This is a genomic window from Micromonospora sp. SD12 (assembly GCF_052068495.1).
Taxonomy (GTDB): domain Bacteria; phylum Actinomycetota; class Actinomycetes; order Mycobacteriales; family Micromonosporaceae; genus Micromonospora; species Micromonospora echinofusca.
On record NZ_JBQHDF010000005.1, the window covers coordinates 54,409 to 459,165 of the forward strand.

The 404,757-nt window shown below is 73.6% G+C and carries 355 protein-coding genes, 3 tRNA genes and 14 pseudogenes (1 of these 372 only partly in view); 215 read left to right on the forward strand and 157 right to left on the reverse strand.

Going from position 1 to position 404,757, the window contains the following annotated elements; translation table 11 throughout:
• From ACTMS2_RS12535 to thiC, 3 genes and pseudogenes are all read left to right on the forward strand, one after another.
• Positions 1-92, forward strand: a pseudogene (locus ACTMS2_RS12535) (thiamine phosphate synthase) (its annotated part extends 502 nt beyond the left edge of the window); the annotation flags it as partial.
• 272 nt (positions 93-364) lie between these two features.
• The gene (gene thiD, locus ACTMS2_RS12540; RefSeq protein ID WP_441175518.1) at positions 365-1,153 is read left to right on the forward strand and encodes a bifunctional hydroxymethylpyrimidine kinase/phosphomethylpyrimidine kinase; all 789 of its coding nucleotides are present in this window, start codon (positions 365-367) and stop codon (positions 1,151-1,153) included.
• A 17-nt stretch (positions 1,154-1,170) separates the two neighbouring features.
• Positions 1,171-2,763, forward strand: a complete 1,593-nt coding sequence (gene thiC, locus ACTMS2_RS12545; protein WP_441175519.1) for a phosphomethylpyrimidine synthase ThiC — start codon at positions 1,171-1,173, stop codon at positions 2,761-2,763.
• Positions 2,764-2,859: 96 nt separating this feature from the next.
• Here the strand turns inward: thiC and ACTMS2_RS12550 are convergent, their stop codons facing one another.
• The 4 genes from ACTMS2_RS12550 to ACTMS2_RS12565 all read right to left on the reverse strand — a co-directional run bounded on the left by ACTMS2_RS12550 (position 2,860) and on the right by ACTMS2_RS12565 (position 7,333).
• Positions 2,860-5,220, reverse strand: coding sequence for a hypothetical protein (locus tag ACTMS2_RS12550; protein WP_441175520.1), 2,361 nt, complete (start codon positions 5,218-5,220; stop codon positions 2,860-2,862).
• Positions 5,221-5,295: 75 nt separating this feature from the next.
• Positions 5,296-5,598, reverse strand: a complete 303-nt coding sequence (locus tag ACTMS2_RS12555) for a cupin (protein ID WP_088998381.1) — start codon at positions 5,596-5,598, stop codon at positions 5,296-5,298.
• Positions 5,595-6,545 (reverse strand): LLM class F420-dependent oxidoreductase, encoded by a 951-nt coding sequence (locus ACTMS2_RS12560; RefSeq protein ID WP_441175775.1) that lies wholly within the window; start codon positions 6,543-6,545, stop codon positions 5,595-5,597. The genes ACTMS2_RS12555 and ACTMS2_RS12560 overlap by 4 nt, the downstream gene beginning before the upstream one ends.
• A 2-nt stretch (positions 6,546-6,547) precedes the next feature.
• Positions 6,548-7,333 (reverse strand): ABC transporter ATP-binding protein, encoded by a 786-nt coding sequence (locus ACTMS2_RS12565; RefSeq protein ID WP_441175521.1) that lies wholly within the window; start codon positions 7,331-7,333, stop codon positions 6,548-6,550.
• Positions 7,334-7,602: 269 nt separating this feature from the next.
• Between ACTMS2_RS12565 and ACTMS2_RS12570 the strand changes: the two genes are divergently transcribed.
• Both ACTMS2_RS12570 and ACTMS2_RS12575 read left to right on the forward strand, forming a co-directional pair.
• Positions 7,603-8,634, forward strand: coding sequence for an ABC transporter substrate-binding protein (locus ACTMS2_RS12570; RefSeq protein WP_441175522.1), 1,032 nt, complete (start codon positions 7,603-7,605; stop codon positions 8,632-8,634).
• 97 nt (positions 8,635-8,731) lie between these two features.
• Complete coding sequence (locus tag ACTMS2_RS12575; RefSeq protein ID WP_441175523.1) at positions 8,732-9,577, forward strand: ABC transporter permease; 846 nt, start codon at positions 8,732-8,734, stop codon at positions 9,575-9,577.
• A gap of 57 nt (positions 9,578-9,634) precedes the next feature.
• On the opposite strand, the gene ACTMS2_RS12580 is transcribed toward ACTMS2_RS12575, so the two are convergent.
• Entirely contained in the window at positions 9,635-10,816 is a 1,182-nt protein-coding gene (locus ACTMS2_RS12580; protein ID WP_441175524.1) for an ABC transporter substrate-binding protein, read from the reverse strand.
• Positions 10,817-11,261: 445 nt separating this feature from the next.
• Here ACTMS2_RS12580 and ACTMS2_RS12585 point away from each other — a divergent pair, with 445 nt between their 5' ends.
• The 4 genes from ACTMS2_RS12585 to ACTMS2_RS12600 all read left to right on the forward strand — a co-directional run bounded on the left by ACTMS2_RS12585 (position 11,262) and on the right by ACTMS2_RS12600 (position 15,895).
• A complete protein-coding gene (locus ACTMS2_RS12585; RefSeq protein WP_441175525.1) occupies positions 11,262-14,432 on the forward strand; it encodes a sensor histidine kinase in 3,171 nt (1,056 codons plus the stop codon).
• Positions 14,429-14,836, forward strand: coding sequence for a roadblock/LC7 domain-containing protein (locus tag ACTMS2_RS12590; RefSeq protein WP_067359650.1), 408 nt, complete (start codon positions 14,429-14,431; stop codon positions 14,834-14,836). The genes ACTMS2_RS12585 and ACTMS2_RS12590 overlap by 4 nt, the downstream gene beginning before the upstream one ends.
• 89 nt (positions 14,837-14,925) lie before the next feature.
• A complete protein-coding gene (locus ACTMS2_RS12595; protein ID WP_363894328.1) occupies positions 14,926-15,291 on the forward strand; it encodes a DUF742 domain-containing protein in 366 nt (121 codons plus the stop codon).
• Positions 15,272-15,895, forward strand: coding sequence for a GTP-binding protein (locus tag ACTMS2_RS12600; RefSeq protein ID WP_088998389.1), 624 nt, complete (start codon positions 15,272-15,274; stop codon positions 15,893-15,895). Before ACTMS2_RS12595 ends, ACTMS2_RS12600 begins: the two co-directional genes overlap by 20 nt.
• Positions 15,896-15,923: 28 nt before the next feature.
• On the opposite strand, the gene ACTMS2_RS12605 is transcribed toward ACTMS2_RS12600, so the two are convergent.
• The 5 genes from ACTMS2_RS12605 to ACTMS2_RS12625 form a co-directional block, all read right to left on the reverse strand.
• Positions 15,924-17,012: a uroporphyrinogen-III synthase gene (locus tag ACTMS2_RS12605; RefSeq protein ID WP_441175526.1), complete on the reverse strand. Its 1,089-nt coding sequence runs from the start codon at positions 17,010-17,012 to the stop codon at positions 15,924-15,926.
• Positions 17,013-17,366: a nitrite reductase small subunit NirD gene (nirD, locus tag ACTMS2_RS12610; protein ID WP_396869379.1), complete on the reverse strand. Its 354-nt coding sequence runs from the start codon at positions 17,364-17,366 to the stop codon at positions 17,013-17,015.
• Between the two features lie 34 nt (positions 17,367-17,400).
• Positions 17,401-19,920 (reverse strand): nitrite reductase large subunit NirB, encoded by a 2,520-nt coding sequence (nirB, locus tag ACTMS2_RS12615; protein WP_441175527.1) that lies wholly within the window; start codon positions 19,918-19,920, stop codon positions 17,401-17,403.
• Between the two features lie 76 nt (positions 19,921-19,996).
• A complete protein-coding gene (locus tag ACTMS2_RS12620; RefSeq protein WP_441175528.1) occupies positions 19,997-21,436 on the reverse strand; it encodes an FAD-dependent oxidoreductase in 1,440 nt (479 codons plus the stop codon).
• A gap of 37 nt (positions 21,437-21,473) precedes the next feature.
• Positions 21,474-23,597, reverse strand: a complete 2,124-nt coding sequence (locus tag ACTMS2_RS12625; protein ID WP_441175529.1) for a molybdopterin oxidoreductase family protein — start codon at positions 23,595-23,597, stop codon at positions 21,474-21,476.
• A gap of 147 nt (positions 23,598-23,744) precedes the next feature.
• On the opposite strand from ACTMS2_RS12625, the gene ACTMS2_RS12630 reads away from it, so the two are divergent.
• From ACTMS2_RS12630 to glmM, 7 genes are all read left to right on the forward strand, one after another.
• Positions 23,745-24,440 carry a class I SAM-dependent methyltransferase gene (locus ACTMS2_RS12630; protein WP_441175530.1) on the forward strand — a complete coding sequence of 232 codons (696 nt, stop codon included), beginning with the start codon at positions 23,745-23,747 and terminating at the stop codon, positions 24,438-24,440.
• Positions 24,441-24,491: 51 nt separating this feature from the next.
• Complete coding sequence (locus tag ACTMS2_RS12635; protein ID WP_088998395.1) at positions 24,492-24,749, forward strand: DUF6364 family protein; 258 nt, start codon at positions 24,492-24,494, stop codon at positions 24,747-24,749.
• Positions 24,739-25,032, forward strand: a complete 294-nt coding sequence (locus tag ACTMS2_RS12640) for a type II toxin-antitoxin system PemK/MazF family toxin (protein ID WP_088998396.1) — start codon at positions 24,739-24,741, stop codon at positions 25,030-25,032. Before ACTMS2_RS12635 ends, ACTMS2_RS12640 begins: the two co-directional genes overlap by 11 nt.
• A gap of 124 nt (positions 25,033-25,156) precedes the next feature.
• Positions 25,157-26,542, forward strand: a complete 1,386-nt coding sequence (locus tag ACTMS2_RS12645; protein WP_441175531.1) for an MFS transporter — start codon at positions 25,157-25,159, stop codon at positions 26,540-26,542.
• Positions 26,543-26,734: 192 nt separating this feature from the next.
• The gene (rplM, locus tag ACTMS2_RS12650; RefSeq protein ID WP_088998398.1) at positions 26,735-27,178 is read left to right on the forward strand and encodes a 50S ribosomal protein L13; all 444 of its coding nucleotides are present in this window, start codon (positions 26,735-26,737) and stop codon (positions 27,176-27,178) included.
• 20 nt (positions 27,179-27,198) lie between these two features.
• Positions 27,199-27,663: a 30S ribosomal protein S9 gene (rpsI, locus tag ACTMS2_RS12655; RefSeq protein ID WP_088998399.1), complete on the forward strand. Its 465-nt coding sequence runs from the start codon at positions 27,199-27,201 to the stop codon at positions 27,661-27,663.
• 110 nt (positions 27,664-27,773) lie between these two features.
• Positions 27,774-29,129, forward strand: a complete 1,356-nt coding sequence (gene glmM / locus ACTMS2_RS12660; RefSeq protein WP_101412773.1) for a phosphoglucosamine mutase — start codon at positions 27,774-27,776, stop codon at positions 29,127-29,129.
• 108 nt (positions 29,130-29,237) lie between these two features.
• Here the strand turns inward: glmM and ACTMS2_RS12665 are convergent, their stop codons facing one another.
• A complete protein-coding gene (locus ACTMS2_RS12665; protein ID WP_441175532.1) occupies positions 29,238-30,428 on the reverse strand; it encodes a pyridoxal phosphate-dependent aminotransferase in 1,191 nt (396 codons plus the stop codon).
• 203 nt (positions 30,429-30,631) lie between these two features.
• On the opposite strand from ACTMS2_RS12665, the gene glmS reads away from it, so the two are divergent.
• On the forward strand, positions 30,632-32,545 hold the full coding sequence (glmS, locus tag ACTMS2_RS12670) for a glutamine--fructose-6-phosphate transaminase (isomerizing) (RefSeq protein WP_088998405.1): 1,914 nt from the start codon (positions 30,632-30,634) through the stop codon (positions 32,543-32,545).
• A 66-nt stretch (positions 32,546-32,611) separates the two neighbouring features.
• Here glmS and ACTMS2_RS12675 read toward each other — a convergent pair whose 3' ends face one another.
• Both ACTMS2_RS12675 and ACTMS2_RS12680 read right to left on the reverse strand, forming a co-directional pair.
• Positions 32,612-34,441 carry an alpha/beta hydrolase gene (locus tag ACTMS2_RS12675; RefSeq protein ID WP_441175533.1) on the reverse strand — a complete coding sequence of 610 codons (1,830 nt, stop codon included), beginning with the start codon at positions 34,439-34,441 and terminating at the stop codon, positions 32,612-32,614.
• A gap of 71 nt (positions 34,442-34,512) precedes the next feature.
• The gene (locus tag ACTMS2_RS12680; protein WP_441175534.1) at positions 34,513-34,809 is read right to left on the reverse strand and encodes a type VII secretion target; all 297 of its coding nucleotides are present in this window, start codon (positions 34,807-34,809) and stop codon (positions 34,513-34,515) included.
• A gap of 175 nt (positions 34,810-34,984) precedes the next feature.
• Here ACTMS2_RS12680 and ACTMS2_RS12685 point away from each other — a divergent pair, with 175 nt between their 5' ends.
• The 14 genes from ACTMS2_RS12685 to ACTMS2_RS12750 all read left to right on the forward strand — a co-directional run bounded on the left by ACTMS2_RS12685 (position 34,985) and on the right by ACTMS2_RS12750 (position 49,285).
• A complete protein-coding gene (locus ACTMS2_RS12685) occupies positions 34,985-35,353 on the forward strand; it encodes a holo-ACP synthase (RefSeq protein ID WP_088998407.1) in 369 nt (122 codons plus the stop codon).
• A 51-nt stretch (positions 35,354-35,404) separates the two neighbouring features.
• The gene (locus ACTMS2_RS12690; RefSeq protein WP_441175535.1) at positions 35,405-36,874 is read left to right on the forward strand and encodes an NAD(P)H-hydrate dehydratase; all 1,470 of its coding nucleotides are present in this window, start codon (positions 35,405-35,407) and stop codon (positions 36,872-36,874) included.
• 120 nt (positions 36,875-36,994) lie between these two features.
• Positions 36,995-38,113, forward strand: coding sequence for an alanine racemase (gene alr, locus ACTMS2_RS12695; protein WP_441175536.1), 1,119 nt, complete (start codon positions 36,995-36,997; stop codon positions 38,111-38,113).
• A complete protein-coding gene (locus tag ACTMS2_RS12700; RefSeq protein ID WP_441175537.1) occupies positions 38,110-39,201 on the forward strand; it encodes an alpha/beta fold hydrolase in 1,092 nt (363 codons plus the stop codon). The genes alr and ACTMS2_RS12700 overlap by 4 nt, the downstream gene beginning before the upstream one ends.
• Complete coding sequence (gene tsaE, locus ACTMS2_RS12705) at positions 39,198-39,680, forward strand: tRNA (adenosine(37)-N6)-threonylcarbamoyltransferase complex ATPase subunit type 1 TsaE (RefSeq protein WP_441175538.1); 483 nt, start codon at positions 39,198-39,200, stop codon at positions 39,678-39,680. Before ACTMS2_RS12700 ends, tsaE begins: the two co-directional genes overlap by 4 nt.
• A 60-nt stretch (positions 39,681-39,740) precedes the next feature.
• Complete coding sequence (gene ung / locus ACTMS2_RS12710; protein WP_441175539.1) at positions 39,741-40,442, forward strand: uracil-DNA glycosylase; 702 nt, start codon at positions 39,741-39,743, stop codon at positions 40,440-40,442.
• Positions 40,443-40,525: 83 nt separating this feature from the next.
• Positions 40,526-41,377, forward strand: a complete 852-nt coding sequence (locus ACTMS2_RS12715; protein WP_441175540.1) for a maleylpyruvate isomerase family mycothiol-dependent enzyme — start codon at positions 40,526-40,528, stop codon at positions 41,375-41,377.
• Between the two features lie 58 nt (positions 41,378-41,435).
• Complete coding sequence (gene tsaB, locus ACTMS2_RS12720; RefSeq protein WP_121399839.1) at positions 41,436-42,113, forward strand: tRNA (adenosine(37)-N6)-threonylcarbamoyltransferase complex dimerization subunit type 1 TsaB; 678 nt, start codon at positions 41,436-41,438, stop codon at positions 42,111-42,113.
• Between the two features lie 55 nt (positions 42,114-42,168).
• The gene (gene rimI / locus ACTMS2_RS12725) at positions 42,169-42,624 is read left to right on the forward strand and encodes a ribosomal protein S18-alanine N-acetyltransferase (RefSeq protein WP_441175541.1); all 456 of its coding nucleotides are present in this window, start codon (positions 42,169-42,171) and stop codon (positions 42,622-42,624) included.
• The gene (gene tsaD / locus ACTMS2_RS12730) at positions 42,621-43,667 is read left to right on the forward strand and encodes a tRNA (adenosine(37)-N6)-threonylcarbamoyltransferase complex transferase subunit TsaD (protein WP_441175542.1); all 1,047 of its coding nucleotides are present in this window, start codon (positions 42,621-42,623) and stop codon (positions 43,665-43,667) included. The genes rimI and tsaD overlap by 4 nt, the downstream gene beginning before the upstream one ends.
• Positions 43,668-43,685: 18 nt before the next feature.
• The gene (locus tag ACTMS2_RS12735) at positions 43,686-43,940 is read left to right on the forward strand and encodes a hypothetical protein (RefSeq protein WP_088998417.1); all 255 of its coding nucleotides are present in this window, start codon (positions 43,686-43,688) and stop codon (positions 43,938-43,940) included.
• 103 nt (positions 43,941-44,043) lie between these two features.
• Positions 44,044-45,744: an ABC transporter ATP-binding protein gene (locus ACTMS2_RS12740; protein ID WP_441175543.1), complete on the forward strand. Its 1,701-nt coding sequence runs from the start codon at positions 44,044-44,046 to the stop codon at positions 45,742-45,744.
• Positions 45,744-47,546 carry an ABC transporter ATP-binding protein gene (locus tag ACTMS2_RS12745; protein WP_441175544.1) on the forward strand — a complete coding sequence of 601 codons (1,803 nt, stop codon included), beginning with the start codon at positions 45,744-45,746 and terminating at the stop codon, positions 47,544-47,546. The genes ACTMS2_RS12740 and ACTMS2_RS12745 overlap by 1 nt, the downstream gene beginning before the upstream one ends.
• A 161-nt stretch (positions 47,547-47,707) precedes the next feature.
• Positions 47,708-49,285 (forward strand): Na+/H+ antiporter, encoded by a 1,578-nt coding sequence (locus ACTMS2_RS12750; RefSeq protein WP_441175545.1) that lies wholly within the window; start codon positions 47,708-47,710, stop codon positions 49,283-49,285.
• Between the two features lie 132 nt (positions 49,286-49,417).
• Here ACTMS2_RS12750 and ACTMS2_RS12755 read toward each other — a convergent pair.
• Positions 49,418-49,876, reverse strand: a pseudogene (locus ACTMS2_RS12755) (transposase); the annotation flags it as partial.
• 91 nt (positions 49,877-49,967) lie between these two features.
• Positions 49,968-50,587, reverse strand: a pseudogene (locus tag ACTMS2_RS12760) (transposase); the annotation flags it as partial.
• Positions 50,588-51,394: 807 nt separating this feature from the next.
• Between ACTMS2_RS12760 and ACTMS2_RS12765 the strand changes: the two are divergent.
• The 5 genes and pseudogenes from ACTMS2_RS12765 to ACTMS2_RS12785 form a co-directional block, all read left to right on the forward strand.
• On the forward strand, positions 51,395-52,141 hold the full coding sequence (locus ACTMS2_RS12765; RefSeq protein ID WP_441175546.1) for an ATP-binding cassette domain-containing protein: 747 nt from the start codon (positions 51,395-51,397) through the stop codon (positions 52,139-52,141).
• The gene (locus tag ACTMS2_RS12770) at positions 52,138-53,427 is read left to right on the forward strand and encodes a hypothetical protein (protein ID WP_441175547.1); all 1,290 of its coding nucleotides are present in this window, start codon (positions 52,138-52,140) and stop codon (positions 53,425-53,427) included. The genes ACTMS2_RS12765 and ACTMS2_RS12770 overlap by 4 nt, the downstream gene beginning before the upstream one ends.
• A gap of 223 nt (positions 53,428-53,650) precedes the next feature.
• Complete coding sequence (locus ACTMS2_RS12775) at positions 53,651-54,055, forward strand: hypothetical protein (RefSeq protein WP_441175548.1); 405 nt, start codon at positions 53,651-53,653, stop codon at positions 54,053-54,055.
• 154 nt (positions 54,056-54,209) lie between these two features.
• The gene (locus tag ACTMS2_RS12780; protein WP_441175549.1) at positions 54,210-54,566 is read left to right on the forward strand and encodes a transposase; all 357 of its coding nucleotides are present in this window, start codon (positions 54,210-54,212) and stop codon (positions 54,564-54,566) included.
• Position 54,567: 1 nt separating this feature from the next.
• Positions 54,568-54,689 (forward strand): annotated as a pseudogene (locus tag ACTMS2_RS12785) (IS3 family transposase); the annotation flags it as partial.
• A gap of 596 nt (positions 54,690-55,285) precedes the next feature.
• Here the strand turns inward: ACTMS2_RS12785 and ACTMS2_RS12790 are convergent.
• The 8 genes and pseudogenes from ACTMS2_RS12790 to ACTMS2_RS12825 form a co-directional block, all read right to left on the reverse strand.
• Positions 55,286-56,023, reverse strand: a complete 738-nt coding sequence (locus ACTMS2_RS12790; RefSeq protein WP_441175550.1) for a DUF4142 domain-containing protein — start codon at positions 56,021-56,023, stop codon at positions 55,286-55,288.
• Positions 56,024-56,219: 196 nt separating this feature from the next.
• A complete protein-coding gene (locus tag ACTMS2_RS12795; protein WP_441175551.1) occupies positions 56,220-57,401 on the reverse strand; it encodes an ROK family protein in 1,182 nt (393 codons plus the stop codon).
• Positions 57,402-57,429: 28 nt separating this feature from the next.
• Positions 57,430-58,689, reverse strand: a complete 1,260-nt coding sequence (locus ACTMS2_RS12800; protein ID WP_441175552.1) for a sugar ABC transporter permease — start codon at positions 58,687-58,689, stop codon at positions 57,430-57,432.
• Positions 58,686-59,510, reverse strand: coding sequence for an ATP-binding cassette domain-containing protein (locus tag ACTMS2_RS12805; protein WP_441175553.1), 825 nt, complete (start codon positions 59,508-59,510; stop codon positions 58,686-58,688). Before ACTMS2_RS12805 ends, ACTMS2_RS12800 begins: the two co-directional genes overlap by 4 nt.
• A 105-nt stretch (positions 59,511-59,615) precedes the next feature.
• Entirely contained in the window at positions 59,616-60,713 is a 1,098-nt protein-coding gene (locus ACTMS2_RS12810) for a sugar ABC transporter substrate-binding protein (protein ID WP_441175554.1), read from the reverse strand.
• Positions 60,714-60,906: 193 nt separating this feature from the next.
• Positions 60,907-61,386, reverse strand: a complete 480-nt coding sequence (ybaK, locus tag ACTMS2_RS12815) for a Cys-tRNA(Pro) deacylase (RefSeq protein WP_441175555.1) — start codon at positions 61,384-61,386, stop codon at positions 60,907-60,909.
• 85 nt (positions 61,387-61,471) lie between these two features.
• Positions 61,472-61,885: pseudogene (locus ACTMS2_RS12820) on the reverse strand (THUMP-like domain-containing protein); the annotation flags it as partial.
• 393 nt (positions 61,886-62,278) lie between these two features.
• Positions 62,279-62,515: pseudogene (locus ACTMS2_RS12825) on the reverse strand (methyltransferase domain-containing protein); the annotation flags it as partial.
• 456 nt (positions 62,516-62,971) lie between these two features.
• On the opposite strand from ACTMS2_RS12825, the gene groES reads away from it, so the two are divergent.
• The 3 genes from groES to ACTMS2_RS12840 all read left to right on the forward strand — a co-directional run bounded on the left by groES (position 62,972) and on the right by ACTMS2_RS12840 (position 66,762).
• The gene (gene groES / locus ACTMS2_RS12830; protein ID WP_088998427.1) at positions 62,972-63,286 is read left to right on the forward strand and encodes a co-chaperone GroES; all 315 of its coding nucleotides are present in this window, start codon (positions 62,972-62,974) and stop codon (positions 63,284-63,286) included.
• A 70-nt stretch (positions 63,287-63,356) separates the two neighbouring features.
• A complete protein-coding gene (gene groL / locus ACTMS2_RS12835; RefSeq protein WP_441175556.1) occupies positions 63,357-65,003 on the forward strand; it encodes a chaperonin GroEL in 1,647 nt (548 codons plus the stop codon).
• 112 nt (positions 65,004-65,115) lie between these two features.
• Positions 65,116-66,762, forward strand: coding sequence for a molybdopterin-dependent oxidoreductase (locus ACTMS2_RS12840; protein ID WP_441175557.1), 1,647 nt, complete (start codon positions 65,116-65,118; stop codon positions 66,760-66,762).
• Between the two features lie 111 nt (positions 66,763-66,873).
• On the opposite strand, the gene ACTMS2_RS12845 is transcribed toward ACTMS2_RS12840, so the two are convergent.
• Positions 66,874-67,257 (reverse strand): WhiB family transcriptional regulator, encoded by a 384-nt coding sequence (locus tag ACTMS2_RS12845; RefSeq protein WP_089003203.1) that lies wholly within the window; start codon positions 67,255-67,257, stop codon positions 66,874-66,876.
• 252 nt (positions 67,258-67,509) lie between these two features.
• On the opposite strand from ACTMS2_RS12845, the gene ACTMS2_RS12850 reads away from it, so the two are divergent.
• Positions 67,510-68,334: a response regulator transcription factor gene (locus ACTMS2_RS12850; RefSeq protein WP_441175558.1), complete on the forward strand. Its 825-nt coding sequence runs from the start codon at positions 67,510-67,512 to the stop codon at positions 68,332-68,334.
• Positions 68,335-68,466: 132 nt separating this feature from the next.
• Here ACTMS2_RS12850 and ACTMS2_RS12855 read toward each other — a convergent pair whose 3' ends face one another.
• Entirely contained in the window at positions 68,467-68,877 is a 411-nt protein-coding gene (locus ACTMS2_RS12855; protein ID WP_363894221.1) for a DUF5319 domain-containing protein, read from the reverse strand.
• A gap of 186 nt (positions 68,878-69,063) precedes the next feature.
• On the opposite strand from ACTMS2_RS12855, the gene guaB reads away from it, so the two are divergent.
• From guaB to ACTMS2_RS12875, 4 genes are all read left to right on the forward strand, one after another.
• Complete coding sequence (guaB, locus tag ACTMS2_RS12860) at positions 69,064-70,626, forward strand: IMP dehydrogenase (RefSeq protein ID WP_441175559.1); 1,563 nt, start codon at positions 69,064-69,066, stop codon at positions 70,624-70,626.
• Between the two features lie 29 nt (positions 70,627-70,655).
• Positions 70,656-71,774, forward strand: a complete 1,119-nt coding sequence (locus tag ACTMS2_RS12865) for a GuaB3 family IMP dehydrogenase-related protein (RefSeq protein ID WP_441175560.1) — start codon at positions 70,656-70,658, stop codon at positions 71,772-71,774.
• A gap of 49 nt (positions 71,775-71,823) precedes the next feature.
• Entirely contained in the window at positions 71,824-73,236 is a 1,413-nt protein-coding gene (locus tag ACTMS2_RS12870; protein WP_441175561.1) for a M1 family metallopeptidase, read from the forward strand.
• A 185-nt stretch (positions 73,237-73,421) separates the two neighbouring features.
• The gene (locus ACTMS2_RS12875; protein ID WP_441175562.1) at positions 73,422-74,885 is read left to right on the forward strand and encodes a M1 family metallopeptidase; all 1,464 of its coding nucleotides are present in this window, start codon (positions 73,422-73,424) and stop codon (positions 74,883-74,885) included.
• 35 nt (positions 74,886-74,920) lie between these two features.
• Here the strand turns inward: ACTMS2_RS12875 and ACTMS2_RS12880 are convergent, their stop codons facing one another.
• Positions 74,921-76,045 (reverse strand): LCP family protein, encoded by a 1,125-nt coding sequence (locus ACTMS2_RS12880; protein WP_441175563.1) that lies wholly within the window; start codon positions 76,043-76,045, stop codon positions 74,921-74,923.
• 135 nt (positions 76,046-76,180) lie between these two features.
• Here ACTMS2_RS12880 and ACTMS2_RS12885 point away from each other — a divergent pair, with 135 nt between their 5' ends.
• Positions 76,181-77,878 (forward strand): FAD-dependent oxidoreductase, encoded by a 1,698-nt coding sequence (locus ACTMS2_RS12885; RefSeq protein WP_441175564.1) that lies wholly within the window; start codon positions 76,181-76,183, stop codon positions 77,876-77,878.
• 18 nt (positions 77,879-77,896) lie between these two features.
• Here the strand turns inward: ACTMS2_RS12885 and ACTMS2_RS12890 are convergent, their stop codons facing one another.
• The gene (locus tag ACTMS2_RS12890; RefSeq protein ID WP_441175565.1) at positions 77,897-79,009 is read right to left on the reverse strand and encodes a Brp/Blh family beta-carotene 15,15'-dioxygenase; all 1,113 of its coding nucleotides are present in this window, start codon (positions 79,007-79,009) and stop codon (positions 77,897-77,899) included.
• Entirely contained in the window at positions 78,987-79,685 is a 699-nt protein-coding gene (locus tag ACTMS2_RS12895) for a bacteriorhodopsin (RefSeq protein ID WP_441175566.1), read from the reverse strand. Before ACTMS2_RS12895 ends, ACTMS2_RS12890 begins: the two co-directional genes overlap by 23 nt.
• A gap of 212 nt (positions 79,686-79,897) precedes the next feature.
• Between ACTMS2_RS12895 and ACTMS2_RS12900 the strand changes: the two genes are divergently transcribed.
• Positions 79,898-80,722, forward strand: coding sequence for a bacteriorhodopsin (locus ACTMS2_RS12900; protein WP_441175567.1), 825 nt, complete (start codon positions 79,898-79,900; stop codon positions 80,720-80,722).
• Between the two features lie 46 nt (positions 80,723-80,768).
• Positions 80,769-82,322 carry a glutamine-hydrolyzing GMP synthase gene (guaA, locus tag ACTMS2_RS12905; RefSeq protein ID WP_441175568.1) on the forward strand — a complete coding sequence of 518 codons (1,554 nt, stop codon included), beginning with the start codon at positions 80,769-80,771 and terminating at the stop codon, positions 82,320-82,322.
• Between the two features lie 7 nt (positions 82,323-82,329).
• Here guaA and ACTMS2_RS12910 read toward each other — a convergent pair whose 3' ends face one another.
• Positions 82,330-82,635, reverse strand: a complete 306-nt coding sequence (locus tag ACTMS2_RS12910) for a PspC domain-containing protein (RefSeq protein WP_441175569.1) — start codon at positions 82,633-82,635, stop codon at positions 82,330-82,332.
• A 144-nt stretch (positions 82,636-82,779) separates the two neighbouring features.
• On the opposite strand from ACTMS2_RS12910, the gene ACTMS2_RS12915 reads away from it, so the two are divergent.
• From ACTMS2_RS12915 to ACTMS2_RS12925, 3 genes are all read left to right on the forward strand, one after another.
• Positions 82,780-83,727, forward strand: coding sequence for an NUDIX domain-containing protein (locus ACTMS2_RS12915; RefSeq protein ID WP_441175570.1), 948 nt, complete (start codon positions 82,780-82,782; stop codon positions 83,725-83,727).
• A 129-nt stretch (positions 83,728-83,856) separates the two neighbouring features.
• On the forward strand, positions 83,857-84,783 hold the full coding sequence (locus ACTMS2_RS12920) for an NUDIX hydrolase (protein WP_441175571.1): 927 nt from the start codon (positions 83,857-83,859) through the stop codon (positions 84,781-84,783).
• A gap of 362 nt (positions 84,784-85,145) precedes the next feature.
• Positions 85,146-86,066, forward strand: coding sequence for a CDP-alcohol phosphatidyltransferase family protein (locus tag ACTMS2_RS12925; protein ID WP_441175572.1), 921 nt, complete (start codon positions 85,146-85,148; stop codon positions 86,064-86,066).
• 66 nt (positions 86,067-86,132) lie between these two features.
• Here ACTMS2_RS12925 and ACTMS2_RS12930 read toward each other — a convergent pair whose 3' ends face one another.
• The 3 genes and pseudogenes from ACTMS2_RS12930 to ACTMS2_RS12940 form a co-directional block, all read right to left on the reverse strand.
• Positions 86,133-87,386 (reverse strand): phosphatidylserine decarboxylase, encoded by a 1,254-nt coding sequence (locus ACTMS2_RS12930; protein WP_441175573.1) that lies wholly within the window; start codon positions 87,384-87,386, stop codon positions 86,133-86,135.
• 673 nt (positions 87,387-88,059) lie between these two features.
• Positions 88,060-88,305: pseudogene (locus ACTMS2_RS12935) on the reverse strand (hypothetical protein); the annotation flags it as partial.
• A complete protein-coding gene (locus ACTMS2_RS12940; RefSeq protein WP_441175574.1) occupies positions 88,302-89,966 on the reverse strand; it encodes a PspC domain-containing protein in 1,665 nt (554 codons plus the stop codon). The pseudogene ACTMS2_RS12935 and the gene ACTMS2_RS12940, both read right to left, overlap by 4 nt.
• 171 nt (positions 89,967-90,137) lie before the next feature.
• On the opposite strand from ACTMS2_RS12940, the gene ACTMS2_RS12945 reads away from it, so the two are divergent.
• The 8 genes from ACTMS2_RS12945 to ACTMS2_RS12980 all read left to right on the forward strand — a co-directional run bounded on the left by ACTMS2_RS12945 (position 90,138) and on the right by ACTMS2_RS12980 (position 100,102).
• A complete protein-coding gene (locus ACTMS2_RS12945) occupies positions 90,138-91,406 on the forward strand; it encodes an ATP-binding protein (protein WP_089003206.1) in 1,269 nt (422 codons plus the stop codon).
• Positions 91,403-92,089: a response regulator gene (locus tag ACTMS2_RS12950; RefSeq protein WP_088998445.1), complete on the forward strand. Its 687-nt coding sequence runs from the start codon at positions 91,403-91,405 to the stop codon at positions 92,087-92,089. Before ACTMS2_RS12945 ends, ACTMS2_RS12950 begins: the two co-directional genes overlap by 4 nt.
• A gap of 190 nt (positions 92,090-92,279) precedes the next feature.
• Entirely contained in the window at positions 92,280-93,440 is a 1,161-nt protein-coding gene (locus ACTMS2_RS12955) for a Cys-Gln thioester bond-forming surface protein (RefSeq protein WP_441175575.1), read from the forward strand.
• An 838-nt stretch (positions 93,441-94,278) separates the two neighbouring features.
• Positions 94,279-95,922, forward strand: a complete 1,644-nt coding sequence (locus ACTMS2_RS12960) for a peptide ABC transporter substrate-binding protein (RefSeq protein WP_441175576.1) — start codon at positions 94,279-94,281, stop codon at positions 95,920-95,922.
• 148 nt (positions 95,923-96,070) lie between these two features.
• Positions 96,071-96,997, forward strand: a complete 927-nt coding sequence (locus ACTMS2_RS12965; RefSeq protein ID WP_441175577.1) for an ABC transporter permease — start codon at positions 96,071-96,073, stop codon at positions 96,995-96,997.
• A 72-nt stretch (positions 96,998-97,069) separates the two neighbouring features.
• Positions 97,070-98,047, forward strand: a complete 978-nt coding sequence (locus ACTMS2_RS12970; RefSeq protein ID WP_357660506.1) for an ABC transporter permease — start codon at positions 97,070-97,072, stop codon at positions 98,045-98,047.
• A gap of 26 nt (positions 98,048-98,073) precedes the next feature.
• Positions 98,074-99,096 (forward strand): ABC transporter ATP-binding protein, encoded by a 1,023-nt coding sequence (locus ACTMS2_RS12975; protein WP_357660633.1) that lies wholly within the window; start codon positions 98,074-98,076, stop codon positions 99,094-99,096.
• Positions 99,089-100,102, forward strand: coding sequence for an ABC transporter ATP-binding protein (locus ACTMS2_RS12980; RefSeq protein WP_441175578.1), 1,014 nt, complete (start codon positions 99,089-99,091; stop codon positions 100,100-100,102). Before ACTMS2_RS12975 ends, ACTMS2_RS12980 begins: the two co-directional genes overlap by 8 nt.
• Positions 100,103-100,224: 122 nt before the next feature.
• Here ACTMS2_RS12980 and ACTMS2_RS12985 read toward each other — a convergent pair whose 3' ends face one another.
• Both ACTMS2_RS12985 and ACTMS2_RS12990 read right to left on the reverse strand, forming a co-directional pair.
• Complete coding sequence (locus ACTMS2_RS12985; protein ID WP_363620182.1) at positions 100,225-100,617, reverse strand: chorismate mutase; 393 nt, start codon at positions 100,615-100,617, stop codon at positions 100,225-100,227.
• Positions 100,618-100,886: 269 nt separating this feature from the next.
• Positions 100,887-102,737 carry a bifunctional metallophosphatase/5'-nucleotidase gene (locus ACTMS2_RS12990; protein ID WP_441175579.1) on the reverse strand — a complete coding sequence of 617 codons (1,851 nt, stop codon included), beginning with the start codon at positions 102,735-102,737 and terminating at the stop codon, positions 100,887-100,889.
• Between the two features lie 266 nt (positions 102,738-103,003).
• Here ACTMS2_RS12990 and pcrA point away from each other — a divergent pair, with 266 nt between their 5' ends.
• A complete protein-coding gene (pcrA, locus tag ACTMS2_RS12995; protein WP_441175580.1) occupies positions 103,004-105,409 on the forward strand; it encodes a DNA helicase PcrA in 2,406 nt (801 codons plus the stop codon).
• A gap of 59 nt (positions 105,410-105,468) precedes the next feature.
• Here the strand turns inward: pcrA and ACTMS2_RS13000 are convergent, their stop codons facing one another.
• Positions 105,469-106,227 (reverse strand): M23 family metallopeptidase, encoded by a 759-nt coding sequence (locus ACTMS2_RS13000; RefSeq protein ID WP_441175581.1) that lies wholly within the window; start codon positions 106,225-106,227, stop codon positions 105,469-105,471.
• A gap of 272 nt (positions 106,228-106,499) precedes the next feature.
• Positions 106,500-107,216, reverse strand: coding sequence for a M23 family metallopeptidase (locus tag ACTMS2_RS13005; protein ID WP_441175582.1), 717 nt, complete (start codon positions 107,214-107,216; stop codon positions 106,500-106,502).
• Between the two features lie 431 nt (positions 107,217-107,647).
• Between ACTMS2_RS13005 and ACTMS2_RS13010 the strand changes: the two genes are divergently transcribed.
• From ACTMS2_RS13010 to sucD, 3 genes are all read left to right on the forward strand, one after another.
• On the forward strand, positions 107,648-108,052 hold the full coding sequence (locus ACTMS2_RS13010) for a cobalamin B12-binding domain-containing protein (protein WP_101412721.1): 405 nt from the start codon (positions 107,648-107,650) through the stop codon (positions 108,050-108,052).
• 475 nt (positions 108,053-108,527) lie between these two features.
• Entirely contained in the window at positions 108,528-109,706 is a 1,179-nt protein-coding gene (gene sucC / locus ACTMS2_RS13015; RefSeq protein ID WP_441175583.1) for an ADP-forming succinate--CoA ligase subunit beta, read from the forward strand.
• 2 nt (positions 109,707-109,708) lie between these two features.
• Positions 109,709-110,596, forward strand: a complete 888-nt coding sequence (gene sucD, locus ACTMS2_RS13020; RefSeq protein ID WP_088998458.1) for a succinate--CoA ligase subunit alpha — start codon at positions 109,709-109,711, stop codon at positions 110,594-110,596.
• Between the two features lie 70 nt (positions 110,597-110,666).
• Here the strand turns inward: sucD and ACTMS2_RS13025 are convergent, their stop codons facing one another.
• Positions 110,667-110,933 (reverse strand): hypothetical protein, encoded by a 267-nt coding sequence (locus tag ACTMS2_RS13025; RefSeq protein WP_088998459.1) that lies wholly within the window; start codon positions 110,931-110,933, stop codon positions 110,667-110,669.
• Positions 110,934-111,091: 158 nt separating this feature from the next.
• On the opposite strand from ACTMS2_RS13025, the gene ACTMS2_RS13030 reads away from it, so the two are divergent.
• Positions 111,092-112,366: a cell division protein PerM gene (locus ACTMS2_RS13030; protein WP_441175584.1), complete on the forward strand. Its 1,275-nt coding sequence runs from the start codon at positions 111,092-111,094 to the stop codon at positions 112,364-112,366.
• Positions 112,367-112,478: 112 nt separating this feature from the next.
• Here ACTMS2_RS13030 and ACTMS2_RS13035 read toward each other — a convergent pair whose 3' ends face one another.
• On the reverse strand, positions 112,479-113,114 hold the full coding sequence (locus tag ACTMS2_RS13035) for a DUF4190 domain-containing protein (RefSeq protein ID WP_441175585.1): 636 nt from the start codon (positions 113,112-113,114) through the stop codon (positions 112,479-112,481).
• Between the two features lie 20 nt (positions 113,115-113,134).
• Positions 113,135-113,434: a CD225/dispanin family protein gene (locus tag ACTMS2_RS13040; protein WP_441175586.1), complete on the reverse strand. Its 300-nt coding sequence runs from the start codon at positions 113,432-113,434 to the stop codon at positions 113,135-113,137.
• Between the two features lie 181 nt (positions 113,435-113,615).
• On the opposite strand from ACTMS2_RS13040, the gene purN reads away from it, so the two are divergent.
• On the forward strand, positions 113,616-114,236 hold the full coding sequence (gene purN, locus ACTMS2_RS13045) for a phosphoribosylglycinamide formyltransferase (protein WP_357714131.1): 621 nt from the start codon (positions 113,616-113,618) through the stop codon (positions 114,234-114,236).
• The gene (purH, locus tag ACTMS2_RS13050) at positions 114,233-115,804 is read left to right on the forward strand and encodes a bifunctional phosphoribosylaminoimidazolecarboxamide formyltransferase/IMP cyclohydrolase (RefSeq protein ID WP_441175587.1); all 1,572 of its coding nucleotides are present in this window, start codon (positions 114,233-114,235) and stop codon (positions 115,802-115,804) included. Before purN ends, purH begins: the two co-directional genes overlap by 4 nt.
• A gap of 109 nt (positions 115,805-115,913) precedes the next feature.
• Here purH and ACTMS2_RS13055 read toward each other — a convergent pair whose 3' ends face one another.
• The 5 genes from ACTMS2_RS13055 to ACTMS2_RS13075 all read right to left on the reverse strand — a co-directional run bounded on the left by ACTMS2_RS13055 (position 115,914) and on the right by ACTMS2_RS13075 (position 121,741).
• Positions 115,914-116,942: an ABC transporter ATP-binding protein gene (locus tag ACTMS2_RS13055; protein ID WP_441175588.1), complete on the reverse strand. Its 1,029-nt coding sequence runs from the start codon at positions 116,940-116,942 to the stop codon at positions 115,914-115,916.
• Positions 116,926-117,963: an ABC transporter ATP-binding protein gene (locus ACTMS2_RS13060; RefSeq protein WP_441175589.1), complete on the reverse strand. Its 1,038-nt coding sequence runs from the start codon at positions 117,961-117,963 to the stop codon at positions 116,926-116,928. The genes ACTMS2_RS13055 and ACTMS2_RS13060 overlap by 17 nt, the downstream gene beginning before the upstream one ends.
• Positions 117,964-118,059: 96 nt before the next feature.
• A complete protein-coding gene (locus ACTMS2_RS13065; RefSeq protein WP_441175590.1) occupies positions 118,060-119,016 on the reverse strand; it encodes an ABC transporter permease in 957 nt (318 codons plus the stop codon).
• A 96-nt stretch (positions 119,017-119,112) separates the two neighbouring features.
• Positions 119,113-120,051: an ABC transporter permease gene (locus ACTMS2_RS13070; RefSeq protein WP_088998468.1), complete on the reverse strand. Its 939-nt coding sequence runs from the start codon at positions 120,049-120,051 to the stop codon at positions 119,113-119,115.
• A gap of 85 nt (positions 120,052-120,136) precedes the next feature.
• The gene (locus ACTMS2_RS13075) at positions 120,137-121,741 is read right to left on the reverse strand and encodes a peptide ABC transporter substrate-binding protein (protein WP_441175591.1); all 1,605 of its coding nucleotides are present in this window, start codon (positions 121,739-121,741) and stop codon (positions 120,137-120,139) included.
• A 430-nt stretch (positions 121,742-122,171) separates the two neighbouring features.
• Here ACTMS2_RS13075 and ACTMS2_RS13080 point away from each other — a divergent pair, with 430 nt between their 5' ends.
• Both ACTMS2_RS13080 and mdh read left to right on the forward strand, forming a co-directional pair.
• Entirely contained in the window at positions 122,172-123,032 is an 861-nt protein-coding gene (locus tag ACTMS2_RS13080; protein WP_441175592.1) for a bifunctional methylenetetrahydrofolate dehydrogenase/methenyltetrahydrofolate cyclohydrolase, read from the forward strand.
• Positions 123,033-123,200: 168 nt separating this feature from the next.
• On the forward strand, positions 123,201-124,151 hold the full coding sequence (gene mdh / locus ACTMS2_RS13085; RefSeq protein WP_088998471.1) for a malate dehydrogenase: 951 nt from the start codon (positions 123,201-123,203) through the stop codon (positions 124,149-124,151).
• Positions 124,152-124,207: 56 nt separating this feature from the next.
• Here the strand turns inward: mdh and ACTMS2_RS13090 are convergent, their stop codons facing one another.
• Positions 124,208-125,014, reverse strand: coding sequence for an MBL fold metallo-hydrolase (locus ACTMS2_RS13090; protein WP_441175593.1), 807 nt, complete (start codon positions 125,012-125,014; stop codon positions 124,208-124,210).
• A gap of 137 nt (positions 125,015-125,151) precedes the next feature.
• On the opposite strand from ACTMS2_RS13090, the gene ACTMS2_RS13095 reads away from it, so the two are divergent.
• On the forward strand, positions 125,152-126,369 hold the full coding sequence (locus ACTMS2_RS13095; RefSeq protein ID WP_101412708.1) for an NADP-dependent isocitrate dehydrogenase: 1,218 nt from the start codon (positions 125,152-125,154) through the stop codon (positions 126,367-126,369).
• A gap of 578 nt (positions 126,370-126,947) precedes the next feature.
• Here the strand turns inward: ACTMS2_RS13095 and galT are convergent.
• The 4 genes from galT to ACTMS2_RS13115 form a co-directional block, all read right to left on the reverse strand.
• A complete protein-coding gene (galT, locus tag ACTMS2_RS13100; RefSeq protein ID WP_441175594.1) occupies positions 126,948-128,024 on the reverse strand; it encodes a galactose-1-phosphate uridylyltransferase in 1,077 nt (358 codons plus the stop codon).
• Positions 128,021-128,845 (reverse strand): DeoR/GlpR family DNA-binding transcription regulator, encoded by an 825-nt coding sequence (locus tag ACTMS2_RS13105; RefSeq protein WP_441175595.1) that lies wholly within the window; start codon positions 128,843-128,845, stop codon positions 128,021-128,023. Before ACTMS2_RS13105 ends, galT begins: the two co-directional genes overlap by 4 nt.
• Before the next feature lie 104 nt (positions 128,846-128,949).
• A complete protein-coding gene (gene cysC, locus ACTMS2_RS13110) occupies positions 128,950-130,479 on the reverse strand; it encodes an adenylyl-sulfate kinase (protein WP_441175596.1) in 1,530 nt (509 codons plus the stop codon).
• A 109-nt stretch (positions 130,480-130,588) separates the two neighbouring features.
• Complete coding sequence (locus tag ACTMS2_RS13115; protein ID WP_441175597.1) at positions 130,589-131,140, reverse strand: DM13 domain-containing protein; 552 nt, start codon at positions 131,138-131,140, stop codon at positions 130,589-130,591.
• A 201-nt stretch (positions 131,141-131,341) separates the two neighbouring features.
• Here ACTMS2_RS13115 and ACTMS2_RS13120 point away from each other — a divergent pair, with 201 nt between their 5' ends.
• The 5 genes from ACTMS2_RS13120 (at position 131,342) to ACTMS2_RS13140 (ending at position 135,540) form a co-directional block, all read left to right on the forward strand.
• Positions 131,342-132,256 carry an ABC transporter ATP-binding protein gene (locus ACTMS2_RS13120; protein WP_088998477.1) on the forward strand — a complete coding sequence of 305 codons (915 nt, stop codon included), beginning with the start codon at positions 131,342-131,344 and terminating at the stop codon, positions 132,254-132,256.
• Positions 132,249-133,127 carry an ABC transporter permease gene (locus ACTMS2_RS13125; protein WP_441175598.1) on the forward strand — a complete coding sequence of 293 codons (879 nt, stop codon included), beginning with the start codon at positions 132,249-132,251 and terminating at the stop codon, positions 133,125-133,127. The genes ACTMS2_RS13120 and ACTMS2_RS13125 overlap by 8 nt, the downstream gene beginning before the upstream one ends.
• Entirely contained in the window at positions 133,124-134,083 is a 960-nt protein-coding gene (locus ACTMS2_RS13130; protein WP_441175599.1) for an ABC transporter ATP-binding protein, read from the forward strand. The genes ACTMS2_RS13125 and ACTMS2_RS13130 overlap by 4 nt, the downstream gene beginning before the upstream one ends.
• A 4-nt stretch (positions 134,084-134,087) precedes the next feature.
• Complete coding sequence (locus ACTMS2_RS13135) at positions 134,088-134,798, forward strand: ABC transporter permease (protein ID WP_441175600.1); 711 nt, start codon at positions 134,088-134,090, stop codon at positions 134,796-134,798.
• Positions 134,799-134,889: 91 nt separating this feature from the next.
• Positions 134,890-135,540 carry a hypothetical protein gene (locus tag ACTMS2_RS13140; protein WP_441175601.1) on the forward strand — a complete coding sequence of 217 codons (651 nt, stop codon included), beginning with the start codon at positions 134,890-134,892 and terminating at the stop codon, positions 135,538-135,540.
• Between the two features lie 133 nt (positions 135,541-135,673).
• Here the strand turns inward: ACTMS2_RS13140 and ACTMS2_RS13145 are convergent, their stop codons facing one another.
• Together ACTMS2_RS13145 and ACTMS2_RS13150 are read right to left on the reverse strand one after the other, a co-directional pair.
• Positions 135,674-136,156 (reverse strand): DUF6640 family protein, encoded by a 483-nt coding sequence (locus ACTMS2_RS13145; RefSeq protein WP_441175602.1) that lies wholly within the window; start codon positions 136,154-136,156, stop codon positions 135,674-135,676.
• Positions 136,157-136,211: 55 nt separating this feature from the next.
• Positions 136,212-136,964 (reverse strand): siderophore-interacting protein, encoded by a 753-nt coding sequence (locus tag ACTMS2_RS13150; protein WP_441175603.1) that lies wholly within the window; start codon positions 136,962-136,964, stop codon positions 136,212-136,214.
• A gap of 98 nt (positions 136,965-137,062) precedes the next feature.
• Here ACTMS2_RS13150 and ACTMS2_RS13155 point away from each other — a divergent pair, with 98 nt between their 5' ends.
• Positions 137,063-137,776 carry a TetR/AcrR family transcriptional regulator gene (locus ACTMS2_RS13155; protein WP_441175604.1) on the forward strand — a complete coding sequence of 238 codons (714 nt, stop codon included), beginning with the start codon at positions 137,063-137,065 and terminating at the stop codon, positions 137,774-137,776.
• Between the two features lie 22 nt (positions 137,777-137,798).
• Here the strand turns inward: ACTMS2_RS13155 and valS are convergent, their stop codons facing one another.
• From valS to ACTMS2_RS13185, 6 genes are all read right to left on the reverse strand, one after another.
• Positions 137,799-140,363: a valine--tRNA ligase gene (gene valS, locus ACTMS2_RS13160; protein WP_441175605.1), complete on the reverse strand. Its 2,565-nt coding sequence runs from the start codon at positions 140,361-140,363 to the stop codon at positions 137,799-137,801.
• An 88-nt stretch (positions 140,364-140,451) separates the two neighbouring features.
• A complete protein-coding gene (locus ACTMS2_RS13165; protein ID WP_441175606.1) occupies positions 140,452-142,080 on the reverse strand; it encodes a trypsin-like serine protease in 1,629 nt (542 codons plus the stop codon).
• A gap of 131 nt (positions 142,081-142,211) precedes the next feature.
• Positions 142,212-144,083 carry an ABC transporter ATP-binding protein gene (locus ACTMS2_RS13170; RefSeq protein ID WP_441175607.1) on the reverse strand — a complete coding sequence of 624 codons (1,872 nt, stop codon included), beginning with the start codon at positions 144,081-144,083 and terminating at the stop codon, positions 142,212-142,214.
• A complete protein-coding gene (locus ACTMS2_RS13175) occupies positions 144,080-145,897 on the reverse strand; it encodes an ABC transporter ATP-binding protein (RefSeq protein ID WP_441175608.1) in 1,818 nt (605 codons plus the stop codon). Before ACTMS2_RS13175 ends, ACTMS2_RS13170 begins: the two co-directional genes overlap by 4 nt.
• Positions 145,898-145,945: 48 nt before the next feature.
• Positions 145,946-146,446, reverse strand: coding sequence for a methylated-DNA--[protein]-cysteine S-methyltransferase (locus tag ACTMS2_RS13180; RefSeq protein WP_441175609.1), 501 nt, complete (start codon positions 146,444-146,446; stop codon positions 145,946-145,948).
• The gene (locus ACTMS2_RS13185; RefSeq protein ID WP_441175610.1) at positions 146,443-147,993 is read right to left on the reverse strand and encodes a DNA-3-methyladenine glycosylase 2 family protein; all 1,551 of its coding nucleotides are present in this window, start codon (positions 147,991-147,993) and stop codon (positions 146,443-146,445) included. The genes ACTMS2_RS13180 and ACTMS2_RS13185 overlap by 4 nt, the downstream gene beginning before the upstream one ends.
• A gap of 141 nt (positions 147,994-148,134) precedes the next feature.
• On the opposite strand from ACTMS2_RS13185, the gene ACTMS2_RS13190 reads away from it, so the two are divergent.
• Positions 148,135-148,617, forward strand: coding sequence for a hypothetical protein (locus tag ACTMS2_RS13190; RefSeq protein WP_441175611.1), 483 nt, complete (start codon positions 148,135-148,137; stop codon positions 148,615-148,617).
• 128 nt (positions 148,618-148,745) lie between these two features.
• Here ACTMS2_RS13190 and ACTMS2_RS13195 read toward each other — a convergent pair.
• Positions 148,746-149,513, reverse strand: a pseudogene (locus ACTMS2_RS13195) (EamA family transporter); the annotation flags it as partial.
• 93 nt (positions 149,514-149,606) lie between these two features.
• Here ACTMS2_RS13195 and ACTMS2_RS13200 point away from each other — a divergent pair.
• The 4 genes from ACTMS2_RS13200 (at position 149,607) to ACTMS2_RS13215 (ending at position 153,284) form a co-directional block, all read left to right on the forward strand.
• On the forward strand, positions 149,607-150,110 hold the full coding sequence (locus ACTMS2_RS13200; protein WP_441175612.1) for a MarR family winged helix-turn-helix transcriptional regulator: 504 nt from the start codon (positions 149,607-149,609) through the stop codon (positions 150,108-150,110).
• A gap of 91 nt (positions 150,111-150,201) precedes the next feature.
• Complete coding sequence (locus tag ACTMS2_RS13205; protein ID WP_441175613.1) at positions 150,202-150,969, forward strand: Type 1 glutamine amidotransferase-like domain-containing protein; 768 nt, start codon at positions 150,202-150,204, stop codon at positions 150,967-150,969.
• Between the two features lie 135 nt (positions 150,970-151,104).
• Positions 151,105-152,190, forward strand: coding sequence for a redox-regulated ATPase YchF (gene ychF / locus ACTMS2_RS13210; RefSeq protein ID WP_441175614.1), 1,086 nt, complete (start codon positions 151,105-151,107; stop codon positions 152,188-152,190).
• A gap of 638 nt (positions 152,191-152,828) precedes the next feature.
• Positions 152,829-153,284 carry an Rv0361 family membrane protein gene (locus ACTMS2_RS13215; RefSeq protein WP_441175615.1) on the forward strand — a complete coding sequence of 152 codons (456 nt, stop codon included), beginning with the start codon at positions 152,829-152,831 and terminating at the stop codon, positions 153,282-153,284.
• Positions 153,285-153,323: 39 nt separating this feature from the next.
• Here ACTMS2_RS13215 and ACTMS2_RS13220 read toward each other — a convergent pair whose 3' ends face one another.
• The 7 genes from ACTMS2_RS13220 to ACTMS2_RS13250 all read right to left on the reverse strand — a co-directional run bounded on the left by ACTMS2_RS13220 (position 153,324) and on the right by ACTMS2_RS13250 (position 156,422).
• Positions 153,324-153,533: a hypothetical protein gene (locus ACTMS2_RS13220; RefSeq protein ID WP_441175616.1), complete on the reverse strand. Its 210-nt coding sequence runs from the start codon at positions 153,531-153,533 to the stop codon at positions 153,324-153,326.
• 51 nt (positions 153,534-153,584) lie between these two features.
• Positions 153,585-153,770 carry a hypothetical protein gene (locus ACTMS2_RS13225; RefSeq protein WP_441175617.1) on the reverse strand — a complete coding sequence of 62 codons (186 nt, stop codon included), beginning with the start codon at positions 153,768-153,770 and terminating at the stop codon, positions 153,585-153,587.
• 333 nt (positions 153,771-154,103) lie between these two features.
• On the reverse strand, positions 154,104-154,598 hold the full coding sequence (locus ACTMS2_RS13230) for an N-acetyltransferase family protein (RefSeq protein WP_441175618.1): 495 nt from the start codon (positions 154,596-154,598) through the stop codon (positions 154,104-154,106).
• 131 nt (positions 154,599-154,729) lie between these two features.
• Positions 154,730-155,125, reverse strand: coding sequence for a hypothetical protein (locus ACTMS2_RS13235; protein ID WP_441175619.1), 396 nt, complete (start codon positions 155,123-155,125; stop codon positions 154,730-154,732).
• 41 nt (positions 155,126-155,166) lie between these two features.
• The gene (locus ACTMS2_RS13240; RefSeq protein WP_121399763.1) at positions 155,167-155,502 is read right to left on the reverse strand and encodes a YnfA family protein; all 336 of its coding nucleotides are present in this window, start codon (positions 155,500-155,502) and stop codon (positions 155,167-155,169) included.
• 30 nt (positions 155,503-155,532) lie between these two features.
• Positions 155,533-155,796, reverse strand: coding sequence for a superoxide dismutase (locus ACTMS2_RS13245; protein ID WP_334606875.1), 264 nt, complete (start codon positions 155,794-155,796; stop codon positions 155,533-155,535).
• The gene (locus ACTMS2_RS13250; RefSeq protein ID WP_441175620.1) at positions 155,796-156,422 is read right to left on the reverse strand and encodes a superoxide dismutase; all 627 of its coding nucleotides are present in this window, start codon (positions 156,420-156,422) and stop codon (positions 155,796-155,798) included. The genes ACTMS2_RS13245 and ACTMS2_RS13250 overlap by 1 nt, the downstream gene beginning before the upstream one ends.
• A 330-nt stretch (positions 156,423-156,752) precedes the next feature.
• On the opposite strand from ACTMS2_RS13250, the gene ACTMS2_RS13255 reads away from it, so the two are divergent.
• Positions 156,753-157,214 carry a hypothetical protein gene (locus ACTMS2_RS13255; RefSeq protein ID WP_441175621.1) on the forward strand — a complete coding sequence of 154 codons (462 nt, stop codon included), beginning with the start codon at positions 156,753-156,755 and terminating at the stop codon, positions 157,212-157,214.
• On the forward strand, positions 157,201-157,716 hold the full coding sequence (locus tag ACTMS2_RS13260) for a DUF3995 domain-containing protein (RefSeq protein ID WP_441175622.1): 516 nt from the start codon (positions 157,201-157,203) through the stop codon (positions 157,714-157,716). Before ACTMS2_RS13255 ends, ACTMS2_RS13260 begins: the two co-directional genes overlap by 14 nt.
• A gap of 509 nt (positions 157,717-158,225) precedes the next feature.
• Here ACTMS2_RS13260 and ACTMS2_RS13265 read toward each other — a convergent pair.
• Positions 158,226-159,245: a hypothetical protein gene (locus tag ACTMS2_RS13265; protein ID WP_441175623.1), complete on the reverse strand. Its 1,020-nt coding sequence runs from the start codon at positions 159,243-159,245 to the stop codon at positions 158,226-158,228.
• An 88-nt stretch (positions 159,246-159,333) separates the two neighbouring features.
• Here ACTMS2_RS13265 and ACTMS2_RS13270 point away from each other — a divergent pair, with 88 nt between their 5' ends.
• Entirely contained in the window at positions 159,334-163,914 is a 4,581-nt protein-coding gene (locus ACTMS2_RS13270) for a DUF5005 domain-containing protein (protein WP_441175624.1), read from the forward strand.
• 142 nt (positions 163,915-164,056) lie between these two features.
• On the opposite strand, the gene ACTMS2_RS13275 is transcribed toward ACTMS2_RS13270, so the two are convergent.
• Entirely contained in the window at positions 164,057-164,305 is a 249-nt protein-coding gene (locus ACTMS2_RS13275; protein WP_441175776.1) for a hypothetical protein, read from the reverse strand.
• Positions 164,218-164,505, reverse strand: a pseudogene (locus tag ACTMS2_RS13280) (hypothetical protein); the annotation flags it as partial. The gene ACTMS2_RS13275 and the pseudogene ACTMS2_RS13280, both read right to left, overlap by 88 nt.
• Before the next feature lie 141 nt (positions 164,506-164,646).
• On the opposite strand from ACTMS2_RS13280, the pseudogene ACTMS2_RS13285 reads away from it, so the two are divergent.
• The 3 genes and pseudogenes from ACTMS2_RS13285 to ACTMS2_RS13295 form a co-directional block, all read left to right on the forward strand.
• Positions 164,647-164,854 (forward strand): annotated as a pseudogene (locus ACTMS2_RS13285) (hypothetical protein); the annotation flags it as partial.
• A gap of 105 nt (positions 164,855-164,959) precedes the next feature.
• A complete protein-coding gene (locus tag ACTMS2_RS13290) occupies positions 164,960-165,295 on the forward strand; it encodes a YciI family protein (protein ID WP_441175777.1) in 336 nt (111 codons plus the stop codon).
• Positions 165,288-166,529, forward strand: coding sequence for an RNA polymerase sigma factor (locus ACTMS2_RS13295; protein ID WP_441175625.1), 1,242 nt, complete (start codon positions 165,288-165,290; stop codon positions 166,527-166,529). Before ACTMS2_RS13290 ends, ACTMS2_RS13295 begins: the two co-directional genes overlap by 8 nt.
• Positions 166,530-166,685: 156 nt before the next feature.
• Here ACTMS2_RS13295 and ACTMS2_RS13300 read toward each other — a convergent pair whose 3' ends face one another.
• From ACTMS2_RS13300 to ACTMS2_RS13315, 4 genes are all read right to left on the reverse strand, one after another.
• Positions 166,686-167,414 carry a class I SAM-dependent methyltransferase gene (locus tag ACTMS2_RS13300; protein ID WP_441175626.1) on the reverse strand — a complete coding sequence of 243 codons (729 nt, stop codon included), beginning with the start codon at positions 167,412-167,414 and terminating at the stop codon, positions 166,686-166,688.
• Positions 167,415-167,663: 249 nt separating this feature from the next.
• Positions 167,664-168,026, reverse strand: a complete 363-nt coding sequence (locus ACTMS2_RS13305) for a PH domain-containing protein (RefSeq protein ID WP_088998502.1) — start codon at positions 168,024-168,026, stop codon at positions 167,664-167,666.
• A 34-nt stretch (positions 168,027-168,060) separates the two neighbouring features.
• Positions 168,061-168,798 (reverse strand): class I SAM-dependent methyltransferase, encoded by a 738-nt coding sequence (locus ACTMS2_RS13310; RefSeq protein ID WP_441175627.1) that lies wholly within the window; start codon positions 168,796-168,798, stop codon positions 168,061-168,063.
• Between the two features lie 33 nt (positions 168,799-168,831).
• The gene (locus tag ACTMS2_RS13315) at positions 168,832-169,716 is read right to left on the reverse strand and encodes a LysR family transcriptional regulator (protein ID WP_441175778.1); all 885 of its coding nucleotides are present in this window, start codon (positions 169,714-169,716) and stop codon (positions 168,832-168,834) included.
• A gap of 86 nt (positions 169,717-169,802) precedes the next feature.
• On the opposite strand from ACTMS2_RS13315, the gene ACTMS2_RS13320 reads away from it, so the two are divergent.
• Positions 169,803-170,165, forward strand: coding sequence for a DUF1801 domain-containing protein (locus ACTMS2_RS13320; protein WP_441175628.1), 363 nt, complete (start codon positions 169,803-169,805; stop codon positions 170,163-170,165).
• Complete coding sequence (locus tag ACTMS2_RS13325; protein ID WP_441175629.1) at positions 170,162-170,554, forward strand: VOC family protein; 393 nt, start codon at positions 170,162-170,164, stop codon at positions 170,552-170,554. Before ACTMS2_RS13320 ends, ACTMS2_RS13325 begins: the two co-directional genes overlap by 4 nt.
• A 113-nt stretch (positions 170,555-170,667) precedes the next feature.
• On the opposite strand, the gene ACTMS2_RS13330 is transcribed toward ACTMS2_RS13325, so the two are convergent.
• The gene (locus ACTMS2_RS13330) at positions 170,668-171,006 is read right to left on the reverse strand and encodes a hypothetical protein (protein ID WP_441175630.1); all 339 of its coding nucleotides are present in this window, start codon (positions 171,004-171,006) and stop codon (positions 170,668-170,670) included.
• A gap of 208 nt (positions 171,007-171,214) precedes the next feature.
• A complete protein-coding gene (locus tag ACTMS2_RS13335) occupies positions 171,215-171,520 on the reverse strand; it encodes a 4a-hydroxytetrahydrobiopterin dehydratase (RefSeq protein WP_441175631.1) in 306 nt (101 codons plus the stop codon).
• Between the two features lie 183 nt (positions 171,521-171,703).
• Between ACTMS2_RS13335 and ACTMS2_RS13340 the strand changes: the two genes are divergently transcribed.
• Positions 171,704-172,141 carry a (deoxy)nucleoside triphosphate pyrophosphohydrolase gene (locus ACTMS2_RS13340; protein ID WP_441175632.1) on the forward strand — a complete coding sequence of 146 codons (438 nt, stop codon included), beginning with the start codon at positions 171,704-171,706 and terminating at the stop codon, positions 172,139-172,141.
• A 77-nt stretch (positions 172,142-172,218) separates the two neighbouring features.
• Here ACTMS2_RS13340 and ACTMS2_RS13345 read toward each other — a convergent pair whose 3' ends face one another.
• The 4 genes from ACTMS2_RS13345 to ACTMS2_RS13360 form a co-directional block, all read right to left on the reverse strand.
• Entirely contained in the window at positions 172,219-173,316 is a 1,098-nt protein-coding gene (locus tag ACTMS2_RS13345; RefSeq protein ID WP_441175633.1) for a succinate dehydrogenase/fumarate reductase iron-sulfur subunit, read from the reverse strand.
• 4 nt (positions 173,317-173,320) lie between these two features.
• A complete protein-coding gene (locus tag ACTMS2_RS13350; RefSeq protein ID WP_441175634.1) occupies positions 173,321-175,249 on the reverse strand; it encodes a fumarate reductase/succinate dehydrogenase flavoprotein subunit in 1,929 nt (642 codons plus the stop codon).
• 12 nt (positions 175,250-175,261) lie between these two features.
• Positions 175,262-176,068, reverse strand: a complete 807-nt coding sequence (locus ACTMS2_RS13355; RefSeq protein ID WP_441175635.1) for a hypothetical protein — start codon at positions 176,066-176,068, stop codon at positions 175,262-175,264.
• A gap of 304 nt (positions 176,069-176,372) precedes the next feature.
• Positions 176,373-176,921 carry a Uma2 family endonuclease gene (locus tag ACTMS2_RS13360; protein WP_441175636.1) on the reverse strand — a complete coding sequence of 183 codons (549 nt, stop codon included), beginning with the start codon at positions 176,919-176,921 and terminating at the stop codon, positions 176,373-176,375.
• A gap of 275 nt (positions 176,922-177,196) precedes the next feature.
• On the opposite strand from ACTMS2_RS13360, the gene ACTMS2_RS13365 reads away from it, so the two are divergent.
• The 5 genes from ACTMS2_RS13365 (at position 177,197) to ACTMS2_RS13385 (ending at position 183,244) form a co-directional block, all read left to right on the forward strand.
• On the forward strand, positions 177,197-178,252 hold the full coding sequence (locus tag ACTMS2_RS13365) for an ABC transporter ATP-binding protein (protein ID WP_441175779.1): 1,056 nt from the start codon (positions 177,197-177,199) through the stop codon (positions 178,250-178,252).
• Between the two features lie 55 nt (positions 178,253-178,307).
• Positions 178,308-179,393, forward strand: coding sequence for an ABC transporter ATP-binding protein (locus ACTMS2_RS13370; RefSeq protein WP_441175637.1), 1,086 nt, complete (start codon positions 178,308-178,310; stop codon positions 179,391-179,393).
• On the forward strand, positions 179,390-180,391 hold the full coding sequence (locus ACTMS2_RS13375) for an ABC transporter permease (RefSeq protein ID WP_151455021.1): 1,002 nt from the start codon (positions 179,390-179,392) through the stop codon (positions 180,389-180,391). Before ACTMS2_RS13370 ends, ACTMS2_RS13375 begins: the two co-directional genes overlap by 4 nt.
• Positions 180,392-180,403: 12 nt before the next feature.
• Positions 180,404-181,390, forward strand: a complete 987-nt coding sequence (locus tag ACTMS2_RS13380; RefSeq protein ID WP_441175638.1) for an ABC transporter permease — start codon at positions 180,404-180,406, stop codon at positions 181,388-181,390.
• Positions 181,391-181,498: 108 nt separating this feature from the next.
• A complete protein-coding gene (locus ACTMS2_RS13385; protein WP_441175639.1) occupies positions 181,499-183,244 on the forward strand; it encodes an ABC transporter substrate-binding protein in 1,746 nt (581 codons plus the stop codon).
• A gap of 178 nt (positions 183,245-183,422) precedes the next feature.
• Here the strand turns inward: ACTMS2_RS13385 and ACTMS2_RS13390 are convergent, their stop codons facing one another.
• Entirely contained in the window at positions 183,423-185,564 is a 2,142-nt protein-coding gene (locus ACTMS2_RS13390) for a prolyl oligopeptidase family serine peptidase (protein WP_441175640.1), read from the reverse strand.
• Positions 185,565-185,651: 87 nt separating this feature from the next.
• Here ACTMS2_RS13390 and mshB point away from each other — a divergent pair, with 87 nt between their 5' ends.
• The 3 genes from mshB (at position 185,652) to ACTMS2_RS13405 (ending at position 187,579) form a co-directional block, all read left to right on the forward strand.
• Positions 185,652-186,578 carry an N-acetyl-1-D-myo-inositol-2-amino-2-deoxy-alpha-D-glucopyranoside deacetylase gene (mshB, locus tag ACTMS2_RS13395; RefSeq protein ID WP_441175780.1) on the forward strand — a complete coding sequence of 309 codons (927 nt, stop codon included), beginning with the start codon at positions 185,652-185,654 and terminating at the stop codon, positions 186,576-186,578.
• A gap of 17 nt (positions 186,579-186,595) precedes the next feature.
• Positions 186,596-187,033: a hypothetical protein gene (locus ACTMS2_RS13400; RefSeq protein WP_441175781.1), complete on the forward strand. Its 438-nt coding sequence runs from the start codon at positions 186,596-186,598 to the stop codon at positions 187,031-187,033.
• A gap of 78 nt (positions 187,034-187,111) precedes the next feature.
• Positions 187,112-187,579 carry a hypothetical protein gene (locus tag ACTMS2_RS13405; RefSeq protein ID WP_441175641.1) on the forward strand — a complete coding sequence of 156 codons (468 nt, stop codon included), beginning with the start codon at positions 187,112-187,114 and terminating at the stop codon, positions 187,577-187,579.
• Positions 187,580-187,603: 24 nt separating this feature from the next.
• On the opposite strand, the gene ACTMS2_RS13410 is transcribed toward ACTMS2_RS13405, so the two are convergent.
• A complete protein-coding gene (locus tag ACTMS2_RS13410; protein WP_441175642.1) occupies positions 187,604-188,563 on the reverse strand; it encodes a GNAT family N-acetyltransferase in 960 nt (319 codons plus the stop codon).
• A gap of 79 nt (positions 188,564-188,642) precedes the next feature.
• Between ACTMS2_RS13410 and fdxA the strand changes: the two genes are divergently transcribed.
• The 5 genes from fdxA (at position 188,643) to ACTMS2_RS13435 (ending at position 192,583) form a co-directional block, all read left to right on the forward strand.
• Positions 188,643-188,969: a ferredoxin gene (gene fdxA / locus ACTMS2_RS13415; protein ID WP_091422126.1), complete on the forward strand. Its 327-nt coding sequence runs from the start codon at positions 188,643-188,645 to the stop codon at positions 188,967-188,969.
• Positions 188,966-190,072 (forward strand): succinyldiaminopimelate transaminase, encoded by a 1,107-nt coding sequence (gene dapC, locus ACTMS2_RS13420; protein ID WP_441175782.1) that lies wholly within the window; start codon positions 188,966-188,968, stop codon positions 190,070-190,072. Before fdxA ends, dapC begins: the two co-directional genes overlap by 4 nt.
• Before the next feature lie 5 nt (positions 190,073-190,077).
• On the forward strand, positions 190,078-191,130 hold the full coding sequence (locus ACTMS2_RS13425; protein ID WP_441175643.1) for a prephenate dehydrogenase: 1,053 nt from the start codon (positions 190,078-190,080) through the stop codon (positions 191,128-191,130).
• 158 nt (positions 191,131-191,288) lie between these two features.
• Positions 191,289-191,933 (forward strand): SIMPL domain-containing protein, encoded by a 645-nt coding sequence (locus ACTMS2_RS13430; protein WP_441175644.1) that lies wholly within the window; start codon positions 191,289-191,291, stop codon positions 191,931-191,933.
• Complete coding sequence (locus ACTMS2_RS13435) at positions 191,933-192,583, forward strand: nucleoside/nucleotide kinase family protein (RefSeq protein ID WP_441175645.1); 651 nt, start codon at positions 191,933-191,935, stop codon at positions 192,581-192,583. Before ACTMS2_RS13430 ends, ACTMS2_RS13435 begins: the two co-directional genes overlap by 1 nt.
• Positions 192,584-192,657: 74 nt before the next feature.
• On the opposite strand, the gene ACTMS2_RS13440 is transcribed toward ACTMS2_RS13435, so the two are convergent.
• Both ACTMS2_RS13440 and ACTMS2_RS13445 read right to left on the reverse strand, forming a co-directional pair.
• Entirely contained in the window at positions 192,658-195,291 is a 2,634-nt protein-coding gene (locus tag ACTMS2_RS13440) for a hypothetical protein (RefSeq protein ID WP_441175646.1), read from the reverse strand.
• A 101-nt stretch (positions 195,292-195,392) separates the two neighbouring features.
• Positions 195,393-195,950 (reverse strand): sugar O-acetyltransferase, encoded by a 558-nt coding sequence (locus ACTMS2_RS13445; RefSeq protein ID WP_441175647.1) that lies wholly within the window; start codon positions 195,948-195,950, stop codon positions 195,393-195,395.
• 98 nt (positions 195,951-196,048) lie between these two features.
• On the opposite strand from ACTMS2_RS13445, the gene ACTMS2_RS13450 reads away from it, so the two are divergent.
• A complete protein-coding gene (locus ACTMS2_RS13450; protein ID WP_441175648.1) occupies positions 196,049-199,417 on the forward strand; it encodes a S8 family serine peptidase in 3,369 nt (1,122 codons plus the stop codon).
• Between the two features lie 53 nt (positions 199,418-199,470).
• On the opposite strand, the gene dapD is transcribed toward ACTMS2_RS13450, so the two are convergent.
• Entirely contained in the window at positions 199,471-200,427 is a 957-nt protein-coding gene (dapD, locus tag ACTMS2_RS13455; RefSeq protein WP_101412659.1) for a 2,3,4,5-tetrahydropyridine-2,6-dicarboxylate N-succinyltransferase, read from the reverse strand.
• A 129-nt stretch (positions 200,428-200,556) separates the two neighbouring features.
• Here dapD and dapE point away from each other — a divergent pair, with 129 nt between their 5' ends.
• Positions 200,557-201,630, forward strand: a complete 1,074-nt coding sequence (gene dapE, locus ACTMS2_RS13460; RefSeq protein ID WP_441175649.1) for a succinyl-diaminopimelate desuccinylase — start codon at positions 200,557-200,559, stop codon at positions 201,628-201,630.
• A gap of 86 nt (positions 201,631-201,716) precedes the next feature.
• Here the strand turns inward: dapE and ACTMS2_RS13465 are convergent, their stop codons facing one another.
• The gene (locus ACTMS2_RS13465) at positions 201,717-201,878 is read right to left on the reverse strand and encodes a hypothetical protein (RefSeq protein ID WP_441175650.1); all 162 of its coding nucleotides are present in this window, start codon (positions 201,876-201,878) and stop codon (positions 201,717-201,719) included.
• Positions 201,879-202,186: 308 nt separating this feature from the next.
• Between ACTMS2_RS13465 and ACTMS2_RS13470 the strand changes: the two genes are divergently transcribed.
• From ACTMS2_RS13470 to ACTMS2_RS13500, 7 genes are all read left to right on the forward strand, one after another.
• Positions 202,187-203,047 carry a TIGR00730 family Rossman fold protein gene (locus ACTMS2_RS13470; RefSeq protein ID WP_441175651.1) on the forward strand — a complete coding sequence of 287 codons (861 nt, stop codon included), beginning with the start codon at positions 202,187-202,189 and terminating at the stop codon, positions 203,045-203,047.
• Positions 203,047-203,592: a TIGR00730 family Rossman fold protein gene (locus ACTMS2_RS13475; RefSeq protein WP_088998529.1), complete on the forward strand. Its 546-nt coding sequence runs from the start codon at positions 203,047-203,049 to the stop codon at positions 203,590-203,592. Before ACTMS2_RS13470 ends, ACTMS2_RS13475 begins: the two co-directional genes overlap by 1 nt.
• A gap of 88 nt (positions 203,593-203,680) precedes the next feature.
• On the forward strand, positions 203,681-207,238 hold the full coding sequence (locus ACTMS2_RS13480; RefSeq protein ID WP_441175652.1) for an ATP-dependent helicase: 3,558 nt from the start codon (positions 203,681-203,683) through the stop codon (positions 207,236-207,238).
• Positions 207,235-210,768, forward strand: a complete 3,534-nt coding sequence (locus ACTMS2_RS13485) for an ATP-dependent helicase (protein ID WP_441175653.1) — start codon at positions 207,235-207,237, stop codon at positions 210,766-210,768. Before ACTMS2_RS13480 ends, ACTMS2_RS13485 begins: the two co-directional genes overlap by 4 nt.
• Before the next feature lie 205 nt (positions 210,769-210,973).
• Positions 210,974-211,177 (forward strand): transcription antiterminator/RNA stability regulator CspE, encoded by a 204-nt coding sequence (gene cspE, locus ACTMS2_RS13490; RefSeq protein ID WP_007464836.1) that lies wholly within the window; start codon positions 210,974-210,976, stop codon positions 211,175-211,177.
• Between the two features lie 222 nt (positions 211,178-211,399).
• Positions 211,400-212,737, forward strand: coding sequence for a DEAD/DEAH box helicase (locus ACTMS2_RS13495; RefSeq protein WP_441175654.1), 1,338 nt, complete (start codon positions 211,400-211,402; stop codon positions 212,735-212,737).
• Between the two features lie 172 nt (positions 212,738-212,909).
• Positions 212,910-213,098 (forward strand): hypothetical protein, encoded by a 189-nt coding sequence (locus ACTMS2_RS13500; protein ID WP_441175655.1) that lies wholly within the window; start codon positions 212,910-212,912, stop codon positions 213,096-213,098.
• Positions 213,099-213,145: 47 nt separating this feature from the next.
• Here the strand turns inward: ACTMS2_RS13500 and ACTMS2_RS13505 are convergent, their stop codons facing one another.
• From ACTMS2_RS13505 to ACTMS2_RS13520, 4 genes are read right to left on the reverse strand one after another with little or no spacing between them, the layout of a single operon-like run.
• Positions 213,146-213,595 carry an RrF2 family transcriptional regulator gene (locus ACTMS2_RS13505; protein ID WP_441175656.1) on the reverse strand — a complete coding sequence of 150 codons (450 nt, stop codon included), beginning with the start codon at positions 213,593-213,595 and terminating at the stop codon, positions 213,146-213,148.
• Position 213,596: 1 nt separating this feature from the next.
• Positions 213,597-214,481, reverse strand: coding sequence for an ABC transporter permease (locus tag ACTMS2_RS13510; RefSeq protein WP_441175657.1), 885 nt, complete (start codon positions 214,479-214,481; stop codon positions 213,597-213,599).
• On the reverse strand, positions 214,471-215,250 hold the full coding sequence (locus ACTMS2_RS13515) for an ABC transporter ATP-binding protein (protein WP_441175658.1): 780 nt from the start codon (positions 215,248-215,250) through the stop codon (positions 214,471-214,473). Before ACTMS2_RS13515 ends, ACTMS2_RS13510 begins: the two co-directional genes overlap by 11 nt.
• Positions 215,247-216,311: an ABC transporter substrate-binding protein gene (locus ACTMS2_RS13520; RefSeq protein ID WP_441175659.1), complete on the reverse strand. Its 1,065-nt coding sequence runs from the start codon at positions 216,309-216,311 to the stop codon at positions 215,247-215,249. Before ACTMS2_RS13520 ends, ACTMS2_RS13515 begins: the two co-directional genes overlap by 4 nt.
• A 263-nt stretch (positions 216,312-216,574) precedes the next feature.
• Here ACTMS2_RS13520 and ACTMS2_RS13525 point away from each other — a divergent pair, with 263 nt between their 5' ends.
• The 3 genes from ACTMS2_RS13525 to nudC are packed head-to-tail and all read left to right on the forward strand — an operon-like array spanning position 216,575 to position 220,160.
• Entirely contained in the window at positions 216,575-217,885 is a 1,311-nt protein-coding gene (locus ACTMS2_RS13525; RefSeq protein WP_441175660.1) for a M16 family metallopeptidase, read from the forward strand.
• Positions 217,882-219,225 carry a M16 family metallopeptidase gene (locus ACTMS2_RS13530; protein ID WP_441175661.1) on the forward strand — a complete coding sequence of 448 codons (1,344 nt, stop codon included), beginning with the start codon at positions 217,882-217,884 and terminating at the stop codon, positions 219,223-219,225. Before ACTMS2_RS13525 ends, ACTMS2_RS13530 begins: the two co-directional genes overlap by 4 nt.
• The gene (gene nudC, locus ACTMS2_RS13535; RefSeq protein ID WP_441175662.1) at positions 219,222-220,160 is read left to right on the forward strand and encodes an NAD(+) diphosphatase; all 939 of its coding nucleotides are present in this window, start codon (positions 219,222-219,224) and stop codon (positions 220,158-220,160) included. The genes ACTMS2_RS13530 and nudC overlap by 4 nt, the downstream gene beginning before the upstream one ends.
• 188 nt (positions 220,161-220,348) lie before the next feature.
• Here nudC and ACTMS2_RS13540 read toward each other — a convergent pair whose 3' ends face one another.
• The 3 genes from ACTMS2_RS13540 to ACTMS2_RS13550 all read right to left on the reverse strand — a co-directional run bounded on the left by ACTMS2_RS13540 (position 220,349) and on the right by ACTMS2_RS13550 (position 222,130).
• The gene (locus ACTMS2_RS13540; protein WP_101415224.1) at positions 220,349-220,624 is read right to left on the reverse strand and encodes a hypothetical protein; all 276 of its coding nucleotides are present in this window, start codon (positions 220,622-220,624) and stop codon (positions 220,349-220,351) included.
• A 214-nt stretch (positions 220,625-220,838) separates the two neighbouring features.
• Positions 220,839-221,075, reverse strand: coding sequence for a DUF397 domain-containing protein (locus ACTMS2_RS13545; protein ID WP_363893944.1), 237 nt, complete (start codon positions 221,073-221,075; stop codon positions 220,839-220,841).
• 74 nt (positions 221,076-221,149) lie between these two features.
• Positions 221,150-222,130 (reverse strand): helix-turn-helix domain-containing protein, encoded by a 981-nt coding sequence (locus ACTMS2_RS13550; RefSeq protein ID WP_441175663.1) that lies wholly within the window; start codon positions 222,128-222,130, stop codon positions 221,150-221,152.
• A 228-nt stretch (positions 222,131-222,358) separates the two neighbouring features.
• Between ACTMS2_RS13550 and ACTMS2_RS13555 the strand changes: the two genes are divergently transcribed.
• A complete protein-coding gene (locus ACTMS2_RS13555; RefSeq protein WP_441175664.1) occupies positions 222,359-223,717 on the forward strand; it encodes an MFS transporter in 1,359 nt (452 codons plus the stop codon).
• 83 nt (positions 223,718-223,800) lie between these two features.
• Here the strand turns inward: ACTMS2_RS13555 and ACTMS2_RS13560 are convergent, their stop codons facing one another.
• On the reverse strand, positions 223,801-224,043 hold the full coding sequence (locus ACTMS2_RS13560) for a mycoredoxin (RefSeq protein ID WP_089003216.1): 243 nt from the start codon (positions 224,041-224,043) through the stop codon (positions 223,801-223,803).
• A 92-nt stretch (positions 224,044-224,135) separates the two neighbouring features.
• Here ACTMS2_RS13560 and ACTMS2_RS13565 point away from each other — a divergent pair, with 92 nt between their 5' ends.
• The 3 genes from ACTMS2_RS13565 to ACTMS2_RS13575 all read left to right on the forward strand — a co-directional run bounded on the left by ACTMS2_RS13565 (position 224,136) and on the right by ACTMS2_RS13575 (position 227,178).
• Positions 224,136-226,298 carry an ATP-dependent DNA helicase UvrD2 gene (locus ACTMS2_RS13565; RefSeq protein WP_441175665.1) on the forward strand — a complete coding sequence of 721 codons (2,163 nt, stop codon included), beginning with the start codon at positions 224,136-224,138 and terminating at the stop codon, positions 226,296-226,298.
• Between the two features lie 127 nt (positions 226,299-226,425).
• Positions 226,426-226,683 carry a hypothetical protein gene (locus ACTMS2_RS13570; protein WP_441175666.1) on the forward strand — a complete coding sequence of 86 codons (258 nt, stop codon included), beginning with the start codon at positions 226,426-226,428 and terminating at the stop codon, positions 226,681-226,683.
• A 129-nt stretch (positions 226,684-226,812) separates the two neighbouring features.
• Complete coding sequence (locus ACTMS2_RS13575) at positions 226,813-227,178, forward strand: WhiB family transcriptional regulator (RefSeq protein WP_088998544.1); 366 nt, start codon at positions 226,813-226,815, stop codon at positions 227,176-227,178.
• Between the two features lie 466 nt (positions 227,179-227,644).
• On the opposite strand, the gene ACTMS2_RS13580 is transcribed toward ACTMS2_RS13575, so the two are convergent.
• From ACTMS2_RS13580 to ACTMS2_RS13590, 3 genes are all read right to left on the reverse strand, one after another.
• On the reverse strand, positions 227,645-229,012 hold the full coding sequence (locus tag ACTMS2_RS13580) for an ABC1 kinase family protein (protein WP_441175667.1): 1,368 nt from the start codon (positions 229,010-229,012) through the stop codon (positions 227,645-227,647).
• Between the two features lie 78 nt (positions 229,013-229,090).
• A complete protein-coding gene (locus tag ACTMS2_RS13585) occupies positions 229,091-230,143 on the reverse strand; it encodes a TOMM precursor leader peptide-binding protein (protein WP_441175668.1) in 1,053 nt (350 codons plus the stop codon).
• Positions 230,144-230,391: 248 nt separating this feature from the next.
• Positions 230,392-230,559: a DUF5679 domain-containing protein gene (locus tag ACTMS2_RS13590; RefSeq protein ID WP_012014940.1), complete on the reverse strand. Its 168-nt coding sequence runs from the start codon at positions 230,557-230,559 to the stop codon at positions 230,392-230,394.
• Positions 230,560-231,106: 547 nt separating this feature from the next.
• On the opposite strand from ACTMS2_RS13590, the gene ACTMS2_RS13595 reads away from it, so the two are divergent.
• Entirely contained in the window at positions 231,107-231,637 is a 531-nt protein-coding gene (locus ACTMS2_RS13595; RefSeq protein WP_088998547.1) for a M48 metallopeptidase family protein, read from the forward strand.
• Between the two features lie 216 nt (positions 231,638-231,853).
• The gene (locus ACTMS2_RS13600; protein ID WP_441175669.1) at positions 231,854-232,465 is read left to right on the forward strand and encodes a hypothetical protein; all 612 of its coding nucleotides are present in this window, start codon (positions 231,854-231,856) and stop codon (positions 232,463-232,465) included.
• 156 nt (positions 232,466-232,621) lie between these two features.
• On the opposite strand, the gene ACTMS2_RS13605 is transcribed toward ACTMS2_RS13600, so the two are convergent.
• Positions 232,622-233,929 (reverse strand): zinc-dependent metalloprotease, encoded by a 1,308-nt coding sequence (locus ACTMS2_RS13605; protein WP_441175670.1) that lies wholly within the window; start codon positions 233,927-233,929, stop codon positions 232,622-232,624.
• A gap of 113 nt (positions 233,930-234,042) precedes the next feature.
• Here ACTMS2_RS13605 and ACTMS2_RS13610 point away from each other — a divergent pair, with 113 nt between their 5' ends.
• The 7 genes from ACTMS2_RS13610 to ACTMS2_RS13640 all read left to right on the forward strand — a co-directional run bounded on the left by ACTMS2_RS13610 (position 234,043) and on the right by ACTMS2_RS13640 (position 241,357).
• Positions 234,043-235,056, forward strand: a complete 1,014-nt coding sequence (locus ACTMS2_RS13610) for a YlbL family protein (RefSeq protein ID WP_441175671.1) — start codon at positions 234,043-234,045, stop codon at positions 235,054-235,056.
• Between the two features lie 178 nt (positions 235,057-235,234).
• Complete coding sequence (locus ACTMS2_RS13615; RefSeq protein WP_441175672.1) at positions 235,235-238,279, forward strand: UPF0182 family membrane protein; 3,045 nt, start codon at positions 235,235-235,237, stop codon at positions 238,277-238,279.
• A 164-nt stretch (positions 238,280-238,443) separates the two neighbouring features.
• Positions 238,444-238,953, forward strand: a complete 510-nt coding sequence (locus ACTMS2_RS13620) for a SigE family RNA polymerase sigma factor (RefSeq protein WP_363893918.1) — start codon at positions 238,444-238,446, stop codon at positions 238,951-238,953.
• Positions 238,943-239,887 carry a hypothetical protein gene (locus ACTMS2_RS13625; protein ID WP_441175673.1) on the forward strand — a complete coding sequence of 315 codons (945 nt, stop codon included), beginning with the start codon at positions 238,943-238,945 and terminating at the stop codon, positions 239,885-239,887. The genes ACTMS2_RS13620 and ACTMS2_RS13625 overlap by 11 nt, the downstream gene beginning before the upstream one ends.
• Before the next feature lie 94 nt (positions 239,888-239,981).
• A tRNA-Met gene (locus tag ACTMS2_RS13630) sits at positions 239,982-240,058 on the forward strand.
• A 721-nt stretch (positions 240,059-240,779) separates the two neighbouring features.
• Positions 240,780-240,856: transfer RNA gene (locus tag ACTMS2_RS13635), tRNA-Met, on the forward strand.
• Between the two features lie 252 nt (positions 240,857-241,108).
• Positions 241,109-241,357: a hypothetical protein gene (locus ACTMS2_RS13640; RefSeq protein WP_101412639.1), complete on the forward strand. Its 249-nt coding sequence runs from the start codon at positions 241,109-241,111 to the stop codon at positions 241,355-241,357.
• A gap of 257 nt (positions 241,358-241,614) precedes the next feature.
• On the opposite strand, the gene ACTMS2_RS13645 is transcribed toward ACTMS2_RS13640, so the two are convergent.
• Complete coding sequence (locus ACTMS2_RS13645; RefSeq protein ID WP_441175674.1) at positions 241,615-242,946, reverse strand: ABC transporter substrate-binding protein; 1,332 nt, start codon at positions 242,944-242,946, stop codon at positions 241,615-241,617.
• Positions 242,947-243,111: 165 nt separating this feature from the next.
• Here ACTMS2_RS13645 and ACTMS2_RS13650 point away from each other — a divergent pair, with 165 nt between their 5' ends.
• Positions 243,112-243,945 carry a phosphoribosylaminoimidazolesuccinocarboxamide synthase gene (locus tag ACTMS2_RS13650; protein ID WP_357714366.1) on the forward strand — a complete coding sequence of 278 codons (834 nt, stop codon included), beginning with the start codon at positions 243,112-243,114 and terminating at the stop codon, positions 243,943-243,945.
• An 80-nt stretch (positions 243,946-244,025) separates the two neighbouring features.
• On the opposite strand, the gene glpK is transcribed toward ACTMS2_RS13650, so the two are convergent.
• Entirely contained in the window at positions 244,026-245,510 is a 1,485-nt protein-coding gene (gene glpK / locus ACTMS2_RS13655; protein WP_441175675.1) for a glycerol kinase GlpK, read from the reverse strand.
• A gap of 110 nt (positions 245,511-245,620) precedes the next feature.
• Here glpK and ACTMS2_RS13660 point away from each other — a divergent pair, with 110 nt between their 5' ends.
• Complete coding sequence (locus tag ACTMS2_RS13660; RefSeq protein WP_363626154.1) at positions 245,621-246,559, forward strand: ribose-phosphate diphosphokinase; 939 nt, start codon at positions 245,621-245,623, stop codon at positions 246,557-246,559.
• A 30-nt stretch (positions 246,560-246,589) separates the two neighbouring features.
• Here the strand turns inward: ACTMS2_RS13660 and ACTMS2_RS13665 are convergent, their stop codons facing one another.
• Complete coding sequence (locus ACTMS2_RS13665; protein WP_441175676.1) at positions 246,590-247,057, reverse strand: ATP-binding protein; 468 nt, start codon at positions 247,055-247,057, stop codon at positions 246,590-246,592.
• A gap of 120 nt (positions 247,058-247,177) precedes the next feature.
• Here ACTMS2_RS13665 and macS point away from each other — a divergent pair, with 120 nt between their 5' ends.
• Both macS and ACTMS2_RS13675 read left to right on the forward strand, forming a co-directional pair.
• Entirely contained in the window at positions 247,178-248,305 is a 1,128-nt protein-coding gene (macS, locus tag ACTMS2_RS13670; protein WP_441175677.1) for a MacS family sensor histidine kinase, read from the forward strand.
• Between the two features lie 76 nt (positions 248,306-248,381).
• Positions 248,382-249,041 carry a response regulator gene (locus ACTMS2_RS13675; protein ID WP_441175783.1) on the forward strand — a complete coding sequence of 220 codons (660 nt, stop codon included), beginning with the start codon at positions 248,382-248,384 and terminating at the stop codon, positions 249,039-249,041.
• A gap of 50 nt (positions 249,042-249,091) precedes the next feature.
• Here ACTMS2_RS13675 and ACTMS2_RS13680 read toward each other — a convergent pair whose 3' ends face one another.
• The 3 genes from ACTMS2_RS13680 to ACTMS2_RS13690 all read right to left on the reverse strand — a co-directional run bounded on the left by ACTMS2_RS13680 (position 249,092) and on the right by ACTMS2_RS13690 (position 251,551).
• On the reverse strand, positions 249,092-249,664 hold the full coding sequence (locus ACTMS2_RS13680; protein ID WP_441175678.1) for a DUF5709 domain-containing protein: 573 nt from the start codon (positions 249,662-249,664) through the stop codon (positions 249,092-249,094).
• A 103-nt stretch (positions 249,665-249,767) separates the two neighbouring features.
• Positions 249,768-250,493, reverse strand: coding sequence for an ATP-binding protein (locus tag ACTMS2_RS13685; RefSeq protein ID WP_441175679.1), 726 nt, complete (start codon positions 250,491-250,493; stop codon positions 249,768-249,770).
• Positions 250,494-250,552: 59 nt separating this feature from the next.
• Positions 250,553-251,551: an SDR family oxidoreductase gene (locus tag ACTMS2_RS13690; protein WP_441175680.1), complete on the reverse strand. Its 999-nt coding sequence runs from the start codon at positions 251,549-251,551 to the stop codon at positions 250,553-250,555.
• 216 nt (positions 251,552-251,767) lie between these two features.
• Here ACTMS2_RS13690 and ACTMS2_RS13695 point away from each other — a divergent pair, with 216 nt between their 5' ends.
• Positions 251,768-252,970, forward strand: a complete 1,203-nt coding sequence (locus ACTMS2_RS13695; protein ID WP_088998563.1) for a glycosyltransferase — start codon at positions 251,768-251,770, stop codon at positions 252,968-252,970.
• Here the strand turns inward: ACTMS2_RS13695 and ACTMS2_RS13700 are convergent.
• The 4 genes and pseudogenes from ACTMS2_RS13700 to aroA form a co-directional block, all read right to left on the reverse strand.
• Positions 252,925-253,843, reverse strand: a pseudogene (locus tag ACTMS2_RS13700) (hypothetical protein). The gene ACTMS2_RS13695 and the pseudogene ACTMS2_RS13700 sit on opposite strands and share 46 nt — an antisense overlap.
• 59 nt (positions 253,844-253,902) lie before the next feature.
• A complete protein-coding gene (gene hisN, locus ACTMS2_RS13705) occupies positions 253,903-254,721 on the reverse strand; it encodes a histidinol-phosphatase (RefSeq protein WP_441175681.1) in 819 nt (272 codons plus the stop codon).
• A gap of 25 nt (positions 254,722-254,746) precedes the next feature.
• A complete protein-coding gene (gene rsgA / locus ACTMS2_RS13710; RefSeq protein WP_441175784.1) occupies positions 254,747-255,697 on the reverse strand; it encodes a ribosome small subunit-dependent GTPase A in 951 nt (316 codons plus the stop codon).
• 165 nt (positions 255,698-255,862) lie between these two features.
• Positions 255,863-257,164: a 3-phosphoshikimate 1-carboxyvinyltransferase gene (gene aroA, locus ACTMS2_RS13715; RefSeq protein WP_441175682.1), complete on the reverse strand. Its 1,302-nt coding sequence runs from the start codon at positions 257,162-257,164 to the stop codon at positions 255,863-255,865.
• Between the two features lie 102 nt (positions 257,165-257,266).
• On the opposite strand from aroA, the gene ACTMS2_RS13720 reads away from it, so the two are divergent.
• The 5 genes from ACTMS2_RS13720 to rsrA all read left to right on the forward strand — a co-directional run bounded on the left by ACTMS2_RS13720 (position 257,267) and on the right by rsrA (position 260,626).
• Positions 257,267-257,977: an SOS response-associated peptidase gene (locus ACTMS2_RS13720; RefSeq protein WP_441175683.1), complete on the forward strand. Its 711-nt coding sequence runs from the start codon at positions 257,267-257,269 to the stop codon at positions 257,975-257,977.
• Positions 257,978-258,172: 195 nt separating this feature from the next.
• Positions 258,173-258,565: a WhiB family transcriptional regulator gene (locus ACTMS2_RS13725; protein ID WP_441175684.1), complete on the forward strand. Its 393-nt coding sequence runs from the start codon at positions 258,173-258,175 to the stop codon at positions 258,563-258,565.
• An 83-nt stretch (positions 258,566-258,648) separates the two neighbouring features.
• On the forward strand, positions 258,649-259,263 hold the full coding sequence (locus ACTMS2_RS13730) for an alpha/beta hydrolase family protein (RefSeq protein ID WP_441175685.1): 615 nt from the start codon (positions 258,649-258,651) through the stop codon (positions 259,261-259,263).
• Positions 259,264-259,497: 234 nt separating this feature from the next.
• Positions 259,498-260,337, forward strand: a complete 840-nt coding sequence (locus tag ACTMS2_RS13735; protein ID WP_441175686.1) for a sigma-70 family RNA polymerase sigma factor — start codon at positions 259,498-259,500, stop codon at positions 260,335-260,337.
• A gap of 1 nt (position 260,338) precedes the next feature.
• Positions 260,339-260,626 carry a mycothiol system anti-sigma-R factor gene (rsrA, locus tag ACTMS2_RS13740; RefSeq protein WP_088998571.1) on the forward strand — a complete coding sequence of 96 codons (288 nt, stop codon included), beginning with the start codon at positions 260,339-260,341 and terminating at the stop codon, positions 260,624-260,626.
• Between the two features lie 136 nt (positions 260,627-260,762).
• Here rsrA and ACTMS2_RS13745 read toward each other — a convergent pair whose 3' ends face one another.
• A complete protein-coding gene (locus tag ACTMS2_RS13745) occupies positions 260,763-260,837 on the reverse strand; it encodes a 50S ribosomal protein bL37 (protein ID WP_369700219.1) in 75 nt (24 codons plus the stop codon).
• A gap of 305 nt (positions 260,838-261,142) precedes the next feature.
• Between ACTMS2_RS13745 and ACTMS2_RS13750 the strand changes: the two genes are divergently transcribed.
• Both ACTMS2_RS13750 and ACTMS2_RS13755 read left to right on the forward strand, forming a co-directional pair.
• Positions 261,143-261,364 carry a biotin/lipoyl-binding carrier protein gene (locus ACTMS2_RS13750; protein WP_172896635.1) on the forward strand — a complete coding sequence of 74 codons (222 nt, stop codon included), beginning with the start codon at positions 261,143-261,145 and terminating at the stop codon, positions 261,362-261,364.
• A complete protein-coding gene (locus tag ACTMS2_RS13755) occupies positions 261,361-261,870 on the forward strand; it encodes a GNAT family N-acetyltransferase (RefSeq protein ID WP_441175687.1) in 510 nt (169 codons plus the stop codon). Before ACTMS2_RS13750 ends, ACTMS2_RS13755 begins: the two co-directional genes overlap by 4 nt.
• Before the next feature lie 68 nt (positions 261,871-261,938).
• On the opposite strand, the gene ACTMS2_RS13760 is transcribed toward ACTMS2_RS13755, so the two are convergent.
• Positions 261,939-263,690, reverse strand: coding sequence for a tetratricopeptide repeat protein (locus ACTMS2_RS13760; protein ID WP_441175785.1), 1,752 nt, complete (start codon positions 263,688-263,690; stop codon positions 261,939-261,941).
• A gap of 247 nt (positions 263,691-263,937) precedes the next feature.
• Here ACTMS2_RS13760 and ACTMS2_RS13765 point away from each other — a divergent pair, with 247 nt between their 5' ends.
• Positions 263,938-264,969, forward strand: a complete 1,032-nt coding sequence (locus ACTMS2_RS13765) for an SIS domain-containing protein (RefSeq protein WP_101412622.1) — start codon at positions 263,938-263,940, stop codon at positions 264,967-264,969.
• A gap of 25 nt (positions 264,970-264,994) precedes the next feature.
• Positions 264,995-266,665, forward strand: coding sequence for a histidine kinase N-terminal domain-containing protein (locus ACTMS2_RS13770; RefSeq protein WP_441175688.1), 1,671 nt, complete (start codon positions 264,995-264,997; stop codon positions 266,663-266,665).
• A gap of 134 nt (positions 266,666-266,799) precedes the next feature.
• On the opposite strand, the gene ACTMS2_RS13775 is transcribed toward ACTMS2_RS13770, so the two are convergent.
• On the reverse strand, positions 266,800-268,224 hold the full coding sequence (locus tag ACTMS2_RS13775) for a glycosyltransferase family 39 protein (RefSeq protein WP_441175786.1): 1,425 nt from the start codon (positions 268,222-268,224) through the stop codon (positions 266,800-266,802).
• 458 nt (positions 268,225-268,682) lie between these two features.
• On the opposite strand from ACTMS2_RS13775, the gene ACTMS2_RS13780 reads away from it, so the two are divergent.
• The 4 genes from ACTMS2_RS13780 to ACTMS2_RS13795 all read left to right on the forward strand — a co-directional run bounded on the left by ACTMS2_RS13780 (position 268,683) and on the right by ACTMS2_RS13795 (position 272,293).
• Positions 268,683-270,398: a nitrite/sulfite reductase gene (locus ACTMS2_RS13780; RefSeq protein ID WP_101412619.1), complete on the forward strand. Its 1,716-nt coding sequence runs from the start codon at positions 268,683-268,685 to the stop codon at positions 270,396-270,398.
• A gap of 70 nt (positions 270,399-270,468) precedes the next feature.
• Positions 270,469-270,627: an IS1 family transposase gene (locus tag ACTMS2_RS13785; RefSeq protein WP_121399684.1), complete on the forward strand. Its 159-nt coding sequence runs from the start codon at positions 270,469-270,471 to the stop codon at positions 270,625-270,627.
• Positions 270,624-271,433, forward strand: a complete 810-nt coding sequence (locus tag ACTMS2_RS13790) for a phosphoadenylyl-sulfate reductase (RefSeq protein ID WP_441175689.1) — start codon at positions 270,624-270,626, stop codon at positions 271,431-271,433. The genes ACTMS2_RS13785 and ACTMS2_RS13790 overlap by 4 nt, the downstream gene beginning before the upstream one ends.
• A 95-nt stretch (positions 271,434-271,528) precedes the next feature.
• Positions 271,529-272,293, forward strand: coding sequence for a sirohydrochlorin chelatase (locus tag ACTMS2_RS13795; RefSeq protein ID WP_441175787.1), 765 nt, complete (start codon positions 271,529-271,531; stop codon positions 272,291-272,293).
• A gap of 96 nt (positions 272,294-272,389) precedes the next feature.
• On the opposite strand, the gene ACTMS2_RS13800 is transcribed toward ACTMS2_RS13795, so the two are convergent.
• Positions 272,390-272,647: a WhiB family transcriptional regulator gene (locus ACTMS2_RS13800; RefSeq protein ID WP_007072794.1), complete on the reverse strand. Its 258-nt coding sequence runs from the start codon at positions 272,645-272,647 to the stop codon at positions 272,390-272,392.
• A 449-nt stretch (positions 272,648-273,096) separates the two neighbouring features.
• Positions 273,097-274,047 carry a diacylglycerol/lipid kinase family protein gene (locus tag ACTMS2_RS13805; RefSeq protein ID WP_088998580.1) on the reverse strand — a complete coding sequence of 317 codons (951 nt, stop codon included), beginning with the start codon at positions 274,045-274,047 and terminating at the stop codon, positions 273,097-273,099.
• Between the two features lie 43 nt (positions 274,048-274,090).
• Between ACTMS2_RS13805 and ACTMS2_RS13810 the strand changes: the two genes are divergently transcribed.
• On the forward strand, positions 274,091-274,480 hold the full coding sequence (locus ACTMS2_RS13810; protein ID WP_357660393.1) for a hypothetical protein: 390 nt from the start codon (positions 274,091-274,093) through the stop codon (positions 274,478-274,480).
• 26 nt (positions 274,481-274,506) lie between these two features.
• Here ACTMS2_RS13810 and ACTMS2_RS13815 read toward each other — a convergent pair whose 3' ends face one another.
• Both ACTMS2_RS13815 and sodN read right to left on the reverse strand, forming a co-directional pair.
• Positions 274,507-274,914, reverse strand: coding sequence for an ATP-binding protein (locus ACTMS2_RS13815; RefSeq protein ID WP_121400125.1), 408 nt, complete (start codon positions 274,912-274,914; stop codon positions 274,507-274,509).
• A 205-nt stretch (positions 274,915-275,119) separates the two neighbouring features.
• A complete protein-coding gene (gene sodN, locus ACTMS2_RS13820) occupies positions 275,120-275,524 on the reverse strand; it encodes a superoxide dismutase, Ni (protein WP_088998581.1) in 405 nt (134 codons plus the stop codon).
• Positions 275,525-275,610: 86 nt separating this feature from the next.
• Between sodN and ACTMS2_RS13825 the strand changes: the two genes are divergently transcribed.
• From ACTMS2_RS13825 to ACTMS2_RS13835, 3 genes are all read left to right on the forward strand, one after another.
• Positions 275,611-275,961: a S24 family peptidase gene (locus ACTMS2_RS13825; protein ID WP_441175690.1), complete on the forward strand. Its 351-nt coding sequence runs from the start codon at positions 275,611-275,613 to the stop codon at positions 275,959-275,961.
• A gap of 140 nt (positions 275,962-276,101) precedes the next feature.
• On the forward strand, positions 276,102-277,277 hold the full coding sequence (locus tag ACTMS2_RS13830) for an NAD(P)-dependent malic enzyme (RefSeq protein ID WP_250100463.1): 1,176 nt from the start codon (positions 276,102-276,104) through the stop codon (positions 277,275-277,277).
• Positions 277,278-277,368: 91 nt separating this feature from the next.
• Positions 277,369-278,331, forward strand: a complete 963-nt coding sequence (locus ACTMS2_RS13835) for a zinc-binding dehydrogenase (protein ID WP_441175691.1) — start codon at positions 277,369-277,371, stop codon at positions 278,329-278,331.
• 45 nt (positions 278,332-278,376) lie between these two features.
• On the opposite strand, the gene ACTMS2_RS13840 is transcribed toward ACTMS2_RS13835, so the two are convergent.
• The 3 genes from ACTMS2_RS13840 to ACTMS2_RS13850 form a co-directional block, all read right to left on the reverse strand.
• Positions 278,377-279,360 (reverse strand): alpha/beta hydrolase family protein, encoded by a 984-nt coding sequence (locus tag ACTMS2_RS13840; RefSeq protein ID WP_441175692.1) that lies wholly within the window; start codon positions 279,358-279,360, stop codon positions 278,377-278,379.
• A 231-nt stretch (positions 279,361-279,591) separates the two neighbouring features.
• Complete coding sequence (locus ACTMS2_RS13845) at positions 279,592-280,116, reverse strand: nucleotidyltransferase domain-containing protein (protein WP_441175693.1); 525 nt, start codon at positions 280,114-280,116, stop codon at positions 279,592-279,594.
• A 137-nt stretch (positions 280,117-280,253) separates the two neighbouring features.
• A complete protein-coding gene (locus ACTMS2_RS13850) occupies positions 280,254-281,114 on the reverse strand; it encodes an alpha/beta hydrolase family protein (protein ID WP_441175788.1) in 861 nt (286 codons plus the stop codon).
• Between the two features lie 188 nt (positions 281,115-281,302).
• Here ACTMS2_RS13850 and ACTMS2_RS13855 point away from each other — a divergent pair, with 188 nt between their 5' ends.
• On the forward strand, positions 281,303-281,473 hold the full coding sequence (locus tag ACTMS2_RS13855) for a hypothetical protein (protein ID WP_441175694.1): 171 nt from the start codon (positions 281,303-281,305) through the stop codon (positions 281,471-281,473).
• Between the two features lie 147 nt (positions 281,474-281,620).
• Positions 281,621-282,139 (forward strand): hypothetical protein, encoded by a 519-nt coding sequence (locus ACTMS2_RS13860; protein ID WP_441175695.1) that lies wholly within the window; start codon positions 281,621-281,623, stop codon positions 282,137-282,139.
• An 84-nt stretch (positions 282,140-282,223) separates the two neighbouring features.
• Here the strand turns inward: ACTMS2_RS13860 and ACTMS2_RS13865 are convergent, their stop codons facing one another.
• The 7 genes from ACTMS2_RS13865 to ACTMS2_RS13895 form a co-directional block, all read right to left on the reverse strand.
• Entirely contained in the window at positions 282,224-283,381 is a 1,158-nt protein-coding gene (locus ACTMS2_RS13865; protein WP_441175696.1) for an acetate/propionate family kinase, read from the reverse strand.
• The gene (gene pta, locus ACTMS2_RS13870; protein ID WP_441175697.1) at positions 283,378-285,450 is read right to left on the reverse strand and encodes a phosphate acetyltransferase; all 2,073 of its coding nucleotides are present in this window, start codon (positions 285,448-285,450) and stop codon (positions 283,378-283,380) included. The genes ACTMS2_RS13865 and pta overlap by 4 nt, the downstream gene beginning before the upstream one ends.
• Before the next feature lie 100 nt (positions 285,451-285,550).
• The gene (locus tag ACTMS2_RS13875; RefSeq protein WP_088998590.1) at positions 285,551-285,730 is read right to left on the reverse strand and encodes a DUF6104 family protein; all 180 of its coding nucleotides are present in this window, start codon (positions 285,728-285,730) and stop codon (positions 285,551-285,553) included.
• Between the two features lie 138 nt (positions 285,731-285,868).
• Positions 285,869-289,630, reverse strand: coding sequence for a multifunctional oxoglutarate decarboxylase/oxoglutarate dehydrogenase thiamine pyrophosphate-binding subunit/dihydrolipoyllysine-residue succinyltransferase subunit (locus tag ACTMS2_RS13880; protein ID WP_441175698.1), 3,762 nt, complete (start codon positions 289,628-289,630; stop codon positions 285,869-285,871).
• A 282-nt stretch (positions 289,631-289,912) separates the two neighbouring features.
• Positions 289,913-290,725 carry an ABC transporter permease gene (locus ACTMS2_RS13885; RefSeq protein ID WP_088998592.1) on the reverse strand — a complete coding sequence of 271 codons (813 nt, stop codon included), beginning with the start codon at positions 290,723-290,725 and terminating at the stop codon, positions 289,913-289,915.
• On the reverse strand, positions 290,722-291,657 hold the full coding sequence (locus ACTMS2_RS13890; protein WP_088998593.1) for an ABC transporter ATP-binding protein: 936 nt from the start codon (positions 291,655-291,657) through the stop codon (positions 290,722-290,724). Before ACTMS2_RS13890 ends, ACTMS2_RS13885 begins: the two co-directional genes overlap by 4 nt.
• Positions 291,658-291,788: 131 nt before the next feature.
• Positions 291,789-292,451 (reverse strand): hypothetical protein, encoded by a 663-nt coding sequence (locus ACTMS2_RS13895; protein WP_441175699.1) that lies wholly within the window; start codon positions 292,449-292,451, stop codon positions 291,789-291,791.
• Positions 292,452-292,600: 149 nt separating this feature from the next.
• Here ACTMS2_RS13895 and ACTMS2_RS13900 point away from each other — a divergent pair, with 149 nt between their 5' ends.
• The 10 genes and pseudogenes from ACTMS2_RS13900 (at position 292,601) to ACTMS2_RS13945 (ending at position 301,754) form a co-directional block, all read left to right on the forward strand.
• Positions 292,601-293,377 carry a GNAT family N-acetyltransferase gene (locus ACTMS2_RS13900; protein WP_441175700.1) on the forward strand — a complete coding sequence of 259 codons (777 nt, stop codon included), beginning with the start codon at positions 292,601-292,603 and terminating at the stop codon, positions 293,375-293,377.
• A gap of 77 nt (positions 293,378-293,454) precedes the next feature.
• Positions 293,455-294,249, forward strand: coding sequence for a lysophospholipid acyltransferase family protein (locus tag ACTMS2_RS13905; RefSeq protein WP_441175701.1), 795 nt, complete (start codon positions 293,455-293,457; stop codon positions 294,247-294,249).
• Positions 294,250-294,341: 92 nt separating this feature from the next.
• On the forward strand, positions 294,342-294,848 hold the full coding sequence (locus ACTMS2_RS13910) for a hypothetical protein (RefSeq protein WP_441175702.1): 507 nt from the start codon (positions 294,342-294,344) through the stop codon (positions 294,846-294,848).
• 88 nt (positions 294,849-294,936) lie between these two features.
• Positions 294,937-295,587, forward strand: a complete 651-nt coding sequence (locus ACTMS2_RS13915; RefSeq protein ID WP_441175703.1) for a PadR family transcriptional regulator — start codon at positions 294,937-294,939, stop codon at positions 295,585-295,587.
• Positions 295,588-295,661: 74 nt separating this feature from the next.
• Positions 295,662-296,363 (forward strand): response regulator transcription factor, encoded by a 702-nt coding sequence (locus tag ACTMS2_RS13920; protein WP_089003225.1) that lies wholly within the window; start codon positions 295,662-295,664, stop codon positions 296,361-296,363.
• A pseudogene (locus ACTMS2_RS13925) lies at positions 296,360-296,522 on the forward strand (two-component sensor histidine kinase); the annotation flags it as partial. The gene ACTMS2_RS13920 and the pseudogene ACTMS2_RS13925, both read left to right, overlap by 4 nt.
• Before the next feature lie 173 nt (positions 296,523-296,695).
• Positions 296,696-297,916: pseudogene (locus ACTMS2_RS13930) on the forward strand (sensor histidine kinase); the annotation flags it as partial.
• A 62-nt stretch (positions 297,917-297,978) separates the two neighbouring features.
• Positions 297,979-299,634: a trypsin-like peptidase domain-containing protein gene (locus ACTMS2_RS13935; RefSeq protein ID WP_441175704.1), complete on the forward strand. Its 1,656-nt coding sequence runs from the start codon at positions 297,979-297,981 to the stop codon at positions 299,632-299,634.
• A 178-nt stretch (positions 299,635-299,812) separates the two neighbouring features.
• Complete coding sequence (locus ACTMS2_RS13940) at positions 299,813-300,484, forward strand: BON domain-containing protein (protein WP_441175705.1); 672 nt, start codon at positions 299,813-299,815, stop codon at positions 300,482-300,484.
• Positions 300,485-300,692: 208 nt separating this feature from the next.
• Complete coding sequence (locus ACTMS2_RS13945) at positions 300,693-301,754, forward strand: glycosyltransferase family 4 protein (RefSeq protein ID WP_441175789.1); 1,062 nt, start codon at positions 300,693-300,695, stop codon at positions 301,752-301,754.
• 9 nt (positions 301,755-301,763) lie between these two features.
• Here the strand turns inward: ACTMS2_RS13945 and ACTMS2_RS13950 are convergent, their stop codons facing one another.
• Positions 301,764-303,284 (reverse strand): serine/threonine-protein kinase, encoded by a 1,521-nt coding sequence (locus ACTMS2_RS13950; protein ID WP_441175706.1) that lies wholly within the window; start codon positions 303,282-303,284, stop codon positions 301,764-301,766.
• 187 nt (positions 303,285-303,471) lie between these two features.
• On the opposite strand from ACTMS2_RS13950, the gene ACTMS2_RS13955 reads away from it, so the two are divergent.
• The 5 genes from ACTMS2_RS13955 to ACTMS2_RS13975 all read left to right on the forward strand — a co-directional run bounded on the left by ACTMS2_RS13955 (position 303,472) and on the right by ACTMS2_RS13975 (position 310,580).
• The gene (locus tag ACTMS2_RS13955; RefSeq protein WP_441175707.1) at positions 303,472-304,305 is read left to right on the forward strand and encodes a patatin-like phospholipase family protein; all 834 of its coding nucleotides are present in this window, start codon (positions 303,472-303,474) and stop codon (positions 304,303-304,305) included.
• Positions 304,305-305,321: a 1-acyl-sn-glycerol-3-phosphate acyltransferase gene (locus ACTMS2_RS13960; RefSeq protein ID WP_441175708.1), complete on the forward strand. Its 1,017-nt coding sequence runs from the start codon at positions 304,305-304,307 to the stop codon at positions 305,319-305,321. Before ACTMS2_RS13955 ends, ACTMS2_RS13960 begins: the two co-directional genes overlap by 1 nt.
• 9 nt (positions 305,322-305,330) lie before the next feature.
• Positions 305,331-305,651: a divalent-cation tolerance protein CutA gene (gene cutA, locus ACTMS2_RS13965; protein WP_088998604.1), complete on the forward strand. Its 321-nt coding sequence runs from the start codon at positions 305,331-305,333 to the stop codon at positions 305,649-305,651.
• Between the two features lie 47 nt (positions 305,652-305,698).
• On the forward strand, positions 305,699-309,388 hold the full coding sequence (locus ACTMS2_RS13970) for an SCO7613 C-terminal domain-containing membrane protein (protein ID WP_441175709.1): 3,690 nt from the start codon (positions 305,699-305,701) through the stop codon (positions 309,386-309,388).
• 142 nt (positions 309,389-309,530) lie between these two features.
• Positions 309,531-310,580: a fatty acid desaturase family protein gene (locus ACTMS2_RS13975; protein WP_441175710.1), complete on the forward strand. Its 1,050-nt coding sequence runs from the start codon at positions 309,531-309,533 to the stop codon at positions 310,578-310,580.
• 85 nt (positions 310,581-310,665) lie between these two features.
• Here the strand turns inward: ACTMS2_RS13975 and ACTMS2_RS13980 are convergent, their stop codons facing one another.
• Positions 310,666-311,442, reverse strand: a complete 777-nt coding sequence (locus ACTMS2_RS13980; RefSeq protein WP_441175711.1) for a hypothetical protein — start codon at positions 311,440-311,442, stop codon at positions 310,666-310,668.
• 195 nt (positions 311,443-311,637) lie between these two features.
• Between ACTMS2_RS13980 and ACTMS2_RS13985 the strand changes: the two genes are divergently transcribed.
• Both ACTMS2_RS13985 and ACTMS2_RS13990 read left to right on the forward strand, forming a co-directional pair.
• Positions 311,638-311,931, forward strand: a complete 294-nt coding sequence (locus ACTMS2_RS13985; RefSeq protein ID WP_441175712.1) for a 4a-hydroxytetrahydrobiopterin dehydratase — start codon at positions 311,638-311,640, stop codon at positions 311,929-311,931.
• On the forward strand, positions 311,928-313,079 hold the full coding sequence (locus ACTMS2_RS13990; protein ID WP_441175713.1) for an FHA domain-containing protein: 1,152 nt from the start codon (positions 311,928-311,930) through the stop codon (positions 313,077-313,079). Before ACTMS2_RS13985 ends, ACTMS2_RS13990 begins: the two co-directional genes overlap by 4 nt.
• Positions 313,080-313,145: 66 nt before the next feature.
• On the opposite strand, the gene rocD is transcribed toward ACTMS2_RS13990, so the two are convergent.
• From rocD to ACTMS2_RS14005, 3 genes are all read right to left on the reverse strand, one after another.
• On the reverse strand, positions 313,146-314,360 hold the full coding sequence (gene rocD, locus ACTMS2_RS13995; protein ID WP_441175717.1) for an ornithine--oxo-acid transaminase: 1,215 nt from the start codon (positions 314,358-314,360) through the stop codon (positions 313,146-313,148).
• Positions 314,357-315,172, reverse strand: a complete 816-nt coding sequence (gene ddaH / locus ACTMS2_RS14000; protein WP_172896637.1) for a dimethylargininase — start codon at positions 315,170-315,172, stop codon at positions 314,357-314,359. The genes rocD and ddaH overlap by 4 nt, the downstream gene beginning before the upstream one ends.
• A 198-nt stretch (positions 315,173-315,370) precedes the next feature.
• A complete protein-coding gene (locus ACTMS2_RS14005; protein ID WP_441175718.1) occupies positions 315,371-316,009 on the reverse strand; it encodes an NAD(P)-dependent oxidoreductase in 639 nt (212 codons plus the stop codon).
• 103 nt (positions 316,010-316,112) lie between these two features.
• On the opposite strand from ACTMS2_RS14005, the gene ACTMS2_RS14010 reads away from it, so the two are divergent.
• Positions 316,113-316,490: a winged helix-turn-helix transcriptional regulator gene (locus ACTMS2_RS14010; RefSeq protein WP_441175719.1), complete on the forward strand. Its 378-nt coding sequence runs from the start codon at positions 316,113-316,115 to the stop codon at positions 316,488-316,490.
• A gap of 204 nt (positions 316,491-316,694) precedes the next feature.
• Here the strand turns inward: ACTMS2_RS14010 and ACTMS2_RS14015 are convergent, their stop codons facing one another.
• Entirely contained in the window at positions 316,695-317,561 is an 867-nt protein-coding gene (locus ACTMS2_RS14015) for a thrombospondin (RefSeq protein WP_441175720.1), read from the reverse strand.
• A 237-nt stretch (positions 317,562-317,798) separates the two neighbouring features.
• Between ACTMS2_RS14015 and ACTMS2_RS14020 the strand changes: the two genes are divergently transcribed.
• Together ACTMS2_RS14020 and ACTMS2_RS14025 are read left to right on the forward strand one after the other, a co-directional pair.
• On the forward strand, positions 317,799-319,148 hold the full coding sequence (locus ACTMS2_RS14020) for a glycosyltransferase family 4 protein (protein WP_441175721.1): 1,350 nt from the start codon (positions 317,799-317,801) through the stop codon (positions 319,146-319,148).
• Positions 319,149-319,227: 79 nt separating this feature from the next.
• A complete protein-coding gene (locus tag ACTMS2_RS14025; protein WP_441175790.1) occupies positions 319,228-320,745 on the forward strand; it encodes a glycosyltransferase family 2 protein in 1,518 nt (505 codons plus the stop codon).
• A 92-nt stretch (positions 320,746-320,837) separates the two neighbouring features.
• Here the strand turns inward: ACTMS2_RS14025 and galE are convergent, their stop codons facing one another.
• Positions 320,838-321,866 (reverse strand): UDP-glucose 4-epimerase GalE, encoded by a 1,029-nt coding sequence (galE, locus tag ACTMS2_RS14030; protein WP_441175722.1) that lies wholly within the window; start codon positions 321,864-321,866, stop codon positions 320,838-320,840.
• The gene (locus ACTMS2_RS14035) at positions 321,863-322,909 is read right to left on the reverse strand and encodes a glycosyltransferase family 2 protein (RefSeq protein WP_441175723.1); all 1,047 of its coding nucleotides are present in this window, start codon (positions 322,907-322,909) and stop codon (positions 321,863-321,865) included. The genes galE and ACTMS2_RS14035 overlap by 4 nt, the downstream gene beginning before the upstream one ends.
• Positions 322,910-323,016: 107 nt before the next feature.
• Between ACTMS2_RS14035 and ACTMS2_RS14040 the strand changes: the two genes are divergently transcribed.
• Complete coding sequence (locus tag ACTMS2_RS14040) at positions 323,017-323,826, forward strand: Fpg/Nei family DNA glycosylase (RefSeq protein ID WP_357714529.1); 810 nt, start codon at positions 323,017-323,019, stop codon at positions 323,824-323,826.
• Positions 323,827-323,895: 69 nt separating this feature from the next.
• On the opposite strand, the gene ACTMS2_RS14045 is transcribed toward ACTMS2_RS14040, so the two are convergent.
• From ACTMS2_RS14045 to ACTMS2_RS14060, 4 genes are all read right to left on the reverse strand, one after another.
• On the reverse strand, positions 323,896-324,774 hold the full coding sequence (locus ACTMS2_RS14045; protein WP_441175724.1) for an aminoglycoside phosphotransferase family protein: 879 nt from the start codon (positions 324,772-324,774) through the stop codon (positions 323,896-323,898).
• 162 nt (positions 324,775-324,936) lie between these two features.
• Entirely contained in the window at positions 324,937-326,355 is a 1,419-nt protein-coding gene (locus ACTMS2_RS14050) for a WGR domain-containing protein (RefSeq protein ID WP_441175725.1), read from the reverse strand.
• Positions 326,356-326,470: 115 nt separating this feature from the next.
• A complete protein-coding gene (locus ACTMS2_RS14055; protein WP_363893761.1) occupies positions 326,471-327,850 on the reverse strand; it encodes an FAD-dependent oxidoreductase in 1,380 nt (459 codons plus the stop codon).
• Between the two features lie 13 nt (positions 327,851-327,863).
• The gene (locus ACTMS2_RS14060; RefSeq protein WP_441175726.1) at positions 327,864-329,012 is read right to left on the reverse strand and encodes a carboxylate-amine ligase; all 1,149 of its coding nucleotides are present in this window, start codon (positions 329,010-329,012) and stop codon (positions 327,864-327,866) included.
• 165 nt (positions 329,013-329,177) lie between these two features.
• Between ACTMS2_RS14060 and ACTMS2_RS14065 the strand changes: the two genes are divergently transcribed.
• The 4 genes from ACTMS2_RS14065 to ACTMS2_RS14080 all read left to right on the forward strand — a co-directional run bounded on the left by ACTMS2_RS14065 (position 329,178) and on the right by ACTMS2_RS14080 (position 333,364).
• Positions 329,178-329,471, forward strand: coding sequence for a DUF6412 domain-containing protein (locus ACTMS2_RS14065; protein ID WP_441175728.1), 294 nt, complete (start codon positions 329,178-329,180; stop codon positions 329,469-329,471).
• Positions 329,472-329,564: 93 nt separating this feature from the next.
• Entirely contained in the window at positions 329,565-330,326 is a 762-nt protein-coding gene (locus ACTMS2_RS14070) for a YidC/Oxa1 family membrane protein insertase (RefSeq protein WP_441175729.1), read from the forward strand.
• A 71-nt stretch (positions 330,327-330,397) separates the two neighbouring features.
• Entirely contained in the window at positions 330,398-331,819 is a 1,422-nt protein-coding gene (locus ACTMS2_RS14075; RefSeq protein ID WP_441175730.1) for a carbohydrate-binding protein, read from the forward strand.
• 141 nt (positions 331,820-331,960) lie between these two features.
• Entirely contained in the window at positions 331,961-333,364 is a 1,404-nt protein-coding gene (locus ACTMS2_RS14080) for a chitinase (RefSeq protein WP_441175731.1), read from the forward strand.
• A 135-nt stretch (positions 333,365-333,499) separates the two neighbouring features.
• On the opposite strand, the gene ACTMS2_RS14085 is transcribed toward ACTMS2_RS14080, so the two are convergent.
• Positions 333,500-334,168, reverse strand: a complete 669-nt coding sequence (locus tag ACTMS2_RS14085; RefSeq protein WP_441175732.1) for a DedA family protein — start codon at positions 334,166-334,168, stop codon at positions 333,500-333,502.
• An 85-nt stretch (positions 334,169-334,253) separates the two neighbouring features.
• The gene (locus tag ACTMS2_RS14090) at positions 334,254-334,856 is read right to left on the reverse strand and encodes a DUF1349 domain-containing protein (protein WP_441175733.1); all 603 of its coding nucleotides are present in this window, start codon (positions 334,854-334,856) and stop codon (positions 334,254-334,256) included.
• 152 nt (positions 334,857-335,008) lie between these two features.
• On the opposite strand from ACTMS2_RS14090, the gene ACTMS2_RS14095 reads away from it, so the two are divergent.
• Positions 335,009-336,661 (forward strand): alpha-amylase family protein, encoded by a 1,653-nt coding sequence (locus ACTMS2_RS14095; protein WP_441175734.1) that lies wholly within the window; start codon positions 335,009-335,011, stop codon positions 336,659-336,661.
• A gap of 4 nt (positions 336,662-336,665) precedes the next feature.
• On the opposite strand, the gene ACTMS2_RS14100 is transcribed toward ACTMS2_RS14095, so the two are convergent.
• Positions 336,666-338,252, reverse strand: coding sequence for a DUF4139 domain-containing protein (locus tag ACTMS2_RS14100; RefSeq protein WP_441175735.1), 1,587 nt, complete (start codon positions 338,250-338,252; stop codon positions 336,666-336,668).
• Positions 338,253-338,391: 139 nt separating this feature from the next.
• Between ACTMS2_RS14100 and fabG the strand changes: the two genes are divergently transcribed.
• Positions 338,392-339,150, forward strand: a complete 759-nt coding sequence (fabG, locus tag ACTMS2_RS14105; RefSeq protein ID WP_441175736.1) for a 3-oxoacyl-ACP reductase FabG — start codon at positions 338,392-338,394, stop codon at positions 339,148-339,150.
• Here fabG and ACTMS2_RS14110 read toward each other — a convergent pair.
• Together ACTMS2_RS14110 and ACTMS2_RS14115 are read right to left on the reverse strand one after the other, a co-directional pair.
• A pseudogene (locus ACTMS2_RS14110) lies at positions 339,123-339,608 on the reverse strand (hypothetical protein). The gene fabG and the pseudogene ACTMS2_RS14110 sit on opposite strands and share 28 nt — an antisense overlap.
• Positions 339,601-339,996 carry a hypothetical protein gene (locus ACTMS2_RS14115; protein ID WP_441175737.1) on the reverse strand — a complete coding sequence of 132 codons (396 nt, stop codon included), beginning with the start codon at positions 339,994-339,996 and terminating at the stop codon, positions 339,601-339,603. Before ACTMS2_RS14115 ends, ACTMS2_RS14110 begins: the two are co-directional and overlap by 8 nt.
• 330 nt (positions 339,997-340,326) lie before the next feature.
• On the opposite strand from ACTMS2_RS14115, the gene ACTMS2_RS14120 reads away from it, so the two are divergent.
• The 4 genes from ACTMS2_RS14120 to erm all read left to right on the forward strand — a co-directional run bounded on the left by ACTMS2_RS14120 (position 340,327) and on the right by erm (position 345,361).
• On the forward strand, positions 340,327-341,739 hold the full coding sequence (locus ACTMS2_RS14120) for a glycosyltransferase family 2 protein (RefSeq protein WP_441175738.1): 1,413 nt from the start codon (positions 340,327-340,329) through the stop codon (positions 341,737-341,739).
• An 89-nt stretch (positions 341,740-341,828) separates the two neighbouring features.
• Positions 341,829-343,052, forward strand: a complete 1,224-nt coding sequence (locus tag ACTMS2_RS14125; protein WP_441175739.1) for a glycosyltransferase — start codon at positions 341,829-341,831, stop codon at positions 343,050-343,052.
• A 167-nt stretch (positions 343,053-343,219) separates the two neighbouring features.
• Positions 343,220-344,122: a Gfo/Idh/MocA family protein gene (locus ACTMS2_RS14130; RefSeq protein ID WP_441175791.1), complete on the forward strand. Its 903-nt coding sequence runs from the start codon at positions 343,220-343,222 to the stop codon at positions 344,120-344,122.
• Between the two features lie 441 nt (positions 344,123-344,563).
• On the forward strand, positions 344,564-345,361 hold the full coding sequence (erm, locus tag ACTMS2_RS14135) for an ErmE/ErmH/ErmO/ErmR family 23S rRNA (adenine(2058)-N(6))-methyltransferase (protein ID WP_441175740.1): 798 nt from the start codon (positions 344,564-344,566) through the stop codon (positions 345,359-345,361).
• Between the two features lie 4 nt (positions 345,362-345,365).
• On the opposite strand, the gene ACTMS2_RS14140 is transcribed toward erm, so the two are convergent.
• Positions 345,366-345,557 (reverse strand): DUF2795 domain-containing protein, encoded by a 192-nt coding sequence (locus ACTMS2_RS14140; RefSeq protein WP_441175741.1) that lies wholly within the window; start codon positions 345,555-345,557, stop codon positions 345,366-345,368.
• 90 nt (positions 345,558-345,647) lie between these two features.
• Between ACTMS2_RS14140 and ACTMS2_RS14145 the strand changes: the two genes are divergently transcribed.
• A complete protein-coding gene (locus ACTMS2_RS14145) occupies positions 345,648-346,904 on the forward strand; it encodes an erythromycin esterase family protein (protein ID WP_441175742.1) in 1,257 nt (418 codons plus the stop codon).
• Positions 346,905-347,014: 110 nt separating this feature from the next.
• On the opposite strand, the gene ACTMS2_RS14150 is transcribed toward ACTMS2_RS14145, so the two are convergent.
• The 3 genes from ACTMS2_RS14150 to ACTMS2_RS14160 all read right to left on the reverse strand — a co-directional run bounded on the left by ACTMS2_RS14150 (position 347,015) and on the right by ACTMS2_RS14160 (position 350,412).
• On the reverse strand, positions 347,015-349,234 hold the full coding sequence (locus ACTMS2_RS14150; protein ID WP_441175743.1) for an MMPL family transporter: 2,220 nt from the start codon (positions 349,232-349,234) through the stop codon (positions 347,015-347,017).
• Between the two features lie 39 nt (positions 349,235-349,273).
• Entirely contained in the window at positions 349,274-349,819 is a 546-nt protein-coding gene (locus ACTMS2_RS14155) for a TetR/AcrR family transcriptional regulator (RefSeq protein ID WP_441175744.1), read from the reverse strand.
• A gap of 137 nt (positions 349,820-349,956) precedes the next feature.
• Positions 349,957-350,412: a winged helix-turn-helix transcriptional regulator gene (locus ACTMS2_RS14160; protein WP_441175745.1), complete on the reverse strand. Its 456-nt coding sequence runs from the start codon at positions 350,410-350,412 to the stop codon at positions 349,957-349,959.
• Positions 350,413-350,605: 193 nt separating this feature from the next.
• On the opposite strand from ACTMS2_RS14160, the gene ligD reads away from it, so the two are divergent.
• Both ligD and ACTMS2_RS14170 read left to right on the forward strand, forming a co-directional pair.
• Positions 350,606-351,565 carry a non-homologous end-joining DNA ligase gene (gene ligD, locus ACTMS2_RS14165; RefSeq protein WP_441175746.1) on the forward strand — a complete coding sequence of 320 codons (960 nt, stop codon included), beginning with the start codon at positions 350,606-350,608 and terminating at the stop codon, positions 351,563-351,565.
• A gap of 370 nt (positions 351,566-351,935) precedes the next feature.
• A complete protein-coding gene (locus ACTMS2_RS14170; protein WP_441175747.1) occupies positions 351,936-352,472 on the forward strand; it encodes a DUF1772 domain-containing protein in 537 nt (178 codons plus the stop codon).
• A gap of 186 nt (positions 352,473-352,658) precedes the next feature.
• On the opposite strand, the gene ACTMS2_RS14175 is transcribed toward ACTMS2_RS14170, so the two are convergent.
• The 4 genes from ACTMS2_RS14175 to ACTMS2_RS14190 all read right to left on the reverse strand — a co-directional run bounded on the left by ACTMS2_RS14175 (position 352,659) and on the right by ACTMS2_RS14190 (position 355,389).
• A tRNA-Arg gene (locus ACTMS2_RS14175) sits at positions 352,659-352,733 on the reverse strand.
• Between the two features lie 222 nt (positions 352,734-352,955).
• Positions 352,956-353,648: a winged helix-turn-helix domain-containing protein gene (locus ACTMS2_RS14180; RefSeq protein WP_441175792.1), complete on the reverse strand. Its 693-nt coding sequence runs from the start codon at positions 353,646-353,648 to the stop codon at positions 352,956-352,958.
• A 224-nt stretch (positions 353,649-353,872) separates the two neighbouring features.
• Entirely contained in the window at positions 353,873-354,535 is a 663-nt protein-coding gene (locus ACTMS2_RS14185) for a DUF305 domain-containing protein (RefSeq protein ID WP_441175748.1), read from the reverse strand.
• Positions 354,536-354,543: 8 nt separating this feature from the next.
• Positions 354,544-355,389 carry a DUF3105 domain-containing protein gene (locus ACTMS2_RS14190; RefSeq protein WP_441175749.1) on the reverse strand — a complete coding sequence of 282 codons (846 nt, stop codon included), beginning with the start codon at positions 355,387-355,389 and terminating at the stop codon, positions 354,544-354,546.
• 100 nt (positions 355,390-355,489) lie between these two features.
• Between ACTMS2_RS14190 and argS the strand changes: the two genes are divergently transcribed.
• The 6 genes from argS (at position 355,490) to ACTMS2_RS14220 (ending at position 365,983) form a co-directional block, all read left to right on the forward strand.
• The gene (gene argS / locus ACTMS2_RS14195; RefSeq protein ID WP_441175750.1) at positions 355,490-357,154 is read left to right on the forward strand and encodes an arginine--tRNA ligase; all 1,665 of its coding nucleotides are present in this window, start codon (positions 355,490-355,492) and stop codon (positions 357,152-357,154) included.
• A gap of 7 nt (positions 357,155-357,161) precedes the next feature.
• Entirely contained in the window at positions 357,162-358,547 is a 1,386-nt protein-coding gene (gene lysA, locus ACTMS2_RS14200; RefSeq protein ID WP_441175751.1) for a diaminopimelate decarboxylase, read from the forward strand.
• 8 nt (positions 358,548-358,555) lie between these two features.
• Positions 358,556-359,869, forward strand: coding sequence for a homoserine dehydrogenase (locus tag ACTMS2_RS14205; RefSeq protein ID WP_441175793.1), 1,314 nt, complete (start codon positions 358,556-358,558; stop codon positions 359,867-359,869).
• A gap of 250 nt (positions 359,870-360,119) precedes the next feature.
• Entirely contained in the window at positions 360,120-361,169 is a 1,050-nt protein-coding gene (gene thrC / locus ACTMS2_RS14210; protein ID WP_088998644.1) for a threonine synthase, read from the forward strand.
• A gap of 161 nt (positions 361,170-361,330) precedes the next feature.
• Entirely contained in the window at positions 361,331-364,627 is a 3,297-nt protein-coding gene (locus ACTMS2_RS14215; RefSeq protein WP_441175752.1) for an efflux RND transporter permease subunit, read from the forward strand.
• Between the two features lie 111 nt (positions 364,628-364,738).
• Complete coding sequence (locus tag ACTMS2_RS14220) at positions 364,739-365,983, forward strand: MFS transporter (protein ID WP_441175753.1); 1,245 nt, start codon at positions 364,739-364,741, stop codon at positions 365,981-365,983.
• Between the two features lie 12 nt (positions 365,984-365,995).
• On the opposite strand, the gene ACTMS2_RS14225 is transcribed toward ACTMS2_RS14220, so the two are convergent.
• Entirely contained in the window at positions 365,996-366,511 is a 516-nt protein-coding gene (locus ACTMS2_RS14225; RefSeq protein ID WP_441175754.1) for a hypothetical protein, read from the reverse strand.
• A 149-nt stretch (positions 366,512-366,660) separates the two neighbouring features.
• Here ACTMS2_RS14225 and thrB point away from each other — a divergent pair, with 149 nt between their 5' ends.
• The 3 genes from thrB (at position 366,661) to ACTMS2_RS14240 (ending at position 374,327) form a co-directional block, all read left to right on the forward strand.
• A complete protein-coding gene (gene thrB, locus ACTMS2_RS14230; protein ID WP_441175755.1) occupies positions 366,661-367,605 on the forward strand; it encodes a homoserine kinase in 945 nt (314 codons plus the stop codon).
• Positions 367,606-367,902: 297 nt separating this feature from the next.
• Entirely contained in the window at positions 367,903-370,068 is a 2,166-nt protein-coding gene (gene rho, locus ACTMS2_RS14235) for a transcription termination factor Rho (RefSeq protein ID WP_441175756.1), read from the forward strand.
• 761 nt (positions 370,069-370,829) lie between these two features.
• A complete protein-coding gene (locus ACTMS2_RS14240) occupies positions 370,830-374,327 on the forward strand; it encodes a phosphodiester glycosidase family protein (protein ID WP_441175757.1) in 3,498 nt (1,165 codons plus the stop codon).
• Between the two features lie 120 nt (positions 374,328-374,447).
• Here the strand turns inward: ACTMS2_RS14240 and ACTMS2_RS14245 are convergent, their stop codons facing one another.
• Positions 374,448-375,344, reverse strand: a complete 897-nt coding sequence (locus ACTMS2_RS14245) for a phosphatase domain-containing protein (RefSeq protein ID WP_441175758.1) — start codon at positions 375,342-375,344, stop codon at positions 374,448-374,450.
• A gap of 299 nt (positions 375,345-375,643) precedes the next feature.
• On the opposite strand from ACTMS2_RS14245, the gene rpmE reads away from it, so the two are divergent.
• Together rpmE and prfA are read left to right on the forward strand one after the other, a co-directional pair.
• Positions 375,644-375,868, forward strand: a complete 225-nt coding sequence (rpmE, locus tag ACTMS2_RS14250; RefSeq protein WP_088998650.1) for a 50S ribosomal protein L31 — start codon at positions 375,644-375,646, stop codon at positions 375,866-375,868.
• A gap of 97 nt (positions 375,869-375,965) precedes the next feature.
• Complete coding sequence (gene prfA, locus ACTMS2_RS14255) at positions 375,966-377,054, forward strand: peptide chain release factor 1 (RefSeq protein WP_441175759.1); 1,089 nt, start codon at positions 375,966-375,968, stop codon at positions 377,052-377,054.
• 19 nt (positions 377,055-377,073) lie between these two features.
• On the opposite strand, the gene ACTMS2_RS14260 is transcribed toward prfA, so the two are convergent.
• The gene (locus ACTMS2_RS14260) at positions 377,074-378,624 is read right to left on the reverse strand and encodes a GGDEF domain-containing protein (RefSeq protein ID WP_441175794.1); all 1,551 of its coding nucleotides are present in this window, start codon (positions 378,622-378,624) and stop codon (positions 377,074-377,076) included.
• Positions 378,625-378,666: 42 nt separating this feature from the next.
• On the opposite strand from ACTMS2_RS14260, the gene prmC reads away from it, so the two are divergent.
• The 4 genes from prmC (at position 378,667) to ACTMS2_RS14280 (ending at position 383,131) form a co-directional block, all read left to right on the forward strand.
• Positions 378,667-379,644 (forward strand): peptide chain release factor N(5)-glutamine methyltransferase, encoded by a 978-nt coding sequence (gene prmC, locus ACTMS2_RS14265; protein WP_441175760.1) that lies wholly within the window; start codon positions 378,667-378,669, stop codon positions 379,642-379,644.
• Entirely contained in the window at positions 379,644-380,288 is a 645-nt protein-coding gene (locus ACTMS2_RS14270; RefSeq protein ID WP_441175795.1) for an L-threonylcarbamoyladenylate synthase, read from the forward strand. The genes prmC and ACTMS2_RS14270 overlap by 1 nt, the downstream gene beginning before the upstream one ends.
• Positions 380,289-380,900, forward strand: a complete 612-nt coding sequence (locus tag ACTMS2_RS14275; protein ID WP_441175761.1) for an arsenate reductase/protein-tyrosine-phosphatase family protein — start codon at positions 380,289-380,291, stop codon at positions 380,898-380,900.
• A 116-nt stretch (positions 380,901-381,016) separates the two neighbouring features.
• Positions 381,017-383,131, forward strand: a complete 2,115-nt coding sequence (locus tag ACTMS2_RS14280) for a transglycosylase domain-containing protein (RefSeq protein ID WP_441175762.1) — start codon at positions 381,017-381,019, stop codon at positions 383,129-383,131.
• A gap of 90 nt (positions 383,132-383,221) precedes the next feature.
• Here ACTMS2_RS14280 and ACTMS2_RS14285 read toward each other — a convergent pair whose 3' ends face one another.
• Entirely contained in the window at positions 383,222-384,712 is a 1,491-nt protein-coding gene (locus ACTMS2_RS14285; RefSeq protein ID WP_441175763.1) for an SDR family oxidoreductase, read from the reverse strand.
• 35 nt (positions 384,713-384,747) lie between these two features.
• Here ACTMS2_RS14285 and glyA point away from each other — a divergent pair, with 35 nt between their 5' ends.
• The 13 genes from glyA (at position 384,748) to ACTMS2_RS14350 (ending at position 395,695) form a co-directional block, all read left to right on the forward strand.
• Complete coding sequence (gene glyA, locus ACTMS2_RS14290) at positions 384,748-386,034, forward strand: serine hydroxymethyltransferase (RefSeq protein ID WP_441175765.1); 1,287 nt, start codon at positions 384,748-384,750, stop codon at positions 386,032-386,034.
• Entirely contained in the window at positions 386,031-386,462 is a 432-nt protein-coding gene (locus ACTMS2_RS14295) for a hypothetical protein (protein WP_441175766.1), read from the forward strand. The genes glyA and ACTMS2_RS14295 overlap by 4 nt, the downstream gene beginning before the upstream one ends.
• Positions 386,463-386,626: 164 nt before the next feature.
• On the forward strand, positions 386,627-386,848 hold the full coding sequence (locus tag ACTMS2_RS14300; protein WP_088998658.1) for a hypothetical protein: 222 nt from the start codon (positions 386,627-386,629) through the stop codon (positions 386,846-386,848).
• Positions 386,849-387,670 carry a F0F1 ATP synthase subunit A gene (gene atpB, locus ACTMS2_RS14305; RefSeq protein WP_101412550.1) on the forward strand — a complete coding sequence of 274 codons (822 nt, stop codon included), beginning with the start codon at positions 386,849-386,851 and terminating at the stop codon, positions 387,668-387,670.
• Positions 387,671-387,763: 93 nt separating this feature from the next.
• Positions 387,764-387,991 carry an ATP synthase F0 subunit C gene (gene atpE / locus ACTMS2_RS14310; RefSeq protein WP_088998660.1) on the forward strand — a complete coding sequence of 76 codons (228 nt, stop codon included), beginning with the start codon at positions 387,764-387,766 and terminating at the stop codon, positions 387,989-387,991.
• Positions 387,992-388,022: 31 nt separating this feature from the next.
• Positions 388,023-388,553, forward strand: coding sequence for a F0F1 ATP synthase subunit B (locus tag ACTMS2_RS14315; protein WP_088998661.1), 531 nt, complete (start codon positions 388,023-388,025; stop codon positions 388,551-388,553).
• Positions 388,553-389,374, forward strand: a complete 822-nt coding sequence (locus ACTMS2_RS14320; protein ID WP_441175767.1) for a F0F1 ATP synthase subunit delta — start codon at positions 388,553-388,555, stop codon at positions 389,372-389,374. The genes ACTMS2_RS14315 and ACTMS2_RS14320 overlap by 1 nt, the downstream gene beginning before the upstream one ends.
• A 93-nt stretch (positions 389,375-389,467) precedes the next feature.
• Positions 389,468-391,123 (forward strand): F0F1 ATP synthase subunit alpha, encoded by a 1,656-nt coding sequence (gene atpA / locus ACTMS2_RS14325; RefSeq protein WP_088998663.1) that lies wholly within the window; start codon positions 389,468-389,470, stop codon positions 391,121-391,123.
• A 10-nt stretch (positions 391,124-391,133) separates the two neighbouring features.
• Positions 391,134-392,063 (forward strand): F0F1 ATP synthase subunit gamma, encoded by a 930-nt coding sequence (locus ACTMS2_RS14330; protein WP_363899208.1) that lies wholly within the window; start codon positions 391,134-391,136, stop codon positions 392,061-392,063.
• Positions 392,063-393,499, forward strand: coding sequence for a F0F1 ATP synthase subunit beta (atpD, locus tag ACTMS2_RS14335; protein WP_088998665.1), 1,437 nt, complete (start codon positions 392,063-392,065; stop codon positions 393,497-393,499). The genes ACTMS2_RS14330 and atpD overlap by 1 nt, the downstream gene beginning before the upstream one ends.
• 211 nt (positions 393,500-393,710) lie before the next feature.
• Positions 393,711-394,853 (forward strand): LCP family protein, encoded by a 1,143-nt coding sequence (locus ACTMS2_RS14340; RefSeq protein ID WP_441175768.1) that lies wholly within the window; start codon positions 393,711-393,713, stop codon positions 394,851-394,853.
• 89 nt (positions 394,854-394,942) lie between these two features.
• Entirely contained in the window at positions 394,943-395,227 is a 285-nt protein-coding gene (locus tag ACTMS2_RS14345; RefSeq protein ID WP_088998667.1) for a F0F1 ATP synthase subunit epsilon, read from the forward strand.
• A 12-nt stretch (positions 395,228-395,239) separates the two neighbouring features.
• Positions 395,240-395,695 (forward strand): DUF2550 domain-containing protein, encoded by a 456-nt coding sequence (locus ACTMS2_RS14350; RefSeq protein ID WP_357714665.1) that lies wholly within the window; start codon positions 395,240-395,242, stop codon positions 395,693-395,695.
• Positions 395,696-396,032: 337 nt separating this feature from the next.
• Here ACTMS2_RS14350 and ACTMS2_RS14355 read toward each other — a convergent pair whose 3' ends face one another.
• Positions 396,033-396,605 (reverse strand): cob(I)yrinic acid a,c-diamide adenosyltransferase, encoded by a 573-nt coding sequence (locus ACTMS2_RS14355; RefSeq protein ID WP_101412544.1) that lies wholly within the window; start codon positions 396,603-396,605, stop codon positions 396,033-396,035.
• Between ACTMS2_RS14355 and murA the strand changes: the two genes are divergently transcribed.
• Together murA and ACTMS2_RS14365 are read left to right on the forward strand one after the other, a co-directional pair.
• A complete protein-coding gene (gene murA, locus ACTMS2_RS14360) occupies positions 396,604-398,046 on the forward strand; it encodes a UDP-N-acetylglucosamine 1-carboxyvinyltransferase (protein ID WP_441175769.1) in 1,443 nt (480 codons plus the stop codon). The genes ACTMS2_RS14355 and murA overlap by 2 nt on opposite strands.
• A gap of 142 nt (positions 398,047-398,188) precedes the next feature.
• A complete protein-coding gene (locus tag ACTMS2_RS14365; RefSeq protein ID WP_101412542.1) occupies positions 398,189-399,037 on the forward strand; it encodes a 3-hydroxyacyl-CoA dehydrogenase family protein in 849 nt (282 codons plus the stop codon).
• Between the two features lie 42 nt (positions 399,038-399,079).
• Here the strand turns inward: ACTMS2_RS14365 and ACTMS2_RS14370 are convergent, their stop codons facing one another.
• Together ACTMS2_RS14370 and ACTMS2_RS14375 are read right to left on the reverse strand one after the other, a co-directional pair.
• Complete coding sequence (locus ACTMS2_RS14370; protein ID WP_088998672.1) at positions 399,080-399,925, reverse strand: ABC transporter permease; 846 nt, start codon at positions 399,923-399,925, stop codon at positions 399,080-399,082.
• On the reverse strand, positions 399,922-400,770 hold the full coding sequence (locus ACTMS2_RS14375; RefSeq protein ID WP_441175770.1) for an ABC transporter ATP-binding protein: 849 nt from the start codon (positions 400,768-400,770) through the stop codon (positions 399,922-399,924). Before ACTMS2_RS14375 ends, ACTMS2_RS14370 begins: the two co-directional genes overlap by 4 nt.
• A gap of 150 nt (positions 400,771-400,920) precedes the next feature.
• Between ACTMS2_RS14375 and ACTMS2_RS14380 the strand changes: the two genes are divergently transcribed.
• Entirely contained in the window at positions 400,921-402,927 is a 2,007-nt protein-coding gene (locus ACTMS2_RS14380) for a protein meaA (RefSeq protein ID WP_441175771.1), read from the forward strand.
• A 138-nt stretch (positions 402,928-403,065) separates the two neighbouring features.
• On the opposite strand, the gene ACTMS2_RS14385 is transcribed toward ACTMS2_RS14380, so the two are convergent.
• Together ACTMS2_RS14385 and ACTMS2_RS14390 are read right to left on the reverse strand one after the other, a co-directional pair.
• Entirely contained in the window at positions 403,066-403,368 is a 303-nt protein-coding gene (locus ACTMS2_RS14385; protein WP_441175772.1) for a DUF1540 domain-containing protein, read from the reverse strand.
• Positions 403,369-403,428: 60 nt separating this feature from the next.
• Positions 403,429-404,400, reverse strand: a complete 972-nt coding sequence (locus ACTMS2_RS14390) for a polysaccharide deacetylase family protein (RefSeq protein ID WP_441175773.1) — start codon at positions 404,398-404,400, stop codon at positions 403,429-403,431.
• Positions 404,401-404,757 lie beyond the last annotated feature (357 nt).

A 404,757-nucleotide genomic window follows, 5' to 3' on the forward strand; every position in this document is an offset into this window, starting at 1 on the left:
CCGTGGGGGTGGCGGTGCTGGGTGCCGTCATGCGCGCCGACGACCCCGGGACTGCGGCAGCCACCCTCACGGCAGCCGCCGCCACGGCGAGCCGGAGCCGGCACGGCGGTCCAGATCCCGCCGGGGCGACGCGGACCTGGCACGGCAGCTCAGATCCTGCCGGGGCGACGTGCGGCCGGCACGACCGCACGGAGGTCTCCGGGACGGGGCTGCGGCCGACCGTGCCCACGGAGGGATCAAGCCTGACCGCCCGGAGTGGGCACGGTCGGCCGCAGCCCCCGAGCGCCGCGCCCGCGCAGCCGTCAACCGTCACCACCGCGCCGGCCCCGCGCGGGCTCCCGTACGCCACCACGGAAGAGGAACGATGACCCCGACGACCGTGCTCACCATCGCCGGCTCGGACTCCGGCGCCGGCGCCGGCATCCAGGCCGACCTGAAGGTCTTCGCGGCCCTCGGCGCGTACGGCACCAGCGTGCTCACCGCCGTCACCGCGCAGAACACGCGGGGCGTCGACGCCGTGCTGCCGCTGCCGCCGCGCACGGTCACCGAGCAGCTCGACAGCGTGCTCGCCGACTTCGCCGTCCGCGCCGTCAAGACGGGCATGCTCGGCACCCCGGCGGTCGCCGACGCGGTGGCCGACGCCGCGAAGGACGGGCGACTGCCGCACCTCGTCGTCGACCCGGTGCTCGTCGCCACCAGCGGGCACCGGCTGGGCGTGGTCGCCGCCGTCGAGCGGCTGCTGCCGTACGCCGAGGTGGCGACACCGAACTGCGCGGAGGCCGCGGCCATCACCGGACGCCCGGTGACCTCGGTCGAGGAGATGATCGCCGCCGCCGAGGCGCTCGCGGCCGGCGGCCCGGCGCACGTGGTGGTGACCGGCGGCGACGTGGACGCCGACGGTGAGGCGGTCGACGTGCTGCACGGCGGCGGCGTCACCACCCTGCTGCGCGGGCCCCGGGTCGACACCCGGCACAACCACGGCACCGGGTGCTCTTTCTCGGCGGCGATCGCCGTGCGGCTGGCCCTCGGCGACCCGGTGCCGACGGCGGTCGCCGCCGCCAAGGAGTACGTCTTCCGCGCGCTGACCGGCGCGCGGGACTGGGAGCTGGGCGCTGGACGCGGCCCGCTGGACCACTTCGGCTGGTCCGCTTGATCACCAGGGAGGCTGTCATGCAGGCACGTCGCAAGGTGTACGTGGAGGGGTCCCGGCCGGACGTGCGGGTGCCGTTCGCCGAGGTGGAACTGACCGGCGACAACCCGCCGCTCCGGCTCTACGACACCTCCGGACCCGGCTCCGACCCGGAGGTCGGGCTGCCGCCGCTGCGCGGACCGTGGATCGCCGAACGCGGCGACGTCGCCCCCGTCCGGGGTGCGGGCACCCCGCTCGCCGGCGCCGACGGCCGGCGCCCCACCCAGCTCGCGTACGCGCGGGCCGGCGTGGTGACGCCGGAGATGGAGTTCGTGGCGATCCGGGAGGGCATGGCGCCGGAGTTCGTCCGCGACGAGATCGCCGCCGGGCGGGCCGTGCTGCCGCTCAACGTCAACCACCCCGAGTGCGAGCCGGCGATCATCGGCAAGGCGTTCCTGGTGAAGGTGAACGCCAACATCGGCACCTCGGCGGTCACCTCGTCGGTCGCCGAGGAGGTGGAGAAGCTGACCTGGGCGACCCGGTGGGGCGCGGACACGGTGATGGACCTGTCGACCGGCAAGCGGATCCACGAGACCCGCGAGGCGATCGTGCGGAACTCGCCGGTGCCGATCGGCACCGTGCCGATCTACCAGGCGCTGGAGAAGGTCGGCGGCGACCCGGTGAAGTTGAGCTGGGAGGTGTTCCGGGAGACCGTGATCGAGCAGGCCGAGCAGGGCGTCGACTACATGACGGTGCACGCCGGGGTGCTGCTGCCGTACGTGCCGCTGGCGGTGGACCGGGTGACCGGCATCGTCTCGCGGGGCGGCTCGATCATGGCGGCCTGGTGCCTGGCGCACCACGAGGAGAACTTCCTCTACACCAACTTCCGCGAGCTGTGCGAGATCCTCGCGCGCTACGACGTGACGTTCTCGCTCGGCGACGGGCTGCGCCCCGGCTCGATCGCCGACGCCAACGACGCCGCCCAGTTCGCCGAGCTGCGCACCCTCGGCGAGCTGACGAAGGTCGCCTGGGAGCACGACGTCCAGGTGATGATCGAGGGGCCCGGCCACGTGCCGATGCACAAGATCAAGGAGAACGTGGACCTCCAGCAGGAGTGGTGCCACGAGGCGCCGTTCTACACCCTCGGCCCGCTGACCACGGACATCGCCCCCGCGTACGATCACATCACGTCGGCGATCGGCGCCGCGATGATCGGCATGTTCGGCACCGCCATGCTCTGCTACGTGACCCCGAAGGAGCACCTGGGGCTGCCGGACCGCGACGACGTGAAGGCCGGCGTGATCGCGTACAAGATCGCGGCGCACGCGGCCGACCTGGCCAAGGGGCACCCCGGGGCGCAGGCGTGGGACGACGCGCTGTCCAAGGCGCGGTTCGAGTTCCGCTGGGAGGACCAGTTCAACCTGTCGCTGGACCCGGAGACCGCGCGCTCGTACCACGACGCGACCCTGCCGGCGGAGCCGGCGAAGACCGCCCACTTCTGCTCGATGTGCGGCCCGAAGTTCTGCTCCATGAAGATCACCCAGGAGCTGGGTGAGTACGCGGCGCGCGGCATGAAGGACAAGTCGGAGGAGTTCCTCTCCTCGGGCGGCCGCATCTACCTGCCGCTGGCCTGAGCGCCGCGACCGCCCGTCCGAGCTGTCGGACTGCCGGAAGATCGACGACGCCCGCCCTGCTCGGTCCTCCGGGCGGGGCGGGCGTCGTCGGTCGGGTCAGTCGCGGTGGTGGCGGCCGGTGGAGCGCAACGACCGCCGGCCGTTCTCCTGCTCGGGCTCGTTGTCCGGCACCGGCCTGCTCAGGCCGGTGACCCAGTCCACGTACTCCTCGTCCTGCGCCGGCAGCGGCTCGGGCTCCTGTTCGGCCGGGGCCTCCTCGGCCCGGGACCGGTTGCGGCGGAACAGGCCCAGCCGGCCCCGTCCCCGATCGGTGGGCTCGGATCCGCGCGACGCGGATCCGGGCGACGCCTCCGCCCCGGTGGCGGCGGCGCCGTTCGTGGGGGTGGTGTCGGCGGACGCCGGGGCGGGGCCGCCCCGGCGCGCGGTGGCGAGCGCCTCCCAGCTCGCGGCGCGGGCCAGGTCGGGCATCGGGGCCCGGTGGCGGGGGCGCGGCGTGCTCTCGGAGGCGGGTTCGATGGCGGGCCGGGCCACCTCGGCCGTGTCGGCCTGGAGTCGGGGCGGTACCGGCCACGCGGGGACGGGCGGCGGCGCGGCGCCGGCAGCGGGGACCGTCGTGCTGTTGGCGGCGGTGTCCGCGTTCGCGGGGGCGTCCCGGGCGGCGGTCGTCGGGTCCGCGTCCCCGGGCTTCGGGTCCGCAGCGGTGGGCCTCGGACCCGGAGTGGTGGGCGTCGGACCCGGAGTGGTGGGCGTCGGGTCCGGAGCGGCGCGGGTCGGGTCCCCGTTCCCGGGGGTCGGGGTCTCGGCGGTGGGCGTCGGGTCCGCAGCTTCGGATGCCGCCGCGGGGGCGACCTGGCGCGTGGACCGGGGCTTGCGGGTACGGCGGGGCTTGGGCGCGCTCGCCGTGGCCGGCTGCCCGGCGACCGCTCCGGCCGGCTGGCCGGCGGGCGTGGACCCCTCGGCCGGCTGCGCGGCGGGCGTGGACCCCTCGGCCGGCTGGCCGGCCGACGTGCCCTCGGCCGGCTGCGCGGCTGGCGTCGGGGCCTCGGCCGGCTGTGCCGGGGGAGTGGTCCCCCCGGCCGGGCGTTCGGCAAGCGTCGCCTCCCCGAGGGGCTGCCCGGCGGGGGTCGCCTCGGCGGCCGTCGACGCCGCAAGGACGGAGGGCGCCTCGAAGGCGGGTGACGCTTCGGCGGTGGGTGTCGCTTCGGCGGTGGCCGGGACGGACGGGGCCGCCGGGGCGTCCGGCGTACGGGCGGGCTCCGGTTCGACCGGGCGCCCGGCTGTGGCCGGAGCCTCGGCCGGGGGGCCGCCCGTCCACTGCGGATCCGCGCCCGTCCGGGCGGCGGGGGCCGGGGCGATTCCGCCCTCGGCGGGCCAGTCCCAGTGCGGGGGGACGGTCCGGGGCTCCCGGCCCTCGCCGGTGGCGGTGGTGACCGCGCCGGAGTCCGTACCGCCGGCCCGGTCGGTGGTGGCCAGGGTGGCGCCGGCCAGGTCGACCGTCTCCGGCTCGTCCCCGGCGGCGGACGCCGGGGCGTGCGGCAGGGCCGGACCGGCCGGCAACGGACGCAGGATGTCGGTCGGCTCGATGGCTCCGGTGGGGGCGGTGCGGGCGACCAGCGGCCAGCGCAGCAGCGCGGCGGCGGCCGACCCGAGGGCGCCGGCGGCCACCGCGAGCAGTGCCGCGTAGTACGGCGTGAGCTGGTAGCGGTCGGCGGTGTCGCCGGGACCGGCGGTCAGGTAGGCGAACGCGACCAGCACCGGCCCCGCCACTCCCGTCGCGCCGCTGACGAGCGGCGGGTGGCCGCGCCACCGGGCCAGCCCGCCGGTCGCGGCGCCGGCCAGCAGGGCCACCAGCGGCAGGACGACCAGGGCCAGCCGCTGCGCCGTGCCGGCGTCGAGCGACGCCGGCTCCAGCACCCCGAGGCGTACGGTCTCCAGTGGCCCGGTCGACAGCAGCGACGGCGTCACCGAGATCAGGGCCAGCAGCCAGACGGCGCCCGCGACGGCCGCCATGTTCCATCCCACCGGCGGCTGGAGCAGTACGGCGAGGGCGGCGCCCGCACCGACCACCGCACCGAGGACGGCGCAGATGCCGACGGCCCAGACGGGGTCCACCGAAACGAGTTCGGCCGCCCGGGCGGGCTGCATGCACAGCGGCGCGACGACGGTGGCGCCCAGTGCGGCGGCGCCGGCGACGGCGAGCAGGCGCCCGGTGCCGGCCAGCCCTCCGTCCCGGCGGGCCAGGCGCTCGGTGAGCACCGCGCCCACCACGGCGGCGTTGGCGGCGAACCAGCCCGCCCAGACGAGCTGGGCCGGCCACTGGTTGACGGTGGTGCCGGTGAAGGTGCCGGTGAGCCGGACGATGCCGAAGCCGAAGGCGATGCCGAGCTGACCGGCCCCGGCCAGCAGGCTCACCCCGAGCGCGGTGAGCAGCAGTCTGCCCCAGGTCCGAAAGGCCATGTCCGGCACGTTACGCACCTGTTGACCAGGCCGCCACCGGCGCGCCGCGAGCGGGGGTGACCCGCCGGCCGGCGGTTACTTCAGCTCGACCAGCCGGGCCAGGTACGTCGTGTCGCCCACATTGGTCAGCATGTGCACCGCGCCCGGGTCCCGGTAGACGACCCCGCCGGTCGGCTCGTCGGCGTCGATGAGGGTGCCGTCGATCGTCTGCACGACGTTCTTCGCCCCCTGGATCGCCACCACGAGGTACGGGTGGTCGTGCCGGTGCAGCGGCTGCCGCTCGCCCGGCTCCAGGCGGATGTGCCAGACCCGGACCCGGTCGTTCTCGTACACGATCTCCTGGCCCACCGGCCCGAGTTCGAGGTGCGCGTCGGTCATCGGCTTCCGTTCAGTCGGGGGAGCACCTCGGCGGCGATGAGCTCCAGGTGGTCGAGGTCGGCGAGGTCGATCAGCCGCAGGTGCACGCGGGTGGCGCCGATCGCGGCGAACTCGCCGATCCGGTCGACGAGCTGCGCGGGCGAGCCGACCACCGGGTCCTCCGGCGGCAACGCGCTCTTGACGTGCAGCGGGGCGGCGCGGCGCTGTGCCTCGGCGTCGGTGCGGCCGATCGCCACCACGATCCCGGCGGAGAGGGTGAGCGGGGCGCGTCCCGACTCGGCCCGGCCGGTCCGGTCGCAGGCCTCCCGCACCCGCTCGTACGCGGCGGCGGTCTCCGTTACGGTCTTGAACGGCATGTTGAACTCGTCGGCGTACCGGGCGGCGAGTTCGGGGGTGCGCTTCGGGCCGCGACCGCCGACGATGATCGGCGGGCCGGGCACCTGCACCGGCTTCGGCAGGGCGGGGGCCTGGACCAGCCGGTAGTGGTCGCCGGTGAAGCTGTACGTCTCGCCCGGCGGCGTCCGCCACAGCCCGGTGACGATCTCCAGCTGCTCGGCCAGCCGGTCGAAGCGTTCGCCGACGGCCGGGAACGGGATGCCGTAGGAGGTGTGCTCCCGCTCGTACCAGCCGGCGCCGATGCCGAGTTCGACGCGGCCGCCGCTCATCTGGTCCACCTGGGCCACCATCACGGCCAGCGGGCCGGGCGGCCGGAAGGTGGCGGAGGTGACCAGGGTGCCGAGCCGGATCCGGCTGGTCTCGCGGGCGAGCGCGGCCAGCGTGAGCCAGGCGTCGGTCGGGCCGGGCAGGGCCGGTTCGTCGCCCATCGCCTGGTAGTGGTCGGCGCGGAGGAAGCCCTCGAAGCCGCCGTCCTCGGCCAGCCGGGCGAAGCGGAGCTGGTCGTCGTAGCTGGCGCCCCGGTGCGGCTCGGTGAAGACGGTGACCCGCATGCTCATCGTCCTTCCGCGCCGGCGGTCGCCGGCAGGTCCCGCTCCATGAGGAGTTCGTGCAGGTCGGCGCTGACTCGGGCGACGTCGGCCAGGTGCGCGTTGCGGCCCAGGGTGCGCGGTCGCGGGATGTTCACGTCGACCACCTTGCGGATCCGGCCGGGGCGGGGGCTGAGGACGACCACCCGGTCGGCCAGCAGCACCGCCTCGTCGATCGAGTGGGTGACGAACACGATGGTGGCCCCGGAGGTCATGTGTACGCGCTGCAGCTCGCCGGAGAGCTCCTCGCGGGTCAGCGCGTCGAGCGCGGAGAACGGCTCGTCCATCAGCATCACCCGGGGCTCGCCGATCAGCGACCGGCACAGCGACACCCGCTGCTGCATGCCACCGGAGAGTTCGTGCGGCAGCCGCTTCTCGAAGCCGGCCAGCCCGGCGAGGTCCAGCAGCTCCCGGGCCCGGTCGCGGTGCTTGGCCCGCTTCCAGCCGAAGATCTCCACGGGGAGCAGGACGTTGTCCAGGACCGTGCGCCAGGGGAGCAGGGCCGGCCGCTGGAAGAGCATCGCGATGTCCGGACGCGGCTTGGTGATCGGCGTACCGGCCACGGTGATGCTGCCGTCGCTGACCGGGAGCAGGCCGGCGATCAGGCGCAGCAGCGTGGACTTGCCGCAACCGGAGCGGCCGAGTACGGCGACGAACTCGCCAGTGGCGACGTCGAGGTCGATGCCGCGCAGCGCCTCGACGCGGCCGCTGCGGCCGTCGAAGGTGCGGGACACCCCGGAAAGCTGGATCATCTCCGGCGGCCTCCCTGAGTGGGCGATCAGCAGTCGCGGCCCAGGGTAACCGGCCCGTGTGGACTGCACGTCGTCCGGGGTGGACGCGAGGATTTTTCCGTAACGAAACCCATACGCCTGGCATTGTCGGGGTCGGTTTCTCGTACGCTGTCCCCCGCTAAGAGTCCCCTCACGACGGTTGGTGTCGGCCCAACCCCTCGGCCGGCCCACCTAGACAACCCCCTCCGGTGGCGGCGCGCCGCTCCGGTCGGAAAGGACATGGTGCACTGATGAGAAGGCTGACCCGTACGGTCGCTGCCGCTGCGCTGGCCACCGCCCTTGCCCTGGTCTCCGGGTGCAGCGGCGACTCGGACTCCGGCGCCGACGCCAAGAGCGGCAACGGCACGGCGTTGGAGAAGGTGACCTACCTCACCTCGTTCGGCAACTTCGGCCGTGACTCCTACGCCTGGGTCGCGAAGGAGAAGGGCTTCTTCAAGGAGGCCGGGTTCGACGTCGACATCAAGCCGGGTCAGGGCACCAACGCCGTGATCGGGACAATCGTCGGCGGGCAGGCCCAGTTCGGCCCGATCGACCTCACCGGCGGTCTGCTCCAGTTCGGCAACGGCGCGGCCAAGGACTTCGTCGCGGTCGCCGCGATCCAGCAGCGCACCATGGCCGCCATCGCCACCGTCGAGGGCAAGGGCATCGCGTCGCCGAAGGACCTGGAGGGCAAGAAGCTCGCCGACACCGAGGGCTCCGTCGTCCGCAACCTCTTCCCGACGTACGCCCGGCTGGCCGGCGTGGACGCGAGCAAGGTGACCTGGGTACCCGGTCAGGCGCAGGCCCTGATGGGCATGCTGGGCTCCGGCACGGTGGACGGCATCGGCCAGTTCGTCGTCGGCCAGCCCACGATCGAGACGGTGACCAAGCAGAAGGCCGTCATGCTGCCCTACAGCAACGTGATGCAGGACCTCTACGGCAATGTGCTGATCACCTCCGCCAAGATCGCCAAGGAGAAGCCGGAGATGGTCAAGCGGTTCACCGCGGCCCTGATGAAGGGCCTGGAGTACGCGCTGACCAACCCGCAGGAGGCGGGTGAGCTGCTGAAGAAGAACGTCGACGCCGCCAACCCCGCCGCGGCCGCCGCCGAGCTCCAGCTCATGGCCGGCTACGTGCGCTCCAGCAACTCCGGCACCCAGCTCGGCACGCTGGACAGCGGCCGGGTCGCCAAGAGCATCGCGATCCTCCAGGGCGCCGGCGCGCTCAAGCAGAACATCACCCCCGACCAGATCATCGACTTCAGCCTCGCGCCGAAGGCCTGACGGACGCCGACCACGGCACGGGGGTGCGGTCCGCCGGGGCGACCCGGCGGCCGCACCCCCGTCGCGTGCCGGCCCGGCCGGCAGGAGAGGAGAACCCGTGACGGAGACGACCGCTACCCGGTCCGGCCACGTCGGGAAGAAGCCCACGGGTGCCGGCGCACCCCCGCGCCGGTCCGGCGTACGCCCCGCGGCCGTCGGGCTGCCGCTGCTCGGGGCCGTGATCACGCTGGCCGCCTGGTGGCTGGTCACGTCCGGCCTGCAACTGGTGCACCCGGTAGCGCTGCCCCCGCCGCAGTCGGTGTGGCAGGCGATGGTGGCGGGGATCGACGTGCTGCTGCCGGCGCTGGGCGTGACCACCACGATGACGGTGGTCGGCTTCCTGCTGTCGGCGGTTGCCGGGGTGCTGATCGGGATGGCCCTGGCCGGGTCCCGGCGGGTCGAGCGGATGTTCGCGCCGCTGCTGGTGGCGGTCAACGCGGTGCCGAAGATCGCCCTGGGCCCGCTGCTGGTGGTCTCGGTCGGCTGGGGCACGAAGCCGATCCTGACCATGGTGTTCCTGCTCTGTTTCTTCCCGGTCGTGCTCTCCACGGCGACCGGCCTCACCACCACCCCGAACGACCTGGCCGAGCTGGCCCGGTCGCTGAACGCCTCGTGGTGGCAGGCGTTCCGCAAGGTGCGTCTCCCCGCCGCGCTGCCGCAGATCTTCGTCGGGCTCAAGGTGGCGATGCCGCTGGCCGCGATCGGCTCGGTGATCGGCGAGTTCTATTCGGACAAGCCGGGGCTGGGCTACCAGATCCTGCAGTACAACGGCATCGGGGACACCGCGACCGCCTGGGCGGCGATCGTGCTGATCGCGCTGATGAGCATCCTGCTCTACAGCGCGCTGTCCCTGGTCGAGCGGCTCGCCCTGCCGTGGGTGCGCGCCACCACCTCGGCCCGCTGACCCGTTCGGCCAACCGCCGGTGTGGCCCGCCGTCCTCCGGCGGGCCACACCGGCCGGTCAGCTCGCGAGGCGCCAGCGCCCGTTGCGCGCGACCAGGGTGGTGAGGGCCTGCGGCATCAGGCCGGAGTGGTTGTCCGGGGTCATCCGGATCGGCCCGGAGAGACCGTCCAACTGGGTCGTCTCCAGCACGTCCCGGATGCCGTCGCGGTCGACCTCGCCGGGCTCGCCGCCCGCGCGCAGTTCGGCGTCGGCGATGAGCTGCACCGCGTCGGCGGCGAACGACGAGGAGCCGTTGTAGCTGCCGAAGCGGGCGGTGTAGTCCTGGAACCACTGCCGGCGGGCCGCCTTCGCCGGGGTCGTGGCGATCACGTCGTCGATCACCATGGTCTGGGTGAAGACCAGCGTGGCGCGTTCGGTCGCCCGGGACGCGGCACCGAGGAAGAGGTCGCCGGCCGCCGCCGCGTCGAAGAAGAGGCCGCCCTCGAACTTGGCCTGCTGCGCGGCGGTGGCGGCCAGCGTCGCCTGCTCCGCCGGGGTCCAGACGACCAGCGCGTCCGGTTTCTTCGCGATCAGGTCCTTGACCTGCTGGCCGACCTCGGTGTCGGTGGTGCGTACGGCCTCCTCGCGCACCAGCTTGACGCCGGCCTTCGCGAACTCGGCGCGCAGCGCGGTCAACCCCTCACGGCCATAGGCGTCGTCGCTGTGCAGCACGCCCGCCTTGCGTACGCCCTTGCGGCGCATCTCGCCGGCGAGGGCGGCGGCGCTGTCGGCCGCGTTCGGCGAGAGCTTGAACACGTACCGCCGTTCGGCGACCGGGGTGGACACGGCGCTGGACGCGGCGAGCGCAATGGTGGGAATTCGCTTCTCGTTGATGGTGCGTACGGCACCGACGGCGCATTCGTTGCAGCCGCCCATGATGATGGCGCTGACTTGGGAATCAGCGCTGAAGTCACCGATGTTGCGCAGCGACTCGCTCGCGTCCGACCGGTTGTCCTTCACCCTCAGCTCGACCTTCCGGCCGTTCAGCGCACCGGAGGAGTTCAGCTGCTCGACCTTCAGTTCCAGCGCCCGCTGGTACGCCTTGCCGACCGGCGCGGCGGCGCCGGAGAGTTCGAGGTCCGCGGCGATGACGATGGGACTGGTGTCCTGCTCGTCCGCCCCGAACTGGCAGCCGGTGAGCGTGGTGGCCAGCACGGCCGATGCGAGCGCCGCGGCGGTCGCGGAGCGGATGGGGCTCAACTCAGTCCTCCAGATGCGGCCCGGGCGATACCCGGTCACCGCCGGGTTGTCCGTCCTCAGTAGAGGAACGGGATCGGTCTGCCGTACGGTGTGCGCGAAGCCTGCAAAACCTTGCCAACGCCGGGCCCTGCGGTCAAGCGGAGCGTCTGAAGCGTTTCGGGACGCGTATCCCACATGGTGGGGCAACGGGAAGTTTGCAAACGCTTACTAATACGACACGGATGACCACTCTGGAGTTACATGCCCTGTTCACGGGCATGGAGAATTGAAGGTATTAGTTGACCGGATCACGGGATGCGTGCCCTCCGACCGTTTCCTACCCCGCTGCGGCTTCCCAAACAGGATCACTTCTGATGAAATCGCGGCCGTGCCGCGTGTGGCGCAGTCCGCTGCACCGGGCGCGAGTCGGCGGGGCAGGCGTGGAAGAAACGACGGAGGCGATGTCGTGAGCACCGGACCGACGACCCTGCCCGCGAGTGGCGACACCGATCAGCCGAAGCGGCGTCGGCTGCCCCGGCTCCGCGACGTGCGGATCCGCTCCAAGCTCGCGCTGATCCTGGTCGTGCCGCTCGCCGCGGTGCTCGCGCTGGCGACGGTCCGACTCGTCGCCGTCGGCGAGAACACCTTCGACGCCAACCAGGCCCGGGCGCTGACCGCGCTCTCCATCGACGTCTCCGCCCTGACGCAGGACCTGCACGCCGAGCGGATGGCCGCCGCCGCCTTCCTGTCGACCCCCCAGCAGAAGGCCGACGCCTACAACCTGCGGGTGCGCAGCACCGACGAGCGGGTCGCGGCGTACCGGGCCGAGCGCGGTCGGATCGGTGACCTGCCGTCCGCCGTACGCGAGCGGCTGGCGACCATCGACGAGCACCTGGAGACGCTCGCCGCCACCCGGCAGGAGGTGCTGGACCGCCAGCAGATGGCGGTCGCCGAGGCGGCCCTGCGCTACGGCGTCATCATCACCGACCTGGTCGCGTACGGCGACGGGCTGGCCCAGCTGCCCGGCGACGAGCGGCTCGCGGACGCCCGGCGCGCGGTCGCCGCGTTCGCCCGCGCCAAGGCGGCCGTCGCCGAGGAGCAGTCGGTCGCCTTCACCGCCCTCCTCGGCGGCCGGCTCGACGAGGAGCAGTTCTCCTCCTTCGTCGCCACGCTGACCAGCCAGCAGGAGGCGCTGGGCGCCTTCACCCTCGCCGCCGACCCGACCCAGCGGGCCCTGGTCGAGAGCACGGTCTCCGGCGACGCGGTCACCCTCGCCGACCGGGTGGCCGCCGACATCACCCGCTCGGTCGGGCAGCCCTCCCTGGTGACCGCCCAGGACGCCACCGCCGCCATCGGCGCCGTCAACGACCTGATGCGGTGGGCCGAGATCCGGCTCCAGGACCGGCTGCTCAGCCAGGCCGACCAGGCCCGCTCGGACGTCATCCGGCAGGCCGTCATCGAGACGGCGCTGGTGCTGCTCACCCTCATCGTCGCCGTGACCCTCGCCGTGGTGCTGGCCCGCTCGCTCAACCACTCGCTGCGCCGGCTGCGGGAGGGCGCCCTCTCGGTGGCGAACCACGACCTGCCGGACGCGGTCAAGCGGCTGCAGAACGTCGGCAACGTCGGCGACGGCGGCGTCGAGGAGATCGTCCGGGAGGTACGCGACCCGATCCAGCTCAACAACCGCGACGAGGTGGGCCAGGTGGCGCTCGCCTTCAACGTCGTGCACCGCGAGGCGGTCCGGGTGGCGGCCGAGCAGGCCGCGCTGCGTACCAGCGTCTCGGCGATGTTCCTCAACCTCGCCCGGCGCAGTCAGACCCTGGTCGACCGCATGATCGGTGAGCTCGACGCGATCGAGCGCGGCGAGGAGGACCCGAAGCGGCTCGCGCAGCTCTTCGAGCTGGACCACCTGGCCACCCGGATGCGCCGCAACGACGAGAACCTGCTCGTCCTGGCCGGCGCCGACTCCGCCGTGCCGCGCCGCGACGACGCCCTGCTGGTGGACGTGCTGCGGGCCGCGCAGTCCGAGGTGGAGCTCTACAACCGCATCGAGTTCGGCACCGTCGACACCGACATCTCGGTCGCCGCGCACGCCGTCAACGACGTGGTCCGCCTCGTCGCCGAGCTGCTCGACAACGCCACCCGCTTCTCGCCGCCGACCACCACCGTGGTCGCCGACGGCCGCCGGATCCGCGACTACGTCCTCATCCAGGTCGAGGACCGGGGTCTCGGCCTGACCGACGACCAGCTCGACTCGCTCAACCGGCGACTGGCCGCCCCGCCGAGCGTCGACGTCGCGGCGTTCCGGCTCATGGGTCTGGCCGTGGTCAGCCGGCTGGCCTCCCGCTACGGCATCCGGGTGGAGCTGCGCCGTAACGTGGAGGGCGGCACCGTCGCCCAGGTGACGCTGCCCGCCGCGACGGTCGTGCTGCCGCCCGTGCACAGCCGGGACCAGCAGATCACCCGGCCCCGGCAGCCGCTCGCGGTCGAGCAGAACCCGCTCACCCCGGCCGGCCTCGCCGAGCCGGCCGGCGCCGGGCGTACCGCCTCGGCCACCCTGACCGACCAGTGGCGCTCCGCCGCCCCGGCGCCGTGGCAGGCCCCGGAGCAGGCGCGGGACACCATGGCCCCGGTTCAGGCAGGTGGCCTGCCGGCGGCACCGCCGCCCGCCCCGCCGGCGCCCCCGGCCCGGCCGGCCTTCGGCGGCGTCTCGGTCGGCACGCCGACCGTCGCGTACCCCACGGTCGAGGCGCTGCCCAAGCGCGTCCCCGGCGGGGAGGCTGCGGCCCCGGGTGCGCCCGGGCTGCCGGTGGGCCCGATCGCCGGCTCGCCGGCCACCGCCGGGCTGTCGGCGGGCCTCGCCGGCTCCGACCAGGGCACCGGCCGTGGCCTCGGGGCCAACCTGGCCGCCACGGCTCCGCTCGCCCCCGCCCCGGCCGCGCCGATCACCCCGCGCCCCGAGCTGCCGGCCGAGGCGCCGATCTTCCGGGAGATGGAGGCGGTGTGGTTCCGGTCGCACGGTAACGACGCCACGGCCATCTTCACCCGCCCGGACTTCAGCCAGTCGCCCGCCGCGCAGCAGGCCGGCGGAGCGCCGAGCACCGCAGCGCCGAGCGCGGCCGCGCCGGCAGCCGCCCAGCCGGCACCGGCGCCCCGCGCGCCGCGGCTGCCCACGCGTACGCCGGGCAGCACCGACACCACCGCGCCGACCGCGCAGCCGGCACCGCCGTCGTACACCCCGCCGGCCGCGGCGCGGCCCACCACGCCGGACACACCCCCCGCGGCGCCTCCCGCGGCGCCCCCCACCCCGCCTGCGGCGCCGGTCGCGGACCCGCCGCCGGCGGCGCCCGCAGCCGACACGGAAGCCTGGCGGACGGCGGCAGACGAGGGCTGGTCCCGGGCCAGCCGGGCGGCGGCCCCCGCCACCGCCGGCACCACCCGCTCGGGGCTGCCCAAGCGGCAGCCGCAGGCACAGCTCGTGCCGGGCGGGATCGAGCCCCGGGGCGGCCGCGACCGCAGCCGGCGTACCCCGGACGAAGTTCGGGGCCTGTTGTCGGCCTACCACCGCGGCGTGCAGCGCGGCCGGGCGGCCGGCACGGACCAGAACAGCACCTCGACCAAGGAGACGAGTCGATGAACAGGCCAGCGGCCATGCAGGACATGAGTTGGTTGCTCACCAACTTCGCCGACAGCGTGGCGGGAATCGCCCACGTGGTGGCGGTGTCCGCCGACGGGCTGCTGCTCGCCTCCTCGCGGGACCTGCCCGCGGACCGGGCGGACCAGCTCGCCGCGATCACCTCGGGCGTCGTCAGCCTGACCGAGGGCGCCGCCCGGATGTTCAGCGCCGGCGGCGTGCTCCAGACGGTCATCGAGATGGACAGCGGCTACCTGTTCCTGATGTCGATCAGCGACGGCTCGTCGATGGCCGTGCTGGCGGCCCGCAGCTGCGACGTCGGTCAGGTGGGCTACGAGATGGCGCTGCTGGTCGAGCGGGTCGGTGCGGCGCTGGTGCCGCTGCCCCGGGACGCGGTGCGGTCCTAGCGGGACGCGACGTGCGGGCCGTACGTCGCCAGGAACGAGAAGATCCGGTGCCCGACCAGGGGCCCGGCCGGGAGAGGAGGTGATCGTCAATGGACCAACGGCGCGTGGACCCACGTGGTGCGCTGGTACGGCCGTACGCGGTCACCCGCGGCCGGACCGAGGCCCGGATGGACATCGCCCTGGAGGCGGTCCTGACGGCCAACGCGACCCAGGCCGCGGAGGCCCGCTTCGCGGGGCACGACAAGCACCGCATCGCCACCGTCTGCGAGGGCCGGGCACAGTCGCTGGCCGAGATCTCCGCGTACACCCGGATGCCGCTGGGCGTCACCCGGGTGCTGGTCGCCGACATGGTGGCCGAGAGCCTGCTGACGCTACACACTGCCGCTCCCGCCGAGGGGTTCGAGGAGCGGATGGAAATCCTTGGAAGGGTGCTAAGTGGACTTCGCAGGCTATGACCCCGCCGGGGCCCGCCGAAACCGGGGAATCATCTCCGCGAAGATCGTGGTCGCGGGCGGCTTCGGCGTGGGCAAGACGACGCTGGTCGGCGCGATCTCGGAGATCACCCCGCTGAGAACCGAGGCGGTGATGACCGCGGCCGGCGTCGGCATCGACGACCCGTCCAAGGTGCCGGGGAAGCAGACCACCACGGTCGCCATGGACTTCGGCCGGATCACCATGGCCGAGGACCTGATCCTGTACCTCTTCGGCACGCCGGGTCAGACCCGGTTCTGGTTCATGTGGGACGAGATCATCAAGGGCGCGGTGGGGGCGGCCGTGCTGGTCGACACCCGCCGGATCACCGACGCCTTCGCGCCGCTCGACTACTTCGAGAACCGCCGGCTGCCGTACGTCGTGGCGTTGAACCGTTTCGACGGCGCGCCGCAGTACGAGCTGGAGGAGGTCCGCGAGGCGCTGGCCATCTCGCCGGACGTGCCGCTGGTGCTGACCGACGCCCGGCACCGGGACGCCGTCAAGCAGGTGCTCGTGACCGTCGTGGAGCACGCCATGCTCCGCCTGGAGGCCGAGCACGGCCGGGGCTACCCGGCGCCGGTCGGCTGAACGGGACGGCCACCGTCTCCGGGTCGCGTCAGTCGACCCGGAGACGGTAGCCGCGCTTGACGACCGTCTGCACCACGCGGGGCGCGCGCAACCCGGCGCGCAGCCGGGCCACCGCCATCTCCACGGCGTGCTCGTCCGCGCCGCGCGGCAGCGTGCGCAGCAGGGCCGTCCGGGACAGCACCCGACCCGGCGAGCCGCACAGCGCCCGCAGCACCGCCATCGGCGCCGGCGCGAGCGGGCGCAGCTCCCCGTCCACCACGGCGGCGTGCCCGCGCAGCGTGAGCAGGTGACCGGCCACCTTCAGGGTGACCGTCCGGCGCGGCAGCTCGTCGACGATGGTCCGGACCAGGGCGCCCAGGCGGGCCCTGGCCGGCGCGCTGACCGGCACCCCGCGCCGCAGCAGCGGCTCCGCGGTGACCGCGCCCACGCAGCTGGCGAGCACGTCGCCCCGGAACGCGTCGAGCACCGCGTCGCAGCGGTCCCCGGCGGCGCGCAGCAGCGCCTCGGCCGCCGGGGCCGAGGTGAAGGTGACCGCGTCGACGAGCCGGCCGGCGACCAGGTCGATCAGGCGGTGCAGCGGGGCCGGGTCGGTCGGCGGCGCCCACCGGTAGACGGGCACCTCGATCACGGTCGCCCCGGCCGCCTCCAGCGCCAGCGTGCACTCCGGCTGCCGCTCGCCGTGTAGCTGCATGGCGACCACCTGCCCGGCCACCCCGCGCCGGCACAGGTGCGCGACCACCTCGTCGCAGCTCTCCGAGTCGGGCGACCACTGGTCGTGCAGGCCGGCGGCCCGGATGGCCCCGCGCGCCTTGGGACCCCGGGCCACCACGTACGCGTCGGCGAGCACGCCGCGCAGCGGCTCGGCCAGCCCCCAGCCCTCGGCCGCCTCCAGCCAGCCGCGCATCCCGATGCCGGTGTTGGCCATGAGGACGTCCGGGGGCCGGTCCAGGCAGGCCCGGGTGGCCTCACGCAGGTCGGTGTCGTCGGCCAGCGGCACGATCCGCAGAGCCGGGGCGATCACCACCCGGGCGCCCCGCCGTTGCAGCAGCGCGGCGAGTTCGTCCCGTCGTCGGTCGGCGGTCACCCCGATGGTGAAGCCGGCCAGTTCGTCGCGCATTCACCCCTCCCGTCGCAGCCGCACCTCGACCAGGCCGTCCCGGCAGCGCACGTCGTGCCGGGGCACGGCGACGCCGGGCAGGTCTAGGCACGCGCCGGTACGCAGGTCGTACACCTGCTTGTGCAGCGGCGACGCGACCGTCGGCACCCCGCCCCGGCTACCGACGATCCCGCGCGACAGCACGTACGCGCCGGCGACGGGGTCGAGGTTGTCGATGGCGAAGAGCCCGTCGGCGGTGCGGAACAGGGCCACCTGCACGCCGTCGACGAGCGCGGCGACGCCCCGCTCCGGCTCCAGCCGGTCGAGCGGGCAGACCGGCGCCCAGGTGCGCGTCGTCGTCATCGTGATGGTCATCGCCGTACCTCCAGCAGTCCGGGCGTCGTGGTGGTCATCGCCGTAGCTCCGGCATGCCGAGCGCGACCGGTTGGCGGACCCCGTCGGCCGGCGTACGGCCCGCCGGGACGGGTTGGCCCCGCTCCAGCGCGAACGTGATCGACGGGTCGGGCACGTCGGGGGCGTTGACGAAGGAGGCGAACCGGCGCAGTCGTACGGGGTCCTCCAGCACGTCGCGCCACTCGTCGGAGTACGACTCGACGTGCCGGGCCATCGCGGCGTCGAGTTCGGCGCACAGGCCGAGCGAGTCGTCCACGACGACGGCGCGCAGGTGCTCCAGCCCGCCCTCCATCGCCTCGATCCAGGCGGCGGTGCGTTGCAGCCGGTCGGCGGTGCGGACGTAGTACATCAGGAACCTGTCGATCAGCCGGACCAGCGCCTCCGTCGACAGGTCGGTGGCGAAGAGGTCGGCGTGCCGGGGCCGGAAGCCGCCGTTGCCGCCGACGTAGAGGTTCCAGCCGGTCTCGGTGGCGATGACGCCGAAGTCCTTGCTGCGTGCCTCGGCGCACTCGCGGGCGCAGCCCGACACCGCCGACTTGATCTTGTGTGGGGCGCGCAGCCCCCGGTAGCGCAGCTCCAGGGCGACGGCCAGCCCGACCGAGTCCTGCACCCCGTACCGGCACCACGTCTCGCCGACGCAGGACTTCACCGTGCGCAGCGCCTTGCCGTACGCGTGGCCGGACTCGAAGCCGGCGTCGACCAGCCGCCGCCAGATCTGCGGAAGCTGCTCGACCCGGGCCCCGAACAGGTCGATCCGCTGCCCGCCCGTGATCTTCGTGTAGAGCCCGAAGTCGCGGGCCACCTCGCCGATCACGATGAGCTTCTCCGGGGTGATCTCCCCGCCCGGGATCCGGGGCACCACCGAGTAGCTGCCGTCGCGTTGCAGGTTGGCCAGGAAGTGGTCGTTGGTGTCCTGCAACGACGCCTGCTCGCCGTCCAGCACGTGCCCGGTGCCCAGCGAGGCGAGGATCGAGGCGACCACCGGTTTGCAGATGTCGCAGCCGCGACCCCGGCCGTGCTCGGCGACGAGCTGCGAGAAGGTACGGATGCCGCGCACCCGGACGATGTCGAACAGCTCCTGCCGGCTGGCGTCGAAGTGCTCGCAGAGCGCGGTGGACTGCCGCACCCCGGCGGCGTCGAGGAGCTGCTTGAGCATCGGCACGCAGGAGCCGCAGCTCGTACCCGCCCGGGTGCACGCCTTCAGCGCCGGCACGTCCGCGCAGCCACCGGCGATCGCGTCGTCGATGTCGGCGCGGGTCACCGCGTTGCAGGAGCACACCTGGGCGGCGGCGGGCAGCGCCCCCGCGCCCGCCCCCGGCGCGCCGGCGGGGGCGAGCAGCGCCAGCGGGGGAGCGGGCAGCGGGCCGCCGACGCTGGCCCGCAGCGTCGGGTAGGCGCTCGCGTCGCCGACCAGCACCCCGCCGAGCAGGGTCTGCGCGTCGTCGGAGAGGACCAGCTTGGCGTAGACCCGGGTGGCCGGGTCGGTGAACGTCACGTCGAGGCAGCCCGGCGTGGTGCCGTGCGCGTCGCCGAACGAGGCCACGTCCACGCCGAGCAGCTTCAGCTTCGTGGCGGTGTCCGCGCCGGGGAAGGTGGCCGCCCCGCCGACCAGCCGGTCGGCGACCACCTCGGCCATCGCGTACCCGGGGGCGACCAGGCCGTGGCAGACGCCGTCGACGGCGGCACACTCGCCGACCGCCCAGATCCGCGCGTCGGCGCTGCGGCAGGCGTCGTCGACCAGCACCCCGCCGCGCGGGCCCAGGGCGAGAGCGGCCGCCCGGGCCAGCTCGTCGCGGGGACGGATGCCGGCGGCGACCACCACCAGGTCGGCGTCGACGACGGTCCCGTCGGCCAGCTCCAGCCCGGCGACCGCGCCGTCGGGCCCGGGCCGCAGCGCGGTGGTGGCGACGCCCAGGTGGGTCGCCACGCCCAGCTCGTCGACGTAGCGGCGCAGCATCGCGCCGCCGGCCGTGTCGACCTGCACGGGCATCAGCCGGGGCGCGAACTCCACCACGGCGGTGTCGAGCCCGAGCAGCCGCAGCGCGTTCGCCGCCTCCAGCCCGAGCAGCCCGCCGCCGACGACCGCGCCGGTGCGCCGGCCCCGCGCGTACTCCCGGATCGCCGCCAGGTCGTCCAGCGTGCGGTAGACGAAGACCCCGGGCAGGGTCGCGCCGGCCACCGGCGGCACGAACGCGGACGAGCCGGTGGCCAGCACCAGGGCGTCGTACGGGTGCTCGCCGGCCGCCGTGCGGACCAGCCGCCGCTCGCGGTCGATCTCCGTGGCCGGCTCGCCCAGGCGCAGTTCCACCCCGTCGTCGGGGGTGTGCAGGTTCAGCTCCTCGGCGCCGACCCCGTCGAAGAAGGCCGAGAGCCGCACCCGGTCGTACGCCGGGCGGTTCTCCTCGGCGAGCACGGTGACCCGCCACCGCCCCTGCGGGTCGCGGGCGCGCAGCGCGTCGACGAAGCGCTGCCCGACCATCCCGTTGCCGACGACCACCAACCGGCCACCGTTCATGACGGCACTCCGCTCCGCTGCGTGCCGTCATGAGGCACCGTCGCACTGAGCCTGCTGATTCGCTCGCTCCGCTCGCTCATCGCGCCACCTCCACCGATTCCACCTCGGACAACCAGTCGACGATGCCGGCGACGGCGTCCCGGCAGCCGCCGCATCCCGTACCGGCCCGGGTCGCGGCGACCACGGCGTCGACCGTCCGGGCCCCGGAGCGCCAGCAACCCACCAGCGCCCCCTTGCTGACGTCGTTGCACCGGCAGACGGTCGCCGCGTCCGGCATCAGCGCCGGGGTGGCGGCCGGCGCTGCTGTCGCCGCGCCGAACGACCGGCCGAGTAGCAGGGAACGCCGGTCGGCCGGCACCGGCTGGCCCCGGTCGAAGAGCTGGATGACCGTGCCGACCGCCGGGTTGTCGCCGAGCAGGATCGCGGCGGTCAGCCGCTCGTCGCGGATGCGCAGCCGGGCGTACGTGCCCCGGGCCGGGTCGGCGAAGGTCAGCTCCTCGCCGGTCCCGCCGTCGCCCGGGTCGCCCATGGCGGCGAGGTCGATGCCGGCCGCCTTGAGCCGGGTCACCGCAGGCCGGGGCCGGTAGCGGGCGCCCGGGTCCTCCCCGGTGAGCAGTTGCGCCACCACCCGGGCCTGCGCCCAGGCCGGGGCGACCAGCCCGGTGAGGGCACCGTCGTGCTGGGCGCAGTCGCCGATCGCCGAGATCCGCGGGTCGCTGGTGCGCAGCCGGTCGTCGACCAGCACGCCCCGCTCGACGGCCAGCCCCGCCGAGGCGGCGAGGGCGGTGTCGGGGCGTACCCCGCAGGAGAGGACCAGCAGGTCGGCGGCGAGCGAGCGACCGTCGGCCAGGTCGAGGCGTACCCCGTCGGCGTCCGCGACCACCTCCGTGGCCGACACGGCCAGGTGGGTGGTCACCCCGAGGCCCGCGAGGGCGTCGGCCAGCACGGCCGCGCCGGCCGGGTCGAGCTGCCGTTCCATCAGGTACGGCACCGGGTGCACCACCCCGACGGCCAAACCCCGGGCGGCGAGCCCGCGGGCCGCCTCCAGCCCGAGCAGCCCGCCGCCGAGCACCAGGGCGCTGCGCGCGCCGTCGGCCACGGCGAGGATCCGCCGGCAGTCGTCGAGGGTGCGGAACGGCACCACCCGCTCCGGCAGCCCGGGCCCGGCCAGCCCCGGCAGCGGGGGTACGACGGCCCGGCTGCCGGTGGCGAGCACCAGATGGTCGTACGCGACGCGGTCGCCGTCGTCGGTGTGGACGGTCGCGGCGGCGCGGTCGACGGCGGTGACGGCCACCCCGCTGCGCAGGTCGACGCCCTGCCCGGCGGCCTCGGCCAGCTCCACGTCCGCCTCGCCGATCCGGCCCGCCAGCAGCGTGGAGAGCATGATCCGGTTGTACGCCCGGTGCGGCTCCGCGCCGAGCACGGTGACCTTGCGGTCCCCGCCCCGGGCGTGCAGCTCGCCGGCCAGCCGGGAGCCCGCCATCCCGTTGCCGACGATCACGACCCGCTCGGTCATGGCCGCGCTACCGGGCTCTGCGGGACGGTTCGCTCGCTCATGGTGCGTCCACCCTTTCCAGCCGGACGGCGCAGATCTTGAACTCCGGCATCCCGGAGACCGGGTCGACGGCGTCGTTGGTGACCGAGTTGGCCCGCGCGGCGCCACCCCAGTGGAACGGCGCGAAGACGGTGTCCGGCCGGATGGCGGTGCTGAGCCGGGCCGGCGCGCGCAGCTCACCCCGGCGCGAGACCACCCGCACCGGCTCGCCGTCGCCGATGCCGAGCCGCCCGGCCAGGTCGGGGTGCAGCTCGACGAAGGCGTCCGGGGCGGCCCGGCGCAGGGCGGCGACCCGGCGGGTCTGGGTGCCCGACTGGTACTGGGCGAGCACCCGGCCGGTGGTGAAGTGCAGCGGATACTCGGCGCACACCTCCTCGGCCGCCGGCCGGTGTTCGACGGCGTGGAAGCGGGCCCGCCCGTCCGGGGTGGCGAAGCGGTCGGCGAAGAGCCGGGGGGTGTCCGGGGCGTCCTCGGCCGGGCAGGGCCAGAAGACGCCGTCGTGCGCGTCGATCCGCTCCCAGCTCACCCCGGCGTAGTCGGCGGTCCCGCCGGCCGAGGCCCGCCGCAGCTCCGCGAACACGACCCGCGGGTCGCTGGCGTCCGAGTCGCCGGCACCACCCCGGAGGCGGGCGGTGAGGTCGGCGAGGATCTCCAGGTCCGTACGGACGCCCGGCGGCGGCGTACGCAGGGCGCGGCGGCGCAGCACCCGGCCCTCCAGGTTGGTCATCGTGCCGTCCTCCTCGGCCCACTGGGCGGTGGGCAGCACCACGTCGGCCAGCGCGGCCGTCTCGGAGAGCAGGAAGTCGGCGACCACCAGCAGGTCGAGGTCCCGTAGCCGGCCCTCGATCCGGGCCGCCCGGGGCGCGGAGACCACCGGATTCGAGCCGAAGACCAGCAGCGCCTTCGGCCCGGCGGGCGTGCCCAGCGACTCCAGCAGCTCGTACGCCGGCACGCCCGGCCCGGGCAGGTCCTCGGCCGGCACCCCCCAGACCCCGGCGACGTGTTCCCGGGCGGCCGGGTCGTCGATCCTGCGGTAGCCGGGGAGCTGGTCGGCCTTCTGCCCGTGCTCCCGGCCGCCCTGTCCGTTGCCCTGTCCGGTGAGGCAGCCGTAGCCGGAGCCGGGGCGTCCGGGCAGCCCGAGGGCGAGCGCCAGGTTGACGAAGCCGGTGACGGTGTCGACGCCCTTGGCGTGCTGCTCGGCGCCGCGCGCGGTCAGGATGATCACGCGTCCGGCGGTGCCGAGGGCCCGGGCGGTCGCCTCCAGGTCGGCCACCGGCACCCCGGAGAGCGCCTCGGCGCGGGCCGGCCACCAGCCGGCCACGCTCCGGCGGACCGCCTCGAAGCCGGTGGTGCGGTCGGCCACGTACTCCCTGTCGATCCAGCCCTCGGTGAGCGCGATGTGCAGCAGCGCGTTCGCCACCGCCAGGTCGGTGCCCGGCAGGGGTTGTAGGTGCAGGTCGGCCAGCCGGGCGGTGGCGGTGACCCGGGGGTCGACCACGATCAGCCGGCCGCCGCGTTCGCGCTGCTCGGTGAGCCAGCGCACGAGCGGGGGCATGGTCTCCGCCGGGTTTGCGCCGACGAGCAGCAGCGTGTCGGCCCGGCCGAGGTCGGCCAGGGGGAACGGCAGTCCCCGGTCGATGCCGAAGGCGCGCGTGCCGGCCGCCGCCGCCGAGGACATGCAGAACCGTCCGTTGTAGTCGATGTGCTTCGTGCGCAGCGCCACCCGGGCGAACCTGCCCAGCGCGTACGCCTTCTCGTTGGTGAGCCCGCCGCCGCCGAAGACGGCCACCGCGTCGCGGCCGTGTCCCTCCTGGACGGCGCGCAGGCCGGTGACGATCCGATCGAGGGCGGCGTCCCAGCTCGCCGGGCGCAGGCCGCCCCCGGTCGGGTCCCGCAGCAGCGGGGTGGTCAGCCGCTCAGGGTGGTCGAGCAGTTCGGCGGCGGTCCAGCCCTTCTGGCAGAGGCCGCCCCGGTTGGTGGGGAACCGCCGGGGGAGCACCGTCACCCGGTCGGGCTCCTCGCGCAGCGTCATCCCGCACTGGAGGGCGCAGTACGGGCAGTGCGTCGCCACCTCCCGGGGCGTGCGCCCCGGTCCGGTCGCCGCGTGTGCACCGTCTGTCATGTCGGCAAAGCGTGCCGGGGGGCGATTTCCGGTCCGGGTCCCGTTTGTTTCGGTCCTGTCAAGAGCCGCTCACACCGCACGGGGGCGGCGGATCGGCTCGCGGGGGTCTACAATCTGGGAAATCAGTCCTATATTTCGGGAGACACGATGGACGTGGCCGAGGTCTTCGACGCGGTGGCCGGCAGCTACGACGAGGCCCGCCGTCGCCTGGTGCCCTGCTTCGACGCCTTCTACGGCACCGCCGTCGAGGTGGCCGCGCCACCGTTGCGCGCCGCGCTCGCCGCGGGGCGTACCCCCGAGGTGCTGGACCTGGGCGCGGGCACCGGGCTGCTGTCGCTGCTGCTCGCCGCGGCGGTGCCCGGGGCCCGGCTGACCCTGGTCGACGCCGCGCCGGCCATGCTCGCCGTCGCCGCCGACCACCTGCGCGCCCGCGGGGTGGCCCACCGGACGGTCCTGGCCGACCTGGCCGACCCGCTGCCGGCCGGCCGCTACGACGCGGTGGTCAGCGCGCTGGCCGTGCACCACCTCGACGACGCCGGTAAGCGCGCGCTCTACCGCCGGGTGCCGGCGGCGCTGGCGCCCGGCGGCGTCTTCGTCAACGCCGAGCAGGTCGCCGGCCCCACGGCCGCGCTGGACCGGCGCTACCACGAGGTGTGGCTGGGGCAGGTCGCCGCGCTGGGCTCCGACGCCGACGAGATCGCCGCCGCCGAGGGCCGGATGGCGTACGACCGGCCGGCCCCGGTCGACGCGCAGTGCCGCTGGCTCGCCGAGGCGGGCCTGGTCGACGTCGACTGCTTCTTCAAGCAGTGGCGGTTTGCCGTGTTCGGCGGCCGGCGCGAATAGCGGGCCGCGGCGGGATGACTGCCGGTCATACCGCTGGGTAGTCTGCTCGGCATGACTGCCAAGGTGACCCTGTCGTTCTCGGACGAGACGATCGAGGAGGCCCGGCGGTTCGCCAAACGCGAAGGGCTCTCCCTCTCGGCGTGGATGGACCAGGCGGCCCGCGAGAAGGCGCTGCGCGAGGTCTTCACCGCGCACGCCGCCGCCGTCGGCCGGGCCGGTCTCGACCTCGAAGCCGCCGCCCTCGCCGACGCCCGCGAGGTGGGCATGGTCGACGACGTGCTCTTCGGCGGGCGCCCGCGTGCTGCGTAGGGGCGAGGTCTGGCGCATCGACGGCGCCCGGGAACGGCTCGGGCTGGTGATCAGCTCCGACGTCTACAACTCCACCGACGTGCCGATCGTGATCGTGGCCGAGGTGGTCGAGGAGGCGCTGCTGCGCGACTCGCCCCTGGCGGTGCGGATGGGCGCGTACGTGGTGATGCCCGACCGGCTCTCCTCGCCGATGAAGAAGTGGTTCACGGAGTGCGTGGACGTCGCCGACACCGAGACCATGCTCCGGGTCGGTCGGGCGCTGCGTATCCTCCAGGAGCTCTGACATCTCACGGGCCGCACCCGCCCGCGGTGCGGTCTCCGTTTCCGGCCCGACCCGCGACGGGCACGGTCGGGTAATCCACGGTTCCTAGCGTTCCTCCAGGTCACACCGACGAGGAGGAGTCGCCGTGAGCACACTGGCCCCCACCGCACCCCTGGCCGAGGCCGCCCCGCCGGCCGCCGGCCGCCGGCGCCGCATCGACGACTGGCGGCCCGAGGACCCGGACTTCTGGCGTACGACCGGGGCGCCGATCGCCCGCCGCAACCTCTGGGTCTCGATCTTCGCCGAGCACGTCGGCTTCTCCGTGTGGAGCCTCTGGTCCGTCACGGTGCTCTTCCTCGGCCCCGAGTACGGCATCGACCCGGCGGGCAAGTTCCTGCTCACCGCCGTGCCGGCCGCCCTCGGGGCGGCGCTGCGGCTGCCCTACACGCTGGCCGTGGCGCGCTTCGGCGGACGGACCTGGACGATCGTCAGCGCGCTGCTGCTGCTCGTCCCGGCCGTGCCGATGACGGTGCTGCTGGAGCCCGGCGTCTCCTACTCCACCCTGATGGTGCTGGCCTGCCTGACCGGCGTGGGCGGGGGCAACTTCGCCTCCTCGATGGCGAACATCAACCTCTTCTACCCGTCTTGGCTCAAGGGCCGGGCCCTCGGGCTCAACGCCGGTGGCGGGAACCTCGGCGTGCCGGCGGTGCAACTGGTCGGCCTGGCGGTGCTGGCGACGGCGGGCGCCGCGTACCCCCGCCTGGTGCCGGCGGTCTACCTGCCGCTGATCGTGCTGGCCGCGCTCGCCGCGGCGCGCTGGCTGGACGACGTCCCGGGGGCGCGCAACGAGCCCGGCGCGCTGCGCGAGGCCGCCCGCGATCCGCACACCTGGATCATGTCGCTGCTCTACGTCGGCACCTTCGGCTCGTTCATCGGCTTCGGCTTCGCCTTCGGCCAGGTGCTCCAGCTCCAGTTCGCCGAGCGCTTCCCGACCCCGGCCGACGCCGTCTGGCTGACCTTCCTCGGCCCGCTGATCGGTTCGCTGGTCCGGCCGGTCGGCGGGCACCTCGCCGACCGCCTCGGCGGGGCCCGGGTGACCTTCTGGAACTTCGTCGCGATGGCGGCCGGCGCCTCGCTGGTGCTGTACGCCGCCCGCGAGCGGTCGTTCGGGCTCTACCTGCTCGGCTTCCTGTCGCTCTTCGTCTTCTCCGGCATCGGCAACGGCTCGACGTACAAGATGATCCCGGCGATCTTCCGGGCCCGCGCGACGGCCGACGTGGCGGCCGGTCGGCGGGAGGCGGCCCCGGCGCAGCGCTGGGCCGTGCGGATGACCGGCTCGCTCATCGGTGTCGCCGGGGCGGTCGGGGCCTCCGGCGGGGTGCTGGTGAACGTCGCCTTCCGGCAGTCGTTCCTGACCCGGGGCAGCGCGGACGCGGCGTACGTCGCCTTCATCGCCGCGTACGCGGTCTGCCTCGCGGTGACGTGGCTGGTCTATCTGCGGCCGGGAGCCCACCGGCCGGCCGGGGAGTGAGCCCCGCCGGGTATCCTCGGAGGGCCAGGCGGGGGCGGTACCCCGTTTTGACCTGCCGACGGGGCGGCGGGTATCGTTGCCTGCTGTTGTACGACATCCAGAGGCGTGCCGCCTGAGGTACGCTTGGTCGTTCGTGCGCGCCCGGTAACCTCGGCGCGCGACCCCAGACCGACGACGAGACAAGGTATACCTGTGCGTACGTACAGCCCGAAGCCGGGTGAGATCGAGCGTCAGTGGCACGTCATCGACGCCTCTGATGTCGTGCTGGGCCGCCTGGCCACCCACGCCGCCACGCTGCTGCGCGGCAAGCACAAGCCGACTTTCGCGCCGCACGTCGACACGGGCGACTTCGTCGTCATCGTGAACGCGGGCAAGGTCGCGCTGACCGGCAACAAGCGCCACACCAAGGTCGCCTACCGCCACTCCGGCTACCCGGGTGGTCTGAAGCAGGTCGGCTACGACGAGCTGCTGACCAAGCGTCCCGAGCGGGCCATCGAGCTGGCCGTCAAGGGCATGCTCCCGCACAACAAGCTCGGCCGTCAGCTCATCAAGAAGCTGAAGGTCTACGCCGGTGCCGAGCACCCGCACGGCGCGCAGCAGCCGGTGCCGTTCGAGATCAAGCAGATCGCGCAGTGAGCGCGGGCGAAGGAAACAGCATGACCGACATCACCGAGACCGAGGTCGCCCCCGAGGCCACCGAGGCGCCGGCGCCCGTCGCCCGCGCGCCGCGTGGTGACCGCCCGATCCAGACCGTGGGTCGGCGCAAGGAGGCCATCGTCCGGGTGCGCATCGTCCCCGGCAGCGGCAAGATCACCTGCAACGGCCGTGACCTCGAGGCCTACTTCCCGAGCAAGGTGCACCAGCAGCTCATCAAGGACCCGCTGGTCACCGCCGAGAAGCCGGAGGCGTTCGACGTCATCGCCAACCTGCGTGGCGGCGGCACCACCGGTCAGGCCGGCGCGCTGCGGCTCGCCATCGCCCGGGCCCTGATCGTCAACGAGCCGGACGACCGCCCGGCGCTGAAGAAGGCCGGCTTCCTCACCCGGGACGCCCGGGTCAAGGAAAGCAAGAAGTACGGCCTCAAGAAGGCCCGCAAGGCTCCCCAGTACTCGAAGCGCTGATCAACAGCTGCACGTTGTACTTCTGACGAACGGCCGGGTTCACCTCCCCTGGATGGGAGGTGGCCCGGCCGTTCGCCTTTCCTGGACCGTTTCATCGGAGGTTGGCGGGTATGGGCCGGTTGTTCGGCACGGACGGCGTACGCGGGCGGGCGAACGCGGATCTCACGCCTGAGTTGGCGCTGGCGGTGGCGGTCGCCGCCGCGCACACGCTCGCCGAGTCGGACCGGAGCCATCCTCCGCTGGCCGTGGTCGGGCGCGACACCCGGGCCAGCGGCGAGATGCTGGAGGCCGCCGTGGTCGCCGGGCTCACCAGCGCCGGCGCCAACGTGGTCCGGGTGGGTGTGCTGCCCACCCCGGCCGTGGCGTTCCTCACCGCCGAGGCCAAGGCCGACCTGGGCGTGATGCTCTCCGCCTCGCACAACCCGATGCCCGACAACGGGATCAAGCTCTTCGCCGCCGGCGGGCACAAGCTGCCGGACGAGATCGAGATGCGGATCGAGGCGGCCGTCGAGGCGAACGCCACCACCGCCTGGAAGCGACCGATCGGCGCCGGCGTCGGCCGGGTGCACGACCTGCTCGACGGCGCCGACCACTACGTGCAGCACCTGATCGGCACGGTGCCGCACCGCCTCGACGGGATCAAGGTCGTGGTCGACTGCGCCAACGGCGCGGCGGCCGAGGTGGCGCCGGTGGCGTACCGGGAGGCCGGTGCCGAGGTCGTCGCCATCCACGCCGAGCCGGACGGGCTCAACATCAACGACGAGTGCGGCTCCAACCACATCGAAGCCCTGCGGGCCGCCGTGGTCGAGCACGGCGCGCACCTGGGCATCGCCCACGACGGCGACGCCGACCGGTGCGTCGCGGTGACCGCCGACGGGGACGAGGTCGACGGCGACCAGGTGATGGCGATCCTCGCGCTCGCCATGCGTGAGGCCGGCACGCTCACCGACGACACCCTCGTCGCCACCGTGATGAGCAACCTCGGCCTGCGGCTGGCCATGTCCGCGCAGGGCATCCGGCTGCTGGAGACCAAGGTCGGCGACCGGTACGTGCTGGAGGAGCTGCGCGCGTCCGGCCTGGCGCTGGGCGGCGAGCAGAGCGGGCACATCGTCATGCCGGCGTACGCCACCACCGGCGACGGCGTGCTGACCGGGCTGCACCTGATGTCCCGGCTCGCCGCCACCGGCAGGTCCCTCGCGGAGCTGGCCGCCGTGGTCACCAAGCTGCCGCAGGTGCTGATCAACGTGCCGGTCGGCGACCGTACGGTCGGCGCTGCCGCGCCCGCCGTCCGGGCCGAGGTCGAGCGCGCCGAGGCGGAGCTGGGGGAGACCGGGCGGGTGCTGCTGCGTCCCTCCGGCACCGAGCCGCTGGTCCGGGTCATGGTCGAGGCGGCCACCGAGCGCGCCGCCCGCGAGACGGCCGAGCGCATCGCCGAGCAGGTCCGCACCGCCAGCCCGACCGCCTGACTTCTCCCGGATGCCCGGGCCCGCCGCTGGCGGGCCCGGGCAGCCGCCTTTTCCGTACCGGCCCGGCGGCGGGTGCCGCGCCGGCCGTCCGCGCAGCCCTCGCGGCGGTCAGCCGGTTGCCAGGCGACGCAGCCGGTCGACGGCCTCGGCCAGCACCTCGGGGCGCTTGCAGAAGGCGAAGCGGACGAGGTGCCGGCCCGCCTCCGCGTCGTCGTAGAAGACCTGGGTCGGCACGGCGACCACGCCGCAGCGCGTGGGCAGCGACCGGCAGAACTCCACCCCGTCCCGGCCGCCGAGCCCGGTGACGTCGGCGGTGACGAAGTAGGTGCCCTCCGGCGCGAGCACCTCGAAACCGGCGTCGGTCAGCCCGCCGACGAGCTGGTCGCGGCGGGCCTGCATGCCGTCGCGGAAGTCGGTGAAGTAGCCGTCCGGCAGGGCGAGGGCCACCGCGACCGCCGGCTGGAGCGGCGCGGCGTTGACGAAGGTGAGGAACTGCTTCACCCGCAGCACCGCCGACACCAGGGCCGCCGGCCCGCTCGCCCAGCCGACCTTCCAGCCGGTGCAGGAGAACGTCTTGCCGGCCGAGGAGATGCGCAGGGTGCGCTCGCGCATCCCGGGCAGCGTGGCCAGCGGCACGTGCGGGGTGGCCGCGTCGGTGAAGACCAGGTGCTCGTAGACCTCGTCGGTCACCGCGTACGCGTCGTGCTCCCGGCACAGCTCGGCGATCAACGCCATCTCGTCGGGGGTGAACACCTTGCCGGTCGGGTTGTGCGGCGAGTTCAGCAGCACGAGCCGGGTACGCGGGCCGAACGCGGCGCGCAGGGCGGCCGGGTCGAAGGCGTACCGGCCGTCGGCGGCGGGACGCAGCGTGACCGGGCGCCGGACCGCGCCGGCCAGGGCGATCGAGGCGGCGTACGAGTCGTAGTAGGGCTCGAAGCAGACCACCTCGTCGCCCGGCTCGCAGAGCCCGAGGATGGCGGCGGCGATCGCCTCGGTGGCGCCCGCCGTCACCACGATCTCGCCGTCCGGGTCGTACTCCAGCCCCCAGAACCGGCGCTGGTGCGCCGCCACCGCCGCGCGCAACGCCGGGACGCCGGGGCCCGGCGGGTACTGGTTCTGCCCGCTGCGCAGCGCCTGCGCGGCGGCGGCGAGCATCTCCGGCGGCCCGTCGGTGTCGGGGAAGCCCTGCCCGAGGTTGACGGCGCCGGTGCGGACGGCGAGGGCGGACATCTCGGCGAAGATGGTCGTCCCGAACGGACGCATCCGGGCCACCAGCGGATCCACGTCGGCGGTCGTCACGCCCGCCAGCCTACGGACTCCCGGCGCGGCTTCAACCCCCTGCCGGGGCCGCCGCCACGCCCGGAACCGGCTCCGACGCCCCCTCCGGCCGGCGGAAGTATGTCACCGAGCGTGTCGATTCCCCTCCGATCGCTCAAGTTCGCTGATCGTTTGGCCGGCTTTCGCGCACGCGTGATGAGTGGAACTAGGTTAGGCTGCGGGTCATGTGTGGAATCGTGGGTTACGCCGGCGCGCGCCCGGCGCTCGGCATCGTGCTCGACGGACTGCGGCGGCTGGAGTACCGCGGCTACGACTCGGCCGGCGTCGCCATCGTCTGCGACGGCGCGCTGCTGACCGAGAAGAAGGCCGGCAAGCTGGCCAACCTGGAGAAGGTGCTCTCCGAGCGGGCCGCCGAGGATCCCACGTCCTGCGCGGCCAGCCCGATCGGCATCGGGGACGGCACCACCGGCATTGGGCACACCCGCTGGGCCACCCACGGCGGCCCGACCGACCGCAACGCCCACCCGCACCTGGCCCCCGACGGCCGCGTCGCCGTGATCCACAACGGCATCATCGAGAACTTCGCGAAGCTGCGCGCCGAGCTGGAGGCCGACGGCGTCCAGTTCACCAGCGACACCGACACCGAGTGCGCGGCGCACCTGCTCTCCGCCGCGCTCGCCGACCTGCGCGCCGCCGGCCACCCCGACGGGCCGCAGCTGCTCGCCGCCGGCATGCGGGTGGTCTGCCAGCGACTGGAGGGTGCGTTCACGCTGCTCGCCGTCGACGCCGCGGTGCCCGGCGCGGTGGTCGGCGCCCGCCGCAACTCCCCGCTCGTCGTCGGGCGCGGCGACGGGGAGAACTACCTGGCCAGCGACGTGGCCGCGTTCATCGAGCACACCCGGGAGGCGGTGGAGCTCGGCCAGGACCAGATCGTCCTCATCACCGGCGACACCATCGAGATCACCGACTTCGCCGGCCAGCCCGCCAGCGGCAAGGACTTCCACATCGACTGGGACTCCTCCGCCGCCGAGAAGGGCGGCTACGACTGGTTCATGCTCAAGGAGATCGAGGAGCAGCCGCAGGCCATCGCCGACACGCTGCTCGGCCGGCTCACCGACTCCGGCGAGATCATGCTCGACGAGGTCCGCCTCAGCGACCAGGACCTGCGCGACGTCGACAAGATCTTCATCGTCGCCTGCGGCACCGCGTACCACTCCGGTCTGGTCGCCAAGTACGCCATCGAGCACTGGACCCGGATCCCGTGCGAGGTGGAGCTGGCCAGCGAGTTCCGCTACCGCGACCCGGTCCTCGACCGGTCCACGCTGATCGTCGTGATCTCGCAGTCCGGGGAGACGATGGACACCCTGATGGCGCTGCGGCACGCCAAGGAGCAGAAGGCCCGCGTGCTGGCCATCTGCAACACCAACGGCTCCACCATCCCCCGCGAGTCCGACGCCGTCCTCTACACCCACGGCGGGCCGGAGATCGCCGTCGCCTCCACCAAGGCGTTCCTCACCCAGCTCGTCGCCTGCTACCTGATCGGCCTGCACCTGGCCCAGGTGCGCGGCATCAAGTTCGCCGACGAGGTGGCCGCCGTGGTGGCCCAGCTCCAGGAGATGCCGGGCAAGCTGCGCGAGCTGCTGGAGCGGATCGAGCCCGTCCGCGAGCTGGCCCGCGACCTGAAGGCCGAGCCGACCGTGCTCTTCATCGGCCGGCACGTCGGCTACCCGGTGGCCCTGGAGGGCGCGCTCAAGCTCAAGGAGCTGGCGTACATGCACGCCGAGGGCTTCGCCGCCGGCGAGCTGAAGCACGGCCCGATCGCGCTGATCGACAAGGGCACCCCGGTCATCTGCATCGTGCCGTCCCCGGTCGGCCGCGGGATGCTGCACGACAAGGTCGTCTCCAACATCCAGGAGGTACGGGCGCGCGGCGCCCGGACGATCGTGATCGCGGAGGAGGGCGACGAGGCGGTCGTCCGCTACGCCGACCACCTGATCTACGTGCCGCGTACGCCGACGCTGCTCGCGCCGCTGGTCACGACCGTGCCGTTGCAGGTCATGGCGGCCGAGATCGCCGCCGCCCGGGGGCACGACGTGGACCAGCCCCGCAACCTGGCGAAGTCGGTCACGGTCGAGTAGCCCGCACCGCCGCGCCACGGGCCCCCGTCCACCCGCCGGTGGGCGGGGGCCCGCCGCGTGCGCGGGTCACCGGCCGAGCACCACCCGGGCCATCCCGTCGAGGGCCGGGTTGCCGGCTTCCCAGTAGCCGGTGTGCCCGTGCCGGCCGCTGGGGAACGTACGCCCGCCGAAGCCCGGGTGGGACGGATCCTGCCCGAACCACAGCTCCCGCTCCGGCGCGCCGAGCAGTGCCCCGATCGCCGGGCCGACCGGCGACGCGCCCAGCAGGGCCCGGCGGGTCAGCTCGTCCGGGGACCGGGCCCACCGGATCACGTCGTCCGGCGCGGTGCTCGCCCAGACCTGCCCGGGCGGCAGGCCCAGCTCGCCCGCGTGCGCGACGTTCACCCCGGGCGAGCCGACGAAGACCAGCGCGTCGGCGGCCAGCCCGTGGTCGCGGGCGGCCGTGCCGACCACCAGCGAGCCGTAGCTGTGCCCGAGCACGGTCTGCCGGCCCGGCGGGTCGTCGTGGGTCGCCCGCAGCCCCTCCTGGAAGCGGTGCAGCGCCGGGCCGGCGTCGCGGGCCTGGCCCGACCACGCCGCCTCGTGCAGGAAGTCGGGCGCGTCGTAGTCCAGCCAGAGCACGGCGGCGGCCTCCTGCCCGGAGTCGAGCGCGCCGCAGCGGGACAGCACCCGGGCGGCCCGACCCAGCTCGCCGGGCACGTCGTGCAGGCCGGAGGTCATCCCCGGCACGTAGGTCAGCACCCGGGCCGACCGGTCCGGGTTGCCCAGCGCCACCACCGCCCGCCCCTCACCGGCTGTGCCCAGCGTCAGCAGGTAGGCCCGGGGCTGCTCGTCGCCGGTCAGGCGGGCGGCCAGCGCGTCCAGCCCCGCCAGGGACTTCCCGACGCGCGCCAGCCCGGCCAGCTCGACCGGCCCGCGCGGCACCCGCTCCAGCAGCCGCCGCCGCGCGGCCAGCAGCTCCTCCCGGCGCACCCCGAGGAGCAACCGGTTGGCCTGGTCCCGGGCGGCCACCGGCACCCCGTCGAGGCGGCCGACCAGCCCCGGCTCGTACGCGACCAGCCACCGGCGCTGCGCCGGGGTGAGCCCTGCCCACCACGCCCGAACCGTGGCCGGGTCGGCGCCGGGTGCCGGGCGACCGGGCGGCGGCACGTCGGCCCATGCCACGCGGGCGCCGTCGGCCAGCGCGTCCAGCCGGGCTGCGGCCTCCCGGTCGGCCGTACCGGCCAGTTCCAGCGCCGCCCGGATCGCCGCCCCCGCCTCGGCCGGGTCCGTCCCGGACCCGCCCGCTCCGCCCGCGCCGGACGCACCGGATACGCCTGCGCCGGTGCCGCCCGCGCCGGACCCGCCGGTTCCGCCCGCGCCGGACCCGGGCGCGTTCGCGCCGGCTGCGCCCGTGTCGGCCCTGCCCGTCCCGGGACGGGCCGTCGTCGGGGCGCGGGCGGGGCCGGCGGTGACCCGGCCCTGGCGGTCCACCAGCAGCCCGGCCGCCTCGGCGTGGGCCACGGCGGCGGCGAGCCGGGCCTTGGCGACGCCCAGCCGGGCGGCGAACTCCGCCAGCACCTGGTCGGCCTCGATCAGGGCGGGGCGGACGGCCGTCAGCTCACCGCGCAGCGCCGCGAGCCGGGCGTCGGCGGCGTCGGCCGCCCCACCCGACCAGCCACCCCGCAGCACCGCCGCGCCGGCGGCCAGCGCGCCGGCCCGGTGGGCCACCGGCTCGGTCAGCCCCCGCCAGGCCGCGCCGGCAGCCCGCCACGCGTCGGGATCGGCCGCCCACAGCTGCCGGTAGGAGACGTGCGCCGCCCGGTGGCCGACGTCCGCCGCCCGGTCGGCGGGGTGCGTCGGGCGCGTCGGAGGCCTCGGGGGTGCCGGGCGCGCCGGATGCCCGGCCCGGGCCACCGGAGCCGACGTCGGGGCCGCCGGACCCGATGCCCCGGCCGCCGGACCCGACGCCGGGGGTGCCGGGGCGGTCACCGGGACAGCGCGGTGAGCCGGCCGGCCGCCCGGTCGTCCACCGTCTCGTACGCCTCGGCGGCCGTCCGGACCGCCCCGGCCGTGCCGGCGACCCGGGCGGCGAGCCCACAGAACCAGGCGTGCACGGCCGATTCCAGCCCGGCCAGCGCCGCCCCGGCCGACCACTGCGGGGCCGGCACCACCAGCCCGGACGCCCCGGCCAGCCCGTGCCCCAGCCGGTACGCGTCGTCGTCGAGCCCGTGCGCGGCCCGGCGCAGCACGTCGGGTCGTACGGTCAACGGCTCCTCGGTCATCCTCGGCCCCCCGCCTCGCGGAAACATCGACGGCTGCGACGCTAGGCGCCGTCCACACCCCGGCGCGTGCCCTGTGGACGACGGCCCCTGCGGCCCACGGCCGGTCGTCCACAGGCGTTGCCGCGCGCGCAACCGGCGGCTAATGTGCGCCCGCCCCCGCCGGTAGGGTGAGCGGGTGATCGTCGCTGTCGGCATCGACGTCGTCCTCGTCGAGCGGTTCGCCAAGGCACTGGCACGCACACCGCTGCTCGCCGACCGGCTCTTCACGGAGGCCGAGCGCCGCACGCGCTCGGGCAACCCGCGCTCGCCCGAGTCCCTGGCGGCCCGCTTCGCCGCCAAGGAGGCGGTCGCCAAGGCGCTCGGCGCACCGGCCGGCCTGAGCTGGCACGACTGCGAGATCGTGCCGGACCCGGACGGCCGGCCCTGGCTGACCGTCTCCGGCACGGTCGCGGCGGCGGCCACCGAACGCGGGGTCAACCGCTGGCATCTCTCGTTGTCGCACGACGGCGGGATCGCCTCGGCGATGGTGGTCGCGGAACGGTGATCGGGGCGGGCCGGTTCGCGGCACGCCGGTAGTCGGACGGGACGGGGTGGCATGAGACAGGTGTGGCGGGTCGCGGACGTACGCGCGGCGGAGGCGGGCCTGATGGCCACGCTCCCCGCCGGGACGCTGATGAAGCGGGCGGCCGCCGGGCTGGCCCGCCGCTGCGCCCTGCTGCTCGCCGAGCGGGGCGGCGTCTACGCCGCGCGGGTGCTGCTGCTGGTCGGCTCCGGCGACAACGGCGGCGACGCGCTCTACGCCGGCGCGCACCTGGCCCGGCGGGGCGCGGCCGTGTCGGCGCTGCTGCTGACCCCCGGCCGGGCGCACGCGGAGGGGCTGGCCGCGCTGCGGGCCGCAGGTGGGCGGATCGTCGACCGGCCGCCGGGGACCGTCGACCTGGTGCTGGACGGCATCGTCGGCATCGGCGGGCGCGGCGGGCTGCGCGACACCGCCGACCAGCTCGCCGCCAGCCTCGTACGGCACTGCGGCCGCGACGGCGCCCCCGCCGCCGTCGTCGCCGTGGACGTGCCCAGCGGGGTGGCGGTCGACACCGGCCACGTGCCGCTGACCGCCTCCGGCCGCCCCAGCGCCGTACGGGCCGACGTGACGGTGACGTTCGGCGGGCTGAAGCCCGCGCTGGTGGTGGGCCCGGCCGCCGCACTCGCCGGCGAGGTGGAGCTGGTCGACATCGGGCTGGAGCCGTGGCTGCGGGGCAGCCCGGCGCTGGGCGTCACCGAGTGGTCGGACGTCGCCGACTGGTGGCCCCGGCTCGGCCCGGCCTCCGAGAAGTACACCCGGGGCGTGGTGGGCGTCGCGACCGGCTCGGCGACCTACCCCGGCGCGGCCGTGCTCTCGGTCGCGGGCGCGCTGGCCGGCCCGACGGGTCTGGTCCGCTACGCCGGCTCGGCGCGGGCCGACGTACTGCGCCGGCACCCGTCGGTGATCGCGACCGGTCGGGTCGCCGACGCCGGACGGGTGCAGGCGTGGGTCTGCGGCTCCGGCCTGGGGACCGGCGAGGAGGCGGCCGGGGAGCTGCGGGCGGTGCTCGCCGCCCCGGTTCCGGTGGTGCTCGACGCCGATGCGCTGACCCTGCTGGTCGACGGCTCGCTCGCCGACCGGTTGCGCAGGCGGGACGCCCCGATCGTGGTCACCCCGCACGACCGGGAGTTCACCCGGCTCTGCGGGGAGGAACCGGGCGCCGACCGGGTGGGCGCGACGCTGCGGCTGGCCGCCTGGATGAACGCGGTGGTGCTGCTCAAGGGCGACCGTACGGTGATCGGCACGCCGGACGGCCGGGCGTACGTCAACCCGACCGGTACCCCCGCGCTGGCCACCGGCGGCACCGGCGACGTCCTGGCCGGGCTGCTCGGCGCGCTGCTCGCGGCCGGGCTGCCCGCGGAGCGGGCGGCGGCCGCCGCCGCGTACCTGCACGGGCTGGCCGGACGGGAGGCGGCCCGGGGCGGCCCGGTGACGGCGCCCGACGTGGCCGACGCCCTGCGCCCGGTCCTCGCCCGCCTGCGCTGATCCGGCCGCACCCTCCACGTCGGCGGTGCCGCGTTTTCGTGCCCAGGGGACGCGGCACCGGCCACGACCGGCTACGCCGGCCTCGGTCGGGGGGATCGGCGCGGAAAGTAGGCTGGGGGCATGTGGCAGGCCGAGGTGCGCGTGGACCTGGACGCGATCCGCGAGAACGTGAGCCGGCTGAGGTCCGGCACCGGCGCCGAGCTGATGGCGGTGGTGAAGGCCGACGGCTACGGCCACGGCATGGTCCCGGCCGCCCGGGCCGCCCTCGACGGCGGGGCCGACTGGCTGGGGGTCTGCACCCTGGACGAGGCGCTCACGCTGCGCCGGGCCGGGATCGACGTACCGGTGCTGGCCTGGCTCCTCGCGCCGGGGCTGCCGCTGCACGAGGGCGTCGCCGCCGGGGTCGACCTCGGCGTCGCCAGCCTGCCCCAGCTCGCCGAGATGGTCGAGGCGGGCCGCGCGGCCGGCCGGCCGGCCCGGCTGCACCTCAAGATCGACACCGGCCTGGCCCGGGGTGGCGCGACCGTCGCCGACTGGCCGGCCCTGCTCGACGCCGCCGCCAAGACGCAGGCCGACGGCCTGGTCGAGGTGGTCGGGGTGTGGAGCCACTTCGTGTACGCGGACTCGCCCGGCCACCCGACCATCGACCGCCAGCTCGCCGTCTTCCACGAGGGGATCGGCATGGCCGAGCAGGCCGGCCTGCGGCCGCGCTACCGGCACCTGGCCAACTCGGCCGCCACCCTCACCCGGCCGGACACCCACTTCGACCTGGTCCGGCCCGGGCTGGCCATCTACGGCCTCTCGCCGGTGGCCGGCGAGCGCTACGGGCTGCGCCCGGCGATGACCGCCCGGGCCCGGGTGATGCTGACCAAGCGCGTCCCCGCCGGTTCCGGCGTCTCGTACGGGCACACCTACACCACCGAGCGGGAGGCGAACCTCGCGGTGGTGCCGCTCGGCTACGCCGACGGGGTGCCCCGGCACGCCTCGAACAGCGGCCCGGTGCAGCTCGGCGGCAAGCGCCGGACGATCTCGGGTCGGGTCTGCATGGACCAGTTCGTGCTCGACTGCGGCGACGACCCAGTGGCCGCCGGCGACGTCGTCACCCTCTTCGGCGACGGCGCCGACGGCGGGCCCACCGCCGACGACTGGGCCGAGGCGGTCGGCACGATCAACTACGAGATCGTCACGCGGTTCGGCGGCACCCGCGTGTCCCGCGTCTACGACGGCGAGCGCCCGTGACGTCCCGCTCCCGCATCCCGCTGCCGCGTACCGGGCACGCCAGGGCGGCCGTCGGCGCCCTGGCCGCCGTCGGGGTCGCCGCCGCCGGGCTCGCGGCCGGCGTCGCCACCGAACGTGCCCTGGTCCGCAAGCTCAAGGCCGACCCCGCCGACCCGTACGCGGGCGAGGTCTTCGGCGACCAGCGGCACGACGAGTCCTTCCGGCTGGAGATGCCCGACGGCACCGACATCCACGTCGAGGTGGTGGAGCCGACCCGCCCCCGGCCCGGCAACCCGACCGTGGTGCTGGTGCACGGCTTCTGCCTCGACATGGGCACCTTCCACTTCCAGCGCAAGCTGCTCGCCGAGCGGGGCGAGCACCGGATCGTCGCGTACGACCAGCCCGGGCACGGCCGGTCCGGGCGGCTGGAGACCGGCGAGTACGACCTCACCGCGCTCGGCCGGACGCTGCGCGAGGTGATCGACCGGACCGCCCCGGAGGGGCCGCTGGTGCTGGTCGGCCACTCGATGGGCGGGATGACCATCATGGCGTTCGCCGAGCTGTTCGGAGAGCTGTTCGGCGACCGGGTCGTGGGCACCGTGCTGATGGCCACCTCGGGCGGCCTGCTCGCCGAGACCAAGCTGGTGGCGCCCGCCCTGCTCGGCCGGGTCGGCGCGCCGGTGCTGCACATGGTCGGCAACGTCACCCGTTACGGCGGCCCGGTGATCGAGCGGGCGCGCCGCTCCACCACCAACGTGGCCTGGCTGCTCACCCGCAAGTACGGCTTCGGCACCCGCCACCCCAGCGCGGCCCTGGTGTCGTACGTCGAGACGATGAACTCCCGCACGTCCGCCGACACGGTGACGCGCTACCTGCGGACGCTGGCCACGCACTCCCGGTTCCCGGCGCTCGCCGCGCTGGCGGACACCCCCGTGCTGGTGGTCGTCGGCGACAAGGACATGATCACCCCCGTGACGCACTCCGAGGAGATCGTCCGGCGGCTGCCGCACGCCGAGTTCGTCAAGATCTCCGACAGCGGGCACGTGGTGATGCTGGAGCACGCCGACGAGGTCAACGCGGCGCTGCTGCGGTTCCTGGAGGCGCTGTGAGCCACGTCGTGAAGCTGCCGACGGTCGAGGACACCCACGAGTTCGGGCGGCGGTTGGCCGGGCTGCTGCGCGCCGGCGACCTGCTGCTGCTGACCGGACCGCTCGGCGCCGGCAAGACCGCGCTGACCCGGGGCATCGGGGTCGGGCTCGGCGTGCTCGGGGACGTCACCTCGCCCACCTTCGTGATCGCCCGGGTGCACCGGCCCGATCCGGCCCGGGGCGGCACGGTGGCGCTGGTGCACGGCGACGCGTACCGGCTGGGGGACGCCGCCGACCCGCGCGCCGAGATCGACGACCTCGACCTGGACGCCTCGGTGGACGAGTCGGTGACCGTGGTGGAGTGGGGCGAGGGCCTGGTCGAGCAGCTCGTCGACGCCCACCTGCGGGTACGCGTCGACCGGCGCGACGACGACACCCGGGTGGTCGAGCTGGAGCCGGTCGGCGGCGACTGGGCGCAGCGCCTGACCGCCCTCGGGTGAGCGCTGTCGTACCGGCTGCCTAGAGTGCGCGGGACGGACCCGACAGGCGAAAGGTTGCCGATGCCCGACGACGCCCCCACCCTGGACCTGCTGGCGCTGCTGCCGGAGGAATGGCGTGCCGTGCTCACCCCGCACCTCGATCCGGCGCGCACCGCCGCCCTGGCCGAGTTCGTCGCGGGGGAGTACGCGACCCGCACCGTCTTCCCGCCGGTCGAGGACCTCTTCTCGGCCTACCGGCTGTGCGCGCCGGCCGACTGCCGGGTGCTGATCCTCGGGCAGGACCCCTACCACAAGGCGGGGCAGGCGCACGGGCTCAGCTTCAGCGTGCGCGAGGGCGTGAGCGTGCCGCCCTCGCTGCGCAACGTCTTCAAGGAGTTGGGCGAGGATCTCGGCGTGCCGAAGCCGCGCGGCGGCAACCTCAGCGGCTGGGCGGCGCAGGGCGTCCTGCTGCTCAACTCGGTGCTGACCGTCCGCGAGGCGACGCCCGGCTCGCACGCCAACCGGGGCTGGGAGGAGTTCACCGACGCCACCATCCGGGCGCTCGACGCGATGGAGTCCCGGGTGGTCTTCCTGCTCTGGGGCGGCTACGCGCGCAAGAAGGCCGCCCTGGTCACCAACTCGCAGCACGTGGTGCTGGAGGCCGGGCACCCCAGCCCGATGAACCCGCGTGGCTTCCTCGGCAGCCGCCCGTTCAGCGCCGCCAACAAGGCGCTCGCCGACGCCGGCCTGCCGACCGTCGACTGGGAGCGTTCCGCCGGCTGACAGCTGCGCACTTTCGCGGTCACCGGGCGGTGACCGTCCGTTGTAGCCTGTGCCTCGAGCGGTCGGCGAGCCGGGAGGCGGCGATGGCGGCGACGGTCAGCGCAGAGCGGTGGCGGGTGGCGCGGACGGCGCTGGCGGACCAGACGGACCGTTTCCTCGACCTGGTTCGCGCCACCCCGGCGGACGCCATGGCCACCGCCCACTGGTCGGTGGCCGACACGCTCGCCCACGTGGGCTCCCTCGCGTGGTACTACGTGTGCCTGGTGGACCCGGAGCATCCACCCCTGCCGGTGCCGGGTCTGCTCCGGCAGCTCTCCGACGTCACCGTCGACACGGTGGCGGACTTCAACGACGTGCTGCTGCGGCACCTCACCGAGCGCGAGCCCCAGGCCCTGGCCGACCGGTTGCGGGCCGACGTGGGGCGGCTCCTCCTCGCCTGCGAGGGCCGGCGCCCCGACGAGACGGTGCCCTGGCTCGGCGGGGCCCGGGTGCCCCTCGCCGGCCTCTGCGCGCACCTGGTCAACGAGCTGCTCATCCACGGTCACGACGTCGCCCGCGTCGCCGGGCGGCCGTGGTCGCTCCCCGGCCGGGACGCCGCGCTGTTCATGGAGCTGTTCGTGGCCGGGGTGGTCCGGCACGGCTACGGGCGGCTGATCGACGGCGGCGCGCCGCCGAGCGAACGCCCGGTCGTGGTCGAGTTCCGCTCGGCGTACGCGGCCCCGGTCCGGCTCCTGCTGCACCGGGGGCGGATGACGTTCGCCGACCCCGACGCCCGGCCCGACGCCCGGATCGACCACGACCCCGGCACGCTCAACCTGATGATGTTCGGCCGGGTCAGCCGGGCCCGGGCGGTGCTCACCGGCAGGGTGCGCGTCAGCGGGCGGCGCCCCTGGCTGCTGCCGGGCTTCCTGCGCAAGTTCCGCACCCCGAGCTGACCGTGCCCGCCCGCGCCGCCGGACGGGGTGTGACCGGGGGCGACTAGGCTGGCTTACCGTGCTCGTACTGGTGGTGGACAGCTCGACCCCCGCGGTGACCGCGGCGCTGGTGGAGGTCGCGGCGGACGGCGTGGCGACCCGCGCGCACCGCTGCACGGTCGACGCCCGCGCCCACGGTGAACTGCTCGCGCCGCAGGTCGACGCCGTGCTCACCGAGGCCGGCGCCCGCCCGGCCGACCTGGGCGCGATCGTCGCCGGGCTCGGCCCCGGCCCGTTCACCGGGCTGCGGGTGGGGCTGGTCACCGCCGCCACCATCGGCCAGGTGCTGGGCGTCCCGACGTACGGTGTCTGCTCGCTGGACGCCATCGGCCACCCGGCGGCCGCCGGCGAGCCGGTGCTGGCGGCGAGCGACGCGCGCCGCCGGGAGATCTACTGGGCGGTCTACGACGGTGCGGGCCAGCGGATCGTCGGGCCGGAGGTGTCCGTGCCGGCGGTCGCCGCCGAACGCGCCCGCGGCCTGGCCGTCACGGCGGCGGTCGGCGACGGCGCGCACCGGTACGCGGACGCGCTCGGCCTGCCTGTGCGCGACGAGCCACGCTACCCGGACGCGGGCGTGCTGGCGACCCTGGCCGCCGAGCGCATCCGGGCCGGCGCCCCCTCGGAGGCGCTCACCCCGCTCTACCTGCGCCGCCCGGACGCCGTGGCGGCGACCGCCCGAAAGCCGGTCCTGCCGTGAGCGCGAGGAGTGAGCCGGGTCTGCGAGCCCCGCAGTCGCGAACCGAGGTGACGCCGTGAGTGTCCGCCTGGAGCGGTTCCGGTGGTGGCACGTCGACGAGGTGCTGCCGATCGAGGCGGACCTGTTCGGTGCCGAGCAGTGGTCGGCGGCGATGTTCTGGAACGAGCTGGCCAACGGGCACTTCTACCTGGTCGCCACCGACGACGGCGAGGTGCTCGGCTACGCCGGCCTCGCCGTGGCACCGCCCGACGAGGCGTGGGTGCAGAACGTCGCGGTGCGCCGGGACGCCCAGCGGCGCGGCGTCGGCCGGCTCCTGCTGGAGGCGCTGCTCGCCGAGGCCGCCCGGCTCGGCGCCCGCAGCACGCTGCTGGAGGTCGCGGCGGACAACGCCCCCGCCCAGAAGCTCTACGCGACGTACGGCTTCGAGCCGATCGGCGTGCGGCGCGGCTACTACCAACCGAGCAACACCGACGCGCTGGTCATGCAGCGCAGCGCAGGATGTGAGCGATGACTGACGAACCCCTGATCCTCGGCATCGAGACCTCCTGCGACGAGACCGGGGTCGGCATCGTACGCGGGCACACCCTGCTGGCCGACGCGCTCGCCTCCAGCGTCGAACAGCACGCCCGCTTCGGCGGTGTGGTGCCCGAGGTGGCCAGCCGGGCCCACCTGGAGGCCATCGTGCCGACCATGCAGCGGGCGTTGACGGAGGCGGGGGTGACCCTCGCCGACATCGACGCGATCGCGGTCACCTCGGGGCCGGGGCTGGCCGGTGCGCTGCTGGTCGGGGTGGCCGCCGCGAAGGGCTACGCCATCGCCGCCGAGAAGCCGGTCTACGGCGTCAACCACTTGGCCGCGCACGTCGCCGTGGACACCCTGGAACACGGCCCGCTGCCCGAGCCGGCGATCGCCCTGCTGGTCTCCGGCGGGCACTCCTCCCTGCTGCTCGTCGACGACCTGGCCCGGGGCGTCACCCCGCTCGGCGCCACCATCGACGACGCGGCCGGCGAGGCGTTCGACAAGGTGGCCCGGCTGCTCGGGCTGCCGTTCCCCGGCGGTCCGTACATCGACCGGGAGGCCCGGGCCGGCGACCCGGCCGCCATCGGGTTCCCGCGCGGCCTGACCGCCGCCAAGGACCTCGCCGCCCACCGCTACGACTTCTCCTTCTCGGGGCTGAAGACGGCGGTGGCCCGGTGGGTCGAGGCGCGGCAGCGGGCCGGCGAGCCGGTGCCGGTCGCCGACGTCGCCGCGTCCTTCCAGGAGGCGGTCTGCGACGTGCTGGTACGCAAGGCGCTGGATGCCTGCCGGGCCAACGGCGTCGAGACGCTGGTGATCGGCGGAGGCGTGGCGGCGAACTCCCGGCTGCGGGCGATGGCCGAGCACCGCGCCGCCGCGCACGGCATCCGCGTCCGGGTGCCCCGCCCCGGGCTCTGCACCGACAACGGCGCGATGGTCGCCGCCCTCGGCTCGCACCTGGTCGCCGCCGGTGTCGCGCCGAGCCGGCTGGACCTGCCCGCCGACTCCGCCATGCCGCTGACCACGGTCAGCGTGTGAACCCCGAGGATGGCTGACGTGATCGTGCGGATGTGGGAGGCGCGGGCGGAGCCGTACGGCGTCACGGACCTGATCACCTGGGTCTGCGACACCGCGCTGCCGGAGTTCGAGCACGACCCGATGCACCTGTCCAGCGAGGTGTTCTCCTCCACCGACCACCGGGTGGTGGTCATCTCCAAGTGGCGCAGCAACCCGCGCCCGCTGCCGGCGCCGCCCGCGATGCTGCTCGCCCGCCCGCCGCACTCGTGGGACTTCACCCAGGTCGACCGCTGAGGCGGGGCCGGCCGGGCGACGGCGGAAGATACGTGAGCCACGGCACGCCGAGGCGGTAATTGGTTGGCGGGGTGACCGGCCCGCCACCTAGCGTCGGTGGGCCATGCGCTTCACACCGGCCGGGGACCCCGGCGTACCCGACATCCGCTCGGCGACCCGCTACCTCGTGTGGCTCGCCGGGCGGCACAAGGCGCTGCTCACCGTCGGCATCCTGCTGGGCGTCGTGTGGATGGTCGCCCAGGCGCTGGTGCCGGCGGCCGTCGGCCGGGCCGTGGACGGGCTCACCCGCCGCGACGAGGACGCCCTGCTCACCTGGGGACTGGTGCTGTTCGGGCTGGGCGTGCTCCAGGCGGTCGCGGGGATCCTGCGGCACCGCTGCGCGGTGCACAACTTCCTCGCCGGCGCGTACGGGACGGTGCAGTTGACCGTGGGCGCGGCGAACCGGCTCGGCGCCGCGCTGCCCCGTCGCGTATCCGCCGGCGAGGTGGTGAGCATCGGCACGGCCGACATCAGCCAGATCGGTTCGGCCATCGACATCACCGCCCGGGGCACCGGCGCGGTCGTGGCGATCGTGACCGTCGGGGTGATCCTGCTCGGGGCCTCCGTGCCGCTCGGGCTGGTCGTGGTGCTGGGCGTACCGCTGCTGATGGCGGTCGTGGGGCTGCTCATCCGGCCGCTGCACCGGCAGCAGCAGGCGTACCGGGACTCGGAGGGGGCGCTGACCGCGCGGGCCGGCGACATCGTCTCCGGGCTGCGGGTGCTGCGCGGCGTCGGCGGCGAACCGGTGCTCTCCAACCACTACCGGGCGCGCTCGCAGGCGCTGCGCGCCGACGGGCTGCGGGTGGCCCGCATCGAGTCGCTGCTGGAGGCGGCCCAGGTGCTGCTCCCGGGGGCGTTCCTGGTGCTGGTCACCTGGCTCGGCGCCCGGTTCGCGCTGCGCGGCGAGATCAGCGCCGGCGAACTCGTGGCGTTCTACGGCTACACCGCGTTCCTGGTCAGCCCGCTGCGGCAGCTCACCGAGGCGGTGGACAAGCTGACCCGCGGGCACGTCGCCGCCCGGCGGGTGGTGCGGCTGCTGCGGCTCACCCCGGAACTGCTCGACCCGGCACGCCCGGCCGCCCTGCCGGACGGCCCCGGTGAGCTGGTCGACGTGGCCTCCGGCGTGACGGTACGGCCGGGCCGGCTCACCGCGCTCGCGGCCACCGCGCCCGAGGACGCGGTGGCGATCGTGGACCGTCTCGGCCGGTACGTCGACTCGGACGCGACGCTGCACGGCGTACCGCTGCGGGAGGTGGCGCTGGCGACGGTGCGCGAGCGGATCCTGGTGGCCGACAACGACGCGCACCTGTTCACCGGCCCGCTCCGCGCGGAGCTGGACCCGCACGACCGGGCCGACGACGCGACCATCGCGGCGGCGCTGGCGGCGGCGAGCGCGACCGACATCGTCGAGGCGCTGCCGGCGGGGCTGGACAGCGCGGTCGCCGAGCGCGGCCGGGAGTTCTCCGGCGGCCAGCAGCAGCGGCTGCGGCTGGCCCGGGCCCTGGTCGCCGACCCGGAGACCCTGCTGCTGGTGGAGCCGACGAGCGCCGTGGACGCGCACACCGAGGCCCGGATCGCCGACCGGCTCGGCGCCGCCCGGGCGGGCCGGACCACGCTGGTCTGCACCACCAGCCCGCTCGTGCTGCACCGCGCCGACCGCGTGATCTTCGTGGAGGACGGCAAGGTGGTGGCCGAGGGGGCGCACACCGCACTGCTCGACGGCGAGCCGCGCTACCGGGCGACGGTCAGCCGGGGGGAGGACTGATGGCCACCGAGCTGCCCGTCGCCGACGCGCGCCAGGTGCGCCGCTACGCCCGTACGCTCGTCCACCGGCACCCGAGGGCGCTCGGGGCCGCGCTCGGCCTGCACGCGCTGGCCGCCGCGGCCGGGCTCGTCGCGCCGTGGCTGCTCGGCGACCTGGTCGAGGGGGTCTCGCGCGGCACGTCCGGCGTCACCGTCGACCGCATCGCCCTGCTGATCGCCGGGTTCGTGCTGGTGCAGGCGGTGCTGGTCCGCTTCGCCCACCTGGCGTCGGCCCGGCTGGGCGAGCGGGTGCTGGCCGAGCTGCGCGAGGAGTTCGTCGACCGGATCCTGGCGCTGCCGCTGGCCACCGTCGAGCGGGCCGGCACGGGCGACCTGCTCACCCGGACGTCCCGGGACGTCTCCGCGCTGTCGCGGACGGTCCGGTTCGCCGTACCGGAGACGCTGATCGCGGTGGTCACCGGCTGCTTCATCGTCGGCGCGCTGCTCCTGGTCGACCCGCTCTTCGCGCTGCCCTGCCTGCTCGCGGTGCCGCTGCTGTGGGCCGGCACCCGTTGGTACCTGCGCCGTGCCCCTGCCGGCTACCTGCGGGAGAACGCCGCCTACTCCGACATCACCGACGGCATCAGCGAGACCGTCGAGGGTTCGCGGACCACGGAGGCGCTGCGGCAGCAGGCGCGCCGCCGGGCCCGCACCGACGCGGACATCCGCCGGTCGTACGCGGCCGAGCGCTACACCCTGCGGCTGCGCACGGTGTTCTTCCCGGTCGCCGAGATCGGCTACGTGCTGCCGGTGGTGGCGACGCTGCTCATCGGCGGCTGGTTCTACCTGAAGGGCTGGGTGAGCCTCGGCGAGGTCACCGCGGCCACGCTCTACGTGCAGCAGCTGATCGACCCGGTCGACCGGCTGCTCTCCTGGCTGGACGAGTTGCAGGTGGGCGGCGCCTCGATGGCCCGCCTGCTCGGGGTGGCCGCCGCCGACGCGCCGCCCGGCGCACCGGCCCCGCCCGTCGGCGCACCGGCCCCGCCCGCCGAGGGCTCCCCGGGTCCGGCCGATCCCGCCCCACCGGGGGACCGGCGGCTCGCCGCCCGGGACGTCCGGTACGCGTACCGGGAGGGCCGGGACGTGCTGCACGGGGTGACCCTGGTGCCGGAACCGGGGGAGAAGCTGGCCATGGTGGGTCCCTCGGGCGCCGGCAAGTCCACCCTGGGCCGGCTGCTCGCCGGGGTGCACGCGCCCCGCACCGGCTCGGTCACGGTGGCCGGTCGGCGGCTCGACGAGCTGCCCCTGGCCGAGCTGCGTACGCACGTCGCCCTGGTCACCCAGGAACACCACGTCTTCATCGGTACGCTGCGCGAGAACGTGGCGATGGTGCGACCGGGCGCCGACGAGTCGGCCGTGGAGTCGGCGCTGGCCGCCGTCGACGCGCTCGACTGGGCCGCCGGGCTGCCGGACGGGCTGGACACGCTGGTCGGCGCCGGCGGGCACCCGCTGTCGCCCGCGCAGGCGCAGCAGCTCGCGCTGGCCCGGCTGGTGCTGGCCGACCCGCACACCCTGGTGCTCGACGAGGCCACCTCGCTGATCGACCCCCGTGCCGCCCGGCACCTGGAACGGTCCCTCGCGGCCGTCCTCGCGGGCCGTACGGTCGTGGCCATCGCACACCGCCTCTTCTCGGCGCACGACGCGGACCGGGTGGCGGTGGTGGAGGACGGACGGATCGCCGAGATCGGCTCGCACGACGAGCTGGTCGCGGCCGACGGCTCCTACGCGGCCCTCTGGCGCTCCTGGCACGGCACGGGCTCCTGACGCGCCGCGCCCTGTTCGAGGGCGTCGCCGCCGATGCCGGTGGGCAGGGCCTGTTTCCGGGTTCGAGGGTGCCGCGTCGCGGCGTCGTACCACGATGGTGGAGCGGCAGGCGACCGGCGCGCACCGGTCACCGTGGCGTCGGCCGGTGACGGGGGTGCGACGTGGGCGGTCTCGAGCTGATCGTGGTGCTGGGCGTCACGGTGCTGATCGGCACGACCCTCGGCGGCCGGTACAGCGTGGCGCCCCCGGTCCTGCTCATCACGATGGGCGCGCTGCTCGCGCTCCTGCCGCCGCTGTCCCACGTGGTGCTGGAGCCCGACGTGGTGCTGCTGCTGTTCCTGCCGGCGATCCTCTACAAGGAGAGCATCACCACCAGTCTGCGCGAGATCCGCACGAACCTTTTCGCGATCGCGTTGCTCGCGGTGGGGCTGGTGGTGGCGACGATGGTGGCGGTGTCGCTCGTCGCGCAGCGGTTCGGCGTGGATCCGGCCGCCGCCTGGGTGCTCGGCGCGGTGCTCGCGCCTACCGACGCCGCGGCGGTCGCCGGGCTGGCCAAGCGGATGCCGCGCCGGATCCTGACGACCCTGCACGCGGAGAGCCTGATCAACGACGGTACGGCGCTGGTGCTCTTCTCCGTCGGCGTGGGCCTCATCGTGGGCGGCACCGAGCCGGGGGTGCTCGGGCTGACCGAGCGGTTCGTCCTTGCGTCGGCCGGTGGCATCACCGCCGGCCTGCTGGTCGGCGGGGCGGTGATCCTGGTCCGGCGGCGCCTCGACGATCCGCTGCGCGAGGGCGCGCTGAGCGTACTCACGCCGTTCGTCGCCTTCCTTCTCGCCGAGTTCGTGCACGCCAGCGGCGTCCTGGCGGTGGTGGTCGCGGGCCTCATGCTGTCGTACGCCGCCCCCCGGGTCATCCGGGCCCGCTCCCGGGTGCTGGCGTACGGCTTCTGGGACCTCGCCACGTTCCTGATCAACGGTGGGCTCTTCGTGCTGCTCGGGATGCAGATTCCGCGCGCACTGCGCGGGGTCACCAGCCTGTCGGTGATGCGGGCGCTGGCCATCGCGGTCGTGGTGACCGGCGTGGTCGTCCTGACCCGGATGCTGTGGATCCACCTGGCGGCGTTCGCCTTCCTGGTCGTCGACCGCCGGGCGGCGCAGCAGGACGAGCGGGTCAACTGGCGGGTACGCACGGCGGCCGGGTGGGCGGGGTTCCGGGGCGCGGTCTCCCTCGCGGCCGCCCTGGCGGTGCCGGTGACCACCCCCACCGGCACACCTGTGCACGAGCGCGACCTGATCATCTTCGCCACCGCCGTGGTCATCCTGCTGACGATGCTGGTCCAGGGCACCACGCTGCCCGCCGTCGTCGGGTGGGCGGGCCTGGTCGGCGACACCCGGCGACTGGCCGAGCTGCGGCTGGCCCGGATGCGCGCCACCGAGGCCGCGCTGGCGGTGCTGCCCGAGGTCGCCGACCGGATCGGCGCCGGGCCGGAGGCGGTCGACCGGATCCGGGCGGACTACGAGCAGCACCTCGACGACGTCCGCTCCACCGAGGAGGGCCGCGCGACGGAGCAGGCCCGCGAGCTGGACCGGCGGCTGCGCCTCGCCGTGCTCGAACACAAGCGCCGCGAGATCACCCGGCTGCGGGACACGAACGAGATCGACGACATCGTCCTGCGGGAGTTGCAGGCCGTCCTGGACATCGAGGAGATCCGCCTGCTCGGCCCGGAGGTCAACGAGTAGCCATGGCCGCCCGTCGCGCCGGGCGTCCGGGCGTGCCAGGCGTGCGGGCCTGCCGGGTGTGCGGGTCGTGCGGGCGTGCCAGGTGTGCGGGTCGTGCGTGCGGGGCTTGACCCCTGATCCTGGACACCGGGTTTATGCGGCCGGGGCCAGCGTAGCTGGCGCTGGCCGGGTGCTCTTCTCGTAGGTGATCGGTGACTGCTGTCCGAGCCGGAAGTGGCGTCGGACGGTGTTGTAGCGGTGCAGCCACCGGAACGTGGTCAGCCGTGCTTGGCGTTCCTCGGTGAAGGCGCGGCGGCCTTGCAGGGTCTCGCGTTTGAAGGTGGCGTTGAACGACTCCGCAGCGGCGTTGTCGGCGGAGCTACCGACCGCGCTCATTGATTGCCGGACTCCGGCGGCCTGGCATTCGGCGGCGAAGGCCCGAGAGGTGCATTGGGCTCCGTGATCCGTGTGCATGATCGCCCCGTGCAGGCTGCCTCGGGTGCGCTGCACCGCGTGCAGGGCGCCGAGGACCAGGTCGGTGCGCATGTGATCGGCGATCGCCCAGCCGGCCAGGCGCCGGGAGTGCAGGTCGGTGACGGTGGCCAGGTAGAGGAAGCCGCGGTCGGGAACTTTGCTTCGATCGTGGCCACGACCCGGTCGAACTGGGCCCGGGCCCAGACGGCGTCGGCGTCGGGCTGGTGGCTGCCCCGATCGCGGCCACGAGGCCGGCGTGGGCGTCGGAGATGACGAGACGGACTCCGGTCAGGCCGCGGGCGGTCAGCGACCGTAGGAACGCCAGCCAGCCGGCGCCGTCCTCGTCCGACGCGACATCCACGCCCAGCACTTCGCGCCTGCCGTCGGCTCTCGCGGACCTTCATCGTCAACGAGTCCATCCACACGAACGTGTAGTGGGCGGCGTCGAGGGGCCGGTTCCGGAACGCTTCCACCTGCTCGACAAGCTCCTCGACCCTCCGGGTCGACACACCGAGCAGATACGACGTCGCTACCACCGACACCAGGGCCTGCTCCGCCCACCGCCGGTGCGTCAGCAGCCAGTCCGGGAAGTAGGAGCCCTGCCGCAGCTTCGGGATCGCCAAGTCGATCGTCCCGGCCCGGATGTCCCACTCCCGCAGCCGGTAACCGTTGCGGGAGTTCACCCGCTCGTCGCTGCGCTGCCCATACCCGGCACCGCAGGCCACGTCCGCCTCGGCGGACATCACCGCCTGCGCGAACGTTGATCATCGCCTGCAACATGTCCGGCGACGCGCCTTCGAGCTGCTCGCGCAGTAGGTCAACAGGGTTCACGCTCTGTGAAGCGGCCATCGTGTCCTCTCTTCCTTCTCTGACTTGGTCGTCTGGAAGGACCGACGCGATGGCCCTCTCTCATCTACGCAACACGCCCATCACGGGCAAGTCGTACACCACTCCCGTGGACGCAACCACGTAAATGATCTTTTGTTACCTAACTGTGATTATCACATTCTGTTGTCCTAGACGCTACTCATCGAATGTTGGCAGGGCTCGGTGGGGGCGCGTCGAGTAGCATCGTGACTCTCTGTAGCTGCCTTTCGGGTGCCTCTCTTGTGGGGGCATCGGCGCGCTGATCACCGTGCTAGAGTCCAAATCAATCGACGGGGGTCGTATCCGAAATTCACATTTGGATACCGCTTTCCCTCGCGTCTACGAACGGAGGGCATTTACGTGGAAAGAACGTCGCGGCCGGGCATTAAGCGTGCCACTCAAATTGCAGTGCTCGGGCTGATGGCTGGTGGTATTGCTGCTGTTGGTGCCGCGCCTGCAGTCGCTGCAGGCCAGACCGGCACGGTTAACAACTGCTACACGCAGTGGTGGAGCACCGCTTGGGCGCAGAAGTGCACCAGTGCGGGTGCGTCCGTTGCTGGCTACTACCGCTCGAGTGTCACCTGCACGGCTCAGGTCGGGTCGTCCATCCGGCCTTGGCGAAACAAGGGCAGCGTCGGCCCGGTTTCTGGTCACGACTGCACCTTCTCGGTGATCTCCGGGACCATCGGTTACGAGGGAACCTGAACCGAGCTTCGATGAAGTGAAGTGATGATGGGGAAGCGTTCTCGCGCTTCCCCATCATTCGAATTACGAGAACAGGCCTATTAGATGAGTGTAGTGCTCGCTGATGTTTCTCAAGGGTATGGCACCTCAAACGTCATCGATCAACTCAGTCTCACCCTCAGCCCTGGCGTGACCGCCCTGGTGGGGCCCAACGGGGCTGGAAAATCGACTCTCCTTCGCACGTTGGCGACCGTCATGCCACCGCGTTCCGGCACGGTCGCTATTGACGGTGTCGAGGTTAGGGACGAGAAGAGTGCCCGCGCGGTGCGTAACGGGATCGGGTATCTGCCCCAGCACTTCGGGTGCGATCCGCAGATGAACGTGTGGGATTTTGTTGCCTATGGCGCTTGGCTTCGGGGAGTGCCAGCGCGAGCGGCTGGGCAAGCGATCGAGCACGTGCTTGGCCTCGTCGATCTTGCTGATCGCAGACGTGACCGTATGGGGAGACTCTCCGGCGGGATGCGTCAGCGTGCCGGCGTTGCCTGGGCTATCGTCGGCGGACCGCGGCTGGTGCTTCTCGACGAGCCTACGGTCGGGCTGGATCCGCGCCAGCGCCTTCACTTTCGGGGCATTATCGGCGGCCTTCGCGACACGATTGTCGTGCTGAGCACGCACCTGATCGACGACGTCGCGGCAATCTGCGACCGCGTTGTCGTCGTGAATGGCGGCGCCGTGCAGTTCGAAGGTCCCGTCTCCGAGTTGGAGGTCATGGGCCGGGAGGATTTGCCTGGTCATTCCCCGCTCGAGAGAGCTTACATGCGTCTCATGCCCGCCGAGGAGCAGCGACTGTGAGGACACTCTGGTTCCATCTCCGCATCGCGCCCGTGCGGTGGTATCTACCGGTTCTCCTGTTGCTCGATCTCGGAGTCCTGCTTATTCGAGACACCTACTGGGCCGGTGTCTGGCCAGAGGCCGGCGCGGCCGCTCAGGTTCCGCCGTATTTGCTCGGTGCCTTGTCGGCCCCGGCTGCGGCGTGGGCTGCATCAGCGCCTGTGCGACATGGCATGACAGAGCAGATCGGGGCTGCCCAGGTTCACCCGGCAGTGGTGGAGGCTTGCCGGCTGGGAAGCACGGGTCTCCTATTGTCTCTACCGTACCTGGTCGGTCAGTCGGTCGCATTCGCGATGACTGCGCCCAATTGGCCGCCGGGCATCTCGCTCTGGTGGGGCTATGTCGCGCTGGGGGAATTCGTCGTGTTGCTGTCGGTTGCGCTCGGCTGGTTCGTCGGCAAATTGCTGAGCCCGGTGTTCGCGGCACTTGTTGCAGCGCTCGGATGGGTTCTTTTAGTAGTGATCGTCAACTTGGCGCCGGGAAATATCGTCCTACGCGGCCGTCCGGAAATGATGGTCAACACAGTCGGCCTAGGTGTGCGTATTCTGGCTGTCGGCACGTTGTTGGCAGCCCTTGCGTGGCTGCCCCTCAAGCCGCCCTCAAACTGGCGGATAATCCAGGCGTGGCCGTCGGTGGTTGCAGCGCTGGCAGTGGTGTTCGCGCTCTCCGCGGTAGGCACGCTGACGCCGCGGAATCCGGTCCAGAAAGCAGTCGCATGCGCCAGTGAAGGCCCGCGGATCTGCGTCTGGCCCGAACAGAGGAAATATCTGCCTGAGCTACGCGAAGTGAGTGAGCGCGTGCGCGCCCTGCCCGCCGCTTTCCAGTGGCCGGTTGAGTTGAATGCGGTGGGACTCAAGCAACAGCGGCAGCTTGGGAGCAACGGAGAGGTTCGGGTCGTGGACGATCTTGAGGCCCCGACTTTTGAGATTATCCAGGGAAGTATCTGGTCCTACTCCGGGTCGATCGCATCGGCGATTCAGGTCCGAACGTTTCAGTTCGCTGATGCGGACGCTTGCGCTTGGAACCGGCTGACGCCGAGTGACGAGCGGCGCCTACTCGTACTGGATGCCTGGCTCGAGGGATATTTGGCGGGAAGTAGTCGCCCTGACTACCGTACGGATGCGCCGGCTGAGATTCAGCAGGCGTGGGAGGAGGGCTGGTCCATTGCGAGTGAAAAGGGTAAGTCCGATCAGTTTTCTTGGGCTGAGCGAGAGGTAGTTGATCTTCGTGGTCGCTACTGTAAGTGACGAGGATGGGGAGAGGCTGACCAGTGTCCTGCGCCGCGTCGCCGTTCGACGAGGGCAACCGGCGGTTCTGGGAGCAGCGATCGCAGGGTTCCTTGCGGTCTTCTGGGGCGGCACCAACGCATCGGCGCCGGGAGCGGTCACAGACGCTCAAGCCGGGCGGCCCCTGTGGCATCTCCTCGTCCTGGCTGTGGCAGTTATACCTGTGCTCGGACAGCACAGCACCATGGCCAGCCTCGAACACGTCGTCACCGCGAGGTTGCGGCGATTCCAGGACGGCTTTCTCCTGGGCTTGAGTGTCACCTGCCTGGTGGTTTTTCTGGGGCTGGCAGCGGCAGAATTGCCGCTGGTGTCCCTCGCGACTGCTGTCCGGGCATGGCTGGGGTGGTTCGGGCTGGCTTTGTTGTCGGCGCGGATGTTCGGCTGGCGCCTAGCCTGGACCGGCCCAGCGGTCGCGGTGGTAGCGGCCCTTTACTGGGGTTATGCGGGGTCTGGTCGCTATGAGTGGTGGGACTTCAGCGCGCATCGGTTCGATGACCCGTCCAGCCTGGCGTTGTGTCTTGTTCTGCTCGGGGTTGGTTGCACGTCGTATTGGCTCACGCCTTGGCGTCGGTTGAGGTTCCCCCGGTAGCTCGGAGGCTTTCGATCATGCTCTGATGGAGCTGAAGGGAGTCACCGTGGCAGCACGGAAGAAGTACCCCGATGAGCTGCGTGAACGTGCGGTGCGCTTGTATCGGGAGTCGGACCCGAAGCCCGTGACCCGCCAGTTGGCGCGGTAGCTTGGTGTGCATCACGAAGCGTTGCGCAACTGGATCCGCCAAGATGAGGCCGACCGGGGCCAGCGTGACGACCGGCCGACGATCTCCGAGCTGGAGGAGCTGCGCCGGCTGCGGCGGGAGAACACCGCGTTGAAGCGGGCCAACGAGATCCTGAAGGCCGCCTCGGCTTTTTCGCCTCGGAACTCGACCCGACCCGGCGACGGTCGTGACGCTCGTCAACGAGCTACGCGACCGCTTCGGGGTCGAGCCCGTCCTCCGGGTCCTCAACGTCGCCGCCTCCACCTACTACGGCTGGCACGCCCAGGCAGCCAACCCCTCCCTTCGACGGCGCGAGGACGCGGACCTTGCGGTGGAGGTCGCTGAGATCCACGACGTCTCCGGCCGCACCTACGGCAGCCCGCGGGTGCACGCCATGCTGCGCCGCCAAGGCCGCCACGTCGGCCGCAAGCGGTCGAGCGGTTGATGCGCCACGCCGGCCTGCAAGGCGCATTCCTGCGCAAGAAGTGGCCCGGCCCCTGCAGGCGGGCGTGCCGGGTGTGCGGGCCTGCGGGCCGCACCGACGTGCCGGCACGCGGTCGACCGCTGAGTAGATCTGTCGCTGATAACTCATCGTGACGATGAGCGCGAGGGGCCGCAGTTATCACGCACGATAGTCGTATTTGCTTGGCTTCCAAGCGCGAGCGGACTCGTTTTCGGCACTGAGCCTGCTCACCAGCGGTTTCTTCTCGCGAACACCGAGCCGGCCGATCGTCCTCACGCACCCTTTGCTCTGCAGCCGCCGACGCACCAGCTACGGAGGGTGGCTGGTGCGTCGGCGGCTGCAGAGCAAAGGGGCCGAGGCGGGTGCCCGGTGGCGATGGTGTGACACCCCTAGCGATTACCGAAAGTAACGTCGTCGGCTGGTCCGCTAACAGCAGGACATTCAAAGCAGGGCCGCGAACAGCCAGGCAGCCACACCGCCAGGCAGCCAGGCCGCCGAGCCGCTACACCGCTACACCGCTACACCGCTGAACCGCCAGGGCGGCAGGATCCCCTGCGGTTCGACGGCCTCCCGGCCGTGGCCGCCGGGAGGACCGCCGTGGTCAGGTGCGGCGCAGGATGCGGTACGTGGCGATGCCGCCCGTGCCGAGGGCGGCGAGGAAGACCAGCCAGACCACCGTGCTGCTGACCCCGATCGGCGGGCCGGAGTTGGCGGAGGCGGCGGCGAGCAGGCCGTCTTCACCGGGGGCCGGCAGGGCGGCCGGCGGCAGTTCCGGCCAGCGCACCAGTCCGGTGCTCTCCAGCATCTGCATGTGGTGCAGGACGAAGCGGTTGGCGTCGTCGGCGAGCTGGCGGATCACCGGGTCGCGGGTGCTGGCGCGGACCGCTCCGATGACGGGGAAGATCTTGCCGTGGGCGACCCGGAGCCGGGTGACGAAGAGCTGGTCGAAGCGGGCTCCGGAGGCGTTCTGCATCTCCGTCAGCCAGCCCTTCTGCTCGGCGGTCGGGTCGTTCGGGATGCTCGCCCCGAGCTTGTTGGCCGCCTCGACCGTCAGCCGGTCCAGTTCCTCGTGCTCGGTGGCGATGCCGGCGCCGATCTCGCGTACCTTCGGGCTCTGCCCCTTCTCGGCGGCCATCTGCCCGGCCGGCATCTCCCAGAGCCCCGCCAGGCGCACCCCGTTGAGCAGGGCGGCGTCGGCCGCGTTGAGCTGCTGACCGCCCGGCGCGGCGACGGCCACGCCGGGTAGCGGGCCGAGTCCGGCGGCGACGGCGACGAGCAGCACCGCCAGGCGAAGACTCCGAGGTCCGCGCGGGCGACGGGCGGATCTGAGCGGTGCCATGTCCGTGGTGCCTCCTCGTCCGGTCCGAAACGGGTCCGGGCCGGCGCCGCTGCGCCCTCGCCCGTCCGCGCACTGGTACGGACGGGCCGTCCGATCGGTTCACCGGACCGGCCCCGCCGCGCTCCGGGACCGGGGGCGGGACGGTGCCTCAGGGCCGAGGGCGGGACGGCGCTTCCGGGCCGGGGGGCGGGACCGGTCAGCCGGCGTCGAGGGGGTCGGCGAGCAGGCGTTCGAAGGCCAGCTCGGCGGCGCCGATCAGCGCCGCGTCGTCGCCGAGTATCGGGGTACGCAGTCGGACGTGCTCCAGGCAGGCGGGCAGGGCGACCGAGTTGAGCCGGCTGCGCACCTGGGCCGCCGACGCGAGGTAGAGGTCCCGCATGCCGCCGCCGAAGATGACCATCTCCGGGTTGAAGATGTTCACCAGGTTCGCCACCCCGAAGCCGAGCCAGTCGCCGGCCTGGCGTACCGCCGTCTGGGCCCGCAGGTCGCCCCGGTCGGCGGCGTCGAAGACGGCCAGCAGCGCGTCGCGGCCCCGCGCGTCGGAGCGGCCGGCCGCACGCAGCAGCGCGTACTCCCCGATCTCGGTCTCCCAGCAGCCCCGGGAGCCGCACTCGCAGGGTGCGCCGTCCCGGACGACCACCATGTGGCCGACCTCGCCGCCATAGCCGCCGTGCCCGGTCAGCCGGCGCCCGCCGGCGATGATGCCGGCGCCGACGCCCACGTCCCCGTACAGGTAGATGACGTTGTCGCAGCCGGCGGCCGCGCCCCGGGCGTGCTCGGCGAAGGCCGCCACGTCGGCCACGTTGCCCACGGTGACGGGTACGTCGCAGCCCAGCTCGGCGCCGAGCGCCGCGCCGATCGGCTCGTCCACCCACCCGGTGGTCGGGCCCAGCCGGACCAGCCCGTCGTCGCGCCGGACCATGCCGCAGACGGTGACGCCCGCGCCGACGCAGACGGCGTCCGCCGGCGCGCTCTGCTGCATCTCCTTGACCGCCCCGGCCAGCAGCGGGGCGGCCTCCGCGGCGGTCAGACCGCGGGGGCGGTCCAGCTCCCGGCGGTCGAGCACCGCGCCGCCCAGACCGATCCGCGCGGCCCGCAGCCGGTCCACCTCGATGCTGTACGCGTACGCGTGCACCCGGTCCGACTCGGGCCGGACGACCAGCGACGGTCGTCCGGCCCGGCCGGTCTCCTTCGGCGTCCCCTCGCTGACCAGCCCGGCGCCGGCCAGGTCGGCGGTCAGCGCTCCGATGGTGCTGCGGTTGAGCCCGAGCGCGGTGGTGAGCTCGGCGCGGGTGGTGGCCCCGTGCACGTGCACGTAGCGCAGCAACGCGCCCAGGTTCTGCCGACGGATCTCGTCCTGGCTCGGTCCTGCGCGCATCGCCGTCGTCACTTCCGGTGCCGCGCGGTCAACGGTTGCCGGTGGCGGTGGAGCGCCGGCGGGAGAACGCGTCCACGCTCGCGGCGAGCAGCAGCACCACGCCGGTGACCACGTACTTCACCCCCGAGCTGTATCCCATCAGGCCCATCCCGTTGTCGATGACCGCGACGACCGCGCCACCGAGGACGGCGTCGAGCACCCGGCCCTTGCCGCCGAAGAGGCTGGTGCCTCCGATGACCGCCGCGCCGACCGCGTAGAGCAGTACGTTACTGCCACCCGTGTTCGGGTCCACCGAGTTGGCCCGGCTGGCGGCGACGATGCCGCCGACGGCCGCCATCGAGGAGCAGATCACGAAGACCGAGATGCGGATGCGGTCCACGTTGATGCCCGCCCGGCGCGCCGCCTCCTTGTTGCCGCCCACGGCATAGACGTGCCGGCCGTAGCTGGTGCGCTGGAGCACGAAGGTCCAGAAGATCAGCAGCAGGGCGATGATCGGCACCACGATCGGCACGCCCTTGAGGGAGCTGATCACGACGTTGCGGCTGCGCTCCAGGTTGAGGATGAAGACCGCCGCGCCGAGGACGAGCGCCAGCCCGCCGATCCGGGCGAACACCACCGCGATCGGGTCGGTCGTCAGGCCCCGGGCGGCCCGCTTACGGTGCCGGAGCAACTGCACGGCCGCGTAGCCGGCGACCGCCACGGCGGCCAGCAGCCAGCCCAGGACGGGCGGGAGGTTGCGGTTGGCGATGGCCACCAGCACCTCGTCGCGGACCGAGATGTTGGTGCCCTCCTCCATGAGCATCAGCACGATGCCCTGGAAGGCGAGGAACCCGGCGAGGGTCACCACGAAGGACGGGATGCCGATCTTCGCCACCAGGAAGCCGAGGGTGGTGCCGATCGCCACGCCGGTGACGAGGGCGGCGAGCACGGCCACGTACCACGGGTAGCCGAGCACGGTGACGACGTTGGCGAGGATGGCGGCGCAGACCCCGCTGGCGAAGCCGGCGGAGAGGTCGATCTCGCCGAGCAGCAGGACGAAGACCAGCCCCATCGCGATCAGCGTGACAGCGGCGCCCTGGGTGAACAGGTTGGCGAAGTTGCCGGCGGTGAGGAAGGACGGCCGCATGATCGAGAAGACCGTGCAGAGCACGACCAGACCGAGTACGGCGGGCAGCGCACCGATGTCGCCGCCGCGTACCCGGCTGACGTAGTTGCGGACGTGGCTGCCGAGGGTGGGTGGCGGTGTGGCGGCCGCCGGGCCGTCCTTGTGCACGACGGTGGTGGTCATCGGACGCCTCCTGGGTTGCTGTCGGCCGGCTCCGCGCCGTGCCCGTTGCCGCCGTTGGCCGGCTCGGCGGCGAGCCCGTGCCCGCCGGAGCGGCCGGCGGTGATCAGCTCGACCACCTGCGAGTGGGTGATGTCGGTGGTCTTCACCTGGGCGACCATCTGGCCGAGGTAGAGCGCGGCGATCCGGTCGGAGACGGCGAAGACGTCGTTCATGTTGTGCGAGATGAGCACCACGGCCAGGCCGTTGTCGGCGAGCCGGCGGACCAGTTCGAGCACCTGGGCGGTCTGCGCGACGCCGAGCGCGGCGGTCGGCTCGTCGAGGATGACGAGCCTGCTGTTCCAGAGCACGGCCTTGGCGATCGCGACGGTCTGGCGCTGGCCGCCGGAGAGGCTGGAGACGTGCTGCCGCAGCGACTTCACGGTCCGTACGCTCAGCCCGGCGAGGGTGTCGGCGGCCATCTGCTCCATGGTCGGCTCGTCGAGCACGATGCCGCTGCGCTTCTCCCGGCCGAGGAACATGTTCTGCACGATGTCGAGGTTGTCGCAGAGCGCGAGGTCCTGGTAGACGACCTCGATGCCGAGCGCGGCGGCGTCGCGGGGGCTGTGGATGGTCACGGGCCGGCCGTCGAAGTGGAACTCGCCGGCGTCGGTGGGGTAGATGCCGCTGATGCACTTGACGAGGGTCGACTTGCCGGCGCCGTTGTCGCCGACCAACGCGGTGACCTCGCCCGGGTGGGCGGAGAAGGCGACGTCGCGCAGGACCTGGACGGGACCGAAGCTCTTGTCGATCCCGCGTAGTTCCAGCAGGGGGGTTGCGGACACGGGGGCTCCTTCAGGTGGAGGGGAGGTCTCGGATCCCGTCCGGCGCGAACCGCCGCCCGGCACAGGGTCCGTGCCGGGCGGCGTGCGCGTGGAATCGGGTACGGGTCAGCTGATGCCGGCGTCGGCGCAGAGCTTGGCGTACGCCCCGGCGCAGACCTCGTCCTTGGTGACGAAGCCGTCGGCGATGACGTCCTTGACGTTCTCCTTGAAGATCAGCTTCGGGGTCAGCAGGACCGCCGGGACGTCCCGGCCGCCCTCCGGGTCCTTGACCGTCTGGCCGGTCTCCTTCTTCTCACCCTTGGCCACCGCGATGGCCAGGTCCGAGGCGGCCTTCGCCTCCTCCTTGATCGCCTTGTAGACGGTCATGCACTGGTCGCCGGCGAGGATGTTCTGCAGCCCCTGCGGGGTGGCGTCCTGGCCGGTCACCGGGACCTTGCCGTTGAGCTTGTTCTTCTTCAGCACCGAGATGGCCGCGTTGCCGAGGCCGTCGTTGGCGGCGAGCACGCCGTCGATCTTGCCCCGCTGCTGGGTGAGCATCTGCTCGAAGATCGTGGCCGCCTGGGTGTTGTCCCACTCCGGAACGTTCTGGTCCGGGCCCTTGGTGTATTCCTTCGAGTCGAACTTCGGCTTGAGCACCGAGTCGTACCCGTTCTTGAACAGGGTGGCGTTGTTGTCGGTCGGCGAGCCGTTGAGGTATGCCACCACCGGGTTCTTGACGCCCTTGTCGGTGAGGCACTTGCTCAGGCCCTCGCCCTGGAGCTTGCCGACGGCCTCGTTGTCGAAGCTGACGTAGTAGGTGGCCGAGCCGCCCAGCGTGAGCCGGTCGTAGTCGATCGTGGCCACACCCTGGGACTTGGCCTTGTCGAGCACGGCCTTGCCGGTGCCGGAGTCCAGGTTGACGATCATCAGGGCGGTCACGCCGTTGGTGATCATCTGGTCGGCGATGGTCTGGAACGCCGTCTTGTCGCCCTGGGCGTTCTGGATGTCGTAGTCGACGCCGGCGGCCTTGAACGCCTCCTCCAGGAACTTGCGGTCCGCGCCCTCCCAGCGGGCGGAGGACTTGCTGTCCGGCAGGATCACGCCGATCTTCGGCTTCTTCTCGGTGGAGCCGCCGGCCTCGGAACCGGAGTCGTCGCCGCAGGCGGTCAGGCCGCCGGTGGCCAGCAGGCCCACAGCGGCGAAGGTGAGGAAGCCCTTGCGCATCAGCAGGGTCCTTTCGGGGGTGGGGGATGATGTTGTTTTGTTGTGTCCGGCAACGTATTCCGCTTCGCGCCGTGGGCACAAGACCACCGAGGTCGCGAGTTTGTTGTCGGCGGTAACAATTCAGCAACGTCCCTGACACCCGGCCGACGTCCACCGGGGAGCGCTCTCCCGGCGCGCGCCGGAGCGGCGCAGCTCAGTGGGCGGCCAGCGGGGCCGTGACCGCCCCGGTGAGCGCCACCAGATCCTGCGGGGCGAGCTGGAGCTGGAGCCCGCGCCGGCCCGCCGAGACGTAGACGGTGGGATGGTCGAGCGCCGACGAGTCGAGCACGGTCGGCAGCCGCCGCCGCTGCCCGAGTGGGCTGATCCCGCCGCGTACGTAGCCGGTTGCCCGTTCGGCCACCGCCCGGTCGGCCATCGCGGCCCGCTTGCCGCCGACCGCCGCCGCGAGCGCCTTGAGGTCCAGCTCGCCGGTGACCGGCACGACCGCCACCGTCAGCGCGCCGTCGACCTCGGCGACCAGCGACTTGAACACCCGCTCCGGCGGCACCCCCAGCGCCGCCGCGACCAGCGCGCCGTAGTTCGGCGCATCGGGGGAGACGTCGTACGGATGGGTGGTGTGGGCGATCTTCCGCTTCGTCAGCAGCGCGGTCGCCGGAGTGCCCTGTCCCGCCATGACGGTCAAGCTAACCCGACCCCGCGCGACCCGCGAGCCGAAAGCGCCGGGCGGTCGACGACACCGGCACCCACCCTCTCGCGCGCTACCCGACCGGTCGGCAGAGCAGCACCGTCGGCGCCCCGGCGACCCGGGTCAGCACCAGGCTGGCCGGCTCGTCCCCGGCCAGCCGCAGGTCCCGCCGGAGCTTCTCCGGCTCCAGCGCCGACCCGCGCTTGAGGATCTCCACCCGCCCGACCCGACGCTCCCGCAGCAGCGACCGCAGCCGCTTGAGCGAGAACGGCAGCACGTCGGTGACCTCCAGGCAGCGGGCGAACGGCGTCGGCGTCGGGGCGTCCGCGTAGAGGTAGGCGATGCTCGGGTCGGCCAGCGTCGCGCCCAGGACGTCCGCCAGCTCCGCGACCAGATGCGCGCGGACGACCGCCGGGTCCGGGTCGTACAGGAAGCGGCGCGGCGGACCGACGGCGGCCTCGGCGACGCCGGAGCCGGTCAGCTGGTGGCAGCCGCCGGGGCCGGCCGGTCGGGCGGAGGCCTCCGCCGCCGCGCCGGGGGCGTCGGCCGGAAGCCCTGCCCTGCCGCGTAGCACGGTGGCCCGGCGGGGGACCCGCGCCAGCTCGCCGCACCACAGGGCCGCCTCGACCAGGTCGCCGTCGACGCTCACCCACTCGGCCTCCGCGCCCGCCGGGACCAGCGCGTGGTCGATGCCGGGGGCCACCTTCACGACCGTGTGCGGCACCCGCTGGGCCAGCCCGACCACGAAGTCCCAGGGCGGGGAGTAGGCGTTGGGGTCGAAGATCCGTCGCCCGGTGCCCGCCCTGCGCCGCGCCGGGTCGCAGAACACCCCGTCGACCCGGTCCACGTCGAACGCCGTGGCGTCGCCGCACTCCACGGTGAACAGCTCGGCCAGCCCGGCCGCCTCGGCGTTCGCGGCGGCCATCGCGGCGGTCACCGGGTCGGCCTCCACGCCGTACACCCGGATGCCGGCGCGGGCGGCGGCGAGCGCGTCCGCGCCGAGGCCGCAGCCGAGGTCGGCGAGGGTGCGCACCCCGGCGACCCGCAACCGGTCGGCCCGCCGCGCCGCGACGACCCCCCGGGTGGCCTGCTCCAGCCCGGCCCGGGTGAGGAACATGCCCGTAGCGGCCGGCCCGAACTTACCGACCGCCCGGCGCCGCAGCTCGGCCTGGGTGAGCGCGGCCGACGCCAGCCCGGCCGGCAGCCCGGCCGAGCGGAGCGCGGCCGCCGCGGTCAGCGGGTCGCCGCCGGCCACCCGCGCGGCGGCGTCGAGCGCGGCCGACCCCTCGGGCGTACGCAGGGCGGCGAGCTGGTCGAGATCCACCCGGTCATTGTGGTCGTCGGACCCGACGCGCCGGGCGGCGGGTTGGCACTCTCCTTGACGGAGTGCTAGCCGAGGAATAACCTGCGATTAGCACTCTCGCCCTGAGGGTGCCAGCTTCCGGGCCTCGTGGCCCGGACGCTGAACGCCAGGCGGACCGGCACCCGCGACGACGGCCCCGCCCGGTGGCATGTGGCAGATTGACGCCGGTCGGCTCGCCGACCGGTAACGAAACCAGTACCCCAGGAGGGTATGCCCGTGACTACCGCGACCAAGGTTGCGATCAAGCCGCTCGAGGACCGCATCGTGGTCCAGGCGAACGAGGCCGAGACCACCACCGCCTCCGGCATCGTGATCCCCGACACCGCCAAGGAGAAGCCGCAGGAGGGCACCGTCCTCGCTGTCGGCCCGGGCCGGATCGACGACAAGGGCAACCGCGTGCCGGTCGACGTGAAGGTCGGCGACACCGTCCTCTACTCGAAGTACGGCGGCACCGAGGTCAAGTACGCCGGCGAGGAGTACCTGGTGCTCTCCGCCCGCGACGTCCTCGCGGTCATCGAGAAGTAAGCAACCGATCAGTGTCGTCGCCCCGGTCCGGCTCGCCGGGCCGGGGCGACGTCGCTTCGAAGGGACATTCATGGCGAAGATCCTGAGCTTCTCGGACGACGCCCGGCACCTGCTCGAGCACGGTGTCAACGCCCTCGCGGACGCGGTCAAGGTCACCCTCGGCCCGCGCGGGCGCAACGTCGTCCTGGACAAGAAGTTCGGTGTGCCCACGATCACCAACGACGGCGTGACCATCGCCAAGGAGATCGAGCTCACCAACCCCTACGAGAACCTCGGTGCGCAGCTGGTCAAGGAGGTGGCGACCAAGACCAACGACGTCGCCGGCGACGGGACCACCACCGCCACCGTGCTGGCCCAGGCGATGGTCCGCGAGGGCCTGCGCAACGTCACGGCCGGCGCCAACCCGGCCGGCCTCAAGCGGGGCATCGACGCGGCGGCCGCCAAGGTCTCCGAGGCGCTGCTCGGCCGCGCGGTCGACGTCGCCGACAAGAAGTCGATCGCGCACGTCGCGACGATCTCCGCGCAGGACGCCACGATCGGCGAGCTGATCGCCGAGGCGATGGAGAAGGTCGGCCGCGACGGTGTCATCACCGTCGAGGAGGGCTCCGCCCTGCACACAGAGCTGGACGTGACCGAGGGTCTCCAGTTCGACAAGGGCTTCATCTCGCCGAACTTCGTCACCGACATGGAGTCGCAGGAGTCGGTCCTGGAGGACCCGTACATCCTGATCACGACCCAGAAGATCTCGGCGATCGAGGAGCTGCTGCCGCTGCTGGAGAAGGTCCTCCAGAACAGCAAGCCCCTGCTGATCATCGCCGAGGACGTCGACGGCCAGGCGCTGTCGACGCTGGTGGTCAACTCGATCCGCAAGACCCTCAAGGTCTGCGCGGTCAAGGCCCCCGGCTTCGGTGACCGGCGCAAGGCGATGCTCCAGGACATGGCGATCCTCACCGGCGCCGAGCTGGTCGCGCCCGAGCTGGGCTACAAGCTCGACCAGGTGGGCCTGGAGGTGCTCGGCACCGCCCGGCGCGTCGTGGTCGACAAGGAGAACACGACGGTCGTCGACGGTGGCGGCAAGTCCAGCGAGGTCGCCGACCGGGTCGCGCAGATCCGCAAGGAGATCGAGGCCTCGGACTCCGACTGGGACCGCGAGAAGCTCGCCGAGCGGCTGGCCAAGCTCTCCGGCGGCATCGCGGTCATCAAGGTCGGCGCCGCGACCGAGGTCGAGATGAAGGAGCGCAAGCACCGCATCGAGGACGCGATCGCCGCCACCAAGGCCGCGGTCGAGGAGGGCACCGTCCCGGGCGGCGGCGCCGCCCTGGTGCAGATCCTGCCGGCGCTCGACGACGACCTCGGCTTCACCGGTGACGAGAAGGTCGGCGTCTCGATCGTGCGCAAGGCGCTGGTCGAGCCGCTGCGCTGGATCGCCCAGAACGCCGGCCACGACGGCTACGTCGTCGTGAACAAGGTCGCCGGCAAGGAGTGGGGCCACGGCCTCGACGCCGCCACCGGCGAGTACGTCGACCTGGCGAAGGCCGGCATCCTCGACCCGGTGAAGGTGACCCGCAACGCGGTCACCAACGCCGCGTCGATCGCCGGCCTGCTGCTCACCACGGAGAGCCTCGTGGTGGAGAAGCCGGAGAAGGCCGAGCCGGCCGCCGCCGGTGGGCACGGCCACGGCCACGGTCACGGCCACCAGCACGGCCCGGGCTTCTGACCCTCGCCGTACGCCTCGTCGGGGCGCACCGTCCGCGTGACGGTGCGCCCCGACGCCCTTGTGGGCACCGACGCGACTACCGGCCGTCCGGTGCATCGGAAACACTGGCCCGATGAGCAGTACGACACGCGGCTACGCCGCCCTGGCCGGGGTCACCGCCGCCGCGGTGGCGATCGGCTCCGCCGAACTGGTGGCGGTGCTGACCGGCCCCCGTTCGGCGCCGCTGGTCGCCGTCGGCGGGCTCGTGGTCGACACGGTGCCCGAGCCGCTCAAACAGCTCGGCATCGCCCTCTTCGGCACGTACGACAAGATCGCCCTGCTGGTCGGGACGGGCCTGCTGCTCGCCGCCTTCGCCGCGCTGCTCGGCATGCTGTCCCGGCGCCGGCTGGCGATCGGCCTCGCCGGCATCGCCGCCTTCGCCGCCCTCGGCGTGGCCGCCGCCGTGACCCGGGCCGGCGCCGGCCCCGCCGACGCGCTGCCCTCGCTGCTCGGCGCGGTGCTCGGCGCGGCGGTGCTCTGGGCCTTCGTCGCCGGCCCGCTCGAACTCGACCCCTGGCCCTGGTCCCCGCCCGCGCCGCCGCCCGCCGAGAGGGCCACGCCGCTGCCCGCCGACGGGCCCGTGCCGCCGGCCGCCGAGAGGCCCACGCCGCCGGCTGCCACAGCGCCTCCGCAGCCGTTGGAGCCCAGCGACCCGGCGTCGCGGCGGCGGTTCCTGACCGGGGCCGGGGTGCTGGTCGGCGCTGCCGGGGTGGCCGGGCTGGGCGGTCGCTGGCTCGCCGGCCGGCGGGGCGTGTCGGCGGCCCGCGAGGCCGTCGTGCTACCCGCCCCGGTGGCGCCCGCCCCGACGGTGCCGGCGGGGGCGGACCTGTCGCTGACCCAGCTCGCGCCCTACGTCACGCCGAACCTCGGCTTCTACCGGATCGACACCGCCCTGGTAGTGCCGCAGGTGGACCCGGAGAGCTGGCGGCTGCGCATCCACGGCCGGGTACGCAACGAGATCGAGCTGAGCTTCGCCGACCTGCTCGCCCGCCCGATGGTCGAGCGGTACGTCACCCTCGCCTGCGTCTCCAACGAGGTGGGTGGGGACCTCGTGGGCAACGCGCGCTGGCTGGGCGTGCCGATCCGGGAACTGCTCGACGAGGCGGAGCCGCAGGAGGGCGCCGACCAGGTCGTCGGCCGCTCGGTGGACGGCTGGACCTGTGGCACGCCGACCGCCGTGCTCCGGGACGGGCGCGACGCGCTGCTGGCGGTGGGGATGAACGGCGAGCCGCTGCCGGTGGAGCACGGCTTCCCGGCGCGGATGGTGGTGCCCGGCCTGTACGGGTACGTGTCGGCCTGCAAGTGGATCACCGAGCTGGAGCTGACCAGCTTCGCGGACTTCGACGCGTACTGGGTGCCGCGCGGCTGGTCGGCGCAGGGGCCCGTGAAGACCCAGTCGCGCATCGACACCCCCCGCCCGCGCAACCGGCTCACCGCCGGTGCCGTCACCGTGGCCGGGGTGGCCTGGGCGCAGCACCGTGGCATCAGCCGCGTCGAGGTACGCGTCGACGACGGGCCGTGGCGCGAGGCGGAGCTGGCGCCCGTGGTCTCGGTGGACACCTGGGTCCAGTGGTCGTGGCGGTGGGACGCCACCCCGGGGGAGCACACCCTCGCCGTCCGGGCGACCGACGTCACCGGCGAGACGCAGACCGGGCGGCGCCAGGCGGTCGCCCCGGACGGCGCCACCGGCTGGCACACCGTCACCGTCACGGTGCGTTGAGCAAGACCGTGGCGCCGTCCGGGGATGGTGCCCGCGCGCGGCCGGGAACGCCGCGACGCCGCGCCCCCGGGCGGGGACGCGGCGTCGGTGTGGTCTTCGAGGGCGGCCGGCTCAGGCGATCTTGCGCTGGGCGGGGACGGTCGACCGGTGCGGCTGGCCCAGGCGGGCCTCCAGTCGGGCCACGTCGACCCGGCTCTGGCGGCGGTCGGCCAGGTCCTCCCAGCCCACGGCGAGCAGGCGCAGCCGCTCCGACTCGCTGAACCCGCCCCACACGCCGTACGGCTCGCGGACGGCGAGGGCGTGGGCGGCGCACTCGGCCCGTACGGGGCAGGCGCGGCAGACGGCCTTGGCGCCGGACTCCCGGCGCAGGCGGGACGAGCCGCGCTCGCCGTCCGGGTGGAAGAACTGCGCGCTGTCCCGGCCCCGGCAGGCACCGAGTCGCTGCCAGTCCCAGAGGTCGACGATGGGTCCGGGCAGTCTGCGTACGTTCGACATCAGCACCCCTCCTCCCGCGCGGCACCGCGCAGATCCTGGTGAATCGGCGTCCGGGCGACGGTCCGCGCAGGCGCGCCGTTTCCGGCCTGAGCCTGGAGTACCCGGGCGGTCGCCGGCTCACACACCTGTGATCGAAAACTTCCGGCAATCGGTGGCATATGCCCCACTTGTCGGAAAAGTTCGGAGGATTGCCGGAACCCCCTCGCGACCCGACCCGGCCATGGTCTGCTCTTGGGCGGAGAGGAGACCACTGTGCGTACGGTTCTCGTGTGCGTTCGGACACCGCTCGCGGCGCAGCATCTCGCGTCCGCGGCGGCACGGCTCGGTTTGTCCGCCGTGGTGCGGACGGCCGTCTCCGATCCCGAGGTGATGTTGCGGCTGGCCGAGCGCCCGGCCGACGTGGTGCTCGCGGACACCGCCCTCACCCGGCCGGACAGCGCGGGCTTCGTCCGGCGGGTGCTCGCCCGCGCGCCGCAGGCCTCCGTGCTGCTGCTCGGCACGGAGGAGTCCGAGGCGGCCGCGGCCACGATCAGCGCGGGCGCCCGGGGCCTGATCCAGGGCGTCGACCACGACCTGACCAGCGCGGTCGCCAAGGCCCTGCTGCTGCTCTCCTCGCCCGGACGGCCGGCCCGGCGCGCGGTCACCGACCCGGCCCGGGACACCGCCGCGGTCGGCGGTCCCGCCCGGACCGCGACGGCCAAGCGCGCACCGGCCGAGCCCGGCCCCACCTGGTCGGCGACGTCCCCCGACGGCTCCAGCGGCGCGCCGACGGTGGTGCCGGCGCAGCGCGGCGACGACCCCGCCGAGGCCGCCGAGGAGCCGGCCGAGGCCGCGCCCGCTGGACGGCGGGGCGGGCCCGGTCAGCGCGGCGGCCGGTCCCAGGTCGGGCTGACCGAACGCGAGCTCCAGGTGCTCCTGGGCATGGCGGAGGGCAAGAGCAACGCCGAGATCGGGCGCGAGCTGTTCGTCTCGGAGGACACCGTGAAGACCCACGCCCGGCGGTTGTTCCGCAAGCTCGGCGCGCGGGACCGCGCCCACGCCGTGGCGGCCGGCTTCCGCGCCGGCCTGGTGGCCTGAGCCGTACGGCCCCCCGGAAGGCCCGGGCGCGCGGAACGGGGCGGGTGGCCCGAGCCGTACGGCCGGCCGGAAGTCCTCGGCGCGCGGAGCCGGGCGGCGGGCTGAGCCCACCCGATGCGGCCCCGGCCCGCCTCAGCGTTCGGGCTCGGGCTCCTCGTCGGTGCCCTCGGTCAGCGTGTCGTGCACCCCGTCGGCGTAGCCGCGGGCGTAGTCCCAGGTGACGTAGTGGTCCGGGTCGGGGTCGTAGGCCGGCTCGTGCACTCGGGGACGCCCCGAGCTGAGCAGGTGGCGCAGGTTGCCCCGCAGCAGGTCCCAGTCGAAGTAGTGCGGCTCCCGGCAGTCCTCGCACTCGATGACCAGCCCGCGCACCCCGATCGGCGCCAACAGCGCCTGGTAGATCTCCAGGTCGGCGAGATCCTCCAGCACGTCCTGTCGCTCGACGTCGGTCAGCGGGTCGAGTGGGGCGTCGTCGCCCGGATCGTGCAGGCCGGCGGCCGGATCGGCCGGGTCGCCGTTGAAGGGGTCGATGGGCTCGTCGTGCACCCCCTCACCGTAGACCCAACGCCCGGGCCGCGTCCGCCCCCGGCTACCGGTGACCTGGGCCGCCACCGGCCGGGGACGGCCCGGGCCGGTGGGTACGATGGGACGACGCGCCCGTCACCCGGCGTGTGCCGGTGCCCGCCCGCGCCACCTCACTGAAGCCCGTACGACCAGCTCAGGGGAGCAATCGTGGAATTTTCGCCCAGCACCGATCTTCCGGCCGGCGCCGACAACGGCGAGCTGGGCGGCCACCTGCCGGAGCTGCCCGCCGGCTCCGCCCGGGTGGTTCCGCTCGGGTTGACCTTCGACGACGTGCTGCTCCAGCCGGGCGAGTCGGACGTGGTGCCCAGCCGGGTCAACACCGTGACGAAGCTGACCCGCAACATCAACCTGTCGATCCCGCTGCTCTCCAGCGCGATGGACACGGTGACCGAGGCCCGGATGGCGATCGCCATGGCCCGCCAGGGCGGCATCGGCGTGCTGCACCGCAACCTCTCCCTGGAGGACCAGGCGCTCCAGGTCGACCTGGTGAAGCGCTCCGAGTCCGGCATGATCACCAACCCGGTGACCGCCAGCCCCGACGACACGCTGCGCGACGTCGACTCCCTCTGCGGGCGTTACCGCATCTCCGGCGTGCCCGTCGTGGACGGCGAGGGTCAGCTGGTCGGCGTCGTCACCAACCGCGACATGCGGTTCGTCTCCGACCCGGCCACCCCGGTCCACCAGATCATGACCCGCACCCCGCTGGTCACCGCCCCGGTCGGGGTGAGCAAGGACGACGCCCTCGACCTGCTGCGCCGCCACAAGGTCGAGAAGCTGCCGATCGTCGACGACTCGGGCCGACTGCGCGGGCTGATCACGGTCAAGGACTTCACCAAGAGCGAGCAGTACCCGAACGCCACCAAGGACGACGCCGGCCGGCTGCGGGTCGCCGCCGCCGTGGGGGTGGGCGACGACGCGTACAAGCGGGCCCGGACGCTGGTCGACGCGGGCGTCGACGTGCTGATCGTGGACACCGCCCACGGCCACCAGCGGGCGGTGCTGGAGATGGTCGCCCAGCTCAAGAAGGACGTGACGATCGACATCGTCGGCGGCAACGTCGCCACCTACGCCGGCGCGAAGGCGCTGGTCGAGGCGGGCGCCGACGGCGTGAAGGTCGGCGTCGGCCCGGGCGCGATCTGCACCACGCGGATCGTCGCCGGGGTGGGCGTGCCGCAGATCACCGCGATCATGGAGGCCGCGCGGGCCGCGCGGCCGGCCGGCGTCCCGGTGATCGGCGACGGCGGCATCCAGTACTCGGGCGACATCGCCAAGGCGCTCGTCGCGGGCGCCGACACGGTGATGCTGGGCAGCCTGCTGGCCGGCTGCGAGGAGAGCCCCGGCGAACTGATCTTCATCAACGGCAAGCAGTACAAGGCCTACCGGGGCATGGGCTCGCTCGGTGCGATGCAGTCCCGGGGCCAGGGCAAGTCCTACTCCAAGGACCGCTACTTCCAGCAGGACGTGCTGGCCGAGGACAAGCTGGTCCCCGAGGGCGTGGAGGGCCAGGTGCCCTACCGGGGCCCGCTGTCCGCGGTCGCCCACCAGCTCACCGGCGGGCTGCGCGCGGCGATGGGCTACGTCGGCGCGGAGAGCATCCCCGAGCTGCACCGCCGCGGTCAGCTCATCCGGATCACGGCGGCCGGGCTCAAGGAGAGCCACCCGCACGACATCCAGATGACGGTCGAGGCGCCCAACTACCACTCCCGCTGACCATCCCCCTGCGACAACTGGAGTCCCCCATGCGTGACGTGGTCGAGATCGGGCTGGGCAAGACCGCGCAGCGCGGCTACCACCTGGCCGACATCGCCATCGTGCCGAGCCGCCGGACCCGGGACGTCGACGACGTCTCCACCGCCTGGCAGCTCGACGCCTACCAGTTCGGCATCCCGTGCGTCGGGCACCCCTCGGACGCGACGATGAGCCCGGCCTCCGCCGTCCGGCTCGGCCAGCTGGGCGGTCTCGGCGTGCTCAACGTCGAGGGCCTGTGGACCCGCTACGAGAACCCGACCAAGGTCCTGGAGGAGCTGTCCGGGCTCGACGAGGACGCCCGCACCACCAAGCGGCTCCAGGAGGTGTACGCGGAGCCGATCCGCCCCGACCTGATCGCCGAGCGGGTCCGCGAGCTGCGCGCCGGCGGCGGCACGGTGGCGGTTCGGGTCTCCCCGCAGCACACCCTGGCGCTGGCCCCGGTGATCCTCGACGCCGGCGTGGACATCCTGGTCATCCAGGGCACCATCGTCTCCGCCGAGCACGTCTCGACCACCGACGAGCCGCTCAACCTCAAGGAGTTCATCGCCGACCTGGACCTCCCGGTCGTCGTCGGCGGCTGCACCGACTACAAGACCGCGCTGCACCTGATGCGTACGGGTGCGGCCGGCGTGATCGTCGGCATCGGCGGCGACGAGTGGTCCACCACCGAGTCGGTGCTGGGCATCCGGGTGCCGATGGCGACCGCCATCGCCGACGCGGCGGCCGCCCGCCGGGACTACCTCGACGAGACCGGTGGCCGGTACGTGCACCTGATCGCCGACGGCGACATCCAGACCTCGGGCGACATCGCCAAGGCCCTCGGCTGCGGCGCCGACGCGGTGATGCTCGGCGAGCCGCTGTCGCTCTGCGCCGAGGCACCGGCCGGTGGCGCCTGGTGGCACTCCGCCGCCAGCCACCCGTCGCTGCCCCGGGGCGCGTTCGAGACCGCCGGCGACCCGCTCGGCTCGATGGAGCAGCTGCTCTTCGGTCCGGCCGACGAGCCGGACGGCCAGCTCAACCTCTTCGGCGGCCTGCGCCGCGCGATGGCCAAGTGCGGCTACCGCGACCTCAAGGAGTTCCAGAAGGTCGGCCTGGTCCTCGACCGCTGACCTGCGCAAGCAGCACCACCCGCACCGGCCGCGCCGATAGGCTCGGCCGGTGCGTCGTACCCGCCGTCGGATCCGTCCCGCGCTCGCCGTCGCCGTCGTCGCGGCGCTGGTGTTCGCGGCCTGCACCGACGGCGGCGAGGAGCGGGGCGACTTCCGGCCGGGAGCGGCCGACCTCGCCGACCCGTACGTGCCGGGGGCCGGCAACGGCGGCTACGACGTCGCGGGATACCGCCTCGCCGTGCGCTACGACCCGGCGACCGACCGGCTCTCGGGGCGGGCCACGCTCACGGCCACCGCGACCGCGGCGCTGTCCCGGTTCAACCTGGATCTCGCCGGGCTGGACGTGTCGCGGGTGGCCGTCGACGGCCGGCCGGCCGGGTCCGCCCGCGACGGCGACGAGCTGGTGGTCACCCCGCGCGACGGGCTCTCCCGGGGCGCCCGGTTCACCGTCGAGGTGGACTACTCCGGCGTGCCGGCGGCGAAGGCCGACGGGCAGCTCGGCAGCGGCGGCTTCCTGCACACCGCCGACGGCGCGATCGCGCTCGGCCAGCCCTGGTCGGCGGCCACCTGGTTCCCGGTCAACGACCACCCGTCCGACAAGGCCACGTACGACATCGAGGTGACCGTCCCGGAGGGGCTGGCCGCGCTGAGCAACGGGGTGCCGGGGCAACGGACGAGCGCCGACGGCTGGACGACCTGGCGCTGGGCCGAGCGCGCGCCGATGGCCAGCTACCTGACGACCCTGGTGATCGGCGACTACCGGGTGCACAGCGGCACGCACGCCGGCAGGCCGATGGTCACGGCGGTGCCGGCGAGCCTGCCGGCGACCGGGCCGGAGGCGGCCTCGCTGGCCCGCACGGGCGAGATCGCCGACTTCCTGGCCACCCGGTTCGGGCCGTACCCGTTCGACTCCTACGGCGGCGTCGTGGTCACCGACCCCCGGGTCGGCTACGCGCTGGAGACGCAGTCGCGGCCGGTCTACGGGCCGGGGTTCTTCCGCGGCGGCCGGCCCAACCTGGGCGTGGTCGCGCACGAGCTGGCCCACCAGTGGTTCGGCAACAGCGTGGCGCTGAGCCGGTGGAGCGACATCTGGCTCAACGAGGGCTTCGCCAGCTACGCGGAGTGGCTGTGGGAGGAGCACGACGGCGGTCGCACCGCGCAGCGCAACTTCGAGCTGGAGTACGCCGCCACCGACTGGTCCCGTCCGTCCGTCGACCCGGGACGGTCCCGGTTGTTCGGTGCGGCCGTCTACAAGCGTGGCGCGCTGGCCGTGCACGCCCTGCGCCGTACGGTCGGCGACGACACGTTCTTCCGCATCCTGCGGACCTGGACCGCCGAGCGACGCGACGGCAACGCCACCACCGACGACCTGGTCGCGCTGGCCGAGCGGGTCGCCGGGCGGCCCCTGCGCCCGGTCTTCGACGCCTGGCTCGTCGGCGGCACCGCCCCCGCGCTGCCCTGAGCCGGGCGGGCAGGGTCCGGGCCTCCGGCGACGCTCGGTAGGCTGCCGCCGGACCCCGGCGCCGCACCGCCCGGTTCGCGCCGGCCGCCTCCGCGCCGCCGACCCGGGCGAGCGGCACCCGCCGGGCGCGGGTCCGCTAGGGCGTGGCCGGTGGGGCAGCCGGCGGCGCAGGGAGGGGCGAGGCGATGACGCTGTCGCGGCGGACGCTGTGTGCGGGCATCGGCCTGCTGCTGGCCGGGACGCTCGGGCTGACCGCGTGCGGGTCGGCCGACGAGCCGACGCCGGCACCGACCCCGGCCGCCGCCTCGCCCGGTGTGTCGCGCCAGTTCAGCCCCGGGGCGGCCGGCGCGGGCGACGAGTACTTCCCGACCTACGGCAACGGCGGGTACGACGTCAGCCGCTACACCGTCAAGGTGCGCTACGACCCGGCGGAGGACCGCCTGAGCGGTACCACCACCGTGCAGGCGGCGGCGACCAGCGACCTGTCCGCGTTCAACCTGGACCTGGCCGGGCTGACCGTGCGGTCCGTGACGGTGGACGGGGCCCCGGCGAAGCACGGCCGCAAGGGCGACGAGCTGGTCGTCACGCCGGCCCGCGGCCTGATCGCCGGCAACGGCTTCGTCGCCGAGATCGTGTACGAGGGCGAGCCGGAGCCGCTGCGCAACGAGGCCCTCGGCGTCGGTGGCTTCCTGCACACCGAGGACGGGGCCATCGCCCTCGGGCAGCCCGAGTCGGCGAGCACCTGGTTCCCGGTCAACGACCACCCCTCGGACAAGGCCACGTACGACTTCGAGATCACCGTGCCGGAGGGGCTGACGGCGGTCAGCAACGGCGTGCCGGCGGGGAAGAGCACGACCGGCGGCTGGACCACCTGGAAGTGGGCCGAGCGCAGCCCGATGGCGAGCTACCTGAGCACCGTGGTCATCGGCAGGTTCCGGATCACCGAGGGCGAGCACAAGGGACGGCCGGTGTTCCACGCGATCACCACGGACCTGCCGAAGGGCGCGGCGGACCGGTCGATCGCCGACACGGTCGAGGTGGCCGACTACCTGGAGAGCGTGTTCGGGCCGTACCCGGTCGGGGCGTACGGCGGCGTGGTGGTCGCCGACGACCGGATCCGGTACGCGCTGGAGACGCAGAGCCGCCCGGTCTACGGCGCGAGCTTCTTCTCCCGGGGCGAGAACACCGGCGTGGTGGCCCACGAGCTGGCGCACCAGTGGTTCGGCAACAGCGTGTCGCTGGCGAAGTGGCAGGACATCTGGCTCAACGAGGGCCTGGCCACGTACGCGGAGTGGCTGTGGGCCGAGCACGACGGCGGGCGTACCGCCCAGCAGGCGTTCGACGTCCGCTACGCCGGCTCGTCCGGCCAGGTCTGGCGTACGCCGCCGGGCGAGCCGGGGGCGGCGAACCTGTTCAGCGAGTCGGTCTACGAGCGCGGCGGCATGACGGTGCACGCCCTGCGGGTGACCGTCGGCGACAAGGCGTTCTTCGAGATCCTGAAGACCTGGGCGGCGCAGAAGCGTGACGCGAACGCGACCACGGCCGAGTTCGTCGCGTTGGCCGAGCGGGTCTCGGGTGAGCAGCTCGACGACCTCTTCGAGGCGTGGCTGTACGGCACCGAGCGCCCCGCCCGCCCTGAGCGCCGGTGACGGTGTCCGCCCGCCCCGAGCGCCGGTGACGGCGGTCAGCGCGTGATGCGCAGCTTCGGGTTGGCGGCCAGGTAGGCGTCCGCCCGGCCGGCGCGCAGCTCCGTGAGGAACTTCCGCCCCGTCGACGTGAGTTCCTCGCCCCGGTAGGCGCTGCCCCGCCCCACGCCCGCGCCGGGCAGGTCGACCAGCACGAACCTCTCCGGCGTGAGCCCGCCGAGGGCGTACGCCACGTCGACGACGCGCGGCCCGCCCGCGTAGACCAGGGTGTCGCCGAGCGCGTCGACCACCTGCTGGACGCGTTCCGGCTGCCGGGCCAGGTTCTCGTCGAGGATCTTCGTGGCCATCGCCTTGATCAGTTGCTGCTGGTGGCGCTGCCGGGCGTAGCCGCCGCCGGTGACGTAGCGCTGCCGCGCGTAGTCCAGCGCCTGCCAGCCGGTGAGGTGGCGCTCGCCCTTCTCGTACACCATCTGCGGACCGACGTAGCCGCCGCCGCCCGGCGCGGGCTCCCGGTGCCGACCGTCGGGGCGGCGGTGCAGCGAGACCACCCGCTGGTCGACGTAGATGTCCACCCCGCCCAGGCTGTCCACGAGCCGGTCGAAGCCGTTGAAGGTGAGCACCGCGCCGGCGTCGAAGCGCAGCCCGGTGTAGCCGCTGACCGTGCTGCGCAGCAGCTCGTACCCCTGGGCGGTGCTCGGCTGCTTGGGCTTGCCGGGCACCCGGCTGCCGTAGCTCATCGCGTGGGTGAGCTTGGTCTTCCCGCCGCGGTAGCCGGCCTTCGGGAAGGCCGGGATGTCGACCAGCAGGTCGCGGGGGAGGGAGAAGAGGTACGCGCGGTCGAGACCCTTCGGCACGTGCAGCACCAGTACGGCGTCGCCGTGCGGCTCCCAGCCCGGCACGCTGACCCGGGTGTCCACCCCGACGAGCAGGAGGTTGAGCGGGCCGGTGATGCCGGCGCCCGGCGGCACGGTCGGGCTCGGGCTGGGCGTGGGGCTCGCCTGCGGCGTCCCGGTGGCGGCCGTCGGCCCGGCGCCGCGCTGCGGCCCGTCGTCGCGGACGAGCCGGGTCACCACCAGCGTGCCCACGGCCACCAGGACCACGGCCGCGAGGACGGCCAGCCCCAGCATCCAGCGCGGGCGCGGTGCCCCTGTCCGCTCCGTCATGCGACACCCCCGTGTTGACAACGTCCGGACGGGGGCACCGAGTTGCGGGCGGGCGCCTCCGGATCGCGGACCGCGTGCATGATCCCGCGAAAACGGGCGCTGGCGCGATGGCTACTGAGCGGTAATGATGCGGTCATGCGGTACGACGTGCTCGTCATCGGGTCCGGCTTCGGCGGCAGCGTCACCGCGCTGCGGCTGGCGGAGAAGGGCTACTCCGTCGGGGTGCTGGAGGCCGGCCGGCGCTTCGCCGACGACGAGTTCCCGCAGACCTCCTGGCGGCTGCGGCGGTTCCTGTGGGCGCCGCGCCTCGGCTGTTACGGCCTCCAGCGGCTCACCCTGCTGCGCCCGGCCGACCGGAAGGCCGGCGGCGGCGTGCTGGTGCTCTCCGGCGCCGGGGTCGGCGGCGGCTCGCTGGTCTACGCCAACACGCTCTACGAGCCGCTGGACGCCTTCTACGACGACCCGCAGTGGCGGGACGTCACCGACTGGCGCGACGAGCTGGCCCGCCACTACGACCAGGCGAAGCGGATGCTCGGCGCCACCACGTACCCGCTGGTCACCCGCGCGGACCGGGCGATGCGGGCGGTGGCCGACCGGATGGGGGTGGGGCACACCTACCACGCCACCCCGGTCGGCGTGTTCATCGGCAGCCCCGGCCGGCGGGCCGCCGACCCGTACTTCGGCGGCGCGGGGCCGGAGCGCACCGGCTGCACGCACTGCGGGGGGTGCATGACCGGCTGCCGGCAGGGCGCGAAGAACACGCTGGTCAAGAACTACCTCTGGCTGGCCGAGCGGCTGGGCGCGCGGGTGCACCCGCTGACCACGGTCACCGCCGTCCGCCCGGTCGACGGCGGCGGGTACGCCGTGCACACCGTGCGTACCGGGGCGTGGCTGCGTACGCGACGGCAGGTGATCCACGCCGACCAGGTGGTCTTCGCCGCCGGCGCGCTCGGCACCCAGCGGCTGCTGCACTCCATGCGGGCGGAGGGTGCGCTGCCCGCGCTCTCGCCCCGCCTCGGGGAGCTGACCCGGACCAACTCGGAGGCGATCCTCGGCGCCTCGGTGCCCCGCCGGCGGGCCCGCGAGCAGGGGCTGGACTTCACCGAGGGGGTGGCGATCACCAGCTCGTTCCACCCCGACCCGCAGACCCACATCGAGCCGGTCCGCTACGGCCGGGGCTCCAACGCGATGGGGCTGCTCCAGTCGCTGCTGGTCGACGGCGGGCCGCACCGGGTACGCCGCTGGCTGGGGATCCTGCTGCGTCAGCCCGGCACGGCGGCCCGGCTGGCCTCGGTGCGCGGCTGGTCGGAGCGTACGGTGATCGCCCTGGTCATGCAGTCGGCGGACAACTCGCTGACCACCCGGCTGCGGCGGGGCCTGCTCGGCCGGCGCCTGGTCTCCGGGCCGGGGCACGGCGCGCCCAACCCGACCTGGATCCCGGCCGGCAACGAGGCGGCGCGCCTGCTGGCCGAGGAGATCGGCGGTACGCCCGGCGGCGCGCTGACCGAGCCGTTCGACATCCCGCTGACCGCGCACATCCTGGGCGGGGCGGTGATCGGCGCCACCCCGGCCGACGGCGTCATCGACCCGTGGCACCGGGTCTTCGGCCACCCGGGGCTGCACGTGGTCGACGGGGCGGCGGTGTCGGCGAACCTCGGGGTGAACCCGTCGCTGACCATCACCGCCCAGGCGGAGCGGGCCATGTCGTTCTGGCCCAACAAGGGCGAGGAGGACCCGCGGCCGCCGGTCGGCTCGCCGTACCGTCGCCTGCCCCCGGTTCCCCCGCGCCACCCCGCCGTCCCCCCGCACGCCCCCGGCGCCCTGCGGACGTGACCAGGGCCCGGTGCCCGGTCAACTGCGGCGCCGGGTGTCCCGGCGGGGGAGCAGCCCGCCACCCGCCCGGCACGGGGGCCCGGACCCGCGTCGGTCCGTCCAGGCGACCAGCACCGCGTGCGGGAGGGTCAGCGCGGCCAGTACGGCGAACGTCGCGGGCAGCGGGTCCGCCCGGTGGCCGGGCCAGGTGACCAGGGCGATCAGGGCGACGACGGCGAGCACCGTGGGAGCCGCCGCCTGCCGGGCGAAGCGACGCAGCGGCCGTCCGACCCGCCCGGCGGCCAGATCGGCGGTGTTGCGTGGGTCGTGCCGCAGCAACCGGGCGACGTGGCGGCAGGAGTGCCAGAGCGCGAAGTACGCACCGATGGCCAGGGCCGGCGGCACGGTGCCGAACAGTGCGACGAGGAGGAGGGGCTGGACGGCGTCGCGCGGCCGTCCGGCGCGGACCTCCCGGATCGCGGTGAGCACGACCGCGCACAGCACGGTGGCCAACGCCAGTGCCCGTACCTCGACGGCGATCAGGGCCGGGACCCGGGGGGAGACAGCGGCCAGCACCGGGTCGACCTGGTCCCGCCAGAGCGCCAACGGAACGACCACGGGCGGTCCCCCGTACGCGAGCACGGCCGTCACTCTCGGCCGCACGGGCCGGCGGTCCCGCTCGGCGTGGAACGCCACGTCGGCGCTGCCGAAGTGGACGATGGACACCACGAGGAACCCGACCAGCGCCAGGTCCGGCGCGGCCCGGAAGGCCACCAGCCCGGCGCCGGCCACGGCGGTGTAGACCACCAGCAGCGCCACGCGGGCCGGCAGCGGCCGGGCGCGCGCCGACAGCCAGGCGGGCACGAGATGGTCGACCGCGCCGTGCGGGAGCCCTAGGAGCAGTCCCGCGATCAGGAAGGCCGGCGAGCCGCCGAGCCCGGCGGCGCCGATCAGCGGCGCCAGCGCCAGCAGCCCGCCGAGCGCGAGCTGCGAGGCGGTCCCGGCACCTCGCAGCAGCCGGTCCGGCTGCTGCGCCGGCGCCGCGCTTCCACACGCGGAAGATTGTCGGCGTCGGAGCCGGGCCCGGTCCTGGGCCACCGGCACCGGAGGGGCGACCCCGCTGGCCGGATCAGACGACGGTGAGGTGACCACGGTCGGACAGGGTGCGTAGCCGGCTGAGATCGACGATGCTCCAGCCCACCTTCGACAGGATGGACAGCCCGACGAAGAGCATGCTCGTGGCGGTGGAACCGAGCAGGCCCACCCCGGACGGGCCGAGGAGCCAGAACAGCGGGTAACCGGCCCAGAGCACGCTGAGCAGAAGGGCGGCCTCCGTGTAGACGGCCGCGATCCGTTCCGGCTGGCGGTGGGCGTGGGCGCGCAGCGGCCCCCAGACCAGGGCGTAGACCGCGAGCAGGGACAGCATCCCGATCGCGTACAGGCCGTAGCGGGATGTGGCGCTCGCGGTGAGATCGGCTGCCAGGCCGCTGAGGATCACCACCACGTTCGCCCCGACGAGGGCGGTCATCAACCGCCAGCGGCGTCCGGGCAGGGCGTGCGTCCCGGTCAGCATCAGGGCCACCAGCAGCAGCGGGGCGGTGACCACCCAGTCGACGTACCGCGCCCAGTAGACCGTGTGGCCGGCCACCTCCGCCCGCCCGCCGCCGAGCGCCATGACGAGATACCAGAAGCCGGACCAGAGCGGGATCGCGATCGCCACCCGGTATTCGCTGCGCGGGACTCCCCGCGGGTCCGCGCGCCACCGGCTGAACAGCAGGACCCCGCCCGCCATGGCGGCCACGTACGTCCACAGCCACCACTCGGTCATGTGTCCGCTCCTCGGCCGGTTCTGGGGCGGCGCCGCACCCGCCGGGCGGCCGCGTGTGACGACCCGGAGGTAAGCGGGGCGCCGCTGCCGGCACGCCGGTGGAGATCTCGTTCGGGAGTCCGGTGCCGGCTGGCACAGATAACCTATACGCGTCATAAGGCCCTTAAGGGGCAATAGCGGCGGTTCGAGCCGCAGAAAGCCGTGAGGTCACCGTGAACGTCGAGAACCTGTTCGGTTACAACGTGATCCAGTACACGCTGGTGTCCCACGTGCTCACGTTGGGCTTCGCGGTGATGGCTGCCGGCCTGGTCTACTTCCTCGCGACCCGCGGCTCTGCCGCACCGCGCTACCAGCTCGCCTCGGTGCTCTCCGCCGTGGTGATGGTGTCGGCCTTCTTCGAGCTGTGGGTGCTCTCGGAACGCTGGCGCCAGGCTTTCACCTGGAACGGGACAGCGTACGTCCAGTCGGACGTGCTCTTCTCCAACGGCTACCGGTACATGAACTGGTCCATCGACGTCCCCGTCCTGCTGATCCAGTTGCTCATCGTGCTGGGGGTCACCGGTCGGGCGTTCCATCGCAACTGGGCGATGTTCGTGGTCGGCGGCCTCGGGATGATCTACACCGGCTACGCCGGGCAGTTCTACGAGGTGGACCGCTCGGCCCCGTACTGGATCTGGGGCCTGGTCAGCACGGCGTTCTTCCTGTTCCTGCTCGTCCTGGTCGCCCGGGTGATCTTCGGCAGCCTGGCCCGACTGCCGGAGTCCGCCCGGGGTCTCGCGCGCGCCGTCTGGTGGCTGGTGCTCATCTCCTGGCTGCTCTACCCGGGTGCCTACCTGATGCCGGCGATGTGGGACTCCGCCGACGGGGTGGTGGCGAGGCAGATCACCTACACCGTGGCCGACATCACCTCCAAGGTGATCTACGGCGTGCTGCTCAGCGTCATCGCGCGCAAGGTCAGCGCCGCCGAGGGGTACGCCCCGGCGGTCGAGGACGACGTCGCCCGCCCACGCGGGGGGATCACCGCGGCGGCGCGGTGACGGACCGGCGGGGGTGGCGCGGGTGGCGTCGGTAGGATCTGCTGCCATGAGCACGCCTCGCCCCGTCCTCGTGGTGGACTTCGGAGCCCAGTACGCCCAGCTCATCGCGCGTCGGGTGCGTGAGGCCAACGTCTATTCCGAGATCGTGCCGCACTCGATGCCGGTCGCCGAGATGCTGGCGAAGGACCCGGCCGCGATCATCCTGTCCGGCGGCCCGTCGAGCGTCTACGCGCCGGGCGCCCCGCAGATCGACGCCGGCATGTTCGACGCCGGGGTGCCGGTCTTCGGCATCTGCTACGGCTTCCAGGCGATGGCCCAGGCGCTCGGCGGCACGGTGGCCCGCACCGGCAACCGCGAGTACGGCGGCACCCCGCTGCGCGCCCGCCCCGAGGCCGGGGTGCTGCTACGCGAGCTGCCCGACGACCTGCCGGTCTGGATGAGCCACGGCGACTGCGTGACCGAGGCCCCGGCGGGCTTCACGGTGACCGCCGAGTCGGCGGGCGCGCCGGTCGCCGCGTTCGAGGACGTGGCCGGCCGCCGTGCCGGCGTGCAGTTCCACCCGGAGGTCGGGCACACCGCGCACGGCCAGGAGATGCTGCGCCGCTTCCTGCACGACATCGCCGGCATCGAGCCGACCTGGACGCCCGAGAACATCATCGACGAGCAGGTCGCGCGCATCCGCGAGCAGGTCGGCGACAAGGAGGTCATCTGCGGCCTGAGCGGCGGGGTCGACTCGGCCGTCGCCGCCGCGCTGGTGCACCGGGCCGTCGGCGACCAGCTCACCTGCGTCTTCGTCGACCACGGCCTGCTGCGTGCCGGCGAGGCCGAGCAGGTGGAGAAGGACTACGTCGCCGCCACCGGCATCAAGCTCAAGGTGGTCGACGCGGCCGACCGGTTCCTGGGCGCCCTGGCCGGGGTCACCGACCCGGAGCAGAAGCGCAAGATCATCGGCCGCGAGTTCATCCGGGTCTTCGAGGCCGCCGCGCGGGAGGTCGCCGCCCACGGCGACGTCGAGTTCCTCGTGCAGGGCACCCTCTACCCGGACGTCGTCGAGTCCGGCGGCGGCACCGGCACCGCCAACATCAAGAGCCACCACAACGTCGGCGGCCTGCCGGAGGACCTGAAGTTCGCGCTGGTCGAGCCGCTGCGCACACTGTTCAAGGACGAGGTCCGCGCGCTCGGCCTCCAGCTCGGCCTGCCCGAGGCGATGATCTGGCGGCACCCGTTCCCGGGCCCTGGCCTGGCGATCCGGATCATCGGCGCGGTCGACCGGGAGCGGCTCGACCTGCTCCGCAGGGCCGACCTGATCGCCCGGGAGGAGCTGACCGCCGCCGGCCTGGACCGCGGCGTCTGGCAGTTCCCCGTCGTGCTCCTGGCCGACGTGCGCAGCGTCGGGGTGCAGGGCGACGGCCGCAGCTACGGGCACCCCGTGGTGCTGCGGCCGGTCTCCAGCGAGGACGCCATGACCGCCGACTGGTCCCGGCTGCCCTACGAGGTGGTCGCCCGGATCTCCACCCGGATCACCAACGAGGTCGCCGAGGTCAACCGCGTCGTGCTGGACGTGACGAGCAAGCCGCCGGGCACGATCGAGTGGGAGTGAGCCCGCCTCACGCCGCCGGCGGGTAGGCCGGCGGTGCCGGCTGCGCGCCGTCGGCCGGCGACGCGGCCTGCGCCGGGTGCGGCCAGGCCGGCGCGTCGGCCGGCTCCTCGGGCATCAGGAACCACATGATCGGGTACGCGAGCAGCGCGAGCCCGCCGGTGAGCAGGCCGGCGACGGCGAAGACCACCCGGACCAGGGTGGGGTCGACGGCGAAGTACCGGCCGAGGCCGCTGGCCACGCCGGCGACCATCCGGTCCGTGACGGGCCGGCGGAGCTGCTTGTACGGGGGCTGGGGCGGGGCGGTGTAGGTCATGTCTCCACGGTCCGCGCCGGTCGTCGGGTCGGCCTCGGTGACCGCCCGGATCCCTACCCTGAGCCGGCCCTGAGGCGCGAGCATTCAGTCAGGAATCTGACTCTTTTCGATGGAGGCAACCTGGGCCGGGGAGAATTTGGCCCCGTGACCACCATGCTGGAGCCGCTCCGCAGAATCGCGGCATACGCAGTTTGTGCTGATTCAGTCGGCCGGGTGTTGCTGGTCCGCGCATCGGAGCGCTCCGGCACCCCGGGCACGTGGTCGCTGCCCGGCGGGGCGGTCGACCACGGTGAGGACCCCCACCACACCGTCGTCCGGGAGACCGCCGCCGAGACCGGCCTCTCCGTCACCGTCGCCGGCCTGCACGACGTGCTCGCCGACATGCGGGCGCTGCCGGAGCGGGGCATCACCATCCACACCGACCGCCTGATCTACCAGGTCTCGGTGCGGGGCGGGACGCTCGCCGACCGGGTCGACCGGCCCACCGACCTGGCCCGCTGGTTCACCCCGGCGGAGGCGCGCGAGCTGCCGCTGCGCTCGTTCACCGCCCGGGCGCTGGGCCTGCCCGCCTCGTCGGCCGACATCGTGCCGGACGAGGCGCCGGAGTTCCCCTCGTTCTACGCCGTGCCCGGCCCCGACGGGCTGCACCGGGCCCAGCGTTTCGCCGCGTACGCCGTGGTGACCGACCCGGACGGGCGGGTGCTGCTCACCCGCGTCTCCGACGGCTACCCGGGCGCGGGCTGCTGGCACCTGCCCGGCGGCGGCACCGACTACGGCGAGCAGCCCGGTGCCGCCCTGATCCGGGAGCTGGTCGAGGAGACCGGGCAGAACGGCCGCCTCGTCGAGCTGCTCGGCGTGGCCAGCCACCGCGATGCCGCCTCCCTCGGCCCGGAGGGCTACCCGATCGACTGGCACGGCGTACGCGCCTTCTACCGGGTCGTCGTCGACAAGCCCGCCCCGCCCACCGTCGCCGACGTCGGCGGTTCCACCTGCGAGGCCCGCTGGTTCGCCCGCGACGAGCTGGGCGCCCTGCCGACCGACCGGCTGACCGAGGTGACGGCGGAGGCCGTCCAGGCCGCCCATCTGGCCTGACTCTCCCACCCCCGCATCCCGTTCGCCGATCATGACCTCGACCGGGCGGCGCGCGAGCTGCGCTGCGACTAGCCTCATGATCGACGGGGCGACCCGGGATCGGCCGGGCAGGCGGGGGAGTGCGAGCGGGTGGAGCAACGGCGGCGGGTCGGCGCGTACGGGGTGTGTCGGCGTTCGGACGGGCGGGTGTTGTTGGCCCGCGGCTCGGGCTCGTGCCCGTTCCCGGGCGTCTGGCAGCTTCCCGGGGGCGGGGTCGAGCACGCCGAGCATCCGGCGCACGCGGTGGTCCGCGAGTTCGCTGAGGCGACCGGCCTCACGGTGGAGGTGGCGGGGCTGCGGGCCGCGCTCGCCGACGTGACGACCTTCCGCGACGCCGGCGTCGCGGTGCACACCGACCGCCTGGTCTTCGACGTCGGCGCGCGGAGCGGCGGACAGCGACCGGAGCAGGCCGGCGGCAGCGACGAGCTGGGCTGGTTCACGACCGACGAGGCGGCGGCGGTGCCGCTGATGCCGTTCACCGCCGAGCTGCTCGACCTGCCCGTGTCGCCCCTGCCGTCCGGTCTGCCCCGTTCGTCGGCGACCGAGCCCGCCGCCGCGCTCCCGCCCGACCGGAGGCAGCGTTTCGGGGCGTACGGCCTGGTCACGGACCCCGCCGGTCGGGTGCTGCTCACCATGATCGCCGACGGCTACCCGGGCGCGGGCCGGTGGCACCTGCCCGGCGGCGGGACCGACCACGGCGAGCAGCCGGTGTCCGCCCTGCTACGTGAGCTGGTCGAGGAGTCCGGTCAGCTCGGTCGGGTGGTCGAGCTGGTCGGCGTCGACAACCTGCACAATCCGGCCGCGCTGGGCCCGGAGGGGCGCCCGCTCGACTGGCACGGCGTCCGGGTGGTCTACCGGGTGGCGGTCGACCTGCCCACCGAGCCACGGGTGACCGAACTCGCCGGCGGCTCCACGGCCCGGGCGGCCTGGTTCACGCCCGGGCGGCTCGTCGGGCTGCCGCTGACCGAGATCGCCGTACTGGCGCTGGCCGGGGGGCCCGCCGCCGGCCGTCCGTAACCGGACATCGGCGTCCCTGACGCCCGCTCGCCGAGCCGGTGGAGACGGGGTCCGGTACATTCGATGTGGGGTTGGTGGAGGAAACGGGCGATGGAGCCCGGGATGGGAATAAGAGCGCGGTTCGAGCGGTTAGACCAGATATAAGTACCGCCGGCAGCTATCGCCAACCCCCGTTCCCCTATGCGATGGTGTACTCCGCAAAACGGCTGCCGGGCCAGAAAGGTCCGGCACGAGACAGCCGGACACCCGCCCTCGCGGCGGTAAGCCGATCCGGTGATGGAGGAAACGTGCCGAGAGCCCCATGGCGCCGGCGTCGTACCACTGACAGTCCGCGTCCCGCAGGGCGTCGTTGGGCGGGCCCGTTGCGCCGCAGCAGCACGTTCGCCCGGCAGGTGCTGCTGGTCCGGGTGGGGCGCCGCGACGGTGACCTGCACGGAGGCAGCGACCTGTCGATGCCCGAGCACCGCTACGCCGACCGGCCACGCCGCCGCAACGGGCTGACCCGCGTCGAGCGCGCCGAGGTCGCCTCGATCGTCCCGGTCAGCCCCGCCCTCGGCCCCACGACACCGGTCGACGACGATGCCGCGATGTCGATCCCGCTGCTTCCGGGCGAGCGTACGGTCGCCCGCCGGATGAAGTTCGCGGTGGTCAACGCCTGCACCCTCAGCAGCCTGATGCTCGGCATGCTGGCCATCTTCCTGGCGATGCAGGGCGAGGTGCGCGTCGCCGCGCTCTTCCTGATCGCCTGCGTCATCTTCGACGGCCTCGACGGCGCGCTCGCCCGCAAGTTCGGCGTGGCCAGCCCGTTCGGCGCGCAGATGGACTCGCTGGCCGACATGTGCTCGTTCGGCCTCGCCGCCCCGGTGGTCGTCTACGCCTCGCTGGCCGGCTCGGTCTCGACACCGGCCGCCGCGGTGGCCTGTGCCCTCGTGGCGGCGTGCGCGGCGATCCGGCTCGCCCGGTTCAACGTCTCGCCGAAGGACGGCCGGTTCTTCTGCGGCGTGCCCACCACCATGGCGGCCGCCGTGCTCGCCCTGACCGTCGCCATCGGGCTGCCCGTGCCGGGCATCGTCCTGGTCGCCGGCGTGGCGCTGCTGGCCTTCGCCATGGTCTCCAGCTTCCCCTACGCGAAGCTCGCGCGGCTGGTGAAGCTTCCGCCGTGGCTGTGGCTGGCCCCGGTGATCGGCGCGCTGATCGACATCCGGCTCACCTTCGCCCTGATCGTGGTCGGTTACCTGGTCAGCGGCCCGGTGCTCTGGCTGCGTCAGCGTCGCACCGCCTGAGGCACGTACGCGAGAAGGGGCGCCGCGATCCGCGGCGCCCCTTCTTCGTGTCGTCCGTCCGGTCCGTCAGCGCCAGCGGGCGATGACGCTCGAACCCCCGACGACCTTGTCCCCGGGGCCGACCAGCGGCTCCGCGGCGTCGGCCGGCAGGTAGACGTCGGTGCGCGAGCCGAACCGGATCAGGCCGAAGCGCTCACCCCGGGCCAGCAGCGCGCCGATCGGCGCCCGCTGCACGATCCGCCGGGCGATGAGGCCGGTGCGCTGCGCCACGACCACCGTGCCGTGCGCGGTGTCCAGCACCGTGTAAGCGGCCGCGTTGTGCTCCGCCGCCGGCTTCATGGCGTTGGCGAAGCCACCGTCGGCGACGAAGTAGTCGACCACCTTGCCGGCCACCGGGGCACGGTTGACGTGCACGTCCAGCACCGACAGGAAGACCGCGATCCGCAGCCACTCGCCCTCGCCGAAGCGCTCGTCGTGCAGCCGCTGCACCGACAGCACCCGACCGTCGGCCGAGGCGACCACCGCCGACGCGTCCTCCGGTACGTCGCGCTCCGGGTCCCGGAAGAAGGCGGCCACCGGGGCGGCGGCCAGGGCCGGGAGCAGCCAGAGCTTCGACTTCGGCCGGGTGGCCCGGGCCACCGCGGCCAGGCCCAGCGCGATGCCGGCCGCGGCCACCCCGTTGGAGTCGATGTGCATGCCGCGGGTCAGCGGGACGCTGGACGGGCGGTACGCCGGGGCCAGCCCGACCGCCGACGCGGCGTCGGCCGGCGTGTAGCGGAGCCGGTACACCCGCAGCGGTGGCGTGTTGCGCAGCACCAGGTCGACGCCGACGCCGTACAGCGCGCCCTGCCGCTCCAGCTCGGCGGCCGCGCCCGCGGTACGTCCCGGCGTGGCGGTCGTGGCAACGCTCAGCACCGCGCCGTCGGTGAGGTACTTCGTCAGGCCCTCGACGGTGGCGCGGGTCTCGTCGGCCGTGCCGGTGAGCGGCTCCGCGGCGACGACCACCGCGGCGGGCTCGGCCTCGGCGAGGGTGTCGACCACGCGGACCCGGTCGGCCACCCAACGGCCCTGGGCGGTGACGTGCTCGCGCAGGGCCGCCGCGGAAGCCGAACCGGCGGGCACCAGGGTGAGGGTGTCGCCGGGCAGCAGCGCGTCGATCGCCGCGGCCAGCACCGCGGACTCGGGCGTCGCGCCGACCAGCAGCGCGGCCTTCGGGTCGTTGATCCGGGCGAGCTCGGAGACGAGGGTACGGGCGGCTCGCTCGCCGATGCGGACCGGACCGGAGCGGCCGGAGGTGCGCACGGCGGGGGACTGCGTCATGTCGGACGGACTCCTGACGGGGTAGAGACGGGAATCGCGGCGGGACCGCCACGGCGGCGCGGTCCGGCCGGCGCGGCGCCCCGGTCGGCGCGGGCCGGCCGGCGGAGGGCGAGTTCTCCACGGCCAGCATAGGCCGCCGCCGACAGCGTCCGCACCGCTGTGGTCAGCCGCGCGGGCGTTCCTCGTCGGCGGGCGGCCGGTCGGTGCGCCGCTGCGGCGCGCCCTCGTCGGCGGCGCGGTCCTCCACCGCCTCGGGCCGGACGTCGGTGGCGGCCTCCGTCGGCCACTCGTCGGCCTCGTTCCCCGCCCGCAGCCCGCCTGTCGCCGGCCCGTCCGTCGTCTGCCCGGTGGTCGTCGGACCCTCCGCCGTCGGCCCGCCGGCCCCCGGACCCTCCGCCATCGGTCCGGCGGCCGTCGGCTCCTCCGTCGTCGCTCCGCTCGGCGGCCATCCGGCCGTCGTCGGTGCGCCGGTCGTCGGCGCGGAGACGTCCCACTCGGACCGCGTGCCCCAGTCGGTCGGTTCGCCCCAGTCGGAGCGCCGGCCGCCCCACGCCGTCGGCTCGTCGGCCGGCGCGGGCCGGTCGAGGTCCCAGCGGGTCGGGTCGACCTCGGCGGGCTGGTCCGTCCCCACCCGGCCCGACGGCTCCGGCGGGGCCGAGTCGGAGCCGGCCGGCTCCGAGGCTCCGGGGCCGTCGTCGGGGGCGGCGGCGTCGCGTCGCGGGGCCGTGTCGGCGGGCCGCCCGGAGCGCAGCGCGCCCACCAGGCCCAGCAGGCCGATCAGGATCAGGGCGCCGGCCAGGAACCACCCCACCGCCGGGAGGGCGAGCCCGAGCAGTTGCGCGAGCAGCCACCACGCGGCGAGGCCGAGGAAGATCAGCCCGAAGGCGAACGACACGATGTCGGTGCGGTGGGCCTTCACCGGGTCACCTCCAGGTTGCCGGCGTTGACGTGGATGTAGAGCCGTAGCGCGCCGCCGCCGGTGCCGTCCGGGCCGAGGTCGGTGGTCTCCCGCAGCTCGCCGGCGAGCCCGCCGGAGCGCTTGCCGAAGACGAGCGCGTCGCCGGCGTTGACGTCGGCCACGGTGGTGACGTCGACGTTGGGCGGCACGACCACCGTGCACTCGCCGAAGTTGACGGCGACGGTGATCTCGGTGTTCTTCTTGTCGAAGTCGACCGCGCGCAGGTCCAGCACGGTGTCACCGAAGCTGTTCTCGTACCGCAGGGCCAGGTCGCGGTGGTCGGTGGGCGCCCAGGTGACGTTGCCGTCGACGCCCCGGATCCGGTCGTAGGACTCGGCGACGGTGGCCACCCCGAGCGCGGCGGCGGCCACCACGCCGAGCGCGATCAGCCAGCGGGCCCGCCCGAACCAGGTGCCGACCAGCAGCCCGAACCCGATGGTGGCCAGCGTGGCGGCGAAGTACGCCGACGCCCCGACGTCGAAGACGTCCAGCAGGTCGACGACGGCGACCACGCCCAGGGCGAGGAAGATCAGCGAGAACGTCACCGCGCCGAGCGGGGAGCGCTCGCGGGGTCGCTTCGGCGGCTTCACCCGCGGCTTCGGTGGCGCCGGTGGCACGGGGGTCTGCGCGGCGTACGGGCCGTGCGGGGCGAAGGGGGGCCGGTAGCCCGGCGGCAGCGGCGGGGCGACCGGGCGAGCCGGTGCCCCCGACGTCGCGGCGGGCCAGCCCGAGGTCGGGGCGGGCCAGCCCGAGGTGGGCGGGGCCGGCGGCCAGCCGGCGGTCGGCGTACCCGTCGAGGGGCGGGCGGGCGCGGCCGGGGCGGCCGGCGGCCAGGCGGGCAGCCCGGCGGTCTGGTCGGCCGGCGGGGTGGGGACCGGGGCGCTCCAGGCGGCCTGGGTGGCGGTCGCCGGCGGGGCCGGGACCGGGCCCGCGCCGGGGGGCACGGTCACGGTCGGCGGGGCCGCGTACGCGACCGGGGCGGGATGGGTGACCGGCGGCACCGGCCCGGGCGGGGCACCGGGCGACACGGGGCCGACCGGAGCCTGCTGGGCGCCCCTGTTGTCGCGGTTGAGCAGCAGCGCGCCGCCGACCAGGATGGTGGCGCCGAGCAGCACCGCCCGGAACGCGTCCGTGACGATGTAGCCGAAGCTGATCGCGACCAGGATGCTCAGCACGATCACGGTGACCGGGGACATGCTGGACCGGCCCCGGCCCAGCATGGACTCGACGGGGGAGGCGCTGTCGCCCTCGCCCGGGATGATCAGCCACGCGGTGACGTAGACCAGGATGCCGATGCCGCCGAAGAAGCCGAGCACCGCCAGCAGCACCCGCCAGAGGACGGGGTCCGTGTTCGTGGCCCGGCCGATCGCCGCGCAGACGCCGGCCAGGTAGCGGCCGTCGCGGGGGCGCACCAGCCCGTACCGCGAGGTGAAGCCGGCGCCGCCGAACGACGGCTGCGGTCCGGGGCCGGGCCCGGGTGGTGGCGGCGCACCCGCGCCCCCGGCGGCCGGCGCGGCCACGGGCGGCGGTGTCGCAGAGCCGCCGGGCGGCGTCGCGGCGGCCGGTGGCCCACCCGGCTGTGCCGCCCCGGGACCGGCGGACTGGGCAGCTTCCTCGTTCATGCCTCGATCCTGCTGCCCCGACCCGCCGGACGGCCTCAGGAGCCGACCCTGACCCCACCCTGAGATCCCGGTGGCCCGAATGTCGGGGGCGTCCCCGTGGTCGGGCGACGGCGCGCCGTGTGACGATCGACCCGGCGCCGGCGACGGACCGTCGCCCGCCGCGTGCCCGTCGTGACCAGGGAGTCTCCGATCAGTGCCGTGACCCAGCCACCGCGCCTCTACCGCGCCCCCGAGCACCGGATGGCCGCGGGGGTGGCCGCCGGCATCGCCGACCACCTCGGCATCTCGGTGCTGCGGGTACGCGTCGCCTTCATGGTGCTGCTCGGGCTGAGCGGCCTCGGCCTGCTGCTCTACGCGGCCTTCTGGGCGGTCGTGCCGCTGCGCCCGGGCGACACCGCCGTACCGCCCCGCAGGGACGTCGCCCAGCTGCTGCCGTTCGTGGTGATCGGCCTCGGCGTGCTGCTGGTGCAGGTGATGGTCTTCGACTCGATCGGCGCGGCGGGCACCGCCGGCTGGCTGGTTGCGATCATCGCGGTCGGCGCCGGCGTGATCTGGCACCAGTCGGCCCCGGAGCGGCGGCGGCAGTGGGGCGACTCCATGCCGGTGCCCTGGCTTGGCGCGGTCGTGGAGGAGAGCGACCGGCGGGCCTTCGTGCTCCGGTTCATCGGCGGCGGGGTGCTGGTCGCGGTCGGCATCATCGGCGTCGCCGCGGTCTACTCCCCGGCGCAGAACTTCGACGCCGTGCTCAACGGCGTGATCTTCGCCCTGGTGGGGCTCGCCGGGGTCGGCGTGGTGGCCGCGCCGGTGCTGTGGCGGACGTACAACCAGCTCCGCTCGGAGCGCGAGGGGCGCATCCGCGAGCAGGAGCGGGCCGAACTGGCCGCCATGGTGCACGACCAGGTGCTGCACACCCTGGCCCTGATCCAGCGCAACGCGAGCGACGTGAAGACCGTCCAGCGGCTCGCAAGGGGGCAGGAACGCTCGCTGCGCAACTGGCTCTACAAGCCCACCGGCTCGCCCACGGAGCGGTTCGCCGCCGCCCTGGAGCAGGCCGCGGCCGAGGTCGAGGACACGTTCGCGATCACCGTGGAGGCGGTGGTGGTCGGCGACCGGGAGACCGACGAACGGGTCGGCGCGCTCGTGGCGGCGGCGCGCGAGGCGCTGGTGAACGCCGCCCGGCACGCGGGGGTGCAGACCGTCTCGCTCTATGCCGAGGTCGAGCCCGAACAGGTCAGCGTCTTCGTCCGGGACCGGGGGAAGGGCTTCGACCCGGATACGGTGGAGGATCACCGCCACGGGGTCCGGGGTTCGATCATCGGGCGGATGAAGCGGCACGGCGGCCGGGCGGAGATCCGCTCCGGGCCGGGGGAAGGGACCGAGGTCCGGTTGATCCTGCCGATCAGCCGGGACTCGGCAACGGCGGAAAGGGACAAGGGATGACCGAGCAGTCGATGGAACCGGTCGAGGGGGCTGCTGCCCGTACCGAGCGGCTGCGGGTCTTCCTCGTCGACGACCACGCCATGTTCCGCGCGGGGGTCCGCGCCGAGCTGGGCGCGCACGTCGAGGTGGTGGGGGAGGCGAGCACCGTCGGCGAGGCGGTCACCCGGATCGCCGTCACGCTGCCCGACGTGGTGCTGCTCGACGTGCACATGCCCGACGGCGGCGGCCGCGCGGTGCTGGAGGCGATGCGGCGTACCCACCCGCAGGTCAAGTTCCTGGCGCTGAGCGTCTCGGACGCGGCGGAGGACGTGATCGGGCTGATCCGGGCCGGCGCGCGGGGCTACGTCACCAAGACGATCTCCCCGGAGGAGTTGGCCGCCGCGGTCCGGCGGGTGGCCGACGGCGACGCGGTGTTCAGCCCCCGGCTGGCGGGGTTCGTGCTCGACGCGTTCGCGGCCCGTCCGGACGCCCCGGTGGCCGACCCCGAGCTGGACCAGCTCACCAACCGCGAGCGCGAGGTGCTGCGGCTGCTCGCCCGGGGGTACGCCTACAAGGAGATCGCCAAGGAGCTCTACATCTCCATCAAGACCGTGGAGACGCACGTGTCGAACGTGCTGCGCAAGCTCCAGATGTCCAACAGGTACGAGTTGTCCCGCTGGGCGGCCGACCGTCGGCTCGTGTGATCCATTTCTTTTCCCCGTCATTTGGGACGGAAGTGACGAATGTGGCCCACAGGGGCTGACAAACGATCAACTGACGTCACATAATGCCCCGTCGCGTTCTCGCGTGCGGGTGGTGCGCATCCCGCGGGAACGGCGGCTTCACGCAACCCGCCGTGCGCGGGTCACCCCTGGGGAGAGGTGCACGAATCTGATGTTCGGACAACGAGGACGGCGCTGGGCGCGGATCGCCCTGGCGACCGTCGCCGGTGGCGCGCTGGCACTCGGCGCGGTGGCGCCGGCCGCCGCCGCCGACAAGACCGGCGTGGCCAAGTCGGTCAAGGGCAGCAACGTCACGCTCATGCTCAACGGGCAGCCGAAGAGCACCGGTGCGCTGGCGCTCAAGATCGATGGCAAGCTCGTCCCCGCCTTCTGCATCGACTACCACACCAACGTGGCGATCGACGGTAAGTACAAGGAGGGCACCTGGGACGAGTCCCAGGTGAAGAACCTCGGCAAGGTGCAGTGGGTGCTCACCCACGGCTACCCGAACGCCGACGCCGCCAAGCTGCTGGCCGCCGCCGGCGCCACCGCCCCGGCGAAGGCCGACGCCGACAAGCTGCTCTACTTCGGCACCCAGACCGCCATCTGGAACTTCAGCGACGGCGTCAAGCTGGGTGACTGGGTCGACAACTCGAAGCTGCTCGGCAAGAACCAGTACGACGTGGTCAAGAAGGTCCACGACTACCTGGTCGCCAACGCCACCGACCAGCCCGAGCCGAAGGCCGAGCTGAGCGTCGACCCGGCCAGCGCCAAGGCCACCGTCGGCGAGAAGGCCGGCCCCTTCACCGTCAAGGGCCCGGCGGGCGAGATCACCGTCGCGGTCGACGGCGGCTCGGCGGTCGACGCCGAGGGCAAGCCGGTCACCACGACCACCAACGGCGGGCAGTTCTGGCTGGTCGCCGACGGTGCCGGTGAGGTGAAGGTGACCGTTTCCGCCCAGGACTCGGTCTCCTTCGGCCGGGTGTTCCTCTTCACCGGCGAGCGCGCCGCGCAGAAGCTGATCCTCGGTGGCAGCACCGGCGCCACCGTGACCGCCAAGGCCGAGGCCGCGTTCACCGCCGCCCCGACCGAGTCGCCGTCGCCGAGCGCGCCGGCGGAGTCGCCGTCGCCCAGCGCCCCGGCGGAGTCGCCGTCGCCGAGCGCCCCGGTCGACAGCCCGGCCCCGTCGACCTCGCCCGCGAGCAGCGGCGGGGACCTGCCGCTGACCGGCTCCCCGATCGCCGCCTCGATCGCCGCCGGCGTGGCGCTGCTGGCCGCCGGCGCGGTCGCCGTGCTGCTGTTCCGCCGTCGCAAGCTGCGCTTCACGGCCTGATCGACACCCGTTCCACGGCCCCGGCCCCGGCACCGCCCGCGCGGTGTCGGGGCCGTCCGCTGTCCGGCCTACCCGGCGTGTCGGATCGCCGGGACCACCCACGGCTCCAGCCCCGCCGGAGGCGACCGCACCACGCTGATCGACGCCGCCATCGGCCGACTCCTGCGCGGTGACCGCGCCACGGCCCTCGGCCAGCGGTAGGGGATCGGCGCCGCCCTTCGCCGCGCGGGCGTCGTGCCGCAACCGTCGGGTCACCCTGGGTGACAGGCGGGTACGCGACGTCGATGGCCTCGTCCACCCAGGTGGCGATGGTGCCCGCACAGCCGGGGTCGGCATCCTCCGGATGGGCAAAAACGGCCAACGCCCGGACGGCGTCCGTGAGCGCCGGAGCGGGCGCGGGGAAGGTCACAGCCGCAGCCTCCACGCCCGGGCCGGCGCCCCCGCCGAACCGTGTCTTTCCTGCTCAGAGCGGTACGACCGGCGTAGATCATGATCTTTTTTCAAGTATCGGCAACGTGGCGACCAACTAACGGCTTGATAACGGCACCTTCACGGAACGGGCCGGTGGGTGTCACAGTGGCAGCACCTCACCCCTCATGTGAGGCACTCCGTACGGCCTGACGACCATGGGATCCGCCTGTTGACGGTGCTCCGTGGTGGTCTCGTGTGCGCGGTGCCGAGCGTCAAGGGCGGGGCGGCCCGGCGGATTCGTACAACATCTTGTCCCGAATTCTCTGCGGTGAAACCGGCTCCCGCGGTGCGGGCGCCGGACGTGTCACCCCCCAACGTGCGTGATACCCACGACGGAACCAGGTTCAGAAAGAGGAGGCCCCTCGGAATGAGAGTCTCGAAGCGGGCAAGCAGCGCGGTCGCGCTGGGCGCGGCGTTCGCGCTCGTCGCGTCCGGTTGCTCGAGCAGTGACAGCGACGGCGGCGACGCCGGCGCGAGCTCGGACGGCGCGATCACCATCGACGGCACGCAGCCGGAGGTCGGCCTGGTCCCGTCGAACACCACCGAGACCGGTGGTGGGGCGATCATCGACTGGATCTGGACCGGTCTGGTCGAGTACCCGAACGACGGCAGCGCCCCGCGCAACGCGGTCGCCGAGTCGATCGAGACGACCGACTCCAAGGTCTACACGATCAAGATCAAGAAGGACACGAAGTTCCACGACGGCACCGTCGTCAAGGCCAAGAACTTCGTGGACGCCTGGAACTGGGGCGCCTACTCGCCGAACGGCGCGCAGAACGGCAGCTTCTTCGGCGACATCCAGGGCTTCGCGGACGTCCACACCGAGGACCCGGACGGCGCCGAGGGCCCGCAGAAGGCCCCGGAGCCGAAGGCCAAGGAGATGTCCGGCCTGAAGGTCGTCGACGACTTCACCTTCGAGGTCACCCTCGCGGCGCCGACCGCCGTGTTCCCGACCAAGCTCGGCTACAGCACCTTCATGCCGCTGCCGGACGCGTTCTTCACCCAGGGCGCCGAGGCGTTCGGCAAGAAGCCGATCGGCAACGGCCCGATCAAGTTCGTGTCGTGGGAAGACGACGTCCAGATCAAGCTGACGCGCTTCGATGACTACTCCTTGAACGACAAGATGAAGATCAAGGACGTCAACATCAAGCTCTACCAGGACGACACGGCGGCGTACAACGACCTGCTCGCCGGCAACCTGGACTTCCAGCAGCAGGTTCCGGTCTCCGCGATCGCGGGCGACAAGTGGAAGACCGACCTGGCTGACCGGGCCATCCCCTCCACCACGCCGTCGACCGGCATCATCGCCTTCCCGATCTACGACAAGCGCTTCCAGAACCCGAAGCTGCGTCGGGCGATCTCGATGTCGATCAACCGCCAGGAGATCAGCGACAAGATCTTCTTCGGTTCGCGCAAGCCGGCCGACAGCTGGGCCAACCCGCTGACCCCGGGCGCCAAGGCGGGCAACTGCACCGCGTGCCAGTTCAACGTCGAGGAGGCCAAGAAGCTCCTCGCCGAGGCCGGTGGCTTCTCCGGCGAGCTGGTCATGTTCTACAACGCCGACGCCAGCCACAAGGAGTGGATGGAGGCCGTCGCGCAGCAGGTCAAGACGAACCTCGGCATCAACGCCCGCGCCGAGGGTGTCCCGACCTTCGCGGTGTTCCGCCAGAACATCAACGCCGGCAAGATGACCGGCATGTACCGCGCCGGCTGGCAGCAGGACTACCCGGACGTGGAGAACTGGGTCGGCCCGCTCTACGTGACCGGCGGTTCCTCGAACGACGGCAAGTACAGCAACCCGCAGGTCGACGCGCTGGCCAAGGAAGCCGCCTCCGCGCCGAGCCTGGAGGCCTCGCACGCCAAGTACGCCGAGGCGGTCGCCCTGATCGACCAGGACGTCCCCTCGATCCCGGTCTACTTCGGTGGTCAGCAGTCCGGCCACTCGGAGAAGATCAAGAAGCTCGAGCTCTCCAACGTCGGTGAACTCGACCTCACCTCGGTCGAGCTCTGATCCGAACGGTCTGACCCCGGGTCGGGCTCACCTACCGGTGAGCCCGACCCGGGCCGTTCCGTGAGGAGGTGTCACCACACTTCCTCGCCACGTCTGTCATCCCCGTGTCGGCCGTCCGACGCGCGCCCCCTGTCTGGAGGACCACCCCATGGGCCGTTATCTGTTGAGACGGCTGCTCCAACTCGTCCCGGTCTTCATCGGGACGACGTTCCTGATCTACTGGCTCGTGTGGTCGGTGCCCGGCGACCCGTTCGCCGGCAAGTGCGGCGAGCGACGCTGCCCCGACAGCTTCGTCAACCAGATGACCGAGAAGTTCAAGCTCGACGAGCCGCTGGTCGTGCAGTACGGCAACTACATGAAGAACCTGTTCCAAGGTGACTTCGGGCAGACGTTCAACAACCGGGACATCGGCGACATCATTGCCACGGCGTACCCGAACACCCTGAAGCTGGCGCTGGTCGCGCTGGCCATCGAGGCGGTCATCGGCCTCACCGCCGGTGTGCTGACGGGTCTGCGTCGCAACGGCTTCCTGGACAACCTGGTCCTGGTCTCCAGCCTCTTCCTGATCGCGCTGCCGATCTTCGTCATCGGCTTCGTGGCCCAGTGGCTGCTCGGCGTGCAGTGGGGCATCGTCAAGCCGACGGTCTCCAGCGAGATGCGGCTCTCCGAGCTGATCGTGCCCGGCTTCGTGCTGGGCAGCGCCTCGATGGCGTACATCGCCCGGTTGGCCCGCACGAGCATCGCGGAGAACCGCCGCGCCGACTACGTGCGCACCGCGATCGCCAAGGGCCTGCCGATGCGCCGGGTGGTCGGAATCCACCTGCTGCGCAACTCGCTCATCCCGGTGGTGACGCTGCTCGGCACCGACCTCGGCGCCCTGATGGGCGGCGCGATCGTCACCGAGGGCATCTTCCAGATCAACGGGATCGGCCGCCAGGTCTACCGCGCGATCGTCACCAAGGAGAGCGCTACCGTTGTCTCCATCGTGGTGGTCCTGGTGCTCGTCTACCTGGTGATGAACCTGCTGGTCGACCTGCTCTACGCCGCCCTGGACCCGAGGATCCGCTATGAGTGAGCGCAGCGAACGAATCATGATTGCAGCGTCCGCGGGCACGAGCGCCCGCGCCGAGCGGAGTGAGGTGCGGGCATGAGCGACCCGAGTTCCGCCTCGATCGTCAGCACGCCGCCCGCGCAGGCCCCCGACGAGATCGGGGCGCCGACCAACGCCGGCCTGCCGGAGAACGCCCGCAAGGAGAAGCCGCGCGGCCTGCTCGGCGACGCGTGGCGCGACCTGCGGCGCAAGCCGCTGTTCTGGATCTCCGCGACGTTCATCCTCGTCTTCATGCTGATGACCGCGTTCCCCTCGCTGTTCAGCTCCGGCGACCCGGAGAACGGCAACCTGCAGAACAGCCTGGTCGGCCCGTCGTCGGAGGCGTGGTTCGGCTACGACTTCCAGGGCCGCGACGTCTTCGCCCGGGTGATCTACGGCGCCCGCGCGTCCATCGTGGTGTCCCTGCTCTCCGTGCTCGGCGTGCTGCTCTTCGGTGGCGCGATGGGCATCGTCGCGGGCTACCGGGGCGGCTGGGTGGACGCGCTGCTCTCCCGCATCGCCGACGTCTTCTTCGGTCTGCCGTTCGTGCTGGGCGCCATCGTCATCCTGACCACCTTCAACGGGTCGGGCACGAGCAACAGCAAGGCCGAGATCATGGCCCTGGTGAGCATCTCGCTGATCGTGCTGGGCTGGCCGGTCGTGATGCGGCTGATGCGCTCCTCGGTGCTGGCCACCAAGGAGGCGGACTACATCGTCGCCGCCCGCGCGCTGGGCGCCGGCACCGGCCGGATCATCCTCAAGCACCTGCTGCCGAACTGCCTCGCGCCGCTGCTGGTCTACGGGACGATCCTGGTCGGCTCGTACATCGGCGCCGAGGCGACGCTGTCCTTCCTGGGCGTCGGCCTGAAGAGCCCGGTGGTCTCCTGGGGCATCATGATCAACGAGGCGCAGAACCTCCTGCGCGTGGCGCCTTACCTGCTCTTCTTCCCCGCCGCGTTCCTCGTCGCCGCCGTCCTGAGCTTCGTGATGCTCGGTGAGGCGGTCCGCGAGGCCCTCGATCCGAAACTCCGCTAGGGGAGATTCAGTTGTCCGACATTCTGGTGTCCGAGCAGTCCGCGGCCGGTGCGTCCGGCCGCCCCTCGGGCAGGTTGCTCGAGGTCGACGACCTCCGGGTGGAGTTCCGCACCCGGGACGGCATCGCCAAGGTCATCAACGGGGTCACGTACCACGTCGACGCGGGGGAGACCCTCGCCGTGCTCGGCGAATCCGGCTCCGGTAAGAGCGTCACCGCGCAGACCATCATGGGCATCCTCGACACGCCGCCCGGCTACGTCACCGGCGGCCAGGTCCGCTTCCACGGCAAGGACATGCTCGCCATGTCCTTCGAGGAGCGGCGCCGCATCCGCGGCGAGGGCATCGCGATGATCTTCCAGGACGCGCTCTCGGCGCTGAACCCGGTCTTCACCGTCGGGTTCCAGATCGCCGAGCAGTTCCGGGTGCGGCGCGGCATGAGCCGGGCCGACGCGAAGAAGCGCGCGATCGAGATGCTCGACCAGGTCAAGATCCCGAACGCCAAGGGGCGGTTCAGCAGCTACCCCCACCAGTTCTCGGGCGGTATGCGGCAGCGCGCGATGATCGCGATGTCGCTCGCCCTGGACCCGGAGGTGCTGATCGCGGACGAGCCGACCACCGCGCTCGACGTGACGGTGCAGGCGCAGATCATGGACCTGCTCGCCGAGCTCCAGCGTGAGCGGCAGATGGGCCTGATCCTGATCACCCACGACCTCGGCGTGGTCGCCGACGTCGCGGACCGGATCGCGGTGATGTACGCGGGCCGGATCGTCGAGGAAGCCGACGTCTACGACCTGTACGCCAAGCCGGCGCACCCGTACACGATCGGCCTGATCAACTCGATCCCGCGGCTCGACGAGAAGGGGCAGCAGCTCCGGACGATCAAGGGTCTCCCGCCGAACCTGATGAACATCCCGCCGGGCTGCCCGTTCAACCCGCGCTGCCCCATGGCGCAGCCGGTCTGCCGGGAGAAGGTCCCGCCGCTGCTGCAGGTCGGTTCCGGCCGGGCCAGCGCCTGCCACTTCGCCGAGGAGCTGGTGAACCGTGACTGAGAACATCCTCGAGGTCCGTGACCTGGTCAAGCACTATCCCGTGACCCGGGGCGTGGTGTTCAAGAAGACCATCGGTCACGTCAAGGCGGTCGACGGGGTCTCCTTCGAGCTCAAGGCCGGCGAGACCCTGGGTGTGGTCGGCGAGTCGGGCTGCGGCAAGTCGACGCTGGCCCGGGTCCTGATGAACCTGGAGAAGCCGACGGGTGGCAGCGTCCACTACAAGGGCCAGGACATCTCGAAGCTCTCCGGCCCGGCACTGCGCCGGCTGCGGCGGCAGATCCAGCTGGTGATGCAGGACCCGTACACCTCGCTGAACCCGCGGATGACGGTCGGCGACCTGATCGGCGAGCCGTTCGAGATCCACCCGGAGGTGGCGCCGAAGGCCAGCCGCCGGGACAAGGTCAAGGAACTGCTCGACCTGGTGGGTCTGAACCCGGAGCACATCCACCGGTACCCGCACCAGTTCTCCGGCGGTCAGCGCCAGCGCATCGGCATCGCCCGGGCGCTCGCCCTGCGGCCCGAGATCATCGTCTGCGACGAGCCGGTGTCCGCGCTGGACGTGTCGATCCAGGCCCAGGTGATGAACCTGCTGGAGAAGCTCCAGGGCGAGTTCGGCCTGTCGTACGTGTTCATCGCGCACGACCTGTCGGTGGTCCGGCACCTGTCGGACCGGGTCGCGGTCATGTACCTCGGCAAGATCGCCGAGATCGGCACCGAGGACGAGATCTACGAGCGGCCGACCCACCCGTACACCCAGGCGCTGCTCTCGGCCGTGCCGGTGCCGGACCCGACCGTGCGGGACAACAAGGCGATCATCCGGCTCACCGGTGACGTGCCCTCGCCGGTGAGCCCGCCGTCGGGCTGCCGGTTCCGGACCCGCTGCTGGAAGGCGCAGGACATCTGCGCCGAGCAGGTCCCGCTGCTGGAGGTCCGCCCGGGCTCGGACCACCCGAGCGCCTGCCACTTCGCGGAGAAGCGCGAGATCGTGCAGACGCACGAAGTGTGAGCCCCACGGAACCGCCCGCCGACGTCACCGCGACGACGGCGGGCGGTTCTGTCGTTTCCGGGGACGGGCGACCCGCCCGGGCCCCCACGGGGGCGCGGGGCGGGCCGCTGCCGGCGTACGCCTCACAGGGGGCCGCGGCCGGCGCGGAGCAGCAGCAACGCGAGCTGCGTGCCGTCGGCGCCGAGGGCGACCCGGAAGCGCTCCAGGATCTCCCGCTCCCGGGAAAGCACCAGCCGGGTGCCGCCGGAGGCCATCCGCGTCACCCCGACCTCCTGGGAGAGCCGGGCCCGCTCCTGCCACAGCTCGATCAACGCCCGGTCGATCTCGTCGATCCGCTCCCGGATCTCGACGATCCGGGCGGCCGCCGCCGGCTCCGGGGTGCCGGTGCCCGCCTCCGGCCTGGCGTCGTCGGCGCCGTTCGGGCCGTCGACCGGGGACCCGGAGGCACCCGGGCCGGGCCGACCCGCCTCGGGTCGCGTCAGGCTGCCGTTGGACTCCACCACGTCTGTCATCATCGGGTACCCCTCGCCGTCAGGTGCCCGGTGCCCGGATCCCGGGACGGAGAAAGCCCCGGGCTTCCAGGAGCCCGGGGCTTTCTCGTAGGTCTTGTCGATCAGGCGCGACCTACGGCTGCCGGACTCCCGGTGCCGTAGTAAAAGTAGAAGCGCTGACCGAACACGTCGTCGAGTATGCCGACCCCGGCCCGGCCGGCGCAAGGATTCGGCGCAACCCGTGCCCGGACGGACGGTCCCGGCGCCGTCGTGACGCCGGGACCGCCCGCGCCTCAGCCGAGGCGGGTGATCCGGTCGGCCGGCCCGGGGGCGACCGGGGCGCCGGCGCCCAGGTAGGCGATCAGGGCGTCGACGTCGAACCCTGGGGCGGTGGTCCGCGCCGTGCCGGCCTGCAACTCGGTGAACCCGTCCCCGCCGTTGGCCAGGAAGTCGTTCGTGGTGACCCGGTAGCTGGCGGCGGGGTCGACCGGCGCGCCGTCGAACGCCAGGGCGCTGACCCGCGAGCCCGCCGGGGCGGTGCTGTCGTACGAGTAGGTCAGCCCGGCCGAGACCTGGAGGATGCGCTGGGTGGTCTGCCCCTTGAAGCCCACGAACTGCTGCTCCAGCACGTTGCGCAGTTGCGCGCCGGTGAGGGTCTGGGTGACCACCAGGTTGTTGAACGGCTGGACGGTGAACGCCTCGCCGTAGGTGACCTCACCCGGCGCCTCGCCCCCGGCCGAGGCCGCGTACGGCAGGGACGCCCGGATGCCGCCCGGGTTCATCAGCGCGATCTGCGCCCCGTTCGAGCGGGTGTACGCGAGCTGGGCGTCGGCGATGACGTCACCGAGCGGGCTCTCCCCGCTGGGGCGGGCGTCGCGGACGATGTCGGCCGAGATCCGGCCCACCACGCGGTTGGCGATGGGCGCGACGGCCGCCCGGTACTTGTCGGCCAGGGCCTTGGCGCCCGGGTCCACCAGGTCGGGGTTGCGCACGTACGTGCCCGGGGCGCTCTGCTGCCAGGTGCCGTCCGGGTTGCGGACGCCGTTCTCGACGACCACGTTGCGGGCGGTGATCCCGGTGAAGCGGCCCGTGCGCCGGTCCAGCGAGTAGTCGACGTCGGTGATCAGCTGACCGTTGTTGCCGGCGCTGGTGACCACGCTCGGGGCGCCCGAGGAGTTCGGCAGCGAGCATGAGTAGAAGCGGTGGGTGTGGCCGGAGACGACCAGCCCGAACTCCGGCCGCAGGCCGCGGACGATGTCCACGATCGGGCCGGAGAAGTTGGCGCAGTCCGAGACGCCCGGGGTGGCCGGCGGCGGCGACTGGGCGCCGCCCTCGTGCACCAGCAGCACCATCGCCTTGACGCCGAAGAGCTTGAGCAGGCCGCCCCACTTGTTGGCGGTCGCCACCTCGTCGGTGAAGCGTACGGAGGCGATGCCGGCCGGGTTGACGATGCCCGGGGTGCCCTCCAGGGTCACGCCGACGAAGCCGACCGGCACGCCACCGACGAACCGCACGTCCACCGGGGGCAGGATCGGCAGGCCGGTCTTCCTGCTCACGGTGTTGGCGGCCAGGTACGTGAACTTCGCGCCGGCGAAACCGTCGCCGTCCTGGCAGCCGTCGACCGGGTGGCAGCCGCCCTTGTTGATCCGGATCAGCTCGTCGACGCCCTCGTCGAACTCGTGGTTGCCGACGCTGCTGACGTCCAGGCCGATCTCGTCCATCAGCTCGATGGTCGGCTCGTCGTGGAAGGCGGCGCTGACGAGCGGGGTGGCGCCGATCAGGTCGCCGGCCCCGACGGTGGTGGTGCTCCGCCCCTCGGCCTTGGCCTCGGCGCGCAGCTTCTTCAGCCAGGTGGCGAGGTACTCCACGCCTCCGGCGGGGGTGCCGTTGACCGCCGCGCCGCTGCCGCCGGGCGGGTCGATGGCGCCGTGGAAGTCGTTGTAGCTCAGGAAGTTGCCCTTGACCTCGCCGCCGCTCGGGGCGGCGTAGGAGACCGAGACGGGGGTGAGGCCGGCCGTCTGGTCGCCGGCGGGACCCGGCGCGGGCCGGGAAGCGGGGGACAGCGTGGCGACGACGGCCAACGCGAGGGTGGGCGCGGCGAGGTGGCGCAGCGCCGCCCGACCGCGCGAACGCGGCTGAGTCATGGTCGTTCTCCCAGTCGTGTACGGGGGAGGAGCCGGATTTTCACCGTCATCGTTCTGCACGGGGGACGGCGGCACCAGACACGACAGGGTGACATCTTCGTCTCGACCGGATGAGTCAGGGCACGATTCCCTCCACCACGCGCCTGCGGCGGGCAGCCGGCGGCGACGCGGACCGGGCGGATCGACCGGCCCGGGGAACGGCTCGGGCGAGCCGGGGTACGCGCGGCGGGGGAACTGTCCGCCCGGCGGCATAGACTCGCCGTGCGATGCATCCTCTCTTCGACATCCCCGCGTCCCCGCCCGCGCCGACGCCTGCCCCGACCTCGCCGCACCGGCCCAGGTCGTCGGCCGTCCACCTCGACCCGCAGGCCCTGGTCGAGGGCCTGAACGGCCCGCAGCGCGACGCCGTCACCCATGCCGGCTCGCCGCTGCTGATCGTGGCCGGTGCGGGCTCGGGCAAGACCCGGGTGCTCACCCACCGGATCGCCTACCTGCTGGCCGCCCGGGACGTGCACCCCGGCGAGATCATCGCGATCACCTTCACCAACAAGGCCGCCGGCGAGATGAAGGAGCGCGTCGCCCACCTGGTGGGTCCCCGCGCCCGCCTGATGTGGGTGTCGACGTTCCATTCGGCGTGCGTACGCATCCTGCGCGCCGAGCACGAGCACGCCGGGCTGAAGTCGACCTTCTCGATCTACGACGCGGACGACTCCCGCCGACTGATGCAGATGGTCGCCAGGGAGCTGGACCTCGACCCGAAGCGCTACCCGGCGCGCGGGCTGGCCGCCCAGGTCTCCAACCTGAAGAACGAGCTGGTCGACCCCGAGGAGTTCGCGGGCCGCGCCAAGGGGCCCAACGAGCGGGCGCTGGCGGAGGCCTACACGCTCTACCAGCGGCGGCTGCGCGAGGCGCACGCGCTGGACTTCGACGACCTGATCATGACGACGGTGCACCTGCTCCAGTCCCACCCGCACGTCGCGGAGAGCTACCGCCGGCGGTTCCGGCACGTCCTGGTCGACGAATACCAGGACACCAACCACGCCCAGTACGTGCTGATCAAGGAGCTGGTCGCCGGCACGGAGGGGATCGAGCCGGCGGAGCTCTGCGTGGTCGGTGACGCCGACCAGTCGATCTACGCGTTCCGGGGCGCCACGATCCGCAACATCCTGGAGTTCGAGCGCGACTTCGGCGACGCCCGGACGATCCTGCTGGAGCAGAACTACCGCTCCACCCAGACCATCCTCAACGCGGCCAACGCGGTGATCGACCGCAACACGTCGCGCAAGCCGAAGCGGCTGTGGAGCGAGGCGGGCGCCGGCGAGCCGATCGTCGGCTACGTGGCCGACACCGAGCACGCCGAGGCCGACTGGGTGGCGCGCGAGATCGACCGGCTGGTCGACGCCGACGAGACCCGCCCCGGTGACGTGGCCGTCTTCTACCGCACCAACGCCCAGTCCCGGGTCTTCGAGGAGGTGTTCATCCGCGTCGGCCTGCCCTACAAGGTGGTCGGCGGGGTGCGCTTCTACGAGCGCAAGGAGGTCCGCGACGCGCTGGCCTACCTGCGCGCGGTGGTCAACGACGACGACACGGTCAGCCTGCGCCGGATCCTCAACACGCCGCGCCGTGGCATCGGCGACCGGGCCGAGGCGTGCGTGGAGGCGCTGTCCAGCCGCGACCGGGTCTCCTTCGGGGCGGCGCTGCGGCGGGCCAAGGACGCCCCGGGCATCTCCACTCGGGCGGCCAACGGCATCGCCGACTTCGTGGCCCTGCTCGACGGCGCCCGCGAGCTGGCCGAGACGGGCACCCCGGAGGAGGTGCTGGAGGCGCTGCTGACCCGCTCGGGCTACCTCACCGAGCTGGAGGAGAGCCTCGACCCGCAGGACGCGGGGCGGGTCGACAACCTCCAGGAGCTGGTCAGCGTCGCCCGGGAGTACACCGAGCGGATCGAGGCCCTCGGCGAGGAGGGGGAGCGGGCCACCCTGGCCGGCTTCCTGGAGCAGGTCGCGCTGGTCGCCGACGCCGACCAGGTGCCGACGGACGACCCCGACCACCAGGGCGTGGTCACGCTGATGACGCTGCACACCGCCAAGGGCCTGGAGTTCCCGGTGGTCTTCCTGACCGGCCTGGAGGACGGCGTCTTCCCGCACCTGCGCTCGCTGGGCGACAGCCGGGAGCTGGAGGAGGAGCGCCGGCTGGCGTACGTCGGCATCACCCGGGCCCGCCAGCGTCTCTACCTCTCCCGGGCGGTCACCCGCTCGGCGTGGGGGCAGCCGGCCTACAACCCGCCGTCGCGCTTCCTGGAGGAGCTGCCGCCGGAGCTGGTGCGCTGGGAGCGCACCGAGGGTTCGTACACCTCGTGGGCCGGCGGGGGCGGCGGCGTGGGTGGCCGCGCGGACCGGGTGCCCGGCGGGCGCGGGGGCTTCAACGGCGGCACTCCCAAGGCCGCGCAGTTGGCGAAGCGGCTGGGGGTCGACGCCAGCCGCCTCACCACGGCGAGCGAGCTGCCGCAGGGGCCGAAGGTCGCCGTGGGCGACCGGGTCAACCACCAGCGCTACGGCCTGGGCCGGGTGCTCGCCGTCGAGGGGCACGGCCCGGGCGCGCGGGCGCAGATCGACTTCGGCGACCAGACGATGTGGCTGGTGCTCCGGCACGCCCCGATCGACAAGCTCTGAGACGCGCCGCGGCCCGGCCCGGCAGCACGCCGGACCGGGCCGTCCCGGTGGCTACGGGGTCAGCAGGCCACGTCGATGCCCCGGGCACGCAGGAACGGCGCGGGATCGATCTGGTTCCACATCTGGCCCTGGTGCACCTCGAAGTGCAGGTGCGGGCCGGTGGAGTCGCCGGTGGACCCCTCCAGGCCGATGGTCTGCCCGGCGTCGACCTTGTCGCCCACGCCCACCTTGGTGGTGCTCAGGTGCGCGTAGTGGGTCAGGTAGCCGTTGCCGTGGTCGACGAAGACGGAGATGCCGTACCCGTCGCCGACGTCGCCGGCCTTGGTGACGGTGCCGCCGAAGGCCGCGCGGACCGGGGTGCCGGCGGGCAGCGCGAAGTCGATGCCGGCGTGCTGCGTGCCCCAGCGTGGGCCGTAGCAGGAGGTGATCGCCGCGCCCTTCATCGGGATCACCCAACTGGGCTTCGGCTTGGTGGTCGCCTTCGGCTTCGGCTTGGCGGTGGTGGCCTTGGGGCGGGGCTTCGCCGAAGGGCTGGCCTTCGTGGGGCTGGGCGTCGGGCTCGCCGAGGGGGTGGCCGGGGCGGTGGTCTCCCGGGCGGCGCGGTCGGCGCGGTCGGCGGCCTGCGCGCGGGCCTGCGGCTCCGCGGCGGCGGCCGGCACGGAGGGCTCGTCGTTCCCGGTGGCCGCGAAGGCGGCTCCGCCGAGACCGAGGCCGGCCAGGGCCGCCGCTGCGATGATCACGCGGGTACGGCTGCCGATCCGCCGCCGGTGCCGGACGGGGGCGTCGGGGGTGTTCTCGTTCCGAATGTCTTCCTGCACGGCGGACCTTCACTGATCGAGGGGGCACTTGACCTCGAAATACTGGTGTCGCCACGCCGCGTGACGGGTAGGGATACGGAGTCGGGGCGGGCCGTGGCGGCCGTCGCCGTCTGTTGCGTGCCCGTTAGGGGTATTCGCGGGCAAAAGTGATCATGCCGGTGAATGGCGCCCGTCACAGTCGTGAGTGTGACGCGGCTTACTTCGGCTAATTGTCGCCAACGAAAAACCGCCCGGATCGACAGATCCGGGCGGTCACCGTGCGATGCGCAGCGTCAGGGCGCGGCTACCTCGCTGTAGTAAGCCTCGACTTGTAGCTGGATGTCCACTCCGCGCTCCTTGAGCCACGGCACCGGGTCGAGCGGCTCACCCTTGACATGCACCTCGAGGTGCAGGTGGGAGCCGTAGGAGTGGCCGGTGTTGCCGACGAGGCCGAGCTGGTCGCCCGCCTTCACCTGCTGCCCCTCCTTCACGCTGAGCGCGGAGGAGTGGCCGTAGATCGCCTCGCTGCCGTCGGCGTGCTGGACGATCACCGTGTAGCCGTAGCCGCCGAACCAGCCGGCCTTGGTGACGGTGCCGCCGTGGATGGCCACGTAGGGCGTGCCCTCGGCGGCGACCAGGTCGACGCCGGTGTGCAGCTTGCCCCAGCGCATGCCGTAGGGGGAGTTGAATTCGTAGCCCTGGAGGGGGAGCAGCCAGACCTCGGACTCGGCGGACTCGTCGGCACCGGCCCGGTCGCTGTCGCGGCTGGCCCGGTTGGCGGAATCGGCGCGGGCCGCGGTGTCCTGGTTGATGGTCGAGGCGGCCTTGAGCTCGTCGAGGACCGACGGGCTGACGCTCTTGGCGTCCGGCAGGGCGCCCGCGCCGATCGCGACGATGCCGGCCCCGACGAACGCGGTGGTGACGACGGCCGCGTAGCGGCTACGCGGGGGGGTGGGTACGCGGCGACGACCGCGATATCGATCGGGCTCAGACGACAGGCGCTGGCGCACGCACACCCTCCGTTGTCGGGGATCCGATGCGGCTTCCTCGACGCCCGTGAAACTCGGGTGAACGTCGCCTGGCCGCGTCGTCACCCGTCCGTGGACCTGATGACAACCGTGGACACGTTAGCCAACCACCAGTCCCGTCACAAGCCGAAGCGCCGAATTGCTACCGCGTTCTGTCCCTTTGCGTCCGTGATTGTCATGGCTCGTACCCCTCGAACGGTGCCCCCCTAACTGCCCGTTCGTCGCGCAGGGTGACCGAACGGCGGAGGTGTCCGGCTTGACGCCGGCCGTCGGCGCGGTCCGCCGCGCCCGCTCCCGCAGAGCTGCGACCGCGCCCGGTTGCCGTGCGGTTCGCCGCCCGGATTTCCCGGGCAGGGCCGGGCGGGTTACCGTTCGTTCAGTGAAGCCGCGGAGCCGGTGAAAGGGATGCGCTGATGAGCTCTCGTGTTCGGGTCGTCGTCGCCAAGCCGGGCCTGGACGGCCACGACCGTGGTGCAAAGGTCGTCGCGCGTGCCCTGCGGGACGCCGGCATGGAGGTCATCTACACCGGCCTGCACCAGACCCCGGAACAGATCGTGGAGACCGCGATCCAGGAGGACGCCGACGCGGTCGGGCTCTCCGTGCTGTCAGGGGCGCACATGACGCTGTTCCGGCGGGTGGTGGAGCTGCTCGGTGAGCGCGACGCCCGCGACATCGTCGTGTTCGGCGGCGGCATCATTCCCGACGCCGACATCCCGGAGTTGCAGCGGATCGGCGTCGCGAAGATCTTCACGCCGGGCGCGACCACCCAGTCGATCGTCGAGTGGGTCCGGCAGAACGTCGCCCAGCCGGTCGCCTGACGGCAGCCGCGGGTCGCCTGACAGCAGTCGCGCAGCCTGCCGTCTGACGGCAGCCGCGGGGCCGGTCGGCCGGAGCCGGACAGGGGGAGGGGCCGGACGCACCCCTCACACGTCCGGCCCCTCTATGCACGATGCCCCGCCGCCACCCCTCGACCGACAGGGCATCGGCCGCTCCCGCCGTCGCGCTGCGATCAGCGCTCCGACACCTGACTCAACGACGTCCCCACGGCGGGGTTACGCACCCCCGGCAACATCGCCCGGACGGCGGAGATCGGGCCGAAGTCGCGAAAAGGCCGCGTGACGCCGCCGAATGTGCATTACCACACAACGCGCACCCGCTCGGTTGCCGGCGGTGTCCACCTCGCTAGGCTGCGCCCAATGGCCTGTTTCAAGTGATGACAGGCGTCAAACTGTTTTCCATAACGCTGGTGGCGGCGCGACGGCGCGCCGCGGAGACGGGACGGGACGCGCAAACGTGGACCTGTACGAGTACCAGGGGCGGGACCTGTTCGAGCGGCACGGCTTGCCCGTGCTCGCCGGCGGCGTCGCCACGACCCCGGAGGAGGCCCGCGCGATCGCCGAACGCCTCGGCGGTCGGGTGGTCGTCAAGGCGCAGGTGAAGGTCGGTGGCCGAGGCAAGGCCGGCGGCGTGAAGCTGGCCGAGGGCGCCGAGGAGACGGTGGCCCGCGCCACCGACATCCTGGGCATGGACATCAAGGGCCACACCGTCCACAAGGTCATGATCACCGTGACCGCGGACGTGGCCGAGGAGTACTACTTCTCCTATCTGCTCGACCGGGCGAACCGCACCTTCCTCTGCATCGCCAGCGTCGCGGGTGGAATGGACATCGAGCAGGTCGCCGCCGAGACCCCGGAGAAGGTCGTCAAGGCTCCGATCGACGCCAACACCGGCGTCGACGAGGCGAAGGCGCGCGAGATCGTCACCGCCGCCAACTTCCCGGCCGAGGTCGCCGACCAGGTCGTCGAGGTCGCCGTGGGGCTGTGGAAGGCCTTCGTCGCCGAGGACGCCACGCTGGTCGAGGTGAACCCGCTGGCCAAGACCGGCGAGGGCAAGCTGCTGCTGCTCGACGCCAAGGTCACCCTCGACGAGAACGCCGCGTTCCGGCACCCGGACCACGAGGCGCTGGTCGACCAGGCCGCCGTGGACCCGCTGGAGCAGGCCGCCAAGGAGAAGGACCTCAACTACGTCAAGCTCGACGGCGAGGTCGGGATCATCGGCAACGGCGCCGGCCTGGTCATGTCGACCCTCGACGTGGTCGCGTACGCCGGTGAGCGGCACGGCGGCGTCAAGCCGGCCAACTTCCTCGACATCGGCGGCGGCGCGAGCGCCGCCGTGATGGCGAACGGGCTGGAGATCGTCCTGTCCGACCCGTCGGTGAGGAGCGTCTTCGTCAACGTCTTCGGCGGCATCACCGCCTGCGACGAGGTCGCCAACGGCATCGTGCAGGCGCTGGCCCTGCTCGAGCAGCGCGGCGAGCAGGTCACCAAGCCGCTGGTCGTCCGCCTCGACGGCAACAACGCCGAGGCCGGCCGGGCGATCCTCGACGGCGCGAACAACCCGCTGGTCCAGCGGGTCGACACGATGGATGGCGCGGCCGAGCGGGCCGCCGAGCTGGCGGCTGCGGGGGTCTGACAATGGCTATCTGGCTGACCAAGGACTCGAAGGTCATCGTCCAGGGGATGACCGGTTCCGAGGGTTCCAAGCACACCCGGCGGATGCTCGCCGCGGGCACCAACGTCGTCGGCGGCGTCAACCCGCGCAAGGCGGGCCAGACGGTCGACTTCGACGGCACCGAGCTGCCGGTCTTCGCCAGCGTCGCGGACGCGATGGCGCAGACCGGTGCCGACGTGACCGTGATCTTCGTACCGCCGCAGTTCACCAAGGGCGCGGTCGTCGAGGCGATCGACGCCGGGATCGACCTGGCCGTGGTGATCACCGAGGGCGTGCCGGTGCACGACACCGCCGCGTTCTGGGCGTACAACGTCGCCAAGGGGGAGCGGACCCGGATCATCGGCCCGAACTGCCCGGGCATCGCCTCGCCGGGCGCCTCCAACGCCGGCATCATCCCGGCCGACATCACCGGCACCGGCCGCATCGGCCTGGTCAGCAAGAGCGGCACGCTGACCTACCAGATGATGTACGAGCTGCGCGACATCGGCTTCTCGACCTGCGTCGGCATCGGCGGTGACCCGATCATCGGCACCACCCACATCGACGCGCTCGCCGCGTTCGAGGCCGACCCCGACACCGACGCGATCGTCATGATCGGTGAGATCGGTGGCGACGCCGAGGAGCGGGCCGCCGAGTTCATCAAGGCGAACGTGACCAAGCCGGTGGTCGGCTACATCGCCGGCTTCACCGCGCCGCCCGGCAAGACCATGGGCCACGCCGGTGCGATCATCTCCGGCTCGGCGGGCACCGCCGACGCCAAGAAGAGCGCGCTGGAGGCCGTCGGCGTCAAGGTCGGCAAGACCCCGACCGAGACCGCCAAGCTCATGCGGGAGATCATGTCCGCGGGCTGAGCCCGACTGACGTACGACCGGAGGGCCGACCGTTCGCGGTCGGCCCTCCGTCGTCGTGGGCCGGTCGGCCTCAGTCGTTGTAGAGCGGGTAGTTGCCGCCGGCCCAGAGGATGCCGCTGCCGACGATGTTCAGTACGCCGAACGCGATCGCCAGGTAGCCGAGCACGGGCGACTGGCCGTAGCGCTTGGCGTCCCGGATCGACAGGTAACCGAAGACGATCCCCAGGATGCCGCAGCACAGCAGGCCGAGGATGATGCCGAGCACGCCCCAGAGCACCGTGCGGTCGCTGCCGGCCGCGGCCGGTGGTGGTGGGGGCGGCGGATACGGAGTGTTCACGACTCTCCTCCGGGCGTCGGTGCCGCGACTCTCGATCGCGTCCCTGCGCCTGACGCTAGACCGGAACGGGGGCCGAAGACGGTGGATCACGGAACTCGTCGCCCCTGGGGGGCGGTATCGGACTGCCACCGCCGGCCCGGCATGCCAGAGTAGACGCGATGTCCTCCGTCACCCCTGATCAGCCCAGCCGTCCCGGCGTCGACGTCGGCCCCGGCGCCCGCCCGGCCGCGCCCGTCGGGCGGGGGCGGCGGGTGCCCGCGCCGCGCGCCGGCGAGCCGCGCCGCAGCCGTGCGCCGCTCGTGGTCGCCGCCGGGGTCGCCGCCGGGTGGGCGGCGCTCACCTCGTGGCTGCCGGTCGCGCTCGTGCTCTGGCTGTTCCAGCTCAGCGAGGGCGCCGCCTCCGTGCCGGGCGCGCTGCGCGCCGGGCTGGCCGGCTGGCTGCTCGGGCACGGCGTCCCGCTGGACACCCCCGCCGGCCCGCTCGGGCTGACCCCGCTGGCGCTGACCGCGCTGGTGCTCTGGCGGCTGACCAGGGCGGGCGTGCACGCCAGCCGGGCCATCGGCGCGCGCGGCGGGCGGTCGCCCCGGCAGGCGCTCCTCGCCGCCGGCGCGGTCGGCGTCGCGTACGCGTTGCTCGGGGTGCTCGGCGCGGTCCTGGCCGGCGCGTCACCGGTGCGCGCCGGGCTGACCCTCGTGGTGCTCGGCACACTCGGGGCCCTCGTCGGCTCGGCCCGGACGACGCACGTGGCCGGCCTGCTCGCCGTGCGCTCCCCGGCGCCGCTGCGCGACGGGATCCGCACCGGGCTGGTGGCCGCGCTGCTGCTCCTCGGCGCGGGGGCCGGTGCGGCGGGGCTCGCCGTTGCCGTCGGGGGCGGCGACGCCGCCGACCTGATCGGGGCCTACCGCACCGGGGTCGCCGGCCAGGCCGGGATCACACTGGTCAGCCTCGCCTACGCGCCCAACGCCGCGATCTGGGCGGTCAGCTACCTGCTCGGTCCGGGCTTCGCCGTCGGCACCGACACCGCGGTACGCACCAGCGAGGTATCCGTGGGGGCGCTGCCGGCCGTACCGCTGCTGGCCGGGCTGCCGCGCGGGCCGGTCGACGGGCTCGGGGCCGGGCTGCTCGCGGTGCCGGTCCTCGCCGGGATGGCCGCGGGTTGGCTGCTCGCCCGCCGGCTGCTCCGGCTCGCCGCCGACGACCGGGCACCGCTGCGCTGGGGGCCGCTGCTCGGGCCGGCGGTGATCGCCGGCCCGGTGGCCGGTCTGCTGCTGGGCGCCGCCGCGGCCGGCTCCGCCGGATCGCTCGGCGGTGGCCGGCTGGCCGAGGTGGGGCCCGTCGCCTGGCAGGTGGCGGCGGTGGCCACCGCGGTCGTCGCCGTCGGGGCACTCCTCGGTGCCGCCGCGACCAGGGTGCTGTCCCGCTCGTCCCGCTGAGGGCCGGCAGACGCCGAGAGCCGGCAGACGCGGAGGGCCCGGCAGGCGCGGCGAGCCGGCAGACGCCGAAGGGGCGCCCCGGACGAGCCGGGACGCCCCTGTCGCATGCCGGTCAGGGCTGGTTGGGCAGCGTCAGACTGAAGCCCAGGAAGACGATCTGGAGCAGGCCGAGCACGACGCCGACGGCGCCGCAGATCATGCCGGCGAGGGCCTGACCGTTGTTGTCGGCCAGCCCCTGGGCGGCCTTCTGCTTGCCCAGCCACCCGGTCACCAGCGCACCGAGACCCAGCGGGATGCCGAGGTAGCAGCAGACCAGCGGGATCGAGGCGATGCCGAGGATCATGGACACCAGGCCGAGGGTGTTCTGCTGCTGCCCCGGCCCCTTCGCGGCGAACCCCGCGTTGGGATACATGGGCGGCGGGTACGCCTGCTGGCCGTAGGGGTCCTGGTACGGCTGCTGCCCGTACGGCTGACCGGACGCCGGCTGGCCGTAGGGCTGGCCGGAGATCGGCTGCCCGTAGGGCTGACCCGACGTGGGCGGCTGCCCGTAGGGGTCCTGCTGGCCGTACGGGTTCTGCTGGCCGTACGGATCCTGCGGCGCGGCGTACGGGTCGTTCGGCTGCCCGGAGGTGGGCTGCTGACCGTACGGCGCCGCCGGCGGCGGGGCGTACGGGTCGTGGTGCGGCGCGGTCGGATCCTGGTGCGGCTGCTGGCCGTACGGATCCTGTCCGGGGTAACCGGGCTGCATGCGACTCCTCGTCCGATCTGTCAGTAGCTGCTGGTGGAGGTGCTGCCGCCCACCACGCCGGCGAGCCCACCGAGCAGGCAGCACACCAGCACGATCACGTACCAGCTGATGCCGACGATGAGCGCCCACTTGGACCACTTCTTCGACTCGGCGGCGGCGGCCTGGGCCCCGGCGTAGTCGCCCTGCTGGAGCAGCGGGTTCACCTTGGAGGCGTTGATGATCGCCGGGATGGCCAGCGGCCAGAAGAGGAAGATGGCGACGATCGACATCGTCATGTTGTTGTTGATCTGCGGCTGCTGCGGCTGGTATCCGGGCTGCATCTCGGCGTACTCCTCATTCCACTCGACACCCTGCGGGGCGTCGGATCACTGACGGGTGCGGGCCGGACGCGCGCCGGGCCCGAGCGACCGGCAGCGTACCTGGTCCGGGCCATTCGCGTCGTCGGTGAATGTCGCAATGCCCAGCGGATGGACCCGGCGGCAGGCCCGATAGGGTGGCCCGGTGACCGAGCCCGCGTCCGTCGCCCGCATCGTCGTCCTCGTCTCCGGCTCCGGGAGCAACCTCCAGGCACTGCTCGACGCCGGCGCCGATCCGGCGTACGGGGCCCGGGTGGTGGCCGTCGGCGCCGACCGGGACGGCATCGCGGGCCTGGACCGGGCCGCTGCGGCCGGGGTGCCGACCTTCGTCGAGCGGGTCGCCGACCACCCCACCCGAGAGGACTGGGACGCGGCGCTGACCGCCCGCGTCGCCGAACACCGGCCCGACCTGGTCGTCTCCGCCGGCTTCCTCAAGCTGGTCGGCCCGCGCTTCCTGGCCGCCTTCGGCGACCGCTACCTCAACACGCACAACACGCTGCTGCCGGCGTTCCCCGGCATCCACGGCCCGCGCGACGCCCTCGCCTACGGCGTGAAGGTCACCGGGGCCACCCTCTTCTTCGTCGACGCCGGCATGGACACCGGCCCGATCGTCGCGCAGGTCGCGGTGCCGGTGCACGACGACGACGACGTCGAGACGCTCACCGAGCGCATCAAGGAAGCCGAGCGGCGCCAGCTCGTCGAGCAGGTGGGCCGCCTGGTCCGCGAAGGTTGGACGATCACCGGAAGAAAGGTCACGGTTCCGTGAGTTCCACTCAGGACGAACGCCGCCCGATCAGGCGGGCGCTGGTCAGCGTCTACGACAAGACCGGCCTGGTCGAGCTGGCCCGGGCGCTGCACGCGGCCGGGGTGGAGATCGTCTCGACCGGCAGCACGGCCTCGGCGATCGCGGGCGCGGACGTGCCGGTGACCCCGGTGGAGACGGTGACCGGCTTCCCGGAGATCCTCGACGGGCGGGTCAAGACGCTGCACCCGAAGGTGCACGGCGGGCTCCTCGCCGACCTGCGCAAGGACACCCACGTCGCCCAGCTCGACGAGCACGGCATCGCCGGTATCGACCTGCTGGTGTCCAACCTCTACCCGTTCCAGGCCACGGTCGCCTCCGGCGCGGGCGTCGAGGAGTGCGTCGAGCAGATCGACATCGGTGGGCCGGCCATGGTCCGGGCCGCCGCCAAGAACCACGCCTCGGTCGCCGTGGTCACCGACCCGGCCGCGTACCCGGCGCTGCTCGCCGCGCTCGACGGGGGCGGCTTCACGCTGGCCCAGCGGCGGGTGCTGGCCGCCCGCGCCTTCGCCGTCATCGCCGAGTACGACGTCGCGGTGGCCGAGTGGTGCGCCACCACGCTGGCGCCCGAGGAGAACGGCTGGCCGGACTTCGCCGGGCTGTCGCTGCGCCGGCAGGCGGTGCTGCGCTACGGCGAGAACCCGCACCAGCCGGCCGCGCTCTACGTCGACCCGGCCAGCCCGGCCGGGCTCGCCCAGGCCGAGCAGCTGCACGGCAAGGAGATGTCCTACAACAACTACGTCGACGCCGACGCGGCGTGGCGGGCGGCCAACGACTTCGCCGACCAGCCGGCCGTGGCGATCATCAAGCACGCCAACCCGTGCGGCATCGCCGTCGGCGCCGACGTGGCCGAGGCGCACCGCAAGGCGCACGCCTGCGACCCGGTGTCCGCGTACGGCGGGGTGATCGCGGTCAACCGGCCGGTCTCGGTCGAGCTGGCCCGGCAGGTCTCGGAGATCTTCACCGAGGTGCTGGTGGCGCCGGGCTTCGACGAGGGTGCGGTGGAGGTCCTCCAGGCGAAGAAGAACATCCGGCTGCTGCACGCGCCGGCCTTCGACCCGCTGCCGGCGGAGTGGCGGCAGGTCACCGGCGGCGTACTGGTGCAGGTGGCCGACCGGATCGACGCCGAGGGCGACGACCCGGCCAACTGGCGACTGGCCACGGGTGAGGCCGCCGACGAGGCGACCCTGCGCGACCTGGCCTTCGCCTGGCGGGCCGTGCGCGCGGTGAAGAGCAACGCGATCCTGCTCGCCAAGGACGGCGCGACCGTCGGCGTCGGCATGGGCCAGGTCAACCGGGTCGACTCGGCGCAGCTCGCGGTCAGCCGCGCCGGCGCGGACCGGGCCCGTGGGGCCGTCTGCGCCTCGGACGCGTTCTTCCCGTTCGCCGACGGCCCGAAGATCCTCATCGACGCCGGCGTACGCGCGATCGTGCAGCCGGGCGGCTCGATCCGCGACGAGGAGGTGATCGCCGCCGCCAAGGAGGCCGGCGTCACCATGTACCTCACCTCCACCCGCCACTTCTTCCACTGAGCCGACCTCCCTCCTTTGTGGATCATGCAGTTGTGGTGCCCCGCGAAAGGGGTGAAGGCGGAATCCGCCCATCACGACTGCATGATCCGGGGGGACAGGGCGGGGTGGGTCAGGGTGCGGGGCGGAGTTCGGCGAAGTGGCAGGCCGAGGGGTGCGGGTCCGCCGCGCGGGGGACAGCGTGGGGCTCCTGGGTCGCGCAGACCTCCTGGGCCTTCCAGCAGCGGGTGCGGAAGTGGCAGCCGCTGGGCGGGTCGGCCGGGCTCGGCACGTCGCCCGTAAGCCTGATCATGGTGCGCTGGTCGCGGGCCTCCGGGTCGGGCACCGGCACGGCCGAGAGCAGCGCCTGCGTGTACGGGTGGGTGGCCCGCTCGTAGATCTCGTCCTCGGTGCCGATCTCCACGATCTTGCCGAGGTACATGACCGCGACCCGGTCCGAGATGTGCCGGACCACCGACAGGTCGTGCGCGATGAAGATGTACGACAGACCGAACTCGTCCTGGAGCTTCTCCAGCAGGTTGATCACCTGCGCCTGGATCGACACGTCCAGGGCGGACACCGGCTCGTCGCAGACGATGATCTCGGGCCGCAGGGCGAGCGCCCGGGCGATGCCGATGCGCTGGCGCTGACCGCCGGAGAACTGGTGCGGGTACCGGTTGATGTGCTCCGGGTTCAGGCCGACCAGGTCGAGCAGCTCCCGCACCCGGGTCTGTCGGCTGCCCTTCGGCGCGGCGTCCGGGTGGATCTCGAACGGCTCGCCGATGATGTCGCCGACCGTCATCCGTGGGTTCAGCGAGGTGTACGGGTCCTGCATGACCATCTGCATGTTGCGCCGCAGCCGGCGCAGCTCGGCACCGGAGGCGGAGAACAGGTCCCTGCCCTCCAGGGTGGCCCGCCCGGCGGTCGGCGTCTCCAGCCGCATCAGCAGCCGGGCCAACGTGGACTTGCCGCAGCCCGACTCGCCGACCACCCCGAGGGTCTCGCCCCGGCGCAGCTCGAAGCTGACCCCGTCGACGGCCTTCACGGCGCCGACCTGCCTCTGGAACAGCACGCCCTGCCGGATCGGGAAGTGCTTGACCAGGTCGTCGACGGCGAGGATGGTCTCGCCACGCACCTTGGTCGGGCTAGCGGGCGCTGTCATCACGGACCTCCTGGGCGAAGTGGCACGCGCTGGTCCGGCCGTCGCCCAGCACCAGGTCGTGCGGCACCACGTCGACGCAGACCTGCTGGGCGTACGGGCACCGGGGGTGGAACGGGCAACCGGACGGGATCCGCATGAGGTTGGGCGGCAGCCCCCTGATCGTGGAGAGCTCCTGACCCCGCACGTCGAGGCGCGGGATCGACTCCAGCAACCCCTTCGTGTACGGGTGGGCCGGCGCCCGGTACAGCGAGTGGACGTCGGCGTGCTCGACGATCCGGCCGGCGTACATGACGGCGATCCGGTCCGCGACGCCGGCGACCACGCCGAGGTCGTGCGTGATCAGGATCATCGCCATGTCGAGGTCGCGGCGCAGGTCGGCCAGCAGGTCCATGATCTGGGCCTGCACGGTGACGTCCAGGGCCGTGGTCGGCTCGTCGGCGATGAGCACCTTCGGGTTCATGGCCAGCGCCATCGCGATCATGACGCGCTGCCGCATGCCGCCGGAGAACTGGTGCGGGTAGTCGCCGAGCCGGCTGGCGGCGCCGGGGATCCGTACCAGGTCCATCAGCTCCACGACCCGCGCGTGGGCGGCGGCCTTCGACATCCCCTCGCGCTGGCGCAGCGTCTCGCCGATCTGCCAGCCCACTCCGAAGACCGGGTTCAGCGCGGAGAGGGCGTCCTGGAAGATCATGGCGATTTCCTTGCCGCGCACCTGCCGGCGCTGCTCCTCCGGCAGTTTCAGCAGGTCCCGGCCCCGGTAGCGGATCTCGCCGGAGCGGATCACGGCCGGGGGAGTGTCGAGGATGCCCATGATCGCCTGGGCGGTGACCGACTTGCCCGAGCCCGACTCGCCGAGCACGGCGAGCGTCTCGCCGGGGTCCAGGTGGTACGACACCCCGTTGATCACCTTGGCCACACCCTCGCCGGTGCGGAACTCGACGTGCAGGTCCCGTACGTCCAGCAGGTGGCCGCCCTCGGGCGTGGGGGAGGCCGGCGTGGGCCGGACGGCGGACTGGCTCACGGTTCACGCCTTTCGCCCGCGCCTGCGGGGCTCGCTGCGCTCACTCCTCGCGCTCGCATGGTCTCTGCCTCTCGCTCGTGACGGTGGTGGGCGGGGTCAGCGCAGCTTCGGGTCGAAGGCGTCGCGGATCGCGTCGCCGAGCATGATGAACGCCAGCACGGTCAGCGCCAGGAAGACCGAGGGAACCAGCAGCGGGGTGGCCGACTCGCGCATGTGGACCCGGCCGGCGTCGATGTCGATGCCCCAGGAGATGGTCGGCGCCTTCAGGCCGATGCCCAGGAAGCTGAGCGTGGCCTCGGCGGCGATGAAGGAGCCTAGGGCGATGGTCAGCACCACGATCGCCGGGGCGAGCGCGTTCGGCAGGATGTGCCGCAGCATGATCCGGCCGTTGCCGGCACCGAGCATCCGGGCCGCCGCGACGTAGTCCTGCTCCTTGGCCGTGATCACCGAGGAACGGACGACTCGGGCGGCCGTGGTCCAGCCGAGGACCGCCAGCACGAAGATCACCGCACCGATCCGGACCGCCGAGCTGTCGCTGTTGACCCGCTTGAGCAGGACGATCGCGGCGAGCAGGAGCGGGATGCCGAGGACGATGTCGATCACCCGGGAGAGCACCGCGTCGACCCAGCGGCCGAAGTAGCCGGCCAGCATCCCCACGGCGAGCGCGATCAGGCCGGTGAGCAGCGCGGAGAGCGCGCCGACCAGCAGCGACGCGCGGGCGCCGTACACCGCCCGGGAGTACGTGTCGCAGCCCTGGAAGTCGTACCCGAAGATGGCCCCGCCGGACGGACCGGCGTGCTGGCGGGCCAGCACGCAGTCGCGCGGGTCGTTCGCGGTGAACAGGCCGGGCACGGCGGCCATGGCGGCGACCAGCACCACCAGGGCGAGGCTGACCCAGAAGATCGGTTTGCGGCGCAGGTCGCGCCAGGCGTCGCCGGCCAGGCTGCGGGGCTTCTGCGGTACGCCCACCTGGTTCGGCGCGCCGGGCTCACCCGACGGCCCCCGCCGCGCGGCCTGGTTCTCGCTCGCGGCGACAGTCTCGAAGTCACTCATGCCCGATTCCTTCGGTGCACTCGCTCGGCGCTCCCCGTCGCTGCGCTCCGGGGCGCGGAGGTGCGAAACACTGCGCTGCCGATTCGTTCGCTGCGCTCACTCATAGCGGATCCTCGGGTCGAGTACGGCGTACAGGACGTCCACCACCAGGTTGGAGACGAGGTAGACCACGACGAGCACGCTGACGATGCCGACCACCAGCGGGCCGTCCTCGGTGCGGATGCCGCGGAAGAGGTTGAAGCCGACCCCGGGGATGTTGAACACGCCCTCGGTGATGATCGCGCCGCTCATCAGGTTGCCCAGCTCGACGCCGAGGAAGGTGACCACCGGGATGAGCGAGTTGCGCAGCACGTGGACGCTGACGATCCGCCGCTTCACGAGCCCCTTCGACCGGGCGGTGCGGACGTAGTCGGCGCGCAGGTTCTCGGCCACCGACGTCCGGGTCAGCCGCAGCGCGGTGGCCAGCGAGAGCGAGCCGAGCACGATGCCCGGCAGCAGCAGCGCGTACAGGTCCGGGTCGGCGCCGGCGGTGGGCGGGAAGAGCTGCCACTTGACGCCGAGGAGGTACTGCGCCAGCGGGGCGAGCACGATCGTGGGGATGCCGAGCACCAGCAGGGTCAGCAGCAGGGTCGAGTTGTCGAAGATGCTGGCCCGCCGGATGCCGGCGAGGACGCCCGCGGTGACCCCGAAGAGGATGGTGACCGCCATGGCGATCAGCGCCAGCTTGACCGTGACCGGCCATGCGGCGGCCAGGATGTCGCCGATCGAGCGTCCGGTGAGGGACTGCCCGAGGTCACCCTGGAGCAGGTTCTTGAGGTAGTCGAAGTACCGGTAGAAGAAGCCCCCGACCCCGGTGCGGTCGAGGTGGAACTTCTCCGTCAGGTATGCCCGCTGGGCCGCCGTGACCGGGCGCTCGCCGGCGAGCGCCTGGATGGGATCGCCCTGGCCGGCGAACATCAGCGCGTAGACGATCAGCGTGGTCCCGAAGAACGCGAGGACCATCTGGAGCAGACGCCGCAGGATGAAGCGGAACATACTTGGCAGTCTGGCGGAAAAAGTGCGAAGAGGAAGGCGGGTCGGGCCACCGTACGCCGATGACCCGACCCGTCCTGCCGTGGTGTTACTTGACGGCCTCGATCTCCAGCAGGTCGATCCGGTCGAAGAGATCCATCTCCACGTTGGTGACCTTGGTCGAGTGGCCGAAGTTGTTCTGGCCGTACCGCAGCGGGATCACCGGCAGGTCCTCCGCCAGCAGGTCCTCCGCCGCCTGGTACTTCTTGATCGCCTCGTCCTCGTTCGCGGCGCTGGCGCCCTCGGCGAGCAGCTTGTCGAACTCCGGGTTGCCGTAGCCGTAGTAGTTCGACGAGCCGTTGCTGCTGTACAGCGGGCCCAGGTAGTTCTCCATGGACGGGTAGTCCATGACCCAGCCCATCCGGAACAGGCCGACCGGCTGCTTGGCCTTGACCTTGGTCAGCAGGTCCGCGAACTTCGGCTCGGCGGTGCCCACGCAGTCCACGCCCAGGTTGGTCTTGAGCTGGTTGCAGGTCGCGTCGATCCAGTCCTTGTGGCCGCCGTCGCCGTTGTAGGACAGTTCGATCCTCGCCGGGCCGCCCGCGGCCTGGTACAGGGCCTTGGCCTTGGCCGCGTCGAACTCGCCGGCCTCGCCGATGGTGTTGTCGCGGTAGCCCGCGACGACCGGCGAGACGAACGAGCGGGCCGGCTGCTGCGAGTCCTTGAAGATCGACCTGGTGATCTCGTCCCGGTCGATCGCCATGGAGATGGCCTTGCGCACGTCCGGGTTGCTGAACTCCTCCTGGAACGTCGGGAAGGCCAGCACCTGTAGCGATGACGCGGAGCTCTGCTTGAACCGGTCACCGAGGTCGGTGCCGGCCGTCGAGAGGTTCTCGGTCGGGATGGTCTTGATGACGTCCAGGTTGTCCGAGAGCACGTCCGCGTACGCGGCGGTCGGCTGCTGGTAGATCCGGAACTCGACGCCGGCCACCTTCGGCTTCTCGCCGGGGAAGGCGTCGTACTTCTCGACCTCGACCTTGGCGTCGTGCTGCCAGGTGCCCTTTATCTTGAACGGGCCCTGACCGATCGGCGCCTGCTCGTAGGCCTCGGCCAGCACGCCGGGCGCGGAGAACGCGGCCTTCGGCATCGGGTAGAAGGCGGTGTAGCCGAGCATGGTCCTGAACTCGCTGTACGGCTGGGACAGCGTGACGGTGAAGGTCAGGTCGTCGACCTTCTTCAGACCGGTGAGGGTCTTGGCCTTGGGGGTCTCGCCCTGCAGGTCCTCGTAGCCGGCGATCTTCTCGAAGAAGTAGCTGGAGTTCTGCCCGTTGGGGGCGTAGGCGCCGTAGTTCCAGGCGTCGACGTAGTTGTCGGCGGTGACCTTCTCGCCGTTGTGGAAGGTGTAGCCGTCCTTCAGCTTGACCGTCCAGGTCGTGTTGTCCTCGGACGTCACCGACTCGGCCGCCACCTCGTAGGGCTTGTTGGCCTCGTCGTAGTCGACCAACGGGCTGAACAGGGCGGCGAGCACCTGCGAGCCGCTCGTCTCGTTGGTGTTGGTCGGCACCAGGTGCTGCGGCTCGGCGATCTCGATCCGCACGGCCGCGTCGGGGTTGCTCTCGCCGGATCCACCGTCGCCGCCCGAGCCGCAGGCCACCAGGCCCAGGGTCACCGCGAGCGGGAGGGCGGTCCAGGCAGCGAGCCTACGAACACGCATGTAGCCTCCTCATCTCCTCACGCTGCGCAGTCAGGCCCGGCGCTGGGTTAACGCTGCGCAACGTTGGGCAACGGTAGGTCGCCGGTCGGCGATCGACAAAGAGTCGGTTGCGAACCGGTAACGGAGTGCCGGCTTGAGCCTTGTCGAGGTGGCCCGCATCTGCTATGGCTGTCGGCTCCCTGATGTGGGGTGTGGCTGCGGAGACTCTCGGTGTCGCCGAGGCCGGTCGCGACGGTCGGCCCGTCTGGTCCCGCCCGTCCCGGCCGTGCCGATCCGGCCCCCGCGCCACCGTTCCGTCCGGATCGGGGAGGCCTCCCGGCCACCCTGGCGTGACTCAGGGTGATTAACGGCACCTCACTCTTCGTGATCGCGCGGCCGGCTTGACGCGGGTCGTCGGATCACCGGCCGTGGACCGTGAGACGATCTGGGCGTGACGGCGACGCTTCTGGACGGCAAGGCGACCGCGGCCGAGATCAAGGACGAGCTGCGGACACGGGTCAAGGCACTGGCGGAACGCGGTATCACCCCCGGGCTCGGCACGGTCCTGGTCGGTGCGGACCCCGGCTCCCAGGCGTACGTCAACGGCAAGCACCGCGACTGCGCCGAGGTGGGGATCGCCTCGATCCGCCGGGAGCTGCCGGCCGACGCGACCCAGGCGCAGGTCGACGCCGTGCTCGACGAGCTGAACGCCGACCCGGCGTGCCACGGCTACATCGTCCAGCTCCCGCTGCCGGGCCACCTCGACACCCAGCGGGTGCTGGAGCTGATCGACCCCGACAAGGACGCCGACGGGCTGCACCCGGTCAACCTCGGCCGGCTCGTGCTCGGCTACGACGGCCCGCTGCCCTGCACCCCGCGCGGCATCGTCGAGCTGCTCCGCCGGCACGACGTGGCGCTGCGCGGCGCCAAGGTCGCCGTGGTCGGTCGCGGCAACACCGTCGGCCGTCCGCTCGGTCTGCTGCTCACCCGGCGCAGCGAGAACGCCACGGTGACCCTCTGCCACACCGGCACCCTCGACCTGGCCTCGCACACCCGGGCCGCCGACATCGTCATCGTGGCCGCCGGCGTGCCCGGCCTGCTCACCGCCGACATGATCACGCCGGGCGCGGTGGTCGTCGACGTCGGCATCACCCGGGTGATCGGCCCCGACGGCAAGGGCCGCTACACCGGCGACGTCGCCACCGAGGCGGCGGAGGCGGCCGGCAAGCTGGTGCCCATGCCGGGCGGCGTCGGCCCGATGACCCGCGCGATGCTGCTGACCAACGTCGTGGAGCGGGCCGAGCGCGACTGAGTGGCCCGTCCGGCCCCCGCCCCGGTGAGCCGCCGGCCGGCCCCGCTCGGAGCCGGACGGCGGTGACGTTCGCCCCATCCCGGCGATGGCCGCCGCCCCTGGCCTGTTCGGTGCCAGGATGACTGATACGGTCCGGAAAACCGACTGGTAGCAGGGAGTGGGACGACCATGGGTAAGAAGGTCACTGTCGTCGGGGCCGGCTTCTACGGCTCCACCACCGCGCAGCGCCTGGCCGAGTACGACGTCTTCGACACCGTCGTGATCACCGACATCGTGGAGGGCAAGCCCGCGGGTCTCGCCCTGGACCTCAACCAGTCGCGCGCCATCGAGGGCTTCGAGACCAAGGTGGTCGGCGCGACCACCGGCCCGAACGGCGAGGGCTACGAGGCCATCGAGGGCTCGGACGTCGTGGTGATCACCGCCGGCCTGCCGCGCAAGCCGGGCATGAGCCGGATGGACCTGCTGGAGACGAACGCCAAGATCGTCCGCCAGGTCTCCGAGAACGTCGCCAAGTACGCCCCGAACGCCGTCGTCATCGTGGTGTCCAACCCGCTGGACGAGATGACCGCGCTGGCCCAGCTCGCCACCCAGTTCCCGAAGAACCGGGTGCTCGGCCAGGCCGGCATGCTGGACACCGCCCGGTTCACCAACTTCGTGGCCGAGGCGCTGGGCGTACCGGTGAAGTCGGTCAAGACGCTGACCCTCGGCTCGCACGGCGACACGATGGTGCCGGTGCCGTCGCAGAGCACCGTCGACGGCAAGCCGCTGCGTGAGGCCATGCCGGCCGAGCAGATCGAGGAGCTGGTCGTCAAGACCCGCAACGGCGGCGCCGAGGTGGTCGCGCTGCTCAAGACCGGTTCCGCGTACTACGCGCCGTCGGCCGCCGCCGCCCGGATGGCCAAGGCCGTCGCGGAGGACTCCGGCGAGGTCATGCCGGTCTGCGCCTGGGTCGACGGCGAGTACGGCATCTCCGGCGTCTACCTGGGTGTCGAGGCCGCGATCGGCGCCGAGGGCGTCAAGCGGGTCGTCGAGACCGACCTGGACGCCGACGAGCTGGCCAGCCTGAAGGAGGCCGCCGAGGCCGTCCGCGCCAAGCAGGGCGACGTCGCCAGCATGTGATCCACCCGTCGAGGGGGCACGCCGGTCGCCGGCGGGCCCCCTCGCGTCCTATCCGGCTACAGCGTGACGAACGCCTCGCTCAGGTGCGGGGTCGCGAGCACCGTGGGGCCGCGCGCGGCCAGGTCGCGCAGCAGGCCCACCCGCGAGGCACGCGCCGTGGCCTGGTCCTCCTCATGGGCGTACGCCAGCTCGGGGTCGACCAGTTGCACGGCGTGCACCAGCAGGTCGCCGGTGAGCAGCAGCCGCTCGTCGCCGATCTCCAGCAGCACCGACTGGTGCCCGGGCGTGTGGCCCGGCGTCGGCAGCAGCCGTACGCCCGGATCGAGCCTCTCCCCGCCGTCGACCACCCGGAGCTGGCCGGCGGCGCGCAACGGCGCGACCAGGCCGGCCGACAGCCCCGGGTTGAGCTGCCCCACGGCGGCCAGCTCGGCCCGCTGGAGCAGGTAGTCGGCGTTGGGGAAGTACGGCGTGCCCGGCGAGCCGGTGACCGCCCAGCCGACGTGGTCGCTGTGCAGGTGGGTGAGCACCACCGCGCGGACGTCGACCGGGTCGATGCCGGCGGCGGCGAGTTCGGCCGGCAGCCGGCCGGGCACCGGCGCCCAGCTCGCGGCGGGGGAGCCCGCCGGGCCGATTCCGGCGTCGACCAGGGTCACCGGCCCGTCCCCGGCGCGGATGGCGAAGCTGCGGAACGGCAACCACCAGCGCCCGTCGGCGGTCACCGTGCCCGGGTCCCGCTGGTCGGCCGCGCGCCAGTGCTCCGCCGTGGCGTCCGGGAACGCCTCGGCCCGGGGCTGGAAGAACGGCCCCTCGCCGTCGGTGAGCGCGGTGACCGTGATAGACCCGAGGATGCGGCTCAGCGGCATCGGGCGATCATGCCAGCGGTCCCTGCGCCGTGCACCTCGTTTGTTCCGGCCCGACCGAGGCCGGCTGGGGACTGCCAACCAGTTTCCAGTACGCTCGTACTGCTTGAGCACGTGTCCCCCGAGAGGAGCGCCGGCCGATGGCGAAGATCAAGGTAAACAACCCGGTCGTTGAGCTCGACGGCGACGAGATGACCCGGATCATCTGGAAGCAGATCCGGGAGCAGCTGATCCTGCCCTACCTCGACGTCGACCTGCACTACTACGACCTGTCGATCCAGCACCGCGACGAGACCGACGACCAGGTCACCGTCGATGCCGCCAACGCCATCAAGGAGCACGGCGTCGGCGTCAAGTGCGCGACCATCACCCCGGACGAGGCCCGGGTCGAGGAGTTCGGCCTGAAGAAGATGTGGCGGTCGCCGAACGGCACGATCCGCAACATCCTCGGCGGCGTCGTCTTCCGTGAGCCGATCATCATGTCCAACGTGCCGCGGCTGGTCCCCGGCTGGACCAAGCCGATCATCATCGGCCGGCACGCCCACGGTGACCAGTACAAGGCCACCGACTTCGTCGTGCCGGGCCCGGGCAAGGTGACCGTCACCTACACCCCGGCCGACGGCGGCGCCCCGATGGAGATGGAGGTCGCCAACTTCCCCGGCGGCGGCATCGCCATGGGCATGTACAACTACGACGAGTCGATCCGGGACTTCGCCCGCGCCTCGTTCCGGTACGGCCTGGACCGCAACTACCCGGTCTACCTGTCCACCAAGAACACCATCCTCAAGGCGTACGACGGCCGGTTCAAGGACATCTTCGCCGAGGTGTTCGAGAACGAGTTCAAGGCCGAGTTCGACGCCGCCGGCATCACCTACGAGCACCGGCTGATCGACGACATGGTCGCCGCCGCGCTCAAGTGGGAGGGCGGCTACGTCTGGGCCTGCAAGAACTACGACGGTGACGTGCAGTCCGACACCGTCGCGCAGGGCTTCGGCTCGCTCGGCCTGATGACCTCGGTGCTGCTCTCCCCGGACGGCCGTACGGTCGAGGCCGAGGCCGCGCACGGCACGGTCACCCGGCACTACCGGCAGTGGCAGAAGGGCGAGAAGACCTCGACCAACCCGATCGCGTCGATCTACGCCTGGACCCGGGGCCTGGCCCACCGGGGCAAGCTGGACGGCACCCCGGCGGTCACCGAGTTCGCCAACACGCTGGAGCAGGTCATCGTCGACACCGTCGAGGGCGGCCAGATGACCAAGGACCTCTCGCTGCTCATCTCGCGGGACGCCCCGTGGCTGACCACCGACGAGTTCATGAACGCGCTCGACGAGAACCTGGCGCGCAAGCTCTCCGCCTGATCCTCTCTGCGCCTTCGGGCGGCACCTGACGGTGCTGCCGCCGCATCACCAGGAGCCCGCCGGCACCCGCCGGCGGGCTCCCGCCGTTCCACTCGCTCCCGCCGTCCTGCCGTCCCGCCGAGCGGCGGTCTGACGGTGGCCGCTCGCCGAGCGCCTGAGATCTTGGTGAGAAACGGCCCCTCCAGGGGCCCATTCCTACCAAGATCGATCTGCTCGGCTTTCCGGCGCACGTGCTTGCGGCGTGTCGGGGGGTGACACGCCGTTGGCGTCACCTACTTCGGCGCGCCTCGTTGACCTGGGTGGACGAGATGCCAGTCGCGTCCAGGAAGGTTGACCGCGGTCGCCTCGCGGCAAGCGCGCCGATCAGCCAGCCTTCCCGGCTGTCGCGCACAGCCAGCCGTCCCTTCCCTGCGGGGGGCCCTGTCCCGGGCCCCCCGCGCCCTGTCTCCACCCCGGCACCGGCGACCATCCGACCGCCCGCGCCCACCGGTACCGCTTTAGCCGGTCGAGCCGGCGGGGTCACGCCGGCGGCCTTCTCGCGGTTGCTGAGCCCAGTTCGGTGGGCGCGGTGCCGTGGCTCAGGCGGCGCGGAGGAGTTCGGCGGCGCGCTCCGGGGCGATGTCGTTGATGAAGACGCCCATCCCGGACTCGGAGCCCGCCAGGTACTTCAGCTTGTCCTTCGCGCGCCGGATGCTGAACAGCTGAAGGTGCAGGTGACCCAGCTCGCGGTCGACGCGTACCGGCGCCTGGTGCCAGGCGGCGATGTAGGGCATCGGCAGGTCGAACAGCCCGTCGAAGCGGCGCAGCAGGTCCAGGTAGAGCGGCCCGAAGGCGTCCCGCTCGGCGTGGTCGAGCGCGGGAATGTCCGGCACCGGCCGGTGCGGGGCCACGTGCACCTCGAACGGCCAGCGGGCCGCCGCCGGGACGTACGCCGTCCAGTGGTCGTTCTCGGCGACCACCCGCGTGCCGGCGGCCCGCTCGGCGGCGAGCACGTCGGCGTAGAGGTTGCGCCCGCCGGTGCCCTCCGCGTGCCGGCGGGCGGCGGCCAGCAACGCCCGGGTCCGCGGGGTCACGAAGGGGTACGCGTAGATCTGGCCGTGCGGGTGGTGCAGGGTCACGCCGATCTCCACGCCCCGGTTCTCGAAGCAGAACACCTGCTCCACCCCCGGCAGCTCGCCGAGCACCTGCGTACGGTCGGCGAGCGCGTCGAGGACGGTGCGCACCCGACGCGGCGGCAGGGCGGCGAAGGACGCGTTGTGGTCGTCGGTGAAGCAGACCACCTCGCAGCGGCCCCGGCCGGGCCGGACCGGGGTGTACGGGGTGATCTCGGCGGGCTCGTCGGCCACCCGGCCGCTCAGCGAGGGGAACCGGTTCTCGAAGACGGCGACGTCGTAGTCGGGCGCCGGGATCTCGCTCCGCCGACCGTCGGTGCTGGGGCAGAGCGGGCACTGGTCGGCCGGCGGGAGGAAGGTGCGCGTCTGCCGGTGCACGGCGACGGCCACCCACTCGTCGGTCAGCGGGTCCAGGCGCAGCTGCGACGCGGGCGGTGGCGGTGGCAGCTCGCGCCGGTCCGGCTGGTCCCGGACGGCGTCGTCCCGTTCGTCGAAGTAGATCAGCTCCCGGCCGTCGGCCAGCGCGATAGCGGTGCGCTTCACCTCGCCATCCCCTCATCTGTCGTCGTGGCCGCCCGTCCCGCGCCCGCCGAGGCGGGCACGACGACCAGCTCGCCCACCCGTTCGTCGAGCGCCTGCCGCGCGTCGGGGGGCAGCCGGTCGTCGGTGACCAGCACGTGGGCGGCGGAGAGCTCAACGATCGAGGAGATGCCGACGGTGCCCCACTTGGTGTGGTCGGCGAGCACGACCAGCCGGTCGGCGGCGGCCACCAGGGCCCGGTCGGTCTCCGCCTCCATCAGGTTCGGGGTGGTGAATCCCGCCCGCTCGGTGATCCCGTGCACCCCGAGGAAGAGCAGGTCCAGGTGCAGCGACCGGATGGCGGCGACGGCGAGCGGCCCGACCAGCGCGTCCGAGGGCGTACGGACCCCGCCGGTGAGCACCACGGTCTGGTCCGACCGGCCGCCGGCGTGCAGTATCTCGGCCACCGGCAGCGAGTTGGTGACCACGGTCAGCCCCGGCACGTCGACCAGCCGGCGGGCCAGCTCGGCGGTGGTGGTGCCCGCGGAGAGGGCTACCGCCGCCCCGGGCCGGACCAGCTCGGCGGCGCGGCCCGCGATGGCCGCCTTCTCCGCGAGCTGCCGCACCGACTTGGCCCGGAAGCCGGGTTCGTCGGTCGAGCCGGGGCCGGCCACCGTCGCGCCGCCGTGCACCTTGGCCAGCAGGCCGCGTTCGTGCAGCGCCTCCAGGTCGCGGCGGATGGTCATGTCCGACACGCCGTACTCGGCGGCCAGCTCGGTGACGCGTACGCCCCCGGTGGCGCGGACCCGCTCCAGGATGGCCGCCTGTCGCTGCTGAGCGAGCATCCGCCGCACCTCCGTGCCAGCCGCGCACTCTCACGCGGTCGAACGTGTTCGAACAAAGATGAACACTAGCGTGAAGGAGGGGACCACCGGTAGGCGGAGGGCTGTCAGAGGGACGGGAGGCGGGGTTCGACCCAACCCGTCTCGTTCAGGTGGTGCAGGACGGCCTCGACCGCCTCCTCGACCGACAGGTCGCTGGTGTCGACCACCAGGTCGGCGTCGGTCGGCTCCTCGTAGGGGTCGTCGATGCCGGTCATCCCGGTCAGCAGGCCGGCCCGGGCCCGGGCGTAGAGGCCCTTGCGGTCGCGCTGCTCGCAGACCTCCAGCGGGGTCGCCACGTGCACCAGCAGGAAGCCCGCGCCGGCTGCCAGCGCCATCTCGCGGGCGGTGGCGCGGGCCTGGGCGTACGGGGCGATCGGGCAGCAGATGCCGACGCCGTGGTGCCGGGCGATCTCCGCCGCCACCCAGCCGATGCGCCGGACGTTCAGATCCCGGTCGGCCTTGCTGAAGCCCAGCCCGGCGGAGAGTTCACGGCGCACCACGTCCCCGTCGAGCAGCGTGACGCTCCGGTCGCCCTGCTCGCGCAGCACGTCGGCCAGGCCCCGGGCGATCGTCGACTTGCCGGAGCCCGAGAGCCCGGTCAGGAAGATCACCAGGCCCCGGTGCCGCCGCGGCGGCCGGGCCCGGGCCAGCTCCTTCGCCACCGCCGGCGGGGTGTGCCACTCGGGCAGCGGGAAACCCCGGTCCAGCAGGTCGTCGATCTCCGGCTGGGTCAGGGCCAGGCGCCGGTTGCGCGGCGGGATGTCCTCCCGCCAGCGCCACTGCCCGTCGCGGTTGTCGTAGGCCAGCTCGCGCGGCACCAGCACCCGCAGGCCGGCGCCGGAGAGCATCTCGCCCGTGGAGAGCAGGTGCGTGACGCCGTACGCCGCCGACACCCGGGCCCGCAGCAGCGCGTCACTGATCTCGTCGCGCCGCCGGGACAGCGGCACGGCGACCAGCGTGGCCGGCGGCATCCGGTCGCGGGCGGCGAAGACGCTGCGCACCAGCGCCTCCGGCGGCAGCCCGCCGAGGCCGTCCTCACCGACCGGGATCATCACCAGCAGGTGGGCGCCGAGCGTGCGGACCGCGTGGGCGATCTGGGCGAGCTGCGGCCGGTGCAGCGGGCGGTCGGCGATCACCCCGAGCACCCGCCCCGACGGCAGCAGCGGGCGTACCTCCTCCGGGGTGCGGCGCAGCCGCTGGAACGGGCCGTGCCCGCCGTCGCCGAGCCGGCGGACGGTGCCCCCGACGCCGGCCACCCCGTCGCGGACCTGCCACACGTCGGCGACCGCCAGCGCCGCGACCGGCGCGCCCTCGCCGTCGGTGAGCACCAGGGCCCGGCGTGCCTCGTCGCGCGGGTCGAGGCCCTGGGCGAGCGCCGTCGGCACCTGGAGGGTCACCGGCACGGGCCACGGCGAGCCGTCGGCGAGCCGGCCCCGGCGGCTCACCGAGACCAGGTCGGCGCGGGTCATGAAGCCGGCCAGCGGCGCGTACGCCCCGGTCAGCAGCAGCTCCAGGTCGGCCAGCTCGCCGGGGCGCGGCGTGTACGCCGGCGCATCCCGGAGCACCTCGTCGGGCAGCACCCAGCTGTTGCTCATCCATCCCCCAAACGACACTGGCCGGCACACAGTTTCTCAGCCGGCCGGCGATCGGTCGAGAGCGCCACTCCACCGGCGGCTCAGCCGGTGGGCGACGGCGGCCGGCGGGTCAGCGGGGCGGGGCCAGGGGCGCGGCCCCGAAGGAGACGGCGAAGCGCTTGCACCAGATGGAGACGCTGGTCAGGCCCGTCAGGTCGACGTCGGCCGGGATGTCGTAACCCTGGTCGCCCCGGTTGCCCTTGAGCCGGCCCAGCTCGACCCACCGGCCGTCGTCGAAGACCCGCCACCCGGCGGTGCCGTTGCGCACCGGCTGGTCGGTGAGCCAGACCCGCAGGTCCGGGCCGTTGGAGGTGGCCAGGCCGACGAGTTCCAGCCGGTGCCGCCCGTCGGGGGCGCGGACGATCCGCGCGCTGCCCGACGTGTCGTGCTCGTGGGTCACGAAGTCGCCCTGCCCGACGAGGACCGGCCCGACGGGGGCGGGCGCCGCGCCCGTGGCGGAACCCGTCGGCGCCGGCGTGGCCGCCACGTTCGAGAGCGTCTCGTCGACCTCGGCGTCGGTGACCAGCTTCCAGGGCTGGAACCAGTAGAGGCCGAACGCCGACCCGGCGGCGAGGACGGCGACCACCACCCACGTCAGCGGCGCGCGTAAAAGTCGGGGCATGCCCACAGTGTGTCGGTCCCGGCCGCGTCCTGTCTGCCCCGTGCGGCATGGCGGAGGCGGATGCGTGCCGGCGGTGCCGGCCCGCCGCCCGCCAGCGCCGGGGCCGCGACGGACCCTAGGGGACGCGGACCGCCAGGATCAGGGGAGCGCCCGGGGGCGAGCCGCTGCCCGGGGCGGTCGTCGCCTCCTACGCTGTACGACGTGACACTGATCGCGACCGAGTCGCTGACCAAGACGTACGGGGGTGGGGTCACCGCGCTGGCCGACCTGACCGTCGCGGTCGAGCCGGGGATCATCGGGTTGGTCGGCGCGAACGGCGCCGGCAAGTCCACCCTGATCAAGATCCTGCTCGGCCTCCTCGCCCCGACCAGCGGACGGGTCCGGGTGCTCGGCCTCGACCCGACCACCGACGCCGCCCAGGTCCGCGCCCGGGTCGGCTACATGCCCGAGCACGACGCCCTGCCGCCGGACCTCTCCGCCGCCGAGCTGGTCACCCACCTGGGCCGGATCAGCGGCCTGCCGCGTACGGTCGCCCGCGAACGGGCCTCGGAGGCGCTGCGCCACGTCGGGCTCTACGAGGAGCGCTACCGTCCGGTCGGCGGCTACTCCACCGGCATGAAGCAGCGGGTCAAGCTCGCCCAGGCCCTGGTGCACGACCCCGACCTGCTGCTGCTCGACGAGCCGACCAACGGCCTCGACCCGGCCGGTCGCGACGCCATGCTGGCGCTGGTGCACCGCATCGGCACCGAGTTCGGCATCTCCGTGCTGGTCTGCTCGCACCTGCTGGGCGAGGTCGAGCGCATCTGCGACACCCTGGTCGCCATCGACGGCGGGCGGCTGCTGCGCGCCGACCACATCTCCGCCATGACCTCGGCCACCGACGTGCTCGCCGTCGAGGTGAGCGAGGGCACCGACGAGCTGGCCACCCGGCTGGCCGCGCTCGACCTGCCGGTGCGCCGGGACGGCCGGCTGCTGCTCGTCGAGCTCGCCGACGACGCCACCTACGACCTGATCCTCGGCGCGGTCGCCGAGCTGGACCTGCCGCTGCACCGGCTGGACCAGCGCCGGCACCGGGTGGCCGAACTCTTCGCCACGAGGGAGCCCAGCCATGCCTGAGCCGACCGGCGTCATCCACGACATCGGCTACCAGCGCTACACCGGCCCCCGGCTGGGCCGCCGGGCCGTTTTCGGCGCGCTCTACCTGCACGGCCTGCGTACGGCGTTCGGGCTGGGCCGCAGTGCGAAGGCCAAGATCTTCCCCTGGCTGGTGGTCGCCATCGTCAGCGTGGTGGCCGCGGGGATCACCGCGGTACGCAGCCAGGTCGGCGAGACGGTGATGACGTACGCCCAGTTCGCCGACAACATGAGCTGGCTGGTCATCTTCTTCGTCGCGGTGGTCGCCCCCGAGCTGGTCTCGCGGGACCTGCGCAGCGGGGTGCTGCCGCTCTACTTCTCCCGGCCGCTGCCGAGGTCGGACTATCCGCTGGCCAAGCTGCTGGCGCTGGCCACCGCGCTCTGGCTGCTGCTCGGCGGGCCGCAGCTGCTGATGTTCCTGGGCGCCGCCTTCACCACCGGCGACGGCATGCGTGGGGTCTGGAACGAGCTGCTCGACCTGCTGCCCGGCCTGCTCTACGCCGGGCTCTGGGCGGTCGTCTTCGCCTCGGTCGGCCTGCTGGTCGCCTCCCTCACCGGCAAGCGGGCGTTCGCGGCCGGCGGGGTGGTGGCCGTGTTCCTGATGACCACCCCGGTCGTCGGCACCCTGTCGATCATGCCGTCCCGGACGGTCAACGAACTGGCCTTCCTCGCCTCGCCCTCCACCCTGGTGCAGGGCGTCGGTGACTGGGCCCTCGGCGACCTGCTGCCGGAGGGGCAGGGCGGGATCCTGATCGGCGACTTCGGCCCGGTCTACGCGGTCGCCGCCGTGCTGCTCGTGGCCGGCTGCGTCGCCCTGCTGATGCTGCGATACCGGAAGGTGGCCGCCCGATGACCACGATCAGCGCCGACCAGGTGGCGGGGACGCCGACCGCCGCCGTCAGCACCCTCGACCTCGCCGGCGTCTCCCGCTGGTACGGCAACGTGGTGGCGGTCAACGACGTCAGCATGAGCCTCGGCCCGGGCGTCACCGGGCTGCTCGGCCCGAACGGCGCGGGCAAGACCACCCTGCTGCACATGATGGCGGGCTTCCTGGCCCCGTCGCGCGGGGCGGTGAGCCTGGACGGCCGGCCCACCTGGCGCAACCCGGAGGTCTACCGGCGGCTGGGCCTGGTCAGCGAGCGCGAGGCGGTGCACAGCTTCCTCACCGCCTACGAGTTCGTGCTGGCCAGCGCGAAGCTGCACCGGCTGCCGGACCCGGCGGAGGCGGCCCGTCGGGCGATCGCCCTGGTGGAGCTGGAGGGCGCGCAGGGCCGCCGGATCGGCACGTACTCCAAGGGCATGCGGCAGCGCGCCCGGGTGGCCGCGGCGCTGGTGCACGAGCCGCAGGTGCTGCTGCTCGACGAGCCGTTCAACGGGATGGACCCGCGCCAGCGGCTGCACATGATGGAGCTGCTGCACCGCCTCGGCGACGCCGGCCGGACCATCCTGTTCAGCTCGCACATCCTGGAGGAGGTCGAGCAGGTCTCCGGCACCGTCCAGGTGATGGTCGCCGGCCGGCTGGCCGCCTCCGGCGACTTCCGTACGATCCGCCGGCTGATGACCAACCGGCCGCACGTCTTCGCCGTGCACTCCACCGACGACCGGGCGCTCGCCGTGGCGCTGATGGCGGAGGCGTCGGTGACGGGGGTCGAGCTGGGCCGCACCGGGTTGACCGTGCGGGCCGGCGACTACGGCGCGTTCACCCGCGTCCTGCCGAAGATCGCCCTGGCGGAGGGCATCCGGGTGCGGCAGTTGGTGCCCGAGGACGAATCCCTGGAGAGCGTCTTCTCCTACCTCGTGGAGGCCTGAACCCATGTCTACCGTTTCCTGGATCACCGTGCGGGGGCTGTTCGGGCGTCGCCGGTTCCTGCTGCTGTTGCCGCTGCCCGTGGTGCTGGTGCTGCTCGCCGTGCTCTCCCGCGCGCTCGGGGTGGACCCGGGCGAGTGGGGTCCGCCGGTGCTGGTCGGCCTCGGCCTGGCCGTGGTGCTCCCGGTGGTCGCCCTGATCGTCGGTACCGGCGTGCTGGGGGCCGAGATCGACGACGGCACGGTCGTGCACATCCTGACCAAGCCGCTGCCGCGCTGGCAGATCGTGCTGCCCAAGCTGGCGGTGGCCGCCGGCGTCACCGCGGTCACCGTCGCCGTGCCGCTCTACGTGGCGGGCGTGCTGGCCGACTCCGTACGCCTCGGGCTGTCGCTCGCCGCCGCGTCGGCGGTCGGTGCGCTGGCGTACTCGGCGCTGTTCGTGGCGCTCAGCCTCCTCACCCGGCGGCCGGTGCTGCTCGGCCTGGTCTACGTGCTGATCTGGGAGGGGCTGCTCGGCAACGTCGTCAGCGGCACCAAGGTGCTCTCCATCCAGCAGTACGTGATCAGCCTCGCCGACCGGATGGCCCCCACCGGGCTGCTGGAGGCCGGCGTCTCGGTGCCGGTGGCGGCCGTGATGGCCGCTCTGATCAGCGTGGGGTTCACCGCGCTGGCGATCGACCGGCTCCGCTCGTTCAGCGTGGCCGGCGAGCCGAGCTGATCTTCGCCATGGCGGTCGTCCGGGCGGCCCCACCTGCGATGGTAGGGCTGGCCGGATGGACCGGTTCGGACGACTGCGCGAGGCTGACGGCGTGAGCGCGGAGACGGGGCTGGTGATGTCGCGGGAGTCCCATCCGGGAGCCGGCCGGCACTGGATGGTCAGCCTGGCGGTGGCGGGGCTCGCGGCGGCGGCGACCACCACGGCCGCGCAGGCCACCGGGCACTTCCACTGGTGGGCCGGCTTCGTGCTGATCCCCGGCGCGCTGATCGCCGCCACCGGCGGGCCGCTGCTGGCCCGGGGCGGTGGGCGGGCCTTCGCCGGCTACGTGGTCGCCTGCCTCGGCGCGCTGGTCTTCGCGGTCGGGGCGCTGCTGATGTTCGGCGCGTTCGGGCGGGGCTGGCCGCTGATGGTCGTCCTGCCGTGCCTCGCGGTCGCCGGCACCTACCACTGGCGGCTGGTCCACCCGCTGGCCCGGGGGCTGCACCGGGCGGTCGCCCTGCTGGCGCTGGCCGGCGCCCTGCTGCTCGGCGGGACGCTGCAACTGGTCCGCGTCGGCCTGGTCGACGTCGGGGCGGCCCCGATGTGGGGCGCGTTCCTGATGCTGGCCGGGGTGATCGTGCTGGGCAACGCCGTGGAGCTGACCCGGCACCGGATGCCGTACCGCCTCCAGGCGATCACCCTGCTGGTCGGCCCCGCCGTCGTCGCCTTCCTGCTCGGCCTGCGGCTGCTGCGCGGCTGGTGACCGCGGCCGGTGACCGCGGCCGGTGCGGGGGCCTACCCGCACCGGCGGGCTTTCGAGCTGATGTCGCAGGCGACTCACGGCGGTTCGGCTGGCTGCCGCGGCGGCCCGGTCGCCGCTTGATGTCGCAGGCGACTCAGCTCGACAGCGTGGCACGGCTGCTTCCCTCGGAAACTGGCACGACGGGATGGTGGACGGACATGCGCAGGGCCCCCGCCGCCGAGCCGATCAGGACAAGCAACAGGACGACGGCCATGAAGATCTGCCCGTGCAGGCCGAGGACGAAGACGGTCTGGTCGGCGAACTCCGGATCGTAGGCGGCCGTCCCGGGGAACAGCAGCGCACCGAGCATGCCGAGCCACGGGGTGGCCACGACCGCGTCGGCGCAGAGCAGCCGCGCACGCAGGGTCGGGCCCGGCCGGGCGGCGAGCGCCAGGCCGACGAGGCCGAGAAGGACGGTCATCACCACGTACTGGGCGTCATGGAACTTGGCGTGCGGCGGCCAACCGGGGTTGTGCACGTGCTGTGCCGCCAGGTCGGGGACGACCAGGTCGGCGAGGACGGCGCTGATCGTCGTCACTGTCGCGACGAGGATGGTCAGGGTTCGTGGCAGGGTCATGGCGGTTCCACCTCTCGGCGGTCGGTCTCGTCAGGGCGTCGGCGGCGACGCCGACTCAGTGCAGGCCCCGCTTGCCGGGGGCCCAGAACGGCTTGACCTTGACGGAGGTGCGTGGCCAGCCGCGCTCGCGGACCAGGAAGTCGCGCACCAGCTGGCAGGTCCTGGCCTCGCCGGCCACGTAGGCGGCCCCGGCGTCGGCCGGTAGGTCGAGATCGGCCACGGCCGCGAGCAGCACCTGGGAGGACGCCGCCGGCCGCCCGTGCCGGTGGACGCGGCGCAACGCCCGGTTTCCGGGCATGGGCAGGTCGTGCTCCGGGCTTTCGCTCTCCAGGACCCCGTACACCTTGGCCGAGGCGTCCAGCGCCCGGATCATCGGCCCGAACGCGGCGCTGGCGGTCTCCTCCCCGACGAACACGTGGTACGGCGCCGGGTGGGTGAAGAAGTGGCCCTGTGCCCACCAGAAGGTCACCCGGTCGTCGGCCCGGGCCGCCCGGGCCCACCGCAGCCCGATGCCGTCGCCCGCGTACAGGTGGACGCGGAGTTCGATGGCCCGCCGGTCGGCCCCGAACTCCCAGATGGTGTAGGTGCGCAGCGTCTCGGACGGACGCAGGATGCCCGCCACCGACAGCGGGTCCATCAGCTGGACCCGGATGTGCTGACCCGGGGTGTAGGGAAAGGCGACGGGCTGGTCGGCCTCCAGCCGAAGGCGTCGCATGGTGGGCGTGACCTGCTCGGCGACGGTGACGGTCGCCTCGTGGGCGTACTTGCCGAAGACGGCGGTCAGGGGGTTGCGCGTCGTACGGACCATGGTTCTTCCTAGTGGCTCTAGATTATTTAGAGGTCCTAAGTAATCATATGTGCTCTAGGCTGTCAACCAGCGAGGCGGGCGACAGGGAGAGGGTGGCGATGCCGGCACCGGTGAGCAGGCGGGAGAGACTGCGCCAGGCAACCTTGGAGGAGATCCACGCGGCCGCGCGCAAGCTGCTCGTCGAGCAGGGATCGGCTGCGGTGACGATCAACGCGGTGGCCCGCCAGGTGGGCATGAGCGGGCCGGCTCTCTACCACTACTTCGCCGGCCACGACGAGCTGGTCGGGGCGGTGACCGCCGGCTTCTTCCGCGAGATGACCGCCGCGATGGAGGAGGCCCGCGACGCCCGTGCCGACGCCTCGGTCGGCGACCGCATCCTGGCGGCCTGCCGAGCCATGCGAGCCTGGGCCGTCGCCCATCCGGCCGAGTTCGGCTGGATCTTCGCCAGCCCGATCGCCGCGCCGAACCGCCGGCTGGACTCGGCACGACACCAGGCGGCCCTACGGTTCGAACAGGTCCTGCTCGACCTGACCGTCGAACTGTGGCGGACGCGGCCATTCCCGGTGCCGGACCTGGCCGCCCTGCCCCCGTCCCTGCGCGAGCAGCTCGTCGCCTACTCCGCCGCCGTCGACGGGCAGTTGCCGCCCGAAGCCGCGCACGTCTTCCTCGACTGCTGGATCCGTCTTTACGGGCTGCTGTGCATGGAGGTCCTGCACCAACTGGACTTCGCCTACACCGACGTGGAGCCCGTCTTCGAGGAGTGTCTGCGCGACCTCTCCGCCCGTCTCGCCCTGGACCCCGCCGCGCCGTAGGGGGCGCGGCGGGTAGCCACGGTCAGAACGCGCAGGCGACCACGAGCTCCGGGGTGCGGTCGGGGAGCAGGTCCAACTTGGCGATGCGGCCGGCGGCCCGCACGTCGTCGGCGACCACGCTCAACTGTTCCAGCAGGGCGGCCGGGCCGAGCGCCTCCGCCAGCGGCACCTCCGCCTTCATCGACAGCTTCCGCTCCGACTTGGCCCGGCGCACCTGGCTGAGCGCGTCGCCGGCCAGCCGCAGCAGCTCCGGTTCGCCGGCGCCCTCGATGGCCCGGTCCACCTCGTACGTGGTGGGCCAGGTCGCGCGGTGCACCGACCCGTACCGCCACCACGACCACACCTCCTCGGTCGTGTACGGCAGCACGGGGGCGAAGAGCCGCAACTGCACCGACAGCGCGGTGGCCAGCGCCGCCCGGGCGGAGTCCGCCCCCGGCCCGGAGCCGTAGGCGCGCTCCTTCACCAGCTCGATGTAGTCGTCGCAGAACCGCCAGAAGAAGCTCTCCGCGACCTGCAAGGCGGCCGTGTGGTCGTACGCCTCCAGCGCCGACGTCGCGGCGGCGACGACGCCGGAGAGTTCGGCGAGCATGGCGCGGTCCAGCGCCTCGGTGGCCGGGGCCCGCAACGCGTCGGCGGCGCCCAGCCCGAGGGCGAACTTCGACGCGTTCAGCAGCTTGGTGGCCAGCCGCCGACCGACCTTGATCTGGGCCGGGTCGAAAGCGAGGTCCATGCCCGGCCTGCCGTTGGCCGCCCAGTAGCGCACCGCGTCGGAGCCGTGCTGCTCCAGCAGCGCCATCGGGGTGACCACGTTCCCCTTGGACTTGGACATCTTCTTCCGGTCGGGGTCGAGGATCCAGCCGGAGAGCACCGTGTCCCGCCAGGGCAGCACCCCGTGCTCCAGGTGGGAGCGGACCACCGTGGAGAACAGCCAGGTGCGGATGATCTCCTGTCCCTGCGGGCGCAGGTCCATCGGGAAGACCCGGGCGAACAGGTCCGGGTCGGTCTCCCATCCGCCGGCGATCTGCGGGGTCAGCGATGAGGTGGCCCAGGTGTCGAGCACGTCGGGGTCGCCGACGAAGCCGCCCGGGCGGCCCCGCTGCTCCTCCTCGAACCCCGGCGGGGCGTCGGTGGACGGGTCGACCGGCAGCGCGGACTCCGCCGGCGTGAGAGGCTGGGACCAGTCCGGCTCGCCAGCGTCGTCGAGCCGGTACCACACCGGCACCGGCACGCCGAAGAAGCGCTGCCGGCTGACCAGCCAGTCACCGGTCAGGCCGCCGACCCAGTGCGCGTAGCGGTGCCGCATGTGCTCCGGCACCCAGCGCAGCTCCCCGCCCCGGGCGAGCAGTTCCTCGCGCAGGCCCGCGTCGCGTCCGCCGTTGCGCAGGTACCACTGCCGGGTCGAGACGATCTCCAGTGGCCGGTCGCCGCGCTCGTAGAACTTGACCGGATGGGTGATCGGACGCGGCTCGCCGACCAGGTCGCCGGCCTCGGCCAGTATCTCCACCAGGGTCCGCCGGGCGCCGTTGACGCCCTGCCCGGCCAGCTTCGCGTACGGCTGCGCCGGCACGCCGGCCGGCGGCTCGGGCAGCAGCCGGCCGTCGCGGCCGATCACCACGCGGGTGTCCAGCCGCAGCTCCCGCCACCAGGTCACGTCGGTCAGGTCGCCGAAGGTGCAGACCATCGCGATGCCCGTGCCCTTGGCCGGGTCCGCCAGCGGGTGCGCCCGCACCGGCACCTCGACCCCGAAGACCGGCGTACGCGCGCTGCCGCCGACCAGGTCGGCGTAGCGCTCGTCGTCGGGGTGGCAGACCAGGGCCACGCAGGCCGGTAGCAGCTCCGGTCGGGTGGTGTCGATCAGGATCTCGCGCCCGCCCGGCCCGGCGAACCGCAGCCGGTGGTACGCCCCGGGCCGCTCCCGGTCCTCCAGTTCGGCCTGGGCGACGGCGGTGGCGAAGCCGACGTCCCACAGCGTCGGCGCCTCCGCCTGGTACGCCTCGCCCCGGGCCAGGTTCCGCAGGAACGCCCGCTGCGACACCGCCCGGGCCGTCGCGCCGATCGTGGTGTACGTCGACGACCAGTCCACGGACAGCCCGAGCCGCCGCCAGAGCGCCTCGAAGACCTGCTCGTCGGCGCCGGTCAGCCGCTCGCACAGCTCGATGAAGTTGCGTCGGGAGACCGGGGTCGGGTCCTTGCGGGCGGCCTCGCTCACCGGGGTCTCGGGGGCCTGCCAGTCCGGGTCGTACGGCAGCGCCGGATCGCAGCGCACGCCGTACACGTTCTGCACCCGGCGCTCGGTGGGCAGGCCGTTGTCGTCCCAGCCCATCGGGTAGAAGACCGTCCGCCCGCGCATCCGCTGGAACCGGGCCACCACGTCCGTGTGCGTGTACGAGAAGACGTGCCCCATGTGCAACTCGCCGGATACGGTCGGCGGCGGGGTGTCGATCGCGTACACGTCGGCCCGCTTCTTCGCGCGGTCGAACGCGTATGTGCCTTCCTCCTGCCAGCGGCGGGCCCAGGTCTCCTCGATGCCGTCCAGGGTCGGACGTTCGGGGACGCCGGCGCGGGCCGTCCTCGCCGTATCAGTCATCCGTCGATGGTAGGCACCGGCCGACGGCCGGACCACGGGATAACCCGCGCGCCACGACGGATGCCGTCCGAGGCGCCCGGTCGGCGGGTCAGCGGATGACCGGCCGGGTCAGCGGGGGGACCGGGCCACTGGTGGCCAGCCGGAGCCGCAGGCCCCCGTAGGTGCGGGCGTTCGCCCGATCGAGGATCGTGGAGACCGGGGCGTAGGAGTTGCGCTCGTTCGGGTTGGTGCAGGGGCCCTGTCCCGGGTCGCCGTGCGACAGGATGCCCAGCGCCTTGCCGTCGGCCTCGGTGAAGAGCGGGCCGCCGCTGTCGCCCGGGCGGGCACAGATGCGCACGTCGATGCCGCCGCTGCTCTTGCCGATGATCTCCCCGCAGCGGGTGCCGGGCACGTAGCCGGCGCCGGCGCCCGAGTCGACGTGCTGCTCGCCGTCCTTCGGGGTGTACGCCGCCCCGGTGGCGCAGACCACCCAGCCGGGCTGGATGGCGCTCCACGGCACGTGCCCGGTGACCGCCACGTCGCGGCTGCCCCGGGTGGCGCATCCGGTGCTGTCCGGCACGCACCAGTAGTTGACCAGGCTGGGCACCTGCGTGGCCCCCGCCGGGTACGCCCACAGCCCGAGCGCCCCGGCCTGGTACGGCATGATCGCGTAGTCGTACGGGTAGGCGTTCTCGGCCAGCCCCGGCCTCGACGACTCGACGGTCACCGGCACCTTCGGGCCGAGGAACCGGTGCCAGGTGCGGTCCACCAGTTGGTGCCGCCCCCCGACGACGCAGTGCCCCGCCGTCAGCACGTACGGGTCGCGCAGCCCGGCGACCACGTTGAAGCCCGTCGTGCAGCCGCCCACGGTGTCGTCGTCGCGCGGCACGTCCAGCCGGATGCCGCCGCGCATCGGTGCCTGCGCGCAGTCGCGCGGGTCGCAGGCCTTCTGCACCACGGTCCCGGCGATCCGGGCCTGCGCGCGGGCCGGCACCCCGGCGGCGCGCAGCGCCCCGGCCAACCGGGGGTCGTCGGTGGCGATCCGGTCGCCGGTCAGCACGACGACCTCGTTGGCCCGCTCGTCCACCAGGACGTCGGCGCCGGCCGTGGCGTCGAGCGTGGTGGCCAGCCGGGTCGCCGCCTCGGTGAGCTGCCGCAGCGGGTGGCGCACCGGCACCACCCGGACGCGCGCCGCGTCCGGCATGCCGGCCAGCGCCGCCCGGACCGGTTCGACGCTGGTGGCGGCGACGGTCAGCACGCCGCCGGCGGCCTGGTCCAGCCACATCCCGCCGTACGCGGCGGGGAACTCCGTGGCGAGCCGGGCGGCCAGCGGCGCGGACAGTTCCTGGAGGGCGAGCCGCCGGGCCGCCTCGTCGGCGTCGACCCGGTAGCGGTCGCGCAGGTAGGAGACCGAAGCGGGGCTGCCGGCGGCGACCTCGGCGGCCGGCCGGGCCCGGAGGGTCGTCGCCGCGCCCGGCGTCGCGCCGCCTCGGGGACGGCTGCCGGGCCCGCTGTCGGCGCGGACCGGCCCGCTGTCGGCGCGGACCGGCCCGCTGTCGGCGCGGACCGGCGCGCCCGTCGGGGCGCCGTCGTCGCCCGGCGACGCCGGGGCCTCCCCGGCGGTGAGCGTGGCCGGTGTCCGGCCGGCGTCGCCGAACGGCATCCCGGCGACCGCCGCCGCACCCAGCGCGCAGGCGGTGACCACCCCGGCCACCATCACCCGTCGTCCGAACCGCACGTCGCAACCCCCCTCGTCGCCGCCGTCGGGACGACCACCCGGTGGACCGCTCCGCTCGGCGCGCTGAGTCTAGTGGCATCGACGATCATGGTGGGGGCCGTCGACCGTGGGCGACCGCGACCGACCGGGGCTCACACCAGGGAGTCGCGCCACTGCCGGTGCAGGGCGGCGTACCGGCCGTCGGCGACGGCGAGCCGGGCGGGCGGGCCGTCCTCGACGATCCGGCCGGCGTCGAGCACCAGCACCCGGTCGGCCGTCTCCACGGTGGAGAGCCGGTGCGCGATCACCAGCGCGGTGCGGTCGGCCAGGATGGTGCCGAGGGCGTGCTGCACCAGCCGCTCGGTGGGCACGTCCAGCGACGAGGTCGCCTCGTCCAGGATCAGCACCGTCGGGTCGGCCAGGAACGCCCGGGCGAACGCGACCAGTTGCCGCTGCCCGGCGGAGAGCCGGCCGCCGCGCCGCCGCACCTCGGTGGCGTACCCGTCGGGGAGCGCGGCGATGAAGTCGTGCGCGCCGATGGCCCGCGCGGCGGCCTCCACGGCGGCGTCGTCGGCGCCGGGACGGCCGAAGCGGATGTTCTCCGCGACCGTGCCACCGAACAGGTGGGTCTCCTGGGTCACCAGCACGACGGCGCGCCGCAGCTCCGCGTCGGCGACCTCACGCAGGTCGACCCCGTCGAGGGTGACCGCCCCCGACACCGGGTCGTGGAACCGGGCGAGCAGCTTCGCGACGGTCGACTTGCCGGCGCCGGTCGCCCCGACCAGCGCCACGGTCTGGCCGGCCGGGACGGCGAGGTCCAGTCCGGCGACGATCGGCGCGTCCGGCCGGTAGCCGAAGGTGACCGCCCGGAAGGCGACCGCGCCGCGGCCCGGCCCGGTGGGCAGCGGCACGGGCCGGGCCGGGTCGGCCACCGACGGCCGCTCGTCGAGCACCCCGGCCAGCTTCTCCAGCGCGGCGGTGGCCGACTGGAGCGAGTTGTAGAAGTGGCTCAGCTCCTGCATCGGCTCGAAGAACCGCCGCAGGTAGAGCAGGAACGCCGCCAGCACCCCGATCCCGGTGGACCCGCCCAGGACCCGCCAGCCGCCGTAGCAGAGCACCACCGCCACGGTGACGTTGCCGATCACCTTGATCCCCGGCGAGTACGTCGCGATCAGCCGGAACGCGTCGCGGCTGGCCCGCCGGTAGTCGTCGCTGACCGTCCCGAAGATCTCCTGGTTGCGCGGCTCCCGGCGGAACGCCTGCACCGCCCGGATGCCACGCATCGACTCGACGAAGTGGACGATGACCAGCGCCACCGTCTCCCGGGTGCGCCGCCACGCGTCGGCCGACGCCCGCGCGAACCAGCGGCTCAGCCAGATCAGGAACGGAAACGCGAGCAGCGTCACCGCGGCCAGGGGCAGGTCCAGCCAGAGCAGGATGCCGGCGATCGACAGGATCGACAGCACGGCCAGCACCACGCCGTCGATGCCGCCGCCGACCAGCTCGCCGATGGAGTCCAGGTCGCTGGTGAGCCGGGAGACCATCCGGCCGGAGGTGTAGCGCTCGTGGAACGCCACCGACAGGCGCAGGAAGTGCGCGTACACCCGCTGACGGAGGTCGAGCAGGACGGCCTGGCCGATCCGCGCGGAGAGGGTGAGGAAGCCCCGGCGGGCGACGTACTCGACGGCGGTGGCGGCGGCGAACCCGGCGGCGACGGCCATCAGCGGGCCGGGCTCGCCGGCCCGCAGCGGCGCGATCGCCCGGTCGATGCCGAGCATCACCAGGTACGGCCCGGCCATCGCGGCGGCGTTCTGGGCGAGCAGCAGCGCGACGGCCAGCCCGAGGCGGCGCCGGTGCGGGCGCAGCAGGTCGCGCAGCAGCACCCGACTGCGGGCCCGGAGGCGGGCGACCGCCTCGGGGGCGGTGTCCTCGGCGTGGCTGCGGTCCGCGTCCGGGTCGGTGGCGACGCCGCGCCACCGCGCGAGGCCCGCCCCGCCCGGGGGCCGGACGGCGTCGCCGGTCACGAACGCACCAGGCCGCGGTCGCCGGGCGGTGCGGGGGTGGGCTCGGCCGAGAGCACCGCGCGGTACGCCGGCACACCGGCGAGCAGCTCCGAGTGCCGCCCGACGGCGGTGATCCGGCCCTCCTCCAGCAGCGCCACCCGGTCGGCGAGGGCGATCGTGGAGGGCCGGTGCACCACCAGCAGCGCGGTGGTGGTGCGCAGCACCCGCCGCAGCGCCGTCTCGACCAGCGCCTCGGTGTGCACGTCGAGCGCGGAGAGCGGGTCGTCCAGCACGAGCAGGGCGGGTCGGCCGAGCACCGCCCGGGCCAGCGCCAGCCGCTGCCGCTGCCCGCCGGAGAGCGACAGCCCCTGCTCGCCCACGCGGGTCGCCAGCCCCCACGGCAGCTCGTACGCGAAGTCGGCCTGGGCGAGGGCGAGGGCGGCGCGCACCTCGTCCTCGCCGGCCTCCGGCCGGCCGAGTGTGACGTTCTCCCAGACCGACATGGAGAACAGCGTCGGCTCCTCGAAGGCCACCCCGACCAGCCGGCGCAGGGCGGACAGCCGCAGCTCGCGCAGGTCGTGCCCGTCGAGGGTGATCCGCCCGCCGGTCACCTCGTGCAGCCGGGGCACCAGGGAGAGCAGGGTGCTCTTGCCACAGCCGGTCGCCCCGACCAGCGCCACGGTCTCGCCCGGCTCGACGGTCAGGTCGATCTCCCGCAGCACCGGCGCGGCGGTGCCCGGGTAGCGGAACGACACCCGCTCGAAGCGGAGCCGCCCGCGTACGTCGGCGCGGCGGGGGGCCAGCGCGTGCGGGGCGTCCTCGATGGCCGGCGGGGTGTCCAGCACCTCCCGCACCCGGTCGGCCGCGGTGGCCGCCTCCTGGCCGTTGGCGATGATCCAGCCCAGCGACTGCACCGGCCAGATCAGCATCAGCTGGAGGCTGACGAAGGCGACCAGTTCGCCGATGGTCAGCACCCCGCCCGCGGCGGCCGCCGCGCCGGCGACCAGGACCACGCCGAGGGTCAGGTTGGGCACCAGGTCGAGCAGGGCGGAGGTGCGGGCCAGCAGCCGGCCCTTGGCGACCCCCGTGTCGTGCAGCGCCCGCGCGTCGACGCCGAAGCGGGCGGCGAGTTCCGGCCCCCGCCCGTACGCCTTCATCGTGCGCAGCCCCTGCGCGGTCTCCTCGACGAGGGTGGCCACGTCGCCCTGCTGGTCCTGCATCCGGCGGGAGGCCGCGTGGTAGTGCCGCGCGAAGCGGCGGCTGATCAGGAACAGCGGCACCGCGCTGCCCGCCACCAGCAGCCCCAGCGCGGGGTGCAGCCGGATCAGCAGCACCACCACGGCCAGGTAGGTCACCAGGTTGAGGATCAGGAAGAAGAGGCCGAAGGAGAGGAAGCGGCGCAGCACCGACAGGTCGCTGGTGACCCGGGAGAGCAGTTGGCCGGACTGCCAGCGGTCGTGGAAGCTGGCCGGCAGCCGTTGCAGGTGGGCGTAGACGTCCTCGCGGATGGCCGCCTCGATCCGCATCGAGGACGACGACTGCACCCAGCGCCGGATGAAGATCAGCAGCGCCTCGACCAGGCCGAGCAGCAGCGCCAGCCCGGCCAGCCGGAACAGCCCGGCCGGGTCCTGGCGGGCCACCGGGCCGTCCACGACCCGCTGCGCGACCAGCGGTACGGCGATGCCCGCCCCGGTGGCGGCGAGGCCGGCCAGCAGCAGCCAGCCGAACTCCGCCGCGTGCGGGCGCAGGTAGTGGCGCAGTCGCCAGAGATTGTGCAGGGAATGCCGGCCGGCCTCCACCCGGGAGGCCGGGTTGCCGTCACCTTCCGCAGGCACTACCCGACGGTAGCCTCAAACGGCCCCGGCGCAGGTGTCGGCTTCCCGTCATGGTCGCTCGTGCCCGAGAAGCCACTTCTTCACGTCCAGCCCCCACCGGTAGCCGCCGAGGGTCCCGTCGGTGCGCAGCACCCGGTGGCAGGGGACGAAGAGGGCGGCGGCGTTGCGGGCGCAGGCCGCGGCGGCGGCGCGTACGGCGGCGGGCCGGCCGGCCAGCCCGGCGAAACCGGTGTAGGTCACCGGGTCACCCGGCTTCACCTCGCGCAGCACCTGCCAGGCGTGCGCCATGAACGCGCCCCCCGTGTGCTGCCGCACCGGCACGGCGTCGATCGCGGCCAGGTCGCCGTCCAGGTAGGACGCCACGGCGGCGCTGACCGGGCCGAGGTCGCCCCGGTGCCGCAGCGGTGCCCGCAGGGTCGGGTGCACGAGGGGGAGCAGGCTCTCCGGGTCGCCGGTGAAGCCCGCCGCCCGGACCGCGCCGTCCGGGCCGGCCACGATGCTGAGCGGCCCGGCGGGGGTGTCGATGACGGTGCTGTCGTTCATGCTCATCCTGCTCTCCAGAGTCGGATCACCGCGTAGGAGCGCCAGGGGCGCCAGCGGTCGGCGTACGTGTCGAGGGTCCGGGGGTCGGCGGGGACGCCGAGGGCGGCGGCGCCCCGGCGCACGGCGAGGTCGGTGGGGAGCAGGACGTCCGGGTCGCCGAGGGCGCGCATCGCCACGTAGCCCGCCGTCCAGGGGCCGATCCCGGGCAGCGCCAGCAGCCGTCGTACGGTCTCCTCGCGGTCGCCGCCCGGCGCCAGGTCCAGCGACCCGTCGGCGACGGCCCCCGCCAGCGCCCGGACGGTCTCCCGCCGCCCCGCCGGCATCCCGAACACCTCGTCCGGCACCCCGAGCACCTCCTCGGCGGTGGGAAACCCCCGCAACCGGCCCACCCGCTCGGCCCCCTCGCCACTCCCCACGCCCTCGGCTGGTCGATCAAGAGGTTCGGGCTCCCGAGACCGCTCACCGGGTGCCCGAACCTCTTGATCAACGTCGCCGGGGCCGGGGTTGGGGATGGGTGGGTGCAGGTGGGTCAGGAGGCGGGTGAGGGTGGTGCGGGCCGAGCGGACGGAGACCTGCTGGCCGACGACCGCGCGTACGGCCATCTCGAAGCCGTCGACCGAGCGGGGGAGCCGGATCCCGGGCTCGGCGGCGACCGCCCCGGCCAGCGCCGGGTCGGCGGCGAGGGTGCCGTCGACGGCGGTCGGGTCGGCGTCGAGGTCGAGCAGGCGGCGGCAGCGGGCCACGGCGGGGGCGAGGTCGCGCATGTCGGTCAGCCGCAGCGTCGCGCTCACGTGCCCGTCCGCCGGGGTCAGGGCCGCCTCGCCCGGACCGTGCGGCAGCCGCAGGCCGCGCCGGTACGTCCCGTCGCGCACCTCCTCGACGCCGGGCAGCGCGCGCAGCGCGAGGAAGTCCAGCAGTGCCCGGGCGTGCAACGGCGGGCGGTACGCGAGCCGCAGCGTGATCGTGCCCGCCCCGCCCGGCGTCACGGACCGCCCGCGCGCGGTGCGCAGTTCGGACGGGGCCCTGCCGTACACCTCCCGGACCGTGTCGTTGAACTGCCGGACGCTGCCGAACCCGGCGGCGAACGCGATCTCCGCCATGCCGAGCCCGGTCGTCTCGATAAGGGTGCGCGCGGTCTGCGCGCGTTGCGCCCGGGCCAGGGCCAGGGGGCCGGCGCCCATCTCGGCCCGCAGCATGCGGTGCAGGTGCCGCTCGGTGTAGCCGAGCCGGGCGGCCAGCCCCGGGATGCCGTCGCGGTCCACCACCCCGTCGGCGATCAGCCGCATGGCCCGGCCGACCACGTCGGCCCGTACGTCCCACTGGGGCGAGCCCGGGACGGCGTCCGGCCGGCAGCGCCGGCAGGCGCGCAGCCCCGCCGTCTGGGCGGCGGCCGCCGACGGGAAGAACCGGACGTTCTGCCGCTTCGGCGTCGTCGCCGGGCAGGACGGCCGGCAGTAGATCCCGGTCGACGTGACGCCCGTGTAGAACCAGCCGTCGAATCGCTGGTCGCGGCTGTCGACCGCCCGGTAGCACCGCTCGAAGTCCAACTCCACGTCACCGATGATGCCCCTGCTCGGTGCCCACGGCGCGCGGGAATCGGACGTGGCCGTGCGGGCGCGAACGGGACGTCCGGCGCCGAAAGTGTCGGTTGTGGCCGGTACCGTCCGGCCACCAACTCAAGAAGGGGTGCGGCGATGGCGAGCGTGGCGGGTCGGGAGGCGGCGTCGGCACGGGACGGGCACCCACCGCTGGACAGCGTGGTGGTGCAGCGCTTCTACGAGCGGATGCGCGCGGTCGCCCCGGCCGCCGTCGGCGCGATCGAACGGGACCGGGCCGGCGATCCGGGGCGGGCGTTCGGCGACACGGCCTGCGGTCGGCTCGTGCGGTCGCTCGACGCCGACGGCCTCCGCGCGCTGGGCATGTGGGTGCACCACTGGTGCATGCGGTTCTACGACGACGACACCCGGGTGGCGCTGCGACTGGTCCGGGAGATCGCCGGCCGCCCCGGGCTGGGTTGGACGGCCGACGAGGTGCGCTGGATGCTCCGCGAGTCGTACGCGGCCGGCCCCGCCGCCGAGGCCCGCTTCACCCTGCCGCTGGCCGCCGCCGGCGAGCTGGCCCCCGGCGCCCTGCGCATCGAGGCCGTGGTTCCCCGCCAGGCGGGCCCGCGCGACTGACCCGCCGGTCCGGGCTCCCGCGACCGACCCGCCGGGCGGGGCGGGCGTGCCGGCAGTTGCCCGGCCACGGTGGCGCCGACCGCCACGGCGAAGCCGACGAGCTGCCAGCCGGTCAGCGCCTGCCCGAGCACGGCCCAGCCGAGCGCGGCGGCCGTCAGCGGGCTGAGGGCGCCGAGCAGCGAGACCTGGGTGACCGGCAGCCGGGCCGCGCCCCGGAACCACAGCGCGTACGCCAGCGCCGTCCCGGCGAGCGTCAGCCACGCGTAGCCGGCCAGCGCCGGCGGGTCGGGCACGGGCGGCGTCCCCTCGACGAGCAGGGCCGCCGGCACCACCATCAGCCCGCCGGCGGTGAGCTGCCAGCCGGTGGCGGTGAGCGTGCCGACGCCCGGCGGGTGGCCCCAGCGGCGGGTCAGCACCAGACCGGCACCCATCGCGGCGGTGGCGGTCAGCCCGGCGGCGACGCCGGCCGGGTCGAGGCCCGCGTCGGGGCGCAGCACGACCAGGGTGACCCCGGCCAGCGCGGCGAGCGCGGCGGCCAGCGCCCGGGGGCGGGGCCGCTCGTGCAGCGCGAGCACCGTCAACCCCGCCACCAGCAGCGGCTGGGTGGCGCCGAGCACGGCGGCGGTGCCGCCGGGCAGGTGGTAGGCGGCGAAGAAGAGCAGCGGGAAGAACGCACCGATGTTCAACGCGCCGAGCACCACGGCACGCCACCACCAGACGCCGCGCGGGCGACGCCGGGTCAGCGCCAGCAGCAGCAGGCCGGCCGGGAGGGCCCGGATCGCGCCGGACCAGAGCGGCCGGTCCGGCGGCAGCAGCTCGCTGGTGACCAGGTAGGTCGTGCCCCACGCGGTCGGCGCGGCGGCGGTGAGCAGGACGTCGGTCCAGCGTCGGTCCACGGTTCCCCCTGAATGCTTGATGCCAAGTATCTTGTTACTAAGCTACTTTGCGGCGAGACAAGAGGGGAGTGCGAGGTGCGGCACAATCCGGGGGTGACCGAGCGGGACGACGTCGACGGCATCGTCGAGCAGTGGCGGCGGGAGCGACCCGGGATGCGTCCCGAGCCGATGGCGGTCTTCGGCCGGATCTACCGGCTGGCCCGCCTCGTCGGCGACGAACAGGAGCGCACCTACGCCCGCTGGTCGATCAGCCGGGGCGAGTTCGACGTGCTCGCCGCCCTGCGCCGCGCCGGCGCCCCCTACACGCTGGCGCCGAAGGCGCTCACCGCCTCGCTGATGCTCACCTCCGGCGGGATGACCGGCCGGCTCGACCGGCTGGAGCGCGCCGGGCTGGTCCGCCGCTCACCCGACCCGGCCGACCGGCGCGGGCTCCAGGTCACGCTCACCCCCGCCGGCCTCGACCTCGTGGAGGAGGCCGCCGAGGCCGGGCTGGCCGTCCAGCGCCGGCTGCTCGACGCGTTGCCTGCCGAGGACCAGCGGCGCCTCGCCGACCTGCTGCGTACGCTGCTGGGCGCGGTCACCGACGGCGGACGCTGAGCGGCGGCGCGGACCCCGGCGGCGACGGGCGGCAGCCCCGGGCGGGCGACCGTCCCGGGCGCTGAGCGGCGGGGGACCGTCCTCGGGCAGGATGGGCAGCGCCGACCCCGACGGAAGGACGACCGTGCCCGCCAGCGAACCGACCATCCTCGCCACCAGCATGGGCATCTACGCGCCGCGCCACGAGGGCGGGCCCCGGCGGGTCAACCCCGTCTTCGACCTCGCCGCCGAGCTGGCCGGGGCCGGGCCGGAGCCCAGGATCTGCTTCCTCAACCAGGCCGAGGGGGACCAGCCGACCACGCTCGCCCGGGTCTACGAGGCGTTCGCCGGCAGCCGGTTCCGGATGACGCACCTGGCGCTGTTCCCGATGCCCAACGTCGACGACGTCCGCGCCCACCTGCTCGCCCAGGACGTGATCTGGGTCGGCGGCGGCAGCGTCGCCAACCTCTGCGCGGTGTGGCGGGTGCACGGCCTCGGCGAGATCCTGCGCGAGTGCTGGGAATCCGGCGTGGTGCTCGGCGGCGTCTCCGCCGGCTCGATCTGCTGGCACGCCGGCGGGGCCACCGACAGCTTCGGCACCACCCTGCGCGGCTTCACCGACGGGCTGGGCTGGCTGCCCTACGGCAACGGCGTGCACTACGACAGCGAGGAGCAGCGCCGCCCGCTGATGCACCGGCTGGTCGCCGACGGCACGCTGCCGACCGCCCACTGCACCGACGACGGCACCGGCCTGCTCTACCGGGGCACCCGGCTGGTCGAGGCGGTCGCGGACCGCGCGGGCGTCTCGGCGTACGAGGTCAGCCGCGCCGAGGACGGCACGGCCCGCGAGACCCCGATCGCCCCCCGCCTGCTCGCCTGACCCGACCCCCGCTGCCGATCTTGGTACGGTGACGCCCCTCCGGGGGCCGTTTCGTACCAAGATCCGGTATTGCCCGACCCGGCGACGACGCACCGCGTGCCGGGGTGGGACGGCACCGGCGTAAGCTGGCTCGTCGTGAGTCTCACCATCGGCATCGTCGGCCTGCCCAACGTCGGCAAGAGCACCCTGTTCAACGCGCTGACCAAGAACGACGTGCTCGCGGCGAACTACCCGTTCGCCACCATCGAGCCCAACGTCGGCGTCGTCGGGCTGCCGGACGAGCGGCTGCACACGCTCGCCGAGATCTTCAGTTCGCAGAAGGTGCTGCCCGCCCCGGTGTCGTTCGTCGACATCGCCGGCCTGGTGCGCGGCGCCTCCAAGGGGCAGGGCCGGGGCAACGCGTTCCTGGCCAACATCCGCGACGCCTCGGCCATCTGCCAGGTCGTCCGGGCCTTCTCCGACCCCAACGTGGTGCACGTCGACGGCAAGGTCTCCCCGGCCGACGACATCGAGACGATCAACACCGAGCTGATCCTCGCCGACCTCCAGACCCTGGAGAAGGCGCTGCCCCGGCTGGAGAAGGAGGCCAAGCTCCGCAAGGACCGGGCCGCCGCCGTCACCGCCGCCAAGCAGGCCGTCGAGCTGCTCGACACCGGCGTCACCCTCTACGCGGGCGCCAAGGACGCGGGCATCGAGCTGGAGCACCTGCGCGAGCTGCACCTGCTCACCACCAAGCCCTTCCTGTACGTCTTCAACGTCGACGAGGCCGAGCTGGGCAACGCCGAGTTCCTCGACGAGCTGCGCGCCCTGGTCGCCCCGGCCGAGGCGGTCTTCATGGACGCCAAGATCGAGTCCGAGCTGGTGGACCTGCCCGAGGAGGAGGCCCGCGAGCTGCTGGAGTCGATCGGCCAGCCCGAGCCGGGCCTGGACCAGCTCGTCCGGGTCGGATTCCGCACGCTCGGGCTCCAGACGTACCTCACCGCCGGCCCCAAGGAGGCGCGCGCCTGGACCATCCCGGTCGGCGCGACCGCGCCGGAGGCCGCGGGGGTCATCCACTCCGACTTCCAGCGCGGCTTCATCAAGGCCGAGGTGGTCTCCTTCGGCGACCTGGTCGCGGCCAAGTCCATGGCGGCGGCCAAGGCCGCCGGCAAGGTCCGGATCGAGGGCAAGGAGTACGTCATGCAGGACGGCGACGTCGTGGAGTTCCGCTTCAACGTCTGAAATTCCCTGTTCGCCCTGGTCGAGGTGTTGTGCCCTGGCCCTGGGGCACAGCCCCACGCCGGGTCGTCGACTACAGCAGAGGGCGCCACTTCGTTCGGCTCGACGTCGAAGTGCCGGCGGAGACCCTGACGAAGGGCCCCCGTCAGCCCTGTGGCTTCCACCAGGCCGCGAGCAGCCCTACGACGGCGACGAGGAAGAGACAGGTAAATCCCGTACAGAGCAGCAGGCCGAAGCCGGCCAAGGTTCCGAACTCCACCGGCCGACTGTAGGTGGACGAGCCTCGATCAATGCCGCCGGGAGACACGGTCGCAGGTCCTGAGCCCGACAGTCCGGATGCCGGCACGAGAGCGACGTCGTCCTACCGCTGCGTCGGGTAGTCGACGTGCCGGCGCGCCCTGCGGAGGCGGAGACGCCGACGTCACGAGGGCCGCACGCCAGGAGTCGTGGAAGAGCTTGTTGATCAGCACCGCGAGCGGTACGCGGGCAAGAAGGGTGAGAAACATCCGAACCGGGTACGGCCATCGCTTCATCGAGGGCCCGTACCCGACCCTGGGCGCGATGAGTCAGCAGGCAGGGTGATGCCTGCCGGACTTATCCACGACGCGAGGGATTGCTCGCATCCCCTACCCTCACGAGCCATGACCCACCCGTACCAGGTGCCCCAACCGCCGAAGCGGCGCACGCTGCGCACCGTGTTGATCGTCGTCAGTGTGGTCGTCGTGCTGTGCTGCGGCGGTGCCGGCGTCGGCGGCTTCTTCCTGTACAAGGGGGTCAAGGGCGCGACGGACCCGGCGCGGCAGGCCGCCGAGTCGTTCGTGAGCCACCTGGAGGCGGGCGAGCCGGACGCGGCGTACGAGTTGTTGTGCGGCGACACGCGCGGCGGGTACACGAGGGAGGCGTTCGCCCAGGGCGTCGCCAAGCAGCCGAAGATCCGCGGTCACAAGGTCAACGGCGTCAACGTGTCGAGCGTCAACGGCCGCACGTCGGCGACGGTGAACATGGCCCTGACGCTGGACAGCGGCTTCACCGACCGGCACACGTTCATGCTGGTGAAGGAGGACGGGGCCTGGAAGGTGTGCGGCCAGCCGTACTGAGTGCGGGGCGAGCCCGTACGCTGGATTCCGTCAGCTTGATCAGTCGTGGAAGTAGACGGTGGCCGACCACCAGTCACCGTCGGCCGTGACCTCGTTGTGCAGGACGACGTCCTGGATCTCGATGCCGGGCCGGTGTTCGATGCCGTCCGCGACGCGGCGCAGCAGCGCCGGGACGCTGTCCTGGCCTGGGCCGGCCGGGTTGGCCTGCGAGAAGTGCCTGATGGTCCACGAATCCGGTTCAGACGGCATGCCGGCAGTCTGCCAGCGGTTCCGGATGCCGGCCGTCCCCGGTGTGGGAGGTCAACCGAGTCCCGCCCAGGGATCCTCACGGCGCCACAGGGTCGGCAGGTGCAGAGCGACCCCCTCGTGGCGGGCCAGCCGGGCGAGGACGCGCACGGTGCGGTCGAGGTCGTCGCCCGCGTACGGCAGGGCGCGGAGCGGCCGGTCGAGCGGACGGAAGAAGTCGTCCCAGTGGATGAGGACCACGCGCCGGGCCCCGACGGCCCGTACGGTCTGGACCCAGTAGGTGCGGATGTAGTCCTCGTCCTGCGCCGAGCTGGCCGACGCCCAGGTAGACCACGTCGGCCCGACATCCGGCCAGCGCTCCCGGCAGGTAGCCGGCGCTGCCCTGGACCAGGGCCGTCCGGCCGCTCGTGTGCGCGACGAACACCGACCACGCCTCACCGCACCGGTAGGCGGCGGCCCTGGCCGGGGGCACCACGGGCGCCTCCGCGCGGGCGGCCGGCGGGTGCCGTTGACGCTCGGCTCGGCTCAGCTCGGCCCGCTCCGCGCTGCGGCCGGCCGGACGACGGCCGACCGCTAGCTGACGAGGCTCTTGGTCAGGATGTGCTCCCGGCGCACGCCGTCGGGCATGAGGTCACCCAGTTCACCCGTGTCCTTGAAGCCATGCCGCTGGTAGAGCGCCCAGGCGTTCCTGTTGCCCGCCACCACGGCCAGCCGCAGCGTTTCCGAGCCCACCTGCCGCGCCCACTGCTCGATCGCCCGCACGAGGTGGTCGCCCACGCCCCGGCCACGTCCCGCCGGCGCCACGTACATCGAGATCAGCTCGACGACGCCGTCCTGTCCGGTCGGCACCCCACTGGCCATCCCCACGGGCTGCCCGTCGAGCATCACCAGGATGTTGCGGGAGCCGGGGATGGCCAGCCGACCGCGCCAGCGTTCCTCGCGGTCGCCGTCGCCCTGCCAGTCCGCCAACTGGGAGCCGAACGCGTACGCCGCCTCCCCCAGCGCGGCGAGCCGCAGTTCCCGCCACATCCTCCAATCGTGCTCGCTGAGGACATGCGTCTCGATCATGCGATGGAGGCTGCCGCAGGCATGGGAAGCACGCAACCCGGTATCCGGTGACTACCAGAACCTGCCGACCGCCGAGGATGGTTGACGGCCGTACGGCTCCCGTCCCCCGTCGCGCAGCAGGATCGGCCGCCCTACCAGTCGCGCCATTCGTCGGTGAGTTCGTGGCGTCCGACGCCGCGCCGGGAGGTGAGCGCCTCGACGTCCTGGCCCGCGCTCGTCAGCACGACGTCGATGTGCTCGCACAGGTCCTCGCGTTCTCCCGTCTCGATCCTGCCGTGCTCGTCGTTGACGGCGTTGAGGGCGGTGACCACCCGCTCCACCGCGGCGAAGACCTCCTCGTCGGACGGCGATGAGAGCGAGCGTACGTCCGCCTCGTAGGCGTCGAGAACGGTGTCGACGGCGGTGATGAAGGGTTCGGGCCAGAGGCGGAGGGCGTACGCGGCCTCCTCGGTGAGGGTGCCCGCCGCGATCGCTGCCCTCTGCTCCCGCACGCTGCGGCCCCACTTCTCGGTGGGTCTCGTGATCATGGCGCGCAGCGTAGCGTCGGAGTCCGACACCGCCGCCTGGTTCAGCCGCTGCGGGGGGCGTACATGATGACGGCGACCCCGACCAGGCAGAGGGCCGCGCCGACGAGGTCGTAGCGGTCGGGGCGGAACTTGTCGACGACCATGCCCCACGCGAGGGAGCCGGCGACGAAGACGCCGCCGTAGGCGGCCAGGATGCGGCCGAAGTTCGGGTCGGGCTGGAAGGTGGCGACGAAGCCGTAGAACCCGAGGGCGATGACCCCGGCGGCCACCCACAGCAGCCCCCGGTTCTCGCGCCAGCCCTGCCACACGAGCCAGGCCCCGCCGATCTCGGCGAGCGCGGCGAGCAGGAACAGCAGGATGGAGCGGGCCACCGTCATGGGGTCGAAGGTAGCCGGAGCCTCACCTGGTCAGCGGGCGGGCGGCCCGCCGCTGACGGCCGCGATGTGCAGGGCCAGTTCCTGCGCGACGTCCTCCATGCTCTGGCCGGTACGGGTCCCTACGAGGCTGAGTGCCAGCTCGGCCAGGAACATGAAGCCGCGGCTGCGGGCGGCCTCGTCGGGGAACATGGCGAGCAGCCGTTCGGCGCCGTCGAGGTCACCGCGGTGCCTGGCGGCGATGACCCCGGCGGCGCGTTGTGCAGCGATGAGGGCCGACCCCGGGTCGGCCGCCATCAGGGCGCCACGGTGAGCGGGTTGCCGGCGGCGCGCGCGGCGTCGAAGCGCCTGGCGACGTCGGCCCAGTCGACCAGGTCCCAGAGGCGGTCGACGTAGTCCGGACGCACGTTCTTGTACTGAAGGTAGTAGGCGTGTTCCCAGGCGTCGAAGACCAGGATCGGCGTCGAGCCGTGGCCGACGTTGCCGTGGTGGTCGTAGACCTGTTCGACGATGAGGCGCTGCGCCAGCGGCTCCCACGCCAGGACGCCCCATCCGGAGCCCTGCACGCTCTTCGTGGCGGCGGAGAGCTGCCCGGCGAAGCCGTCGAACGAGCCGAAGTGCTCCTGAATGGCGGCGGCCAGTTCGCCGTCGGGGCGGTCGCCGCCCTCCGGGGAGAGGTTGTTCCAGAAGATCGAGTGCAGGACGTGCCCGGAGAGGTTGAAGGCCAGGGTCTTCTCCAGGCCGACCAGCGCCGAGTAGTCACCCTTGTCGCGGGCCTCGGCGAGCTGGTCGAGGGCGTCGTTGCTGCCCTTGACGTACGCGGCGTGGTGCTTGCTGTGGTGCAGCTCCAGGATCTGACCGCTCATGGCGGGCTCGAGCGCCCCGTAGTCGTAGGGCATGTCGGGGAGCTGGTAGACGGCCATGGGGACCCTTTCGCGAGTGGACGGTATCCCGGCCAGTATGCCTTATTGCAAAGTGATGGCAACTACGTAATATTGGCAACTGACCGGGAGTCGCACGGGACTCCGGCCACCGCCGACGCTGTCGGCAGGGCGCGCCTCCGCGCCGCGATGATCAACGGTGGAGGCGCGCCCGCACGTGCTTCCTCCCGGCCCTGTCGCCGTGGTCGGAGGAGGGGCGCGACCGGTGCCCGGCTTCGACCCGGGAACCACACCGGGCTCCCCTCCACGGGGGAGGCGGTCCCCTCGCGCTCGGGAGTCGGCGTGCGGTCCGCCGGACCTAGCGTCGGGACCATGGATGCTTCTCCTGGTGCGCGGCGATGGCCGGCCTACGCGGTGGCGGCGCTCTTCCTCGCGTACGCCGTCGGCAAGGCCGCCTTCGCGCTCGACTCCCGGCTCGGTTTTCCGGGCGGCCCGGTCGTTCCGGCCGCCGAGCACGAACGGTACGCCCGCGACGTGATGGGCGTGGCGACGGCGCAGTGGTCGGCGGTCGTGTCGGGGGTGGTGGGGGCCTGCCTCGCCCTCGCCACGGTCACGGCGCCGGGGCGCCGGGTGCCGAGGCCCCTGATGCTGCTGGCGCTGGCCGGCATGCTGCTGGCCGTCGGGGCCGGCGCGACGATCATGGTGGTGGACGGGTTCGTGGGCATCGGCGTGGGCTGGCAGTGGTACCACGGGGTCCTCGGGCTCGTCGTGATCGGGCTGCTCGTGGCGATGATCCGGTCCTACGTGGTGGCGACGAGACGTGCCGCGCACTGACCGGGCCCGGGTGGGTGCGTACGGCGCGGCGGCGTGCGCCTCGGCCTACGGGGCGATGAAGCTCGCGCAGGCACTGGGGGCCAACGCGCTGGCCGACAAGGATCCGCTCCCGCCGGAGCTGCGCGAACGGCTCCTCGCCCGTGATCCGCTGTTCGTGGCGAGCCACTGGGTGCTGGCCGCCGCCGCGGTCGTCGGCGTCGTGGTCGCGCTGGCCACGCTGCGCCCCTGGCGGGCGGCCCTGCCGCGCCGGCTGCTGTCGACGGTCGCCTGGACGCTCGGCGTACTCATGATCGTCCGGGCGGTCGGGGCGCTGGGGCACGGCCTCGTCGGTGACGCGCTGCTGCTGACGGGCCTCCGGCCACCGCCGGCCACCCACGCCGCCCTGGCCCGCGACCTGGCATGGTGGGACCTGCTGCTGTGGTCGCCGTTCTTCCTGCTCTGGGGGGTGTGTTGGGCGACGGCGGGATGGCGGCTGGGCAGGCGGCACCGGGCCGCCGGGTGACCTGGGGCGACCGGACGTCCCGACCCGGTCCCCCGAGCGCCGTCCGACCGGGCGACCCGCACCCGCCTACGATCTCGCCATGATCACTCGTCCATCCTCGCCCGCTATCCCGGGCTGGAGACACTCGGCCGCACGGCGACCCGGCTGCACCCGCGCCCCGGGGCGGTTCCGGCAGCCGAGAGCCACGTCGGCGGGCCGCTGCTGTGGCCGGCCGACGAGCCCTGGCCCACCTGCGACGCCGCACCTGGTGCACGAGGAGGTGCCTCTGGAGAATCTGCGGCTCCCCGAACCAGGCTCGCCCCGTTGAACTCGCCGTGGTCGTTCAGGCGGAAGTGCGCCTGTGGCGGTTCCCGTCGACCTGGGATTTCATGTACGGCGAGTGCCTGCGCCACGAGTTCGAGGCCAGCGGGCCGCCTCAGCCAGAACCGATGCCGGCCTGGCCCTGCTGATCACGATGGTGCTGGCCGGCGATCATCCCTCACGCTTGCACCCGGGCGCGGCAGGCCGGCTTAGCCAACCCTGCTGGCACTTGGGCTGGTTCCCGGCTGCGAGGCGGTCGGAGACGTGTTGGAAGTGATACTTGCAGTCGCCTCTATCGGCCACGGCACAACGGGCTCGGGAGCTGCACGATCGGGCTGCGCTCGAAGGAATAAGAGGGGTAGGGCGACAGCCGTCGCTAAGGGAGTCAGGACGCACGCGACAGCTACCACCACTGCGATCCGAGTGCCGTTGCGAGAAGGCTCCAGAGTCTTGGTCCCCGCTTCAGCACTCATGCCAGAAGAGCCGGTGGCGGGGTCGGTCCGGTTCTGTCGCTCTGGGAGGACGTACACGCCCACCGCCAGGAGTACGAGCCACAGCGGCACCAGCAGGGGAGCGAGCGCCGGCCAGATGGGCCAAACCGGCTCGGTGAGCCTGTTCATGTCCAGGACCGCCCAGGTGAGGGCCACGCCTGGGAGTAGGCCGACCATCACCAGGGTGCCAATCAGCAGGGGTACGGGTGGACGTCGCCGTGCCAGCAGCCGGAACAGCGCTGCGCCGGCGGCGGCGCCGAGGAGGGTGCCAGTGACCGTGGTGGCGAGGAACTTGTCGGGCGCGGCCGGTGCGACGGTCAAGCTCGACCCGCTCGCCGAGTGGGCGAGCGTGACCGTCAGCCCGTCCCGCTCGGCCCGCCAGCCGTCGCACGGGATGCCCGGCACGCGGCGGAGGCTCTGCCACCCCTGCTTCGTGGCGTTGCGTCGCAGTTGCTCGGAGAGCACACAGTCGGCACGGTCGTCGTACCAGAAGCCCACCTGACCCGATCCGAGGTCGTCGGCGGCGAAACTGACGCCCCACCGGGAGCCATGCACGACCCGATCCGAGTCGTACGGCACCGCATCGGGGAGCAGCTCCGCCGCCAGGGTCCGCGCCCGGTCGTAGCTGGGCGGCGTGACGCCGCGGCCGCCGTACCAGGAGCCGACGCTCAGGCCGACCGTGCCCAGCAGCACCGCGCCGAGCAGTAGCATCGCGACGCGCCGCAGCCGGTGACCCACCGGCCCACCCCCTGGCACAGTGCGGTACAGGATAGCCCCGCCGCCTATCCGTGGTGCCCGGCGGCTGCCGCTGCAGGAGCGGAGGTTTGTGCTCCGTTCGGAGTCCTTCTTGCACCTTGCGCCACGGCCTTGTTCCTTCCGCCACGGCGCGCACGGGGGCAGCCGAGTAAGGCCGCCGCTGATACTGTCCCGCCTCAGCGGTGATCATCGATCCGCTGCTTACCTCCCCCTCCCCTGCTCTCCTTCAAGAGGTCGCTTGATGCGCACATCTTCCAGACCGACCAGGTCGCTGCGGCGGCTCGCCGGCGGGCTGCCCGTGGCTCTCGCAATCACCCTCGCTCTTGCTCCCACGCCCGCGGCTGCGGTACCGGCCGGGGGAATGTCGGCGACGGCGCTCAACACGATGTTCCAGACGTACGGCGATCAGGGCGGGCACTGGACGGGAGGTGACAACACCGCCTCCGTGGCCCTACCCGACGGGCGGGTCGCGTGGCTCTTCTCGGACACGTACCTGGGCACGGTCAACGCGGACGGCACCCGTCCGGCCGGCACGCCGATGGTGAACAACACCCTCGTCGTGCAGGAGAACACGAGCCTGGTGTCCACCCGCCACGGTGGCTCAGCGTCGGCACCGTCCGCCCTGGTCGTCCCAACCCAGGCCGACCAGTACTTCTGGGCGGCGGACGGCGTCGTCGAGGGCGGTGCCCTCAAGGTGCTCTACAACCGCATGCAGCGCGGTGGGAGCGACGACAATCTCGACTTCATCCTCAAGGGAACCTCACTGGTGACCTTCGCCCTGCCGGGACTCACAGTCTCATCCGTCGTGGATCTGCCCGTCGGTGACTCGGTCGGCTGGGGCTCGGCGATCCTGGAGGACAGCGGATACACCTACATCTACGGCACGTCAGCCGGTGATGGCGGCATGCGCTTCGGACACGTCGCCCGCGCACCCGCAGGAGGCTTCGGCGGCGCATGGCAGTACTGGACGGGCAGCGCCTGGTCGAGCACGGAATCCTCGGCCGCACGGCTGCTCAGCGGCGTCGGCACGACCTATGGCGTCTTCCGGTCGGGAGACAAGTACGTCCTGCTCACACAGGACAACAACCTGGTCTTCAACCCGCAGTTCGTGACCTACACCGCCGACTCGCCGACTGGTCCGTTCACCGGGCCGACGCCCCTGTTCGACGCGCCCGAGGCCGTACCGGGCACTCCGAAGATCGTCTACGACGCCCGTGTCCATCCCGAGCTCACCACCAGCGGCAAGCTGCTGTTCTCCTACAACGTCAACAGCCTCGACAACGCCGACAACCTCAGCGACGCCCGGCTGTACCGTCCCCGGTTCATCGAGCTCGCCTGGCCTCGGCCGGTCCCCGACCCGGCGGCGCTCCCCGGAGTACCGCAGGCGGTCACCGCGACCCCGGACGACAAGGGCGACGTCACACTCGCGTGGCAGGCGGTCGCCGGCGCCACCGGCTACCGGTTGCACCGGCGTGACGTGACAACCGGCCAGACGCACTTCAGCCGGGAGAGCGCGGTCGCCACAGGGACGTCCGCGAAGATCGGCTTCCTGTACTCCGGGCACACCTACGAATTCCGGGTCAGTGCCGTCAACACGGCAGGCGAGGGCACGCCGTCGACCACGGTGACCGCGGTGCCCCGGATCGCCCCGCCGCCGGCCCCGGCATCCGTCACGGCGGTCGCCGACGACGCCGGCAGCATCACCGTCTCGTGGGATCAGGTGCCTGACGCCTGGGGCTACGACCTGCTCGAGCGTGATCTCACCGCGGGTGACAGTGAGTTCAACCTCGCCCTCCGACCCGGCAGCACCGACACCCAGGTCCGGCGGGAGAACCTCGAGCACGGTCACCTGTACGAGTTCGCCCTGGTCACCAGGAACGGTGGTGGCGAGTCACCCCGGTCGGCGATCGCCACGGCGACCGCACGGTACGCGCTCCCGCCCGCGCCGACCGGCCTGACCGCCACCCCCCGCAGCGACGGCAGCGTTGCCCTGGCATGGACGGCGCCGGCCCCTCTGCTGTGGTACATGGTCTATCAGCGGGACGTGACGGCCGGCGAGGCGGCCTTCACGCAGTTGCCCCTCCCCGTCGAGGGCACCGCGATAACCGCCGATTTTCTGCACCACGGGCACACCTACGAGTGGAAGGTCAGCGCCACCAACCGGGGAGGCGAGGGGCCGGCCAGCGGCGTGGTACAGGCCACGTCGACGATGGCGCCGCCGGCTGCCCCGACGAACCTCCGGGCAACCGTGGGAGATGGGAAGGTCACCCTCGTCTGGGACGCGCCGAGCGACAACGTCTTCTACCACATCTACCAACGCAACGTCACGACCGGGGAGGGGGAGTTCACCGAACTCCCCCTGCCGATCACCGAGTGCTGCACCATGACGCCGGAGTTCCTCACCAACAACGAGACCTACGAGTTCAAGGTGGCCGCGAGCAACCAGGGGGGCACGGGCGCGGCGTCCACCGCCATCCAGGTCACCCCGCGGGCGCCGACGCCGGCCAAGGTGACCGGCCTGACGGCGACGCCACAGTCCAACGGCTCGATCCGGCTGCAGTGGACCGGGCCGACGGGCAACTACTGGTACGACGTCTACCGGCGTGACGTCACCGCCGGCGGCAGCTTCACCAAACTTCCGCTGCCGGTGACGACCTGCTGCGCCATGACGGACTCGTTGCTGGTACACCGCCACGTGTACGCCTACAAGGTCGTCGCCAACAACGGCACCGACGGCCCGGCGAGCGACATCGTCCAGGCGACCAGCAACTACTCGCCGCCGCCGGCCCCGCAGAACCTGCGCGCGAGGGCGGCTGGTGACGGCAGCGTGGATCTGGACTGGGATCCGGTCGGTCCCAACATCGACTATTGGATCTACCAGCGTGACGTGACCGCGGGCCAGACGTCCTTTCAGAAGCTGCCGCTCCCGCTGACCGACAGCGCGTTCAGCGCCGGCCTCCTGGCCAACGGCCACCAATACGAGTTCAAGGTGAGCGCGTCCAACCAGGGCGGGGAAGGAGCCACGTCGGCCGCGGTACGCGTCACCGCCCTGGGTGGGCTTCCCGCCCGTCCCGCCAACCTGAGCGCGGACGTGGGCAACGCCACGGTGCGCCTGACCTGGACGGCGAGCGCCACCTCCGGCGTCTCGTACGACGTCTACCAGCGGGACGTGACGGCCGGGCAGTCCTGGCAGAAGCTGCCCTACCCGGTGACGACCTGCTGCGCGTTCAGCGGCTCGCTGCTCACCAACGGGCACACCTACGAGTGGAGAGTGGTCGCCACCAACGTCCACGGTTCCAGCGCCGCCTCGAACGTGGTTAGTGGCCGCCCGATGCCGCCACTGCCGGGCAGCCCCTCGAACCTGGCCCGGACGGTGGGTGACGGAACGGTCCGGCTGACCTGGACGGCCAGCCCGAGCCCGAACGTCTCGTACGACGTCTACCAGCGGGACGTGACGGCCGGACAGTCCTGGCGCAAGCTGCCGTACGCGGTGGGCTGTTGCTCGTTCAACGGTGGCCTTCTCACGAATGGGCACACGTACGAGTGGAAGGTGAGCGCGACGAACATGACCGGTTCGAGCGGATTCTCGAACACCGTCAGTGGGCGTCCGATGCCACCCCTGCCGTCGGCCCCCTCCGGTCTCACCGCTACTCCGAAGAGCAACGGCGTCACCCTTAAGTGGACGGCCAGCACGCCGTCGAACGTCTCCTACTCGATCTACCAGCGGGACGTGACGACGGGGCAGTCGTGGCAGAAGTTGCCGCTCGGCGTGAGCTGCTGCACCTTCAACGGGGCCCTGCTGATCAACGGGCACACGTACGAGTGGAAGGTCCTGGCGTCGAACATCACGGGTTCGAGCGGATTCTCGAACACGGTGAGCGCCCGTCCGATGCCCCCGATGCCGAAGGCGCCCGGCGGGCTGTTGGCCTGGGGTGACGTCAACCGGGTCACGTTCACCTGGGGAGATGGCGGGAACTCGAAGCTCGACACGTTTTACCAGGTCCATTACCGAAACCTCAGCGATGGGCAGACCAGTTGGTCGAAGTACCGGAGCCCGATCGCCGAAACCAAAGTAATCATTTACGATTTCCTGCGCGAGCTGAAAGCCTACGAGTTCAAGGTCTCGGCGGTGAACATTTCCGGTGAGGTGTCGTCGAGTTCCACGGTGGAGGCCATCCCATATCGGGTGGTGCCGTACAACAGTGGCGTCCGGCGGCGAGGGAATCAGGATAACGGCAGCAACGACTGGGCTGGCATATTCTCGCTGGCCCACAGCACTTCATGCCAGGGGGACTGGTTCCAGACCATCTGCTTCGGCATGACGCCGATCATGTACGCCGGCCAGACCAACCCGGTGACGGTGGGTGACTTCTTCTTCTACGCGAAAGGCGGCCCGCAGCGGCTGGAAGAGGAGTTGGTGTGCGAGGTCCGGCAGCGGTTGATCCTGCGGCGGATGTACGGGGCGGCGACCGCGAACAACGAGGGCCCGGACCTCCTCTGGCACGAGCAGATCCACTCCGTTCAATGGTCAAAGTACAGCGATTGGGAGGCCTTCCTGTGGGATTACTTCAACGATCACATGCGTTTCGAGGAGGGGGCAAACCTCTACTGGGGCGGCTACAAGGTCAAGTACGGCGCATCGAGGTGCTGACCGGGCGGCGGCCCTGACCCAGCCCGGCGAGCGCGGCCGACGTGACAGGCGATGTCACGTCGGCCGCGTGCGTCCCCGCGTCGGGAAGGCGGCGCTCAGTGGCGGTCGCGGCGGAAGCCGTCCCGGTGCCGATGGGTCGGCCTCAGTCTCGGGAGGCACCGTGCCAGGTGCGTGAGGCCCGCGTCCAGGGGTTTCTCGGCGCGAGCCGGCGGGCGCACGGCACGCTAGCGCCGCCGGTCAGCCTCCGCGCGGGGCGTGCATGATGATGGCGACCCCGACCAGGCAACTGGCCGCGCCGACGACGTTGTAGCGGTCGGGGCGGATTTTTTTCGACGCCCATGCCATACGCCAGGGAGCCGGCGACGAAGACGCCGCCGTAGGCGGCCAGGATCCGGCCGAAGGTCGGGTTGGGCTGAAGGCGGCCACGAAACCGTAGCTCCCGAGGGCGATGACCCGCCCGCCACCCACAGCAGTCGACGAGGGCTCAGGACGGGTAGACCTTGCCGTCACGTGGCGACGGCGCGTACCCGGCTGCCGCTCGTCGCCCTCGTCGCCCGACGCGGCGAGTGGAACACCACGTGCGTCAAACACGTACGTTGACAGCCATGCTGTCCCACTCGCGGGCGAGGCGGGACATGCCGCCGGTGTCGACTGCGGGTCAGCCGGCCGTGTGCGTCATGTGCCCGTCCGTCCGAGGTCACTGCCGATGAGAGCCGCCCGGGAGCGTTCGTCATCCACCTGCCCGTGGTCACGAGAGACCCTGCTCTCCGCCGTACGCCTGGCTCGGGTGGTGGCGCGGTGGGCGAGCGTGCTCGCGCAGACCGACCCCGGCGAGACCACGGTCTCCGCCGAGGAAGCGCAGCACCTGCGGCACCGGGTCTTCTGTGACACGCTGCTGGCCGAGGGCCGGCGCTGCCTGCTGCGGACCGGCCACGAGGGCCCTGCACCCGCCGTCGGGCGAGATTCTGGGATCGCCGGACGCGGGTTGTCCGGAACCGGGCCGCCCGTTCGTCACCCTGGTGACAACCCGACACCGAGGAGCGGCATGAAGTACCTGATGTTCGTCTGCACCGACAGCGAGCCGGACACCGACCGGGCCGACTGGCCGGACATCGAGGCATGGGTCGAGGAGAACGACGCCCGGGGCCGGCGGCTGACGGGCGACGCCCTCGCGGAGACGACGGCGGCCACCACGGTCCGCGTCCGCAACGGGGAGCTGCTGGTCACCGACGGTCCGTTCGCCGAGACCAAGGAGGTGATCGTGGGCTTCGACCTGTTGGAGTGCGCCGACCTGGACGAGGCGATCGAGGTGGCGCGCGCCCACCCGATGGCCCGCGAGGGGCGGCTCGAACTGCGCCCGGTCGTCAGTCTGGATGGCTGACGGCCCCGCCGACCCGCTCGCGGTGGCGGCAGCCGTCGCCACCGCGAGCACCGGGTCGTACGCCCGGATCGTCGCCACGCTGATCCGGGTGACCGGCGACTGGACCCTGGCCGAGGACTGCGCCCAGGAGGCGTCGGCGCTCGCGCTGACCCGGTGGCCGGCCGAAGGCGTGCCCGCCAACCCGGGCGGCTGGCTGATGACGGTGGCCCGCAACCGGGCGATCGACGTGCTCCGGCGGGCCTCGGTCGAGCGACGCAAGCTGCGTGAGCTGGCCGTGCTGACGCTGACCGAAGCGGAACCCGGGGCGGGGGCGGGGGCGGGGGAGATCGTGGACGACCGGTTGCGGCTCGTCTTCACCTGCTGCCACCCGGCCCTGTCGCCGGAGGCGCGGGTCGCCCTGACGCTGCGTACGGTCTGCGGGGTGCCGACCGCCGACATCGCGCGGGCCTTCCTGGTCACCGAGTCGACCATGACCCGGCGGCTCACCCGGGCCAGGGCGAAGATCGCCGCCGCCGGCATCCCGTACCGGGTGCCGACCGGCCCGATGCTCGCCGAGCGGCTCCCGGGCGTCCTCGCCGTGCTGTACCTGCTCTTCACGAGGGGTTACGACGCCGACGGCGAGCCCGCCTTCGCCGACGAGGCGATCCGGCTGGCCCGGCTGCTCGACCGGCTGATGCCGGGGCAGTCGGAGGTGGCCGCCCTGCTGGCGCTCTTCCTGCTCCAGCACTCACGGCGGGACGCCCGCCGCGACCCCGACGGCAACCTGCTCACTCTCGACCAGCAGGACCGCGCCCGCTGGGACCACGACGCGATCGCCGAGGGCGTCGGCGTGCTCGCGCGGGTCGCGGCGGACGGCCCGTACGCCCTCCAGGCCCGGATCGCCGCGTGCCACGCCACCGCCGCGTCCGCCGAGGCCACCGACTGGGCGGGGATCGCCGAGGCGTACGACCGGCTCGTCCGGCGGCAGCCGTCGCCGGTGGTGGAGCTGAACCGTGCCGTCGCCCACGGCTACGCCCACGGGCCGGCGGCAGGGCTGGCGCTGCTGGCGGCCGCCCGGGCCGGCGGGGCGCTGGACGGCTATCCGCTCGCCGTCGCCGCCGAGGCGGAGCTGACCGCCCGGCAGGGCGATCGTCACCGGGCCGCAGAGCTGTTCCGCCGGGCGGCCGAGGCGCACTCCGGTGCCGCCCGGCGCGCCCTCCTGGAACGCGCGGCGACCCTGCTGCCCGGCCGCTGACCCGACACCGACCAGGGAAACCGGGTACCGGCCCGGCGGAGCCTGGCCCCTGACCCGGTGGCCAGACGGGCGGGCCGGGCTGTCCCGGGGAGGGAGCGGCCGTCCCGGGTCGGATCGGTCGCTCCCTCCCTGTGCGGGTGCTGCGTCCCGGTGTGCCTACCCCTTGCGGTACACCGAGACGTGCGAGGCGCTGTCCGCCCCGAAGGGCGACCGGTGCCAGTCGGCGTACCGCTCGGCGAGCCGGAGACCGGCCCGCTCCGCCAGCTCGTCGACCTGCTCCGGCCACAGGTAGCGCATCGCGAAGGGACGCAGGTGGACGCCGTCCCGGTCGAACGTGATGGTCTGCCGGACGAACGTCTGCGCCGCCCGGTCGTACTGGTGCACACGGATGGTGGCCGAGTCCTCGGTCACCGCCCGCATCTGGACCTGCTCGTCCCGGTCGAAGTCGGCCGGGTCCGGCACGAACGTCTCGATGACGAACGCGCCGCCCGGCGCGAGCACCCGGGCGACGTTGCGGAAGCAGTCCGCCTGCCGCTCGGCGTCGACCAGGTTGAACAGGGTGTTGAACACCAGGTACGCCAGCCGGTACGGGCCGGTGACCGGCACGTCGGCCATGTCGCCGATGACGACCGGGATGTCGCCGCCGGGCTTGGCGCGCAGCTTCGCCACCATCTCGGGTGACGCCTCGACGCCCTCGACGGCGACGCCCCGCCCGGCGAGCGGCAGCGCGACCCGGCCGGTGCCGATGGCGAGTTCCAGGACCGGGCCGCCGTCGGCCAGATCGGCGAGGAAGTCGACGGCCGGAGCCGGGTCCGGGTTGCCGGGACCGTCGTAGGTGTCGGCCCACAGCCGGCCGAAGAGGCCGGGATCGTCGAAGACCGACATCATCGGCCTCCCCGGGTGACGCGGTCAGTGGCGCCCTGCGGCGCCGGAGTGCGGGTGTTCACGAAGCCTCGATTCCGGTTGGTCGGGGGTTCCTGCCTGGGCGGACCTCGACGCATCGGACATCGTCGTCTCCCTTCACTCGGCCTGACCCCACCCAACCGCCCCCGCAGCGCGCCGGCAACCGCTTTACCGCCACTCGTGGACGCCGCCCCGCGCCGCGCTCCGGGCCGAGGTGCCCCGCCGACCGGCTCAGCTGATGTGGTGCAGGATCACGTTGTGCACGTGGTGGCTCTTGTCGGCGCCCCGGAACTCCACCTCGTAGGTGTGCGTACCGACGTGGATCGCGATGGCGCCGGTGGAGAAGAACGAGCCACCCCACGACTTGTTGCTGACCACGCTGACGCTGGTGATCTTCGAGTACGGGATGCTGGTGATGGCGTACCGCTTGCCGACGAAGGAGCGGTCCTGGATGATGACGCGCCGGTCGGTCAGGCCGATGAAGCCGGTGCCGGTGCCGACGGCGTCGTAGACGGCGATGATCTGTTCTCCGTGGAGCAGGCCGCTCTGGATCTGCTGGAACTGCTCCTTGCGGTCGTACGTCGCGTTCGCCATGCCCCCACGGTAGGTCGGGCCCGCCAGCCGAAGATCACTGCCGCTGGGCCAGGACGAGGAACTCGCCGTCGCCCCGGCCCACCGGCTCCCCGCCCCAGCCGCCGTCGATCCGCTGCACGGCGAACCCGGCCGCCCGCAGCGAGCCGCGCAACTCCTGCTCGGTGCGGAAGCGCAGGGTGGCCGAGCTGAGCAGTTCCTCGCCGTCGCCGAAGCGGTAGTGGTGGGTGAGGTCGACCCGGCCGCCGGCCGCCGCGTGCGCCCGAGTCCACGCCCGGACCACCTCGCCGCCGGGCAGCACGACGCGCCGCCGCGATTCGACCGGGTTCCAGCGTTCCCACCGTCGGTCCGCCGGGTCGCGCGTGTCGAACGCCAGCAGGCCGCCGGGCACCAGCGCCCGCGCCAGGTCGGCGAGCGTACGCGCCCACTCGTCGTCGGCCACGAAAAACTGCGCGACGTGGCTGGTCAGCACCGCCACGTCGAACACCCGGTCGGCCAGTACGGCCGAGGTGCCCTCGATCCACGTCACCCGCTCGGCGCCCGGCTTGGCGCGGGCGGCGTCCAGCGACGCGCCGGCCGGGTCGACGCCGGCGACGGTGTGGCCGGCCGCGGCCAGCGCGAGGGTGAGCCGGCCCGTGCCGCAGCCCAGGTCGAGGACCCGTGCGGCGGGCGTCCCGCCGACGACGGCGAGGAACCAGTCGTCGTCACGCCCCCAGGAGCACTCGGCGTCGTAGACCGCGACCAGCCGTGGATGGCGGAACTCCCCGTGCCTCATCGGCGCCGATCATGCCACCCGGGCCGGCATCCGTCAGGCCGCGTTCGCGTCGGTCGCGGCGCGGACGAACTCGTGGACGCGGGCCGTGGCGTTGCTCTCCCGCCAGATGAGGCCCCGCCGGATCGGTGGCGCGTCGCGGATCGGCACGTACGCCACGTCGGGGCGCGGGTAGTAGCGGCGGGTGTGCTCGCCGACCGGCAGCACCCCCCGCCCCATCGCGACCAGCGTCAGCATCTCCGAGAACGTGTTGCCGGCCGGCCCCTTCGGCACCGGCCGGCCCGACGGGGTGCGCCCGGGGGTGCGGTCACGCTTGAACTCCGCCGAGGTCACGGCCGGGTACTGCACCACCGGGTGGTCGCCGAGCGTCTCCAGGCGGACGGACTCCTCCCGGGCGAGCGGGTGCCCGGCGGCCACCGCGAGCAACCGCCGCTCCTCCAGCAGCGCCGGCCCGCAGGCCATCCCGTCGAAGGGGTACGCGGCCATCAGGACGTCGACGGAGCCGTCGAGCAGGCTCTGCCGGGAGTTGAAGAGCTGCGCCTCCCGTACCTCGACCTGGCACTCGGGGTGGCGCTGCGAGAAGAGGGCGACGGCCTTGAGCAGCGTGGGCGCGGTCCACTCGCCGAGGAAGGCGACCCGCAGCCGGCCGGTCACGCCCCGCCCGGCCTCGACGGCCCGGCGTACCGCGTCGTCGATGCCGGCCACCAGCGGCACCAGGTCGGCGGCGAGCTGCCGGCCGATCGGGGTGAGCTGCACGACGCGGCTGGTGCGGGCGAACAGCGGGGCGCCGACGCGGCGTTCCAGCTTCTTCACCACGTGGCTGATCCGCCCGGTGGTCACCCGCAGCCGCGCCGCCGTCCGGCCGAAGTGCAGCTCCTCGGCGAGGGTCAGGAAGGTCTCCAGCTCGTGTCGTTCCAGCACGTCCCGCCCCATCGTTGAATCCGGCTCAACGATGGTAGTGCGATCGCGTCTTGGTCGGCCCCGCCCGCCAGCGGATCGTGAGGGGCATGGAAACCACGACAGTCACCGACTACCTGGCCGCCCTCGACACCCCGTTGCGGGAGGTCGGCGAGAAGCTCCGCCCCGTCATCGAGGCGGCCCTGCCGGGCGCGACGGGCGCGATGTGGCACGGACACCCGGTCTGGGGTCTCGGCGACCGTCCGGGCCGGCACCCCGTCTGCCTGGTGAAGGCGTACGCCGCGTACGTCACCTTCGGGCTGTGGCGCGGCGCCGACGTCACCGACCCCTCGGGGCGGCTCGTTCCCGGGGCCCGGCGGATGGCCGCCGTGAAGCTGCGGACGCTCGCCGACGTCGACCCCGCCCTGTTCACCGACTGGCTGCGCCAGGCCCACGCCCTGGAGGCGAGGTGAGCGCGGTGCGGGTCGCGGGCTTCGACCACCTCGTGCTCAACGTGACCGACGTCGAGCGCGCGTTGGACTTCTACTGCGGGCAGCTCGGCCTGGCGCCGGTGCGGGTCGACCGGTGGCGGGCCGGCGCGGTCCCGTTCCCCTCGGTACGGGTCGACGCGGGGACCATCATCGACCTCGTGCGCCGCGACCGGCACGGAACCAACGTCGACCACTTCTGCCTGGTGGTGGAGCCGCTGGACTGGGCGCAGGTGGTCGCCTCGGGTGCCTTCGCGGTGATCGAGGGCCCGGTGGGCCGGTTCGGGGCGCGCGGCGACGCCACCTCGCTCTACGTCCGCGACCCGGACGGCAACGTCGTCGAGCTGCGCTGTTACCCCCGAGACGATGCGTGAGCGGTAGGCGGCACGGAACCCGGCGGCCCGCGTCCCGGCCCGCGGCCATACGCGCGAAGCCCCGCCGCGCATCGAGGGATGCGGTCGGCGGGGCTTCGGGGCGCGGTGCGGGACTACCGGCTGGTGCGCGGGTCGTTGTCGCGGCTGCGGCTGCCGGACTTGGCCAGGCCCCGGCTGACCAGGTAACCGATGGTCAGCAGGGTGATGTACCACCAGGCCTTGTCGGCCGCGAAGTAGTCGCCACCGTCGTTGGCGGCACCGTCGCCGACGGCGTTCGAGGCGATCAGCACCCCGATCACGGAGAGCACGTAGACCGCCAGCTCGGTGGTCTTCCACGACGGCTTGGTCTCGTCGCCGTGCCGCTGCGCGTGCCGTACGTCGTGGTGTTCCACCTGGTGGCCGTCGTGGTCGGTCAGCCGGTCGGTCGCGCGGTTCGCGATGGGGGTGGTCATGTCAGCTCCCAAAAGTGCGTTATCATAAGTTCAGTCCGTTACGGGTCTGTTGTCTGATTCCCGCACCGAATTGATACCCACGCGCCTTTCAGGGAAACATCAGCCTTACCAGCCTCTTTCTCCGCCGCACCCGGTCGCCACGAGGATTGGGCGGAAAAGGGGCACCGCGTACGGCGGGGCCCCTTGGCGGCGACGGTCGGGGAGGGGGTCAGGGCTGGGTGACGGCCCGGTAGGCGTCCTCGATGCGGGCGGCCAGGAGGACCTCGCCCTCGGTCAGCGGCGCGTCGCCGTGCCCGACCCGGATCTGGGTCTGGTCGGCCCGGCGGCTGATCTCCGGCCGCTGGTGCAGCGCGTCCGCGACGACCTTCACGCGCTCGGTGAGCGCCGCGTGCTGGGTCTCGTCGAGGGTCAGGGTGCGTCGGATCTGCTCACCCTCGCGGATCCAGCCGGTGAGGAGGGTGAGAGCGTCGCTGAGGTAGTCGTGCTTGGATCGACTGCTGAACAGCGCGCGCATCACCGCACCTCCCAGGCGCCGTTGCCGGCTTGTGGCCAAATCGTCGCCGTCCCGTGTCTTGTCGGTGCCTTCTAGTCTGTCCTCGCATGCTGGGTGTGTCCACGCCCACACTTCCGGGTTCTCCTGCCCTGACGGTCGGCCACGGTACCCAAACCGCCTATTGATCTGGCACGCTGGACGCCCGTGCGGACCGAACGGGCTAATGGCGGCGGGCAGGCCGAGCGACGGGACCTCAGGGTGATCGTCGGGGCGGCGATCATCAGGGACGGCCGGGTGCTCGCCTGCGCCCGCTCCGCCCCGCCCGAGGTGGCGGGCATGTGGGAGTTCCCCGGCGGCAAGGTCGAGCCCGGCGAGAGCGAGACCGCCGCGCTCGCCCGCGAGTGCGCCGAGGAGTTGGCCGTCCGCGTGGAGATCGGCGACCGCGTGGGCCGCAACGTCCGGATGGCCCACGGCCGCTCGGTGCTCAAGGTGTACGCGGCCCGCCTGCTGCACGGCGACGAGCCCAAGGCCCTGGAGCATTCGGCGCTGCGCTGGCTCTCCGCCGACGAGCTGGACAGCGTCACCTGGCTGCCCGCCGATGCGCCCATCGTCGCCGCCCTCAGGCCGATGCTGTCAACCTGAGCGGAAGCGGACAGCCGGGTCGAAAGGGGACGGGGGCCGGCGGCACAAGCCGCGGCCCCCGTCTTCACCAGGCACACTCAGTGCTTGTCCTGCTCCGGGTGGGCGAAGTTCAGGTGCTCCGGAGGCAGCGGGAAGGTCACGTCGTCCCCGAACGGCGACGGCGCCGCCGCCCGGTCGAAGGTGAGCTCCGTCAGCGGCAGCTTGCCGTGGTCGTCGACGGCCGGGGCGGTCGGCCTCGGCACCTCGCGGTCCCAGTTGACGCCGCGCTGCGCCTGCACCTCGGCCCGCGGGTCGTGGGAGCCGCCCGCGTGCGAGTGCACGCCCCCGTGCGCCGCGCTGCCGCGCACCGCACCGCTGACGTGCTCGCTGGTCACGCTGGTCTGAGGCACCTGACCCCTCCGGAAGATCTTGCTACCAAGCCACACGAGGGGATCGTACCTGCGGTCGACGACCCGCTCCTTCATGGGGATGATCCCGTTGTCCGTGATCTTGATGTGCTCCGGGCAGACCTCGGTGCAGCACTTGGTGATGTTGCAGAACCCGAGGCCCTGCTCGGCCTGCGCGTACTCCTTGCGGTCGCTCTTGGCGTCCAGGGGGTGCATGTCCAGCTCGGCGGCCCGGATGAAGTACCGCGGCCCGGAGAACGCCTGCTTGTTCTCCTCGTGGTCCCGGATCACGTGGCAGACGTTCTGGCACAGGAAGCACTCGATGCACTTGCGGAACTCCTGCGAGCGTTCCACGTCGACCTGCTGCATCCGGTAGTCGCCGGGCGCCACGTCGGCCGGCGGCGCGAACGCCGGCGTCTCCCGTGCCTTCTCGTAGTTGAACGAGACGTCGGTGACCAGGTCCCGGATCACCGGGAAGGTGCGCAGCGGGGTGACAGTGACCGTCTCGTCCTCCGTGAAGGTGGACATCCGGGTCATGCAGCTCAGCCGCGGCTTGCCGTTGATCTCCATCGAGCAGGAGCCGCACTTGCCGGCCTTGCAGTTCCAGCGGCAGGCCAGGTCGGGGGCGTCGGTTGCCTGAAGCCGGTGGATGACGTCGAGGACGACCTCGCCCTCGTTCACCTCCACCGTGTAGTCCTGGAGGTCGCCGCCGCTCTCGTCGCCGCGCCAGATGCGGAACTGGCGCTTCGCGCCCGACTTCCCGGGCCCCTGGGGGTTCTGGTTACCCATTACGTCAGCGCTCCTTCTCGGTCTCGACGTCGGCGACCTGGGCGTCGAACTCGGCGAGTTCCTCGTCCGTGAGGTACTTGGCCAGCTCCGCGCGGTCGAAGAGGCCGATCAGCTCCGTGCGCATCCTCGGCAGCGGCTTGCGCTCCAGGCGCACCGTGTCGCCGTCGAGTGAGCAGACCAGGTTGACCCGGCGCCACGACGGGTCCATCGCCGGGTGGTCCTCCCGGGTGTGGCCGCCGCGCGACTCCCGCCGCTCCAGCGCCGCCTTCGCGGTGCACTCCGAGACGACCAGCATGTTGCGCAGGTCGAGCGCCAGGTGCCAGCCCGGGTTGTAGCGCCGGCCGCCGCTCGCGCTGACCTTCGCCACCCGCTCCCGCAGCTCCGCCAGCCGTACCAGCGCGTCCGCAAGCTCACTCTCGCGGCGGATGATGCCGACGAGATCCCCCATCACCGCCTGGAGGTCCTGCTGGAGGGTGTACGGGCTCTCGCCGGTGTCCCGCTGCAACGGCGCCAGGGCCGTCTCCACCGCGGCCTCCACGGCGGCGACGCCCACCTTCGGGCGCGCGGGGAGGCTGTCGGCGTACGAGGCGGCGTGGCCGCCCGCGCGCTTGCCGAACACCAGCAGGTCGGACAGGGAGTTGCCGCCGAGCCGGTTGGAGCCGTGCATGCCGCCGGACACCTCGCCGGCGGCGAAGAGCCCCCGCACGTGGCCGAACGCGGCCCCGCTGTCCGGGTCGACCTCGACGCCGCCCATCACGTAGTGACAGGTGGGCCCGACCTCCATCGGCTCCTTCGTGATGTCGACGTCGGCCAGCTCCTTGAACTGGTGGTACATCGACGGCAGGCGGCGGCGGATCTCCTCCGCCGGCTTCCGGGAGGCGATGTCCAGGTAGACGCCGCCCGCCGGCGTGCCCCGCCCGGCCTTCACCTCGCTGTTGATCGCCCGGGCCACCTCGTCGCGCGGCAGCAGCTCCGGCGGACGCCGGTTGTTGTCCGGGTCCGTGTACCAGCGGTCCGCCTCCTCCTCGGTCTCCGCGTACTGCTTGCGGAAGACGTCGGGGACGTAGTCGAACATGAACCGCTTGCCGTCGGAGTTCTTCAGCACGCCGCCGTCGCCGCGTACCGACTCGGTGACGAGGATGCCCTTCACCGACGGCGGCCAGACCATGCCGGTCGGGTGGAACTGGAGGAACTCCATGTTGATCAGCGTGGCGCCGGCGCGCAGGGCGAGCGCGTGCCCGTCGCCCGTGTACTCCCAGGAGTTCGAGGTGACCTTGTAGGAGCGGCCGACGCCGCCGGTCGCCAGCACCACCGCCGGCGCCTCGAACAGGACGAACTCGCCGGACTCCCGGTAGTAGCCGAACGCGCCGGCGACCCGGTCGCCGTCGAGCAGCAGCTCGGTGATCGTGGTCTCGGCGAAGACCTTGATCCGGGCGTCGTACGAGCCGTGGTCGCGCTTGTCCTCCTGCTGGAGCGACACGATCTTCTGCTGGAGGGTACGGATCAGCTCCAGGCCGGTCCGGTCGCCGACGTGCGCGAGGCGGGGGTACTCGTGGCCGCCGAAGTTGCGCTGCGAGATCTTCCCGTCCTTGGTGCGGTCGAAGAGCGCACCGTACGTCTCCAGCTCCCAGATCCGCTGCGGCGACTCCTTCGCGTGCAGCTCGGCCATCCGGAAGTTGTTGAGGAACTTGCCGCCGCGCATCGTGTCGCGGAAGTGCACCTGCCAGTTGTCCCGGCTGTTCACGTTCCCCATCGCGGCGGCGGCGCCGCCCTCGGCCATCACCGTGTGCGCCTTGCCGAAGAGCGACTTGGAGATGATCGCGGTCTTCTTGCCGGCGAGGCGGGCCTCGATCGCCGCGCGCAGGCCGGCGCCGCCGGCCCCGATCACGACGACGTCGTAGTGGTGTCGTTCGATTCGCGTTGTGTTCGTCATGTCAGGGGCCCTCTAGTTGATGAACCGCAGGTCGTTGAACCAACCGGCCGCGACCGCCATGACGTAGAAGTCCGTCAGGGCCAGCGTGCCGAGGGTGATCCAGGCGAGCTGCATGTGCCGGACGTTCAGGGCGGAGATGAAGGTCCAGGCCCGGTAGCGCACCGGGTGCTTGGAGAAGTGCTTCAGCCGCCCACCGATGATGTGCCGGCACGAGTGGCAGGAGATCGTGTACGCCCACAGCATCACCACGTTGAACAGCAGGATGATGTTGCCCAGCCCGAAGCCGAAGCCCCTGGGGGAGTGGAAGGCCAGAATGGCGTCCCAGGTGTTGATGAGCGAGATGATCGCGGCGGCGTAGAAGAAGTAGCGGTGCAGGTTCTGGCCGAGCAGCGGGAAGCGGGTCTCGCCGCTGTAGGACTTGTGCCCGTCCGGGACCGCGCAGGCGGGCGGCGACAGCCAGAACGACCGGTAGTACGCCTTGCGGTAGTAGTAGCAGGTGAGCCGGAACAGCAGCAGGAACGGCAGCGTCAGCGCCGCGTCCGGGATGATCCACCAGCCGGGCAGGAACTGGCCGAAGTGCGAGGCCTCCGGCAGGCACCGGTCGGTCACGCAGGGGGAGTAGAACGGGGTCAGGTAGTGGTAGTCCTCGACCCAGTACCACTTGTGCATGAAGACCCGGACCGTCGCGTACGCCACCCACGCGCTGAGCCCGATCACGGTGATCAGCGGGGCGAGCCACCAGCGGTCGGTACGCAACGTCTTCGCCGCGATGGCGGCGCGCGCCCGCGCCCCCAGCGGCCTCGTTGCCGTTGATGTCATTCGAGTCGTCTCCCTGACAGGACCCTCACGGGCGGATCAAGTTCCGGTCGGCACGCGGACCGGCGAACCCGCACCCGCTTGCCACGTCATGCGCACACCAACGACCGCGCCGGTGATACGGCGCAGCTAAGTGACACACGTTACGCCGATCTTCGCGAGCCGTCCGCGCAAGGCAGTGTCCCGTGTGTCCCGGCCGGTGGAAAGCCCTGAACGATGATCGATGTCCGGATGTTAAGAACCTCACCGGACGCCTGTCCGGGGTGCCGGAGCGGCTCACCCGACAGCGTCCCGGGGCGGTGGCCCGTCAGGCGAGCAGGTCCGCCGGCCGGATCGTGGCCCGGACCGGCTCGGTCAGCTCCAGCGCCTCGCCGGCCTTGGTCACCGACCGTTCGACGTAGTGGGCGCCCTGCCGCTGGTAGACGTGCGCGGTCAGCGTCTCCTGCTCCACCAGGAGATACCACTCGATGCCGGCCGCCGCGTAGTAGTGCATCTTGAGCACCTTGTCGGTGGCCGCGTTGCCCGGCGAGATGATCTCGCAGACCAGCTTCACGTCGGCCGCCTCGATCCAGGGGTCGTCGAGGTCGATCGGGCCCGTGACGACGAGGTCGGGAACGGGGATGCGCCCCGGCCGGAGCCGGACGTTCACCGCTTCCAGGACGCGGAGGCCGGCTTCCCGCGTCGGGCCTCGCAGGGCGGCCCGCAGCTCACCGGAGACGTTCTGGTGGCGGGGCGTGGGGGCTGGGGTCACGTGAAGGCTCCCGTCGAAGAGTTCGACGCGCTGCTGCGTCTCGTCGAGGGCGAGGTACTCCTCTTCGCTCCACGGGCCGTCGTGGCCGAACACCGCCGCGGTCATCGTCACCTCCACCTCGTGCCGGGGGACATCCTTGCGGGACTGCCGCGCCCATCGTCGCACCCGCTGTCCGGGCGAGGGAGGTCAACACCGGTGAATGCCGAGGTGAGGGGGTGCGGGCCCGTTGCAGAGTCGTTACGCTGTGGCCCGCTGACAGCCCCCGGCTATGTAGCTTATTTTCACCCTCAGTGCTTTCCTGTAAGTTCTCTTCGTCACTGAGGGAGGCGGTCGTGGACAGGTCGGAGTCGGCGCCGTCCGGGAAACCGGACCGCCCCAACGTGCCGGAGCAGCGCTCCGGCGGGGATCCCTACCTGCGGGTGAGCGACCTGCGGGTCCGCTTCGACACCGAGGACGGCGTGGTGCGCGCCGTCGACGGGGTGTCGTTCGAGGTGGCGCGGGGACGCACCCTCGGCATCGTCGGTGAGTCCGGCTCGGGCAAGAGCGTCACCTCGCTGGCCATCCTCGGGCTGCACAGCGCCAAGCGGACCAGCATCACCGGGGAGATCTCCGTCGGCGGCCGCCAGCTGGTCGGCCTGCCGGACGAGGAGGTACGCCGGCTGCGCGGCCGGGACATGGCGATGATCTTCCAGGATCCGCTGTCCGCCCTGCACCCCTACTACACGGTGGGCCGGCAGATCGTCGAGGCGTACCGGGTGCACCACCCGAAGGCCGGCAAGCGCGAGGCCCGGCAGCGCGCGGTCGACATGCTGGGCCGGGTCGGCATCCCGCAGCCGGCCCGCCGCTTCGACCAGTACCCGCACGAGTTCTCCGGCGGCATGCGCCAGCGGGCGATGATCGCGATGGCGCTGGTCAACGACCCCGACCTGCTGATCGCCGACGAGCCGACCACCGCCCTGGACGTGACGGTGCAGGCGCAGATCCTCGACCTGCTGGCCGACCTCCAGGCCGAGTTCAACTCCGCGATCATCCTGATCACCCACGACCTCGGCGTGGTCAGCCAGGTCGCGGACGAGGTGCTGGTCATGTACGGCGGGCGGGCCGTCGAGCACGGCAGCGTCGAGCAGGTGCTCCGCCGGCCGCAGCATCCGTACACCTGGGGTCTGCTCTCCAGCGTGCCGTCGCTGCACGGCGACGCGGACGCGGACCTGGTGCCCATCCGGGGCAACCCGCCGAGCCTGATCAACCTGCCGTCCGGCTGCGCCTTCCACCCGCGCTGCCGCTACGCCGACCGCAACGGCGACCGGTCCCGCACGGAGGTACCCGAGCTGCGCCCCGCCGGCGCGCCCGGCCACCTGGTGGCCTGCCACCTCTCCGCCGACGACCGGACGCTGCTGTACGCGGAGGACATCGCCCACGTGGGAGTCGCCCGGTGAGCGCGAGGAACGTAGCGCAGCGGAGTCGCGCAGTCGCGAACGGAGGTTGGCCCCGATGAACGTGGAGATCGAGGAGCCGGTGGAGCCGCTGCTGCGCGTACGCGGGCTGACCAAGCACTTTCCGGTGCGCGACGGCCTGCGGCGCGGCGGGCTGGTCCGGGCCGTGGACGGGCTGGACTTCGACGTGCGCCCGGGCGAGACGCTCGGCCTGGTGGGGGAGTCGGGCTGCGGCAAGACGACCACCGGCCGGATGCTGGTGCGCCTGCTGGAGCCCACGGCGGGCAGCATCGAGTTCGCCGGGCGGGACATCACGCACGTGGGCCGCCGCGACCTGCGGGCGCTGCGGCAGGACCTTCAGATCATCTTCCAGGACCCGTACGCGTCGCTGAACCCCCGGCACACGGTGGGTCGGATCGTGGCGATGCCGTTGCAGGTCAACGGGATCGACCCGCCGGGCGGGGTGAAGAAGCGGGTCCAGGAGCTGCTGGAACTGGTCGGGCTGAACCCCGAGCACTACAACCGCTACCCGCACGAATTCTCGGGCGGCCAGCGGCAGCGCATCGGCATCGCCCGCGCGCTCGCCCTGCAACCGAAGCTGATCGTCGCCGACGAGCCGGTCTCCGCCCTGGACGTGTCGATCCAGGCGCAGGTGGTCAACCTGCTGCGCGACCTGCAACGCGATCTGGGCCTGGCGTTCGTCTTCATCGCCCACGACCTGGCCGTGGTGCGGCACTTCTGTCAGCGGGTCGCCGTCATGTACCTCGGCAAGGTCGTCGAGATCGGCGACCGGAACGACATCTACGAACGCCCGCAGCACCCGTACACCCGGGCCCTGCTCTCGGCGATCCCCGACGTCACCCAGCTCGGCGCGGCCGGTCGGATCCGGCTCTCCGGGGACGTCCCCACGCCGCTGGACCCGCCGTCGGGTTGCCGCTTCCGCACCCGGTGCTGGAAGGCGCAGGAGCGGTGTGCCACCGAGGAGCCGGCGCTGGTGCCGCGCGGCGGCGACCAGGCCACCGCCTGCCACTTCCCGGAGACGGGGCCGGTCGGCGCCGCCACCGGACCGGCCGGTGACGACGCGGCGCCGGCGGGCCCCGGGACGGCCGGGGCCGGCACGACCGTCGAGGAGGTGTCGAAGTGAGCCTGTCCCCGGTCGAGGGCACGGCGCTGGCCGAGATCGAGTCCGGCGGCGACGCCGGCGAGGGGAAGACGCTGGTCGGCCGCTCGCCGGGCCAGCTCGTCCGCAGCCGGCTGCGCAGCGACCGCACCGCCCTGGTGAGCGGCGTGGTGCTGGTCTTCTTCGTGCTGCTGGCGGTGGGCGCGCCCCTGGTCCAGCGGCTCTACGGGGTGACGCCGAACGAGCAGTTCGGCGAGCTGCTGGACAGCACCGGGATGCCGCTGGGCTACGTCGGCGGGATCAGCGGCGACCACTGGTTCGGCCTGGAGCCCGGCCTGGGCCGGGACATCTTCATGCGGATGATCTACGGCATCCGCACCTCGCTGCTGATCGCGCTCGGCGCGGCCCTGATCACCACCACGATCGGCGTGGTCCTCGGGATCCTCGCCGGCTACCTCGGCGGGGTGGTGGACGCGGTGATCAGCTGGATCACCGACGTGGCGCTGGCGATGCCGTTCCTGATCTTCGCGCTGGCCGTGGTGCCGACGTTCTCGCTGCGCTTCTACGGTCCGCGCGACGAGGTGCCGACCTGGTTCGCGGTCACCACGCTGATCGTGGTCTTCACCGCCTTCGGCTGGACCAGCACCGCCCGGCTGGTCCGGGGGCAGGTGGTCTCGCTGCGCGAACGCGAGTTCGTGGAGGCGGCCAAGGCCAGCGGCGCGGGGCTGGGGCACATGCTCTTCCGGCAGCTGCTGCCGAACATCTGGGCCCCCATCCTGGTGTCGTTCTCGCTGCTGGTGCCGTCGTACGTGACCAGCGAGGCGGCGCTGTCCTTCCTGGGCGTCGGGCTGCCCGAGTCGGTGCCCAGCTTCGGCCGGATGATCTACCGGAGCATCGACTACCTCCAGACCGACCCGGCCTACGTGTTCTTCCCCGGCATCACGATCTTCGCGCTCGTGCTGGCGTTCAACCTCTTCGGCGACGCGTTGCGTGACGCGCTCGACCCGAAGTCGTCACGGTAAGGGGTACTGCGCATGCTGCGCTTCCTGCTGAAGCGGGTGCTGCTGGCGATCTCGGTGCTGTTCGCGGTGAGTGTGGTCAGCTTCCTGCTGTTCTTCGCGCTGCCCGCCGACCCGGTGACCGGCATGTGCCCGAAGAACTGCAACGCCGAGCGTCTGGAGCGGGTGCGGACGGAGCTGGGGCTCAACGAGCCGAAGGTCCAGCAGTACGCCGACTACATGAAGGGCATCTTCGTCGGCCGCGACCTGGGCAGCGCGCAGGGCGGCGAGTGCACGGCGCCCTGCCTCGGCTACTCGTACGTCAACAGCGAGGCGGTCACCGACACCTTCGCCCGGGTGCTGCCGGTGACGTTGAGCATCGTCCTGCCCGCAGCGGTGCTGTGGCTCGCCATCGGCGTCGGGCTCGGCATGGTCTCGGCCCTGCGACGCGGTTCGCTGCTGGACCGGATCTCGATCGGCCTCACCCTGACCTTCGCCTCGCTCCAGCTCTACTTCGTCGGCGCGGTCCTGTTGCTGGTCTTCGTCTACACCCTGAAGATCCTGCCCACGCCCCGCTACACGTCGCTGTTCGAGAATCCCGTGGAGTGGGCGCGGGGGCTGGTGCTGGCCTGGGTGACCCTGGCCCTGCTGTTCTCCGCGATCTACGCCCGACTGTCCCGGGCCCAGATGCTGGAGACGCTCTCGGAGGACTACGTCCGCACGGCGCGGGCCAAGGGCATGCCGAAGCGGCAGGTGTACGGCAAGCACGCGCTGCGCGCGGCGATCACTCCCATCGTCACCATCGCCGGTCTCGACGTGGGCGCGGCGCTCGGCGGCACGGTGATCACGGAGACCACCTTCGGCATCCAGGGGCTGGGGCGTACGGCGGTGGAGGCGGTCCGCCAGGGGGACCTGCCGACCATCATGGCGACCGTGCTGATCGCCGCGCTGTTCGTGGTCGTCGCCAACATGGTCGTCGACCTGCTCTACGCGTTCATCGACCCCCGGGTGCGCCTCGGCTGACCCGCGGGGCCTCGGGGCCGATCGTTGTAGCCCCGTTATCTGCTCGAAATTTACCGTCATTGAAGGCTGAGCGAAGCTTTCCTTCATCGGCGATCCGGAGGAGTGAGTATGCGAGCAAGACGCGTCACCGCCCTGGGCGGTGCGATCGCACTGATGGTTTCCCTCGGTGCGTGCAGCGAGAACACCGGTGACGACACCGGCGGGGTGGACACCGCCAAGCCGCGCACCGGCGCCATCGCGACCGACCCCAAGGACTCCCTCGGCCCGGCGCCGGAGGTGCCCGGCGCGGCCAAGGGCGGCACGTTCTACATCCTGCGGGAGAACAAGATCTCCCACATGGACCCGCAGCGGATCTACTCGTTCGCTGGGCTGATGGGAAGCCAGCTCTACGCCCGCTTCCTCACCACCTTCAAGGACGACGGCAAGGGCAACGTCACCCTGGTCGGTGACCTCGCCGAGACCCCCGGTACCAACGTCAACAACGACTGCAAGGTCTGGGAGTTCAAGGTCAAGCAGGGGGTGAAGTTCGAGGACGGCCGCCCGATCACCAGCAAGGAGATCGCGTACGGCATCGCCCGGTCCTTCGACCCGGACCTCACCGGCGGCCCGACCTACCTCCAGGAGTGGCTGGTCGACAGCCCGCAGTACGACACCAAGTGGGACTTCAAGGCCAACAAGACCTCGCTGCCGCCCGGGCTGGCCACGCCGGACGAGCGCACCCTGCGCTTCGAGTTCAACAAGCCCCGCTGTGACCTGCCGTTCGCCGTCTCGCTGCCGGCCACCGCGCCGCTGCCGGCCGACAAGGACACCGGCGTCAACCTGGACAACCAGCCGTTCTCGTCGGGCCCGTACAAGTTCACCAAGCACACCCCGGGCGTCGAGATCGTGCTCGAGCGCAACGAGCACTGGGACCCGGCCACCGACGCCGTGCGCCACCAGTACCCGGACAAGTTCGTCTGGTCGCTCGGCGCGGACCAGGCCGCCCAGACCAACCGGGTGCTCGCCGGCACCGGCAACGACGCCGCGGCGGTCGCCACCGGCGGTGTCCCCTCGGAGCTGATCGCCAAGGTCACCGGCGACCCCAAGCTCAAGGAGCGGATGATCGTCGCGGCCACGCCGAACGCGTACCGCCTGAGCATCAACACCGCCCGGGTCACCGACCTGTCGGTGCGCCAGGCGATCAACCACGCGATCGACCGCACCAGCATCACCAAGAACCTCGGCGGCCCCTACGGTGCCGTGCCGATGACCACGCTGCTGCCGCCCACCACGCTGGGCTACAAGCAGTTCGACGCCTACCCGGCCGGCGACAGCGGCAACCCGGAGAAGGCCAAGGAGCTGCTCGCCGGCAAGACGCAGAACCTGGTGCTGCTCACCTCCGACGTGACCAGCTCCCAGGAGCGGGCCACCCAGATCAAGAACGCGCTGGAGAAGGCCGGCTTCACCGTCACGATCAAGACGATCCCCGAGGACGGCTACCTCGACACGGTGAAGAAGAAGGACAACCCGTACGACATCTGGGTCGACTCGTGGGCGGCCGACTGGCCCAGCGGCGCGTCGATCCTGCCGGTGCTCTTCGACGGCCGTGGCATCAAGGCCGAGGGCAACAGCAACACCTCGCAGCTCAACAACGAGGCGCTCAACGCGGAGTTCGACCGGATCCTCGCGCTCGACCCGGCCAAGCAGGCCGACGAGTGGAGCAAGATCGACGAGCGGCTGATGAAGGAGACGGCGCCGGCGGTGCCGCTCTACGTCGAGGTGGTCTCCCTGGCGCACGGCGAGAAGGCCGGCGGCGTCTTCATCGGCAGCATCTTCGGCTGGCCGAGCTTCGTGGACGCGTACGTCAAGCAGTGACACCGCCCGTGCCGCGATGACACCCCAGCGGTGACACGCACGGACCGACCCCCGGTCGACAACGTCGTCGGCCGGGGGTCGCCGTGTCTGTGGGCCGCCGACCCGCGACCTGCTCGGCGGCGCCACCGCCCGGCGGGAGCCGGCCGGCGGCGGCGGGGACGGCCACGTCGGGGCGCGGCTAGAGGTGGCGGCGGACGAAGTCGAGTTCGAGCCTGAGCAGGCGTTCGGCGATGCCGCCGGCGGCCATGTGGGTGGCCCCGGTCAGCGGCAGCACCGAGTGCGGCCGGCCGGTCGCCAGCAGCGCGGCGGACAGCCGCAGCGTGTGCGCGGCCACCACGTTGTCGTCGACCAGGCCGTGCACCAGCAGCAGCGGCCGGGCCGCCTCCCCGGCCGGCACGGGCTCGCCGGCCAGCTCCACCAGCGAGTGGTGCGCGTAGATGTCCGTGCCGTCGTCCGGCAGGCCCAGGTAGCGCTCCGTGTAGGCGGTGTCGTACAGCGCCCAGTCGGTGACCGGTGCGCCGACGATGCCGCACCGGAACAGCTCCGGGTGCCGCAGCACCGCCAGGCCGGCCAGCCAGCCGCCGAACGACCAGCCCCGCACCGCCACCCGCTCCAGGTCGAGGTCCGGATGCTTGCCGGCCAGCGCGGTGAGCGCGTCCACCTGGTCGAGCAGGACCACGTCGGCCACCCGGCGGTGGATCGCCTTCTCGAAGGAGGGGGCCACGCCCGGCGTACCGCGGTTGTCGATGGTGACCACCGCGAAGCCTGCGTCGGCCCACCACTGCCGCTCCAGCCACGCCCCACGGGCGGCCAGCACCTCCTGGTGCCCCGGCCCGCCGTAGACGTCCAGCAGCACCGGCAGCCGCCGGCCGGTGACGTAGTTGTCCGGGTAGAGCACGGCCGTCGGCAGCCGCCGGTCGGTGACCCGCTCCAGCAGCGGCAGCGGCGAGTACGGCGGGGTGGCGGCGAGCGAGCGCAGCACGGCCACCTCCTGCCCGCCGCGCCGCACCGTCCACCGGGTGCCCGGATGGTCGAGCGAGGCGCTGCCCACCACCAGCACGTCCCCGCCCACGGCGGCGGTGTGCCAGCCCGGGTCGGTGGTGATCCGACGGGCGTCCACGCCGCCGCCGATGGTGGTGCGCACCCGGAACAGGTGCCGCTCGCTCGGCTCGCCGTCGCTCGCCTCCACCAGCAGGTCGGCCGGGCCGGTGCCGTCCGGCAGCCGCCCGACCACCCGCCGCACGTAGAGCGACGGCGGGGTGAGCAGCGTCCCGTCGGCGAAGAGGCAGCGGGCGTCGTACCCGTCGTGGGCCAGCTCGCCGCCGACCAGCACCCGGCCGTCCGGCAGGTGCGCCGGGGTGCCGGGGACCGGCTCCACCCAGCGCGGGTCGGCCAGCTCGGCGTGCACCTGGGTCTCGCCGGTACGCGGGTCGATCGCCAGCACCAGGCCGTGCTGCTGGGAACGGCGCAGCACGGTGATCAGCGGCCCGCCCTCGGCCCAGTGCACGGCCGTCAGGTACGGGTAGGTCTCCCGGTCCCAGTGCACGTCGACCCAGCCGTCGTCGAGGTCCAGCAGGTGCAGGCTGACCTCGGCGTTCGCGCTGCCCGCCCGGGGGTACGCGACCGTGGTCGGCGGGCTCGCCGGGTCGGCCGGGTCGTGCAGGTGCCAGCGTTCGACCCGGGACTCGTCCACCCGGGCGGCCAGCACCGACCGGCCGTCCGGCGCCCACCAGTAGCCGCGGAAGCGGTGGAACTCCTCGGCCGCGATGTGCTCGGCCAGCCCCCAGGTCACCCCGGAGTCCTCGCCGGCCAGCAGCGTGTCCGTGCCGTCGTGCTCGACCACCCGCAGCTGCCCCCGGCGGACCCCCTCGGCGGCGTCGGTGACGTACGCCAGGCGCTGCCCGGTGGGGTCGGGCCGGGGGTCGAGCACCGGACCGACGGTGGCCACCTCGACCACGTCGCCGTGCACCAGGTCGGCGCGGAACAGCCGCCCGGCCAGCGCGAAGACCGCCACCCGCCCGGCGCCGTCGAGGGCGTACGAGCCGATGCCGGAGGCGCTCAGCCGCAGCCGCTCGCGCAGCGCGCGCTCGCCCGGGCTCAGCGCGGCGGGATCGGCGTCGGCCCCGAGCAGCGTCGCCGGGTCGGCGACCAGCCGCTCCTCGCCGGTCGCCACGTCGAGCAGCCAGAGGGCGTCGGCCGGGTCCTCCGGGCCGGCCGAGCGCAGGAAGACCACCCGGGAGCCGTCGTCGGCCACGGTGACCGCCCGCGGCGCTCCGCGGCTGAACCGGCGGGTGCGGGCAGCCAGCTCCGGAAAGTCCACAGACCAGATCGTAGAGCGGTGACCGGGGGTGATGTGGCCGACCTGCGCGGACGCGTCAGGGTCGGCGGAGGAGAACCGCCGGATAGAGTGACCGGCGTGACGACGCTGCCTGACCGCCGCCTCCTGCTGGTCCACGCGCACCCCGACGACGAGTCCATCGGCACCGGCTCGACGATGGCGCACTACGCCGCCGCCGGCGCCCACGTCACCCTGGTGACCTGCACCCTCGGCGAGGAGGGCGAGATCCACGTACCGGCGCTGGCCCAGCTCGCCGCAGCCGAGGCCGACCAGCTCGGGGGCTGGCGGATCGCCGAGCTGAACGCCGCCTGCGCCGCGCTCGGCGTCACCGACCACCGCTTCCTCGGCGGGGCCGGCCGCTACCGCGACTCCGGCATGATGGGCCTCGCCACCAACGAGCACCCCCGGGCCTTCTGGCAGGCCGACCTCGACGAGGCCGCCGGGCACCTGGTGGAGATCATGCGGGAGGTACGCCCGCAGGTCATGGTCACCTACGACGACAACGGCTTCTACGGCCACCCGGACCACGTCCAGGCGCACCGGGTCGCGATGCGCGCGTACGAGCTGGCCGGCGCGGAGGGCTTCGCCCCGGCGAAGGTCTACTGGACCGCGATGCCGCTCAGCGTGCTGGAGGCCGGCCTGACCCACTTCGCCGAGGCGGCCGACAACCCCTTCGCCGGCATCCAGGACATCTCCGAGCTGCCCTTCGGCACCCCGGACGCGCAGATCGCCGCCCGGATCGACGCCACCGAGCAGCACGCCGCCAAGGAGGCGGCGATGCGCGCGCACGCCACCCAGATCCCCGACGCCTCCTGGCTCTACTCGATCGCCGGCAACTTCGGCAGCGAGTTCATGGGCGTGGAGTACTACACCCTCGCGTTGGGGGAGAAGGGGCCGGGCAGCGGCCCGTACGGCTGGGAGGACGACCTCTTCGCCGGGCTCGACGTCGCCGACGGCCCGGACCGGTCCCCGGTCGCGGCTGCCGGTCTCCGGTGACCCTGCCCGTCGCGTCGATGTCGGCCGCCCCGGAGGAGACCGCCCCGCCGCCGCCCGTGCGGTCCCGGCGGCTGCTCGACCTCGCCCTGCGGGTGGCCGGCGGGCTGATCGCCGTCCTCGGCGGGACGCTCACCGCGGTGCTGGAGCTGCTGCTGGCCACGCTCCGGGTCGGCGGCCAACTGATCGGCGTCTCGGTGCTGGTCGCCATCGGCGCGAACATCGCGCTGAGCTGGTTCGCGCACGAGGCCGTCGGCCGCCGGTGGGCGGTGGCGCTGCCCGCGACCCCCTGGTTCGTCCTGATGGCGGTGGCGGCGGTCCGCACCGCCGAGGGGGACCTGCTGGTCTCCGGCGACAACTGGGTCGGCCTGGCGATGATCGTGGCCGGCGCGATGACCTTCGCGGTGATGGGTTTCCGGCAGATCCTGGCGCCGCCGCCGGTCCCTTCGGGGGACTGACGCCGCACAGGTTCCGGTGGTAGACATTCCTGCCAGGAGGCCCGCCGCCGGGGCGGGCGGTACGGCGGGAGGCGTGCGATGAGTGAGCGGTGGCGCGGGACGGCGGTTCTCGCGGTCGCGCTGTTCGCGGTCAACGTGGTCGCCCGGCTGGTCACCCGGTTCGGCTTCGACGGCGACGACACGGCCGCCGCCGACCGGGTGTCGCTGGGGATGTTCGTGGTGATCGGGCTGGTCCTGGCCGCGGTCGCCTTCGTCTGGGGCAGGCGTCAGCCGGTGGCCGCCTGGGGTGCGGACCTGGCCGCCGCGGTCGGGGTCGCGCTGCTGCTGACGGTGCTGGTGGGGCCGCTGCTGGTCGGTGACAACCCGTTCGGCGGGGGCGCCGGCACCTTCTTCGCCCAGATCTGGCTCTACCTCGCGGCGGCCGGCGTGGGCGTGCTGCTCGGCTACCTGCTGCTCACGGCGCTCGGCCTGGACCACCGCTCCCAGTCCCTCAAGCGCTACGCCGAACTCCGGGCCACCAAGCCCCGCCGCGTGGTCCGCCGCTGACCCGCCCCGCCGTGGCCGGACGGGTCAGGCCGGTGGGGTGCGGGTCAGGTACGTGTGGTGGGTGGTGAAGCCGAGGGAGCGGTAGAGGGCCACGGCCGGCGTGTTGCGCTGCTCGACCTGGAGGAAGGCGCGGGAGGCGCCGGCCGCGGCGCCCCAGTCGACGAGGGCGCGGATGATCCGGCCCGCCAGGCCCTGCCGCCTCGCCTCCGGCAGCACCTCGATCAGGCTGAGCCCGAGCCAGCGTCCCGGCCCGGTGACCGTGCCCCGGCCGATGGCCAGCAGCGCGCCGTCGGCGTACACGTGGGCGAAGCGGACCTGGTCCACGGCGGTGAGCACGTGCCGGGCGGCGTCCGGTAGCCCGCCCTTGCGGCCGGCGGCGACGGTGAGCCAGTCGTCCGACGGCGCGGTGGCCAGCGCGACCGGCGGCGCCCCGGCGTGCTCCGGCGCGGCCGGCGGCAGCCCCGCCAGCGGCACGGTCTGCACCAGTACGGGCGGCCGGCCGACCCAGCCGCGGGCGTCCAGCTCCGCGCCGACCGGCGCGGCGAGCGGCAGCGGGGTGTTGACCATCGGCGGCTGCCCGAGGTCGGCGTACCAGCGCTCCACCGCGTCCAGCGCGGCGGGCAGGGGCCGGTCCGGGTCGCCCACGGGCAGCGCCGAGTTGGCCCGGCCGGTCCAGCCGTCGGCGGCGCGCAGCCGCCAGTCGCCGAGCCGACCCCGTACGGCTGCGGGCCAGGCCTCGTCGGCGGCCAGTTCCAGCTCGACCACCGCCGCGGCGGTGGGCCGGCGGGCCGGCGGCACCCGCTTGGCCCGGTGCACCTCGGCCACCGGGACCCGCAGCCGGCCCTGCTCGGTGGCGAGCGTGAGGTGGGTCTCACTCAGCTCGACCAGCTCGCCGAGGGCGTCCGAGAAGAGCGGCCGGCCCTCGCGGATGCCCACGATCCGGCGAACCACGATCCGGTGTCCCACATCCTGCTGTCGGAGCACGATCGACCCCCTCCCCGGCGAGATACTAGGCTCTTACCGTCGCGGGTGATCGCGGCGTGTCTTGCGGAGGAGAAGACCGGTGACCTACATCATCGCCGAACCGTGCGTGGATGTGCTCGACAAGGCTTGCATCGAGGAATGTCCGGTCGACTGCATTTACGAGGGCAACCGGATGCTCTACATCCACCCCGACGAGTGCGTCGACTGTGGTGCCTGTGAGCCGGTCTGCCCGGTCGAGGCGATCTTCTACGAGGACGACGTGCCGGAGCAGTGGAAGGACTACACCGGCGCCAACTACGAGTTCTTCGAGGAGCTGGGCTCGCCCGGTGGCGCCTCGAAGATCGGCAAGGTGGAGAAGGACGCGACCTTCGTCGCCGCGCAGCCGCCGCGCGGCGAGGGCCACTGAACCGGCCGGCGCCGGTCTCGTCGCGGCTGCCGGAGTTCACCTGGGACACCTTGGACGCCGCGGCCGCGCTGGCCGCGGCGCATCCTGAGGGTCTGATCAACCTCTCCATGGGTACGCCGGTCGACCCGGTGCCCGAGGTGATCCGGCGGGCGCTGGCCGACGCGTCCGACGCCCCGGGCTACCCGCTGACCGCCGGGACGCCGGTGCTGCGCGAGACGATCGCGGCCTGGGTCGCGCGCGCCTGCGGCGCCGGCGTCGACGGCCTCGGCGTGCTGCCGACGATCGGCTCGAAGGAACTCGTCGCCTGGCTGCCGACCCTGCTCGGGATCGGCCCCGGCGACGTCGTCGTGGTGCCCTCGATCGCCTACCCGACGTACGAGGACGGGGTGCGGCTCGCGGGTGCCACCGTCGTACGCGCCGACTCGCTGACGGCCGTCGGCCCCACCCCACGCGTACGCCTGGTCTGGGTCAACTCGCCCGGCAACCCGACGGGCCGGGTGCTGCCGGCGGCCCACCTGCGCAAGGTGGTCGACTGGGCCCGGGAGCGCGGCGCGGTGGTCGCCAGCGACGAGTGCTACCTGCCGCTGGGCTGGTCCGCCGAGCCCGTCTCGGTGCTCTCGCCCGAGGTCTGCGGCGGCTCGTACGACGGGGTGCTGGCCGTGCACTCGCTCTCCAAGCGGTCGAACCTGGCCGGCTACCGGGCGGGCTTCGTGGCGGGCGACCCGGCGCTGGTGGCGGAGCTGCTCAAGGTCCGCAAGCACGCAGGGATGATCGTGCCGGCGCCGGTGCAGGCGGCGATGGTGGCCGCGCTGCGCGACGGGCGGCACGCCGACGAGCAGCGGGAGCGCTACCGGGCCCGGCGCGAGGTCCTGCACGCCGCGTTCACCGGCGCGGGCTTCACCGTCGAGCACTCCGAGGCCGGGCTCTACCTCTGGCTGACCCGGGGCGAGGACTGCTGGGAGACGGTCGACTGGCTGGCCCGGCGGGGCATCCTCGCGGCCGCCGGCGTCTTCTACGGTCCGGGCGGTCGGCAGCACGTGCGGGTGGCGCTGACCGAGTCCGACGAGCACGTGGCGGCGGTCGCCGGCCGGCTGCGCGCCTGAGCGCGATGACGACCGACGCGTCGGCGCCGGACCCGGCCGGGCGCTGGGCCGGGGTCCGGGCGGCGGTCGTGGGCACCGGCCTGATCGGCGGTTCCGTCCTGCTCCGGCTGCGCGCGGCCGGCCTGGACGTCGCCGGTTGGGACCCGGACCCCGCGACCCGCCGGTACGCCCGGCGGCAGGGCGTCGAGGCCCCGGAGACGCTCGACGAGGCGGTGGCCGGGCGCCGCGTGGTGCTGCTCTGCGGCCCGCTGCCCACCCTTGCGGACACCCTGCTGCGGGTCGCCCGGGCGGCCCCGCCCGACTGCGTACTGACGGACGTCGGCAGCACGAAGGCCGAGCTGGCGGCCTTCGCCGCGCGGCACGGCCTCGTCGACCGGTTCGTGCCCGGTCACCCGATGGCCGGCGCGGACTCCGCCGGGCTCACCTCCGCCACGGCCGCGCTGCTCGACTCCGCCGCCTGGGTGCTCTGCCCGTCCGACGGCCCGGCGACGGCCGCGTTCCGGTGGCTCGCGGCCCTGGTCGTCGACGTGTTCCGCGCCCGGGTGGTGCCGATGTCCCCGCAGGAGCACGACGAGGCCGCCGCGCTCGCCTCCCACGTGCCGCACCTGCTCGCCGGGGCGCTGGCGGGGGCGGCCCGGCACGCCGCCCTGGGCGACGCGGTCCTCGCGCTCGCCGCCGGCAGCTTCCGGGACGGCACCCGCGTCGCCGGCACCCCGGCCGCGCGTACCGCCGGCATGCTGCTCGGCAACCGCGACCGGGTGCTGGACGGCCTCGCCGGCGTCACCGCCTTCCTCGACCGGCTGGCGGGCGCGCTGCGGGCCGGCGACGCCGCCTCCCTCACCGCCCTGTACGCCGAGGCCGAGGCGACCCGCTCGGCGCTGCTCGCCCGCCCGTTCGACACCTCCGTACGGGAGTTCCCGGCGGGCGGCGACCACGCCGCCGAGGTCGCCTGGCTGCGGCGGCTGGGCGCGGGCGGTGGGCACCTGAGCGCCTGCCGGGTCGCGGCCGGCACGGTCTCCTACACCGCGCACGCCCCGGCGGGCACCGCGCCGGCCTGACCCGCGACCGGCTCCGCCGCCGTGGCGCGGGCACGGTCGACGTCCCCGCCGCCCGCGACCCGTGGGGCAGCCGGTACGTGCCGACGTGCAGGGCCAGCCCCCGTCCGACGTGCTCCGGACGGCGGGCGGGTCGGTGGGTGCGCGGTTAGGGTGAGGGCATGGTGGACGGACCGGTGGTGGCGGTGCGCGGCGAGGCGTACCGGGAGGTGGCTCCGGAGATCGCCCGGTTCGCGGTGACCGCCAGGGCGCGCGACCGCGAACGGGAGGCCACCCTGACCCGGCTGGCCGAGCGGGCCGCCGCCGTCCGGGTGCTGCTCGACGCCGAGGGCACCGGCATCGACCGGCGGGAGACCGGTGAGCTGCGGGTACGGCCGGAGACCCGACGCTCCGGCGAGCGGGTGGTGGCGTACAGCGGGAGCGTGACCACCACCGTGACGGTCAGCGACTTCACCGCGCTCGGCGAGCTGATGCTGCGCCTGGCCGACCAGGACCAGATCGAGGTGGCCGGGCCGTGGTGGGCGCTGCGGCCGGGCAGCCCGGCCCACCGGGAGGCCCGGCACGCCGCGCTCGCCGACGCCCTGCTGCGGGCCCGCGAGTACGCGGAGGCCCTCGGCGCCCGGGTCACCGCCCTGATCGAGCTGGCCGACGCGGGCGCGGCGGAGCAGCCGATGATGAGCCGGATGGCGTACGCGGCCGACGGCGCGGAGAGCGCTCCGCCGGAGCTGGAGCTCGACCCGCAGCCGCAGACCGTGCACGCCGCGGTGCACGCGCGGTTCGCGATCAGCGAGCCGGTCCTCGGCTGATGGCCGCCGGCCGGGTCGTCGGGACCGGCGAGCTGGTGGCGCGGGCGCGCGCGCTCGCCGAGGCCGGCCCGCGGCAGCTGCTGGGCATCGCCGGGCCGCCCGGCGCGGGCAAGTCGACGCTGGCGGAGCGGATCGTCGAGGAGGTCGGCCCGACGGCCCGGCTGGTGCCGATGGACGGCTTCCATCTCGCTCAGGCCGAGCTGCGCCGCCTGCGCCGGGCGGAGCGCAAGGGTGCCGTGGACACCTTCGACGCCAACGGCTACGTGTCGATGCTGCGCCGCCTGCGGCGGCTGGAGCCGACGGCGGTCTACGTGCCGGCGTTCCGCCGGGACCTGGAGGAGCCGGTGGCCGGCTCGATCGAGGTGCCGCCGTCGGTGCGGCTGGTGGTCACCGAGGGCAACTACCTGCTGGTGGACGCGACCCCCTGGGACGAGGTGCGGCAGCTGCTGCACGAGGCGTGGTTCCTCGACCTGGACGCCGAGCTGCGGCTGCGCCGGCTGACCGCCCGGCACGAGGCGTACGGGCGGTCGCCGGAACAGGCCCGGGCGTGGGCGACGGGCAGCGACGAGGCCAACGCCGCCCTGGTCGCCGGCACCGCGCACCGCGCCGACCTGGTCGTCCGCCTCGCCGAGCCGCCACCGACGCCCTGACGGGGATCCACGCTCAGCGCCGTCGCCGTTCCCCGGCGACGCCCTGACAGCGCTCCGACGGCGTCGACGCGGCGTCAGCCGGAGCCGGGCCGGGGTACCGGGACGCCCCGGCGCAGCAGCCACGCCACCCGCGAGCGTTCCCGGTGGAACTCCGGCGCCTCGGGGTAGCCGCTGTGGTTGCGGATCGGGGGGTCCGCCACCTCCCCGTCGCTGGGGTGCAGCGCCTCCGGGTCGCGTACGGGCAGGTCCCGTTCCCCGGCGGTGACCGGCCAGCCGAGCGGGTCGGTGTCGCGCCAGAAGTTGGTCCAGCGGACCTTGTCGCCGGGCGGGGTCAGCGCGTCGGCGAGTACGGGCAGCCGGTCCGGGCCGAAGTAGCCGGGGAAGACCCGCCCGTAGAGCCGGGTCAGCTGGCAGCCGTACGAGAAGAACCAGATCCGCCGGCGTGCGCGGGCCGGCAGTTGCAGGAGCACCGCCGCGCAGAGCACCGTGCCCTGGCTGTGCCCGGAGAGGATGATCCCGTCCACGCCCCGGGGGTCGTGCTCGGGGAGCGCCAGCAGTCCGGCGACGCGGGTCTGCAACTCGGGTACGGCCCGCTCGGCGTAGCTGGGCGGGGCCAGCGGGTGCGCCGTCCGGGGCCAGAAGGTGCCCACGTCCCAGACCACGCCCACGGAGCGGCGGACGACGTCGTTGCGGTAGACCAGCATGCCCACCGTGGCGATCAGCACCGGCAGCCAGCCGAGCAGCCGCCCACCCATCTCGGAGATCCACTCGACCACCGCCGCGCCGCCGGTCGCCACCGTGGGGTGCGGTGGGCTGTGGTTGAGCAGGGCGGCGCAGGAGAGGGTCGCCAGCACGAGCGACACGGCTGCGTAGCAGCCGACCAGCCGTACGGCGTGTTCGCCGACCAGTCGGTGCAGCGCGCGCCAGGCGGCGACGTCGCGGCAGCGCCGCAGCTCGTGCGCGGAGAGGGGGACGCCGGTGCGCGCCGTCGCCTCCGCGTACTCGTGGCGGCGCAGGCGCAGGTAGAGCAGCGCGGCCCGGACGACGGTGGCGGCGAGCGCGAGCAGGGCGGCGGCGAAGACGAGCCCGGCCCACAGCACCGGAACCGGGGGCGCGACGGGGGAGGACCCGCCCGTGGCCGGGCCGCCGTTGAGCCGGCCGGTGACCCAGTAGAGCAGCCCGGCGCTGTAGGAGACGCAGAGCATCCAGCCGAAGCCGGCGAGGAGCGCCGGCGCGCGCCCGCCCCAGGCCAGGTCGGTGTGGGGCCCCAGGGGTTGTCGCCCGAGCGGCACCGGGACGCGCGGCAGCAGCAGCCCGGTGGCGGCCAGGGCGACGATCAGGACGACGACCGTCCAGAACTCCAGCGCGGCGGGCGCGGGTGGCAGCCCGGGCAGCCACCCGGTGAACCAGGCGAACCCGGGAACGAGCAGCAGGGCGGCCGCCGCCGGCGCGGCCAGCGCCCGCCGCCCGGACCGGGCCACCGCGCCGATCGCGATCAGCAGCAGCAACTGTCCCGTGCCCAGCCATGCGACGATCCAGTTCAGACCGGGCAGCGACCGGTCGGCCGGGCAGGCCGGCGCGCCGGCGGTGCGGGCGCAGCCGCGGGCCGGGCGCAGGTCGGCCAGGGGCGTACCGGCGGGGCCGTCGGGCAGCAGCAGGATCAGCACCGTGCCGGCCAGCCCGACCCCGGTGAGCGCGGCGACCGTGATGCTCCACCGGCCGAGCGGGGTGGCCCCCGCGCGCCGCGTCAGGTCGGGTCCGGCGAGGGCCACGACCGCGACGACCACGACTGCGGCGAGGGCCGCCACGGTGGACCAGGCGACGACCGCCCGCGCGCCCCGGGGCGGGTCCAGGGCGAGGACCACCCCCAGCGGTACGGCGGCGGCGACGACCACGCCGGTGCACAGGTGCAGCACGGCGCCCCTGCGCAGCTGACCCTCGCCGATCCAGAAGGTGCGGTCCTGCAACGGGTTCGCGGGCGGGCCGGGGGGTGGGTCCGGTGCGGCCGGGCCCGCCTCGGGTTGCTGCGGTCCGTCCGGCGGTGCGTCGGCGGGCCGCGGAGCCCTCGGTGGGGGCACCGGTTCGGCGGGCATCTGTGCCTCGTACTGGTAGGTGCGCCAGCTCACCAGGCCGAGCAGGGCCAGCGCGCCGAGGGGCACGATCAGGCCGACGGCCATCGGTCTGGTGCCCTCGCTCCACCAGCCCCGTCCGAGGAACTCCCAGGGGCCCGGGATCCGGCGCAGGCAGTCCTGGTCGACGCACTGCCAGCCCACGAGGTCGACCCCGACGGCGGTGAGGGTGAGGGCGAGGGTGCCGGTGAGGCTCAGGCAGAACAGCCGGATGAACCACGCCGTGATCCCCGAGGTGCTGTGCCAGCGTTCGGTGCCGGGGTCGGCCGGGATGGACGGCCGGGCGTGCAGCGCGACGTTGGCCAGCGTGAACGGGAGCAGCAGCGTCCACAGTGCGCGTTCGACGTCGCGCGCGGTACGCGCGCCGGAGGTCAACTGCCCCCAGCTGTACGCCTCGACGACGACCGGGTCGTTGGGCTCGGCGGCGGGGGAGCGGTAGAAGCCGGTGACCGGGCCGCCCGCGACGAGCCAGGGCGGCAGGGGCGCGTCTTCGCCGGGGGCCGGGCGCAGGCCGAGGATCTGGCCCGGGGGAGTGTTGGAGACCCCGTGCACGCGCAGTTCGAGAACCCGACCGACCATCTCGCCCCCTGGTGACGACATCACCACCCACAGTGCCGGGTGCCGGGTGCGAAACGCCAGGGCTTGGAGGGTGTTTGTGCAGGTGGTGGGCTTGATCGTGGTCAGTCGAGCTGGCGTACGACCCGGGCGGGGTTACCCACGGCGACGACGTTCGCCGGCAGGTCCCTGGTCACCACGGCGCCCGCGCCGACGACGGTGTTCTCCCCGATGGTGACGCCGGCGAGCACGATGGCCCCGCCGCCGAGCCAGACGTTGTCGCCGATGGTGATCGGCTTGGCCGCCTCCCACTTGTCGCGGCGGGGCCCGGGCTCGACGGGGTGGGTGGGGGTGAGCAGTTGCACGTTCGGTCCGATCTGGACGTCGGCGCCGATGGTGATCGGGGCGACGTCGAGGAGGACCGCGTTGAAGTTGACGAAGCTGCGCGGTCCGATCCGGACGTACCGGCCGTAGTCGACGTACAGCGGCGGTCGGACGTGGGTGCCCTCGCCCACCTCGCCGAGCAGGTCGCGCAGGGCGGCGAGCCGGGCCTCGGGATCGGCGGCGGGGCTGCGGTTGAAGCGTTCCATCAGCCGCGTCGCCCGGTCCAGGTCGGCGGCGATCTCCGGGCCCTCGGCGATGTAGGGCTCGCCGGCCAGCATGCGTTCCTTCATGGAGGTCACCGGCCGATCATCCCCGATGACGGGGCCCGATCGTTGGCTGGTCCGTCATCTTCGTGTCTTCATTTTGCATACTCGGTATGCAATCCTGATGACTGTCAATGCGTCCATCCCTACAGGTAGTAACGCCCGACGAGGAGGATCCGTTGCAGCGAAGAAGAAAACTGGTCGGTCTCGGTCTGGTGCTCGGCGTGGTGCTCGGCACCCCCGGCATGGCCGTTGCCCAGGCGCCCGCCGATCCGGCCCCCCGTCCCGTCCCGGCCCCGTCGGCCCCGGCGGCGGGCACCGGCAACCGCCCGGTCACCGTCACCCTGCTCACCGGCGACCGGGTCACCGTCACCGGCTCCCGCGCCAGCGTGCGCCCCGCGCCAGGGCGTGAGGACGTCCGCTTCCTCACCCGACGCGATCGGGGCCACCTCTCGGTGGTGCCCGAGGACGCCGTGGCGCCGATCCGCGAGGGACGGGTCGACCGGCGGCTGTTCGACGTCACCGAGCTGGTCGCCGCCGGTTACGACGACGCCCGGCGCGACCACCTGCCCCTGCTGATCACGGGCGGCAACGGGGCGGCCCGGCGCTCGGCCGTGCCCGGCGGGGTGACGGTCACCCGCGAGCTGCCCGCCGTCGGCGGCCTCGCCGCCACGGCGAGCAAGCGGCGCGCCACGGAGGTCTGGGCGGCGGTCACCGCCGCCGGTGCACGCGTCGGCGCGGCAGGGGGCGCCGACCGGATCTGGCTCGACGGCCGGCGTCAGCTCACGCTCGACCGCAGCGTGCCGCAGATCGGCGCGCCGGAGGCCCACCGGGCCGGATTCACCGGTCGGGGCGTGCGGGTCGCCGTGCTGGACACGGGGATCGACGCCACGCACCCCGACCTGTCCGGCCGGGTGGCCGAGGTGCGCAACTTCACCGAGGAGTCGGCGGCGGGCGACGTGGTCGGGCACGGCACCCACGTGGCCTCGATCGTCGCCGGCAGCGGCGCCGCCTCCGGCGGTCGCCTCCGGGGCGTCGCCCCCGACGCGACGCTGCTCGACGGCAAGGTCTGCGAGACGTACGGCTGCCCGGAGTCGGCGATCCTCGCCGGCATGCAGTGGGCCGCGGTGGAGCAGCGGGCCGACGTGGTCAACCTCAGCCTCGGCGGCTACGACACCCCGGAGGTCGACCCGCTGGAGGAGGCCGTCAACACGCTCACCGCGCAGACCGGCGCCCTCTTCGTGATCAGCGCCGGCAACTCCGGCCGGTTCGCGCCGGTCAGTTCCCCCAGCACCGCCGACGCCGCCCTCTCGGTGGGCGCCGTCGACCGGGACGACAGCCTCGCCGACTTCTCCAGCCGTGGCCCCCGCACCGGTGACGACGCGCTCAAGCCCGACATCACCGCCCCCGGGGTGGACATCGTGGCGGCGCGCAGCCGTGACGGCGTGATCGGCGAGCCGGCCGGCGACGGGTACGTCTCGCTCTCCGGCACCTCGATGGCCGCCCCGCACGTCACCGGCGCGGCGGCGCTGCTGGCCCAGCAGCACGCCGACTGGAAGGCCGACCGGCTCAAGGCCCTCCTGATGTCCTCGGCGAAGCCGAACCCCGAGCTGACCGCGTACGAGCAGGGGGCCGGGCGGGTCGACCTGGCCAGCGCGGTCCGGCAGACGGTGACCAGCGACCCGCCGAGCGTGTCGCTCGGACGGGCACTCTGGCCGCACCACGACGACACCCCGATCACCCGCACCGTGACCTGGCGCAACGACGGCGCCGCCACCGACCTGGAGCTGACCGTCGAGGCGACCGGCCCGGACGGCAGGCCCGCCCCGGTGGGCATGTTCACCCTCGGCGCGAGCCGGATCAGCGTGCCGGGCGGCGGCACGGCGAGCGCCACGATCACCGCCGACACCCGGGTCGACGGCCCGGACGGTCACTACACCGGCCGGATCGTGGCCCGCTCCGGCGGCGCGGTGGTGGCCGTGACCCCCGTGGCGGTGCACCGGGAGGTGGAGAGCTACACGGTGACCGCCCGGCACCTGAACCGCGCCGGCGCGCCCGCCGGTGAGCACAGCACCACGCTGGTCTCCCTGGACGAGCTGAACCCGTTCGACCTGTACGACCCGGACGGCACCGCCGAGCTGCGGGTCCCCAAGGGCCGGTACGGGCTGGTCAGCTACGTGTTCGACGTGGACGGCGAGGAGCTGACCGCGGCCACCCAGCTCGTCCAGCCGGAGCTGGTGGTCGGCGGGGACACGCGGATCACCCTCGACGCCCGACGGGGCAAGCCGGTCCGGATGAGCGTCCCGCAGCGCTCGGCCACCCCGGCGCTCGTCGTCACCGAGGCGAGCTTCCTCGCCGAGACGGGCAGCTACACCTTCGGCCTGCTGGACTCCGACTTCGGCGGTCTCTTCACCGCCGGGCTCGGGCAACCGGTGCCCGCACAACGGTTCGTCGCCACGGTCAGCAGCCAGTGGGCCGACCTGGAAGCGGCGAGCAGCCCCTACCTCTACGCCCTCAGCGAGGCCGTGCCGGGCCGGATGCCGACCGGCTTCGTCCGGCACTACCGGGCGAAGGACCTGGCCACGGTCACCCACCGGTTCAACGGCGGCAGCCCGGGGCTGGTCACCGACCGGCTGGTCTTCGCGCACCGGGATCCCGACCTCGGCGGCTGGGCGGTCGGCCTGCGTACCGCCACGCCGGGGCAGCGGGTCGAGCACTACAACACCCGGGGCGTGCGCTGGTCCTCCGAGCTGGACTTCGGGGTGCCGACCGACGAGGGCTGGGCCGACCTCAAGGCGATCCTCTTCTCCGAGGCGCGCAGCCTGCGTCCCGGGCGGCACTACCGGGAGAGCTGGAACAGCGCGCCGTACGGGCCGTCGTTCCCGGCGGCGGGGATCACCCGGCAGGGCGACCGCATCGAGGTGGGCCTGCCGCTGCACAGCGACGCCGAGGGGCACGCGGGAGGCTCGGTCGCCGACACCGCCCGCACCGCCCTCTACCGCAACGGCGTGCTGGTCGGGGAGACGCCCGAGCCGGCGTACGGCGGGTTCGACGTGCCGCCGGGCGCGGCCGACTACCGGCTGGAGGTGTCGTCGAAGCGGAGCTTCACCGACCTCGCCACCGAGGTGGCGGCCACGTGGACGTTCCGGTCGCGGCACGTCGGCGGGGACGACCCGGTCGCGCTGCCGGCGTCGGCGATCCGGTTCGCGCCCCGGCTGGACCGGGACAATGCCGCCCCGGCGGGCCGGAGCTTCGCGATCCCGGTGGAGGTGCAGCGGCAGCCGGGCGCGCCCAGGACCCGGATCGCCGCGCTGACCGTCGACGCCTCCTACGACGGCGGGAAGACCTGGCAGCGGGCCCGGGTCCGCCCCGGCGGGGACGGCTGGACGGCCACCGTGCGGCACCCAGACGGCACCGGGCACGTCTCGCTGCGGGCCACCGCCCGGGACACCGCCGGCAACACGGTCACCCAGCGCGTCATCCAGGCGTACCGCCTGCGCTGAGGCGTACCCCCGCCGGGTCCGCGGCCGATCGCGGGCCCGGCGGGGGCGACCCGTCAGTCGTTGGCGTGCAGCGCGGCGTTCAGCTCGATGCCCCGGCCCGCGCGCTGCTTCGCCTCCAGCGCACCGGTCACCGAGTTGCGCCAGAACAGCAGGTTGTCCACCCCGGACAGCTCGCGGGCCTTGACCACCCGGCCGTCCGGCAGGGTGATCTTGGAGGCGGCGGTGATGTAGCAGCCGGCCTCCACCATGCAGTCGTCGCCGAGCGAGATGCCCACGCCCGCGTTCGCGCCGATCAGGCTGCGCTCGCCGATGCGGACCTTGTCGGTGCCGCCGCCGGAGAGGGTGCCCATGATCGAGGCGCCGCCGCCGATGTCGGAGCCGTCGCCGACCACCACGCCCTGCACGATCCGCCCCTCGACCATGGAGGTGCCGAGCGTGCCGGCGTTGAAGTTGCAGAAGCCCTCGTGCATGACCGTCGTGCCGGCCGCCAGGTGCGCGCCGAGCCGGACCCGGTCGGCGTCGGCGATCCGCACGCCCGACGGCACCACGTAGTCGGTCATCCGGGGGAACTTGTCCACCCCGTAGACGGCCAGGTGGCGGCCGGCGGCCCGTTCGATGACCCGCAGCTCGTCCACCCGCTCCGGGGGGCACGGCCCGGCGGAGGTCCAGGCCACGTTCGCCAGCTTGCCGAAGATGCCGTCGAGGTTGAGCTCGTTGGGTCGCACCAGGCGGTGGGAGAGCAGGTGCAGCCGCAGGTACGCGTCGGCGGCATCCTTGATCGGGTCGTCCAGCGAGTCGATCACGGTGACCACCTGGACGGTACGCAGCCCGGGCAGCGCCCGGTCGCCGACCGCTCCCGGCGGCAGGTCCAGCACGTCCGCCTCGTCCTCGCCGGCGACCAGCGGCAGCTTGCCGAGGCCCAGCTTGCCGGTCGGGTACCAGGTGTCGAGCACCTGGTCGTCAGCGGTCACGGTGGCCAGGCCGATGCCCCAGGCGGATTCGGACGTCACTGATTCACCTCTCGTTCGTGGCTGCCGGGCGGGCGGGTCACCAGGTGCCCCGCGCGGCCGCGCGCTCTGACGCCGGCCGCCCGGAACGCTCGCTCCTCACGCGCCCGACCTGACGGTACCGTGCGAACCATGGAGAACCCGCTGACCCCCGAGGTCCTGGCCGATCCGGTGGCGCTGACCCGAGCGCTGGTCGACATGGAGTCCGTGTCCCTCAACGAGAAGGCGATCGCCGACTGCGTGGAGCAGGTGCTGCGGGGCGTACCGCACCTGAGCACGTACCGGCACGGCAACACGGTGATGGCCCGGACGGACCTGGGCCGCGACCAGCGGGTGGTGCTCGCCGGTCACCTGGACACGGTGCCGCTGAACAACAACTTCCCGTCGACCATGCGCGGCGACCTGATGTACGGCTGCGGCACCTCCGACATGAAGTCCGGGGTGGCGTACGCGCTGCACCTGGCCGTGAGCCTGCCCGACCCGCGCTACGACGTGACGTACTTCTTCTACGAGGCGGAGGAGATCGAGTCGAAGTACAACGGCCTCTTCCTGGTAGCCGAGGCGCACCCGGAGTGGCTGGAGGCGGACTTCGCGCTACTGCTGGAGCCGACGTACGGCATCGTCGAGGCCGGGTGCCAGGGCACCATGCGCTCGGTCGTCACCACCACCGGCGTACGCGCCCACTCGGCCCGCTCCTGGCACGGCGTGAACGCGATCCACGCGGCCGGCGAGGTGCTCGACCGGCTGGCCAACTACGAGGCGCGGCGGGTCACCATCGACGGCTGCGACTACCGCGAGGGGATGAACGCGGTCCGCATCCACGGCGGCGTGGCCGGCAACGTGGTGCCCGACCGGTGCGAGGTCGAGGTCAACTACCGCTTCGCGCCGGACCGGACCCCGGCCGAGGCCGAGGCGCACCTGCGCGAGGTCTTCGCCGGCTTCGACGTGCGGGTCACGGACTCGGCCGCCGGCGCCCCGCCCGGGCTGGAGGCGGCACCCGCCAAGGAGTTCGTGGCGGCGGTGGGCGCGAAGCCGATCGGCAAGCTGGGCTGGACGGACGTGGCCCGGTTCGCCGCGATGGGCGTCCCGGCGTTGAACTTCGGCCCGGGCGATCCGAACCTGGCCCACCACCCGGACGAGCACGTCGAGATCAGCAAGATCCGGGACGGCGCCGCCACGCTGCACCGCTGGCTCGCCTCCGCCTGACGCCCGGGGCGGGTGGCCTCCTCGCATGGACGGAGGGTCCGCGTCGGACGACGCGGACCCTCCGCTCACGGTGCTGCCGGTGCGGCTCAGACGGTGGTCGACGCCTCGGCGGCGGGCCGGGCGTCGGTCTGGCCGCCCTGATCGGTGGACGGTTCCATCAGGCGGGCGCGGCGGCGCTCGGCCACCACGTCGCGGATGCGGCGCTGCATCTGCCGCCGGATCCGGATCATCTCGCTGTTGCTGATCACGCTGACTCCTCCCCCGAAGGCGCGCGCCGGGGCATACCCGGTATGTGAATAGTAAGACGTCCGTGCGACCGAATTAGTTGCCCAAGATCGGAGATTATTTTCCGGTCGTCGCCGCCGGAGCTCGCCGTCGTCCGCCGCACCGCCGTCGTCCGCCGCACCGCCGTCGTCCGCCGCACCGCCGTCGTCCGCCGCACCGCCGTCGTCCGGCGCGTCGCCGAGCGTCGCCCGAGAGCCGCCTCCGCCGGTCGGCGCAGGTCCGGCTCGTGGTGCCCGCACCTGGCGGGTGCCGCTCCACTACGGTGGCTCCCATGGGTCAGAGCAACGGGCGGGAGTCCGGCCGCCAGCCGGGACAGGAACGGCACCGGGGGGCCGTGACGCTGCGCCGACAGGCGATCACGAGTAGCACGGCCGATCAGCGCCTGCTCGATTCGCGGGGGCGTGGCGATTGGAAGACCAAGGACGCCTGGCGGGCGCTGCGCATCCTCTCCGAGTTCGTCGAGGGCTTCGACACCCTCGCCGACCTGCCCCCGGCGGTCAGCGTGTTCGGCTCCGCCCGCAGCCGGCCGGAGAGCCCGGAGTGCCAGCTGGCCGAGGCGCTGGGCGCCGCCCTGGCCCGGGCGGGCTACGCGGTGATCACCGGCGGCGGGCCGGGCGTGATGGAGGCGGCCAACCGGGGCGCCAGCGAGGCCGGGGGGCTCTCGGTCGGTCTCGGCATCGAGCTCCCCTTCGAGCAGGGCCTCAACGACTGGGTCGACCTGGCCATCGACTTCCGCTACTTCTTCGCCCGCAAGACCATGTTCGTCAAGTACGCCCAGGCGTTCGTCGTGCTGCCCGGCGGGTTCGGCACCATGGACGAGCTCTTCGAGGCGCTGACGCTGGTGCAGACCGGCAAGGTCACCCGCTTCCCCGTGGTGCTGATGGGCGCGGAGTACTGGAGCGGCCTGCTCGACTGGCTGCGCGGCACGATGGCCGCCGACGGCAAGATCGGTCCGGTCGACCTGGACCTGATTCGCGTGACCGACGACGTCGACGCGGCCGTCCGGCACATCGTGGAGGCCGAGGCCGCCCTCAACGTCGAGCAGGAGGCGGTCCGCGAGGAGGCCGTCGCCGTCACCGCCGCCGACCAGCAGGCCGCCGCCGAGGCGGGCGACGAGAACCGGGAGCGCTGATGGCGGCGATCTGCGTGTTCTGCGCCTCCTCCCGTACGCTCGACCAGCGCTGGCTGGACCTCGCGGCCGAGACGGGCGCGGAGATCGCCCGGCGCGGGCACACGCTCGTCAGCGGCGGCGGGTGCGTCGGCATGATGGGCGCGCTGGCGGACGGGGCGCGGGCCGCCGGCGGTCGGACGGTCGGGGTGATCCCGCAGTCGCTGGTCGACCTGGAGGTCGCCGACCTGGCGTCGGACGAGCTGCTGATCACCGACTCGATGGCCAGCCGCAAGACTGTCATGATCGACAAGTCGGACGCGTTCCTCACCCTGCCGGGCGGGCTCGGCACCCTCGACGAGCTGTTCGAGGTCTGGACGACCGCCACCCTCGCCCTGCACGCCAAGCCGATGGTGCTGGTCGACACCGACGGCTTCTACCGCCCGGTGCTCGACTGGCTGGGCGCGCTGGCCGACCAGACCTTCCTCAAGCCCGCCGGCCTGGGCCTGCTCACCGTGACCGACACGGTCCCCGCCGCCCTGGACGCCATGGAACGCCAGCTGACCTGACCCCACCCCACCCGCCCCCGTGCCCCCGCGCCGGAAGAGGGCGGGGTGGCGGGGCGGGGGTGTCGTACCGGCGTGGTGGGATGGGCGGATGCAGGCGTACCGGCTGGTGCGCCGGCCTGCCGAGGCGGTCCGGGGGGACCAGCGGCCCGGCGGGCCGGCCCGGGGGGACGGTCGGTCCGAGGGGCCGACCGGTGACGAGCGGCGCTCCGAGGGGCCGATCGGCGGCGAGCGGCGCTCCGGAGAGTCCACGGGCGCGCGGCGCGCGGCGGCGCGGCTGACCGATCCGCACCAGGCCGAGATCGTGGCACACACCGACGGGCCGATGCTGGTGCTCGGTGGCCCCGGCACGGGCAAGACCGCCACGCTGGTCGAGGCGGTCGCCGCCCGGGTGGCCGAGGGCGTCGACCCGGAGCGGATCCTGGTGCTCACCTTCGGCCGCCGGGCCGCCACCGCGCTACGCCAGCGGATCGAGGCCCGGGTCGCCGAGGACGGCCACCGCGTGCTGCGCGAGCCGCTGGTGCGCACCCTTCCGGCGTACGCCTTCGGGCTGCTGCGCCGGGCCGCGGCCGAGCGCGGCGAGCCGTCGCCCCGGCTGCTCACCGGCCCGGAACAGGATCTGATCATCCGTGAGCTGCTCGACGTGGTCGGCGAGGAGCCCGACGACGACCCGGTCGGCTGGCCGGAGGACCTGCGCCCCGCGCTGCGTACGCGGGCCTTCGCGGCGCAGCTGCGCGACCTGCTGATGCGCGCCGCCGAGCGGGGCGTGGGCCCCGTCGAGCTGGCCCGGCTGGGCGAGAAGCTCGGCCGCGCCGACTGGCCCGCCGCCGCCCGCTTCCTGCGGGAGTACGTGGCCGTGCTCGCCCTGCGCGACGTCAGCAACCGGGGCTCCGTCGCGTACGACCCGGCCGAACTGGTGCGGGCCGCCACCGGGATGCTGCTCGACGATCCCGAGCTGCTCGCGGCCGAGCGCCGCCGGCTGGCGTACGTCTACGTCGACGAGCTGGCCGACACCGACCCGGCCCAGCAGGACCTGCTCGCGACGGTGGCCGGCGGCGGCAAGCCCCTGGTCGCGTTCGCCGACCCGGATTCGTCCACGTACGCCTTCCGTGGCGCGGACCCGGCGGGGGTGACCACGTTCCCGCACCGCTTCCGCACCGCCTCCGGAGCTCCCGCGGCCCAGGTGGTGCTCACCACCTCCTACCGGGCCGGGGCCCGGCTGCTCGCCGCGTCCGGCCGGCTGGCGCGTCGGCTGCGCGGCCCGGCGGCGCACCGCCGGCTGCACCCGCTGCCCGACGCGCCGCCCGGCGCGGTCGAGGTACGCACCTTCCGCTCGGCCACCAGCGAGGCGGCCTGGCTGGCGCACGCGCTGCGCGAGGCGCACCTGCTCGGCGGCGTGCCCTGGTCGGAGATGGCCGTGCTGGTGCGCTCCACCGGGCGGCAGCTGCCCTCGCTGCAACGCGCCCTGCACGCCGCCGGGGTGCCCACCGTCGTGCACGGCGAGGACCTGCCGCTGCACCTGCAACCGGCGGTCGCGCCGCTGCTGCTCCTGCTGCGCTGCGCCCTGGAGCCCGAGCGGCTCGACGAGGAGGCCGCCGTGGCCCTGCTGCACTCACCGCTCGGCGGCGCCGATCCGCTGGCCGAGCGGCGGCTGCGGCAGGGGCTGCGGGCCCTGGCGCTGGCCGGCGGCGACCGGCGGCCCTCCGGCGAGCTGATCGTGCAGGCGCTGCGCGACCCGGCCGAGCTGGCCGGGATCGAGCGGCACTGGGCGGAGCCGGCGCAGACGGTGGCCGGCCTGCTGGCCGTCGCCCGGGAGGCCGCCGAGCGGCCCGGGGCCACCGCCGAGGACGTGCTCTGGGCGGTCTGGCGGGCCAGCGGGCTCGCCGAGCTGTGGTCGGCGGCGACCGGCCGGGGCCAGACGGTGGCCGGCGAGGGCGACGTCGCGCGGCGTCGCCGCGCCGAGGCGGCCGACCGCGACCTCGACGCCGTGATGGTGCTGTTCGACGCGGCGGCCCGTTTCACCGACCGGCTGCCCGGCGCGCGTACGGAGGTCTTCCTCGACCACGTCCTCGCGCAGGACCTGCCGGCCGACACCCTCGCCCCGACCGCCGACCGGGGGGAGGCGGTGCGGCTGCTCACCGCCCACGCCGCGAAGGGACTGGAGTGGGATCTCGTGGCGGTCGCCGGGGTGCAGGAGGGCGTCTGGCCCGACCTGCGGCTGCGCGGCAGCCTGCTCGGCTCGGAGCGTCTGGTCGACGTGCTCGCCGGCCGGACGGCCGGGGCCGGCGTGGTGGCCACCCTGGTCGGGCAGAGCTCGGCGCTGCTCGACGAGGAGCGGCGGCTGTTCCACGTCGCGGTCACCCGGGCCCGACGACGGTTGCTGGTCAGCGCGGTCGCCTCCGCCGCGGTCGGCGGCGACGACCACGAGGAGCAACCGAGCCGCTTCCTCTACGAGCTGGGCCCGACGGACCCGACCGCGCCGCCCGGCCCGCCCTCCCCGGGCGACGGCCCTCCGCCGTCCGGCGACGGCCCTGACGGCCCCGACCCGGCCCGGCCCGATCGGGACGCGCCGCAGCGGCCGGGAGGCGACGGGAGCGCCGACGTCGAGGAGGAACCGGACCGACCGGGCGCGTTGCCGGTGAGCCGGCCGCCCCGGGCGCTGACCCTGCCGGCGCTGGTGGCGGAGCTGCGTACGGCCGTCAGCGACCCCGCCGCGCCGTACGCCCGGCGGCAGGCGGCGGCTGCCGAGCTGGCCCGGCTCGCCGCCGCCGGGGTGGCCGGCGCGCACCCCGACGACTGGTGGGGGCTGCGGCAGCTCTCCGACGACCGCCCGCTGGTCGACGAGGGGGCGCCGGTCCGGGTCACGCCGTCGGCGATGGAGAGCGCGCTGCGGTGCAGCCTGCGCTGGCTGCTGGAGCGGCACGGCGGCAGCCCGCCGGCCAGCGCCGCCCAGGGGGTCGGCAACCTGGTGCACGCCGCCGCGATGCTCGCCGAGGACGCCAGCGCCGACCGGGGGGCGCTGCTGGACTACGTCGCCGCCCGGTTCGACGCGATCGAGCTGGCCGCCCGCTGGATGGTCGGGCCGGAACGCAGCCGCGCCGAGGCGATGGTGGACAAGCTGCTGCGTTGGCTGGCCGCGAACCCGCGCCGGCTGCTCGCCATCGAGCACGAGTTCGCCGTACGCCTCGACGACCCGCAGCGGCCGGTCGAGCTGGCCGGCCGGGTGGACCGGCTGGAGGTCGACGAGGACGGCCGGCTGGTCGTGATCGACCTGAAGACCGGCAAGTCCACGGCGGTCACGGCCCACGACCTCGCTGAGCACCCGCAGCTCGGCGCCTACCAGGCGGCGGTGGAGGCGGGCGCCTTCGCCGACTTCGGCGAGGAGTCCGGCGGGGCGGCCCTGGTGCAGCTCGGCACGGGTGCGAAGGACGCGAAGGAGCAGAGCCAACCGCCGGCCGGGGAGGGCCCGGAGGCCGGCTGGGCGACCGCGCTGGTGCGGCGCACCGCCGATACGATGGCTGCCGCCACCTTCGCTGCCGTCGCCAACTCGAAGTGCCGGGTCTGCCCGGTGCGGACGAGCTGCCCGGTCTCCGGGCAGGGCCGCCAGGTGGTCGAGCCGCCGACCGCCCGCCGCCCGGAGACGCCTTGACGCAGCCCGCCCTGTTCAGCGGCGCGACCCCGGCGCCCCGGGTCGCCGACGCCGGTCCCCGGTACACGCCGGTGGAGCTGGCGAAGCTGCTGCGGCTGCCCGCGCCGACCCGGGAGCAGGCGGCGATCATCGCGGCCCCCGTCGAGCCGCTGCTGGTGGTCGCGGGCGCCGGCTCGGGCAAGACCGAGACGATGGCCGCGCGGGTGGTCTGGCTGGTCGCCAACTCGTACGTGCGGCCGGAGCAGGTGCTCGGGCTCACCTTCACCCGCAAGGCCGCCGGGGAGCTGGCGCACCGGGTGCGTACGCGGCTGGACCAGTTGGTGCGGCGGCTCGGGCGGCGGGGGCGCGACCCGCTCGACGACCCGCTGGCGGGGGAGCCGACGGTCTCCACCTACCACTCGTACGCGGGCCGGATCGTCACCGAGCACGGGCTGCGGGCCGGCTACGAGCCGTCCACCCGGCTGCTCACCGAGGCGTCCCGCTGGCAGCTCGTCGACCTGCTGGTACGCAACTACGACGGCGACATGTCCGAGGTGGACCGGATGCCGAGCACCGTCACCGACGCGGTGCTGGCGCTCGCCGGGGAACTCGACGAGCACCTGGTCGACCCGGACGCGCTGGCCGCGTGGACGGGCCGCTTCTTCGCCGAGGTGCAGGCGCGGCCCGGCCGGGTCTACGCCGACGTGCGCAAGGCGCTGCAGATCCAGCAGACCCGCCTGAAGCTGCTCCCGCTGGTGCGTGCGTACGCCCGGCGCAAGGAGGACTTCGAGGCGATGGACTTCGCCGACCAGCTCGCCCGGGCGGCCCGGGTGGCCCGGGACCACCCGGGCGTCGGCGAGATCGAGCGCGACCGCTTCCGGGTGGTGCTGCTCGACGAGTACCAGGACACCAGCCACGCCCAGGTGGTGCTGCTCAACGCGCTCTTCGGCGGCGGGCACCCCGTGACGGCGGTCGGCGACCCGTGCCAGTCGATCTACGGGTGGCGCGGCGCGAGCGCCGGCACCCTGGACCGCTTCCCCACGGAGTTCGCCCGCGCCGACGGCGCGCCGGCCGAGGTGCTCAGCCTCACGACGAGCTGGCGCAACCGGCCCGAGATCCTCGGCGTCGCCAACGCCCTGGCCACCCCGCTGCGGGCCGCCGGCGCCCGGGTGCCGGAGCTGCACGCGGCGATGAGCGTCCGGGAGCCGGTCCCGCACCGTAGCGCCCGCGGTGCCGCCGGCGGCACCGTCCACTGCGCCCTCCTGCGGACGTACGCCGACGAGGCCGACTGGATCGCCGACAGCGTGCTGCACGCCTGGCGGGGAGCTGCGGGGATGCCCGGCGTGCTGCCCGAGCACATCCCGGTGCCGCTGCGGCCCACGACCGCCGTGCTCGTACGGCTGCGCAGCCAGATCCCCGCGATCGAGTCGGCGCTGCGCGAGCGCGGCCTGCCCGTCGAGGTGGTCGGCCTGGGTGGCCTGCTGGACACCCCCGAGGTACGCGACGTGGTATGCACCCTGCGGGTGCTGGCCGATCCCACGGACGGGGCCGCGCTGCTGCGCCTGCTGACCGGCGCGCGCTGGCGGATCGGGCCACGCGACCTGGTGGCGCTGCACCGCCGGGCGAAGGCCATCGCGGCGGCCCGGCGCAGGCTCGCCGACGACGGCACCCCCGAGATCAGCCCGGACCTGCTCGACGAGGCGACCCTGGTGGAGGCGCTGGCCGACCTGGGCCCGGCGCAGGCGTACTCGGCGGAGGGCTACGCGCGGCTGCGCGCGTACGCCCGGGAGTTGGGCCTGCTGCGCTACCGGCTGGACCAGTCGCTGCCGGAGCTGATCGCGGACATCGAGCGGACGATCGGCCTGGACGTGGAGGTGGCGGTGCGGGCGGGCCGGGACGGGGCCGGGGACGCCGGCCTGGCCCGGGGCCACCTGGACGCGCTCGGCGACGTGGCCGCCCGGTTCAGCGGGGAGACGCCGGGCGCCACCCTGTCGGGGTTCCTGGCCTACCTGGCCGCCGCCGAGGACGAGGAGCGCGGCCTCACGCCGGGCGAGGTGGAGGTGGTCGAGGGCGCGGTGCAGATCCTCACCGCGCACGCCGCGAAGGGCCTGGAGTGGGACGTGGTCGCGGTGGCCGGGCTGAGTCGGGGCGTCTGGCCGGGGCCGGTACGCAACTCCGACCACTGGCTCGGCGGGCTGGGCGTGCTGCCGTTCCCGCTGCGCGGCGACGCCGACGGGCTGCCCGAGCTGGGCCTGGCCGAGGCCGAGGACCAGCGGGGGGTGGCCCGGGCGCTGGAGGACTTCACCGACGCCTGGCGGGCGCACGACGAGCGGGAGGAGCGCCGGCTGGCGTACGTGGCGGTGACCCGCCCCCGGCGGTTGCTGCTCTGCTCCGGCTACTGGTGGGGGGAGGGCACCAAACGGCCGCGCGGCCCGTCGGTGCTGCTGCGGGAGGTGCACGACGCCTGCCTGGACGGGGGCGCGGGGCACCTGGTCGACGAGTGGACGCCGGAGCCGCCGGGCGACGCGGTCAACCCGACGACCGAGGTGGTGCTGCGCGCCGAGTGGCCGGCCGACCCGCTGGGCGCCCGCCGGCCGGCGCTGGCCGAGGCGGCCGCCCTGGTCCGCCGCTTCCTCACCGACGGCGACCCGGCGGCCCGCCCACTGTCCGACGGCGACCCGGCCGAACGGACGCTGTCCGATGGCGACCCGGCCGAACGGACGCTGCCGGGCGACGACACCGCCGGACGGACGCTGCCCGACGGCGAGACGCCCGCCCGCCCCGTGGCCGGCGACGACACCGCCGGGGCGGGCGCGGACCCGTCGGTGGGTGACGCGGACGTGGCACGGTGGCGGCGGGAGGCCGATCTGCTGCTCGCCGAGCGGGCCGAGCTGACCCGGCAGTCCGGCGCGATCGTGGTGGCGCTGCCCGGCCAGTTGTCGGTCACCCAGCTGGTCGCGCTGCGCCGCGATCCGGCGGCGCTGGCCCGCGCGCTGCGCCGCCCGGTGCCCACCGAGCCCAACCCGTACGCCCGCCGGGGCACCGCCTTCCACACCTGGCTGGAGCAGCGCTTCGGTGCCGACCGGCTGCTCGACCTGGACGAGCTGCCCGGTGCGGCCGACGCGGACGCGGCGCCCGACGAGGCGCTGGCCGAGCTCCAGGAGCGCTTCCTGGCCAGCGAGTGGGCCGACCGGGTGCCGGTCGAGGTGGAGGTGCCCTTCGCCACAGTGATCGCCGAGGTGGTGGTCCGGGGGCGGATGGACGCCGTGTTCGCCCGGCCGGGCGGGCGGTTCGACGTGGTCGACTGGAAGACCGGCCGGCAGCCCGCCGGCACCGCCGCCGACGTGGCCGCCGTGCAGCTCGCGGTCTACCGGCTGGCCTGGGCCGAGCTGGCCGGCGTGCCCGTGGAGCGGGTCGGCGCGGCGTTCCACTACGTGCGGGACGGGGTCACGGTCCGCCCGGCGGACCTGCTCGACGCGGACGGCCTGACCGCGCTGATCGCCTCCGTACCGGAAATTGCGGCAGACGGTGGTGCCCGGCCGAATCCGTGATAGGTTGGTCGCGTTGCAGTTATGGTTCCCAGAGACTCTGTGTGCGCCTGGAGGATTGTGGCCCAGGCGCTCTTTGTTGTGTCCGGAGTTCTCCGGGCGGGGCGACCAGAAGCGACAAGCGAGCCAGGCAGTTCCGCGTGGCGCGCTCCTCTTCGAGCCCGCAACAAGTGCGGGTTCGACGTTCCGTCAAGGAGACGAAACAAAAATGGCTATTGGCACCGTCAAGTGGTTCAACGCTGACAAGGGCTTCGGCTTCATCACCCCGGACGGCGGCGGCGCCGACGTCTTCGCCCACTTCTCGGCCATCCAGTCCTCCGGCTACCGGAGCCTGGACGAGAACCAGCGGGTCGAGTTCGAGGTGACCCAGGGCCAGAAGGGCCCGCAGGCGGAGAACATCCGCCCGCTCTGATCTTCGGATCTTCCAGGTAACACCCACCGCGCCCTCCGGGCGCGGTGACGGGACCGGCCCGCCGCACCGTCGACCTGCGTGAGCAGGCGGCGAACGGCGGCGGGCCGGGGCCCGTACCCCTTTCGGTTCGTGCTTGTGAGTCACCCGCGGCCTGGTCCGCCGGTGACAGCGCCGCCTCCGGCGCCCTCCCTCGACACGTGCCGCGTCGAGGAAGGCTTCCGCATGACCACCGTCGTACCCTCGTTCGCCCTCACCGGGCTGGCCCCGGCGCTCCTCGCCGAGTTGACCGCCCAGGGCATCACCGAGCCGTTCCCGATCCAGTCGGCGACGCTGCCTGATTCGCTGGCCGGCCGCGACGTGCTCGGCCGGGGCCGCACCGGCTCCGGCAAGACGCTCGCCTTCGGGCTTCCCCTGCTGTCCCGCACCGCCGGCCGCCGGGCCCGCCCGGGCCGACCGCTGGCCCTGGTGCTGGTGCCGACCCGCGAGCTGGCCCAGCAGGTCACCACCGCGCTCGACCCGTACGCCCGCGCCGTCGGGCTGCGCTGCGCCACCGTCGTCGGCGGGCTCTCGCTGCAACGCCAGGCGGACGCCCTGCGCGCGGGCGCCGAGCTGGTCGTGGCCACCCCCGGCCGGCTGCACGACCTGATCAACCGCGGGGACGCCCGGCTGGACCAGGTCGGCATCACCGTGCTCGACGAGGCCGACCAGATGGCCGACATGGGCTTCCTGCCGCAGGTCACGAAGCTGCTGGAGCAGGTCGCCCCGAACGGGCAGCGGATGCTCTTCTCGGCCACCCTCGACGGCGGCGTGGACCGCCTGGTGCGCCGCTTCCTCAGCAACCCGGTCTCGCACTCGGTCGACCCGGGCACCGCCACGGTGACCGCGATGACCCACCACGTGCTGCACGTGGACGCGGTGGACAAGCCGACCGCCCTGACCTGGATCGCCGCCCGCGAGGGCCGCACCATCCTGTTCATGGGCACCAAGCACCGTGCCGACCGGCTCGCCCGGCAGCTGCTGTCCAAGGGGGTACGCGCGGCCGCACTGCACGGCGGAAAGTCGCAGCCGCAGCGCACCCGAATCCTGGAGCAGTTCCGCACCGGACAGGTGACGGCGCTGGTCGCCACCGACGTGGCGGCCCGGGGCATCCACGTCGACGGGCTGGACATGGTGGTCAACGTGGACCCGCCCACCGAGGCGAAGGACTACCTGCACCGTGGTGGGCGTACCGCCCGGGCGGGGGAGTCCGGCACCGTGGTCACCCTGGTCCTGCCGGAGCAGCGCCGGGACGTGTCCCGGCTGATGTCGACCGCCGGTATCCGTCCCGAGTCCGTCCAGGTGCGTCTCGGCGACGAGTCCCTGGCCCGGGTGACCGGTGCCCGGGAACCGTCCGGCGTGCCGGTGACGATCGCGCCGCCGCCGCAGGCCGCCTCCGCCGGGGGCCGGTCGACCGGCCGGGGCGGTGAGGGCGGTCGTGCCGGCGAGGGCGCTCGGGCTCCGCACCGCGCCTCGGGGCGGCCGCGCCGCTCCCGCCGTCCCCGCGCCCCGCACGCCTCCTGATCGACGTTCTCCCCGCTCCTCCCACCGGCTCCGGGCACCCGTGCCCGGAGCCGGTTGAGTCTGGAATCAGCACATGTTGCGTCCGATCGGCGGCTGTTTCCGTCGCCCCGGGTGGTGAAGGCTTGGTGCGGGGGAAGACCCGGGCGGAAGCGCCCGGCGGGGAGGGGTGACCATGGTGGGCGACGCCGGCTCGGGCGCGGCGCGGGAACTGCTGCTGGTGCTCGCGGTGGCGCTGGCCGGGCTGTTGCTCGCAGTGGTCGCGGTGTTCACACCGTGGCACGCGGCCCCGGACGGGGCCGCGCCCGCCGCTCCCGTCGAGCTGCGCAGCCCGACAGAGCAGCCGGCCACCACCACCGGCTGACCGTCACGAGGCCCCGCCTGCCCGCCGCCGGAGGAGCCGGTGCGCGGTCAGCGGGCGCGGGTCTCCCCGGCGCCGGCCGGACGGTGCTCCGCGTTCAGCAGGTCGGCGAGGGTGGTCCGGTCGACCACCAGGGCGATCGCGCCGTGCACGGCCAGCCAGACGTCCCGCAGTCCGGTGGCCACACCCGCGTAGCCGGCCAGCTCGGCCGGCAGGCCACGGACGGTCGTCAGGGACCCGCCGACCGCGCGGAGCACGTCGCCGACGCTGATCTCCACGGCGGACCGGGCCAGGGCGTACCCGCCCTCGGTGCCCCGGTGGCTCACCAGCAGGCCGGCCCGGCGCAGGTCGACCAGGATGCCCTGGAGGAAGCTCAGCGGGATGCCCTGGGTGTCGGCCAGCGTGCCCGCCTTGACCAGCTCGCCGCCGCCGACCGGAGCCGAGGCGGCGACGGCGAGCATGGCCCGGAGCGCGTAGTCGCTGCGCGCGGAGACGTACACGTCACTGACCCGCCTGGTCCAGCACGCCCCAGCGCCGCCGGATCGCCTTGTCCGCCGCCCCGAACGCGGCGTCGACCACCAGGCCCAGCACCAGGATCACGATCATGGTGGAGATCAGCCAGGGGGAGTCGGAAAGCTCCCGCGAGTACGTCAGTTGCGCGCCCAGCGAGGTCTGCGAGATGCCGACCACGATCAGCTCGCCGGCCATCAGGCTGCGCCAGGAGAACGCCCAGCCCTGCTTGAGGCCGGCCACGATGGCCGGCAGCGCGGCGGGGGCGATGACGTACCGGTACAGGTTCAGCCCCCGGGCGCCGAGGTTGCGGCCGGCCCGCAGCAGCAGCGGCGGCACGTAGTCCACGCCGGCGATGACGCCGTTGGCGATGGACGGCGCGGCACCGAGCACCACCACGAAGAAGATCGCCTTCTCGCTCAGCTCGAACAGCAGGATCGCCAGCGGGAACCAGGCGATCGACGGCATGGTCTGCAACGCGGTGATCATCGAGCCGATCGCCGCCCGCAGGATGCGCGACCGGGCCACCGCCAGGCCGAGCAGCAGGCCGACGGCGACCGAGAAGAGGTAGCCGAGAGCCGCCCGGCGCAGGGTGGTGGCCAACCCGTCCCAGAGCTGTACGCCGCTGACCTGCCGGAGCAGCTCCCGGCCCACGGCCGCCGGGCCGGGCAGCGAGTACTCGGGTTTCCAGCCGGTCCAGACCACGACCTGCCAGGCGGCGAGGGCGAGGGCGAGGGCGGCCAGCTTCGGCCAGGTCACCGCCCAGAGGCGGCTGGCCCGGGTGCGGCTCTGATCCCGCCCGGCCAGCTCCAGGGCGTCCAGCCCGGAGATCTCCGCATCGGTACGCGGGGCGGTGGCGAGGGTGTCACCGGCCATGGCGGCCCACCTCCGTACGCAGGCGGTCGGTGACCTCGGCGGCGATCGCGGCGACCTCGGGGGAGTCGATGCGGCGCGGCCGGGGCACGTCGACCGGGGTGGACCAGATGATCCGGCCGGGCCGGCTGGACAGCAGGATGATCCGGTCGGCGAGCCGGGCCGCCTCGCGGACGTTGTGCGTCACGAAGAGCACGGTGAGCCGCCGCTCGGTCCAGATCCGTTCCAGCTCGTCGTGCAGGATGTCCCGGGTCATCGCGTCGAGCGCGCCGAACGGCTCGTCCATCAGCAGCACCGGCGTGTCCAGGGCGAGGGTGCGGGCCAGCGCCACCCGCTGGCGCATGCCGCCGGAGAGCTCGTGCGGGCGCTTGCGGCCGAAGTCGGCCAGGTGCACGGCGGCCAGCAGCTCGGCGACCCGCTCCCGCCGGGCGGCCCGGGGCAGCCCGCGCAGTTTCAGCGGCACCTCGACGTTGCCCTCGACGGTGAGCCAGGGGAAGAGGGCGGGCTCCTGGAACATCAGTCCCGGGTCGACGCCCTCGTCGAGGGCGATCCGCCCGCCGCTGGGCCGGTCGAGGCCGGCGACCAGGTTGAGCAGGGTGCTCTTGCCGCAGCCGGAGGCACCGACCAGGCAGACGAACTCGCCGGGCGCGACGTCGAGGGAGACCCCGTCCAGGGCGACGACGGCGTTCGCCCCGCGCCCGTACACCTTGGTGACGCCGTGCAGCGCGACCGAGCCGGTCGCGCTGCGTGGCGTCGTCGTGGTCGACGTCATGGTTGGCCGACCTCGGGCTTGCCGTGGCCCTTCAGCACCTCGTTGAGGTGGGTCAGGTCGTAGAGACCGTCGAGGCTGACCGGCTGGGTCAGGCCGACCGCGACGGCGTGGTCGAGCCCGGTCTTCAGCGACGAGGCGATCGGGTCGTTGGTGAACTCCAGCGTCGGCCAGGCCTGCTTGATCAGCTTGAGGTCGAGGGGCTTGCCGCTGATCTTTCCGATGTGGTCGGAGATGGCCTGGTGCGTCTCGTCGGGCTTGGTGTTGACGAACTCGTTGGCCGCCACCTGGCCCTCGACCAGCTTCTTGACCACGTCCGGGTGGGCCTTGAGGAACTTGGTGCTGACGATCAGGTTGGTGATCACGAACTTCCGGTCCGGCCAGAGGTCGCGCTCGTCGACGAGCACCTTGCCGCCCGCGTTGACCAGCCGGGACACGAACGGCTCGGGCACCCAGGCGCCGTCGATCGCCCCGCTGCCGAACGTCTCCACCGTCTGGGCGTTCTCCTGCGGAATGATCCTGACGTCGCCGCCGCCCTCCTTGGTCGTCGTGAGGCCCTTCTCCTTGAGCCAGTAGCGGATGGCCACGTCCTGGGTGTTGCCCAGCTGCGGGGTTGCGATCTTCTTGCCCCGGAGCTGCTCCACCGAGGTGATCTCGGGCTTGACCACGAGCGCGACGCCGCCGGAGGCCGCGCCGGAGATGACCCGGACCGCCTCGCCCTTGGACTTCGAGAAGGCGTTCACGGTCGGGTTCGGGCCGATGTACGTGGCGTCGAGAGCGCCGGAGAAGATCGCCTCGATCGCGGCGGGGCCGGCGTTGAAGGTCTTCGTCTCCAGCTTGACGTCGCCGCCGAGCTTCTCGGCGAAGATGCCCTTCTCCACGCCGACCACGGCCGGCGCGTGGGTGATGTTGGGGAAGTAGCCGAGCCGCAGCGTCGTCGGGCCGGAGCCGCCGCCCGCGCTCTCGCTGTCGTCGCCGCAGGCGGCGGCGGTGCCCAGGGTCGCCGCGCCGACGACGGCGAGGGTGGCCAGGGAGACCCACCGACGCAGGGGGAGCCGTCTCATCGTCCATCCAATCCGCAGTATTCCTACTTAGTTGGTAGGAAGACTGGGTGAGGCGGTGGACTGGCGTCAAGGGGCAACCACATGCCGGGACCGGCATCCCAGAAAAGGCGGCAACCCCTACTGATTGAGTGGGTTATGCGGCTACTGTCCCCGGCGCCGCCAACGGTCGGGGGGAACGGCGGTCGCGGCCCCCGGGGCGCCGGCCGGGGCGGCTGGCGACAGGTCGCCGGTGGCGGAGGTGCCGACGCGCTAGGGTCGATCCCGTGGCGGCCCGGAGATCGAGAATTCCAACGACGAAGTACCCGGTCGAGCGGTTCACCCTCGACAACGGCCTGCGGGTGGTGCTGACGCCGGACCGCAGCGCCCCGGTGATCGGGGTGGCGGTCGTCTACGACGTCGGCATCCGCTCGGAGCCGGAGGGGCGCACCGGCTTCGCCCACCTCTTCGAGCACCTCATGTTCCAGGGCTCGGAGAACCTGGAGAAGCTGGCGCACTTCCGGCACGTGCAGGGGGCGGGCGGCACCTTCAACGGCTCCACCCACCTGGACTACACCGACTACTTCGAGACCCTGCCGAGCAACGCCCTGGAGCGGGCGCTGTTCCTGGAGGCCGACCGGATGCGCGGCCCCCGGCTGACCGAGGAGAACCTGCGCAACCAGGTCGACGTGGTCAAGGAGGAGATCCGGGTCAACGTGCTCAACCGCCCGTACGGCGGCTTCCCCTGGCTGACCCTGCCGCCGGTGCTGTTCGACACCTTCCCGAACGCGCACGACGGCTACGGCTCCTTCGTCGACCTGGAGTCGGCCACCGTCGCCGACGCGGCCGACTTCTTCCGCCGCTACTACGCCAGCGGCAACGCGGTCCTGGCGGTCGGCGGGGACATCGACGTCGCCGAGGCGACCACGCTGATCGAGCGGCACTTCGGCGACGTGCCGGCCCGCCCCGCCCCGCAGCGACCCGACTTCGCCGAGCCCGACCTGACCGGGGAGCGGCGCACCTCGTACACCGACAAGCTGGCCCCGTTGCCGGCGGTGGCCGGCGCCTGGCGGGTGCCCGACCCGATCACCGACTTCGCCGCCTACCTGCCCTACGTCGTCCTGGCCGAGGTGCTCACCGACGGCGACGCGTCCCGGCTGGTCGAGCGGCTGGTCCAGCGCGACCGGGCGGTGACCAGCCTCGGCGGCTACGTCGGCTTCATGGGCGACCCGTTCGACGTGCGGGACCCCACGGCGCTGCTGCTCCAGGCACACCTGCCACCGAGCGGGGACGTCGACAAGGTGCTGCGCACCGTCGACGAGGAACTGGACCGGCTGGCCACCGACGGCCTGGCCGAGGGCGAACTGGCCCGTACCCAGGCCCGGATGGCGACCCACCTGCTGCGCGACACCGACGCGGTGCTCGGCCGGACGTTGCAGATGGCCGTGCTGGAGCAGCAGCGCGGCGAGCCGGGGCTGCTCAACGACCTGCCCCGGCTCGTCGGTGAGGTCACCGACGAGCAGGTCCGCGCCGCCGCGGCCAGCCTGCGGCCCGAGCGCCGGGCGTCCATCGAGGTCATCGCCGGAGGTCACCAGTGACGGCAACCGCACAGGCCGCGCCCCGGGCGCTGCCGCCGCTCGGCCCGAACCGTCGGCTCAAGCTGCCGAAGCAGGCCGAGCGCACGCTGGGCAACGGGCTGACCGTGATCGCCGTACGCCGGCCGGCGGTGCCGCTGGTGGAGGTGCGGCTGTGGATGCCGTTCGGCCGCGCCCACCTCGCCCGGGGCGCCATGCTCGCGCAGACCCTGCTCTCCGGCACGCGGACCATGTCCAGCGTGCGGATCGCGGCCGAGCTGCAGAAGGTCGGCGGCGGGCTCTCCGCCGGGATCGACCCGGACCGGCTGATGCTCTCCGGCGCCGGGCTGGTCACCGGGCTGGACCGGATGCTGGAGATCCTCGCCGAGGTGCTGACCGACGCGAGCTACCCGAACGACGACGTCGCCACCGAGCGGGACCGGCTGGTCGACCGGATCCAGGTGGCGCGCAGCCAGCCGGCGCACCTGGCCCGCACCGCCCTGTTGCGGCGGGTCTACGGCGCGCACCCGTACGCGGTGCAGACCCCCGAACCGGAGGCGGTCCGGGCGGTCCGGCCGGCGGTGCTGCGGACCCTGCACGCCCAGCGGGTGCACCCCGCCGACGCGGTGCTGGTGCTGGTCGGTGACGTGCAGCCGGAGCGGGCGCTGGACGCCGCCGAGAAGGCGCTCTCGGGGTGGAACGGCGCCGGGCACACCGCCGACCTGCCGCCCGCCCCGCCGCTGGAGCCGGGGCCGCTGCTGCTGGTCGACCGCCCCGGGGCCGTGCAGTCCTCGCTGCGGATCGCGCTGCCGGCGGTGCCCCGCACCCACCCCGACCACGCCGCGCTGCAACTGGCCAACCTGATCTTCGGTGGCTACTTCTCCTCCCGCTGGACGGAGAACATCCGCGAGGACAAGGGCTACACGTACGGGGGGCACTCCGTCGTCGAGCACTCGGTGGCCGGATCCGTGCTGGTCGCCGCCGCCGACGTGGCGACGGAGGTCACCGGGCCGGCGCTGCTGGAGACGACGTACGAACTCGGCCGGCTGGCCACCCTCCCGCCCGGCGAGGACGAGCTGGAGCAGGCCCGCCAGTACGCTCTCGGCACCCTCCAGCTCGGAATCTCCACCCAGGCCGGGCTCGCCTCCCTGACCAGCGCGTACGCCGGCAGCGGGCTGCGCCTGGAGTTCCTGGCCGAGCACGCCGCCCGGTTGGCGAAGGCGACGGTGGCGGACGTGGCCGAAGTGGCGGCCCGCTACCTCGCCCCGGCCCGGGGGGCCACGGTGGTGCTGGGGGACGCCGAACGGATCGGGCCGCAGCTCGCGGCGCTGGTCCCGGTGACCACCGAGCCGGCGCGGCCGTGAACGGGGAGGCCGCCCCGCCGCTGGCCCGGTCCACCCTGGACCGGGCGGCCCACCGGCGTACCGACCCGGGTTGGCTGGCGCAGGCATGGAACCAGGCCCGGGTGCTGGTGCTGGACTCCGGCGACGGCGGCCGGGCCCTGGTGCGTACCGACACGTCGCCGCCGACGCTGGTGCTGCTCGATCCGGCCGGGCTGCCCGAGCCGACGGCACCGATCTTCCTCGGCGTCGAGCCGGACGGGGTGCCGGTCTTCGCCGTGGACGCCCCGCTGCCGGCGGTGCCGGGGGCCCGGGCGACGCACCTGCGCGAGGTCGGGCACCTGCTCGGCGATCGCGACGCCGGTCTGTTCACCACCGCGCTGGCGCTGGTCAACTGGCACCTGCGGCACCGCTACTCGTCGGCCACCGGGCACCCGACCGAGGTGGACGAGGCCGGCTGGTCCCGGGTGGACCCGGCGGGGGAGCGGATCTGGCCGCGTACCGATCCCGCGATGATCGTGCTGGTGCACGACGGCGTCCCGGGCCTGGACGGGCGGTGCCTGCTCGGCAACAACGCGAGTTGGCCGCACACCGCCGGCGAGCGGCGCTTCTCCTGCCTCGCCGGCTACGTCGAGCCGGGGGAGTCGGCCGAGGCCGCCGTGCTGCGCGAGGTCCGCGAGGAGGTCGGCGTCCCGGTCGACGACATCGCGTACGTGGGCAGCCAGGCCTGGCCGTTCCCCGGCTCGCTGATGCTCGGCTTCCTCGCCACCGCGGACCCGGCGCATCCGGTGCAGGTGGACCCGACGGAGATCGCGTACGCCCGCTGGTTCTCGCGCCGGGAGATCGGCACGGCCCTGGCGGGGCGGCCGGTGGAGGTCGGCGGGGCCCGGTTGGTGCTGCCGCCGCCGTCGTCGATCGCGCTCTTCCTGATCCACCGCTGGCTCGACGGGCACTGCTGAACCCGGTGCCGCCGGTGGTGGCCCGGACCGCCGGAGGCCGGTCGGTGGCCGGGAGGTCGTGCGGTCCCGGCCCGTGGCCGCCGTTGCCGCGACGGTCACGGACCGGGAACACGGGCCGTCGTGGTCGGCTGGGGCAAGGAACACGGCGGGGGAGCCGGTCCGACCACGACGGACGTCTGGGTGCGGGGTCAGCTGCCCCGGTCGTCGGGTGCGGCCCGGAGCCCGCCGCCCGGCTCGTCGAGCGGGAGCACCTTGACCCGTTGCCTGCCGGAGCGGACCGCGCCGACGGTGGCGAGGGCCCGGGCCAGCAGCAGCGCGGCGTCGCGCTCCTCGGCGTGCACGATCTGGCGGCGCGGTTCGGGCGCCGTGGTCTCGTCCCGCAGGCGGCCACCGCACGCCCAGGCGGCGGCGATGTCCACGTCGGCGGCGGCGCGGATGTCGGTGCGAACGATCAGGAACCGCATGCGGGTCTCCGGATGAGTCGCGACGGTGGGGAACGGGTGGAAGTTCCACGTCACTCTGCCGTCATGTTACGCCGCGCGGTCGTCTCATCAAGTGAAACGCGACGATTGGTCCGGAGGCTCGTCCGATCAGCGGATGCCTGGTCGGCGGGGTGGTACGGCGTAGACACGGCGGGGCCGCCGGCACCCTGCCGGCGGCCCCGCGACGGTCGACGGATCAGTTCAGATCGAACTGTCCGTTCTTCGCGCCGGCGATGAAGCCCAGCCAGCCCGCCCGGTTGAACAGCAGCACCGGACCGCACTGGTCCTTGCTGTCGCGCAGGGCCACCGCGGCCGGCCCGGTCCTCAGTGGTGCGACCTCGACGCAGTTCGAGGTCTGGCTGCGCGTGCTCTTACGCCACGGGGCGTCGGCGAGCTGGTTGATCACGGCCGGCGTGTTGCGGATCTCGTTCATCGTGCCACTCCTGAGGTGAACTGCTCCGATGGAACGAGTGGCGCCGCACGACCCGGCGGTTGGGTCCCCCGTGATCACCGCTCCGTCAGGCGCCCGGAGTGCCGGCGACGCTGGGTCGGCGCCGTTGCCGACCCGTACGCCACCGTGGACGCGGTCGCCGTGCCGGGCAGCCGCCCCGTCGCCTCGATCAGCCAGGAGAGGGTGTCCGACTCGGAGAGCGCTGCCGTGCATAGCCACTCGAACACCACTTTATAGCGATTTAGGGCGTTTACCTCGGTCGACATGACGTCGGTGAACCCCCCTTCGATCGCGAGCGTCTCCGGATCGAGCGGATCGGCGAACCGGTAGACCGAGAACGCGGTCGGCGGGAGGTACCAGTCGCCGATCTGGGTGTCGCGCGGCAGCACGTGCAGCGTGACGTTCGGCAGCATCGCCAGCTCGCAGAGCTGCACGAGCTGCTCGTGCAGCACCTCCGGCGGCGCGGTCCGGCCGCCGAGCGCCGCCTCCTCCAGCACCGCCGTGTAGCGGGGCGCGTCGACGGCGCGGGTGAGCAGCGACTGGCGGGCCAGCCGGGCCCGCACCTCGGTGTCGATGTCCTCCCCGGCCTCCGGATCACCGGCCTCCTCGCCGACCTGGCGGGCCGAGGCGATCCGCACCGAGGCGTATGCCGCCGTCTGGAGCAGGCCCGGCACCAGGACCGGGTTGTATTCCGAGATCTCCGCGCAGCCCGCCTCCAGCTCGGCGAAGCTGCGCTGCTGCTGGGTCATCACCGGGTAGTTCCGCAGCCAGCCGCGGATGTCGCCGGCCTCCTGCGTGATGCCGAGGAGCTCCCGGCGAAGCGCCTCGGCGGCGCCGTAGAGATCCAGCAGCGCGCGGACGTCGTCCGGGTCCGGGCGGCTGCGGCCGTTCTCCAGCCGGGACAACTTGGACGCGGACGCCCAGCCGACCCGCTCGATGACCTGGTCTCCCGTGAGACCCGCGGCCTCGCGAAGTCGGCGCAGTTCGGTGCCCAGCCTGCGTCGGCGCAGGATCGGGCTGGGTGAGGCAGGAGGCACGACGTCCTCTTTTCCCGTGGACCGCCGCAGACGCGACGGTAACTGTATGAAATTCGCCCCCCACGGTCAGTATGGACGGCGCGCCTCCCGTCGGAGGCCCCGGTGGGGGGCGTGTCTCGCAGAAAAGAGGACCGTGGGAAGGGTGCGGCGGCCCGTACGACGCCGTCGGCCCGCCCGCGCCACCCCCGACCGCGCCACGCCGCGCACCACCCCCGCCGGAGGGACCCCATGCGCACCGTCCTGCGCCGCCCGGATTTCCGTCTGCTCTTCGGCGGCCTGCTGGCCAGCATGGCCGCCGAGTCGATCCTGCTGCTGGCCCTCGCCATCTGGGTGAAGGACCTGACCGGATCGGACGGGCTGGCCGGCGCCACCATCTTCGCCGTCATCGCCCCGATGACCCTGGCCCCGCTGGTCGGGTGGATCGTCGACCGCTATCCCCGCCGCCCGTTCTTCGTCGCGGCCAACCTGGCGACGGCCGTGCTGCTCACCCCGCTCCTCGCGGTGCGCGACCGGACCGACGTGTGGATCATCTACGTGGTGGCCGCCCTCTACGGCCTGTCGTACATCACCCTCAGCGCGGTGCTCAGCGGCCTGATCCGTCAGCTCGTGCCGGTGGAGCTGCTGGCCGAGGCCAACGGCGTGCTCCAGACCGTGCGCCAGGGGCTGCGCCTGGTCGGCCCGCTGGCCGGCGCCGGGCTCTACGCCGCCGTGGGCGGCTGGATGCTGGCCGTCATCGGGATGGTCGGCTTCCTGTCGGCCGCCGTCGTGGTGGGCCTGATCCGCACGACGGAGACGCCGCGGGCCGGGGCCGGGGTGAGCTGGCCGGCCGAGGTGAGCGCCGGGCTGCGGCACCTGGCCGGGGAGCCGGCGCTGCGCCGGGCGCTGCTCGGCTACGGGCTGGGGTCGCTGGCGATGGGCTTCAGCGAGTCGTTGATCTTCGCGTACGTCGACCAGGGGCTCCGCCGCGACGCCGCGTTCGTCGGCGTGCTGGTCACCGTGCAGGGCGTCGGCGGACTGGTCGGCGGGCTGCTCTCCCCGACCGTGGTGCGCCGCGCCGGCGAGGTGGGCACGCTCGCCGCCGGGGTGGCGTTCTTCGGTCCGGCCTCGTTGGCGCTGGTGTACCCGAACCTCTGGCTCGGCTTCGTCGCGGTGCTGCTGGCCGGCGTCTCGCTGCCGCTGACGATGGTCGGGCTGCACACGCTGATCCAGCGGCGCACCCCGCCGGGGCTGCTCGGCCGGGTCGCCGCGGCCTCCGAGGCGGTGGTGAGCGGCCCGCAGGCGCTCTCCATCGGCGCGGGGGCCCTGCTCGTCGGGGTGCTGGACTACCGAGTCCTGTTCGCCCTGATCGGGGTGGCCACCCTGCTCGCCGGCGGCTACCTCTGGCACGGCCGTACGCTCAGCCCTCCGCCGCCCGCGAGGATCCCGGCGCCCCGCCGGCCCGCCGACGGGCCGGCCCCCGCCGACCCGGCCGGGGCCGGCAGCCAGTGGCGCGGGGCCGGGGGCCAGCGGGCCGGGACCGAGGGGTGGCGGGGCGAGGCCGGGGGGCAGGAGGTGGTCGGCACCACGCCACCGAGCCCGGGGCGCTGAGCCGTCCTGACCTCCCCGCCGCGGCGGGAACGCGACGAGCGGCCGCCCGGGTGGGCGGCCGCTCGTCGTCGGTGCTGCGTCGGTCAGGCGTCGATCGTGGCGAGGTGCTGCTTGACCTGGGTGATCGAGGGGTTGGTCAGGGCGCTGCCGTCGGCGAAACGCAGCGTCGGGACGGTCTGGTTGCCGCCGTTGACGCTCATCACGAACTCCGCGGCCTTCGGGTCCTGCTCGATGTCGACCACCTCGTAGCCGATGCCCTCCCGGTCGAGCTGCGACTTCAGCCGGTGGCAGTAGCCGCACCAGGGGGTGGAATACATCGTCAGCATGGTCAGGTCCTCCAACGGTCCGCACGGCGGCTTGCCGATCAAGCCCAGGCTAATCGCTGCAACGTCCGGCGGAGCTGAGACAATTCCTCGCTGTGGCGGTTCACTCAGCATCCGAACGCGTGCTCGCGGGGCTCGACCCGGAGCAGCGCTCGGCGGTGACCGCCCCCGCCGGTCCGGTCTGCATCCTGGCCGGCGCCGGCACCGGCAAGACCCGCGCGGTCACCTGCCGGATCGCCCATCGGGCGCTCTCCGGCGACATCTCCGCCCGGCACGTGCTCGCGGTGACCTTCACGGCCCGCGCCGCCGCCGAGATGCGGGCCCGGCTCACCGCGCTCGGGGTGGGTGGCGTGCAGGCGCGGACGTTCCACGCCGCCGCGTTGCGCCAGGTGCGCTACTTCGCGCCCCGGCTGCTGGAGGGTCGGGCGATGCCCGAGCTGCTGGACAGCAAGGTCCGGCTGGTCACCCTCGCCGCGGCCAAGGCGGGCCTGCGTACCGACCGGGCGGCCGCGCGCGACCTCGCCGGCGAGATCGAGTGGGCGAAGTCGTCGCTGGTGGAGCCGGGGGAGTACGTCGTCGCGGCGGCCAAGGCGATGCGGGACACCCCGCACGAGCCGGCCCGGGTCGCTGAGGTCTTCGCGGCGTACGAGCGACTCAAGCGCTCCAACGGTGTGATCGACTTCGAGGACATGCTGCGCGCCGCGGTCTGGGGCATCGAGGAGCACCGGGACGTCGCCGAGCAGGTGCGCGCCCAGTACCGGCACTTCGTCGTCGACGAGTACCAGGACGTCAACCCCCTCCAGCAGCGGCTGCTGGACGCGTGGCTGGGCGGGCGGGACGACCTGACCGTGGTCGGCGACGCCAGCCAGACGATCTACTCCTTCACCGGGGCCACCTCGTCCTACCTGGTCGACTTCCCGCGCCGGCACCGGGGCGCGACGGTGGTCCGGCTGGTCCGCGACTACCGCTCCACCCCGCAGGTCGTCGGGCTGGCCAACGCGGTGATCTCCCAGGCGCGGGGCGCCGAGGCGCGGCTGCGACTCGAACTGGTCGGCCAGCGTCCGCCCGGCCCCGAACCGGAGCTGCGGATCTTCACCGACGAGCCGGCCGAGGCCAACGCCGTGGCCGCGCGCTGCCGCGCCCTCGTCGACGCCGGCACCCCGGCGAAGGAGATCGCCGTGCTGTTCCGGACCAACGCGCAGTCCGAGGCGTACGAGAAGGCGCTGACCGAGGCGCAGGTGCCGTACGTGGTGCAGGGGGCGGAGCGGTTCTTCGAGCGGGTCGAGGTCCGGCAGGCGATGGTCGCCCTGCGGGCCGCCACCCGGTCGATCCCCGGGGAGACCCCGCTGCCCGCCGCCGTCGTGGAGGCGCTCACCGCGGTCGGCTGGGCCCCCGACGCGGCCCCGGCCGGCGGCGCCGTCCGCGAGCGGTGGGAGGCGCTGGCCGCGCTGGTGCAGCTCGCCGAGGAGTACGCGGCCACCCCGCAGGTGCTGCCGATCGGGCCCGCCGCCTCGGTCGAGCGCCCGGTCACCCTGGCCGACTTCAACGAGGAACTGGCCCGCCGGGCCGCCGCGCAGCACGTGCCGACGGTCGACGGGGTGACCCTGGCCTCGCTGCACTCCGCCAAGGGCCTGGAGTGGGACGCGGTCTTCCTGGTCGGCCTCTCCGAAGGCACCCTGCCCACCACGTACGCCAAGACCGTCGAACAGGTCGAGGAGGAGCGCCGGCTGCTCTACGTCGGCGTCACCCGGGCACGGGAGTGGCTCTGGCTGTCGTACGCCTCGGCCCGCTCCCCGGGCGGGCGGGCCCGGCGGCCCTCGCGGTTCCTGCCGCAGCTCGACCGCTCCGGCGGGGCGGAGCGGGCCGGGGCCTCGCCGGCGGCGCGCCGGCCGGAGCGCCGCCGGACCCAGATCGTCTCCTGCCGGATCTGCGGCGCGACCCTGCTGGCCGGGCCGGACCGCAAGCTCGGTCGCTGCCCCACCTGCCCCTCGGACATCGACGAGGAGCTGCACGAGCGGCTGCGGGAGTGGCGCCAGCGGGTGGCCGGCGGGCAGCGGGTGCCGGCCTATGTGGTCTTCACCGACGCCACGTTGGTGGCGCTCGCGGAGCGGCGCCCCGGCCGGGCGGAGGAGCTGATCGCCATCGCCGGCATCGGGCCCCGCAAGCTCGGCCTCTACGGGGAGGCGGTGCTGGCCCTGGTGGCGGGCGCGGCGGTCGACGACGTCTGCCCGGAGAAAACTTTCGAAATCTCGCCGTAAATTCGTTTGCCCTCGCCCCGTGACGAGGAATAGCCTCATGGCACACCTCGCGAGCGGCGCCATTTCGGCTGCTCACGAGGGGTAGAGACCGTATCGGCACGAGTGAACGTCAGAGGAGGTGGCCCCCATGGAGATCGTCTACATCTGCGAGCGTCCGGCGGCGCTGCCCGCTGTCGTCGCTCCGCTGTCGGCTGTCCGGGTGGCCCTCGCCGCTGCGCGACCGTCGGTTTCCCAGGTGCGCCAGGTCGAGGCTCAGGCCGAGCTGATCCTCGCCCCCGCGCCGAACGGAATCCAGGGCACCAGTGGCTTCACGGGCAAGGGCGTCGATGCTGCCAAGCGTCACATGGACGTCCGCGGAGTTCCACCTCGAGGTAGACCGGTCTGATCCTCAGACCACCGGCTCACCTCGAGGCCGCGGAACCCGCTACCGGGATCCGCGGCCTCAGTTTTTTGCCCGCCAAGTACGTCGGAAATGCGATCCACGAGATCGAAGTGAGAGAGAGGTGACCGGGCGATGAGTCTGGCGTTGGCCCCGCTCGACGTGAGCGTCGAAGTGGAGGCGAACCTGCCCTGCCGGAAGTTCGACCCCGACCTGTGGTTCTCCGACTCGCCCGCCGAGCTCGAGCTGGCCAAGTCGCTCTGCGGGGACTGCCCGCTGCGCGTCGAGTGCCTCGCCGGGGCGGTGGAGCGGGCCGAGCCCTGGGGCGTCTGGGGCGGCGAGATCTTCGAGCGTGGCGCGGTCGTCCCGCGCAAGCGGCCCCGTGGCCGCCCGCGCAAGGAGGACCTCGCCCGCGACGCGGCGCTCCGGGTCGAGGCCGAGGCACGACTGGCGGCCAGTGGGCTGTCCGAGTCGCGCACCACGGTCCGGCTGGCGGCCTGACATGCACCCGATCCAATCCACCCACGCCGGTGTCACGCCGGCGACGAGAGAGCTGACCACCATGCTGAACGTTCTTGACGGAGTCGCCGAGATGCAACTACTTCACGAAGCGTTGTCCCGGGCTCGAATGCGCCAGCCTCAGGCCGGTCGTACCACCGCGAGCACTGAGGCAACCCTTTCCGCCCGTACCGTCGCCATGAACAGCCGCAACCGAGCGGCGCGCGACCTGGGCGTTCTCTAGTACCCCACCGAATGTCGAGGGGCGGTGGCCGGATTCCGGCCACCGCCCCTCGACGCGTCCGCAGCGGACCGACCCGCCCGGCCGACGCGGCCGTTGCGTGGCCGAGTCGACTCGGCCGCCGCCCGTCGACCCCGCCTGAGGCTCGGCCGACTCCGCCGCAGCCTGGCTCGGCCGACTGCGCCGCAGCCTGGCCCGGTCGATCCGGCGCCGGTGCGGGACGGTCCCTCAGCCGCCCGTCGAGGGCTGCTCGGTCGACGGGGCGAAGCCGGGCAGCCAGCGCTCCAGGACGCCCCGGTAGGGCGCCTTCGCCTCCAGTTGGCAGAGCACGCCGATCGAGCCGAGCGTCACCCGGTGGATGAGCAGGTACGACGGCGGCAGGTTGAGCTGGCGGCTCAACTGGTAGGCGGGCGAACGGGGGCTGGCCAACCGCGTCGCCTCCGCGCGCAGCCAGGCCCGGGTGAACCGGAACTCGTCGGCGGCGATGGGCTCCAGCATCGGACGCAGGAAGTCGAGCACCGCCTGGGCGTCGATCTCCTCGGTGGAGCCGATGAAGCCCTCCGCGCGCAGGCCCGCCACCACCCCGTCGGCGTCGCCCCGCAGCGCCAGCCCGGCGATGCGCCCGATCGGCTCGGGCGTGCCCTCCGGCATCCGGGCCACCGCGCCGAAGTCGATCACCCCGAGGCGACCGTCCGCCAGCAGCCGGAAGTTGCCCGGGTGCGGGTCGGCATGCAGCAGCCCGGCCCGCTGCGGCGCGGACAGGTGCAGGATGGCCATCAACCGACCGGCCTCGTCGCGCTGCTCCTCCGTGCCCTCGCGGATGATCTCCGCCAGCGGGGTGCCCTCGACCCACTCGGTGACCAGCACCCGGGGCGACGCCGAGACCACCGCCGGGATGTGGATCTCCGGATCGTCCGCGTACGCGGCGGCGAAGGCGCGCTGCGACTCCGCCTCCAGCTCGTAGTCGAGTTCCTCGGTGATCCGTTCCCGCAGCTCCGCCAGGAGCGGCTTGACGTCCAGCCCGGGCTGGATCGCCCGGAACATCCCGCCGAGCCGGGAGAGCTGCTTGAGGTCGGCGAGCAAAGCCTCACCGGCGCCCGGGTACTGGATCTTGACGGCCACGTCGCGGGTGTTCGGCGCGCCCGAGGGGCCGTAGCCCGGCTCCCGCCACACCGCCCGGTGCACCTGACCGATGCTGGCCGCCGCGGCGGGGGTGTCGTCGAACTCCACGAACCGGTCCCGCCAGTCCGGGCCGAGCTGCTCGGCGAGCACCTTGTGCACGCTGGCCGCCGGGAGCGGCGGCGCGGCCTCCTGGAGCTTGGTCAGCGCCTGCCGGTAGGGGGCGGCGATCTCCTCGGGCAGGGCGGCCTCGAAGACCGACAGCGCCTGGCCGAACTTCATCGCACCGCCCTTGAGCTGCCCCAACACGCTGAAGAGCTGCTCGGCGGTGCGTTGCTGGATCTCTGCGGAGATCACGTCGGAGGCGAGCCCGGTGACGCGCTTACCCATGCCGAGGACGGTCCGACCGGCGAAGCCGAGCGGCAGAGCGGCGAGCTTGGCGGTCCGGGACACGGCCCGGCGCGGGATGTCGGTCACCCGGCCATTGTTACCGACTCCGGGGTCCCGCGGCTGCTCTGCCGGCGGGCTGGCTGCCCGGCCCCGCTCTCCGGGGCGTCACCGGCGTCGTCGGGAGCATCCGCAGGAGGGGTGCGGCGGCCACGCCCGGCGGCGGAACCGTCCCGCCCCGGTGATCTCCACCGCGCAGCCCAGGGTCTCCGGGGTGCCCCCGTCGAGCTGTGCCAGCGCCTCGGCCGCAGCGTACGCCCCGGCGGCCAGGAGGGTCGCGGTGGCGCACGCCTGCTCGCCGGCGTCCGAGGCGAGCTGGGCAGCCAGCGCCGGCCAGTCCGGGTCCCGGTCGGCCCGGTGCAGGTCGAGGCAGTGCAGGCACGGCCCGGCGGGCGGGCGGACGAGAGGGCCGACGACGGGCACTCCCTCGCGCAGGCCGAGCAGCAGGTGCGGCTGGCGGCGCTGGGCGTGGCCGGCGGCGAGCAGGGCGGCCGGCCGGTCCGTACCGAGCTGGACGACCAGGTCGACCCGCGCCCGCCGGAGCGGGCCCGTGGCCGTGCCCGGGGCGGCCCGCTCGACGGCGTCGCGTACCGCCGGGGCGAGCGGGCGGCCGAGCGCGGCGGCCGGGATGCCCGTGCCGACCAGGTCCGCCGGCCGCACCGGGCCGGCCAGGTCGGCGTGCACGTGCCCGACCCCGGCCTGGGCCAGCGCGAGGGCGACGGGAGCGCCGAGGCGGCCGGTGCCGCTGACCACCACCCGGGCGGCCAGCCGCCGGCGCAACACCTGGGCGGGGGTGCCGGGAAGCCGCGGCGCGGCCAGGGCGAGCGCCCCGGCCTCCGCGGTGAGCCGGGCCCGGGGCAGGCCGGCCAGGTCCTTCGGCAGCAGCGTGTGCGCGGGTACGACCAGGCCCGCGGCCCGCAGCGCGTCGAGCAGGGTACGGGCCTCGTCCGGCGCCACGTCGGCGGCGACGGCGTGCGCCAGGACGACCCGTTCGCTACGGGTGCCGTCGAGCAGGTCGAGCAGGCGGGCGGCCCGGGGATCGGCGATCTCCAGCAGTACGGCGCGGCCGGGCTCGACGCCGAGTTGCAGGGTGTGGCGGTCCCGCCAGAGTCTGGTGAGGCCCGGCAGCAGCGTGGGCCGGGGCAGCGTGGCACGGCGCATGACACGAATCGTGACCGTGTCCGTGCTCACCGTCGATCGTTGTCCACAGGTGCGCGGTGCCCTGTCCAGGGCTGTCCACAGGAAATCCGGGGATATCCACAACTCGCCGGTAACCATGTCGGCGAGCCGACAGTGTCCCCGGCCGGTTCGCCCGGGGCGAGCCGGCCGCCGGGCGGCCGACCCGGATCAGGTGTGGCCATGCCGGAGAGGGCGGCCGACGGCCGCCCTCTCCGACGCATCCGTACGGGTCAGACCTTCGCCTTGCCCAGGATGCGGTTCACTGTTGTGCCGCAGACCGGACACTTGCCCTTGGCCATGTTCATCCCGGTCTTCGACACCTCGACGCGGCCCTCGAAGTCCCGCTTCTCCTTGCACTTGACGCAGTAACCGTTGTAGGTCTGGGCCTGGTCGGCCACGGTGCCCTCCTCGTCTCGTCCGCCGGCCGATGCCGTCCCGGCGGGGTTCCCGGCGGCGGGGCCACTCGGGCACCGGCGCCGGGTCGTTCTCCCACGGCCACGCTCGTGACCGCTGGTCCGCGGACCCTACCCAGGTCTGGGCAGTTCCATGTCAGCTGTGCTTCGTCACTGTGAGCAAGTCGACGTCGAGAGTGTGCACGGCGAATTACGTCGGATAAGTCAGTTTGGCGGGGACACGCCGACCGAACCCGGTCAGATGCCCCGTGCGGGGCACCCCGAGCTGCGCGCGCTGCGGAGATCACCTACGGTGGAGGTGTCGCCCCGCCCCCGCCGGCGGCAACCGCAGGTCCGACCCGTCGCGCCGAAATTGGCCGCCACGAAGGGTGACGGCGGCGTCTTGCGAGGGCCCGGCAAAAGATTTTTTGGGACTCCTGCCGACCAATCACCATTTTCCGGGCGAGTGTCGGGGTGTTGACCCTTGCGGACCCCTGGTCAGTACGCATTAGCTTTCCTTCGTGACAGGAATCCGAGGCTGCGCGGCCCACTGATGGCAGGGACGCGGAAGCCGGTCGTCGAGGTGCGGCGCAGCCAGCGTCGGCGACGCACGGTGTCCGCGTACCGCGACGGTGAACGGGTCGTCGTCCTCATCCCCGACCAGTTCTCCCGCGCCGAGGAGAGCGAGTGGGTCGACCGGATGCTCGCCCGGCTCGCCGCCCGGGAGGGGCGCCTCGCCCGGTCCGACGCCGAACTGCTGGCCCGGGCCACCCGACTGATCAAGCTCTACCTCGCCGAGCACGGCACGCAGGCCGTACCGACGAGCGTCCGCTGGGTCACCAACCAGAACGGCCGGTGGGGGTCCTGCACCCCTGACGACGGCACGATCCGCCTCTCGCACCGCGTCCGGGACATGCCCGACTGGGTGATCGACTACGTACTCATGCACGAGCTCGCGCACCTCATCGTGCCCAGCCACAACGCCCGGTTCTGGGCGCTCGTCGCGCGCTACCCGAAGACCGAGCGGGCGCGCGGCTACCTGGAGGGCGTGGCAGCGGCCTCCGGCACCCCGCCATCGGACTGACGCCGTCTGCGCCGGCTCGCTCCGCGCCGGCTCGCTCCACGGAGACGGCAGATCTTGGTAGGAACCGGCCCCTGGAGGGGCCGGTTCCTACCAAGATCTCGAAGACTCGTTCTGCACGCCTCGCGCGGCAAACAGCCGGACAGCCGGCGCAGCCGCGCAGCCGGGCAGCCGGACGTCGGTCCGGCCGTAGTCCGGGCAGCCGGCTAGGGTCGGGGCGTGGCCCGACGTGTGGTGGTGGCGTTGCTCGGACCGGTGGCCTGGGCGCCTCCCGGCACCGACCCGGTGGAGTGGCGGGCCGCGCTCGCCGAGGACGTGGTGGACCTGCTCGCCACGCTCAACGAGGTGGAGACGGCCGTCGCCGTCACCGCAGCCGACCGGTCGCTGGCCGACGCGGTGATCTGGCCGGACACGGCCGTGTACGAGGTGCCCGAGGCGACGCCGAACGCCGTCTTCGCCGCCCTCGCCGGCGCCGGCTACGACCAGGCGGCGGTGATCGCCGGGGACGCGCCCGACGTGCCGGGCCTGACCATCGGCAAGCTGCTGCGCCCGCTCACCACCCGGCCGGTCGCGGTCGCGCCGGTCGAGGGCGGTGCACCGGGGCTGCTCGGCGTGGCCGCGCGACTGCCCGCACCGGGCTGGCTCCCGGCGCTGGACCTGGACACCGCCCGGCCCGCGGCCGTGCGCGCGGCGGCGCCGCGACCCGGTGACCTCGCGGTCACCCCCGCCTGGCGGCGCCTGCGCGGGCCGGACGACCTGGCCTTCCTGGACCCGGCGGTGGAGGGGTGGGAGACCACCCGCGCCCTGCTCTCCGGCGCCGCCCGGTCCTGACCGAGCGCTGACCGGGCTCGGCCCCCGCTGACCCGCTCGGGACCACGGCCGGGCTGCCCGACCGCGCGACGAGGGCCGCCCGACGTGGGCTGCCGGATCGCGCGACGAGGGCCGCCCGAACCCCGGTGGGTCGGGCGGCCCTCGTCGTCGACGCGATCAGGGGCGGCTGGTGTCGCCGTCCTCGGTGCCGTCGTCCGGGCGCCGCTGCCCCGGCTCGCCCGGGGACTTCTCCTCCGGGCCGCCCGGCGCGCTGAAGTCGAAGTTCTCCAACTCGCCGAGGTCCCACTCGGACATCGCGAAGGCCACCGGGTCGGCGAAGTCGTCGTCGGAGGGGAGCAGGTCGGGGTGGCCCCACAGGGCGTCCCGGCCGGAGATGCCCCGGTGCTCGGTGAGCGCCGCCCACAGCGCCGCCGCCTCGCGCAGCCGACGCGGACGCAGTTCCAGGCCGACCAGCGCCGCGAAGGTCTGCTCCGCCGGGCCACCGGCGGCCCGGCGACGACGGAACGCCTCGCCGAGGCTCACGACGTTGGGCAGCCGGCCGCTCGCCGCGCTGTCCACCACGTGGCACACCCAGCCCTCGACCAGGGCCAGGGCGGTCTCCAGCCGGGCCAGGGACGCCTTCTGCGCCGGGCTGTCCTCCGGCGTGAAGATGCCCTCCAGCGCGATCGCCTGCATCGACTCCGGATCGGTCGGGTCGACCCGGCCCATCGCCTCCTCGATCGCCTCCCGGTTGACCCGGATGCCGGCGGCGTACATCTCCACGGCGTTGAGCACGTGCCCGCGCAGCCACGGCACGTGCTGGAAGAGCCGCTGGTGGGCCGCCTCGCGCAGGGCCACGTAGAGGCGTACCTCGTCCTCGGGCAGCTCCAGGCCCTCGCCGTACGCCCGGATGTTGGCCGGGATCAGCGCGGCCGTGCCGGCCGGGCCGAGCGGCAGCCCGATGTCGCCGGCGGAGAGCACCTCCGCGGCGAGCGAGCCGAGCGCCTGGCCGAGCTGGCCGCCGAAGAGCGCGCCACCGAGGGTGGCGACCATCGACTGCATCGGGCCGAGCTGGGCGCGCGCCTCCGGCGGCACCAGGTCGCCCATCGCGCCGACCATCCGGCTGGCCACCGGGTCGCAGAGCTTGCGCCAGACGTCGAGCGTCTTGTAGATCCACTCGTTGCGGTTCCAGGCCAGCGAGGTCTGGATCCCCGAGGGCAGGGCGGAGGCCGGCTCCAGCCACAGGTCGGCGAGCCGCAACGCCTCCTCCACCGCGTTGCGCTCGAAGGGCGACACCGCCGGGTCGCCCGCGGCGGCGAGCTGGCTGGCGGCCACCTGCCGGGCCAGGTCCCAGTTGACCGGCCCGCTGCCCGACGCGGAGAGCAGGTGCTGCAACTGCGACATGAACTGCTGCATCTGCGCGGGATCGTTGGGGTCTGGTGGTTGCCCACCCGGGAGCGCGAAACCGAACGGAATATCAGGCACGACGTCTACGGTACGCGCGCCGCGCCCCAGGTAGCCGCCGCTGGCGTTGCGCTGAGGGCGAAGTCGCGATTCACCCGCCGGAGGCCCCGATCCCGGTCGGTACGCTCTGCCGCATGAGACGTCGCGGCGTGACCGTCCTGCTCGGTGCTCTGCTCACCGCTCTGCTCAGCATCGGCGTGCTCGGCGCGCCCATCCCGTACGTGGTGCTCGGCCCCGGGCCGACCGTCAACACGCTGGGCAAGGAGAACGGCAAGGAGGTCATCCAGATCACCGGCCGGGAGACGTCCACCTCCGCCGGGCAGCTGCGGCTGACCACGGTCGGCGTGCAGCCCTCGGTCAAGCTGCGCTCCGCCATCCAGGGCTGGTTCTCCGACGACGAGGCGGTCGTGCCGCGCGAGCTGGTCTACCCGCCGGGGGAGAGCCGCGAGGAGGTCGAGGAGCGCAACGCGGAGGACTTCAAGACCTCGCAGACCAGCGCGGAGACCGCGGCGCTGCGCGAACTGGGCTACCCGGTGCAGGTGGTCGTGAAGACCGTCGCCGCCGACGGCCCGGCGGCCGGTGTGCTCAAGCCCGGCGACGTGCTGACCTCGGTCGACGGGCAGCCGGTGCCGGTGGCCGTCCGCCTCACGGAGCTGATCCGGGCGAAGCCGGCCGGGACGGCGCTGGAGATCGGCTACACCCGCGGCGGCGTCGCCGCGACGGCGAAGGTCACCAGCCGGGAGCAGGACAACCGGCCCCGCATCGGCGTGGAGATCGAGCAGCAGCAGCCGCACCCGTTCACCCTGAACATCGACCTGGAGGATATCGGCGGGCCGAGCGCCGGCCTGATGTTCGCCCTCGGCATCGTCGACAAGCTGACCCCGGAGGACCTGACCGGCGGGAAGATCATCGCTGGCACCGGCACGATCGACGACTCCGGGCAGGTCGGCCCGATCGGCGGCATCGCCCAGAAGCTGGTGGGCGCGAAGGACGCCGGCGCGGTGGCGTTCCTGGTGCCGGCGGCGAACTGCGCCGAGGCCGTACGCAACCCGCAGCCCGGGCTGCCCCTGCTCAGGGTCGGCTCGCTGGACGAGGCGTTGACCGCGCTGGAGGCGCTGCGCGCCGGGGGCCAGCCGGCCCGCTGCTGACCACGCGCGCGGGCGCTCCCGGCGTACGTGGCGGGCCCGCACCGGCCGCCCGTGCATCGACTCTTCCGCCGCGCGGCGCGACGCCGTGTGACCTTGGACCGACACGTTCAGAAACACCCCGTACTCTGGGTGCCTGGTCGGAGCCGATCACATCGAGCGTGCGGAGCCAACAGTGGTCATGAAGAGCAGCAGCCCCCTGCCGAGGATGAGCCGACGCGGACGCGTCACGATCGGTGTCCTGGTCGGGGTGTTCGTGCTCTTCACCCTGCTGGGCTGGGGTGTCCAGGCGTGGACGGACTGGTTGTGGTTCGACGAGGTCCGCTACACCGGGGTCTTCACGGGGGTGCTGACGACCCGGCTGCTGCTCTTCTTCGTCGTCGGCCTGGGCATGGCGCTGATCGTCGGCGGCAACCTCTGGCTGGCCCAACGGCTGCGCCCGCGCATGCGCCCGCACTCGCCCGAGCAGGCCACCCTGGAGCGTTACCGGATGCTGCTGGGCCCCCGGCTCGGCCTGTGGATCGCGCTGGTCGCCGCCGTGGTCGGCCTCTTCGCCGGGCTGTCGGCGCAGAGCCGGTGGAACCAGTGGCTGCTCTTCCGCAACGGCGGGGACTTCGGCGTGAAGGACCCGGAGTTCGGCATCGACGTCGGCTTCTACGTCTTCCAGCTGCCGTTCCTGCGCTACCTGCTCGGGGTGGGCTTCACCGCGGTGGTGCTCTCCGTGATCGGCGCGCTCGCCGTGCACTACATCTTCGGCGGCGTCCGACTCCAGGGCGTCGGCGACCGGATGACCAACGCCGCCCGGGCCCACCTGAGCACGCTCGTCGCGGTCTTCGTCCTGCTGAAGGCGCTCGCGTACGTGCTGGACCGGCGCGCGATGCTGCTGGAGTACGGCAACGGCCCCGTCTACGGCGCCGGCTACGCCGACGTCAACGCGCTGCTGCCGGCCAAGGAGATCCTCGCCTACATCTCCATCGTGGTGGCGATCGCGATCATCGTCTTCTCCAACGCCTGGATGCGCAACCTCGTCTGGCCGGGCATCTCGCTGGCCCTGCTGGGCGTCTCCGCCGTCGCCATCGGCGGCGTCTACCCCTGGGCGGTGCAGACCTTCGAGGTCAAGCCCAGCGCGAAGGAGAAGGAAGCGCCCTACATCGAGCGCAGCATCAAGGCCACCCGCGCGGCGTTCGGCCTGGAGGCGGCCACCACCACGCCGTACGCGGCGAGCAACCTGACGCCGCCGGCGACCCTCGCCACGGACACCTCCGTGGTGCCGAACATCCGGCTGCTCGACCCGCAACTGGTCTCCGAGACGTACACCCAGCGCCAGCAGGTCCGGCAGTTCTACGACTTCGGCGAGAAGCTGGACGTCGACCGCTACGGCGTCAACGGCAGGGTGCAGGACTACGTGGTCGGCCTCCGCGAGGTCAACTACCGGCAGCTGACCCCCCAGCAGAACACCTGGATCAACCGGCACACCGTCTACACCCACGGCTACGGGCTGGTGGCGGCGCCCGGCAACCGGGTGGTCTGCGGCGGCCAGCCCTTCTTCGTCTCCGGCTTCCTCGGCGACCCGCAGGAGCAGCAGAAGGAGCAGGGCCAGCAGACGAGCGAGCAGTGCGCCTCGCAGACCGAGCAGATCGCGGCCAAGCAGCCCCGCGTCTACTACGGCGAGCGGATGGACGCCAGCGACTACGCGATCGTCGGCCAGAGCGACCCGGAGCGGAAGGCGGAGTTCGACCGCCCGGTCGGCGAGGGCGGCGAGTCCTACACCTACACCGGCGAGGGCGGCGTCGAGATCGGCTCGTTCACCCGGCGGCTGCTCTACGCGATCAAGGAGCAGGAGTCGAACTTCCTGCTCTCCGACGCGGTCAACGACAACTCCAAGCTGCTCTACGTGCGTAACCCCCGCGACCGGGTGGAGAAGGTCGCCCCGTTCCTCACCCTCGACGGCGACCCGTACCCGGCCGTGGTCGACGGTCGGATCCAGTGGATCATCGACGGCTACACGACGGCGGCGACCTACCCGTACGCGGAGCGCGTCAACCTTCAGGAGCAGACCGCCGACGAGCTGACCGGGCGGGGCACCTTCCAGCTCGCCCGGGAGAACGTCAACTACATCCGCAACTCGGTGAAGGCCACCGTCGACGCGTACGACGGCACGGTCCGGCTCTACGAGTTCGACGAGACCGACCCGGTGCTCAAGGCGTGGAACAAGGCGTTCGGCGGCGACCTGGTGGTGCCGAAGGCGGAGATCCCGGCGGAGTTGGCCGAGCACTTCCGCTACCCGGCCGACCTGTTCAAGGTGCAGCGCAACCTGCTGACCCGGTTCCACGTGACCGACCCGGGCGCCTTCTACTCGGAGACGGACTTCTGGCAGGTGCCGAACGTGCCGGACGCCCCCGACACCGGCCAGAAGCAGCCGCCCTACTACCTCTTCACGCAGTTCCCCGGCCAGGAATCGGCGCGCTTCCAGCTCACCTCGGCGGTCACCCCGAACGGCCGGGAGAACCTCGCGGCGCTGATCTCCGGGTCGTACGTGGACGGGCAGCCGAGGCTGGAGGTGCTCGACCTGCCCGACCAGACCCGGATCTCCGGCCCGGTGCAGGTGCACCAGTCGATGACCAACAACGCCAACATCCGCCAGCAGCTCAACCTGCTGCAGTCCCAGCAGGCCCAGGTGCAGTACGGCAACCTGCTCTCCCTGCCGTTCGGCGACGGCATGCTCTACGTCGAGCCGGTCTACGTGAAGACCGCCGCGCAGAACGCGCCGCCGCTGCTGCAACGGGTGCTGATGTCCTACGGCGACGGCGGCTCCTACGTGGTGCTGGCCACCAACGTGGCCGACGGCATCAAGCAGCTCATCGAGCAGGGCAAGCAGGCCGCCACCCCGGGCACCCCGCCGCCCGCCGGCGGGACCCCGCCGCCGCCCGGGGGCACCCCGCCGGGCGGGAGCGCGCCCCCGCTGACCGGCGAGCTGGCCGAGGCGGCCAACCGCGTGCAAACCGCCATCGCGGAGGTCCGGGCCGCGCAGACCTCGGGCGACTTCGAGCGGTACGGGCGCGCGTTGAAGGCGCTGGACGAGGCCCTCACCGCCTTCCAGCAGGCCCAGCAGGCCGCCTCCGCCCCGACCCCGGGGGCGAGCGCCCCGGCGTCCCCGTCGCCCGGTGCCAGCGCCCCGGCGTCCCCGGCACCGGGTGGCAGCGCCTCCCCGAACCCGGGCGGCTGACCCGTACCACCCTCGCGGCGCCCCCGGCCCACGGACCGAACCGGTCCCGACGCCGGGGGCGCTGTCGTGTTGGCGACGGCCGGCCCGGCACCCGCAACCCGCCGCCCCACGGCGCCGTCTTCCCTGCAAGAGGCGGGAATGACCGGGGAGCGTGGGTCGGAGACATGAGAGACGCGACGAGCTTCGACGAGTTCTACCGGAGCACCTCCCGACGGATGCTCCGCTACGGCTACGCCGTGGCCGGTGACCACACCGAGGCGCAGGACCTGGTGCAGGAGGCGTACGCCCGGGCCTGGCGGCAGTGGGGCGGCCTGGCCGCCCACCCGGCACCGGAGGCGTGGCTGCGGCTCGTGGTCGCCCGGCTCGCCACGGACCGGTGGCGCCGGTTGCAGGGTTGGCGGGCCGCGCTGAGTCGCACGGGCCCGCCCGAGCCGGTGCCGCCACCGAACGAGGACGCCGTGCTGCTGGCGGGCGCGCTGCGGCGGCTGCCGACCGCCCAGCGGCAGGCGCTCGCGCTGCACTACCTCTTCGACATGTCGGTGCAGGACATCGCCCGGGAGACCCGGGTGCCCACCGGCACCGTGAAGTCCTGGCTGTCGCGGGGGCGGGCGCGGCTGGCCACGCTGCTGCCCGGCCTGCCCGCGGAGGAGTTGGAGGCGAACGATGTCGCGTGAACTGTCCGAGCTCTACCGGTCGCTCGCCGAGGACGCCGACGGCCGCACCCTGGCCCTCCCCGAGGAGCTGCGCGGGCGCGCCGACCGGCGGGCCCGGCGGCGGATCACCGGCACCGCGCTCGGGACGGCGCTGCTGGTCGGTGGGCTGGCGACCGGCACCGGGCTGGTGCTCGCCGAGGAGCGCGGGCCCGTCGTGCCGTCCGCCGCCGTCGCGCCGCCGTCGAGCGTGCCGGCGGCGCCGACCGCGGCCACCCCGCCGGCCGCCACGGCCGGACCGGTCGCCCCGACCGCAGGCACACCGAGGGCGACGGGCACGCCGGCGGCGACCGGCAGCACCCGCGCCGCCCCGCCCCGGGCGCCCGGCAGCGTCCCCGACCGGGCCTTCTTCGTCCAGGCCGCGTCGAACCGTACGGGCATCGAGCCGTTCTTCCGGGACACCGACGCGCTGCCCGCGCTCTGCGACGCCCGCTACCGCAGCGACGCCGGCATCGTGCAGCGCCGCACCCGCATCCTGGCCTACAAGCTGCCGCAGACCCCGCAGGGGTACGTCCCGGACGGCAGCTACGCCCACACTGTCACCCTCTACCGTCCCGGGCGGGCCGACGAGTTCCTCCGCGAGCTGCGGGCGGCGGTGCGGGGCTGTCCCACGCAGCCGGGGGTGGGCGGCGGCAACGCGTCGACCTCCCGACTGCGGCTGCTCGCCGACGACGGCTTCGGTGACGGGTCGGTGCTGTTCGAGATCCGGACGCCGGCCCGGGACATCGACGGCAACCCCACGGGCGGCGAGGAGGTCCGGCTGATCCGGGCGATCCGGGTGGACGACGTGGTGACCGTGCTCTGGGAGCAGGGCTGGGAGGGCACCTCCTCGCCCCGTTCGCAGGTCGACGCCGACAGCCGGCGGGCCGTGGCCGCGATCGAGGACTGGCTGCGCTGAGGCGTACGCCGCCCGGGTCGGGCAGACCCGGGCGGCGTACCGCCGGGGTCGTTTTGCGGGGACGGGGGCCAGTGGGATACGGTGTACGAACCGACGCGGGGTGGAGCAGCTCGGTAGCTCGCTGGGCTCATAACCCAGAGGTCGCAGGTTCAAATCCTGTCCCCGCTACCACGACGGAACGGCCCCGGAGTTCACTCCGGGGCCGTTCCGCATTCTCGGATCCCACCCCTTGCCCGCCACCTGTGGCCCGCCGCCTGCCGCCTTGCTTGCCTGCCTGGCGCTCGCTGCCTGCCGCTGCCTGGCTGCCCCGCCGCTGGCGGGCCTGCCTGCCCCGCCGTTGCCTGCCTTCAGCCGCTGGCGGGCCCGGCTGCTGCCCGTCCGCCGGCCACGCCCGGTCACTCGGCCGTGCCCTGTCCCCGCGGTGGCCGTTCACGTCCCGGTGCGGCGGGCCGCAATCCGCCATCGTGGTGCCGGCCCCGGGCGGTGCCGGCGCGGACGGACGTATGACGCCGGTCACTCCGCCTCGGCCACTGACGCACCCGCCATCGGCCTTGAGCACCCTCACCGGCTCAGCGCCGGTGCCAACCTCCACGTCACCCACCCGGCCAAGCGGTGACCAGGACGCCACGGACCCCAAGACCCCTGGATGGCGTCCATGACGTCCTGATCGCCGGCCGTTCGCGGGAGAGGAGGCGGTGTGTTCGTGCTTGGGGGAGGAGTTCGGAGCGGGCGAGAGGTTCCGTGGCGGCCGCCGCGTCGGACGGGGTGGGAGCCGGGGTGGGCCTCGTGCGGTTCTCTGGTGCCGGTTTGTGCTGGTCAGAGGGGGGACTAAGGCGGGATCGGGGGTCCGCTGATCATCGTGGCGTCGGGTGCGCTACAGTTAACGAGCCGACGCGGGGTGGAGCAGCTCGGTAGCTCGCTGGGCTCATAACCCAGAGGTCGCAGGTTCAAATCCTGTCCCCGCTACCACGACGGAACGACCCCGGACTCTACTCCGGGGTCGTTCCGCATTTCCGGGCCCACCCGCTGCCCGACGAGCATTCGGCCCCCGGCTCCGTGCCGCCTGCCGTGCTCGCCTCCGCTCCCGCTGTTGTCCGCGTCTGACGCTGGCGTGCACGGCACGGGCACGGGAAGGCTGCCGGCCGAGCGGCAGGGCGGCAGGGCGGCGGATTCCTCCCCGACCGACGTGCCGGAGTTGCGGTTGTCGGCGAGGATGTTGGCATGTCTGCATTCGGTAAGTGGTGGGGCCGGTTGACGACCGTCCTCGGAGCGGTCGTGCTGTCGGTGTTCGTGCCCGTCGCGGCTTGGGCGTCCACCGGCACGGGTGAGCTGGTGGTGGAGGCCGCCCGGCGGCGGCGCGGGGGCGGCTTCGGCTTCATCGGCCTGCTCTGCTGCCTGGTCGTGGTCGCCGGAGTCGTCTTCCTCCTCCTGCGCATGATGCGCAACCGCCGGGGTGGCCCGCCGCGCTGAGGTAGGGGCGCCACCGCGCCGATGCTTCGCCTCGGTCGAGGCGCTGGCTGCTTCGACCCGGCCCCGGTCGAAGCAGCCGACCCGGTGCCCCCTTCCGGGCAGGCTGGCGGTGGCCGCCCGGAGCGGCGGCGGGGGTGCCGCGCGGCGCCCCGCCACACCTGAGCCGGTGGCCCGTCGGGGCGAGCTGGGGATGGCCGCCCGCAGGGGCGGCGCACCCGACCCGGCATGGCTCGCGCGGCAGGCGTGCGTGTCCGGGCCTACCCGGCCAGCGCCGCGTCCGCCCGTGCCAGGAAGCGGGCTGCTGCCGCCCGGGGGCCGGTTTCGCCGCCGCGAACGCTCTCGGCGGCCTGCAACAGCAGTGTCCGCACCCGCAGGTGTCCCTGCGGAGGCGGGCTGGGCGCCGGCCCGAGCCGGGCGGCCAACGCGGCGCCGAGGGCCGCCGCGCGCCGCTGTGCCGGGTCGGTGATGCTGCCCTCGACGAAGCTCCGTACGGCGAGGCTGGGGCTGACACCGCGATCGTGGCCGAGCGCCGTCCCCGCCTCGCCGTTGTTCGTCAGGAAGTTGATCACGTCTGCGACCAGGGCGGGGTGTCGGGTGCCGCGGAAGGCCGCCCAGTACATCGACGCCCGGTGCCACTGTGCCTCGACAGGGCCCGGCATGGCGGCCACGCCGAGTTCGGAGTCGGTGAGGCGCTGGAGTTCCGGCAGCTGGTGCGACCAGGCGAACGAGGCGGCCGTGGCGCCGGTGACCACGAGCTGCCGCGTCGGCTCGCCGCCCTCGGCCTGCTCCACGAGGGCCGCGCTCGGGGTCGCCCGGCCGGAGCGGGCGCGCCGCCATAGCTCGAACCACTCGGTCAGCGCGTCGGCGCCGAAGCCGAGCTGGCGGTCGCGGTAGAACTCACCTCCCTGGCCGCGCAGCCAGAGCCAGAACGCCCGGTGGTCGCCGGACGGGTCCATCGTGCCGGCCACCCGGCCCTCGCCGACCCGGGTGACCCGCCGCGCCCAGGCGACGTACTCCGTCCAGGACATTCCCGTGCTCGGCTCGGGCAGCCGCAGCCGGCGCAGCAGCGTGCGGTCGTAGACGACGGCCGCGGTGCTCTGTCCCGCGGCGACGCCGACCGTACGCCCGTCGACCTGCCCGTAGCGGACCAGGCCCGGGGGCAGGGTGCGCAGGTCGACGCGGTGGTCGGCGACGTAGGCGCTGAGGTCGAGGACGATCTCGCGGCGGGCGTACTCGGTGAGCATGCCGTCGTCGATCTGGATCAGGTCGGGCACGTTGCCGCCCGCCGCCTGGGTGGCCAGCCGGTCGTAGTAGCCGTCGGCGCCCTGCCAGGTGATGCGGAAACCGACGCGGGGATTGCGGTCGGTGTAGAGCCGCAGCACCCGTTCGGTGAGTTCGGCCCGCTTCGCCCCGCCGTACCAGAACACCGACAGCTCGACCGGCCCGGTCTCCTCCGGGGCCGCCTGGTCCTCGCTGCACCCGGTGAGCCCGCCGGCGGCGAGCACCGGCGCGCCCAGCAACGCGGCGAGCACCCGACGCCGGCCCGGGTCCGCTCCGGCGCGGGGCAGCGGGAATCGGGCAGCGGGCACGGAAACTCCTGGCGGACCGGTGGGGCGGGCGGCCGGATCATTCACGCAGGCGCGGGGAGGGGTGTCAACGTACGTCCGGCCACACCACCGCATCCCAGGCGTACGCATCGATGCCCGCAGCCTCCGGCCGAGGCCGTACCCGGCCCGCATGGTGTACTAGGGCGCGTGGAACTTCTGCACTCGGGCAAGGTCAGGGACGTCTACGCCGACGGCGACGACCTGATCCTGGTCGCCTCCGACCGCATCTCGATCTACGACGTGGTGCTGCCGACGCCGATCCCCGACAAGGGCAAGCTGCTCACCGCGCTGTCGCTGTGGTGGTTCGAGCAGCTGGCCGACCTGGTGCCGAACCACGTCGTCTCGGCCACCGACGTGCCCGCCGAGTTCGCCGGTCGGGCCGTGCGCTGCCGGCGGCTGGAGATGGTGCCCGTCGAGTGCGTCGCCCGGGGCTACCTGACCGGTGGCGGCCTGAAGGAGTACCAGCGCACCGGCGCGGTCTCCGGCGTCGAGCTGCCGCGCGGCCTGGTCGAGGCGTCGATCCTGCCCGAGCCGATCTTCACCCCGTCGACCAAGGCGCCGGTGGGGGAGCACGACGAGCCGATCACCTTCGCCGAGGTGGTGGACAAGGTCGGTGCCGAGACCGCCGAGCGGCTGCGCCGGATCACGATCGACGTCTACCGCCGGGGCGCCGAGCTGGCCGCCGACCGGGGCATCCTGGTCGCCGACACCAAGCTCGAACTGGGCTGGACGCCCGACGGCACGCTGATGCTCGGCGACGAGCTGCTCACCTCCGACTCGTCCCGGTTCTGGCCGGCGGAGTCGTACCAGCCGGGCCGGGCGCAGTTCTCCTACGACAAGCAGTACGTGCGCGACTGGGCGGTGGAGAGCGGCTGGGACAAGCAGGCCCCGGCGCCGGAGGTGCCGGCCGAGGTCGTCGAGGCGACCCGGGCCCGCTACGTCGACGTCTACGAGAAGCTCACCGGCAACCGCTGGGACTGACCCCCGGGCCGCCGCACCGGGGGTGCGACGACGTTCGCAGCCAGTCCGCCAGTCCGCCAGCCAGCCGGGCGGCGCGGCGGTCAGTCCACCCAGTCGAGGGTGCGCTGGACGGCCTTGCGCCAGTTGCGCAGCTCCTGCTCCCGGTGCGCCGGCGCCATCGTCGACTCCCACTGCGCGTCGGAGCGCCACTGGGCGCGCAGCGTCGCCAGGTCGGGCCAGAAGCCGACCGCCAGGCCGGCCGCGTAGGCCGCGCCGAGGCAGGTGGTCTCGGTGATCCGGGACCGGACCACCGGCACGTCGAGCACGTCGGCGAGGAACTGCATGAGCAGCCCGTTGGCGGTCATGCCGCCGTCGACCCGGAGCCGGCGCAGCGCCACGTCGGAGTCGGCGTTCATGGCGTCGACCACCTCGCGGGTCTGCCAGGCCGACGCCTCCAGCGCCGCCCGGGCGAGGTGCCCCTTGGTGATGTAACCGGTCAGGCCGGCGACCACCCCGCGCGCGTCGCTGCGCCAGTGCGGGGCGAACAGCCCGGAGAAGGCCGGTACGACGTAGCAGCCGCCGTTGTCGTCGACGGTGCGCGCCAGCTCCTCCACCTCGGACGCGGCGGAGATCAGCCCGAGGTTGTCCCGCAGCCACTGCACCAGCGAGCCGGTGACCGCGATCGCCCCCTCCAGCGCGTACGCGGCGGGCTGGCCGTGGATGCGGTAGGCGACCGTGGTGAGCAGGCCGTGGGTGGAGGGCACCGGGCTGGCGCCGGTGTTGAGCAGCAGGAAGCTGCCGGTGCCGTAGGTGCACTTCGCCTCGCCCGGCTGGAAGCAGGTCTGCCCGAACAGGGCGGCCTGCTGGTCGCCGAGCGCGCTGGCGACGGGCACCCCGGCCAGGACGCCCGTGGCTTCCCCGTAGACCTCCGCCGAGCTGCGGATCTCCGGCAGCATCGCCGCCGGTACACCCATCGCGTCGAGCAGTTCCGGGGCCCAGTCGAGGGTGCCCAGGTCCATCAGCAGGGTGCGGCTGGCGTTGGTCACGTCGGTGACGTGCCGGCCGGTCAGCTTCCAGATCAGCCAGCTGTCCATCGTGCCGAAGAGCACCTCGCCGGCCTCCGCGCGCTCGCGCAGGCCGTCGACGTGCTCCAGCAGCCACCGCAGCTTCGGCCCGGCGAAGTAGGTGGCCAGCGGCAGCCCGGTGCGGGAGCGGAACCGTTCCTCGCCGTACGCCTGGTCGAGCTCGCGCAGCAGCGGCCCGGTGCGGGTGTCCTGCCAGACGACGGCGTTGGTCACCGGCCGGCCGGTGGTCCGGTCCCAGACGACGGTGGTCTCCCGCTGGTTGGTGATGCCCACGGCGGCGAGCCCGGCGGCGTCGGTGCCCGCGCCGTGCAGCGCCTCGCGGACTACCCGCTGGACGTTCTCCCAGATCTCCTCGGCGTCGTGTTCCACCCAGCCGGGCCGGGGGAAGATCTGCCGGTGCTCCCGCTGGGCCACGGAGACGATCTCCCCGGCGCGGTCGAAGACGATGCACCGCGAGGAGGTGGTGCCCTGGTCGATGGCGGCGACGTACTGGGGGGTCACGGCAGCACCGTACCCGCAGTGGCGACGCCCCGCCGACCGGCCGCGCCCGGCCTGCCGGTCCCGGCCCCGGACGGGGGCGGGCCGGGGTGGCGTCCGTACGATGTGCGGACGTGCGTGACATCGCCGTCTTCAGTGGAACCGCCCACCCCGAACTCGCCGCCGAGATCTGCACCCACCTCGACGTGCCGCTGCACCCGGTACGGGTGTCCCGGTTCGCCAACGACTGCCTGGAAGTGCAGTTGCAGGCGAACTGCCGGGAGCGGGACGTATTCCTGATCCAGCCGCTGGTGCCGCCCGTACAGGAGAACCTGGTCGAGCTGCTGCTCATGATCGACGCGGCCCGGGGCGCGTCGGCCGGCCGGATCACCGTGGTGCTGCCGCACTACGCGTACGCCCGGTCGGACAAGAAGGACGCGCCGCGCATCTCGATCGGCGGGCGCCTCGTCGCCGACCTGCTCACCTCGGCGGGCGCGGACCGGGTGCTGGCGATGACCCTGCACTCGCCGCAGGTGCACGGCTTCTTCAGCGTGCCGGTGGACCACCTGCACGCGTTGCGCGAGCTGGCCGACCACTTCAGCCGCTACGACCTGGGCAACACGGTGGTGGTCTCGCCGGACCTCGGCAACGCCAAGGAGGCGGCGGCGTTCGCCCGGCGGCTCGGCACCCCGGTGGCCGCCGGGGCGAAGCAGCGGTTCAGCGACGACCGGGTCAAGATCAGTGCGGTGATCGGCGACGTGGCCGACCGGGACGTCATCGTGCTCGACGACGAGATCGCCAAGGGCAGTACGGTCATCGAGCTGATGGAGCACCTGCGCGAGCTGAAGGTCCGCTCGATCCGCCTGGCCTGCACGCACGGCCTCTTCTCCAGCGACGCGTTGCGGCGGCTGAGCGGGCAGGAGGGCGTGCTGGAGATCGTGTGCACGAACACGGTGCCGATCCCCGCCGACAAGCGGGTGCCGAAGCTGCGGGTCCTGTCCGTGGCGCCGGCCCTGGCCGAGGCGATGCGCCGGATCCACAACGGCGAATCGGTGAGCGCCCTCTTCGCCTGATCCGCCCGGCCGCCGGCCCCTGTGCGGCGGTCAGTCGGCGCGGTGGCGGCCGGTGTGCTGGGGGGCCTCGACGGCGGCGCTGATGCGGACCGTGGTGCCGCGCGCGCCGGTCTCGACGTCCATGCTGTCGCTCAGTTCGCGGGCCAGCCAGAGACCCCACCCGCCGGCGGTGTCGGCGGCGGGGCGGCTCCGGTCGCCCAGTCGTTGCGTGCTGATCCCCTGCCCGTGGTCGGAGACCTCGCAGAACAGCTGCCCCGGCTGCCGCCACAGCCGCAGCCAGCCCCGGCCGCCGCCGTGCCGGACCGCGTTGGTGATCAGCTCGTTGACCGCCAGCACGAAGTCGTCCAGGCGTTGCCCGCTCAGCCCGGCGGCGTGCGCGCAGGAGGTGACCGAGTGGCGAAGCTCGGTCACCTGGGCCTGCTCGAAGGCCTCGGCGATGAGGAGGGAAGATTCGATGGGCACAACCGTACGCTGTGCGCCGGGTTCCGCATTCGTCATGGCCCCGTCCCGACAGCGGATCGCGGAATTTTTGCGGCTTTTCCACCGTACGTCAGGGTTCTGCCGGGCGCATCCGGCGGCCCGTCGGCCGACGTGGCCCGCTGTGGCATCGTGACGGGCGTGTCGACGCCGCCCGGTGGTTTCGAGGTCCCGCTCTGGCGGGCCATCGCCGTGTTCCGCGTGGCCTCCCTGGCGTACGTCTGCGCGCTGGCGCTGCGCGACGCCGACCGGTACGCCCACCCGCTGGCGGCCGCCGCCCTGGTCCTGCTGATGGCGGTCTGGACGGGCGTGACCGCCGTCGGCTACGCCGACCCGGCCCGCCGGCGCTGGCCGCTGCTCCTGGCCGACCTGGGAGTCGTCCTCGGCATCATGCTGGCCACCCCCTGGGTGATCGGGCGGGCGGCGCTCGCCGCCGGCGTGCCCACCCTCGCGGTGGCCTGGCTGGCCGGCCCGGTGCTGGCCTGGGCGGTCTCCGGCGGCCGGCGGCGGGGCACGGTCGCCGCCCTCGTGCTCGGCGCGGCGGACCTGGTCACCCGCGAACGGATCGGCGGGTCCTCGCTCACCGGGGTGATCCTGCTGCTGCTCGCCGGGGTGGTGGTCGGGCACGTCGCCCGGCTGGCCGTGACCGCCGAGGAGCGGCTGCACCGGGCGGTCGAGCTGGAGGCCGCCACCCGGGAACGGGAGCGCCTGGCCCGGGACATCCACGACTCCGTGCTCCAGGTGCTCGCGCTGGTGCAGCGGCGCGGCGCCCACCTCGACGGCGAGGCCGGGGAGCTGGCCCGGCTCGCCGGGGAGCAGGAGGCCGCGCTGCGCGCCCTGATCGGCGGCGCCGCGTCGGCCGGGACCGTCGTCGACGGCGGGCCGGTGGACCTGCGCGGGCTGCTCAACCGGTACGCCTCGGCCACGGTCTCGCTCTCCGCGCCGGCGACCCCGGTGCCGCTGCCCGGGCCCGTCGCCCACGAGTTGGCCGCCGCGACCGCCGCCGCCCTCGACAACGTGGCCCGGCACACAAACGGGCGGGCGTGGGTGCTGGTCGAGGACGAGGGGACGACGGTGACCGTGTCGATCCGCGACGAGGGGCCGGGCTTCGCGGCCGGCCGGCTGGAGGAGGCCGCCGCCGAGGGCCGGCTCGGCGTCGCCCGGTCGATCCGGGGCCGCCTCGCCGACCTCGGCGGCACGGTGCGGATCACCTCCGCGCCGGGCGTCGGCACGGAGCTGGAACTGACTGTGGAAAGGGAGGGCCGGTGAGCGCGAGGAGTGAGCCGGGTCTGCGAGCCCCGCAATCGCGAACCAAGGAGGTACGGCCGTGACGGGCGTGCGCGTGATGGTGGTGGACGACCACCCGATGTGGCGGGAGGGGGTGGCCCGGGACCTCACCGAGGCCGGCCACGTCGTCGTCGCCACCACCGGAGAGGGCCGGCAGGCGGTACGGGTGGCTGCCGCCGCCCGGCCCGACGTGGTCGTCCTCGACCTGCAACTGCCGGACGTCTCGGGGGTGGAGGTGATCCACGGGTTGCGCGCCGTGCTGCCGCAGGTGCGGGTGCTGATGCTCTCGGCCAGCGGCGAGCAGCAGAGCGTGCTGGACGCGGTGAAGGCGGGCGCCACCGGCTACCTGGTGAAGTCGGCCGCCCCGGCGGAGTTCCTGGAGGCGGTGCGCCGGACGGCGGCGGGGGAGCCGGTGTTCACGCCCGGCCTGGCCGGGCTGGTGCTCGGCGAGTACCGCCGGCTCGCGGCCGACCCGGGCGGTGCCGAACCCGGCGGGCGGGACTTTCGGGGGGCCGGCCCGGCACCCCGGCTCACCGACCGGGAGACCGAGGTGCTGCGCCTGGTCGCCAAGGGGATGTCCTACAAGCAGATCGCCGAGCGGCTCGGGTTGTCCCACCGCACGGTGCAGAACCACGTGCAGAACACGCTCGGCAAGCTCCAGCTGCACAACCGGGTCGAGCTGACCCGGTACGCGATCGAACGGGGCCTGGACGACTGAGGGCCGCCGGGGAACCACCCCGAAGGGTTCCCCGACGACCCCGCGACGGCTCAGACCGAGTGCGGTGGGCGCGTCTCGTGGATGGCCAGTTCCTCGGCGCTCGCGCCGCCGCCGGCCGAACCGGCGTCGTACGCCACCGAGTCGGTCTCCTGGTCGGTGTGCGCCCCCTCGTCCGGTTCGACGAGCCGGCCGACCTCGGCGTCGGCGACGCTGCCGAGCTGGCCGTGGTCGTAGAGGGAGACCGGCGAGTTCGGGTCGGAGGTGGGGCCGGGGTCGAGCACGTCCGCGTCGAGCTGGGCCTGGGCCGCGGCCTCCTCACTGTCGGCCTCGGCGGCGATGTCCGGGTCGACGGGGCCGGCCAGCGGATCGTCGGCGGGGCGTTCGTACCGCTCCCGGTCGAGCTTGTAGTCGAGCGACTCGCCGTCGAGCTGCTCCTCGGCGGTGGTCCCGAACCGGTCCACCGCGACCGGCGTCCGGTCGCCCGGCAGCTGGGCCGGCTCCGGGCCGTCCGCCTCGCGTCCGGTCAGGACGTCGTCGTTGGCGGTCGAGTCGTCGTCGGCGGTGTCGGGCAGGCCCTCCGCCTCGGGGTCGGACACGGGGGTCGGGTACTCGTCGTCGCGCATGGCTGACCACTACCCACCTCCCTGGCGGCATAACCGGTGCCGGCCGTGGCCATCCGGGCGGAAGGGGTACCTCCGGGGACGGCGGGGCAGGATCGGGGCGCCGTCAGCCGTGCTCGACGGCCTCGTCGGCCACGTGCAGCACGCACCAGACGACCTTGCCGTCCGGCACCCGGCTGCTGCCCCAGCTGCGGGCCACGGTGTCGATCAGCAGCAGGCCGCGCCCGCCCGCGACGTCCGGCGGGGCCGTCCCGGTGAACGCCGGCTGCCGCGACGAGTGGTCGCGTACCGCCAGGTGCAGGTGGTCGTCCCGGGGCGCCAGGCGGACCGTCATCGGGGTGCGCGCGTGGGCGACGACGTTGTTCACCATCTCGGTGACGGCGATGCACGCCGGTTCGACCAGTTCGGGCAGGCCCCAGGCTCCGCAGCCCTCCGCCACGAGCTGCCGGGCCTGCCGGGCGGCCCCGACGACGGGCGGCAGGTCGGCCTCGACCACCGCGGCCAGCGGCGCGGCGGCCAGCCCGGCCATCGCCCCGTCCAGCGTCGGCCAGGCCGGCACTCCCTCGACGGCACCGGTCGGATCGCAGAGCAGCAGGTCGGCCGCGGGCCAGTGGCGCACCTCCCGGCGTACCTCGGTGAAGACCTCCCGGGCCGCCGGGTCGGTCACCCGCAGGTCGGTGAGGTCCGCCACCACCGCGCCGGGCCGGCCGCAGAGGTGGGCGAGCAGACCGTCGCGCACGGCGTCCGTGCCGGAGTGGTCGAGCACGCCGGTCAGCCGGAGCACCCCGGAGGACTCGTCGGCCTCCACCTGGCAGCGCGCGTCGGTCGCCATGATCGCCCTATTCTGCACCCCCCGCGCGGAGCGCGCACCCGACCGCTCGCTGCCGGACATCAGCGGTCCGTCCGCGCCCGGCGGGTCATCGCGGCCACCGTCCCGACGGCAGTTCCCGCCGCCGCCAGCCCGAAGGCGGCGGTCATCCGGACCATGTGCCGCCGCCGACCGTGCCAGCCGCCCTCGCGCCGCGCCGCCGCGTCGGGGCGGAAGACGTTGCCGGTGCTCTCCGGTCGCGGGGTGGGCCCGAACTGGGTGCGGTGCGCGTACCAGCCGAGGACCCGCTCGGCGAGCGCCGGGGCGAGCCGCCACTGGAGGCCGATCAGCCGGGCGGCCCCGCCGGCGTACGCCTCGCGCCGGGGACGACGCAGCAGCCGGACGATCGTCTCGGCCACCACCTCCGGCGGGTAGACCGGGGGCGGCGGCACAAGTTCCCGGCCGCTGTGGTTGGCGGCGTGCCGGAAGAACGGGGTGTCGATGGTGGCCGGCAGCACCGTGCAGATCGAGATGTCGCCCCGCCCGGTGACCCGCATCTCCTGCCGGACCGTGTCGGCCAGCCCGCGGATGCCGTGCTTCGCGGCGTTGTACGCCGACTGGTAGGGCATCGCCACCTCGGCCAGCACCGACGCGTTGTTGACCAGTACGCCGCCGCCCGCCGCGCGCAGGTGGGGCAGGGCGGCGCGGGTGCCGTACGCGGCACCGAGCAGGTTCACCTCCAGCACCCGCCGGAACTCCTCCACCGGGATCTCGTCGAAGAGCCCGACCGCGCCGACGGCGGCGTTGTTGATCCAGCCGTCGATCCGGCCGAACTCGGCGACGGCGCGGGCGGCGAGGCGCTCGACGGCCGCCGGGTCGGTCACGTCGGTCGGCACCACCAGCGCCCGTCCGCCCAGTTCCCGGCACCGCTGGGCCACCTCCTCCAGCGCCGCCTCGCTCCGGGCGGCCAGCACGACGGCGGTGCCGCGCCGGGCGAGGGCGTACGCGGTGGCCGTACCGATGCCGCTGGAGGCACCGGTGAGCACGACGGTGGCGTCGGCGAGGCTGCGGGTCAGAGGCATTCTTCGCCCGTACCCCCCACGGGCAGGGGTCATGCGGCCGGTGCCGGGTCGGATTTGTCCCGGCTCCGGGTGCGGCAGGCCGCGCCGCGACAGTTGCCGTCGCGCAAGCACCCGCCGGTCTCTTCCCGATCTGCCAGGTTTCGGCTCCCGGGCGTTCGGTTAATGGGACCCTCTGACCGAGGACCACCGCTTGAGAAGATCGCATGGAGGTGACCCATGCGCGTCGGCCTCGTCTGCGCGCACGCCGGCCCGCCCAGGGGCACCGACGGCCTGACCGTCGGCACCCACCAGCACATCGCCCGGGTCGCCGCCGAACTCGCCGCGCGGGGCCACGACGTCCGGGTGTACGAACGCCGCGACGACCCCGACCTGCCGGAGACGGCGACGGTCGACGGTTACCGGGTGGAGCGGGTCCCGGTCGGCCCGGCGGCCCCGCTGCCCACCGCCGAGCTGGTGCCGTACGTGTCCGCGTTCGGCGCCTGGCTGGCCGACCGGTGGGTGGGTGACTGGCACCCCGAGGTGGTCCACGGGCACTACTGGGTCGGCGGGCTGGCCGCCGCGCACGCGGTCCGCGAGACCGACATCCCCGTGGTGCAGACCTTCCACTCCCTCGGCGTCGAGCAGCTGCGCCACCTCGGCCGGATGTACGACGGCCCGGGGGAGCGGATCCCGCTGGAGCGCGCGCTGACCCGGGCGGTGGACATCGCCGTCGCCCAGTGCACCGACGAGGTCGACGAGCTGACCCGGATGGGACTGCAACGCAGCTCCGTGGCGATGGTGCCGGCCGGCGTCGACACCGCGCAGTTCCACCCCGACGGCGAGGCCGCCCCCCGCGACAGGCGGGCCCGGATCCTCTCCGTCGGCGGGCTCTCGGCCGGGCACGGCCAGGAGGACCTGATCCGGGCCATGCGGCTGGTCGGCGACGCCGAACTCGTGATCGCCGGCGGCCCGCCCGCCGGGCAGCTCGCCAGCCACGCCGAGGCCCGCCGGCTGCGCGAGCTGGCCGAGCGCAGCGGGGTGGCCGAGCAGGTGAAGCTGGTGGGCGCGGTGCCGCACGAGCAGATGGCCACCTGGTACCGCTCGGCGGACGTGGTCGCCTGCACGCCGCACTACTCCTCCGCCGGCCGGGTGTCGCTGGAGGCGATGGCCTGCGGGGTGCCGGTGGTGGGCTACTCCATGGGCGGCATCGCCGACGCGGTGGTCGACGAGGTCACCGGCCGGCTGGTGCCGCCGGGCGACGTCCGCACGCTGGGCGTGACGCTGCGCCGGCTGCTCTCCGACAACGCCGGGCGGTTCGCGTACGGGCACGCCGCCGTCGACCGGGTGCGGTGCAGCTACACCTGGGAGCGGACGGCCGGCGCGCTGGAGCGCCTCTACGAGCGGGTGGTGAGCCGGCGCAAGCCGGTCGAGGCGGCCTGACCCGGCTCCTCAGAGCGGTCGGCCGGGCGCTCCGACGCCCACCATGCCCCGGTCGGGTTCCCCGGCGACGGCGTGGTGGTGCTGGGGTTCGGCGTACCGGGTGAGGCCGATGACGGCCGCGAGCGTGACCAGGAACCCGACGGCGGCGAGCCACTCCCGCCCGGGCCAGATCTTGTCGTTGAGCAGCAGCAGGCCGACGATCGCGGCGGGCACCGCCCCGGCGGCGTCCATCGCCGCCACGGCGGCCGTGGTCGAGCCGCGCTGCATGGCGAGGCCGAGCAGCAGCTGACCGACGATCGAGTGGACGATCAGCAGGTAGAGCAGCGGGTCCCGGACGAACGCCTCCGGCGTCGGGGAGGAGGCGAGGGGCCGGGCGGCCACCGCGGCGGCGGAGAACGCCAGCCCGGCCAGCGCGCCGAGCGCCACCGAGCCGGGCGCCCCGTGCAGGCGTACGGCGAAGAAGCCGATCACCGCGATCACGCCGAGCGCCACCACCAGGGCGACCAGCCCGGCGGTGCCGAGCGGCTTGGCCGGTGCGGGCTCGGCGGAGAGCACCAGCGCGGTGATCCCGGCGAACAGCAGCACCAGCAGCGCCACCTCGGCAGCCGGCAACCGCCACTTCAGCACCAGCACGCCGAGCAGGGCGGTGACCCCGAGCCCGGCGGCGACGCTGGACTGGACCAGGAACAGCGGCAGGTCCCGGCGGGCGAGCAGGGCCAGCACGAACCCGGCGACCTGGCAGCCGAGCCCGACCAGGTACGTGCGGTGCCCCGCCAGCCGCAGCAGCAGCCCCGGGTCGAAGGTGTGGTGCACGGTGGTGCGGGCGGCGGCCACCGACTGGAGGAGGTTGGCGACGCCGTACGCGACGATCATGGCCGCGAGGAAGCACCAACCGGAGGAGACCACCTGGCGAGGATAGAGGCTGCCGGAGGTCAGTGCTCGGTTGGCCGACCCAGCCGGGCGAGGATGTCGGCGTGCAACGCGCCGTTGCTGGCCACGGCGCTGCTCTCGGTCCCGGCGTCGCCGGAGGGGGCGGGTCGGCCGGCCAGATCGGTGAACGTGCCGCCCGCCTCGGTGACGATCGGCACCAGCGCGGCGACGTCCCACAGCGACAGCTCCGGCTCCACCATCACGTCCAGCGCGCCCTCGGCCAGCAGCATGTAGCCGTAGAAGTCGCCGTACGCCCGGCTGCGCCAGGTGTCCCGCATGAGCTGGAGCATCGCGTCCAGCCGCCCGGCGGACTCCCACCCGGTCAGCGACGAGTAGCAGAAGCTCGCGTCGGCGAGGTCCCGTACTGCGGAGACCCGGATCGGCGCGCCGCTCGCGGCGTCGGGCCCCGCGTACGCTCCCTCGCCGAGCGCGCCCCACCAGCGGCGACCGAGCGCCGGCGCGGAGACCAGCCCGGCGACCGGGCGGTCGCCCTCCAGCAGCGCGATCAGGGTGGCCCACACCGGCACGCCGCGGATGAAGTTCTTCGTGCCGTCGATCGGGTCGACCACCCAGCGTCGGCCGTCCGGGCCGCTGGCGGGCTGCTCGCCGTACTCCTCGCCGAGCAGGCCGTCGGCCGGCCGGTGCGCGGCCAGCAGCGTCCGGATCTCCCGCTCGACGGCGGTGTCCGCGTCGGAGACCGGGGTCAGGTCGGGCTTCGCCTCGACCCGCAGGTCGAGCGCGCGGAACCGGGCCGTGGAGACGGCGTCGGCGGCGTCGGCGAGCAGGTGGGCGAGGGCGATGTCGTCGGCGTACCCGGGCATGCCCGAAACGGTAGCGGCGACCGGCTCAGGCCCCCGCGAGCGGGTCGCCGGGATTCCGCTGGTCGGGTTCGCGCGCGTCGCCCTCACCCGACCGGGAGGCCAGCAGCCGGCGGTACGAGGCCAGCCGGCGCGGATCGGCCTTGCCGGCGGCGACCCAGGCGTCCAGCCCGCAGTCGGCCTCGTCCGGTGTGTGCGGGCAGTTGGCGGGACAGTCGACCGTCCCCTCGACCAGGTCGGGGAAGCCGTGCAGCAGGCTGTCGGCGGAGACGTGCGCGAGCCCGAAGCTGCGTACCCCCGGGGTGTCGACGATCCAGCCGGCGGCGTCCCCGCCGTGCGGTGGGTCGCCGGCCAGCCGGGGCAGGCGCAGCGCCACCGCGCTCGTGGAGGTGTGCCGGCCCCGGCCGATCGCGCTGACCGTGCCGACCGCCCGGGCGGCGTCCGGCACGAGCCGGTTGACCAGCGTCGACTTGCCCACCCCCGAGTGCCCCACCATGACCGAGATCCGCCCGGCGAGCAGGTCGCGCAGGGCGTCGAGGTCGGAGTCCGGGCGGATCAGCACGTACGGCAGCTCCAGCTCGGCGTAGTAGCCGAGCACCGTCTCGGGGCCGGCCAGGTCGGCCTTGGTGAGGCAGAGCAGCGGCTCGATGCCGGCGTCGTACGCGGCCACCAGGCAGCGGTCGATGAACCCGGTGCGCGGCGGCGGGTCGGCCAGCGCGCTGACGATGACCAACTGGTCGGCGTTGGCGACGACCACCCGTTCCAGCCGGCCCTCCGCGGTGGTCTCGTCGTCGTCGGCGGTGCGCCGCAGCACCGACGTGCGCTCGGCGATCCGGACGATGCGGGCCAGCGCCCCGGCCGCGCCGGAGGTGTCGCCGACCAGGCCGACGCGGTCGCCGACCACCACCGACTTGCGCCCCAGTTCCCGGGCCCGCATCGCGGTGACCAGGGGTGCGTCGGGCCCGGCGTCGGGCGGCACGCACGTGTAGCGGCCCCGGTCGACGGCGATCACGAAGCCGTCCACCGCGTCGGAGTGCAGGGGGCGCGTACGGGTACGCGGGCGCGACGACCTGCCCGGACGGACCCGGACGTCGTCCTCGTCGTACTCCCGCCGTCTGGTCGTCAGGACCCGCCCCCCGTCGTGTCAGCTCTTGCCGGTCACCATCGCCGACCATAGTGCCGGAAACTCCGGCATGGTCTTCGAGGTGCACGCCACGTCGCTCAGCTCGACGCCCGGAACGGCCAGGCCGGCCACGGCGGCGGCGTGCGCCATCCGGTGGTCGTGGTAGGTCTCGAACACCCCGCCGTGCAGCGGTCGGGGCCGGATCTCCAGCCCGTCGGGGGACTCGGTGATGTCGGCGCCGAGGGCGGTGAACTCCCGCGCCAGCGCGGTGAGCCGGTCGGTCTCGTGGCCCCGGATGTGGCCGACGCCGGTGAACACCGACGGCGAGTCGGCGAGCATGGCCAGCGCGGTCAGCGCCGGGGTCAGCTCGCTGACGTCGGAGAGGTCGGCGGTCAGGCCGTGCACGGCGCCGGTGCCCCGGACCGTCAGCCCGCCGGTGGAGAGGGTCACCTCGCCGCCCATCCGCTGGAGCAGCGAACGGAGCTGCTCGACGGGCTGGGCGCTGCTGCGCGGCCAGCCCTGGAGGGTCACCTCGCCGCCGGTGACCAGGGCGGCGGCGAAGAACGGCACGGCGCCCGACAGGTCGGGCTCGATCTGCCAGCCGCGCCCCGCCAGCGGGCCGGGCTCGACCACCCACACGTCGGGGGTGCCGTCGTCGACGGCCGCGCCGGCGGCCCGCAGCATCTGCACGGTCATCCGCAGGTGCGGCGCGGAGGGCACCGGCGGGCCCACGTGCCGGACCACCACGCCCCGGTCGAAGCGCGGCGCGGCCAGCAGCAGCCCGGAGACCAGCTGGCTCGACGCGGAGGCGTCGATCACCACCTCGCCGCCGACCACCCGCCCGGCGCCCAGCACGGTCAGCGGCAGGCTGCCGGTGGCGGGGGCGTCCACGCGTACGCCGAGGGAGCGCAGCGCCCCGATCAGCGGGCCGAGGGGCCGGGTGCGGGCCTGCGGGTCGCCGTCGAGGGTGATCCGCCCGTCGGCGAGGCCCGCCACGGGTGGGACGAAGCGCATCACGGTGCCGGCCAGGCCGACGTCGACGTGCGCGGGGCCGACCAGCGGGTGGGGGCGGACCAGCCAGCGCTCGTCGTCGCTGATCGACATGTGCGCGCCCATGGCGCGCAGCCCGGCGGCCATCAGCTCGGTGTCCCGGGCGCGCAGCGGCCCGGCCAGGGTCGAGGGACCGCCGGCCAGGGCGCTCAGCACCAGGGCGCGCGCGGTCATCGACTTGGACCCGGGCAGGCGCAGCGTCGCCGCGACCGGGTCGGAGGCGGTCGGAGCTGTCCACGGCTGCGGCGGCCGGGTCGCGATCAGGTTCCCCACGCCTCCATTCTGCCGTGTCCGGGGGCGGGCGCGGCCGGCCGGCGCGGCTACTCCCGGTCAGCGGGACAGCCGGACGACGCGTGGCGGGTTAGCGTGTGCGACATGTGCGGGAGGTACGCGACGACCCGGAGCGCGGGCGACCTGAGCGCGCTGTTCGAGTCCCAGGACGAGACCGGCGGCGGCGTCGGCCCCGACCACAACGTCGCGCCCACCGACCGGGTGCCGTTGGTGCGGGTCAGCCCCGAGGGCCACCGCGCGCTGTCCGTCGGCCGTTGGGGTCTGGTCCCGTCCTGGTCCCGGTCGCCGTCCGGCGCCGCCCGCATGATCAACGCCCGCGCCGAGACGGTCGCCACCAGCCGGGCGTACGCGGGGGCCTTCGCCCGCCGCCGCTGCCTCGTCCCGGCCGACGGCTGGTACGAGTGGGTCCGCTCGGCGGACGGGCGCAAGCAGCCCTTCTACATGACCCCGTCGGACGGCTCGGTGCTGGCCTTCGCCGGCATCTGGTCGGTCTGGGAGGGCTCCGCCGACCCGCTGCTGACCTTCAGCGTCCTCACCACGGCCGCTCTGGGCGAGCTGGCCGAGGTGCACGACCGGATGCCGCTGCTGCTGCCCCGGGAGCGCTGGGGGGCGTGGCTGGCGTCGACCGACGAGCCGGAGGGCCTGCTCGCGCCACCGCCGCCGGACTGGCTCGCCACGCTGGAGATCCGCCCGGTGGGCACGGCGGTGGGGGACGTGCGCAACGACGGGCCGCAGTTGACCGAGCGGGTGCCGCTCGCCCGGGCCGTCGGCCCGCAGGAGATGACGCTTTTCTGACAGTCCGACACATTGTCGGGAGTGATTTACCAGAGTTGCGGACGAAACGTCGCCCCCGCGTTCACCCGTATTCGCCGTGAAGTCTTGTCCCGGTGTCCGGAAGTGCGATACAACACAGCGCCGGTAGTGGGTGTCGATCCGCACGGGGCGGACGACGCGCACCGATCTTGCCGGTCCCACGGGGGAGGTGGGTGGATGACACGGGCACGTATGCCCCGGCCGCACGAGGTGGCCGCCGCACGACGAGATCCGCGACTGCTGCGGGCGTTGCGGGAGCGGCGACAGGACGAGGCGTGGCGAACCAGGGGAACCTGCCAGAACGTCGACCCGGAAACGTTCTTTCCGGCGCCGAACGAACCGGCCGACGCGGCAGTCGCGTTGTGCCGCAGCTGTGACGTGCAGGGCTCCTGCCTGGCGTGGGCGCTGGACGTGGGCGACCTGCACGGCGTCTGGGGCGGCACCACTCCACGCGAGCGGCGGGCGATGCTGGTCGCCTGGCGCGACGAGGTGCTACCGGATCCGGAGGCCGCCGGCGACGCGGGTCCGCCGGTCCGGGACCGGCTGCTCACCCTGGTGCCGCTGAGCTGACCGGCGACTGAACCGGTCGCGGCCGGCCCCCCATCTCGGCGGGCCGGCCGCCCGTCGTGCCTGCGACACCGCAGAATGGGCCGGTGCCGCAGGACGACGAGCTCTTCACCCCGCGCGGGCCCGCCCGGGTCGACACCGACCCGCCGGCGGGTGCACCGAGCGCCCTGCTGGTGCTCGGCCACGGCGCGGGCGGTGACGTCGACGCCCCGGACCTGCGTGCGCTCCGGGACGCAGCGGTCGGCGCCGGGCTGGTGGTGGCCCGGGTGACCCAGCCCTACCGCGTCGCCGGTCGACGCGCGCCAGCTCCGGCGGGGCACCTCGACGAGGCGTGGACCGCCGTGCTCGCCGTGCTGCGGCAGCGGCACCCCGGCGTACCGCTGCTGGTGTGCGGACGCTCCAGCGGCGCGCGGGTGGCGTGTCGCACCGCGCCGGCGGTGGGCGCCGCCGGAATCGTGGCGCTGGCGTTCCCGCTGCATCCGCCCGGCCGCCCGGAGCGGTCGAGGGCGGCGGAGTTGGCAACCGGCCTGCCCACTCTCGTGGTCAACGGCGACCGCGACCCGTTCGGGGTGCCGGAGCCGGGGCCGGGGGTGCGCGTGGTGACCCGTCCGGGGGAGCGGCACGACCTGCGGGGCGACCCGGCCGGTACGGCCGCGGTGGTGTGCGACTGGCTGCGCGGGCAGGGCTGGGCGCGACGCTGAGCCGGGCGCGGACGCCGTGGCGGGCCGTGTCCGGTGGCGGCGGCGGGTCGTTGCATCGGATGGCGCCGGACGCCCGGTTCGGGCGGGCGGCGCCGGTCCTCCCAGGCCCTTCCTGGTCCCAGCGTCGGCCCGCTGCCGGCGCCGGGACCAGGAACGGGGGAGGCCAGCGGAATGCTCCGCCCCGTCGGGGGCGTTGCACCCCCCGGACGACATTTCTGGCGAGGGGGGAGACCGGTGCCGACCGAGACACGGGCCCGGGAACGGGACGAGCGGGGAGCGCGGCAGCTTCGACGGCTGCTGGGCGGCCCGGACTGGCCCGCGGTGGTGCCGCCGGTCGGCCCGGCGGCGGTGCGCGCGAGCACGGTGAGGACGAGCACACCCGCCGGAAGTGAATCTGCGGGCACGTCCGGGCGCGTATCCTCGGCGGGACAGCATCCGACGCGAGGGGATGTGCGGTTGACCACCGAGAAGACGGACGAGCGCAGGGCCCGCTTCGAGCGGGACGCGATGCCCTTCGTCGATCAGCTCTACGCTGCCGGGCTGCGGATGACCCGCAATCCGGCGGATGCGGAGGACCTGGTCCAGGAGACCTACCTGAAGGCGTACGCGGCCTTCCACCAGTTCGAGCAGGGCACGAACCTGAAGGCCTGGCTCTACCGGATCCTGACCAACACCTACATCAACTCCTACCGCAAGCGGCAGCGCCAGCCCATCCAGGCGCCGACCGAGGAGATCACCGACTGGCAGCTCGCCGAGGCCGAGTCGCACACCTCCAGCGGCCTGCGCTCGGCCGAGACCGAGGCGCTGGACCGGCTGCCGGACAGCGACGTCAAGGAGGCCCTCCAGCAGTTGCCGGAGGAGTTCCGCCTGGCCGTCTACCTCACCGACGTCGAGGGCTTCTCCTACAAGGAGGTCGCCGACATCATGGGCACGCCGATCGGCACGGTCATGTCGCGGCTGCACCGCGGCCGTCGTAATCTGCGCAAGCTGCTCGAGCAGTACGCCGCCGAGCGGGGCTTCTCCGCCGCGGCGTCGAAGAAGGGCTCGACCGCTTCCGCCGGCCGGGAGGTCTGACATGAGCTGTGGGGATCCGCACGAGACGGACTGCCGAGAGGTCCTCGCGGAGGTCTACCTCTACCTGGATCTGGAGTGCGCCGAGGAGCGGCGCGCGCTGATCCGCCACCACCTCGACGAGTGCGGGCCGTGCCTGCGCGAGTACGGCATCGAGCAGGAGGTGCGGGCGCTCGTCGCCCGCTGCTGCGGCAACGAGACCGCGCCCGACAAGCTGCGGGAGCGGCTGCGGCTGCGCCTGACCGAGCTGGTGGTCTTCGAGAGCACCGAGTCGAAGGAACTGGCCGACTGAGACCGGGCCGGTGAACGGCGGCCGACCGGGGTCGGTCGCGACGTGGACGGCGACAGCGGTGGCCCGGGTCGGGACGACCCGGGCCACCAGCGTTCGCGCTGACTGGTCGCGCCGGGCCGTGGGGCCCGGCCGCCGGTCAGGAGTTGGGGCGCTTGCCGTGGTTCGCGCCGCTCTTCTTACGGGCCTTCTTCTTACGGGCCTTCTTCGCCATGGTGACCTCCTCGTGATGGTCGGATCCCCCTGCGCACGAGCTCGGCGCCGGTGCACGCACCGGTCCTCCCGGCGCCGGGGTCCGACCCGCTGATGCTAGTGCGGCCGGCACCCGCCGTCGTCCGCCGGGGCCGCCGACCGTACGCCGCGCCGCACGACACGCCGGAGGCCGCGCCGCCCACCGGCCGGGACGCCCGGGCGGGTCGACCCCGGAGTCGATCAACCATCCGCCCGGGCCGCTCCACGCCCGCCGGAGGCCGCCCGCATGATTGGATACGTCGGCAGGCAACCGCGAGAGGGAGGGCCCTGGACATGGCCGAGGAGATCCGCGCCGAGATGGTGGCGAACGTCTGGAAGGTCGTCGCGTCGGCCGGGGACACCGTGTCCGAGGGGGACACGCTGGTGATCCTGGAGTCGATGAAGATGGAGATCCCGGTCGTCGCCGAGTCCGACGGTGTCGTCAAGCAGCTCGCGGTCAACGAGGGCGACGTCGTGCAGGACGGTGACCTGATCGCGGTGATCGATTGACCGGCCTCTCGGTGCGCCGGGCCGGGCCGGACGACTTCCCGGCGGTGGCTCGGCTGACGGTCGCCGCGTACGAGGCGGACGGCCAGCTCAAGGGCGAACACGGCTACGCCGCCGTGCTCGCCGACGTGGCGGCCCGGGCCGTCGACGGCGAGGTGCTCGTCGCCGTCGACGACGCCACCGGCGCGCCGCTCGGTTCGGTGACCTTCGTCCTGCCCGGCACCCGCTACGCCGAGCTGTCCCGGGCGGGCGAGGCGGAGTTCCGGATGCTGGCGGTGGACCCGGCCGCGCAGGGGCGGGGCGTCGGCGCGGCGCTGGTCGAGGCCTGCGTGTCGCGGGCGGCCGAGCTGGGCTGTTCCGCCGTGGTGATCTGCGTACGCAGCGGCTTCGCCGCCTCCGCCCAGCGGCTCTACCAGCGTCGCGGTTTCGTGCGGACGCCGGAGTTGGACTGGGAGCCCCTGGACGGGGTGCGACTGCTCGGCCTCCGGCTGGAACTCACCGGCCCCTGAGGCGCCGCCGGAACGGCGATCCACCGGCCCCGAGGTGCGCACGCTGCCGGGAGTCGCCGCTCAGCGGTTCAGCGGCTCCTGATGCGCCGCCAGAGGCGGCCCAGGCGGGAACGTGGTCGGGGGACCGGGCGGGTGGTCGTCAGCGTGGCGGCCAGGGCCGCCGTCTGCGGGTCGAGGGCCGGGCTGGCCAGGGACAGGTGGGCCAGGGACGGCGCGATGGGCACCGGGCGGGTCCGGGCGACCGCCGCCACGTCGGCCAGCCTCTCGGTCACCACCCGGGCCACCTCGGGGCGTACCGCCGGGTCGACCCAGGCGGCGGTGACCAGGGCGAACAGGGCCGCCTCGGTGACCCAGTCCTCGACGCCCCAGACCAGGTCCAGCAGCACCTGACGCCGGGTCGACCCGGCCCACGGCTCGTCGGTGCGGTGGTGCAGCAGGCCGAGGCACGCCCACACCTGCACGCAGCGCACCCAGAGCGAGGGGTCCTGCCCGAGCACCCGGCCCAGCGCGGTCGGCGGCGCCTCCGGCGGGTGCGCCAGCAGGCCGAGCAGGTCGGGCAGTTCCAGGGTGGCCAGGCCCACCGCCGCGTCGTACGCGGCCGGCGGGTGCGGCCACGCCGGGTGCGCGAGCTGCCGCAGCCGCGCGGCCGCCTCCGCCGAGGGCGCCGGCACGGCGGGCACGACCGTCGTCCCGTCGTGGCGCCAGAGCTGTCGGACGGTCGCCCGCCGGGGCTCGCGCGGGTCGGGCTCCGGCACGCCGGTGACCTCGATCCGCAGCCCGGGCGCGGCCGTCGCGGCCGTACGCAGCGCGCTGGGCGGCGCGGGCGAGTCCAGCCGTACGGCGCCGAGGCCGGCCCGCTCGTCGGTTACGGCCAGGCGCAGCGCCTCCACCAACGGCCCGGTCGCCGGGGTGACCTGCCCGAGCCAGGGCCGACCCCGGCAGCTCTCGGCCAGGTCGCCGTGCTCGTGGGTGTCGTCGGGATGCTCCCGGACGAAGTCGGCGAGCGCGACCAGGTGTGCCACGTCGCCGTCGCGCTGGTGCCGCAGCCGGTGCGCCGTGTGCACGGCGCACTCGAAGGAGGGGTCGCGGGCCAGCGCCCGCTCGATCCACTCCAGCGCCTCGTCGAGCCGCCCGTTGTCGGCGAGGGTGCCGGCGATGTCGGCGTAGACGGTCAGGTCGTCGGGGTCGTGCGCGACGGCCCGACCGAGCGCGGCCAGCGCCTCGCGGGTGCGCCCGGCGCTGCGGTACGCGTACCCGAGCCACACCTCGCCGATCTTCGACGGCTCCGCGCGTACGCCCCGGGCGGCCCAGCGGATCGCCAGGTCGACCTCGCCGACCCGCCTGGCCAGCGCGGACGCCGCGCCCAGCAGCAGGCCGTGCTCGGGGTGGACGGTGACCGCGTTGCGGGCCAGCGCCAGGTAGGGGGCCAGGGCGGCCCGGTCGGCCCGGGGCACGGGGTCGGACACGGCGGCGCAGACCTGCATCAGGATCCGGGCGGTCCGGTCCGGTTCGAGGCGCTCGGCGAGTTGCGGGGTGGTCACCCACGGCACCGCGGCCCAGTCCGTGCCCGGTGCGTGGCCGGTCGCCGCGACCAGCAGGTCGAGCCCTTCCGCGGGCCGGCCGGCGGCGGCGAGCAGGTGGGCGCGGGCCACCACGGCACCGACGAAGGCGTGGCCCTGGAGCGGGAAGAGGTCGACGCCGCCCGTGCCGTCGGCGGCGGCGAGCCGGGCGAGGGTCTCGTGCACCTCGGGCAGGGTCGGGGCCTGGGCCAGCGCGGCGGCGACGTGACCGGCGGCGTGTCTCAGATCGCCGTCGTCCATGGCGAGGCGGGCCAGGGCAAGTTCCTCCGCCGCGGGCAGCGACCGGTCGTCCTCGGGCACGTGGTCCTCTCGCTCGTCGGGCTCCGGTGGGCCGGGCAAGCCTAGGTGATGTTGCGACGAGATGGTGATCATCTGCGCACTACTGCTCGTTCGATTGCTCGGTCCAGCTCAAACGTGCAAGACTGAGCAGGAAACGCGCGGCAATCGCGCAGTGGGAGGAGTTTCCGTGACGCGTGCAGGGGCTGGCATGGCCGCCGACATCGACGAGCAGCCGGCGGGCTACGAGCGGCTGCTCTCCGCCGGGCACGCCGGGGCGATCGCCCGGGTGGCGGCGGTCATCGCGCAACGCCGCCCCCGGCACGTGGTCTTCACCGCCCGGGGCACCTCCGACCACGCCGCCCTCTACGGGGCGTACCTGACCGAGATCCGGCTCGGCCTGCCCGCCGGCCTCGCCTCGCCCAGCGTCGTCACCCTCTACGGCGCCACGCCGGACCTCTCCGACGCGCTGGTCGTCGGCGTCAGCCAGAGCGGCGGCTCGCCCGACCTCGCCGAGGTGCTGCGTACCGCCCGCGCCTCCGGCGCGCTGACCCTCGCGGTCACCAACGCGCCCGACTCCCGGCTGGCCGACGTCGCCGAGCTCAGCGTCGACATCGCCGCCGGGCACGAGCGCGCGGTTGCCGCCACCAAGACCTACACCGCCGAGCTGCTCGCCCTGCTGATGCTCGTCGAGGGCGTCCGGGCCGGCGACGGCGCGCTGCCCGCCGACGAGCGCGAGGCGCTCGCCGCCCTGCCCGAGCTGGCCGCCCGCACCCTGGAGGACCCCACCCCGGCCCAGCTCGCGCCCCGCTACCGGTTCGCCGGCCAGCTCGTCACCACCGGTCGCGGGTACGCGTACCCGACCGCCCGCGAGGCCGCGCTGAAGCTCATGGAGACCTCCTACCTGCCGGCGCTCGCGTTCTCCGGCGCCGACCTGCTGCACGGTCCCCTCGCCATGACCGACCCGGACGTGCCGGTGCTCGCGGTGGTCGGCTCCGGGCCGGGTGGCCGGTCGATGGGCGAGGTGCTGCCCCGGCTCGGCGAGCGCCGCGCCGACGTGGTGGTGGTCGGCTCCGCCGACGTCGAGGGCGCCACCCGGATGGCCGTCCCCGAGGTCGACGAGCGGTACGCGCCGCTGCTGGACATCCTGCCGTTGCAGCGCCTGGCGCTGGCGCTGGCGCTCGCCCGGGGCGAGGACCCGGACGCGCCGCGTGGGCTGAAGAAGGTCACCGCGACGATGTGACGCCCGCCGTGGCACGCTGGTCGACGTGTCCACGCTGCGCGACCTCGCCGAGGAGCACACCCGCCTCCGTCCGGCCGACATCGACCACCTGCACCGGATCGCCGGCGACTGGCAGTTGCTGTCCGATCTGTCCTTCGCCGACCTACTGCTCTGGGTGCCCGTGGACGGTGACGGGGCCTTCCTCTGCGTCGCCCAGGTCCGCCCGACGACCGCACCCACCGCGTACCTGGACGACCAGGTGGGGCGGATCGTCGGCGGACCCGAGGTGGCGCACCTGGAGGTGGCCCACCGGCAGGGCCGGATCTGGCGGGAGGGCGACCCCGTCTGGTACGGCGACGTGCCGGCCCGGCACGAGGCGATCCCGGTGCGGCTGCGCACCACCGACGGCGAGGCCGGCGAGGTGATCGCCGTGGTGGGGCGGGACACGAACCTCTCCACCGCGCGTACGCCCAGCCAGCTGGAGCTGAACTACCTCACGACGGCCGACGACCTGGCCCAGATGATCGCCGACGGCACCTTCCCGCCGCCGCGGCATCCGGGGGAGACCACCTCGGCCCCGCGCGTCGGCGACGGGCTGGTCCGGCTCGACGCCGGGGGCAAGGTCACCTACGCCAGCCCGAACGCGCAGTCGGCGTACCGGCGGCTGGGCTACGCCTCCCACCTGGTGGGCGAGGACCTGGCGGCGCTGCACCGTCGGCTGGCGAGCGACCCGCTGGAGGGCACGGACGCGGCGAACGGGATCCTCGCCGCGCTGCGCGGCGAGGCGCCGCCCCGCCGGGAGATCGACGCACGCGGCGCGACCATGCTCACCCGGGCACTGCCGCTGATGCCCGCCGGGGTGCCGATCGGCGCGCTGGTGCTGGTCCGCGACATCACCGAGGTACGTCGCCGCGACCGCGCCCTGATCACCAAGGACGCCACCATCCGGGAGATCCACCACCGGGTGAAGAACAACCTCCAGACCGTCGCCGCCCTGCTGCGGCTCCAGGCCCGCCGGGTCTCCATGCCGGAGGCCCGGATCGCCCTGGAGGAGTCGGTACGCCGGGTCGCCTCCATCGCGCTGGTGCACGAGACCCTCTCCATGTCCAGCGACGAGGCGGTCGAGTTCGACGGCATCGTGGACCGGGTGGCCAGCGCCGCGACGGAGGTGGCCGCGACCGAGGCGACGGTCGGCATGCGGCGCGAGGGCAGCTTCGGCGTGCTGCCCGCCGAGGTCGCCACGTCGCTGGTGATGGTGCTCAACGAACTGCTGCTCAACGCCGTCGAGCACGGCTTTCCACCGCCCGCCGAGCCCACCGACCCGACGGGCCCCGCAAGCTCCGGCCTGGCGGGATCGGCGGCTTCCGCCCCGGCGGGACCGGACGGGGCTGGGCTGACGGGACCGGAGGCGGTCGGCCTGGCGGGCTCGGGGGCCGGTCCGGCGGGATCGGAGGGGGCCGGTCCGGTCGCGCCGGAGGTCGTGGTGTCGGCGCACCGGTTCCGCAAGATGCTGCACGTCTCGGTCACCGACAACGGGCGCGGGCTGCCGCCCGACTTCGACGCCGAGCGGGGCGGCAACCTCGGGTTGCAGATCGTCCGGGCGCTGGTCACCGGCGAGCTGCGCGGCACCATCGAGCTGCGCGACGGCGCGAAGGGCGGCACCGAGGCGACGCTCGTCGTCCCGCTGGCCCGCAACGAGAGCCGCTCCGCCGGCTGACCACCGGCCCACCGTCGGACGATCGAGCCCGCGGAGCCGGGCCGGCCCGGGCGTCGGGCGGCCGCCGCCCGGGCCGGCCGGAGCGCCCGGCGGCCGGCGACGGGGCAGGGTCGCCGCCCTCGTGCTCGGCGGGGTCAGCGGGTCAGGAGGGCGACGGTCACGCCCGGGCGGGGCCAGACCCGTTCGACGGTGAACCCGGCGCGCAGCGCGTCGCCCTTGGCGCCCGCGACGGCGGCCAGCGGGTCGTCGCGGCGGCCGGTCACCACCAGCCAGACCCGTCGCGTGCCGGCCAGGCACTCGGCCGGGCGGGCGCACTCGGCGGCCCACAGGTCGCCCCGGCGGGCCTGGTCCTCGGTGACCAGCACGTCGCGGGGCCGCCGGTCGCCGAGGTGGTACGCCAGACCCAGGTCGAGGAAGAACCAGCTCCGGCGGGGGGAGAAGACGACCGCGTCGCCCGGCCGTTGGCCGTCGGCGACGATCCGGGCCGCGCCCCGGTAGTCCACCGTCGCGCTGCGCGGCCACTCGTGCGTACGCCGCAGCGCCGCCTGGTCGGGCAGCCCGAGCAGCCCGGTCAGGGCGACGACGGCCAGCGCGGGCGGCAGCGGCACCGCAGCCAGCGCCGCCCCGGCGAGCAGGCAGCCGAAGGGCACCACGAAGACGAGGTAGCGGGGCACCCAGAGCGGTACGGCCAGCCCGGCGGCGAAGAGCAGCAGCACGGGCAGCAGCACGGAGAGCCCGGGCAGCAGCGCGCGCCGGCCGAGCGTGGCCGCGCCGAGCGCCGCGAGGCCCACCAGCACCCCGCCCACCACGCCGCTCTGCGTCACCCCGCCCGCGAGCGCGGCGAGGTCGTCGGGCCGGGCGGTGTCCACCCAGCCGAGTTGCCGGGCCCGCTGTGCCCTGGCGAGCAGCACCAGCGGCGCCACCAGCAGTACGGTCGGCAGCAGGGCGAGGACCCAGCGCAGCGGGCGGCTCGGCGGCCCCGTACGGCGGGTGGCGAACACGGCCACCGCGTGCGCGGCGAGCAGCGTGAGCGCCACCAGGTGGGTGAGCCCGAGCGCGGCCACGGCGGCGGCGTACCCGGCCCAGCGCGGCCACCCCGGCCGGGCCGTCGCTTCGACCAGCAGCAGGGTGGCCAGCACGGCCAGGAGGGTGGCCAGCGCGTACGGGCGGGCCTCCTGGCCGTACCGCGAGGTGCCCGGGAGCACCGCGAGGAGCAGCCCGGCGAGCAGCCCGGCCCGGGTGCCGACCAGCCGCTGCCCGAGGACCGCCGTCAGCCCGGCCGTGGCGGCCATGGCCAGTGCGGCGGGCAGCCGCAGCGCGGTCACCGAGTCGCCGAAGACGGCGACCCAGGCGTGCATGAACAGGTAGTAGGGGCTGGTGGCGGCGTCGATGGTGCCGGCGAGCCGGACGAGGTCGGCGGGCGACCGGGTCGCCGCGCTCCAGGTGGCCAACTCGTCGCGCCACGGCTGCGCGTGGTCGATCCCGGTCAGTACGACGGCCAGCGTGACCAGGCTCGGCGCGATCCAGACCAGCCGGAGCGCACGATCCGGCCCGCCCACCACCTCGCGCACCGGCGGGACGAGCTCGCCGGGCGGGTCAGCGGAACCGGTCACGTACCGCAGCGTCACACAATCCGGACCTCCCGTGCGCCGATCCGGCGATCGGGCGCTCGTGCCCGGTGGCAGCGTCCCGCGCGGCGCCCGCCTGCGGCGGGCGGCGTTTCCGCGCTGGCCCGTGATGTGGGATCCCGCACGCGTTCGTTGGCTGGCCCCCACCGGGTGTGGCAGCATGACTTTCATGACCGCCGCTGTCGTCCGCCGTCTCGTGGCCCGCCGCCACGTCGACTACGGCCGCGTGCGCAGCGCGATCTGTCCGGCCCACTGACGACGCCCGACCAATCTGTCTCGGGCGCGCCTCGCGCCGGCTGTCCCGACACCGTTGTCGCCAGCCCGTTCCGACGGGTCGGCCGCGCGCCTTGCGTGTCCCAGAGGCACCGCAGACAACGGAGGACGCCGCCATGGCGGTCAGCAGCATTCCGGCCCGGGCCGGGGACCCGACGTCTCCCCGACCGGCCCGGACCCCCCGCCGGCCCCGGGGGGAGGGGCAGTGGGCGCTCGGTCACCGCGAGCCGCTCAACCCCAACGAGCGGATCAAGAAGGACGACGACCCGCTGAACGTACGGGCGCGGATCGAGAACATCTACGCCCACCACGGGTTCGCCTCGATCGACCCGCAGGACCTGCGCGGCCGGTTCCGCTGGTGGGGCCTCTACACCCAGCGCAAGGCGGGCATCGACGGTGGCCGTACCGCCGTGCTGGAACCGCACGAGCTGGAGGACGAGTTCTTCATGCTCCGCGTGCGGGTCGACGGGGGCGAGCTCAACCTGGCGCAGCTGCGGGTGGTCGCGGACATCTCCCGCGAGTTCGCCCGGGACACGGCCGACATCACCGACCGGCAGAACATCCAGTACCACTGGATCCGGGTCGAGGACATGCCGGAGATCTGGCGCCGGCTGGAGTCCGTCGGCCTCCAGACCACCGAGGCGTGCGGCGACTGCCCCCGGGTGGTGCTGGGCAGCCCGGTCGCCGGGGTGGCCCGCGACGAGCTGGTCGACCCGACGCCGGCCGTCGACGAGATCGTCCGCCGGTACGTGGGCGACAAGGCGTACTCCAACCTGCCGCGCAAGTTCAAGACATCCATCTCCTGGCTGGTCGACACCCCGTACGAGGCGAACGACATCTCCTTCCTGGGGGTGGACCACCCGGACCACGGGCCGGGCTTCGACGTCTGGGTCGGCGGCGGCCTGTCCACGAACCCCATGCTGGCGCAGCGGCTCGGCGTCTGGGTGCCGCTGGACGAGGTGCCGGACGTCTGGGCGGGCGTGGTCGGCATCTTCCGCGACTACGGCTACCGCCGGCTGCGCAACCGCGCCCGGCTGAAGTTCCTGGTCGCCGACTGGGGCGTGGAGAAGTTCCGCGAGGTGCTGGAGAAGGAGTACCTGGGCCGCGCCCTGCTCGACGGCCCGGCCCCGCAGCTGCCCGACCGGCCGGTGGACCACATCGGGGTGCACCCGCAGCGCGACGGCCGCCACTGGGTGGGCGCCGCCCCGGTGGTGGGCCGGGTCTCCGGCGGGCAGCTCGCCCGCCTGGCCGACGTCGTCGAGGCGCACGGCAGCGGGCGGGTGCGGCTCACCCCGTACCAGAAGCTGCTGGTGCTGGACGTGGCGCCGGAGCGGACCGACTCGCTGGTGCGCGAGCTGCGCGGCATCGGTCTGGAGGCGCGGCCGTCGGCCTGGCGGCGCGGCACCATGGCCTGCACGGGCATCGAGTACTGCAAGCTGGCCATCGTCGAGACCAAGGCGCGCGGCGAGGAGCTGGTGGCCCGGCTGGAGGAGCGGCTGCGCGACTTCGACGCCGACATCTCCATCCACCTCAACGGCTGCCCCAACGCCTGCGCCCGCACGCAGGTCGCCGACATCGGCCTCAAGGGCCAGCTCGTGGTCGGGCCGGACGGCCGGCAGGTGGAGGGCTTCCAGGTCCACCTCGGCGGCGGGCTCGGCATGGCCGAGGGGCAGACGGCCGGGTTCGGCCGCAAGCTGCGCGGTCTGAAGACCACCGCCGAGGAGCTTCCGGCGTACGTTGAGCGGCTGGCCCGGCGTTACCTGGCGGGCCGGGAGGCGGGCGAGACGTTCGCCAACTGGGTGATCAGGGTCGACGAGGAGGAACTCCGATGAGCGAGCGTGGCGAGCGAATCAGCGGTGCCGTGGAGCCTCGTCGCGGCGCCGAGCGAAGCGAGGTGACGCGATGAGCGAGACCCGTTCCGCGCCGCTGTACTGCCCGTACTGCGGCGAGGAGGACCTGCGGCCGAGCGAGGCCGGCCACGGCGCCTGGGAGTGCCACGCGTGTGCCCGGGTGTTCACGGTGAAGTTCACCGGCCTGCTCGGCAGGGCGGTGGCCCGGTGAGCGCGCGTCCGGGCGAGCGGCCCGGCCTCGTCTCCGCGACGGGCCTGAACCTGGTGGGCCCCGGTGCTCCCGCGCCGCCCGACAAGGCCCGACCCGGCCCGACCGACCCGGCCCGGCGTGGCCCGGACGAGCTGCGGGCGCTGGCCGAGGAGGCCGGCCGGGAGCTGGAGGGTGCCCCCGCGCTGGAGATCGCCCGCTGGGCGGCCGAGACGTTCGGCGACCGGTTCTGCGTCACCAGCTCCATGGCCGACGCGGTGCTGGCGCACCTGGTCTCCCGGGTCGCCCCGGGCGTGGACGTGGTCTTCCTCGACACCGGCCTGCACTTCCCGGAGACGCTCCGGGTCCGCGACGAGGTGGCCCGGACGCTGCCGGTGAACGTGCGCTCGATTCGGCCGAGGCTGACCGTGGGCCAGCAGGACGGCCAGTACGGCCCGCGCCTGTTCAACAAGGCGCCGGACGACTGCTGCCAGCTGCGCAAGGTGGAGCCGCTGGAGCGGGCGCTCGCCGGCTACGACGCCTGGGCCGCCGGGCTCCGCCGGGACGAGTCGCCGACCAGGGCGAACACGCCGGTGGTGACTTTCGACGCCCGCCGGGGCAAGGTCAAGGTCAACCCGATCGCGGCGTGGCGGCAGGCCGACGTGGACGCCTACGTCGCCCGCTGGAACGTGCCCGTCAACGAGCTGTTCCGGCAGGGCTACGGCTCGATCGGCTGCTGGCCCTGCACCCGCCGCACGAAGGCGGGGGAGGACCCCCGGGCCGGCCGTTGGGCCATGTTCGAGAAGACCGAGTGCGGACTGCACGTCTGACCGGGCCCACCCCGGTCCCTGCCGTGCCGCCGGGCACGCCCGGGTTGTGCGTGCCGTCGGGTCCGCGCCTGCTGCCGGGGGCGCCCGGGCCGGCCTTGCGGGCGGGGGCGGCCGACCCGGTGGTGCTGGTCGCCCACGGCAGCCGGGACCCGAGGGCCGCCGAGGCGACCCGGGCGCTGGCCCGGGCCGTGTCGGCCGTCCGTCCGGGCACGCCGGTGCTGGCGAGCTGGCTGGACCACACCGAGCCGGGGCCGGCGACGGTGCTGCGGGACCTGGCCGCCGCCGGGCACCCCCGGGCCGTGCTGGTGCCGCTGCTGCTCACCGCGGCGTACCACCGGCGGGTGGACGTCCCGGCGGCCGTCGCGGCCGCCCGGGAGGCGGGACCGCCGATCGCGGTACGGGTGACCGACGTGCTCGGTCCCGCCGACGGGGAGGTGGACGCCGGTCTGCTGGCGGGGCTGCGCCGACGGCTGGCCGAGGCGGAACCCGGGCGGTTCGACGCGCTGGTGCTGGCGGCGGCCGGCACCAGGGACGCCCGGGCGCGCGGGTCGGTGGGTCGGGTGGCCGCCGCCCTCGCCGCCGGACTCGGGGTGCCGACCCGTGTGTCGTACGCCTCGGCGGCCCCGCCGGAGGTCGCCGCGGCGGTGGCCCGGCTGCGGGACCGGGGTGCCCGGCGGGTGGCCGTGTCGGCGTACTTCCTGGCTCCGGGCCTGTTCCACGACGCCGTCGCCGCGTCGGCGCGGGGCGCGGGGGCCGTGGCCGTGTCCGCCCCGCTGACCGACGCGCCGGAGTTGGCCGACCTGGTCCTGCGGCGGGTGGACGCCCTCGGCAGGGTGGCGGGACTCACGCCCCGCTCATGATCGTCGACTGTCCCCGGCGGGTACCGGCAGGACATGCGGACAGCGATACGCCCCGGCGGGCGTACCCGACCGGGGCGTATCGCTGGTGCGTGGGGATCAGGCGGAGTGAGCGCGCAGCACCCGGAGGCCACCGCGGCGCTTGACAGCCCGCCGTTCCTCCTCGCTCATCCCGCCCCAGACGCCGGCGTCCTGACCGGACTCCAGCGCCCACTGCAGGCACTGGTCGGTCACGGAGCAGCGCCGGCAGACGGCCTTGGCCTGCTCGACCTGCAGGAGAGCCGGTCCGGACGTCCCGATCGGGAAGAACAGCTCCGGGTCCTCGTCGCGGCAGACAGCATGGTGACGCCAGTCCATGGCGGCAACACTCCTCATTCTGGGTGGGTGGCAGATATTGCTTCTGTTGCTTTTCCTATTTGCATCCGCAGCGCCGATGGTGACGGTTCGCGTCTGCCTATTCGGCAATGCGTGAGCAGGCTGTGTCGGCCCCGCGGACCTGCTGGAACAGCTCAACCTGACGAGCGTATCCAGGCAATGTCCCGGTAACTCAAGTTCGCTTGTGAATACTTTCACGAACATCGGGGATGTCAAGGGTGACGCTCGGAAAAACTCCGGGCGGTGAGCAAGCCCACAACCCCTTTGTCCGGATTCCAGCGCCTTCCTGGTTACCCGGCGTACCACTGTCGAGGATCAATATAGTACAGTCCGCGTGACATTGCTGACATTTCCGGCACCTGCCCCTCGGTGTGGCGGCCGTCGCATCGACCGGTGGCGCGACCGCGTCGACCCAGGGCAGTACCCGAGACCTAGCAGATTACTCTCAGTGCGGCGGGAATGGATGTGAATCTGACTTTCTCCCGCTCGCCAAGGTAGTCGCCGTCGAGCTGGAACGCCTGCGGACGGGCCGAGACCAGGGTGAACTCGGCGACATCGTGCAACCGCAGCACCTGGCGACCGTGCGGATCCGGCGTCCGGGAGAAGAACTGCGTCACCGTCCGTGTCGTACTGGCCACCCGCAGCTGACGCAACGCCAGCACGTCCAGGCCCAGATCGAACGACGCCTCCGGGTTCGGATTCACCTCGCGGTCGCCCAGATAGGTCCACGGCGCGGTGTTCTGGATGATGACCGTCGCCAGCTCGCCCTCCGCCGGCTCGCCCGGGCGCTCCAGACTGATCGCCGGATGACGGCGGTCGGAGTTGAGGAAGTACTGGGCCACGGTGGACCGGAAGTAGAGGGCGGGCGTCGAGACCCGGCCCCGCCGGCGGGCCTGCTCCACGCGGTGGATGACGGCCGCGTCGACGCCGAAGCCCGCGCAGAAGGTGAAGTAGCGGTCGTCGGCCCGGCCGAGCCCGATCGTCCGGTACCGGCCCAGCCGCAGGCCCTCCAGGATCATGCTGGTCCCGTCCGGCCAGTCCCGGGGCAGGCCCAGCGCCCGCGCGAAGACGTTCGTGGAGCCCCCCGGCACGGTCGCCAGGGCGGGCAGCCGCTCGGCCGGCGTGGCCCCGTTCGGCAGGGTCGGCGGCTGCGCCGTCATCAACCCGTTGACGACCTCGTTGACCGTCCCGTCGCCACCGAGCGTGACGACGACGTCGACGCCCTCCTCGGCCGCCTCGCGCGCCAGGTCGGTCGCGTGGCCCCGCCGTCGGGTGTAGCGCACGGAGAGGTCGACTTCGCTGCGCAGTGCCCGGACCAGGACGTCCCGGCTGCGCTCGCTGGTGGTGGTGGCCTTCGGATTGACCACCAGGACGGCCCGCATGGGCGGCACTGTACCGCGCGCCACCACGGGTATCGTGGCGCGCGTGACCATCGACTCCGACCCGATCCCCGTCACCCTCCGCTGGGCGGTCCGGTTGCTGCGGGCCGAGGCGGTCGCCGTGGGACTGGTCGCCGCATGGCTGCTCTGGGCCGACCTCACCGCCACCACCACCGACCTCACGTCGGCGTTGCTGGTGACCGCGTTCGCCATCGGCGCGGCGGCGGCCCTCTGGGCGCTGGGCGGCGCGCTGACCCGCCGGCGGGCGGGAGCCCGGGCCCCGGCGATCGTGCTCCAGTTGATGCTGCTGCCGATCGGGTGGTTCATGATCCAGGGCGGCATGGGGTGGCTCGGCGTACCGCTGATCGCGCTCGGCCTCGGCGTGACCGCACTGCTGGTCAGCACCCCCACCACCCGGGCCCTCGGCTTCGGGTGACGCCCGGCTGGCGCCGGGTCGAGGTGTCAGTAGCCGGAGGCGCGCCGGGTGAGCAGCGAGATGGTGGCCCGGCCGTCGGCGGCCGTCGCGGCCGCGGACGTGGTCAGCGCGGTGAGCACCTTCCAGGCGAACGACGACTCGGCGGGGAGCGTGGCGCCACGCACGGTCGGCACGGTCACCTCCACGGTGAGCGCGTCGTCGGTGACCGCGAAGCGGCAGTCGAGCTCCGCGTCGCGGGTGGCGATGGCGAGCAGCATCGCGCACGCCTCGTCGACGGCGATCCGCAGGTCCTCGATCTCGTCGAGGGCGAACTGGAGCCGCGCCGCGAGCCCCGCGGTGGCGGTACGTAGCACCCCGAGGTAGCCCCCGTCCGCGGGCACGGTGAGGTGCACGACGTCGTCGTCGGTCGTCGGCTGCCCGGTCAGTTGAGTCACCACTCATCCCCCCGGTCGGGGACTCTACCCGCTCGGTCGCCCGGACGTGTGGGGACCGCCACGTTCCCGCCCGGGGGGACCCGTCAGCGCGCCCCCGCCGAGCCGGTCGGGGTCGGTTCGTGCCTGGTCGATCCGTGCGCCATGACGACGACGGCCGGCACGCCCTGGGGACGTGCCGGCCGGATCGTCGGCGGACCGGTGAGGGTCACGCCTGCTTGGTCTCCCAGAAGATCTTGGAGATCTCGTCGATCTTCTGGAGCAGCTCGTCGGCCTTGGACGGGTCGGTGCCGCCCTTCGCGCCGGCGGCGCCGGCGAGCTTGGTGGCCTCGTTGAACAGCTGGTGCAGGTGCGGGTACTTCTCGAAGTGGGCCGGCTTGAAGTAGTCGGTCCAGAGCACCCACAGGTGGTGCTTCACCAGGTCGGCGCGCTGCTCCTTGATCAGGATGGCGCGGGTGCGGAACTCGGGGTCGGTGTTGGCCTGGTACTTCTCGCAGATCGCCTTCACCGACTCGGCCTCGATCCGGGCCTGGGCCGGGTCGTAGACGCCGCAGGGCAGGTCGCAGTGGGCGCTGGCGGTCACGCGGGGCGTAAGGATGCGCGGAAGTCGCATCAGGATCCTCCATGGGAAGTTTGCGATGATCCAAGACGACATTACTCCTGGACGCGCTCCGGGGAGGCCGGGTGGAGGGGAAACCGATGGGGACCGATTACCCGACGGTGGGTCCCCGGTTGCGGTGGCCGCTGACCGCCGTCCTGGTGACCGGTCCGTCCATGTCGCCCACGCTGCGGCACGGCGACGCGGTGCTGGTCCGCCCCGGTGGCCGGGCGGTGCGCCCCGGCGACGTCGTGGTCGCCGTCTTCCGCAGCCGCCCCGACCTGCTCGTGGTCAAGCGCGCGGTACGCGCCCAGGACGGCGGCTGGTGGTTGCGCGGCGACAACGACCTGATCGCCGACGATTCCCGGGCGTACGGGGTGGCCGACGTGCGGGGTCGCGTGGTGGCCCGCTACTGGCCCCGCCCCGCCCGGGTGCGCCCCCGTCGGATATGACCCCGCTCACATCGGTGTGACGGTGGCGACACTATGCTCGGGGCGTGCCCGGGTGACCCCCGCACCGCGTGCCGCCGCTCGGCGCCTCACCTCGCGTCCGCGCCGGCCGCTCCGTCTGCTCGACAGATCATGGAGTCACCATGTCATCGTCCCCCGTGGACCCCGCTGATCCCGTCTTCCGGCTGCACCGGGGTGGCAAGATGGCCGTCGCCTCGACCGTCCCGCTGACCAGCCGGGAGGACCTCTCCCTCGCGTACACCCCGGGTGTGGCCCGGGTCTGCGAGGCGATCGCCGCCGACCCGACGCTCGCCGACGACTACACGTGGGCGTCGCACACCGTCGCGGTCGTCACCGACGGCTCGGCCGTACTCGGGCTGGGCAACATCGGCCCGCGCGCGTCGCTGCCGGTGATGGAGGGCAAGGCGGTGCTGTTCAAGCAGTTCGCCGGGGTCGACGCGGTACCGGTCTGCCTGGACACCCAGGACGTGGACGAGATCGTGGCCGTGGTGCGCGCGCTGGCCCCGTCGTTCGGCGGGATCAACCTGGAGGACATCAGCGCCCCGCGCTGCTTCGAGGTGGAGCGCCGCCTCGACGAGGCGCTGGACATCCCGGTCTTCCACGACGACCAGCACGGCACCGCGATCGTCGTGCTCGCCGCCCTGCGCAACGCCGCGGCGCTGCTCGACCGCAAGCTCGGCGACCTGCGGGTGACGGTCAGCGGCGCCGGCGCGGCCGGGGTCGCGGTGACCAAGATGCTCGTCGCCGGCGGCGTGAACCCCGACCAGGTGGTGGTCTGCGACTCCAAGGGCATCATCGGTCGGCACCGGTCCGAGTTGACCGGCAGCAAGGCCGAGCTGGCCGCGAGCACGAACGCTGGCGGTCGCGAGGGTGACGTCACCGAGGCGCTGCGCGGCGCCGACGTGCTCATCGGCGTCTCGGGCGGGCAGATCCCGGAGGCGGCGATCGCCGGCATGGCCCCCGGGGGCATCGTCTTCGCGCTGGCCAACCCGACGCCCGAGGTGCACCCCGAGGTGGCCGCCCGGCACGTCGCGGTCGTCGCCACCGGCCGCAGCGACTACCCCAACCAGATCAACAACGTGCTGGCCTTCCCGGGCGTGTTCCGGGGCGCGCTGGACGCCCGCGCCACCCGGATCACCGAGGGCATGAAGGTCGCCGCCGCCGACGCCATCGCCGGCGTGGTGGCCGAGTCGCTCACCGCCGAGGCGATCGTGCCGTCCCCGCTCGACCCCCGGGTCGCCCCCGCGGTGGCCGAGGCGGTGGCCGAGGCCGCCCGCCGCGACGGCGTCACCCGCTGACCGTGGGAGGGGCCCTTTCCCGTCGCCCGACGACGGGAAAGGGCCCCTCCGCGCGTCGGTGCCCTTCTTGTCGGCGGCTCGGCTTGTTACCGTGCCGATCATGCGTGCCGCCTTCGCCTCCCGCTTCGACGACGCCAACCCGCTCGCCGCGCTCACCATCGGCGAGCAGCCCGAGCCGACCCACCCGGCCGACGACTGGGTGACCGTGCAGGTGCGGGCCAGCTCCCTCAACCACCACGACCTCTGGTCCCTGCGGGGGGTCGGGCTGCGCGCGGAGCAGCTGCCGATGATCCTCGGCTGCGACGCCGTCGGGGTGGACCCGGACGGCAACGAGGTCGTCGTCTATCCGGTGATCCCGACCCCGGGGGACCCGCGCGGCGTCTCCATCCTCTCCGAGCACTTCCCCGGCACGCTGGCCGAGCGGGTCGCCGTACCCCGGTCGAACCTGCTGGCCCTGCCGGCGGGCCTGGCGGCGGCGGACGCGGCCTGCCTGCCGACGGCCTGGCTGACCGCGTGGCGGATGCTGACCACCAGGGGCCGGGTCGACGAGGCCGACGCCGTGCTCGTGCAGGGCGCCGGCGGGGGCGTGGCCACCGCGGCCGTCGCGCTGGCCGTCGCGATGGGCAAGCGGGTGTACGCGACCAGCCGCGACGCCGCCAAGCGGGCACGGATCGCCGAGCTGGGCGCCACCGCCGTCGAGCCCGGCGCCCGGCTGCCGGAGCGGGTCGACGTCGTCATCGAGACGGTCGGGGCGGCGACCTTCGACCACTCCCTGAAGTCCGCCGCGCCGATGGCCCGGATCGTGGTCTCCGGCGCCACCAGCGGGCACGAGCCCAAGGTCAACCTGCGCCGTGTCTTCGCGATGCAGCTGGAGATCCTGGGCACCTCGATGGGCACCCCGGACGAGCTGGCCGCCCTGCTCGCATTCTGCGCCGAGCGCGGCGTACGTCCGGTGGTGGACACCGTCGTCCCGTTCAGCGAGGTCGCCGACGCCTTCGCGCGCCTGCACTCCGGCGACGTCTTCGGCAAGGTCGTCGTCGACCACACCGCCTGACGCACGCACCGGTGGCCGGCCCGAGCGGGGCAGGCCACCGGTGGCTCAGAGGTGGTTGTCCAGGGTGGCGACGTCGTCGCGGGCGGCGTCGGTCGGGATGCGGCCCTTGGCGGCCTGGTCGCCGTAGAGCGACCAGCGCAGGAACTCGACCGTGGTGTCGGCGACCACCCGCAGCGCGGCCCCGTCGCTGAGCAGCGCCCGGCCGTGGTCGCCCTTCGGCAGGCTCAGCATCGCCTTCGGCCAGGGCACCTTGTCGTAGACGGCCTTGCCGGCGGCGTACTCGACCACCTCGTCGGCCTCACCGTGCACGAAGAGCTGCGGGGCGGCGGCGCCCGCGAAGGCGGTGCCCACGCCGAGCGCCGTGCCGGCGAAGACCACCCCGGCGTCCAGCCGCTCGTCCCGGCCGGTCGTGAAGAGGCCGATCGTGGTCACCCCGCCGGCCGAGTGCCCGGCCGCCGCCACCCGGTCCGTGGCGAGCCGGCCACGCAGCGGGTCGCCGGACCTGCCGTCGAGGGCGAGCACCTGGGTCAGCACGTACGACACGTCGGCCGGCTGGTTGAGCACGTCGAGCACGTTGCCGTCGCCGCCCCGGGCGGTGTGCGGGAACGTCGGCGCGGCCACCACGAACCCGGCCGCCGCCCACCGGGTCAGCAGCGTCTTGTAGTCGGCCGGCCGGGCGCTCAACCCGTGGCTGAACATCACCACGGGGAACTTTCCCGTGGCGGCGTCCGCCGACCCCTCCGGCTGCCCGCCGGGCTTCCCGGCCGCCGGATACCAGACGGTCACCGGCAGCGGCCGCTTTCCGTCGCGGTTCAGCTTCAACTGGCGTACGCCGACGGCGAAGGCCTTCCCGGGCGCGGTGCCGACGGGCACCTGCGGGGTGGCGGCGACCGCCTGCGAGGGCGGCGCCGGGGCCGTCACCTGCGGAGCCGCCTCCCGCGGAGCCGGCCCGGCGTCGTCGGAGCAGCCGACCAGACCGGCGGTGAACAGTGCGGAGGCGAGCAGGGCGGGGGTGACACGACGCGGCATGGAAACGATTGTGCCTCGGCCTCCACCCCCGCCCCCCGACGATCGCCACCCGACCCTCGCCACACCACAACGCCCGCCACCCCGGCCCTGCACTCCGTAGCGCCCGCTTGCAGCCCGAAGCACCCGGAGTACCCGCCTCCACCCCGTGACGCCCCGGTGATCAGGACGGCACGGACGTATCCCGGCCCGTTTTCGGTACATGACGTCCTGATCACCGGTAGCGCTAGCCGGTCATGGGTGGCGGTCGGTGGCGCGGAGGCGGGTCAGGTCGGCGGCGTCCTTGCCTCGCCGGGGCCGGTCCGGCATCCGGACGGGGAACATCTCCTTGAACTCGATCTGCGCGGCCACCGAGATCATCGGGACGGCCAGCGGGCCGATGCGGCCGGGCGGACCGGTCAGCATCCCGTCCGGCAGGGCGGTGCCCGCCCACGGGCCGGCACCCACCACCACCCGCCCCGTGGCGTCCTGGGCCAGGTAGGCGACGCTCATCTCGACATCTGCGCGGACGAGGTCGAGCTGCACGTCGACGGGCATCCGGGGGTCGGGCCGCCAGCCGCGCCCGCGCAGCAGGCCGGCCAGCCGGTCGGCGTCCGCGCGCCAGCAGTACCAGTCGACGTCGACGTGCGCCCTGGTGACCTCGCCCAGGTGGAAGTCCATGGCCCAGCCGCCGCGTAGCCACACCTCGATGCCGGCCGCCGCCGCGAGCCCGGCCAGTTCCGCGATGCCGTCCAGTTGCCGCCTCGCGAGATCGTCCACGGCGGCACCGTAGCCGGGACGGTTCCTCCCGCGCACGCGCCTTTGTCTGCTCATCCTGCCGGTGGCCGGTGGCGCGGGCGGGAGCGGGGCGCTGCCGGCAGCCGGCATGTCCGGCTCCCGCGCCGGCACGGGCGGGATCAGCGGGCGAGGCGGGTCTCGTACGCCGTCACGCCGGGGGAGCGGGCGTCGGCGGGAAGGCGGCGGCCGGCTGCCTCGTCACCGTAGAGCGTCCAGCGGAGGAAGTCGGTGGTGGTGGCGACAACCTGGTCGAAGCCCGGCAGGCCCGGGCTCAGGTATTCGCCGTGGCCCTGCCCGAGCAGGCTCAGGAAGGTGGACGGGCCGGTGGTGCGGTGGTACGCGGCGCGGCCGACGGTCACCGGCACGATCCGGTCCGCCGTACCGTGCACGAAGAGCAGCGGGGCCGCCGGCCCGGCGAAGCTGCCGGCCATCCCGCCGCCGGCGATCACGATGCCGGCGCGTAGCCGCCCCGAGCGCCCGGAGGTGAACATGCCGGCGGTGGTGAAGCCTCCCGCCGAGTGGCCGGCGGCGGCGATCCGGGCGACGTCGAGGTGTCCGGCGAGCGGGTCCCCGGCCCGGGCGTCGAGCCGCACCAGGTGCCGGATCAGCCGCCAACCGTCGGCCGGCTGATGGCGTACGTCGGCGCGGCTGAACCGGACCGCGCCGCGCCGGGTGTGCGGGTAGGCCGGGGCGGCCACCACGAACCCGGCGGCGGCCCAGCGCGTGGTCAGCCCGGCGTGCAGCTCGGGCAGGCTGTGCAGCCCGTGGCTGTAGACCACCACGGGGAAGCGGCCGGCGGCCACCGCGCCGCGATCTGCCGGGTACCAGACGGTCACCGGCAGGGGACGCGCCGAGGCCGGATCGACGGTGAAGGTGCGTACGCCGACGGCGTAGGCCGCCACGGGCGCCGGGCGCGGCTGCGGCGGTGCGCCCGGCGCGGCGGTGGCCGCCGGGGCGCAACCGGCCAGCAGCGTCGTCATCAGTACGGCGACCAGCCGCTTGATCCCCACGGCTTCACGGTAGGTGCCCGGCGGCCCGCAGCGGTCCCGCCGTCCGGACCGGACGCCCCCGCCACCCGGGCGGATCGTCTCCACCGGCCGGCTCGACCTGACCCCGGTACGCGTGCCGGGGACGGCGGCCCGGAACCGGCTTGGCTAGGGTCACCGCCATGTCTGAGAACCGCACCGACCCGAGCGGCAACACCGAGGCGTTCCGCGCCTACGCCCACACCGCCGAGCCCGAGGCGCCGGCCGGCTCGTCCCGGACGCCGCTGCTCGTCGGCGCGGCGGCGGTCGCGGTCGTGCTGGTCGCCCTGCTCGCCTGGCTCGCGCTGAGCTGACCGGCGTTGGAGCCACCAGGTGGCCCGGGGCCGGGCACCTCCGCGACGCCGTCCGGCACGCGGCGTCCGGCGCGCGCCCCGGGGCGGTGGCGGCGGCTCCGCTCCGGTCTTCGCGGCATCCGTCGGGGCAGCGCCGCCCTCGGCCTGGTGTTGCTACTCGCGGGGCTGGCGTACGCGGTGGCCACCGGTGCGTACAAGTGGCACCTGCACACCAAGGCGGAGCGGCTACGGGCGGACGGCGTCCCGGTACGGGCGACCGTGACCGACCGGCGCGACACCGTCGGACGCGGCGGCGGCACCGACACCGTCCAGGTCTGGTACGACTACGAGGGCGTCCGGCACAGCGAGCGCATCCTCTGCGGCTCGGCCGGTGGCTGCCTGCGCGATCCGCCCGAGGTGATGACGCTCTGGGTCGACCCGGAGCGCCCCGGTGAGTTCGTCGCCGCCAACGGCAACACCGACGACTCGGTCTTCTTCCTGAACTCCTGGGGCGGCATTCCGTTCGGGCTGCTGGTCGCCACGGCGGGCGGGGCGTTCGTCTTCGCGGCCCTCGTCCCGACGGGGATGTTCGACCGGCCCACACCCGCACCACCGCCCCGAGGGCCGGGACGCGACCGGGTCCGGCGCACCCGATCCGCCCGGCGTCGCGCCAGGGGCCGCCGCTGAGCCGCCCGGCGCCCTGCCAGGGTCGGTCTGAGGCCCAGCGGCGCTCCGGGCCCCAACTGGCGCCGTCGTCACCACGACCGGTGGTCAGCCGGCCGCGGCGACCACCGCGCGGGTCTGGAGGGCGATCTCGCGCTCCTCGTCCGTGCCGACGACGCAGACGGTCACCTCGGCGCCCTCCGGCGAGACGACCCGGTCGCCGCTGCCGGCGTTGCGTTCCGGGTCCACCGCGATGCCGAGCCGCTCCAGGCCGGCCAGGGCGGCGGCGCGTACCGGCGCGGCGTGCTCGCCGACGCCGGCGGTGAAGGTGACCGCGTCCACCCGGCCGAGCAGGGCGTAGTACGCGCCGACGTAGCCGGTGATCCGCCGGCAGTAGACGTCGAAGGCGAGCGTCGCCGCCGGGTCGCCGTCCGCCCGGCGCGTGAGCACCTCGCGCATGTCGTTGGCGCCGGTCAGCCCGAGCAGGCCGCTGCGGTGGTTGAGCAGGTCGTCGATCTCGTCGACGGAGAGCCCGCCCTCCCGGCGCAGGTGGAAGATCACGGTCGGGTCGAGGTCGCCGCTGCGGGTGCCCATGACCAGGCCCTCCAGGGGGGACATGCCCATCGAGGTGGCCACGCTTCGGCCGCCGGCCACCGCGCAGGCGCTCGCGCCGTTGCCGAGGTGCAGGGTGATCGTGTTCACCTCGGCGTACGGGCGGCCGAGCAGTTCGGCGGTGCGTCGCGACACGTACGCGTGCGAGGTGCCGTGGAAGCCGTAGCGCCGGATGCCGTACCGCTCGGCGGTGTCCCGCTCGATCGCGTAGGTCGCGGCGGCCTCGGGCAGGGTGTGGTGGAACGCGGTGTCGAAGACGGCGACCTGCGGCACCTGCGGCAGCGCCGCCCGGGTGACCTCGATGCCGGTCAGGTTGGCGGGGTTGTGCAGCGGCGCGAGCGGGATCAGGTCGCGGATCGCGGTCAGCACCGCGTCGTCGACGAGCACCGGCTCGCCGAACCGCTTCCCGCCGTGCACCACCCGGTGCCCGACGGCGGCGAGCCCGCTCAGGTCCAGCCCGTCGAGGATGGCCCGGACGGCCGTCTCGTGGTCGGCCGGGCCGCCACCGGCCTCGCCGACCCGCTCCACGGTGCCCTTGTCGACCACCCGGTCGCCGTCGAAGAGCCGGTACTTCACCGACGACGATCCGCAGTTGAGCACGAGGACCCGGCCGGTCTCCTGTGGAGCGGGGGCACCGTCGACGGAAACGGTCATGACGACTCCTCGGTGGCTGCGGCCTGGATGGCGGTGATCGCCACGGTGTTCACGATGTCCGGCACGGTGGCGCCTCTGGACAGGTCGTTCACCGGCCGTCGCAGGCCCTGCATGACCGGTCCGACGGCCACCGCCCCGGCGGAGCGTTGCACCGCCTTGTACGTGTTGTTGCCCGTGTTCAGGTCCGGGAAGATGAAGACCGTGGCCCGGCCGGCGACCTCGCTGCCGGGCAGCTTCGTCGCCGCGACCGCCGGGTCGATGGCGGCGTCGTACTGGATGGGCCCCTCGACGAGCAGGTCGGGCCGGCGTTCCCGGACGAGCTTGGTGGCCGCCGCGACCTTCTCGACGTCGGCGCCCGCCCCGGAGCTGCCGGTGGAGTAGGACAGCATCGCGACCCGTGGTTCGATGCCGAACCGGGCGGCGGTGTCCGCCGAGGAGATGGCGATGTCGGCGAGCTGGGCGGCGTCCGGGTCGGGGTTGACCGCGCAGTCGCCGTAGACCAGCACCCGGTCGGCGAGCAGCATGAAGAAGACGCTGGAGGCCACCGAGACGCCCGGCACGTTACGGATGATCTCGAACGCGGGGCGGATGGTGGCGGCGGTGGTGTGGGTCGCGCCGGAGACCATCCCGTCGGCGTGCCCCGTCTGCACCATCAGCGTGCCGAAGTAGTTGGGCTGGGCGACGACGTCGTGGGCCAGGTCGAGGGTCATGCCCCGGTGCGCGCGCAGCTTGGCGTACGTGGCGGCGAACTCGTCGCGCCACTCGCTGGCGACGGGGTCGACCACCTGCGCGCCGGTGATGTCGATGCCCAGCTCGCGGGTGCGCCGGGCGATGTCGTCGGGGCGGCCGAGCAGGGTGATGTCGGCGACGCCCCGGCGCAGCAGGATCTCCGTCGCCCGCAGGATCCGCTCCTCCGCCCCCTCGGGCAGCACGAGGTGCCGGCGCCGGGTCCGGGCGCGGTCGATCAGGTCGTACTCGAACATCAGCGGGGTGACCCGCTCGGAGCGGCTGACCCGCAGCCGGCGGGCGAGGTCGTCGGTGTCCACGCAGCGCTCGAACGCGCCGAGCGCGGCCTCGACCTTGCGCGGGTTGGCGGCGCTGGGCCGCCCCTCGATCCGGCTGGACGCGGCGACCGTGTCGTAGCTGTCGCTGGGCACGGAGAGCACCGCGAGCCCCGTGTTGAGCCCCTCGACCAGCCGCATCGCGCGCGGGTCCGGCCGCTCGCCGAGGGTCAGCACCAGCCCCGAGACGGAGACCTGCCCGGCCACGTGCGCGGCGCTCGCCGCCACGAGCAGGTCGGCCCGGTCGCCGGGGGTGATGACCAGGGCGCCCTCGGTCAGGTGATCCAGCAGGGTCGGCACGTGCGCCGCCCCGACCACGTAGTCGAGCACGTCGCGGCTGAGCGCGTCGTCGTCGCCGGCGAGCAGGGTGGCGCCGAGCGCCGCCGCCACCTCGGCCACCGTCGGCGCCGACACGGTCGGCACCTCCGGGATGGCGTACGTGGGGACGGGCAGCTCGGGCAGCGTCATCGGGCCGGGGACCCGGTTGGCGATCACCGCCAGCACCGTCGCCCCGAGGTCCTCCAGATCGTGGTACGCCCCGCGCGCGGCGGCCGCGATCGCCGCCGGCTCCTGCTCGAAGCCGTCGATGACGGGCACCACCACGCTGCCGAACTCGGTGGCCAGCCGGGCGTTGAAGGCCAGCTCGCGGGGGCCGGCGCCGTCGCCGCCGTCGGCGAAGTCGCTGCCCACCACGACCACGGCGGGGCAGCGCCGTTCGACCTCCCGGTAGCGCTCGACGATGCCGCTGATGAGCTCCTCGCGGCGCCCGTCGGCGACGAGGGCCGTCGCCTCGGCGTAGCTGGTGCCGCTCAGCTCGGTCAGCGGCAGCTCGATCCGGTAGCGGTCACTGAGCAGGGCGAGGATCGGATCGGGGCCCTGCCCGCGTACGAGCGGCCGGAACGCGCCGATCCGCTCGACCTGCCGGGACAACAGTTCCGCGAGCCCGAGAGCGAGGGTCGACTTCCCGCCGCCGGATCCCACGCTGGTCAGGTACACACTCCGCGCCACCCACCCACCCTAGAAGATCTTCGGATTCCCGGCTCGGGTCCTTCGCCCCCTTTCGTCGATCATGAAGTTGTCGCGGCGCCCGGCGCAGTCCAGGCAGGGGCTACTCGTCGTCGGGGTCGTCGAGGCGGGCCAGCCAGGTGGCGAAGCGCTCGATCGGGGTCTCGAACTCCGGGTTCAGGTCGACGAAGTCGCGCAGGCGCTCGCCGAGCCACTCCATGCTGACCTGCTCTTCGCCCCGGCGCTCGACCAGTTCCTCGATACCGCGGTCGGTGAAGTACATGCTGTCGGTTCCTCTTCGTCGCTTGCTGTGCGGGCCGTGGTGCCGCCGGGGCCTGCCGGCGGCGGGAGGCGGGACGGCGACCGGGGCAGAGCCGTCGTGTCGACGGCTCTGCCCCGGTGCGCTCGGCGGTGCGTCAGGTCACGGGCGGGGCAGGGCCGCCTCGATCAGCGCGGTCTGCTCGACCTCGTGCATCTTCGCGGAGCCCACGGCCGGGGCGGCCGCCGCCGGGCGGGAGATCCGGCGCAGCCGTACGTCCGCCAGGTGCTCCAGCAGGTTGAGCGCGACGAACGACCAGGCGCCCTGGTTGGCCGGCTCCTCCTGCACCCAGGCGAAGTCCTCGGCGTTCGGGTACGCCGCCAGGGCGGCCCGGATCTCCTCGACCGGCATCGGGTAGAGCTGCTCGATCCGGATGATCGCGGTGTCGGTGACGCCCCGCTCGTTACGGGCCTGGAACAGGTCGTAGTAGACCTTGCCCGAGCAGAGCAGCACCCGCTTCACCTGCTCCGGTGCCGGGGCGCCCGAGTCGGGCAGCACCGGCTGGAAGGTGCCGGTGGTGAAGTCCTCCACCGGGGAGACGCAGAGCTTGTGCCGCAGCAGCGACTTCGGCGTGAACACCACCAGCGGCTTGCGCTTCGGCGACAGCGCCTGGCGGCGCAGCAGGTGGAAGTAGTTCGCCGGGGTGGTCGGGATCGACACCCGCATGTTGTCCTCGGCGCACATCTGGAGGAACCGTTCGGGGCGGCCGGAGGTGTGGTCCGGGCCCTGGCCCTCGTGGCCGTGCGGCAGCAGCAGGGTGACGGCGGAGCGCTGGCCCCACTTCACCTCGCCGGAGGAGATGAACTCGTCGATGACCGACTGGGCGCCGTTGACGAAGTCGCCGAACTGCGCCTCCCAGCACACCAGCGCGTTGATGTTCTCCACCGAGTAGCCGTACTCGAAGCCCATCGCCGCGTACTCGCTGAGCAGGGAGTCGTGCACGAAGAACCGGGACCGCTCGCCGTCGCCGGTCAGCGACTGCAACGGCAGGTAGTCGTTGCCGGTCTGCGCGTCGACCACCGAGGCGTGCCGCTGCACGAAGGTGCCCCGGCGGGAGTCCTGCCCGGCGAGCCGGACGGTGACCCCGTCGTGCAGCAGCGCGCCGAAGGCGATGATCTCGCCGAAGCCCCAGTCGATGTTGCCCTCGACGGACATCTTGGCCCGCCGGTCGAGCAGCTGCTGGATCCGCTTGTGCGGGGTGAAGCCCTCCGGCAGGTTGACGTGCGCCTCGCCGACGGCCTTGACGACGGCGGCGTCGGTGGCGGTCTCCACCTGCGGCTCCGGCTCGTCCTCCCGCTTGGGGCGGCTGAGCTGCCGCGGCGTGGTGGCGGCGTCCCGGGTGGCCTTGAAGACCCGCTCCAGCTGCGACTGGTAGTCGCGCAGCAGCTCCTCCGCGTCCTCCACGGTGATGTCGCCGCGCCCGATCAGCTCCTCGGTGTAGAGCTTGCGGACGGACCGCTTCGAGTCGATGATCTTGTACATCTGCGGGTTGGACATCGACGGGTCGTCGCCCTCGTTGTGCCCGCGCCGGCGGTAGCAGACCATGTCGATGACGACGTCCTTGTTGAACTCCTGCCGGTACTCGAAGGCCAGCCGGGCGACCCGGACCACGGCCTCGGGGTCGTCGCCGTTGACGTGGAAGATCGGCGCCTGGATCATCCGGGCGACGTCGGTGCTGTAGAGGCTGGAGCGGCTGTACTCCGGGGCGGTGGTGAAGCCGACCTGGTTGTTTACCACCACGTGGACCGTGCCGCCGGTGCGGTAGCCGCGCAGCTGCGACAGGTTGAGGGTCTCGGCGACCACGCCCTGACCGGCGAAGGCGGCGTCACCGTGCACCGCCAGCGGCAGCACGGTATAGCCCTCCAGCTTGAGGTCTATCCGGTCCTGCTTGGCCCGGACGATGCCCTCCAGCACCGGGTCGACGGCCTCCAGGTGCGACGGGTTCGCCACCACCGAGACCTTGACCGCGTGGTCGCCGTCGGGCGTGGTGAACTTGCCGTTCTGGCCCAGGTGGTACTTCACGTCGCCGGAGCCCTGCGTGGAGCGCGGGTCCAGGTGCCCCTCGAACTCCGAGAAGATCTTCTCGTACGGCTTGCCGACGATGTTGGCCAGCACGTTGAGCCGACCCCGGTGGGCCATGCCGATGACGACCTCGTCCAGCCCGCCTTCGGCGGAGGCCTCCAGCACCTCGCCGAGCAGCGGGATCAGCGACTCGCCGCCCTCCAGCGAGAAGCGCTTCTGTCCGACGTACTTGGTCTGGAGGAAGGTCTCGAACGCCTCGGCGGCGTTGAGCCGGTTGAGCACGTGCTTCTGCTCGTCGGCCGACGGCTTCTCGTACTTGCGCTCGATCCGCTCCTGGATCCAGCGCCGCTCCTCCGGGTCCTGGATGTGCATGTACTCGATGCCGACCCGGCGGCAGTACGAGTCGCGCAGCACGCCGAGGATGTCGCGCAGCTTCATCCGCTGCTTGCCGGCGAAGCCGTTGACGGGGAACTCGCGGTCGAGGTCCCAGAGCGTCAGCCCGTGCTGGAGCACGTCCAGGTCGGGGTGCTTGCGGATCTTGAACTCGAGCGGGTCGGTGTCGGCCATCAGGTGACCGCGCACGCGGTACGCGTGGATCAGCTCGTGCACCCGGGCGGTCTTGTTGATCTGGCCCTCGTTGTTGACCGCGACGTCGCGCATCCAGCGCACCGGCTCGTACGGGATGCGCAGCGAGGTGAAGATCTGGTCGTAGAAGTTGTGCTCGCCGAGCAGCAGCTCGTGCATCACCTTCAGGAACTCGCCGGACTGCGCGCCCTGGATGATCCGGTGGTCGTACGTGCTGGTCAGGGTGATGACCTTGCTGACGGCCAGCTCGGCCAGGGTGGCCTCGGACATGCCCTGGTAGGGGGCCGGGTACTCCATCGCGCCGACGCCGATGATGGCGCTCTGCGCCGGCATGAGCCGCGGCATCGAGTGCACGGTGCCGATGCCGCCGGGGTTGGTCAGCGAGATCGTGGTGCCGGAGTGGTCCTCCATGGTCAGCTCGTTGCGGCGGGCGCGCCGGACCACGTCCTCGTACGCCTGCCAGAACTGCCGGAAGTCCATCTGCTCGCAGGCCTTGATGGAGGGGACCACCAGGTTGCGGCTGCCGTCCGGCTTCACCAGGTCGATCGCGATGCCCAGGTTGACGTGCTCCGGCCGGACCATGACCGGCTTGCCGTCGACCTCGGCGAAGGAGTTGTTCATCTCCGGGTGGGCGACCAGGGCGCGGACCATCGCGTAGCCGATGAGGTGGGTGAAGCTGACCTTGCCACCGCGCCCACGGGTGAGGTGGTTGTTGATCACGATGCGGTTGTCGACCAGCAGCTTCGCCGGGACGGCGCGCACGCTGGTGGCGGTCGGCACGGCCAGCGAGGCGTCCATGTTCTGGACGATCTTCGCCGCCACGCCGCGCAGCGGGGTGGTCTGCGTGCCGGTGGCGGTCGGCTTGGCCGCCGCCGGCTTGGCGGGGGCCGCCTTCGTGGCCGCCGGCTTGGCCGGGGCGGCCTTGGCGGCGGGCTTCTCCGCCTTGGGCTCGGCCTTGGGTTCCGGCTTCGGTTCCGGCTTCTTCTCCGCCGGCTTCTTCTCGGCCGGCTGGGCGACCGTGGTGGCCGCCTCCTGCTGGCCGGCGGGCTCCGGCGCGGCGGCCGGCTTCGGGGCCTGCTCAGCTCCGCGCGGCTTCCCGGCGCCGGGCGCCGGGCGGTAGTCCGCGAAGAAGTCGTGCCAGGCCGAATCGACGCTGGTGGGGTCGGCGAGGTAGCGCTGGTACATCTCCTCGACGATCCACTCGTTCGGACCGAAACCCGCCAGTGGGTTCTCCTGCGAAGTCTGCTGGGTCGACACGGCCGGTAATCGCCTCTTTCACGCGGGTTTGTGTGGCACGCGGTGTCCGGTGTCGCCCTGCCTTCGAGCGCGCACGAGACGGCTCCCAGGCTACGCCGTACGGATGCCACAGGCATTTCCGCCTCCGACGCGTGGCCGGTTTCACAGAAGATGCCAGAAGTTCACCAAACGCTGCGTGTTCCGTCGGCTCCTGATAAGGCCCGGAATGTGGGCGGAGCCCGGTGCGACCGGGGCGGGGGTGGTGCCGGGCACCACCCCCGCCCCGTCGTCGCGGCGGATCCGTCAGGAGATGTCGCGCCGCCGGGTGATCAGGACACCGGCGACCCCGCTCACCACCGCGTAGCCGATCAGCACGAGCGCGCCGACCCACCACGCGGGGGTGAAGTCCGTCTGGCCCTCGCTGACCATCACGGTCGAGGCGATGGCGGGCCAGATCACCTGCCACTTGACCACGGCCTCGCTGTTCAGCAGGTTCGACAGCAGCATGAACAGCAGCCCCACCACCTGCGTGCCGACGAGGTAGAGCACCGCGGCGGTGATCACCGCGCCGAGCTGGTTGGTGATCAGCGTGCCGATGCCGATGCCCAGGACCGTCCAGATCGCGTACGCCAGCAGGTTGAGCAGCAGCGCCCGCTGCACGGCCCACTCGCCGAGCAGGGTGCCGTGGCCGTTGGCCGACAGGAACACCGCCCCGGCGGCCAGGTCGATCAGCGTGGTCACCAGCCAGAAGCCGATGCCCAGCAGGCTGGCCGCGACCAGCTTGCTGAGGATCACCGACGTGCGCCGCGGCGTGGCCAGGAACGTGGTGGTCGCCGTCTGGTGGAAGAACTCGTTGGTGACCATCAGGATGCCGATCAGCATCACGAACATCAGGCCCAGGTACTGCCCGGAGGTGTAGAGGTTCGCGGCCTGCGCCGCCGCGGAGGCCTGGTCGCCGGTGACGCCCAGCTCCTCGGCGTTGCCGTTCAACGTCTCGTTGGCGACCCAGGCGTTGAAGGCGAAGGCCAGCGCGATCGACAGGAACGCGGCGATGGCCAGCCACCACCACGTGCTGGTGGTACGGATCTTGAGAAGCTCGGACCGGACGAGGTTCATCGGATGCCCGCCTTTCCGGCCGTCAGCTCCAGGAAGACCCGTTCCAGGTCGGGCCGTTCCGTGGTCAGTTCGTGCAGTTCGACGCCCGCCGTCAGGGCGACCCGGCCCACGGTCGGGGCGTCCACCCCGCCCACCAGCAGGACGCCGTGCTCGTCGCGGTCGACGGTGGCCGGCCCCTCCTTGAGGGCGGCGATCAGCGCGTCGGCCTGCGGGGTGCGTACCCGCACCCGGATGCCCTGCGCCATCGAGCCGATCACCTGCTCGACCGTGCCCTGCCGGACGAGCTGCCCGGCCGCGATGATCACCACGTCGTCGGCGAGCAGCTGCATCTCCGACAGCAGGTGGCTGGAGACCAGCACCGTACGGCCCTCGTGCGCGAGGTTCTTGAGGAACCCGCGCATCCACCGGATGCCCTCCGGGTCGAGCCCGTTGGCGGGCTCGTCGAGGACCAGCACGCGGGGGTCGCCCAGCATGGCGGCGGCGATGCCGAGCCGCTGCTTCATGCCGAGCGAGTAGCCCTTGAACTTGCGCTTCGCCGCCGGGGTGAGCCCGACCTGCGCCAGCACCTCGTCGGCCCGCTGCTTCGGCAGCCCGGCCGCCGCCGCGATCACCCGCAGGTGGTTGATGCCGGTGCGGCCCTTGTGCGCGCTGGACGCCTCCAGCACGGCACCGACGTGCCGCAGCGGGTCGGTCAGGTCGGCGTACCGACGCCCGCCGATGGTGGCCGTCCCGCTGGTCGGCGTGACCAGGTTCAGCAGCATCCGCAGCGTGGTGGTCTTGCCGGCGCCGTTGGGGCCGAGGAAGCCGGTCACCCGCCCCGGTTCGACGGTGAACGACAGGTCGTTGACGGCCCGTACGTTCTTGTACTGCTTCGTCAGGCCGGACACCACGATCTGACCGTCACCGGTGGGGCTTCTCTGCCCGTCAGTCATTGCTCTCCTTCGTGCGGTGGCGTCGGGGTACGCCGTGACACAGCGTGGCGGGCGGGCGCAACCAGGTCAATCAGGCGTGCTTCCTAGATCGACCTCCGCCTCAGGCAGGAGGCCCTCATCCCCAGGGACGATTATCCGGCGTCGTCCGCCACGGCGATCCAGGTTGCCCGGGCCCAGGCCAGGAGGGTGCCGTCGGGGGCGTACAGGCTGGTGTGCACGAGCGCCTTGCGGCCCTCCCCGCCCACCATGACGCCGGTCACCACGCACTCGTCGCCCGGCTCCGGCAGCGCCGCGACCACCGCCGCGATCCGGCCGAGGACGTACGGCCGGCCGGGGGCGATCACCGCCCAGCCGCCGGGGCAGTCCAGCGCGGCCCAGACGGTGGGCGTGGTGACCGCGGCGGGCACCCGGAACGGCGCGGCGGTGCGGCCGTCCGGCAGCCGCCCCGGAAAGATCCGCAGCCCGTCGGGGCGGTCCGGGCCGCAGACGTAGCAGCCCGGGAAGGGGTGGTCCACCAGCCCGGGGTACGCCGCCGAGGCGGCCCGCGCGGCCGCCAGCTCCACCGGCGGCACCACCGCCCGGGGGTCCTCCGTGGGGCGGACCTGGGCGACGAGGAGGCCCTGCGGGTCGCGGACCTCGCCGTCGGCGAGAGTGAGCGGGATCTCCAGCGGGGGCGGGCGACGCAGCGTGACCTCGACCGGCCCCGGGCCGGCGGCCCCGGCGGCGAAGACCCCGGCGCTCCAGCCGCCGTTGCCCGAGCCGGGCGGCCCGTTGAAACGCGACTCGATGATCATCAGACACCTCCGGCGGCGACGCCCGGCCCCGTCGCCGGTACGCCCCCGGCAGCCTCGCACGCCGTCCGTCCGACTCCGGCACGGGCCGTTCACCTCATCGACACCGCTCACCCCGCCGGCCGGCAACCCGGGCCGCCTACACAGGTCCCATGGCCGTTCTGCACGCCGCTGGCGCACCCCTGACGACCAGCGGATACACCCTGCTGATCGCCGACGACCCGAGCGAGGTCGCGGCCGCGCAACGCCTGCGTCACGAGGTGTTCGCCACCGAACTCGGCGCGATCCTGCGCCCGGGCGCCGCCGGGCTCGACGTCGACGACTTCGACGCGTACTGCGACCACCTGATCGTCCGGCGGGAGAGTACCGGCGAGGTGGTCGGCACGTACCGGCTGCTCCCGCCGGGGCGCACCGACCGGCGGTACGCGGAGACCGAGTTCGACCTGAGGGCGCTCGACCCGCTCCGCGACGACCTGGTCGAGGCGGGCCGCTCCTGCGTGCACCCCGACCACCGCTCCGGCGCGGTGATCAACCTGATGTGGGCCGGCATCGTCCGCTACCTGCACCTGCGCGGGTCCCGCTGGCTCGGCGGCTGCGCGTCGGTGCCGGTGGCCGACGGGGGAGGGACCGTCGCGCGGGTGTGGGACGAGGTCTCCGCGCGGCACCTGGCCCCGCCGCGACTGCGCGTACGCCCGAGGCGCCCCTGGTTCGCCGAGCCGGGCGTGGCGAGCGGCCCGGCGGCGGACGGCGGCCCGGCGGCGCGGGCCGTGCCGCCACTGCTGCGCGGCTACCTGCGCCTCGGTGCCTGGGTCGGCGGCGAGCCGGCGTACGACCCGGACTTCGGGGTGGCCGACTTCTACGTGCTGTTCTCCCTGGACCGGATGAACCCCCGCTACCTGCGGCACTTCCTCGGTGGGGCGGAGCGTTGAGCGCGATCGGACGCCTCTGGCTGCCCGTGTCGGGTTGCGGGCCGGCGTGCCTGCCGGCCGCCGGCGAGGTACCGGCCGTGTCGCCGGCCCGACGGCTCGCCAGACTGCTCGCGGTGCTCGGCATGCTGGCGGCGGGAACGGGCCTGGCGGTGCTGCTGCCGGTGCTGCCGGCCGCCGCCCGGGCGGCGGGCGTGCGCGGCTGGGCCCGGTGGACGCTGCGGGCGTTCGGCGTACGCCTGGTGGCGCGCGGCCGGCCGCCCCGGCGGCGGGCGCTGCTGGTCGCCAACCACGCCTCCTGGCTGGACGTGCTGGCGTTGCTGGCCGTCGCGCCGGCCCGGATGGTGGCCAAGCGGGAGGTCCGGTCCTGGCCGCTGGTGGGGCTGCTCGCCGCGGCGGCCGGCACCGTCCTGGTGGACCGTTCCCGCCCTCGCGACCTGCCCGCGACGGTGGCCCGGGTCACCGCCGACCTGCGCGCTGGTCGCGCGGTCGCGGTCTTCCCGGAGGGTACGACGTGGTGCGGCACCGCCGACGCGGCCGGCTGCCGGCCCGGGCGGGGGTTCCGTCCGGCGCTGTTCCAGGCGGCCATCGACGCCGGGGCGCCGGTGGTGCCGCTGCGGATCGGCTACCGGTGCGCCGCGACCGGCGCGCCGACCACGGCCGCCGCCTTCGTCGGCGACGACGACCTGCTCCGCTCGGTACGCCGGGTGCTCGCCGCCCGGGACCTGGAGGTGCGGGTGACGGTCTCCGCCGCCCTGCACCCCGACCCGGGCGCGGACCGGCGGCTGCTCGCCCGGGCGGCCGAGTCGGTCGTGCACCTCGCGGCGGTCACCCCGCCCGCCACCCGCAGGCGGGGGCTCGGCCTGGCCGCCTGACCTGCGCCCGGGTGCCGGTGCCCGTCGGGTACGTCCTCCCCGGCGGCGGTGCCCGTCGGGTGTGCGGCCGGCGCTGTGTCATCGTGAGGGACGTGCCCAGGACCCATCCGTCGGCCGGCCCGACGCGCGAGGCGGCCCGGCGTCGGCTCCGCTCACTGGCCGGGTGGGAACTGCTGAACGTCCCCCTTCAGGCGTGGCTGTGGTTCCGGGTGGTGGACGTGCCGCTGACGGCGGCGAACCTCGCCGGCTTCGGGTCCGTCGCGGCCCTGCTCGTGGTGGGCGCGGCGTACTGGGCACTCAAGCTCCGGCAACTGCGCCTCGGGCGGTCGCGCCTGCCCGGCCTGCGCCACTTCGCCACCGCGCGGGCCGCCCTACCGGTCCTCCTGGCGGCCGTGCTCGCCGCCTGCGCCGTGGCCGCCGTGCGGACGCCCGGCGCGCAGTCGTACCCGGGGCTGGCCTTCGGCATCTTCGCGGCCCTCGAGTACGTCAACTACTTCCACGTCCAGCTCATGCACGACAACCGCGCCGACCTGCGGCGTCTGGCCACGGTGGGATTCCGGCGTGCGCATCTCGCCCGGGACCTGCGCGCCGCCCGCTGAGCCGGGGCGCCGCGTCCCGACCGGAGCGCCGGTTGTGGTGTCGCGATGTATCGCGTTAATGTCCTGCCATGGACGAGGAGGAGCTGCCGTGACCACCGTGTTCGGTCACGGGCGGCTCCGGCTCTACCTGCTCAAGCTCCTCGACGACGGCCCCAGGCACGGCTACGAGCTGATCCGCCTGCTGGAGGACCGCTTCCTCGGCCTCTACGCGCCCAGCGCCGGCACGATCTACCCCCGGTTGCAGCGGCTGGAGTCCGGCGGGCTGGTCACCCACACCGCCGTCGGAGGCCGCAAGGTCTACGAGATCACCGAGGCGGGCCGGGCCGAGCTGCGGCAGCGGGCCGGCGAGCTGACCGCCCTGGAGTCGGACATCGCCGCCTCGGTGGAGGAGCTGTCCGCGCTGGCCGGGGAGCTCCGCGGCGAGGTACGCGGCTCCGTGCGCGACCTGAAGCGGGAGCTGCGTGAGGCCCGGCGGCCCGGCCGTACGCGCTGGGGGTCCCCCGGCCCGGGACCGACGCCCGCCCCCTCGCCCGGCCCCGCACCGGTGCCCCCCGCCGGCCCGTCCTCGGCGTCCGAGCCCGCCCCGACGCCGCTGGACGAGTTCGACCAGCGGCTGGCCGCCTTCGCCGCCGAGGCGGCCGCCCTGGTGCGGGCCCGCCGGCCGAGCGACGTGCAGCTGCGTACGGCCGTCCGGTTGCTCGACGGCGCGCTGGACGGGCTGCGCCGGCTGCTGCGCTGAGCGACTACCGCCTCACAGGTTCTTTCCAGCGAGTGCCCAGCGCGGACGCAGCGAGAGCGCGGATGATGGGCGGCATGGCCGCTACCCAGACCGAGGCGCGACTGCTCGTCGTCGAGGACGACCCCAACATCCTCGAACTGCTCTCCGCGAGCCTGCGCTTCGCGGGCTTCGACGTGGCCACCGCGACGAGCGGCAGCGCCGCGCTCAACGCCGCCAAGGACCACCGGCCCGACCTGGTGGTGCTCGACGTGATGCTGCCCGACCTGGACGGCTTCGAGGTCATCCGCATGCTGCGCGAGGGCGGCACCCGTACGCCGGTGGTCTTCCTCACCGCCCGCGACGCCACCGACGACAAGATCCGCGGCCTCACCCTGGGCGGCGACGACTACGTGACCAAGCCGTTCAGCCTGGAGGAGCTGACCGCCCGGATCCGGGCGGTGCTGCGGCGCACCAGCAGCGGGGAGCAGGCACCCTCCCGGCTCACCTTCGCCGACCTGGAGTTGGACGAGGAGACCCACGAGGTGCACCGGGCCGGGCAGCGGGTGCAGCTCTCGCCGACCGAGTTCAAGCTGCTGCGCTACCTGATGCTGAACGCCAACCGGGTGCTGTCGAAGGCGCAGATCCTCGACCACGTGTGGAACTACGACTTCCGGGGCGACGACAACATCGTCGAGTCCTACATCTCGTACCTGCGCCGCAAGGTGGACAACACCCAGCCCCGGCTGATCCACACCCTGCGGGGCGTCGGCTACGTCCTGCGCAAGCCGGCGGCGTGAAACCGCTCGACCAGGGCAAGGCGCGGCTGCGCAGCGTCCCCCTGCGGGTCAAGCTGGTCGCCGCGGTGCTGGCCCTGGTCGCCGCCGCGTTGCTGGTGATCAGCTCGCTGACCGCCTTCTTCCTCCGCGACTACCTCGTCGGCCAGGTGGACGGCCAGATCAAGTCGGCCAGCCAGGGGCTCGGGCAGCTGCTCCCCGGGCTGCGCAGCGGTCGGCTCGAGGCGATGCTGCCCAGCAGCTACGTCGTGTCGCTCGCCGACGAGAACCGGGTGTACCGGACGGCCTACGACGACATCAGCCTCGACCCCGAGCAACTGCCCGACTTCCCCAGCGACCGGAGCGGATTCGCCGCGCTGGAGGGCGAACCCCGCACCGTCATGTCCCACGACGGCCGCACCCGGTGGCGGGTGGTCTACACGGGACAGCAGGACGGCTCGGTGCTGGCCGTGGGTCAGCCACTCACCCAGGTGGACCGCGCCGTGAAGCAGCTGGTCTGGATAGACCTGCTGGTCGGCGGGGCGGTGCTGATCCTACTCGCCTCCATCGGCGCGGCGATCGTCCGGACCAGTCTGAAGCCGCTGGTGGAGATAGAGCGTACGGCCGCCGCCATCGCCGGCGGCGATCTCACCCGGCGGGTGCCCGACCCCGAGGAGGGGCAACCCTTCCCCACCTCCGAGCTGGGCCGGCTGTCGCGGGCCCTCAACGCGATGCTCACGCAGATCGAGGTCGCCTTCACCGCGCGGGCCGCCTCGGAGACCGCCGCCCGGTCCGCCGAGGCGGTGGCCCGGGACGCGGCCGGCGCGGCGCTGGCCTCCGAGGCGCGGGCAAGGCGCTCCGAGGAACGGATGCGGCAGTTCGTGGCGGACGCCTCGCACGAGCTGCGGACCCCGCTGACCACCATCCGGGGCTTCGCCGAGCTCTACCGCCAGGGCGCGGCCAGCGCGCCGGAGCAGACCGCCGACCTGTTGCGGCGCATCGAGCAGGAGGCGGCCCGGATGGGGCTGCTGGTGGAGGACCTGCTGCTGTTGGCCCGGCTGGACCGGGAGCGACCGCTCGCCCTCGCCCCGGTGGAGCTGCCGGTGCTGGCCAGCGAGGCGGTCGAGGCCGCCCGGGTGATGGCGCCGGAGCGCCGGATCGAACTGAAGGTCGCGCCGGGCTCGGGCCCGCTGGTGGTCTACGGCGACGACGCCAGGCTGCGCCAGGTCATCGGCAACCTGATGACCAACGCCCTGACGCACACCCCGCCGGAGGCCGCGGTGACCCTGCGGCTGCGGGCCGAGCCGGGCAACCTGGCCGTGGTGGAGGTGGTCGACACCGGTCCCGGGCTCACCCCTGAGCAGGCGGAGCGGGTCTTCGAGCGTTTCTACCGGGTGGACGCGGCGCGTACCCGGCGGGCCGGCGGCAACACCGGCACCGGGCTGGGCCTGGCCATCGTCGCAGCGCTGGTGCGCGCCCACCACGGCACGGTCGAGGTGGCCGAGACCCCCGGTGGGGGATCGACCTTCCGGGTCCGACTCCCGCTGGTGCCGGACGCCGAGGGCGATGGCGAGTGACTTTCAGCCAACATTCAGGTCGGTTCCAGGCGGATCGCAGTGGTGCGCGTCAAGGTGGACGCATGACCGAGCACGAGTCCGACCCGCAGCGCCGGCCGGCCCACCCCGACGCCGAGCCGTCGCACCCCACCGCCGAGCTGCCGCGCGCCGAGCGCGCGCAGTCCGACTCCGCCCCGACCGTCGGCTTCGCCACCACGTCCGGTGACGCCCCCACAGTCGGCCTCACCACGCATCCCGCCGGCCCGACCGCCCCTGCCGCCGGTGGATCCGTCCCGGCCGGTGCCGACGCACCGCGTACCGCGGAGCCGGGCGCGACCGCCGGCGACGGCGCCCCGCCCGCCGCCGAGCCGGCCCGTGCCCCCGACGCCGCCGGCCCGCCCGTCCGGCCCGCCCCGCCGGGCCCCTACGCGCCGGCCCCGCAGTACCCGCTGCCCGGCCAGCACCAGCCGGGCCAGCCCGCCCACCCGTACGCCGCCGGCCAGCCCGGTCACCCGCACCTCGCGGGTCAGCCCGGCCATCCGCAGGCCGCCGGCCAGCCCGGCGCGCCCTGGTACGGCCAGCAGTCCGGCTGGAGCGGCGGGGGCCAGCCGGGACAGCCGTACGGCCACCAGCCGCACCCCTCCGGCCAGCCGGTGCCGCCCTGGGCGGCCCCGCAGACGGGCCCCCGGCCCGGCCGGATCGCCAAGTTCGCCGGCGCCGGGGTGGCGGTCTTCGCGCTGATGCTCGGCTCGGGCGTCGCCGGTGGGGCGCTCGCGCTGGCCGTCGACGGCGACTCGGGCATCACCCGCACGTACTCCGCCGCGCCGGTCATCAACAGCGCCGACCTGCCCCGCATCGCCGCCGCCGTGCAGCCCAGCGTCGTGTCGATCGCGACCGGCAACGGCGAGGGCTCCGGCGTGATCCTCACCGCCGACGGCTTCGTGCTCACCAACAACCACGTGATCGCCTCCGCCACGGACGGCAAGGTCGTGGTGACCTTCGCCGACGGCAAGACCGCCCAGGCCCAGATCCGGGGCACCGACCCGAAGACCGACCTGGCGGTGGTGAAGGCCGACGGCGTCAGCGGCCTGAAGGCCGCCACGTTCGGCGACAGCGACGCGATGCAGGTCGGCGACCAGGTGCTCGCCCTCGGCAGCCCGCTGGGCCTGCAGGGCTCGGTCACCGCCGGCATCCTCAGCGCCCGGGACCGCACCATCCAGGCGGGCAGCGGCGAGCAGCGGCAGGAGCCCAACCAGGGCGCCTCCTCGATCGCCGGCCTGCTCCAGACCGACGCGCCGATCAACCCGGGCAACTCCGGTGGCGCCCTGGTCAACACGCGGGGCGAGGTGATCGGCATCAACACCGCGATCGCCACCGCCGGGCAGGGCAGCAGCGGCAACATCGGCGTCGGCTTCGCGATCCCCAGCAACAAGGCCAAGGACGTGGCCGGCAAGCTCCAGCGCGGCGAGAAGGTCAGCCACCCGTCGCTCGGGGTCAGCGTGACCGCCGCCGAGGGCGGGGGCGCCCTGGTCGCGGCGGTCACCCCGGGCAGCGCCGCCGAGAAGGCCGGGTTGCAGCGCGGCGACGTGATCACCCGGTTCGGCGACAAGGCGGTCAACGACTCGGACGACCTGGTCGGCGCCGTGCAGGCCGGCAAGGTCGGTGACCGGGTCGAGGTGACCTACAAGCGCAACGGCACCGAGGCCAGGGCAACCGTGACGCTCGCCGAGACGTCGTAACCGGTAACCGAAGACATTCCTCCTCCCTCCGGCGGCGGGTGGCGGGGCCAAGGGGGTTGGCTCCGTCACCCGCCGCTCACTCTCGACGGCGGTTCACCCGGTGCGGGTGAACCGCCGTCACCCGTCGCGCCGGCACCGTCGCAGAGGCAGGACCCGGCGAGGCGTACGGAGGGGTGCGATGACCACGGCAGCGGCCGACCGGACGGACGAGCGGATCCAGCGGGACGTGCTCGACGAGCTGGCCTGGGACGCCCAGGTGCAGCCCAACGAGATCGGGGTGAGCGTCGACGACGGCGTGGTCACCCTGACCGGGCAGGTCGACGCGTACGCGCGCAAGTGGGCGGCGCAACGCTGCGCGCAGCGCGTACGGGGGGTGCGGGCGGTCGCCGACGACGTCGAGGTGCGCCTGCCCGGCGAGCCGGGGCGTACGGACGCCGAGATCGCGATCGCGGCGGGCCGGGCGCTGGAGTGGGACAGCTTCGTCCCGGCGGAGCGGCTGGACGTCACCGTCGCCAACGGCTGGGTGATGCTCCGCGGCGAGGTCGAGTTCGGCTGGCAGCGGCGTACCGCCGAGCGGGAGCTGCGCCGGCTGCGGGGCGTACGCGGGGTGACCAACCTGGTCGAGGTGCGGCCCGTCACCCGTCCCGACACCGGTCGGACCCGGCGCGACCTCCAGCGGGCGCTGGGGCGGGGCATCGGCACGGAGCGGGTGACCGTCGAACTGGACGGGGACACGGTCGTGCTCACCGGGGTCGTCCGCTCCTGGTGGGAGCGGGACGAGGCGGAGCGGGTGGCGTGGTCGGCCGAGGGGGTGCGGGCGGTGCGGGACCGTCTTCTCGTGGGCGGGTGACCCGCCCACGGCGTCCCGTTTAGTGGTGCCGCCCTCGGGAAACCGTCGCCGATTCCGTCCGCGCAGCGTCGCCGATTCCGCCCGCGCAGCCGGGAGACGGTCGCGGTGGGGCGGCCGGTGCTCCACAGCAGTGACCGACTGGGAGGTGTCCGTGGCCGTCGACCGTCCGTCGCCCGACCGATCGGCAGCGCGGCCGTTGCGGATCGCGATGGTGGTGCCGCCGTGGCTGTCGGTGCCGCCGCCCGGCTACGGCGGCCTGGAACAGGTGGTGACCGGCCTGGTGGAGACGCTGGTCGGCCGGGGTCACGCCGTCACCGTCTTCGGGGCCGGCCAGGAACACGGGACGGCGGCCGCGTTCGTCTCCACGGTGCCCGAACTCCAGTTCGACCGGCTCGGCGAGGCGCTGCCCGAGCTGGCCCACCTGGCCCGGGTCAACCACCGCGTGCACGCGGGGGACTTCGACGTCGTACACGACCACACGACGATCGGCCCGCTGATCGCCGGCCACCGGGCCGTGCCGACGGTGGCCACGGTGCACGGCAACCCGGTGGGCGAGTACGGCGACGTGCTCAGCGAGACCGACCGGGGGGTCGGGCTGGTGGCCATCTCGCACGCCCAGCGCCGCCTGAACCCGGCGCTGGGCTGGGTCGGTACGGTGCACAACGCGATGGACGTCCGGGGCGTGCCGCACAAGAGCGCCCCCGGGCGGGGGCCGGTGCTCTGGCTGGCCCGGTTCAGCCCCGACAAGGGCCCGGACCTCGCCATCCGGGCGTGCCGGGAGGCCGGCCTGCCGCTGGTGCTGGCGGGCAAGTGCAACGAGCCGGCCGAGCGTCGCTACTACGACCAGGTGGTCCGGCCCCTGCTCGGCGAGGACGTCCGGGTGGTGCTCGACGCCGACCGGGCCGAGGCCCTGCGCCTGCTGGTCGAGGCCCGCTGCCTGATCATGCCGATCCAGTGGGACGAACCGTTCGGCATGGTGATGGTGGAGGCGATGGCGACCGGCACGCCGGTGGTGGCGCTGGACCGGGGGGCGGTGCCGGAACTCGTCCGGCCCGGCCGGACGGGCCTGATCTGCGAGCGCGTGGACGAGCTGCCCGGCGCGTTGCGCGCGGCGACGGAGCTCGACCCGGCGGCCTGCGTCGCGCACGTGGCAGAGAGCTTCTCCACGGAGCGGATGGCCACCGGCTACGAGGAGGTGTACCACCGCTTCATCGCGCGTACGGCCCCCGACCGGGCGGCCCGGGAGCCGGTCCGGGCCCCGGCCCGCTGACGGCCGCCGTCAGACGCGGGCGGCCCCGAGCGCGGTGATGGCGCTGTCGAGGCGTCGGGCGTACGCGTCGGTGACGGCACCCTCGCCGTGGCGGACCGCGACCTTCTCGCGCAGCCGGGCGATCCGCTCGCCGAGGTCGCCCGAGCGGGCGCGGACCGCGTCGGTCAGGTTGCGCAGCTCGTTGCGGAAGTCGAGGCCGACGTCGGGCCGGATCCCGCCGTCGTCGAGCCCCGCGCCGATCAGCCCGTCGACCCGGTTGGCCGCCTCGATGAGGTCGTCGCGCCCGGGGGGCGTCGGGGTCGGCCGGGGTGCGACCGGCGCGGCGGACGTCGGCTGCGGGGAGGCCGCCGGGGGCGGTGCGGCGTCGGCCGTCGGCGTGGGGGAGGCCGGCGGATCGGACGGGCCCGTGGTGGGCAGCGACCGGGGCGGGGTCGTCTCCTCCTGGCGGATCGCGGGCACGGCCAGGGCCACCCCCACGAGCAGTACGACCGGCACGATCAGCACCGGCCGCGGCAGGCGGCGTCGCCGGCGCTCCCGGGCGAGGCGGGCGCTGCGCGACTCGGCCCCGCCGTCCGGCTCCGTCCCGCCCGGATCCGCCGCCCCGCGCTCTTCCGCCGTCCCGGCCGGTCCCGCCGGTGGCGGCAGCGTCGGGAGGGTGACCGTCGGCGCGAGCATCGTGGCGGCCTGCGGGTCGGCGGGGAGCAGCTGGTCGCGCAGGACGGTGGCGACCTGGCGGGCGGTGGGGCGATCCAGCGGGTCGCGCTCCAGGCAGCGCAGGCAGGTACGGGCCACCTCCGGCGGCAGGCCCGGCATGTCCGCGAGCGGGGGCGGGCCGTCACCGGCGAGCGCCTCGCTGAGCTGCTCCCAGGTGTCCGCCGGGTACGGCACCCGACCCGTCAGCGCCTCGTAGAGCAGCACGCCGAGGGAGTACACGTCGGTGGCCGGCTGCGCGGGTGCCCCGTCGAGTCGTTCCGGCGCCACGTACGCGGGCGTGCCGAAGGTGCCCCCGTCCTCGTCGTCGTCCGGCGCGCCGATGCGGGTGGCGATGCCGAAGTCGAGCACCTTGACCCCCGCCCGGGTCATCATCACGTTGGCCGGGGTGATGTCCCGGTGCACGATGCCGAGCCGGTGGGCGGCGGCGAGGGCGTCCGCCACCTGGGCGCCGACCTCTACCGCCTCGGCCCACGGCAGCGGCCCCTCGGTGAGCCGGACCTCCAGCTCCTCGCCGGCGAGCAGCTCCATCACCACGAACGAGGTGATCGACCCGTCGGGCGCGACCGTCTCGCCGTAGTCGTGCACCGAGGTGACGTGCGGGTGGACGAGCTGGGCGGCGGCGCGGGCCTCCTCGCGCACCATGTCGCGGAAGCGGGCGTCGGCGGCGAGCGACGGGGCGAGCACCTTCAGCGCCACGACCCGGTCGAGCACCTCGTCGTGCGCCCGCCAGATCACCGACATGCCGCCGGCACCGATCTGGTCGAGGAGCCGGTACCGGCGGGCCAGCAACCGGCCGGGGTGCAGTGCTGGCTTCACGGATAGCACCTGCCTCGCTGTGGGAGCGCTATCAGGTTGCGCGAATGTGTCGGGCCTGTCAACGGTCGGCTACTCGTGGGGGCGGCCCTTCCCGGGCGGCCCCCCGGACCCGACCGCCGGCGCCGCCCGGGCCATCCCGCCGGGCGGCACCGGACGGCCCCTTTTCCGCCCGTGCCAGGATGAAGCCATGTCGCGGGGACCGGTGGCGTTCGTGCTCGGGGGCGGGGGAGTCCTCGGCGCGGTCGAGGTGGGCATGCTGCGGGCGCTGTTCCGGGCCGGCATCCGGCCCGACGTGGTGCTCGGCACCTCGATCGGGGCGGTCAACGGCGCGCTGGTCGCCGCCGAACCGTCCGAGGTGGTCACCGACCGGCTGGTCCGGCTCTGGGCCTCGCCGGAGGCGAGCGAGGTGTACGGCGACTCGGTGGCCCGCCAACTGCGCCGGTTCGCCGCCCGTACCCACCTGCACTCGCCCCGCCCGCTGCGCAAGCTGCTGGAGGCCGAGCTGGGCGCGGAGACCACCTTCGCCGACCTCCAGGTGCCCTTCCGCTGCTGCGCGGCCAACATCGAGCGGGCCGCCGAGCACTGGTTCGACAGCGGGCCGCTGGTGCCGGCCGTGCTCGCCTCCGCCTCGGTGCCGGGGCTGCTGCCGCCCGCCCGCATCGACGACCAGCACTACATCGACGGCGGCATCGTGAACTCCATCCCGATCGGCGAGGCGGTCGCGGTGGGCGCCACGCGGATCTTCGTACTCCAGGTGGGCCGGATCGAACGGGAGCTGAGCCCGCCCCGGCGGCCCTGGGAGATCGCCCAGGTCGCGTTCGAGATCGCCCGGCGGCACCGGTTCGCCCGGGAGATGGCGGCCCTGCCCGACGGGGTGGAGGTGCACGTGCTGCCCACCGGGGGGTTGGAGCCGCGCGACGACACGCCGTGGGCCTACCGGGACATGGCGGCCGTGGGGCGGCGGATCAGCCGCGCCTACACGGCCTCCCGGCGCTACCTGGCGACGCAGTTGGAGCACTGATGCCCCTGCCGCCGCGGTGGGCACGCCGACTGTTCCTGGCCCCCGGCGTGGTGCTGCTCGCCTTCCTGGTGGTGACGACCCTGCCGGTCTGGGCGCTGCTCGCGGCGGCCGTCTCGCCGCTGGTCCCGGGCCGGCTCCGCCCGCTGCGCCTGCTCTGGCTCGGCTGCGTCTACCTGGTCTGGGACGCGGCGGCGCTGCTCGCGCTCTTCCTGCTCTGGGTGGCCTCCGGCTTCGGCTGGCAGGTCCGGTCGCCGGGCTTCCAGCGGGCCCACTACGTGCTCGCCGGCTGGTTCCTGCGGGTGCTCTTCTGGCAGGCCCGCTGGGCACTGCACCTGAACATCGACGTGGTGGGCACCGACCCCGACACGGCGCTGCCCGGCCGGCCCGAGCTGGTGCTCTGCCGGCACGCCGGCCCCGGCGACTCGTTCATCCTGATCCACGCCCTGGTCAACTGGTTCAACCGCGAGCCGCGGATCGTGCTGAAGGACAGCCTCCAGTGGGATCCGGCGGTCGACGTGCTGCTCAACCGGCTGCCCAACCGCTTCCTCGCGCCGGGTCCGGAGGGCCGGGGATCGGTGACCGAGCAGATCGGGCACCTGGCGCAGGGCCTGGACGACGACGACGCCTTCGTGATCTTCCCGGAGGGCGGCAACTTCACCCCCGGCCGCCGGCTGCGGGCCATCGACCGCCTGCGCGGCCTCGGCCTGGAGCGGATGGCGCGGCGCGCGGAACGGCTGCGCCACGTGCTCGCCCCACAGCCGGGCGGGCTGCTCGCGGCCCTGGAGGCGGCCCCCGACGCCGGGGTGATCTTCGTGGCGCACACCGGCCTGGACCGGATGCTCACCGTCGGCGACGTGTGGCGTGAACTGCCCATGGACAAGCGGATCACCATGCGCTTCTGGTCGGTGCCGCCGGAGGAGGTGCCGGTCGGTCGGCAGGAGCGGATCGACTGGCTCTTCGACTGGTGGGCCCGGATCGACGAGTGGATCGCGGCCAATCGGGACGGTGCCGCGTAGGGTGCGCTGGTGGACCAGATCTGCGTGGTGACGACGGTGGTGGACGCCCGCTCGGTCGCCGACGTGATGGCGGCGGCGGCGGTCGCGGGTCGGCTGGCGGCCTGCGCACAGGTGGGCGGCCAGGTGGACAGCACCTACTGGTGGCGTGAGGGGGTGGAGACCAGCACCGAGTGGTCGGTGCAGTTCAAGACCGCGCCCGACCGGGCCGCCGCGTTGGTGGAGCAGATCCGGGCCAGCCACCCGTACGAGGTGCCGGAGATCCTGGTCACCCGGGTGGACAGCGGCGACCCCGGCTACGCCACCTGGGTGCACGAGCACACCCGGCCCTGAGTATCCGCACTCTTCTCAGGTGATCTCCCGGCCACCATGATGACCGGGTGCAGAACACCGGCTATCCCTGCCCCGCCTGCGGCGCGTCGGCCGATCTCGGCTCGGGCTGCTCCGGTTGCGGCCGGCCGCCGTACCCGGCCGCCGCCGAGGTGGTCCGGCTCGACCGGGAGATCGTCGCGCTCGGCGGCGAGGTCGAGCGGGCCCGCGCGGCGTACCAGGGGCTCGTCGACCGGCTGGGCGCGACCCGGCAGCGCCGGGCGGCACTGGCCGCCGCGATCCGCGCGGAGTTCCCCGTGCCGCGCCCGGCGGCTCCCGCGCCGGTACGCCCCGCGCCCGCCGCAGCTCCCGCGCCGGTACGCCCCGCGCCGGGGGTGACCCCGCCGGGCACCACCCCGGTGCCGGCCTGGCCCGGCCGGGGGCCGGTCGCCCCGGTGCCCGTCGGCGTCGGCGGGGCGGAGACCTCCACCCGTACGGTGCAGAGCCTGCTCTTCGTCCTCGGTGGGCTGCTGCTGGGCACCGCCGCGGTGGTCTTCACGGCGGTCGCCTGGGCGGCGGTCGGGGTCGCCGGCCGGGCCCTGATCCTGTTCGCGTTCACCGCGCTCGCCCTGGCCGTGCCCCTGGTGGCGGTACGGCGCGGGCTGCGCGGCACCGCGGAGACCTTCGCGGCCGTCGGCCTGCTGCTGGTGCTCCTCGACGGGTACGCCGCCTGGTCGGTGGACCTGGTCGGCGTGGCGGACTGGCCCGGCACCCGGTACGCCGCGCTGGTCGGGGGGGCCAGCGCGGCGGTCGCGGCCGGGTACGCCCGGCTGAGCGGGCTGACCGTGCCGTGGTTCGCGGCCCTGCTGACCGCGCAGCCGGTGCTGCCCCTGCTCGCCGCCGACGCCCGGCCGGACGCCGCCGGCTGGTCGATGGTCTTCCTGGGGGTGGCGCTGCTCGACCTGGCGGTGCTGGTTGCGCTGCGCCGCCGGGGCGGCCCGGCGACCGCCGCCGTGCCGATCGGCCCGGCGGGCGGTGCCACGAGCGCGGGTGGCCCGGCGACCGGCGCCGCGACGGCGGCCGGTGCGGTGGGCGGCACTCCGGCTGCCGCCGGCGTGCCGGCCCGTCCGGCGGGCGAGCGGCCGGCGGTCCTCGCCGGGCGCGTCCTCGCCTGGGTGGGGCACGCCGGCGCGCTGCTCGTGGCCGCCTGCTGCGCGCTCGTGCCGTTGACCGTCGGCAGGGCCGCCGGCGTCCCGCTGCTGGCCGGGGCGCCCCTGCTGCTGGTGGCGCTGACGCTGCTCGGCACCGCGCTACTCACCGGCGGGGCGGTGTTCCGCTCCGTGGCCGCCGCGCTGCTGGTGCCGGTGCTGGCCGGCGCGGTGGTCCGCCCGCTCGCGGAGCTTGGCCTGTCGCCGCTGCTCACGGCGCTGGTCGTGGTGGCCCTGGCCGGCGCGGTGCGGCTGCTGCCCGCCGGGTGGCGGACCGGCCCCCGCGCCGGCGCGCTGCTGGTGGCCGGCGTGACGGCCCAGCTCGCCGTGCTGCTGGCCGTCGCGCTCGCCAGCGCCACCGCGGGCCGGTCGCTGCCGCCGTGGCAGGGGGCCGACGCCGGGCCCGACCTCGGCCGGGGATGGCAGCTTCCGGTGGTGATCGCGCTGGCCGTGGCCGCCCTGGCGCTGCTGCTGCCGAGGCCCGCCCGGCCGGCGCTGGCCGCGATCGGCGGGGCGGCCGTCGTGCTGGCGGTGCCCGCCGGCTGGCCGTCGCCCTGGCCCGCCGTGGTGGCCCTGGACCTGGTGGCGGCGGTGGGCCTGCTCGCCGTCGCGGTGGGCCGTCCGGGCGTCCGGTCCTGGACGGTCCTGGCGGCGGGGGGCGCCGGGACCGTCCTGCTCGGGCACGCACTGGTCGTGGGGTTCGCCGCGCCCGTGGGGGCGGGGGCGGCGCTCGCGGTGGTGCTGGTCGCGGGGACAGCCGTGGCGGCGGCCGGCCGGCGCGGCACGCCCGCGCAGCGCCGGATGGCCGGCACGGCGCTGGCCGTCGTGCCGCTCGCGGTGCCGGCCGGCGCGGTCGTCGCCCTGCTCGCCGCCGGTGCGCCGGCCTGGTGGCAGGCGCGGGCGGCGCTGGCCGCCGTCGCGCTGCTGCCCGCCGGGCTGTTCGCGGTCCGCCGGCACTGGCCCGACCTGGGGGCGTACGCCTGCGTCGGGGTCGCCGTGGCCCTCCCGGCGGTCGGGTTGGCGGCGGTGGTCGTACCGGCCGACGAACCGGTGACGCTCTACGCCGCCGTGGCGGTGCTGCTGGCGACGCTGGGCGGTGCGGCGCGCGCCGACGTCGCCCTGCGGGTGGCCGGCGTCGGGCTGCTCGTGGTCTCGGTCGTCACCGCGGTCCCCGTGACGTTGACGGCGCTCGTCGCCCCGTACGGCGACGTGCCGCCCTGGTCCGGTGCGCCCACGGTCCGGGCCGATACGGACGCGCTCCCGGTGGGTCTGGCGCTGACCGCCCTGGCGGTGGCCGGGGTGCTCGCCGGCCGGTTCGTCCGACCCGGTGCCGCCGCCCCGCTCGTCCGGCCCGGTGCCGCCCAGGAGGCGGTCCCGTCGGCGGGCGCCGCCTGGTGGCGGGCCGGGCTGGTCGCGGTGCCGTTCGCCGCGGCGGCGCTGCCCGTGCTGCAGATGGCCGCCGGCGTGCCCTGGCCGGTGCTGCCGGTCGTCACGCTGCTCGGCGGGGTAGCCCTGGTCCTGGCCGCCGCGCTGGCCGCGCCGCGCCCGCTGCTCGCCCCGGTCGGGGTGCCGGTGGGGCTGGTGCTGGCGGCGTCCGGGCTGCTCGGGCTGCTGGCCACCCGGGCGGGCACGATCGCCGGCCTCGGCGTGCTCGTGGTCGCGGCGACGGTGGTCGGCGTCGCCGCCCGCCGCGACGACGCCCGGCTGTCCGGGGCCCTGGTCGCGGTGGCCGCCGCGACGGGCCTGGCGGTCGTCGCGCCGCTGGCCGGCGGGCTGCCCGTACGGACGGCCGCCTTCAGCGTGCTCGCCGTCGCGGTGCTCACGCTGGCCGCCGCAGCTGCCGTACCGGCCCACCGGGGGCGTTCCGTGGCGGTGGCGCTGGACGCGGCGGCCCAGGCGGTGGCGCTGGACGCGGCGGCCCAGGCGGTGGCGCTGGTCGCGCTGCTGCTCGCGGTGGGCTCGCTGCGCCACGCCGCGGCGGTGTGCGTGCTGTGGGGCGCCGCCGTCGCGCTGCGGGTGCTGCGCCGGGGCGAGTCGTCGGGCCGACGGTGGGTCTTCGCGGGCATCGCCGGCGGCAGCGAGCTGCTCGGCGGCTGGCTGCTGCTGGCCGCCGGGGACGTGGCGCTGCTGGAGGCCTACACGGTGCCGGCGGCGGCGCTGGCCCTCGCGGCGGGCGTGGTGGCGCTGCGTACCCGGCCCGGGCTGACGAGTTGGCTGGCGCTGGGCCCGGGGCTGGCGGCCGCGCTGCTGCCGAGCCTGGTGTCGGTGCTGGTGGCCCCGGACCCCCAGCCGTGGCGGCGGCTGCTGCTGGGCGTCGCCGCGCTCGGCGCGGTGCTGGCCGGGGCGACCCGCCGCTGGCAGGCGCCGGTGCTGCTGGGCGGCGTGACCCTGGCGCTGCTCGCGCTGCACGAGCTGGTCCGTGGCTGGGACCTGCTGCCCCGGTGGATCTTCCTGGCCGTCGGCGGGCTCACGCTGATCGGGCTCGCCACCACCTACGAGCGGCGCCGCCGCGACCTGGCCCGGCTCCGGGCCGCCCTCGGCCGGATGGGCTGACCGGCACGCTCAGGGGTCGGGGGTAGGGCGAGCCCTACCTCCAACCCGGGGGTGGGCAGGGTTACTCAGCGCAACCGTTCGCCGGAGACTGGGGGTAGGGCGCGCCGACCGGCGCGAGCCGGGATCGAGGACGGGAGCCGCGATGGTGCTCGGAGCGGTGGCGGAACCGCCGGTACGGCGGGGCAGTGACTACGCGCAGTTGTCCCGGCGGATCAGCGGGGCAGGGCTGCTGGAGCGGCGTCCGGGGCGGTACGTGACCCGCATCGCCCTCACGCTGGGCGTCTTCGCGGCGGGCTGGGCGGCGGTCGGTCTGGTCGGCGACTCGTGGGCGCAGCTGCTGGTGGCCGTCTTCCTGGCCGTCGCCACCACCCAGGTCGCGTTCCTCGGCCACGACGCCGGCCACCGGCAGATGTTCCGGCGGCGGGGGCCGAGCGAGGCCATCGGCCTGCTCACCGGCAACCTGGCGGTCGGGCTCAGCTACGGCTGGTGGGTCGACAAGCACAATCGGCACCACGCCAACCCCAACCACGAGGACGAGGATCCCGACGTCGGGGCCGGCGCGCTGGTCTGGACGTACGAGCAGGCCGCCGCGACCCGCGGCTTCGGCCGCCGGCTGGCCCGCCGGCAGGCGTGGCTGTTCTTCCCGTTGCTGCTGCTGGAGGGGCTCGCCCTGCACGTGGCGAGCGTGCAGGCGATCGTGGGGCGCGACTCCGACGGCCGGTTCCGCACCCCGATGCGGCACCGCCGGGTGGAGGCGCTGCTGCTGGTCCTGCACGCCGTGGGCTACCTCGGTGCGCTGCTGCTGGTGATGTCGCCGCTGAAGGCGCTGCTCTTCGTCGCCGTCCACCAGGGGCTGTGGGGGCTCTACATGGGCTGCTCGTTCGCCCCGAACCACAAGGGCATGCCGATGCCCACCGCCGACGACGACCTCGACTTCCTGCGCAAGCAGGTGCTCACCGCCCGCAACGTGCGGGGCGGCCGGCTCGTGGACGTCGCACTGGGCGGGCTCAACTACCAGATCGAGCACCACCTGTTCCCCAACATGCCCCGGGCCAACCTGCGCCGGGCCCGGCCGATCGTCCGCGCCTACTGCGCCGAGCGGGGCATCCCGTACGCCGAGACGGGGCTCGTCGAGTCGTACCGTCAGGCGCTCGCGCACCTGAACGAGGTGGGCCGGCCGCTGCGCGGCTGACGAGGTGCGGTTGACGACGCGCGGTTGACGACGCGCGAACGGGGGCGGCGCCGACCGGCGCCGCCCCCGTTCGGTTGCGGTCGGCTCAGGAGCCCATGGACTCGATCAGCTCCTGCGGCGCCTCCTGCGTGTCGCTCGCGGCGGGCTTCTTCACCGAGACCGGGGCGCCGAAGTCCGAGTACGTGGTGATCATGGTGCCCAGCGACTCGTGCAGCACCTGGGTGTCGATGGCGAACTCGACGAGCCGGCCCTGGTCGTCGACCCTGGCGGTGAACGGTACGGCCTTGGCCTTGTCACCGAGGGCCTGGATGGCCTTGTCGTCGGGCTTGGTGCGGGTGTAGTCGAGGATGCCGGAGTAGCTGCCCGGGGCGGTCTTCTCGACGTCCACCACGCTCTGGACCATCTGCTTCGCGCCGCCCGGGTCGCCGTCGGGCATCAGGTTGAGCTGGCCGCTCTTGCCGAGTTTGGTGGCGTCCATGTGCATCCACTTCTTCGGCATCCCCTGCATGCCGGTGACCTTCAGGTAGACGTCGTTGCCGAGCATCAGGATCCGGAAGGTGCCCTCCGCGCCCATCTTCAGCGTCATGTCGCCGGTCTTGGTGGCCGGGTCCATCACGCCGCTGCCGTTGATGACCGGCGAGGTGAGCTTCATCTTGACGCTCTGCTGGTTGAGCTTCTGCGCGGCGGCGCCCAGTTCGGCGCGGGCGTCGGCGGGGGCGCTGCTGGCCGGCGCCGCGCCGGTGGTGGCGCCGCCGTCGCCGGCCGGAGCGTCCGCGTCCGTCCCCGTGCCGCACCCGGTCAGACCGAGGGCGAGCGCGGCGACGAGCGCGACCCCCGTGGTCGCCAGCCGTCGAGTGTTCATCGTGGAATCTCCTCACGCAGGGTGGGCCGGGGCCACGCCGTCGCGACCCCGACCGGGCCGCCGGTCAGCCTAACCCCGCGGTCGCACAGCCGCCCATCTATGCCACGGCGGCCACCGGAGCGCCGCGCTGCCGGGTCGGCCACACCTCGCGCCGCTGGTCGGCGTCGTCGCGGCCGGCCCCGGTAGGGTCTCCCCATGGCAGACGTGCTCACCGCCGAGGCGGTGCGAGACGAGCTGGGTGGCCTGGCGGGCTGGTCGGGAGACCCCGGGGGGATCACCCGCACCGTGGAGCTGGCCGACTTCCCGGAGGCCATCGCGGTGGTCGACCGGGTCGCCGTGGCGGCGGAGGAGATGGACCACCACCCCGACATCGACATCCGCTGGCGCACCCTGACCTTCCGCTGCGTCACGCACTCGGTGGGCGGGGTCACCCGGCGTGACCTGGAACTGGCTCGGCGGATCGACGACATCGTGGGGAGCGCCGGATGAGATTCGAGATCAGCAAGGTGCTGGACGCCATCGAGGGCCGGGTCAGCACCGACCCGTCGCTGGCGCGGGCGGTCGTCGACCTGGCGGAGGTGATCCGCTACCAGGACCTCGACGGCGGCCGGCCGGCCAGCCTGCTCCGCCTCGGCATGGTGATCGACGCCCTCGCCCGTGAGATGGAGGAGGACAACGTCCCGGTCTACGCGGTGGTCCACCGGGCCCTGCTCTCGGACGCCGACCTCACCTCCAACGAGCGCATGGTGGTCCGCCGGTGGGCCGACGACGGGCTGGTCGAGGTGCTCGACAACCCGGGCGACCGGATGCTGGAGGTGGCGGACCTGCTCGGGCTGCCGGTGCTGACCCGGGCACGGGCCGACGGCCTGCGCGGGCGCTACCCGTGGCTCGTCGAGCAGGCCGGCCGGGTGCTCGCCCCGGTGCCCGGCGCCGGCGGGCCGGCCTTCGTCGCCCACGTCGGCGGCGGGCACACGCCGGTCGCCGGTGACCGGTCGCCGGCCGGCGCGAAGCTGCTCTCCCGGCAGTGGCGCTGCGCCGAGCCCGGCTGCGCGCTCTTCGGCGGTGGCGGGGGCGGCGGGGCCTTCGCCGACCTGGCGCGGGTGGTGGAGCGCAGCCCCGCCGGGCAGCCGCCGCCCACGCTGCGCGGTGGCGTGCCCACCTGCCCCCGGCACGGCACCCGGCTCGGCGACGCCGGTCCGCGACCGCGCAGCGCCGTACTCGCCGTGCGGGTGGGTGGGCTGATCCGCCGCCGCTTCGTGCTCACCGAGGACCAGCCGGCCGTCGTGGGCCGGGCGCCCGACCAGGCCGGCGGGATCGTTCTCGGGCAGTGGCTCAACGACGAGGCGCGGCGCTGGATCAGCCGCAGCCACGTCCGGTTCGAACTGCGGGTCGGCGAGGTGATCGTGACCGACGTCAGCACAAACGGTTCGGGCATCCGTCCGGGCGGGTCGATGGCGGAGGCCGACCGCGTCCCGTTGGCGCCGCAGCAGTCCCGGGTGCTGGCCGAGGGCGACATGGTGGAGCTCTACCCCGGGGTGCAGATCGGCCGGCCCGACGAGCTTCCCACCGGCGCCCCCTACACGCCGACGTCGGTCATGGCCGAGGCACCCACGATGGCGATGCGCCTGCCCCGCTGATCCGCGGGGGAGACGACGGCGGGCGCCGGGACCGTGGTCCCGACGCCCGCCCTTGTCGTACGGGGCTCAGCCGGCCAGCACGGCGGCGAGCTGGGCGACCGCGTGGTCGATCTCCTCCTCGGTGATCACCAGCGGCGGGGCGAGCCGGATGGTGGAGCCGTGGGTGTCCTTGGCGAGCACCCCGCGCTCGGCGAGCCGCTCGCACGCCTCCCGGCCGCTCATCAGCGCCGGGTCGATGTCGAGGCCGGCCCACAGGCCCCGGCCCCGCACCGCGAGCAGGCCCCGGCCGACCAGCGACCGCAGACCGGCGTGCAGCCGGGCGCCCAGCTCGGTCGAGCGGCGCTGGAACTCGCCGGTCGCCAGCAGCCGGACGACCTCGGTCGCGACGGCGCAGGCCAGCGGGTTGCCGCCGAACGTGGAGCCGTGCTGGCCCGGCCGGAGTACGCCGAGCACGTCGGTGTTCGCGGCCACCGCGGAGACCGGCACGATGCCGCCGCCGAGCGCCTTGCCCAGCAGGTACATGTCGGGCGTGACGCCCTCGTGGTCGCAGGCGAAGGTGTCCCCGGTCCGGCCGAGGCCGGACTGGATCTCGTCGGCGATGAAGAGCACGTTCCGCTCGGTGCAGACCCGGCGTACGCCCGGCAGGTAGCCCTCCGGCGGCACCACGACGCCCTGCTCGCCCTGGATGGGCTCGAGCAGCACGGCGACGGTGTTCTCGTCGATGGCGGCGCTCAGCGCGGCCAGGTCGCCGTAGGGGACGACCGTGAAGCCCGGGGTGTACGGCCCGAAGTCGGCCCGGGCGTCCTCGTCCGTGGAGAAGCTGACGATGGTGGTCGTCCGGCCGTGGAAGTTCCCCTCGGCCACCACGATGTTGGCCATTCCCGGGGCGACGCCCTTGACCTGGTAGCCCCACTTGCGGGCGACCTTGATGCCGGTCTCCACGGCCTCGGCGCCGGTGTTCATCGGCAGCACCAGGTCCTTGCCGCACAGCTCGGCCAGCTCCCGACAGAAGTCGGCGAACTGGTCGTGGACGAACGCCCGGCTGGTGAGGGTCAGCCGGTCGAGCTGGGCGTGCGCGGCGGCGATCAGCGTCGGGTGCCGGTGACCGAAGTTCAGCGCCGAGTAGCCGGCCAGGCAGTCGAGGTAGCGGCGGCCGTCCACGTCGGTCAGCCAGGAGCCCTCGGCGGAGGAGATGACCACCGGCAGCGGGTGGTAGTTGTGCGCGGTCCACCGCTCCGCGTCGCGGATCGCCTCCGGCGTCCGCAGCATGTCGTCGATCACTGGCTCGCCTTTCCCTGACGGAGTCGCAACGTGCAGCACTTCGGTCCGCCGCCGGCCTTGCGCAGCTCGGAGAGGTCGACACCGATCGTCTCGTAGCCCCGGTCGCGCAGCTTCGCGGCCAGGCCGGTGGCCTGCGCCGGCAGCACCACGTGCCGACCGTCGCTGACCGCGTTCAACCCGAAGACCTCGGCGTCGGCCAGGGTGGCGTGCACCGCGTCGGGGAAGAGCCGGCGCAGCACCGCCTGGCTGCCGGGCGAGAACGCCTCCGGCAGGTACGCCACCGTCCGCTCGTCGAGCACGGTGAGCGCGGTGTCCAGGTGGTAGAAGCGGGGGTCGACCAGCTGCATGGTCACCACCGGGTAGCCGAAGACCTCCTGGAGCTGCGCGTGCGAGGCGTGCGCGGTGCGGAAGCCGGTGCCGGCCAGCAGGACGTCGCCGGCCAGCAGGATGTCGCCCTCGCCCTCGTTGACGTGCTTCGGGTCGTACATCTCGAAGCCGGCGGCCTCGAACCAGGCGCGGTAGGCGGGGGCTTCGTCGGCGCGCTGCGGGTCGCGGAACTGCACGGCCATCGCCTTGCCGTCGATCACGGTGCCGCCGTTGGCGGCGAAGACCATGTCGGGCAGGCCGGGCACCGGAGCGATCTCCTCGACGGTGTGGCCCAGGTCCCGGTACGTCTGCCGCAGCTGCTCCCACTGCCGCACGGCGAGGTCGGCGTCGACCGGCGCGGTCGGGTCCATCCACGGGTTGATGGCGTAGTCGACGGCGAAGTACGTCGGCCGGCACATCAGGAAGCGCTGGCTGGTGGCGTCCATCGTCATTGTCCTGCTCCCAGTGTCGGGCGCGCCCGGCCACCTTCGGCCCACGGGCTGGCGCCGTTGCTCAACGCTATGCGGCCGGGGGTGGCGGAATCCACCGGAGATACTTGCGTCGAACGGTTGATCGTTGCGTATTGGAGCCGGGTACAGGTGATCCGTTGCGTATCGACGCCCGTACGGCGGCGATGCGCTGCATCAACCCTGCTCCACCCCGAGGTGGACCTGCCGGTGCCGGGGCGTCTCGGTCTCGTCCAGCAGCGCGATGGCGAAGTCGGCGTACGTGATGCGGCTCGCCGCGTCGGCCGTCGCCCGCCGGTAGCGGCCGATGCCGGTGCCGCCGTGGTCGAAGTCACCGGCCGGGCTGAGCACCAGCCAGTCGAGTGCCGGCCCGGCGTGGCGCAGCGTCTCCACCCCGGCCGCGTGCCCCAGGTAGAAGGAGCGGTACTCCTGGGGGTAACCCGCCGTGTCCATGAGCAGTTCGCCACCCGCCGTCGGCAGCACCGAGGCCAGCCCGACGACCAGCAGCCGGCGGGTCCCGCTCGCCGCCATCCCGGCGGTCAGCGCCCGGGCGGCGGTGGGGAAGAAGACGTCCGGCGGCGCGGTCAGGTCGGCGGCGGCATGGATGGCGGCGTCGTGCCCGACGGCCAGTGCCCCGACGCGGCCGGCGTCGGTGACGTCGCCGGCCGCGACCCGCACGGTTTCGGTCGCGGCCAGATCGCGGTGCCGGTCCGGGTCCCGTACGACCGCGGTGACCTGGTGACCCCGGGCCTGCGCCTCCCGCACCGCTGCCCGACCGGCTCGCCCACCGGCTCCGAAGACAATGATCCTGCCCATCGTCGTACCCCTCACGCTCGTGGCTGCGGCCGGTCGCCGGAACCACGTCGGGACGCTAGTCGGCACGGTGGTTACCAATCGGATACCAACTACTGTGGCGGGCATGGTCACGCCGCTCGATCCGGAGATGTTCGACCCGGTCTGCCCGTCGGACCTGTCCCCGATCCGGTTCCGCGACAAGTGGGCGGGCATGATCATTCGTTGCCTGGAGGCCGGGCCCCGCCGCTTCTCGGAGCTCCGTGTCCCGCTGCGCGGCATCACCGCGAAAGTGCTCACCCGGTCGCTGCGGACCTTGGAGGAGGACGGCCTGGTCGGCCGGACCGTCCACGCCGGTCCGGTGCGGCGGGTCGAGTACGGGCTGACCCCGCTCGGGCGCAGTCTGCTCGGACCGATGGACGTGGCCTGCGAGTGGACCCGCCACCACTGGGACGACCTGCTCGACGCGCGGGAGGGCGTTGCCTCCGGCACCTCGGAACGCTGACCGTCCCCGGCCGCCGAGGCGACGACCGGCCACCGTCGTCTGACCGACGGCCGCCGTCGCCCCGAGCGGGGGAAAACACTTCGGGGGCGGCGAACCGCCGCCCCCGAAAAGGGTTGCCCGGCTGGTGAACCACCAGGCTGGTCGGGCGTCGCCGGTGCATCACCGGCGCTGCCGGCGCATCGCCGGCGAGCCGGACAGTGCCCGCTAGAAGCGATCCACAAACTGTGAGTCGAGCCACTCGCGGAACCGCTGCACCCAGTCGCCGTCGGCGGTCGGCCAGTCGAACTGGCCGGTCATCGCCACAATGCCGAGCACCACCGCGCCGAGGCCCAGCGCGATGCCGAGCAGCGCGTCGGTCTTGCCGGCGATGTGCCGGCGGCGGGTGGCCATCAGGCCGAACACCGCGAGGACCGCGCCGACGGCGCCGAGCGCGATGCCGTATCCGGCGAGGGCGCCGGTGAGCACGAAGAGCGCCCCCGCCACGCCGACGATCAACCCCAGCGTGGCGAGCAGGCTGGCCCGGGGCTTCGGACCGGGGACCACCGGTCGCTCCGGCTCGCGGTCGGCGACGCCGTCACCGTCGCGGTCGACGGGCCGCTCCCCGGTGCGGTCCGCGTCGAGCGGGCGCTCCCCGGTGCGGTCCCGGTCCGTCCGGGCGGCCAGCGCCGTCGCGCTGCGGTCCAGGTCGGTCGTCCGGCCGTCGAGGGTCCGTTCGAGGGTCGGGTCGGGGTCGGTGGTCCGGGGGGCGTGCCGGGGACCGTCGTCGGCGGGTCGGGCCGTGGCGGCCCGGGCGACCGCCGCCCGCTCGGCCGCCCGCCGCTCGGCGTCACCGTCGCGCCCGTGGGCGCCCGGCGCCGTGCCGCTGCGGTAGGTCGTCTGCTCGCTGTTCCGCTCCGCCACCACCGGGTCGGCGACCCGGCCGGGGTCGTCGGTCCGGTCCCGGCCGGTGGCCTCCGTCCGGTCCCGCGCGCTCCCGTCGACCCGCGGGCCCTCCTCGCTCCGGTCCCGGCCGCCGATGTCGTCGTCCGTCGGCGTCGGCTCGGTCCGACGCGACAGGGAAGGAATCTTCACCGCAACACACCTCCTGAGGCAGACGCGGCCGGACGGAAGTGGTGCGGTCCGCCGCGTGGTAACACGCTCAGCGGTACCCGCCCGCTCTGATCGGTACACCCGTCGACGGCCTGGCCGGGGCTTGTTTGCCGCCGGGTGAACATCGGTCGTCGACTTGCCGTTCGGCCCGGGGAAGGCGTTCGACCGGCCATAGGATCTCCGCGGCCGGCCGGCCACGTCGGCCGCGGGAGGGTGACGATGGAGATTCGAGCCGGAGCCAGGGGCCGGGTGGTCATGCTGGTCGACAACGCGGTCCAGGGCGACTCCCGGGTGCAGAAGTCGGCCCGGTCGGCCGCCGAAGCCGGCTGGGACGTGACCCTGCTGGGCCGCTCGCCCGACGGCGAGCCGCACCGGTGGCACATCGGCGACGCCCTGGTGCGGTTGCTGCCGATGGGCCGTCCCGGCGCGCCGGTGCCCCGCACACCGCGCCGGAACGCGGCGGCGCTGCTCGGGCGCCTCGGCCTGCGGACGCCCGTCGAGCGGGCGTACACCCGGCTGTGCCTGCGGATGTACGGCGACCGCGCCTGGCGCCGGTTGCAGCCGGCACTGTGGAGCTACGAGCACGCCTACGGCCCGGTGCTCGACGAGCTGGCGCCCGACCTGATCCACGCCAACGACTTCCGGATGCTCGGCGTGGGCGCGCGGGGGCTGCTGCGGGCCCGGGCCGCCGGCCGCCGGGCCGTCCTGGTGTGGGACGCCCACGAGTTCCTGCCGGGCATCAAGCCCTGGAGCGACAACGTGCGGTGGCTGCCCGCCCAGTTGGCGCACGAACGGGAGTACGCCCGTCACGCCGACGCGGTGGTGACCGTCTCGCCGGAGCTGGCCCGCCTGCTGCAACGCGAGCACGACCTGCCCGAACTGCCCACCGTGGTGCTGAACGCGCCCGACCGCCGCGAGACCGACCAGCCGGTACGGGCCACGCAGACCCTCCGCGCGGGGTTCGGCCTCGGGCCGGGCGACCCGCTGCTGGTCTACAGCGGCGCCGCGGCGCCGCAACGCGGCCTGGACGTCCTGGTCGAGGCGCTGCCGCTGCTGCCCGGCGTGCACGTCGCGCTGGTGGTCAACCATCCCGACGGCGAGTACGTCCGGTCGCTGACGGCACGGGCGGCCGACCTCGGCGTCGGTGGGCGCCTGCACGTGCGGGGGTACGTGCCGCACGACGAGGTGGTGCCGCTGCTCGCCGGGGCCGACCTCGGGGTGATCCCGATCCAGCACTGGCCCAACCACGAGATCGCGCTGATCACCAAGTTCTTCGAGTACTCGCACGCCCGACTGCCCATCGTGGTCAGCGACGTGCGCACCATGGCGGGCACCGTCCGGGCGACCGGGCAGGGCGAGGTGTTCCGGGCCGGGGACGCCGGGGACCTCGCCCGCGCCGTCCGTGCCGTCCTCGCCGACCCCGACCGGTACCGGGCGGCGTACGACGACCCGGCCCTGCTGGCCGGGTGGACGTGGGAGCGGCAGGCCGTGGAACTCGACCGGGTCTACGCCCGGCTGGTGCCGGCGGCCGTCGCCGGCGGGGCGGACGCGTACGGCCGTGTCGGCTGACCCGGTGGCCGTCGACCCGGGGCACCGGGACGGCTCCCCGCCGCCCGACGTGACGGTGATCCTGCCCGTGTACGACACGATGCCGTACCTCACCGGGTGCCTGGATTCGCTGCTCGGGCAGAGCATCGGTCCGGACCGGATGCGGATCGTGGCGGTGGACGACGGCTCGACCGACGGCAGCGGCCGGCAGCTCGACCGCTACGCCCGCCGGTATCCGGGCACCGTGACCGTCGTGCACCAGCCCAACTCCGGCGGCCCGGCGGCGCCCTGCAACCGGGCCCTCGACCTGGCCACCGGCCGGTACATCTTCTTCGTCGGCGCGGACGACCGCCTCGGCCCCGAGGCGCTGGAGCGGCTGGTGGCCGCCGCCGACCGGTACGGCTCCGACGTCGTCCTCGGCCGGGTGGTGGGGGTGAACAGCCGCCACGTCCACCAGGAGGTCTTCGCCCGCACGGCGGTGGACGTCGGGCTGGCCGACTCGGCCCTGCCGCTGTCGCTGGCCAACACCAAGCTGTTCCGGCGGGAACTCGTCGAGCGGCACCGGCTGCGTTACCCGGAGGACATGCCGATCGGCAGCGACCAGCCGTTCACCCTGGAGGCGTGCCACCGGGCGGCCCGGGTCACGGTCCTCGCCGACTACGACTACTACTACGCGGTGCGGCGGCTGAACGCCCGCAACATCACCTACCTGAGCCGGGCGGAGGAGCGGCTCGACTGCGCGCGGCGGCTCGTGGAGTTCGCCGTCGGCCTGATCCCGCCGGGCGACGAGCGGGACGCGGTGCTGCGGCGCTACTTCCGCTTCGAGGTGGCGGCCCTGCTCGACGACGACTTCCTGCGGCTGGACGCGCCGACCCGACGGCTGCTGCACGCCGGCGTACGGGAACTGGCCGGGCGGCACCTCACCGCCGCCGTACGGGACCGGCTGCCGGTGGAGACCCGGCTGCGGATCGGGGTCGCCGAGCACGGCACGCCCGACGACCTGGTCGACGTGATCCGGCAGGACGCGGAGCGCGGCGTGCCGCCGACGGTCGTCGAGGGCGCCCGGCGGTACGCGGCGTACCCGGGCTTCCGGGCGTCGCACGGCCGGCTGCCCGACGACGTCTTCGACGTCACCGCCGCCGTGGACTGGCTGGCCCGCTTCGAGGTCACCGGCATCGGCTGGGACCACGACGCCGACGCCGGACCGGCTCTCGTCCTGGACCTGCGTACGCCCCTGCCCGACCTGGGCCGGCTCTGCCCGGGGCCGCCGCGACTCACCGCCGGCGAGCTGGTCGGCGACGTACGTCCCGCCACGGCCGCCAGCGGCACCACGCTGCGGGCCCGGCTGAGTGTGACCGAGGTGCTGCGCGCCAGCGCGGTCACCGGGCAGCGCCGTGCCGTACACCTGACGCTGCCCGCGCCCGACGGCCGGCCCGGGAGCGCGCCGCTGCGCGCGCCCCGCCGGGTCCGGTTCCCCCGACCGGTGGTCCGGCGGCGGGGACGACGCTGGTACGCGGTGTCGCCGGTGACCGACGGCAGCGGCCGGTTGATGATCTCCGTGGTGCCACTGACCCCCCGGCGGGTGCTCGCCCGGCTGACCGCCCGCCGCCCCGCCTGACGCCCCGCGCGCCGGTCGGGTGGCGGCGGCCCCGGTCCCTCCCAGCGGCCCGGATCCGGCCTCCGATGTGCCGGCTCCGGGGTCGGCCGGGGCTACCGCAGGGCGAGCGGGGCCACGGCCAGGTGCCGGCGGTCGTCGAGCGCCCGCCACTCCAGGGCGTGCCGGATGCCGTCCTCGACACCGAAGCGCGGCGACCAACCCAGCAGGTCCTGGTAGCGGCGGCTGCGGTTGTAGACCCCCGGCACGTCGCCGGGCCGGCGGGGAGCCTCCCGGTACGGCAGGGGCCGCCCGGTCACCGCGGCGAACGCGGCCAGCAGTTCCCGCACCGTGGTGCCGACCCCGGTGCCGATGTTGAGCGCGGTGTACCCGTGCGGGCCGGCGGCCGCCACCTCGTCGAAGCGGGCCAGCGCCGCCACGTGGGCCTGGGCGAGATCCCACACGTGGACGTAGTCCCGGACGGCGCTGCCGTCGCGGGTGGGCCAGTCCGTGCCGGTGACGCGGAACTCCGTGCCGGTGCTGGCCGCCTCGATCATGCGACCCAGGGCGTGCGTCGGGTGGCGCAGTTGCAGCCCGGTGCGCAGCAGGGGATCGGCGCCGATCGGGTTGAAGTAGCGCAGCGCCACCGCCCGCAGCTCACCGGCCCGCGCGCAGTCGGCGAGCACCGCCTCGACCATCGCCTTCGTGCGGGCGTACGGGCTGATCGGGTCGACGGGGGAGGATTCGTCGACCGCGAAGTCCGCACCCGGCCGGTAGACGGCGGCGGTGGAGCTGAACAGCACCCGACGGCACCCGTTGCGGACCAGGTGGCGGACCAGCTCGACGGATTTCGCGAGGTTCTCCCGGTAGTAGCGCAGCGGATCGCGGGTCGACTCGGGCACCACGATCACCCCGGCGCAGTGCACGGTGGCCCGGATCTCGGGGTGCTCGGCGAAGATCCGGTCGACCAGGTCCCCGTCGGCGACGTCCCCCCGGTAGAAGGGGCGGCCGGCCGCGAAGGAGGCCCGGCCGGTCGACAGGTCGTCGAGGATCACCGGCGTGATGCCCCGGTCCAGCAGCGCGGAACCGACGGTGCTGCCGATGAAGCCGGCGCCGCCGGTGATCAGGTACTTCACGTTCGTCACCGTTGCGTCCCGGCACGCGTCCGCAGCCGGCCCGCCGCCCGGTGCGCGGCCCGCAGGACCGCCCAGACGAGATACGCGTCGTGGCGCACCATCCGGTGCTTGAGCCCGGCGATCCCGCCCGGCCGGGGGTAGCCGGCGGGAGGCAGCCACCGCCGGTAGTCCGCCGCCATCCGGCGGAAGAACGCGCGGCGGGTCTCCGGCGGCAGCCGGAAGTCGTTGCCGACGATGACCAGGTAGTGGTCGAGCATGACGCGGAACAGGTCGGGCCCGAACCGGTCCGGGGCGTCGCCGCCGGCGGTCGCCAGCCAGCCGAACACGGAGGCGTACTGGTCGAAGACCTCGAAGTGCCGTGTGCTCAGGGTGGCGGTGATCCGGTCCCGGGGGCGCTGCCGGTAGTGGTAGCAGTCCCGCTCCAGCACGTCGATGCTGCCGGCGGCGATCAGCAGGGGATGGCTGTAGGCGCAGTCCTCGTACCAGCCGGGCCGGAAGGAGAGCCCCGACTCGGCCAGGAACGCGCGGCGGACGAGCTTGGTGCACGCGGACTGGGCGAGCATGAGCAGCTCGGGCCGGTCGGCGAGCCGCAGCGGCAGGTACCGCCCCCCGAGGGCCGCCCCGGAGGGCCGGGCCACCACCCGGCCGTCCGGGAACACCTCGGCGTGGTCGACGATCAGCACGTCCGGGCGGGTGTCCGCGAGCCGCTCCCGCACCGCCGCGACCGCGCCGGGCGGCAGCCAGTCGTCGCCGTCGACGAACCAGAGGTAGTCGCCGGTGGCGTGGGCCGCGCCGGCGTTGCGGGCGCCGCCCAGGCCGGCGTTCTCGGCCAGGCGGACCACCCGCACCCGGGGGTCGCGCGCGGCGTACCGGTCGAGCAGCCGCCCGCTGCCGTCCGGCGACGCGTCGTCGACCGCGACGACCTCCACGTCCTCGGCGCCCGGCTGGGTGAGGATCGAGTCGAGGCAGGTCGCGAGGTACGCCTCGACGCCGTGCACCGGAACGACGACGGACAACGTCGGGCGGTCGGCTGGGATCTCGACACCGTCCACGGCTGGGACTATGCCGAGGCGGCCCGACCGTCCCGCCACGCGCAGGTGAACTGGGGCTGACATTCTGCGAGCCGGCCCGGTCCCCGCGCTGGCTATCCTTGGCACCCGTGCCAGAGGGACACACCATCCACCGCCTGGCGGCGCGGCACGCCGAGCTGTTCGGCGGGGACAAGCTGCACGCCGCCAGCCCGCAGGGCCGCTTCGCCGAGGGCGCGGCCCGCCTCTCCGGCACCGTCCTGGAGACCACCGAGGCGTACGGCAAGCACCTGCTGCACCACCACGCGGGCGAGCTGACCCTGCACGTGCACCTCGGGCTCTACGGCAGGTTCGCCGACGGCGCCGGGGAGCCGCCGGAGCCGGTCGGTCAGGTGCGGCTGCGACTGACCAGCGACCGGCACTGGCTGGACCTGCGCGGCCCCACCGCCTGCGAGCTGCTCACCCCGCCCGAGGTGGCGGCGCTGCGCGGCCGGCTCGGCCCCGACCCGCTGCGCGCCGACGCCGACCCCGACCGGGCGTACGCCCGGATCTCCCGCAGCCCGACGCCGCTCGCGGCGCTGCTGCTGGACCAGTCGGTGGTGGCCGGCACCGGGCTGATCTTCGTCACCGAGGCGCTGTTCCGGGCCGGTCTGCCGCCGACGCTGCCCGGCCGGCGGCTGACCCGCGCCGGCTGGGACGCGCTCTGGGCCGACCTGGTGGCGCTGATGCGGCTCGCCGTCGGTCGGGGCCGGATCGACACGGTCCGCGACGCGCACCTGCCCGAGGCGATGGGCCGCCCCGCCCGGGTCGACCGGCACGGCGGCGAGGTGTACGTCTACCGCCGCCCCGGCGAGCCCTGCCACGTTTGCGGCACGCCGGTGAGCCGGGGCGGGTTGGCCGGCCGCAACCTCTACTGGTGCCCCACCTGCCAGCCCGGATGACCGGTGGCCCGCCGGGCCGTGACCACCGCGCTGCTGTCGAGCTGCCCCATCCGTGCGGGCGGGCGGCTCTCAGCCCGCGCCGAGCAGCCAGCGGACCACCTCCACCTGGCGGGGGAACACCTGTCCCTCGCCGATGCTCCAGGCCAGCGTCTGCCCGATCGTCCAGCCGCGTACCCGCTCCCGGTCGAGCCCCAGCTCCGCGCTGAGCCGGTCCAGCCGGTGCCGTACGGCGTCCGGCGAGTGCCCCAGCTCCCCGCCGCGCACCAGCGGCACCACGCCGAACTCCCGCTCGCCGGTCAGCGGCTTCGGGTCGATGAGCAGCCACGGCTCCCGGGTCGCCCGCAGCACGTTGCCGGCGTGCAGGTCCTGGTTGACCAGCACCTGCGTGCCCTGGCTGCCGACCAGGTCCGTCAGCAGCCCCAGCGCCGCGTCGACCAGCCGCCGCTCGTACGGCCGGCCCGCCCGCTCCCACTTCGCCGGCAGCCGTTCCAGCCAGCCTGCGGCCTCCTCGGCGAGGGGGGTGAACGGCGGACCGGCCGGTCGCCACAGCCGGGGCAGCAGCCCGACCGCCACGTCCAGCGCCGCGTCGGCGGGCAGGGCGTGCAGCGGCGTGCCGGGCACGCACCGCTCGACCAGCAGCGCCCGCCGCCGCGGGTCGTGCCCGAGCAGCCGGGCCGCCCCCGCCCCGGCCCAGCACTCCAGCGCTGTTGCCTCGTGGACGCTGTCGGGGTCCGGGTACTGGAGCTTCAGCACCGCCGGCGTCCCGTCGGGCAGTTCCGCCGGCAGGGCCAGCGACGCGAAGGCGTACGGGAAGGGGGGCCCGAGCCGCAGCGACCAGCGCTCGGCGCAGGCGGCCACCCGCTCCGGCAGCGCCGCCAGCCACTCCCGCCCGGCCGGCACGTTCCGCACCCAGCCCAGCCCGTCCGGGATCAGGAGTTCCGATTCCACCCGCCCATCCTGAACCCCGAGCCGCCCACCCCGCATCACCAATCCCGGCCCCGCCCACCCGCTGGCCCACCGTCCGGTGATCAAGAGGTTCTGACCCGCCAGGCAGATCGAACCGGGCGTGAACCTCTGATCATCGGGCTGGACCGAGGGGGAGGGTGGGAATCAGCGGAGGCGGCGGATGTCGCCGTGGGCGCGGTAGAAGCCGCCCCGGCCGGACTCGCGGACCTGGGTGACCAGGTAGCGCGCGCCGGGCTCGCGGATGCCCTTGGGGAACTGCACGGACCAGTCCCGGTGGTAGCCGGGGGAGACGACGTGCACCCGCAGCCGGCCCCGGTCCTCGACGCACTGCACGATGACGCCGCCGTCGACGTCGCTGGTCACCTCGACCGTCGTCCAGGCCGCCGGCTCGGGCATCCGGGGCGGGGCCTTGACGTCGACCACCTCCGGCACGCTGCCGGCCTCCGCCGCCCGGATGGCCGGCTCGCTGGCGTCGATGCAGGCCAGGTAGCCGCCGGTGGTGACCACGTAGAGCCGATCCTCGTGGTACTGCATCGAGTAGGCCGAGCCGCAGCCGGTGCCGAGCTTCCACAGCCGGTTGCCCGCCGCGTCGAAGCAGTAGATCGAGGACTGGCTGTCGCCGGCGAAGACGTACCGGCCGCCCTCGGCCGTGGCGCAGGAGAAGACCGGGGCGTCGCAGCGGTAGCTGCGCTCGGCACGACCGTCCTTCGCCAGGCGCACCACCTCCCGGGTGCCGGTGCCCGCGAACACCGCGCCGGGCTCCTGCCAGCCGAAGAGCACCGAGCCGGTCGGGGTGTGCCACAACTCCCGGCCCGTACGCCAGTCGTAGCCGGTCACGCCCTGCGAGTGGCCGTGGTAGAGCGCGTCGGCGTCGCAGCGCACCATCCACGCCGACCGGCCACGGCCCTGCCGGCGCCAGAGGAACTCGTCCTCGTGGTCGACGGCCACGACGCCGCCGCCCGCGTCGGAGACGCCCAGCACCCCGTCGTGGATGTCCAGCCAGTAGATGTCGATCTCCGGCGCGATCTCGTAGGCCACCCGGGGCACCTTGCCGGACAGGTCGTAGACGTTGCCGTCGTCGCAGCCCGCGTAGATCCAGGCGTCGTCGGCGACGATGCACTTCACCCCCTCGGGGAGGCGGACCTGGTTCAGCACCCGGGCGTCGTGGCCGAGCGTGGTGATGACGCCCCGCTCGTTGCCGACCATGCAGCTCTGCCCGTCGACGAAGATGCCGAAGGCGGGGGCGCCGGAGTCGTAGCGCCACAGCACCGGGGCGGTGCGGGCAGTGGAGCGGGTGCTGACGATCTGCCGCCGCGAGACGGCGCGCTTCTGCCGTACCCCCGGCACGGCCGGGGCGTAGCCCTTGCGGACCTTCTCGCCGATCTTCTTCGCCGCCGCCGCGCGGGCCTTGGCGTTGTCGGCGTAGGCGGTGGTCTTGACCTGGCCCTGGTCGCCGATCCGGCCGTAGCGGACGGTCAGCGCGGCGTCGTCGACGACGACCTCGTAGAACTTGTGCGCACCGTCCACTTCGGACAGTTCGAGGTAGGTCGTCTCCTGCGACATGGGGTGCCTCCGAGGGGTCAGCGACCGGCCCGACGTGGCCGGCGCGGCGAGCGCGGGCACACGCTAACCGCCACCCCCGACAAAGCCCTGCGCGGGTTCCGGGGGCGCTCCCGCCTCAGCGGCCGACGGCGGCCAGGGCGTCGACGGCCTTGCGGGCGGCGATCAGCACCGGATCCCAGACCGGGGCGTACGGTGGTGCGTAGCCGAGGTCGAGCGCCGTCATGTCGTCCACCGTCATGCCGTTCCACAGCGCCACCGCGAGGGTGTCGATCCGCTTGGCCGCCTCGGACCAGCCGACGATCTGCGCCCCGAGCAGCCGCCCGCTGGGCTTCTCCGCGATCAGCTTCACCGTCATGGACCGGGCGCCCGGGTAGTAGCCGGCGCGGTTGGTCGACTCGGCGATCACCGAGACGAACTCGAACCCCGCCGCCGCGGCGTCCTTCTCGCGCAGCCCGGTGCGCCCGACCTCCAGCTCGCAGACCTTGGTGACGGCCGTGCCGATCACCCCCGCGAAGGTGGCGTACCCGCCGCCGATGTTGATGCCGGCGACCCGGCCCTGCTTGTTGGCGTGGGTGCCCAGCGGCACGTGCACCGGCAGCCCGGTGACCCGGTGCACGGTCTCCACGCAGTCGCCGGCGGCCCAGACGTCGGGCACCCCCTGCACCCGCATGCGGCGGTCCACCCGGATCCCACCGGTGTCGCCCAACGGCAGGCCGGCGGCCTCCGCGAGCGCGGTGTTGGGGCGTACGCCCAGACCCAGGACGACCACGTCGGCGGGGATGGGCCCCTCGGCGGTGACCACCGCGGACACCCGGCCCCCGGTCTCCTCCAGGCCGGTCACCCCGAGGCCGGTACGGATGGTGACGCCGATGCCCCGCATCGCGTCGGTGACCAGTTCGGCCATGTCCGGGTCCACGGTGGCCATCGGCTGCTCGGCCTGCTCGACCAGGGTGACGGCCAGCCCGCGCTGGATCAGCGCCTCGGCCATCTCCACGCCGATGTAGCCCCCGCCGATCACCACCGCCCGGCGCGGCCGGGGCTCGGCGTCCAGCCAGGCGCGCAGCGCGGCGCCGTCGTCGAGGGTCTGCATCCCGAAGACCCCGCCGGCGTCGGTGTCCGCCCAGCCGGGCTTCTTCGGCAGCGCCCCGGTGGCGTACATCAGGGTGTCGAAGCGCTCCCGGACCTCGCCGCCGCCTTCGAGGTCCCGCGCGACGACCTCGCGTCGGTCGAGGTCGATGGCGGTCACCTCGTGCCGGAGCCGGACGTCGATGTCGAACTTCTCCCGGAACGTCTCCGGATCGCGGGCGATCAACTGGTCCCGCTCGGGCACCAGCCCGCTGATCCAGTACGGGATGCCGCACGCCGAGTACGACGTGAAGTGCCCCCGCTCGAAGGCGACGATCTCCAGGTCGCCGCGGTCGCGGCGGCGCCGCGCCTGGGACGCCGCCGCCATTCCCGCGGCGTCCCCACCGATGACGATCAGCCGTTGCGCCACGGGCACCATCCTGTCACGAGCGGTCCGCGCCGCGGGTCTGCCGCGCGACGTCGGAGACCACGTCCACGAGCTTGCCCGTACGCGCGAAGACCGCCCGCTGCCGGGCCGCCCCGGTGCCGTGCCGGCGCAGCCCCGCGACGAGGTCGGTCACCTCGTCGAGGTCGCCGTGGCGCTCCAGCGCCGGGCGCAGCCGCTCGACGAACTGGTCGAACAGCTCCCAGGCCGGCCGCAGCTCGCCGTCGGTCAGGTCGACGCCGTCACCCTCCAGCCCGTCGTGCGCCGCCCGCCAGTGCGCGGCGACCAGCAGGTGGTGGTCGGTCCGCAGGGCGGGCCGCCCGGCGGCCATGTCGTCCAGCGCGGTCGCCACCATGGCCCGGACCAGGGCGGCGACGAGCACCGCGTCGTCCACGGACGGGCAGACGTCGCCGATCCGGATCTCCACCGTCGGGTACTTGGCCGACAGGCGGGCGTACCAGTAGAGCATCCCCTCGTCGAGCATCATCCCGCTGGCGATGAGCTGCCCGATCAGCCGCTCGTAGTGCTCGTGCGACTCCAGGAACGGGGTGGGCGCCACCGACGGCCAGTGTTCCCACTCCACCGACCGCCAGCTCGCGTACCCGGTGTCCTCGCCCCGGGCGAAGGGGGAGTTGGTGGTCACCGCGTGCAGCACGGGCAGCCAGGGCCGGACGTGGTTGAGCACCTGTACCCCGGTGTCCGGGTCGGGCACCCCGACGTGCACGTGCATGCCGTTGTTGCCGGGGCCGGGGACCAGCAGGCGGAACCGCTCGATCATCCGGTCGAAGCGGGGCTTGTCGACCACCGGCGGCACGGGACCGTCGACGGGCCCGGTGCCGATGGCGAGCAGCCGTACGCCGGCCCGCTCGGCCGCCTCGGCGAGCGCGGCCCGCAGCACGCCGAGGGAGTGCCGGATCGACGAGAGTTCCAGGCCGGGCGGGCTGCCGATCTCGATCTGGCTGGTCTGGAACTCCCGCTCCACCTGGCCGCGCAGCTCGGGCGGCACCTGCTCCATGACGAGGTCGACGGCGGGCACCGCCGCCCCGGTGTGCGGGTCGACGAGCAGGAACTCCTCCTCGACACCCACCGTGAGCAGGTCGGTCCCCTCGGCCGTACCGCTCGGAGCCTCCGCCACCTGGCCGGTCATCGTCACCACCGTCCGTTCACCCCGGTAGCGGCCCGTCCGCGCCGGTCGGTCAGTGGTTACCCACCGTGTGGAGGCGGGGAAACGCGGCCCGGCGTGTCGCCCGCCGATCGCCGGCACCAGCCGAACCGGCCGGGCGGCGTGACAACGGGTCCTAGGCTGATCGTCGTGCCGGGGCCGCTGGGGATCGCGTTGGGGATGTGGGCGTACGTCCTCGTCCATCTGACGCTGCTCGCCGACCGCCCGGCCGGGCTGCTCGCGGGGGCCGCGTTCGTCGCGGTGGCGCTGCTCGCCGTCGCGTTCGCGGCGCACGCGGCCGGCGTCGCCGACGCGCCCCGGGCCGGCCGGGCCGCCGCCCTGCGCGCCCGGGCCCGTCGTCGCCGGGTGCCCCGACAGGTCGACCCGGACGCCGCCGGGCGTCCCCGGCCCCGCGCGCCCGGGCCGCACCCCTCGGTCGCGTAGCACCGCCGCGCGGCCGATTCCGCCGTTCACCCGCCCGTCCCGGCGACTCCCACCGCCGGGCCGGCACTCCGGAATCGGACCGAGGGGTCACCCATGCTCGCCTTCGCACCTCTGCACGACGCCGTCGGCGCCGCCGGCCGCGCGCTCACCTGGTTCACCACCCTGCTCGAACCGCTGGCCGGCGACGCGGCCACGGCCGCCGCCATCGTCGTCCTCACCGTCGTCGTCCGGTTGCTGATCTCGCCGCTCACCCTCGCGCAGGTGCGCGGGGAGCGGCGCCGCGCGGCGCTCGCCCCCGAGGTCCACGCGCTTCAGCGGCGGTACGCGGACGACCCCGCCCGGTTGCAGGGCGAGTTGTTCGCGCTCTACCGGGCCAACGGCGCCAGCCCGGTCTCCGGCTGCCTGCCGCTGCTGCTCCAGGCCCCGGTCCTGCTGGTGATGTACCGGCTCTTCACCACCGCCGACGGCGGCACGGGGCTGCTGGAGGAGCGGCTGGCCGGCGTGCCGCTGGGCCACCACCTGGGCGACGGGCTGGGCGGGGGCACGCTGCCGCTGTTCGGCGCCCTGCTGGCGGCCCTGCTCGCGCTCGCCTGGTGGACGTCGCGGCGGATGCGGCGTGCGGCGGCGGCGACGGGAACGGTGGCCGGTACGCCGACCGAGGGGCCCGGCGCGGCCGTGCTCGGCCGGGTGCTGCCGCTGCTGCCGTACACGACCGTGCTGGTGGCGCTGGTGCTGCCGCTCGCCGCGGTGATCTATCTGGTGACCACCACCGCCTGGTCGGCGGCGGAGCAGGCGGTGCTGCGCCGCCCGCGTCCGGCGCCGGCCCCTCGACGCCATTGCATCGATGGGCGTTGACATCCGGGGCGTCGGCACGTACAACTCGGGAGAGAGCGCTCTCTCGACCGTCCCCGCAGAGAGGCACGTCCATGACCCCTGCCCCGGCGGCGCCCGCCGCCCTGCTCCCGCGACGCCGGCTGACCCTGGCGCTCGCCCTGTTCGCCGCCGCCACGACCGCCCTGACGGGCGTGACCGTGACCGCCAACGCGGCGGTGCCGGCGCCCGCACCCGGCTGGAGCGTGGTGTGGAGCGACGACTTCACCGGTGCGGCCGGCACGCTGCCGTCCGCCGCCAACTGGATCATCGACACCGGCACCAGCTATCCCGGCGGACCGCCGAACTGGGGTACCGGGGAGATCCAGACCTACACCAACAGCACGGCCAACGTCAGCCACGACGGCGGCGGCAACCTGCGGATCACCCCGCTGCGCGACGCCTCGGGCCGCTGGACCTCGGCCCGGATCGAGACCGTACGCAGCAACTTCAAGCCCCCGTCCGGCGGAGTCCTGGCCATCGAGGGCCGCATCCAGATGCCCAACGTCACCGGGGCGCAGGCGTCGGGCTACTGGCCGGCGTTCTGGGCGCTCGGCTCGCCGTACCGGGGCAACTACCAGAACTGGCCCGGCATCGGCGAGTTCGACGTGATGGAGAACGTCAACGGCCTCAACTCGGTCTGGGGCGTGCTGCACTGCGGGGTGGCCCCGGGCGGGCCGTGCGACGAGTTCAACGGCATCGGGGCGTCCCGGGCCTGCCCCGGCAGCACCTGCCAGTCGGCGTTCCACACCTACCGCTTCGAGTGGGACGCCTCGGCCAGCCCGCAGCAGTTGCGCTGGTACGTCGACGGGCAGCTCTACCACAGCGTGAGCCAGTCCCGGGTCGGCGAGCCGTACTGGTCGCAGATGACCAACCATGCCGGCTACTTCCTGCTGCTCAACGTGGCGATGGGCGGAGCCTTCCCGAACGGGGTGGCCGGTGGCGCGACGCCGACCGCCGCCACCGTCCCCGGCCGGCCGATGCTGGTCGACTACGTGGCCGTCTACAGCCGGGGCGGCGGCACCGCCCCGCCCACCACCCCGCCGCCGACGACCCCGCCGCCCGGCGGGACGCGGGACGCGTACGCGACGATCCAGGCGGAGTCGTTCAACGCGCAGAACGGCGCGCTCGTCGAGGCGTGCGCCGAGGGCGGGCAGAACATCGGCGCGCTGCGCAGCGGCGACTGGGTGCGGTTCGACAACGTCGAGTTCGGCGCCACCCCGCCACGCGACTTCGTCGCCCGCGTCGCCTCCGGCGCGGCGAGCGGGGTCAGCGGGCTGGTGGAGGTACGGCTGGACAGCCCGACCAGCCCGCCGATCGGCAGCTTCGCGATCGGGAACACGGGTGGCTGGCAGAGTTGGCGCTCGGTTCCCGGTAACGTCGCCGGCCCGACCGGCCGGCGGACCGTCTACCTGACCTTCACCAGTGGACAGCCCGCCGACTTCGTCAACGTCAACTGGTTCACCTTCCGCCGCTGATCCCTCCCGCGGAGCCCCCGGCGGTCGCCGGGGGCTCCGTTGCGCCGGGCCCGCACCAGCTCTGGACAGAAACAGTTAACACTCCTAATAATGAGCGTCAATGTCGATGCCGATGGATGGCGTCCGGGCGTGGAGGGTGTCGTGAAACGATCCAGATCTCTGGTGTTCTCGCTGGTCACAGCGGTGGTGGCGGCGCTGGGTGCGGTGTGGGTGGCGATGCCCGCCTTCGCCGCCGGAGTGACCGCCAGCTTCGTCAAGACGTCCGACTGGGGCTCGGGCTGGGAAGGGAAGTACACGATCACGAACGGGGGCGGGGCCACGGTCGACGGCTGGACCGTCGCCTTCGACCTGCCGGCCGGGACCACCGTCGGCAGCTACTGGGACGCGCTGCTGACCTCGTCGGGCCAGCGGCACACCTTCACCAACCGGTCCTGGAACGGCCGCATCGCCCCGGGGGCCTCGGTCTCGTTCGGCTTCCTCGGCTCCGGGCCGGGCGCGCCCACCAACTGCCAGCTCAACGGCACGGCGTGCGGCGGCGGCACCAGCCCCACCACCGCGCCCCCGACCACCGCACCGCCGACGACCCCGCCCCCGACCACGCCGCCCCCGACCACCCCGCCCCCGACGAGCCCGCCGCCGAACACCGGCCTGCCGAAGCACATCCTCACCGGGTACTGGCACAACTTCGACAACCCGGCCGTCGAGCTGCGTCTGCGTGACGTGCCCGCCGAGTACGACGTCGTCGCGGTCGCCTTCGCCGACGCCACCGCCACCCCTGGCGCGGTCGCCTTCGCCGTCGACCCCGGCCTGTCCGCCGCCCTCGGCGGCTACACCGACGCCGACTTCTCCGCCGACGTACGCGCCCTCCAGGCCCGGGGCAAGAAGGTGATCATCTCGGTCGGCGGCGAGACGGGCCGGGTGGCGGTCAACGACGCCGCCTCCGCGGTCGCGTTCAGCAACAGCGTCCACGCGCTGATCCAGCGGTACGGCTTCGACGGCGTCGACATCGACCTGGAGAACGGGCTGAACCCGACCTACATGGCCCAGGCGCTGCGCTCGCTGCGTGCCAAGGTGGGCGCGGGACTGATCATCGCGATGGCCCCGCAGACCATCGACATGCAGTCCCCGGACAGCAGCTACTTCAAGCTGGCGCTCGACATCAAGGACATCCTCACCGTCGTGAACACCCAGTTCTACAACTCGGGAGCGATGCTCGGCTGCGACCGCAACGCCGCGTACGCCCAGGGGACGGTGAACTTCATCGTGGCGCTGGCCTGCATCCAGTTGGAGGCCGGGCTCCGCCCGGACCAGGTCGGCCTCGGCCTGCCGGCCGGCCCCGGCGCAGCCGGCGGCGGCATCGTCGCGCCTTCCGTGGTGAACGCCGCGCTGGACTGCCTGGCCCGGGGCACCAACTGCGGTAGCTTCCGCCCGCCGCGCACCTACCCGGGTATCCGCGGCGCGATGACCTGGTCGGTCAACTGGGACGTGACCAACGGCAACACCTTCGCCCGCACGGTGGCCCCCCACCTGAAGACCCTCCCGTGACCTGACCCCTCTCCCGCCCTCCCTCCCACCCCCACCCGAGCGTCGATCTCGCAGTCGTGGAAGCCGCGCAAGCGGTCACATCGGGCGCCGCAAATGCGTGATCGACGCCGGTGGGGGCGGGAGGGCGGGGGTGGATCAGCGGGCGGCGTCGGCGTGGTCGTGCTGGCGGTCACGGCGACGACGGGTCTTCTTGATCGCCCACCAGGCGATCATCACGACGAAGACGGCGATGATGCCGTAGTCGAACCACTTGCTGTACTGCTCGATCTGCTGCCAGCGCGAGCCGAGCGCGTAGCCCAGGCCGACGAAGAGCGCGTTCCAGATGCCGCTGCCCAGCGTGGTGAACGCGATGAACTCCGGCAGCGGCATCCGGTTGGCCCCGGCGGGGATGGAGATCAGGCTGCGTACCACCGGCATCATCCGGCCGAAGAGCACCGCCCACCGGCCGTGCCGCTCGAACCAGCGGTCGGCCTTCTCCAGGTCGTCGAGGTCGACCAGGGGCAGCCGGTCGAGCCAGCGCTTGAGCCGGTCCTCGCCGGCCGCCGCGCCCAGCCAGTAGAGGACGAGCGCCCCGCCCAGGGAGCCGGCGGTGGCGGCGAGCCCCACCAGCACGACGTTGAAGCGTCCCTCGCTGGCCAGGTAGCCGGCCATCGCCAGGACGATCTCGCTCGGAATCGGCGGGATGATGCTTTCCAGGGCGACCAGCAGGGCCACCCCGATGGCACCGGCGGCGTCGATGACCCCCGCCACCCAACCGGTCAGGCCGCCGAGTTCGGTCGGGTCGACGTTCTCGGCGAGTGCCATCGCGATCCTCTCGGCTGGGTCCGATCGGAGTCATCTACCCTGCGGCCCGGCCGTCACACCTGCCCGTGAGTCGGGCCACCACCGGTCACCCCTGCGGGTGCAGTTCCGCGTCGGCCGGCCCCCGCCGCCATCCGGTGAACCGGACCCGCAGGCCGGCCCGGGTGGGGGAGCAGCAGTACGGCCCTGCCACCGCCACGGCCTGCGGCGCCAGCGGGGCGAGCCGCACCAGCCGCCACCGCTCGTCGTCGGCCCGGGCCCGTACGGTCAGCGCGTCCCGGTCGCGGCTGACCCGTACGGTCACCTCCCGCCCGGCCCAGATCGGCACCGGGGCGACCGACCAGTCGGAGACCTCGCGGGTCACCACGGCACCGACCTGCGGCTGGCCGTCGCTGACCTCCACCCCGGCCTTGACCCAGTTCCGTTCGTCGACCCGGACCAGCACGCCGGCCTGGTCGAACTGCTCGCCGTAGTCGAGGACGAAGCTCACCTCCACGGCCTCGCCCGTGGGCAGCGGCGCGAGCAGCGCCGGGGCGTCGTCGTGGACGAAGCCGTACGAGGTGTGCCGCCACAGGTCGCTGCCCCCGGCCGGCTGCACCAGCAGGTCGCCCGCCGGCCCGCCCTCGACCAGCACCGGCTCGTTCCACCACTCACCCTCGGCCCAGTCGATCGGCCGCTGCCCGTCTCCCATGCCGGTGACCGTACCGCCGGTGCTCGCCCGGGCGCCGCCCCTCGGGCGCGACGGCCGGGACGACAGACAGGCTCGTCCATGTTCACGGCGTCGTCCGGACACCCGGGAAGCCGGTGTTTGGCGGCACGCGGGATCGGAGACATAACCTCGGCATGGCTGACAGGTGGTACTCGGAGGCGGTCGTCTACTGCCTCGACATCGACACGTACGCGGACTCGGACGGCGACGGGGTCGGCGACATCCGGGGGCTCATCGGCCGGCTGGACTATCTCGCCCGGCTGGGCGTGACCTGCCTCTGGCTGCACCCCATCCACCCGTCACCCAACCGCGACGACGGCTACGACGCGACCGACTTCTACAACGTCGACCCGCGCTTCGGCACCCTCGGCGACTTCGCGGAGCTGCTGCACCAGGCGCAGAACCGCGGCATCCGGGTGATCATCGACCTGGTCGTGAACCACACCTCGAACGAGCACCCGTGGTTCCAGTCCGCCCGCTCGTCGCCCGACTCGCCGTACCGGGACTGGTACGTCTGGGCCGACCACGAGCCGGCCGACCGGCACCAGGGCATGGTCTTCCCCGGCGAGCAGCACGAGACCTGGACCTACGACCGCACGGCCAAGGCCTGGTACTACCACCGGTTCTACAAGTTCCAGCCGGACCTGAACATGACCAACCCGGCGGTCCGTGCCGAGGTCAAGAAGATCATGTCGTTCTGGCTCCAGCTCGGCGTCTCCGGCTTCCGGATGGACGCCGTGCCGTTCATCATCGAGCTGACCGAGGCGGGCAACCCGGACTCGCCGAAGGACTACGAGTTCCTCACCGAGCTGCGCCAGCACGTGCAGTGGCGCCGGGGCGACGCCGTCCTGCTCGCCGAGGCCAACGTCGAGCCCGACCAGTTGCCGACCTTCTTCGCCGACAGCGGCGGCTCGGGCAACCGGCTGCACATGCTCTTCGACTTCATGCTCAACGGGCGGCTGATGCTGGCCCTGGCCCGGCAGGACCCGGAACCGATCATCGAGGCGCTGCGGGACACCCCGAAGCTGCCCGAGGGCGGCCAGTGGGCGACCTTCCTGCGCAACCACGACGAGATCGACCTTTCCCGGCTCACCGCCGAGCAGCGCAACCAGGTGTACGCGGAGTTCGGCCCCGACGAGGACATGCGCATCTACGACCGGGGCATCCGCCGCCGGCTCGCCCCGATGCTCGGCAACGACCGTCGTCACATCGAGCTGGCGTACTCGTTGCAGTTCTCGCTGCGCGGCACGCCGGTGCTGCGCTACGGCGAGGAGATCGGCATGGGGGAGGACCTGTCGCTGCCCGGTCGGGAGGCGATCCGCACCCCGATGCAGTGGTCGTACCAGCCGAACGCCGGCTTCTCCACCGCCGACCCGGAGAAGCTGGTCCGCCCGGTCATCGACAAGGGCGAGTTCTCGTACGAGAAGGTGAACGTGACCGCCCAGCGCAGCGACCCGAAGTCGTTGCTCGCCTGGTTCGAGCGGATGATCCGTACGCTCCGCGAGGCCCCCGAGGTGGGCTCGGGCTCGACCACCCACATCGACGTGGCGGTGCCCCCGGGAGTGCTGGCGCACCGCGCCGACGGGCGCACCGGCACGATGGTCTTCGTGCACAACCTCGGCACCGACGACGCCGAGGTGGACCTCAGCACGCTGGAGCCGGAGGCGGACCTGCCCATCGACGTCCTCGCCGACCGCAACTACGGCGACGTCGGCAAGCTGGACCGGCTCAAGGTGGCCGGCCACGGCTACCGGTGGATCCGCCTCTGCCGGGGCCGCGGCCTCTGACCGGTCACTCCCGCCAGCCGGCGAGTTCCACCCCCTTGGCGAGCTCGACCCGGAAGCCCAGGGTGATCTCGCCGCTCTCTCCCGGCCCGAGCCGCAGCCGCCAGGTCAGCTCGCCCAGCTCCGTGCGCTCGGCCGGGGGCGGGACGAGGGTGGCCTCCCGCACGACCACCGCCTCGTCGCGCGACACCGGAAGCTGGTCGCGCACCTCCACGGTCGCCGGACGGGGCGTGTGGTTGGCGACGCAGATCCGGTACTCCACGTCCCGCCGCCGGGTCGAGCCGAGGGTGGCGCGGGTGTCGGAGCGTCGGCTGAGCTTGCGCTCCACGCGGACCCGGTCGTCCACCCCGAGGGCCAGTTCGGTCTCCTCGCCGGGCGCCCACGTCGGCAGTCGGGTGGCCGCGACGAAGTCGGCACCGTGGAAGACCGCCGCCGGGCCGGGGAGCAGCGTGTGCGGCGAGGTGTTGCGTACGGTCGCCCGCAGGTGCGCCTCGGTCGCGCGGACCGGCGCGGTCACGTGGTCCAACCGGGCCGGCAGCTCCAGCACGGCGATGGTGGCCCGGTGGGCGCTGCCGTCCGCCGGCACCGCGACGGGGCGGGCCGGCCGGTAGGTGGCCGCGGTGACGCCCTGCTCGACCGTGGCCGCGCTCTCGCGCACCTTGGGGCGCGGCGGGCCGGACCGGGCCACCGCGCCGGCGGGTGCCGCGCCGGGGGCCGCGGGCGCCGGCATCGCGCCGAAGCCCGCCGCCGCCATCGGCATCGGCGGCGGCACCGGCCGGACCCGTTCGAGGTACCAGGGCGTCAGCTCGGGTACGCGGGTCGCCGTCGCCGGGCGGGCCGTCGAGAGTTCGAGTACGCACTCCGGCCAGTCCTCGCCGGTGTCCTGGCTGACCAGGCCGAACCAGGTGACGGTCACGGTGTCGTCGACGAGCCGCACGTCGTAGGAGGGCTGCCAGCGGGCCCCGTCGACCAGGTAGGTCAGTTCCAGGTCCAGCTCGGCGTCGTCGGCGTCCACCGACACCGTCACCTCGGCGGCCAGCCGGTCCGGTGCCCGCTTGCCGCTCGCGGCCTCCAGTTCCCGCTCGACGACCGCCCGCTCCTCGGTCAGGTCGGTACGCCGCCGGTCCAGCCCGCGCCGGCGGCGCTGGGAGTCGGCGAGCTGGCCCGCCACCGAGTCGGCGAAGGCGGCCACGTCGGTCGGGGCGGCGTCGCCGGCGGCCAGCGCGCGGGCGTACGTGGCGCCGGCCCGGTCGGCCAGCCGGCTGAGGAACTGCCCCCGCTGCGTCTCGATCTCGTACGCGTCGTCGACCTCGGCCAGCTCGTCGGCCAGCTCCCGGCTGCGCTGCTCCAGCGCGCGGACCTGCCCGTCGACGCTGCGTGCCTGCCGCCAGGTCGTGACGTCCACGCCGAGTACGGTGGCCGCGCCCCGGCCGCCGACGCGCAGCGAGTCCCGCCGTACGCCCAGCGGCAGCGGCGCGACGCGTACCCGGTGCTCGCCGGCACCCAACCTGGTGCTGCCCCGGCGGGTGACCCGGGCCCGGTCCGGATAGACGGTGACGCCGACGACGGGTGCTTCGATCTCCACTGCCTCCACGGCGGCGAGCGTAGCCGGACGACGCTCGTGACCTCGTCGGACGCGACGGGTCGCGGGAGCCGGCGTCCCGCGTCGGGCCGGCACCGCGTACGCCTGGGTTAAGCTCCTTCGATCGAACGCAAGTTACCGGGAGGTAGGCATGTCGGAGGAGCAGCGGGTCGCCATCGTCACGGGGGCGGCGCGGGGGATCGGGGCGGCCACCGCCCGGCGGCTGGCGGCCGACGGCCTCGCGGTCGCCGTGGTCGACATCGAGGAGTCCGCGACCAAGGAGACCGTGGACGCCATCGTCGCCGCCGGCGGCCGGGCGCTCGGCGTCGGCGCGGACGTGTCCGACCGGGCCCAGGTGGAGGCGGCCGTGCAGCGGGTCGCCGCCGAACTGGGCGCCCCGACGGTGCTGGTCAACAACGCCGGCGTGCTCCGCGACAACCTGCTGTTCAAGATGACCGACGCCGACTGGGACACGGTCATGGGCGTGCACCTGCGCGGAGCGTTCCTGTTCAGCCAGGCCGCCCAGAAGCACATGGTCGAGGCGAAGTGGGGCCGGATCGTCAACCTCTCCAGCACCTCGGCGCTCGGCAACCGGGGGCAGGCGAACTACTCGGCGGCGAAGGCCGGCCTCCAGGGCTTCACCAAGACCCTCGCCATCGAGCTGGGCCCGTTCGGGGTGACCGTCAACGCGGTCGCGCCCGGCTTCATCGTCACCGACATGACCGCCGCCACCGCCGCCCGGATGAAGGTCGACTTCGAGGCGCTCCAGAAGCACGCCGAGTCGGAGATCGCGGTACGCCGGGTCGGCCGCCCCGAGGACATCGCGCACACCATCTCGTTCCTCGCCAGCGAGGGCGCCTCCTTCGTCTCCGGCCAGGTCATCTACGTGGCCGGCGGCCCCAAGGGCTGACCCCGCGTACGCCCCGGCGGGCACCCGCCCGCCGGGGATCAGGCCGCGGCGGGGCGGGTGCGCCAGAGCCAGAGCAGGCCGAGCACCGGCAGGACCAGCGGGATGTAGCCGTACCCGCTGCCGAACTGCGACCAGACCGTCTCGTCGGGGAAGAGTTCCGGGTCGACGAGGCTGAGGGTGCCGACGCCGAGCACCCCGGCCAGCTCCACGGCGCAGCACGCCAGGGCGACGCGCCGGCCGGCGGCGCCGGCGCGGGCCAGCCCCACGGCCGCGACGATGTAGATGGCCGCGGCGAGGGCCGAGAGCAGGTACGCCACGGGCGCCTCGTCGAACTTCGTGGCGATCTGGAGGCCGGCGCGGCTCGTCGCGGCGATCGCGAAGAGCAGGTAGACCGCGATCAGCAGCCGTCCGGGGCCGGCGTTGGTCCGCTTCCGTTCCGGGGCGCGTACGTCAGCCACCGAGCACCTCCCACGTCTGCTGGAGTCGTACGACGACCACCGGCGTGACGAGGCAGACCGCGCAGACGATCGCCGAGCCCCAGCGCGTCGGCTCCATCCGGGCCAGCACCCAGGCCAGCGGCGGCAGGCACACCAGCGTCGCCAGGTACCCGAAGAAGGCCCCCGGCTCGTCCGGCCGTTCGCCGCCGCCGAGGGCGACCAGCGCCACCACCGCCAGCGCGAGCAGCGCCACCTCCAGCGCGGCCAGGCCGGCGAGCTGCATCCGGTCCGGCGCGCGGTGCCGCAGCGTGGCGACCAGCGCCCAGGCGGCGACGAGGAGCGACAACACGATCGAGGCTGTCGCGAGGAGCCCGTCCACCGGCGAACCCGCCGTCGCTGCGCTGGTCACCGGGGCCATCCGGAGTGCGGTTCGGTCACCGGCACAGCCTACTAACCCGCGTAGTACACCCCGTCACCCGCCGCCCCGCCTCGGCGACCCCGCGTCGTCGATGCCGGGGCGACCCGGGGCCGACGGATCCGGTCCCCGGATGTCCGGCATCCGCCCGGTGTGGGCTCGAGTGGGCGTGGGTATGGGTCCGGCCGAGGCGACGACTGTCGTGAAGGGACAGTGCACCCCCTATCGACCCCTATTTATGCGTGAGGGCACCGTTGCGGAGCGTTATCCTCTGACGACGTCGCCGACCTCCGACGGCAAGTTCGTCTGACGGAGAGGATCGCCATGTCGTTGCCCACCATCCCCCCGGCGCTGAGCGTGGTGATGCCGACGTACCAGGACCCGCAGTGCCTCGCGCTGACCCTCAGGGCGCTGACCCGCCAGACGTTGCCGCCGGAACGCTTCGAGGTGATCGTGGTCCGGGACGGCGGCTCGTCCGACGGGTACGCCGAGGCTCTCGCCGAGGGTGCCGGTCTCCGCCTGCGCGTGCTGGAACTCGCCCAGCGCAAGGGCCGCTCCGTCGCCCGCAACGAGGGGGCGCGCCGTGCCTCCGCGCCCCTGCTGGTCTTCCTCGACGCCGACTCGTGGGCGGTGCCCGACCTGCTGGAGCGGCACCTGGCCTGGCACAGCACGCCCGGCAACGCGGCGGTGCTGATCGGCCGGCGGGACGAGATCGGCCTCGCGGACCTGCCCGCCGTGCTGGCCGGGGAGTCGCACGCGATCGCGCGCGCCTTCCCGCACGGCGGCGACCTGCGGTTCGGGACGGGGCTCCCGGACGACGGCGGCGAGTGGCTCCGGGCCGGCTGGGTCATCGCCTACACGCACAACATCTCGCTGTCCAGCGCGCACTTCGCGCAGGTCGGTGGCTACCGGGAGGCGTTCGGCCTGAGCTACGGCGTGGAGGACGTCGAGCTGTTCTACCGCGTCGACCGCAGCCTGCCCGACGGCGTCAACTTCGGCTACGACGACGATGCCCGGGTCGTCCACCTGCCGCACCACAAGAACATCACCCGCAACTGGATGGAGATGAAGGCCAACTTCCAGCAGGCCGCCCGGCTCTATCCCTGCCTCGAGTGGGAGTTCCTCACCGCCGTCATGGGGTACGAGGCGATCCGGCGGATCCTGCACTACCGGGCGCTCATCGACGAGTGCGTCGAGCGGTCGGCCTGCGCCATCGGGCCCGCCGCCGCGCGCCTCGCCGGCCAGCTGCGGGGGCACCGCACGCTCTGGATCGGCACCGGCCGCGCCGAGTCGGGGTTGCCCGCCTCGGCGCTGACCTTCGACTACGCCGCGCCCATCGGGCGGACGAACTTCCACCTGCTCGGCGTCGCCCCGCCCATGCCGCCGGGCAGCCTGGACGCGGTGATCAGCGTGGACTTCTGGCGGTACCTGCTGTGGCCGGAACTCTGCCAGTTCATCTCCGCCTCGCTGGCGCTGGCCGGCGAGGTCCACCTGGTCGCCACCGCCGACTCGACGCCGGGGATGTGCGCCGCCGACCCGCAGACGCTCGACTACCTGCGCCAGGCACAGGCCGCGGCGTGCACGGCCGAACTGCGCGCGGTCGAGGGGCTCGGCCACGTACTGACCCTGCGGGCCCTCCAGCCCGCGGCCGGCGCCACGCGCCGGGTACCCGCTCAGACCGCCGCCAAGGCGCGACCCCCGGCACTGGCGCCGGGGCGCTCCACGACGCGGGGATAGCAGATCGACGGTGCGGACAGGCCCGACAAAGCCGTCAGGCCTGTCCCACCGCGCCCGGAGCCGCCGTAAGAGACGGAAAGGCGAGTATCATGCGCGTACTGCTGTCGACTCTCGGGTCGCGTGGCGACGTCCAACCACTGGTGGCGCTCGCATCGCGGTTGAAGGCCCTCGGCGTTCAGGTCCGCCTCTGCGCCCCGCCGGACTTCGCCCGCTGGGTGGCGACCTTCAGGATTCCCTTCGTACCCGTCGGCCCGCCCTGGCGCAGGTCGGCGGCGCCCAGGTCGCGGGCCGCCGTGCCCAAACCCTCGCCCGCACAGGTACGCAAGCTGGCCGAATCCTCCATCGGCATCCAGTACGAGGTGCTGTCGGCCGCCGCCCGGGACTGTGACGTCCTCGTCGCGTCGACCGGCCTCCAGATCGCCGCCCGCACCGTGGCGGAGAAGCGCGGCATCCCGTACGTCTTCGCGGCGCTCTGCCCGGCGGCCCTTCCCTCACCGCACCACCCTCCGCTACCGCTGCCGGTGCTCGGGGAGGCGCCGGCGCCCGCGTCGGCCGACAACCGCGACCTGTGGGCGGCCAACCTGCGGCACGTCAACGACACCTTCGCCGCGCCTCTCAACGCGCTGCGGTCGGCGGTGGGGCTGGGCACGGTCGACGACGTGAGCGACCACATCCACACCGATCAGCCGTGGCTGGCCACCGACCCGACCCTGGCACCCTGGCCGGACGCCGCCGATCCGGCCGTCTACCAGCCGGGCGCCTGGCTCCTGCCGGACGAGCGGGCCCTGCCCGCCGAGTTGACGACCTTCCTGGACGCCGGTGGGCCGTGCGTCTACGTCGGATTCGGCAGCGTCGCCGCACCCCCGGGCCTGCTGGAGACGGCCGTGCAGGCCGTGCGCGCGGTCGGCTGCCGGCTGGTCGTCTCCCGGGGCTGGGCACCGCTCTCGCTGAGCGACCGGGCACCCGACTGCCTGGTGGTCGGTGAGGTGAACCAGCAGGCGCTGTTCAGGGAGGTGGCCGTGGTGGTCCATCATGGCGGCGCGGGCACCACGACCACGGCCGCGCGGGCCGGGACGCCGCAGGTCGTCATCCCGCAGGTGTACGACCAGCACTACTTCGCGGACCGGGTGTCCGCGCTCGGCATCGGCACCGCACACCCCGGCTCGGTGCCGACCGTCGAGTCGCTGACCGAGGCTCTCGGCGCCGCGCTGCGGCCGGAGGTGGCCGCCCGGGCCCGCGAGTTCGCCGGCGTCGTACGCACCGACGCGGCGCAGGTCGCCGCGAAGCGGTTGACCGCCGCCCTGGGGGCCTGAGCGGGCGGCTGAGCCCCGTCGGTCCACGACCGGCGGGGCTCAGCCGCCACGACCCTGGCACCGGTCCCGGACGCGGCGGCCGGGCACGCCCCCGACTTCCGGCACAGGCCCGGCGTGACTCTCGGCCGCGGGTACCGTGGTGTGACGACGACGTGGAGGTTCTCGTGGTGCGGTTCGGGTTGTTCGGCACCGGTCACTGGGCGGCCGAGACGCACGGCGCGGCGCTGGACGCGCACCCGGGGGTCACGTTCGCCGGCGTGTGGGGCCGCGACCCGGGCAAGGCCGCCGCCCTGGCCGAGCGCTACGGGGTGCCGGCGTTCGACGACGTCGACGCGCTCGTCGACGCCTGCGACGCGGTCGCCGTCGCCCTCCCGCCGCACGTCCAGGCCGACATCGCGGTCCGCGCGGCCACCGCCGGCCGGCACCTGCTGCTGGACAAGCCGCTCGCGTTGAGCGTGACCGACGCCGACCGGGTGGTGGATGCCGCGCAGTCGGCGGGCGTCGCCTCGGTGGTCTTCTTCACGGGCCGCTACCAGCCCGACGTCGCCGCCTTCCTCGCCTCGACGGCCGCCGTCGGCGGGTGGCACACCGCCAGGGCGGTCCGGTTCGGATCCATCTTCCGCCCCGACAGCCCGTACGCTGCCTCGTCCTGGCGTCGGGAGCACGGCGCGCTGTGGGACATCGGCCCGCACGCGCTGTCGCTCATCCTGCCGGTGCTCGGGCGGGTCACCCGCGTCGCCGCGATGGACGGGCCGCGCGGGCTCGTCCACCTGCTCCTCACCCACGACGGGGGCGCGACCAGCACGGTGTCGCTGACCCTGGACGCCCCGCAGGAGGCGGTGAGCAGGGAGTACGTCTTCTATGGCGAGAACGGCGTCGAGACCGTTCCGGCCGGCGACGGCAGTCCGGCGACCGCCCTCGGGGTGGCGATCGACCAACTGCTGGAGGAGATCGGGTCGGGCACCCGGGACCACCGCTGCGACGTGCGCTTCGGTCGCGAGGTCGTCGCCGTGCTGGCCGCCGCCGAGACCGCCCGCGCCGAGGGCCGCACCGTCGACCTGCCGGCCTGAGTCGGAGGCGCCAGGGTCCGCCGAGGCGGAAAAGCGGTCGCCTCCTGTGGACGGGCGCGGTTAGGGTCGCCGCATGTCCGCGCACGCTCTGATCGAGGCGGTCGGTACGCCGGCCGCATTCGGGCCCCTGCTGGTGGCCCGCCCGCGCGTCCGGCGTCCGGCCCTGGCCGGCGCGACCCGCGGCTGACCTCGCACCGCACGCGCGGCGCCACCGCCCGGGTGACCCCGGGCGCGACGCCGCCCCCGCCACTCGTCCAGGTGCCGACCCGGGGCTGATGCCGCCCCGGTCGTGCACGCCGGCGTGGCGCCTGTGGTGCGCCGCCGATTCCGCGTTCCGCGTCCCGCCCAGGGCCGTCCGAGTCCCCGAATCCTCGGACAGGCCCGCGCTCGCGGCTGCCTGTCCGCTCCGTCGCCGCACGGCGACAGACAGGACGACGACCCGTGGCGCCCCGCCGTACCCGAGCAACCGAACGCGACCGGTCCCGTCGCGTACTGTCCCAGAACTTCCTCGCCGACCCGGCCGCGATCGCCCGCGTGGTGCACGCCGCCCGGCCCGGGCCCGACCGGCTCCTGCTGGAGGTGGGCGCCGGCCGGGGCCAGCTCACCCGGCCGCTCGCCGCCCGCTGCCGGCACCTGACGGCGTACGAGGTGGACCCGGCCGCCGGCGCCGAGCTGGCCCGGGTCTGCGCCGCCCTGCCGAACGTGACGCACCGGCAGGCCGACTTCCTCACCGCAGCGCCCCCGCCGGAGGAGTTCGACGTGGTCGGCAACATCCCCTGGTCGCTGACCTCGGCCGTGGTGCGCTGGTGCCTGGCCGCGCCCGGCCTGCGCGCGGCCACCCTGCTCACCCAGTTGGAGTACGCCCGCCGGCGCAGCGGCGACTACGGCCGGTGGACCAGGCTGACCGTGCTGACCTGGCCGGAGTTCGGCTGGCGGCTCGCCGGGCGGGTGCCCCGCACCGCGTTCCGCCCGGTGCCGAGGGTGGACGCCGGCATCCTGCGCGTCGAGCGGCGGCCGGAGCCGCTGCTGGCCGCGTCGGCGCTGCCCGCGTACCGCCGGATGGTGGAGATCGGCTTCGACGGGGTCGGCGGCTCACTCGCGGCCTCGCTCGCCCGGCACCACCCGCGGGCGCGGCTGGCGGCGGCGCTGCGGGCGACCCGGCTCGACCCGGCCACGCCGGTCGGGCACGTCTGGCCCGAGCAGTGGCTGGTGCTGTTCCGCCTGCTGCACGCCCGCTGAGGGATCAGGCCAGGGTGTTCAGGGCCTCGCTCAGCTCGGCGGGGGAGCCGAACTCCTCCGCCGGCAGGGCCCGCAGCGTCTGGAGCATCTCCGTGCTGACCCCGTTCTCCTGGCCCCAGCGGATGAGGTCCTCCCGGGAGACCGGGTAGTCGAGCCCGGCCAGGTACTCCTGCAACTGCACGCCGGTGACGGTCATGCCGGCGGGCTACCCGCTCAGCCCGCCGGCACACGCCCGCCGATCGACGATCGGCGGTTTGCCCGGGCGGCGCGCCGGGTAGCCGCCCGCATGCTGGTTCAGCGGCTCGGCGCGCCGAGCGACTTCGACCCGTTGCTGGAGCGCGTCCGGGACGCCCGGATCGTGATGATCGGCGAGGCGACGCACGGCAACCACGACTACTACCGGCTGCGCGAACAGCTCACCCGCCGGCTGATCGCCGAGTGCGGGTTCTCCTTCGTGGCGGTGGAGGGGGACTGGCCCGACTGCGACCGGGTGCACCGCTCGGTGACCGCCGCCCCGGGCGGGGCAGCCGACCCGCGCGTCGCGCTGGAGCGCTTCGAGCGCTGGCCGACCTGGATGTGGGCGAACGCCGAGGTGTCGCGCTTCTGCTCCTGGCTGCGGGCGTGGAACGTGGAGCGGCCCGAGGACGCCCGGGCCGGCTTCCACGGCCTGGACGTCTACAGCCTCTGGGAGTCCATGCAGGCGATCTTCGACTATCTCGGCGAGGAGGACCCGGGTTCGCTGGAGGCGGCCCAGGACGCGTACCGCTGCTTCGAGCCGTACGGCAAGCGGGTCGAGGAGTACGGCATGGCGAGCCGGTTCGTCTCGGCCCGCTGCGAGGAGGAGGTCGTACGGCTGCTGGCGCGTACCCGCGCACAGGCCGCCGGGGACGGCCCGGACAGCTTCTCGGCCTGGCAGAACGCGGAGGTGGTGGCGGGGGCGGAGCGCTACTACCGGGCGATGGTGCGCGGCGGGCCGGAGTCGTGGAACATCCGGGACACGCACATGGCGGACACCCTGGACCGGCTGCTGGAGCGCTACGGACCGGGCGCGCGGGGCGTCGTCTGGGCGCACAACACGCACGTGGGCGACGCCCGGGCCACCGACATGGCCGGCGACGGGATGGTCAACGTCGGCCAGCTGGCCCGCGAGCGGCACGGCGCGGACGAGGTGGTCCTGGTCGGCTTCGGCGGCTACCGGGGCACGGTGCTCGCCGCACCCCGCTGGGGGTCGCCGGCCGAGACGATGGTGGTGCCGCCGGCCCGCCCCGGCTCGGTCGAGCACCGGCTGCACGAGCTGATGCCCGAGCGGGCCGTGCTGGTCTTCGGCGGCGACGACCAGCCCGGCTGGGTCACCGGGACCGCCGACCACCGGGCGATCGGGGTGGTCTACGACCCGTCCTTCGAGTCGTGGGGCAACTACGTGCCGACCCGGCTGGGGGAGCGCTACGACGCCTTCGTCTGGTGCGATGAGACGACGGCCCTGCACCCCCTCCCGGCCCTGACCACCCCGGGCGAGATGGAGACCTACCCGGCCGGCGTCTGACCCGCGCCCCGCTCCGATTCCGCCGATCATGCAGTCGTGGTGCCCGTTCCGACCGGTTCCACCGGTTGTGCGGGGCACCACGACTGCATGATCGACCGAGCGGTGCCGGGTCAGGTGTGGGCGGGGGACCTGTCGTCCAGGTGGGCGCGCAGGCCCTCGCCCTCGATGTCGACGTTGGGCAGGATCTTGTCCAGCCAACGGGGGAGCCACCAGGCCCGCTTGCCGAGCAGCGACATCACGGCCGGCACGATGGTCATCCGGACCACGAACGCGTCGATGGCCACGCCGATGGCGAGCGCGAAGCCCATCGACTTGATGACCGGGTCGTCGAGGAACACGAAGCCGCCGAACACCGAGATCATGATCAGCGCGGCGGCGGTCACCACCCGGGCGCCGTGCCCCATCCCGTTGATGGTCGCCTGCTGCGCGGTGTCACCGTGCACGAAGTCCTCCCGCATCCGGGAGACCAGGAAGACCTCGTAGTCCATCGCCAGGCCGAACAGGATGCCGATCAGCAGGATCGGCAGGAAGCTGACCAGCGGGCCGGGCGTGTCCAGGCCGACCAGGTCGGCGAGGTGGCCCTGCTGGAACACCGCCACGGTGATGCCGAAGGTGGCGGCGACGGTGAGCAGGAAGCCCAGCGCGGCCTTGACCGGCACCAGCAGCGAGCGGAAGACCAGCATCAGCAGCAGCACCGAGAGGCCCACCACCAGCAGCAGGTAGACCGGCAGGGCGTCGGAGAGCTTCTCGGAGACGTCGATGCCGATCGCGGTCGCGCCGGTGAGCAGCACCTCGACGTCGCGGACCTCGCCCACCTTCGCGCGTACGTCGTTGACCAGGGTCTCGGTGGCCTCGTCGGTCGGGCCGGTCTTCGGCACCACCCCGAGCAGCGCGGTGCGGCCGTCCGGGCTGAGCTGCGGCGGGGCCACCGCGAGGACGTTCTCGGTGCCCTGGACGAGCGCGGTGACCTGCGGGATGGCGGCCGAGGTCGCCTGCGGGGTGTCCCCGGCGACCACCACCGCGAGCCGGCCGGTGAAGCCCGGCCCGAAGCCCTCGGTGATCAGGTCGTTCGACGCCCGCGCCGGCGAGCCGACCGGCGCGGTGCCCGCGTCGGGCAGCGCCAGGCGCATGTCGGGCGCGGGCAGCGCGAGCAGCCCCAGCCCGATCAGCCCGACCAGGATGACCGGCACCCGGAACCGGGTGACGAGACGCGCCCAGCGGAAGCCGAAGCCCGACCGGTCCTCGGCCGGCGTGGTGCCCGCCTCGGCGGCGTCGGCCGCCCGTTCCCCGGACGCCGCGTCCCCGGCCGGCACGGTGGTGCGCAGCTTGCGGGGCAGCACCCGGCGGCCGGCGAAGCCGAGCAGGGCCGGCTGGAGGGTGATCGCGACCAGCACCGCGACGGTGACCGTACCGGCGGCGGCCAGACCCATCACCGTCAGGAACGGGATGTTCACCACGGCCAGCCCGGCCAGCGCGATGACCACGGTGGCGCCGGCGAAGACCACGGCCGAGCCGGCGGTGCCGACCGCGCGGCCCACCGCCTCGTCCGGCGGCAGCCCCTCCATCAGGTTCTGCCGGTAACGGGAGGTGATGAAGAGCGAGTAGTCGATGCCGACCGCGAGGCCGAGCATCAGGGCGAGGATCGGGGCGGTGCTGCTCAGGTCGACCACGCTGCTGATCGCGAAGAGGCCCGCCATGCCGACGCCCACGCCGATCAGCGCGTTGAGCATCGTCATCCCGGCCGCCACCAGCGAACCGAACGTGACCACCAGGACGATCGCGGCGACCGCCACACCGATCGCCTCGGTCGAGCCGACCTCCGGCACGCTGCTGAGCACCTCGCCGCCGGGCGCGACCTCCCAGCCCTGGGCCTCGACCCGCTCGCCGACCTTCTCGTACGCGTCGCGCTGGGCGTCGGTCACCTCGTCGGCGCCGGTGGCGAACTGGACCTGGACCAGCGCGTACCGGCCGTCGGGGGAGACCGCCCCCACCTGGAACGGGTCGACGGCGCCGACGACGCCGGGCAGCGTCGCGGCCTCCTGGGTGAGTTCCTTCACCACGGCCTGCCCCTGCGGGCTGGCGAGCGCGCCGTCGGCCGGCGCCTTGACCGCGATCGTGCCGGTCGCGCCGCTGGCCGCCGGGAACTGCTCGGCGAGCAGGTCGAGGGCGCGCTGCGACTCCGTGCCGGGCATGGTGAAGTTGTCGGCTATCGGGCCGCGCAGGGTCGCGGCGGCGAGGCCGAGACCGACGAGTACGACGAGCCAGATCGCCGCGACGAGTCGCCGCCGGCGCATCGAGCCCCGGCCGAGCCGGTAGAGCAGGGTGGCCATGAGTTCCTTGTCCTCGGTCGTGGATGGTGGGAAACGGGATCAGTCGACGGGCTCCAGGGCCCGTCGGGCGAGTGCCAGCAGGGCGTCGCGCAACTCCTCGTCGCCGACGTCGGCGAACTCCCCGCAGGTCTCGGAGATGCCGGCGAGCAGCACCAGCGCCGTGATCCGGGCGGACGGGCGTTGCGGGTGCCCGGCGAGCGCGTCGACCAGCCGCTCGGAGATCCGCTGGATGTGCGCGAAGGCGGGTTGCTGGAGCAGCTCCGGGAACTCGCCCCGGAGCAGGGCGATCTCGCGCCGGAAGCGGACCGCGAGGTCGACGAAGCCCGCGGCGGCGACCCGCTGGGCGGCCGCGCCGCGTTGGGCGCGGATCCGCTCGTCGAGCGCCTGGAGGACGCCGATCGCCGGGGCCATCAGCTCGGTGAGGATGGCCTCCTTGTTGGCGAAGTGGTAGAGCACCGCCGCCTTGGAGCAGCCCACCTCGCGGGCGATGTCCTGCAACGAGGTGCCCCGGTAGCCGGTCGCGGCGAAGCGTCGGGCCGCCGCCACGAGGATCTCGTCGTGCGTCTCCGGAACCATCCGCGCCATGCCGGCCCACCTCCCCGACCAGCATGCCTGACCGATCGGTCAGACCCTGACCGATCGGTCAGATCGGGGGCGTGGTGTTCCCCACAGGCGGCCGGGGTTTACCGGTCCACGGGTGGCTCGGCCGGTCCGTGGCCGCCTCAGGCGGGGGTTCCGTCGCCCTGGTCGGCCGCGCCGTGCGCCCGGTCGTACGCGGCCCGGGCGTCGGCGACCGCGCTCCGGTGCCGCTCCGCCCACCTGGTCAGCGCGACCAGCGACTCGTAGAGCTCCAGCGCGATCGGCGTGGCCGTGTACTCCACCTTCGGTGGGACCGTCGGGTAGACCCTACGGTGCAGCAGTCCGTCGCGTTCCAGGTTGCGCAGGGTCAGCGTGAGCATCCGTCGGCTGATGCCCTCCACGCAGCGCTCCAGCTCGGTGAAGCGCACCGGGCCCGGGGAGGCGGCGACCAGGATGCCGATGCTCCACTTGCCGCCCACCCGGTCCAGCACCTCGCGGACGGTGCACGCCTTGGCCTGACCGGGCGTGACGGGCTCGCCGGCCGCCCCGCACGCCTGCGCCGCCCGGCCGACGGTCGCGTCGCTGTTCCCCTGGGACATGGAGGTGCCTCCTTACGCTCCGCCTCATGGTCACAGAGGATTGCCCCGGTAACAAACCGTGCACCAAGGAGGCCCCACCCCGCGGGCGGGCCCACGGTGCTCGACGCCGGCCGGGCGGGTGACGATCCGTTCGTCGTGGTTCGCACCGCCGCGTCCGGTTGACCGCCGGCCCACGGGCCGCGAAGGTGGTCGGATGAGTGGCGCTGACGCGACCCGCGACGGGGTGTCGCTGACCAACCTCGACCAGCCGCTGTTCGACGGCGCCGACGCGACCAAGCGGGACCTGGTCGACTACCTCGACGCGGTGCGTGAGCGGATCCTGCCCCGGTTGCGGGGCCGACCGCTGTCGGTGATCCGGGTCCGGCCGGGGCAGCCGCCGTTCATGCAGAAGAACCTGCCGAAGTACACGCCGGACTGGGTGGCCCGCACGCCGGTCTGGGCGGAGGCGTCGCACCGCGAGATCTCGTACGCGCTCTGCGACGACCGGCGCACCCTGCTCTGGTTCGCCAACCAGCGTGCGGTGGAGTACCACCCCACCCTCGCCACGGTCGACGACCTGCACCGCCCCACCCACCTGGTGCTGGACCTCGACCCGCCGGAGGGGGACTCCTTCGCGCTGGCGGTCGCCGCCGCACGGCTGGTCCGGCAGGCGCTCGCCGACGCGGGGCTCGCCGGAGCGGTCAAGACCAGCGGCGCCAAGGGCGTACACGTCTTCGTGCCGGTGGCGCGGGGCGCCACGGTGGAGGACATGGCCGCCGCCACCCGGGCGGTGGCGGCCCGCGCCGAACGGCTGGACCCCGCGCTGGCCACCACCGCCTTCATCCGCGAGGACCGGGGCGGCAGGGTGTTCGTCGACTCGACCCGGGCCGGCGGCGCGACGGTGGTGGCCGCCTACAGTCCCCGGCTGCGGCCGGGCGTGCCGGTCTCCTTCCCCGTCGACTGGGCCGACCTGGGCGACGTGGTCCCGGCGGACTTCACGATCCGTACCGCCCCGGCGCTCGTCGCCGAGCGCGATCCCTGGGCCGAGCGGCTGCCCGCGCCGCAGCGACTCCCGGCGGACCTGGTCGCGGAGGGGCACACCATCCCGGTCGCCCGTGTGCAGGCCATGCACGAGGGCAAGCGCCGGGCCCGCGCCCGTCGCGCCGCCGACTGACGTACGCGCACCGTCCTCCCCGGGGCCGTCGCCCGCTGCCCGCCGTGCCCGCCCGTCGGTTCACGCCCGTCGTGCCCGCCTGTCGGCTGCCGGCTGACGCCTGTCGTGCCCGCCCGCCGCTGGTCGTGCCGGCCTGTCGTTCGCTGCCGGCCGCGTCGGTTTGTCCGCCGCGTCGGTGTGCCGGCCTGGCTACGTCGGGAGGCGGCCCCCGACTGCGTGGACGGGCGACCGAGCCGGGTTCCCGTACGTCCTGAGGCGACCCCGCGTTCGCGCCTGCGGGCGGCAGACGGGCGGCGGCGGCCGACCTAGCGTCGACGACGACCCAGCGGACGGCGTCGGGACCGGCGTCGACGGACCGGCAGGAGGACCCATGACCCGCGACAGGCTGACCTGGGCGGTGCTCGTCGCTCTGGTGTGGACGGCGATGATGTCGTTCGGCGGCGTGGCCGCCGAGACCGTGATGCTCTACCCGAACATCTTCGGCGACGCGCCGGCGTCTCTGGACCGGGCCCGCGAGTTCCTGGTGGCGGGCGGCCCGAGCGACTACTTCCCACCGCTCGGCGCGTCCGTCGTGCTCACCTGCCTCGCGGCGGCGGTGCTCACCTGGCGCGACCGCCGGCTGCGCTGGTGGGTGGCCGGCGCGGCGGTAGTCTTCGTGGCCTGCGAGTTCCTGTTCTCCGTGTTCTTCTTCTGGCCGCGCAACGAGATCATGTTCGTGGACCCGGTCGGCACGCACTCCCCGGAGTACCTGCGTCAGGTCGCGGCCGAGTTCGTCGCCGGGCACCGGGTGCGGCTGGTGGGCGGGGCGGTGACGGCGGTGCTCGCGTTCACCGCGCTGCTGCGCTGGGCGCGCGACAGCGGCCGTACGGCCTCCCGGGCGGACCCGACCACCGGCCAGGCTCGCTAGACCACCGGCCTGGGCGTCCGCCCGATCAGCACCGGCGCGGCGAGCCACGACGGCGTCGCGTGGACCCCGGCCACCGGTGAGCCCTCACAAGCAGAACGCCCGGCGACCGAAGTCGTCGGGCGTTCTGTGTGACCATGTCGTTCGCAGCTCGGCAGAAGGCTGTGAGCGGAGTGTCGATCGATGGTGTGGTGCCCCCGGCAGGATTCGAACCTGCGCCCCCGCCTCCGGAGGGCGGTGCTCTATCCCCTGAGCTACGGGGGCTCAGCGACTGGAGAAGACTAGCAAACGTCTCCCCGGATCGCCGAATCGGTATCCGTTGCCCGCCCTCGTGTCGCCCATGCCCGTTGCGCCTGCGCCGAAGGCCGCCGGACGCGCCCGACGGAAGCCCTCGGCCGGCGCGAGTGGAACCTGACGGTTGTCTCCCGGCGCCGGATACACCCCTGACGTTCCACCCGCCGACGCCGCCGGCCGGTCACGCCGGTTTCAGGCGGCGACGGCGCGGCCGCAGCTCGGCAGCGGGTGCAGCGCGATGCGGCGGGGCAGGCGGCGGGGCCACTCGTTGCGGGGCCAGGAGCCGTCGACGATGAGGTGCACCGTCCGCTGCTCCTTGCCGCTGAGCCGCAGCACGAAGTCGCGGGGGAGCGGCGGGTCGACCGACGGTGTGGTGATCATGAAGCGTACGCGGCCCCGGGACGAGACGGCGGAGATGACGTCCGCCGCCGGCATCGTCCCGCGCAGGCGTACGCGGCCGATCCAGTAGACCTCGGCGAGGTGCTCCTGGGCCGCCCGGGTGATGGCCGGGTACTCGCTGCGTACCCAGCGCTCGACCGCGCCGACGCAGAGGCCGCAGGCGCGCTCGCGGGGTTCGCGCGGGCCCAACCCCCAGGCCCGCAGGTACGCCCCGACCGCCCCGGCGTCCATGGGAGCCTCGAAGCGGCGCTGGATGAGGGCGTGCAGGCTCTGCCGCGTCCACAGCTCCTCGTCCAGGCCCAGCTCGTCGGGGTAGACGCCCCGCAGGACGTCGATGAGTTCGAGCTCCTGTTCGCGACTGAGCGTTCCCGGCTCGCCCTGCCGCTGTCCGCGACGGACGGCTGCCACCGCCCCGTCACCGCCGATGGTGTGGCGCCGGCACCAGCTGGTGACCGAACGCCGTGCGTCTCTCAGTGCAACCCCCACGTCCTGCGCAACGAGCCCGAATCGCAACTGGTCACGATATGTGTGGAGAAAACTCTCTTAGTGTCGCAATCGGTCGGACCGCTCGTCCGATCACTAAGCCTGATAAACCGGACACCGGGTGTGCACCGAGCCGACCGGCGGCGAGACGGCGAGAGGTCCGTGGCCGCCGGGTGAACCGGCGGCGCCACGGACCTCTCGACGAAGAGCGGTACGGCGCGGGCGGGTCAGCCGCCCAGCCGCTGGAGCGCGTTCTGGAGATTGGTGAGGTCGTTGCGCTGGGTGTTCTTCATGGTCTGCGCCGTTCTGACGACGTCGGGCTCGTCGCTGACCTCGAGGATGCCGTCGATCATGTGGATGCCACCCAGGTGATGCTTGATCATCAGTTGCAGGAAGAGGACGTCCAGCTCCCGGCCCTGCGCCGCGTGCAGCTTCGCCATCTCCTCGGGGGTCGCCATGCCCGGCATCAGACCGTTCTTGACCAGGCCGGCGCCGTCGGACATCCAGGACATCGACGGCTCGCTGCCCGCCGGGTCGAGCCCCCACGAGCGCAGCCAGGTGTGCATGGTGCCGATCTCGCCCTGCTGGGCGGTGGCGATGTCGCCACCGATGCTGCGGACCTCCGGGTCGCTGCCCTTGTCGAAGGCGACCAGACCCATCTCCACCGCCTGCGCGTGGTGGGTCATCATGTCCCGCGCGAAGCCCGCCTCCGCCGAGGCGTCGCCCGGCCGGGTCAGCCGGGGCGTCAGCAGGCCGCCGGCGTACCCGAGGAGCAGCCCGACCACGACGGCCAGGGCCAGCGCGGCCGTGCCCCAGCGGGCCGGTGGGCGCCGCTGCTCCGGAGCCGGGCTGGCCGGCTCACTGGTCTCGGTCATGGTCGGGATGCTCATCGCTCTCCTCAGCCCTGCGGCATCTGCTGGGCGTCGTCACGCGGGGTGGTGCCGGTGGCGGTGATGCCCTGGCTGCACAGCGCGGTCGGGCCCTCCACCGAGGCGTTGACCTTCAGCGTCTTGATGAACTCGTCGATCCGGCCGTCGTCGGCGTTGTCGACCTTGAGCTGGTAGCCCCACGCCTGGAGCGAGATCGGCTTGTCCAGCCCCTCGAACGGGCTGAGCATCAGCTTCTCCTTGCCCCGCACCTTGTCGGCGAGCTTCGTCACCTGGTCGGCGGGCAGGTCGGGGCGGTAGGTGATCCAGACCGTGCCGTGCTCCAGGCTGTGCACCGCGTGCTCGTTGGCGATCTGGGCCGGGTAGACGTCACCCATGCAGTTCTGCCAGGCCGCGTTGTGCGGGCCGGCCACCGGCGGCAGCACCGTGTAGGTGATGGGGCCCGTCTTGTGGTTGCCGCCCGCCACGAGGTCCTTGTCCTTCTCGCGGTAGTTGACGATGCCGTCGATCGCGTCCGCCCGGTCCTCCCAGGGCTTGGCGCCCTGGAACGTCGCCCAGGCGCCGTAGCCGATGATCGCCACGGCCAACACACCCACGGCGACGAAGAGCGCGATCGGCCCCCACGAGCGGCCCTGGCTCACCTTCACCGGGGCGATGGGCTTGCGGCCCTTGCCCCCGGCGCCGGGGCGGGTGCCCGTCGGCTTGCCGGACCCGGTCTTCGCGCCGGTGGACCCGGTCTTGGCGGCGCCGGACCCGGCCTTGGCGCCTGCTGCCGGCCGGCCCGCCGCCGGCTTCTTGCCGGTGCTGACCACGTTCGGGCGCCGCTCGGGGCCGCCACCCGGTGTGCTGATGCTCATCGTGCCTCGTCAGGTCGGTCGGTCAGGGGATCCGGCGGGCCGGTCTCACACACTGGGTCGCCGCCGCGGGTGCCGAGTCTACCCCCGATAACATGGATCGGTGACTCCCGCAGAACTCGCCGAGGTCGTCCTCTCCGCAGCCCACGCCGTCTTCACCGAGCGTGGCCTCGACCGCTCCGCCCTGCCGGAGCGGACGGTGGTCGAGCGACCCCGCAACCCCGAGCACGGCGACTACGCCTCCACGCTGGCTCTCCAGCTCAGCAAGAAGGTGGGCGTCCCGCCGCGCGAGCTGGCGACGGCCCTGGCCGGCCAGCTGGGCCGCGCCCCGGGGGTCAAGTCGGTGGAGATCGCCGGCCCGGGCTTCCTCAACATCCGGCTCGACGCGGCCGCCGCCGGCCAGCTGGCCCGCGCGATCGTCGAGGCGGGCGAGGCGTACGGCCGCAGCGACCGGCTCGCCGGCCAGCGGATGAACCTGGAGTTCGTCTCGGCGAACCCGACCGGCCCGGTGCACATCGGCGGCGTCCGCTGGGCGGCGGTCGGCGACGCGCTGAGCCGGCTCCTGCGCGCCACCGGCGCCGAGGTGGGCACGGAATACTACTTCAACGACGCGGGCTCCCAGATCGACCGGTTCGCCCGTTCGCTGCTCGCCGCCGCCAAGGGTGAGCCGGCCCCGGAGGACGGCTACGCGGGGGCGTACATCAACGAGATCGCCGACGCCGTGCGCGGCATCCGGCCCGACGTGCTGGAGCTGGACGACGCCGCCGCCCAGGAGGTCTTCCGGGTCGAGGGCGTGCAGCTCATGTTCGCCGAGATCAAGTCCTCGCTGCGCGGCTTCGGCGTCGAGTTCGACACCTACTTCAACGAGAAGGACCTGCACGACCGGGGCGAGCTGGACCTGGCCCTTCAGCGGCTGCGCGAGCAGGGCCGGGTGTTCGAGTCCGACGGCGCGACCTGGCTGCGCACCACCGACTTCGGCGACGACAAGGACCGGGTGCTGCGCAAGTCCAACGGCGAGTGGACCTACTTCGCCGCGGACTGCGCCTACTACCTCGACAAGCGGGAGCGCGGCTTCGAGCGGGTCGTGATCATGCTGGGCGCCGACCACCACGGCTACATCGGCCGGATGAAGGCGATGTCGGCGTGCTTCGGCGACGACCCGGAGCGCAACCTGGAGATCCTGATCGGCCAGATGGTCAACCTCGTCCGCGACGGCGCGCCGGTCCGGATGAGCAAGCGGGCCGGCACGGTCGTGACCCTGGAGGACCTGGTCGACGCCATCGGCGTGGACGCCGCCCGCTACGCGCTGGCCCGCTACTCCAGCGACTCCCCGATCGACATCGACGTGGAGCTGTGGACCAGGGCCACCCGCGACAACCCGGTCTACTACGTGCAGTACGTGGCCGCCCGCACGGCCAGCGTGGGCCGCAACGCCGCCGAGGTGGGCCTGACCCGGGGTGACGCCGAGGCGTTCCGCCCCGAGCTGCTCGGCCACGAGAAGGAGAACGAGTTGCTCAAGGCGCTCGCCGAGTTCCCCGCCGTGGTGGCGGCGGCGGCCGAGCTGCGGGGCCCGCACCGGGTCGCCCGCTACCTGGAGGAGCTGGCCGGTGCCTACCACCGGTTCTACGACGACTGCCGGATCCTGCCGCGCGGCGACGAGGAGACCACCGACCTGCACCGGGCCCGGCTCTGGCTGAACGACGCCACCCGCACCGTCATCGCCAACGGCCTGCGCCTGCTGGGCGTCTCGGCCCCGGAGAGGATGTAGATCACTGATGCGTGCTCACGAGGCCGGTGCGCTGCACGGTGACATCGGCAGCCGGGGGCCGGCGTGGCTGCGTGCCCCGGTCGACGTCAACGCCCTCGTGCCGCAGCTGTGGCCGCGCAACGTCGCGCGCGGCGGCGACGGCGTGCTCGCGGTGGCCGGGCTCGGCGTGCGCGACATCGCGGCCGAGTTCGGCACCCCGGTGTACGTCCTCGACGAGGACGACCTGCGCTCGCGCTGCCGCGACTTCCGCACCGGCTTCGACGGCGTCGACGTCTACTACGCAGGCAAGGCCTTCCTCTGCCGCGCGGTGGTCCGGATGATCGCCGAGGAGGGCCTGCACCTCGACGTCTGCACGGGGGGCGAGCTGGCCACCGCGCTGTCGGCCGGGATGCCGCCCGAGCGGATCGGCTTCCACGGCAACAACAAGTCGGTACGCGAGCTGACCCGGGCGCTCGACGCCGGGGTGGGCCGCATCATCCTCGACTCGTTCGACGAGATCGACCGGCTCACCGCGCTGGCCCGGGAGCGGGGCGCCCGCCCCCGGGTGATGATCCGGGTCACGGTCGGTGTCGAGGCGCACACCCACGAGTTCATCGCCACCGCCCACGAGGACCAGAAGTTCGGCTTCTCCCTCGCGGGCGGGGCGGCGGCCGAGGCGGCCTTCCGGGTGCTCGACGACGGCGTGCTGGAGCTGCGCGGCCTGCACTCGCACATCGGCTCGCAGATCTTCGACGCCAGCGGCTTCGAGGTCTCCGCCCGCCGGGTGCTGGGCCTCCAGGCGCAGATCCGCGACGCACGCGGGGTGGAGCTGCCCGAGCTGGACCTCGGCGGTGGCTTCGGCATCGCGTACACGACCCAGGACGACCCGGCCGCCCCGCAGGACCTGGCGAAGCGGCTGCGTCGCATCGTCGAGTCGGAGTGCGCCGCGGAGCGGCTGGCGGTACCGCACCTGTCGATCGAGCCGGGCCGGGCGATCGTGGGGCCCGCCGTGTTCACCCTCTACGAGGTCGGCACGGTCAAGGACGTGGACGGGATCCGGACGTACGTGAGCGTCGACGGCGGGATGAGCGACAACATCCGGACGGCCCTCTACGACGCGTCCTACTCGGCGACGCTGGCGTCCCGGGCGTCGGCCGCCGAGCCGATGCTCGCCCGCGTGGTGGGAAAGCATTGTGAGTCCGGGGACATCGTGGTGAAGGATGAATTCCTGCCCGCCGACGTGCAGCCCGGAGATCTTGTCGCGGTGCCCGGCACCGGTGCCTACTGCCGGAGCATGGCCAGCAACTACAACCACGTGCCCCGCCCCCCGGTGGTCGCGGTACGCGACGGCCAGGCGCGCCTGATCGTCCGGCGGGAGACCGAAGAGGACCTGCTCGCATTGGATGTGGGATGACGTCACCTGTGCGCCTGGCACTGCTCGGCTGCGGCACGGTCGGTAGCGAGGTGGTCCGGCTGCTGCACGAGCAGGCCGCCGACCTCACCGCCCGGATCGGCGCCCCGCTGGAGATCGCCGGCATCGCCGTACGCCGTCTCGGCCGCGACCGGGGTGACCTGCCGGTCGACCCGACCCTGTTCACCACCGACGCGCTCGGTCTGATCAAGCGCGACGACGTGGACGTGGTCGTCGAGGTCGTCGGCGGCATCGAGCCGGCGCGGGGCTGGCTGGTCGAGGCGCTGCGGGCCGGCAAGAGCGTGGTCACGGCCAACAAGGCGCTGCTCGCCGAGGACGGCGCCGCCCTGCACGACGCGGCGGCCGAGGGTGGCGGCGACCTCTACTACGAGGCGTCCGTGGCGGGCGCGATCCCGCTGCTGCGCCCGCTGCGCGAGTCGCTGCACGGCGACCGGATCAACCGGGTCACCGGCATCGTCAACGGCACCACCAACTTCATCCTCTCCGCCATGGACGCCACCGGCGCCGGCTTCGCGGAGGCGCTGGAGGAGGCCACCGAGCTGGGCTACGCCGAGGCCGACCCGACCGCCGACGTGGAGGGATTCGACGCGGCGGCGAAGGCGGCCATCCTCGCCTCGCTGGCGTTCCACACCCGGGTCGGCGCGGCCGACGTGCACCGGGAGGGCATCACCGAGGTCACGGCGGCCGACGTGGCCAGCGCCAAGGCGATGGGGTGCACGATCAAGCTGCTCTGCATCGCCGCCCGGGGCGCCGACGCCGCCGGCCGGGAGACGGTCAGCGTGCGGGTGCACCCGGCGATGATCCCGCTGGGCCACCCGCTGGCCAGCGTCGGCGACGCGTTCAACGCCGTCTTCGTGGAGGCCGAGGCGGCCGGGCCGCTGATGTTCTACGGCCGGGGCGCGGGCGGCGCGCCGACGGCCAGCGCGGTGCTGGGCGACGTGGTGGCGGTCTCCCGCAACCGGCTCGCCGGGGTGCGCTCGCCCAGCGAGAGCGCGTACGCCGACCTGCCCGTACGGCCGATGGGGGAGGCGCTGACCCGCTACCACATCAGCCTCGACGTGGCCGACCGGCCGGGTGTGCTGGCGGCGGTGGCCGGGGTGTTCGCCCGGCACGACGTCTCGATCGCCACCGTGCGGCAGGGCCCGGCGGGCGGCGGCGCGGCCGGCCGGGGCGAGGACGCCGACCTGGTCATCGTCACCCACGTGGCCCCGGACGCGGCGCTCGCCGCCACCGTGGGGGAGCTGCGCGGGCTGGACATCGTCCGGTCGGTGGCGAGCGTGCTGCGGGTCGAGGGCGGGCTCTGACCGACCGGCCGGTGGGCGGGCTCGCGGGCTGACCGGCCGGTGCCTCCGGCTCGCGGGCTGACCCGTCCGGTGGCTCCGGGTCACGGCCGGGGCGGCCGGTGACGGTGCCGCCCGGCGCCCCGGCGGGGCGGGCGCCCACGCGTCTCGCCTGGTGGTTAACTGCGGGTGCGGCGGCGGCGACCGGGCGATGCTGGTCCAGGCTCAAGGGGCACCCCGCGCGGCGGGGCGGTACGAGGCGAGGGAGAACGACATGTGGCGGGGTCTGATCGACGCGTACCGGGACCGGCTGCCGGTCACCGACGCCACCCCGGTCGTGACCCTGCACGAGGGGAACACCCCGCTGCTGCCCGCGCCGGTGCTCTCCGCCCGGCTCGGTTGCGACGTGCACCTGAAGGTGGAGGGCGCCAACCCGACCGGCTCGTTCAAGGACCGGGGCATGACGCTCGCGGTCTCGAAGGCCGTGGAGGCCGGCAACAAGGCGATCATCTGCGCCTCCACCGGCAACACCAGCGCCTCCGCCGCGGCGTACGCGGCCCGCGCCGGGCTGACCTGCGCGGTGCTCGTGCCGCAGGGCAAGATCGCGCTGGGCAAGCTGGCCCAGGCGCTCGTGCACGGGGCGAAGCTGCTCCAGGTCACCGGCAACTTCGACGACTGCCTGTCGCTGGCCGCCAAGCTCGCCCAGGACTACCCGGTGGCCCTGGTCAACTCGGTCAACATCGACCGGCTGCACGGCCAGAAGACGGCCGCGTTCGAGATCGTCGACGCGCTGGGCGAGGCGCCCGACATCCACTGCCTGCCGGTCGGCAACGCGGGCAACGTCTCCGCCTACTGGATGGGCTACTGCGAGGAGCTGCGGGACGGCAACGCCACCCGCACCCCGAAGATGTACGGCTTCCAGGCGGCCGGCGCCGCCCCGATCGTCAGCGGGCAGGTGGTCCGCGAGCCGTCCACGATCGCCACCGCCATCCGGATCGGCAACCCGGCGAGCTGGACCAGGGCGGTCGACGCCCGCGACGCCTCGGGGGGCGTGATCGCCGCCGTCACCGACCGGGAGATCCTGGCCGCGTACCGGCTGCTGGCCCGCGAGGTCGGGGTCTTCGTCGAGCTGGGCAGCGCGGCCAGCGTGGCCGGCCTGCTCCAGCAGGCCGCCGCCGGTCGGGTCCCGGCCGGCTCGACGGTGGTCTGCACGGTCACCGGCCACGGCCTGAAGGACCCGGAGTGGGCCATCTCCACCGCTCCGGTGCCGACCACCATCGCCAACGACCCCCTGGCCGCCGCCCGCTGTCTCGACCTGGCCTGAGCCCCGAGGTCGGCCGGGCCGACGGTGCCGGGGAGGGACGCCGCGCGGCGGAAGCGAGTCCTGTGCATCGGACGGAGGCAGGGGCGAGCGGGGCCGCCCGCGCGGGGTGGGGGAGAATCCGTACCCCCGCCAACCGCCTTTTCCAGGAGTGAGTCACGCCGATGTCGCTGCTCGCCAGATTCAGCCTCGCCAACCGGGGGCTGATCGCCCTCATCGCGGTGGTGACCACGCTGTTCGGGGCGTTCGCCGTACCGTCACTGAAGCAGCAGCTCCTGCCGTCGCTGGAGTTCCCGGCCGCGTTCATCGTCGCGGTCTATCCCGGCGCCGGGCCCGAGGTGGTCGAGTCGCAGGTCACCGAGCCGATCGAGAACAGCCTCCAGGGCATCCCCGGGCTGGACCAGGTCACCTCGACCTCCCGCGAGGGATCGGCGACCGTCCAGGTCCAGTACGAGTTCGGCACCGACCTGGACGACGTCGTCAACAAGATGCAGACCGCGCTCAACCGGATCGACGCGCAGCTGCCGGAGGGGGTCGACCCGCAGGTCATCGCCGGCAGCACCGACGACCTGCCCGCGGTGGTGCTCGCCGCCTCCGGCGGTGACGACCAGCGCGTCCTGGCGGAGAAGCTGCGGGGCACGGTCGTGCCGGAGCTGGAGGCGATCGAGGGGGTACGGACGGTCGAGCTGACCGGTGCCCGCGACGACGTCGTGGTGGTCACCCCGGACCCGGCCAAGATGGCGGCCGCGAAGCTCCAGCCGACCGCCCTCGGCGCGGCGCTGAAGACCAACGGCGTGACGGTGCCGGCCGGCGCGGTGACCGACGGCACCCGCGCCCTCCCCGTGCAGGTCGGCACCCGGCTGGCGACGCTGGACGACCTGCGTGGCGTCGTCGTCGCGCCGGCGACGGGCCGGACGGCCCCGGTCCGCCTCGGCGACGTGACCACCGTCGAGCAGCAGCTCGCCCCGGCCACCGCGATCACCCGCACGAACGGCAAGGACAGCCTGGGAATCGCGATCACCGCGGCGCCGGACGGCAACGCGGTGGAGATCTCCCACGAGATCCGTGACCGCCTCGCCGACCTGCGGGGTGCCTCCGGCGCCGAACTGACCGTCGTCTTCGACCAGGCGCCGTTCGTCGAGAAGTCGATCGAGACCCTGACCACCGAGGGCCTGCTGGGCCTGGTCATGGCCGTCGTGGTCATCCTGGTCTTCCTGCTGTCGGTCCGCTCCACGGTGGTCACCGCGGTCTCCATCCCGCTCTCGGTGGTGGTCGCGCTGATCGCCCTCTGGATCGGCGACTACTCGCTCAACCTGCTCACCCTCGGCGCGCTCACCATCGCGGTCGGCCGGGTGGTCGACGACTCGATCGTCGTGCTGGAGAACATCAAGAGACACCTGGAGTACGGCGAGCCGAAGCGGGAGGCGATCCTCGCCGCCGTCCGCGAGGTGGCCGGGGCGGTGACCGCGTCCACCCTCACCACGGTGGCCGTCTTCGCGCCGATCGCGCTGGTGGGCGGCTTCGTCGGGCAGCTCTTCGCGCCGTTCGCGATCACCGTCACGGTGGCTCTGCTCGCCTCGCTGCTGGTCTCGCTGACCGTCATCCCGGTGCTCGCGTACTGGTTCCTGAAGCCGCCGGCCGGCACGGCGGACGACGCCGCGCTGCGCCGGGCGGCGGAGGAGAAGGAGCTGCGCAGCCCGTTGCAGCGGGCGTACCTGCCGGTGATCGGGTTCGCCACCCGCAAGCGGGCCACCCGGTGGATCACGCTCGGGCTCGGCATGCTCGTGCTCTTCGGCACCTTCGGCCTGTCCCGGCAGCTGGAGACCAACTTCATCGACGACTCCGGCCAGGACACGCTGAGCATCACCCAGGAGCTGCCGGCGGGCACCGGGCTGGCCGGCACCGACGCGGCGGCCCGCCAGATCGAGGCGGTGCTGGAGCGTACCGAGGACGTCGAGACGTACCAGGTCACGGCGGGCGGCGGGGACAACCCGTTCGGCGGCGGCGGCAACAACGTCGCCAACTGGTCGCTGGCTCTCGGCGACGGCACCGACGCCCAGCAGATGCGGGAGAAGCTGCGCCGGGAGTTCGACGCGCTGGGCCCGGGCATCGGTGAGGTCAGCTTCGGCGCCGGTCAGGGCGGGGCGGCGGCCAACCAGATCGAGGTGGTCGTGCAGGGCGCCGACCAGGAGGCGCTGGCCCGGGCCGCCGAGGAGGTCCGTACGGCGATGGCCGGGCTGGCGGGCGTCGAGGACGTCTCCACGAGCCTCGCCACGCGGGTGCCGCGCGTCGACGTCACCGTCGACCGGGTCGCCGCCGGCCGGGTCGGGCTCACCGAGGCCGCCGTCGGCCAGGTGGTGGCGCAGGCGTTCCGGGGCTCGCCCCTGGGGCAGGTCACGCTCGACGAGGGGCAGCGGGACGTGGTGCTGCGGTTCGCGGGCAAGCCGCCGACCACGGTGGCGGAGCTGCGCGCGATGCCGGTCGGGCCGGTGAAGCTCGACGACATCGCCGAGGTCACCCAGACCGAGGGCCCGCAGCAGGTGAGCCGGATCGACGGCGAGCGCAGCGTCTCCGTCACCGGTACGGCCACCGGCTCGAACCTCGGGGCCATCACGCAGGAGTTGCAGAAGAAGCTGGACGGCATCAAGGTGCCGGGGGCGAGCTTCGAGATCGGCGGAGTCAGCGCCGACCAGGAGGAAGCTTTCGCGGACCTGGGCCTGGCGGTGCTCGCGGCCATCGCGATCGTCTTCCTGATCATGGTGGCGACGTTCCGCAGCCTGGTCCAGGCGCTGATCCTGCTGATCTCCATCCCGTTCGCGGCGACCGGTGCGATCGGCCTGCTGCTCGCCACCGGCACCCCGCTGGGCGTGCCGGCGCTGATCGGCGTGCTCATGCTGGTCGGCATCGTGGTGACGAACGCGATCGTGCTGCTGGACCTGGTCAACCAGTACCGGGCCCAGGGCATGGGCGTCCAGGAGGCGGTGGTCGAGGGCGGCCGGCGCCGGCTGCGGCCGATCCTGATGACCGCCGTCGCCACCATCTTCGCGCTGCTGCCGATGGCGTTCGGCCTCACCGGGGAGGGCGGCTTCATCTCCAAGCCGCTGGCCATCGTGGTGATCGGTGGTCTGCTCAGCTCGACGCTGCTCACCCTGATCCTGGTGCCGACGCTCTACGCGATGGCGGAGAACACCAAGGAGTCGTTCCGGTCCCGGCGGGCCCGCCGCTCCGTTGGTGCGGCGCCGGCCACCCCGGCGGACCCGGCCGGCGACGACGGCGGGGCGCCCGCCGCCGAGCCGGTCCCGGTGCCCGCCGCGGGCCCGGCGTCCACCGCCGACGCCGAGGCCGCAGACGCCCCGGCGCCCCGGCCGACGCCGTCGGGCGCGCTGGTGGACGGCACCGACCAGTTCGAGGTGCTGCGGCTGCCGAAGAGCCGCAAGTCCCCGCTGCCGCCGGCCGAGTAACGGCGGTCCGCGAACACCCCCGGCGGGTCCCACCCGCCGGGGGTGTTCGCGTTCGGTCAGGTACCCGCCGTACGCCCGGCCCGCCGGTCGCCGCCGGGTAGGGTCCCGGACGTGCCGTCCACCGTCTCGGTCCTCACCCACAACCGCAACTTCCGCAATCTGTTCCTCGCCGAGCTGGTGGTCTTCGGCGCCGACTGGTTCGTCATGGTGCCGCTGCTGGTGCTGCTGCCGGACCTGACGGGCAGCGGCGTGTGGGGCGCGCTGGTGCTCGCCGTCGACACCGGGATCGTGGCGCTGCTGCTGCCGTACACGGGCACGATCGCGGACCGCTTCGACCGACGCAAGATCATGATCATTTCGAACGTCGCGGCACTGCTCGGCGTGCTGCTGCTGCTCGGGGTACGCAGCGCCGGAACGGCCTGGCTGGCGATGGCCGGGATCGGGGTGGTGGCGGTCGCCAAGGCCTTCTACTCGCCGGCGGCCCAGGCGGCCCTGCCCAACGTGCTCGACCCCGACGAGCTGGCCGCCGGCAACGCCGTCGCGGGGTCGGCCTGGGGCACGATGACCGTCGTCGGCGCGTCCCTCGGTGGCGTGCTCAGCGCCGCCGTCGGCCCGTACGCCTGCTTCTGGGTGGCGGCCGTGGGCCTGGTGGTCGCCGCGGGCCTGGCCACGCTGATCCGCCGGCCGTTGCAGGCGCCCCGCGACGCGGCGCTGCCGGTGCAGCGGACCTGGCCCGCGATCCGGGAGGCGCTGGGCTACATCGGGCACCGGCCGAGGGTCCTGGCGCTGGTCACCGTGAAGTCGGCGGTCGGCCTCGGCAACGGCGTGCTGACGGTGTTTCCGCTGCTCGCGGCGGTGTACGGCGTAGGCCCTGTCGGCACCGGGCTGCTCTTCGCGGTCCGCGGGGCGGGCGCGCTCGTCGGGCCGATCCTGATGCGCCGGGTGCTGACCAACCGGGCCTGGCTGCTGCCCGGGCTCGCGTTGTCCATGTCCCTCTACGGCCTGGCCTACCTCGGCACCTCGGTCGCCCGCTGGTTCCCGCTGGTGCTGGCCCTGGTCTTCGTCGCCCACTTCGCGGGCGGCAGCAACTGGGTGATGTCGAACTTCGCCCTACAGGGCGAGGTGCCGGACCGGCTGCGGGGCCGCGTCTTCGCCACCGACATGATGCTCGCGACCCTCGCCGTCTCGGTCAGCCAGCTCGCGGTCGCCGCCGTGGTGGACACCGTGGACGAGCGGGCGGTGCTGGCCACCTGCGGTCTGGTCACGGTGGTCTACGCGATCGGCTGGCGGATCGCCACCCGCCGGCTCTCGCTCACGGACCCGGCCGGGCAGCCGGCCCCGACCCCCGCCCGCTGACCGGCCCGCCGGTCAGGGTCGGTCCGGCGCGGTGTCCGTCGGCGCGTCGGGCCGGGACCGGCCGTCCCACTGCGCCGGCACGTCGGCGCCGCCCGCCGCGTCCCACCCCGCGCCCGCCTGCGGCACCGGCTGAGCGGCCGGCACCGGCTGGCCGGCCGGCGTCCGCTGACCGTCGCCGAACGGACCGGCCTCCGCGCCGCGCGCCCGCCGCCCGGCCAGCACCGCCGCGACCAGCAGACCCGTCCCGAGGGGGTACGCCAGAGCCTGCACCCCGCCGTGGGCCAGGTTCAGCAGCTGGAAGTTCGAGCGCCCCCAGTCGGAGCCGAACACCCGGGGCAGCAACAGCGTCCAGGCCGCGCCGAGCAGCGCACTGACCAGCAGCACGGTGAGCCCGGACAGCGCCAGCATCCGGGGTTTGCGGGGCAACCGCTGCCCGGCGGTCGCGGCCAGTACGAGGCCCACCAGCAACACCAGCACCGTGGGCGTCTCGAAGGCGGCCATCGTCGCCAGGTACCCGAATTCGCGCATCCCTGCCTCCAGCCGCCGTCGGTCGGGCCAGGCTAACGGAACCACAGTGCCGCCACCGGCCACCGGCCACCGGAGCAGTCGGCCGTCCGGCCCGTCCCAGCCGGCGGGCGGAGATTCGCGTCGTCGGTGCGCAGCCCTACCATGAGCCCGTGCCGACGAACTTCACCTCCGGCCCGGTCCGGGTCCGGGTCCCCGCCACCAGCGCCAACCTGGGGCCGGGGTTCGACGCGTTGGGGCTCGCCCTGGCGCTGCACGACGACGTGGCCGCCGAGGTGACGGCGCAGGGCGTCACGGTGGCGGTGGCCGGGCAGGGCGCCGGGGAGCTGCCGACCGACGACCGGCACCTGGTCGTCCGCGCCATGCGTACGGCCTTCGACGTGCTCGGCGGGCAGCCGTCCGGGCTGGCGGTGGAGTGCGTCAACCGCATCCCGCAGGCCCGCGGGCTGGGCTCCTCGTCCGCGGCGATCGTCGCCGGCGTACTGCTGGCCCGTGCGCTGGTCCACGACGGGGAGGCACGCCTCGACGACGCCGCCGCCCTGCGCCTTGCCGCGGAGATCGAGGGCCATCCGGACAACGTGGCGCCGTGTCTGCTCGGCGGCTTCACCCTGGCCTGGACGGAGCCGTCCGGCGCCCGCGCGGTGTCGCTGCCGGTCGCCGACGGCGTACGACCGATGGTCTTCGTGCCGGCGGAGCGCGGCCTGACGGCGGCAGCGCGGGCCGCGCTGCCGGCCACCGTGCCCCACGTCGACGCGGCGCTCAACGCCGGCCGGGCCGCGCTGCTGGTGCACGCGCTGACCGCCGACCCCGCTCTGCTGCTGCCGGCCACGGTCGACCGGCTGCACCAGGACTACCGCGCGCCGGGCATGCCGGGCACCGCCGCCCTGGTGAAAGCGCTGCGTGAGGCCGGTGTGGCCGCTGTGGTCAGCGGTGCGGGCCCGACCGTGCTGGCCCTGAGCGACCCGCCCGAGGGCTTCGAGGCGGGAACAGGTTGGCAGGTCTGGCGGTTGGATCCAGACGGGCGCGGAGCACAGGTTGCCCGGGGTAGACTGGGACACGCAGAGCGGGACCCTGTTGCCGCAGGTCGGAAGAGTTGATTACGCTCTAGACTTAGCACAGCCGCGAAGCATGCGATCTCCCTGCGGGTCGGCGCACCCCCGAAGCTTTCGGCGGTCAGCCCGTCACCCCTGCCTAGGCCCACGCCGCACCGCAGTCTTCACAGGTCGCCGCAGACGGCGAGACCTGCTCACCGACGTTTGGTGAGTCGGGAAACCGACCGGCTGCTGTGTTACAGACTCCCGCGACGCGTCCTTGCGAGGCGGGTGCACCGAGGCCGCCCGGCCACCTTGCTTTTCGACTCCGGGCAGTCCCGGCCTATCGAGGGAAGGAATCCATTGAGCGACACCACCGACGTGACGTCGGATGTTTCCAACGTCGCTGGCGATGCCACCACCGCCGCCGCCCCCGCCCGTCGTCGGCGTAGCGGCACCGGCCTGTCGGCGATGCTGCTGCCGGAGCTGCAGAGCCTGGCCGCGTCGCTCGGCATCTCGGGCACGGCCCGTATGCGCAAGGGCGAGCTGATCAGCGCGATCTCCGAGCGGCAGGGCGGCGGCGCCGCCGGGACCCCTCGACCGCGGGCCGAGGTCGCGGCCGCTGCCGCTCCCACCCGGGAAGAGGCCCCCGCCGAGGTCCGCGAGAGCACCGAGCGGCCGGCGGCCGAGCGGCGCGCCGCGGAGCAGGCTCCGGCCGAGCCGGCGGCGGTCGAGGCCGAGCCGCGTGGCCGGACCCGGCGCAGCCGGGCCGCCACCTCCGAGGCGCGGGCCGCGGAGGCCCGTCCGACGGAGACGCGTCCCACGACGGAGCGGCCCGCGGAGGCCCGTCCGGCCGAGACGCGTACGGACGAGGCCGAGGTCGGCGAGCGTGCCGAGGGCCGTGGCCGTGACCGTGCTGAGCGTGGCGACCGTGCCGAGCGTGGCGACCGCAGCGAGCGGGGCGCCGAGCGTGCCGAGCGCGGTGACCGTGCCGAGCGCGGTGACCGTGCCGAGCGCGGTGCCGAGCGCGGTGCCGAGCGGGGCGACCGTGCTGAGCGCGGTGACCGTGCCGAGCGCGGTGACCGCAACGAGCGCGGTGACCGTGCCGAGCGCGGTGACCGTGCCGAGCGCGGGGACCGCAACGAGCGGAGCGACCGTGGCGAGCGCGGGGACCGCAACGACCGTGGCGAGCGTGCCGAGCGGGGCGACCGCGACCGTAACGAGCGCGGCGACCGGGGCCAGCGGGTCGAGCGCGACAACGACGGCGACGACGACGAGGGCGGCGGCCGGCGTGGCCGGCGCAGCCGGTTCCGGGACCGTCGCCGTGGCCGCGGCGAGCGTGCCGAGGGCGGCGACGGCGGGCGTGACGGCGGGCGCGAGCCGCAGGTCGGCGAGGACGACGTGCTCGTCCCGGTGGCCGGCATCATCGACGTGCTCGACAACTACGCCTTCGTGCGGACCACCGGCTACCTGGCGGGCCCGAACGACGTCTACGTCTCCATGTCGCAGATCAAGAAGTACGGCCTGCGGCGCGGTGACGCCATCACCGGTGCGGTGCGCGCCTCGCGCGACGGCGAGCAGCGGCGGGACAAGTACAACCCGCTGGTGCGGCTGGACACCATCAACGGGATGGAGCCCGACGAGGCCAAGCGCCGGCCGGAGTTCTACAAGCTCACCCCGCTCTACCCGCAGGAGCGACTGCGGTTGGAGACCGAGCCGCACATCCTCACCACCCGGGTCATCGACCTGGTCATGCCGCTCGGCAAGGGCCAGCGTGCGCTGATCGTGTCGCCGCCGAAGGCGGGTAAGACGATGGTGCTCCAGGCCATCGCGAACGCGATCACGCACAACAACCCGGAGTGCCACCTGATGGTGGTGCTGGTGGACGAGCGGCCCGAAGAGGTCACCGACATGCAGCGGTCGGTGAAGGGTGAGGTCATCGCGGCGACGTTCGACCGTCCGCCGCAGGACCACACCACGGTGGCCGAGTTGGCGATCGAGCGGGCGAAGCGCCTGGTCGAGCTGGGCCACGACGTGGTCGTGCTGCTCGACTCGGTGACCCGCCTCGGTCGGTCGTACAATCTGGCGGCACCGGCCAGCGGCCGGATCATGTCGGGTGGTATCGACTCCACGGCGCTCTACCCGCCGAAGCGCTTCCTCGGTGCGGCCCGCAACATCGAGAACGGCGGCTCGCTGACCATCCTCGCCACCGCGCTGGTGGAGACCGGTTCCATGGCGGACACGGTCATCTTCGAGGAGTTCAAGGGCACCGGCAACGCGGAGCTGAAGCTGGACCGGAAGATCGCCGACAAGCGCATCTTCCCGGCCATCGACATCCACCCGTCCGGCACGCGTAAGGAGGAGATCCTGCTCGCGCCGGAGGAGCTGGCCATCATCCACAAGCTCCGGAAGGTCCTGCACTCGCTGGACTCGCAGGCGGCGCTGGACCTGCTGCTCGACAAGCTCAAGCAGACCCGCACCAACATCGAGTTCCTGATGCAGATCGCGAAGTCGACGCCGGGGGAGTGACCCTGCCCGGGTGAGACGAGCGAGAAGGGCACGGCCATCTGGCCGTGCCCTTCTCGCGTTCCGAGCCCAACCCTGGCCTCCTCACCTCTGGCGGCGGAGCCGCCGAGAGAGCCCGCCACGGGTCATCGACATGCCGACCGCCGGAGTTGCTGTCGGTAACCAATGCCTGCGACGGACCTGGCATCACTCTGCGTGATCGATTGTGATCGCGTGGCGAGTCCCGATGATTGGACTGTCGCTGCTGACGCCTGCTGACCAGGCGATTCGCCGAAAGGGCCGAAGCCGCCGCCCTGCTCTCCCTGCTCCCTTTGCTCTGCATCCATATGCGCAACGCCTACCGTGCGTGCCCGGTGCCTATGTGGATGCAGAGCAAAGGGGACGGAGTTGGAGGTAGGAGAGGGCATGGAGGACTTACGCTCCGTGACCGGAGGTGGAGAGGGCGGGCGCCGCTGTGCGACACGGTGCAGGCCGCGCGCCCACTCCTGCGGCCCCCCCCGCCGCAGTGCGGTGCCGTGGCGCGGGGCGCAACCTCCGCCGTGCCACGGTGCGGCCGCGGGCGCGCTGGGGCTCGCGCCCAGTCGGGGTGCCGCGCCGAGTCGGGGGCCGCGCCGGGGCCGAGGGGACGGCGCCGGTCGGGGCGCCGCAACTCAGCCGAGGCGCGGGCGGGCGTCGGGGCGGTGGCAACCCGACGGGCGGAGTTTTCCTTCGCTTTGGCTGGCAGGTATTGAAACTTCTATTCACCGTCCGGTTGACTGTCGCCCATGCGTACCCGCAGACGATCCGCCCGGCTCGCAGGCGTCCTGCTGCTGACGCCGCTGCTTACCCTGGCCGGCACCGTGCCGGCGAACGCCGGTGCGCCCGCTCCGGCCACCGATCCCTCCGTCACCGCGGCCGAGGACGCACCGCGTGCCTCCTCGTACTCCGCGGACTCCGTGACGCTCGCGGGCGATCCCGCCGCGAGCACGTCGGCCGCCGCCGCACCGACCGGTGTGGAGCCGGCCGGCGGGCTGGAGACCGCGAAGACCACCCGCCCGGTCGCCCCGGGCCTCGCCCTGACCTCCTTCGACCGGTACGACGCCGACGGCTGGCTGCGCGCGGACGCGCTGACGGCCGACCTGACCGGCGGCCTCACCGTGGACTACGTCAACTCCGGCGCGGTCAGCCGGGCCGAGCCGCTGCGGGGCGCCGTCGACGCGGCCCGGGCGGTCGCCGCGGTCAACGGCGACTTCTTCGACATCAACAACTCCGGCGCCGCCCAGGGCGTCGGGATCCGGAACGGGCAACTCGTCCAGTCGGCGGTCAGCGGGCACCGCAACGCCGTCGCGATCACGACCGAGGGGCTCGGCCGGGTCATCGAGGTGAACTTCGACGGCACCGCGACGCTGCCCACCGGTCCGGTGACGTTGACCCAGTTCAACAACATGATCCAGGCGAACGGCATCGGTGTGTTCACGGCGCTCTGGGGGTCGTACACCCGGGAACGTGCCGTTTCCGGCGCCGCCCGCGTGACGGAGGTCACCGTGGTCGACGGCCGCGTCGTCACCGTGGCCGGCACGGCCGGCAGCGGGGCGATCCCGGCGGGCACCACCGTGCTGCTCGGCCGCGACGCGGGTGCGGACGCCCTCGCGGGGCTGCGCCCCGGCGACGCGGTCACGGTCGCCTACCGGCCCAAGCCGGCCGACGGCAGCAACCTGCGCGCGGCGGTCGGGGGCGGCAACGTGCTGGTCCGCGACGGGGTGGTGCAGAGCATCGCCGACACGTCGCTGGCCCCGCGTACCTCCGTCGGCTTCTCCGCCGACGGCCGACGCATGATCATGTTGACCGTGGACGGCCGGCAGGTCGACAGCCGCGGCGTCACCCAGACCGAGATGGGCCGCATGATGGCCGAACTCGGCGCGCACCACGCGCTCAACCTCGACGGCGGCGGCTCGTCCACGCTGCTCGCCCGGGAGCCGGGCGCGGCGGCCGTGCAGGTGGAGAACAGCCCGTCCGACGGCAGCGAGCGTGCCGTGCCCAACGGCCTGGCCATCTACGCGCCCAAGGGCAGCGGCCGGCTCACCGGGTACTGGCTGGAGACCGCCAGCGACCCGACGACCGCCCCGGGCGTCGCGCCGGTGCGCGGCGGCCGACCCGACCGCGTCTTCCCCGGCCTGACCCGGCGGCTCACCGCCGCCGGGCACGACGAGACGTACGGCCCGGCGGCCGGCGCGCCGATGTGGCGGGCCAACCCGGCGGTGCACGGCATCGTCGACAGCAAGGGCCGGTTCCGGGCCGGGTTGCCCGGGAAGACCACGGTCACCGCCTCGCGGGGCGCGGCCCGTGGCGCCCTCGACCTGACCGTGCTCGGGCCGCTGGCCCGCATCGACTCCACCGTGGAGCGGGTCGGCCTGACCGGTGCCGAGGGCAGCGCGCTGTTCGGCGTCGTCGGCTACGACGCCGAGGGCAACACCGCCCCGATCGAGCCGGCCGACCTGAAGCTCGACTACGACAAGGACCTGCTGAGGATCGCCCCGACCGCCGACGGCAACCTCGCCGTCACCGCTCTGCGGGACACCGGCTCGGCGCTGGTCACCGTCCACGTCGGCCGCAGCAGCACCGTCCTGCCGGTCACCGTCGGGCTCGCCGACGTGCCGGTGGCCGGCTTCGACGACGCGGCGGCCTGGAAGTTCAGCCAGGCCCGGGCCAGCGGCGCCGTCGCGCCCGCGCCGGGCCGCACCGGCACGGGCCTGAAGATGACGTACGACTTCAGCCAGTCCACCGGCACCCGGGCCGCGTACGCGGACCCGCCGGCCTGGATCACGGTGCCGGGCCAGCCGCAGGCGTTCGGCATGTGGATCCACGGCAACGGCACGGGGGAGTGGCCCAGCCTGCACCTGCACGACGCGCAGGACACCCAGCACGTGCTGCGCGGCCCGCTGATCACCTGGACGGGCTGGAAGTACGTCGAGTTCGCCGTCCCCGCCGGGGTGCAGTACCCGGTGCGGGTCCGCCGGTTCTACGTGGCGGAGACCAACGCCGCCGCGCAGTACCGCAGCGAGGTCATCATCGACGACCTGGTGGCGAAGGTGCCGCCGACGGTCGACGTGCCGGCCGAGAAGCCGCGTACCGACCGGGTGGTGCTGCGTGACGGCACTGTGGACGGTGCGCCCTGGCGCTTCGCCGTCCTGTCCGACGCGCAGTTCGTCGCGGCGAACCCGGACAGCGACCTGGTCGCCCAGGCCCGCCGTACGCTGCGCGAGGTCAAGGCCGCGAAGCCGGACTTCCTGGTCATCAACGGCGACTTCGTGGACACCGCCTACCCGGCGGACTTCGCGCTGGCCAAGCGGCTGCTGGACGAGGAGCTCGGCGGCGAGGTGCCGTACTACTACGTGCCCGGCAACCACGAGATCATGGGCGCTCCGATCGCCAACTTCCGGGCCGCCTTCGGCGACACCGAGCGCACCTTCGACCACAAGGGCACCCGGTTCGTCACGCTGAACTCGTCGACCGGCTCGCTGCGCGGCGGCGGTTTCGACCAGGTGCGGATGCTGCGCGAGGCGCTCGACTCGGCGGCCGGCGACCCGGCCGTCGGTTCGGTGGTCGTGCTGCACCACCACCCGCCGCGCGACCCGAGCCCGGCCAAGGCCAGCCAGCTCGGCGACCGGAAGGAGGCGGCGCTGCTGGAGCAGTGGCTGGCCGACTTCCAGCACCGCACCGGCAAGGGGACCGCGTTCGTCGGCGGGCACGTCGGCACCTTCCACGCCGACCGGGTCGACGGGGTGCCGTACCTGATCAACGGCAACGCGGGCAAGAACCCCTCCACCCCGGCCGACCAGGGCGGCTTCACCGGGTGGACCGAGTTCGGGGTGGACCCGGTGAGCCCGGCCGAGGCCGACCGGGCGCGGCGCAACCCGCTCGTCGAGGGCCCGCGCTGGGTCGCCGCCGAGACCCACGCGCACGTCGACGCGCTCGCGCTGACCGCCCCGGCCGGCGTCGCGGTCGGCGCACCGGCGACGGTCACCGCCACGGTGACCCAGCCCGGCGGGCGTACGGTGCCGGTGGCGGCGCCGGTGAGCGCGGACTGGTCCGCCTCGCCGAACGTGCACGTCGGCTCGATCCTCGGGCTGCGGCCCTGGCACGTGGCCCGCTTCGACCCGGCCACCGGCAAGCTCACGGCCCTGCGCCCCGGCGCCCAGGTCAAGCTGGCCGTCGCGGTCAACGGCGCGCACGCCGAGGCCACGATCACCCTGACGGCCGCCGCCCAGGCCCCGGCCGCCTGACAGGTGTGGAGGGCCCTTCCGGCGGCTGCCGTCCGGAGGGGCCCTCCGCACTCCCGGAGTGCGCGGGCCGGCCGGTCGGGCGACGGCCGGGACCGCGTGTGAGCCGGGCCGCGAGAGGGCTCAGAAGTCGCCCTCGGCCACCTGGAAGACGGTGAGGCCGAGGGCGCGCCACATCCGCACCACCTGCTGGCGGTCGTCGAAGACGCCGACCACCCGGTAGCGGCCGGCGATCTCGCGCTCGTAGATCTCCCGCTTGACCACGGAGTCCTTCCGGCGGTCGCCGACGGCGCGCAGGTGCAGCCCGAGATAGGGGACGCGGACGTGCCGGGCCAGCCACTCCTCGGTGGCGGCGCGGGCGGTGGCGTCCCGGCCCGAGCAGAACACCACCGCGTACCCGGCGGCGTGCATCGCCCGCACCGCCGCGATCACCGCCGCGTTCGGCTCGTCCTCGCCGACCCGGGTCATGTCGTACGGGCTGCGCGAGACGTTCAGCGCGACCGTGCCGTCGATGTCGACCAGCACGATCTCCGGCGGCTCGGTCGACGGGGCGTGCACCGTGGCGGGCCGTCCCGTCCGGGCCTGCGGCACGGGCAGCGGCAGCGTACGACCCTCCAGGTAGCGCTCGTGCAGCCGGCGGATCCACGCCTCGCCGACCCGGTCGGCCTCGGGGCGGGCCGCGTCGCGGCGCAGGCACTCCGCCAGCGGCACGTCGGTGAAGTCGTGCACCTCGAACTCGGCGCCGTGCCGGGCGGCCAGGTCGGCCCAGTCGCGCAGGGTCCGCGAGCGCAGGTTGGTGTCGTCGACGCAGACGTCGGCGCGCATCCGCAGCAGCGCCTCCACCTGCGCCCGCTGCACGACGGTGACCTGCCACTCCGCCCGCTGGGTGAACAGCCGCTCGCCGTGCAGCATCCGGCGCAGGTCGTCCCGGTTGACGCGGACCACGGACGGCTGGAGCGTCCGGGCGAACGTGGTCTTGCCGGAGGCGGGCAGTCCCCGGGTGGCGATCAGGCGGGCCATCGGCTCCTCCGTGTCGTACGTCGTCGGTGGTCCCGTCGCCTCCCGCGCCGTGCCCCGGGCGGGGCACGCCCGGACGGCGGCCGTGCCGGGGTGAATGCCCGGCCACGCTGCGGGAATGCGGGAGGTGCGGCGTGCGTTGTCGATGCCGGACCAGCCGTGCGGCCCGATTGCCGGGCCGGCGTCCGCCCATGGCACACTGGTCAATCGGCCACCGGTTCCGGTTCACGCCCGAGCCCGTCGCACGCCGCGACGGACACCGACGGCGACCCGGCGACCACCCACGAGAGGACCGAGGCGAGATGAAGTCCAACATCCACCCGGAGTACGTGACCACCGAGGTCAGCTGCTCCTGCGGCAACACGTTCACCACCCGCAGCACCGCCAAGGGCGGCTCGATCCACGTCGAGACCTGCAGCGCCTGCCACCCGTTCTACACCGGCAAGCAGCGCGTCCTGGACACCGCGGGCCGGGTGGCGAAGTTCCAGCAGAAGTACGCCAAGGTTCAGGCCAAGAAGGCCAAGTAGCTCCTCGTTCGGCGCCCGCGTCCGGTCTCGTGCCGGACGCGGGCGTCGTCCGTATTCCCCCTGGTCCCGCCCTCGTCGTCGAAGGAGCCTCCCCCGCATGAGCAGCGAGCGTCTGGCCGCCCTCCTCGACGAGTACGCCGAGCTGGAGAAGCGGCTGGCGGACCCGGCCATCCACGCCGACCAGGGCACCGCCCGCCGGGTCGGCCGCCGGTACGCCGAGCTGGTGCCGCTGCACAAGGCGGCCGGTGAGCTGGAGCAGGCCCGCGCCGACCTCGCCGCCGCCCGCGAGCTGGTCGCCGAGGACGCGTCCTTCGCCGCCGAGGCGGAGTCGATCGCGGCGAGCCTGCCGGGGCTGGAGGAGCGGCTGGCGGAGCTGCTGATCCCACGCGACCCGCACGACGCCAAGGACGTGATCGTCGAGATCAAGGCGGGCGAGGGTGGCGAGGAGTCCGCCCTGTTCGCCGGCGACCTGCTGCGGATGTACACCCGCTACGCCGAGCGGCGCGGCTGGCTCACCGAGGTGATCGACGCCCAGGACTCGGACCTGGGCGGGGTGAAGGACGTCTCGCTGGCGATCAAGACCAAGGGCGTGCCCGAGGGCGGCCACGGCGTCTGGTCCCGGCTCAAGTGGGAGGGCGGCGTGCACCGGGTGCAGCGCGTACCCGTCACCGAGTCGCAGGGCCGCATCCACACGAGCGCCGCCGGCGTGCTGGTGCTGCCGGAGGCCGAGGACGTCGACGTCACCATCGACCCGAACGACCTGCGTATCGACGTGTTTCGCTCGTCCGGCCCGGGCGGGCAGTCGGTGAACACGACCGACTCGGCGGTGCGGATCACGCACGTCCCGACCGGCATCGTGGTCTCCTGCCAGAACGAGAAGTCCCAGTTGCAGAACCGGGAGCAGGCGATGCGGATCCTGCGCGCCCGGCTGCTGGCGGCGGCCCAGGAGCAGGCCGACGCGGCCGCCTCGGACGCCCGCAAGGCGCAGGTGCGCACCGTGGACCGCTCCGAGCGCATCCGCACCTACAACTTCCCGCAGAACCGGATCACCGACCACCGGATCGGCTACACCGCGTACAACCTGGACCTGGCGCTCGCGGGCGACCTGGACGGGGTGCTCGACGCCCTCGCCGAGGCCGACCGCGCCGCCCGCCTGGCCGGCGACACCGAGCTGACCCGCCGCTGACCCCGCCGCCGGCGCGCGGTCAGGAGGCGCGGGGGCGGGTCTTCGCCGCCAGCATCGCGCGGTCGGCGGCCTCGAACGCGGTGCCGAGGGCGTCGCGCAGGCCCGGGCCGGTGGCGCCCACCTCGGCGAAGCCGACGCTGACGCCGACCGGGGTGCCGGGCACCAGCGACTCCCAGTCCTCCGTGCGTACCGCGGCGTCGATGCGGCGGCCCACCTCGGCCGCCTCGGCCATCCCGGCGCCGGGCAGCACCACCACGAACTCGTCCCCGCCGTAGCGGGCCACGAAGTCGCCCCGGCGCATCACCCGGTTGATCACCCCGGCGATGCGCTGGAGCACCAGGTCGCCCGAGTGGTGCCCGTGCCGGGTGTTGACGGCCTTGAAGCCGTCCAGGTCGCAGACGCCGATCACCACCCGGTCGCCGTGGGAGACCACGGTGGCGATGTAGCGCTCCAGCCGCCGCCGGTTGGGCAGCCCGGTCAGCGGGTCGGTCAACGCCTCGCCCTCGAAGCGGGCCGCCTCGCGGCGCATCTCCTCGTGGTCGATGCGGGCGGCGATGCCGTCGATGTAGACGTCCCGGAGCCGGTCGTTGCGCTGGGCGGCCAGCCGGAACGCCAGCCGGTCGGCCCGGTGCGCCCCGGCGTGGTCGCCGGCGCGGGCGAGGGCGATGCTGCGCAGGCGGGCCGGCTCGGCCGCGCCCAGCGTCTCGATGGAGACCTGGACGGTGTCCAGCCGGGTGACGGCCTCGATCGGCCGCCCCTCGGCGACGGCCAGGCAGACCTGGCCGAGCTGGCGCATGTCACGGGCGCGGGCGCTGTCGCCGCCGTGGCCGAGCAGCCGGGACGGGGCGGCGTCCGTGTCGGCGTCCAACCGGTCGCCGAGGGCCGCCCGCCGGGCGGCGGCGTAGCCGTACGCGGCCAGGCTGCTCGGGCGCAGCTTCCCGGCCCGACCGCTGCGCAGGAACCGGTCGAGGTCGGCCGCGACGTCGCGCAGCACCCGCAGGCAGCCGTCGCTGTCGCCGTTGTGGTCCAGCGCCACGGCGTTGCGCAGCCGGATGCCGGGGGCGGCGAAGGTCTCCTCGGGGATCTCGGCGGCGCCGCCGAGCTGCCGGGCCCGTTCGATGGCGCCGAGGGCGTAGCCGTGGAAGCTGAGGTACGAGTAGGCCATCGCCAGGTCGTGCCAGCCCCACGCGGTGTCCCGGTCGGGGTCCGCCACGGCGCCCAGCGCCCGCGCCGCCTTCACGAGGTGGGTGACGCAGCGGTCCGGCGCGCCCTGGTGGTGCGCGGCGAGGGCGGCCAGCGCGTTGAGGTGCCCGAGCAGGTAGGGCTCGGCGAGGTCGCGGACGGCGGTGGAGGCCTCCTCGACGGCCCGGGTGTACTCCGCCGTGCGCCCCAGGTTGATCACCGCGGAGAGGCGCTGCACCAGGGCGTCGGCCCGTGCGTACGGGTCGGTGGTGGTGGTGATGACCCGGTCGAGGATCGCGTACGCCTCGGCGGAGCGGCTGGACTCCTGGAGGGTCCGCGCCCGCGTCAGGGCGTCAACCTGGTCGGTGACCCGGTCGAGCCAACCCACCGCGACCTCCTGTCGGTGTGCGTCCGGACGCATCCGCTCGTGATGTCCAGCGCGACGCCCCATGATTATCTCGTGACCACCGTGCCGCAACACCCGTCCGAAGGGACGAGACGGCAGCGCCCTTCCGTGGCGTTGGCCCGGGCGTGCCGCGCCCTCGCCGACGCCGGGATCGCCTCGGCGAGGGCCGAGGCGGAGCAGTTGGCGGCGTACGTGCTCGGGGTGCCCCGGGGGCGCCTGGCGCTGGCCGACGACCTCACCGCCGACCAGCTCGACCGGTTCGACGAGCTGGTCGCGCGGCGGGCCGGGCGGGAGCCGTTGCAGCACCTCACGGGCAGCGCCGGCTTCCGGCACCTGGAGCTGGCCGTCGGGCCGGGCGTCTTCGTGCCCCGGCCGGAGACCGAGCTGCTCGCCGGCTGGGGGATCGCGCAGGGCCGACGCCTCGGCGCCGGGCTGGTGGTGGACCTGTGCAGCGGCTCGGGGGCGATCGCCCTCTCGGTCGCCCAGGAGCTGCCGGCGGCCCGGGTGGTGGCGGTGGAACGGTCGACGGCGGCGCTGCCCTGGCTGCGGCGCAACGCGGCGGCCCGGGCGGCCGCCGGGGACCGGCCGATCGAGGTGGTGGCGGCGGACGTCACCGCCGCCGACCTGCTCGCCGACCTGGTGGGCCGGGTCGACGTGCTGCTGTGCAACCCGCCGTACGTGCCGTCGGACGTCGCCGTACCCCCGGAGGTGGGCCGGCACGACCCGGCGAGCGCGGTCTTCGGCGGCGCGGACGGCCTCGCGGTGATCCGTCCGGTGATCGCCCGGGCGGCGGCGCTGCTGCGCCCGGGCGGGGTGCTCGGCGTGGAGCACGACGACACGCACGGCACGGCGGTGCCCGACCTGCTCGCGGCGGACGGCCGGTTCGAGGCGGTCGCCGGCCACCCGGACCTGACCGGGCGGCCCCGCTTCGCGACCGCGTCCCGCCGGGCGGACGGCCAGCACGCCGCCGCCGGGGCGACGTGGCAGACTGACTCCTCGTGATGCTCTACGACTGCCGGTCGCCCGCCGACCGGGACCGCGGCATCGCCGCTGCCATCGAGGCGGTCAAGAACGGCGAGCTGGTCGTCCTGCCGACCGACACGGTCTACGGGATCGGCGCGGACGCGTTCACCCCGTACGCGGTCAAGGCCCTGCTGGACGCCAAGGGCGGCCGTCAGGTGCCGCCGCCCGTGCTGATCGGCTCCCGGCACACCCTCGACGGCCTGGTCTATTCGCTGCCCCAGGCGGCCCGGGATCTCGTCGAGGCGTTCTGGCCGGGGGCGTTGACCATCATCGTGACGCACTCGCCCAGCCTGCGCTGGGATCTCGGCGACTCCTCGGGGACGGTGGCGGTGCGGATGCCGCTGCACCCGGTGGCGCTGGAGGTGCTGCGCGAGACCGGCCCGATGGCGGTCGCCTCGGCCAACAAGACCGGCCAGCCGGCGGCCCTCACCGCCGAGGAGGCCCGTGACCAGCTCGCCTACTCGGTGCGGGCCTACCTGGAGGCCGGGCCCTGTCCGGACCCGGTGCCGAGCACGATCGTCGACCTCACCGGCGAGGTGCCGCAGGTGCTGCGGCAGGGCGCCGTCCCGATCGAGAAGCTCCGCGACGTGGTGCCCGACATCCTCGCCGGCCAGGGGGTCTGAGTGCCTCCGTTCACCGTGCTGCACGTGTGCATGGGCAACATCTGCCGGTCGCCGATGGCCGAGCGCCTGCTGGCCCTCGCCGTGCGGGAACGGCTGGCCCGCCGCGAGGTCGATCCGGAGCGCGCCGACGAGCTGCTGCACAGCCACAGCGCCGGCACCGGCGGCTGGCACGCCGGCGAGGAGATGAACCCGCCGGCGTCGCGCCAGGTGACCGCCCGGGGCGGCAGCGTCGCCGGCTTCGCCGCGCGCAAGCTGCGGTCGGACCACATCGACGCCGCCGACCTCGTCCTCACGGCCACCGCCGACCAGCAGGACTACGTGGTGGCGTTGCGTCCCGACGCCGCGTCCCGCACGTTCGTGCTGGGCGAGTTCGGCCGGCTGCTCGCGGGGGTGGACGCCGCCGGGCTGCCGGCGGCCGAGGCGACCCCCGACGGGGTGTACGCGCGGGGCGTGGCCCTGGTGGCGGCCGCGCACGCCGCCCGCCTGGGCGCCACGGCGCTGCCCACCGACGATCTCGACGATCCGTGGGGTCGCGGCGACCAGTGCTTCAGCCGGGTCGCCGACGAGATCGAGGAGACCGTCCACCCCCTCGCGGCCGCGCTCCTGCCGTAACCCGCCCGAGGTACCCCCGCGCGTGAGTTTCCTGCGGGTTTGGGGGAAAGGCGCGGTCAAGAGGGTCATTCGGGTCATTCTGGGTGGGTCCTGACCGGCTCCTGCGGGGAGAGCTGATGACCCGGGCACGCCTCGACAAACTGTTCACCGTGCTGATCGCCGGCGTGCTGGCCGGGCTGGCGCTCGCGGTGGCGGCCCTCCCGGCCGCGCTGGTCTTCGGGATCGGGTTCTCGGCGCTCGCCGCGCCGTACTCGGAGCTACCGAACACGCTGCGCACGCCGCCCACGCCCCAGCGCTCCAACCTCTACGCCAACGACGGCACCACCCTGATCACCTCCTTCTACCAGGAGGACCGGGTGGACGTGCCGCTGGCCGAGGTGGCGCCGGTGATGCGGCAGGCGATCATCGCCGCCGAGGACACCCGGTTCCACGAGCACCGCGGCGTCGACCTGCGCGGCGTGGTGCGGGCCTTCGCGGTCAACCAGCGCGACGGCACGACGAGGCAGGGTGCGTCCACGCTGACCATGCAGTACGTCCGCAACGTGCTCAGCAACGACCCCCGGCTCAGCGAGCGGCAGCGCGCCGCCGCCAGCGAGCTGACCACTGCCCGCAAGATCCAGGAGATGCGGTACGCGTTGGCCCTGGAACGGGAGCTGTCCAAGGACGAGATCCTCACCCGCTACCTCAACATCGCCTACTTCGGCGCGGGCGCGTACGGGGTGGCCGCCGCGAGCCGGCGCTACTTCTCCAAGCCGCCGGCGGAGCTGACCCTGGCCGAGGCGGCGCTGCTGGCGGGCCTGGTCCGCTCCCCGCACACCGACGACCCGATCAACGGCGACGCGGACGCGGCACTCGCCCGCCGGGCGTACGTGCTCGACCGGCTGGTGGAGTCCGGGCAGGTGCCGGCCGAGGCGGCGGCCCTGGCCGAGGCCGAGCAGTTGAAGCTGCGGCCCAGCCAGACGCCGAACGACTGCACGGCGGTGCCGGCCGAGCACAACGACTGGGGCTTCTTCTGCGACTGGTTCACCCGCTGGTGGAACGCGCAGCCGGCGTTCGGCGCGACGGTCGACGAGCGGCAGCTCACGCTGCGCCGGGGCGGCTTCTCCATCGTCTCCTCGCTCGACCCGGCGGTGCAGCGGGCCACCACCGAGCAGGTCCGCCGGGTCTATCCGGTGGACGACCGCCGGGCGGCGCCGACGGCGGTGGTCCAGCCCGGCACGGGCCGGGTGCTCGCGATGGCGGTGAACCGGAACTACGGCGTGGCCGCCAACCCGGCCGGGCAGAAGAACCACCCGAACACGGTCAACCAGCTGGTCGCCGGGGGCGGGGCGATCGAGGGCTACCAGGCCGGGTCCACGTTCAAGCTCTTCACGATGCTGGCCGCGCTGGAGGCCGGGCTGCCGCTGAGCACGGAGTTCGACGCGCCGGCGCGGATCGTGACGGACTACTCGGTGACCGAGGCGACGGCGAGCTGCGACGGGTACTGGTGCCCGCGCAACGCCAGCGCCTCGATGGACGGCCGGCACACCATGTGGACCGCCTTCGGCGAGTCGGTCAACACCTACTTCGCCTGGCTGACCGAGCGGGTCGGCGCGGACCGGGTGGTGGAGATGGCCGAGCGGCTCGGCATCGTCTTCCGCTCCGAGGACGACGCGCGGCTGGCCCGCCACGGGGCGCGCGAGTGGGGACCGTTCACCCTCGGCGTCTCCGCCACCACCCCGCTCGACCTGGCCGGCGCGTACGCGGCGGTGGCGGCCGAGGGCTCGTGGTGCGCGCCGCTGCCGGTCGTCTCGATCGCCGACGCCGCCGGCCGGCCGGTGGCCGCCGCGCAGCCGGACTGCCGCCGGGCGGTCGACGTGGACGTGGCCCGGGCGGCGGCCGACGCGGCCCGCTGCCCGGTCGGCGACCAGTCGATGTACCGGGAGTGCGACCGCGGTACCGCCGAGGGGCTGCACCGGCAGCTCGGACGGCCGGTGGCGGGCAAGACGGGCAGCTCGGACGGGTACGCGACGGAGACCGTGGTCGCCTTCACCCCGCAGCTCGCGGTCGCCTCGATCGCCGCCAACCCCGACGACCCGGGCGACGCGGTCGGCCAGCGGGTGCAGAGGCAGCTGGTCGAGGCGGTGGGGGAGGTGCTCTCCTTCGCGCTGCGCGACGAGCCGGTGCGCGACTTCGTGCCGCCCAGTGAGGCGACCGCCTTCCAGCTCACCGGCGCCCGCGCCGGCAACTGAGCCCGCCCGCGCAGCCGTGCCCGCCCCGGCGGGTGCGGCTGTCGAGCCGGGCGCCCCGGCGGGCGGCCCAGATCCGGCGCGGGGGCCGCCTCAGCGGCGCAGGAAGGCGGCGGGCGGGTGGGCCTCCTGCTCCGCCTGGCGCGCGATGTTGCGGGCCATCCCGCCGAAGACCACCGCGTGGAAGGGCGCGACGGATCCCCAGTAGGCGTGCCCGGGCAGCCCGCGCGGCAGGAACACGGCCCGCTGCTGGTAGCGGCTGCCGCCGTCGTCGCCGGGGAGCACGCGCATCTCCAGCCAGGCCCGGCCCGGCAGCCGCATCTCGGCGCGCAGCCGCAGCAGCTCGCCGGGAACGATCTCCTCCACCCGCCAGAAGTCCAGCGCCTCGCCGACCTGGAGGCGGTGCGGGTCGCGCCGGCCACGGCGCAGCCCCACGCCGCCGATCAGCCGGTCCAGCCAGCCCCGGACCGTCCAGGCCAGCGGGAACGAGTACCAGCCGTGCTCGCCGCCGACGCCCTCGATGACCCGCCACAGGTCCTCCGGCGGGGCGTGTACCGCCCGTTCGCGGACGTCGGTGTAGGCGGTGCCGCCGGACCACTCCGGGTCGCTGGGCAGCGGCTCGGCCGGCGCGTCGGGCCCGCTCGCTGTCGACCACCGGGTCTCCACCTCGCCGTCGCGCACCTTCGACAGGGCCAGCGCGACCGCCTGGTCGAAGCTGGTCAGCCCCTCGGGCGGGTCCGGCACGTACCGCGCGATGTCGTGCTCGTGGGCGACGGCCTCGTGGACCAGGCTCTCCACCAACGGCCGGGCGATGGCGTTCGGCACCGGGGTGATGAGCCCGACCCAGTGCGAGGAGAGCGACGGCGTCAGCGGTCGCACCGGCACGATGACGCGCCGGCGCAGCCCGGCCACCCGCGCGTACCGCTGCATCATGTCCTGGAAGGTGAGGATGTCCGGTCCGCCGATGTCGAAGGCGCGGTTGACCTCCGGCGGCAGGTCGGTGCAGCCGGCCAGGTAGCGCAGCACGTCGCGGACGGCGATCGGCTGGATCCGGTTGCGGACCCAGCGCGGGGTGACCATGGCCGGCAGCCGTTCGGTCAGGTAGCGCAGCATCTCGAACGAGGCCGACCCCGAGCCGATGATCACCGCGGCCCGCAGCACCGCCGTCGGCACCCCGCTGTCGAGCAGGATCCGCCCCACCTCGGCCCGCGAGCGCAGGTGCGCCGACGGGACCTCCCGGTCCGCCGCCGGCTCCGGCCCGCCCAGGTAGACGATCCGGCGTACGCCCGCGGCGCGCGCTGCCTCGGCGAACCCGGTGGCGGCCTCGCGGTCGGCGGCCTCGAAGCCGGCCTGGCCGAGCGAGTGCACCAGGTAGTACGCGACGTCCACGCCCGCGAACGCGGCGGGCAGCGTCTCCGGCCTGCGCAGGTCGCCCTCGGCGATCTCCGTCTGCGCCGCCCACGGCACGTCCCGCAGCCGTCCCGCCTTGCGGGCCAGGCAACGCACCGCGTGCCCCTCGGCCAGCAGCCGGGGCGCCAGCCGCCCGCCGATGTAACCCGTCGCTCCCGTGACCAGGCATCTCACGGTCTCCAGTGTGCGGCCCAATAGACTCTGGCGCTGTGGCTACTGAGACGAGCACCTTCTGGGGGCCGGACTTCGACCAGCTCCGCACGACCGACCCGGAGATCGCCGGGGTGGTGCTCGGCGAGCTGGACCGGCTCCGGGGCGGCCTGCAACTGATCGCCAGCGAGAACCTCACCTCGCCGGCCGTGCTGGCCGCGCTCGGCTCCACCCTGACCAACAAGTACGCCGAGGGCTACCCGGGCCGGCGCTACTACGGCGGCTGCGCCGAGGTCGACCGGGCCGAGGAGATCGGGATCGCGCGGGCGAAGGAGCTCTTCGGCGCCGAGCACGCCAACCTCCAGCCGCACTCCGGGGCGAGCGCCAACCTGGCCGCGTACGCGGCGCTGGTCCAGCCGGGGGACACGGTGCTCGCCATGGACCTGCCGCACGGCGGCCACCTGACCCACGGCAGCCGGGTGAACTTCTCCGGCAAGTGGTTCCACACCGTCGGCTACACCGTCCGGCCGGACACCGAGCTGATCGACTACGACGAGGTGCGGGACCTCGCCCGGGCCCACCGTCCCAAAATGATCATTTGTGGCGCGACGGCGTACCCGCGCCTGATCGACTTCGCGCGGTTCCGCGAGATCGCCGACGAGGTCGGGGCGTACCTGATGGTCGACGCCGCGCACTTCATCGGGCTGGTCGCCGGGCAGGCCGTACCGTCGCCGGTGCCGCACGCCGACGTCGTCTGCGCCACCACGCACAAGGTGCTGCGCGGGCCGCGCGGCGGCATGATCCTCTGCCGGGAGTCGCTGGCCCAGCGCATCGACAAGGCGGTCTTCCCGTTCACCCAGGGCGGCCCGCTGATGCACGCGGTGGCCGCGAAGGCGGTCGCGCTGCGCGAGGCCGCCCAGCCCGAGTTCCGGGCCTACGCCGAGCGGGTGGTGGCCAACGCCCGGGCGCTGGCCGCCGGGCTGGCCGACGAGGGGATGCGTCCGGTCTCCGGGGGCACCGACACCCACCTCACCCTGGTGGACCTGCGCGAGGTCGGGGTCACCGGCGCCGACGCCGAGGCGCGCTGCGACGCCGCCACCATCACCCTCAACAAGAACGCGATCCCGTACGACCCGCAGAAGCCGATGGTCGCCTCGGGCATCCGCGTGGGCACCCCGAGCGTCACCACCCAGGGCATGCGCGAGCCGGAGATGCGCCAGGTCGCCTCGCTGATCGCCCGCGCCGTACGCACCGATCCCGCCGCCCCGGGCGGGATCGACACCCTCGCCGGGATCGCCGGCGAGGTCGCCGGGCTGGTCGCCGCCTTCCCGGCGTACCCCCGATGAGCGAGCCGCGCGCGGGCGAGCCCGGCGCCATCCGGGCCCGGCTGCCGCACCTTCGCCTGCCGCTGCTGGCCTGCGCGGTGCTCGCGCTGGTCGCGGTGCCGACCGCGGCGGTGCTGCGCGGCGGCACCGGCGCGGCCGGCGTGGCCGCCGGGATCGCGCTGGTCGTCGTCAGCTACCTGGTCTCCGGCGTCTCGGTGGCCTGGGCCGACGCCGTCAATCCGCGGATGATCATGTCGGTGGGGCTGGTCACCTACGCCACGAAGATCGTGGTGCTCGGGGTGGCGATGGCCGCCGTGGCGGCCACCGGCTGGCCCGGCCTGCCGGACATGGGGGTGGCGATCATCGCGGCCGTGGTGGTCTGGACGGGCGCCCACCTGACCTGGGCCCTGCGCTCGCCGCTGCCCACATTCGAGCGAAGCGGTGAGTGAGCGTTCTGTCGGATCTGTGTCCGGCATTTCGGGCTGCCACGGCGGGCCGCACGGGAGTAACCTGACCAACGACTTTCGCGCCCGCACCACGGCCCGCACGCTGTCCGCAGTGTGGGGGGTGCCGCACACTCCCGCGCGTGCCTGCTGATATTGTTCGCCACGTCATGGCCGAAGACCCACACCCCCGCAGGTCCGACGACCCTTCGTCGGAAGGCGCGGCAGGGGCCGTTCTGGGCTACCTACTCGCCGGCATCGTGGTGTGGGGCTTCCTCGGGTGGTTGGCGGAGCGACTTCTCGATCTGCGAACCGGCGTCGGGGTCGCCCTCGGCATGATCTTCGGCGCGGCCGGAGCGATTTACCTGATCATGAAGAGGCTCAGTGCTTGAGTGCCAGCACGCCCGGGTCTGTCGAGTGCGGAGGATGACACGGTGAGTGGACAGCTCGTCGCCGCCGAGGGGCTTCCCTGGCCCCCCAGCGTCGGAGATTTCTACCCGCCGGACGTGGCTGGCCCCTGGGTCACCAAGTTCGGGATCATGGTCTGGCTCGCGGTCGCGCTGCTGATCGTCTTCTTCATGCTCGCCTACCGGAAGCCCAAGCTGGTCCCCGGCAAGGCCCAGTGGTACGCGGAGTCGGTCTACGGCCTGGTCCGGGACAACATCGCCCGTGAGCAGATGGGCAACGCGGGCATCCGCTTCGCGCCCTACTTCACGGTGCTGTTCAGCTTCATCGTGCTGACCAACCTCTTCGCCATCGTGCCCGGTCTGCAGATCTCGCCGAACTCGCACATCGCGTTCCCCATCGTGCTCGCGGCGATCTCCTACGTGATGTACCTCTACATCGGCGCCCGCAAGCACGGCCTCGGCAAGTACCTCAAGATGAGCCTGATCATCCCGAACGTGCCGTGGCCCATGCACATCCTGCTGATCCCGATCGAGTTCATGCAGACGTTCATCGTCCGGCCCGTCACGCTGGCGCTGCGGCTCTTCGCCAACCTGTTCGCCGGCCACCTGCTGCTGCTGGTCTTCACCATCGGCGGCTTCGTGATGCTCAACTCGAGCAGCCTGTTCATCCAGGTGACCTCGATCTTCTCCTTCCTGATGGCGATCGTGATGGCCTTCTTCGAGGTGCTGGTCGCCGTGCTGCAGGCCTACGTCTTCGTCACGCTGAGCGCGAACTACATCGGAAGTTCGCTCGCCGACGAGCACTGATCGGGCTCGGCGGGCCACCCGGCCCGACCAAGCTTCTGGTACCGACCCGCGTACGCGTGAGACCTCACGCGTCGAACAGGAGGAATACCCGCAATGACTGTTCTTGCCGAGATCGGCGGTAGCGTCAACACCATCGGCTACGGCCTCGCCGCCATCGGCCCCGGTATCGGTGTCGCCCTGGTCTTCGCGGCCTACATCCAGTCGAGCGCGCGCCAGCCGGAGTCCGCCGGCTACAACCGCACCTGGCTGATCCTGGGCTTCGCCCTGGTCGAGGCGCTCGCGCTCTTCGGCCTGGTGCTCGCCTTCGCCGTCGGCGGCTGACGAGAGCTTTCTCCCGACCCGGAGGTCTGACATGTTCATCGCCGCAGAAGGTGTGGAGCACAACCCGATCCTGCCCATCTGGCAGGAGATGGTCGTCGGGACCATCGCCTTCGCCCTGCTCTGCTTCGTCCTGCTGAAGTTCGTCATGCCCCGCATGGAGGCGATGTACCAGGCGCGGGTCGACGCCATCGAGGGCGGGCTCAAGCGGGCCGAGGCCGCTCAGGCCGAGGCCAACCAGGTGCTCGAGCAGTACCGGGCCCAGCTCGCCGAGGTGCGCACCGAGGCAGCCCGGATCCGGGACGACGCCCGGGCCGACGCCGAGGGCATCCGCCAGGACATCCTCGCCAAGGCGCGGGAGGAGTCCGACCGGATCATCGCCGCCGGCAAGGAGCAGCTCGCCGCCGAGCGCGCCACCATCGTGCGCGAGCTGCGCACGGAGGTCGGCACGATCGCGGTTGACCTGGCCAGCAAGATCGTCGGGGAGTCCCTCGCCGACGAGGCGCGTCGCAAGGGCACCGTCGACCGGTTCCTGAGCAACCTCGAGAGCGCGGGGGCCCGCTGATGCAGGCCGCCAGCCGGGAGTCGTACAAGGTCGCGGCCGAGCGCCTCGACGCGTACGTCCGCGGTGCGGAGCCGTCGGCGGTGGTCACCACCGCCGACGCCATCCTCTCCGTCGCCGACCTGCTGCGGCGCGAGCCGCGGCTGCGCCGGGCGCTCTCCGACCCGGCCCGCAGCGGTGCCGACCGTGCCGGGTTGCTCGGCGAGCTGCTGCGCGGCAAGGTCGACGCCGAGGCGCTGGACCTGATCGCCTCGCTGGTCGCCGGCCGTTGGTCGGCGCCCTCGGAGCTGCTCGACGCCGCCGAGCGGCTGGGCGTCGACGCTCTCCTGGCCGGCGCCGACTCCGCGGGCGAACTGGGCGAGATCGAGGACGAGCTGTTCCGCTTCGGGCAGGTCGTCGCCGGTTCGCCGGAGCTGTCCAGCACGCTCTCCGACTCGACCGTCCCGGCCGTCCGGCGGGCCACGCTGGTCGACCAGCTGCTCGCCGGCAAGGCCCGGCCGATCACCGGCTACCTCGTCGGGGTCGCGCTCGCCGGGTTCGGCGGACGCAACCTCTCCGGTGCGCTCAGCCGGCTGGTCGAGCTGGCCGCCGAGCGGCGGGACCGGCAGGTGGCGTACGTGACCGCCGCGGCCCCGTTGAGTGAGGAGGAGGAGCGCCGGTTGGGTGCCAGCCTCTCCGCGATATACGGTCGAGAGGTTTCCGTCAAGCAGACGGTGGACCCCTCGGTTCTCGGTGGCGTCAGTGTGCGGGTCGGCTCCGACCTGTACGACGGCACCGTCCTGCGCCGCCTCAACGAGAGCCGCAACGCGCTCGCGAAGCGCTGAGGCGGCAGCGCCGCCCAGTGCCTGTGACATAGACGCCATTCGGACCGGTCGGTACTAGGTATCCCGGGCCCCTGATACTTAAGGAAGCAGAGGATGGCCGAGCTGACCATCTCGACGGAGGAGATCCGCGGCGCCCTGGAGCGCTACGTCTCCTCCTACTCGTCCGAACTCTCCCGCGAGGAGGTCGGCACCGTCGCCGACACCGGCGACGGCATCGCCCACGTCGAGGGTCTTCCCTCGACCATGACCAACGAGCTCCTGGAGTTCGAGGACGGCACCCTGGGTGTGGCGCTGAACCTCGACGTCCGGGAGATCGGTGTCGTCGTTCTCGGTGACTCCGCCAAGCTCGAAGAGGGCCAGCGCGTCAAGCGCACCGGCCGGGTGCTCTCCGTGCCGGTCGGCGACGCCTTCCTCGGCCGCGTGGTCAACGCGCTCGGCCAGCCGATCGACGGGCTCGGCGACATCGCCAACGAGGGCTTCCGCGAGCTGGAGCTCCAGGCCCCGAACGTGATGTCCCGGCAGTCCGTCGACGAGCCGCTGCAGACCGGTCTCAAGGCCGTCGACGCCATGACCCCGATCGGCCGCGGTCAGCGTCAGCTGATCATCGGCGACCGGAAGACCGGCAAGACCACGGTCGCGCTGGACACCATCCTCAACCAGCGGGACAACTGGCGCTCCGGCGACCCGAAGAAGCAGGTCCGCTGCATCTACGTCGCCATCGGCCAGAAGGCCTCCACGATCGCCTCGATCAAGGGCGTCCTGGAGGAGGCGGGCGCGATGGAGTACACCACCATCGTCGCCTCCCCGGCCTCCGACCCGGCCGGCTTCAAGTACCTCGCCCCCTACACCGGCTCATCCATCGGACAGCACTGGATGTACGGCGGCAAGCACGTCCTCATCGTCTTCGACGACCTGAGCAAGCAGGCCGAGGCGTACCGCGCCGTGTCCCTGCTGCTGCGTCGCCCGCCGGGCCGCGAGGCGTACCCGGGTGACGTCTTCTACCTGCACTCCCGCCTGCTGGAGCGCTGCGCGAAGCTCTCCGACGAGCTGGGCGGCGGCTCGATGACCGGCCTGCCGATCATCGAGACGAAGGCCAACGACATCTCGGCCTTCATCCCGACCAACGTCATCTCGATCACCGACGGCCAGATCTTCCTGGAGACCGACCTGTTCAACCAGGGCGTCCGGCCGGCCATCAACGTCGGCACCTCGGTCTCCCGGGTCGGTGGCGCCGCGCAGGTGAAGCCGATGAAGAAGGTCGCCGGTTCGCTGCGGCTCAACCTGGCCCAGTTCCGCGAGCTGGAGGCGTTCGCCGCCTTCGCCTCCGACCTGGACAAGACCTCCCGCGCCCAGCTGGACCGCGGCGCCCGCCTGGTCGAGCTGCTCAAGCAGGCGAACTACTCGCCGTTCCCGGTGCAGGAGCAGGTCGTCTCGGTCTGGGCCGGCACCGAGGGCAAGCTCGACGACATCCCGGTCGGGGAGATCCGCCGCTTCGAGTCGGAGTTCCTCCAGTACCTGCGCCACAAGCACGAGGGCGTGCTGGCCGCCATCGCCGACCACCAGTGGAACGACGACATCATCGGCTCGCTCGACTCCGCCATCGCCGACTTCAAGCAGGTCTTCCTCGGCAAGGAGGACGAGCGGCGGATCAACGAGGCCCCGGCCTCGCCGCTGGAGGGTGACGAGAACCGCGAGACGGTGACCCGCTACCGGGACGGCGCGGGCGACCGCCCGGCCGAGAACCAGTAAGGGCTGATCCATGGCGGCCCAGGTACGCGTTCTTCGTCAACGGATCCGCTCGGCGAAGGGGATGAAGAAGATCACCAAGGCGATGGAGCTCGTGGCGACGAGCCGGATCGCCAAGGCCCAGGCCCGGGTGGAGGCGTCCCTGCCGTACGCCCAGGCCGTCACCGGTGTGCTCACGGCGCTGGCGTCCAACGCGCAGATCGACCACCCGCTGCTCACCCCGCGTCCGAAGGTGCGGCGGGCGGGCGTCCTGTTGGTCACCTCCGACCGTGGCCTCGCCGGTGGTTACAGCTCCAACGCCATCAAGATGGCCGAGTCGCTGATCGCCCGGCTGCGGGCCGACGGCAAGGAGCCGGTGCTCTACGTCATCGGGCGCAAGGGCGTCGGGTTCTTCCGGTTCCGCGACCGGCCGATCGAGGCGAACTGGACCGGGTTCTCGGAGCAGCCGACCTTCGCCGACGCCCGCACGGTGGGCGAGACGCTGATCAAGGCGTTCACCGCCGGTGCGGACGACGTCGACGGCGGCGCCGGGGCGGACGGGGTGCTCGGCATCGACGAACTGCACATCGTCTACACCGAGTTCCACTCCCTGATGACCCAGACCCCGGTCGCCAAGGTCATCGGCCCCATGCAGGTGGAGGACCGGCCGCGCGCCGAGGGTGCGCTGCCGGCCTACGAGTTCGAGCCGGACGCGGAGGCGCTGCTCGACGCGCTGCTGCCGAAGTACATCAACACGCGGATCTACGCGGCGTTGCTGGAGTCGGCGGCCAGCGAGTCGGCGGCCCGTCGGCGGGCGATGAAGAGCGCCACCGACAACGCCGAAGAGATGATCGAGAAGTACACGCGTGAGATGAACTCGGCCCGCCAGGCCGGGATCACCCAGGAGATCAGCGAGATCGTCGGCGGCGCGAACGCGCTGGCCGCGTCGGGAAGTGAAGTGTGATGACTGCCCCAGTAGAGACCAAGACGGCCACGGGTCGCGTGGTCCGGGTCATCGGCCCGGTCGTCGACGCCGAGTTCCCGCGCGACGCCATGCCGGCCCTGTTCAACGCCCTGCACGTGGACGTGACGCTCTCGGGCGGCGAGAAGACGCTGACCCTGGAGGTCGCCCAGCACCTGGGTGACAACATGGTCCGTGCCATCTCGATGCAGCCGACCGACGGCCTGGTCCGCGGCACCGAGGTGCGCGACACCGGTTCGCCGATCACCGTTCCGGTGGGCGACACGGTCAAGGGCCACGTGTTCAACGCGATCGGCGAGTGCCTCAACCTGACCGAGGGCGAGACGCTCCAGCCCGACGACCACTGGGGCATCCACCGCAAGGCCCCGGCCTTCGCGGACCTGGAGCCGAAGACCGAGATGCTGGAGACCGGCATCAAGGTCATCGACCTGCTCGCCCCGTACGTCAAGGGTGGCAAGATCGGCCTGTTCGGCGGTGCCGGCGTCGGCAAGACGGTGCTCATCCAGGAGATGATCACCCGTGTCGCCCGGAACTTCGGTGGTACCTCGGTCTTCGCCGGCGTGGGTGAGCGCACCCGCGAGGGCAACGACCTCATCGCCGAGATGACCGAGTCCGGCGTCATCGACAAGACCGCGCTGGTCTACGGCCAGATGGACGAGCCGCCGGGCACCCGGCTGCGGGTCGCCCTCTCCGCGCTGACCATGGCGGAGTACTTCCGCGACGTCAAGAAGCAGGAGGTGCTGCTCTTCATCGACAACATCTTCCGCTTCACCCAGGCCGGTTCGGAGGTCTCCACCCTGCTCGGCCGCATGCCGAGCGCGGTGGGTTACCAGCCGACCCTGGCCGACGAGATGGGCGAGCTCCAGGAGCGGATCACCTCCGTCCGGGGCCAGGCCATCACCTCGATGCAGGCGATCTACGTGCCGGCGGACGACTACACCGACCCCGCCCCGGCCACCACGTTCGCCCACCTCGACGCGACCACCAACCTGGAGCGGTCGATCTCCGACAAGGGCATCTACCCGGCCGTGGACCCGCTGGCGTCCTCGTCCCGGATCCTCGCCCCGGAGTTCGTCGGCGCCGAGCACTTCGCGGTGGCGACCGAGGTGAAGCGGATCCTGCAGAAGTACAAGGACCTGCAGGACATCATCGCCATCCTCGGTATCGAGGAGCTCTCCGAGGAAGACAAGATCACCGTGCAGCGCGCGCGGCGCATCGAGCGCTTCCTGTCGCAGAACACCTACGCGGCGGAGCAGTTCACCGGCGTGCCGGGCTCGACGGTCCCGATCCAGGAGACCATCGAGGCCTTCAAGAAGATCAGCGAGGGCGAGTACGACCACTTCCCCGAGCAGGCCTTCTTCATGTGCGGTGGCCTGGAGGACCTGGAGCGCAAGGCTGCGGAGCTGATGAAGGGCTGACCTGTCGGTCCTGAAGAAAGGCCACCCCGGCAACGCCGGGGTGGCCTTTCGTTCATCTTCGGGCCCTATCATCACCGGTGCCCGGTTCCGCGTGCTCGGCGATCATGTCGCACGCGAGGTACCGTCGATCCGCCCACTCACCGCGTGGGCGTCGATCGCAACGAATCGGCTGCATGCGCCCGTCTCCTGATCGTGGGCGTGACGAACGGAGATGATCGTGGGTAAGGCCGACAAGGCCGGCGGTAAACCGTCCAGATGGTCGGGGGTGCCGCGCTGGGCCCGGGTGTGCACCGTCTTCGGTGCCGTCCTGATGCTGCTCAGCGGCGCGGTGCTGGTCGGCGCCGAGGCGTTGATGGCCCGCTACGAGGGGGCCGTGGGCAAGGCCGACCTCTTCGGCGACCAGGCGGCCGGGGCGAAGGAGCGCAAGAGCGACATCAAGGGCCCGCTCAACATCCTGCTGGTGGGCATCGACCCGCGCAACCCCGAGATGCCGCCGCTGGCCGACTCGGTGATGGTGCTGCACGTGCCGGCCGAGATGGACCGCGCGTACCTCTTCTCGATGCCGCGCGACCTCCTCGTCGAGATCCCCGAGTTCAGCCGGGCGGAGTTCAGGGGCGGCACCGACAAGCTCAACGCGGCGATGTCGTACGGCAGCCGGGTGCCCGGCGGCAACCCGGACGCCGCGCGCGGCTTCGAGCTGCTGGCCACCACCGTCCAGAACGTCACCGGCATCCAGCGTTTCGACGCTGGCGCGATCATCAACTTCAACGGCTTCAAGAAGATCGTCGACGCGATGGGCGGCGTCGACATGTACATCGAGCGCGAGGTGCGCTCCGAGCACCGCGAGCCGGACGGCAAGCACCGCAAGGGCAACCCCAACGGCGAGGGCTACGTCGGCCCGCAGGCGGTCTACAAGAAGGGCAACCAGCACCTCAACGGCTGGCAGGCGCTCGACTACGTCCGCCAGCGCTACCCGAAGAACGGTGTCCCCGACGGCGACTACGGCCGGCAGCGCCACCAGCAGCAGTTCGTCAAGGCCATGGCCGGTCAGGCGCTCAGTGCCGACGTGGTGACCAACCCGGTCAAGCTGGACCGGGTGCTACGGGCGGCCGGGCAGTCGCTGATCTTCAGCGGCCGGGGCAACAGCGTGGTCGACTTCGGCCTGGCGCTCAAGGACATCCGCCCGGAGACCATCCAGATGATCAAGCTGCCGGGCGGCTCGGTCGTCGAGAACGGCAAGTACCAGGGCGAGAAGTTCCAGCCCGCCGTGGACGACTTCTTCGCCGCCCTCCAGAAGGGGCAGCTGGACGCGTTCCTGCTCGAGCACCCCGACTTCCAGAACAAGGCCAAGTAGGCGTGGCGCAGGTCTCGCCACCCGCGTTGGGGGCGGGTCGGCGGCACGACTAGACTTTTGACAATCCGCCGCCGCAGCAAGGAGACAGCGTGGCAAAGCAGCTTCACGTCGAGCTCGTAGCCGTCGAGGAGAAGGTCTGGTCCGGCGAGGCCGAGATGGTCGTCGCCCGCACGACCGAGGGCGAGCTGGGTGTGCTGGCGGGGCACGCGCCCCTGCTCGGCCAGCTTGCCGAGCCCGGCCAGGTGCGCATCAAGCTCCCCGGCGGTGAGCAGGTCTCCTACGAGGTGGCCGGCGGCTTCCTGTCGGTGACCGGTGAGGGCGTCACCGTCCTGGCCGAGAGCGCCACCCCGGTCTCCGCCGCGCAGAGCCACTGAGCCGAAACGCCGATGGAGATCGTCGAAGGGATCGGAATCGGCGTCGCCGTCATCCTCGGCGCACTTCTGATCCTCTTCGCCCGGCGGGCCGTCGTCACCCGTAGCGGGGGCATCATCCGGCTCGGCGTCCGGACCTCCACGATGCTCGACGGCCGAGGCTGGTCTCCCGGCTTCGGCCGCTTCGTCGGCGACGAACTCCGCTGGTACCGGCTGTTCAGCTTCGCCATCCGCCCCACCCGGGTGCTCTCCCGCAAGGAGCTGGCCGTCGAGCGGCGGCGGCTCCCCGAGGGGCAGGAGCGCCTCTCGATGCCCGCCGACTGGGTCATCCTCCGCTGTACGAGCAACCACGCTCCGGTGGAGATCGCGATGGCCCGGTCCACCGTCACCGGGTTCCTCTCCTGGCTCGAGGCCGCCCCTCCGGGGGCGGTCTCGCCGCGTCTGGCCTCCCAGGACTGGCCCGCGGCCTGACTTCCCCTCGTCCTTGGGGGGTTCCGGGGAGCCCACCCGCCCCGGGCGGTCAGGCCTGATCCCTCCGCGGGCGGGCCAGCGTGGAAGGCCAGGTGGTTGAGGCCCGGGGCGAGCCGGTCGTTCCGCCGCCCGGAGAGCGCGGGGGACTCCTCCACGACCAGGTAGGTCGGGCCGAGCCGCCAGGAGCGGCCCGCCGGCCACTCCTGGAACGGCGCCCAGCCCAGCTCGCTGAGCAGCCATTCCCAGCCGCGCACGGTGACGGCCGGATCGGGTACCCAGACCTCGACGTGGTGCAGCGTGCCCACCGGGACATCCGGTGGGCACGGGCGACGGGTGGTCAGCGGTTACCGCCGGGCACCCATAGCACATCTCCGTCCGGATTTGCCGTTCTTGACAGGATAAAGAGCAGGTCGGAGAGCCGGTTGAGATACTTTGCCGGGAGCGAGCTGGTCCGATCAGGGTCGTGCGCGACCAGGGCCCACGCCGCCCGCTCGGCGCGCCGGGCGACCGTCCGCGCCACGTGCAGCAGCGCCGCACCTGCGGTGCCGCCGGGGAGGATGAAGGAGTCGAGCTTGCTCAGGCGTGCGTTGTACTCGTCGCACCAGCCCTCCAGACGCTCGACGTACGCCTCGGTGACCCGCAGCGGCGGGTACTTCGGGTCGGGTTCGACCGGGGTGGCCAGGTCGGCGCCCACGTCGAACATGTCGTTCTGGATCGACGCCAGGACGGCCCGCAGCTCGTCGTCGAGCTGCCCCAGGGCGAGCGCTACGCCGATCGCGGCGTTGCACTCGTCGACGTCCGCGTACGCGGAGATGCGCGGATCGGTCTTCGGCACCTGCTCGTTGTTGCTCAGCCTGGTCATGCCGGCATCGCCGGCCTTGGTGTAGATGCGCGTGAGGTGGACGGCCATGACGCACAGCCTACGGATACCGGAACTGACGATCCCGGAGCGCCCGGGCGGCACCGCCGTCCGGACGGCCGGGGTGGGGCCCGGCGACGCCGGTGACCCGGCGGTCAGCGATCTCGACGTCATCCGGGTACGCGGCGACGCGCGCCTGGCCGGCACGGTGCACGTCGTCGGCGCCAAGAACTCGGCACTGAAGCTGATGGCCGCCGCGCTGCTCGCCCCGGGCCGCAGCGTGATCACCAACGTGCCCCGGATCACCGACATCGCGATCATGGGCGAGGTGCTCCGCCGGCTCGGCTGCGGCGTGCACTTCGACGCCGACGACCCCGTCGACCCGATGGTCGCGTACGACGGGGTGGCCCGCTCCCGGTCGGTCGTCATCGACGTGCCGGAGCAGCCCGGTGCCGAGGCGGACTACGACCTCGTACGCCGGCTGCGCGCCTCGATCTGCGTGCTGGGCCCCCTGCTGGCCCGCCGGGGGTACGTGCGGGTGGCCCACCCGGGCGGGGACGCCATCGGCTCGCGGGGCCTGGACATGCACGTCTCCGGGCTGACCCGGATGGGCGCCGAGATCTCCGGCGAGCACGGCTTCGTGATCGCGTCGGCGCCGCACGGGCTGCACGGCGCGGAGGTCGTGCTCGACTTCCCCAGCGTGGGGGCGACGGAGAACCTGGTCATGGCGGCGGTGCTGGCCCGGGGGCCGAGCCTCATCGAGAACGCGGCCCGGGAGCCGGAGATCGTCGACATCTGCACCATGCTCAACCAGATGGGCGCCCGGATCTCCGGCGCCGGCACCTCCACGCTGCACATCGAGGGGGTGCCGGGGCTGCGGCCGGTGCGGCACGCCACGGTGGGGGACCGGATCGTGGCGGGCACCTGGGCGTTCGGCGCGGCGATGACCCGGGGGGACGTCACCGTCACCGGGGTGGAGCCGGCGTTCCTGGAGGTGGCGCTCGACAAGCTGGTCTCGGCCGGGGGCCTGGTGGAGACCCGGGGCGACGCGTTCCGGATCCGGATGGACGACCGCCCGAAGGCGGTGGACGTCGTCACGCTGCCGTACCCGGGCTTCGCCACCGACCTGCTGCCGATGGCGATCGGGTTGGCCGCGGTCAGCGACGGGGCCTCCCTGATCACCGAGAACATCTTCGACGGGCGGTTCATGTTCGCCAACGAGATGATGCGGCTGGGCGCGGACATCAAGACCGACGGTCACCACGCGGTGGTCCGGGGCCGGGAGGTGCTCTCCGGCGCGCCCGTCCGCGCCACCGACATCCGGGCCGGCGCCGGCCTGATCATCGCCGGGCTCTGCGCCGAGGGGGTCACCGAGGTCTCCCACGTGCACCACGTGGACCGGGGCTATCCGGACTTCGCCGCCGACCTGCGCGCGTTGGGCGTCGAGGTGGAGCGCGGCACCGCCCCGGAGGAGCCGGACCTGACCATCTGAGCCGCCGCGCCCCGCCCGACACCCCGGCCGCGAGGGCCGGGGGAGCCCGCCCGGGCCGTCGCCACGGCCACACGCCTTAGCACTCGTTCAGGCTCGCCGACTAGGGTGCTGACAGACACTCCAACAGGCGAGGGAGATAGAGATGGCGGGTCGACTCGCGGTCGTCGGTGCCGGGCTGATGGGTTCGGGCATCGCCCAGGTGGCGGCGCAGGCGGGCTGGCAGGTGACCCTGCGGGACCTGGACGACGCGGCCACCGGGCGCGGCATGGCCGGGATCCGGAAGTCGCTGGAGAAGTTCGCCGAGAAGGGGAAGATCGAGGCGTCCGACGTCGAGGCGACCCTGGCCCGGATCACCCCGACCACCGAGCTGGAGGCGGCTGCCGACGCGGACATCGTGGTCGAGGCGGTCTTCGAGCGGCTGGAGATCAAGCACGAGGTGTTCCGCGCGCTGGACAAGATCTGCAAGGCCGACGCGGTGCTCGCGACCAACACCTCGGCCATCCCGGTGACGCAGATCGCCGCGGTGACCGGTCGTCCGGAGGCGGTCGTCGGCACCCACTTCTTCTCGCCGGTGCCGATGATGAAGCTCTGCGAGCTGGTGCGCGGCTACAAGACCAGCGACGCGACGCTGGCGACGGCGAAGACGTTCGCCGAGGAGATCGGCAAGACCGTCGTGGTGGTCAACCGGGACATCGCGGGCTTCGTCACCACCCGGCTGATCTCGGCCCTGCTCGTCGAGGCCGTCAAGCTGGTCGAGGCGGGTGTGGTCTCGGCCGAGGACCTGGACACCGCCTGCCGGCTCGGCTTCGGCCACGCCATGGGCCCGCTGGCCACCGCCGACCTGACCGGCGTGGACGTGCTCATGCACGCCACGAAGAACATCCACACCGACACCGCGGACCAGAAGTTCTTCCCGCCGGAGCTGCTCCAGCGCATGGTCACCGCCGGCGACCTGGGCCGCAAGAGCGGCAAGGGCTTCTACACGTACTGAGTCGGCGCGGCGGACGGGGGCGGTGAGCCGCCCCCGTCCGGCTCAGCCGTCGCGCTTGGTCGTCCAGCGGAACGTGGTCAGGCAGAGCACCAGGCCGATCACGCACCAGGCGACGAGCACCAGGGCGACCCGGTCCAGCTCGAACGAGCCGCCCGGCTCGCGGGCGCCGAACGCGTCCGGCAGGAAGACCGAGCGCAGACCCTGGCACATCCACTTCAACGGGAAGAGCGCCGCCACCTGCTGCATCCACGTCGGCAGCTCGGTGAAGACGAAGAACACCCCGGAGATGAACTGGAGCACCAGCGCGACCGGCGTGACGACCGCCGAGCCGCTGCGGGCGGTGCGGGCCAGCGACGAGATGGCGATGCCGCACAGGGTGCAGGCGGTGACGCCGAGCACCGACACCCAGCCGAAGGTCAGCCACTTCGCGGCGGTGCCGGGCAGCTCCAGGTCGAACAGCGCCACCGAGACCGCGAGCAGCAGCACCGTCTCGGCGATGCCGATCGCCACCACCATGATCACCTTGCCAGCGAACCAGACCCACTTCGGCATCGGCGTGCCCCGGTAGCGCTTGAGCACGCCCCGGTCCCGCTCGATCGGGATCCAGATGCCCAGGTTCTGGAAGCTCACCGTCATCAGGCCGGTGGCGATCATGCCGGTGATGAAGTACTGCGTGTAGCTGACCCCGGGAGCGATCTCGTCGTCGAAGATCGCCGCGAAGATCAGGATCATGATGACCGGGAAGCCCATCGTGAAGACGACGGACTCCCGACTGCGCAGGAACTGGGTGATCTCCAGCCGGCTCTGCCGCAGGCTCAGGGCGACCGGACCGGGCCGCCGGGCCGGCGCCGTGGTGGCCGGCGCGGCCGGCTTCGTCGTGGTGGTCATCGGTGTCCGATCATGCGCAGGTAGATGTCCTCCAGGGTCGGCCGGGTCACCGTCAGGCCCGGGACCTCGCCGCCGAAGCGCGCGGCCAGCTCCGCCACGAGCGCCGTCGGCGTCGCGCTCTCCGCCGTCTGCCGCGCCCCCTCCGGCGTACGCCAGGAGACCGTGGCCAGGGCCTCGCGCCGGTTGCCCAGTTGGTCGGGCGTGGCCACCTCGACCACCCGACCGCCCGCGATCACGCCGACCCGGTCGGCGAGGGACTCCGCCTCGTCGAGGTAGTGGGTGGTGAGCACGATGGTGGTGCCGGCGGCGGCCAGGTCGCGGATCAGCTCCCAGAACTCCCGGCGCGCCTCCGGGTCGAAGCCGGTGGTCGGCTCGTCGAGGAAGAGCAGCTCGGGGCGGCCGACGATGCCGAGCGCCACGTCGAGCCGGCGCTTCTGCCCGCCCGAGAGGGTGTGCGTACGGGCCTTCGCCTTGCCGGCCAGCCCGACCCGCTCGATGACCTTGTCGGGGTCGTCCCCGTCGGCGTAGAAGCCGGCGAAGTGGCGCACCACCTCGGCGACCGTCAGCTCGTCGAACTCACCGGTGCCCTGGAGCACGATGCCCACCCGCGAGCGCCAGTCCGGCGCCGGGCGGGCCGGGTCGCTGCCGAGGACGTCGACGTCGCCGGCGTCGCGCCGCCGGTAGCCCTCCAGGATCTCGACGGTGGTGGTCTTGCCGGCGCCGTTGGGGCCGAGGAGGGCGAAGACCTCGCCGCGGTGGACGTCGAGGTCCACGCCCGCGACGGCGACGTTGTCCCCGTACGCCTTGCGCAGCCCCCGCACGGAGATCGCCAGCTCGTCATGCATGCCTCAAGTGTGCGACCTGGCCACGGCGGCGGGCCGGCCGGGGTGTGGTGGTGGCGCCCATGTCGGGCGCTTCGCACCCGGGTTTCCGCTCCATGGAGCTGTGTGGTTTTCCACAGCCCTGGTGACTGAACGGTAACTTAGACTCCCGCCATGGACGAGAAGGCACTCCCTGGCCGGCTGCCCGAGCGCGACCGCCCCTGGGTGATGCGCACCTACGCCGGGCACAGCTCGGCCGCCGCGACCAACGCGCTCTTCCGCCGCAACCTGGCGAAGGGGCAGACCGGGCTGTCGGTCGCCTTCGACCTGCCGACGCAGACCGGCTACGACCCCGACCACGAGCTCGCGGCCGGCGAGGTGGGCCGGGTGGGCGTCCCGGTGGCGCACCTCGGCGACATGCGGGCCCTCTTCGACGGCATCCCGCTGGCCGACATGAACACGTCCATGACCATCAACGCGCCGGCGATGTGGCTGCTCGCCCTCTACGGCACGGTCGGCGCCGAGCAGGGCGCGGAGCTGTCCCGCTGCGCCGGCACCACACAGAACGACATCATCAAGGAGTACCTCTCCCGGGGCACCCACATCTTCCCGCCGGCCGCGTCGCTGCGGCTGACCGCCGACGTCGTGGCGTACACGCTGCGCGAGATGCCGCGCTGGAACCCGGTGAACATCTGCTCGTACCACCTCCAGGAGGCCGGCGCGACGCCGGTGCAGGAGGTCGGCTTCGCGCTCTCCACCGCCGTCGCCGTGCTCGACGCGGTCCGCGACTCCGGGCAGGTGCCCGCCGAGCGCATGGGCGACGTCGTGCAGCGGATCTCCTTCTTCGTCAACGCCGGGGTGCGCTTCGTCGAGGAGATCGCCAAGATGCGCGCCTTCGGCGTGCTCTGGGACGAGATCACCCGCGAGCGCTACGGGGTGCAGAACCCGAAGCAGCGGCGGTTCCGCTACGGCGTGCAGGTCAACTCGCTGGGCCTGACCGAGGCGCAGCCGGAGAACAACATCCAGCGCATCGTGCTGGAGATGCTCGGCGTGACCCTCTCCCGGGACGCCCGGGCCCGCGCCGTCCAGCTGCCCGCCTGGAACGAGGCGCTCGGGCTGCCCCGGCCGTGGGACCAGCAGTGGTCGCTGCGGATGCAGCAGGTGCTCGCGTACGAGTCGGACCTGCTGGAGTACCCGGACCTGTTCGAGGGCTCGCACGTGATGACCGCGTTGGTCGACGGGATCGTCGCCGGCGCCCGGGTCGAATTGGAGAAGGTGCTGGAGATGGGCGGCGTGGTGGCCGCCGTCGAGACCGGCTACCTCAAGAGCGCGCTGGTCGCCTCGCTGGCCGAGCGGCGCCGCCGGATGGAGTCCGGCGCCGACGTGGTGGTCGGCGTCAACAAGTTCACCGAGACCGAGCCGTCGCCGCTGACCGCCGCCGGCGCCGAGTCCGTCGAGCAGGTGGACCCGGCCGTCGAGGCGGCGGCCACGGCCTCCGTACGCCGGTGGCGGGCCGGTCGGGACGACGCGGCCGTCGACGCGGCGCTGGCCCGGCTGCGCGCGGACGCCGCGACCACGACGAACCTGATGCCGGCGACGTTGGAGTGCGTGCGGACCGGGGTGACCACCGGCGAGTGGGCCGGCGCGCTGCGCCAGGTCTTCGGCGAGTACCGGGCGCCCACCGGCCTGACCGGCGCCGCCGGCTCCGGCGGGGACCCCGGCCTGGCCGCCGTCCGCGCGCGGGTTGCCGCCACCGCCCGCGAGCTGGGCAGCGGCCGGCTGCGGCTGCTCGTCGGCAAGCCCGGCCTCGACGGGCACTCCAACGGCGCGGAGCAGATCGCGGTACGCGCCCGCGACGCCGGCTTCGAGGTGGTCTACCAGGGCATCCGGCTGACCGCCGGGCAGATCGTCGCCGCCGCCGTGGAGGAGGACGTGGACCTGGTCGGCCTCTCGGTGCTCTCCGGCTCGCACCTGGCGGCGGTGCCGGCGGTGCTGGACGGTCTGCGTGCCGCCGGCCGCCCGGACCTGCCGGTGGTGGTCGGCGGGATCATCCCCGCCGGCGACGCGCAGCAGCTCCGGGCCGCCGGGGTGGCCCGGGTCTTCACGCCCAAGGACTTCGCCCTGACCGGGATCATCGACGAGCTGGTCACCGTGGTCCGGGAGGCCAACGGCCTGCCCTGACGGGAGAGCCCGTGGTGGCGCTGGTCGACGTGCCGGGCGTGCACGAGGCCGGCGCGGCACGCGTCGCCAGGGGCCCTCTCCGCCGGGTGGTGCGGTCCCGCCCACGGGGCGCGCCGGTCCGGCGCGCCCCGGGCGAGGTCAGCGGCTGGTGTACGTCATGCAGTCGGCCATGTCGTTGTCGGGGCCGACCTTGATCGACGGCGCGTGGCATTCCAACTGCTCGTTGTGTCGGCAGTCCGCGCGTTGGCAGGCACCGACCTGCGCGGTCATGCCGCCGTCCACCCCGCCACGGACCGCCGGCATCTCGACGAAGGTGTGGCAGTGCGCGTGGTCCGGACTGCCGATGGTGATGGCGAAGGCGTGGCAGTCGTTGGTGTGGTTGTACGAGCACGCCGCCACGACACACTCCTGGACGCGGGGCATCTCCACTGCTGCGGTCACGGTGACCTCCTTAGTGTCTTGCCCCGATTTTAGGCTTTTGCGGGTTTTGCCGAGCCGGGTTCAGCCCACCCCGAGCACCTCCGACAGCGGGGCCGGCTCCAGGCCGCGCTCCGCCAGCCCGGCCAGGATGTGCGGCAGCGCCTCGTCCGTCATCGGCGCGTTCGCCTCCGTCACGTGCAGCACGATCACCGAGCCGGGTCGCACCCCCTCCAGCGACGCGCGCACCACCGGCCGCCAGGACTTCGCGAACGGGTCACCGCTGACCACGTCGCCGTCCACCACCGTCACCCCCAGCGGCGCCAGCGCGGTCAGCGCCTTCCGGTCGTGGCACAGCCCCGGGAAGCGGAAGTACCGGGTCTGCCGCCCCCCGTACGCGGCCATTACGTCGAACGTCCGCGCCACGTCGGCGGTCATCTCGCGCTCCGCGATGCGGGGTAGGCCGTAGCAGTCCGGGGTGAAGGCCAGATGGCCGTACGTGTGGTTGGCCAGCTCGAAACGCGGGTTCCCGGCGAGTCGGCGGGTCACGTCCGGGTACTGCTCGACCCACTTGCCCGTGAGGAAGAACGTCGCCGGCACCCGCTCCCGCTCCAGCAGGTCGATGATCTTCAGGTTCGCGTACGACCGCACCGCGCCACTGCGCAACTGGTACCGCATCGCGTCCGTCATGTCGGCGTCGAAGGTGAGCGCCACCTTGTTCCCCGTACGCGGCCCGTGGTCGACGACGGGCGGCCTGGTCCCGGGCGGGGTGGCGCCGGGGACCGTCCCGCTCGGCGCGGCCGGGGCTGCGGCCGTCGGCTCCTGACCGGTCGACGCCGTGGGCGTCGGCGGTGGGCCGGTCGGGGGCGTGGTCTGTCCTGGGGCGGTCGGGGTCTGCGGGGCTTGGCCCGTCTCCGTCTGGCCCGTCGCCGTGGCCCGGACGATGCCGGCGGTGGCCGGCGCACGCACCGGCGCCGGGGCGGCGAGGAGGGCTGCGGCGGCGGCCACGGCGACCAGGGTCGCGACGAGCGGAACGCGGGGGATATTCACGTGCACCGGGAGATGATGTCAGCGCGTCGGGGTTCCCGGGTGCCCTGGCACCGTGGCGTGGCGTTCGGTTCGCGGCTGTCGGTTCGTCTGGTGCGGCTCGGCTCCGCTGCGGCTCCGACTCCGGTTCCGGTTCGCGGGAGATCTTGGTAGGAACGTGCCCCTCCAGGGGTCGGTATCTACCAAGATCTGCTGCGAGTCGTCGCCGCATCCGACTGCGTGGGCTGTCGGATGTCGTGGCGGGGCGTCCGGTGCGGTGTCGCCGGCCGGTCGTCTTCGCGTCGCATCACGGCGCGGATGTCCGGTTTCGGCGTGTGATCGGGGGCATCGTGGGGGCGGAATCGTGGGCGGGGCGGGGTCGTTACA

Excerpts from the sequence above, each read along its gene's own strand:
- ACTMS2_RS13695 (WP_088998563.1), top strand. The coding sequence starts at position 251,768 with ATGCGCGTCGGCCTCGTCTGCGCGCACGCCGGCCCGCCCAGGGGCACC.
- ACTMS2_RS14060 (WP_441175726.1), bottom strand. The coding sequence starts at position 329,012 with ATGACCGGCCAGGTGGCGGAGGCTCCGAGCGGTACGGCCGAGGGGACC.
- ACTMS2_RS13875 (WP_088998590.1), bottom strand. The coding sequence starts at position 285,730 with ATGTACTTCACCGACCGCGGTATCGAGGAACTGGTCGAGCGCCGGGGC.
- ACTMS2_RS13800 (WP_007072794.1), bottom strand. The coding sequence starts at position 272,647 with ATGGACTGGCGTCACCATGCTGTCTGCCGCGACGAGGACCCGGAGCTG.
- ACTMS2_RS13400 (WP_441175781.1), top strand. The coding sequence starts at position 186,596 with ATGTCGGCCGCCCCGGAGGAGACCGCCCCGCCGCCGCCCGTGCGGTCC.
- ACTMS2_RS13385 (WP_441175639.1), top strand. The coding sequence starts at position 181,499 with ATGCGAGCAAGACGCGTCACCGCCCTGGGCGGTGCGATCGCACTGATG.
- ACTMS2_RS13570 (WP_441175666.1), top strand. The coding sequence starts at position 226,426 with ATGGAGATCGTCTACATCTGCGAGCGTCCGGCGGCGCTGCCCGCTGTC.
- ACTMS2_RS13720 (WP_441175683.1), top strand. The coding sequence starts at position 257,267 with ATGTGCGGGAGGTACGCGACGACCCGGAGCGCGGGCGACCTGAGCGCG.
- nirD (WP_396869379.1), bottom strand. The coding sequence starts at position 17,366 with ATGACCATCACGATGACGACGACGCGCACCTGGGCGCCGGTCTGCCCG.
- ACTMS2_RS13855 (WP_441175694.1), top strand. The coding sequence starts at position 281,303 with ATGTCTGAGAACCGCACCGACCCGAGCGGCAACACCGAGGCGTTCCGC.
- ACTMS2_RS14340 (WP_441175768.1), top strand. The coding sequence starts at position 393,711 with ATGATCGTGGGTAAGGCCGACAAGGCCGGCGGTAAACCGTCCAGATGG.
- ACTMS2_RS13330 (WP_441175630.1), bottom strand. The coding sequence starts at position 171,006 with ATGACCACCCCCATCGCGAACCGCGCGACCGACCGGCTGACCGACCAC.
- ACTMS2_RS14190 (WP_441175749.1), bottom strand. The coding sequence starts at position 355,389 with ATGAGCATCAGCACACCGGGTGGCGGCCCCGAGCGGCGCCCGAACGTG.
- ACTMS2_RS13555 (WP_441175664.1), top strand. The coding sequence starts at position 222,359 with ATGCGCACCGTCCTGCGCCGCCCGGATTTCCGTCTGCTCTTCGGCGGC.
- ACTMS2_RS13335 (WP_441175631.1), bottom strand. The coding sequence starts at position 171,520 with ATGCGCGCGCTGTTCAGCAGTCGATCCAAGCACGACTACCTCAGCGAC.
- ACTMS2_RS13035 (WP_441175585.1), bottom strand. The coding sequence starts at position 113,114 with ATGCAGCCCGGTTACCCCGGACAGGATCCGTACGGCCAGCAGCCGCAC.
- ACTMS2_RS13960 (WP_441175708.1), top strand. The coding sequence starts at position 304,305 with ATGCCCCTGCCGCCGCGGTGGGCACGCCGACTGTTCCTGGCCCCCGGC.
- ACTMS2_RS14270 (WP_441175795.1), top strand. The coding sequence starts at position 379,644 with ATGCTCTACGACTGCCGGTCGCCCGCCGACCGGGACCGCGGCATCGCC.
- valS (WP_441175605.1), bottom strand. The coding sequence starts at position 140,363 with ATGACTGATACGGCGAGGACGGCCCGCGCCGGCGTCCCCGAACGTCCG.
- ACTMS2_RS14370 (WP_088998672.1), bottom strand. The coding sequence starts at position 399,925 with ATGACCACCACGACGAAGCCGGCCGCGCCGGCCACCACGGCGCCGGCC.
- ACTMS2_RS12565 (WP_441175521.1), bottom strand. The coding sequence starts at position 7,333 with ATGATCCAGCTTTCCGGGGTGTCCCGCACCTTCGACGGCCGCAGCGGC.
- ACTMS2_RS12970 (WP_357660506.1), top strand. The coding sequence starts at position 97,070 with ATGAGCGACCCGAGTTCCGCCTCGATCGTCAGCACGCCGCCCGCGCAG.
- ACTMS2_RS13075 (WP_441175591.1), bottom strand. The coding sequence starts at position 121,741 with ATGCGTGTTCGTAGGCTCGCTGCCTGGACCGCCCTCCCGCTCGCGGTG.
- ACTMS2_RS13380 (WP_441175638.1), top strand. The coding sequence starts at position 180,404 with ATGCTGCGCTTCCTGCTGAAGCGGGTGCTGCTGGCGATCTCGGTGCTG.
- ACTMS2_RS12790 (WP_441175550.1), bottom strand. The coding sequence starts at position 56,023 with ATGGCACCGCTCAGATCCGCCCGTCGCCCGCGCGGACCTCGGAGTCTT.
- ACTMS2_RS14010 (WP_441175719.1), top strand. The coding sequence starts at position 316,113 with ATGGTCACGCCGCTCGATCCGGAGATGTTCGACCCGGTCTGCCCGTCG.
- ACTMS2_RS13125 (WP_441175598.1), top strand. The coding sequence starts at position 132,249 with ATGCCTGAGCCGACCGGCGTCATCCACGACATCGGCTACCAGCGCTAC.
- rpmE (WP_088998650.1), top strand. The coding sequence starts at position 375,644 with ATGAAGTCCAACATCCACCCGGAGTACGTGACCACCGAGGTCAGCTGC.
- ACTMS2_RS13300 (WP_441175626.1), bottom strand. The coding sequence starts at position 167,414 with ATGTCGGTCTTCGACGATCCCGGCCTCTTCGGCCGGCTGTGGGCCGAC.
- ACTMS2_RS12880 (WP_441175563.1), bottom strand. The coding sequence starts at position 76,045 with ATGACGGAGCGGACAGGGGCACCGCGCCCGCGCTGGATGCTGGGGCTG.
- sodN (WP_088998581.1), bottom strand. The coding sequence starts at position 275,524 with ATGCGACTTCCGCGCATCCTTACGCCCCGCGTGACCGCCAGCGCCCAC.
- ACTMS2_RS14160 (WP_441175745.1), bottom strand. The coding sequence starts at position 350,412 with ATGTCCCAGGGGAACAGCGACGCGACCGTCGGCCGGGCGGCGCAGGCG.
- ACTMS2_RS13825 (WP_441175690.1), top strand. The coding sequence starts at position 275,611 with ATGGGGACCGATTACCCGACGGTGGGTCCCCGGTTGCGGTGGCCGCTG.
- ACTMS2_RS13115 (WP_441175597.1), bottom strand. The coding sequence starts at position 131,140 with ATGCCCCGACTTTTACGCGCGCCGCTGACGTGGGTGGTGGTCGCCGTC.
- mdh (WP_088998471.1), top strand. The coding sequence starts at position 123,201 with ATGGGTAAGAAGGTCACTGTCGTCGGGGCCGGCTTCTACGGCTCCACC.
- ACTMS2_RS12630 (WP_441175530.1), top strand. The coding sequence starts at position 23,745 with ATGGACGTGGCCGAGGTCTTCGACGCGGTGGCCGGCAGCTACGACGAG.
- ACTMS2_RS12745 (WP_441175544.1), top strand. The coding sequence starts at position 45,744 with ATGGCCACCGAGCTGCCCGTCGCCGACGCGCGCCAGGTGCGCCGCTAC.
- ACTMS2_RS13065 (WP_441175590.1), bottom strand. The coding sequence starts at position 119,016 with ATGAGTGACTTCGAGACTGTCGCCGCGAGCGAGAACCAGGCCGCGCGG.
- ACTMS2_RS14350 (WP_357714665.1), top strand. The coding sequence starts at position 395,240 with ATGGAGATCGTCGAAGGGATCGGAATCGGCGTCGCCGTCATCCTCGGC.
- ACTMS2_RS14090 (WP_441175733.1), bottom strand. The coding sequence starts at position 334,856 with ATGGGAGACGGGCAGCGGCCGATCGACTGGGCCGAGGGTGAGTGGTGG.
- ACTMS2_RS13245 (WP_334606875.1), bottom strand. The coding sequence starts at position 155,796 with ATGGCGGCCGACCCGGGGTCGGCCCTCATCGCTGCACAACGCGCCGCC.
- ACTMS2_RS12840 (WP_441175557.1), top strand. The coding sequence starts at position 65,116 with ATGAGCAGTACGACACGCGGCTACGCCGCCCTGGCCGGGGTCACCGCC.
- ACTMS2_RS13215 (WP_441175615.1), top strand. The coding sequence starts at position 152,829 with ATGACCCACCCGTACCAGGTGCCCCAACCGCCGAAGCGGCGCACGCTG.
- ACTMS2_RS14355 (WP_101412544.1), bottom strand. The coding sequence starts at position 396,605 with ATGGCCGTCCACCTCACGCGCATCTACACCAAGGCCGGCGATGCCGGC.
- ACTMS2_RS14095 (WP_441175734.1), top strand. The coding sequence starts at position 335,009 with ATGGCTGACAGGTGGTACTCGGAGGCGGTCGTCTACTGCCTCGACATC.
- ACTMS2_RS13480 (WP_441175652.1), top strand. The coding sequence starts at position 203,681 with ATGCAGGCGTACCGGCTGGTGCGCCGGCCTGCCGAGGCGGTCCGGGGG.
- ACTMS2_RS13095 (WP_101412708.1), top strand. The coding sequence starts at position 125,152 with ATGGCGAAGATCAAGGTAAACAACCCGGTCGTTGAGCTCGACGGCGAC.
- ACTMS2_RS14300 (WP_088998658.1), top strand. The coding sequence starts at position 386,627 with ATGGCCGAAGACCCACACCCCCGCAGGTCCGACGACCCTTCGTCGGAA.
- ACTMS2_RS13305 (WP_088998502.1), bottom strand. The coding sequence starts at position 168,026 with ATGGCGAACGCGACGTACGACCGCAAGGAGCAGTTCCAGCAGATCCAG.
- ACTMS2_RS13850 (WP_441175788.1), bottom strand. The coding sequence starts at position 281,114 with ATGACGACGCTGCTGGCCGGTTGCGCCCCGGCGGCCACCGCCGCGCCG.
- ACTMS2_RS14280 (WP_441175762.1), top strand. The coding sequence starts at position 381,017 with ATGACCCGGGCACGCCTCGACAAACTGTTCACCGTGCTGATCGCCGGC.
- ACTMS2_RS12875 (WP_441175562.1), top strand. The coding sequence starts at position 73,422 with ATGACGCTGTCGCGGCGGACGCTGTGTGCGGGCATCGGCCTGCTGCTG.
- ung (WP_441175539.1), top strand. The coding sequence starts at position 39,741 with ATGCCCGACGACGCCCCCACCCTGGACCTGCTGGCGCTGCTGCCGGAG.
- ACTMS2_RS13230 (WP_441175618.1), bottom strand. The coding sequence starts at position 154,598 with ATGATCGAGACGCATGTCCTCAGCGAGCACGATTGGAGGATGTGGCGG.
- ACTMS2_RS12775 (WP_441175548.1), top strand. The coding sequence starts at position 53,651 with ATGGCCAGCCTCGAACACGTCGTCACCGCGAGGTTGCGGCGATTCCAG.
- ACTMS2_RS14225 (WP_441175754.1), bottom strand. The coding sequence starts at position 366,511 with ATGCGCGAATTCGGGTACCTGGCGACGATGGCCGCCTTCGAGACGCCC.
- ACTMS2_RS13885 (WP_088998592.1), bottom strand. The coding sequence starts at position 290,725 with ATGAACCTCGTCCGGTCCGAGCTTCTCAAGATCCGTACCACCAGCACG.
- ACTMS2_RS14295 (WP_441175766.1), top strand. The coding sequence starts at position 386,031 with ATGAGCGAGCCGCGCGCGGGCGAGCCCGGCGCCATCCGGGCCCGGCTG.
- thrC (WP_088998644.1), top strand. The coding sequence starts at position 360,120 with ATGTGGCGGGGTCTGATCGACGCGTACCGGGACCGGCTGCCGGTCACC.
- ACTMS2_RS12605 (WP_441175526.1), bottom strand. The coding sequence starts at position 17,012 with ATGCGCGACGAACTGGCCGGCTTCACCATCGGGGTGACCGCCGACCGA.
- ACTMS2_RS14365 (WP_101412542.1), top strand. The coding sequence starts at position 398,189 with ATGGCGGGTCGACTCGCGGTCGTCGGTGCCGGGCTGATGGGTTCGGGC.
- ACTMS2_RS13990 (WP_441175713.1), top strand. The coding sequence starts at position 311,928 with ATGAGATTCGAGATCAGCAAGGTGCTGGACGCCATCGAGGGCCGGGTC.
- ACTMS2_RS14085 (WP_441175732.1), bottom strand. The coding sequence starts at position 334,168 with ATGGCACTCGCCGAGAACGTCGACCCGACCGAACTCGGCGGCCTGACC.
- ACTMS2_RS13240 (WP_121399763.1), bottom strand. The coding sequence starts at position 155,502 with ATGACGGTGGCCCGCTCCATCCTGCTGTTCCTGCTCGCCGCGCTCGCC.
- ddaH (WP_172896637.1), bottom strand. The coding sequence starts at position 315,172 with ATGGACGCCACCAGCCAGCGCTTCCTGATGTGCCGGCCGACGTACTTC.
- ACTMS2_RS13295 (WP_441175625.1), top strand. The coding sequence starts at position 165,288 with ATGGCTGACGGCCCCGCCGACCCGCTCGCGGTGGCGGCAGCCGTCGCC.
- ACTMS2_RS13510 (WP_441175657.1), bottom strand. The coding sequence starts at position 214,481 with ATGGCCGGTGACACCCTCGCCACCGCCCCGCGTACCGATGCGGAGATC.
- cspE (WP_007464836.1), top strand. The coding sequence starts at position 210,974 with ATGGCTATTGGCACCGTCAAGTGGTTCAACGCTGACAAGGGCTTCGGC.
- ACTMS2_RS14075 (WP_441175730.1), top strand. The coding sequence starts at position 330,398 with ATGACCCCTGCCCCGGCGGCGCCCGCCGCCCTGCTCCCGCGACGCCGG.
- ACTMS2_RS13665 (WP_441175676.1), bottom strand. The coding sequence starts at position 247,057 with ATGACGAATGCGGAACCCGGCGCACAGCGTACGGTTGTGCCCATCGAA.
- glmM (WP_101412773.1), top strand. The coding sequence starts at position 27,774 with ATGGGCCGGTTGTTCGGCACGGACGGCGTACGCGGGCGGGCGAACGCG.
- ACTMS2_RS12625 (WP_441175529.1), bottom strand. The coding sequence starts at position 23,597 with ATGACAGACGGTGCACACGCGGCGACCGGACCGGGGCGCACGCCCCGG.
- ACTMS2_RS13440 (WP_441175646.1), bottom strand. The coding sequence starts at position 195,291 with ATGGTCGGTCGGGTTCTCGAACTGCGCGTGCACGGGGTCTCCAACACT.
- ACTMS2_RS12910 (WP_441175569.1), bottom strand. The coding sequence starts at position 82,635 with ATGACCTACACCGCCCCGCCCCAGCCCCCGTACAAGCAGCTCCGCCGG.
- ligD (WP_441175746.1), top strand. The coding sequence starts at position 350,606 with ATGAGTGGCGCTGACGCGACCCGCGACGGGGTGTCGCTGACCAACCTC.
- ACTMS2_RS13975 (WP_441175710.1), top strand. The coding sequence starts at position 309,531 with ATGGTGCTCGGAGCGGTGGCGGAACCGCCGGTACGGCGGGGCAGTGAC.
- ACTMS2_RS13920 (WP_089003225.1), top strand. The coding sequence starts at position 295,662 with ATGGCCGCTACCCAGACCGAGGCGCGACTGCTCGTCGTCGAGGACGAC.
- ACTMS2_RS13360 (WP_441175636.1), bottom strand. The coding sequence starts at position 176,921 with ATGACCGCGGCGGTGTTCGGCCACGACGGCCCGTGGAGCGAAGAGGAG.
- ACTMS2_RS13620 (WP_363893918.1), top strand. The coding sequence starts at position 238,444 with ATGAGAGACGCGACGAGCTTCGACGAGTTCTACCGGAGCACCTCCCGA.
- cysC (WP_441175596.1), bottom strand. The coding sequence starts at position 130,479 with ATGAGCAACAGCTGGGTGCTGCCCGACGAGGTGCTCCGGGATGCGCCG.
- ACTMS2_RS13205 (WP_441175613.1), top strand. The coding sequence starts at position 150,202 with ATGGGCAGCGCCGACCCCGACGGAAGGACGACCGTGCCCGCCAGCGAA.
- ACTMS2_RS13840 (WP_441175692.1), bottom strand. The coding sequence starts at position 279,360 with ATGCCGCGTCGTGTCACCCCCGCCCTGCTCGCCTCCGCACTGTTCACC.
- tsaD (WP_441175542.1), top strand. The coding sequence starts at position 42,621 with ATGACTGACGAACCCCTGATCCTCGGCATCGAGACCTCCTGCGACGAG.
- ACTMS2_RS13560 (WP_089003216.1), bottom strand. The coding sequence starts at position 224,043 with ATGCTGACGATGTATTCCACCCCCTGGTGCGGCTACTGCCACCGGCTG.
- ACTMS2_RS13615 (WP_441175672.1), top strand. The coding sequence starts at position 235,235 with ATGAAGAGCAGCAGCCCCCTGCCGAGGATGAGCCGACGCGGACGCGTC.
- ACTMS2_RS13190 (WP_441175611.1), top strand. The coding sequence starts at position 148,135 with ATGGCGAGCGTGGCGGGTCGGGAGGCGGCGTCGGCACGGGACGGGCAC.
- ACTMS2_RS12955 (WP_441175575.1), top strand. The coding sequence starts at position 92,280 with ATGTTCGGACAACGAGGACGGCGCTGGGCGCGGATCGCCCTGGCGACC.
- ACTMS2_RS13470 (WP_441175651.1), top strand. The coding sequence starts at position 202,187 with ATGGGTCAGAGCAACGGGCGGGAGTCCGGCCGCCAGCCGGGACAGGAA.
- ACTMS2_RS13935 (WP_441175704.1), top strand. The coding sequence starts at position 297,979 with ATGACCGAGCACGAGTCCGACCCGCAGCGCCGGCCGGCCCACCCCGAC.
- ACTMS2_RS13760 (WP_441175785.1), bottom strand. The coding sequence starts at position 263,690 with ATGGACGACGGCGATCTGAGACACGCCGCCGGTCACGTCGCCGCCGCG.
- ACTMS2_RS12965 (WP_441175577.1), top strand. The coding sequence starts at position 96,071 with ATGGGCCGTTATCTGTTGAGACGGCTGCTCCAACTCGTCCCGGTCTTC.
- ACTMS2_RS12590 (WP_067359650.1), top strand. The coding sequence starts at position 14,429 with ATGAACAGGCCAGCGGCCATGCAGGACATGAGTTGGTTGCTCACCAAC.
- ACTMS2_RS13345 (WP_441175633.1), bottom strand. The coding sequence starts at position 173,316 with ATGGGTAACCAGAACCCCCAGGGGCCCGGGAAGTCGGGCGCGAAGCGC.
- ACTMS2_RS14170 (WP_441175747.1), top strand. The coding sequence starts at position 351,936 with ATGACCCGCGACAGGCTGACCTGGGCGGTGCTCGTCGCTCTGGTGTGG.
- murA (WP_441175769.1), top strand. The coding sequence starts at position 396,604 with ATGACGCACAGCCTACGGATACCGGAACTGACGATCCCGGAGCGCCCG.
- dapE (WP_441175649.1), top strand. The coding sequence starts at position 200,557 with ATGGAGAACCCGCTGACCCCCGAGGTCCTGGCCGATCCGGTGGCGCTG.
- ACTMS2_RS13220 (WP_441175616.1), bottom strand. The coding sequence starts at position 153,533 with ATGCCGTCTGAACCGGATTCGTGGACCATCAGGCACTTCTCGCAGGCC.
- ACTMS2_RS13070 (WP_088998468.1), bottom strand. The coding sequence starts at position 120,051 with ATGTTCCGCTTCATCCTGCGGCGTCTGCTCCAGATGGTCCTCGCGTTC.
- ACTMS2_RS13250 (WP_441175620.1), bottom strand. The coding sequence starts at position 156,422 with ATGGCCGTCTACCAGCTCCCCGACATGCCCTACGACTACGGGGCGCTC.
- rpsI (WP_088998399.1), top strand. The coding sequence starts at position 27,199 with ATGACCGACATCACCGAGACCGAGGTCGCCCCCGAGGCCACCGAGGCG.
- ACTMS2_RS13030 (WP_441175584.1), top strand. The coding sequence starts at position 111,092 with ATGTCCTCCGTCACCCCTGATCAGCCCAGCCGTCCCGGCGTCGACGTC.
- ACTMS2_RS12865 (WP_441175560.1), top strand. The coding sequence starts at position 70,656 with ATGCGTGACGTGGTCGAGATCGGGCTGGGCAAGACCGCGCAGCGCGGC.
- ACTMS2_RS13495 (WP_441175654.1), top strand. The coding sequence starts at position 211,400 with ATGACCACCGTCGTACCCTCGTTCGCCCTCACCGGGCTGGCCCCGGCG.
- ACTMS2_RS13435 (WP_441175645.1), top strand. The coding sequence starts at position 191,933 with ATGGCCGCCGGCCGGGTCGTCGGGACCGGCGAGCTGGTGGCGCGGGCG.
- ACTMS2_RS14380 (WP_441175771.1), top strand. The coding sequence starts at position 400,921 with ATGGACGAGAAGGCACTCCCTGGCCGGCTGCCCGAGCGCGACCGCCCC.
- ACTMS2_RS12895 (WP_441175566.1), bottom strand. The coding sequence starts at position 79,685 with ATGACCGAGTGGTGGCTGTGGACGTACGTGGCCGCCATGGCGGGCGGG.
- ACTMS2_RS13150 (WP_441175603.1), bottom strand. The coding sequence starts at position 136,964 with ATGGTCCGTACGACGCGCAACCCCCTGACCGCCGTCTTCGGCAAGTAC.
- ACTMS2_RS13475 (WP_088998529.1), top strand. The coding sequence starts at position 203,047 with ATGGCGGCGATCTGCGTGTTCTGCGCCTCCTCCCGTACGCTCGACCAG.
- ACTMS2_RS14145 (WP_441175742.1), top strand. The coding sequence starts at position 345,648 with ATGCTGGTTCAGCGGCTCGGCGCGCCGAGCGACTTCGACCCGTTGCTG.
- ACTMS2_RS13725 (WP_441175684.1), top strand. The coding sequence starts at position 258,173 with ATGACACGGGCACGTATGCCCCGGCCGCACGAGGTGGCCGCCGCACGA.
- ACTMS2_RS13515 (WP_441175658.1), bottom strand. The coding sequence starts at position 215,250 with ATGACGTCGACCACGACGACGCCACGCAGCGCGACCGGCTCGGTCGCG.
- ACTMS2_RS13895 (WP_441175699.1), bottom strand. The coding sequence starts at position 292,451 with ATGATCATCGAGTCGCGTTTCAACGGGCCGCCCGGCTCGGGCAACGGC.
- ACTMS2_RS13890 (WP_088998593.1), bottom strand. The coding sequence starts at position 291,657 with ATGACTGACGGGCAGAGAAGCCCCACCGGTGACGGTCAGATCGTGGTG.
- guaA (WP_441175568.1), top strand. The coding sequence starts at position 80,769 with ATGAGCACGCCTCGCCCCGTCCTCGTGGTGGACTTCGGAGCCCAGTAC.
- ACTMS2_RS14185 (WP_441175748.1), bottom strand. The coding sequence starts at position 354,535 with ATGAGCATCCCGACCATGACCGAGACCAGTGAGCCGGCCAGCCCGGCT.
- atpA (WP_088998663.1), top strand. The coding sequence starts at position 389,468 with ATGGCCGAGCTGACCATCTCGACGGAGGAGATCCGCGGCGCCCTGGAG.
- thiC (WP_441175519.1), top strand. The coding sequence starts at position 1,171 with ATGCAGGCACGTCGCAAGGTGTACGTGGAGGGGTCCCGGCCGGACGTG.
- prfA (WP_441175759.1), top strand. The coding sequence starts at position 375,966 with ATGAGCAGCGAGCGTCTGGCCGCCCTCCTCGACGAGTACGCCGAGCTG.
- ACTMS2_RS12595 (WP_363894328.1), top strand. The coding sequence starts at position 14,926 with ATGGACCAACGGCGCGTGGACCCACGTGGTGCGCTGGTACGGCCGTAC.
- ACTMS2_RS14330 (WP_363899208.1), top strand. The coding sequence starts at position 391,134 with ATGGCGGCCCAGGTACGCGTTCTTCGTCAACGGATCCGCTCGGCGAAG.
- sucD (WP_088998458.1), top strand. The coding sequence starts at position 109,709 with ATGGCTATCTGGCTGACCAAGGACTCGAAGGTCATCGTCCAGGGGATG.
- ACTMS2_RS12800 (WP_441175552.1), bottom strand. The coding sequence starts at position 58,689 with ATGACCACCACCGTCGTGCACAAGGACGGCCCGGCGGCCGCCACACCG.
- ACTMS2_RS12570 (WP_441175522.1), top strand. The coding sequence starts at position 7,603 with ATGAGAAGGCTGACCCGTACGGTCGCTGCCGCTGCGCTGGCCACCGCC.
- atpE (WP_088998660.1), top strand. The coding sequence starts at position 387,764 with ATGACTGTTCTTGCCGAGATCGGCGGTAGCGTCAACACCATCGGCTAC.
- ACTMS2_RS13805 (WP_088998580.1), bottom strand. The coding sequence starts at position 274,047 with ATGCGGGCCGTCCTGGTGGTCAATCCGAAGGCCACCACCACCAGCGAG.
- ACTMS2_RS13350 (WP_441175634.1), bottom strand. The coding sequence starts at position 175,249 with ATGACGAACACAACGCGAATCGAACGACACCACTACGACGTCGTCGTG.
- ACTMS2_RS14315 (WP_088998661.1), top strand. The coding sequence starts at position 388,023 with ATGTTCATCGCCGCAGAAGGTGTGGAGCACAACCCGATCCTGCCCATC.
- ACTMS2_RS12940 (WP_441175574.1), bottom strand. The coding sequence starts at position 89,966 with ATGAACGAGGAAGCTGCCCAGTCCGCCGGTCCCGGGGCGGCACAGCCG.
- ACTMS2_RS14125 (WP_441175739.1), top strand. The coding sequence starts at position 341,829 with ATGCGCGTACTGCTGTCGACTCTCGGGTCGCGTGGCGACGTCCAACCA.
- ACTMS2_RS13690 (WP_441175680.1), bottom strand. The coding sequence starts at position 251,551 with ATGCCTCTGACCCGCAGCCTCGCCGACGCCACCGTCGTGCTCACCGGT.
- ACTMS2_RS12680 (WP_441175534.1), bottom strand. The coding sequence starts at position 34,809 with ATGACCGAGGAGCCGTTGACCGTACGACCCGACGTGCTGCGCCGGGCC.
- ACTMS2_RS12550 (WP_441175520.1), bottom strand. The coding sequence starts at position 5,220 with ATGGCCTTTCGGACCTGGGGCAGACTGCTGCTCACCGCGCTCGGGGTG.
- ACTMS2_RS12950 (WP_088998445.1), top strand. The coding sequence starts at position 91,403 with ATGACCGAGCAGTCGATGGAACCGGTCGAGGGGGCTGCTGCCCGTACC.
- ACTMS2_RS13675 (WP_441175783.1), top strand. The coding sequence starts at position 248,382 with ATGGTGGTGGACGACCACCCGATGTGGCGGGAGGGGGTGGCCCGGGAC.
- ACTMS2_RS12985 (WP_363620182.1), bottom strand. The coding sequence starts at position 100,617 with ATGATGACAGACGTGGTGGAGTCCAACGGCAGCCTGACGCGACCCGAG.
- ACTMS2_RS12795 (WP_441175551.1), bottom strand. The coding sequence starts at position 57,401 with ATGCGCGCAGGACCGAGCCAGGACGAGATCCGTCGGCAGAACCTGGGC.
- ACTMS2_RS13780 (WP_101412619.1), top strand. The coding sequence starts at position 268,683 with ATGGCGGTCAGCAGCATTCCGGCCCGGGCCGGGGACCCGACGTCTCCC.
- ACTMS2_RS12885 (WP_441175564.1), top strand. The coding sequence starts at position 76,181 with ATGCGGTACGACGTGCTCGTCATCGGGTCCGGCTTCGGCGGCAGCGTC.
- ACTMS2_RS14150 (WP_441175743.1), bottom strand. The coding sequence starts at position 349,234 with ATGGCCACCCTGCTCTACCGGCTCGGCCGGGGCTCGATGCGCCGGCGG.
- ACTMS2_RS13625 (WP_441175673.1), top strand. The coding sequence starts at position 238,943 with ATGTCGCGTGAACTGTCCGAGCTCTACCGGTCGCTCGCCGAGGACGCC.
- ACTMS2_RS12635 (WP_088998395.1), top strand. The coding sequence starts at position 24,492 with ATGACTGCCAAGGTGACCCTGTCGTTCTCGGACGAGACGATCGAGGAG.
- ACTMS2_RS13430 (WP_441175644.1), top strand. The coding sequence starts at position 191,289 with ATGGTGGACGGACCGGTGGTGGCGGTGCGCGGCGAGGCGTACCGGGAG.
- ACTMS2_RS13640 (WP_101412639.1), top strand. The coding sequence starts at position 241,109 with ATGTCTGCATTCGGTAAGTGGTGGGGCCGGTTGACGACCGTCCTCGGA.
- ACTMS2_RS14240 (WP_441175757.1), top strand. The coding sequence starts at position 370,830 with ATGCGTACCCGCAGACGATCCGCCCGGCTCGCAGGCGTCCTGCTGCTG.
- ACTMS2_RS12560 (WP_441175775.1), bottom strand. The coding sequence starts at position 6,545 with ATGCGGGTCACCGTCTTCACCGAGCCGCACCGGGGCGCCAGCTACGAC.
- ACTMS2_RS13135 (WP_441175600.1), top strand. The coding sequence starts at position 134,088 with ATGTCTACCGTTTCCTGGATCACCGTGCGGGGGCTGTTCGGGCGTCGC.
- ACTMS2_RS14155 (WP_441175744.1), bottom strand. The coding sequence starts at position 349,819 with ATGGCGCGGATGGTTCCGGAGACGCACGACGAGATCCTCGTGGCGGCG.
- lysA (WP_441175751.1), top strand. The coding sequence starts at position 357,162 with ATGCGTGCTCACGAGGCCGGTGCGCTGCACGGTGACATCGGCAGCCGG.
- ACTMS2_RS13955 (WP_441175707.1), top strand. The coding sequence starts at position 303,472 with ATGTCGCGGGGACCGGTGGCGTTCGTGCTCGGGGGCGGGGGAGTCCTC.
- ACTMS2_RS13130 (WP_441175599.1), top strand. The coding sequence starts at position 133,124 with ATGACCACGATCAGCGCCGACCAGGTGGCGGGGACGCCGACCGCCGCC.
- ACTMS2_RS13155 (WP_441175604.1), top strand. The coding sequence starts at position 137,063 with ATGCCGGCACCGGTGAGCAGGCGGGAGAGACTGCGCCAGGCAACCTTG.
- ACTMS2_RS13290 (WP_441175777.1), top strand. The coding sequence starts at position 164,960 with ATGAAGTACCTGATGTTCGTCTGCACCGACAGCGAGCCGGACACCGAC.
- glmS (WP_088998405.1), top strand. The coding sequence starts at position 30,632 with ATGTGTGGAATCGTGGGTTACGCCGGCGCGCGCCCGGCGCTCGGCATC.
- ACTMS2_RS14320 (WP_441175767.1), top strand. The coding sequence starts at position 388,553 with ATGCAGGCCGCCAGCCGGGAGTCGTACAAGGTCGCGGCCGAGCGCCTC.
- ACTMS2_RS13040 (WP_441175586.1), bottom strand. The coding sequence starts at position 113,434 with ATGCAGCCCGGATACCAGCCGCAGCAGCCGCAGATCAACAACAACATG.
- alr (WP_441175536.1), top strand. The coding sequence starts at position 36,995 with ATGTGGCAGGCCGAGGTGCGCGTGGACCTGGACGCGATCCGCGAGAAC.
- ACTMS2_RS13765 (WP_101412622.1), top strand. The coding sequence starts at position 263,938 with ATGGCCGCCGACATCGACGAGCAGCCGGCGGGCTACGAGCGGCTGCTC.
- prmC (WP_441175760.1), top strand. The coding sequence starts at position 378,667 with ATGTCCAGCGCGACGCCCCATGATTATCTCGTGACCACCGTGCCGCAA.
- ACTMS2_RS13945 (WP_441175789.1), top strand. The coding sequence starts at position 300,693 with ATGGTGGTGCCGCCGTGGCTGTCGGTGCCGCCGCCCGGCTACGGCGGC.
- ACTMS2_RS12990 (WP_441175579.1), bottom strand. The coding sequence starts at position 102,737 with ATGACTCAGCCGCGTTCGCGCGGTCGGGCGGCGCTGCGCCACCTCGCC.
- ACTMS2_RS13980 (WP_441175711.1), bottom strand. The coding sequence starts at position 311,442 with ATGAACACTCGACGGCTGGCGACCACGGGGGTCGCGCTCGTCGCCGCG.
- pcrA (WP_441175580.1), top strand. The coding sequence starts at position 103,004 with ATGCATCCTCTCTTCGACATCCCCGCGTCCCCGCCCGCGCCGACGCCT.
- ACTMS2_RS13900 (WP_441175700.1), top strand. The coding sequence starts at position 292,601 with ATGGCCGTTCTGCACGCCGCTGGCGCACCCCTGACGACCAGCGGATAC.
- ACTMS2_RS12810 (WP_441175554.1), bottom strand. The coding sequence starts at position 60,713 with ATGCGCAAGGGCTTCCTCACCTTCGCCGCTGTGGGCCTGCTGGCCACC.
- rsrA (WP_088998571.1), top strand. The coding sequence starts at position 260,339 with ATGAGCTGTGGGGATCCGCACGAGACGGACTGCCGAGAGGTCCTCGCG.
- ACTMS2_RS13680 (WP_441175678.1), bottom strand. The coding sequence starts at position 249,664 with ATGCGCGACGACGAGTACCCGACCCCCGTGTCCGACCCCGAGGCGGAG.
- ACTMS2_RS13595 (WP_088998547.1), top strand. The coding sequence starts at position 231,107 with ATGGCAGGGACGCGGAAGCCGGTCGTCGAGGTGCGGCGCAGCCAGCGT.
- ACTMS2_RS14020 (WP_441175721.1), top strand. The coding sequence starts at position 317,799 with ATGGAGATTCGAGCCGGAGCCAGGGGCCGGGTGGTCATGCTGGTCGAC.
- ACTMS2_RS13370 (WP_441175637.1), top strand. The coding sequence starts at position 178,308 with ATGAACGTGGAGATCGAGGAGCCGGTGGAGCCGCTGCTGCGCGTACGC.
- ACTMS2_RS13255 (WP_441175621.1), top strand. The coding sequence starts at position 156,753 with ATGGATGCTTCTCCTGGTGCGCGGCGATGGCCGGCCTACGCGGTGGCG.
- ACTMS2_RS13425 (WP_441175643.1), top strand. The coding sequence starts at position 190,078 with ATGACGACCGACGCGTCGGCGCCGGACCCGGCCGGGCGCTGGGCCGGG.
- ACTMS2_RS13320 (WP_441175628.1), top strand. The coding sequence starts at position 169,803 with ATGGAAACCACGACAGTCACCGACTACCTGGCCGCCCTCGACACCCCG.
- ACTMS2_RS14245 (WP_441175758.1), bottom strand. The coding sequence starts at position 375,344 with ATGGCCCGCCTGATCGCCACCCGGGGACTGCCCGCCTCCGGCAAGACC.
- ACTMS2_RS12930 (WP_441175573.1), bottom strand. The coding sequence starts at position 87,386 with ATGACGCAGTCCCCCGCCGTGCGCACCTCCGGCCGCTCCGGTCCGGTC.
- ACTMS2_RS13145 (WP_441175602.1), bottom strand. The coding sequence starts at position 136,156 with ATGACCCTGCCACGAACCCTGACCATCCTCGTCGCGACAGTGACGACG.
- ACTMS2_RS12740 (WP_441175543.1), top strand. The coding sequence starts at position 44,044 with ATGCGCTTCACACCGGCCGGGGACCCCGGCGTACCCGACATCCGCTCG.
- ACTMS2_RS13450 (WP_441175648.1), top strand. The coding sequence starts at position 196,049 with ATGCGTCCATCCCTACAGGTAGTAACGCCCGACGAGGAGGATCCGTTG.
- ACTMS2_RS13785 (WP_121399684.1), top strand. The coding sequence starts at position 270,469 with ATGAGCGAGACCCGTTCCGCGCCGCTGTACTGCCCGTACTGCGGCGAG.
- ACTMS2_RS13520 (WP_441175659.1), bottom strand. The coding sequence starts at position 216,311 with ATGAGACGGCTCCCCCTGCGTCGGTGGGTCTCCCTGGCCACCCTCGCC.
- ACTMS2_RS12845 (WP_089003203.1), bottom strand. The coding sequence starts at position 67,257 with ATGTCGAACGTACGCAGACTGCCCGGACCCATCGTCGACCTCTGGGAC.
- ACTMS2_RS13940 (WP_441175705.1), top strand. The coding sequence starts at position 299,813 with ATGACCACGGCAGCGGCCGACCGGACGGACGAGCGGATCCAGCGGGAC.
- ACTMS2_RS13055 (WP_441175588.1), bottom strand. The coding sequence starts at position 116,942 with ATGACAGCGCCCGCTAGCCCGACCAAGGTGCGTGGCGAGACCATCCTC.
- ACTMS2_RS13180 (WP_441175609.1), bottom strand. The coding sequence starts at position 146,446 with ATGAGCATGAACGACAGCACCGTCATCGACACCCCCGCCGGGCCGCTC.
- ACTMS2_RS14050 (WP_441175725.1), bottom strand. The coding sequence starts at position 326,355 with ATGTCGCAGGAGACGACCTACCTCGAACTGTCCGAAGTGGACGGTGCG.
- ACTMS2_RS13010 (WP_101412721.1), top strand. The coding sequence starts at position 107,648 with ATGAGCTCTCGTGTTCGGGTCGTCGTCGCCAAGCCGGGCCTGGACGGC.
- fabG (WP_441175736.1), top strand. The coding sequence starts at position 338,392 with ATGTCGGAGGAGCAGCGGGTCGCCATCGTCACGGGGGCGGCGCGGGGG.
- groES (WP_088998427.1), top strand. The coding sequence starts at position 62,972 with ATGCCCGTGACTACCGCGACCAAGGTTGCGATCAAGCCGCTCGAGGAC.
- ACTMS2_RS13235 (WP_441175619.1), bottom strand. The coding sequence starts at position 155,125 with ATGATCACGAGACCCACCGAGAAGTGGGGCCGCAGCGTGCGGGAGCAG.
- ACTMS2_RS13610 (WP_441175671.1), top strand. The coding sequence starts at position 234,043 with ATGAGACGTCGCGGCGTGACCGTCCTGCTCGGTGCTCTGCTCACCGCT.
- nirB (WP_441175527.1), bottom strand. The coding sequence starts at position 19,920 with ATGAACGGTGGCCGGTTGGTGGTCGTCGGCAACGGGATGGTCGGGCAG.
- ACTMS2_RS13105 (WP_441175595.1), bottom strand. The coding sequence starts at position 128,845 with ATGCTCGCTCAGCAGCGACAGGCGGCCATCCTGGAGCGGGTCCGCGCC.
- ACTMS2_RS13685 (WP_441175679.1), bottom strand. The coding sequence starts at position 250,493 with ATGGCGACCGACGCGCGCTGCCAGGTGGAGGCCGACGAGTCCTCCGGG.
- groL (WP_441175556.1), top strand. The coding sequence starts at position 63,357 with ATGGCGAAGATCCTGAGCTTCTCGGACGACGCCCGGCACCTGCTCGAG.
- ACTMS2_RS14215 (WP_441175752.1), top strand. The coding sequence starts at position 361,331 with ATGTCGCTGCTCGCCAGATTCAGCCTCGCCAACCGGGGGCTGATCGCC.
- ACTMS2_RS14375 (WP_441175770.1), bottom strand. The coding sequence starts at position 400,770 with ATGCATGACGAGCTGGCGATCTCCGTGCGGGGGCTGCGCAAGGCGTAC.
- ACTMS2_RS14005 (WP_441175718.1), bottom strand. The coding sequence starts at position 316,009 with ATGGGCAGGATCATTGTCTTCGGAGCCGGTGGGCGAGCCGGTCGGGCA.
- ACTMS2_RS12690 (WP_441175535.1), top strand. The coding sequence starts at position 35,405 with ATGAGACAGGTGTGGCGGGTCGCGGACGTACGCGCGGCGGAGGCGGGC.
- atpD (WP_088998665.1), top strand. The coding sequence starts at position 392,063 with ATGACTGCCCCAGTAGAGACCAAGACGGCCACGGGTCGCGTGGTCCGG.
- ACTMS2_RS13545 (WP_363893944.1), bottom strand. The coding sequence starts at position 221,075 with ATGAACGAGATCCGCAACACGCCGGCCGTGATCAACCAGCTCGCCGAC.
- ACTMS2_RS13355 (WP_441175635.1), bottom strand. The coding sequence starts at position 176,068 with ATGACATCAACGGCAACGAGGCCGCTGGGGGCGCGGGCGCGCGCCGCC.
- ACTMS2_RS12765 (WP_441175546.1), top strand. The coding sequence starts at position 51,395 with ATGAGTGTAGTGCTCGCTGATGTTTCTCAAGGGTATGGCACCTCAAAC.
- ACTMS2_RS13585 (WP_441175668.1), bottom strand. The coding sequence starts at position 230,143 with ATGCGCCGTGCCACGCTGCCCCGGCCCACGCTGCTGCCGGGCCTCACC.
- ACTMS2_RS14070 (WP_441175729.1), top strand. The coding sequence starts at position 329,565 with ATGCTCGCCTTCGCACCTCTGCACGACGCCGTCGGCGCCGCCGGCCGC.
- ACTMS2_RS13500 (WP_441175655.1), top strand. The coding sequence starts at position 212,910 with ATGGTGGGCGACGCCGGCTCGGGCGCGGCGCGGGAACTGCTGCTGGTG.
- thiD (WP_441175518.1), top strand. The coding sequence starts at position 365 with ATGACCCCGACGACCGTGCTCACCATCGCCGGCTCGGACTCCGGCGCC.
- ACTMS2_RS12715 (WP_441175540.1), top strand. The coding sequence starts at position 40,526 with ATGGCGGCGACGGTCAGCGCAGAGCGGTGGCGGGTGGCGCGGACGGCG.
- ACTMS2_RS13830 (WP_250100463.1), top strand. The coding sequence starts at position 276,102 with ATGTCATCGTCCCCCGTGGACCCCGCTGATCCCGTCTTCCGGCTGCAC.
- ACTMS2_RS13405 (WP_441175641.1), top strand. The coding sequence starts at position 187,112 with ATGAGTGAGCGGTGGCGCGGGACGGCGGTTCTCGCGGTCGCGCTGTTC.
- ACTMS2_RS14120 (WP_441175738.1), top strand. The coding sequence starts at position 340,327 with ATGTCGTTGCCCACCATCCCCCCGGCGCTGAGCGTGGTGATGCCGACG.
- ACTMS2_RS13985 (WP_441175712.1), top strand. The coding sequence starts at position 311,638 with ATGGCAGACGTGCTCACCGCCGAGGCGGTGCGAGACGAGCTGGGTGGC.
- ACTMS2_RS13310 (WP_441175627.1), bottom strand. The coding sequence starts at position 168,798 with ATGAGGCACGGGGAGTTCCGCCATCCACGGCTGGTCGCGGTCTACGAC.
- hisN (WP_441175681.1), bottom strand. The coding sequence starts at position 254,721 with ATGCCCGGGTACGCCGACGACATCGCCCTCGCCCACCTGCTCGCCGAC.
- ACTMS2_RS13575 (WP_088998544.1), top strand. The coding sequence starts at position 226,813 with ATGAGTCTGGCGTTGGCCCCGCTCGACGTGAGCGTCGAAGTGGAGGCG.
- ACTMS2_RS13865 (WP_441175696.1), bottom strand. The coding sequence starts at position 283,381 with ATGACCGTTTCCGTCGACGGTGCCCCCGCTCCACAGGAGACCGGCCGG.
- ACTMS2_RS13540 (WP_101415224.1), bottom strand. The coding sequence starts at position 220,624 with ATGCGGTTCCTGATCGTTCGCACCGACATCCGCGCCGCCGCCGACGTG.
- ybaK (WP_441175555.1), bottom strand. The coding sequence starts at position 61,386 with ATGGCGGGACAGGGCACTCCGGCGACCGCGCTGCTGACGAAGCGGAAG.
- ACTMS2_RS12620 (WP_441175528.1), bottom strand. The coding sequence starts at position 21,436 with ATGACCGAGCGGGTCGTGATCGTCGGCAACGGGATGGCGGGCTCCCGG.
- ACTMS2_RS12960 (WP_441175576.1), top strand. The coding sequence starts at position 94,279 with ATGAGAGTCTCGAAGCGGGCAAGCAGCGCGGTCGCGCTGGGCGCGGCG.
- ACTMS2_RS13090 (WP_441175593.1), bottom strand. The coding sequence starts at position 125,014 with ATGCCGCTGAGCCGCATCCTCGGGTCTATCACGGTCACCGCGCTCACC.
- ACTMS2_RS14025 (WP_441175790.1), top strand. The coding sequence starts at position 319,228 with ATGCCGTACCTCACCGGGTGCCTGGATTCGCTGCTCGGGCAGAGCATC.
- ACTMS2_RS14140 (WP_441175741.1), bottom strand. The coding sequence starts at position 345,557 with ATGACCGTCACCGGCGTGCAGTTGCAGGAGTACCTGGCCGGGCTCGAC.
- ACTMS2_RS12555 (WP_088998381.1), bottom strand. The coding sequence starts at position 5,598 with ATGACCGACGCGCACCTCGAACTCGGGCCGGTGGGCCAGGAGATCGTG.